At 61.1% G+C, this 451,508-nt stretch carries 428 protein-coding genes, 1 other RNA gene, 2 pseudogenes and 1 riboswitch (2 of these 432 running past the window's edge); of the genes and pseudogenes, 182 read left to right on the forward strand and 249 right to left on the reverse strand.

What is annotated here, in order from left to right; all coding sequences use genetic code 11:
- The 3 genes from dbpA to yccS form a co-directional block, all read left to right on the forward strand.
- On the forward strand, positions 1-663 hold the final stretch of the coding sequence (dbpA, locus tag LOY31_RS27000; RefSeq protein WP_007959732.1) for an ATP-dependent RNA helicase DbpA. 723 nt of this gene lie to the left of the window's left edge; the window shows 663 of its 1,386 coding nt (coding positions 724-1,386); its start codon lies beyond the left edge, outside the window; the stop codon is at positions 661-663.
- A 167-nt stretch (positions 664-830) separates the two neighbouring features.
- On the forward strand, positions 831-2,009 hold the full coding sequence (locus tag LOY31_RS27005; protein ID WP_007959730.1) for an NAD(P)/FAD-dependent oxidoreductase: 1,179 nt from the start codon (positions 831-833) through the stop codon (positions 2,007-2,009).
- A 222-nt stretch (positions 2,010-2,231) separates the two neighbouring features.
- Positions 2,232-4,415, forward strand: a complete 2,184-nt coding sequence (yccS, locus tag LOY31_RS27010) for a YccS family putative transporter (RefSeq protein ID WP_007959728.1) — start codon at positions 2,232-2,234, stop codon at positions 4,413-4,415.
- 6 nt (positions 4,416-4,421) lie between these two features.
- Here the strand turns inward: yccS and LOY31_RS27015 are convergent, their stop codons facing one another.
- Positions 4,422-5,159, reverse strand: coding sequence for an ABC transporter substrate-binding protein (locus LOY31_RS27015; protein ID WP_064380188.1), 738 nt, complete (start codon positions 5,157-5,159; stop codon positions 4,422-4,424).
- Between the two features lie 256 nt (positions 5,160-5,415).
- Between LOY31_RS27015 and LOY31_RS27020 the strand changes: the two genes are divergently transcribed.
- On the forward strand, positions 5,416-5,868 hold the full coding sequence (locus LOY31_RS27020) for a GNAT family N-acetyltransferase (RefSeq protein ID WP_011336314.1): 453 nt from the start codon (positions 5,416-5,418) through the stop codon (positions 5,866-5,868).
- A 42-nt stretch (positions 5,869-5,910) separates the two neighbouring features.
- On the opposite strand, the gene LOY31_RS27025 is transcribed toward LOY31_RS27020, so the two are convergent.
- Genes LOY31_RS27025 through LOY31_RS27035 form a run of 3 tightly spaced genes read right to left on the reverse strand, consistent with a single transcriptional unit; the run spans position 5,911 to position 8,888 of the window.
- The gene (locus LOY31_RS27025; protein ID WP_007894945.1) at positions 5,911-6,207 is read right to left on the reverse strand and encodes a helix-turn-helix domain-containing protein; all 297 of its coding nucleotides are present in this window, start codon (positions 6,205-6,207) and stop codon (positions 5,911-5,913) included.
- 24 nt (positions 6,208-6,231) lie between these two features.
- The gene (locus LOY31_RS27030) at positions 6,232-6,723 is read right to left on the reverse strand and encodes a M48 family metallopeptidase (RefSeq protein ID WP_007959720.1); all 492 of its coding nucleotides are present in this window, start codon (positions 6,721-6,723) and stop codon (positions 6,232-6,234) included.
- A 41-nt stretch (positions 6,724-6,764) separates the two neighbouring features.
- A complete protein-coding gene (locus tag LOY31_RS27035) occupies positions 6,765-8,888 on the reverse strand; it encodes a bifunctional diguanylate cyclase/phosphodiesterase (protein WP_085608895.1) in 2,124 nt (707 codons plus the stop codon).
- 351 nt (positions 8,889-9,239) lie between these two features.
- Between LOY31_RS27035 and LOY31_RS27040 the strand changes: the two genes are divergently transcribed.
- Entirely contained in the window at positions 9,240-9,908 is a 669-nt protein-coding gene (locus LOY31_RS27040; protein WP_007959711.1) for a polysaccharide lyase family 7 protein, read from the forward strand.
- Between the two features lie 364 nt (positions 9,909-10,272).
- Positions 10,273-10,632, forward strand: coding sequence for a DUF6124 family protein (locus LOY31_RS27045; RefSeq protein WP_085608894.1), 360 nt, complete (start codon positions 10,273-10,275; stop codon positions 10,630-10,632).
- Between the two features lie 207 nt (positions 10,633-10,839).
- Here the strand turns inward: LOY31_RS27045 and LOY31_RS27050 are convergent, their stop codons facing one another.
- The 7 genes from LOY31_RS27050 to tkt all read right to left on the reverse strand — a co-directional run bounded on the left by LOY31_RS27050 (position 10,840) and on the right by tkt (position 17,487).
- Positions 10,840-11,091, reverse strand: a complete 252-nt coding sequence (locus LOY31_RS27050; protein WP_085608893.1) for a helix-turn-helix transcriptional regulator — start codon at positions 11,089-11,091, stop codon at positions 10,840-10,842.
- A gap of 158 nt (positions 11,092-11,249) precedes the next feature.
- The gene (gene fba, locus LOY31_RS27055) at positions 11,250-12,314 is read right to left on the reverse strand and encodes a class II fructose-bisphosphate aldolase (RefSeq protein ID WP_007959708.1); all 1,065 of its coding nucleotides are present in this window, start codon (positions 12,312-12,314) and stop codon (positions 11,250-11,252) included.
- A gap of 125 nt (positions 12,315-12,439) precedes the next feature.
- Positions 12,440-12,772, reverse strand: coding sequence for an MliC family protein (locus tag LOY31_RS27060; RefSeq protein WP_011336325.1), 333 nt, complete (start codon positions 12,770-12,772; stop codon positions 12,440-12,442).
- A gap of 56 nt (positions 12,773-12,828) precedes the next feature.
- Complete coding sequence (locus LOY31_RS27065) at positions 12,829-13,050, reverse strand: hypothetical protein (RefSeq protein ID WP_258712481.1); 222 nt, start codon at positions 13,048-13,050, stop codon at positions 12,829-12,831.
- 34 nt (positions 13,051-13,084) lie between these two features.
- Positions 13,085-14,248: a phosphoglycerate kinase gene (locus tag LOY31_RS27070; protein ID WP_007959705.1), complete on the reverse strand. Its 1,164-nt coding sequence runs from the start codon at positions 14,246-14,248 to the stop codon at positions 13,085-13,087.
- A gap of 12 nt (positions 14,249-14,260) precedes the next feature.
- Positions 14,261-15,313, reverse strand: coding sequence for an erythrose-4-phosphate dehydrogenase (epd, locus tag LOY31_RS27075; protein ID WP_007959703.1), 1,053 nt, complete (start codon positions 15,311-15,313; stop codon positions 14,261-14,263).
- A gap of 176 nt (positions 15,314-15,489) precedes the next feature.
- Entirely contained in the window at positions 15,490-17,487 is a 1,998-nt protein-coding gene (gene tkt, locus LOY31_RS27080) for a transketolase (protein WP_221535732.1), read from the reverse strand.
- Positions 17,488-17,758: 271 nt separating this feature from the next.
- On the opposite strand from tkt, the gene LOY31_RS27085 reads away from it, so the two are divergent.
- From LOY31_RS27085 to LOY31_RS27100, 4 genes are all read left to right on the forward strand, one after another.
- The gene (locus LOY31_RS27085) at positions 17,759-18,754 is read left to right on the forward strand and encodes a metalloregulator ArsR/SmtB family transcription factor (protein WP_258712482.1); all 996 of its coding nucleotides are present in this window, start codon (positions 17,759-17,761) and stop codon (positions 18,752-18,754) included.
- Between the two features lie 18 nt (positions 18,755-18,772).
- Positions 18,773-19,963: a methionine adenosyltransferase gene (gene metK, locus LOY31_RS27090; protein ID WP_011336330.1), complete on the forward strand. Its 1,191-nt coding sequence runs from the start codon at positions 18,773-18,775 to the stop codon at positions 19,961-19,963.
- A 203-nt stretch (positions 19,964-20,166) separates the two neighbouring features.
- Complete coding sequence (gene ligB / locus LOY31_RS27095; protein WP_258712483.1) at positions 20,167-21,843, forward strand: NAD-dependent DNA ligase LigB; 1,677 nt, start codon at positions 20,167-20,169, stop codon at positions 21,841-21,843.
- Between the two features lie 98 nt (positions 21,844-21,941).
- The gene (locus LOY31_RS27100) at positions 21,942-22,337 is read left to right on the forward strand and encodes a DUF1090 domain-containing protein (protein ID WP_007959697.1); all 396 of its coding nucleotides are present in this window, start codon (positions 21,942-21,944) and stop codon (positions 22,335-22,337) included.
- Between the two features lie 42 nt (positions 22,338-22,379).
- Here the strand turns inward: LOY31_RS27100 and LOY31_RS27105 are convergent, their stop codons facing one another.
- The gene (locus LOY31_RS27105; protein WP_007959696.1) at positions 22,380-22,829 is read right to left on the reverse strand and encodes a cytochrome c; all 450 of its coding nucleotides are present in this window, start codon (positions 22,827-22,829) and stop codon (positions 22,380-22,382) included.
- Positions 22,830-22,957: 128 nt separating this feature from the next.
- Here LOY31_RS27105 and LOY31_RS27110 point away from each other — a divergent pair, with 128 nt between their 5' ends.
- Entirely contained in the window at positions 22,958-24,142 is a 1,185-nt protein-coding gene (locus LOY31_RS27110; protein WP_258712484.1) for a murein transglycosylase A, read from the forward strand.
- A gap of 169 nt (positions 24,143-24,311) precedes the next feature.
- Here LOY31_RS27110 and LOY31_RS27115 read toward each other — a convergent pair whose 3' ends face one another.
- Both LOY31_RS27115 and LOY31_RS27120 read right to left on the reverse strand, forming a co-directional pair.
- Positions 24,312-24,695, reverse strand: a complete 384-nt coding sequence (locus LOY31_RS27115; protein WP_007959694.1) for an MAPEG family protein — start codon at positions 24,693-24,695, stop codon at positions 24,312-24,314.
- A 37-nt stretch (positions 24,696-24,732) separates the two neighbouring features.
- Complete coding sequence (locus LOY31_RS27120) at positions 24,733-25,566, reverse strand: EamA family transporter (RefSeq protein ID WP_258712485.1); 834 nt, start codon at positions 25,564-25,566, stop codon at positions 24,733-24,735.
- 219 nt (positions 25,567-25,785) lie between these two features.
- On the opposite strand from LOY31_RS27120, the gene LOY31_RS27125 reads away from it, so the two are divergent.
- Together LOY31_RS27125 and LOY31_RS27130 are read left to right on the forward strand one after the other, a co-directional pair.
- On the forward strand, positions 25,786-26,955 hold the full coding sequence (locus LOY31_RS27125) for an MFS transporter (protein ID WP_007959692.1): 1,170 nt from the start codon (positions 25,786-25,788) through the stop codon (positions 26,953-26,955).
- Positions 26,956-27,060: 105 nt separating this feature from the next.
- A complete protein-coding gene (locus tag LOY31_RS27130; RefSeq protein ID WP_039767965.1) occupies positions 27,061-28,326 on the forward strand; it encodes a sodium:proton antiporter in 1,266 nt (421 codons plus the stop codon).
- Here the strand turns inward: LOY31_RS27130 and LOY31_RS27135 are convergent, their stop codons facing one another.
- Together LOY31_RS27135 and LOY31_RS27140 are read right to left on the reverse strand one after the other, a co-directional pair.
- Complete coding sequence (locus LOY31_RS27135) at positions 28,327-29,214, reverse strand: formate/nitrite transporter family protein (protein WP_258712486.1); 888 nt, start codon at positions 29,212-29,214, stop codon at positions 28,327-28,329.
- Between the two features lie 73 nt (positions 29,215-29,287).
- A complete protein-coding gene (locus LOY31_RS27140) occupies positions 29,288-29,695 on the reverse strand; it encodes an acyl-CoA thioesterase (protein WP_007959686.1) in 408 nt (135 codons plus the stop codon).
- Positions 29,696-29,892: 197 nt separating this feature from the next.
- Positions 29,893-29,991: riboswitch (S-adenosyl-L-homocysteine riboswitch) on the forward strand.
- Positions 29,992-30,014: 23 nt separating this feature from the next.
- On the opposite strand from LOY31_RS27140, the gene ahcY reads away from it, so the two are divergent.
- From ahcY to LOY31_RS27160, 4 genes are all read left to right on the forward strand, one after another.
- Positions 30,015-31,424, forward strand: a complete 1,410-nt coding sequence (gene ahcY, locus LOY31_RS27145; protein WP_007959684.1) for an adenosylhomocysteinase — start codon at positions 30,015-30,017, stop codon at positions 31,422-31,424.
- A gap of 189 nt (positions 31,425-31,613) precedes the next feature.
- Positions 31,614-32,459: a methylenetetrahydrofolate reductase [NAD(P)H] gene (metF, locus tag LOY31_RS27150; protein ID WP_085608882.1), complete on the forward strand. Its 846-nt coding sequence runs from the start codon at positions 31,614-31,616 to the stop codon at positions 32,457-32,459.
- A gap of 147 nt (positions 32,460-32,606) precedes the next feature.
- Complete coding sequence (locus LOY31_RS27155) at positions 32,607-33,419, forward strand: ABC transporter substrate-binding protein (RefSeq protein WP_258712487.1); 813 nt, start codon at positions 32,607-32,609, stop codon at positions 33,417-33,419.
- A gap of 222 nt (positions 33,420-33,641) precedes the next feature.
- A complete protein-coding gene (locus LOY31_RS27160) occupies positions 33,642-35,510 on the forward strand; it encodes a DEAD/DEAH box helicase (protein WP_221535403.1) in 1,869 nt (622 codons plus the stop codon).
- Positions 35,511-35,650: 140 nt separating this feature from the next.
- Here the strand turns inward: LOY31_RS27160 and LOY31_RS27165 are convergent, their stop codons facing one another.
- Both LOY31_RS27165 and LOY31_RS27170 read right to left on the reverse strand, forming a co-directional pair.
- A complete protein-coding gene (locus LOY31_RS27165) occupies positions 35,651-36,229 on the reverse strand; it encodes a YceI family protein (RefSeq protein ID WP_045121911.1) in 579 nt (192 codons plus the stop codon).
- Positions 36,230-36,261: 32 nt separating this feature from the next.
- Positions 36,262-36,813 (reverse strand): cytochrome b, encoded by a 552-nt coding sequence (locus LOY31_RS27170; protein WP_007959675.1) that lies wholly within the window; start codon positions 36,811-36,813, stop codon positions 36,262-36,264.
- A gap of 331 nt (positions 36,814-37,144) precedes the next feature.
- Between LOY31_RS27170 and LOY31_RS27175 the strand changes: the two genes are divergently transcribed.
- Positions 37,145-37,645: a hypothetical protein gene (locus tag LOY31_RS27175; RefSeq protein ID WP_258712488.1), complete on the forward strand. Its 501-nt coding sequence runs from the start codon at positions 37,145-37,147 to the stop codon at positions 37,643-37,645.
- Between the two features lie 388 nt (positions 37,646-38,033).
- Here the strand turns inward: LOY31_RS27175 and LOY31_RS27180 are convergent, their stop codons facing one another.
- Positions 38,034-39,815, reverse strand: coding sequence for a flavin monoamine oxidase family protein (locus LOY31_RS27180; RefSeq protein WP_258712489.1), 1,782 nt, complete (start codon positions 39,813-39,815; stop codon positions 38,034-38,036).
- Positions 39,816-40,038: 223 nt separating this feature from the next.
- On the opposite strand from LOY31_RS27180, the gene LOY31_RS27185 reads away from it, so the two are divergent.
- Both LOY31_RS27185 and LOY31_RS27190 read left to right on the forward strand, forming a co-directional pair.
- Positions 40,039-41,445 carry an adenosylmethionine--8-amino-7-oxononanoate transaminase gene (locus LOY31_RS27185; protein WP_258712490.1) on the forward strand — a complete coding sequence of 469 codons (1,407 nt, stop codon included), beginning with the start codon at positions 40,039-40,041 and terminating at the stop codon, positions 41,443-41,445.
- 153 nt (positions 41,446-41,598) lie between these two features.
- Positions 41,599-42,318 (forward strand): 16S rRNA (uracil(1498)-N(3))-methyltransferase, encoded by a 720-nt coding sequence (locus LOY31_RS27190; RefSeq protein WP_258712491.1) that lies wholly within the window; start codon positions 41,599-41,601, stop codon positions 42,316-42,318.
- A 4-nt stretch (positions 42,319-42,322) separates the two neighbouring features.
- Here the strand turns inward: LOY31_RS27190 and LOY31_RS27195 are convergent, their stop codons facing one another.
- Positions 42,323-43,225 (reverse strand): transporter substrate-binding domain-containing protein, encoded by a 903-nt coding sequence (locus LOY31_RS27195; RefSeq protein WP_221535399.1) that lies wholly within the window; start codon positions 43,223-43,225, stop codon positions 42,323-42,325.
- Between the two features lie 40 nt (positions 43,226-43,265).
- Positions 43,266-44,507, reverse strand: coding sequence for a D-amino acid dehydrogenase (locus LOY31_RS27200; RefSeq protein ID WP_258712492.1), 1,242 nt, complete (start codon positions 44,505-44,507; stop codon positions 43,266-43,268).
- Positions 44,508-44,615: 108 nt separating this feature from the next.
- Here LOY31_RS27200 and LOY31_RS27205 point away from each other — a divergent pair, with 108 nt between their 5' ends.
- A complete protein-coding gene (locus tag LOY31_RS27205) occupies positions 44,616-45,578 on the forward strand; it encodes a LysR family transcriptional regulator (protein WP_258712493.1) in 963 nt (320 codons plus the stop codon).
- Between the two features lie 43 nt (positions 45,579-45,621).
- Here the strand turns inward: LOY31_RS27205 and LOY31_RS27210 are convergent, their stop codons facing one another.
- A complete protein-coding gene (locus LOY31_RS27210) occupies positions 45,622-46,239 on the reverse strand; it encodes a PAQR family membrane homeostasis protein TrhA (protein ID WP_011336351.1) in 618 nt (205 codons plus the stop codon).
- A gap of 142 nt (positions 46,240-46,381) precedes the next feature.
- On the opposite strand from LOY31_RS27210, the gene LOY31_RS27215 reads away from it, so the two are divergent.
- Positions 46,382-47,299 (forward strand): LysR substrate-binding domain-containing protein, encoded by a 918-nt coding sequence (locus tag LOY31_RS27215; RefSeq protein WP_074690186.1) that lies wholly within the window; start codon positions 46,382-46,384, stop codon positions 47,297-47,299.
- A gap of 117 nt (positions 47,300-47,416) precedes the next feature.
- Here the strand turns inward: LOY31_RS27215 and madM are convergent, their stop codons facing one another.
- The 15 genes from madM to pilG form a co-directional block, all read right to left on the reverse strand.
- Positions 47,417-48,181 (reverse strand): malonate transporter subunit MadM, encoded by a 765-nt coding sequence (madM, locus tag LOY31_RS27220; RefSeq protein ID WP_007953314.1) that lies wholly within the window; start codon positions 48,179-48,181, stop codon positions 47,417-47,419.
- A 1-nt stretch (position 48,182) separates the two neighbouring features.
- Entirely contained in the window at positions 48,183-48,599 is a 417-nt protein-coding gene (gene madL / locus LOY31_RS27225; RefSeq protein WP_085608872.1) for a malonate transporter subunit MadL, read from the reverse strand.
- 64 nt (positions 48,600-48,663) lie between these two features.
- Positions 48,664-49,584 carry a malonate decarboxylase subunit epsilon gene (gene mdcH / locus LOY31_RS27230; RefSeq protein ID WP_258712495.1) on the reverse strand — a complete coding sequence of 307 codons (921 nt, stop codon included), beginning with the start codon at positions 49,582-49,584 and terminating at the stop codon, positions 48,664-48,666.
- Complete coding sequence (locus tag LOY31_RS27235; RefSeq protein ID WP_085608870.1) at positions 49,581-50,201, reverse strand: malonate decarboxylase holo-ACP synthase; 621 nt, start codon at positions 50,199-50,201, stop codon at positions 49,581-49,583. Before LOY31_RS27235 ends, mdcH begins: the two co-directional genes overlap by 4 nt.
- Positions 50,195-50,980, reverse strand: coding sequence for a biotin-independent malonate decarboxylase subunit gamma (gene mdcE / locus LOY31_RS27240; protein ID WP_258712497.1), 786 nt, complete (start codon positions 50,978-50,980; stop codon positions 50,195-50,197). Before mdcE ends, LOY31_RS27235 begins: the two co-directional genes overlap by 7 nt.
- Positions 50,977-51,828, reverse strand: a complete 852-nt coding sequence (locus LOY31_RS27245; protein ID WP_258712498.1) for a biotin-independent malonate decarboxylase subunit beta — start codon at positions 51,826-51,828, stop codon at positions 50,977-50,979. Before LOY31_RS27245 ends, mdcE begins: the two co-directional genes overlap by 4 nt.
- Entirely contained in the window at positions 51,821-52,120 is a 300-nt protein-coding gene (locus tag LOY31_RS27250; RefSeq protein WP_258712499.1) for a malonate decarboxylase subunit delta, read from the reverse strand. The genes LOY31_RS27245 and LOY31_RS27250 overlap by 8 nt, the downstream gene beginning before the upstream one ends.
- Positions 52,120-52,992: a triphosphoribosyl-dephospho-CoA synthase gene (locus LOY31_RS27255; RefSeq protein ID WP_258712500.1), complete on the reverse strand. Its 873-nt coding sequence runs from the start codon at positions 52,990-52,992 to the stop codon at positions 52,120-52,122. Before LOY31_RS27255 ends, LOY31_RS27250 begins: the two co-directional genes overlap by 1 nt.
- Positions 52,992-54,662 (reverse strand): malonate decarboxylase subunit alpha, encoded by a 1,671-nt coding sequence (gene mdcA / locus LOY31_RS27260; protein WP_127800384.1) that lies wholly within the window; start codon positions 54,660-54,662, stop codon positions 52,992-52,994. The genes LOY31_RS27255 and mdcA overlap by 1 nt, the downstream gene beginning before the upstream one ends.
- 99 nt (positions 54,663-54,761) lie before the next feature.
- Positions 54,762-55,232 (reverse strand): chemotaxis protein CheW, encoded by a 471-nt coding sequence (locus LOY31_RS27265; protein ID WP_127800388.1) that lies wholly within the window; start codon positions 55,230-55,232, stop codon positions 54,762-54,764.
- Positions 55,225-61,140 carry an Hpt domain-containing protein gene (locus LOY31_RS27270; RefSeq protein ID WP_258712503.1) on the reverse strand — a complete coding sequence of 1,972 codons (5,916 nt, stop codon included), beginning with the start codon at positions 61,138-61,140 and terminating at the stop codon, positions 55,225-55,227. The genes LOY31_RS27265 and LOY31_RS27270 overlap by 8 nt, the downstream gene beginning before the upstream one ends.
- A 35-nt stretch (positions 61,141-61,175) precedes the next feature.
- Positions 61,176-63,236 (reverse strand): methyl-accepting chemotaxis protein, encoded by a 2,061-nt coding sequence (locus tag LOY31_RS27275; RefSeq protein ID WP_115079501.1) that lies wholly within the window; start codon positions 63,234-63,236, stop codon positions 61,176-61,178.
- 13 nt (positions 63,237-63,249) lie between these two features.
- The gene (locus LOY31_RS27280; protein ID WP_007953327.1) at positions 63,250-63,789 is read right to left on the reverse strand and encodes a chemotaxis protein CheW; all 540 of its coding nucleotides are present in this window, start codon (positions 63,787-63,789) and stop codon (positions 63,250-63,252) included.
- Positions 63,790-63,799: 10 nt separating this feature from the next.
- A complete protein-coding gene (gene pilH, locus LOY31_RS27285) occupies positions 63,800-64,165 on the reverse strand; it encodes a twitching motility response regulator PilH (protein WP_007953328.1) in 366 nt (121 codons plus the stop codon).
- A gap of 60 nt (positions 64,166-64,225) precedes the next feature.
- Complete coding sequence (pilG, locus tag LOY31_RS27290; protein WP_007953330.1) at positions 64,226-64,630, reverse strand: twitching motility response regulator PilG; 405 nt, start codon at positions 64,628-64,630, stop codon at positions 64,226-64,228.
- Between the two features lie 225 nt (positions 64,631-64,855).
- Between pilG and gshB the strand changes: the two genes are divergently transcribed.
- From gshB to LOY31_RS27325, 7 genes are all read left to right on the forward strand, one after another.
- Positions 64,856-65,806 carry a glutathione synthase gene (gshB, locus tag LOY31_RS27295; RefSeq protein ID WP_007953331.1) on the forward strand — a complete coding sequence of 317 codons (951 nt, stop codon included), beginning with the start codon at positions 64,856-64,858 and terminating at the stop codon, positions 65,804-65,806.
- Positions 65,807-65,913: 107 nt separating this feature from the next.
- On the forward strand, positions 65,914-66,813 hold the full coding sequence (locus tag LOY31_RS27300; protein WP_011336367.1) for an energy transducer TonB: 900 nt from the start codon (positions 65,914-65,916) through the stop codon (positions 66,811-66,813).
- A gap of 59 nt (positions 66,814-66,872) precedes the next feature.
- On the forward strand, positions 66,873-67,445 hold the full coding sequence (locus LOY31_RS27305; protein WP_221535387.1) for a YqgE/AlgH family protein: 573 nt from the start codon (positions 66,873-66,875) through the stop codon (positions 67,443-67,445).
- Entirely contained in the window at positions 67,445-67,882 is a 438-nt protein-coding gene (gene ruvX, locus LOY31_RS27310; RefSeq protein WP_007953334.1) for a Holliday junction resolvase RuvX, read from the forward strand. The genes LOY31_RS27305 and ruvX overlap by 1 nt, the downstream gene beginning before the upstream one ends.
- Before the next feature lie 81 nt (positions 67,883-67,963).
- Entirely contained in the window at positions 67,964-68,467 is a 504-nt protein-coding gene (gene pyrR / locus LOY31_RS27315) for a bifunctional pyr operon transcriptional regulator/uracil phosphoribosyltransferase PyrR (protein WP_085646969.1), read from the forward strand.
- Between the two features lie 27 nt (positions 68,468-68,494).
- On the forward strand, positions 68,495-69,499 hold the full coding sequence (locus LOY31_RS27320) for an aspartate carbamoyltransferase catalytic subunit (protein ID WP_007913665.1): 1,005 nt from the start codon (positions 68,495-68,497) through the stop codon (positions 69,497-69,499).
- Positions 69,496-70,767, forward strand: coding sequence for a dihydroorotase (locus LOY31_RS27325; RefSeq protein WP_258712506.1), 1,272 nt, complete (start codon positions 69,496-69,498; stop codon positions 70,765-70,767). The genes LOY31_RS27320 and LOY31_RS27325 overlap by 4 nt, the downstream gene beginning before the upstream one ends.
- Positions 70,768-70,850: 83 nt before the next feature.
- Here LOY31_RS27325 and LOY31_RS27330 read toward each other — a convergent pair whose 3' ends face one another.
- Positions 70,851-71,285, reverse strand: coding sequence for a TM2 domain-containing protein (locus tag LOY31_RS27330; RefSeq protein ID WP_007953343.1), 435 nt, complete (start codon positions 71,283-71,285; stop codon positions 70,851-70,853).
- A gap of 249 nt (positions 71,286-71,534) precedes the next feature.
- On the opposite strand from LOY31_RS27330, the gene LOY31_RS27335 reads away from it, so the two are divergent.
- Positions 71,535-72,152 (forward strand): C40 family peptidase, encoded by a 618-nt coding sequence (locus LOY31_RS27335; protein WP_007953345.1) that lies wholly within the window; start codon positions 71,535-71,537, stop codon positions 72,150-72,152.
- A 116-nt stretch (positions 72,153-72,268) separates the two neighbouring features.
- Here the strand turns inward: LOY31_RS27335 and LOY31_RS27340 are convergent, their stop codons facing one another.
- Complete coding sequence (locus tag LOY31_RS27340; protein ID WP_007953348.1) at positions 72,269-73,303, reverse strand: type IV pilus twitching motility protein PilT; 1,035 nt, start codon at positions 73,301-73,303, stop codon at positions 72,269-72,271.
- A gap of 56 nt (positions 73,304-73,359) precedes the next feature.
- On the opposite strand from LOY31_RS27340, the gene LOY31_RS27345 reads away from it, so the two are divergent.
- From LOY31_RS27345 to LOY31_RS27390, 10 genes are all read left to right on the forward strand, one after another.
- Entirely contained in the window at positions 73,360-74,046 is a 687-nt protein-coding gene (locus tag LOY31_RS27345) for a YggS family pyridoxal phosphate-dependent enzyme (RefSeq protein WP_127800404.1), read from the forward strand.
- 23 nt (positions 74,047-74,069) lie between these two features.
- Positions 74,070-74,888: a pyrroline-5-carboxylate reductase gene (proC, locus tag LOY31_RS27350; RefSeq protein ID WP_258712508.1), complete on the forward strand. Its 819-nt coding sequence runs from the start codon at positions 74,070-74,072 to the stop codon at positions 74,886-74,888.
- Between the two features lie 10 nt (positions 74,889-74,898).
- On the forward strand, positions 74,899-75,489 hold the full coding sequence (locus LOY31_RS27355) for a YggT family protein (protein WP_007953355.1): 591 nt from the start codon (positions 74,899-74,901) through the stop codon (positions 75,487-75,489).
- The gene (locus tag LOY31_RS27360; protein ID WP_085605881.1) at positions 75,486-75,773 is read left to right on the forward strand and encodes a DUF167 domain-containing protein; all 288 of its coding nucleotides are present in this window, start codon (positions 75,486-75,488) and stop codon (positions 75,771-75,773) included. Before LOY31_RS27355 ends, LOY31_RS27360 begins: the two co-directional genes overlap by 4 nt.
- Positions 75,774-75,977: 204 nt before the next feature.
- On the forward strand, positions 75,978-77,117 hold the full coding sequence (locus LOY31_RS27365) for a homoserine O-acetyltransferase (RefSeq protein WP_134022578.1): 1,140 nt from the start codon (positions 75,978-75,980) through the stop codon (positions 77,115-77,117).
- 7 nt (positions 77,118-77,124) lie between these two features.
- The gene (gene metW, locus LOY31_RS27370) at positions 77,125-77,745 is read left to right on the forward strand and encodes a methionine biosynthesis protein MetW (protein WP_007953362.1); all 621 of its coding nucleotides are present in this window, start codon (positions 77,125-77,127) and stop codon (positions 77,743-77,745) included.
- A 26-nt stretch (positions 77,746-77,771) separates the two neighbouring features.
- Entirely contained in the window at positions 77,772-78,206 is a 435-nt protein-coding gene (locus LOY31_RS27375; protein WP_258712509.1) for a DUF4426 domain-containing protein, read from the forward strand.
- Positions 78,203-78,799 (forward strand): RdgB/HAM1 family non-canonical purine NTP pyrophosphatase, encoded by a 597-nt coding sequence (gene rdgB, locus LOY31_RS27380; RefSeq protein WP_011336379.1) that lies wholly within the window; start codon positions 78,203-78,205, stop codon positions 78,797-78,799. The genes LOY31_RS27375 and rdgB overlap by 4 nt, the downstream gene beginning before the upstream one ends.
- A complete protein-coding gene (gene hemW, locus LOY31_RS27385; RefSeq protein WP_258712511.1) occupies positions 78,796-80,001 on the forward strand; it encodes a radical SAM family heme chaperone HemW in 1,206 nt (401 codons plus the stop codon). The genes rdgB and hemW overlap by 4 nt, the downstream gene beginning before the upstream one ends.
- A gap of 19 nt (positions 80,002-80,020) precedes the next feature.
- Entirely contained in the window at positions 80,021-80,344 is a 324-nt protein-coding gene (locus LOY31_RS27390; RefSeq protein WP_007953368.1) for a DUF3392 domain-containing protein, read from the forward strand.
- Between the two features lie 144 nt (positions 80,345-80,488).
- Here LOY31_RS27390 and trmB read toward each other — a convergent pair whose 3' ends face one another.
- From trmB to LOY31_RS27410, 4 genes are all read right to left on the reverse strand, one after another.
- Positions 80,489-81,214, reverse strand: a complete 726-nt coding sequence (gene trmB, locus LOY31_RS27395) for a tRNA (guanosine(46)-N7)-methyltransferase TrmB (protein ID WP_230734020.1) — start codon at positions 81,212-81,214, stop codon at positions 80,489-80,491.
- 9 nt (positions 81,215-81,223) lie between these two features.
- Positions 81,224-82,018, reverse strand: a complete 795-nt coding sequence (locus LOY31_RS27400) for a thiazole synthase (protein WP_007953385.1) — start codon at positions 82,016-82,018, stop codon at positions 81,224-81,226.
- A gap of 60 nt (positions 82,019-82,078) precedes the next feature.
- Positions 82,079-82,279 carry a sulfur carrier protein ThiS gene (gene thiS, locus LOY31_RS27405; protein ID WP_007953386.1) on the reverse strand — a complete coding sequence of 67 codons (201 nt, stop codon included), beginning with the start codon at positions 82,277-82,279 and terminating at the stop codon, positions 82,079-82,081.
- 72 nt (positions 82,280-82,351) lie between these two features.
- Positions 82,352-82,732 (reverse strand): DUF423 domain-containing protein, encoded by a 381-nt coding sequence (locus LOY31_RS27410; RefSeq protein WP_221535382.1) that lies wholly within the window; start codon positions 82,730-82,732, stop codon positions 82,352-82,354.
- 74 nt (positions 82,733-82,806) lie between these two features.
- Between LOY31_RS27410 and mtgA the strand changes: the two genes are divergently transcribed.
- Entirely contained in the window at positions 82,807-83,529 is a 723-nt protein-coding gene (gene mtgA, locus LOY31_RS27415; RefSeq protein WP_007953390.1) for a monofunctional biosynthetic peptidoglycan transglycosylase, read from the forward strand.
- 71 nt (positions 83,530-83,600) lie between these two features.
- On the opposite strand, the gene rpoH is transcribed toward mtgA, so the two are convergent.
- The 4 genes from rpoH to ftsY all read right to left on the reverse strand — a co-directional run bounded on the left by rpoH (position 83,601) and on the right by ftsY (position 87,784).
- Positions 83,601-84,455, reverse strand: coding sequence for an RNA polymerase sigma factor RpoH (rpoH, locus tag LOY31_RS27420; protein WP_003229146.1), 855 nt, complete (start codon positions 84,453-84,455; stop codon positions 83,601-83,603).
- A 115-nt stretch (positions 84,456-84,570) separates the two neighbouring features.
- The gene (gene ftsX / locus LOY31_RS27425) at positions 84,571-85,596 is read right to left on the reverse strand and encodes a permease-like cell division protein FtsX (protein WP_007953395.1); all 1,026 of its coding nucleotides are present in this window, start codon (positions 85,594-85,596) and stop codon (positions 84,571-84,573) included.
- A complete protein-coding gene (gene ftsE, locus LOY31_RS27430; RefSeq protein WP_007953396.1) occupies positions 85,593-86,264 on the reverse strand; it encodes a cell division ATP-binding protein FtsE in 672 nt (223 codons plus the stop codon). The genes ftsX and ftsE overlap by 4 nt, the downstream gene beginning before the upstream one ends.
- Entirely contained in the window at positions 86,261-87,784 is a 1,524-nt protein-coding gene (ftsY, locus tag LOY31_RS27435) for a signal recognition particle-docking protein FtsY (protein ID WP_258712515.1), read from the reverse strand. Before ftsY ends, ftsE begins: the two co-directional genes overlap by 4 nt.
- Here ftsY and LOY31_RS27440 point away from each other — a divergent pair.
- The 6 genes from LOY31_RS27440 (at position 87,783) to LOY31_RS27465 (ending at position 93,469) form a co-directional block, all read left to right on the forward strand.
- Positions 87,783-87,977, forward strand: a complete 195-nt coding sequence (locus LOY31_RS27440) for a hypothetical protein (RefSeq protein WP_080511029.1) — start codon at positions 87,783-87,785, stop codon at positions 87,975-87,977. The two genes, ftsY and LOY31_RS27440, sit on opposite strands and share 2 nt — an antisense overlap.
- A gap of 151 nt (positions 87,978-88,128) precedes the next feature.
- Positions 88,129-89,484 carry a pitrilysin family protein gene (locus LOY31_RS27445; RefSeq protein WP_258712516.1) on the forward strand — a complete coding sequence of 452 codons (1,356 nt, stop codon included), beginning with the start codon at positions 88,129-88,131 and terminating at the stop codon, positions 89,482-89,484.
- A complete protein-coding gene (locus tag LOY31_RS27450; RefSeq protein WP_258712517.1) occupies positions 89,477-90,964 on the forward strand; it encodes a pitrilysin family protein in 1,488 nt (495 codons plus the stop codon). The genes LOY31_RS27445 and LOY31_RS27450 overlap by 8 nt, the downstream gene beginning before the upstream one ends.
- Positions 90,964-91,572, forward strand: a complete 609-nt coding sequence (gene rsmD, locus LOY31_RS27455) for a 16S rRNA (guanine(966)-N(2))-methyltransferase RsmD (RefSeq protein ID WP_007953401.1) — start codon at positions 90,964-90,966, stop codon at positions 91,570-91,572. Before LOY31_RS27450 ends, rsmD begins: the two co-directional genes overlap by 1 nt.
- Positions 91,573-91,635: 63 nt before the next feature.
- On the forward strand, positions 91,636-92,634 hold the full coding sequence (locus LOY31_RS27460; RefSeq protein WP_258712519.1) for a hydrolase: 999 nt from the start codon (positions 91,636-91,638) through the stop codon (positions 92,632-92,634).
- A gap of 4 nt (positions 92,635-92,638) precedes the next feature.
- Positions 92,639-93,469: an AraC family transcriptional regulator gene (locus LOY31_RS27465; protein ID WP_258712520.1), complete on the forward strand. Its 831-nt coding sequence runs from the start codon at positions 92,639-92,641 to the stop codon at positions 93,467-93,469.
- 4 nt (positions 93,470-93,473) lie between these two features.
- Here the strand turns inward: LOY31_RS27465 and LOY31_RS27470 are convergent, their stop codons facing one another.
- Positions 93,474-94,328, reverse strand: a complete 855-nt coding sequence (locus LOY31_RS27470; RefSeq protein ID WP_258712521.1) for a sulfurtransferase — start codon at positions 94,326-94,328, stop codon at positions 93,474-93,476.
- A gap of 28 nt (positions 94,329-94,356) precedes the next feature.
- Complete coding sequence (locus LOY31_RS27475) at positions 94,357-95,028, reverse strand: TetR/AcrR family transcriptional regulator (RefSeq protein WP_007953407.1); 672 nt, start codon at positions 95,026-95,028, stop codon at positions 94,357-94,359.
- Between the two features lie 146 nt (positions 95,029-95,174).
- On the opposite strand from LOY31_RS27475, the gene LOY31_RS27480 reads away from it, so the two are divergent.
- The 5 genes from LOY31_RS27480 (at position 95,175) to LOY31_RS27500 (ending at position 99,762) form a co-directional block, all read left to right on the forward strand.
- The gene (locus tag LOY31_RS27480) at positions 95,175-96,605 is read left to right on the forward strand and encodes a coniferyl aldehyde dehydrogenase (RefSeq protein ID WP_258712522.1); all 1,431 of its coding nucleotides are present in this window, start codon (positions 95,175-95,177) and stop codon (positions 96,603-96,605) included.
- A 24-nt stretch (positions 96,606-96,629) separates the two neighbouring features.
- Positions 96,630-97,175 carry a twin-arginine translocation pathway signal protein gene (locus tag LOY31_RS27485; RefSeq protein WP_258712523.1) on the forward strand — a complete coding sequence of 182 codons (546 nt, stop codon included), beginning with the start codon at positions 96,630-96,632 and terminating at the stop codon, positions 97,173-97,175.
- A 42-nt stretch (positions 97,176-97,217) separates the two neighbouring features.
- Entirely contained in the window at positions 97,218-98,813 is a 1,596-nt protein-coding gene (locus LOY31_RS27490) for a GMC family oxidoreductase (protein WP_258712524.1), read from the forward strand.
- A 115-nt stretch (positions 98,814-98,928) separates the two neighbouring features.
- Entirely contained in the window at positions 98,929-99,408 is a 480-nt protein-coding gene (gene coaD, locus LOY31_RS27495; RefSeq protein ID WP_007953414.1) for a pantetheine-phosphate adenylyltransferase, read from the forward strand.
- A gap of 102 nt (positions 99,409-99,510) precedes the next feature.
- Positions 99,511-99,762 (forward strand): YfhL family 4Fe-4S dicluster ferredoxin, encoded by a 252-nt coding sequence (locus tag LOY31_RS27500; RefSeq protein ID WP_003195146.1) that lies wholly within the window; start codon positions 99,511-99,513, stop codon positions 99,760-99,762.
- Positions 99,763-99,800: 38 nt separating this feature from the next.
- Here LOY31_RS27500 and LOY31_RS27505 read toward each other — a convergent pair whose 3' ends face one another.
- The 3 genes from LOY31_RS27505 to LOY31_RS27515 form a co-directional block, all read right to left on the reverse strand.
- Positions 99,801-100,124, reverse strand: a complete 324-nt coding sequence (locus LOY31_RS27505; protein ID WP_007953415.1) for a hypothetical protein — start codon at positions 100,122-100,124, stop codon at positions 99,801-99,803.
- A gap of 69 nt (positions 100,125-100,193) precedes the next feature.
- Positions 100,194-101,006 (reverse strand): bifunctional DNA-formamidopyrimidine glycosylase/DNA-(apurinic or apyrimidinic site) lyase, encoded by an 813-nt coding sequence (mutM, locus tag LOY31_RS27510; RefSeq protein WP_007953423.1) that lies wholly within the window; start codon positions 101,004-101,006, stop codon positions 100,194-100,196.
- Between the two features lie 25 nt (positions 101,007-101,031).
- Complete coding sequence (locus LOY31_RS27515) at positions 101,032-101,844, reverse strand: HDOD domain-containing protein (RefSeq protein WP_176247728.1); 813 nt, start codon at positions 101,842-101,844, stop codon at positions 101,032-101,034.
- A gap of 227 nt (positions 101,845-102,071) precedes the next feature.
- Between LOY31_RS27515 and LOY31_RS27520 the strand changes: the two genes are divergently transcribed.
- From LOY31_RS27520 to ilvD, 6 genes are all read left to right on the forward strand, one after another.
- Positions 102,072-102,611 carry a type 1 glutamine amidotransferase domain-containing protein gene (locus tag LOY31_RS27520; protein ID WP_085746705.1) on the forward strand — a complete coding sequence of 180 codons (540 nt, stop codon included), beginning with the start codon at positions 102,072-102,074 and terminating at the stop codon, positions 102,609-102,611.
- Positions 102,612-102,734: 123 nt separating this feature from the next.
- The gene (locus LOY31_RS27525) at positions 102,735-103,931 is read left to right on the forward strand and encodes a class I SAM-dependent rRNA methyltransferase (RefSeq protein ID WP_085605910.1); all 1,197 of its coding nucleotides are present in this window, start codon (positions 102,735-102,737) and stop codon (positions 103,929-103,931) included.
- Between the two features lie 440 nt (positions 103,932-104,371).
- Positions 104,372-105,445: a SagB family peptide dehydrogenase gene (locus LOY31_RS27530; RefSeq protein WP_258712529.1), complete on the forward strand. Its 1,074-nt coding sequence runs from the start codon at positions 104,372-104,374 to the stop codon at positions 105,443-105,445.
- A complete protein-coding gene (locus LOY31_RS27535) occupies positions 105,442-106,398 on the forward strand; it encodes a diiron oxygenase (protein WP_258712530.1) in 957 nt (318 codons plus the stop codon). The genes LOY31_RS27530 and LOY31_RS27535 overlap by 4 nt, the downstream gene beginning before the upstream one ends.
- The gene (locus tag LOY31_RS27540; RefSeq protein WP_258712531.1) at positions 106,391-107,608 is read left to right on the forward strand and encodes a multidrug effflux MFS transporter; all 1,218 of its coding nucleotides are present in this window, start codon (positions 106,391-106,393) and stop codon (positions 107,606-107,608) included. Before LOY31_RS27535 ends, LOY31_RS27540 begins: the two co-directional genes overlap by 8 nt.
- A 255-nt stretch (positions 107,609-107,863) precedes the next feature.
- The gene (ilvD, locus tag LOY31_RS27545; RefSeq protein ID WP_258712533.1) at positions 107,864-109,705 is read left to right on the forward strand and encodes a dihydroxy-acid dehydratase; all 1,842 of its coding nucleotides are present in this window, start codon (positions 107,864-107,866) and stop codon (positions 109,703-109,705) included.
- Between the two features lie 201 nt (positions 109,706-109,906).
- Here the strand turns inward: ilvD and LOY31_RS27550 are convergent, their stop codons facing one another.
- Positions 109,907-110,968, reverse strand: a complete 1,062-nt coding sequence (locus LOY31_RS27550) for a phosphorylcholine phosphatase (protein ID WP_085605918.1) — start codon at positions 110,966-110,968, stop codon at positions 109,907-109,909.
- A 240-nt stretch (positions 110,969-111,208) separates the two neighbouring features.
- Between LOY31_RS27550 and LOY31_RS27555 the strand changes: the two genes are divergently transcribed.
- A complete protein-coding gene (locus tag LOY31_RS27555; RefSeq protein WP_007953434.1) occupies positions 111,209-112,600 on the forward strand; it encodes an L-cystine transporter in 1,392 nt (463 codons plus the stop codon).
- Between the two features lie 41 nt (positions 112,601-112,641).
- On the opposite strand, the gene LOY31_RS27560 is transcribed toward LOY31_RS27555, so the two are convergent.
- Positions 112,642-113,154, reverse strand: a complete 513-nt coding sequence (locus LOY31_RS27560) for a dihydrofolate reductase (RefSeq protein ID WP_096817529.1) — start codon at positions 113,152-113,154, stop codon at positions 112,642-112,644.
- 85 nt (positions 113,155-113,239) lie between these two features.
- Here LOY31_RS27560 and LOY31_RS27565 point away from each other — a divergent pair, with 85 nt between their 5' ends.
- Together LOY31_RS27565 and LOY31_RS27570 are read left to right on the forward strand one after the other, a co-directional pair.
- Complete coding sequence (locus LOY31_RS27565) at positions 113,240-114,613, forward strand: DUF2868 domain-containing protein (RefSeq protein WP_258712535.1); 1,374 nt, start codon at positions 113,240-113,242, stop codon at positions 114,611-114,613.
- Positions 114,606-115,991 carry a GTPase/DUF3482 domain-containing protein gene (locus LOY31_RS27570; protein ID WP_258712537.1) on the forward strand — a complete coding sequence of 462 codons (1,386 nt, stop codon included), beginning with the start codon at positions 114,606-114,608 and terminating at the stop codon, positions 115,989-115,991. Before LOY31_RS27565 ends, LOY31_RS27570 begins: the two co-directional genes overlap by 8 nt.
- A 10-nt stretch (positions 115,992-116,001) precedes the next feature.
- On the opposite strand, the gene LOY31_RS27575 is transcribed toward LOY31_RS27570, so the two are convergent.
- The 7 genes from LOY31_RS27575 to LOY31_RS27605 all read right to left on the reverse strand — a co-directional run bounded on the left by LOY31_RS27575 (position 116,002) and on the right by LOY31_RS27605 (position 125,049).
- On the reverse strand, positions 116,002-116,562 hold the full coding sequence (locus tag LOY31_RS27575; protein WP_258712538.1) for a phosphonate degradation HD-domain oxygenase: 561 nt from the start codon (positions 116,560-116,562) through the stop codon (positions 116,002-116,004).
- Positions 116,556-117,695 (reverse strand): TIGR03364 family FAD-dependent oxidoreductase, encoded by a 1,140-nt coding sequence (locus tag LOY31_RS27580; protein ID WP_258712539.1) that lies wholly within the window; start codon positions 117,693-117,695, stop codon positions 116,556-116,558. Before LOY31_RS27580 ends, LOY31_RS27575 begins: the two co-directional genes overlap by 7 nt.
- Positions 117,696-117,840: 145 nt before the next feature.
- On the reverse strand, positions 117,841-118,866 hold the full coding sequence (locus tag LOY31_RS27585) for a putative 2-aminoethylphosphonate ABC transporter substrate-binding protein (protein ID WP_064600170.1): 1,026 nt from the start codon (positions 118,864-118,866) through the stop codon (positions 117,841-117,843).
- A 35-nt stretch (positions 118,867-118,901) separates the two neighbouring features.
- A complete protein-coding gene (locus LOY31_RS27590) occupies positions 118,902-120,626 on the reverse strand; it encodes a putative 2-aminoethylphosphonate ABC transporter permease subunit (RefSeq protein ID WP_258712542.1) in 1,725 nt (574 codons plus the stop codon).
- On the reverse strand, positions 120,626-121,702 hold the full coding sequence (locus LOY31_RS27595; RefSeq protein ID WP_258712543.1) for a putative 2-aminoethylphosphonate ABC transporter ATP-binding protein: 1,077 nt from the start codon (positions 121,700-121,702) through the stop codon (positions 120,626-120,628). Before LOY31_RS27595 ends, LOY31_RS27590 begins: the two co-directional genes overlap by 1 nt.
- 157 nt (positions 121,703-121,859) lie before the next feature.
- Positions 121,860-122,723: a LysR family transcriptional regulator gene (locus tag LOY31_RS27600; protein ID WP_007953452.1), complete on the reverse strand. Its 864-nt coding sequence runs from the start codon at positions 122,721-122,723 to the stop codon at positions 121,860-121,862.
- A gap of 16 nt (positions 122,724-122,739) precedes the next feature.
- Positions 122,740-125,049: a heavy metal translocating P-type ATPase gene (locus tag LOY31_RS27605; RefSeq protein ID WP_258712544.1), complete on the reverse strand. Its 2,310-nt coding sequence runs from the start codon at positions 125,047-125,049 to the stop codon at positions 122,740-122,742.
- A gap of 84 nt (positions 125,050-125,133) precedes the next feature.
- Between LOY31_RS27605 and cadR the strand changes: the two genes are divergently transcribed.
- On the forward strand, positions 125,134-125,583 hold the full coding sequence (gene cadR, locus LOY31_RS27610; protein ID WP_258712545.1) for a Cd(II)/Pb(II)-responsive transcriptional regulator: 450 nt from the start codon (positions 125,134-125,136) through the stop codon (positions 125,581-125,583).
- 172 nt (positions 125,584-125,755) lie between these two features.
- Here cadR and LOY31_RS27615 read toward each other — a convergent pair whose 3' ends face one another.
- The 3 genes from LOY31_RS27615 to LOY31_RS27625 all read right to left on the reverse strand — a co-directional run bounded on the left by LOY31_RS27615 (position 125,756) and on the right by LOY31_RS27625 (position 128,472).
- Positions 125,756-126,727, reverse strand: coding sequence for a thymidylate synthase (locus LOY31_RS27615; RefSeq protein WP_258712546.1), 972 nt, complete (start codon positions 126,725-126,727; stop codon positions 125,756-125,758).
- Positions 126,728-126,777: 50 nt separating this feature from the next.
- Positions 126,778-127,593 (reverse strand): prolipoprotein diacylglyceryl transferase, encoded by an 816-nt coding sequence (lgt, locus tag LOY31_RS27620; RefSeq protein WP_085605938.1) that lies wholly within the window; start codon positions 127,591-127,593, stop codon positions 126,778-126,780.
- A gap of 96 nt (positions 127,594-127,689) precedes the next feature.
- On the reverse strand, positions 127,690-128,472 hold the full coding sequence (locus tag LOY31_RS27625) for a sulfite exporter TauE/SafE family protein (RefSeq protein WP_258712548.1): 783 nt from the start codon (positions 128,470-128,472) through the stop codon (positions 127,690-127,692).
- Positions 128,473-128,603: 131 nt separating this feature from the next.
- On the opposite strand from LOY31_RS27625, the gene LOY31_RS27630 reads away from it, so the two are divergent.
- Positions 128,604-129,350, forward strand: a complete 747-nt coding sequence (locus LOY31_RS27630) for an NRDE family protein (protein ID WP_258712549.1) — start codon at positions 128,604-128,606, stop codon at positions 129,348-129,350.
- Positions 129,351-129,447: 97 nt separating this feature from the next.
- Here LOY31_RS27630 and ptsP read toward each other — a convergent pair whose 3' ends face one another.
- The gene (gene ptsP, locus LOY31_RS27635) at positions 129,448-131,727 is read right to left on the reverse strand and encodes a phosphoenolpyruvate--protein phosphotransferase (protein WP_007953470.1); all 2,280 of its coding nucleotides are present in this window, start codon (positions 131,725-131,727) and stop codon (positions 129,448-129,450) included.
- A 22-nt stretch (positions 131,728-131,749) separates the two neighbouring features.
- The gene (locus LOY31_RS27640) at positions 131,750-132,229 is read right to left on the reverse strand and encodes an RNA pyrophosphohydrolase (RefSeq protein ID WP_003229203.1); all 480 of its coding nucleotides are present in this window, start codon (positions 132,227-132,229) and stop codon (positions 131,750-131,752) included.
- Positions 132,230-132,372: 143 nt separating this feature from the next.
- Here LOY31_RS27640 and LOY31_RS27645 point away from each other — a divergent pair, with 143 nt between their 5' ends.
- Positions 132,373-133,029: an HAD family phosphatase gene (locus LOY31_RS27645; RefSeq protein ID WP_258712550.1), complete on the forward strand. Its 657-nt coding sequence runs from the start codon at positions 132,373-132,375 to the stop codon at positions 133,027-133,029.
- A 21-nt stretch (positions 133,030-133,050) separates the two neighbouring features.
- Here the strand turns inward: LOY31_RS27645 and LOY31_RS27650 are convergent, their stop codons facing one another.
- Entirely contained in the window at positions 133,051-133,476 is a 426-nt protein-coding gene (locus LOY31_RS27650; RefSeq protein ID WP_127800482.1) for a DUF2269 family protein, read from the reverse strand.
- A gap of 39 nt (positions 133,477-133,515) precedes the next feature.
- Positions 133,516-135,030, reverse strand: coding sequence for a threonine ammonia-lyase, biosynthetic (ilvA, locus tag LOY31_RS27655; RefSeq protein WP_007953475.1), 1,515 nt, complete (start codon positions 135,028-135,030; stop codon positions 133,516-133,518).
- Positions 135,031-135,176: 146 nt separating this feature from the next.
- Between ilvA and rpiA the strand changes: the two genes are divergently transcribed.
- On the forward strand, positions 135,177-135,851 hold the full coding sequence (gene rpiA, locus LOY31_RS27660; protein WP_007953476.1) for a ribose-5-phosphate isomerase RpiA: 675 nt from the start codon (positions 135,177-135,179) through the stop codon (positions 135,849-135,851).
- An 83-nt stretch (positions 135,852-135,934) separates the two neighbouring features.
- Here rpiA and LOY31_RS27665 read toward each other — a convergent pair whose 3' ends face one another.
- From LOY31_RS27665 to LOY31_RS27680, 4 genes are all read right to left on the reverse strand, one after another.
- Positions 135,935-136,852, reverse strand: a complete 918-nt coding sequence (locus LOY31_RS27665) for an SdiA-regulated domain-containing protein (protein WP_258712551.1) — start codon at positions 136,850-136,852, stop codon at positions 135,935-135,937.
- A 117-nt stretch (positions 136,853-136,969) separates the two neighbouring features.
- Complete coding sequence (locus LOY31_RS27670; RefSeq protein ID WP_258712552.1) at positions 136,970-137,893, reverse strand: SdiA-regulated domain-containing protein; 924 nt, start codon at positions 137,891-137,893, stop codon at positions 136,970-136,972.
- 260 nt (positions 137,894-138,153) lie between these two features.
- On the reverse strand, positions 138,154-138,819 hold the full coding sequence (locus LOY31_RS27675) for a fumarylacetoacetate hydrolase family protein (protein WP_007953483.1): 666 nt from the start codon (positions 138,817-138,819) through the stop codon (positions 138,154-138,156).
- Between the two features lie 40 nt (positions 138,820-138,859).
- Positions 138,860-140,254, reverse strand: a complete 1,395-nt coding sequence (locus tag LOY31_RS27680; RefSeq protein WP_039765411.1) for an FAD-binding oxidoreductase — start codon at positions 140,252-140,254, stop codon at positions 138,860-138,862.
- A gap of 204 nt (positions 140,255-140,458) precedes the next feature.
- Between LOY31_RS27680 and serA the strand changes: the two genes are divergently transcribed.
- A complete protein-coding gene (gene serA / locus LOY31_RS27685) occupies positions 140,459-141,688 on the forward strand; it encodes a phosphoglycerate dehydrogenase (RefSeq protein WP_007953487.1) in 1,230 nt (409 codons plus the stop codon).
- Positions 141,689-141,749: 61 nt separating this feature from the next.
- Here serA and LOY31_RS27690 read toward each other — a convergent pair whose 3' ends face one another.
- On the reverse strand, positions 141,750-142,175 hold the full coding sequence (locus LOY31_RS27690) for a DUF4399 domain-containing protein (RefSeq protein WP_007953489.1): 426 nt from the start codon (positions 142,173-142,175) through the stop codon (positions 141,750-141,752).
- A gap of 132 nt (positions 142,176-142,307) precedes the next feature.
- Here LOY31_RS27690 and LOY31_RS27695 point away from each other — a divergent pair, with 132 nt between their 5' ends.
- Positions 142,308-142,886, forward strand: coding sequence for a transporter substrate-binding domain-containing protein (locus LOY31_RS27695; RefSeq protein WP_085605955.1), 579 nt, complete (start codon positions 142,308-142,310; stop codon positions 142,884-142,886).
- An 11-nt stretch (positions 142,887-142,897) separates the two neighbouring features.
- Here LOY31_RS27695 and LOY31_RS27700 read toward each other — a convergent pair whose 3' ends face one another.
- Positions 142,898-143,383 (reverse strand): DUF523 domain-containing protein, encoded by a 486-nt coding sequence (locus LOY31_RS27700; RefSeq protein WP_258712554.1) that lies wholly within the window; start codon positions 143,381-143,383, stop codon positions 142,898-142,900.
- A 1-nt stretch (position 143,384) separates the two neighbouring features.
- A complete protein-coding gene (locus tag LOY31_RS27705; RefSeq protein ID WP_007953495.1) occupies positions 143,385-144,017 on the reverse strand; it encodes a 2OG-Fe(II) oxygenase in 633 nt (210 codons plus the stop codon).
- 108 nt (positions 144,018-144,125) lie between these two features.
- Between LOY31_RS27705 and LOY31_RS27710 the strand changes: the two genes are divergently transcribed.
- Positions 144,126-144,878 carry a DUF2059 domain-containing protein gene (locus LOY31_RS27710; protein ID WP_007953496.1) on the forward strand — a complete coding sequence of 251 codons (753 nt, stop codon included), beginning with the start codon at positions 144,126-144,128 and terminating at the stop codon, positions 144,876-144,878.
- A 60-nt stretch (positions 144,879-144,938) separates the two neighbouring features.
- On the opposite strand, the gene LOY31_RS27715 is transcribed toward LOY31_RS27710, so the two are convergent.
- Together LOY31_RS27715 and LOY31_RS27720 are read right to left on the reverse strand one after the other, a co-directional pair.
- On the reverse strand, positions 144,939-145,712 hold the full coding sequence (locus LOY31_RS27715; RefSeq protein WP_258712555.1) for a transposase: 774 nt from the start codon (positions 145,710-145,712) through the stop codon (positions 144,939-144,941).
- Positions 145,713-145,944: 232 nt separating this feature from the next.
- On the reverse strand, positions 145,945-146,898 hold the full coding sequence (locus LOY31_RS27720; RefSeq protein ID WP_258712556.1) for an alpha/beta hydrolase: 954 nt from the start codon (positions 146,896-146,898) through the stop codon (positions 145,945-145,947).
- Positions 146,899-146,995: 97 nt separating this feature from the next.
- On the opposite strand from LOY31_RS27720, the gene LOY31_RS27725 reads away from it, so the two are divergent.
- A complete protein-coding gene (locus tag LOY31_RS27725; RefSeq protein WP_085605962.1) occupies positions 146,996-147,571 on the forward strand; it encodes a DUF6436 domain-containing protein in 576 nt (191 codons plus the stop codon).
- Positions 147,572-147,639: 68 nt separating this feature from the next.
- Here LOY31_RS27725 and LOY31_RS27730 read toward each other — a convergent pair whose 3' ends face one another.
- The 3 genes from LOY31_RS27730 to LOY31_RS27740 form a co-directional block, all read right to left on the reverse strand.
- Entirely contained in the window at positions 147,640-147,891 is a 252-nt protein-coding gene (locus tag LOY31_RS27730; RefSeq protein WP_084776922.1) for a bacteriocin immunity protein, read from the reverse strand.
- Positions 147,892-147,955: 64 nt separating this feature from the next.
- Positions 147,956-148,207, reverse strand: coding sequence for a bacteriocin immunity protein (locus tag LOY31_RS27735; RefSeq protein ID WP_085605966.1), 252 nt, complete (start codon positions 148,205-148,207; stop codon positions 147,956-147,958).
- Complete coding sequence (locus LOY31_RS27740) at positions 148,200-150,593, reverse strand: S-type pyocin domain-containing protein (protein WP_258712557.1); 2,394 nt, start codon at positions 150,591-150,593, stop codon at positions 148,200-148,202. The genes LOY31_RS27735 and LOY31_RS27740 overlap by 8 nt, the downstream gene beginning before the upstream one ends.
- A gap of 254 nt (positions 150,594-150,847) precedes the next feature.
- On the opposite strand from LOY31_RS27740, the gene LOY31_RS27745 reads away from it, so the two are divergent.
- On the forward strand, positions 150,848-153,259 hold the full coding sequence (locus LOY31_RS27745; protein WP_258712558.1) for a penicillin acylase family protein: 2,412 nt from the start codon (positions 150,848-150,850) through the stop codon (positions 153,257-153,259).
- Positions 153,260-153,266: 7 nt separating this feature from the next.
- Here LOY31_RS27745 and LOY31_RS27750 read toward each other — a convergent pair whose 3' ends face one another.
- Positions 153,267-154,232 carry a GlxA family transcriptional regulator gene (locus LOY31_RS27750; protein ID WP_258712559.1) on the reverse strand — a complete coding sequence of 322 codons (966 nt, stop codon included), beginning with the start codon at positions 154,230-154,232 and terminating at the stop codon, positions 153,267-153,269.
- A 190-nt stretch (positions 154,233-154,422) separates the two neighbouring features.
- Here LOY31_RS27750 and LOY31_RS27755 point away from each other — a divergent pair, with 190 nt between their 5' ends.
- Complete coding sequence (locus LOY31_RS27755) at positions 154,423-155,064, forward strand: HD domain-containing protein (protein WP_258712562.1); 642 nt, start codon at positions 154,423-154,425, stop codon at positions 155,062-155,064.
- A gap of 156 nt (positions 155,065-155,220) precedes the next feature.
- On the opposite strand, the gene LOY31_RS27760 is transcribed toward LOY31_RS27755, so the two are convergent.
- The 8 genes from LOY31_RS27760 to LOY31_RS27795 form a co-directional block, all read right to left on the reverse strand.
- The gene (locus tag LOY31_RS27760; protein ID WP_007953503.1) at positions 155,221-156,111 is read right to left on the reverse strand and encodes an ABC transporter permease subunit; all 891 of its coding nucleotides are present in this window, start codon (positions 156,109-156,111) and stop codon (positions 155,221-155,223) included.
- The gene (locus LOY31_RS27765; protein WP_238553816.1) at positions 156,108-156,989 is read right to left on the reverse strand and encodes an ABC transporter permease subunit; all 882 of its coding nucleotides are present in this window, start codon (positions 156,987-156,989) and stop codon (positions 156,108-156,110) included. The genes LOY31_RS27760 and LOY31_RS27765 overlap by 4 nt, the downstream gene beginning before the upstream one ends.
- A 35-nt stretch (positions 156,990-157,024) precedes the next feature.
- Positions 157,025-158,167 (reverse strand): ABC transporter ATP-binding protein, encoded by a 1,143-nt coding sequence (locus LOY31_RS27770; protein ID WP_007953506.1) that lies wholly within the window; start codon positions 158,165-158,167, stop codon positions 157,025-157,027.
- Between the two features lie 73 nt (positions 158,168-158,240).
- Complete coding sequence (locus tag LOY31_RS27775; RefSeq protein WP_041475453.1) at positions 158,241-159,338, reverse strand: polyamine ABC transporter substrate-binding protein; 1,098 nt, start codon at positions 159,336-159,338, stop codon at positions 158,241-158,243.
- Between the two features lie 187 nt (positions 159,339-159,525).
- Complete coding sequence (locus LOY31_RS27780; RefSeq protein ID WP_258712564.1) at positions 159,526-160,638, reverse strand: polyamine ABC transporter substrate-binding protein; 1,113 nt, start codon at positions 160,636-160,638, stop codon at positions 159,526-159,528.
- Positions 160,639-160,810: 172 nt separating this feature from the next.
- A complete protein-coding gene (locus LOY31_RS27785; protein WP_007953512.1) occupies positions 160,811-162,175 on the reverse strand; it encodes an aspartate aminotransferase family protein in 1,365 nt (454 codons plus the stop codon).
- Positions 162,176-162,231: 56 nt separating this feature from the next.
- Positions 162,232-163,590: a glutamine synthetase family protein gene (locus LOY31_RS27790; protein ID WP_007953514.1), complete on the reverse strand. Its 1,359-nt coding sequence runs from the start codon at positions 163,588-163,590 to the stop codon at positions 162,232-162,234.
- Between the two features lie 93 nt (positions 163,591-163,683).
- Positions 163,684-164,040, reverse strand: a complete 357-nt coding sequence (locus tag LOY31_RS27795) for a gamma-glutamyl-gamma-aminobutyrate hydrolase family protein (RefSeq protein ID WP_221534536.1) — start codon at positions 164,038-164,040, stop codon at positions 163,684-163,686.
- Positions 164,041-164,318: 278 nt separating this feature from the next.
- Between LOY31_RS27795 and LOY31_RS27800 the strand changes: the two genes are divergently transcribed.
- Both LOY31_RS27800 and LOY31_RS27805 read left to right on the forward strand, forming a co-directional pair.
- A complete protein-coding gene (locus LOY31_RS27800; protein ID WP_007953516.1) occupies positions 164,319-165,695 on the forward strand; it encodes a glutamine synthetase family protein in 1,377 nt (458 codons plus the stop codon).
- A 232-nt stretch (positions 165,696-165,927) separates the two neighbouring features.
- Positions 165,928-166,560 (forward strand): TetR/AcrR family transcriptional regulator, encoded by a 633-nt coding sequence (locus tag LOY31_RS27805; protein ID WP_039765384.1) that lies wholly within the window; start codon positions 165,928-165,930, stop codon positions 166,558-166,560.
- A 160-nt stretch (positions 166,561-166,720) separates the two neighbouring features.
- On the opposite strand, the gene LOY31_RS27810 is transcribed toward LOY31_RS27805, so the two are convergent.
- The 8 genes from LOY31_RS27810 to LOY31_RS27845 all read right to left on the reverse strand — a co-directional run bounded on the left by LOY31_RS27810 (position 166,721) and on the right by LOY31_RS27845 (position 174,021).
- Positions 166,721-166,936 (reverse strand): molybdopterin-binding protein, encoded by a 216-nt coding sequence (locus LOY31_RS27810; RefSeq protein ID WP_007953520.1) that lies wholly within the window; start codon positions 166,934-166,936, stop codon positions 166,721-166,723.
- Positions 166,937-166,963: 27 nt separating this feature from the next.
- Complete coding sequence (gene ssuB / locus LOY31_RS27815) at positions 166,964-167,770, reverse strand: aliphatic sulfonates ABC transporter ATP-binding protein (RefSeq protein ID WP_221534534.1); 807 nt, start codon at positions 167,768-167,770, stop codon at positions 166,964-166,966.
- Positions 167,767-168,549: an aliphatic sulfonate ABC transporter permease SsuC gene (gene ssuC, locus LOY31_RS27820; protein WP_011336451.1), complete on the reverse strand. Its 783-nt coding sequence runs from the start codon at positions 168,547-168,549 to the stop codon at positions 167,767-167,769. The genes ssuB and ssuC overlap by 4 nt, the downstream gene beginning before the upstream one ends.
- Before the next feature lie 9 nt (positions 168,550-168,558).
- Entirely contained in the window at positions 168,559-169,707 is a 1,149-nt protein-coding gene (gene ssuD / locus LOY31_RS27825) for an FMNH2-dependent alkanesulfonate monooxygenase (protein WP_011336452.1), read from the reverse strand.
- 25 nt (positions 169,708-169,732) lie between these two features.
- Complete coding sequence (locus LOY31_RS27830; RefSeq protein ID WP_007953529.1) at positions 169,733-170,713, reverse strand: sulfonate ABC transporter substrate-binding protein; 981 nt, start codon at positions 170,711-170,713, stop codon at positions 169,733-169,735.
- Between the two features lie 90 nt (positions 170,714-170,803).
- A complete protein-coding gene (gene ssuE, locus LOY31_RS27835; protein ID WP_011336454.1) occupies positions 170,804-171,397 on the reverse strand; it encodes an NADPH-dependent FMN reductase in 594 nt (197 codons plus the stop codon).
- A 334-nt stretch (positions 171,398-171,731) separates the two neighbouring features.
- Positions 171,732-172,370 carry a peroxiredoxin gene (locus LOY31_RS27840; RefSeq protein ID WP_007951774.1) on the reverse strand — a complete coding sequence of 213 codons (639 nt, stop codon included), beginning with the start codon at positions 172,368-172,370 and terminating at the stop codon, positions 171,732-171,734.
- 307 nt (positions 172,371-172,677) lie between these two features.
- Positions 172,678-174,021 carry an OprD family porin gene (locus LOY31_RS27845; RefSeq protein ID WP_221534532.1) on the reverse strand — a complete coding sequence of 448 codons (1,344 nt, stop codon included), beginning with the start codon at positions 174,019-174,021 and terminating at the stop codon, positions 172,678-172,680.
- A gap of 365 nt (positions 174,022-174,386) precedes the next feature.
- Between LOY31_RS27845 and tauA the strand changes: the two genes are divergently transcribed.
- A complete protein-coding gene (gene tauA, locus LOY31_RS27850) occupies positions 174,387-175,376 on the forward strand; it encodes a taurine ABC transporter substrate-binding protein (protein WP_085605994.1) in 990 nt (329 codons plus the stop codon).
- A gap of 82 nt (positions 175,377-175,458) precedes the next feature.
- On the opposite strand, the gene argA is transcribed toward tauA, so the two are convergent.
- Together argA and argE are read right to left on the reverse strand one after the other, a co-directional pair.
- On the reverse strand, positions 175,459-176,757 hold the full coding sequence (argA, locus tag LOY31_RS27855; RefSeq protein ID WP_007951778.1) for an amino-acid N-acetyltransferase: 1,299 nt from the start codon (positions 176,755-176,757) through the stop codon (positions 175,459-175,461).
- Between the two features lie 135 nt (positions 176,758-176,892).
- Entirely contained in the window at positions 176,893-178,041 is a 1,149-nt protein-coding gene (gene argE, locus LOY31_RS27860; RefSeq protein ID WP_258712572.1) for an acetylornithine deacetylase, read from the reverse strand.
- Positions 178,042-178,197: 156 nt separating this feature from the next.
- On the opposite strand from argE, the gene LOY31_RS27865 reads away from it, so the two are divergent.
- On the forward strand, positions 178,198-179,568 hold the full coding sequence (locus LOY31_RS27865) for an inorganic triphosphatase (RefSeq protein ID WP_258712573.1): 1,371 nt from the start codon (positions 178,198-178,200) through the stop codon (positions 179,566-179,568).
- A 141-nt stretch (positions 179,569-179,709) separates the two neighbouring features.
- Here the strand turns inward: LOY31_RS27865 and LOY31_RS27870 are convergent, their stop codons facing one another.
- A complete protein-coding gene (locus LOY31_RS27870) occupies positions 179,710-180,180 on the reverse strand; it encodes an Lrp/AsnC family transcriptional regulator (RefSeq protein WP_007951785.1) in 471 nt (156 codons plus the stop codon).
- Between the two features lie 126 nt (positions 180,181-180,306).
- Here LOY31_RS27870 and LOY31_RS27875 point away from each other — a divergent pair, with 126 nt between their 5' ends.
- The 3 genes from LOY31_RS27875 (at position 180,307) to LOY31_RS27885 (ending at position 182,907) form a co-directional block, all read left to right on the forward strand.
- Positions 180,307-180,645, forward strand: coding sequence for a hypothetical protein (locus tag LOY31_RS27875; RefSeq protein ID WP_258712574.1), 339 nt, complete (start codon positions 180,307-180,309; stop codon positions 180,643-180,645).
- Positions 180,646-180,735: 90 nt separating this feature from the next.
- A complete protein-coding gene (locus LOY31_RS27880; protein WP_221534528.1) occupies positions 180,736-182,520 on the forward strand; it encodes a GspE/PulE family protein in 1,785 nt (594 codons plus the stop codon).
- Positions 182,521-182,589: 69 nt separating this feature from the next.
- Positions 182,590-182,907, forward strand: coding sequence for a DUF2388 domain-containing protein (locus LOY31_RS27885; protein ID WP_007951791.1), 318 nt, complete (start codon positions 182,590-182,592; stop codon positions 182,905-182,907).
- A gap of 55 nt (positions 182,908-182,962) precedes the next feature.
- Here the strand turns inward: LOY31_RS27885 and gcvP are convergent, their stop codons facing one another.
- The 10 genes and pseudogenes from gcvP to LOY31_RS27935 form a co-directional block, all read right to left on the reverse strand.
- Positions 182,963-185,836 (reverse strand): aminomethyl-transferring glycine dehydrogenase, encoded by a 2,874-nt coding sequence (gene gcvP / locus LOY31_RS27890; protein WP_221534527.1) that lies wholly within the window; start codon positions 185,834-185,836, stop codon positions 182,963-182,965.
- Between the two features lie 134 nt (positions 185,837-185,970).
- The gene (gcvH, locus tag LOY31_RS27895; protein WP_085746742.1) at positions 185,971-186,354 is read right to left on the reverse strand and encodes a glycine cleavage system protein GcvH; all 384 of its coding nucleotides are present in this window, start codon (positions 186,352-186,354) and stop codon (positions 185,971-185,973) included.
- Positions 186,355-186,403: 49 nt separating this feature from the next.
- Positions 186,404-187,486, reverse strand: a complete 1,083-nt coding sequence (gene gcvT / locus LOY31_RS27900) for a glycine cleavage system aminomethyltransferase GcvT (protein WP_221534526.1) — start codon at positions 187,484-187,486, stop codon at positions 186,404-186,406.
- Positions 187,487-187,643: 157 nt separating this feature from the next.
- The gene (locus tag LOY31_RS27905) at positions 187,644-189,260 is read right to left on the reverse strand and encodes an iron ABC transporter permease (RefSeq protein WP_221534525.1); all 1,617 of its coding nucleotides are present in this window, start codon (positions 189,258-189,260) and stop codon (positions 187,644-187,646) included.
- Between the two features lie 247 nt (positions 189,261-189,507).
- Entirely contained in the window at positions 189,508-190,512 is a 1,005-nt protein-coding gene (locus LOY31_RS27910; RefSeq protein WP_221534524.1) for an extracellular solute-binding protein, read from the reverse strand.
- Between the two features lie 245 nt (positions 190,513-190,757).
- Positions 190,758-191,976, reverse strand: a pseudogene (locus LOY31_RS27915) (2-octaprenyl-3-methyl-6-methoxy-1,4-benzoquinol hydroxylase).
- Positions 191,977-191,985: 9 nt separating this feature from the next.
- The gene (locus LOY31_RS27920) at positions 191,986-192,471 is read right to left on the reverse strand and encodes a DUF4442 domain-containing protein (RefSeq protein WP_258712575.1); all 486 of its coding nucleotides are present in this window, start codon (positions 192,469-192,471) and stop codon (positions 191,986-191,988) included.
- Positions 192,464-193,651: a 2-octaprenyl-6-methoxyphenyl hydroxylase gene (gene ubiH, locus LOY31_RS27925; RefSeq protein WP_085606016.1), complete on the reverse strand. Its 1,188-nt coding sequence runs from the start codon at positions 193,649-193,651 to the stop codon at positions 192,464-192,466. Before ubiH ends, LOY31_RS27920 begins: the two co-directional genes overlap by 8 nt.
- Entirely contained in the window at positions 193,648-194,982 is a 1,335-nt protein-coding gene (gene pepP, locus LOY31_RS27930) for a Xaa-Pro aminopeptidase (RefSeq protein ID WP_007951809.1), read from the reverse strand. The genes ubiH and pepP overlap by 4 nt, the downstream gene beginning before the upstream one ends.
- Positions 194,983-195,009: 27 nt before the next feature.
- On the reverse strand, positions 195,010-195,570 hold the full coding sequence (locus LOY31_RS27935; protein WP_258712576.1) for a YecA family protein: 561 nt from the start codon (positions 195,568-195,570) through the stop codon (positions 195,010-195,012).
- Between the two features lie 125 nt (positions 195,571-195,695).
- Between LOY31_RS27935 and LOY31_RS27940 the strand changes: the two genes are divergently transcribed.
- The 4 genes from LOY31_RS27940 to LOY31_RS27955 all read left to right on the forward strand — a co-directional run bounded on the left by LOY31_RS27940 (position 195,696) and on the right by LOY31_RS27955 (position 197,114).
- Complete coding sequence (locus LOY31_RS27940) at positions 195,696-195,905, forward strand: TIGR02449 family protein (RefSeq protein WP_007940359.1); 210 nt, start codon at positions 195,696-195,698, stop codon at positions 195,903-195,905.
- Complete coding sequence (locus LOY31_RS27945; RefSeq protein ID WP_007951811.1) at positions 195,902-196,219, forward strand: cell division protein ZapA; 318 nt, start codon at positions 195,902-195,904, stop codon at positions 196,217-196,219. The genes LOY31_RS27940 and LOY31_RS27945 overlap by 4 nt, the downstream gene beginning before the upstream one ends.
- Positions 196,220-196,249: 30 nt before the next feature.
- Positions 196,250-196,428: non-coding RNA, 6S RNA (gene ssrS / locus LOY31_RS27950), on the forward strand.
- An 80-nt stretch (positions 196,429-196,508) separates the two neighbouring features.
- Positions 196,509-197,114 carry a 5-formyltetrahydrofolate cyclo-ligase gene (locus LOY31_RS27955; RefSeq protein ID WP_258712577.1) on the forward strand — a complete coding sequence of 202 codons (606 nt, stop codon included), beginning with the start codon at positions 196,509-196,511 and terminating at the stop codon, positions 197,112-197,114.
- A gap of 35 nt (positions 197,115-197,149) precedes the next feature.
- On the opposite strand, the gene LOY31_RS27960 is transcribed toward LOY31_RS27955, so the two are convergent.
- Entirely contained in the window at positions 197,150-197,305 is a 156-nt protein-coding gene (locus LOY31_RS27960) for a hypothetical protein (protein WP_007911192.1), read from the reverse strand.
- Positions 197,306-197,502: 197 nt separating this feature from the next.
- Here LOY31_RS27960 and LOY31_RS27965 point away from each other — a divergent pair, with 197 nt between their 5' ends.
- The gene (locus tag LOY31_RS27965; RefSeq protein WP_103385895.1) at positions 197,503-197,955 is read left to right on the forward strand and encodes an EVE domain-containing protein; all 453 of its coding nucleotides are present in this window, start codon (positions 197,503-197,505) and stop codon (positions 197,953-197,955) included.
- A 140-nt stretch (positions 197,956-198,095) separates the two neighbouring features.
- Here the strand turns inward: LOY31_RS27965 and LOY31_RS27970 are convergent, their stop codons facing one another.
- The gene (locus LOY31_RS27970; RefSeq protein ID WP_258712578.1) at positions 198,096-198,503 is read right to left on the reverse strand and encodes a flagellar basal body-associated protein FliL; all 408 of its coding nucleotides are present in this window, start codon (positions 198,501-198,503) and stop codon (positions 198,096-198,098) included.
- A gap of 150 nt (positions 198,504-198,653) precedes the next feature.
- Between LOY31_RS27970 and LOY31_RS27975 the strand changes: the two genes are divergently transcribed.
- Complete coding sequence (locus LOY31_RS27975; RefSeq protein ID WP_007951816.1) at positions 198,654-199,631, forward strand: NADPH:quinone oxidoreductase family protein; 978 nt, start codon at positions 198,654-198,656, stop codon at positions 199,629-199,631.
- 61 nt (positions 199,632-199,692) lie between these two features.
- Here LOY31_RS27975 and LOY31_RS27980 read toward each other — a convergent pair whose 3' ends face one another.
- A complete protein-coding gene (locus LOY31_RS27980; RefSeq protein WP_258712579.1) occupies positions 199,693-200,307 on the reverse strand; it encodes an energy transducer TonB in 615 nt (204 codons plus the stop codon).
- 327 nt (positions 200,308-200,634) lie between these two features.
- Here LOY31_RS27980 and glpT point away from each other — a divergent pair, with 327 nt between their 5' ends.
- Positions 200,635-201,984 carry a glycerol-3-phosphate transporter gene (glpT, locus tag LOY31_RS27985; RefSeq protein WP_007951819.1) on the forward strand — a complete coding sequence of 450 codons (1,350 nt, stop codon included), beginning with the start codon at positions 200,635-200,637 and terminating at the stop codon, positions 201,982-201,984.
- On the opposite strand, the gene LOY31_RS27990 is transcribed toward glpT, so the two are convergent.
- From LOY31_RS27990 to LOY31_RS28020, 7 genes are all read right to left on the reverse strand, one after another.
- Entirely contained in the window at positions 201,960-202,628 is a 669-nt protein-coding gene (locus LOY31_RS27990; protein WP_007951821.1) for a gamma-glutamylcyclotransferase, read from the reverse strand. The genes glpT and LOY31_RS27990 overlap by 25 nt on opposite strands.
- Positions 202,629-202,825: 197 nt before the next feature.
- Positions 202,826-203,794 carry a CDP-6-deoxy-delta-3,4-glucoseen reductase gene (locus LOY31_RS27995; RefSeq protein WP_085606029.1) on the reverse strand — a complete coding sequence of 323 codons (969 nt, stop codon included), beginning with the start codon at positions 203,792-203,794 and terminating at the stop codon, positions 202,826-202,828.
- Positions 203,794-205,260, reverse strand: coding sequence for a 4-hydroxy-3-polyprenylbenzoate decarboxylase (gene ubiD / locus LOY31_RS28000; RefSeq protein ID WP_007951823.1), 1,467 nt, complete (start codon positions 205,258-205,260; stop codon positions 203,794-203,796). The genes LOY31_RS27995 and ubiD overlap by 1 nt, the downstream gene beginning before the upstream one ends.
- 69 nt (positions 205,261-205,329) lie before the next feature.
- Positions 205,330-207,327 (reverse strand): acyltransferase family protein, encoded by a 1,998-nt coding sequence (locus LOY31_RS28005; protein ID WP_258712581.1) that lies wholly within the window; start codon positions 207,325-207,327, stop codon positions 205,330-205,332.
- Positions 207,328-207,500: 173 nt separating this feature from the next.
- Positions 207,501-208,760 (reverse strand): transcription termination factor Rho, encoded by a 1,260-nt coding sequence (gene rho / locus LOY31_RS28010; RefSeq protein ID WP_007951825.1) that lies wholly within the window; start codon positions 208,758-208,760, stop codon positions 207,501-207,503.
- Between the two features lie 249 nt (positions 208,761-209,009).
- Positions 209,010-209,339, reverse strand: a complete 330-nt coding sequence (gene trxA, locus LOY31_RS28015) for a thioredoxin TrxA (protein ID WP_003206727.1) — start codon at positions 209,337-209,339, stop codon at positions 209,010-209,012.
- A gap of 120 nt (positions 209,340-209,459) precedes the next feature.
- The gene (locus LOY31_RS28020) at positions 209,460-210,167 is read right to left on the reverse strand and encodes a FadR/GntR family transcriptional regulator (RefSeq protein ID WP_007951828.1); all 708 of its coding nucleotides are present in this window, start codon (positions 210,165-210,167) and stop codon (positions 209,460-209,462) included.
- A 256-nt stretch (positions 210,168-210,423) separates the two neighbouring features.
- Here LOY31_RS28020 and LOY31_RS28025 point away from each other — a divergent pair, with 256 nt between their 5' ends.
- From LOY31_RS28025 to ppx, 5 genes are all read left to right on the forward strand, one after another.
- The gene (locus LOY31_RS28025) at positions 210,424-211,209 is read left to right on the forward strand and encodes a transporter substrate-binding domain-containing protein (RefSeq protein WP_085689913.1); all 786 of its coding nucleotides are present in this window, start codon (positions 210,424-210,426) and stop codon (positions 211,207-211,209) included.
- Between the two features lie 21 nt (positions 211,210-211,230).
- On the forward strand, positions 211,231-211,911 hold the full coding sequence (locus LOY31_RS28030; protein ID WP_258712582.1) for an amino acid ABC transporter permease: 681 nt from the start codon (positions 211,231-211,233) through the stop codon (positions 211,909-211,911).
- The gene (locus tag LOY31_RS28035) at positions 211,908-212,558 is read left to right on the forward strand and encodes an amino acid ABC transporter permease (protein ID WP_007951832.1); all 651 of its coding nucleotides are present in this window, start codon (positions 211,908-211,910) and stop codon (positions 212,556-212,558) included. Before LOY31_RS28030 ends, LOY31_RS28035 begins: the two co-directional genes overlap by 4 nt.
- On the forward strand, positions 212,545-213,282 hold the full coding sequence (locus LOY31_RS28040; protein WP_064600296.1) for an amino acid ABC transporter ATP-binding protein: 738 nt from the start codon (positions 212,545-212,547) through the stop codon (positions 213,280-213,282). Before LOY31_RS28035 ends, LOY31_RS28040 begins: the two co-directional genes overlap by 14 nt.
- Before the next feature lie 262 nt (positions 213,283-213,544).
- Positions 213,545-215,047 carry an exopolyphosphatase gene (ppx, locus tag LOY31_RS28045; protein ID WP_258712583.1) on the forward strand — a complete coding sequence of 501 codons (1,503 nt, stop codon included), beginning with the start codon at positions 213,545-213,547 and terminating at the stop codon, positions 215,045-215,047.
- A gap of 66 nt (positions 215,048-215,113) precedes the next feature.
- Here the strand turns inward: ppx and ppk1 are convergent, their stop codons facing one another.
- Both ppk1 and hemB read right to left on the reverse strand, forming a co-directional pair.
- Positions 215,114-217,339 (reverse strand): polyphosphate kinase 1, encoded by a 2,226-nt coding sequence (gene ppk1 / locus LOY31_RS28050; RefSeq protein WP_007951835.1) that lies wholly within the window; start codon positions 217,337-217,339, stop codon positions 215,114-215,116.
- A gap of 18 nt (positions 217,340-217,357) precedes the next feature.
- Positions 217,358-218,371 (reverse strand): porphobilinogen synthase, encoded by a 1,014-nt coding sequence (hemB, locus tag LOY31_RS28055; RefSeq protein WP_007951836.1) that lies wholly within the window; start codon positions 218,369-218,371, stop codon positions 217,358-217,360.
- Between the two features lie 208 nt (positions 218,372-218,579).
- Here hemB and LOY31_RS28060 point away from each other — a divergent pair, with 208 nt between their 5' ends.
- Positions 218,580-219,236, forward strand: a complete 657-nt coding sequence (locus LOY31_RS28060; protein ID WP_085606041.1) for a DedA family protein — start codon at positions 218,580-218,582, stop codon at positions 219,234-219,236.
- Here LOY31_RS28060 and LOY31_RS28065 read toward each other — a convergent pair.
- On the reverse strand, positions 219,217-220,452 hold the full coding sequence (locus tag LOY31_RS28065; RefSeq protein WP_258712584.1) for a sterol desaturase family protein: 1,236 nt from the start codon (positions 220,450-220,452) through the stop codon (positions 219,217-219,219). The genes LOY31_RS28060 and LOY31_RS28065 overlap by 20 nt on opposite strands.
- Positions 220,453-220,568: 116 nt before the next feature.
- Here LOY31_RS28065 and elbB point away from each other — a divergent pair, with 116 nt between their 5' ends.
- Positions 220,569-221,237 (forward strand): isoprenoid biosynthesis glyoxalase ElbB, encoded by a 669-nt coding sequence (gene elbB, locus LOY31_RS28070; protein ID WP_258712585.1) that lies wholly within the window; start codon positions 220,569-220,571, stop codon positions 221,235-221,237.
- Positions 221,238-221,376: 139 nt separating this feature from the next.
- On the opposite strand, the gene LOY31_RS28075 is transcribed toward elbB, so the two are convergent.
- The 4 genes from LOY31_RS28075 to LOY31_RS28090 all read right to left on the reverse strand — a co-directional run bounded on the left by LOY31_RS28075 (position 221,377) and on the right by LOY31_RS28090 (position 225,542).
- Entirely contained in the window at positions 221,377-221,832 is a 456-nt protein-coding gene (locus LOY31_RS28075; RefSeq protein ID WP_258712586.1) for a YaiI/YqxD family protein, read from the reverse strand.
- Between the two features lie 103 nt (positions 221,833-221,935).
- A complete protein-coding gene (locus LOY31_RS28080; protein WP_258712587.1) occupies positions 221,936-223,834 on the reverse strand; it encodes an FTR1 family protein in 1,899 nt (632 codons plus the stop codon).
- An 86-nt stretch (positions 223,835-223,920) separates the two neighbouring features.
- Entirely contained in the window at positions 223,921-224,820 is a 900-nt protein-coding gene (locus tag LOY31_RS28085; protein ID WP_258712588.1) for a LysR family transcriptional regulator, read from the reverse strand.
- Positions 224,821-224,828: 8 nt separating this feature from the next.
- Positions 224,829-225,542, reverse strand: a complete 714-nt coding sequence (locus tag LOY31_RS28090; RefSeq protein ID WP_256578427.1) for a cysteine hydrolase family protein — start codon at positions 225,540-225,542, stop codon at positions 224,829-224,831.
- 198 nt (positions 225,543-225,740) lie between these two features.
- Here LOY31_RS28090 and LOY31_RS28095 point away from each other — a divergent pair, with 198 nt between their 5' ends.
- The 5 genes from LOY31_RS28095 (at position 225,741) to LOY31_RS28115 (ending at position 230,503) form a co-directional block, all read left to right on the forward strand.
- A complete protein-coding gene (locus LOY31_RS28095; RefSeq protein WP_258712589.1) occupies positions 225,741-227,141 on the forward strand; it encodes a COG3014 family protein in 1,401 nt (466 codons plus the stop codon).
- Positions 227,142-227,347: 206 nt separating this feature from the next.
- Positions 227,348-228,742 (forward strand): COG3014 family protein, encoded by a 1,395-nt coding sequence (locus LOY31_RS28100; protein ID WP_085606055.1) that lies wholly within the window; start codon positions 227,348-227,350, stop codon positions 228,740-228,742.
- 15 nt (positions 228,743-228,757) lie between these two features.
- Positions 228,758-229,132 carry a YcfL family protein gene (locus tag LOY31_RS28105; protein WP_258712591.1) on the forward strand — a complete coding sequence of 125 codons (375 nt, stop codon included), beginning with the start codon at positions 228,758-228,760 and terminating at the stop codon, positions 229,130-229,132.
- Between the two features lie 36 nt (positions 229,133-229,168).
- The gene (gene lpoB, locus LOY31_RS28110; RefSeq protein WP_007951848.1) at positions 229,169-229,756 is read left to right on the forward strand and encodes a penicillin-binding protein activator LpoB; all 588 of its coding nucleotides are present in this window, start codon (positions 229,169-229,171) and stop codon (positions 229,754-229,756) included.
- Between the two features lie 3 nt (positions 229,757-229,759).
- Positions 229,760-230,503 carry a penicillin-binding protein activator LpoB gene (locus tag LOY31_RS28115; RefSeq protein WP_258712592.1) on the forward strand — a complete coding sequence of 248 codons (744 nt, stop codon included), beginning with the start codon at positions 229,760-229,762 and terminating at the stop codon, positions 230,501-230,503.
- Between the two features lie 124 nt (positions 230,504-230,627).
- Here the strand turns inward: LOY31_RS28115 and LOY31_RS28120 are convergent, their stop codons facing one another.
- The 3 genes from LOY31_RS28120 to LOY31_RS28130 form a co-directional block, all read right to left on the reverse strand.
- On the reverse strand, positions 230,628-231,260 hold the full coding sequence (locus LOY31_RS28120; protein ID WP_007951851.1) for a LysE family transporter: 633 nt from the start codon (positions 231,258-231,260) through the stop codon (positions 230,628-230,630).
- Positions 231,261-231,375: 115 nt separating this feature from the next.
- A complete protein-coding gene (locus LOY31_RS28125) occupies positions 231,376-231,957 on the reverse strand; it encodes a mechanosensitive ion channel family protein (RefSeq protein WP_007951853.1) in 582 nt (193 codons plus the stop codon).
- The gene (locus tag LOY31_RS28130; RefSeq protein WP_258712593.1) at positions 231,957-233,867 is read right to left on the reverse strand and encodes an ATP-binding cassette domain-containing protein; all 1,911 of its coding nucleotides are present in this window, start codon (positions 233,865-233,867) and stop codon (positions 231,957-231,959) included. The genes LOY31_RS28125 and LOY31_RS28130 overlap by 1 nt, the downstream gene beginning before the upstream one ends.
- A 50-nt stretch (positions 233,868-233,917) precedes the next feature.
- Between LOY31_RS28130 and LOY31_RS28135 the strand changes: the two genes are divergently transcribed.
- Complete coding sequence (locus LOY31_RS28135; protein ID WP_007951857.1) at positions 233,918-234,379, forward strand: TIGR02444 family protein; 462 nt, start codon at positions 233,918-233,920, stop codon at positions 234,377-234,379.
- On the opposite strand, the gene LOY31_RS28140 is transcribed toward LOY31_RS28135, so the two are convergent.
- Complete coding sequence (locus tag LOY31_RS28140; protein ID WP_258712594.1) at positions 234,376-235,581, reverse strand: AlgP family protein; 1,206 nt, start codon at positions 235,579-235,581, stop codon at positions 234,376-234,378. The genes LOY31_RS28135 and LOY31_RS28140 overlap by 4 nt on opposite strands.
- Positions 235,582-235,773: 192 nt before the next feature.
- On the opposite strand from LOY31_RS28140, the gene LOY31_RS28145 reads away from it, so the two are divergent.
- Entirely contained in the window at positions 235,774-236,439 is a 666-nt protein-coding gene (locus tag LOY31_RS28145) for an FKBP-type peptidyl-prolyl cis-trans isomerase (protein ID WP_007951860.1), read from the forward strand.
- 60 nt (positions 236,440-236,499) lie between these two features.
- Here the strand turns inward: LOY31_RS28145 and LOY31_RS28150 are convergent, their stop codons facing one another.
- The 7 genes from LOY31_RS28150 to LOY31_RS28180 all read right to left on the reverse strand — a co-directional run bounded on the left by LOY31_RS28150 (position 236,500) and on the right by LOY31_RS28180 (position 242,900).
- The gene (locus LOY31_RS28150) at positions 236,500-236,958 is read right to left on the reverse strand and encodes an Rsd/AlgQ family anti-sigma factor (protein WP_007951863.1); all 459 of its coding nucleotides are present in this window, start codon (positions 236,956-236,958) and stop codon (positions 236,500-236,502) included.
- Positions 236,959-237,143: 185 nt separating this feature from the next.
- Positions 237,144-237,695: a disulfide bond formation protein B gene (locus tag LOY31_RS28155; protein ID WP_258712595.1), complete on the reverse strand. Its 552-nt coding sequence runs from the start codon at positions 237,693-237,695 to the stop codon at positions 237,144-237,146.
- Between the two features lie 220 nt (positions 237,696-237,915).
- Positions 237,916-239,154 carry a heme biosynthesis protein HemY gene (locus tag LOY31_RS28160; RefSeq protein WP_258712596.1) on the reverse strand — a complete coding sequence of 413 codons (1,239 nt, stop codon included), beginning with the start codon at positions 239,152-239,154 and terminating at the stop codon, positions 237,916-237,918.
- Positions 239,151-240,293, reverse strand: a complete 1,143-nt coding sequence (locus LOY31_RS28165) for a uroporphyrinogen-III C-methyltransferase (protein WP_007951869.1) — start codon at positions 240,291-240,293, stop codon at positions 239,151-239,153. Before LOY31_RS28165 ends, LOY31_RS28160 begins: the two co-directional genes overlap by 4 nt.
- A gap of 16 nt (positions 240,294-240,309) precedes the next feature.
- Positions 240,310-241,077 (reverse strand): uroporphyrinogen-III synthase, encoded by a 768-nt coding sequence (locus tag LOY31_RS28170; RefSeq protein ID WP_258712597.1) that lies wholly within the window; start codon positions 241,075-241,077, stop codon positions 240,310-240,312.
- Positions 241,074-242,015: a hydroxymethylbilane synthase gene (hemC, locus tag LOY31_RS28175; RefSeq protein WP_007951874.1), complete on the reverse strand. Its 942-nt coding sequence runs from the start codon at positions 242,013-242,015 to the stop codon at positions 241,074-241,076. Before hemC ends, LOY31_RS28170 begins: the two co-directional genes overlap by 4 nt.
- A 138-nt stretch (positions 242,016-242,153) precedes the next feature.
- A complete protein-coding gene (locus LOY31_RS28180; protein WP_007951875.1) occupies positions 242,154-242,900 on the reverse strand; it encodes a LytTR family DNA-binding domain-containing protein in 747 nt (248 codons plus the stop codon).
- A gap of 474 nt (positions 242,901-243,374) precedes the next feature.
- Between LOY31_RS28180 and argH the strand changes: the two genes are divergently transcribed.
- The 5 genes from argH to LOY31_RS28210 all read left to right on the forward strand — a co-directional run bounded on the left by argH (position 243,375) and on the right by LOY31_RS28210 (position 246,516).
- The gene (argH, locus tag LOY31_RS28190; protein WP_258712598.1) at positions 243,375-244,769 is read left to right on the forward strand and encodes an argininosuccinate lyase; all 1,395 of its coding nucleotides are present in this window, start codon (positions 243,375-243,377) and stop codon (positions 244,767-244,769) included.
- Positions 244,770-245,114: 345 nt separating this feature from the next.
- Positions 245,115-245,423 carry a hypothetical protein gene (locus LOY31_RS28195; RefSeq protein WP_258712599.1) on the forward strand — a complete coding sequence of 103 codons (309 nt, stop codon included), beginning with the start codon at positions 245,115-245,117 and terminating at the stop codon, positions 245,421-245,423.
- A gap of 104 nt (positions 245,424-245,527) precedes the next feature.
- Positions 245,528-245,875, forward strand: coding sequence for a hypothetical protein (locus tag LOY31_RS28200; protein WP_221534495.1), 348 nt, complete (start codon positions 245,528-245,530; stop codon positions 245,873-245,875).
- A 10-nt stretch (positions 245,876-245,885) separates the two neighbouring features.
- Positions 245,886-246,293, forward strand: a complete 408-nt coding sequence (locus tag LOY31_RS28205) for a hypothetical protein (protein ID WP_221534493.1) — start codon at positions 245,886-245,888, stop codon at positions 246,291-246,293.
- A complete protein-coding gene (locus tag LOY31_RS28210) occupies positions 246,280-246,516 on the forward strand; it encodes a hypothetical protein (protein ID WP_258712600.1) in 237 nt (78 codons plus the stop codon). The genes LOY31_RS28205 and LOY31_RS28210 overlap by 14 nt, the downstream gene beginning before the upstream one ends.
- A 43-nt stretch (positions 246,517-246,559) precedes the next feature.
- On the opposite strand, the gene LOY31_RS28215 is transcribed toward LOY31_RS28210, so the two are convergent.
- The gene (locus LOY31_RS28215) at positions 246,560-247,219 is read right to left on the reverse strand and encodes a glutathione S-transferase family protein (protein WP_258712601.1); all 660 of its coding nucleotides are present in this window, start codon (positions 247,217-247,219) and stop codon (positions 246,560-246,562) included.
- A 123-nt stretch (positions 247,220-247,342) separates the two neighbouring features.
- Here LOY31_RS28215 and LOY31_RS28220 point away from each other — a divergent pair, with 123 nt between their 5' ends.
- The 3 genes from LOY31_RS28220 to LOY31_RS28230 all read left to right on the forward strand — a co-directional run bounded on the left by LOY31_RS28220 (position 247,343) and on the right by LOY31_RS28230 (position 251,103).
- Positions 247,343-247,627, forward strand: a complete 285-nt coding sequence (locus LOY31_RS28220) for a hypothetical protein (protein WP_007951881.1) — start codon at positions 247,343-247,345, stop codon at positions 247,625-247,627.
- Between the two features lie 192 nt (positions 247,628-247,819).
- Complete coding sequence (locus tag LOY31_RS28225) at positions 247,820-248,065, forward strand: TIGR02647 family protein (protein WP_007951883.1); 246 nt, start codon at positions 247,820-247,822, stop codon at positions 248,063-248,065.
- 194 nt (positions 248,066-248,259) lie between these two features.
- Complete coding sequence (locus LOY31_RS28230; protein ID WP_085606071.1) at positions 248,260-251,103, forward strand: class I adenylate cyclase; 2,844 nt, start codon at positions 248,260-248,262, stop codon at positions 251,101-251,103.
- 6 nt (positions 251,104-251,109) lie between these two features.
- Here the strand turns inward: LOY31_RS28230 and rnk are convergent, their stop codons facing one another.
- The 3 genes from rnk to cyaY form a co-directional block, all read right to left on the reverse strand.
- A complete protein-coding gene (gene rnk / locus LOY31_RS28235; RefSeq protein ID WP_007951886.1) occupies positions 251,110-251,520 on the reverse strand; it encodes a nucleoside diphosphate kinase regulator in 411 nt (136 codons plus the stop codon).
- 128 nt (positions 251,521-251,648) lie between these two features.
- The gene (locus LOY31_RS28240; protein WP_045121669.1) at positions 251,649-251,873 is read right to left on the reverse strand and encodes a DUF1289 domain-containing protein; all 225 of its coding nucleotides are present in this window, start codon (positions 251,871-251,873) and stop codon (positions 251,649-251,651) included.
- A gap of 4 nt (positions 251,874-251,877) precedes the next feature.
- Positions 251,878-252,210, reverse strand: a complete 333-nt coding sequence (gene cyaY, locus LOY31_RS28245) for an iron donor protein CyaY (RefSeq protein WP_007951887.1) — start codon at positions 252,208-252,210, stop codon at positions 251,878-251,880.
- Positions 252,211-252,449: 239 nt separating this feature from the next.
- On the opposite strand from cyaY, the gene lptM reads away from it, so the two are divergent.
- Genes lptM through LOY31_RS28275 form a run of 6 tightly spaced genes read left to right on the forward strand, consistent with a single transcriptional unit; the run spans position 252,450 to position 257,057 of the window.
- Positions 252,450-252,623, forward strand: a complete 174-nt coding sequence (lptM, locus tag LOY31_RS28250; protein WP_007951888.1) for an LPS translocon maturation chaperone LptM — start codon at positions 252,450-252,452, stop codon at positions 252,621-252,623.
- Between the two features lie 9 nt (positions 252,624-252,632).
- Positions 252,633-253,880, forward strand: coding sequence for a diaminopimelate decarboxylase (gene lysA / locus LOY31_RS28255; protein WP_258712602.1), 1,248 nt, complete (start codon positions 252,633-252,635; stop codon positions 253,878-253,880).
- Between the two features lie 4 nt (positions 253,881-253,884).
- Complete coding sequence (dapF, locus tag LOY31_RS28260; RefSeq protein WP_258712603.1) at positions 253,885-254,715, forward strand: diaminopimelate epimerase; 831 nt, start codon at positions 253,885-253,887, stop codon at positions 254,713-254,715.
- A gap of 13 nt (positions 254,716-254,728) precedes the next feature.
- Positions 254,729-255,454: a DUF484 family protein gene (locus LOY31_RS28265; RefSeq protein WP_258712604.1), complete on the forward strand. Its 726-nt coding sequence runs from the start codon at positions 254,729-254,731 to the stop codon at positions 255,452-255,454.
- A gap of 2 nt (positions 255,455-255,456) precedes the next feature.
- Entirely contained in the window at positions 255,457-256,356 is a 900-nt protein-coding gene (gene xerC, locus LOY31_RS28270; protein WP_258712605.1) for a tyrosine recombinase XerC, read from the forward strand.
- Complete coding sequence (locus LOY31_RS28275; RefSeq protein WP_258712606.1) at positions 256,353-257,057, forward strand: HAD family hydrolase; 705 nt, start codon at positions 256,353-256,355, stop codon at positions 257,055-257,057. The genes xerC and LOY31_RS28275 overlap by 4 nt, the downstream gene beginning before the upstream one ends.
- A 65-nt stretch (positions 257,058-257,122) precedes the next feature.
- On the opposite strand, the gene sutA is transcribed toward LOY31_RS28275, so the two are convergent.
- The 4 genes from sutA to glnK all read right to left on the reverse strand — a co-directional run bounded on the left by sutA (position 257,123) and on the right by glnK (position 259,906).
- Positions 257,123-257,449, reverse strand: coding sequence for a transcriptional regulator SutA (gene sutA / locus LOY31_RS28280; RefSeq protein WP_007951900.1), 327 nt, complete (start codon positions 257,447-257,449; stop codon positions 257,123-257,125).
- A 102-nt stretch (positions 257,450-257,551) separates the two neighbouring features.
- On the reverse strand, positions 257,552-257,977 hold the full coding sequence (locus LOY31_RS28285; RefSeq protein WP_011336526.1) for a secondary thiamine-phosphate synthase enzyme YjbQ: 426 nt from the start codon (positions 257,975-257,977) through the stop codon (positions 257,552-257,554).
- Positions 257,978-258,192: 215 nt separating this feature from the next.
- Positions 258,193-259,530 (reverse strand): ammonium transporter, encoded by a 1,338-nt coding sequence (locus LOY31_RS28290; RefSeq protein ID WP_007951904.1) that lies wholly within the window; start codon positions 259,528-259,530, stop codon positions 258,193-258,195.
- A gap of 37 nt (positions 259,531-259,567) precedes the next feature.
- Positions 259,568-259,906, reverse strand: a complete 339-nt coding sequence (glnK, locus tag LOY31_RS28295; protein ID WP_002555808.1) for a P-II family nitrogen regulator — start codon at positions 259,904-259,906, stop codon at positions 259,568-259,570.
- A gap of 398 nt (positions 259,907-260,304) precedes the next feature.
- Here glnK and LOY31_RS28300 point away from each other — a divergent pair, with 398 nt between their 5' ends.
- Positions 260,305-260,565, forward strand: a complete 261-nt coding sequence (locus tag LOY31_RS28300) for an accessory factor UbiK family protein (protein WP_007920416.1) — start codon at positions 260,305-260,307, stop codon at positions 260,563-260,565.
- Positions 260,566-261,324: 759 nt separating this feature from the next.
- On the opposite strand, the gene LOY31_RS28305 is transcribed toward LOY31_RS28300, so the two are convergent.
- Positions 261,325-261,579 carry a HigA family addiction module antitoxin gene (locus LOY31_RS28305; RefSeq protein ID WP_085606077.1) on the reverse strand — a complete coding sequence of 85 codons (255 nt, stop codon included), beginning with the start codon at positions 261,577-261,579 and terminating at the stop codon, positions 261,325-261,327.
- A 488-nt stretch (positions 261,580-262,067) separates the two neighbouring features.
- Here LOY31_RS28305 and LOY31_RS28310 point away from each other — a divergent pair, with 488 nt between their 5' ends.
- On the forward strand, positions 262,068-263,561 hold the full coding sequence (locus LOY31_RS28310) for a YifB family Mg chelatase-like AAA ATPase (protein ID WP_085612066.1): 1,494 nt from the start codon (positions 262,068-262,070) through the stop codon (positions 263,559-263,561).
- A gap of 105 nt (positions 263,562-263,666) precedes the next feature.
- Here the strand turns inward: LOY31_RS28310 and LOY31_RS28315 are convergent, their stop codons facing one another.
- Both LOY31_RS28315 and LOY31_RS28320 read right to left on the reverse strand, forming a co-directional pair.
- Positions 263,667-265,643: a methyl-accepting chemotaxis protein gene (locus LOY31_RS28315; protein WP_258712607.1), complete on the reverse strand. Its 1,977-nt coding sequence runs from the start codon at positions 265,641-265,643 to the stop codon at positions 263,667-263,669.
- A gap of 183 nt (positions 265,644-265,826) precedes the next feature.
- Positions 265,827-266,747 (reverse strand): LysR substrate-binding domain-containing protein, encoded by a 921-nt coding sequence (locus LOY31_RS28320; protein ID WP_127800610.1) that lies wholly within the window; start codon positions 266,745-266,747, stop codon positions 265,827-265,829.
- Between the two features lie 157 nt (positions 266,748-266,904).
- On the opposite strand from LOY31_RS28320, the gene LOY31_RS28325 reads away from it, so the two are divergent.
- A complete protein-coding gene (locus LOY31_RS28325) occupies positions 266,905-268,299 on the forward strand; it encodes a NorM family multidrug efflux MATE transporter (RefSeq protein WP_258712608.1) in 1,395 nt (464 codons plus the stop codon).
- 18 nt (positions 268,300-268,317) lie between these two features.
- Here the strand turns inward: LOY31_RS28325 and LOY31_RS28330 are convergent, their stop codons facing one another.
- Together LOY31_RS28330 and LOY31_RS28335 are read right to left on the reverse strand one after the other, a co-directional pair.
- Positions 268,318-269,280, reverse strand: coding sequence for an IS110 family transposase (locus tag LOY31_RS28330; protein WP_064378582.1), 963 nt, complete (start codon positions 269,278-269,280; stop codon positions 268,318-268,320).
- A gap of 295 nt (positions 269,281-269,575) precedes the next feature.
- On the reverse strand, positions 269,576-271,246 hold the full coding sequence (locus LOY31_RS28335) for a bifunctional diguanylate cyclase/phosphodiesterase (RefSeq protein WP_258712609.1): 1,671 nt from the start codon (positions 271,244-271,246) through the stop codon (positions 269,576-269,578).
- Between the two features lie 264 nt (positions 271,247-271,510).
- Here LOY31_RS28335 and rep point away from each other — a divergent pair, with 264 nt between their 5' ends.
- The gene (rep, locus tag LOY31_RS28340; protein ID WP_007954499.1) at positions 271,511-273,520 is read left to right on the forward strand and encodes a DNA helicase Rep; all 2,010 of its coding nucleotides are present in this window, start codon (positions 271,511-271,513) and stop codon (positions 273,518-273,520) included.
- Positions 273,521-273,579: 59 nt separating this feature from the next.
- Positions 273,580-274,152 carry a xanthine phosphoribosyltransferase gene (locus tag LOY31_RS28345; RefSeq protein WP_007954497.1) on the forward strand — a complete coding sequence of 191 codons (573 nt, stop codon included), beginning with the start codon at positions 273,580-273,582 and terminating at the stop codon, positions 274,150-274,152.
- A gap of 126 nt (positions 274,153-274,278) precedes the next feature.
- Here the strand turns inward: LOY31_RS28345 and LOY31_RS28350 are convergent, their stop codons facing one another.
- The 6 genes from LOY31_RS28350 to dadA all read right to left on the reverse strand — a co-directional run bounded on the left by LOY31_RS28350 (position 274,279) and on the right by dadA (position 280,372).
- Positions 274,279-276,201, reverse strand: a complete 1,923-nt coding sequence (locus LOY31_RS28350) for an acetyl-CoA hydrolase/transferase C-terminal domain-containing protein (RefSeq protein ID WP_007954495.1) — start codon at positions 276,199-276,201, stop codon at positions 274,279-274,281.
- Positions 276,202-276,337: 136 nt separating this feature from the next.
- The gene (locus LOY31_RS28355; protein ID WP_085606091.1) at positions 276,338-276,754 is read right to left on the reverse strand and encodes a cytochrome c5 family protein; all 417 of its coding nucleotides are present in this window, start codon (positions 276,752-276,754) and stop codon (positions 276,338-276,340) included.
- A 182-nt stretch (positions 276,755-276,936) separates the two neighbouring features.
- A complete protein-coding gene (locus LOY31_RS28360; RefSeq protein ID WP_003229444.1) occupies positions 276,937-277,485 on the reverse strand; it encodes a cupin domain-containing protein in 549 nt (182 codons plus the stop codon).
- An 88-nt stretch (positions 277,486-277,573) separates the two neighbouring features.
- On the reverse strand, positions 277,574-278,647 hold the full coding sequence (alr, locus tag LOY31_RS28365; RefSeq protein WP_258712610.1) for an alanine racemase: 1,074 nt from the start codon (positions 278,645-278,647) through the stop codon (positions 277,574-277,576).
- 95 nt (positions 278,648-278,742) lie between these two features.
- Positions 278,743-279,096, reverse strand: coding sequence for a RidA family protein (locus LOY31_RS28370; protein WP_039765240.1), 354 nt, complete (start codon positions 279,094-279,096; stop codon positions 278,743-278,745).
- A complete protein-coding gene (gene dadA / locus LOY31_RS28375; protein WP_007954487.1) occupies positions 279,068-280,372 on the reverse strand; it encodes a D-amino acid dehydrogenase in 1,305 nt (434 codons plus the stop codon). The genes LOY31_RS28370 and dadA overlap by 29 nt, the downstream gene beginning before the upstream one ends.
- A gap of 154 nt (positions 280,373-280,526) precedes the next feature.
- Between dadA and LOY31_RS28380 the strand changes: the two genes are divergently transcribed.
- Positions 280,527-281,015 (forward strand): Lrp/AsnC ligand binding domain-containing protein, encoded by a 489-nt coding sequence (locus tag LOY31_RS28380; RefSeq protein ID WP_003177284.1) that lies wholly within the window; start codon positions 280,527-280,529, stop codon positions 281,013-281,015.
- Positions 281,016-281,019: 4 nt separating this feature from the next.
- Here the strand turns inward: LOY31_RS28380 and LOY31_RS28385 are convergent, their stop codons facing one another.
- A complete protein-coding gene (locus LOY31_RS28385) occupies positions 281,020-281,373 on the reverse strand; it encodes a YkgJ family cysteine cluster protein (protein ID WP_085606094.1) in 354 nt (117 codons plus the stop codon).
- A gap of 145 nt (positions 281,374-281,518) precedes the next feature.
- On the opposite strand from LOY31_RS28385, the gene LOY31_RS28390 reads away from it, so the two are divergent.
- Positions 281,519-282,829 (forward strand): FAD-binding oxidoreductase, encoded by a 1,311-nt coding sequence (locus tag LOY31_RS28390; protein WP_207984318.1) that lies wholly within the window; start codon positions 281,519-281,521, stop codon positions 282,827-282,829.
- 129 nt (positions 282,830-282,958) lie between these two features.
- On the opposite strand, the gene LOY31_RS28395 is transcribed toward LOY31_RS28390, so the two are convergent.
- Positions 282,959-283,204 carry a DUF1127 domain-containing protein gene (locus LOY31_RS28395; RefSeq protein ID WP_007954481.1) on the reverse strand — a complete coding sequence of 82 codons (246 nt, stop codon included), beginning with the start codon at positions 283,202-283,204 and terminating at the stop codon, positions 282,959-282,961.
- A 179-nt stretch (positions 283,205-283,383) separates the two neighbouring features.
- Here LOY31_RS28395 and LOY31_RS28400 point away from each other — a divergent pair, with 179 nt between their 5' ends.
- A complete protein-coding gene (locus LOY31_RS28400; protein ID WP_258712611.1) occupies positions 283,384-284,805 on the forward strand; it encodes a PLP-dependent aminotransferase family protein in 1,422 nt (473 codons plus the stop codon).
- Here LOY31_RS28400 and LOY31_RS28405 read toward each other — a convergent pair.
- The 8 genes from LOY31_RS28405 to LOY31_RS28440 form a co-directional block, all read right to left on the reverse strand.
- The gene (locus LOY31_RS28405; RefSeq protein WP_258712612.1) at positions 284,802-285,329 is read right to left on the reverse strand and encodes a hypothetical protein; all 528 of its coding nucleotides are present in this window, start codon (positions 285,327-285,329) and stop codon (positions 284,802-284,804) included. The two genes, LOY31_RS28400 and LOY31_RS28405, sit on opposite strands and share 4 nt — an antisense overlap.
- Positions 285,330-285,342: 13 nt before the next feature.
- A complete protein-coding gene (locus LOY31_RS28410) occupies positions 285,343-287,766 on the reverse strand; it encodes a fimbria/pilus outer membrane usher protein (RefSeq protein WP_258712613.1) in 2,424 nt (807 codons plus the stop codon).
- Positions 287,766-288,476 carry a fimbria/pilus chaperone family protein gene (locus LOY31_RS28415; protein WP_258712614.1) on the reverse strand — a complete coding sequence of 237 codons (711 nt, stop codon included), beginning with the start codon at positions 288,474-288,476 and terminating at the stop codon, positions 287,766-287,768. The genes LOY31_RS28410 and LOY31_RS28415 overlap by 1 nt, the downstream gene beginning before the upstream one ends.
- A 101-nt stretch (positions 288,477-288,577) precedes the next feature.
- Positions 288,578-289,228, reverse strand: a complete 651-nt coding sequence (locus LOY31_RS28420; protein WP_085606104.1) for a DUF1120 domain-containing protein — start codon at positions 289,226-289,228, stop codon at positions 288,578-288,580.
- A 221-nt stretch (positions 289,229-289,449) separates the two neighbouring features.
- Positions 289,450-289,992 (reverse strand): hypothetical protein, encoded by a 543-nt coding sequence (locus LOY31_RS28425; protein ID WP_258712615.1) that lies wholly within the window; start codon positions 289,990-289,992, stop codon positions 289,450-289,452.
- 12 nt (positions 289,993-290,004) lie between these two features.
- Positions 290,005-292,428 (reverse strand): fimbria/pilus outer membrane usher protein, encoded by a 2,424-nt coding sequence (locus LOY31_RS28430; RefSeq protein ID WP_258712616.1) that lies wholly within the window; start codon positions 292,426-292,428, stop codon positions 290,005-290,007.
- The gene (locus tag LOY31_RS28435) at positions 292,428-293,135 is read right to left on the reverse strand and encodes a fimbria/pilus chaperone family protein (protein WP_085606110.1); all 708 of its coding nucleotides are present in this window, start codon (positions 293,133-293,135) and stop codon (positions 292,428-292,430) included. Before LOY31_RS28435 ends, LOY31_RS28430 begins: the two co-directional genes overlap by 1 nt.
- Positions 293,136-293,265: 130 nt before the next feature.
- A complete protein-coding gene (locus LOY31_RS28440; RefSeq protein WP_258712617.1) occupies positions 293,266-293,928 on the reverse strand; it encodes a DUF1120 domain-containing protein in 663 nt (220 codons plus the stop codon).
- 377 nt (positions 293,929-294,305) lie between these two features.
- Between LOY31_RS28440 and LOY31_RS28445 the strand changes: the two genes are divergently transcribed.
- Complete coding sequence (locus LOY31_RS28445; RefSeq protein WP_258713631.1) at positions 294,306-295,841, forward strand: phospholipase D family protein; 1,536 nt, start codon at positions 294,306-294,308, stop codon at positions 295,839-295,841.
- Positions 295,842-295,862: 21 nt separating this feature from the next.
- Here LOY31_RS28445 and LOY31_RS28450 read toward each other — a convergent pair whose 3' ends face one another.
- Both LOY31_RS28450 and LOY31_RS28455 read right to left on the reverse strand, forming a co-directional pair.
- Complete coding sequence (locus LOY31_RS28450; protein WP_007954456.1) at positions 295,863-297,008, reverse strand: MFS transporter; 1,146 nt, start codon at positions 297,006-297,008, stop codon at positions 295,863-295,865.
- Positions 297,009-297,195: 187 nt separating this feature from the next.
- Complete coding sequence (locus LOY31_RS28455; protein ID WP_221534062.1) at positions 297,196-298,689, reverse strand: aldehyde dehydrogenase; 1,494 nt, start codon at positions 298,687-298,689, stop codon at positions 297,196-297,198.
- A 235-nt stretch (positions 298,690-298,924) separates the two neighbouring features.
- Here LOY31_RS28455 and LOY31_RS28460 point away from each other — a divergent pair, with 235 nt between their 5' ends.
- The 3 genes from LOY31_RS28460 to LOY31_RS28470 all read left to right on the forward strand — a co-directional run bounded on the left by LOY31_RS28460 (position 298,925) and on the right by LOY31_RS28470 (position 300,066).
- Complete coding sequence (locus LOY31_RS28460; RefSeq protein ID WP_085606116.1) at positions 298,925-299,287, forward strand: cupin domain-containing protein; 363 nt, start codon at positions 298,925-298,927, stop codon at positions 299,285-299,287.
- Positions 299,288-299,336: 49 nt separating this feature from the next.
- Positions 299,337-299,657 (forward strand): hypothetical protein, encoded by a 321-nt coding sequence (locus tag LOY31_RS28465; RefSeq protein ID WP_221534061.1) that lies wholly within the window; start codon positions 299,337-299,339, stop codon positions 299,655-299,657.
- Positions 299,658-299,844: 187 nt separating this feature from the next.
- The gene (locus LOY31_RS28470) at positions 299,845-300,066 is read left to right on the forward strand and encodes a hypothetical protein (protein WP_221534059.1); all 222 of its coding nucleotides are present in this window, start codon (positions 299,845-299,847) and stop codon (positions 300,064-300,066) included.
- 119 nt (positions 300,067-300,185) lie between these two features.
- Here the strand turns inward: LOY31_RS28470 and rpmG are convergent, their stop codons facing one another.
- Both rpmG and rpmB read right to left on the reverse strand, forming a co-directional pair.
- Positions 300,186-300,341 (reverse strand): 50S ribosomal protein L33, encoded by a 156-nt coding sequence (gene rpmG / locus LOY31_RS28475; RefSeq protein WP_003177274.1) that lies wholly within the window; start codon positions 300,339-300,341, stop codon positions 300,186-300,188.
- 11 nt (positions 300,342-300,352) lie between these two features.
- On the reverse strand, positions 300,353-300,586 hold the full coding sequence (rpmB, locus tag LOY31_RS28480) for a 50S ribosomal protein L28 (protein ID WP_003177273.1): 234 nt from the start codon (positions 300,584-300,586) through the stop codon (positions 300,353-300,355).
- Positions 300,587-301,033: 447 nt separating this feature from the next.
- Here rpmB and LOY31_RS28485 point away from each other — a divergent pair, with 447 nt between their 5' ends.
- Positions 301,034-302,620: an ABC transporter substrate-binding protein gene (locus LOY31_RS28485; protein WP_085606123.1), complete on the forward strand. Its 1,587-nt coding sequence runs from the start codon at positions 301,034-301,036 to the stop codon at positions 302,618-302,620.
- Between the two features lie 126 nt (positions 302,621-302,746).
- On the opposite strand, the gene radC is transcribed toward LOY31_RS28485, so the two are convergent.
- Entirely contained in the window at positions 302,747-303,421 is a 675-nt protein-coding gene (gene radC / locus LOY31_RS28490) for a RadC family protein (protein ID WP_085606125.1), read from the reverse strand.
- A 135-nt stretch (positions 303,422-303,556) separates the two neighbouring features.
- On the opposite strand from radC, the gene coaBC reads away from it, so the two are divergent.
- The 4 genes and pseudogenes from coaBC (at position 303,557) to argB (ending at position 307,790) form a co-directional block, all read left to right on the forward strand.
- Positions 303,557-304,765, forward strand: a complete 1,209-nt coding sequence (gene coaBC / locus LOY31_RS28495; RefSeq protein WP_064379854.1) for a bifunctional phosphopantothenoylcysteine decarboxylase/phosphopantothenate--cysteine ligase CoaBC — start codon at positions 303,557-303,559, stop codon at positions 304,763-304,765.
- Positions 304,766-304,770: 5 nt separating this feature from the next.
- Positions 304,771-305,226 carry a dUTP diphosphatase gene (gene dut, locus LOY31_RS28500; RefSeq protein ID WP_007954445.1) on the forward strand — a complete coding sequence of 152 codons (456 nt, stop codon included), beginning with the start codon at positions 304,771-304,773 and terminating at the stop codon, positions 305,224-305,226.
- Positions 305,227-305,483: 257 nt separating this feature from the next.
- Positions 305,484-306,860 (forward strand): annotated as a pseudogene (locus LOY31_RS28505) (phosphomannomutase/phosphoglucomutase); the annotation flags it as partial.
- A gap of 24 nt (positions 306,861-306,884) precedes the next feature.
- Entirely contained in the window at positions 306,885-307,790 is a 906-nt protein-coding gene (argB, locus tag LOY31_RS28510) for an acetylglutamate kinase (protein ID WP_007954443.1), read from the forward strand.
- A 69-nt stretch (positions 307,791-307,859) separates the two neighbouring features.
- Here argB and pyrE read toward each other — a convergent pair whose 3' ends face one another.
- The gene (pyrE, locus tag LOY31_RS28515; RefSeq protein ID WP_007954442.1) at positions 307,860-308,504 is read right to left on the reverse strand and encodes an orotate phosphoribosyltransferase; all 645 of its coding nucleotides are present in this window, start codon (positions 308,502-308,504) and stop codon (positions 307,860-307,862) included.
- An 82-nt stretch (positions 308,505-308,586) separates the two neighbouring features.
- On the opposite strand from pyrE, the gene LOY31_RS28520 reads away from it, so the two are divergent.
- The gene (locus LOY31_RS28520) at positions 308,587-309,366 is read left to right on the forward strand and encodes an exodeoxyribonuclease III (RefSeq protein WP_007920349.1); all 780 of its coding nucleotides are present in this window, start codon (positions 308,587-308,589) and stop codon (positions 309,364-309,366) included.
- Positions 309,367-309,429: 63 nt separating this feature from the next.
- Here LOY31_RS28520 and LOY31_RS28525 read toward each other — a convergent pair whose 3' ends face one another.
- Both LOY31_RS28525 and rph read right to left on the reverse strand, forming a co-directional pair.
- Complete coding sequence (locus LOY31_RS28525; RefSeq protein WP_039765199.1) at positions 309,430-309,798, reverse strand: DUF4870 domain-containing protein; 369 nt, start codon at positions 309,796-309,798, stop codon at positions 309,430-309,432.
- 29 nt (positions 309,799-309,827) lie between these two features.
- Positions 309,828-310,550, reverse strand: coding sequence for a ribonuclease PH (gene rph, locus LOY31_RS28530; RefSeq protein WP_003229494.1), 723 nt, complete (start codon positions 310,548-310,550; stop codon positions 309,828-309,830).
- A gap of 267 nt (positions 310,551-310,817) precedes the next feature.
- Here rph and LOY31_RS28535 point away from each other — a divergent pair, with 267 nt between their 5' ends.
- The 6 genes from LOY31_RS28535 to LOY31_RS28560 all read left to right on the forward strand — a co-directional run bounded on the left by LOY31_RS28535 (position 310,818) and on the right by LOY31_RS28560 (position 316,127).
- Positions 310,818-311,681, forward strand: coding sequence for a YicC/YloC family endoribonuclease (locus LOY31_RS28535; protein ID WP_258712618.1), 864 nt, complete (start codon positions 310,818-310,820; stop codon positions 311,679-311,681).
- Positions 311,682-311,693: 12 nt separating this feature from the next.
- The gene (gene gmk, locus LOY31_RS28540) at positions 311,694-312,314 is read left to right on the forward strand and encodes a guanylate kinase (RefSeq protein ID WP_003229498.1); all 621 of its coding nucleotides are present in this window, start codon (positions 311,694-311,696) and stop codon (positions 312,312-312,314) included.
- 168 nt (positions 312,315-312,482) lie between these two features.
- On the forward strand, positions 312,483-312,746 hold the full coding sequence (gene rpoZ, locus LOY31_RS28545; RefSeq protein ID WP_258712619.1) for a DNA-directed RNA polymerase subunit omega: 264 nt from the start codon (positions 312,483-312,485) through the stop codon (positions 312,744-312,746).
- A gap of 57 nt (positions 312,747-312,803) precedes the next feature.
- The gene (gene spoT, locus LOY31_RS28550; RefSeq protein ID WP_007954439.1) at positions 312,804-314,909 is read left to right on the forward strand and encodes a bifunctional GTP diphosphokinase/guanosine-3',5'-bis pyrophosphate 3'-pyrophosphohydrolase; all 2,106 of its coding nucleotides are present in this window, start codon (positions 312,804-312,806) and stop codon (positions 314,907-314,909) included.
- A gap of 24 nt (positions 314,910-314,933) precedes the next feature.
- Positions 314,934-315,314 (forward strand): RidA family protein, encoded by a 381-nt coding sequence (locus tag LOY31_RS28555; protein WP_003229509.1) that lies wholly within the window; start codon positions 314,934-314,936, stop codon positions 315,312-315,314.
- Positions 315,315-315,386: 72 nt separating this feature from the next.
- Entirely contained in the window at positions 315,387-316,127 is a 741-nt protein-coding gene (locus LOY31_RS28560) for a hypothetical protein (RefSeq protein ID WP_085606135.1), read from the forward strand.
- Positions 316,128-316,190: 63 nt separating this feature from the next.
- On the opposite strand, the gene LOY31_RS28565 is transcribed toward LOY31_RS28560, so the two are convergent.
- Entirely contained in the window at positions 316,191-317,048 is an 858-nt protein-coding gene (locus tag LOY31_RS28565; protein ID WP_221534053.1) for an SDR family oxidoreductase, read from the reverse strand.
- A 188-nt stretch (positions 317,049-317,236) separates the two neighbouring features.
- On the opposite strand from LOY31_RS28565, the gene exbB reads away from it, so the two are divergent.
- From exbB to LOY31_RS28595, 6 genes are all read left to right on the forward strand, one after another.
- A complete protein-coding gene (exbB, locus tag LOY31_RS28570; protein WP_221534052.1) occupies positions 317,237-318,190 on the forward strand; it encodes a tonB-system energizer ExbB in 954 nt (317 codons plus the stop codon).
- A 6-nt stretch (positions 318,191-318,196) separates the two neighbouring features.
- Entirely contained in the window at positions 318,197-318,625 is a 429-nt protein-coding gene (exbD, locus tag LOY31_RS28575; protein ID WP_127800643.1) for a TonB system transport protein ExbD, read from the forward strand.
- Positions 318,622-319,368: an energy transducer TonB gene (locus tag LOY31_RS28580; protein ID WP_007954422.1), complete on the forward strand. Its 747-nt coding sequence runs from the start codon at positions 318,622-318,624 to the stop codon at positions 319,366-319,368. The genes exbD and LOY31_RS28580 overlap by 4 nt, the downstream gene beginning before the upstream one ends.
- A 175-nt stretch (positions 319,369-319,543) precedes the next feature.
- The gene (locus LOY31_RS28585) at positions 319,544-320,473 is read left to right on the forward strand and encodes a hydrogen peroxide-inducible genes activator (protein WP_007954418.1); all 930 of its coding nucleotides are present in this window, start codon (positions 319,544-319,546) and stop codon (positions 320,471-320,473) included.
- Between the two features lie 9 nt (positions 320,474-320,482).
- A complete protein-coding gene (gene recG / locus LOY31_RS28590) occupies positions 320,483-322,558 on the forward strand; it encodes an ATP-dependent DNA helicase RecG (RefSeq protein WP_007954416.1) in 2,076 nt (691 codons plus the stop codon).
- A gap of 79 nt (positions 322,559-322,637) precedes the next feature.
- Positions 322,638-324,038: an aminoacyl-tRNA deacylase and HDOD domain-containing protein gene (locus tag LOY31_RS28595; RefSeq protein ID WP_221534051.1), complete on the forward strand. Its 1,401-nt coding sequence runs from the start codon at positions 322,638-322,640 to the stop codon at positions 324,036-324,038.
- A 67-nt stretch (positions 324,039-324,105) separates the two neighbouring features.
- Here LOY31_RS28595 and LOY31_RS28600 read toward each other — a convergent pair whose 3' ends face one another.
- Together LOY31_RS28600 and LOY31_RS28605 are read right to left on the reverse strand one after the other, a co-directional pair.
- A complete protein-coding gene (locus LOY31_RS28600) occupies positions 324,106-325,485 on the reverse strand; it encodes a hypothetical protein (protein WP_221534050.1) in 1,380 nt (459 codons plus the stop codon).
- A 146-nt stretch (positions 325,486-325,631) separates the two neighbouring features.
- Entirely contained in the window at positions 325,632-326,018 is a 387-nt protein-coding gene (locus LOY31_RS28605) for an SCP2 sterol-binding domain-containing protein (RefSeq protein WP_221534049.1), read from the reverse strand.
- Positions 326,019-326,451: 433 nt separating this feature from the next.
- On the opposite strand from LOY31_RS28605, the gene LOY31_RS28610 reads away from it, so the two are divergent.
- Entirely contained in the window at positions 326,452-326,811 is a 360-nt protein-coding gene (locus LOY31_RS28610) for a DUF6124 family protein (protein ID WP_221534048.1), read from the forward strand.
- 63 nt (positions 326,812-326,874) lie between these two features.
- On the opposite strand, the gene LOY31_RS28615 is transcribed toward LOY31_RS28610, so the two are convergent.
- The 31 genes from LOY31_RS28615 to tssA form a co-directional block, all read right to left on the reverse strand.
- On the reverse strand, positions 326,875-327,918 hold the full coding sequence (locus tag LOY31_RS28615) for a hypothetical protein (RefSeq protein WP_221534047.1): 1,044 nt from the start codon (positions 327,916-327,918) through the stop codon (positions 326,875-326,877).
- 73 nt (positions 327,919-327,991) lie between these two features.
- Positions 327,992-328,984: a hypothetical protein gene (locus LOY31_RS28620; RefSeq protein WP_258712620.1), complete on the reverse strand. Its 993-nt coding sequence runs from the start codon at positions 328,982-328,984 to the stop codon at positions 327,992-327,994.
- Positions 328,985-329,033: 49 nt separating this feature from the next.
- Positions 329,034-329,789: a lysozyme inhibitor LprI family protein gene (locus LOY31_RS28625; protein ID WP_221534046.1), complete on the reverse strand. Its 756-nt coding sequence runs from the start codon at positions 329,787-329,789 to the stop codon at positions 329,034-329,036.
- Between the two features lie 2 nt (positions 329,790-329,791).
- A complete protein-coding gene (locus LOY31_RS28630) occupies positions 329,792-330,640 on the reverse strand; it encodes a type IV pilus biogenesis/stability protein PilW (RefSeq protein ID WP_221534044.1) in 849 nt (282 codons plus the stop codon).
- Positions 330,627-331,172, reverse strand: coding sequence for a hypothetical protein (locus tag LOY31_RS28635; protein WP_221534042.1), 546 nt, complete (start codon positions 331,170-331,172; stop codon positions 330,627-330,629). The genes LOY31_RS28630 and LOY31_RS28635 overlap by 14 nt, the downstream gene beginning before the upstream one ends.
- Positions 331,173-331,200: 28 nt before the next feature.
- A complete protein-coding gene (locus LOY31_RS28640; protein ID WP_258712621.1) occupies positions 331,201-331,650 on the reverse strand; it encodes a hypothetical protein in 450 nt (149 codons plus the stop codon).
- Between the two features lie 132 nt (positions 331,651-331,782).
- Positions 331,783-332,214, reverse strand: coding sequence for a hypothetical protein (locus LOY31_RS28645; protein WP_258712622.1), 432 nt, complete (start codon positions 332,212-332,214; stop codon positions 331,783-331,785).
- A gap of 103 nt (positions 332,215-332,317) precedes the next feature.
- Entirely contained in the window at positions 332,318-333,424 is a 1,107-nt protein-coding gene (locus tag LOY31_RS28650) for a M48 family metallopeptidase (protein WP_221534038.1), read from the reverse strand.
- Complete coding sequence (locus tag LOY31_RS28655) at positions 333,421-336,585, reverse strand: hypothetical protein (protein ID WP_258712623.1); 3,165 nt, start codon at positions 336,583-336,585, stop codon at positions 333,421-333,423. The genes LOY31_RS28650 and LOY31_RS28655 overlap by 4 nt, the downstream gene beginning before the upstream one ends.
- Positions 336,586-336,603: 18 nt before the next feature.
- Positions 336,604-337,623: a tetratricopeptide repeat protein gene (locus LOY31_RS28660; protein ID WP_221534036.1), complete on the reverse strand. Its 1,020-nt coding sequence runs from the start codon at positions 337,621-337,623 to the stop codon at positions 336,604-336,606.
- Between the two features lie 5 nt (positions 337,624-337,628).
- Positions 337,629-339,665 (reverse strand): type VI secretion system tip protein VgrG, encoded by a 2,037-nt coding sequence (locus tag LOY31_RS28665; RefSeq protein ID WP_221534034.1) that lies wholly within the window; start codon positions 339,663-339,665, stop codon positions 337,629-337,631.
- A 28-nt stretch (positions 339,666-339,693) separates the two neighbouring features.
- On the reverse strand, positions 339,694-340,695 hold the full coding sequence (locus LOY31_RS28670; protein WP_221534032.1) for a serine/threonine-protein kinase: 1,002 nt from the start codon (positions 340,693-340,695) through the stop codon (positions 339,694-339,696).
- The gene (locus tag LOY31_RS28675; protein WP_011336583.1) at positions 340,692-341,420 is read right to left on the reverse strand and encodes a PP2C family serine/threonine-protein phosphatase; all 729 of its coding nucleotides are present in this window, start codon (positions 341,418-341,420) and stop codon (positions 340,692-340,694) included. The genes LOY31_RS28670 and LOY31_RS28675 overlap by 4 nt, the downstream gene beginning before the upstream one ends.
- Complete coding sequence (gene tssM, locus LOY31_RS28680; protein WP_258712624.1) at positions 341,420-344,959, reverse strand: type VI secretion system membrane subunit TssM; 3,540 nt, start codon at positions 344,957-344,959, stop codon at positions 341,420-341,422. The genes LOY31_RS28675 and tssM overlap by 1 nt, the downstream gene beginning before the upstream one ends.
- Positions 344,960-344,972: 13 nt before the next feature.
- Positions 344,973-345,848, reverse strand: a complete 876-nt coding sequence (gene icmH / locus LOY31_RS28685; protein ID WP_007954389.1) for a type IVB secretion system protein IcmH/DotU — start codon at positions 345,846-345,848, stop codon at positions 344,973-344,975.
- A gap of 5 nt (positions 345,849-345,853) precedes the next feature.
- Positions 345,854-347,185 (reverse strand): type VI secretion system baseplate subunit TssK, encoded by a 1,332-nt coding sequence (gene tssK / locus LOY31_RS28690; RefSeq protein ID WP_011336586.1) that lies wholly within the window; start codon positions 347,183-347,185, stop codon positions 345,854-345,856.
- Between the two features lie 2 nt (positions 347,186-347,187).
- The gene (tssJ, locus tag LOY31_RS28695; protein WP_011336587.1) at positions 347,188-347,688 is read right to left on the reverse strand and encodes a type VI secretion system lipoprotein TssJ; all 501 of its coding nucleotides are present in this window, start codon (positions 347,686-347,688) and stop codon (positions 347,188-347,190) included.
- 5 nt (positions 347,689-347,693) lie between these two features.
- Positions 347,694-348,887 carry a type VI secretion system-associated FHA domain protein TagH gene (gene tagH, locus LOY31_RS28700; RefSeq protein ID WP_085606165.1) on the reverse strand — a complete coding sequence of 398 codons (1,194 nt, stop codon included), beginning with the start codon at positions 348,885-348,887 and terminating at the stop codon, positions 347,694-347,696.
- A gap of 18 nt (positions 348,888-348,905) precedes the next feature.
- Positions 348,906-349,046 carry a hypothetical protein gene (locus LOY31_RS28705; RefSeq protein WP_003229566.1) on the reverse strand — a complete coding sequence of 47 codons (141 nt, stop codon included), beginning with the start codon at positions 349,044-349,046 and terminating at the stop codon, positions 348,906-348,908.
- A 93-nt stretch (positions 349,047-349,139) separates the two neighbouring features.
- Positions 349,140-350,666 (reverse strand): sigma-54-dependent Fis family transcriptional regulator, encoded by a 1,527-nt coding sequence (locus tag LOY31_RS28710; RefSeq protein WP_236196235.1) that lies wholly within the window; start codon positions 350,664-350,666, stop codon positions 349,140-349,142.
- 10 nt (positions 350,667-350,676) lie between these two features.
- Positions 350,677-353,334: a type VI secretion system ATPase TssH gene (tssH, locus tag LOY31_RS28715; RefSeq protein WP_258712625.1), complete on the reverse strand. Its 2,658-nt coding sequence runs from the start codon at positions 353,332-353,334 to the stop codon at positions 350,677-350,679.
- Positions 353,335-353,345: 11 nt separating this feature from the next.
- Complete coding sequence (tssG, locus tag LOY31_RS28720) at positions 353,346-354,353, reverse strand: type VI secretion system baseplate subunit TssG (RefSeq protein WP_007954381.1); 1,008 nt, start codon at positions 354,351-354,353, stop codon at positions 353,346-353,348.
- On the reverse strand, positions 354,317-356,104 hold the full coding sequence (gene tssF / locus LOY31_RS28725) for a type VI secretion system baseplate subunit TssF (RefSeq protein WP_258712626.1): 1,788 nt from the start codon (positions 356,102-356,104) through the stop codon (positions 354,317-354,319). The genes tssG and tssF overlap by 37 nt, the downstream gene beginning before the upstream one ends.
- Before the next feature lie 69 nt (positions 356,105-356,173).
- Positions 356,174-356,596 carry a hypothetical protein gene (locus tag LOY31_RS28730; RefSeq protein WP_085606169.1) on the reverse strand — a complete coding sequence of 141 codons (423 nt, stop codon included), beginning with the start codon at positions 356,594-356,596 and terminating at the stop codon, positions 356,174-356,176.
- Positions 356,597-356,950: 354 nt separating this feature from the next.
- A complete protein-coding gene (locus LOY31_RS28735; protein WP_256579547.1) occupies positions 356,951-357,328 on the reverse strand; it encodes a hypothetical protein in 378 nt (125 codons plus the stop codon).
- A 20-nt stretch (positions 357,329-357,348) separates the two neighbouring features.
- A complete protein-coding gene (locus tag LOY31_RS28740; protein WP_139834481.1) occupies positions 357,349-358,320 on the reverse strand; it encodes a DUF6402 family protein in 972 nt (323 codons plus the stop codon).
- 10 nt (positions 358,321-358,330) lie between these two features.
- Positions 358,331-358,855 (reverse strand): PAAR domain-containing protein, encoded by a 525-nt coding sequence (locus LOY31_RS28745; protein WP_221534022.1) that lies wholly within the window; start codon positions 358,853-358,855, stop codon positions 358,331-358,333.
- 11 nt (positions 358,856-358,866) lie between these two features.
- The gene (gene tssE / locus LOY31_RS28750; RefSeq protein WP_007954373.1) at positions 358,867-359,274 is read right to left on the reverse strand and encodes a type VI secretion system baseplate subunit TssE; all 408 of its coding nucleotides are present in this window, start codon (positions 359,272-359,274) and stop codon (positions 358,867-358,869) included.
- A gap of 9 nt (positions 359,275-359,283) precedes the next feature.
- Complete coding sequence (tssC, locus tag LOY31_RS28755; protein WP_007954371.1) at positions 359,284-360,759, reverse strand: type VI secretion system contractile sheath large subunit; 1,476 nt, start codon at positions 360,757-360,759, stop codon at positions 359,284-359,286.
- Positions 360,760-360,787: 28 nt separating this feature from the next.
- Entirely contained in the window at positions 360,788-361,291 is a 504-nt protein-coding gene (gene tssB, locus LOY31_RS28760; RefSeq protein ID WP_003229587.1) for a type VI secretion system contractile sheath small subunit, read from the reverse strand.
- A 32-nt stretch (positions 361,292-361,323) separates the two neighbouring features.
- Complete coding sequence (gene tssA / locus LOY31_RS28765; protein ID WP_007954369.1) at positions 361,324-362,886, reverse strand: type VI secretion system protein TssA; 1,563 nt, start codon at positions 362,884-362,886, stop codon at positions 361,324-361,326.
- Positions 362,887-363,578: 692 nt separating this feature from the next.
- Between tssA and LOY31_RS28770 the strand changes: the two genes are divergently transcribed.
- Genes LOY31_RS28770 through LOY31_RS28780 form a run of 3 tightly spaced genes read left to right on the forward strand, consistent with a single transcriptional unit; the run spans position 363,579 to position 365,738 of the window.
- On the forward strand, positions 363,579-364,211 hold the full coding sequence (locus LOY31_RS28770) for a CDP-alcohol phosphatidyltransferase family protein (protein ID WP_221534021.1): 633 nt from the start codon (positions 363,579-363,581) through the stop codon (positions 364,209-364,211).
- Positions 364,198-364,797 carry a 1-acyl-sn-glycerol-3-phosphate acyltransferase gene (locus LOY31_RS28775; protein ID WP_258712627.1) on the forward strand — a complete coding sequence of 200 codons (600 nt, stop codon included), beginning with the start codon at positions 364,198-364,200 and terminating at the stop codon, positions 364,795-364,797. The genes LOY31_RS28770 and LOY31_RS28775 overlap by 14 nt, the downstream gene beginning before the upstream one ends.
- Positions 364,794-365,738 (forward strand): phosphatidate cytidylyltransferase, encoded by a 945-nt coding sequence (locus tag LOY31_RS28780; protein ID WP_085606186.1) that lies wholly within the window; start codon positions 364,794-364,796, stop codon positions 365,736-365,738. The genes LOY31_RS28775 and LOY31_RS28780 overlap by 4 nt, the downstream gene beginning before the upstream one ends.
- Here LOY31_RS28780 and LOY31_RS28785 read toward each other — a convergent pair whose 3' ends face one another.
- The 5 genes from LOY31_RS28785 to LOY31_RS28805 all read right to left on the reverse strand — a co-directional run bounded on the left by LOY31_RS28785 (position 365,739) and on the right by LOY31_RS28805 (position 369,632).
- Positions 365,739-367,046, reverse strand: coding sequence for a type II toxin-antitoxin system HipA family toxin (locus LOY31_RS28785; RefSeq protein ID WP_085606465.1), 1,308 nt, complete (start codon positions 367,044-367,046; stop codon positions 365,739-365,741).
- The gene (locus LOY31_RS28790; protein ID WP_127800679.1) at positions 367,046-367,420 is read right to left on the reverse strand and encodes a helix-turn-helix transcriptional regulator; all 375 of its coding nucleotides are present in this window, start codon (positions 367,418-367,420) and stop codon (positions 367,046-367,048) included. Before LOY31_RS28790 ends, LOY31_RS28785 begins: the two co-directional genes overlap by 1 nt.
- 408 nt (positions 367,421-367,828) lie before the next feature.
- On the reverse strand, positions 367,829-368,104 hold the full coding sequence (locus tag LOY31_RS28795; protein WP_003213368.1) for an HU family DNA-binding protein: 276 nt from the start codon (positions 368,102-368,104) through the stop codon (positions 367,829-367,831).
- 190 nt (positions 368,105-368,294) lie between these two features.
- On the reverse strand, positions 368,295-369,443 hold the full coding sequence (locus tag LOY31_RS28800) for an NAD(P)/FAD-dependent oxidoreductase (RefSeq protein WP_258712628.1): 1,149 nt from the start codon (positions 369,441-369,443) through the stop codon (positions 368,295-368,297).
- Between the two features lie 21 nt (positions 369,444-369,464).
- On the reverse strand, positions 369,465-369,632 hold the full coding sequence (locus LOY31_RS28805; RefSeq protein WP_007954349.1) for a rubredoxin: 168 nt from the start codon (positions 369,630-369,632) through the stop codon (positions 369,465-369,467).
- Positions 369,633-369,831: 199 nt separating this feature from the next.
- Between LOY31_RS28805 and LOY31_RS28810 the strand changes: the two genes are divergently transcribed.
- A complete protein-coding gene (locus tag LOY31_RS28810) occupies positions 369,832-370,383 on the forward strand; it encodes a chorismate lyase (protein ID WP_258712629.1) in 552 nt (183 codons plus the stop codon).
- Positions 370,383-371,273, forward strand: coding sequence for a 4-hydroxybenzoate octaprenyltransferase (gene ubiA / locus LOY31_RS28815; RefSeq protein ID WP_258712630.1), 891 nt, complete (start codon positions 370,383-370,385; stop codon positions 371,271-371,273). Before LOY31_RS28810 ends, ubiA begins: the two co-directional genes overlap by 1 nt.
- A 113-nt stretch (positions 371,274-371,386) precedes the next feature.
- On the opposite strand, the gene LOY31_RS28820 is transcribed toward ubiA, so the two are convergent.
- A complete protein-coding gene (locus tag LOY31_RS28820) occupies positions 371,387-371,770 on the reverse strand; it encodes a hypothetical protein (protein WP_007954346.1) in 384 nt (127 codons plus the stop codon).
- 151 nt (positions 371,771-371,921) lie between these two features.
- Between LOY31_RS28820 and phoB the strand changes: the two genes are divergently transcribed.
- The 3 genes from phoB (at position 371,922) to LOY31_RS28835 (ending at position 375,424) form a co-directional block, all read left to right on the forward strand.
- A complete protein-coding gene (gene phoB / locus LOY31_RS28825; RefSeq protein ID WP_007896474.1) occupies positions 371,922-372,611 on the forward strand; it encodes a phosphate regulon transcriptional regulator PhoB in 690 nt (229 codons plus the stop codon).
- A gap of 74 nt (positions 372,612-372,685) precedes the next feature.
- Complete coding sequence (gene phoR / locus LOY31_RS28830; protein ID WP_232253752.1) at positions 372,686-373,972, forward strand: phosphate regulon sensor histidine kinase PhoR; 1,287 nt, start codon at positions 372,686-372,688, stop codon at positions 373,970-373,972.
- A 111-nt stretch (positions 373,973-374,083) separates the two neighbouring features.
- Positions 374,084-375,424: a hemolysin family protein gene (locus LOY31_RS28835; protein WP_007954342.1), complete on the forward strand. Its 1,341-nt coding sequence runs from the start codon at positions 374,084-374,086 to the stop codon at positions 375,422-375,424.
- Positions 375,425-375,430: 6 nt separating this feature from the next.
- On the opposite strand, the gene LOY31_RS28840 is transcribed toward LOY31_RS28835, so the two are convergent.
- The 8 genes from LOY31_RS28840 to LOY31_RS28875 all read right to left on the reverse strand — a co-directional run bounded on the left by LOY31_RS28840 (position 375,431) and on the right by LOY31_RS28875 (position 386,035).
- A complete protein-coding gene (locus LOY31_RS28840) occupies positions 375,431-376,327 on the reverse strand; it encodes a M23 family metallopeptidase (protein ID WP_007954336.1) in 897 nt (298 codons plus the stop codon).
- Between the two features lie 225 nt (positions 376,328-376,552).
- Positions 376,553-377,509, reverse strand: a complete 957-nt coding sequence (locus LOY31_RS28845; protein WP_064379783.1) for a response regulator — start codon at positions 377,507-377,509, stop codon at positions 376,553-376,555.
- A gap of 177 nt (positions 377,510-377,686) precedes the next feature.
- On the reverse strand, positions 377,687-378,448 hold the full coding sequence (gene phoU / locus LOY31_RS28850; RefSeq protein ID WP_007954334.1) for a phosphate signaling complex protein PhoU: 762 nt from the start codon (positions 378,446-378,448) through the stop codon (positions 377,687-377,689).
- Positions 378,449-378,519: 71 nt separating this feature from the next.
- A complete protein-coding gene (gene pstB, locus LOY31_RS28855) occupies positions 378,520-379,353 on the reverse strand; it encodes a phosphate ABC transporter ATP-binding protein PstB (RefSeq protein WP_221534015.1) in 834 nt (277 codons plus the stop codon).
- A gap of 82 nt (positions 379,354-379,435) precedes the next feature.
- Complete coding sequence (gene pstA / locus LOY31_RS28860; protein WP_127800691.1) at positions 379,436-381,106, reverse strand: phosphate ABC transporter permease PstA; 1,671 nt, start codon at positions 381,104-381,106, stop codon at positions 379,436-379,438.
- A 16-nt stretch (positions 381,107-381,122) separates the two neighbouring features.
- Positions 381,123-383,156, reverse strand: coding sequence for an ABC transporter permease subunit (locus tag LOY31_RS28865; protein WP_221534069.1), 2,034 nt, complete (start codon positions 383,154-383,156; stop codon positions 381,123-381,125).
- Positions 383,157-383,580: 424 nt separating this feature from the next.
- A complete protein-coding gene (locus tag LOY31_RS28870; protein ID WP_007954316.1) occupies positions 383,581-384,582 on the reverse strand; it encodes a phosphate ABC transporter substrate-binding protein PstS in 1,002 nt (333 codons plus the stop codon).
- Between the two features lie 154 nt (positions 384,583-384,736).
- Positions 384,737-386,035 (reverse strand): MFS transporter, encoded by a 1,299-nt coding sequence (locus tag LOY31_RS28875; protein WP_085606203.1) that lies wholly within the window; start codon positions 386,033-386,035, stop codon positions 384,737-384,739.
- 378 nt (positions 386,036-386,413) lie between these two features.
- Here LOY31_RS28875 and LOY31_RS28880 point away from each other — a divergent pair, with 378 nt between their 5' ends.
- Entirely contained in the window at positions 386,414-386,818 is a 405-nt protein-coding gene (locus tag LOY31_RS28880; RefSeq protein WP_003229628.1) for an acyl-CoA thioesterase, read from the forward strand.
- Positions 386,819-386,875: 57 nt separating this feature from the next.
- Positions 386,876-387,775, forward strand: a complete 900-nt coding sequence (locus tag LOY31_RS28885; RefSeq protein ID WP_085606205.1) for a D-hexose-6-phosphate mutarotase — start codon at positions 386,876-386,878, stop codon at positions 387,773-387,775.
- A 126-nt stretch (positions 387,776-387,901) separates the two neighbouring features.
- Here LOY31_RS28885 and LOY31_RS28890 read toward each other — a convergent pair whose 3' ends face one another.
- From LOY31_RS28890 to LOY31_RS28910, 5 genes are all read right to left on the reverse strand, one after another.
- On the reverse strand, positions 387,902-388,438 hold the full coding sequence (locus tag LOY31_RS28890) for a DUF3299 domain-containing protein (protein ID WP_085606207.1): 537 nt from the start codon (positions 388,436-388,438) through the stop codon (positions 387,902-387,904).
- Between the two features lie 103 nt (positions 388,439-388,541).
- The gene (locus LOY31_RS28895; protein ID WP_003229635.1) at positions 388,542-388,787 is read right to left on the reverse strand and encodes a GlsB/YeaQ/YmgE family stress response membrane protein; all 246 of its coding nucleotides are present in this window, start codon (positions 388,785-388,787) and stop codon (positions 388,542-388,544) included.
- Between the two features lie 113 nt (positions 388,788-388,900).
- The gene (locus LOY31_RS28900) at positions 388,901-389,983 is read right to left on the reverse strand and encodes a 5-(carboxyamino)imidazole ribonucleotide synthase (RefSeq protein ID WP_007954299.1); all 1,083 of its coding nucleotides are present in this window, start codon (positions 389,981-389,983) and stop codon (positions 388,901-388,903) included.
- 10 nt (positions 389,984-389,993) lie between these two features.
- Positions 389,994-390,485 (reverse strand): 5-(carboxyamino)imidazole ribonucleotide mutase, encoded by a 492-nt coding sequence (purE, locus tag LOY31_RS28905; RefSeq protein ID WP_007954291.1) that lies wholly within the window; start codon positions 390,483-390,485, stop codon positions 389,994-389,996.
- Positions 390,486-390,701: 216 nt separating this feature from the next.
- Entirely contained in the window at positions 390,702-391,619 is a 918-nt protein-coding gene (locus tag LOY31_RS28910; RefSeq protein WP_258712631.1) for a LysR substrate-binding domain-containing protein, read from the reverse strand.
- Positions 391,620-391,799: 180 nt separating this feature from the next.
- On the opposite strand from LOY31_RS28910, the gene aspA reads away from it, so the two are divergent.
- From aspA to LOY31_RS28925, 3 genes are all read left to right on the forward strand, one after another.
- Positions 391,800-393,224: an aspartate ammonia-lyase gene (aspA, locus tag LOY31_RS28915; protein WP_039765095.1), complete on the forward strand. Its 1,425-nt coding sequence runs from the start codon at positions 391,800-391,802 to the stop codon at positions 393,222-393,224.
- Positions 393,225-393,666: 442 nt separating this feature from the next.
- Positions 393,667-395,112: a sodium:alanine symporter family protein gene (locus LOY31_RS28920; protein ID WP_085606209.1), complete on the forward strand. Its 1,446-nt coding sequence runs from the start codon at positions 393,667-393,669 to the stop codon at positions 395,110-395,112.
- 99 nt (positions 395,113-395,211) lie between these two features.
- Positions 395,212-396,222, forward strand: coding sequence for an asparaginase (locus tag LOY31_RS28925; protein WP_221534014.1), 1,011 nt, complete (start codon positions 395,212-395,214; stop codon positions 396,220-396,222).
- 68 nt (positions 396,223-396,290) lie between these two features.
- Here the strand turns inward: LOY31_RS28925 and LOY31_RS28930 are convergent, their stop codons facing one another.
- Positions 396,291-396,707, reverse strand: coding sequence for a hypothetical protein (locus tag LOY31_RS28930; RefSeq protein ID WP_221534013.1), 417 nt, complete (start codon positions 396,705-396,707; stop codon positions 396,291-396,293).
- Between the two features lie 325 nt (positions 396,708-397,032).
- Here LOY31_RS28930 and LOY31_RS28935 point away from each other — a divergent pair, with 325 nt between their 5' ends.
- The 4 genes from LOY31_RS28935 (at position 397,033) to LOY31_RS28950 (ending at position 405,023) form a co-directional block, all read left to right on the forward strand.
- Positions 397,033-398,031: an AraC family transcriptional regulator gene (locus tag LOY31_RS28935; protein WP_085606215.1), complete on the forward strand. Its 999-nt coding sequence runs from the start codon at positions 397,033-397,035 to the stop codon at positions 398,029-398,031.
- Between the two features lie 132 nt (positions 398,032-398,163).
- Positions 398,164-399,189, forward strand: a complete 1,026-nt coding sequence (locus LOY31_RS28940; RefSeq protein ID WP_221534012.1) for a histone deacetylase family protein — start codon at positions 398,164-398,166, stop codon at positions 399,187-399,189.
- Positions 399,186-400,286, forward strand: a complete 1,101-nt coding sequence (locus LOY31_RS28945) for a polyamine ABC transporter substrate-binding protein (protein WP_221534011.1) — start codon at positions 399,186-399,188, stop codon at positions 400,284-400,286. The genes LOY31_RS28940 and LOY31_RS28945 overlap by 4 nt, the downstream gene beginning before the upstream one ends.
- A gap of 117 nt (positions 400,287-400,403) precedes the next feature.
- The gene (locus tag LOY31_RS28950) at positions 400,404-405,023 is read left to right on the forward strand and encodes a dermonecrotic toxin domain-containing protein (protein ID WP_221534010.1); all 4,620 of its coding nucleotides are present in this window, start codon (positions 400,404-400,406) and stop codon (positions 405,021-405,023) included.
- Here the strand turns inward: LOY31_RS28950 and LOY31_RS28955 are convergent.
- On the reverse strand, positions 405,020-406,573 hold the full coding sequence (locus LOY31_RS28955) for a PLP-dependent aminotransferase family protein (RefSeq protein WP_221534009.1): 1,554 nt from the start codon (positions 406,571-406,573) through the stop codon (positions 405,020-405,022). The genes LOY31_RS28950 and LOY31_RS28955 overlap by 4 nt on opposite strands.
- Positions 406,574-406,665: 92 nt before the next feature.
- Between LOY31_RS28955 and LOY31_RS28960 the strand changes: the two genes are divergently transcribed.
- The 3 genes from LOY31_RS28960 to LOY31_RS28970 are packed head-to-tail and all read left to right on the forward strand — an operon-like array spanning position 406,666 to position 408,430.
- Complete coding sequence (locus LOY31_RS28960) at positions 406,666-407,289, forward strand: FMN-binding negative transcriptional regulator (protein WP_085606223.1); 624 nt, start codon at positions 406,666-406,668, stop codon at positions 407,287-407,289.
- 10 nt (positions 407,290-407,299) lie between these two features.
- Positions 407,300-407,746: a GNAT family N-acetyltransferase gene (locus tag LOY31_RS28965; protein WP_221534008.1), complete on the forward strand. Its 447-nt coding sequence runs from the start codon at positions 407,300-407,302 to the stop codon at positions 407,744-407,746.
- A gap of 12 nt (positions 407,747-407,758) precedes the next feature.
- Positions 407,759-408,430, forward strand: coding sequence for a GNAT family N-acetyltransferase (locus tag LOY31_RS28970; RefSeq protein ID WP_085606225.1), 672 nt, complete (start codon positions 407,759-407,761; stop codon positions 408,428-408,430).
- 30 nt (positions 408,431-408,460) lie between these two features.
- Here the strand turns inward: LOY31_RS28970 and LOY31_RS28975 are convergent, their stop codons facing one another.
- Positions 408,461-408,739 carry a helix-turn-helix domain-containing protein gene (locus tag LOY31_RS28975; protein WP_064379753.1) on the reverse strand — a complete coding sequence of 93 codons (279 nt, stop codon included), beginning with the start codon at positions 408,737-408,739 and terminating at the stop codon, positions 408,461-408,463.
- Positions 408,736-410,088 carry a HipA domain-containing protein gene (locus LOY31_RS28980; RefSeq protein WP_221534007.1) on the reverse strand — a complete coding sequence of 451 codons (1,353 nt, stop codon included), beginning with the start codon at positions 410,086-410,088 and terminating at the stop codon, positions 408,736-408,738. The genes LOY31_RS28975 and LOY31_RS28980 overlap by 4 nt, the downstream gene beginning before the upstream one ends.
- A 240-nt stretch (positions 410,089-410,328) precedes the next feature.
- Between LOY31_RS28980 and LOY31_RS28985 the strand changes: the two genes are divergently transcribed.
- Entirely contained in the window at positions 410,329-413,286 is a 2,958-nt protein-coding gene (locus LOY31_RS28985; protein ID WP_258712633.1) for an autotransporter domain-containing protein, read from the forward strand.
- 593 nt (positions 413,287-413,879) lie between these two features.
- Entirely contained in the window at positions 413,880-414,953 is a 1,074-nt protein-coding gene (locus tag LOY31_RS28990; protein ID WP_408980459.1) for an autotransporter domain-containing protein, read from the forward strand.
- A gap of 103 nt (positions 414,954-415,056) precedes the next feature.
- Here LOY31_RS28990 and oadA read toward each other — a convergent pair whose 3' ends face one another.
- Together oadA and LOY31_RS29000 are read right to left on the reverse strand one after the other, a co-directional pair.
- On the reverse strand, positions 415,057-416,865 hold the full coding sequence (gene oadA / locus LOY31_RS28995; RefSeq protein ID WP_258712634.1) for a sodium-extruding oxaloacetate decarboxylase subunit alpha: 1,809 nt from the start codon (positions 416,863-416,865) through the stop codon (positions 415,057-415,059).
- Between the two features lie 11 nt (positions 416,866-416,876).
- Positions 416,877-418,292 carry an acetyl-CoA carboxylase biotin carboxylase subunit gene (locus LOY31_RS29000; RefSeq protein WP_007954255.1) on the reverse strand — a complete coding sequence of 472 codons (1,416 nt, stop codon included), beginning with the start codon at positions 418,290-418,292 and terminating at the stop codon, positions 416,877-416,879.
- Positions 418,293-418,482: 190 nt separating this feature from the next.
- On the opposite strand from LOY31_RS29000, the gene LOY31_RS29005 reads away from it, so the two are divergent.
- Positions 418,483-419,445 carry a LysR family transcriptional regulator gene (locus tag LOY31_RS29005; protein ID WP_258712635.1) on the forward strand — a complete coding sequence of 321 codons (963 nt, stop codon included), beginning with the start codon at positions 418,483-418,485 and terminating at the stop codon, positions 419,443-419,445.
- On the opposite strand, the gene LOY31_RS29010 is transcribed toward LOY31_RS29005, so the two are convergent.
- The 3 genes from LOY31_RS29010 to LOY31_RS29020 form a co-directional block, all read right to left on the reverse strand.
- Positions 419,387-419,593 (reverse strand): PA3496 family putative envelope integrity protein, encoded by a 207-nt coding sequence (locus LOY31_RS29010; RefSeq protein WP_007954251.1) that lies wholly within the window; start codon positions 419,591-419,593, stop codon positions 419,387-419,389. The two genes, LOY31_RS29005 and LOY31_RS29010, sit on opposite strands and share 59 nt — an antisense overlap.
- A gap of 108 nt (positions 419,594-419,701) precedes the next feature.
- Complete coding sequence (gene hexR / locus LOY31_RS29015; RefSeq protein WP_007954250.1) at positions 419,702-420,568, reverse strand: transcriptional regulator HexR; 867 nt, start codon at positions 420,566-420,568, stop codon at positions 419,702-419,704.
- 150 nt (positions 420,569-420,718) lie between these two features.
- The gene (locus LOY31_RS29020; RefSeq protein ID WP_007954249.1) at positions 420,719-423,592 is read right to left on the reverse strand and encodes a bifunctional diguanylate cyclase/phosphodiesterase; all 2,874 of its coding nucleotides are present in this window, start codon (positions 423,590-423,592) and stop codon (positions 420,719-420,721) included.
- Positions 423,593-423,851: 259 nt separating this feature from the next.
- On the opposite strand from LOY31_RS29020, the gene uvrD reads away from it, so the two are divergent.
- The 4 genes from uvrD to LOY31_RS29040 all read left to right on the forward strand — a co-directional run bounded on the left by uvrD (position 423,852) and on the right by LOY31_RS29040 (position 428,215).
- On the forward strand, positions 423,852-426,035 hold the full coding sequence (uvrD, locus tag LOY31_RS29025; protein ID WP_007954248.1) for a DNA helicase II: 2,184 nt from the start codon (positions 423,852-423,854) through the stop codon (positions 426,033-426,035).
- A 148-nt stretch (positions 426,036-426,183) separates the two neighbouring features.
- Positions 426,184-426,624, forward strand: coding sequence for an EamA family transporter (locus tag LOY31_RS29030; RefSeq protein ID WP_085606235.1), 441 nt, complete (start codon positions 426,184-426,186; stop codon positions 426,622-426,624).
- 175 nt (positions 426,625-426,799) lie between these two features.
- A complete protein-coding gene (locus tag LOY31_RS29035; protein WP_085606237.1) occupies positions 426,800-427,669 on the forward strand; it encodes a Tim44 domain-containing protein in 870 nt (289 codons plus the stop codon).
- Between the two features lie 138 nt (positions 427,670-427,807).
- A complete protein-coding gene (locus tag LOY31_RS29040; protein WP_007954245.1) occupies positions 427,808-428,215 on the forward strand; it encodes an SMI1/KNR4 family protein in 408 nt (135 codons plus the stop codon).
- A 21-nt stretch (positions 428,216-428,236) separates the two neighbouring features.
- Here the strand turns inward: LOY31_RS29040 and LOY31_RS29045 are convergent, their stop codons facing one another.
- Positions 428,237-430,000, reverse strand: a complete 1,764-nt coding sequence (locus LOY31_RS29045; protein ID WP_221534003.1) for a cation:proton antiporter — start codon at positions 429,998-430,000, stop codon at positions 428,237-428,239.
- Positions 430,001-430,281: 281 nt separating this feature from the next.
- Between LOY31_RS29045 and LOY31_RS29050 the strand changes: the two genes are divergently transcribed.
- Entirely contained in the window at positions 430,282-430,764 is a 483-nt protein-coding gene (locus LOY31_RS29050) for an acyl-CoA thioesterase (protein WP_003229693.1), read from the forward strand.
- Between the two features lie 116 nt (positions 430,765-430,880).
- Here the strand turns inward: LOY31_RS29050 and pdxY are convergent, their stop codons facing one another.
- Positions 430,881-431,753 (reverse strand): pyridoxal kinase PdxY, encoded by an 873-nt coding sequence (gene pdxY, locus LOY31_RS29055; RefSeq protein WP_085606240.1) that lies wholly within the window; start codon positions 431,751-431,753, stop codon positions 430,881-430,883.
- A 117-nt stretch (positions 431,754-431,870) separates the two neighbouring features.
- On the opposite strand from pdxY, the gene LOY31_RS29060 reads away from it, so the two are divergent.
- Positions 431,871-432,284 (forward strand): DUF3301 domain-containing protein, encoded by a 414-nt coding sequence (locus tag LOY31_RS29060; RefSeq protein WP_007954242.1) that lies wholly within the window; start codon positions 431,871-431,873, stop codon positions 432,282-432,284.
- Position 432,285: 1 nt separating this feature from the next.
- Here the strand turns inward: LOY31_RS29060 and LOY31_RS29065 are convergent, their stop codons facing one another.
- Positions 432,286-433,257, reverse strand: coding sequence for a GTP-binding protein (locus LOY31_RS29065; RefSeq protein WP_221535506.1), 972 nt, complete (start codon positions 433,255-433,257; stop codon positions 432,286-432,288).
- A 25-nt stretch (positions 433,258-433,282) separates the two neighbouring features.
- Between LOY31_RS29065 and LOY31_RS29070 the strand changes: the two genes are divergently transcribed.
- Complete coding sequence (locus LOY31_RS29070; protein ID WP_085606244.1) at positions 433,283-433,639, forward strand: NADH:ubiquinone oxidoreductase; 357 nt, start codon at positions 433,283-433,285, stop codon at positions 433,637-433,639.
- 4 nt (positions 433,640-433,643) lie between these two features.
- Here the strand turns inward: LOY31_RS29070 and LOY31_RS29075 are convergent, their stop codons facing one another.
- Complete coding sequence (locus tag LOY31_RS29075) at positions 433,644-434,294, reverse strand: DUF1826 domain-containing protein (protein ID WP_221535505.1); 651 nt, start codon at positions 434,292-434,294, stop codon at positions 433,644-433,646.
- Entirely contained in the window at positions 434,294-435,499 is a 1,206-nt protein-coding gene (gene zigA, locus LOY31_RS29080; protein WP_085606248.1) for a zinc metallochaperone GTPase ZigA, read from the reverse strand. The genes LOY31_RS29075 and zigA overlap by 1 nt, the downstream gene beginning before the upstream one ends.
- 223 nt (positions 435,500-435,722) lie before the next feature.
- On the opposite strand from zigA, the gene LOY31_RS29085 reads away from it, so the two are divergent.
- A complete protein-coding gene (locus LOY31_RS29085; RefSeq protein ID WP_085606250.1) occupies positions 435,723-436,097 on the forward strand; it encodes a glutamine synthetase in 375 nt (124 codons plus the stop codon).
- Here the strand turns inward: LOY31_RS29085 and LOY31_RS29090 are convergent.
- Complete coding sequence (locus LOY31_RS29090) at positions 436,094-437,293, reverse strand: N-acetylmuramoyl-L-alanine amidase (protein WP_221535504.1); 1,200 nt, start codon at positions 437,291-437,293, stop codon at positions 436,094-436,096. The two genes, LOY31_RS29085 and LOY31_RS29090, sit on opposite strands and share 4 nt — an antisense overlap.
- Before the next feature lie 84 nt (positions 437,294-437,377).
- Between LOY31_RS29090 and folE2 the strand changes: the two genes are divergently transcribed.
- From folE2 to LOY31_RS29120, 6 genes are read left to right on the forward strand one after another with little or no spacing between them, the layout of a single operon-like run.
- Complete coding sequence (folE2, locus tag LOY31_RS29095) at positions 437,378-438,274, forward strand: GTP cyclohydrolase FolE2 (protein WP_221535503.1); 897 nt, start codon at positions 437,378-437,380, stop codon at positions 438,272-438,274.
- A complete protein-coding gene (locus tag LOY31_RS29100; RefSeq protein ID WP_085606256.1) occupies positions 438,271-438,939 on the forward strand; it encodes a metal ABC transporter ATP-binding protein in 669 nt (222 codons plus the stop codon). Before folE2 ends, LOY31_RS29100 begins: the two co-directional genes overlap by 4 nt.
- Positions 438,939-439,805, forward strand: a complete 867-nt coding sequence (locus LOY31_RS29105; RefSeq protein WP_085606258.1) for a metal ABC transporter permease — start codon at positions 438,939-438,941, stop codon at positions 439,803-439,805. The genes LOY31_RS29100 and LOY31_RS29105 overlap by 1 nt, the downstream gene beginning before the upstream one ends.
- A gap of 11 nt (positions 439,806-439,816) precedes the next feature.
- Positions 439,817-440,692, forward strand: a complete 876-nt coding sequence (locus tag LOY31_RS29110; RefSeq protein ID WP_258712637.1) for a metal ABC transporter substrate-binding protein — start codon at positions 439,817-439,819, stop codon at positions 440,690-440,692.
- Positions 440,689-441,249 (forward strand): carbonate dehydratase, encoded by a 561-nt coding sequence (locus LOY31_RS29115; protein ID WP_011336655.1) that lies wholly within the window; start codon positions 440,689-440,691, stop codon positions 441,247-441,249. Before LOY31_RS29110 ends, LOY31_RS29115 begins: the two co-directional genes overlap by 4 nt.
- Positions 441,250-441,252: 3 nt before the next feature.
- Entirely contained in the window at positions 441,253-442,590 is a 1,338-nt protein-coding gene (locus tag LOY31_RS29120) for a dihydroorotase (protein WP_258712638.1), read from the forward strand.
- Positions 442,591-442,636: 46 nt separating this feature from the next.
- Here LOY31_RS29120 and LOY31_RS29125 read toward each other — a convergent pair whose 3' ends face one another.
- On the reverse strand, positions 442,637-443,155 hold the full coding sequence (locus LOY31_RS29125) for a DUF3617 domain-containing protein (RefSeq protein ID WP_007954220.1): 519 nt from the start codon (positions 443,153-443,155) through the stop codon (positions 442,637-442,639).
- Between the two features lie 146 nt (positions 443,156-443,301).
- On the opposite strand from LOY31_RS29125, the gene cls reads away from it, so the two are divergent.
- The gene (gene cls, locus LOY31_RS29130; protein WP_221535502.1) at positions 443,302-444,741 is read left to right on the forward strand and encodes a cardiolipin synthase; all 1,440 of its coding nucleotides are present in this window, start codon (positions 443,302-443,304) and stop codon (positions 444,739-444,741) included.
- 2 nt (positions 444,742-444,743) lie between these two features.
- Here the strand turns inward: cls and cfaB are convergent, their stop codons facing one another.
- The 5 genes from cfaB to hflK (LOY31_RS29155) all read right to left on the reverse strand — a co-directional run.
- Positions 444,744-445,931, reverse strand: a complete 1,188-nt coding sequence (gene cfaB / locus LOY31_RS29135; protein WP_085606267.1) for a C17 cyclopropane fatty acid synthase CfaB — start codon at positions 445,929-445,931, stop codon at positions 444,744-444,746.
- Positions 445,932-446,108: 177 nt separating this feature from the next.
- A complete protein-coding gene (locus LOY31_RS29140; RefSeq protein ID WP_085606269.1) occupies positions 446,109-448,016 on the reverse strand; it encodes a heavy metal translocating P-type ATPase in 1,908 nt (635 codons plus the stop codon).
- The gene (gene hflK, locus LOY31_RS29145; protein WP_007954212.1) at positions 448,013-449,071 is read right to left on the reverse strand and encodes a protease modulator HflK; all 1,059 of its coding nucleotides are present in this window, start codon (positions 449,069-449,071) and stop codon (positions 448,013-448,015) included. The genes LOY31_RS29140 and hflK (LOY31_RS29145) overlap by 4 nt, the downstream gene beginning before the upstream one ends.
- Positions 449,068-450,114 carry a protease modulator HflC gene (hflC, locus tag LOY31_RS29150; protein WP_085606273.1) on the reverse strand — a complete coding sequence of 349 codons (1,047 nt, stop codon included), beginning with the start codon at positions 450,112-450,114 and terminating at the stop codon, positions 449,068-449,070. The genes hflK (LOY31_RS29145) and hflC overlap by 4 nt, the downstream gene beginning before the upstream one ends.
- A protein-coding gene (hflK, locus tag LOY31_RS29155) for a protease modulator HflK (protein WP_258712657.1) crosses the window boundary here: on the reverse strand, positions 450,111-451,508 show its 3' portion. 549 nt of this gene lie beyond the right edge of the window; 1,398 of the gene's 1,947 nt are visible here — the last part of the coding sequence; its start codon lies beyond the right edge, outside the window; the stop codon is at positions 450,111-450,113. The genes hflC and hflK (LOY31_RS29155) overlap by 4 nt, the downstream gene beginning before the upstream one ends.

A 451,508-nucleotide genomic window follows, 5' to 3' on the forward strand; every position in this document is an offset into this window, starting at 1 on the left:
TTCCGCCCGGCCTCCACCGTGGCGTTCTGCTTCACCAAGCAGCAGGTGCAGGAAACCGTCGATCACCTGACCTCCAAAGGCATTTCCGCTGTCGGCCTGCACGGCGATCTGGAACAGCGTGACCGCGATCAGGTGCTGGCGATGTTCGCCAACCGCAGTACTTCGGTACTGGTTGCCACCGACGTTGCCGCCCGTGGTCTGGACATCGATGCGCTGGACATGGTGATCAACGTCGAACTGGCCCGCGATTCGGAAATCCACATTCACCGTGTTGGCCGTACCGGTCGTGCCGGCGAGAAAGGCATCGCGGTCAGCCTGGTGGCGCCGTCCGAAGCTCACCGCGCGCAAGCCATCGAACAACTGCAGAAAACCCCGCTGAACTGGGATCAGGTGGACAACCTGAAATCCCAGGGCGGTGCCCCGCTGCAACCGCCGATGAGCACGCTGTGCATCGCTGGCGGGCGCAAGGACAAGGTGCGTCCGGGCGACATTCTTGGCGCACTGACCGGTGAAGCCGGGATTCCGGGCGCTCAGGTCGGCAAGATCGCGATCTTCGACTTCCAGTCGTATGTGGCTGTTGAACGCACCGTGGTCATGCAGGCGCTGCAGCGCTTGAACAACGGCAAGATCAAGGGTCGTTCGCTGCGCGTTCGCGTTTTGTAAGAACGCTTAAATGATCGTTCCCACGCTCCGCGTGGGAATGCCGCCATGGACGCTCTGCGTCCGCTTTTAAATCGTGACGCGGAGCGTCACAGGATGCATTCCCACGCAGACGGTTCGACGCCTCGACGTGGGAACGATCTGCGTGGTCATTGTGTGAGGACACCGTTTTGCGCTCTACCGAAGTCGTGATCATTGGCGCTGGCGCCGCAGGGTTGATGTGTGCACTGACCGCCGCCGGGCGCGGGCGTCAGGTGATGCTGCTCGACCACGCGAACAAGGCCGGCAAGAAAATCCTGATGTCCGGCGGTGGGCGCTGCAACTTCACCAACATGTACACCGAACCGAGCAATTTTCTCTCGCAGAACGCACACTTCTGCAAATCCGCGCTGGCCCGCTACACCCAGTGGGACTTCATCGGCATGGTCGCCAAACACGGCGTGCCGTACCACGAGAAGAAACTCGGTCAGCTGTTCTGCGATAACAAATCCAGCGACATCCTCGGCATGCTGCTGGACGAGTGCGATCAGGTCGGCGTCAACCTGCACCTCGACACCTCGATCCAGACCATCGAGAAGGTCGAGGGCGGTTACCTGCTCGACACCACCCTCGGCCAGATCCAGTGCCAGTCGCTGGTGATCGCCACCGGCGGTCTGTCGATCCCGACCCTCGGCGCGACCGGTTTCGGTTATCAAGTCGCCAAGCAGTTCGGCCACGACCTGCTGCCAACACGCGCCGGTTTGGTGCCGTTCACCATCACCGACCAGCTCAAGGAGTTGTGCACCGAACTGTCCGGCACCTCGGTGGATTGTCTGGTCAGCTGCAACGATCAGAGTTTTCGCGAGAACATCCTGTTCACTCACCGCGGCCTCAGTGGCCCGGCGATTCTGCAGATTTCCTCGTTCTGGGAGCCGGGCGACACGGTCGAAATCAACCTGCTGCCCGATCATGACGCCGCGAGCTGGCTGCAACAGCAAACCGCCGAGCGTCCGAACAGCGAGCTGAAAACCCTGCTCGGTGAAATCTTCACCAAGAAGATGGCCAACCTGCTGGCGGACAACTGGTTTGTCTCCAAACCGATGAAGCAGTACACCCACGCCGAACTGGCGGACATCGCCGAAAAGCTCGGCAGCTGGAAAGTCGTCCCGGCCGGCACCGAAGGCTATCGCACCGCCGAAGTGACGCTGGGCGGCGTCGACACCCGCGAAGTGTCGTCCAAGACCATGGAATCGCTGAAAAGCCCGGGCCTCTATTTTGTTGGCGAAGTGCTGGATGTCACCGGGCATCTGGGCGGTTTCAACTTCCAGTGGGCGTGGGCCTCTGGCTACGCCGCCGCGCAGTACGTCTGACAAACACAAATCAAACTGTGGGAGCGAGCTTGCTCGCGAACGCGGACTGTCAGCCAACAACCATGTTGCATGTGCCGACCCCATCGCGAGCAAGCTCGCTCCCACAGTGGTATGTGGTGCATGAAAGGAACACTTTTTGCTGTCAGATGTGATCGGCGCCATTGCGTCGGCGTCATTACTGGCTCAATTTAGCGGCATCGCCTCGGAAGGCCTTCGCACTTCATGTCCTCGACTTCGTTTCGTCAGTCTTTGCGGCGCCTGTGGGCGCTGGATAAATTCAGCTACAGCGTGCGGGTGTTCATCGCCCTGACCGGCAGCATGGCGCTGTGCTGGTATCAGGATGAAATGGGGCTGCTGATCCCGTTGTTCCTCGGGATCATCGCCAGCGCCCTGGCCGAGACCGACGACAGTTGGCAGGGCCGCCTCAATGCACTGGCGGTGACGCTGGTGTGTTTCAGCGTCGCGGCGCTGTCCGTGGAATTGCTGTTCCCCTACCCCATCGTTTTTGTCATCGCTTTGGCACTGGCCAGTTTCGGCCTGACCATGCTTGGGGCGCTCGGCGAAAGGTATGGTGCGATCGCTTCTGCGACGCTGATACTTTCTGTCTACACCATGATCGGCGTGGATCAGCGCGGCGGCGCGGTCACGGATTTCTGGCACGAGCCGATGCTGCTGGTGGCCGGCGCTGCGTGGTACGGCCTGCTGTCGGTGCTGTGGCAGGCGATGTTTTCCAATCAGCCGGTGCAGCAGAGTCTGGCGCGGCTGTTCCGCGAACTCGGCTATTACCTGAAGCTGAAATCCTCGCTGTTCGAGCCGATCCGTCAGATGGACGTCGAAGCACGGCGACTGGAACTGGCCCAGCAAAACGGCCGGGTCGTCGCAGCCCTGAACAGCGCCAAGGAAATCATCCTGCACCGGGTCGGCAACGGTCGCCCCGGCTCGAAAGTCAGCCGTTACCTGAAGCTGTACTTCCTGGCGCAAGACATTCACGAACGCGCCAGCTCTTCGCACTATCCCTATAACGCGCTGGCCGATGCGTTTTTCCACAGCGATGTCTTGTTCCGCTGCCAGCGCCTGCTGCGCCAGCAAGGCAAGGCCTGCCGGGCGCTGGCCGAATCGATCCAGATGCGTCAGCCGTTCATCTACGACGCGAGTTTCGCCGAAGCCCTGAGCGACCTGCACGCTTCCCTCGAACACCTGCGCATCCAGAGCAACCCGGCCTGGCGCGGACTGCTGCGTTCACTGCGCGCACTGGCGGCCAACCTCGGCACCCTCGACCGTTTGCTCAGCGACGCCAGCAACCCCGACGCCCTGGCGGATGCCACCGACAGCAGCCTGCTCGACCGCTCGCCGCGCAACTTCAAGGACGTGTGGATTCGTCTGCGCACGCAGCTGACGCCGACCTCGCTGCTGTTCCGCCACGCCCTGCGTTTGCCGCTGGCGTTGAGCATCGGCTACGGCATGGTGCACCTGATTCACCCGTCGCAAGGCTACTGGATCATCCTCACCACGCTGTTCGTCTGCCAGCCGAACTACGGCGCCACCCGGCGCAAACTCGGTCAGCGGATTTTCGGCACGGCGATCGGCCTGACGATTGCCTGGGCGCTGTTCGATCTGTTCCCGAATCCGCTGGTGCAGTCGTGCTTCGCCATCGCTGCCGGCGTGGTGTTCTTTACCAACCGCACCACCCGCTACACCGTGGCGACCGCCGCGATCACGATCATGGTGCTGTTCTGCTTCAACCAGGTCGGCGATGGTTATGGTCTGTTTGTGCCGAGGCTGTTCGATACCTTGCTCGGCAGCCTGATCGCGGGGCTGGCGGTGTTCCTGTTCCTGCCGGACTGGCAGGGTCGACGCCTGAACAAAGTGCTGGCCAACACCCTCACCTGCAACAGCATTTACCTGCGCCAGATCATGCAGCAATACGCCGCCGGCAAGAGCGACGACCTCGCCTATCGCCTGGCCAGGCGCAACGCGCACAACGCCGACGCGGCACTCTCCACGACGCTGGCGAACATGCTGATGGAGCCGGGGCATTTCCGGAAGGAAGCCGACGTGGGCTTCCGCTTTCTGGTGCTGTCGCACACCTTGCTCAGCTATCTGTCAGGGCTTGGTGCACACCGGGAAACCCAGCTGCCGGCCGAGGTGCGCGAACACCTGATCGACGGCGCCGGCGTGAGTCTGGCGGCAAGTATCGATGAAATCGCCCAGGGTCTGGCGAGCAAACAGCCGATCGCGATTCAGAGCGATGAGGAAGAAGCGCTGGCCAACGAGCTTGAGCAAATGCCGGACGAAATCGACGAAGGCCAGCGGCTGGTGCAGACGCAACTGGCGTTGATCTGCCGTCAACTCGGGCCGTTGCGCACGCTGGCGGCGCACCTGATCAAAGACACAGCCGAAGATTGAGCCGCCTCACATCCCGTGCTGCCTGAGCAACTTGTCATAGCTGCCATCGGCCTTCATCGATGCAATCGCCTTGTCGAACCCGGCCACGATCTGTTCGTGCTGCGGGTTCTTCAGGCTGACCAGAATGTGCAGGCTGTTCTCGCTCAACGGCTTGGGCAGGAACTCCACCGCGTTGCGCACCTTCGGTGATTCCCGGGCCAGGTAATAGCGGGCGACGTATTCGTCTTCCAGGGTCAGCTTGACCCGGTCCGCCGCCAGCATGCGCACGGCCATGGCGAAGTTATGCACAGGGACTTTCTGCAACGCGGTGTCGGCATCGAACGGCGCCGAATAGGCGTAGCCGCGCACTACCGCAATCGGATAGGTGTGCAGTTCCTGCAGGTTGTTGTATTCGATGGGCGCGTCTTTGCGCTTGAGGAAACGCACGCGATTGAGCAGGTACTCAGCAGAAAACTGCCCCAGCTTCGTGCGCTCGTCGTTGTACCAGGCGTTGACCAGCACGTCGTAACGTCCTTCGCCAACCCCCATCAACGCCCGCGCCCACGGCACCTGCTCATAACCGCTGGCATAACCGGCACGGGCCAGGGCCGTGCTCACGATGTCGGTCGCCAGCCCACCGTTGACCAGCGTGTCATCGGTAAAGGGCGGCCAGACGTCGAATACCAGACGCAATTTCTCCGCTGCAGCGCTTTGACCCAGCAACAGCAATCCGATCAAAGCAAAGGCTCGATGCAATCGCGGCATGCTTGAAAATCCTTAGCGGGCGGGCCGCCCGGCGTGTTTTCAGTCAAAACCCCAAGGCCCCTTACCGGCGAATCCCAGGCCCTAACATTAGCTCATTGAAGCCATTGCACAGCGCTTCCCAGCAGATTACACAAAGTACGGCGGGCCGCGATATTGGAATGATGGCATTTTGGCCTTTGTCACAGATTTCTCAGCCATACAGACATATTTCGGCGCTGCGCTTAGTATCGGGCGACGTAGTTCAAGGAATCGGAAGATGACAATCGAGTGGGTCTGCAAACATCACAGCGATCTGGGACTGGAGCAGCTGTACGCCATTTTGAAATTGCGCTCGGAAGTGTTCGTGGTCGAACAGCGCTGCGCGTACCTGGATCCGGACGGTCAGGATCTGGACGGTGACACCTGCCATTTGATGGGCTGGGACGGTGATCAGCTGGTGGCGTACCTGCGCCTGCTGGATCCGGAATCCCAGGGTGGCGACGTGGTGATCGGCCGCGTGCTGACGGCGCCGGCCGGCCGTGGCAAGGGATTGGGGCATGAAATGATGGAACAGGCGCTGAAACAGGCCGAGAAGCGTTGGCCTGAAGTGCCGATCTATCTGTCGGCCCAGGCGCATTTGCAGGGGTATTACGGGCGGTACGGGTTTGTGGTCGCGGGTGAGGAATATCTTGAGGATGACATTCCGCATATTGGTATGCGGCGGTCTTGAGATTTCCCCTTCGCGGGCTTGCCCGCGAAGGCTCTGCTGAGGTCAGGGATACTCGAGAACAGCCTTGATCTGCCGCAAATTCCGCTCAATCCACCCCCGATCAATCGCCCCCCACTCGCGAATCCGATAGCGCCCCGCATGATTGCGCGCGCCCTCTTCCTGTTCGAACTCGCAGACGATATCCAGATCCGCCAGCGCCGCAATGGTGTCCTGCGCCGTGCGCCGGGGCATGCCGGTGACTTCGGTCAGCGCCGGCACGCTGCTGGCCAGGCCGCTGTCGATCAGGTACGCCACGTACAAGCGCCGGTAGAAACTGCTCTTGGTCTTGCTTACGTCCATGCATGCGCTCCGTTGTTTGATGTCTTATTGCATGTCCCGCCACGTCAGGTACACCCGCAGGTCGAACTCGACCTGGTGGTAGCCCGGCAGCATGTGCTCACATAACTTATAGAACGCCTTGTTGTGATCCGACTCCTTGAAGTGCGCCAGCTCGTGGACGACGATCATCTTCAGAAACTCCGGCGCGGCGTCCTTGAACAGCGAGGCGATGCGGATTTCTTTCTTGGCCTTGAGCTTGCCGCCCTGCACCCGCGAGACCGTGGTGTGCAAGCCGAGGGCGCGATGGGTCAGGTCGAGGCGGTTGTCGAACAGAACCTTGTCGATGGCCGGGGCGTTGCGCAGGTATTCCTGCTTCAGGTCCAGCGCGTAGCCGTACAACGCCTTGTCGCTCTGCACATCGTGGCGGCCCGGATAGCGTTGGCTCAGGTAATCACCGAGGCGGTTGTCGGCGATCAATTGGCGCACCTGATCCTGCAGATTCGCGGGATAGGCCTGGAGGTATTTCAACGCAGTCATGGGGCGGCACGGGTCATGAAAAGGCCGCCAGTGTAGCGAATTCAACCGGCCAACGCGCTCCAGTCGAACGGCTCGGTAAAGCGTGCGGTGTCCTCGGCGACCAACGGCCGCGCCACCAGGAACCCTTGCACGTACTCGCAACCATGGGCTTGCAGCCACTGGTATTGCTCGACGGTTTCCACGCCTTCGGCAATCACCAGCAAGCCGTATTCCTTGCACAGGTCGATGACCGTGCGCACCAGCGAAGCGTCGCGAGACGAGTCCGGCAATCGGGCAATGAGGTGCCGATCGAGTTTGAGAGTGTCCAGCTCCAGATCACGCAGATGCGCCAGCGAGCAGGACCCGGAACCGAAATCATCCAGCGCCACCCGCACCCCGAGATTGCGTAGCAGCTTCAGCTGTTTGCGGGTCTCGTCCGGATTGATCGTCAGCGCCTCCTCGGTCACTTCCACTTCCATCTGGTGTGGCTGCAAACCATGGCGCTCCAGCACCTGGCGCAATTCAGTGACCAGATTTGGCAGGCCGAACTGGGTGTTGCTCAGGCTCACGCCGATGACCAGATCTTTGGAAAACTCGGACTCCCAGGCCTTACGCTGCCCGGCGCTGCGGTGATAAATCCAGCTGCCGAGCCGGCTGATCAACGTCGCCTCTTCCAGTAACGGCAGGAACAACCCCGGCGGCACGTCGCCGACGCTCGGGTGCTGCCAGCGCAGCAATGCCTCGAAACCGCGAATCCGGCCGTCACCAATCGCCACCTGCGGCTGATACACCAGATTGAAATCGCGGTTCTCGATGGCGTTGCGCACGCTCTCTTCCAGCATCAGCCGAGAGCGCGCACGGCCGTTCATTTCGTGATCGTAAAAGCGATATTGCTGACGCCCGGCACGCTTGGCTTCGTACATGGCAATGTCCGAGGCGCGCATCAACCCGTCGAGGTTGTTGCCGCAATCCGGGTAGGTGGCGATGCCGATACTCGCACCCAGAGCGATATCGAGGCCTTCGATCTGCTGACAGATCGACACCCGCTCGATGAGCTTCTCGGCGATCTTCGCCGCTTGTTCGGGGAATTCCAGATCCAGCAGCGCGGTGAACTCATCGCCGCCCATCCGCGCCAGAATATCGAATGGCCGCAGGCAGGCTTTCAGTTGTTCGGAGACCCAGCGCAACACCCGGTCCCCTGCATCATGGCCGAGGGAATCGTTGACCCTCTTGAAGCCGTCGAGATCGAGGTACATCAGCACCCAACTGCTGTCCGTGCGCTCGCCGCGCAACAGCAGGTTTTCCACAGTCTGGTAAAAACCCCGGCGATTGAGCAGCCCGGTCAGCGGGTCGGTGACCGCCTGAAATTCCAGCTGTTGATGCAGATGGCGCACCACCGACATGTCCAGCACCGTCACCACCATCGCGTGCTGTTCACTCGGCAGCGGCGCGCAGGACAAGGCCACCGGCACTTGCTGCCCCGGCGCGGTACGCAGCAGCGCGTCGTGCAAGCGCAACGTCTCGCCGCGTTTGTAACTGGCATAAAACTCGGAGTCGGCCCACAGCGGAATGTGCGGTTTCTGCAGGAAATCGAGAAACTCCTGCCCTTCCAGTTCTTTCACCGGCGCATTCAGCAGCCGGGAAATCGCCGGGTTGGCGAAGCGAATCAAACCATCCTCACCCAACACCAGAATGCCTTCGGCGGCGTTATCCAGCACCGACGCATTGAAGGCTCGCGCCGATTCCAGATCCTGACTCAAACGCTGCAAGGCCCGGCGATTGCGCTGGTGCTCCAGCAACGCCTGGACTTTCGGTTTGAGAATCTGCGGATCGAACGGTTTGAACAGGTAATCCACCGCGCCGCTGGCGTAGCCCTTGATCACGGCGTCCTGGGACTGCTCGTTGGCGGTGAGGAAAATGATCGGGGTCAGGCGCGTGCGCTGACTGCCGCGCATCAGCCGCGCGACTTCGAAACCGTCCATGCCCGGCATCTGCACATCCAGCAGCACCAGATCGACGTCGTGTTCGAGCAGCAGGCTAAGGGCTTCGAAACCGGAAGCCGCGGTCATCACCTGCCAGTCCTGGCGCTGCAGCAACGCGCGCATGCTGATCAGATTTTCAGGGTAATCATCAACGATCAAAAGGACTGAGCTGCCTTCACCTGGCTGGGGTTGCGCGCATTCCATGCTGCTTCTCTTGTCGGGACATCTCGTGTCGGGGCATCTCGGATCAGCGTTCCGCGCGGTTTCTCGTGAAAACCGTACAGTCACTGAGCCTTCACTCTAGTCCGGGATCTGTAAAAGCAATAGCTGTCATCCAGCCATCATTTAACCAAACCGATAGGCAGCCGACTAACGGTCACCGCTGAAGCCCCCGAAAACCGGGAAAGATGGCATTTCGACAGGATGTTGACGCCAATCATCCGCCAGACGGCCGTTAACAAAAAATCCCTCTACGCTTATAAAGGCCGCCCCCAAGAACCGCGGGCTAGAGCTTCTGGCACGCGCGTGCAACAGCAACAGAGTGGAAGAACCGACATGATCGACCTCGCAACCTGGAACCTCAGCGTTCCCGTTGGCAGCCCGCCCTACACCGTCGAAACCTCCAAACTGGTGAACGGCTTCAAGGATCAGTACTTCCATTCCGACACCGGCACCCTGTTCTTCTGGTCCCCGGTGACCGGCTCGAAAACCGAAAACGCGATCTACCCGCGCACCGAATTGCGCGAAACCTACAGCAACGGAACATTGCGCAACTGGTATTACCCGGACGCCGACAACCTGCTGCGCGCGACCCTCTCGGTCAACAAGGTGCCCAGCTCCGGCAAGATCGTCATCGGCCAGATCCACGCCTATGAAAGCCAGAAGCCGATGCTCAAGCTTGAGTACCAGTACAAAGACAAAACCGAGACCGGCAACCTGGTGATCAAACTGCGCACCCATCCGGATCAGGACGAAAGCCGCGTCATCACCCTTGCCACCGGGATCAAACTCAATCGCGAGTTCAACTACCTCATTCACCTGAGCCCCGGCGGTGCGCTGGGCGTGAGTGCGGCCGGGTATCAATGGGATTCGCAGATCAGCGCGACATGGCGCAACAAGCCGCTGTATTTCAAGGCAGGCGTGTATGTGCAGGACAACACCGGGTACACCAGTGAGGGGGGGCAGGTGACGTTCAGCAAGCTGGACATCGATCACGATAAATAGCGGTGGCTCGCACGTTTAAGGCCGCTGTTTAAAGGCAGTGCGCGTAACGTCCCGAAGCCTACAACGGCTTGCGTCGCTGCCTACCGGTACGCCAGAATCCGCCGGCTTGTGCGCCTGGAGGGCCATCGGTAACTTGATTTCGGTCACTGATTCACAGTGATCGGGTTTAGTAGCCCGAGGGTTCGCGAGGCGTATTTGCACTCCAGAAAGTGAGATATCTCGGTATCTGCGCTTGATGGTAGCTGTACGCAGGGCGCTTTCGGGCGCGCCGGTTCGCGTCTCCCCGGTCTACTAACCTGCGTTCAGCTGCCACCCCATCGTTTAGTAGCGATCCGGTGTCGGCTCCACTTCCCGGAGACGAAACATGATTCAATCGACACCTCATCCGCCGGTCACAGACCCGGCCTCCCCCTACGATTCCATCGACCCCAAAAAACTCAACGAAGCCGCCGAACGCGCCCTCGACCACTACCTCTGCCCCGGCTCCCGCATCATGGCCACGGTCAACGAACCCGACCGCATGTACTTCGCCAATCCCGCCTACAACACCGAATCCCTGCTGGCCAACGCCAGCGAAACCCTCGGCTCCGCCAGCGAAATGCTCAACAACTTCGCCGCCACCCTCGCCCCCGCCGACCGCAAAACCGCGATAGGCATTGCGCAACTGGTGATGCTTGGAGAACTGGCGGTGAATCAGGCACTGGATCACGTCGAGCCGAAATAATCCGTTCTATCTAAAAAACCCGCTTCACGGCGGGTTTCTCGAAGTGAAATGTTGTGTTTGCACAACATGAATCTTCAAATGTTGCGGTAGCGGAACATGGACTACGTCCTATTGATCAGCCGTCTAGGTACTCAACTACGTTGGATAATTCTTACCCCACGCAAAAATCACCTCCCGTAAAAATCCGTAGACGGACTCCGTTGCAGCTTACTCATCGTGTTCAACCAGTTCCGCCAAGGATTTGATATCTATCCGGTTATCCACGATATCAAGCGTCATTCCCAGCGCTGTCAAAACCCTGAACACGGTGTATAGGGCCACATTCCCTCCCGCTTCAAGGTCAATAATGGTCTTACGGCTGCACGCCGCTCTCTGCGCCAACAGCGCCTGGGTATAACCCTTCGCACGCCTGTACTGACGGATTCGTTCACCAAACAGCGGCGGGTTGTACAAGATCATCAATGTCACCTATATCGGACTTCAGTAAGCCGTTCCGGCTTTTTGTCCGTTATAGGTGACATCTCACGCAACGTATATATGAGCTAGACATAAAAAACCCAGGCAAAAAGAAACCCGCCTCACGGCGGGTTTCTTTCAAATCAGCTAAACCCCCAGTCTCAATTGACCTTGGCGTTCAACTCACCCTTCAGATAACGCTGATACATGCTTTCCAGCGAGATCGGCTTGATCTTCGAAGCGTTGCCGGCAGTACCGAAAGCCTCGTAACGAGCGATACATACATCGCGCATCGCCTTCACGGTTTCGCCGAAGAATTTACGTGGGTCGAATTCGCTCGGGTTGGTGGCCATCAGGCGACGCATGGCGCCGGTGGATGCCAGACGCAGGTCGGTGTCGATGTTGACCTTGCGCACGCCGTGCTTGATGCCTTCGACGATTTCTTCAACCGGTACGCCGTAGGTTTCTTTGATGTCGCCGCCGTACTGGTTGATGATCGCCAGCCACTCTTGTGGAACCGACGAGGAACCGTGCATCACCAGGTGGGTGTTCGGGATGCGTTTGTGGATTTCCTTGATGCGGTCGATCGCCAGCACGTCACCGGTAGGTGGCTTGGTGAACTTGTAGGCGCCGTGACTGGTGCCGATGGCGATGGCCAGGGCATCAACCTGAGTCTTCTTGACGAAGTCAGCGGCTTCTTCCGGGTCGGTCAGCATCTGGCTGTGGTCCAGAACGCCTTCGGCGCCGATGCCGTCTTCTTCACCGGCCATGCCGGTTTCCAGCGAACCCAGGCAGCCCAGCTCGCCTTCTACCGAAACGCCGCAGGCGTGAGCCATGGCGACGGTTTGTTGGGTTACGCGGACGTTGTATTCGTAGTCGGTCGGGGTCTTGCCGTCTTCGCCGAGGGAGCCGTCCATCATGACCGAGCTGAAGCCCAGCTGGATGGAACGCTGGCAGACGTCAGGGCTGGTGCCGTGGTCCTGGTGCATGCACACCGGGATGTGCGGGAATTCTTCGATTGCCGCCAGGATCAGGTGACGCAGGAACGGGGCGCCGGCGTATTTGCGGGCACCGGCCGAAGCCTGAACGATCACCGGGGAGTCAGTCTTGTCAGCGGCTTCCATGATGGCGCGCATCTGCTCAAGGTTGTTGACGTTGAAGGCTGGAACGCCGTAGCCGAACTCGGCTGCGTGGTCCAGCATCTGGCGCATGCTGATAAGTGCCATTGTGTGTGTCTCTCCCGGTTTGGGTCGTTAATCGTGCCAGCCTGCCGGAGCGGCGGCGGCTATTCAAGTGATTGCAGATCGGGGGTTGAGGCCCGGCCTGGTGATTCGATAAAGCAAATTCTGTTTTATTCGGCTTTGCAGCCCCGACCGATCAAATCATTGGTGGCGACCCAGTAGACCAGGCCTTCCTCACCTTTGATGTGAAACGCCAGCATGTCATCGCTGTACAGCGCGCCCGAGGCGCCCGGCTCTTCTTTCAGGCGATAGACCTGATCACCGCCGCCCAGACGCACATCGACTTCCTTGCGGGCGGCATCAGTGAAGCGCCACAGCACCTTGGCCTGGCTGTCGCAGGTCCAGGTGGTCCAGTTATCCACAGGGGCGGACGACTGGAACGGGTTCCACTGCGCGCAACCACCCAACAATCCCAGTGCCGCAACGGCGATCAAGCCTTTCATCCGTGTTCCTCGACCGGCAGCGCACGCCGCCGGACTTGAGTAAAGAGTCAGACCGGTCAAGGACAACCATGTTCCTTGGCCGGGGTTTGCGTCTCGTATTTGTCCAGACCGTCCGGGCCCGAGCGCTTGTTCAGCACCGGGTTGGTTTCGGCCTGCCAGTCGGCCTGGTAGCAGCCTTTCTGTGCGTCGCCGGGTGCCGGCTCCGGCGCAGCCTTCGGGTTACTCCCGCAGGCCGCCAATGTACCGGTCAGCAACAACAGCGCTAACGACTTGACCATCTGAACACTCCTTTGCCTGGCCAATCGGGCGGCCTCAGGCCTTGGCCCGGCTTTCCAGGACTTCAACGGCCGGCAGCACCTTGCCTTCGACGAATTCGAGGAACGCGCCACCGCCGGTGGAAATGTAGGAGATCTTTTCTGCCACGCCATATTTATCGATGGCCGCCAGGGTGTCGCCACCGCCGGCAATCGAGAACGCCGCGCTGTCCGCGATGGCCTGGGCCAGCACTTTGGTGCCGTTGCCAAACTGGTCGAATTCGAACACGCCGACCGGGCCGTTCCACAGGATGGTTTTCGACGACTTCAGCAGTTCGGCGAAGTTGGCCGCGGTTTGCGGGCCGATGTCGAGGATCATGTCGTCAGCAGCAACGTCAGCGATCAGTTTCACGGTCGCTTCGGCGCTTTCAGCGAATTCCTTGGCAACTACCACGTCGACCGGCAGCGGCACGCTGACCTTGGCGGCGATGGCGCGAGCGGTGTCCAGCAGGTCCGGCTCGTACAGCGACTTGCCGACCGGGTGACCGGCCGCAGCCAGGAAGGTGTTGGCGATGCCGCCGCCGACGATCAGTTGATCGCAGATCTGGCTCAGGCTGTTCAGCACGTCGAGTTTGGTCGAGACCTTGGAACCGGCAACGATGGCCGCCATCGGCTTGGCCGGGGCGCCCAGGGCTTTGCCCAGTGCGTCCAGCTCAGCAGCCAGCAGCGGGCCGGCAGCGGCGATTTTGGCGAACTTGGCGACGCCGTGGGTCGAACCTTCTGCGCGGTGAGCGGTGCCGAAAGCGTCCATCACGAACACGTCGCACAGGGCGGCGTATTGCTGGGCCAGTTCGTCGGCGTTCTTTTTCTCGCCCTTGTTGAAGCGCACGTTTTCGAACAGCACGATGTCGCCGGCCTTGACGTCAACGCCGCCCAGGTAATCAGCCACCAGCGGCACTTCGCGGCCCAGGGCCTTGCTCAGGTAGTCAGCGACAGGCTTGAGGCTGTTCTCGGCGGAGAACTCACCTTCGGTCGGACGACCCAGGTGCGAGCAGACCATCACGGCCGCGCCTTTTTCCAGGGCCAGCTTGATGGTCGGCAGCGAAGCCAGGATACGCGCATCGCTGGTGACAACACCGTCCTTGACTGGGACGTTGAGGTCTTCGCGGATCAATACGCGCTTACCTTGCAGATCGAGGTCGGACATCTTCAACACGGTCATGGGTCGCACTTCCTACGGTTTTTTTGAAGTCGCTGTTTGCAGATAGTGTTCTGCAACATCCAGCATTCGGTTGGCAAAACCCCATTCGTTGTCGAACCAGGCCAGGATGTTCACCAGCCGTGGGCCGGAAACGCGGGTCTGACTGGCATCGACGATGGCCGAATGTGGGTCATGGTTGAAATCACAACTGGCGTGAGGCAATTCGGTGTAGGCCAACAGACCTTTGAGCGGGCCGCTGGTGGCGGCGTCGCGCAGGATCCGGTTGACCTCGCCGGCGTCGGTGTCGCTCGCGGTCTGCATCGTGATGTCGAGGCAGGACACGTTGACCGTCGGCACGCGTACGGCTTTGGCCTGAATTCGCCCGGCAAGTTCCGGCAGCAGGCGCTCGATACCACGCGCCAGACCGGTGGACACCGGGATCACCGACTGGAACGCCGAACGGGTGCGGCGCAGGTCTTCGTGGTGATAGGCGTCGATCACCGGCTGATCGTTCATCGCCGAGTGAATAGTGGTGATCGATACGTAATCCAGGCCGACCGCCTGATCCAGCAGACGCAACAGCGGCACACCGCAATTGGTGGTGCAGGAGGCGTTGGACACCAGCAGTTCGTCGCCAGTCAGGCAATCCTGATTGACGCCGTAGACGATGGTGGCGTCGACATCCGCCTCGCTGGCCATCGGCTGCGAGAACAGCACACGCGGCGCGCCGGCGTCGAGGAAACGCTGGCCGTCTGCGCGGGTGTGGTAGGCGCCGGAGCATTCGAGCACCAGATCGACGCCCAGCGACGCCCAATCGATGCCTTCGGGGGTGGCACTGCGCAGGACCTTCACGCAGTCGCCATTAATATGCAGACAATCGCCATCGACCTTCACTTCGCCGGGGAACCGGCCGTGAGTGGAGTCGAAGCGTGTCAGGTATTCGATGCTGGCCATGTCGGCCAGATCGTTGATCGCGACAATTTCAAACCCTGCCGCCGAGCCTCGCTCGAACAACGCACGCAAGACGCAACGACCAATCCGGCCGTAGCCGTTGAGTGCAACTTTGTAGGGACGCGGTTGAGGCATGGGGTTCTCGATTACCGTGGTGAATCAGGCAGTGCGATGTTGCCCGAACCACCGCTTTCGCGGGCAAGCCCGCTCCCACAGTGTTCTAGGCTGGTCACACATTTTGTGTACACCAAAGAACCTGTGGGAGCGGGCTTGCCCGCGAAGGCGTCAGTTCAGGCGACACCTTTTCTGGATCAGTCTTCCAGCAGCTCTTCAGCCTGACCCAGGATGTTTTCCAGGGTGAAGCCGAACTCTTCGAAAAGTGCCGAAGCCGGAGCCGATTCGCCGTAGGTGGTCATGCCGATCACGCGACCTTCCAGACCCACGTACTTGAACCAGAAGTCGGCGTGAGCCGCTTCGATCGCGATACGCGCGCCAACCTGCAACGGCAGGACCGATTGCTTGTAGCTGGCGTCCTGAGCGTCGAACGCGCTGGTGCATGGCATGGAAACCACGCGCACCTTGCGGCCCTGCTCGGTCAGTTTGTCGTAGGCCTGAACGGCCAGACCGACTTCCGAACCGGTAGCGATCAGGATCAGCTCAGGCTCGCCTGCGCAGTCTTTCAGCACGTAACCACCACGACGGATGTCGGCGATCTGGCCGGCATCACGGGTTTGGTGCTGCAGGTTCTGACGCGAGAAGATCAGCGCCGACGGGCCGTCCTTGCGCTCCAGAGCGTTTTTCCAGGCCACGGCCGATTCAACGGCATCGGCTGGACGCCAGGTGTCGAGGTTCGGCGTGCTGCGCAGGCTGGTCAGTTGCTCGATCGGCTGGTGCGTCGGGCCGTCTTCGCCCAGACCGATGGAGTCGTGGGTGTAGACGTGGATCACGCGCTGCTTCATCAGAGCGGACATGCGCACTGCGTTGCGGGCGTATTCCATGAACATCAGGAAGGTCGCGCCGTAAGGCACCAGACCGCCGTGCAGGGCAACGCCGTTCATGATCGCGGTCATGCCGAATTCGCGCACGCCGTAGTACATGTAATTGCCGCTGGCGTCTTCGGCGCTGACGCCTTTGCAGCCTTTCCACAGGGTCAGGTTGGAACCGGCCAGGTCAGCCGAACCGCCCAGCACTTCCGGCAGCAGCGGGCCGAACGCGTTCAGGGCGTTCTGACTGGCTTTACGGCTGGCGATGGTTTCGCCTTTGGCCGCGACTTCAGCGATGTAGGCATCGGCCTTCTCGGAGAAGTCGGCCGGCAGCTCGCCACTCAGGCGACGGATCAGTTCATTGGCTTCGGTCGGGAACGCGGCGGAGTAGGCAGCGAAACGCTGATCCCACTCGGCTTCGGCGGCGCGGCCTTTTTCCTTGGCATCCCACTCGGCATAGATGTCGGCCGGGATTTCGAACGGGCCGTGGTTCCAGTTCAGCGCCTGACGGGTCAGGGCGATTTCCGCGTCACCCAGCGGGGCGCCGTGGCAATCTTCCTTGCCTTGCTTGTTCGGCGAACCGAAACCGATGGTGGTCTTGCAGCAGATCAGGGTCGGCAGCGGGCTCTTGCGAGCGGTCTCGATGGCGGTCTTGATCTCTTCCGGGTCGTGACCGTCGACGTTGCGGATCACTTGCCAGTTGTACGATTCGAAACGCTTCGGCGTGTCATCGGTGAACCAGCCTTCGACTTCGCCGTCGATGGAAATGCCGTTGTCATCGTAGAAAGCGATCAGCTTGCCCAGGCCCAGAGTGCCGGCCAGGGAAGCGACTTCGTGGGAAATGCCTTCCATCATGCAGCCATCACCCAGGAACACGTAGGTGTGGTGGTCGACGATGTTGTGGCCAGGACGGTTGAACTGCGCGCCCAGGACTTTTTCAGCCAAGGCGAAGCCCACAGCGTTGGCCAGACCCTGACCCAGCGGGCCGGTGGTGGTTTCAACGCCCGGGGTGTAACCGAATTCCGGGTGGCCCGGGGTACGGCTGTGCAGTTGACGGAATTGCTTCAGGTCGTCGATCGACAGGTCGTAGCCGGTCAGGTGCAGCAGCGAGTAGATCAACATCGAGCCGTGGCCGTTGGACAGCACGAAGCGGTCACGGTCGGCGAACGATGGATTGCTCGGGTTGTGCTTGAGGTAGTCGCGCCAAAGCACTTCGGCGATATCTGCCATACCCATAGGGGCACCGGGATGGCCGCTGTTGGCTTTTTGCACGGCATCCATGCTGAGGGCACGAATGGCGTTGGCACGCTCACGACGGCTAGGCATCGCTGATCTCCTGGGTGTGAATAGATTGAAACGGAAAAAAGGAGGGCATTTTCCCTCACCCGAGCGCCTCGGGGCAATGACAGATAGTCATCCGGAGGCGTTTTTCCCATGGATAACATCGGTTTCGGTTGGTGAAACCTTTCCGCTGTTCGTTTGTAGAGTTAACCGGGCGGTGAGAAGTGCAATCGAATGCGCCATCCATCGAGCAATATCAAAACTTTTTGATATAGACCTTGCGATGCTTTCAGGCCGTCACTAGACTGCCAGCCCTATGAACTTACGTGTGCCTTCCATTCGCCATGACGATTGCGACGAGCTGGCGGCCCTGTGCAAGGCCGGCGGCGATCCGCTGCGGCTGAATGTATTGCGCGCCCTGGCCAACGACTCGTTCGGCGTACTGGAACTGGCGCAGATTTTCGATATCGGCCAGTCCGGCATGAGCCATCACCTTAAGGTGCTGGCGCAGGCGGATCTGGTGGCGACTCGCCGTGAAGGCAATGCGGTGTTCTATCGCCGCGCCCTGCCCCACACCGAGTTGCTGGGCGGCAAGTTGCACGCGGCGTTGTTAGAAGAAGTCGACAATCTGGCGCTGCCAGCTGACGTGGAAACCCGGATCGCACAGGTCCACGGGCAACGCGCGGCCAACAGCCAGGACTTTTTCGCCCGGGTCGCGGAGAAATTCCGCGCCCAGCAGGATTTGATTGCCGGCCTGCCGCAGTACCGTGAAAGCGTGCTGGCCCTGCTCGACAAACTGAATTTCAATGGCGCTGCCACGGCCATTGAAGTCGGCCCCGGCGATGGTGCATTCCTGCCGGAACTGGCGCGTCGCTTCGGCACCGTAACCGCACTGGACAACAGCGCGGCGATGCTCGAACTGGCCCGTCAGGTATGTGAACGTGAACAGCTGGCTAACGTCAGCCTGCAATTGGCCGATGCATTGAATGGCACAAGCCTTCAGGCCGATTGCGTGGTGTTGAACATGGTGTTGCACCATTTCGCCGCGCCGGCCGAAGCGCTCAAGCACATGGCCAGCCTGCTGCAACCGGGCGGTAGCCTGCTCGTGACAGAGTTATGTAGCCACAACCAGAGTTGGGCCAGGGAGGCCTGCGGTGATCTGTGGTTGGGGTTTGAACAGGACGATCTGGCCCGTTGGGCCACCGCTGCGGGACTCGTTCCCGGGGAAAGCCTCTATGTAGGCTTACGTAATGGTTTCCAGATCCAGGTCCGCCATTTTCAGCGACCGGCTGGCGACACTCACCATCGGTAAATTCAGGAAAACATCGAGATGAGCGAATACTCCCTCTTCACCTCCGAGTCCGTGTCTGAAGGACATCCGGACAAAATCGCCGACCAGATTTCCGATGCAGTGCTGGACGCCATCATCGCCCAGGACAAGCACGCACGCGTTGCGGTGGAAACCCTGGTCAAGACTGGCGTGGCCATCGTTGCCGGTGAAGTGACCACCAGCGCCTGGGTCGACCTGGAGCAGATCGTTCGTGACGTGATTTGCGACATCGGCTACACCAGCTCCGACGTCGGCTTCGACGGCGCGACCTGCGGCGTGATGAACATCATCGGCAAGCAGTCCCCTGACATCAACCAGGGCGTTGACCGTGCCAAGCCTGAAGATCAGGGCGCCGGCGACCAGGGCCTGATGTTCGGCTACGCCAGCAACGAAACCGACGTGCTGATGCCGGCACCGATCACCTTCTCGCACCAACTGGTGCAGCGTCAGGCCGAAGCCCGTAAATCGGGTCTGCTGCCTTGGCTGCGTCCGGACGCCAAGTCGCAAGTGACCTGCCGTTACGAAGGCGGCAAGGTTGTCGGTATCGACGCCGTGGTTCTGTCGACCCAGCACAACCCTGAAGTGTCGTACAACGACCTGCGCGAAGGCGTGATGGAGCTGATCGTCAAGCACGTACTGCCTGCCGAACTGCTGAGCAAGGACACCCAGTTCCACATCAACCCGACCGGCCAGTTCATCATTGGCGGCCCGGTAGGTGACTGCGGTCTGACCGGTCGCAAGATCATCGTCGACAGCTACGGCGGCATGGCCCGTCACGGCGGTGGCGCGTTCTCCGGTAAAGATCCATCCAAGGTTGACCGTTCGGCTGCCTACGCTGGCCGTTACGTTGCCAAGAACATCGTCGCTGCCGGCCTGGCCGAGCGTTGCGAGATCCAGGTTTCCTACGCGATCGGTGTGGCCCAGCCTACCTCGATCTCGCTGAACACCTTCGGCACCGGCAAGATCAGCGATGACAAGATCATCAAACTGGTCCGCGAAGTGTTCGACCTGCGTCCATACGCGATCACCACCATGCTGGACCTGCTGCACCCGATGTACCAGGAAACCGCAGCCTACGGCCACTTCGGCCGTGCTCCGCAGACCAAGACTGTTGGCGAAGACACTTTCTCCACCTTCACCTGGGAAAAAACCGACCGCGCCGACGCTCTGCGTTCCGCTGCCGGCCTGTAATTTTCCTGGCGGTACAAGCAGCCCCGCACGGTTCGCCGTGCGGGGCTTTTTCATTCGTATCTTGTGGGAGCGAGCTTGCTCGCGAAGAGGCCCGAATCAGCGACACCACATTCAGAATGGAAACAGCTCGCAAAACACCCACCTCTCTCAAGAACGGATCCTCGCCTAGCCTTCAAGTTTCTCCCTGAGCAAGGACGCTCACAATGCTTGCCACATTTCGCCTGATTCTGTTTTTCCTGCCGTTTTTCCACCTCAACACCTTCGCTGCCGACTGCCCCGACTGGGCCGCCGCCCGGGCATCAAGCGAAGTCGCCGCCCTGCAACAACAGATCGATCGCTGGGACGACGCCTATCATCGCGAAGGCCGCTCGGTGATCGCGGATGAGCTCTACGATCAGTCCCGCCTGCGCCTGAACCAATGGCGCCGGTGCTTCAAACTTCACTCACCGCCCGAGCCGTTGCGCACCGCATCCGGCCCGGTTGCGCACCCTGTCGCACACACCGGCCTGGATAAACTTCACGATGCGGCGGACATCGCCACCTGGTTACGCGACCGCCAAAGCGTCTGGGTACAACCCAAGATCGATGGCGTAGCGGTGACCCTGATCTATCGCGACGGTCGACTGCATCAGGCGATCAGTCGCGGGGATGGAGTTCGCGGGCAGGACTGGACGACTTCAGCAAAAAAGATCGGAGCCATTCCGCAACAGCTGACGCAACCGCAGGATCTGCTGGTGCAAGGCGAACTCTATTGGCGCTTGAGCGGACATAAACAAGCACTTGCCGGCAGCGCCAACGCCCGCGCCACCGTGGCCGGGCTGCTGGGGCGCAAGGATCTGGACGCGGAACACGCTGCCGGCATCGGGCTGTTTGTCTGGGACTGGCCGCAAGGGCCGAGCGAATTACCCGAGCGGATCGCCGCTCTGGCGCAATTCGGTTTTCCTACCACGGAGCCCTACACCCAGGCCGTCGCCAGCCTGAACGAAGCGCAACACTGGCGCGATCACTGGTATCGCTCGCCACTGCCATTCGCCACGGATGGGGTCGTCCTGCGTCAGAGCCTGCGGCCACCGGCGGAGCGCTGGCAGGCCCGTCCGCCCTACTGGGCTGTCGCCTGGAAGTACCCTTTCGCCCAGGCGCTGGCCGATGTGCGCAAGGTGAACTTCAAGATCGGCCGCACCGGGCGCATTACACCAGTGCTCGAACTGTCGCCGGTGATGCTCGATGACCGGCAGATCAAACGGGTCAGCGTCAGTTCACTCAGACGCTGGCAGGAACTGGACATTCGCCCCGGCGATCAGGTCGCAATCAGCCTGGCCGGGCTGACGATCCCGCGCCTCGACAGCGTGGTACTGCGCAGTACCGAACGCGCCGATTTGACCATTCCGCTCGCCAGCGACTTTCACGCCCTGAGCTGCTGGCAACCGACGCCGGGCTGCGAAAGCCAGTTCCTCGCGCGCCTGACCTGGCTCAGCGGCAAGCAGGGACTGGCCATGCCCCATGTCGGTCGCGGCACCTGGGAGAAACTTCTGGAAACAGGCCGCCTGAACAGCCTGCTGGATTGGTTGACCCTCGACGGGCTGGAGCTTGCTAACATTGCCGGTCTCGGCGAGCGCAGCAGTGCCCGCCTGCTGCACAGTTTTCACAGCGCCCGCCAACGGCCGTTCCTGCAGTGGCTCAAAGCCCTGGGATTGCCACCGACCGGTCAGGCAACACTCGCCGATTCATGGCAGGCGCTGGCACAACGCAATACCGAACAATGGCAGGCAGAAGCCGGAATCGGCCCGGGCCGCGCGGCGCAATTGAGCGCCTTTTTTCGCGACCCGCAGGTACTGGCCCTGAGTGAAACCCTGCAAGCCGCCGGCGTCGACGGCTTCTGAACACGCGATCCCCGGCCCGCCGGGAACCCAATGTCCGCCGGAGCGCTCCAACAGCGCAGTGCTTCACCGACCCGATTGTCTTTGCACATGGAGCTTTTATGAAATTTCTCGCACCGCTCGCCCTGCTGTCTTTCTGCGCAGTCCTCGCCGCCCCCGTGATGGCCGACGAAGACGCGCCGGGCCTGACCGGTTGTGCCGCCAAGAAGCAGGGCATCATCAACCAGATCGAACAGGCCAAGTCCCGCGGCAACGCCGACCAGCAGGCCGGCCTCGAAACCGCCCTGCGCGAAGTCACCGAACACTGCACCGACGCCGGCCTGAAGAAAGAACGCGAAAACAAGGTGCTCGACGCCAAGCACGAAGTGAGCAAGCGTCAGGCTGATCTGGACAAGGCCATGAAGAAAGGTGATCCGGAGAAGATCGACAAGCGCAAGAACAAGCTCGCCGAATCACGCAAGGAATTGCAGGACGCGCTGGACGAACTCGACAAGTAAGAAAGCCGGGGATCATAGCCAAAAGCCGTGATCCCTTGAACATCAGTGGTCGCGAAACTCTTTATGGCAGGCACTGCAGGCATCTTCGACTTTCTGCACCGCCGGCCCCAGGTTGCTGGCCTTGTAGGGTTGCACCTTGCTGGCGATCACCAGTTCACCGGTGGCCGCTTCAAGGGTGCGGGCCATTTCCTGGAAGCGCGCTTGTTTCTGCCAGACATCATCCTTGGCGCTGGTGTGATCTTCTTCGCGCACCTGCGGGAAATGTTTCCACGGCTCATGGGACAACGCATCGAGCTTGACCGCACCTTCCGCAAATTTCGGCCCGTCGAAGGCAATGCGTCCGCGCAGCATGCCGCCCAGGTCTTCGCCGGTCTTGAGCATCTGCTTGAAGATCGCCTTGCGCTGACCCAGCGGGGAATTCGGGTCGACACCGCCACAGGCGGACAAGGTCAGACAGGCCAGCAATACAACAGAAATTCTTTTAAGAGTCATGGTGGCTTCAGGTCACGGAAATCGGCGGCCAGTATCCTCGGGTCACCGCCAAACACCAATAGCCCTATTAACAATAAGGGTTGCTTGAGCGCATGGAGCACTTCTGCAACCGGCACAGGAAATTCTCCATGAACAGCCGTTTCAAGGCCTGGCGTCATCCGCTTATCGCGACCCTCCCGTTGCTGGCAATCCTCGCCGGCTGCACCGGTGGCGACAGCGCCAAGCCGAAAACCCACGCCCTGGCCACGTATTCCAGCGCCACCTGGGAAGCCCTGCCTGCGGTGTCCGATAGCGACCTGGTGGCCGGTTTCGGTTCGTGGCGCAGCGCCTGCACTCGGCTCAAGGCTGACCCGGTCTGGGGCGCGACCTGTGCGGCAGCCGCCAACGTGCCGCAAAGCGCCGGCGACATTCGCACGTTCCTCAAGCAGAACCTCGACGTCTTCGGCCTGCGCGCCGAGAACGACAACCCCAACGGTCTGATCACCGGCTATTACGAACCGGTCTACCCCGGCAGCCTGACGCAAACCGCCACCGCCAACGTGCCGGTGTATGGCGTGCCCGAAGACATGATCATTGTGTCGCTGGACAGCATTTACCCGGAACTGAAAGGCAAGCGCCTGCGCGGCCGCCTCGAAGGTCGTGTGCTGAAGCCTTACGATGACGCGGCGACCATCGAGAGCCAGGGCGTCAAGGCGCCGGTCGTGGCGTGGCTGACCGACCCGATGAACCTGCAATTTCTGCAGATTCAGGGTTCGGGGCGGATCCAGACCGATGACGGCCGGCAACTGCGTATCGCCTACGCCGACCAGAACGGTCACCCGTACCGGCCGATCGGCCGCTGGCTGGTGGAACAAGGCGAGCTGAAAAAAGAAGAAGTGACCATGGGAGCGATCAGCAACTGGGCCAAGGCCAACCCGTCGCGCATTCCGGAACTGCTGGCGAGCAACCCGAGCTACGTGTTCTTCACCCGCAACCCGGACAGCAACGAAGGCCCGCGCGGCTCGTTGAATGTGCCGCTGACCGCCGGTTACAGCGCGGCGGTGGATCGCAAGGTGATTCCGCTGGGCAGCCTGTTGTGGCTGTCGACCACCCGCCCGGACGGCACGGCACTGGTACGCCCGGTGGCTGCGCAAGACACCGGCGGCGCGATTGCCGGCGAAGTTCGTGCGGATCTGTTCTGGGGCACCGGCGATGCCGCCGGGCAACTGGCCGGCGACATGAAGCAGCAAGGGCAGATCTGGATGCTCTGGCCAAAAGGTGCGGCGTTGCCGCAAGTGCCCCAAGTCGCCGACACGGTGAAGGACAAACCTTAAGCGCCTCGGCGCTTGAGCTATCGCCTTCGCGGGCAAGTCGAATCGTCGCACCGCCGCTCCCACAGGTATCAATAGCGAGCACAAATCCTGTGTGCACCAGAGAACCCTGTGGGAGCGGGCTTGCTCCGGGCGGCGATCCGACGAAGAGGCAAGTAGCAGCGCTCAAGAATCAGACAGACACAAAGAAGAACGAAGCGATCAGCCCCATCCCGACAAACCACACCAGCGATCGCAGAATCGCCCAGTCCGCCAGATAGCAAATGATGTAGAGCAGGCGACTGGTGATGAACAGCACCGCCAGCACGTTGACCGTCACCAGCTCTGCCGTGCCGACCAGGTGCGCAACGATCACCGCCGCCGCAAACGCCGGCGTCACTTCAAAACTGTTCAGTTGCGCCGCATGGGCACGTCGCGCCACGCCGTTCAGGCTTTCGAGAAAATCCCGGGGATCGTGATTGTCGCTCAGCCGATACCCACCGACAGCCTTGGCCACGCCCGTGCACAGGTAGGGCAGAAAGATCGCAATCAAAACGCACCACAGAGCCACCGTCATAACGCCGTCCTTCTTCAGTTTTTAGAGTGTTGGCGGGTCAGAACTTCATCACCAGCATGCCGATCAGCACCAGCCCACAGGCTAAGAGCCGCGGCCGGCCGAAAGGTTCTTTCAGGTAACGCATGCCGAACAGCACCACCAGAATCACGCTGATTTCACGCAAAGCCGCCGCTTCGGCAATCGAGCCCAACTGCATCGCCCACAGCACCAGAGCGTAGCTGAACAACACGCAGAACCCGACCGCCAGTCCCAGCTTCCATTGCTCTCGCCAGAACAGCATGAACGCCGGACGCTTGGCCACCCACGCCAGCATCGGGAAAGGCCAGGCACTGAGCAGCGTGACCCAGACCAGGTAATCCAGCGGATGCGACCAGCGCCGCAAGGCCTGGCCATCGATGTAGGTGTAGCAACCGATGCACAAGCCGATCAGCGCCACCACCGGCAGCATCGACCACGGCAAGTGTTTCCCGCCGCCGCCCTGCCAGAGCAGGCAAGCCATGCCCAGCGGGATCAGCATGATCCCGAAGATCTGCTGGGTGGTCAGCACTTCGCCGGCGAAGATCAGGGTCAGCGCCAGCACCACCAGCGGCGACAGTCCGCGCATCAACGGATAGACCAGCCCCAGATCGCCGACCCGATAAGCCTGAATCAACAGATAACGATAGAGCAGCTCGAACGCCGCCGACGCCAGAATCCACGGCCAGATTTCCGGCGGTGGCAGGCTGATGAAAGGGAATGCCAGCGCGACGAACAACAGCGCCACGGTGTCCATGCAGGCCACCACCAGCAGCCGCTCGGCGCTGAACTTGATCAACGTATTCCACGCTGCGTGCAACAGCGCCGCCACCAACACCAGAGCTGTCGCCAGCACGTGCCACTCCTTGATTCTTGTTGTTGAGCCTGAGCCAATTAGTCAGATTATTGATTCGCGATGTGTCAGCAGCTGTTTATACTGCAAGCGACCACGCCGCACTCAGTTGCGCACAGATAAATTCCAATAATTCCTGCCTGCCCCGTTCTCGTCCGAGACCGGTCGCCGGCCTGCGTATGCCTGATCAAAGCGTCAAGACTACCGACAGAGACCTTGCGCATGCCACTCGCCTTGCTTGCACTCGCTGTTGCCGCTTTCGGCATCGGCACCACTGAATTCGTCATCATGGGTCTGCTGCCCGATGTCGCCCGCGACCTCGCAGTGAGCATTCCCCACGCCGGCCTGTTGATCACCGGCTACGCCCTGGGCGTGGTGTTCGGTGCGCCGATCCTGGCGATCGGCACCGCCAACATGCCGCGCAAGGCCACGCTGCTGGGCATGACGCTGATGTTCATCCTCGGCAACGTGCTGTGCGCACTGGCGCCGAACTACGCAACGCTGATGGCGGCGCGGGTGGTCACCGCGCTGTGCCACGGCGCGTTCTTCGGCATCGGTTCGGTGGTGGCCGCCGGGCTGGTCGCGCCGAACAAGCGGGCGCAGGCGATTGCGATGATGTTCACCGGCCTGACCCTGGCCAACGTCCTCGGCGTACCGCTGGGCACCGCGCTTGGCCAGTACGCCGGCTGGCGTTCGACCTTCTGGGCGGTTTCGGTGATTGGTGTGATCGCCGCCCTCGCCCAATGGCTGTGGTTGCCGAAACACATCCCGATGGACAAGGCCAACCTCGCCAGCGAATTCAAGGTGCTGGGCAAGGTCAACGTGTTGCTGGCGCTGGGCATGAGCGTGCTGGCTTCCACCAGCCTGTTCAGCGTGTTCACTTACATCGCGCCAATTCTGCAGGACATCACCGGCGTCAGCCCTCACGGCGTGACGGTGATGCTGCTGTTGTTCGGCGTCGGCCTGACCGGCGGTAGCATGCTCGGCGGGCGCCTGGCCGACAGCCGCCTGTTGCCTTCGCTGGTGGGTGTCGCACTGGCGGTGGTGGTGATTCTGGCGGCGTTCAGCCAGACCAGCCGCTCGGTGGTTCCGGCGGCGATCACGCTGGTGCTGTGGGGGATTTTTGCCTTCGCCCTGTGCCCGATCCTGCAACTGCTGATCATCGATCAGGCGCATGAAGCACCGAACCTCGGTTCTACCCTGAACCAGAGCGCGTTCAACCTCGGCAATGCCGCCGGCGCGTGGATCGGCGGATTGGTGGTAGCCAGCGGCGCGGACCTGGCGGACTTGCCGTGGACCGGCGCGCTGGTGGGCGTGCTGACCGTGCTGACGGCGCTGTTTTTCATCTACCTGCAACGTCGGGGTGTCGCTGCGGTCAATGTGTCCGGCTGATTTTCCCGGGGGACACAATTGTGTCCCCACCCGGCGTCAGCCCATCCAACCCTTGCGTCCATGAATGGGCGCGCTGTCTTTCACCCCCCATCCAAAGGACCCCGGATGCTTGAACTCGTCGCCGCTTTCATCTGCCTCACCACCCTCCTCACTTTCGTGAATTTCCGCTTCATCGGCCTGCCCCCGACCATCGGCGTGATGGTTACCGCACTGATGTTTTCCCTGTTGCTGCAAGGCCTGAGCCTGCTCGGTTACCCCGGCCTCGAAGAGCGTGTACAGCAACTGATCGGCCAGATCGACTTCGGCGATCTGCTGATGAACTGGATGCTGTCGTTCCTGCTGTTCGCCGGCGCCTTGCACGTCAACCTGAACGACCTGCGCAGCTACCGCTGGCCGATCGGCCTGCTGGCGACCTTCGGCGTACTGATCGCCACCGCCGTGATCGGCAGCCTCGCCTATTACATTTTTGCCCTGTTCGGCTGGCACGTGAGCTTCCTCTACTGCCTGTTGTTCGGCGCGCTGATTTCCCCGACCGACCCGATTGCGGTACTCGGCGTGCTGCGTACGGCCAACGCCTCGAAGCCGCTGAAGACCACCATCGTCGGCGAATCGCTGTTCAACGACGGCACCGCCGTGGTGGTGTTCACCGTGCTGCTGGGCATCGCGCAACTGGGTGAAACCCCGACCGTCGGCGCCACAGCCATGCTGTTTGCCCATGAAGCCATCGGCGGCGTGCTGTTCGGCGGGCTGATCGGTTATCTGGTGTACCTGATGATCAAGAGCATCGAGCAGCACCAGATCGAAGTCATGCTGACTTTGGCGCTGGTGATCGGTGGTTCAGCAATGGCCACCGAGCTGCACGTCTCGGCGCCGATTGCGATGGTGGTCGCCGGGCTGATCATCGGTAACCTCGGTCGCAACCTGGCGATGAACGACATGACGCGCAAATACCTGGACGGTTTCTGGGAATTGCTCGACGACATGCTCAACGCCTTGCTGTTCGCCCTGATCGGGATGGAGCTGTTGCTGCTGCCGTTCAACTGGTTGCACGTGGCGGCGGCAAGTCTGCTGGCGCTGGCGATTCTGCTGTCGCGGCTGCTCACCGTGGCCCCGGCCATCGTCTTGCTGCGGCGCTGGCGCACGGTGCCGCGCGGTACGATCCGGATCCTGACCTGGGGTGGTTTGCGCGGCGGTGTTTCGGTGGCATTGGCCTTGGCCTTGCCACTGGGCCCGGAGCGCGATCTGCTGCTGAGCATCACTTACATCGTGGTGCTGTCGTCGATCCTGTTGCAGGGCCTGACCATCGGCAAACTGGTCAAGCACGCAACCCGCGATGAGCCGGTGACCGCTGCCGAGCCCGCGCACCACTGATCATTTCTTGATCCGCTGCGGATCGGGCTTTTCGGCCTGATCCGCAGATTCCTTCGGCGCACCGCTTTCACTGCGGATCTGTGCATGACTGATCAGGGCAAAAATAAAACTGCCGCCGATGATGTTCCCCGCCAGGGTCGGCCCGGCAAACACCGCCCAGAAATCACTCCACGGCAACTCGCCGGCAAACACCAGATACGACACCTCCGCCGACCCCACCACGATGTGAGTGAAATCGCCCAGTGCCATCAGATAGGTGATGAGGATGATGATCCACATCTTCGCGCTTTCCATGGACGGGATCATCCAGACCATGGTGGCGATCATCCAGCCCGAGACGATGCCCTTGGCGAACATCTGACTCGCGTGGTTCTCCATGACCTTGCGGCCGATTTCGAGGAAGGCCTCGTCGGTTTTGCTGTCGAAAATCGGCAGTTCGAGCATCACGTACGCCACCAGAATCGTCCCGCACAGGTTGCCGAACAGCACCACCGTCCAGAGCCGGATCAGCCGGCCGAAATTGCGGATCGTCGGTTTGGTCATCACCGGCAGCACGGCGGTCAGGGTGTTTTCGGTGAACAGTTGCTGGCGGGCGAGGATCACTGCGAGAAAACCCGCGCAGTAGCCGAAGCTGGCAATCACCTTGAATTCGTCGCCCTCGGGCAGACGCGAGTTGAGCAGGCCCATGCCCATCAGCGACAGGCCCATCGTCAGCCCGGCCGCCAGTGCCGACCACCACAGTGCGGCGATGCTGCGCTCCAGTTCCTGGTCGCCCTGTTTGCGGATGATTTCATGCAGGACCGCCGCCCGGGGCGGCTGGTTTTTCTCGACTTCGTGTTGTTCCTTGGCCGAGAGGTCGGGGGTCTTGCCGTCTGTTGGGGTGGTCATGGCGGGAAACCGGTGGCGGGGTCATAAGGCTACGACACGCGCCGCTCGGCTTCCGTTCGCCAGGGTGGTGCGATTACTCGGTTACGGGTGTTTCATCCTTGAACTGGTCTTTGACGTACTTGATTTCGGTCCGCCCGTGCGGGGCCGGCAAGCCGTCTTCGCCGAGGTTGACGAAGACCATCTTCTCGACGGTCAGGATGCTCTTGCGGGTGATCTTGTTGCGCACTTCGCAGGTCAGGGTGATCGAGGTGCGGCCGAACTCGGTGGCGGTGATGCCCAGTTCGATGATGTCGCCCTGGCGCGAGGCGCTGACGAAGTTGATCTCGGAAATGTACTTGGTCACCACGCGCTGGTTGCCCAGTTGAACGATGGCGTAGATCGCCGCTTCTTCGTCGATCCAGCGCAGCAGGCTGCCGCCGAACAGGGTGCCGTTGGGGTTGAGGTCTTCGGGTTTTACCCACTTGCGGGTGTGGAAATTCATCTTCACTCCTGAGCGTCTTGCCGAATGATGGCGCCATCTTGGCAGACTGAGCGGTCATGCTCCATGAGGCTTCTACTATGGTCGCGATTGGCGATCTTCATCTGGCCGACAGAAACCCTTTGGAAGATCAGTCTAGACGGCTATAATCGCCCCCGTTTCAAAACGGTAACGTTCACTTGATACCGTTTTCCCGCCACCTGTCCGAGGGGCGCTGCAGCAGGTTCAACCTGTCAGGCTCGGATGGGGCGTTGACCGGCTCAGGCCGGACACTAAACGCACAACGGCGCCCATTCGCATACATTACGAATGGAGGCTCTTCATGAGCGCTGTTATCACGCCTGCAGATTTTAACGATTACAAAGTTGCCGACATGTCCCTGGCTGCCTGGGGCCGTCGCGAAACCATCATCGCCGAGTCGGAAATGCCGGCCCTGATGGGTCTGCGTCGCAAGTACGCTTCCGAGCAGCCTTTGAAAGGCGCAAAAATCCTCGGCTGCATCCACATGACCATTCAGACTGCCGTGCTGATCGAAACCCTGGTTGCCCTGGGTGCCGAAGTACGCTGGTCGTCCTGCAACATCTTCTCGACTCAGGACCAGGCCGCTGCTTCCATCGCTGCTGCCGGCATCCCGGTTTTCGCCTGGAAAGGCGAGACTGAAGAAGAGTACGAGTGGTGCCTGGAGCAAACCATCCTGAAGGATGGCCAGCCATGGGACGCCAACATGATCCTCGACGACGGCGGCGACCTGACCCAGCTGCTGCACGACAAGTACCCACAGGTTCTGGACCGCGTTCACGGCGTGACCGAAGAAACCACCACCGGCGTACACCGTCTGCTGGACATGCTGGCCAAGGGCGAGCTGAAAATCCCGGCCATCAACGTCAACGACTCGGTGACCAAGTCCAAGAACGACAACAAGTACGGCTGCCGTCACAGCCTGAACGATGCCATCAAGCGTGGTACCGACCACCTGCTCTCCGGCAAGCAAGCGCTGGTCATCGGCTACGGTGACGTGGGCAAGGGTTCGGCCCAGTCCCTGCGTCAGGAAGGCATGATCGTTAAAGTCTCCGAAGTCGACCCGATCTGCGCCATGCAAGCGTGCATGGACGGTTTCGAACTGGTTTCGCCGTTCATCGACGGTATCAACGACGGCACCGAAGCAAGCATCGACAAAGCGCTGCTGGGCAAGATCGACCTGATCGTGACCACCACCGGTAACGTCAACGTTTGCGACGCAAACATGCTCAAAGCCCTGAAGAAGCGCGCCGTTGTCTGCAACATCGGTCACTTCGACAACGAAATCGACACCGCTTTCATGCGCAAGAACTGGGCATGGGAAGAAGTGAAGCCACAGGTACACAAGATCCACCGTACCGGCCCGGGCGCTTTCGACGCTCAGAACGACGACTACCTGATCCTGCTGGCCGAAGGCCGCCTGGTGAACCTGGGCAACGCTACCGGTCACCCAAGCCGCATCATGGACGGTTCGTTCGCCAACCAGGTTCTGGCCCAGATCTTCCTGTTCGGCCAGAAGTACGCCGACCTGTCGCCAGCCCAGAAAGCCGAGCGCCTGACCGTTGAAGTACTGCCGAAGAAACTCGACGAAGAAGTGGCCCTGGAAATGGTTCGCGGCTTCGGCGGCGTGGTCACTCAACTGACCAAGCAACAGGCTGACTACATCGGCGTGACCGTCGAAGGCCCGTTCAAGCCGCACGCTTACCGCTACTAAGAGCAGCTGCGAGCTTCAAGCTTCAAGCGGCAAGCAAGGCCACAAGCCGAGCTTGCCGCGCGAAGCCCGAAAGCTCTGCCCCTATTTGTCAAAACAGTGTCAGGCCGCAAGCTTCAGGCACAAGAGACCAGCGCACCTCCGCTGCTCTTGCAGCTTGAAGCTTGCAGCTTGTAGCTGGAGGTCCCCTCCATGTCCCAAGACCGTCGCTACAGCTTCGAGTTCTTCCCGACCAAGACCGATGCTGGGCATGAAAAACTGCTCGCCACTGCCCGTCAGCTGGCCACTTACAACCCTGATTTCTTTTCCTGCACCTACGGCGCTGGCGGTTCGACCCGTGACCGCACGCTGAACACCGTGTTGCAGCTGGAAAGCGAAGTCAAAATCCCCGCCGCCCCGCACCTGTCGTGCGTCGGCGACAGCAAGGACGACCTGCGCGGCCTGCTGAACGAGTACAAGGCTGCCGGCATCAAGCGCATCGTCGCCCTGCGCGGTGACCTGCCATCCGGCATGGGCATGACCAGCGGCGAGCTGCGTCACGCCAATGAACTGGTTGAATTCATTCGTGAAGAAACCGGCAATCATTTCCACATCGAAGTTGCCGCTTACCCGGAGATGCATCCGCAAGCGCGCAATTACGAAGACGATCTCGCCAACTTCGTGCGCAAGGCCCGTGCCGGCGCCGACAGCGCGATCACCCAGTACTTCTTCAACGCCGACAGCTACTTCTACTTTGTCGACCGTTTGCAGGCGCTGGGCGTGGACATTCCGGTCGTGCCGGGGATCATGCCGATCACCAACTACAGCAAGCTCGCGCGCTTCTCCGATGCCTGCGGTGCGGAAATCCCGCGCTGGATCCGCAAGCAGCTGGAAGCCTACGGCGATGACAGCCAAAGCATTCAGCGCTTTGGCGAACAGGTCGTCAGCGAGATGTGCGAACGCCTGCTGCAAGGCGGCGCGCCTGGCCTGCACTTCTATTCCATGAACCAGGCCGAACCGAGCCTGGCGATCTGGAACAACCTGAAGCTGCCGCGCTAAAAAGACGTCACCGCAAGACCAGAAGATCGCAGCCGCGACAACGCCAACAGCGTTTTCGCCGCTGCGATCTTTTGCTTTTAACGCCCGAAACAGAGCTTCTACGGCCAGTTTCTGGCTCTTTGCCGTTTCTCGTCGTAATCTCAAGCCATGCCTTTGATCACGCAGTTATTCGCCGTGCTGGTTTTTGCTTGCCTGAGCTTTGCGGCTCGGGGCGAGAAGCTGCGTATCGTCACCGAACCGTGGGCGCCGTACGTCTATGAACAGGGCGGCAAGAACCTCGGTCTGGACTACGAAACCACCGCCATCGTGTTCAAGCGCCTGGGCATCGAAGTCGAATGGCAGTTCCTGCCGTGGAAACGCTGCCTGTCGATGCTCGAAACCGGCCAGGCCGACGGCGCACTGGACATCTTCCACAGCGACGAACGCGACGCCACCCTGCTCTACCCGAGCGAACCGCTGTCGGACGTCGAGTTCGTGATGTTCTATGCCAACGAGCGACCGCATCCTTTTCACAGCCTTGAAGACCTCAAGGGCCTGACGGTCGGCACCTCGCCGGGCTATCTGTACAGCCCGGACTTTCGCGAATCGACCCTGTTCACTCGGGAACCGGCACCGACCCACGAAGCCAACTTCGGCAAACTGGTGCGCGGGCGCATCGACCTGCTGATCACCGATCGCCGTGTGGGTCAGCATTTGCTCGATGAACTGGGCATTCGCGACAAGATCACGGAAAACCCCACGGTCATCAGCCGCCAGAGCCAGTTTCTGGCCGTGCGGCGCAATGCCGGGATGGATTTGCTGGTGCAGCGCTTCGGCGCGGAACTCAAGCGTTTCAAGCGCGAACCGGCCTATGCCGAGCTCAGCGCCCGCTACGGCGCGGCCCCCGCTCTGACGGCGCCGCTGGGCACCGCCACCGCCAGCGGCAAAACCGTTGAGCAGCAGGAAAGCGGCGCGCAGTGATTGCTCTGTTATACTCCGGCGTTCCCGCCAGGCTCACGCCCGGACGCCCGGAACCGTAACAGGCCTCCCGACCCGCTACAGCGCAGCTTTTCAGCCCGCGCGAGCGCTCCGGACGTGCCTTCGGAACTGCAGCAGGACCGGACGGGATTGCGTCCTCTTAAACGCCATTCGCGCCAGGCAAGACTCCCATTGGGCCAAGCCCTAACTGAAACAGGATTACTCATGTCCTTTGCTTCCCTCGGTCTCTCCGAGGCTTTGGTCCGCGCTATCGAAGATGCGGGCTATACCGAGCCTACTCCGGTGCAACAGCGGGCCATTCCCGCCGTGTTGCAAGGTCGCGACCTGATGGTTGCGGCACAGACAGGTACCGGTAAAACCGGCGGTTTCGCCCTTCCGATCCTGGAGCGGCTGTTCCCCAACGGCCACCCGGACAAATCCCAGCGTCACGGCCCGCGCCAGCCGCGCGTGCTGGTCCTGACCCCGACCCGCGAACTCGCGGCCCAGGTTCACGACAGCTTCAAGATCTACGCCCGCGACCTGAAATTCGTCAGTGCCTGCATCTTCGGCGGCGTCGGCATGAATCCACAGGTTCAGGCCATGTCCCGTGGCGTGGACGTCCTCGTTGCGTGCCCGGGTCGTCTGCTCGACCTGTGCGGCCAGGGCAGCGTCGATCTGTCCCACGTTGAAATCCTCGTGCTCGACGAAGCTGACCGCATGCTCGACATGGGCTTCGTCCATGACGTGAAGAAAGTCCTCGCGCGTCTGCCGGCCAAGCGTCAGAACCTGCTGTTCTCGGCGACCTTCTCCAAAGACATCACCGACCTTGCCGGCAAGCTGCTGCACAACCCGGAACGCATCGAAGTGACGCCGCCAAACACCACGGTCGAGCGCATCGAGCAACGCGTGTTCCGTCTGCCGGCCAGCCACAAACGTGCGCTGCTGGCCCACCTGATCACCGCCGGCGCGTGGGAACAGGTGCTGGTGTTCACCCGCACCAAGCACGGCGCCAACCGTCTGGCCGAGTACCTGGACAAGCACGGCCTGCCGGCTGTGGCGATCCACGGCAACAAGAGCCAGAACGCCCGCACCAAAGCCCTGGCCGACTTCAAGGCCGGTGAAGTGCGCATCCTGGTTGCCACCGACATCGCCGCCCGTGGCCTGGACATCGATCAGTTGCCACACGTGGTCAACTTCGAACTGCCGAACGTCGATGAAGACTACGTGCACCGTATCGGCCGTACCGGCCGTGCCGGTCGTTCGGGCGAGGCGATCTCGCTGGTCGCACCGGACGAAGAAAAACTGCTGAAAAGCATCGAGCGCATGACCAAGCAGAAAATCGCCGACGGCGACCTGATGGGCTTCGATGCCAGCACCATCGAGGCCGAGAAGCCGGAAGCCCGCGAACGTCCGGACATGCGCAACCCGCGCAATGCCCGTGGCCCACGCGGCGACGGCCCGAATGGCGGCGGCGGTGGCGGCGGTCGTAAAGACAAAGGCAAAGACAAGGGCAAGGAAAAACCGGCAGGTGAGCGTGGCGAGCGTCCAGCCCGTCAACAAAAGCCGCGTGAAGGCACTCCGGCCCGCGAACAGCGCCAGCCAAGCCAGCCGCCACGCGCCGCAGCTGACCGTGCTCCGGACGAGTTCCTCGACGACGATATCGATAACTTCGGTAACCGCGTTGATTACGTGCCGAAGCAGGCGCCGGCCGGAGGTCGCAACCGTCGCCCGGGCGCTCCGGCGCAAGGCGCAGGTTCGGGCGCACCACGCGGCGGTCAGCCACAAGGTCGCCAGAACGGCCCACGCAACAGCAACGGTTCGAGCACCGGCACTCCGCCAGGCAAGCGCAGCGGCCCACGCAACGGTGCCCCGCGTGACGGTCAGGGTCGTCGCGATGAGAACTCGCGCAACCGCCGCCCGGCCCGTGACGATCAGCAACGCGCTGAACCGGCCGTGCAGAACCCGCGCAGCAGCGGACCGAAGATCATGCACAAGGAGTCGAAAGCCGACCGCTTCCCGACGCCTGAGCAGCTGGATCAACTGCCAAGCCGCCCACGCGGTGAAAAACCGGCCTTGCTGACCCGCAATCGCTGAGTTTTCCACTGCAATGAAAAATGCCCCGGCCTGAAAACCGGGGCATTTTTTTTGCGCGCCGCCGAGACGAGAGTTACGGCAGGCCATAAAAAACGCCCCCGATCGCAAGACCGGGGGCGTTTTTGTGTGGCCGGCGAAAATTACTTCGCTTTCACACCTTCAAACGAAACGTACAGCTCGACCGCGTCGGACTTCGGACCCAGGTCTTTCTGCTTGCCGAAATCGGAACGCTTGATGGTGGTGGTGCCTTCGAAGCCGGCACGGTAGCCGCCCCATGGATCCTTGCCTTCGCCCAGGAAGGTCGCCTTCACGACCACTGGCTTGGTGACGCCCAGGATGGTCAGGTCGCCGGTCACGTCAGCGGTGTTGGCACCGGTGGACTTGACGCTGGTGGAGACGAAGGTCGCCTTGGCAAACTTGCTGGCGTTGAGGAAGTCAGCGCTGGCGATGTGCTTGTCGCGCTCGGCGTGGTTGGTGAACACGCTGGCGGTGTTCACGTTGAACTCGATCTTGCTGTCTTCAGGCTTGGCAGCGTCGAAGCTGAACTTGCCATCGATGTCCTTGAAGGTACCGGTGATGAAGCTGTAGCCCAGGTGGCTGATCTTGAAGTCGACGAAGGCGTGCTGGCCTTCTTTATCAACCACATAGTCAGCGGCCATCACGTTGGCGGACAGGACGGCAGAGCCGATTGCCAGAGCGGCCAGAGTCTTTTTCAACATGCTTTGTTTTCCTTTGGAGTCGAGGTTGAACATCAGGCTTTGCGTCCCAGCATTCGTGTCAGGGTCGCATCACGATCGATAAAGTGGTGCTTCAATGCTGCCAACGCATGAAGGCCGGAAAAAATTACCAGCGCCCATGCCAGCCAGAGATGAATCACACCGGCGGTATCTGCCTGATCCGGTAGTCCGGAAACCAGTGCAGGAACTTCAAACAGGCCAAACACCGGGATCCCGACACCGTCTGCGGTGGAAATCAGGTAACCGGCAATCATCACGGCGAACAGCGCAAGGTACAGAAACCCATGGCCGAATTTGGCGCCGATGCGGGTCATGCGGCTGTAGCTTTGCAGCGTTGGCGGTGGTGGGCTGACAAAGCGCCACAACACCCGCAACACCATCACACCCAGCAGCACCAGACCGATGCTCTTGTGCAGATCCGGCGCGTCTTTGCGCCAGGTGCTGTAGTAATCCAGCCCCACCATCCACAGACCCAGCGCGAACAGCCCGAAGACCACCAGCGCCACGCCCCAGTGCATGAAGATGCTGACCCAACCGTAGCGCGAAGAAGAGTTACGTAGCTGCATTGCCCAAATCCTGTGAGAACTGCGAACCAAGACTAGCGAGTTATCTATCGAATTAAAGCGGAAAATTTCGCTTTGAAATATCGAGAAATACGATCAAGAGTCTTGAACAGGGGAGTTAAGGAAAGATTAAAGACGATTTTGTGTCGCGATGTCAGGCGCAGGTTGCGCGAAATCTGCTGAGCTCGTAGGGGCCGCGCTCGGGGCAAGACCGTTTTCTCTGAAGGGGCAATGACAAGGAAAAAATTGTTTCAGCCAAGCAATATGTATAGCCACTTGTGTATTTCACCTTGATTGAATGGGTGCTCGATAACTCCTCTCAAAGGTGGAAAACATGGCTATTCGTTACATCCCATTTCAAGCAATTGGCTCATCCGTATTACCGCCCAATCAGACTATGTCGCCCGGACAGTTTCTGACATCCGAGAACGGACGATTCCGCTTGATATTGCAAGCCGACGGCAACTTGTTAATCAAGGATGGAGAGGCTGTAATCTGGATCGCAGATGCGCACCAAGCTCATAGCATTACTTTGCATCAGAAAAAAATGCGTGAGCCCCTGCAGTTTGTGATCAGCAATAACGGTTTTCTTTATGATGCTTCGAGAAAACGATTATGGATTGCCGAAAGTACACACAGCATCGACAAATCGCTTTGGTACAACACTTGTCTGGTCATTCAGAACGATGGAAATCTGGTGATTTATGACCAACGCACGGGAGGCGTGCGCTGGGCGCGCTTCGGCTTCGTTCCTGGCCGCCTCCCGAAGCCAAAACCAAGATGGCTGAGAAAACTGCCGGACGGGATAGAAGTTTATGAATGGACGTTTTCCTGAATGGTTTCTCCAACCGTGGCAAGAAAACCCGGCTTCAAGAACTTTTGAACAACGGTGGTGGATCGAGACAGTCGGGCTTATATGGATCTATCCGACACTTATGGGCCAACTCTGAATCATGGCCTTTAAGTACCAACCGACCATCCACACAGCCGGACAATGCTACCAACATAGCAATCAGAACCACTGCTTTCATATCGCCCTCCAAATTTATTGAAGAACATAGAATCAAGCTGAAGCGCCCTCAATCGCCTCTTTCCTGTATTTCTGTGGGAAGCATCCGATAGATCGACGATGTATGTAGGACTGTGGTGTCCTTCAAAAACCGGCCAAAGATTCAGATATAAAAAAACGCGGCCATTGAGCCGCGTTTTTTTAAGCCTGAAGGTTACTGAGCCTTCGTCTCGGTGGTTGCCGCCGGTTTGGCCGCTGACTTCTTCGCCGGTTCAGCTTTTTTCGCCGCAGGTTTCGCTGCAGGTTTTTTCGCTTCGGTCTTGGTCGCCGGTTTCTTCGCTGCTGGTTTGGCAGCCGCTTTCTTGGCTGGCTCGGCTTTTACCGGAGTCGCTGGCTTCGGTGCTTCCACCGGGGCTGGCGCAGGGGCCGGGGTCGGTGCAGGCGCTGGGGCGGCTGGAGCAGGCGCCGGCTCTGGCGCTTTTACTGGCTCTGGTTTCTTGTCGTCGTCCGAACCGCCGAACAGGTTGGTGAAGAAGTTGCCTTTCTTCGCCGCCACGGCTGCACCCGCTGCACCTGCCGCTGCGGCGGTGGCTGCTGCCGGGCCGACTTTGGCCGGTTCGAAGGATTTGCCCGCCGCCAGGTCTTCAACCTGACTGGCCGCACGCTGGCCGGTGCGCAGTGCGCCTTCCAGGGTGCCCGGGTACAAGGTGTCGGTGTGTTCGCCGGCAAACGCTATGCGTTGCAGCGGACGCTCCCACAGACGCCAGTATTTGCTGATCTGGCCAGGGCCGAAGGCGAGGTAAGAACCGCCGGTCGATGGATCGGTGCTGTAGCGACGGATTTCATAGCCGGTGAACGAGCCACGGGCCTGTGGATAAAACGCGTGCAGACGAATCAGCACCTGATCGACCATCTGCTTGTCGCCGAAGGCCTGCATGACGCGGGCGTTGTCGCCGGACAGGTTGATCACCACGTTCGCGCCGCCCTTCAGGGCTGGCTCGATCCACAACATGCCAAGACCGGTGTTGCTGTAGATCTCGCCGGACATCCGCGCCTTGCTTTCCCACACAGGCGTCTTGAACTTCAGCATGATCTGGTCGCGCCAGCCATAGTTGGTGCCCTTGATCGCAGCCAGGTGCTGGGCATCCAGCGCCGGGGTCAGCTGAATCTTGTTGAGGGCGCGCAATGGCACCGCCAGCACGACGTAGTCTGCCGAATAGCCCACGCTGCCGACCTTGACGGTCACGCCGTCCTTGTCCTGGGTGATGGCGGACACCGGCGAATCGGTCTTGATGGTTTTCAGCTGTTTGACGAAGGCCTGGGCCAGCACCGGGCTGCCACCGACCAGTCGCGAAGCGCGCAGGTCACGGTCGGACACGCCGCGATACACCCGGCTCTGCTGCGCGAAGTACAGCAGCGACAGGCGCGAAGGCTCGTCGTAGTGGGTGCGGATGTCCTGGTTGATCAGCTGACGCGCGGTGGCCGGCAGGTTCTGCTTGTCGAGCCAGCTCGAAACGTTGATCTGGTCCAGGGCGTGCAGGGTGTTGGTCGCGGCCGGGTTCTGCGGGTCGTCGATCGAACGCGCCAGATCGTCACGGGTTTTCTCGTAGCGCTTCAGCGCTTCGGCCGTAGCAGGCTGTTTGGTGGTCAGGTCGGCGGCGGAGAAATACTCGCCGTCGATCAGGTAACCCGGAGTCCGTACGAATTCAGGCGCTGGCGTGGTGTTCAACTTGAAGGTCGATACGTACTTGTTCAGCACCGGTTGAGTTTTGTCGTTGCCGATCCACTCGCTGGTGGCCATGCCCGAGCGACCGCCCAGGCTCGGCTTGGCTTCCAGCAGTGTGACCTGCCAGCCCTTGTTCTGCAGTTCGTAAGCCGCCGTCAGGCCCGACAGGCCGCCGCCGATCACGATTGCGGTTTTATCCTTGGCCAGCGCCGTAACGCTAAACAGCCCCAACACCACTAGCGCACAGGCGCGCAGCCAACCGACAGACATTCAGCGAACTCCGGAAAAACACGTAGGAAAATGCAGTTTTGCGGGTCAGACGACCCAAAGAACCGCGAAGAATACGTCAGCCATCAAAACGCCGCCAGCGACGTCTATCGGCCCATACAAAGTAGCTCAATCGACACAATGGGTTGTCCCGGCGCGACGCATTGCATAGGCTTGCGCGATTGTTTGCCCGCGCCTGACGCGAGCCGCCTCGAGGAGACTGAACATGGGCCTGAACAACCAGTGGATGCAACGCGATCTCGCGGTGCTGTGGCATCCCTGCACCCAGATGAAAGACCACGAACAGCTGCCGCTGATCCCGATCAAGCGCGGTGAAGGCGTCTGGCTGGAAGACTTCGAAGGCAAGCGTTATCTGGACGCGGTCAGCTCCTGGTGGGTCAACGTGTTCGGCCATGCCAACCCTCGCATCAACCAGCGCATCAAGGATCAGGTCGATCAGCTGGAACACGTGATTCTGGCCGGCTTCAGCCATCAGCCGGTGATCGAGCTGTCCGAGCGTCTGGTGAAGATGACGCCGGAAGGCCTGAACCGGGTGTTCTACGCCGATAACGGTTCGTCCTGCATCGAAGTCGCGCTGAAAATGAGCTTTCACTACTGGCTCAACCGCGGCCAGCCGAACAAGAAGCGCTTCGTCACCCTGACCAACAGCTACCACGGCGAGACCATGGCGGCGATGTCGGTCGGTGACGTGCCGCTGTTCACCGAAACCTATAAAGCCCTGCTGATGGACACCATCAAGGTGCCGAGCCCGGATTGCTACCTGCGCCCGCAGGGCATGAGCTGGGAAGAACACTCGCGCAACATGTTCGCGGCGATGGAGCAGACCCTGGCCGAGAACCACGAGAGCGTCGCGGCCGTGATCGTCGAGCCGCTTATCCAGGGCGCCGGCGGCATGCGCATGTACCACCCGGTCTATCTCAAGCTGCTGCGCGAGGCCTGCGACCGTTACGGCGTGCACCTGATTCACGACGAAATCGCCGTCGGCTTCGGCCGCACCGGGACGATGTTCGCCTGCGAACAGGCCGGCATCCGTCCGGACTTCCTGTGCCTGTCGAAAGCCCTGACCGGCGGTTATCTGCCGTTGGCCGCGTGCCTGACCACCGACGAGGTGTACAGCGCGTTCTACGACGATTACCCGACCCTGCGCGCCTTCCTGCATTCGCACAGCTACACCGGCAACCCGCTGGCATGTGCGGCGGCGTTGGCGACCCTGGATATTTTCGAGCAGGACAACGTGATCGAAAACAACCGGGCGCTGGCCCAGCGCATGACTTCAGCCACGGCGCATCTGGTGGATCATCCGAATGTTTCGGAAGTGCGTCAGACCGGCATGGTGCTGGCGATCGAGATGGTCAAGGACAAGGCATCGAAAGAAGCCTATCCGTGGCAGGAACGTCGCGGTCTGAAGGTGTTCCAGCATGCGCTGGAGCGTGGCGCGTTGCTGCGTCCGCTGGGCAGCGTGGTGTATTTCCTGCCGCCGTACGTGATCACCCCGGAGCAGATCGACTTCCTAGCCGAAGTCGCCAGCGAAGGCATCGACATTGCCACTCGTGACAGCGTCAGCTTGGCGGTGCCGAAGGATTTCCATCCCGGGTTCCGTGATCCGGGCTGATTCGGCTTACTTCACTCGTTCCCACGTCGAGGCGTCGAACCGTCTGCGTGGGAATGCAGCCCGGGACGCTCCGCGTCCCAAAAGCGGACGCAGAGCGTCCAACGAGGCATTCCCACGCAGAGCGTGGGAACGATCTACTTAAAGAGAACCACCATGAGACTGTCCCGCTTCTTTATCGACGCCCCGCTCAGCACCGGCGAACACGAACTGCCGGAAGCCCAGGCGCATTACATCAGCCGCGTGCTGCGCATGGCCGAGGGCGATGCGGTGCAGATGTTCAACGGTTCCGGCCACGAGTTTCGCGGATCGCTGGTGGAAGTCGGCAAGAAACGCGTGGTGGTGCAGATCGACGAGCAGTTCGCCGGTCAAATCGAATCACCGCTGCAAATCCACCTCGGCCAGGGCCTGTCCCGGGGCGAGCGGATGGACTGGGCAATCCAGAAAGCCACCGAACTGGGCGTGACCGAAATCACCCCGATCTTCAGCGAGCGCTGCGAAGTCCGCCTCAAGGATGAACGCGCCGACAAACGCCTGCTGCACTGGCGACAGGTGGCGATCAGCGCTTGCGAGCAATGCGGTCGTTCGCGAGTACCGGTGATTCATCCACCGGTGCTGCTGGCCGACTGGCTGAAGCAGACCGAAGCCGAACTGAAACTGGTCCTGCACCCAGTGGCCGAGCCGCTGGTCAGCCATGCCAAACCATCGACCCTGGCGTTCCTGATCGGCCCGGAAGGCGGCTTGTCCGACGCCGAAGTCGAGCAAGCCAAGGCCAACGACTTCCACGCCGCCCGCCTCGGCCCGCGCGTGCTGCGCACCGAGACCGCGCCGGTTGTGGCACTGGCGGTGGCGCAGCAACTGTGGGGTGATTTCTAACACGTCACTGCACCGGATCACTGATCGGTCTGGCGATGATTGCCTTGAGTTCGCTGGTCATCGGGAACTCAAGGTTCAGTCCCTTCGGCGGGATCGGTTGTTCGAACCACCTGCGGTAGATCCCGTTGATCTCCCCCGAGCTGTACAGGTCGGCCAACACACCGTTGACCAGCGCGAGGAACTGCGGATCATCCTTGCGCACCATGCAGCTGTAGATTTCCCGCGATTGCTCCTCTCCCACCACGACCCAATTATGCGGATCGCGCGCCTTGGCCCGCTCGCCGTAAAGCAGCGCATCGTCCATGTAAAACGCCGCCGCACGCCCTGATTGCAGCATCTGGAATGCCTCGCCGTGATCCTTGGCGCTGATGACGAACATGTTCAGTTTATGGTCGAGGTTGTAGTTCTTCAGATAGCGCTCGTTGGTGGTGCCGGCGGTGGTCACCACGTTCTTGCCGCGCAGGTCATCGAAGCTGTGGATGCCGCTGTCCTTGGCGGTCAGCAACTGCCCTTTGACGTAGATGAAACCGTAGGAGAACGCGACCTGCTTCTGCCGTTCGGCCGTCACCCCGGTAGAGCCGCATTCAAGGTCGACCGTGCCGTTCTGCACCAGCGGAATCCGCGTCTGCGACGTCACCAGGTTGTACTTCACCTTCAGCTCCGGCAACGCCAGTTGCTGCTTGATGCGCTCGACGATCTTGTCCGCCAGTTCCACCGAATACCCCATCGGCTGACCGGTGTGATCGCCCACATACGAGAACGGCACCGACGCATCGCGATAACCCAGGGTGATGCTGTTGGCGCTGGCGATCTTGCCGAGCGTACCGGTCAACGGCACTTCATTGGCCTGAGCCTGAGCGCCGAAAACCAGCGCCAGTGTGCAGCCGAGCAACGTGATTTTTTGCATTGTTATTCTCCGTTGTGGGTGGGTGTTTTAGCAGAAACCGTCACGCTGCACGGGGATTGAACCCGTGCAGATCAATGGATGTGCGCTGCTCGCCGATCAGTTCGCTGAGCAACTGCCCGCTGCCGCAGGCCAGGGTGAAACCCAGCGCACCGTGGCCGAGGTTGAGCCACAGGTTGCGATACGCCGTGGCGCCCAACAGCGGAACGCCGGTGGGGGTGGCCGGGCGCATGCCGGCCCATTCGACGGCCGCATCGTAGTTGCCGGCGTCGGGAAAGGTGTCGCGGGCCTGGCGCTTGATCAGCGCCAGTCGCTCGGGATCCACCGCCGGGTCGAAACCGACGATGTCGACCATTGCCGCCACGCGCAGTTGTTCGCCGATGCGCGCGTAGACGATCTTGCGGTCGTAGTCGGTGATGCTCACGTCTGGCGCCCGATGCTCGCTGCCGATCGGCACGGTCAGGCTGTAGCCCTTCAGCGGATACAGCGGCAGGCGCAGGCCGGGCAGCGCCAGCAACGGGCTGCGATGGCCGGCGGCGATCACCAGTTGTTCGACCGACAGGGTTTCGTCGCCAAGCTCAATCGCCGTGACCGCGCCGTGGCTGTGACGAATGCCGGTAACCGCCTGACCGAGACGAAACTCGCAACGGCCCGACGCCTTCAAGCGCGCCGCCAACTGTTGGCAGAAGCCGTGACAATCGCCGACTTCTTCATCCGGCGTGTAGATCGCGCCTACAAACGGCGCTTCGCTCAGTGCCGGTTCCAGTTGCGCACATTCGGTGGCCGACAACACCTGTTGTTGCTGCGGATCGGCCAGGCCTTTGCGTGCATGCTCGAAGCTGGCGGCGTTGCGGAAGGTCACCAGTTTGCCGTTGCGTCGCCAGTTGAAACCGGTGAGCCCGTCGTCCTCGCGCCAGCGTTTCAGCGTGCTCTGGCTGAACAACGCCAGACGCAATAGATGCGCGGCGTTTTCGCGGTTGACCGAGGTGCGGCACGCGGCGAGAAACGAGGCCATCCAGAGCCATTGCGCCGGGTCCAGGCGCGGGCGCAGCTTGAGCGGTGAATCGCCGCGCAGCATCCAGCCGATCGCCTGCAACGGCACGCCGGCATCGGCCAGCGGCGCAACGTAGCGGTAGGACAACTGGCCGCCGTTGGCGAAACTGGTTTCGCTGCCCAGCGCCCGCCGCGCCTCGACCACTGTCACTTCGAAACCGTCGCGCACCAGCGCCCAGGCCGTTGCCAACCCGATCACGCCGCCGCCGATGATGCACACACGCTGAGCCATGTCCGTCCTTAATCGTTCTTGAACACGAGGCCGAGGTTAGGGTGAGGTGACAGGCGCCGAACAATGAATAAAGATGCCAAACCTATAAACAAAGGTTATGGGATCGTCATGCGCCTTCGTCATATCGAGATTTTCCAGGCCATTCGCCAGACCGGTTCGGTCAGCGCCGCTGCGCAGTTGCTGCACGTCTCGCAACCGGCGGTGACCAAGGTGCTGCAACACGCCGAGCAGCAATTGGGCTTTCCATTGTTTCTGCGGGTGCGCGGCAAGTTGCAGGCGACCCCGGAAGCGCTGGAGCTGGAACGCGAAGTGGACAAGGTCACCGAAAGCCTGCAAGGCGTGCGGCGTCTGGCCCAGAGCCTGCGCCGAGAACCCGGCCACAGCCTGCGGATCGGCGCGACCCCTGCGCTGGCGCTGTCGTTGCTGCCGCCGGCGATCCAGCAGTGGACGACGCAATTTCCGGACATCGCCTGCGAACTGTCGAGCGCCCACAGCCGCGAGCTGATGCAGAACCTGCTGATGCGCGAAGTGGACGTGGCCCTGACGTTGCAGTTGCCGGATCATCCGGGGCTGAAGGCCCGGGCTTTGGCCTCAGGGGTGCTGGTGGCGCTGGCGCCGAAAGGTTACTGGCCGGAGAAAGACTCCGGTCAGCCGTTGCCACTGATGGCACTGGCCGGGGCGCCGCTGATCGGGTTGTCCAGCGCCGATCCACTGGCCGCCCGGCTCGACAGTTATCTGGAAGCCGTCGAGCCGCCGCCTCGGGTGCGGATTGCCGTGCAGACGTATTCGCTGGCGCGGGCGATGGTGGAGTCTGGCGCCGGAGTGGCGGTGATCGACCCGTTCACCGCCCTCGGTGCCTCATCGGCCACCACCACTATCCGCCCTCTCGCCCCGCCGCTGCCGATCACGCTGTACGCGGTGACTCGTGCCACCGAACCACCGCCACATACCCTCGGCGACCTGTTGCAGATATTCAGCAGCCGCGCACAGATACAACTGCAAACCTTGGTCCCCTGTGGAAGCGAGCTTGCTCGCGATAGCGGTGTAACAGTCAACAAAGATGCCGATTGAAATGACGCCTTCGCGAGCAAGCTCGCTCCCACAGGATTTGCGATTAAAGGACGTAAAACAGAATCGCCACAAAGTGCAGCAGGCTCCCGGCGATCACGAACAGATGCCAGATCCCGTGGGCATGTCGCAACCGGTGATCAAGGGCAAAGAAGATGATCCCCACGGTGTACAGCACGCCACCCGACGCCAGCCAGGCAAACCCCGCCGTCCCGAGCGCTGCTATCAGCGGCTTGACCGCCACCAGCACGATCCAGCCCATCACCGCGTAGATCACGATCGACAGGATCCGCGCCTCCGAGCGCGGCTTGATCTCTTGCAGGATGCCGATCAACGCCAGCCCCCAGACAATCCCGAACAGCGTCCAGCCCCACGGCCCGCGCAGCGTCACCAGACAGAACGGCGTGTAACTGCCGGCGATCAGCAGGTAGATCGAAAAGTGATCGACCTTCTTCATGATCGCTTTCTTGCGCCCGCGCACGCTGTGGTAAACGGTGGACGCGCTGTAGAGCACCAGCAAGGTGAAGGCGTAAATCGCCACGCTGACAATCTTCCACGGGCTGCCGTCGAGGCTGGCAATCACCAGCATCCAGACGCCCCCGACAAACGCCGCTACCGCCCCGACCAGATGCGTCCAGGCGTTCAGTTTTTCTCCGTGATACATGTGTCGCACACCTCGATTTCATTTACCGCAGCGCGCAAGGCTCGGGCCTTGAGCGTAAAAGCGCAATGTTTCCGTTCAACGCGGGCCTGCACCTGCCCTGATATTTGGGCACAATCGACCGATACCAAGAAGAGTCCGCGCCATGCTGATCGACGAAGAATTGACCCTGAAGAAACTCGAGGTGTTCCTCGCCTTCATGCGTACCGGCAACCTCGCCCGCGCCGCCGCCGAGTTGCAGACCAGCAACGTCAGCGTGCACCGCGCGATCCATTCGCTGGAAAGCGCCCTGCGCTGCCCGTTGTTCAAACACGAAGGACGCAACCTGACGCCGCTGGAGAGTGCCTACGTGCTCGAAGAGCGGGCGCAGAAACTGATTCAGGACGTGGTCGAAAGCGTGCGCCTGACCCGCGAAGCCGCCGGGTTCTCGGCCGAGCGCTTCAAGCTAGGCTCGCTGTATTCGCTGACGGTGAAAACCGTGCCGCAGCTGATCATGGGTTTGAAGATCCGCCGCAGCGAACTCAACATCGACCTGATCCTCGGCTCGAACATCGACCTGCTCTACAAGCTGAAGAACATGGAAGTCGACGCGATCCTGGTGTCGCTGGACGACACCGTCAACGACCCGGACTGCGAACAGATTCCGCTGTTTTCCGACGACATCTTCCTCGCCACCCCGGCCGATTCCCGCTTCGCCCAACGCAGCGAAGTGGATCTGGCGGAGGTGCGCGACGAAACCTTCATCACCCTCACCCAAGGCTTCGCCACCCATCAGGACGGCATTCGGGTGTTCAGGCAGGCGGGATTCGAGCCGAAGGTGGCGATGCAGGTCAACGACATCTTCACCCTGCTGAGCATGGTCAGCTCCGGGGTCGGTTATGCGTTGCTGCCGGGGAGGATTGCGGCGGTGTACGAGAACCGGGTGAAGCTGATTCCGTTGCAGGAGAAGTACCGGTTGCAGCAGCACATCGGGGTGGTGTTTTTGAAGGCAAAAGAGCGGGATCCGAATTTGCTGGCATTGCTGGCGGAGTGCCGGATGTATGCCAATCGCCAGACCACCTAACGATCGTTCCCACGCTCTGCGTGGGAATGCCTCAATGGACGCTCTGCGTCCGCTTTTGGGACGCAGAGCGTCCCGGGCTGCATTCCCACGCAGAGCGTGGGAACGATCAACGATCTGTTAGCCAACGATTCCGCGAACAATGAAGAACAGCAGCGATGGACCCAGCAAGCACCCAAGCCCGGTGTGGAAGGTCGCGGTCAAAGCGCCATAAGGCACCAACCGCCGATCCGTCGCCGCCAGCCCCGCCGTCACACCACTTACCGTACCGGCCAGCCCGCCGAACACCATCGCCGAGCGCGGGTTATCCAGGCCCATCCAACGCGCCGCCACCGGCGTGCCGACCATCACCAGAATCGCCTTGATCAACCCGGTGGCAATCGACAACGCCATCACATCCGACGTCGCGCCAATCGCCGCACCCGTCACCGGCCCGACAATGTAAGTCACCGCACCCGCGCCGATGGTAGTCATGCTCACCGCATCGCGATAACCGAACGCGTAGGCCATGCACGCGCCGACAATGAACGGCAGGATCGTGCCCAGCAGCAGCGCAATCACGCCGATCATCCCGGCCTTCTTCGCCTCGGTCGCCTGCACCTCAAACGCCGTGGCAACGATCGCAAAGTCCCGCAGCATCGCGCCGCCCATCAGCCCGATGCCGGAGAACAGCGTCAGGTCCGCCAGGCCCTTCTGCCCGCCCGTCATCGTGCCGCCGACCCAGGCCAGCACCAGGCCGATGACGATGGCAATCGCCGAGCCGTGAATCCGCCCGAAGGTCAGGCGTTTGGAGAGGATCACCGAGACCCACATGATCACGCCGACGAAGGCGAACGCGGTGATCAGACCGTTGTGTTCCAGACCTTTTTCAATGAGATCCCACATATCAGCGACCTCCTACCGGTGTGCCGACCGGGGAGATTTCCGCCGGTTCGTCGGGCAAAGGCTCGCCCTTGTGGGTGCGGCTGATCAGGGCAATCGTGCAGCCACAGACCACCACCGAACCGATCGCCGCCAGCACCGCCACCGGGCCGCCGTGCAGGGCGGTGACGACGTTCTGTTGCGCGGCCATCGCCACCACCACGGGAATGTACATGGCGCCCCAGAAGCCGACGCCCATCTCGCACTCCTTGGTCATGCCGCCGCGCTTCTGCATCCACAACCGCGCGCAGATCAACAGGATCATGGCGATGCCGACCCCGCCGACGTTGGATTTGACCCCCAGCAGCACGCCGAGCAGGTCACCCATGATCACCCCTGACAGCGTACAGATCGCCAGCAGCGCCACACCGTAAATAATCATTGTTGTAGTCCTCAAAGTGCATCGTCGAATGTTGTTTTTGTTGTTCGAAGCCTGAGTCGGTGATTTAGGGTCGTCGGCCCTCCTCTTCACGCAACAGCGCCTGCAAGGTGTCGAGCCGGGCACTGTCGAAGGCAGTGACGGTGCCCTGTTCGAACACCCGGCGCGCCAGCCCGGTCAACACCGCACCGGGCGGCAGTTCGATCTGTAGACGAACGCCGCGCTCGTAAGCGCTTTGCACGGTGCCGCGCCAGTCCACCACGCGGCACATGTTGAAGGCGAGGTCGTCGCGCAGTGCTTCTACCTGGGTCACAGGCCTTGCGCGGCTGCCGCTCAGGTAAGCGATTTTCGGTGTTTTCAGTTCTACCCTGGCGAACGCTTCGGCGAGCGTTTGCGCAGGCTCGTCCAGCAACGGACAGTGCGACGGCACGCTGACCGCCAGACGTTTTGCCAGCCCGGCGCCACGACTGCGCGCCAGCTCGGCGACCGCTTGCATCGCCTGGGCGCTGCCGGCAATCACCACCTGGTTATCGGCGTTGATGTTGGCCAGGTACACCGGTGTTTCTGCGCTGTGTACCTGCGCCAGCAGCGTTTCGACTGTGGATAATTGCAGGCCGATGATCGCGGTCATGCCGAAGCCCTGTGGATAAGCCTGCTGCATCAACTCGCCACGCAGACTGACCAGATGCAACGCATCGCTGAAACTCAACGCTCCGGCGACCACCGCTGCCGGGTAGGCACCGATGGACAGACCTGCGACGTAATCCGCGGCAAGTCCGTCCTGCAACAATTGCCGCGAGGCTGCGACTCCGGCGATCAGCAGGCAGAGCTGAACCGCCCGTGTGCTGCGCAACGCTTCGCTGGAATCCAGCCGCAAGACATCTTCACCGAGGCTATCGCTGGCCTCGATCAGCGTTTCCCGAGGCAAACGCTGGAGCATGCCGGGCTGCTGCGCGCCCTGACCGGGAAACACCAGCAGACTGCTCACGCTGCCTGCTCCTGCGGGTTCCACGGATCAGACACCAGACAGACTTCATGGGCGTTTTTCAGCAGCACCCGCAGAGCATTTCCGGCCCATTCGCGCAGGGCGACGGCACCGAACGGCGTCTGCAATTGCAGATCGACCCGGCAGATCGCCTGATCGAAAACCGCCACCAGTTTGCGTGCCTGATTACGGGTGATGAGTTGCGGTGTACGCAGGATCAAATCGAGATCGCTGGCTTGGTGCATCGCCGTAAATCCACTGGCCAATTCAAACCCGACGCTGCCACTGACGCCCCAGATCCAGCCGCAATCATCGAGTACCGGCCGCAGTTGCCGCAGCGCGTGCATGACCGGCAGATCACGCTCGCTCTCGACCTGACAAAGCGCTTCCGGGCTGACCCGACAGGCAATCGAATCGATCGCCATGAACGCCGCCAAGCGCTGCTCGCGCAACCGACCGCGCACGCCCACCGCCACGAACCCGTCTTCACTCAACGCCCGCCGCACCACCACCGGTTGCCCGGCAGCCAGCGAATCAATCGCCCACTGCGGCGCATCCGCCGGCAACTGCGCCGGCGTCATGCCCCACAGCAGGTCGTGGGCCAGAGGCGTGTTCACCACTGCGCCCTCAGCAGTTCCCGTACGCGGCTGGACGCTTCACGATTTTTCGCGCCGAGACGATTGCTCAGATCAGTCGACGAAATATCGCCGATGGCTTGCTTCAGGCATTCGCTTACTCGCGCCAGATCCTCCGCCGTCGGCTGCTCGATCTGCTGCACCGACAGGGTTTCCCAGAGCAACCCGAGGCTGGCATAGCTGTCGATGTCATACGCCATCGGCGGCACGCTGGACGCCAGGGCTTCCAGTTCTTCGACGCTGCGCAAGGTCACCCGCGCCGCCGAAGCCTTGCCCATCGCATGCACCATCACCCCCGGATCACGCAGGGCGATCAGACGGTTGGCCTGATAACCGTGGGCCAGAAACGCCCCAGACATGGCCTTGCCCACCAGCAGCGCGATCACCGGATGCCCGGCCAGACGGGCGCGGGCGTAAGCATCTGCCGCACCGGCCAGGGCCTGATGAATGCCGAGGGCTTCTTCGCGGCGACCGTAGGCCTGGCTCGGCACATCGACGATGGCAATCAATGGGCGTTTTTGCGTTTTGTCTTGGTCGGCGGTTATCGCATCATCCACCGCCTTGGCCAGACCCCAGCCTTCGAGCAATCCGACTTCGCCGTTGCGAGCGCGAGGAAAACGGTTTTGCGGATCGGCGACCACCGCGATAAAGCGCCCAAGTGGCCCGTCAGCGACCTTCAGCGAGGGCGGCAAACCTTCAACCGCATTCGCCCCAGCGCTCAAGGCGTTGAACCAGTTCAAACCGCGCACGGAATAACCACTCATGAGCGCTCTCCTTGATACAGATCGCGAACCACCGAAGGCTCGATTTGCTTGTCAGTGTCCAGGCTCGTCAGGCGTTGCAGGAACCACTCGGCTCGTTGACTGCGCGGTTGCGCTGGCAAGCCTTGTTGCAACAATTCGCCGACCTGTTGGCGAATCTGCGCCACGTCATCGGCGACGTAACGGTCCACCAGACCACTGGCAAACCGTTGCTCGCCGCCGGTCAGGCTCCAGATGAAGGGCCGGTCGCGGGAGTCGTATTCCTCGATCCCGGCTTCCTGCTCGATCACCTGCGGGCCGTTCAGGCCGAGGCGCGCCTCCTGGGTCACCAGCAAATAGCTGCACAGCGCGGCGGCAATCGACATCCCGCCAAAGCAGCCGACGCTGCCGGCGACCACGCCGACCACCGGCTGGTACTGCTGCAAATCGACAATCGCCGCGTGGATGTCAGCAATCGCCGCCAGCCCGAGGTTGGCTTCCTGCAAGCGCACGCCGCCGGTTTCCAGCAGCAGGATGGCGCGGGTCGGAATGCCTTTGCGGTTGTCCTCGGCGGCCAGTTCCAGCGCGCCGGCGATTTTCGCGCCGCCGACTTCACCGAGGCTGCCGCCTTGAAACGCGCCTTCGATGGCGGCGATCACCACCGGCGAACCCTCGAGGCTGCCCTTGGCGATCACCACGCCGTCATCGGCCTGCGGCACCACGCCCTGACGTTCGAGCCATGGCGACATGACGCGTTGAAACGGGTCGAGCAATTCGCGGAAGGTGCCGGCGTCGAGCAAGGCTTTCGCCCGCTGCCGGGCGCCGAGTTCGACGAACGAATGTTTGTGCAGAAGCGCTGAGGTATCAGTCATGGCTGATCTCCTCGAAGCCTTGCTCCAGACGCAGGCGCACCACGCCCGGGGTCGCGCCGAAGTCGTGAATATCGATGGCCATCGCCGGTGGCGTGGTGCCGTCGAACATCCGCGCGAACAGATGCTGCCAGCGCTGCTCGGCGCCGTTGACCGAGGTTTGCACATTGATTGTCAGTTTGCCGGCCAGGCCCGGTTCGATCAGCACTTCCAGATCGCCCGAACCGACACAACCGACCAGCGCCCGACCGCGCGGCGGCTGCCCGGCGGGGAATTCAAAGGATAAGGTTTCCATCAAAACGCTCCCTGAAGGATGCCGTCGCGCTCGATTCGATCAAGCAGCAGAGTGGCGGCGAGCAAGTCGGCGGCGCCACCGGGCGAGGCATTCAATGCGATGAGTTGTTGATCCAGTTCGTGCAGGCGGCGGCGACCGGTGAGGCTGGCGCTGCCACCGGCGTCGAGCACTGCCTGGGCGCCGTGTTGCATGGCGTGCAGGCCCTGTTCGCCGGCGCGGTACAGCACGCAGGTGTCGGCGAGGTCGGTCATGATTGCGAGCAAGCCATCGAGCCGGGCGTTCTGTTCGCCATGGCCGGCGGCGCGGCTGCGTTTGAGCTGCGGCAGGCCGCGTTGCACCACCGACGGGAAACCGAGTTGCGCTTCTTCCCGGGCACCGCGAGCGCCGTAGCGCTGGGCGACTTGCGCGCCATGACTCAGCGGACGCGGCGCATAACGGTCATCGAGCAACGCCAGACGCGCAGCGCGCAGAGTGACGGCGCTGGCGCTGGTGGACTTGGTATCCAGCGCAGCAGCCGTGACCAGCAGGCCCAACGCCCAGATCGCCCCGCGATGGGTATTCACGCCGTTAGTGGTAGCGAGCATCGCTTGCTCGCCTTCCCGTCCGATACGGCCGATCGCTTCGCGCAGCGGCAAGCCGATCGCGCCGAACTCGAGAGTGGCCTCGGCCATTTCCTTGAACGCCGGCCACAACGCCAGCGCCGAGGCATGCATCAATCCCAGGTGCAGATCGGTGTGCGCACCGTTGCCGCGGCGGTCGACCAGAGCCGGTTTCGGCGACAGGTCGGCTTCGTCGATCAGCGCATCCACGGCCAGATCCGCCAGCCGGTCCGCGAGGGTGATGGTTTTCGGTTGCAGGTTGAGTGCGTGCATTACCAGCTCCTGAACTTGGCGGGCGGGTTGTAGAGGCCGCCGGACCACTCGACCAGATCGGCCACGCTCTTCGCCGCGAGCAGTTCGCGTGTGGCGTCGGTGCGACGGATGCCGAGGTCTTCGGGCAAGGCAATCAGGCCTTCGCGGCGCATGCGTTCGGTGTCTTTCGGGTTATGGCGCAGGCCGATGGCGGTGACGCCGGCCACCGCAGCGATCATCGCCTGACGCTCTTCCAGCGAGCGCGCCTTGTACAGGTAGGCGATGCCTTCTTCGGTGAGCAGGTGAGTGACGTCGTCGCCGTAGATCATGATCGGCGCCAGCGGCATCCCGCTTTTCTTCGCCACCTCTACCGCGTCGAGGGTTTCGACGAAGGTCGGTTTGCCGCCCTCCTGGAACGTCTCGACCATCTGCACCACGAGTTTCTTGCCGCGTTCAAGCATCGGTTGCTGCGAATCATCGTGGCGCATATCAAGCCACGCCGGGGTGCCGTGACGACGGCCGCGCGGGTCGTGACCCATGTTCGGTGCGCCACCGAAACCGGCGAGACGGCCACGAGTCACGGTTGAAGAATGGCCGTCGCCATCGACCTGCAGGGTCGCGCCGATGAACAGGTCCACCGCGTACTGCCCGGCCAGTTGGCAGAACATCCGGTTGGAACGCAGCGAGCCGTCGCGCCCGGTGAAGAACACGTCGGGACGGGCGGCGATGTAGTTTTCCATGCCCAGTTCGGTGCCGAAGCAATGCACGCTTTCGACCCAGCCGCTTTCAATCGCCGGGATCAGCGTCGGGTGCGGGTTGAGCGTCCAGTTGCGGCAGATCTTGCCCTTGAGGCCGAGGGATTCGCCGTAGGTCGGCAGGATCAGTTCGATGGCCGCGGTGTTGAAACCGATGCCGTGGTTCAGCGACTGCACGTTGTGTTTTTCGTAGATCCCGCGGATCGCCATCATCGCCATCAGCACGTGCACAGGCTTGATGTGGCGGGGGTCGCGGGTGAACAGCGGTTCGATGTAGAACGGCTTGTCCGCGACCACCACGAAATCCACCCACGATGCGGGGATGTCCACACGAGGCAGTTCGCTGACGTCGTCCACCAGTTGGTTGACCTGGACGATGACGATGCCGTCGCTGAAAGCGGCCGGTTCGATCAGCGCCGGGGTGTCTTCGGTGCTCGGGCCGGTGTAGATGTTGCCGGCACGGTCGGCCATGAACCCGGCCGAGAGCACGACGTTGGGGATCAGGTCCACCACCAGCCGGGCGTAGAGTTCGATGTAGGTGTGGATCGCACCGACTTCCAGCAGACCGTCTTCTAGCAACTGGCTGATGCGCAGGCTCTGGGTGCCGGCGAAGGAGAAATCGAGCTTGCGGGCGATGCCGCGTTCGAACAGGTCCAGATGCTCGGAGCGACCGACACTGGGCATGATCATGTGCAGGTCGTGGAGCTTTTCAGGATCGGCCTTGGCCAGAGCGCGCGAGAGGAAATCCGCCTGCTTCTGGTTGTTGCCCTCCAGCACCACACGGTCGCCGGGCAAGATCAGCGCCTCAAGCGCGGCGACGATTTTGTCGGTGGGCAACACCGCACCGTCGGCCAGCCCGCGCACCTTGTCGAGGCGCCGCTGCTTCTCGTCACGCCGCCGCGTCCAGCGCGAGTCGGGGGAAATGGTTGTTGTCATGCTCACTCCACGGGGTTCGCTGTCGTGGAGCTACCTTAGGAGTGTGATCGAGGGGCATCAATCAAGCGCAGTGGCGAACCGTTACGGTGAGCGTAACGATCAGTGGACAAGCCCCGCATCCACCAACAATGTTTCCAGCGCCAACAAATCCGGCACCTTCGCCACCTGCTCCCCCACCTGCACCGCCGCCTGCTCCAGCGCACACAGCGGCACGTCGACATAACTCAACTGGCTGTCGAGCTTGTACGAGCGCGGAATCCCCTGAACCAGCAGTGCGATGAACTTCAATTCCGGCCGCCCGCCGAGGGCGTTGAGGATGACGATCCGTGCCCGTTCGCCGATGACGATCTTGTTGCCGCACGCCGACTCGAAACTCAGAAGCGGAATCTGCCGTTCGCGCCAGGTCACCCGACCGAGATACCACGGCGGCGTGTCGAGATCGAAGGCGCTCGACTGGTAGTCGATCAGCTCGGCGACGGCGACGTTGGGCAGGATCAGGTTGCGATCCGCCAGCGGCAGCAGCAGCCCGGTGAGTTGGCTCGTGCGCTGGTTGTGCCGGCGTTCATGCATGTTTTTTGCTCCACAGGGCGATGCTTTCGAGCAGCACCGATTCCTGGTACGGCTTGCCGAGGTAGTCGTTGACGCCGATGGCCATCGCGCGGTCGCGGTGTTTCTGGCCGGTGCGCGAGGTGATCATGATGATCGGCAGGTGTTGCAAGCGTTCGTCGTGGCGTACCTGGGTCGCCACTTCGAAGCCGTCCATGCGCGGCATTTCGATGTCGAGCAGCATCAGGTCCGGCATGTGTTCTTCCAGCAGCAGCATGGCATCGACCCCGTCCTTGGCGGTCAGCACGTTCATGCCGTGGCGTTCGAGCAGACGGCTGGTAACCTTGCGCACCGTCACCGAGTCGTCGACCACCATCACCAGCAACGGCTTGTGCGGTTCGCTCTCGATTTCATGGCCGGCCGGACGCTGCGGCAACCGCGCCTGCATCGCGCGGATCGGCGCCAGCAGGTCGAGAATCAGCACCACCCGGCCATCGCCGAGAATCGTCGCCCCGGAAACGCCCTGCACCGAGGCGAACTGCGGGCCGAGGCTCTTGACCACAATCTCGCGGGTGCCGGCCACCGTGTCGACCTGCACCGCGATGTGCCGGTCGTTGCACTGCACCAGCAAGACCGGCACCGGCAGGCTCTGGCCGGACAGTTTCGGCCGTGGCACGGCTTTCAGCAGCTCGCCCAGATAGCACAGCTCATAACACTGGCCGCCATACTGATAAGTCGGCGGGTCGAGACGGAAATGCCCGTCCAGTTCATTCGGCAGCACGCGGACGATGCCGTCGATGGTGTTCAACGGAATCGCGTACTGATCCTCGCCGCACTGCACCATCAGCGCACGGTTGACCGACACGGTGAACGGCAAGCGAATCCGGAAGTGCACGCCCTGCCCCGGCACCGAATCGATGCTCATGGTGCCGCCCAGTTGCCGGACTTCTTCGTGCACCACGTCCATGCCCACGCCGCGCCCGGAAATCTGGGTGATTTTCTCGGCGGTGGAAAAACCTGGCTGGAGGATGAACTGCAACACTTCGCGGTCGCTGATGTCGGCATCCGGCGCCAGCAGACCGCGCTTGATCGCCTTGCGCCGCACCGCGTCCAGCGGCACGCCGGCGCCATCGTCGCGGATGTCGAACACGATGTCGCCGCCCTCGCGGGACAGGTCGAGGCTGATCTGCCCTTGTGCCGGTTTGCCCGCCGCCAGCCGGACTTCGGCGGACTCCAGACCATGGTCGACGGCATTGCGCAGCATGTGCTCCAGCGGTGCGGCCATGCGTTCGAGGACGTTGCGGTCCATCTCGCCTTCGGCGTTGCCGACGCTGAACGCGACGTCCTTGCCCAACTCTTCGGCGACCTGTCGGACGATGCGTTTCAAACGCGGCAACATGCGTTCGAACGGCACCATGCGCGTGCGCATCAGGCCTTCCTGCAACTCGGTGTTGATTCGCCCCTGCTGCTGCAACAGGTTCTCGGCGTCGTGGGTGCGCCGGTCGAGGGTTTCCTTCAGATCCAGCAAGTCGGAAGCGGACTCGAACAGCGCCCGTGACAGCTGCTGCAACTGCGAATGGCGGTCCATTTCCAGCGGGTCGAAATCTTCGTAGCCGAGGCGTTCGGCATCCACTTGCTGACGACTGAGGATCCGCCCCTGGGTTTCGGTGTCGAGCCGGCGCAACTGGTCGCGCATCCGCTCGATGGTGGTTTCCATCTCGTGCAGGGCGGTCTGCGCATCGCTGACTTGCTGCTCGATGCGCCCACGGAAAATCGAGGTTTCGCCGGCGAGGTTGACCAGCTCATCCAGCAGCTCGGCGGAGACCTTGACCATGTCCGCCCCGGCCTCGGGCGCCGGGGCAGCAGGCTCGACCTTGACCGCCACCGACGGCACGGGCGCCGGGGTCTGCACGACCAGCGGATGGCTGAAATTCTGGATCGCGCTGATCAGCCGGTCCGCCGGCGGACACGGCTGACCGGCGCGCACCGCGTCGAGCATCTGCGCCAAGCGGTCCTGGCCGCGCTGCAACAGCGCGAACAGTTCGGCGCTGCCTTGCAGGGTGCAGGCAGACAGGCTTTCGTAAAGGTATTCCAGCTCGTGGGCGAGGTCGCCGATCGGGCCAATTTCCACCATCCGCGCGCCGCCCTTGAGGGTGTGCAGGTCGCGCAGCAGGGTTTCCACTTCCTGGCGATTGCCGGGCTCGGCCTGCCAGCGCAGCAGCGCGGCGCCGGAGTTTTCAATGATGTCGAAACCTTCTTCGAGGAAGATTTCCAGCAGCTCCGGATCGTGTCCGGGGCCGTCCTGCGTGACGCTGGTTGGTGGCGTTTCAGGGTTGGCGGCCGAGCCCTGACGGAAACGGCGGATCGCCTCGATCAGATCCTGCGCCGGATCCAGCGGCTGGTGCCGGTGCAACTGTTCGAGAAACTGTGCCAGACGCTCGTGGCTTTGACGCAGCAATCGGTCGAGGGCTTCGCTGTGGCTGTAACGACGATCCACCAGCCCTTCGTAAAGGCCTTCCAACTCATGGGCCAGATCGCCGACCGCCGCCACTTCGGCCATTCGCGCACCGCCCTTGAGCGTGTGCAAATCCCGTTGCAGCGACGACAGCGGTGCGCCGTTTTCCGGATCCTTCAGCCAGCGCTGCAAGGCTTGGCCGGCGCTGTCGAGAATGTCCACCGCCTCTTCGAGGAAGATCTCGACGATCTCATCGTCCGGCCCGCTGTCGACGCTGTGTTGTTGCAGTTCGGCGGTGGCGCTGCCCAGTTCGCGGATGCTCAGGGTGCGGCTGCCGTCGCTGCGGATCAGGCCCATGGCCGACGGATCGAGGCTCTCGTCGAGCAGTTCGTGCAAGGCGCGGATGCGTTGCGGTTGCGGGGTGATTTCCTGGCCGGCGGCCAGTTCGTCGAGCATGTTGATCAGCGCTTCGTGGGCCTGCTGCGCCTCATGGAAAAACCGCTCGCTGACCGCCAGGCTGCTTTCTTCAACCGCGCCGTACAGGTCGAGCAAGGCTTCGCACAGCACATCCACCGGCAGCAGATCCGCCAGGTGTGCGCCTTCGCCCAGCGTGGTCAGTTCATCCAGCAGCGCGCTGAGTTCCTGACGTTCACCGGGGTGCTGCTGCCAGCGCTGCAGGAGGTTTTCGGCGTCGAGCAGGATGTCCATGCCCTGGGCCAGGAAGTTGTTGATCAGTTGCGGATCGCGCTTGACCCGCACCGCACTGCTCGGGGCATTGAGGATCGATTCCAGGCGTTCGCCGAGCAGGGTTTCGGTACGTTTGATCAGCGACTGCGCGCCGACAATCGGCGCCAGCGGATCGTGTTTGAGCTGACGCAGACCGACGCGGAACAGGCCCTCGGCCTCCAGCAGCAGTTCCACTTCGTCGAGGTCCAGCGCCAGTTGATGGGCCTTGAACTCCCGGGCCAGTTTGTCGAGCGGCGCCGCCAGTTCGGCAATCGGCGAAACCCCCGCCATCGAGGCGCTGCCCTTGAGGGTGTGCAGCGCGCGCTGCAACTCGTCGCTGGCCTGCAATGGCACATGCTCGGCGGCCTGATCGAGAAAACGGTTGAGGCTGGCGAGGTGGGTCTCGGCTTCGTTGCGGAAAATCTCCAGCAACAGCGGATCGAGAGCCGCGACGTCTTCCACGTCTTCGGCCGGCAGCGGCGTGTCGCCCTTGGCCAGCGCATGGGCGCGAGCCGCCAACTGATCGACATCGTGGCGTTGGCGCTGGCCGTTGGTGGCGAATTCGCCGATCAGATCCGGCAACAGCAGCAGTGTGTCGGCCAGCAACTGGCGCACCGCCGGGCCGGGTTCGACGCTGTGTTCCAGAACGCGGTTGAGCAGGTTTTCCACCGCCCAGGCCAGCTCGCCGAGGACCAGCGCGCGCACCATCCGGCCACTGCCCTTGAGGGTGTGGAAGGCGCGGCGCAGTTCACTCAAGGCGGCGCGGTCATCGGGCGCGGCAGACCAGCGCGGCAGGTATTCGCTCAGTACTTCGAGCACTTCCCCGGTCTCTTCGAGGAACACTTCGCGCAGCTCGTCGTCCACCGGTTCTTCATCGGCCGGTGGCGGCAGCAGGCTGCCCGGCGTGGTCAGTGCCGGCGGGTTGACCGCCGACACCGGACTGGCCAGCACTTCGGCCAACGACTGCACGATCTGCGGGTCGTCCAGCTCCTGCAAATCCTGCATCACCAGCGCTTCGCTGGGGCTGAGAACATCATCGAGCACCGGCACATGCGGCTCGCCGGGCTGTTCGTCAGGAAAGAAACCGAGACTGGCGAGGCTTTTCTGCGCGATATCCAGCAAATGCTCGCTCGGTGCCTGCGGGTCGTCGGTCAGGCGTTCGAGGTAATACTCGAGGCTGGTGATGGCGTCGGCGAGGCTGTCGAGTTGCTGCCAGCCCGGCTCGTGAGGATCGAGCAACAGATGTTCGCGGATAAATCCGTTGCAGGCTTCGAGCAGGCTTGCCGCACGCGCCAGCGGAATCATCGCCAGTGCGCCGCGCACCTGGGTCAGCAGCGCCGGCAGGCTTTGCAGTTGCTGGCGATCCCAGTCGGCGTCGATGTAGTCGACGATCATGTCCTTGGCCTGTTGCAGGCAGATGCGCGCTTCCTTGATCACGATCTGATGGATCTGCGTCAGGTCGGTGGTCGGCAGGCGCGAGTCTTCCGGGCTCTCCGGCTCGACTGTGCCGACCATCCCGGCCAGCGTTGCTTCGACGTAGAGCAAGGCGCCGGCGACGTCCATCAGCGTGGCGTCGTTCGGTTCGCGTTGACCCTGCGCGAGACTGAGCACCACCGCCAGTTGATCGATGATGACCTTGCGCGGCTGGCCGAAACCGAGCACCGCCAGGGTGTCGGCGATCTGCCGCAGCGGCGCCAGCAGGCTGTCCAGATCCGAGGCGTGCTGGCGATCGCTGCGCACGAACAGGTCGAGGCGTTCCTTGACCCGCACCAGTTCTTCGCACAGCGCCGCGAGCACTGAGCGCATGGCATCGCGATCGGGGCCGGCCAGGCGCGCGCGTTCTTCGTCGACCATCGCGCTGTCGGGCAGCGCGTCGTCCAGGGAGTAGCGATCTTTCATGGTCAGCATCTGCCCGGTGGGATGTTCGGCTTTGGCGATATAAAACAGCAGGCTTTTCAGCAGTTCAGGCGGTGGCGGCTGATTGAGGCCGGGCATGCCCTGTTCGAGCAGGCGCTTGAGTTCCTTGTCGGCGTCCTTGAACAGGCTGCGCAGGGCCGGGCTGTTGGCGATCCGCCCTTCGCGCATGCCCTCGACCAGCGCCGAGGCGACTTGCCACAACGGGCTCAGTGGCGAGTTACCGCTGAGTGCTTCAAGCCGGGTAAAGACTTTGGCCAGATAAGCGAGGTGCGTCTGGTCGTCCTGCTCGCGGAGCAATCCGACCAGCGCCATTTGCAGCATCTGGCGCAATTTGCGCAGCACATTCGGCAGCTCTGCCGGCTCCAACAGTGCCAGGGTTTCCCCGCCCAAAGGCGCGAGTTCCGGCAACTGCGGGCTGAACAGACTGGTTTCCGACAGCAGGCTTTCGCCCCGGGCGCTGCGCAAGTCGTTGATCAGCGGCAGCACCACCAGCGGCAGGTCGCGGCGGGCGCCCTGCACGCGGTCGAGGTAGATCGGCAATTGACCCAGCGCCTGCAACAGCAAGTGCAGCGCTTCGTCACGGTGGCTGACGCGGTCGTTCTGCAACGCTTCAACCAGGTGTTCCATTTCTTCGGCGAGCAAGGCCGCGCCGTAGAACTCGACCATTTGCAGGCTGCCGTGCACCTGATGGATGCAGGCCAGGCATTCGTCCAGCCCCGGCACCGACTGCGGATCGTCGAGCACGGCTTCGATGGCCTGATGCGCCTGCCTCAGCGTCTCGGCTATTTCACCCTTGACCCATTCGAGGGCCACGTAGTCGTGCCGGTCACCCATAACCACTCCGCTCGACATAGACTCGCCCGCAGGCCTCACGCCTTGTCCGCGACGGGCGCAGGCGCCGCCGGCAAGGTGAACCCGGACACCGAGCGACGCAACTGGCTGGCCATTTTCGCCAGGTTGCCGATGCTCTCGGCGGTGGCCGTGGAGCCGGACGAGGTCTGCGAGGTGATCTGCTGGATCACGTTCATCGTCAGGGAAATCTGCCCGGCCGAAGACGTCTGCTGCTGCGCCGCGTTGGAAATGCTCTGGATCAGCGCCGCAAGGGTCTTGGACACGCCTTCGATTTCTTCCAGGGCCACACCGGCATCCTGCGCCAGCCGCGCGCCGCGCACCACTTCGGTGGTGGTCTGCTCCATGGAAATCACGGCTTCGTTGGTGTCGGTCTGGATCGCCCGCACCAGCGTTTCGATCTGCCGGGTCGCGGCGGACGAACGCTCGGCCAGCCGCTGCACTTCATCGGCCACCACCGCAAAACCGCGCCCGGCGTCACCGGCCATCGAGGCCTGAATTGCCGCGTTGAGGGCAAGAATGTTGGTCTGGTCGGCAATGTCATCGATCAGGCTGACGATGTCGCCGATTTCCTGGGAAGACTCGCCCAGACGCTTGATGCGCTTGGCGGTGTCCTGGATCTGTTCGCGAATGTTGTCCATGCCGTGGATGGTGTTGTGCACCACCTCGTTGCCCTTGTTGGCGATCTCCACCGACCGCTCGGCAACCGCCGAGGATTCAGCGGCGTTGGCCGACACCTGATCGATGGACTGGGCCATGTCGCTGATCGCGGTCGAGGCTTCGGAAATCTGCTGGGCCTGATGCTCCGAGGCTTGGGCCAGGTGCATGGCGGTAGCCTGGGTTTCCTGCACCGCAGCGGCGACCTGGCCGGCGGTGAGGTTGATGGTGGCGACCAGATCGCGCAGCTGGTCGACGGAATAGTTGATCGAATCGGCGATGGTCCCGGTGAAGTCTTCGGTCACCGAGGCGGTTACGGTCAGGTCGCCGTCAGCGAGATCTTCGATCTCGTCGAGCAGGCGCATGATCGCATTCTGGTTGCGCTCGTTTTTCTCGGCGGTTTCGCGCAACTGACGGTTGGTTTCCCGGACCATGACCATGCCGATCAGGATGATCGAGGCCAGCGCCAGCAGGCCCAGCACATAACCGCCGATGGTGTCGGTATTGCGCCCGCCGGCGAGGTTTTCGAAACGGCTGGCCAGGTGCGAGGCTTCGTCGAGCAGGGTCTGCGACAGGCTGAAGATATTGGTGGCCGACTCACGGACCTTGAACAGCTCCGGCGAGGTTTCGAGGATTTCATCTACCGAACCGGAGACAAACTGGAACAGTTCGGAAATCTCGCTCAAGCGAGCGCGGGCGTCGCGGTCTTCGACCTGGCTGATCTTCAGCGCCGGGTTGCCCTGCAGCATGCCGTTAAGCACCTGACCGAAGCGTGCGGCATCGCGACCGAAGGCGTCGGCGGCCTGCTGGGAGTTTTCATCGCCCGACAGCACGGTGTTCACCGCGCCGAGAATCCGCTCGGCCAGCAGCGACTGACGCTGGGCCATCGCCACCTGCGCCGCCGGCGCACCGCGTTGCAGGAGAATCTCCACGACTTTTTCGTATTCAATCTGCAACTGCGGCACGGTTTCGGCCAGGGTCGCAGCCACCTGATGCAGGGACAGCACGGTCTGTTCGCTGGAGAGAATCGCGTCGGTGTTTTTCAGCAGGCGTTCCCAGTCCAGCTGCACGGCGCGCATTTCCGGGCGCACGGTGGACGGCGCCGGCGGAAGGCCGGTGGCCGGGTCGCCTTTCTTCAGGTACCCCCAGCGCTGGGCAAAATCGTTGCGCGCATCGCTCAACAGTTTGAACGCGGCAGCCTTGCCGGCGGCGGCTTCGGTGGCGTTCTTGGCGATCCGCTGCGACAGCACCCGCAGCTCGCCGGCGTGGCCGATGTACTGCTTGTCGTAGTTGGCCTGGGTGTTGAGGTAAGCGAAGTTGGCGAACAGCAGCATGATGAACACGATCAGTGCGATGAACAGCACGATGATCTGCGAGCGGCTGCGCGAGCCTTCTGCGGGCTTGCCTGTTTTTGCTTTGATCATCGGTCCTCGCCTGTTAAACCGCGACGTGCATGAAACTCGGTGACTGCGCCAGCGCAAACAGGCTGAACACCCGCCAGTTCTGCTCGCGCCGGAAATAGCCCTTGATGAACTCGCCCTTGGAGCCTTGCCGTTTACTGATCGAGACGGATTCGAAGCTGTCCTGCTCGAAGTGCTGCAGGCCGAAGACTTCATCGACCAGCAACCCGGCAAACACGTCCTGATGCTCTACCACCAGTACCCGCCGCTGTTTGCGCATCGGTGACAGCTCATGGCCGAAAAAGCCGCACAGGTCCATGACCGGCAGCAGCCGCCCGCGCAGGTTGGCCACGCCCTTGACCCACGGTTTGACGCCCGGCAACTGGGTGACGCGCAGTTCGGGCAGCACTTCGCTGACTTCGCCCATCGGCGTGACGTACCAGTGCTCGCCCAGACGAAAGCCGATGCCGCTCCAGCGATCCTGACGCGCCGGTTGCGACGGCAGGTCCGCCGCCAGCAGGCGACAGCGCTGGTCGATCTGCCACAACAGTTCGAACGCGGTCAGCGACTCGCTCATGGCGGCGCGATCAACCGGCCAGCACGTTGTTCAGGGTCTTGATCAGCGTGTCTTCGTCGACCGGTTTGGTCAGGTAGTCCTTGGCGCCCTGGCGGGTGCCCCAGACCTTGTCGGTCTCCTGATCCTTGGTAGTAATGATGATCACCGGGATGTGGCTGGTTTCCGCATCCTTGGTCAACTGACGGGTAGCCTGGAAGCCGTTGAGGCCGGGCATGACGATGTCCATCAGCACCGCGTCGGGTTTTTCCTGGCGGGCCAGGGCCACGCCGTCGGCGCCGTTTTCGGCTTTCAGCACTTCGTGCCCGTGCTTTTCCAGCATGCCGGTGAGTTTGTACATTTCGGTCGGCGAATCATCGACGATCAGGATACGTGCCATGGTCTTCCCCATTTTTCTTGTCGACACCGGGCCCGCTGGCCGAGCGTCTCTGTGCGTGTCTTACTGCGGCAAAGCGGCAGCGAAGCCCGGAACATGGGCCGAAATCGCGTCGAGCAGTTCTTCCTTGCTGAAAGGTTTGGTCAAAAATTGATCGGAACCGACAATCCGCCCCTTGGCCTTGTCGAACAGCCCGTCCCGGGACGACAGCATGATCACCGGCGTGCCCTTGAACGCATTGTTGTTCTTGATTAAAGCGCAGGTCTGATAACCATCCAGACGCGGCATCATGATGTCGACAAAGATGATCCCGGGGTGGTGGTCGGCGATCTTCGCCAGGGCGTCAAAACCGTCGATCGCGGTGATGACTTCGCACCCTGCATTTTTCAACAGGGTCTCGGCGGTGCGACGAATCGTTTTCGAGTCGTCGATCACCATGACCTTCAAGGCGCTGGACTGCTGTTCCATAAGGGGGCTCTACCGTCGCCTTTGCGAATCAATTTGTCCGTTTTGCGATGCGTAATGGCTGGAAACCCTTGATGTTCAAGGGCCAGCACGACATGGCAGCCTTTTTAGCACAGTCTCCTGATCCAATCTATCGACGGGTTTTTCCTTGACCGAAAACCCGCCCGGCGCCACTCTGGCGGCACTTTTTTCATACCGATCCGGTAGCCAATTTTCGAGGAAAACCCAATGAGCGTTCGCGTCGGGATTGTCATGGACCCTATCGCCAGCATTTCCTATAAAAAGGATAGCTCGCTGGCCATGCTGCTGGCGGCGCAGAAGCGCGGCTGGGAACTGTTCTATATGGAACAGAAAGACCTTTATCAGGGTGAAGGCCAGGCGCGGGCGCGGATGAAACCGCTGAAAGTCTTCGCCAACCCGGAAAAATGGTTCGAACTGGGCACCGAACAGGATTCGCTGCTGAGCGACCTGAACGTGATCCTGATGCGCAAGGATCCACCGTTCGACATGGAGTTCGTCTACTCCACCTACCTGCTCGAACAGGCCGAGTCCGCCGGGGTGCTGGTGGTCAACAAGCCGCAGAGCCTGCGTGACTGCAACGAAAAGCTGTTTGCCACCCTGTTCCCGCAGTGCACGCCGCCGACCGTGGTCAGCCGCCGCGCCGACGTGCTGCGTGAATTTGCCGCCAAACATGGCGACGTGATCCTCAAGCCGCTGGACGGCATGGGCGGTACTTCGATTTTCCGTCACCGCGCCGGCGACCCGAACCTGTCGGTGATCCTGGAAACCCTGACCGCCCTCGGCGCCCAGCAGATCATGGGCCAAGCCTACCTGCCGGCGATCAAGGACGGCGACAAGCGCATCCTGATGATCGACGGCGAGCCGGTGGATTACTGCCTGGCGCGAATTCCGGCCCAGGGCGAAACCCGTGGCAACCTCGCAGCCGGTGGCCGTGGCGAAGCCCGTCCGTTGACCGACAAGGATCGCTGGATCGCCGCTCAGGTCGGCCCGACCTTGCGCGAAAAAGGCCTGCTGTTCGTCGGCCTGGACGTGATCGGCGAGCACCTGACCGAAATCAACGTCACCAGCCCGACCTGCATCCGCGAAATCGACAATGCCTTCGGCACCGACATCGGCGGCCTGCTGATGGATGCCATCGAGAAAAAACTGCAAGCTTGATGTGCATCACATGCAGCCTGTCGCTTGATGCTTGAAGCTAAAGGCGTGAAACCAACATTGCGTTATCATGCGCGGCCTGTGAAAAACGCGATGTTGGTTTTCTTGTCATGACACTTCCGTCCGATCTGCCCGCTGAACTCGCCCATAAAGGCGTGCGCCCGGTCGATCGCCTCGGATTTACCCTGTTTCTCGCGGCGCTGATCCATTTGGCGCTGCTGCTCGGCGTGGGTTTCACCATGGTCGAGCCCAAGCAGATCAGCAAAACCCTGGAAATCACCCTCGCCACCTTCAAGAGCGAAAAGAAGCCGGCGAAGGCCGATTTCCTCGCCCAGGAAAACCAGGAAGGCAGCGGTACCCTCGACAAGAAGGCGATCCCCAAGACCACCGAGGTCGCGCCGTTTCAGGCAAACGAAGTCAAGAAAGTCACCCCGCCACCGGCCGCCAAGCCGGAAGTGCAGGAAGCGGCGCCCAAGGCGGCCGTGACCACCGTCGCGCCGAAACCGAAAAAGGCGCCGACCAAGAAAGAAGAAGCGAAGACCGAGACCAAACCGACGGTCGATGCCCCGACTTTCGACAGCTCGCAGCTCTCCAGCGACATCGCCAGCCTCGAAGCCGAACTGGCCAACGAACAACAGCTGTACGCCAAGCGCCCGCGCATCCACCGCCTGAGCGCCGCGTCGACCATGCGCGACAAGGGCGCCTGGTACAAGGACGAGTGGCGCAAGAAGGTCGAGCGCATCGGCAACCTCAATTACCCCGACGAAGCCCGGCGCAAGCAGATCTACGGCAATCTGCGCCTGATGGTGTCGATCAACCGCGACGGCTCGCTGTATGAAGTGCTGGTGCTGGAGTCTTCCGGCCAGCCGCTGCTGGATCAGGCAGCGCAGCGCATCGTGCGACTGGCGGCACCGTTCGCACCATTTACCGGGGACCTGTCGGACATCGACCGGCTGGAAATCATCCGCACCTGGAAATTCGCCCGGGGCGACCGGTTGTCCAGTAACTGAGTCGATCTTTTGCCCGCTCCAGCTTGTCAGTTCGCCCCCCGAACGCCACACTAGCGCACATGAAAAACGTCAGCCCCAGCTACCTCAAGCATCACTTCCTGATCGCCATGCCACACATGGCCGACCCGAACTTTGCCCACACCTTGACCTACATCGTCGAGCACACGGCCAATGGCGCCATGGGGCTGGTGGTCAACCGACCGCAAGAGCTGAATCTGGCCGACATCCTCGAACAATTGCGCCCGGACATCGATCCGCCAGCGCTGTGCCAGCATGTGCCGATCTTCATCGGCGGCCCGGTGCAGACCGATCGCGGTTTTGTCCTGCACCCGGCGGGCAAGACGTTCCAGGCTACCGTCGAGCTGGAGGGCGATCTGGCCCTGTCCACCTCGCAGGACGTGCTGTTCGCCATCGCCGACGGCGTAGGCCCGACCAAAAGTGTCATCACCCTCGGTTATGCCGGTTGGGAAGCCGGGCAGCTGGAGGCCGAACTGGCCGACAACGCCTGGCTGACCTGCCCGTACGACGCCGACATCCTGTTCAACACCAGCAGTGAACTGCGCCTGGAAGCGGCGGCCAAGCACCTGGGGATCAACCTCAGCCTGCTGACCAGCCAGGCAGGACACGCCTGATGGCCCTGCGCCTGATCCTCGGCTTCGACTACGGCACCAAACAGATCGGCGTGGCGGTCGGCCAGGTGATTACCGGCCAGGCCCGCGAACTGTGCACCTTGAAGGCGCAGAACGGTGTGCCGGACTGGAATCAGGTCGAAGCCCTGATAAAGGAATGGAAACCCGACGCCGTGGTGGTCGGCCTGCCGCTGAACATGGACGGCACGCCCAGCGAGATGTGCGCCCGCGCCGAGAAATTCGCCCGACGCCTCAATGGCCGCTTCAACCTGCCTTTCTATACCCACGACGAACGCCTGACGACCTTCGAAGCCAAGGGCGAACGGCTGGTGCGCGGTGGGCAGAAAGGCAGCTACCGCGACAACCCGGTGGACGCCATCGCCGCCGCCCTGCTGCTGCAAGGCTGGCTCGACGAAAACACCGCACTATTTGAATCCTGACAAGCGCTACGGCGCTTTTCTTTTGGTTACAACCCGAGCTCCGGTTCGCGAGAACCGGCTCGACCCCAAGAAGGAGCAACCATGAGCCTGCCCAATCCCGCCGATCTGATCAGCCAGATGGCGACCCGCCTCAAGGCGCACCTTGCCCAGCGTGAGATCAGCGAACCGCGTTACATCGGCATCCGCACCGGCGGCGTCTGGGTCGCCCAGGCCCTGCTCGCAGAGCTGGGCAGCGACGCGCCATTGGGCACGCTGGATGTTTCCTTCTACCGCGACGACTTCAGCCAGAACGGCCTGCACCCGCAAGTGCGCCCGTCCGCCCTGCCCTTCGAAATCGAAGGCCAGCATCTGGTGCTGATCGACGACGTACTAATGAGCGGTCGGACCATCCGCGCCGCCATGAACGAACTGTTCGACTACGGCCGCCCGGCCAGCGTGACGCTGGTCTGCCTGCTGGACCTGGACGCCGGCGAACTGCCGATCCGCCCGAACGTGGTTGGCGCGACCCTGTCGCTGGCCGCCCACGAGCGGGTCAAGCTGTCCGGGCCGGAGCTGGCCCTCGAACTGCAAGACCTTGCCCTTTAATCCGCCCTATTGAGAGTCCCCCTCGCGATGACGCCTCTAGATACCAAGCGCCCGCTGCAGCTCAATGATCAGGGCCAGCTGCGCCACTTCCTCTCGCTCGACGGCCTGCGCCGCGAGTTGCTGACGGAAATCCTCGACACCGCCGACTCGTTCCTCGAAGTCGGTGCCCGGGCCGTGAAGAAGGTCCCGTTGCTGCGCGGCAAGACCGTGTGCAACGTGTTCTTCGAAAACTCGACCCGCACCCGCACCACCTTCGAACTGGCGGCCCAGCGGCTGTCGGCGGACGTGATCACCCTGAACGTGTCGACCTCGTCGGCCAGCAAGGGCGAAACCCTGCTCGACACCCTGCGCAACCTGGAAGCCATGGCCGCCGACATGTTCGTCGTGCGCCACGGTGACTCGGGCGCTGCGCACTTCATCGCCGAACATGTCTGCCCGCAAGTGGCGATCATCAACGGCGGCGACGGCCGGCACGCCCACCCGACCCAGGGCATGCTCGACATGCTGACCATCCGCCGCCACAAGGGCGGCTTCGAGAACCTCTCGGTGGCCATTGTTGGCGACATCCTGCACTCACGGGTGGCGCGCTCGAACATGCTCGCCCTGAAGACCCTCGGTTGCCCGGACATCCGCGTGATCGCACCGAAGACCCTGCTGCCGATCGGCATCGAGCAGTACGGCGTGAAGGTCTACACCGACATGACCGAAGGACTGAAAGACGTCGACGTGGTGATCATGCTGCGCCTGCAGCGTGAGCGCATGACCGGCGGCCTGCTGCCGAGCGAAGGCGAGTTTTACCGCCTGTTCGGCCTGACCACCGCGCGCCTGGCCGGCGCCAAACCGGATTGCATCGTCATGCACCCGGGGCCGATCAACCGCGGCGTGGAGATCGAGTCGGCGGTGGCCGACGGCCCGCACTCGGTGATCCTCAATCAAGTCACCTACGGCATCGCGATCCGTATGGCCGTGCTGTCCATGGCCATGAGCGGACAAACAGCGCAGCGTCAATTCGAGCAGGAGAACGCCCAGTGAAGCTCAGCATTCTCGGCGCCCGCGTCATCGATCCAAGCAGCGGCCTGGATCAAATCACCGATATTCACGTTGAAGCCTGCAAGATCGTCGCCCTCGGCGCTGCACCGGCCGGTTTCACCGCCGTCGAAACCATCGACGCCCAAGGCCTTGTCGCCGCTCCAGGCCTCGTAGACCTGAACGTCGCCCTGCGCGAGCCGGGCTACAGCCGCAAAGGCACCATCGCCAGCGAAACCCGCGCCGCTGCGGCCGGCGGCGTGACCAGCCTGTGCTGCCCGCCGAAAACCAAACCGGTACTCGACACCTCCGCCGTGGCCGAACTGATCCTCGACCGCGCCCGCGAGGCCGGCAACACCAAGGTGTTCCCGATCGGCGCGCTGAGCAAAGGTCTGGATGGTGAACAACTGGCCGAGTTGGTCGCCCTGCGCGACGCCGGTTGCGTAGCGTTCGGCAACGGTCTGGAGAGTTTCCGCAACACTCGCACCCTGTGCCGGGCGCTGGATTACGCGGCGACCTTCGACCTGACGGTGATTTTCAACTCGCAGGATCACGACCTGGCCGACGGTGGCCTGGCCCACGAAGGTCCCACCGCCAGCTTCCTCGGCCTGCCGGGCATTCCGGAGACCGCTGAGACAGTGGCGCTGGCCCGGGATCTGCTGCTGGTCGAGCAGACCGGCGTGCGTGCGCACTTCAGCCAGTTGACCAGCGCTCGCGGCGTGGCCCTGATCGCTCAGGCCCAGGCCCGTGGTTTGAAAGTCACGGCGGATGTCGCCCTGTATCAATTGATCCTGACGGACGAAGCGCTGATCGACTTCAGCAGCCTGTATCACGTGCAACCGCCGCTGCGCACCCGCGCCGACCGCGACGGTCTGCGTGAGGCGGTGAAGTCCGGCGTGGTCTCGGCCATCTCCAGCCATCACCAGCCCCACGAGCGCGATGCCAAACTGGCACCGTTCGGCGCGACCGAGCCGGGCATCAGCAGCGTCGAACTGCTGCTGCCGCTGGCGATGACCCTGGTCGAGGACGGTCTGCTGGACCTGCCGACCCTGCTGGCCCGCCTGAGCGCCGGCCCGGCCGAGGCCCTGCGCCTGCCGGCGGGCAAACTGGCAGTGGGCGGCGCGGCGGATATCGTGCTGTTCGATCCGAAGGCTTCGACCGTTGCCGGCGAAACCTGGCTGTCGAAAGGCGAGAACTGCCCGTTCCTAGGCCATAGCCTGCCGGGTGTGGTTCGCTATACCTTGGTCGATGGTCGGATCAGCCACCAGGCTTGATACCGAGTTGCCCCCAATCGCGAGCAAGCTCGCTCCCACAAGGTCACCACGAACCCTGTGGGAGCGAGCTTGCTCGCGAAGCTTTATTGGAAGGCGCCCCGCCCTTCGGCGTTACGCACCGACACCTGATCGTTCAGCGTCCAGAAGTCATACAGCACCCCCAGAAAGAACAACCCGCCGGTCAGCAGATACACCACCCCGCTGATCCACTTGCCCTGATACATCCGGTGCACACCGAGCGCGCCGAGGAAGGTCAGGAGAATCCATGCCACGTTGTACTCGATCGGGCCCGCCGCGAATCGCAGGTCGGCTTCGCGATCCATCGCCGGAATCAGGAACACGTCGATCAGCCAGCCGATCCCCAGCAACCCGAAGGTGAAAAACCAGATCGTGCCGGTCACCGGTTTGCCGTAATAGAAGCGGTGAGAGCCTGTGAAACCGAAAATCCACAACAGGTAGCCGATCACCTTGCTATGGGTGTCTTTTTCCTTCACACGGGGCAGCTGATAGCCGTTCATTAAGACCTCGATACACGCGATAGATAAATATTCTTTAATTCTTTGTGACTTTTTTACAGGTAGCCGACGTATGGCAAATGCTACCGTGTCTCCCGTCAAAGCCTTATAGCACCGGACTTCTGTCCGACAATTGCGTCTTTTTGCCGCTTATTTGGTTCCGTTGGCACCCGATTGAATCGACCAACGGCCTCGGAAGTGACAAAAAAGCTGTTATAAAGTTGCGCGCTAACACACCAAGAGCCCTGCCTAATGCGTCCATTTTTCAAGACATGGCTAACCATTTGCCTATTAATGCCACTGGCCGCCCACGCCACCAATCGTGAGCAACGTCTTCCAAACGTTAACGGTTTCACCCCTAAATCCCATGCCTCTGCTCCTTCGAACAAAGGCAAACAGGTCAAACACACCACGCTGAGCAGCAACGGCCGCAGCAAGCTGGTGCCACCGATGGCGACCAAGGAAAGCAGCAACGTCCTGAGTCGCGCGGTAAACGTCCTCGGTACGCCCTACCGTTGGGGCGGCAGCAGCCCGAGTAAAGGCTTCGACTGCAGCGGTCTGGTGAAATACGCGTTCAACGACGCCACGTTCGACCTGCCACGCACCTCGAACGCCATGGCCAGCGGTCACGGCGAGAAAGTCGAACGCAAGGACCTGAAGCCTGGCGACCTGATTTTCTTCAACATCAAGAGCCGTCGGGTCAATCACGTTGCCATCTACCTGGGCAACGACCGTTTCATCCATGCACCACGGCGCGGCAAGTCGGTGAGCATCGACACGCTGAACAAGCCGTACTGGGAAAAGCATTACGTGGTGGCCAAACGCGTATTGCCGAAAGAACAAGGGCAGATGCGCGTCGTTCAGCGCTGAGCTAGTTCGTTTGACGCTCCGCGTCTCAAAGCGGACGCAGAGCGTCCATTGAGGCATTCCCACGCAGAGCGTGGGAACGATCAAAATCGCAGCCCACGGGCTGCGATTTTTTTTGCCTAGAAGTTATCCGGCGTACGCGCCTTTTCCCGCGCATGCTCGCGGCTGATCAAGCCTTTGGTCACCAGATCCTTCAGGCACATGTCGAGTGTCTGCATCCCCAGCGAGCCGCCGGTCTGTATCGCCGAGTACATCTGCGCCACCTTGTCCTCGCGGATCAGGTTACGAATCGCCGACGTTCCCAGCATGATCTCGTGCGCCGCCACCCGGCCGCCGCCGATTTTCTTGATCAGCGTCTGCGACACCACCGCCAGCAGCGACTCCGAGAGCATCGAGCGCACCATGGACTTTTCGTCCCCGGGGAACACGTCCACCACCCGGTCGATGGTCTTGGCTGCCGACGTGGTGTGCAAGGTGCCGAACACCAGGTGCCCGGTCTCGGCCGCGGTCAGCGCCAAGCGAATGGTTTCCAGATCGCGCATCTCGCCCACCAGGATCACGTCCGGGTCTTCGCGCAGCGCTGAACGCAAGGCGGTGGCAAAACTGCGGGTATCGCGATGGACTTCGCGCTGATTGATCAGGCATTTGCGCGATTCGTGGACGAATTCGATCGGATCTTCGATGGTCAGGATGTGGTGATGGCGATGGGTGTTGAGGTAATCGATCATTGCCGCCAGGGTCGTGGACTTGCCGGAACCGGTCGGTCCGGTCACCAGCACCAGTCCGCGTGGCGCATCGGTGATCTTGCGAAAGACGTCGCCCATGGCGAGGTCTTCCATGCTCAGCACTTTCGACGGGATGGTCCGGAACACCGCACCTGCGCCACGGTTCTGGTTGAAGGCATTGACCCGAAAGCGCGCCACGCCGGGGACTTCGAAGGAAAAGTCGGTTTCCAGATGTTTCTCGAAGTCCACCCGCTGGGTGTCGTTCATGATGTCGTAGATCAGCTCGTGTACTTGCTTGTGATCCAGCGCCGGCAGATTGATCCGCCGCACATCGCCATCCACGCGGATCATCGGCGGCAGACCGGCCGACAGGTGCAGGTCGGAAGCGCCCTGTTTGGCGCTGAAGGCCAGCAGTTCAGTGATATCCATAGCGTCCCTCAATTCCAGTAGAATGCCGCGAACCTTCAGACCGCTGGCGCCTCTTGATGTCCACGATAGCAGACAACATTCTCCAGGTTAGTTCGCGCATCCAGGCAGCGACCCAAGCTGCCAATCGCAGCGAAGACAGCGTCCAGCTGCTGGCCGTGAGCAAGACCAAACCGGCCGAAGCCCTGCGCGAAGCGTACGCCGCCGGCCTGCGTGATTTCGGCGAGAACTACCTGCAAGAGGCCCTGGGCAAACAGCTCGAACTGGCCGACCTGCCCTTGATCTGGCACTTCATCGGCCCCATTCAGTCGAACAAGACCCGCTCGATTGCCGAGCATTTCGCCTGGGTGCACTCCGTGGATCGTCTGAAAATCGCCCAACGCCTGTCCGAACAACGCCCGGCGGATCTGCCGCCACTGAACATCTGCATTCAGGTCAACGTCAGCGGTGAAGCCAGCAAGTCCGGCTGCACGCCGCAAGACCTGCCGGCCCTGGCCCAGGCCATCAGCGCCCTGCCGCGCCTGAAGCTACGCGGGTTGATGGCGATTCCCGAGCCGACCGAAGATCGCGCCGAGCAGGACGCGGCATTCGCTGCCGTTCAGAAGTTGCAGGCCAGCCTCGATCTGCCGCTCGACACACTTTCCATGGGCATGAGCCACGACCTCGAGTCGGCCATTGCCCAGGGCGCGACCTGGGTCCGTATCGGTACGGCCCTGTTCGGCGCCCGCGACTATTCCCAATCTTGAACATTTCCAGATAAGGACCTGACATGAGCAACACGCGTATTGCCTTTATCGGTGCCGGCAACATGGCCGCCAGCCTGATCGGCGGCCTGCGGGCCAAGGGTCTGGAAGCTGCACGGATTCGCGCCAGCGATCCGGGCGAAGAAACCCGCAACCGGGTCAGCGCCGAACACGGCATCGAAACCTTCGCCGACAACGCCCAGGCCATCGACGGTGCCGACGTTGTCGTGCTGGCGGTCAAGCCACAGGCCATGAAAGCCGTGTGCGAAGCGATTCGCCCGAGCCTGAAACCGAATCAACTGGTGGTCTCCATCGCCGCCGGCATCACCTGCGCCAGCATGACTGCCTGGCTGGGCGAGCAACCGATCGTGCGCTGCATGCCGAACACCCCGGCGCTGCTGCGTCAGGGCGTGAGCGGTTTGTACGCCACCGGCGCAGTGAGTGCCGAACAACGCCAGCAGGCTGAAGAGCTGCTGTCCGCCGTGGGCATCGCCCTGTGGCTGAACGAAGAGCAGCAACTGGACGCGGTCACTGCGGTCTCCGGTTCCGGCCCGGCGTACTTCTTCCTGCTGATCGAAGCCATGACTGCCGCCGGCGTCAAACTCGGCCTGCCGAAGGAAACCGCCGAGCAACTGACTCTGCAGACCGCTCTGGGCGCCGCGCACATGGCCGTGTCCAGCGACGTCGACGCTGCCGAACTGCGCCGCCGCGTGACCTCCCCGGCCGGCACCACGGAAGCTGCGATCAAATCGTTCCAGGCCGGCGGCTTCGAAGCCCTGGTGGAAAAAGCACTCGGCGCCGCCGCGCACCGCTCGGCCGAAATGGCCGAACAACTGGGCAAATAAGGAGCCTTACATGATTGGATTGAACACCGCAGCGGTCTACGTGCTGCAAACCCTCGGCAGCCTGTACCTGCTGATCGTGCTGCTGCGCTTCGTCCTGCAACTGGTGCGGGCGAACTTCTACAACCCGCTGTGCCAGTTCGTGGTCAAGGCCACTCAGCCGCTGCTCAAGCCACTGCGCCGGATCATCCCGAGCATGTTCGGCCTCGACATGTCGTCGCTGGTGCTGGCGATTCTCGTGCAACTGGCGCTGATGGCGCTGACCCTGCTGCTGACCTACGGCACCACCGGTAACCCGCTGCAACTGCTGATCTGGTCGCTGATCGGCGTGACGGCACTGTTCCTGAAGATTTTCTTCTGGGCCATGATCATCAGCATCATCCTGTCCTGGGTCGCACCGGGCAGCCACAATCCGGGCGCCGAGCTGGTGAACCAGATCTGTGAACCGGCCCTGGCGCCGTTCCGCCGCATTCTGCCGAACCTCGGCGGTCTCGACCTGTCGCCGATCTTCGCCTTCCTCGTGCTGAAGCTGATCGACATGCTGGTGATCAACAACCTCGCGGCGATGACGATGATGCCGGAAATCCTGCGCCTGCTGATGTGAGCTGGTTTCGCTGGGACGGTGACGACCTGATTCTGGAATGTCACCTGCAACCGGCCGCCCGCAGCGATGATTTCTGCGGGCTGCACGGCGATCGCCTGAAGATCCGCCTGACCGCCCCGCCGGTCGAGGGCAAGGCCAATGCCTATCTGATGGGATTTCTGGCCAAGACTTTTGGGGTTTCCAAGAGCCAGGTCAGTTTGCTCAGCGGTGAGTTGAACCGGCAGAAGCGGGTGAAGATTTGCTCGCCGAAGAAATTGCCGGATTTGCCCGGACTAGTCCGCTGATCGTTCCCACGTCGAGGCGTCGAACCGTCCGCGTGGGAACGCATCCCGGGACGCTCCGCGTCCCCCGCCGAAGCGGACGCGGAGCGTCCAATGAGGTATTCCCACGCAGAGCGTGGGAACGAGCGCAAATCAGGCCTGATCGTTGCTTGCCGCTAACCCCACCGGTCTTTAGACTTACGCCTCATTTCAACGAGAGCAGGGTCGATGCCAGCTGCCTTTCCCCCCGATTCTGTTGGTCTGGTGACGCCGCAAACGGCGCACTTCAGCGAACCGCTGGCCCTGGCCTGCGGCCGTTCGCTGGCCGATTATGACCTGATCTACGAAACCTACGGCACGCTGAACGCGCAAGCGAGCAACGCCGTGCTGATCTGCCACGCCCTGTCCGGCCACCACCACGCTGCGGGTTACCACAGCGTCGACGACCGCAAGCCCGGTTGGTGGGACAGCTGCATCGGCCCCGGCAAACCGATCGACACCAACAAGTTCTTCGTGGTCAGCCTGAACAACCTCGGCGGTTGCAACGGCTCCACCGGCCCGAGCAGCCTCAACCCGGAAACCGGCAAGCCGTTCGGCGCCGACTTCCCGGTGCTGACCGTGGAAGACTGGGTGCACAGCCAGGCACGCCTGGCCGACCTGCTCGGCATCGGCCAGTGGGCCGCGGTGATCGGCGGCAGCCTGGGCGGCATGCAGGCGCTGCAATGGACCATCACGTATCCGGATCGCGTTCGCCACTGCCTGGCCATCGCCTCGGCCCCCAAGCTGTCGGCGCAGAACATCGCCTTCAATGAAGTGGCGCGCCAGGCGATCCTCACCGACCCGGAATTCCACGGCGGCTCGTTCCAGGAACAAGGCGTGATCCCCAAGCGCGGCCTGATGCTGGCGCGGATGGTCGGACACATCACTTACCTGTCCGACGACTCCATGGGCGAGAAATTCGGCCGTGGCCTGAAGAGCGAAAAGCTCAACTACGACTTCCACAGTGTCGAGTTCCAGGTCGAAAGCTACCTGCGCTATCAGGGCGAAGAGTTCTCCGGGCGCTTCGATGCCAACACCTATCTGTTGATGACCAAAGCGCTGGACTACTTCGATCCGGCGGCGAACTTCAACGATAACCTGGCGAAAACCTTCGAAGGTGCGAAAGCCAAATTCTGCGTGATGTCGTTCACCACCGACTGGCGCTTCTCCCCGGCCCGCTCGCGGGAACTGGTGGACGCGTTGATGGCCGCACGCAAGGACGTCAGCTACCTGGAAATCGACGCGCCGCAAGGCCACGACGCCTTCCTGATTCCGATCCCGCGTTACTTGCAGGCGTTCGGCAATTACATGAACCGCATTACGTTGTGAGAAAGCCATGAGAGCTGATCTGGAAATCATCCAGGAATGGATCCCCGCCGGCAGCCGCGTGCTCGACCTCGGCTGCGGTGACGGCGAGTTGCTGACCTGGCTGCGCGACCACAAGCAGGTCACCGGCTACGGTCTGGAAAACGACGCGGACAACATCGCGCAGTGCGTGGCCAAGGGCGTCAACGTCATCGAGCAGGACCTGGACAAGGGCCTGGGCAACTTCGCCAGCAACAGCTTCGACATCGTGGTGATGACCCAGGCCCTGCAAGCCGTGCACTACCCGGACAAGATCCTCGACGAAATGCTGCGGGTCGGACGCCAGTGCATCATCACGTTCCCGAATTTCGGTCACTGGCGCTGCCGCTGGTACCTGGCGAGCAAGGGTCGGATGCCGGTGTCGGAATTCCTGCCGTACACCTGGTACAACACGCCGAACATCCACTTCTGCACCTTCGAAGACTTTGAAGAACTTTGTCGCGAACGTGAGGCGAAGGTCATTGATCGGCTTGCCGTGGATCAACAGCACCGCCACGGGTGGGCCAGTAAGCTATGGCCTAATCTGTTAGGTGAGATCGGTATCTACCGCGTCAGCAGCCCGGGGCTTGCGGATCACAGAATCGCGGTCTGAACCACGACATTGCGAGGAGAACGAACATGGGACGCTTGATTACCGCGCTATTGGCCGCCTGCCTGAGCCTGTCGGCCGTGGCCGCCGATGCCATCAAGGGCGAACGCAAGGAAGTGTTCGGTGATGTCACCGTGCATTACAACACCTTCAACTCGACCTTCCTGACGCCGGACATCGCCAAGGCAGCCGAGCTGACCCGCAGCAAGAATCAGGGCGTGATCAATGTCTCGGTAATCAAAGATGGCAAACCGCTGATCGCCCAAGTCACCGGCACCGTCAAAGACCTGACCAGCCAGAGCGTGCCGCTGACTTTCCGCCAGATCACCGAGCAAGGCGCGATCTACTACATCGCCCAGTACCCGGTGGAACAGCAGGAAACCCGCACCTTTGAAATCAAGGTGCAGACCGGCGACAAGATCAACATCATCAATTTCAACCAAGAGCTTTTCCCTGGCCAATGATCAATCTCAAGCAACTCGTACTGGCCAGCCATAACGCCGGCAAGCTCAAGGAACTCCAGGCCATGCTCGGCGATTCGGTGCAACTGCGCTCGATTGGCGAATTCAGCAGCGTGGAGCCGGAAGAAACCGGTCTGTCGTTCGTCGAGAACGCGATTCTCAAGGCGCGCAATGCCGCGCGCATTTCCGGGCTGCCGGCGCTGGCCGACGATTCGGGCCTGGCGGTGGATTTCCTCGGCGGTGCGCCGGGCATCTACTCGGCGCGCTACGCCGACGGCAAGGGCGACGCGGCAAACAACGCCAAACTGCTCGACGCCTTGAAGGACGTGCCTGAAGCCGAGCGTGGCGCGCAGTTCGTCTGCGTGCTGGCGCTGGTGCGTCACGCCGACGATCCGCTGCCGATCCTCTGCGAAGGTCTGTGGCACGGGCGCATCCTGACCGCTGCCAGCGGTGAGCACGGTTTCGGTTACGACCCGCTGTTCTGGGTGCCGGAGCGTAACGTGTCCAGCGCCGAACTGAGCCCGAGCGACAAGAACCAGATCAGCCACCGCGCCCGTGCAATGGATCTGCTGCGCCAGCGTCTGGGCTTGAAATGACCGATAGCTCCTCCGCGTCGTCGCTGATTATCGGCGGCGCCGCCTCCTCGCCTCGGGCGCCGTTGCCGACGCTGCCGCCCTTGGCGCTGTACATCCACATCCCGTGGTGTGTGCGCAAATGCCCCTATTGCGACTTCAACTCCCACACCGCCAGCCCGGTGTTGCCGGAGCAGGAATACGTCGACGCGATGCTGGCCGACCTCGATCAGGATCTGCACGCGGTGTACGGCCGTGAGTTGAGTTCGATCTTCTTTGGCGGCGGCACGCCGAGCCTGTTCAGCGCCGAAGCGCTTGGTCGCTTGCTGGACGGCGTGAAACAACGCATTCCGTTTGCCGACGACATCGAAATCACCCTGGAAGCCAACCCCGGGACCTTCGAACAGGAAAAGTTCGTCGCCTACCGCAAACTGGGGATCAATCGCCTGTCGATCGGCATCCAGAGCTTCCAGCAGGAAAAGCTCAAGGCCCTCGGCCGCATCCACAACGGCGACGAAGCGGTACGCGCAGCCGGCATGGCGCGCCAGGCCGGGTTCGATAACTTCAACCTCGACTTGATGCATGGCTTGCCGGACCAGTCGCTGGACGATGCCCTGAGCGATCTGCGCCAGGCGATCGAGCTGAAGCCGACGCACATTTCCTGGTATCAGCTGACGCTGGAGCCGAACACCGTGTTCTGGAACCAGCCGCCAGTGCTGCCGGAAGACGACACGCTGTGGGACATTCAAGAGGCCGGGCAGGCGCTGCTGGCCGAGCACGGTTACGCGCAGTACGAAGTTTCGGCCTATGCCCAACCGGGTCGCCCGGCGCGGCATAACCTCAATTACTGGAGCTTCGGCGACTTCATCGGCATCGGCGCCGGCGCCCACGGCAAGCTCAGTCACCCGGACGGGCGCATCGTGCGCACCTGGAAGACGCGCCTGCCGAAGGATTACCTCAACCCGGCCAAAAGCTTCCAGGCCGGCGAGAAGGCCCTGACCAACGACGAGATGCCGTTCGAGTTCCTGATGAACGCCCTGCGCCTGACCGCTGGCGTCGAATCGCGCCTGTACCCGGAGCGCACCGGCCTGCCGCTGGAGAGCCTCGACAAACACCGGCGCGAGGCCGAACAAAGCGGTCTGTTGCAGGTCGAACCGTCACGTCTGGCGGCCACCGAACGCGGACAACTGTTCCTCAACGACTTGCTGCAGAAATTTCTGAGCTGACCGCTCTTAAGGAAACCGCATGGATTTGATACTCGACCTGCTCGCCACCGTGTCCCGCTGGAGCCGCAGCAACCTCTCGGAAATCGCGCTGGCCCTGGTGGGCTGTCTGCTGGTGCTGTTCGGCGCTGACTTCAAGGCCTGGGTCGAGCAACGCCTGGGCAGCATCGCCGGCGCCCTGCGCGTCCCGCTGATGGCCCTGCTGTGCCTGATCGGCAGCGGCGCAGCGCTGATCTACGCGACGCCGTGGGTGGTGAAGGGGCTGAGCCAGTTCAACAACTACAGCCTGGCGCCGGTGTTGTTGGTGGTGCTGGTGCTGATTGGCGTGGTCGCGGATCGCCGCTGAATCTCACGTGCTCGTTCCCACGCTCTGCGTGGGAATGCAGCCCGGGACGCTCTGCGTCCCCCGAAGCGGACGCGGAGCGTCCATTGAGGCATTCCCACGCAGACGGTTCGACGCCTCGACGTGGGAACGATCACTGCGCAGTACTTACGACTGTTTTTCGAACTTCAGATCCCACACGCCATGCCCAAGACGTTCGCCGCGGCGTTCGAACTTGGTGATCGGGCGTTCGGCCGGGCGAGGTACGCACTTGCCGTCTTCGGCGAGGTTGCGATAGCCCGGGGCGACGTTCATCACTTCCAGCATGTATTCGGCGTACGGCTCCCAGTCGGTGGCCATGTGCAGAATGCCGCCAACCTTCAGCTTGCTGCGCACCAGTTCAGCGAAGGACGCCTGAACGATGCGGCGCTTGTGGTGACGGCTCTTGTGCCACGGATCCGGGAAGAACAGCATCAGGCGATCGAGGCTGTTGTCGGCGATGCAGCGGTTGAGCACTTCGATCGCGTCGCAGTCGTAGACCCGCAGGTTGGTCAGGCCCTGAGTCAGCACGCCGTTGAGCAGCGCGCCGACACCCGGACGGTGAACTTCGACACCGATGAAATCCTGTTCCGGCGCAGCGGCTGCCATTTCCAGCAGCGAATGGCCCATGCCGAAACCGATCTCCAGCGAACGCGGCGCGCAGCGGCCGAACACCTGGTCGTAATCCACCGGCGCATCGGCCAGCGGCAGGACGAACTTCGGTGCGCCCTGATCCAGGCCGCGCTGCTGGCCTTCGGTCATGCGCCCGGCGCGCATCACGAAACTCTTGATGCGGCGGTGTTGGCGCTCGTCGCCTTCTTCCGTCTGGATTGGCGTGTCGTTCGATTCAGTCATCAATAGCTCTTACTTGATCAGACCATCCAGCGGCGAAGAGGCGCTGGCATAGAGTTTTTTCGGCATGCGGCCGGCGAGGTAGGCCAGGCGGCCCGCGACGATCGCGTGTTTCATGGCTTCGGCCATCATGATCGGCTGCTGGGCGTGGGCGATGGCCGAGTTCATCAGCACCGCGTCACAGCCCAGCTCCATGGAAATGGTGGCGTCGGAAGCGGTGCCGACACCGGCATCCACCAGCACCGGGATCTTGGCTTCTTCGAGGATGATCTGCAGGTTGTACGGGTTGCAGATCCCCAGGCCCGAACCGATCAGGCCGGCCAGCGGCATGACCGCGATGCAGCCGATTTCCGCCAGTTGCCGGGCGATGATCGGGTCATCGCTGGTGTAAACCATCACGTCGAAGCCTTCCTTGACCAGCACTTCGGCGGCCTTGAGGGTTTCGATCACGTTGGGGAACAGGGTTTTCTGGTCGGCCAGCACTTCCAGCTTCACCAGGTTGTGGCCGTCGAGCAGCTCACGAGCCAGACGGCAGGTGCGCACGGCTTCGACTGCGTCGTAGCAGCCGGCGGTGTTCGGCAGGAAGGTGTAGCGATCCGGCGACAGCACTTCGAGCAGGTTCGGCTCGCCTTCGATCTGGCCCAGGTTGGTGCGGCGCACGGCGAAGGTGACGATCTCGGCACCCGAGGCTTCGATGGCCAGACGGGTTTCTTCCATGTCACGGTACTTGCCGGTACCGACCAGCAAACGCGACTGGTAAGTACGACCGGCCAGAACGAAAGGCTTGTCGCTACGAACGATGCTCATGGGGAATCCTCTGTTGGGGTGAGGGTCTTGCAGAATTCTCGGCCCTTGCAGGCCTGGTGATCAGCCGCCGCCGATGGCATGCACCACTTCGACGTTGTCGCCGTCGTTCAAAGTGGTGTCGGCATGCTGGCTGCGCGGGACGATATCCAGATTGAGTTCGACCGCGACGCGGCGTCCGGTCAGATCCAGACGGGTCAGCAGGGCCGCAACGGTTTCACCGTCGGGCAGTTCAAAGGATTCACCGTTCAACTGAATGCGCATGCGCAACGCCGCCATCACTTTTTAGGGGGTGGCATTCTAGCCCGATCATGACCTAAAGGTCAGCACCAAGCGTCAAGCGGTTGGCTGCAGGCGCCAGGCGGCGAGTCCGAGGCACAGCCAGCCGATCAGGAACGCCAGGCCGCCGAACGGGGTGATGATGCCGAGCTTGCCGATGCCGATGGTGGTCAGCAGGTACAGGCTGCCGGAGAACAGCAGGATACCGACGGTGAACGAAATGCCGGCCCAGGCGACCAGACGCCCCTGAAACTGGGTGGCCAGCAGCGCCACGCCGAACAGCGCAAGTGCGTGCACCAACTGGTAGGTGACGCCGGTGTGGAAGATCGCCAGATACTCCGGGGTCAGGCGGTTTTTCAGGCCATGGGCGGCGAATGCGCCGAGGCCGACACCAGTGAAACCAAAGAAGGCAGCCAGCATCAGAAAGCTACGCAGCATGTAGAACTCCAGTCAGACTCGATCGGCAGGGTCTGTATAATGGCCCGCTCAACCGGTTCGGCCAAGCCATCTCTATGCTGCGTTTATTTCTCCGTCGTTTCACGAAGGCCCTGCTCTGGTTCGCGGGCGGCAGCGTATTGCTGGTGTTGGTGTTTCGCTTCGTGCCGCCACCGGGCACGGCGCTGATGGTCGAGCGCAAGATCGAATCCTGGGTCGACGGCGAGCCGATCGATCTGCAACGCACCTGGAAGCCGTGGGACGAGATCTCCGATGACCTGAAGGTCGCGGTGATTGCCGGCGAAGACCAGAAATTCCCCGAGCACTGGGGTTTTGACCTGAGTGCGATCAAGGCCGCACTGGCCCACAACGAACTCGGCGGCTCGATTCGCGGCGCCAGCACCCTGAGTCAGCAAGTGTCGAAGAACCTGTTTTTGTGGTCCGGCCGCAGTTATCTGCGCAAAGGCCTGGAAGCGTGGTTCACCGCGCTGATCGAAGTGTTCTGGCCCAAGCAGCGGATTCTCGAGGTGTACCTGAACAGCGTCGAGTGGGATGACGGCGTGTTCGGCGCCGAAGCGGCGGCAAGGCATCACTTTGGCGTAGGCGCCAGGTCGCTGTCCCGGCAGCAGGCGAGTTATCTGGCGGCTGTGCTGCCGAATCCCCGGGTCTGGAGCGCCAGCCACCCAACCGCTTACGTGTCACGCCGTGCCGGATGGATTCGCCAACAGATGAGCCAGCTGGGTGGCGACAGCTACCTGCTGACACTCAATGATTCGCGCCGCGCGCCCTGGGCCCAATGACTTTCTGACAGGCAAACAAAAACGCCCCGATCATCACTGATCGGGGCGTTTTTTTATTGCCGGACTGCCGGTTATGCGGCAATCGACAACTTGAGCTTGTTCATCGCGCTCTTCTCGAGCTGACGGATCCGCTCGGCCGACACGTTGTACTTCTGCGCCAGGTCGTGCAGCGTGGCTTTCTCTTCTGCCAGCCAGCGCTGGTAGAGGATGTCGCGACTGCGTTCGTCCAGCACTTCCAGCGCTTCGTGCAGGTTGTGATTGGAGTTGTCGCTCCAGTCGGCATCTTCCAGTTGACGCGCCGGGTCGTACCGGTGGTCTTCCAGGTAGTTGGCCGGCGACTGAAAAGCACTGTCGTCGTCCGCTTCCGCAGCCGGGTCGAAGGCCATGTCATGGCCGGTCAGGCGACTTTCCATCTCACGCACTTCACGCGGCTCGACGCCGAGGCTTTCCGCCACACGGTGGACTTCCTCGTTGTTCAGCCAGGCCAGACGTTTCTTCTGGCTGCGCAGGTTGAAGAACAGCTTGCGCTGGGCCTTGGTGGTCGCGACTTTCACGATCCGCCAGTTGCGCAGGATGAACTCGTGAATCTCGGCCTTGATCCAGTGCACCGCGAAGGACACCAGACGCACGCCCATTTCCGGGTTGAAACGCTTCACGGCCTTCATCAGGCCGACGTTACCTTCCTGGATCAGGTCAGCCTGAGCCAGACCGTAGCCGGAATAGCTACGGGCGATGTGTACGACAAACCGCAGGTGGGCGAGCACCATCTGCCGAGCCGCCCCCAAATCCTGCTCATAGTAGAGACTCTCGGCCAGTTCACGCTCCTGCTCCGGCGTCAGCAATGGAATGCTGTTGACGGTGTGTACATAGGCTTCCAGGTTTGCGCCCGGAACCAATGCATACGCAGGTTGCAAAGAATTGGTCATACGAAAAAACCTCCGACTTACATACTCGCGCCTTTCGGCACTGCGAAAAATTGACCGGGAACTCAAGTACAAGTTCCCTAAAAACCGTAAGGTCAATCACGCGCAAAAAAAGATTCTACTTCGGCGCCAGCTCCCTGAGATGACGTGCGACTGCAATCCATGCACCGATATAACCCAACAGCACCGCGCCAAGCAAGAGCGACAGACCGTCGGCAACTGGCACCCCGGCCAGTGCGAAATCACTGCCGTACAAGCCGGCCAGCCCAACCACCGCGTCGTTCAGCCAGTTCAGGCCGAACGCCAGCACACCCCAGGACAACAGCCCCGCACCGAAGCCATACAACGCGCCCATATAAAGGAAGGGACGACGCACATAGCTGTCGGTGCCGCCGACGAGTTTAATCACTTCTATCTCGGTGCGGCGGTTTTCAATATGAAGACGAATGGTATTGCCTATCACCAAAAGTAATGCGGAAACCAGCAACACCGTCAGACCGAAGACAAAGCGGTCACCGAGCTTGAGAATGGCAGCCAGGCGCTCGACCCAGACTAGATCAAGTTGTGCCTGTTGTACCTTGGGCAGCTCGGAAAGTTTTTGTCTTAATGCTTCCAGGGTCGACTTGTCGACCTCGTTCGGCGTCACCAGTACCACGCCCGGCAGCGGGTTTTCCGGCAGCTCGCGCAGGGCTTCGCCCAATCCGGACTGCTGCTGGAACTCTTCCAGCGCCTGATCGCGGCCGACATATTCAGCATCAGCTACGCCCGGCATGCCTTTGATCTGGTCGCGCAACGCTTCGCCCTGAGCCGGACTCGCCTCGAGTTCCAGGTACAGCGAAATCTGCGCCGCGCGCTGCCACGAGCCGCCCAGACGCTCGACGTTGCTCAGCAGCAACGAAAGGCCCATCGGCAGACTCAGCGCAACCGCCATCACCATGCAGGTGAAGAAGCTGCCGATCGGCTGCTTGCCGAGACGGCGCAGGCTGTCGATCCAGCTGGCGCGATGGCTTTCGATCCAGGCACGGAACAACGTGGCAAAGTCCGGACCGTCGTCATCGTCGTGCTTTTTCTTCTTTGGCGGTTGCGGATCGGCGGCCTTCGGGGCCACGCGCTCGGAAACCTTCGGACTGCGTGTTGCACTCATACACCGGCCTCCCCGTCGCCGATCAATCGGCCGCGTTGCAGGGTCAGCATGCGATGGCGCATGCGCGCAATCAGCGCCAGGTCGTGACTGGCGATCAGCACGCTGGTGCCCAGACGGTTGATGTCTTCGAACACGCCCATGATCTCGGCCGCCAGACGTGGGTCGAGGTTACCGGTCGGTTCGTCCGCCAGCAGCAGGGCCGGACGGTGAACGATGGCGCGGGCAATACCGACGCGCTGTTGCTGACCGGTGGACAGATCGCCCGGATACAGCTCTGCCTTGTCCGACAGCGCCACGCGCTCCAGCGCCGAATCGACGCGCTTGGCGATCTCGACCTTGGACAGCCCGAGAATCTGCAATGGCAGTGCGACGTTGTTGAACACCGTGCGATCGAACAGCAGTTGATGGTTCTGGAACACCACGCCGATCTGCCGACGCAGGAACGGAATCTGCGCATTGCTGATGGTGCTCAGGTCCTGCCCGGCCAGCAGCAGCTTGCCGCTGGTCGGACGTTCCATCGCCAGCAACAGGCGCAACAACGTGGATTTACCGGCACCGGAGTGGCCGGTGACAAACAGGAACTCGCCGCGACGGACTCGAAAGCTCAGCTCATGCAAGCCGACGTGACCGTTCGGGTAGCGCTTACCGACCTGTTCGAAACGAATCATGAACGCTCCCGCTCGGCAAACAGTGCCTGGACAAAGGGTTCGGCTTCAAAGGTACGCAGATCGTCGATGCCTTCACCGACGCCGATGTAGCGGATCGGCAGGCCGAACTGCTTGGCCAGGGCGAAAATCACCCCGCCCTTGGCGGTGCCGTCGAGCTTGGTCAGCGCCAGGCCGGTCAGTTCGACGGTCTGGTTGAATTGCTTGGCCTGATTGATGGCGTTCTGGCCGGTGCCGGCGTCGAGCACCAGCAGCACTTCGTGCGGCGCATCGGCGTCGAGCTTGCCGATCACCCGGCGAACCTTTTTCAGTTCTTCCATCAGGTTGTCTTTGGTGTGCAGGCGACCGGCAGTGTCGGCGATCAGCACGTCGATGCCACGAGCCTTGGCGGCCTGCACGGCGTCGAAGATCACCGAAGCCGAGTCCGCGCCCGTGTGCTGGGCAATCACCGGAATCTTGTTGCGCTCGCCCCAGACCTGTAGCTGCTCGACAGCCGCGGCACGGAAGGTGTCACCGGCGGCCAGCATGACTTTCTTGCCTTCCAGCTGCAGTTTCTTCGCCAGTTTGCCGATGGTGGTGGTCTTGCCGGCGCCGTTGACGCCGACCACCAGAATCACGAATGGCTTGTTCTGGGAAGCGATCTTCAGCGGCTGCTCGACCGGTTTGAGCATTGCGGCCAGCTCGGCCTGCAGGGATTTGTACAGGGCGTCGGAATCGGCCAGCTCTTTACGTGCGACCTTCTGGGTCAGGCGCTGGATGATCACCGAAGTCGCCTCGACGCCGACGTCGGCAGTCAGCAGGCGGGTTTCGAGATCGTCGAGCAGATCGTCATCGATGGCTTTCTTGCCGAGGAACAGGCTGGCCATGCCCTCGCCGATGCTGGCGCTGGTCTTGGACAGGCCTTGCTTGAGACGGGCAAAGAAGCCGGCCTTGGTTTCTTCGGTGCGCGGGGCCTCGACCGGGGTTTCAACCTGGATTTCCACAGGAGCGACTGGCGCGGCTGGCGCTATGGCGACCGGTGCAGGTGCAGGTGCAGGTGCAGGTGCAGGTGCAGGTGCAGGTTCGGGCACTTCAACAATTGGGGCAACCGGGGCAACAACCACAGGTTCTGGAATGACCGGAGCAGCTTCCACCACCGGCGACTGAACAGGCTCAGCAGCGAACGCAACCGGCGCAGGAATCGGCGGCGTAACATGCGGCGCAGCCTCTTCAACCAGCGCCACCGGTTCTTCCGCCACTGGCAAGGTCAGCCACGGCTCACTGGCCGGGGTCAGCGGCAATTCAGCGGCAGCCGGCGCTTCTGGCTCGGCCTCGGCCACCGGTTGCAGCACCGGCTCGGCGATCGGCAGCACAACCGGCGCCGGCGCTTCTTCTATTACGGGAGCGGGCGCAGGGGCTGGCTCAGGAATGGCAGTCGGCTGTTCGACGACGGGTTCCTGCGGTTTCTTGCGCAGCCATCCGAACAGGCTTTTCTTCTCGCCAGCCGCAGCTGGGGTCTTCTTGTCGTCGTTGGAACCAAACATGGAGGACGGCTATCTCACGGTAGCGACGCGCCACAGGGGCGCCCCGGCAAATAAATATTCGATGCAGAACAGACTGTGTTTCACCCAGCTTGTTCACGCGCAACATTTTGTCGAGGCACCAACGGCACCTCAAAGGAATCGTTTTAATGAAGGACTGGCCGGCAAAATCGGCGAAAAAGCGAAGTTTAGCTGATAAACCAAAGCCTTCTGCCGCAAACCCATACAACCTGATCAGGTTTCAAAACCGGATAGGCGTGGTCGCCGGTAAAACGGATCAGTATCCTAGCACCCTCTCGCCCGCCGACGCTAAGACCAAGCGGGCAGCCCAACAGGTTTAAAAACGAATGAATGCTCTAGCCCGCCGCGCCGCAGGCCTGCTGCTCAGCACAGTCTGCCTGCCCCTTTCGGCCCTGGCGGCCGACCCGCAACCGACTCACGAATTCACCCTCGACAACGGCCTCAAGGTCGTCGTGCGCGAAGACCATCGCGCGCCGGTGGTGGTGTCGCAGGTCTGGTACAAGGTCGGTTCCAGCTACGAAACCCCGGGCCAGACAGGTCTGTCCCACGCCCTCGAGCACATGATGTTCAAGGGCAGCGAGAAGGTCGGCCCCGGCGAAGCCTCGCTGATCCTGCGCGACCTCGGCGCCGAAGAGAACGCATTCACCAGCGACGACTTCACCGCTTATTACCAGGTGCTGGCCCGCGACCGTCTGGGCGTGGCCTTCGAACTGGAAGCCGACCGCATGGCCAACCTGCGCCTGCCGGCCGACGAGTTCGCCAAGGAAATCGAAGTCATCAAGGAAGAGCGCCGCCTGCGCACCGACGACAAGCCGATGTCCAAGGCCTACGAGCGCTACAAGGCCATGGCCTACCCGGCCAGCGGTTATCACACGCCGACCATCGGCTGGATGGCCGACCTTGAGCGGATGAAGGTCGAAGAGCTGCGTCACTGGTATCAGTCCTGGTACGTGCCGAACAACGCCACGCTGGTGGTGGTTGGCGACGTGTCCCCGGACGAGGTGAAGACCCTCGCCCAGCGCTATTTCGGGCCAATCCCGAAACGCGATGTGCCGCCGGCGAAAAAGCCGCTGGAGCTGGCTGAACCCGGCGAACGCCAGATCACCCTGCACGTGCAGACCCAACTGCCGAGCCTGATGCTCGGTTTCAACGTCCCGAGCATCGCCACTGCCGAAGACAAACGTTCGGTCAACGCCTTGCGCCTGATTTCGGCATTGCTGGACGGCGGCTACAGCGGTCGCATCCCGACCCAACTGGAGCGCGGCGAAGAGCTGGTGTCCGGCGGCTCGTCGAGCTACGACGCCTATACCCGCGGTGACAGCCTGTTCACTCTGTCGGCCACACCGAACACCCAGAAGAAAAAGACCATGGCCCAGGCTGAAGCCGGCCTGTGGAAACTGCTGGAACAACTGAAAACCACTGCGCCGTCCGCCGAAGAGCTGGAGCGCGTGCGTGCGCAGGTCATCGCCGGCCTGGTCTTCGAGCGCGACTCGATCACCAGCCAGGCCACCGCCATCGGCCAGCTGGAGACCGTCGGTCTGTCGTGGAAGCTGATGGACACCGAACTGGCCGATCTGGAAAGCGTCACCCCGCAAGACATCCAGAACGCCGCCAAGCTGTATTTCACCCGCGAACGTCTCAGCGTCGCCCACGTCCTGCCTCTGGAGACGACTCATGAGTGAGCGCAAAACCCCACGCCTGCTGCTCGGCCTGATCGCCGTGGCCATCATCGGCTCCGCTGCGTTCTATCTGGTACCGAGCGACAACAGCAAGGCCAGCGAAGCGCTGGATAACGCCAAGTCCAGTCAGAAGCTGCAATCGCTGGCCGAACTCGACGGCAAGGCGCCGGCCAGCCGCAAGCTCGACGTGCAGACCTGGAACACCGCCGAAGGCGCCAAGGTGCTGTTCGTCGAAGCCCGCGAACTGCCGATGTTCGACATGCGCCTGATCTTTTCCGCCGGCAGCAGCCAGGACGGTAACGCGCCGGGTCTGGCGCTGCTGACCAACGCCATGCTCAACGAAGGTGTGGCGGGCAAGGATGTCGGCGCCATCGCTCAAGGTTTCGAAGGCCTGGGCGCGGATTTCGGCAACGGCGCTTACAAGGACATGGCCATCGCGTCGCTGCGCAGCCTCAGTGCTGCCGACAAACGTGAGCCGGCGCTGAAGCTGTTCTCGGAAGTGGTGGGCAAACCGACCTTCCCGGCCGACTCCTTCGCGCGCATCAAGAACCAGATGCTCGCCGGTTTCGAGTACCAGAAACAGAACCCCGGCAAACTCGCCAGCCTGGAGCTGATGAAGCGCCTGTACGGCGATCACCCGTACGCCCATTCCAGCGACGGCAACGCGCAAAGCGTGCCGAAGATCACGCTGGCGCAACTGCGTGAGTTCCACGCCAAGGCCTATGCGGCCGGCAACGTGGTGATCGCGCTGGTGGGCGATCTGTCCCGCAGCGAAGCCGAGGCGATTGCCAATCAGGTGTCCGCTGCACTGCCAAAAGGCCCGGCGCTGGCGAAAGTCGAGCAACCGACCGAGCCGAAAGCCGGCATCGGCCACATCGAGTTTCCGTCGAAGCAGACCAACCTGATGATCGCGCAACTGGGCATCGACCGTGATGACCCGGACTACGCTGCCTTGTCGATGGGCAACCAGATCCTCGGCGGTGGCGGTTTCGGCACCCGGCTGATGAGCGAAGTCCGCGAGAAGCGCGGCCTGACCTACGGCGTGTATTCGGCCTTCAGCCCGATGCAGGCTCGCGGCCCGTTCATGATCAACCTGCAGACCCGCGCGGAAATGAGCGAAGGCACCCTGAAACTGGTGCAGGACGTGCTCGCCGACTACCTCAAGACCGGCCCGACCCAAAAAGAACTCGACGACGCCAAGCGCGAGCTGGCCGGCAGCTTTCCGCTGTCCACCGCTAGCAATGCCGATATTGTCGGCCAGCTCGGCGCCATGGGTTTCTACAACCTGCCGCTGAGCTATCTGGATGACTTCATGCGTCAGTCCCAGAGCCTGACGGTCGAGCAGGTTCGCGACGTTCTGAACAAACACTTGAGCACGGATAAACTGGTCATCGTCAGCGCTGGCCCGACCGTGCCGCAAAAGCCGTTACCGGCCCCATCTGATAAACCTGCCGAGCAGCCGCTCGGGGTTCCGGAGCATTAATGGCCAGTCCAAAGAAACCTGTACAAAAACTGCACAACGGTGTGAACCAGTTGCGCATCATCGGCGGCGAATGGCGCAGCCGAAAGCTGAGCTTTCCTGATGCGCCGGGCCTGCGTCCGACGCCGGACCGGGTGCGTGAAACCCTGTTCAACTGGCTCGCACCCTACGTTGCCGGGGCCAAAGTGCTCGATCCGTTCGCCGGCAGCGGCGCACTGTTTCTGGAAGCGCTGTCCCGTGGCGCGGCCATGGGCCAGGCGCTGGATGCCAGCCACGTCGCAGTCTCCAGCCTGAAAGAACACCTCGGCACCCTGCGCTGCACCAACGGTCACGTGCAGACTGCCGATGCGCTGCGCTACCTGGAAACCCAGACCGCAACGGCGTTCGATCTGGTGTTCCTCGACCCGCCGTTCAACCAGAACCTGCTGCCAGCCGTGTGCACGCTGCTGGAAGAACGCCAATGGCTGGCCGATGATTCGTGGATCTACACTGAAAGCGAAACCGCGCCATCGACCCTCGGCCTGCCGGGCAACTGGCGCCTGCACCGCGAGCAGAAATCCGGGCGGGTGTACTACGCGTTGTGGCAACGTATGGCAGTGATCGCCGGTTAACCGACCGGCCTGAAAAAGCGGCGGACCTCAGCCGAGGCTCGCTGCGCTGCATCGAGAGCAATCGTGTCCCCTTCGTCAAAACCGTTCATCCCCGCCTTCGGTCTCGGCAATCCGCACCTGCAAACCTTGTGGGGGCCGCTGTGGCGCAAAACCGTGCACCTTGATCGCCAGCGCGAAAGGCTGTGGCTGGACGACGGCGACTTTCTCGACCTCGACTGGCACGGGCCCCACAGTGCCGAGGCGCCATTGGTGTTGGTACTGCACGGGCTGACCGGTTCTTCCAATTCGCCTTATGTCGCGGGAATCCAGGCAGCGCTCGCCGCGCAGGGCTGGGCCAGTGTCGCGCTGAACTGGCGCGGCTGCTCGGGCGAACCGAACCTGTTGCCGCGCAGCTACCATTCCGGTGCCAGCGAAGACCTCGCCGAGACCATTCGCCACCTGAAAGCCAAGCGGCCATTGGCACCGCTGTATGCGGTCGGCTATTCCCTCGGCGGCAATGTGCTGCTCAAGCATCTGGGGGAAACCGGCAGCGCCAGCGGCGTGCTCGGTGCGGTGGCGGTGTCGGTGCCGTTTCGCCTCGATCAATGTGCCGACCGTATCGGCCAGGGTTTCTCGAAGGTCTATCAGGCGCACTTCATGCGCGAGATGGTGGCCTACATCAAGAACAAGCAGCGCCAGTTCCAGCATGACGGGCGCGAGGACGGTCTCGCCGCACTGGCCGCCCTCGGCTCGCTGGAAAACATGCGCACTTTCTGGGATTTCGATGGCCGGGTAACCGCGCCGCTGCACGGTTTCGCCGATGCCGAGGATTACTATCGCCGCGCGTCGAGCCGTTACTTTCTCGGCGAGATCCGCACGCCGACCCTGATCATTCAGGCGGCCGACGACCCGTTCGTATTTCCCCACAGCATGCCGCAGGCCAGTGAGTTGTCGGCCACGACGCAGTTCGAATTGCAGAGCAAGGGCGGACATGTCGGCTTCGTCGACGGCACGTTCCGCCAGCCGGGTTATTACCTGGAACGACGGATTCCGCAGTGGCTGGCCGACGCAGGGCGCGGGTGAGGTCATGAGCGATCAGGGCGAGTCGATCCGTTTCTGGCAGGCCGCGCCTCTAGCCGGGGTCGAGCTGTTGACCGCGCGCTACATCGAGCATCGTTTCGCCCCGCACGTCCACGACGGTTATGTGATCGGCATGATCATGGCCGGCGCCCAGCGCTACCGTTATCGCGGCGCCGAACACCTGGCGGGCAGCGGCACGCTGGTGCTGATCAATCCGGACGAAGTGCATAACGGCCACAAGGGCACCGAGGACGGCTGGCTGTACCGGGCGTTTTATCCCGACACCGGGCAGATCGTCGCGCTGCTGAATGAACTGGAACTGCCGACCGCACTGATGCCGGCCTTCGGCGCGACGCTGTATCGCGATCCAGACCTGGTCAACGGTTTCTGTCAGTTGCATCGCTTGCTGGAAAGCCCCGCCACCGCGTTGCAGCAGCAAACGGTATGGCGCGAGATGATGATGCTGCTGTTGCAGCGTCATGCGGCGGTGCAGATCAACGGCAATCCCGGCAAAGAACACCGCGCGGTAGCGATGGCCAAGGAGTTGCTGCACGCGCAACTGGCGGCGCCGCCCTCGCTGGAAGAACTGGCGGCGGCCGTGAACCTCTCGCCCTTCCACTTCGCCCGGGTGTTCCGCCGCGCCACCGGCATGCCGCCACACAGCTGGCTGATGCAGCAGCGGATCGCCTGCGCGCGGGGCTTGTTGCAGAGCGGCTGCCTGCCGGTGGAAGTCGCCACTCAGCTGGGATTTGCCGACCAGAGCCATCTGAGCCGGCAGTTCAAACAGGTTTATGGCGTGGGGCCGGCGGCCTATCGCAGCGCGCGGCTGGATCGCTGAGCGTTTACTCGCCGGTGGCGATACCGCGCGACGGCTCGTTGATCCACTCGCTCCACGATCCGGCATACAGCGAACCCAACGGGTAACCCGCCAGGCACAGGGCGAACAGGTTGTGACACGCCGTCACCCCGGAGCCGCAGTAAGCCACCAGATCGTTCGGGGAACGCTCGCCGAGTTTCGCGGCGAAACGCTGCTTGAGCTGATCGGCCGGCAGGAAACGCCCGTCGCTGCCCAGGTTGTCGGTAAACGCCGCGCATTGCGCGCCGGGAATGTGCCCGGCGATCGGGTCGATCGGTTCCACTTCACCCTTGAAGCGCGGCAAGGCGCGGGCATCGAGCAGGGTCAGGGCCGGCTGGCCGAGGCGCTGCTGCAATTGCTCGGCGCTGAGCAGCAGGCTCATGTCCGGCTGGCCGCTGAAATTACCCCGGGCCGCTGACGGTGGATCAAGACTCAACGGCAGCCCCGCCGCATGCCAGGCCTTGAGCCCGCCATCGAGAATGAACACGCCGTCGCGCTTGCCCAGCCACGCCAGCAACCACCATGCCCGCGCCGCATAGGCGCCCGGGCCGTCGTCATACAAAACCACGTCGCTGTCGTTATTAATGCCGAAGGCTTGCAGGCGTTCGATCAGCGCCGCCGGCTCCGGCAGCGGATGGCGACCGGTCACACCCTTGGTCACCGGGCCGCTGAGGTCGCGTTCAAGATCGGCGAAATGTGCCCCGGCAATGTGCCCCTCGGCGTAGCTGCGCTGGCCGTAATCCGGGTCTTCGAGGGCAAAACGGCAATCGAGAATCACCAGCCCCGGTTGCGCCCTGCGGGCATCCAGTGCGGTCGGGCTGATCAGTTGCGCAATCGGCATAGCGAACGACTCCAGTGAGGAAATGGAATTACGGTCTTTCTTCGAGGGCCTGGGCCAGCGGCACGTAAAACTCTTCGAACAAAGCGTTGACCTCATCGCGGGCCTGCTCGGTGACGAATCCGGCTTCCAGCACCAGCACCTGGTACACGCCACGCTTGATGGCCTGTTCGCTGAGGTGATTGGAATTCTCCCGGGTCGTGCACAGGAAGCGCACCCACGAGGTGAGGATGATCCACGCGTTGAGGGTCAGGGACTCGATCTGCACCCGGTCCATCTTCAGGATCCCGGCGGCAACGAAGCCTTCATAGATCGCCGCACCCTGGATCACGCAGCGCTGGGAAAAGCGCCGGTAACGCCCGGCCAGATCCGGATCGCTGTCGAGCAGGTGCTCAAGATCGCGATGCAGGAAACGGTAGCGCCACATCGCCGACAGCAGTTCCTTGAGATAGAAACGCTTGTCTTCGACCGTCGCGGCACGGCCCTGGGGTGGACGCAGGAAGCTGTCCACCAGGCTTTCGTACTCACTGAACAGCACGGCGATGATCGCCTGCTTGTTGGGGAAGTGGTAGTACAGATTGCCCGGAGAAATCTCCATATGGGCGGCGATGTGATTGGTGCTGATGCTGCGCTCGCCCTGCTGATTGAACAGCTCGAGGCTGTTCTGCACGATGCGCTCGCTGGTTTTGATCCGTGGGGCCATGGCTTGAGCTTTAATTCAGAGTGCGTTGGGGGGCATCTTACGACCTAACCGGAACGGGATAAAACCAGGATGCGCAAGGAAGCCATTTGACTTTCTAGAGCATAGACTCTAAAAAGTTCCTCATAACAACATCTCCGGAGCTGACAATGACTGCCGATATTGCCTACCTGCAAACGCTGCAACAGCCGCTGGAAGAGCTCAACCGGCTGTTCGATGCGCAGCGTGCCGCCTACGCCGCCAACCCGATGCCGGCTGCGGCCCAGCGCCAGCAATGGCTCAAGGCCCTGCGCGATTTGCTGAGCAGCGAACGGCAGGCCCTGATCGAGGCGATCAGCTCCGACTTCAGCCACCGCAGCGCCGATGAAACCTTGCTCGCCGAACTGATGCCGAGCCTGCACGGCATTCACTATGCCAGTCAGCACATCAGTCAATGGATGAAACCTTCGCGGCGCAAAGTGGGTGTGGCTTTCCAGCCGGCGTCGGCGAAAGTCGTGTACCAGCCGCTGGGCGTGGTCGGCGTCATCGTGCCGTGGAACTACCCTCTGTTCCTGGCCATCGGCCCGTTGACCGGCGCGCTCGCGGCCGGCAACCGGGTGATGCTCAAGCTCAGCGAATCGACCCCGGCCACCGGCCTGCTGCTCAAGGAACTGCTGGCGCGGATCTTCCCCGAAGATCTGGTGTGCGTGGTGCTCGGCGAGGCCGATGTCGGCGTGGCGTTTTCGAAGATGCGCTTCGACCATCTGCTGTTCACTGGCTCCACCAGCGTCGGCAAGCATGTGATGCGCGCAGCGGCGGAAAACCTGACACCGGTGACCCTGGAGCTGGGCGGCAAATCCCCGGCCATCGTTTCCCACGACGTACCGCTCAAGGACGCCGCTGAACGCATCGCTTTCGGCAAGACCCTCAACGCCGGCCAGACCTGCGTGGCCCCGGACTACGTGCTGGTGCCGGAAGCGCGCATCGGCGGTTTCGTCGAAGCCTATCGCCAGGCGGTGCGCGGGTTTTATCCGACACTCGCCGACAACCCGGACTACACCGCGATCATCAACGAGCGCCAACTGGCGCGGCTCAACAGCTATCTCAGCGACGCCACCAGCAAGGGCGCGCTGCTGATTCCGCTGTTCGACCAGGGCCAGGGCCGACGTATGCCGCACAGCCTGCTGCTGAATGTCAGCGACGAGATGACGGTGATGCAGGACGAGATCTTCGGCCCGCTGCTGCCGATCGTGCCGTATCAGGATCTGGATCAGGCATTTGCTTACATCAATCAGCGGCCACGTCCTCTGGCTCTTTACTACTTCGGCTACGACAAGCGCGAACAGAAGCGCGTGCTCAGCGAAACCCATTCCGGTGGCGTCTGCCTCAACGACACGCTGCTGCACGTGGCGCAGGACGACATGCCGTTCGGCGGCATCGGCCCGTCGGGCATGGGCCATTACCACGGGCACGAAGGTTTCCTGACGTTCAGCAAGGCCAAGGGCGTGCTGGTCAAACAGCGCTTCAACGCGGCGAAGCTGATCTACCCGCCCTACGGCAAATCCATTCAGAAACTGATCCAGAAACTGTTCATTCGCTAACGTCACCGCCGGGTAATAACAACAATGCACCCAAGCCTGACCGAAACACCTGCCCTGTCGCGCCGTGGCCTGCTGAAATTCAGCCTGGGCGCCACGGCTTTCCTCGCTACCGCCGGCCTTGGTGCCAGCCTGAGTGGCTGTTCGTCGAGCGTATCGGCCAATGGATTCGCCACGTTGCGCAGCGGCGATCTGTTGTTTCTGCGCGCGCTGATTCCAGTGCTGCTGGAGGGCTCCGTAGCTGTGGAAAAGCTGCCCGCCGCTGTCGATGGAACCCTGAAGTCGCTGGATTACAGCCTCGATCATCTGTCGCCGGAAATGCTCAAGCTCACCCGGCAACTGTTCGATGTGCTGGGCATGGCCGTGACGCGCGGGCCATTGACCGGAATCTGGGGCAGTTGGGAAAACGCCAGCCCCGAGGCAATCCGCCACTTCCTCGAACGCTGGGAAAACAGCTCGCTGAGCCTGCTGCGCATGGGCCACAGCTCATTGCTGCAAATGGTGATGATGGCCTGGTACACCCGCGCCGAATCCTGGGCCCATTGCGGTTACCCCGGCCCGCCCGTCGTTTGAGCCTGGCGACCCACGTAAAACAATAATAAGAGAACCTGATCGATGCCCGTACCCGACCCGTTTCGCGAAGGCCTTGCCCGCGGCTGGAAAACCTACAATGGCGCGCAACTCACCGATGACCTGACCCTGGAAGCCGATGTCGCCATCATCGGCAGCGGTGCCGGCGGCGGCACCACGGCGGAAATCCTCAGCGCCGCCGGCTACAAAGTGCTGCTGATCGAAGAAGGCCCGCTCAAGACCAGCAGCGATTTCAAACTGCTGGAAGACCAGGCCTACAGCAGCCTCTATCAGGAAGGCATCGGCCGCATGAGCAAGGACGGCGCGATCACCATCCTTCAAGGCCGCGCGGTCGGCGGCACCACCCTGATCAACTGGACATCGAGTTTTCGCACCCCCGAGCCGACCCTCGAACACTGGGCCAAAGAGCACAACGTCAAAGGCCACAGCCCCGCCGACATGGCGCCGTGGTTCGAAAAAATGGAGCAGCGCCTCGGCGTCGCCCCGTGGATGGTGCCGCCCAATGCCAACAACGACGTGATCCGCAAAGGCTGCGAACAGCTCGGCTACAGCTGGCACGTGATCCCGCGCAACGTGCGTGGCTGCTGGAACCTGGGCTACTGCGGCATGGGCTGCCCGACCAACGCCAAGCAATCGATGATGGTCTCGACCATTCCGGCGACTTTGGAAAAGGGCGGCGAGCTGCTGTATCTCGCCCGCGCCGAAAAGCTTTTGATCAGCGGCGACAAGGTCAGCGGCCTGCAGTGCGTGGCGATGGACGAACGCTGCGTCGAACCGACTGGACGCACGATCACCGTCAAGGCGCGGCATTACGTGCTGGCCGGCGGCGGGATCAACAGCCCGGCGCTGCTGATGCGTTCGGATGCACCGGATCCGCACAAACGGCTGGGCAAGCGCACCTTCCTGCATCTGGTGAACATGTCCGCCGGGCGCTTCGACGAGGTGATCAACCCGTTCTACGGTGCGCCGCAGTCGATCTACTCGGACCATTTCCAGTGGAAGGACGGCACCACCGGCCCGATGGCCTACAAACTCGAAGTGCCGCCACTGCACCCGGCGCTGGCCGCCACGTTGCTCGGTGGTTTCGGCCAGGAAAGCGCGCAACACATGGCGGACCTGCCGCACACCCACGCGATGCTCGCCCTGCTGCGCGACGGTTTTCACCCGGACAGCCAGGGCGGCAGCGTCGAGTTGCGCGGTGACGGTTCGCCGGTGCTCGACTATCAGGTGTCGCCTTACACCTGGGAAGGCTTGCGCCGGTCATTCCACAGCATGGCCGAGATCCAGTTCGCCGGCGGCGCCAAAGCGGTGATGCCGATGCACGCCGATGCGCGTTACGTGAACAGTCTGGCCGAGGCCCGCTCGTTGATCGACAGCTTGAGTCTGGAGTTGTATCGCACCCGTCTGGGCAGCGCCCACGTCATGGGCGGTTGCGCGATGGGCGAGGACCCGAAAACCGCCGTCACCGACAGCCTCGGTCGACATCATCAACTGAGCAATCTGTCGATTCATGACGGCTCTTTGTTCCCCACCAGCATCGGCGCCAACCCGCAGTTGTCGGTGTATGGTCTGACGGCGCAACTGGCGACATCCCTCGGCGAACGGTTGAGAAACCCGTGAAAAAGGCGAAAATTCCGATCGTCTATAGTGCTTTCTTACCCAACAGGCGACTTTCCCGACCGGGACGGCTGCGATACCATCCGACTCCCCAACGGATTCCCGCCAGGACGACGCGATGAACCGAGTGTTGTACCCAGGTACCTTCGACCCTATTACCAAGGGCCATGGCGATCTGGTCGAACGCGCCTCGCGCCTGTTCGACCACGTGATCATCGCCGTCGCCGCCAGCCCCAAGAAGAATCCGCTGTTCCCGCTGGAACAACGGGTCGAGCTGGCCCGCGAGGTCACCAAACACCTGCCGAACGTGGAAGTGGTCGGCTTCTCGACGCTGCTGGCGCATTTCGCCAAAGAGCAGAACGCCAACGTGTTCCTGCGTGGCCTGCGCGCGGTGTCGGACTTCGAATACGAATTCCAGCTGGCCAACATGAACCGCCAGTTGGCTCCGGATGTGGAGAGCCTGTTTCTCACCCCGTCCGAGCGTTATTCGTTCATTTCCTCGACCCTGGTGCGGGAAATCGCGGCCCTGGGCGGCGATATCAGCAAGTTCGTCCACCCGGCGGTGGCCGAAGCCCTGACCCTGCGCTTCAAGAAGTAACGACCGTTCAAACGGCGCCCGCGTGCACTACGGGCGCCAATGCGGCACAATTGCGCGCATTGATTCATAGCGCCCGGGCTCCCCGCCCCGGCTGGAGTTAGCATGTCCCTGATCATCACCGACGATTGCATCAACTGCGACGTCTGCGAACCCGAGTGCCCGAACGCCGCCATTTCCCAAGGCGAAGAGATCTATGTGATCGACCCGAACCTGTGCACCCAGTGCGTCGGCCACTACGACGAGCCGCAGTGCCAACAGGTCTGCCCGGTGGATTGCATTCCACTGGACGAAGCCCATCCGGAGACTGAAGAACAGTTGATGGAGAAGTACCGCAAGATCACCGGCAAGGCTTGAGCCACTGAATCCGATCGCAGCCCCCGGCTGCGATCGCGTCATTCGCGCTGCTCGAATCCCTCCCCTGTGCAGCCCAGGCATCGCACGAACGCCGCTTTCGCCGGCGCCACCACCAGCGCCTCTCCCGCATCGCCAATCCCGCCACCCAGCGCGGTGAACGGCAACGACACGACGAACGCCCCGGCACCAATCACCGTTGCCACCACCAGCAATGGTCGGGCAATCAGCAGATCGCCGAGCATGGCGTAGGCCGGTGGATTCTGGATGGCGTAACGAGGGTCACCGCTGCCGCCTTCCGTGGCCTGAACAGTCAGGCTGAAGCACAGCAGCAGGGCGACGATGAGGGTTTGCAAGGACTTCATGGCACAATCCTTCGGGCTGAACAGTGAGACAACTCACTATAGACCGTAGGACTTTTTCGGAGGCTTTGCTCAGCTCTGGCAGCGCGGGCACCAGACGCTGGCGCGCTGGCCGAGCTTCATTTCCCGCAAGCCCGTGCCGCAGACCTTGCAGTGCTCGCCGCCGCGACCGTAGACAAACAGTTCTTGCTGGAAATACCCCGGCTGCCCGTCGCCTCCGATGAAATCACGCAACGTGGTGCCGCCGCGCTCGATGGCGGCAGCGAGGATGCGCTTGATCTCGATCGCCAGCTTCAAATAACGCGCCCGGGAAATGCCTTTGGCTTCGCGGCGCGGATCGATGCCGGCGGCGAACAGTGCTTCGGTCGCGTAGATATTGCCGACCCCCACCACCACCGCGTTGTCCATGATGAACGGCTTGACCGCCATCGAACGCCCGCGTGACAGCTGATACAACCGCTCGCCATCGAACAGATCGGTCAACGGCTCCGGACCCAGGCGAATCAGCAACTCGTGATTGAGCGGGTCGGTGCTCCAGAGCATCGCCCCGAAACGCCGAGGATCGGTGTAGCGCAGGGCCAGGCCCGACTCCAGTTCGATATCGACATGCTCATGCTTGGCCGCCGGCATCCCCACCTCCACCAGCCGCAGGTTTCCCGACATGCCCAAGTGGCTGATCAGTGTGCCGACTTCGGCGTTGATCAGCAGATACTTGGCGCGCCGCTCCACCAGCACGATGCGCTGCCCGGACAGCCGCACATCAAGGTCTTCGGGAATCGGCCAACGCAGCCGGCGATCACGCACGATCACCCGGCTGACTCGCTGGCCTTCCAGGTGCGGGGCGATGCCGCGGCGGGTGGTTTCGACTTCCGGCAATTCAGGCATGGGGGTCTCGAATCAGTTTGCTAAATCAGTGTGCGCCAAGTTCGCGGATGGTTTGCTTCAACGTTTCGAAGTCGTAATCCGAAAGGCCGATGTATTCCAGCACCAGCGGCCCGACGGCCTGCCATTCGAAGTCTTCGGTCTGATTGCCCAGCACTCGGTACGACGCGCAGATGTGCTCGGCCATCTTCAGGATCGCCAGCAGGTTTTTCATCTGGCTGTTGCGCGAAGTCTCGTCGCTGAAGATCGCCAAGGCATTGTGGTGGTTGGCGATCGCCGCGCTGACGTGTTCCGGGAGGCGCCACGACTTGGCGGTGTAATAACCGACCACCGAGTGGTTGGTGTTGTAAACGTCGTTCTCAGTGTCCACGACCCGGCGCTCGGCACTCGCGTTGGCGTAGGCCTTTTCGAGCGTCGTCATGTAATCCGGGAAACGCTGAAGCATCAGCGGCACGCCGCAGTCGTGGAACAGGCCCAAGGCGTAAGCCTCGTCGCTCGCCTCGGTGCCGACGCGCTTGGCCAGCGTCAGGCAGGTCATGGCCACGTCCTGGGCGGTGTCCCAGAAACGGTTGAGGGTGACGATAGTGTCGTCGTTCATTTCGCCCTTGATCGACATCGCGTTGATCAGATTGATGATCGAACGGCTGCCCAGCAGATTCACCGCGCGCTTGATCGAAGTGATCTTGTTGCTCAGGCCGTAATACGGCGAGTTGACGATTTTCAGCAGCGAGCCGGACAGGCCGGGATCCTGGGAGATCAGCTTGGCGATCGTCTCCAGATCCGGGTCGGGCATGTACTGCTCCATTTGCAGATCCACCATGATCTGCGGCTGCGCAGGCACGCTGATGCCTTGCAGGGACTGTTGAATCTGTTCGGTGGTCAGCTCTTGGGACATAAGTACACACTCTGGGACAGGCCGCGATTCTAACCTCTAAAAACCGACGGACGACACACCAGTGGGCAATTCGCAGGAACTTTCACTTTCCACCAGCCTTCGGAATCTGTAGTGCCCGGAGCAGTTCTCCATCTTTCTCGGGCAGTAATTCCAACAGACTCAGGAGCTTAACGATGGCGACTTCTCTCAGCGGCAAGCGCGTCGCTTTTCTGGTAACCGACGGTTTCGAGCAGGTTGAACTGACTGGCCCCAAAAAGGCACTTGAGCAGGCGGGAGCGCAGGTTGACATCCTCTCCGCCGAAGCCGGCAGCGTCAAAGGCTGGAACCACGATAAACCGGCGGACGACTTCAAGGTCGACCAGACCTTCCAGGGCGCCAGCATCGATCAATACGACGCTGTGGTGCTGCCTGGTGGTGTGCAGAACTCTGACACCATCCGCATCGATCAGGACGCCCAGCACCTGGTCAAGACCGGTGCGTCCGCCGGCAAGCCGATCGCAGTGATCTGTCATGGCAGCTGGCTGCTGATTTCGGCAGGGCTGGTCAATGGCAAGACCATGACCAGCTACAAGACCGTCAAGGACGATCTGGTGAATGCGGGGGCAAACTGGGTTGATCAGGAGGTAGTAAAAGACGGCCACCTGATCAGCAGCCGCCAACCGGACGATATTCCGGCGTTCAGCAATGCGCTGATCGACGCGCTGTCGGCATAGAGCATAAGCGTATGGATACGGGGCGGACCTGCTCGTGATGAGGTCTGCCGCGTTTCATCGCACGCCAAACCCGGCATAAGGCGCAACACGGTATACTCCCGCTCTTTTTTCCGGAGCGACGTCATGTCCCTGCCTAGCTTGCGCCTCAAAGCCAACGCCGACCGTCGCCTGCGCGCCGGTCACCTGTGGGTCTACAGCAACGAAATCGACGTGGCCGCGACCCCGTTGCACGGCTTCAAAGCCGGCGACCAGGCGATCCTCGAAGCCGCCGGCGGCAAGCCGCTGGGCATCGTCGCCATGAGCCCGAACAACCTGATCTGCGCGCGCCTGCTGTCGCGCGACATCAAGCTGCCGCTGGACAAGTCGCTGCTGGTGCATCGCCTGAACGTGGCCCTGTCGCTGCGCGAGCGCCTGTTCGACAAGCCTTTCTATCGTCTGGTCTACGGCGATTCCGACCTGCTGCCGGGTCTGGTGGTCGACCGTTTCGGCGACATCCTCGTGGTCCAGCTCGCCTCGGCGACCATGGAAGCGCATAAAGATGACGTGATCGCGGCACTGACCCAAGTGCTCAAGCCAAGCGGCATCCTGTTCAAGAATGACTCCGCCGCGCGCGATGCCGAAGGCCTCGAGCGTTACACCGAAACCGTCTTCGGCGTGGTGCCGGAGTGGGTGGCGCTGGAAGAGAACGGCGTGAAGTTCGAAGCACCGGTGGTTCAAGGTCAGAAAACCGGCTGGTTCTACGACCACCGCATGAACCGCGCCCGCCTGGCCCCTTACGCCAAGGGCAAACGCGTGCTGGATCTGTACAGCTACATCGGTGGCTGGGGCGTGCAAGCCGCCGCATTCGGCGCCAGCGAAGTGTTCTGCGTCGACGCATCGGGCTTCGCCCTCGACGGCGTTGAGCGCAACGCCGCACTGAACGGTTTCGCCGACAAGATGACCTGCATCGAAGGCGACGTTTTCGAAGCCCTGAAGGAACTCAAGGCCAGCGAAGAGCGCTTCGACGTGATCGTTGCCGACCCGCCTGCGTTCATCAAGCGCAAGAAAGACCTGAAGAACGGTGAAGGCGCCTACCGTCGCCTGAACGAGCAAGCCATGCGCCTGCTCACCAAGGACGGCATCCTGTTCAGCGCTTCGTGCTCGATGCACCTGCCGGAAGACGACCTGCAGAACATCCTGCTGACCAGCGCCCGTCACCTGGACCGCAACATCCAGCTGCTGGAGCGCGGCGGTCAGGGCCCGGATCACCCGGTACACCCGGCCATCCCGGAAACCCGCTACATCAAGAGCATCACCTGCCGCCTGCTGCCGAACAGCTAACGGGATCGATGCGTATAAAGAAGGGGAGCCCACGGGCTCCCCTTCTTTTTGCCTTTGATTTTGCTTTCCTACATTTATCGTCCTGCCGACGTGCAGGATATTTCCGCGAATACTTTATTTACCGACATCCAACTTACACACTGACTTCCAGCCAAAGATCACTCCGACAAAATTACTGGACTATTCCTACTTAATATTTGCTTGCGATTAACCCATTACAAACTATTATTAAGTCGTCACCACGGAGGTGACACCAACTAACCACGAAGCAACAACGAACAAGGAGTTCAATCATGAAAGCAATTACTCTGGAATCCCGCACCCTCGCAAACCTGGCTTTTCTGGTCGCACCTAAAGCCCGTTAAGTAAGGTTGGCGCTGGGTATAGCCGGCTACCCAGCGCCTCTGACAAAGCACCTATCCAGAGCAGCGTGCCCCAACATGCATATAAACCCTTATTTATTCATACTGCCACGAACGCCCGGCCAGATAGTCTGGAACTACAAAGACCATACTCAACATGAACTTGATCTTGAATACTCTTCCCGACTGGCGCAACTTGTCCACGACCCTGATTCATATGACAGCAGCAACATAATAGACACACAGTTATTAAATGCCGGAATACTGACTTCTTCAAAAATCTCAGCGCCTGTCTGGGGCTGGGATGAACTGTCCAGGATCTACCATATCGGGACTCGGGATATTCCTTGCGAACACACTCCCCGAAACATTCAGGAATGGTCCAGGCAATACCTCGAACACTGCAACACAGTGCTTGCTACCCCACCGCCGGCCGACATCCCTGCAGATACCTGTCCGACCCCACTCATCGCCCTGCCCGAACCGCTGGCACTGAAGGACGACAGCCTGTCGAGTTCACTGACCCGGCGAAAGACCTGCCGATCCTTCACCGGCGCCGCCGTGTCGCTGGACGATGTCGGCACCTTGCTCTACCTGTCACTCGGTTACCTGCGAGAACGCGAAGCCGATTGCGACGACAGCATTGCCGACGGACTTGGCGCACGGCGTAGCAGTCCTTCCGGCGGCGGGCTCAATGCCTGCGCCGGGTTCGTGTTTGTACAGAACGTCGACGGACTGGCGCCCGGCGTTTATGCCTACCACCCCGTCGAACACGCCTTGAGCTTCATCAACCCCTTGCCCGACACCGAGCCCGGCAATCTGCTGGGGGGCCAGCATTTCATCAATAACCTGCCATTGGGGCTGTTCATCACCGCCCGCTTCGACCGGCTCTGGTGGAAATACCCGCACTCACGCGCCTATCGAATGGCGTTCGTCGAAGCCGGGCACCTTTCGCAGACATTTCAACTGGTGGCTACAGCGCTGGGCATGAACACCTGGCTCACGGGCGCGTTTTCCGACGATCAGGTCGAAACGTTGCTGAAGCTCGAGAACAGTGCGGAGCAACCCTTGTTCTTTGTCGGTTGCGGGGAAAGCGACGGTCAGGCGATGTGTCAGCAAATGCGTGACCTGCTGCGTGAGGCACAATCATGAACCCCCTCGCCCCGGAACCGGTCTTTCAGTTCACCCTGAGTGACTGGAACAGCCGCGCCTCGGTCCGCACCAGCCCTCACGATTACCGCTTGCCGGACAACGTGCAGGAACAACTGGAGACCCGGCACTGGTTTCCGCCGGCATTCCTGCCCTATCTGGCCCACCCGGCGATTGAAGCAGCGGGCCGTTCGATGCTGCATCGGCTTACGGCCCGGCATCTGGTGCATTTTCTCGACTACACCACGTTGCTCGAACACCGGATCGTCAATCGCGCCGTCGAAACCATCGTCCACGGCGAACTGCCGGTCGCGGTGCCTGCGCCGATGAAAACCGCCGCACTCCAGCTCTACACCGACGAGGGCTATCACGCCCTGTTTTCCAGTCAGGTGGCAGAGCAGATCGCCAGTATCTACGCCATCACCGGGCGCCCCGTGATGCCCAGGCGGATCACCCGGATGAACCTGCTGATTGCGCGCACCGGGCAGGAGCAACGACCGCTGGCGTGCTTTCTTCTGGGCTTCGTTTCGGAAACGATCATTGCCCGTGAACTGCTGGATGTCTGCCGCGACAGCCTGGTGTCCGGCGTCAACGACATGTTGCGCGATCACCTCACCGACGAAGCGCGCCACAGCCGCTATTTCACCGAAGTGTTCCACTACCTCTGGTTGCACCTGAACCCGCGACAGCGAACGTTCACCGCGACGACCCTGCTCGACATTCTGCAAATCTTCTTCGAAGTGGATGAGCACTGGCTGCAGGAAAGCCTCTGTGGCGCGGGCATTGCAAACACCACGGTGATGGACATTCTCGGCACGATGACAACGACCCAGGCCAGTCGACGGCGGGCACGCGCCGGCAGCCTCGCCACATTGAACGCATTGAAGAAAGCCGGATTTTTTACCGTACCTCAAAACCAGACACTATTTGCCAGGGCAGGACTGATCGATGGATGACGGACAATCTGTGGTGACCCGACGACAGCGGCGCGGTGCTGTCAGTCTTTTGCTGGCAATGGTGTTGCTCGGCGTCTTTCCACTGGATGTCCTGCTGCCTTCGTTCCCGGCACTGGCCGAACACTTTCGCCGCACCCCGGCGGACATCGCCCTGTCGATCAGCCTGTTTGCGGTCGGAATTGCCTTCGCCCAGTTGCTGATCGGGCCGCTGTCGGATGTGATCGGACGCAAGGGACTGCTGCTCGCCGGCATGAGCGTTTCCATACTCGGCGCCCTCGGGTGCGTGATGACCTCGGACTATTCACTGTTTCTGATGTTCCGGGTGGTGCAGGCGCTGGGGTGCGGTTGCTTCGTGCTGTCACAGGCGCTGGTGCAGGATCTGTTTGAAGACGAGCAACGTGATCGCCTGCGGATCCTGATGGTGACCGCCGGCGGGATTTTCATCTCGATATCGCCGCTGGCTGGCACCTTTCTTCAGGCGACGCTGGGCTGGCGCGGCAGCTTCTGGGTGTTCATCGCATTATCAGCCGCAGTGCTGCTCAAGGCCTGGCTGTTTCTGGAGAACACCCGACCTACCGCCACTGGCACACGTACGAACTTCCTCACGGCCTATCGACGGGTTCTGGGAGATTTCGACTTCGTCGGCTACTGGCTGATTTCAGCATTTGCCTTCGCCTGCCACTTTTCATTCATCGTGATCTCGCCGCTGATCTTCATGGATCGACTGCAACTGTCCGCTTACGAATTTTCATTGATCCTGCTGATCTACGGTGCGGCTTACGTCACCGGGGGGATCCTCGCCAGCGTGCTGAGCAGGCGCATCAACAGCGGCCAGCAGATGGTCGTCGGCCTGAGCCTGATCCTGTTCGCCGGCGTGACCATGCTGTACCTGTCGTCGAACTTTGCACTGGCTCCGGCGACCGTGCTGATCCCAATGCTGATCTGCACCGCCGGCACCACCATTGCCCGGCCGGCGGCCACGTCCCAGGCCATGAGTCTGTTTCCGGAAAACGCCGGCACCTCAGCCTCGGCCGGCAGCACGATCATTTTCATCTGCGGCGGGTTGATCAGTGCCTTGATCAGCCTGAGCCCGACCAACCTTCAATCCACGCTGGGCTATAGCTTCGTGATACTCAGCGGAGTGGCATTGGCGTTGAACGCGCGGATCAGCCGGCGCAACGCTCTGGTGGCGCAACCGGATAGCGATTAATCCTGCCGGTCGTCATCCCGCACGCTTCGTCAGCACTGGAACAACGCTTTGCGCCATTCCCTCCTGACGCCAGCGGTGTAGAATCGCGAGATTCATCGCCATTCATCCCCGGCGGGTTTATGAGCTCAGGCTGAGACCAGCGGCGATCCCGCAACGTCATCGGCAACATCAGGACACACGGCCATTTCTGAGTGTTCCAGACGTCAATAGAAGCTCACTCCCTTTTGATACCTGATTAGCCGCCCGGAGTGCTCCATGCCAGATTACCGCTCGAAAACATCCACCCACGGCCGCAACATGGCCGGCGCCCGCGCACTGTGGCGCGCCACCGGGATGAAAGATGACGACTTCAAGAAGCCGATCATCGCCATTGCCAACTCCTTCACCCAGTTCGTACCGGGTCACGTTCACCTGAAGGACCTGGGTCAACTGGTTGCCCGTGAGATCGAACGCGCTGGCGGCGTTGCAAAAGAATTCAACACCATCGCCGTGGACGACGGCATCGCCATGGGCCACGACGGCATGCTCTATTCGCTGCCGAGCCGCGAAATCATCGCCGACTCCGTCGAGTACATGGTCAACGCCCACTGCGCCGACGCCATCGTCTGCATCTCGAACTGCGACAAGATCACCCCGGGCATGCTGATGGCCGCCCTGCGCCTGAACATTCCGGTGATCTTCGTTTCCGGCGGCCCGATGGAAGCCGGCAAAACCAAACTGGCCAGCCACGGTCTCGACCTCGTCGACGCCATGGTCATCGCCGCCGACTCCAGCGCTTCTGACGAGAAGGTTGCCGAGTACGAGCGCAGCGCCTGCCCGACCTGCGGTTCGTGCTCCGGCATGTTCACCGCCAACTCGATGAACTGCCTGACCGAAGCCCTGGGCCTCGCACTGCCGGGCAACGGTTCGACCCTGGCCACCCACAGCGACCGCGAGCAGCTGTTTCTGCAGGCCGGCCGCACCATCGTCGAACTGTGCAAACGCTACTACGGCGAGAACGACGAATCGGTACTGCCGCGCAACATCGCCAACTTCAAGGCGTTCGAGAACGCGATGATGCTCGACATCGCCATGGGCGGTTCGACCAACACCATCCTGCATTTGCTGGCTGCAGCCCAGGAAGCCGAGATTGCGTTCGACCTGCGCGACATCGATCGTCTGTCGCGCGTCGTGCCGCAGCTGTGCAAGGTCGCGCCGAACATCCAGAAGTACCACATGGAAGACGTGCACCGCGCCGGCGGCATCTTCAGCATCCTCGGCTCGCTGGCCCGTGGCGGCCTGCTGCACACCGACCTGCCGACCGTACACAGCCGCAGCATGGAAGAAGCCATCGCCAAGTGGGACATCACCCAGACCGACGATGAAGCCGTGCACCACTTCTTCAAGGCAGGCCCGGCCGGCATTCCGACGCAGACCGCGTTCAGCCAGTCGACCCGTTGGGAAACCCTGGACGACGACCGTGAAAACGGCTGCATCCGCAGCTTCGAACACGCCTATTCGAAAGAAGGTGGCCTGGCCGTGCTGTACGGCAACATCGCCCTGGACGGCTGCGTGGTGAAAACCGCCGGCGTCGACGAGTCGATCCACGTGTTCGAAGGCAACGCGAAGATCTTCGAAAGCCAGGACAGCGCCGTACGCGGCATCCTCGCCGACGAAGTGAAGGAAGGCGATATCGTCATCATTCGCTACGAAGGCCCGAAAGGCGGCCCGGGCATGCAGGAAATGCTCTACCCGACCTCGTACCTGAAATCCAAAGGCCTGGGCAAAGCCTGCGCCCTGCTGACCGATGGCCGTTTCTCCGGCGGTACTTCCGGTCTGTCCATCGGCCACGCTTCGCCAGAGGCTGCGGCCGGCGGCGCGATCGGTCTGGTGCAGGACGGCGACAAGGTGCTGATCGACATTCCAAACCGCTCGATCAACCTGTTGATCAGCGACGAAGAACTGGAGGCACGCCGGGTCGAGCAGGACAAGAAAGGCTGGAAACCGGTCGAACAGCGTCCACGCAAAGTGACCACCGCCCTCAAAGCCTACGCCCTGCTGGCGACCAGCGCCGACAAGGGTGCCGTGCGCAACAAGGCGATGCTCGACGGGCTGTAATGCTTAGCCGTCGCGCATAAAAATGCCCCGCCAAGTGCGGGGCATTTTTTTGCCTTCAGGTTTTGATCGTTCCCACGCTCCCGCGTGGGAATGCCTCAAGGGACGCTCTGCGTCCAGTGACGCGGAGCGTCACGGGCTGCATTCCCACGCGGAGCGTGGGAACGATCATCGCGCTCTGCTCGAGAGCGATCACCGTAGCAATTACTGGATTTCTTCCGGCTTCACGATCACCCAGTTCTTGTCCGCCGTCACCGGCAAACCTTCTTTCGCCTGGGCCGCCGCATGCTTGGCCATCATGCCCTGGATCTGGGTCATGTATTTGTCCTTGCGGTTGACCCAAAGGTGAATACCGCCCTTGGCCACGTCCACATCGTGGAACAGCATGTAGCCGTCGCTGGTCGGCGTGTCGCCACCCACCAGTACCGGTTTTTTCCACTCGTCGATGTAGGTCAGGATCGCCGCGTGCTTGCCGGCCATCCAGGTCGCCGGGGTCCACAGGTACGGGGTCAGTTCGAGGCCGAGGTTGGCCTTCTCGTCATATTTGCCGGCGGTGATCTGCTTGCGCGCAGTGGTCAGTTCGCCAGTCTCGCGGTTCTTCAACAACGTGGTCACGCCGATCACGTTCTGCGGTTTGACGTTGTAGCCGTACTTCGGATCGGCCGCGACCATGCGCACCAGTTCTTCGGAGGCGGCGGTCATCACGTAGACCTCGATGCCGTTCTCCATCAGTTTGTTGTACAGCTCTTTCTGGCCAGTGAAGATCTTCGGCGGATTCACATCCAGGTTCTTGACCACGTCACCTTCGTAATAGGTAGCCGGCACCGGTTTGCCCGAGGCCATCAGCTCATCGACGTAGCCCTTGAGTTCCTTGAGGGTGAAGCCGGAAAACACCTGCGCGACCCATGGATAGCAGACCATGTCGTCGACTTCGCAGAGGCGGTAGTAGTAGCTGAACAGGCTTTCCTTGTGGTCGGCGGTGTCCTTGAACGGCATCAGTTTCAGGGAGGGGTCAAGCTTGTCGCGGGTGATCAGGCCCTTGTTTTCCATGAACGGCAACAACGACTCTTCGAGGTCGTAGCGGTAACTGGTGTTGTCCATGTCGAACACCGCGTAGTTACCCTTGTTGGCGTTGGCGGCGATCATAGCGTCCAGTGCCTTGGCCTGATCCGCCGGCCAGTGTTTCAGGTCGGTGGCGAATGCCTGAGTGGCCAGGCCCATCCCCACAGTCAGTGCGACAGCCAGAAATTTCGGTGCAAACTTCATTGGCGCTTCTCCCTGGGTCAAAGAAATCGACGCTAACAAATAAATGTGACAGTCCCCGTCTGTCAGCGACCGTCCACGTCCGTTTCGCGCCAGTTGCATCTCCGAGAGCGACACCCGCTTATTCCAAAAACGACGGACGACCTTTGATTTCGGTATTAAATCATTGGAAATCAAACTGTTAGGCTTGCCGGTTCGCAACAGCCCCGGAAGGTTGTTGGCACAGTCTTTTCTGGAGTCCTCATGAATTTGCCCCTGATTCTCAACTTGCTGGTGTTCCTCGCCCTGCTCTTCGGCCTGGCGCAAACCCGTCACACCTCGTGGAGCCTGGCGAAAAAAGTCCTGCTCGCGCTGGTGCTGGGCGTGGCATTCGGCGTCGCGCTGCACACGATTTACGGTGCCGGCAACCCGGTGCTGAAAGCCTCGATCGGCTGGTTCGATCTGGTCGGCAACGGTTACGTGCAACTGCTGCAAATGATCGTGATCCCGCTGGTGTTCGCCTCGATCCTCAGCGCCGTGGCCCGTCTGCACAACGCATCGTCGCTGGGCAAGATCAGCTTCCTGACCATCGGCACGCTGCTGTTTACCACCGCAATTGCGGCGCTGATCGGCATCGGACTGACCAACCTGTTCGGCCTGACCGCCGAAGGTCTGGTCGCCGGCACTCAGGAAATGGCCCGTCTGCAAACCATTCAGACCGACTACGCCGGCAAGGTCGCCGATCTGAATGTGCCGCAACTGCTGCTGTCGTTCATCCCGCAGAACCCGTTCGCCGATCTGGCGCGGGCCAAGCCGACCTCGATCATCAGTGTGGTGATCTTCGCCGCGTTCCTGGGGGTTGCCGCGCTGCAACTGCTCAAGGATGACGTCGAGAAAGGTCAGAAAGTGATCAACGCCATCGACACCCTGCAAGCCTGGGTGATGCGTCTGGTGCGTCTGGTCATGAAGCTGACCCCCTACGGCGTGCTGGCGTTGATGACCAAAGTGGTTGCCGGTTCCAACCTGCAGGACATCATCAAGCTCGGCAGTTTCGTGGTGGTGTCGTACCTCGGTCTGGGCCTGATGTTCGTGGTGCACGGCCTGCTGGTGTCGGCGGCCGGGATCAACCCGCTGCGTTTCTTCCGCAAGATATGGCCGGTGCTGACCTTCGCGTTCACCAGCCGCTCCAGCGCCGCGAGCATTCCGCTGAGCATCGAAGCACAGACCCGTCGTCTGGGCATTCCGCAATCGGTGGCAAGCTTCGCCGCTTCGTTCGGCGCGACCATCGGCCAGAACGGTTGCGCCGGCCTGTACCCGGCGATGCTGGCGGTGATGGTTGCGCCAACCGTGGGCATCAACCCGCTGGATCCGCTGTGGATCGCGACGCTGGTGGCGATTGTGACCCTGAGTTCGGCCGGTGTGGCCGGCGTGGGTGGCGGTGCGACCTTCGCCGCGCTGATTGTGCTGCCGGCCATGGGCTTGCCGGTTTCGCTGGTGGCGTTGCTGATTTCGGTCGAGCCGCTGATCGACATGGGTCGCACAGCGCTGAACGTGAGCGGTTCGATCACCGCTGGCGCGATTACCAGCCAGGCGATGCAGCAGACCGACAAGGCACTGCTGGATGCCGATGAGCATGCGGAGCTTGCTCAGGCTTGATTGACGTTGTGGGCGAGGGAGTGTGCTCCCTCGCCACAGATTCAGGCTTTTTCCCAGACTTCGAAGTTGTAAGCCGGTTTGTCGCCTTCAGCCGGATTCGGCACGTTCGACACCAGCTTCCACTGGTTCAGATCGAACTCCGGAAACCACGCATCGCCTTCCGGGCTCAATGCCACACGGGTCAGATACAAGCGATCCGCCTGCGCCAGCCCCTGCGCATACAACTGCGCCCCGCCAATCAGCATCAACTCGTCGACGCCCTGCTCTTTCGCCCACTCTTCGGCGCGAACCACGGCGGCTTCCAGCGACGGATAGACTTCCGCGCCTTCCAGCACCAGATCGGCCTGACGGCTGACCACGATGTTCAAACGACCCGGCAACGGGCGCCCCAGCGAATCCCAGGTCTTGCGGCCCATGATGATCGGCTTGCCGAGTGTCGTGGCCTTGAAGTATTTGAAGTCCCCCGGCAGGTGCCAGGGCATGCTGTTGTCGACGCCGATCACGCGGTTTTCACCGAGGGCTGCGATCAGGCTGAGGGGGAGTGATTTAGTCATGCCGGCGAGGATACCAGAGCCGCCCTTACCCCGATAAGCGCCACAGCGGTTATGCTCACGGCTCAATCAAGCAACGGGATGCCGCGTGACTGAACTGACTTCACTGCAAAACCTCTGGCTCACCGAAACCGTGCGCCTGCGCGAAGAACACGCAGGCCCGCTGGACGATCTGGAAGCCAATCGCCTGGCCCGCGCGGCCGGCGGCGACCTGCCGGGACGCATTCAACGCCGCGCCCTGTGGCTGGCCGAGCGCGACGGCCTGACCTCGGCGCTCAAGCACTGGCTGCAAGGCGCGCGTCTGGCGCTGGTGCTGCTGGCGATCTTCGCGGTACTGAGCGGCGCCGGGCTGGCCTTCGCCGCACTGGGCCAGACGCCGGTCAATGTGTTCTGGGCCTTGGGCAGTCTGCTCGGGCTGAACCTGATTCTGTTGCTGAGCTGGGCGCTGGGGCTGATCTTCGCTGGCGAACACGGCGCCACCCTCGGGCGCTTGTGGCTGTGGCTCAGTGAAAAACTTGCCCGCGATGCCAAAGCTGCACAACTGGCGCCGGCCCTGCTGTTGATGCTGCAACGCAAAAAGCTCAATCGCTGGGCGCTCGGCTCGCTGGTCAATGGCCTGTGGTTGCTGGCGATGTTCAGCGCGCTGGTTTTGTTGCTGACGCTGATGGCGACCCGGCGCTACGGCTTTGTCTGGGAAACCACGATTCTCAGCGCCGACACGTTCATCAACATGACTCAGGCCCTCGGCGCCTTGCCGGCGCTGCTGGGCTTCAACGTGCCGACCGTGGACATGATCCGCGCCAGCGGCGACACCGCGCTGAACATCGAAAGCGCCCGTCAGGCCTGGGCAACCTGGCTGGTCGGCGTGCTGGTGGTGTACGGCGTGTTGCCGCGCCTGCTGTTGGCGCTGTTTTGCTTCTGGCGCTGGAACAGCGGCAAAGCGGCGTTGCGCCTGGACCTGAACCTGCCCGGCTACGCCCAACTGCGCGAACGCCTGATGCCGACCAGCGAACGCCTCGGCATCACCGACCCGGAGCCTGCGCAATTGCACCGCGTCGAAAGCACCGTGGGCGAACACGCCAGCGACGGCGCGTTGCTCGTGGCAATCGAACTCGACGACCAACACTCATGGCCGCCGACGCTGCCGAAAAACGTCAGCAACGCCGGCATCCTCGACAGTCGGGAATCGCGCAACAAACTGCTCGAACAGCTCAGCCGCTTCCCGCCGGCGCGCCTCGCGATTGCCTGCGACCCACGGCGTTCACCGGATCGCGGCAGCCTGGCGCTGATCGCCGAGCTGGCGCGCAACGCCGCCGCGACCCGCGTCTGGCTATTGCAGGCGCCGCAAGGACAGGCGCTGGACGCCGAACGCCTCGGTGACTGGCACCTGGCGCTGCAACAACTGGAGCTTCCGTTCGCCGATTGCGCCCCGTTGAACTGGCTGGAGCACGGACATGACTGATGCCTGGAAAGCGCCGCTGAAACTGGCGGTGGTCGGCCACACCAACGTCGGCAAGACTTCGCTGTTGCGCACCCTGACCCGCGACGTCGGCTTCGGCGAAGTCTCCCATCGCCCGAGCACCACCCGGCATGTCGAAGGCGCGCGGTTGTCGGTGGATGGCGAACCGTTGCTCGACCTCTACGACACGCCCGGTCTGGAAGACGCCATCGCCCTGCTGGATTTTCTGGAACGTCTGGAGCGCCCCGGCGAACGCCTCGACGGCCCGGCGCGATTGGCGCGGTTTCTCGATGGGAGCGAAGCGCGTCAGCGTTTTGAGCAGGAAGCCAAGGTGCTGCGGCAACTGCTCGATTCCGATGCCGGCCTGTACGTGATCGACGCCCGCGAACCGGTGCTGGCCAAGTACCGCGACGAACTGGAAGTGCTGGCCAGTTGCGGCAAGCCGTTGCTGCCGGTGCTGAATTTCGTCAGCAGCGCCAACCACCGCGAGCCGGACTGGCGCGAAGCACTGGCGCGTCTCGGCCTGCACGCGCTGGTGCGTTTCGACAGCGTCGCCCCGCCCGAAGACGGCGAACGGCGGCTATATGAAAGCCTCGCGTTGCTACTGGAAAACGCCCGCCCTCAGCTCGAACGGCTGATCGCCGATCAACAGGCCCAGCGCCTCGCCCGCGAGCAAAGTGCAGCTCGCCTGATTGCCGAATTGCTGATCGACTGCGCCGCCTGCCGACGCAGTGTGGCGAGCAACGCCGAACAGGAACAACAAGCCATCAGCGAACTGCGCAAAGCCGTGCGACAGCGCGAGCAGAAGTGCGTCGAAGCGCTGCTCAAGCTCTACGCCTTCCGCCCGCAGGACGCCGCCGCCAGCGATCTGCCGCTGCTCGACGGGCGCTGGGGCGATGACCTGTTCAACCCGGAAACCCTCAAGCAACTCGGCGTGCGAGTCGGCGGCGGGATTGCCGCCGGTGCCGCAGCCGGTGCGGGTGTGGATCTGCTGGTGGGCGGCATCACCCTCGGCGCCGCCGCTCTGGCCGGCGCGATTGCTGGCGGCGCCCTGCAAACCGCCCGCAGCTATGGCAACCGCCTGCTCGGCAAGATCAAAGGGCAGAGGGAACTGACGGTCGACGACAACGTGTTGCGCCTGTTGGCACTGCGTCAGCGGCAACTGCTGCAAGCGCTGAATGCCCGAGGCCATGCGGCGATGGATGCCGTTCAGGTGGCGACGCCGCAGGACAAGACCTGGCGCGAAGGCAAGCTGCCAGAGGCGCTGAACAAGGCGCGCGCGCATCCGCAATGGTCTTCGCTGAATCCGCATCCGAAGCTGAATCAGGCGGAGCGGCAGGAGCAGATTGAGTTGTTGGTCGGGAAGGTGCTTGAGCTTTAGATCCGTGCCCTCACCCGGTCGACAACAAAACTTCAGCCTTGCGCTTGAGAACAGACAGATCCATCACCGGCACCGCCATTTCCTTCGCCAACTCATCCCACTGGCGCATTCGCAGGCTGACGGCGCACAACGGATCCTGCTCGAACGCATCCGCTTCAGCCTCGGTCATCACCCCGCCCTGATATTCCAGGGTGCGGCGGCTGGCTTCGCTCAAGCGGTCGTAATAGCCCGATTCCCTGAGCGTCAGATAGCGCTTGGCCTGGACGTGATATTCCACCAGTCGCGCCAGGCGTTCGCTGAAGCCGGCCTCACGCAGATAATCCGCGCCGAGACGTTCGTGGCTGACCACGCCGTAACCGCCCATGTTCTCCGCGCCTTCGGCACACAAGTGGCCGATGTCGTGGAAGAACGCGGCAAGCACCACTTCGTCGTCGAAGCCTTCGGCGATGGCCAGTTGCGCCGCCTGGGACATGTGCTCGATCTGCGACACCGGTTCGCCGATGTAGTCGCTGGCGCCGAAGCGCTCATAGAGGCCGAACACCCGGTCGATGACTTGCTCGTGACTCAACATCCGTTCTCTCCAAAAAGCTGTGCGACATTGCGCTCGGCCATGGCCGGGCCGACGCTCATGCCAACGCCGCTGTGCATCAGCGCCACACTCAGCCCCGGCGCCGGACGCAGGAACGAAAACGGCCCCGGCCCCCGGGAACCATAGACACCCTGCCAGCGCTCGACCACCTGCACCTTGCAGCCGAGGGTCTGTTCGGCCAGTTCGAGCATCCAGTTGTCGACCTGCTCGGCGTTGAACGGTGAAGGATCGCTGCCGTAATGGTGCGAGTCGCCGATGATCAGTTCGCCATACGGCGTCGGGCTGATCAGCAGGTGAATGCCGTTTTCCTGCAAGTGCGGTTGCTCGCGCAGGATTTGCACCTGCACTGCGGCCGCTTCCGGCAGATCGGCGAAGGCGCCGTAATGCACGCAGCTGAGGCCGGTGAGCAAGGCGTGTTGCAGGTTCAGGTCGATCTGCGGCCGGGCGCGGAGCATTTGCAGTCGGCAGATTTGCGGGTCGAGGGCGGCAATCGGCTCGGTCAGCAAGGTCTGATAATCGTGGCCGGAGCAGACGATGATCTGCTTGGCGGAGAATGTGCCGGCAGTACTTTGCAGGCGCCCAGGCTCGACGTCGCGAACCAGCGTCGAGAAGTGAAACTCGACGTCGAGCTCGCGGCGCAGGTATTCGATCAGCGCCGGAATCGCTTCCCGGGAATACAGCTGTTGGTCGTCCATACCGTGCAGCGCGGCGCGGTGATGGCTGAACTGGCCGCCGTACAGATCGCGCAGCGCCGCACCGCGCAGCAGTTCGACGCGGTAGTCGTGCTCCACGGCGCGTCCGGCGCAGAAGGCTTCGAGCAAGTGCTCTTCGGCCTCGGTGCGGGCGAACAGGTACGAGCCGTTGCGCTTGAGTTGCAGGCCGGCGAGCTGCGCCCACTGGCCCCAGATTTCGCGGCTGGCCTTGGCCAGTTCGAGCATCGGGCCCGGTGGCTGGCCGGTAACGAGTGCCTGGCCGAAGTTGCGTACTGACGCGCCAAGTGGCGTGGCGGTGCGTTCGAAAACCGTGACCTTGAGACCGCGCCGGGCAGCGGCATAGGCGTGGGACAGGCCCAGGATGCCGGCGCCGACGATGAGCAGGTCTTTGTGTTGTGTCATGGAGATATGCCCTGAATGGGAGACCGCCTTCGCGAGCAAGCCCGCTCCCACAGGTGGATCGGGTGTGCACAGATTTTGTGTTCACTGGCGATCCAATGTGGGAGCGGGCTTGCTCGCGAAGAGGCCCTGTCAGTCAATGAAATTCTTACTTGGCAGCGACTTTCTCGGACTTGCCGTCATAGCGCTTGCGCCATTCGGTCAGGATCTCGTCGCGGTTCTTCGAGGCCCAGGCGAAGTCGTTCTTGATCAGGCGCTGCTCGTAGTCGGCCGGCAGTTCGGTCTGCGGCTTGGCGATGCCCGGTTGGGCGAGGACGGCGAAGTTTTCCTTGTACAGATCCATCGCCGGGGCGCTGGCGGAGAAGTCGGCCAGTTTCTTCGCGGCCTCTTCGTGCGGCGTGCCTTTGATCACGGCAGTCGCCTCGATCTCCCAGCCCAGGCCTTCCTTCGGCAGGATGATGTCCAGCGGCGCACCTTGGCGCTTCAGCTGAACGGCCGGGTATTCGAAGGAAATGCCGATCGGGAATTCGCCCGCTGCCGCCAGTTTGCAAGGCTTGGAGCCGGAGTGAACGTACTGGCCGATGTTCTGGTGCAGGCCGTCCATGTAGGCCCAGCCCTGTTTCTCGCCGAAGGTTTGCAGCCAGGCGCTGACGTCGAGGAAACCGGTGCCGGACGAGGCAGGGTTCGGCATCACGATCTTGCCTTTGTACTCAGGCTTGGTCAGGTCCTGCCAGCTCACCGGTTTGGTCAGGCCCTGTTTCTCGGCCTCGACGGTGTTGAAGCAAATGGTCGCGGCCCAGACGTCCATGCCGACCCAGGCTGGCGGGTTGGCGGCGTCGCGGTAGTTCGCGCCGATCTTGCCCAGATCCTTCGGCGCATAGCTTTGCAGCATGCCCTGCTGATCGAGGATCGCCAGGCTCGACGCCGCCAGGCCCCAGACCGCGTCAGCCTGCGGGCGATCCTTTTCGGCCAGCAGTTTGGCGGTGATGATCCCGGTGGAGTCACGCACCCACTTGATCTCGACGTCCGGGTTGGCCTTTTCGAAGGCCTCTTTGTAGGACTTCAACTGCTCGGCTTCGAGGGCGGTGTACACCGTCAACTCGGTTTTTGCCGCGAAGGCATTCAGGCTGAAAGTAGCGAGCACAGCAGCGGCCAGGGCCATAGGCTTGAACATGATCGTTTTCCTGTCTTGAGTTGAGGTTGGGAAAATCAGTGGCCGGGCGCCGTTTGCCGCCAGGCCTGGGAACGGCGCAGCAAGCCGCGCGAAGCCCACGCCAGCAGCAAGGACACGCCCGCCGAGGTGAACAGAATCAGCGTCGACATCGCCGCCGCGCCGCCGACGTTGCCGGCGTCATCCATGTTCAGCACCGCCACCGCCGCGAGGATGGTGTCGGGGCTGTAGAGGAAGATCGCGGCGGACACGGTGGTCATGGCCGAGACAAACAGGTAGCGCACGATGTCCAGCAGCGCCGGCAGGCAGATCGGCACGGTGACCCGCAGGTAATGCCGGTACAGCGGCGCCTTGAGCGACAGCGCGGCAGCTTCGAACTCGGCATCGAGCTGACGCAGCGCGGTGGTGGCGGTCATTTGCGCAGTGGTCAAATAGTGAGCAATGGTGCAGACGATCAGCAGGGTCATGGTCCCGTACAGCACGTGCAGCGGGTTGCCGGTCAGGTTGAAAAAGAAGACGTAACCCAGACCGAGCACCAGCCCCGGCACCGCCATCGGTACGAAACTGAGCATGCGCAGTGTCAGATTCAGCCCGCGCTGGTTGCGGGTCTTTTCCATCAGGTAGGCACCGGTGAAGATCAGCACGCTGCCGATCAGAGCCGTGCCCAGTGCCATCTTCAAACTGTTGCCATAGGCCAGCCAGCCACCGCCGGCGGTCTCGTTGAACTGATAGTGATTGAGCGACAGCGACAGGTTGTACGGCCAGAACTTCACCAGCGACGAGAACACCGCCATGCCGAACACCAGCAGCAACGCGGCGCTGATCAGCAGGACCATGCTGAGATAAAAGGCATCGCGCTTCTTCGACGGCGCCGGTTTGAACACCTGGGCGCGGCCGCTCATGGAGTCGCCGTGACGCCGACGCAGCCAGGCATCGACGCCGAAGCTGAACAGTGCCGGCAGCAACAGAACCATGCCGATCAACGCGCCGCGACCGAATTGCTGCTGGCCGACTACGGCTTTGTAGGCTTCCAGCGCCAGCACCTGATAGTCGCCACCGACCACCACTGGCACACCAAAATCGGTGATGGTCAGGGTGAACACCAGACAGAACGCGGCGAACACAGCCTGACGGGTCGCCGGCCAGGTGATGCTGCGGAAGGCTTTCGCAGGGCTCGCACCCATGCTCGACGCAGCGTCGAACAGTCGTGCATCCGCCAGCGACAGGGCTGACAGCAAAATCATCAAGGCGTGTGGGAAGGTGTAGATCACCTCACCCAGAACAATCCCCCAGAAACCGTAGATGTTGTCCGACAGCAGCCCGCGCAACATCCCCTGATTGCCGAACAGATAGACCAGCGCGATCCCCGGCAGCATCGACGGCGCCATCAGTGGCAGCAACGAAATCCCGCGCCAGATGCCTTTGCCGGGAATCAACGTGCGCTGCAAGGCGTAGGCAAACAGGTAGGCCAGCGGTACGACGATCGTCGCGACGCTGAGGGAAACCTTCAGGCTGTTGCCGAGCAACCAGTGGAAATTGTCGCTGCTCACCAGCTCCTTGGCGGCGAGCCAGCCACCACCCTGCCCGGCTTCGCTGCTGAAGCCGCGCCAGAAGATCGCCAGCAATGGCAACAGCACGGCCACACCGAGCAGCACCAGCAGCAGGAGTTTGCCGCCGAGGACGAAGATCCGGTCGCCGACCTCGGCCCCGGACACCTGCCGCGCCTGCTTTTGCGATAGCGGCAGTGCGAGGTTGCTGTTCATCAGGCAAACACCTGCAGGCTGCCTGGCGGCAAGGCGACCATGATCTGCTGGGCGCCGAGGCGTGGCATGGCTTCCGGCGCCAGTTCAGCGAGCAAGGCGTGACCGGGCAATTGATCGAGTTCGAAGCTCATGCGGCAGCGGTTACCGAGGAAAGTGATCTCGCGGACCTTGGCCGGGAACAGGTTTTCTTCGTGCACCAACGGATTGACGTTGATCGCTTCCGGGCGGCAGAACAGCCGGCCCGACGGACTATGGACGCTGCCATCGGCAAGGCGCAGGTTCATCCCGCCGACCTTGGCGTGGCTGTCGCTGCTGCGCTGGAACGGCAGCCAGTTGCCCTGGCCGACAAACTCGGCCACGAACGGCGTGGCCGGGCGGTTGTAGATTTCCTGCGGGGTGGCGTACTGCTCGACCTTGCCGTTGTTCATCACGGCGATGCGGTCGGCCATCAGCATGGCTTCGTCCTGATTGTGGGTGACCATCAGGGTGGTGATGCCGAGGTTGCGTTGCAGTTGGCGCAGCTCGGTGCACAGATGCTCGCGGACGCGGGCATCGAGGGCCGACATCGGTTCGTCGAGCAACAGCAGCGACGGTGCGGGGGCCAGGGCGCGGGCCAGTGCCACCCGTTGCTGCTGGCCGCCGGACAACTGGCCCGGGTACTTTTTCTCACTGCCGCTGAGGCCGACCAGTTCCAGCATCTGACCGACGCGACGGCGCACTTCATCGCGACCGCTACTGGCGAGGCCGTAGGCAATGTTCGCTTCGACGGTCAGATTGGGAAACAGCGCGTAGGACTGAAACAGAATGCCGTAGTCCCGGGCCTGCGGGGCGAGGTGGGAAACGTCGCGCTCGCCGAGGTACAACTCGCCGCTGTCCTGCTTTTCCAGACCGGCGATGCAACGCAGCAATGTGGTCTTGCCACAGCCCGACGGGCCGAGCAGGCAAACGAGCTCACCAGCCGCGACATCAAGGGAGACGTTATCCAGCGCAGTGAAGGCGCCGAAGCGCTTCTGCACGCCGCGCACTTTCATCGGTGCGCCGGGGTTGGTCAGGGCAGTTGCGATTGCAGGGTTCATGGACAGGCCTCATCAAGCAGATGAGACGAATCCTAGAGTTGTAATGCGTCGGTCATATGGCAACAAGGCAAAATCGACCGATAGTGGTATTCAGGGATTTGGGTTCCCCGCGGATCGCGGATCGTTCCCACGCTCTGCGTGGGAACGATCATTACGATCAAGCGGGGGACATTTCCTGCGCCAACCCGAGAAACGCCGCCGGCAACCGGGCGTTCTTGCGTTCCTTGAGGCAGTAGAGGTATTCGGGAATCTGCGGCGCATTCTCCAGGGTCAGCACCCGCAACTGTGGATCGTGCGGCACTTCCTGGCGGGCGATGATGCTGATGCCGATGTTGCGCAGCACCGCCTCGCGGATCGATTCGCGGCTGCCGATCTCCAGCAACGGGCCGAAACTGACCCCGGCACTGGCCAGCAATTCTTCGGTGAGGCGACGGGTAGTCGAGCCGGATTCACGCATCAGCAAGGTATGCCCGGCCAGTGCACTCAGCGTGACATGGTCGTGCGCCGCCAGCGGATGATTGCGATGCACCGCCAGCACCAGCGGATCGCTGCCGAGCACCCGGCGGATCAGCCGTGCGTCGTCGAGCAGTTGCGACGACGCCGCGACATCCACCCGGTAATCCTCCAGCGCTTCGAGCACTTGCTGAGAGTTGCCGATTTCCACCGAGACTTCTACCTGCGGCAGGCGCTCGCGGAAGGTCTTCACCAGATCGAGGATGTAATACGGCGCGGTGGCGGCGATGCGCAGCGTGCCCTGGACCTGACCGCTGTTGCGCAGGAAGAACTCGATATCGGCTTCCTGCTGCAACAGCGCCTTGACCATCGGCAACAGCCGCGCACCTTCGTCGCTGACACTCAGGCGCCTGCCGCCACGGTAGAACAGCTCCACCGAATACTGGCTTTCAAGATTGCGAATCTGGGTGGTCACGGTCGGTTGGCTGAGGCCGAGCTTTTTCGCCGCCAGCGTGATGCTGCCCAGGCGGGCCACCATGTAAAACGCTTTCAGCTCGGCACTCAGCACAACCGCCCCTCTTCCTCTATTTGCGCAACAGGCGCAAACCGTTGAACACCACCAGCAGGCTCACGCCCATGTCGGCAAACACCGCCATCCACATGGTGGCGAGCCCGGCGAAGGTTACCCCAAGAAAGATCGCTTTGATCACCAGCGCCAGCGCGATGTTCTGTTTCAGGATAGCGGCGGTATGGCGCGACAGGCTGATGAAGGCCGGAATCTTGCGCAGATCGTCGTCCATCAGGGCGACATCGGCGGTTTCGATCGCCGTGTCGGTGCCGGCCGCCGCCATGGCGAAACCGATCTCGGCCCGAGCCAGTGCCGGTGCATCATTGATGCCGTCACCGACCATGCCGACCCGACGCCCCTGCGCATACAGGTCTTCAATGGCTTGCAGTTTGTCGGTCGGCAACAAGTCGCCCTTGGCCTGATCGATCCCGACCTGCGCCGCAATCGCCTGCGCGGTGTGGACGTTGTCGCCGGTGAGCATCAGGGTTTTCACGCCCAGTTCGTGCAGTTGGCGGATCGCCTCGCGACTGGTTTCCTTGACCGTGTCGGCCACGGCGAACAGTGCCAGCGGGCCGGAGCGGTCGAGCAGCAACACCACGGACTTGCCCTGTTTCTCCAGCGCGAACAGCTTTTCTTCCAGCTGCGGCGAGCACAGGCCCAGCTCTTCGACCAGACGATGGTTGCCCAAGTGGTAGACCTGACCATTGACCTCGCCTTTTACCCCACGGCCGGCCAGCGCTTCGAAGTTATCCACAACCAGCGCCGCGAAACCTTTATCCACAGCCGCGTTGGCGATGGCCAGCGACACCGGGTGATCGGAGCGCCCGGCCAGCGCGGCGGCAATCGCCGGGGCCGTGGCGTCGGCGGTCGGGTCGAGGGACAGGTAATCGGTCTGCACCGGTTTGCCGTGGGTGATGGTGCCGGTCTTGTCGAGGGCCAGATAGTCGAGCTTGAAACCGCCCTCCAGGTACACGCCGCCCTTGACCAGAATGCCTTTGCGCGCCGCAGCGGCGAGGCCGCTGACGATGGTCACCGGGGTGGAAATCACCAAGGCACACGGGCAAGCGACCACCAGCAGCACTAGCGCGCGGTAGATCCAGTCGAACCACGCGGCGCCCATGAACAGCGGCGGGATGATCGCCACGGCCAGCGCCAGGACGAAGATCACCGGGGTGTAGATTTTCGAAAACTGATCGACGAAGCGCTGAGTCGGCGCCCGCGCGCCCTGCGCCTGCTCCACGGCGTGGATGATTCGCGCCAGGGTGGAATTGTTCGCCGCTGCGGTTACCGAATATTCCAGCGAACCGGCCTGGTTGATGGTGCCGGCGAACACTTTGTCGCCGACGGTTTTTTCCACCGGCAGGCTTTCGCCAGTGATCGGTGCCTGATCGATGGTCGAGCTGCCGCTGACGACATCACCGTCCAGCGCAATACGCTCACCGGGTTTCACCCGCACGCGGGCGCCGAGATCGATGCTTTTGACGTCCAGTTCGACCCAGTTACCGTCCGCCTGCAACACCGTCGCCTGTTCCGGCGTCATCTGCATCAGGCCGCTGATGGCGTTGCGCGCGCGATCCAGCGAGCGCGCTTCGATCAGCTCGGCCACGGTGAACAGGAACATCACCATCGCCGCTTCCGGCCATTGGCCGATCAACACGGCGCCGGTCACGGCGATGCTCATCAGCGCATTGATGTTGAGGTTGCGGTTCTTCAGGGCGATCCAGCCCTTTTTGTAGGTGGTGAGGCCGCCGCTGAGGATCGAGATCAGCGCGATGATCGCCACCACCCAGGTCGGGGCGGCGCTGGTGAAGTGGATCACTTCGGCAGCGAGCGCACCGACGCCGGATAGCGCGAGGGGCCACCAGTGTTTTTTCACCGGCGCCGGCGTTGGCGCTTCGACGCCCGCCTCCAGCGGTTCGGCCTGCATGCCGAGGGATTTGATCGCGTCGATGATCGGTGCGGTGTCCGGCAAGTTGTGAGTCACGCCGAGTACACGGTTGATCAGGTTGAATTCCAGCTGCTGGATCCCGGCCAGTTTGCCGAGCTTGTTCTGGATCAGCGTCTGTTCGGTCGGGCAGTCCATTGCCTCGATGCGGAAGCTGCTCAGCCGGGCGTCGGCACTTTTTGCCTCGCTCAGTTGTACCCGTGAAGGCGCGGTGGCTTTCGACGAGCAGCACGAGTCTTCACTCGAATGAACCGGCGCAGGCGTAACGGTTTTCGACCCGCAGCAGGAATCGCCGGCGTGGGCATGTTTATGCACAGGCTGCAGTTTGTGACTGTGATCGTGCCCGTCGCCGGGCTTGTGGGTGTGCAGGGAATCGCTCATTGGTCGCGTCCATGAAGGTGCCTGTTGCCAAGTAAAGACCCTGTAGCCACTATAGGGTCAAGCACCCTTTTGGAGATTGCCGTCATGAAGATCGGAGAACTGGCGAAACAGACCGATTGCGCCGTGGAAACCATCCGCTACTACGAACGTGAAAACCTGCTGCCGGAACCGGCCCGCAGCGACGGCAACTACCGCGTCTACACCCAGGCCCACGCCGAGCGCCTGACCTTCATCCGCAACTGCCGCACCCTCGACATGACCCTCGAAGAAATCCGCAGCCTGCTCACCTTGCGTGACAGCCCGCAGGACCAGTGCGAAAGCGTGAATGCGCTGATCGACGAACACATCCAGCACGTCAAGGCGCGGATTGACGGGTTATTGGCATTGCAGACGCAACTGCTCGACCTGCGCCAGCGCTGTGGCGAGGGGCCGGAGGCGGATCAGTGCGGGATTTTGCAGCGGCTGGAGGTAAGTGGCGGTGTTGTGGCGGCGGAGGTTGAGCATTCGCATGTGGGCAGAAGCCACGGCCACTAACAACTGTCGCTCGTTCCCACGCTCTGCGTGGGAATGAATCCCGTGACGCTCTGCGTCACTTTGGACGCAGAGCGTCCATGGCAGCATTCCCACGCAGAGCGTGGGAACGATCTGACCACCAGAAACAACTGAGGGAGCCATTTGGCTCCCTCAGTTGTTTGTCACTCGTGCTTCAGACCGCCATCGGCGCAGTCATCGGCGCATGGTGCTCGTAGCCTTCCAGCGAGAAGTCGCTCGGCTCCACCAGCTCCAGCCATTCCGGCTGGTACACACCGGTCTTGGCAAACTCCGGCACGCGGTCCGAAATCCTCAGCTTCGGCATGGCGAACGGCTCGCGCTTGAGCTGTTCGTTGAGCATGTCCAGGTGGTTTTCGTAGACGTGGGCGTCACCGATGAAATAGGTGAACCAGCGCGGCGTGTAGCCGGTCAGGCGACCGATCAGGCTCAGCAGTGCGGCGCCTTCGGTGAGGTTGAACGGCGTGCCCAGGCCCAGGTCGTTGGAGCGGATGTAGAGGGTCAGAGAGATCTCTTTGGTCTCGACATTCGGGTGGAACTGGTACAGCAGATGGCACGGCGGCAGGGCCATTTCATCGAGCTGGGCGCAGTTCCAGCCGTGGAACAGGATGCGGCGGCTGCCCGGGTCCTTGATGATCGTGTCGACGCACTGGCGCACCTGATCGATGGCTTTGTACAAGACCACGTAGGCCTGGCCGTCTTCTTCGCCCTGGGCAATCTGCTTGTAGCCGTTGCTCAAGGTTTGTTCGATGGCGGCGGTGTTGCTCAGCGGGATCTGCTTGTACGCCGGCCATTTGCGCCATTGCACGCCGTAGATCTCGCCGAGGTCGTCTTCGCCCTGGCGGAACGGGTTGGCCAGCCACTGAGCGTTTTCGTTGGCGTTCTGATCCCAGACCTTGCAGCCCAGCGCACGGAATTCCGCAGCGTTGTTCACGCCCCGCAGAAAGCCGCACATCTCGCCGATGGCCGATTTGAAGGCCATCTTGCGGGTGGTGATCGCCGGGAAACCTTCCTGCAGATCGAAGCGCAGCATGGCGCCCGGAAAGCTGATGGTGTTCACGCCGGTACGGTTGGCCTGTTTGGTGCCGTTGTTGATGACGTGCGACACCAGATCGAGATATTGCTTCATGAGTTACCTGTGTCCTTGAGCCCCGGCAAACGGCGCCGGGGTTCGAATATTTAAGCTGTCGGTGCAACCGGCGCCGCCGGGGCGCGGTGGTAGGCCAGCCAGATCAGGAACAACCCGCCGATGATCATCGGTACGCAGAGTACCTGACCCATGGTCAGCCAGTTCCAGGCCAGATAGCCCAGTTGCGCGTCCGGCACGCGGACGAATTCGACGATGAAACGGAAGATGCCATAGAACAGCGCGAACATGCCCGAGACCGCCATGGTTGGCCGAGGCTTGCGCGAAAAAATCCACAAAATCAGGAACAGAGCGACGCCCTCAAGCGCGAACTGATACAGCTGCGACGGATGACGCGGCAGTTGCGCCGGGTCGCTGAACGGCGGGAACACCATTGCCCACGGCACGTCGGTGGCCTTGCCCCACAGCTCGGCGTTGATGAAGTTGCCGATGCGTCCGGCGCCCAGACCGATCGGCACCATCGGCGCCACGAAGTCCATCAGTTGGAAGAACGACTTGCCGTTACGCTTGCCGAACCACAGCGCGGCCAGCATCACGCCGATGAAACCGCCGTGGAACGACATGCCGCCCTTCCACACTTCGAAAATCAGCGTCGGGTTGGCGATGTAGGCGCTCAGGTCGTAGAACAGCACATAGCCCAGACGCCCGCCGACAATCACCCCCATCGACAGCCAGAACACCAGATCGGAGAGTTTCTCCTTGGTCCAGGTCGGGTCAAAACGGTTGAGCCGGCGCGATGCCAGCAGCCACGCGCCGCCGATGCCGACCAGGTACATCAGGCCGTACCAGTGGATTTTCAGCGGACCGATGGCCAGGGCCACCGGATCGATCTGCGGGTAAGGCAGCATTGCGACTCCTCGTTAGCATTCAAATCTTCAAAAATTCCCGGGCGACGCTGTCACCTCAGGATTAAGCCAGGATTGCGACCGGCCAAAACAGACGGCTCAGAACAGAAAGCTCAGGCCCACGCAAAACAGCAAAGCCGCGAACAACCGTTTAAGCAACTTCGGCGACAACCTGTGCGCCAGCCGCGCGCCGAGACGGGCGAACACCATGCTGGTCAGCGCAATGCCGAGCAGTGCCGGCAAATACACAAAACCGAGACTATGGGCCGGCAGCAACGGATCATGCCAGCCCAGAATCATGAAACTTATTGCACTGGCGACAGCGATTGGCAGGCCACAGGCTGACGATGTCGCCACGGCCTGCTGCATCGGCACGCTGCGCCAGGTCAGGAACGGCACGGTTAGCGAGCCGCCGCCAATCCCGAAAATCGCCGACGCCCAGCCGATCACACTGCCGGCCATGGTCAGACCGAGTTTGCCGGGCACCGTTCGGCTGGCCTTGGGTTTGACGTCCAGCGCCAGTTGCGTCGCGATCACCAGGGCGAACACACCGATGATCTTTTGCAGGTTGGGCCCGGAGATCGCTTCGGCGGTCAGCGCCCCGAAGCCTGCACCGAGCAGAATCCCGACGGTCATCCACTTGAAGATCGGCCAGCGCACGGCGCCGCGTCGATGATGCTCGCGCACCGCATTGACCGACGTGAAGATGATCGTCGCCAGGGACGTGCCGACCGCCAAATGGGTCAGGATCGACGGATCGAAGCCCTGCAAGGTGAAACTGAACACCAGCACCGGGACGATGATGATCCCGCCGCCCACCCCGAACAGCCCGGCCAATACGCCCGCACAGGCGCCCAGCGCCAGATAGAGCAGAAATTCCATGACTGCCTCCCAAGGCGCATCCCCAAAACCGGAGCGGCATGGTAACGGATGGATACCCTTCGGCTCCACTGGCGATGGATGCACGGACGATGTCTGCGTAGAGTGGGCAAAAAACACACAAGGACCACCTTATGTGCCTGATTGTTTTCGCCTGGCGACCGGGGCATGCCCAGCCGCTGATCGTCGCGGCCAACCGTGACGAGTTCTACGCCCGGCCCAGCCTGCCCCTGGCCCAGTGGCCCGAGTCGCCGCATGTTCATGCCGGGCGGGATCTTGAGGCCGGGGGCACCTGGCTCGGCCTTGGTGCCAACGGTCGTTTTGCGGCGCTGACCAACATTCGCGATCCCCATCAGCCGCCGGCGCGACGCTCTCGGGGCGAGCTGGTGGCGGGTTTTCTGACCGGAAACCTGTCGATCGATGACTACTTGTCCGATGTTGTCGCCCGTTCGCCGGAATATGCCGGGTTCAACCTGCTGCTGGGCAATGCCAACGAGCTGTGGCACTTCAATGCGCGGTCTTCGGAGCCGGTGATGCTGCAGCCCGGCGTTTATGGACTGTCCAACGCCGGGCTGGATACGCCGTGGCCGAAACTGCTCAAGGCCAAGGCGGCATTGAGTGCGGTGCTGGATGATCCGCAGCCCGAGCGGTTGTTGGCGTTGTTGGGGGATGCGCAAACGGCGCCGTTTGCTGATTTGCCGGACACCGGCGTGGGCCTGGCGACCGAGTCGTTGTTGTCGAGTGTGTTTATTGCCAGCCAAAGCTATGGGACTCGGGCGAGTACGGCGTTGATTGTGCAGGCGGACGGGACGCGGCGGATGGTGGAGCGCAGTTTTGGGCCGTATGGCGGGCATCTGGGGGAAGTTGAGATTCTGATTTAGCGGCGCCTGAACTGACGCCATCGCGAGCAGGCTCGCTCCCACATTGGAATACATTGCCTTGTGGGAGCGAGCCTGCTCGCGATTGGCGCGACTCGGTCTAGAGGGGTTTGACCGCCGCCGGATTGACCATCTTCGCCAACCCAAGGTTCTTCAGCGCCAGTTGCAGCGAGCTGTGGATAACCTGCGGGTTGTCGATGGTCATCAGTTCCGCCAACAGATCCTTGGCCTTGCTCAGGTTGATCTGACGCAGCATCCATTTCACCTTCGGCAGGTTGGTGGCGTTCATCGACAGGCTGTCGAAACCCATCGCCATCAACAGCACCGCCGCCGCCGGGTCACCGGCCATCTCACCGCAGATGCTCACCGGCTTGCCTTCGGCATGGGCGTCGCGCACGACGGTTTGCAGGGCTTGCAGCACCGCCGGGTGCAGGTAGTCGTAGAGGTCGGCCACCCGTGGATTGTTGCGGTCCACCGCCAGCAGGTACTGGGTCAGGTCGTTGGAGCCGACCGACAGGAAGTCCACCATCCGCGCCAGCTCTTTGGTCTGGTAAACCGCCGCAGGAATTTCGATCATCACGCCCACCGGCGGCATCGGCACGTCGGTGCCTTCGTCGCGCACTTCGCCCCAGGCCCGGTGGATCAGGTGCAGCGCCTCTTCGAGCTCGTGGATGCCGGAGATCATCGGCAGCAGGATCCGCAGGTTGTTCAGGCCTTCGCTGGCCTTGAGCATCGCGCGGGTCTGCACCAGGAAGATTTCCGGGTGGTCGAGGGTGACGCGGATCCCGCGCCAGCCGAGGAACGGGTTGTCTTCCTTGATCGGGAAGTAGGACAGCGACTTGTCACCGCCGATGTCCAGGCTGCGCATGGTCACCGGTTGCGGATGGAACGCGGCAAGCTGCTCGCGGTAGATCGCCAGTTGTTCCTTCTCGCTCGGGAAGCGCTGGTTGATCATGAACGGCACTTCGGTGCGATACAGACCAACGCCTTCGGCGCCGCGCTTCTGCGCCCGCGCCACATCGGCCAGCAGGCCGGTGTTGACCCACAGCGGCATGCGGTGACCATCGAGGGTCACGCACGGCAGGTCGCGCAGGGAGTCGAGACCCAGCGCCAGTTGTTTCTCTTCTTCCACCACCTCGGCGAACTGCTTGATCAGCACTTCGCTCGGGTTGGTGTAGATTTCGCCCTTGAGCCCGTCGACGATCATCGGAATGCCATCGACCTTGGCGTATGGCAAGTCGACTACACCCATCACCGTCGGGATACCCATGGCCCGGGCCAGGATCGCGACGTGAGAGTTACCCGAACCGAGCACCGATACCAGACCGACCAGCGTGCCTTCCGGCACCTCGCCGAGCATCGCCGGCGTCAGTTCTTCGCTGACCAGAATGGTCTTTTCCGGGTAGACCAGGTTCTGCTGACGCTCTTCCTGCAGATAGGCCAGCAGGCGTCGGCCCAGGTCCTTGACGTCCGACGCCCGCTCACGCAGGTACTCGTCGTCCATCAAGTCAAAACGATTGACGTGATCGGTCACGACCTGACGCAACGCGCCCTGGGCCCACTGGCCGGTCTTGATCACGTTGGTGATTTCGCTGCCCAGCGAGGCATCGTCGAGCATCATCAGGTAGACGTCGAACAGCGCACGCTCTTCCGGACGCAGCTGGGTCGCCAGCTTGGCCGACAACGCACGCATGTCGGCGCGCACACCTTCGATGGCGGTCTTGAACAGCGCCAGTTCCGCGTCGATGTCGGTGATGGTCTTGTCCGGCACCACGTCCAGATCCGCCGGCGGCAGCATGACCACCGCAGTACCGACCGCCGCACCCGGCGAACCCGGTACGCCGACGAACTTGGCTTCCTGAATGCCCTTGCCCTGACGGCCCAGACCACGGATGGAACCTGTGGCCTCGGCGTGGGCGATTACCCCGGCGAGCTGCGCGCTCATGGTCACGAGGAAGGCTTCTTCACCTTCATCGAACTGGCGGCGTTCTTTCTGCTGGATGACCAACACGCCGACGACGCGGCGGTGGTGAATGATCGGCGCCCCGAGGAACGAGGCGTAGCGCTCTTCGCCGGTTTCGGCGAAGTAGCGGTAGCGCGGGTGATCCGCGGCGTTTTCGAGGTTCAGGGGTTCTTCACGCGTGCCGACCAGGCCGACCAGACCTTCGTTGGGCGCCATGCTGACCTTGCCGATCGAGCGCTTGTTCAAGCCCTCGGTGGCCATCAGCACGAAGCGGTTGGTCTCTGGATCAAGCAGGTAGACCGAGCAGACCTGGCTGCCCATGGCCTCTTTGACGCGCAACACAATAATCCCCAACGCCGCCTTGAGATCCTTGGCGGAGTTAACTTCCTGGACGATCTTGCGCAGCGTATTGAGCATGGCTCGGGGTCGAACTCCGTCGTCAGTCGCGCGCTAAAAGGCGCGGGGCAAGCTCTTTGAGAGCGCGGCGATACACTTCGCGCTTGAATGTCACCACCTGGCCCAACGGATACCAATAACTGACCCAGCGCCAGCCATCGAACTCCGGTTTACCGGTCAAATCCATCCGCACCCGCTGCTCGTTGGAGATCAGGCGCAGGAGAAACCATTTCTGTTTCTGGCCGATGCACAGCGGTTGGCTGTGGGTTCGCACCAGACGTTGCGGCAAACGATAGCGCAACCAGCCTCGGGTGCAGGCCAGTATTTCAACATCTTCGCGTTCCAGGCCAACTTCTTCGTTCAGCTCGCGGTACAAGGCGTCTTCCGGCGTCTCCTCGGGATTGATTCCCCCTTGCGGAAACTGCCAGGCATCTTGATTGATACGGCGAGCCCATAGCACCTGGCCGGCGTCATTCGTCAGAATGATCCCGACATTAGGGCGGAAACCATCGGGGTCGATCACGGCAACAACCTCGCAAACGCATGTCGCCGCATTGTTCCACAAAGGTTGTGAAGGCGGCAACGAAGGTTCCGAGCTTATGTGCACTCTTGTGAAAAGACCGTATTCTTGTGGCCTTTTTACTGACTTTTCAGCGGGTAACTGCAATGCGCCTGGCTTTATTCGATTTGGACAACACCCTTCTGGGCGGCGACAGCGATCACGCTTGGGGCGATTATCTGTGCGAACGCGGCTTCCTCGACCCGATCGCCTACAAGACGCGCAACGACGAGTTCTATCAGGATTACCTGGCCGGCAAACTGGATAACGCGGCCTACCTGAACTTCTGCCTGGAAATTCTCGGCCGCACCGAGATGGCCGTGCTTGAGCAGTGGCACAACGATTACATGCGCGACTGCATCGAGCCGATCATGCTGCCGAAGGCGCTTGAGTTGCTGAAAAAGCACCGCGATGCCGGCGACAAACTGGTGATCATCACCGCCACCAACCGCTTCGTCACCGCGCCGATTGCGGTACGCCTGGGCGTTGAAACCCTGATCGCCACCGAGTGCGAGATGCAGGACGGCCGCTACACCGGGCGCAGCACCGATGTGCCGTGCTTCCGCGAAGGCAAGGTGACACGCCTGAACCGCTGGCTGGAAGAAACCGGGCATTCGCTGGAAGGCAGCTATTTCTACAGCGACTCGATGAATGACCTGCCGCTGCTGGAGCAGGTGGCGAATCCGGTGGCAGTTGATCCGGATCCGAACCTGCGGGCCGAGGCTGAGAAGCGTGGCTGGCCGGTGATTTCGCTGCGCGACTGAGACCGCAGCAGGCGCCAGGCCTTAAACCGGCTTGGCGCCCATCAACCCGGCAATCGCGATAAAGCAGACCAGCCCGAACAACGCCAGCCCCAGGCTGAACCGGCCCACGCCGCCCGGCGCCTTGCGCAACCGGTTCAAACGCACCAGCAGCCAGAACCACGCCAGCGCCGCCACCGTGTAGAGCACGCTCGACGCCAGAATCCACGTCTGCCCCAGCGGCCAGCCCACCAGATGCACCATCCACCAGCCGGTGAACGGCATGCTCACCAGCGCCAGCACGATCAACAGCCAGACAAACAGCCATGGCCGCTGCAACGTACGGCTGCCCGCCGTCGCGTCACCCTTGCGCCGTGCGCGCCAGACCCAGATTCCCAGGCCCAGCGCACCGAGCAACAGCACCGCAGTCGCCAGCATGTGCGCCGCTTTCAGGGCGGTTAACGTTTCCATGATCCGATTTCCTTATGGCCTGCCCATCAGCGTAGCCGTTCAGCCAAGAAACAGCTGATAGGCCGGGTTGTCGCTTTCGTCCCAGTACGGGTAGCCGATTTCCTCAAGGGCTGCAGGCACCAGATGACGTTCGTCGTGGGGCACTTGCAGACCCGCCACCACGCGGCCGTCCGCCGCACCGTGGTTGCGGTAGTGGAACATCGAGATGTTCCAGCGCCCGCCGAGTTTGTTGAGGAAGTTGAACAGCGCGCCCGGACGCTCCGGGAACTCAAAGCGCAGCACCACTTCATCGACCACGTGCGCCGCACGACCGCCGACCATGTGGCGGATGTGCAGCTTGGCCAGTTCGTTGTCGGTCAGGTCGAGCACCGGGAAACCCTGCTCGGTCAGGCTCGCCAGCAGTGCGCTGCGCGGGTCGTTGTCCGGGTGGGTCTGCACGCCGACGAAGATGTGCGCTTCGCTGCCATTGTTATAGCGGTAGTTGAATTCGGTGATCTGGCGTTTGCCGATGGCCTCGCAGAAAGCCTTGAAGCTGCCGGCCTTCTCCGGGATGGTCACGGCGATGATCGCTTCGCGGCCTTCACCCAGTTCGGCGCGCTCGGCGACGTGGCGCAAGCGGTCGAAGTTGACGTTGGCCCCGGAGTCGATGGCCACGAAGGTCTTGCCGCTGACGCCGCGCTGCTCGACGTACTTCTTGATCCCGGCCACGCCGAGGGCGCCGGCCGGTTCGGTGATCGAGCGTGTATCGTCGTAAATGTCCTTGATCGCCGCGCAGATTTCGTCGGTGCTGACGGTGATCACTTCGTCGACGTAATCCTTGCAGATGTCGAAGGTGTGCTGGCCGATCTGCGCCACCGCCACGCCGTCGGCGAAGATGCCCACGGCCGGCAGTACCACGCGCTCGCCTGCGGCCATTGCCGCTTGCAAGCAGTTGGAGTCATCGGGCTCGACGCCGATGACCTTGATGTCCGGGCGCAGGTATTTCACGTACGCCGCGATGCCGGCGATCAGACCGCCGCCGCCCACCGGAACGAAGATCGCGTCCAGTGGCTGCGGGTGCTGGCGCAGGATTTCCATCGCCACGGTGCCCTGCCCGGCAATGGTGTGCGGATCGTCGTACGGGTGGATGTAGACGTAGCCTTTTTCATCGACCAGTTTCAGCGAGTAGGCCAGGGCTTCCGGGAAGGAGTCGCCGTGCAGCACCACCTTGCCGCCACGGGAGCGCACGCCTTCGACCTTGATCTCCGGGGTGGTCTTGGGCATCACGATGGTCGCTTTCACGCCCAACACTTTCGCCGCCAGGGCCAGGCCCTGCGCATGGTTGCCCGCCGACGCGGTGACCACGCCGCGAGCGCGCTCTTCGTCGCTCAACTGGGTCAGCTTGTTGTAGGCGCCGCGAATCTTGAACGAGAACACCGGCTGCAAGTCTTCGCGCTTGAGCCAGATGTCGTTGCCCAACCGCTCGGAGAGCTGGCGGGCGTTCTGCAGCGGGGTTTCTACGGCAACGTCATAAACGCGCGAGGTGAGGATCTTCTTGACGTACTGTTCGAGCATCGGAAAGCATCACTGGCGGTTGGGCGGGACCAGCGAGTCTAACCCGGCTTTCGGCCGGACGACCACACGAATGCAGAGGTTTTAGCCCGGCTTGAGGCTATAATGCCGGCCTTTCCGTTCTTACCTTGCCCGCTTCCGGAGCCCGCATGACCCAGGATCAACTCAAACAGGCCGTGGCCCAGGCCGCCGTCGACTTCATCCTTCCGAAACTCGACGACAAGAGCATCGTCGGCGTCGGCACCGGCTCCACCGCCAACTGCTTCATCGACGCCCTGGCCCAGCACAAGGGCGCGTTCGATGGCGCGGTCGCGAGCTCCGAAGCCACCGCCGCGCGCCTCAAGGGCCACGGGATTCCGGTGTACGAGCTGAACACCGTGAGCAACCTGGAGTTCTACGTCGACGGCGCCGATGAAAGCGACGAACACCTGAACCTGATCAAGGGCGGCGGCGCAGCCCTGACCCGCGAGAAGATCGTCGCGGCCGTGGCCCAGACTTTCATCTGCATCGCCGACGCCAGCAAACTGGTGCCGGTGCTCGGCGCGTTCCCGCTGCCGGTGGAAGTGATCCCGATGGCCCGCAGCCATGTGGCCCGCCAACTGGTGAAACTGGGCGGCGACCCGGTCTACCGCGAAGGCGTGCTGACCGACAACGGCAACATCATCCTCGACGTGCACAACCTGCAAATCACCAACCCGGTGGAGCTGGAAGCGCAGATCAACGCGATCGTCGGCGTGGTCACCAACGGTTTGTTTGCGGCGCGCCCGGCGGATCTGTTGTTGCTGGGTACCAGCGAAGGCGTGAAGACCCTCAAAGCTGAATAAACCAGGCTGCCCACATATTTGTGGGCAGATGAAAAACCTGTGGGAGCTAGCTTGCTAGCTCCCACAGTGTTTTGTGGTGTTGGTTAATTCTGCGCAGGCTTCCTGAAGACATAAAACAGATTCGGCTCGCTCACCAGATACAACGTCCCGTCGTCATCCATCGCGATACCTTCCGCCTGCGGCACGGTTTTCTTCAGGCCCTGCCGGCCACCGCTCAACGACAGGGTGCTCAACGGGCGCCCGTCCACATCCAGTTCCAGAATCAGCCGTGACTCGTCGGACAGCGCCAGTAAATGGCCGCTGCGCTCGTCGTATTGCAGGCTCGACAGATCGCGCACGAACATCCCGGCATCGCGCTTGGGGTTATTGATGACGTGTACCGCGTAGGATTTTTCCGGATTGAAGTGCGGAAAACCGTGCACTTCATAGATCAGCATCGGATCCCGCTCCTTGGCCACGAACAGGCGCTTGCCCACCGAGTCGTAAGCCAGGCCTTCAAAGCCCTTGTTGCCGCTCATGTGCACACCGAGGGTCATTTGCTCGGCATCCGCCGCATCGAGGAACGTGGTGTCGTGTTCCAGGTGGATCTTGATCAGCCGTTGCTGGCGTTCATCGGTGATCACATAGGTGTCGGCGCTGATGAACTCCACCGCCTCCGGATCGCCGAAGCCGATCAAGGCGACACGGCGCAGGATCGCGCCGTCCAGCGACAGCTCGATCAGCTCGGCATTCTTGTTGGTGACCGTGAACAGACTCTTGCGCACCGGATCGTAGGTCAGCGCCGAGACGTCGTCGTTCAGCCCGTCGATGACCTTCGCTTCGATTTCCACCCGATACTTATCCAGCCCGATGGACTGGCTGCTCATCGGCTGCCAGAGCGTATGCAGGTTGAACCAGGCACGCTCGAACAGTCGCATGTATTGCCCGATCGCAATCAGCGCGATCAGGGCAATCACCGACAGGATGATGAACAAAGGCTTGGGGCGGGCAAGTCGACGCATTCGGGCAGGCTCGGAGTCAAAACAGGCGGATGAAATATCACGCCTGTCTGAACTGAAGCTTAATGGCCACTTGCCTCAAGCCACAACTGCACAGATCTGCAATTGCTGTAGGAGTCGTTACTTCTGCTTTTCGAAGCGGTAGAACAGGTTCGGCTCGCTGACCATGTACAGCGTGCCCGCCTCGTCCATGGTCACGCCTTCGGCGCGGGGAATGGTTTTCTTCAAGCCGTTGAAACCGCCGAGCAGGGTCATGAAGCTGACTTGTTCGCCCCTCTCGTCCAGCTCCAGCAGCAAATGCGAATCGGCGGACAACACCAGGGTGTGGCCGGTGCGCGGGTCGATCGACAAAGCCGAAAGGTTGCGCAGGTCCAGTTCATCGCTGTCGAGTTTCTGCTTGTCGCCCTTGAGCGTCTGGCTGCCGTCGCTTTTCCAGGTGAACAGCGCAGGCGGACGCTCTTCGCCCAGCAGCAATTGCTGATTGCGGGCGTCCCAGGTGATGGCTTCGAAGGCTTTGTTCTGGTCTTTCGACGGGCCGAGGTCGTATTTCGGGAAATCGTCGCGCTTCAGTTCGCGGGTTTCGGCATCGACCTTGACGATGGAGAGCATGTGCTCGCGCTCGTCGACAATTGCCATCAAGCCGTTTTCCATCACCGTCAGGCCTTCGGGATTGCTCCAGCCCACCAGCGGCATCTTGCGCAGCACGTCACCCTGCAGAGTCAGCTCGACCAGGAAAGGATTCTTGCCCATCACCGAAAACAGGCTTTTGGTCTGCGGGTTATAGGAGAGGTCCGAAGCTTCGTCCTTTTCCATGCCCGGCAGCAGCTTGGCGTCGATGACCACCCGGTAGTCCGGGAGCCAGACGCTTTCCTGTTTCTCGGCCGGGCTTTCGAAACGCTCCAGCACCCACAACAGGCCACGGTCATCCCAATGCATGGCAAACGCCAGCCCGTACGCAGCGGCGGCTGCCAACAACAGCCAGGAATACCAACGCAGGGCGAAGCGTGAACGGCGGGCGGGTTTGAGCTGAGTTTGAGATGACATCAAAGGACGCGTTCCGAAAATTCAGGCTACGGGTAATAGCACAAAGAGGCCGGCTCAGACGCCAGAATGACCGGAATTATCCGGACAAAATGTGAAAAAAACGGCAAATGGCCGGAATGCCTTATGTGTTTGCGAGCTGCAACACAAAAATGTGGGAGCCATCCTGCTGGCGATGGCGGTGTATCAGTCGAATGAAACATCAACTGACAATCCGTCATCGCCAGCAGGCTGGCTCCCACATAGCTATTTCAGTGTTGCAGTCAGCGAACGCTGCTGGTGAAGCGACTGGCGCCCGGTAGTTCCAGCACGATCTCATCGCCAACGTTCAGCGGGCCGACGCCCACCGGCGTACCGGTCAGGATCACGTCACCGGCCTGCAGCGAAAAGCAGCCGGCCATGTGCTGGATCATCGGCACGATCGGGTTGAGCATTGCGCTGCTGTTGCCGTCCTGGCGCACTTCGCCGTTGATGGTCAGGCGGATACCGATGTCGGTCAGGTCGGCGAAGGTACTGCCGACCACGAACGGGGCAATCACCGCCGCGCCGTCGAACGACTTGGCAATTTCCCACGGCAGGCCCTTGGACTTGAGCTCGGCCTGCTTGTCGCGCAGGGTCAGGTCCAGCGCCGGGGCGAAACCGGAGATCGCGTCCAGCACTTCTTCGCGGCTCGGCTTGGTCGACAGCGGCTTGCCGATCAACACGGCGATTTCCGCCTCGTAATGCACCGAGCCACGCTCGGTCGGAATGCTGAAACCGCCTTCCAGCGGCACCACGCAACTGCCGGGCTTGATGAACAGCAACGGCTCGGTAGGCACCGGGTTGTCCAGTTCCTTGGCGTGCTCGGCGTAGTTACGCCCGATGCACACCACTTTCCCCAGCGGAAAATGAATCCGCGTACCGTCGACATACTGGTGCTGATAGCTCATTACCGACTCCTGCCTTCATTGATTCATCAGGGATTGCCAATCAAACCGCGAAGATCTTGCCCGGGTTCATGATGCCGTTCGGGTCGAACACCGCCTTGACCGCTTTCATGTATTCGATTTCCACCGGCGAGCGGCTGTAGGTCAAGTAGTCGCGCTTGGTCATGCCCACGCCGTGTTCGGCGGAAATCGAACCGTTGTACTTCTCGACGGTTTCGAACACCCACTTGTTGACGGTGGCGCACTTGGCGAAAAACTCGTCCTTGCTCAGGTTGTCCGGCTTGAGGATGTTCAGGTGCAGGTTGCCGTCGCCGATGTGGCCGAACCAGACGATTTCGAAATCCGGATAGTGTTCGCCGACGATCGCGTCGATTTCCTGCAGGAACGCCGGGACTTTCGAGACGGTGACCGAGATGTCGTTCTTGTACGGCGTCCAGTGGGAGATGGTTTCGGAGATGTACTCGCGCAGCTTCCACAGGTTCTGCAACTGGGTTTCGCTCTGGCTCATCACGCCGTCCAGCACCCAGCCCTGCTCCACGCAATGCTCGAAGGTTTCCAGGGCGGTGTTGGCCACTTCTTCGGTGGTCGCCTCGAATTCCAGCAAGGCATAAAACGGGCAATCGGTTTCGAACGGCGCCGGAACATCGCCACGGCCCATGACCTTGGCCAAGGCCTTGTCGGAGAAAAATTCGAACGCGGTCAGGTCGAGTCGACCCTGAAAGGCGTGCAGCACCGGCATGATCGAATCGAAATCGGCGGTGCCGAGGACCATCGCAGTCAGGTTTTTTGGTGCACGATCCAGGCGCATGGTGGCCTCGACCACAAAACCGAGAGTGCCTTCAGCGCCGATGAACAGCTGCCGCAGGTCATAACCGGTGGCGTTCTTGATCAGGTCTTTGTTGAGTTCCAGCACATCGCCCTTGCCGGTCACCACTTTCATGCCCGCCACCCAATTGCGGGTCATGCCATAGCGAATGACCTTGATCCCGCCGGCATTGGTGCCGATGTTGCCGCCAATCTGGCTGGAACCGGCCGAAGCGAAGTCCACCGGGTAGTACAAGTCATGTTCTTCGGCGGCGTTCTGCAATTGCTCGGTGACCACGCCCGGCTGACAGACGGCGGTGCGGTCGGTCAGGTTGATATCCAGAATCTGATTCATGTAGTCGAACGACACGACCACTTCGCCATTGGCGGCCACGGCCGCGGCGGAAAGCCCGGTTCGCCCGCCCGACGGCACCAGCGCCACTTTATGTTCGTTGGCCCAGCGGACGACGGCCTGCACCTGCTCGATGGTCTTGGGGAACACAATGGCACTGGGCGCCGGGGCGAAGTGCTTGGTCCAGTCCTTGCCGTAAGCGTTCAGGGAGTCGGCATCGGTCAGGACCTTGCCAGGCTCGACCAGGGTCTTCAGTTCATCAATCAGGGCAGGATTGGTCATCGACGGAACTCTCGAACAATTCATGGTCATCCTGAGAACGCTTCACGTCGCAGGAATGAGTGTTTAGCGGGGTGGCTATGCTAGCATACCGACCCCGCAGGCCAGTGCCCAAGGCCGGTTCTGCGGTGACGGCTTTCTTGTCGTCCAGGTCAATGTCTGTTGACCATTTCCTGCCATTTTTCTCCGGGATACAGGTTTACGCAGATGAGCAAGACTTCTCTCGATAAGAGCAAGATCAAGTTCCTTCTTCTCGAAGGCGTCCACCAATCGGCTGTCGACGTCCTCAAGGCGGCGGGCTACACCAGCATCGAATACCTGACAGGCTCCCTGCCGGAAGCCCAGCTCAAGGAAAAGATCGCTGACGCTCACTTCATCGGCATTCGTTCGCGCACCCAGCTGACCGAAGAGATCTTCGATCACGCGAAGAAGCTGGTCGCGGTCGGCTGTTTCTGCATCGGCACCAACCAGGTTGACCTGGAAGCGGCCCGCGAGCGCGGCATCGCCGTGTTCAACGCGCCGTACTCCAACACCCGCTCCGTTGCCGAGCTGGTGCTGGCCGAAGCGATCCTGCTGCTGCGCGGCATCCCTGAGAAAAACGCTTCCTGCCACCGTGGCGGCTGGATCAAGTCCGCAGCCAACTCCTTCGAGATCCGTGGCAAGAAACTGGGCATCGTCGGCTACGGCTCGATCGGTACTCAGCTGTCGGTCCTGGCTGAAGGCCTGGGCATGCAGGTGTTCTTCTACGACACCGTGACCAAGCTGCCACTGGGCAACGCGACCCAGGTCGGCAACCTGCACGAGCTGCTGGGCATGTCCGACATCGTCACCCTGCACGTTCCGGAAACCGCTGCGACCCAGTGGATGATCGGCGAGAAGGAAATCCGCGCCATCAAGAAGGGCGGCATCCTGATCAACGCTGCACGCGGCACCGTGGTCGAGCTGGATCACCTGGCCGCTGCGATCAAGGACAAACACCTGATCGGCGCCGCCATCGACGTGTTCCCGGTCGAGCCGCGCTCCAATGACGAAGAGTTCGAAAGCCCGCTGCGTGGCCTGGACAACGTGATCCTGACCCCGCACATCGGCGGTTCCACCGCTGAAGCGCAGGCCAACATCGGTCTGGAAGTGGCAGAAAAACTGGTCAAGTACAGCGACAACGGTACTTCGGTATCGTCCGTGAACTTCCCGGAAGTGGCCCTGCCGGCTCACCCTGGCAAGCACCGCCTGCTGCACATCCACGAGAACATCCCGGGTGTGATGAGCGAGATCAACAAGGTCTTCGCCGAAAACGGCATCAACATCTCCGGTCAGTTCCTGCAGACCAACGAGAAGGTCGGCTACGTGGTGATCGACGTCGACGCCGAGTACTCGGAGCTGGCGCAAGAGAAGCTGCAACACGTCAACGGCACCATCCGTAGCCGCGTGTTGTTCTGATCAAGCGTTGAGCGACAAAAAAGGGAGCCTTCGGGCTCCCTTTTTCATGCACGCGAAAACGTCATTCGACGTTGACGGTGATCTTCTTCGACACGATCGGTGGATCGAACGCCATGTGGCCGCTGTCACCCAGCTCCAGCTGCAGGGTGTGCTTGCCCGGCGCGAGCTTGATGTCGGCCTGGGTCTGCGCCTTGCCGAAGTGCATGTGGTTGGCGTCGGTCGGCACGACGGAGCCGGCCGGAACGATTTCCTTGGCGTCGATCAGCAGATGGTGATGACCGGTGTTCTTGGTGACGTCACCGGCCGGTGCCAGCGCGATGTCCTTTACACCGAACTTGACCGTGAAGGTCTGCGGAACCGTGGCTCCGTCCTCGGGAGAAACGATGAACACTTCGGCGCCCTTCGGTGCCGGTGTGGCCGCACTGGCCAGTACCGAAACACCCATCAGCACACCGGCCAACGCTGCACGTGACATAAAGCTTTTCATTTTCTTCTCCAGTTTTTCCGTAAAATCCGCACGGTCATGACAACTTCATGACCATTCGTTGTCGAAGGCACTCGACAACCATAGCAAAGCGAGCCTGGAAAACAGGCCGATATCGATTTCAAAGGAGTGACCATGCGTTTTCTGCCTGGCCTGATCTGCCTGCTTCCCCTTCTGAGCCCTCTGGCTCATGCCGAACTGATTGATGACGTCTACGACCGTGGCGAGTTGCGCATAGCCCTTGAGGCTAATACACCGCCCTTCAATTTCAAGGACGGCGACACGCTCACGGGGTTCGAGGTCGAGCTTGGGCAACTGCTGGCCAACGAACTGGATGTGCGCGCCGACTTCATCGTCACCGACGAAGCCGATCTGCTCCAGGGCGTTGAAAGCGGCAAGTACGACGTCGCGCTCAACCACATAGCACTGACACCCGAGCTCAAGGATCGTTTCGACGTCAGCGAACCTTACACGCAGGTCAATGCGCAATTGCTGGCGAAAAAGGACGAGCAACCTCGGCCGATGGTTCTGGTGCAGGCGCTGACTGAAGAGAAACCGAAGGTCGGGCCGCCGGTGGATCTGGCGATTCCGTTTCAGAAGGGCAACCCGGCGTTTCACGCGAGCCTGGAGAATGCCTTGCAGCGGATCAGGGCGGATGGGCGGCTGGAGGCGTTGTCGAAGAAGTGGTTGAGTGTGCAGGCTACGGAAAACTGAAGTGAACGTGACTAGTCGAGCAAGCTGAGGGCCTGTGCGGCTTGCGGCAGTTCGAGTTCGCTGAAGACCTGTACGCCATGGCGCTTCAGCAACGCGGCGGTAACGCCCTCGCCACTCACCTTCACCCCACTGAACGTCCCGTCATAGGTCAACAGATTCCCACACGAAGGACTGTTGGCCTTGAGCACCGCCACCCGAATCCCGTGCTTCTGCACCAGCGCCAGCGCCTGCCGCGCACCATCCAGAAACTGCGCACTGACATCTTCGCCCTCGGTAGTGATCACCGAAGCGAGCCCGTCCAACACTTCGCTACCCTGCCCGCCCGGAATCTCTGCCGCTGCCCGTGGCGTCGGCAAACCACCGGCGACTTCCGGGCACAGCGGCACTACGCGCCCTTCGGCAATCCACTGTTCCAGCAGATCGAACGGCCCGCTGGCCCCACCGTCGTAACGCACGCGATGGCCCAGCAGGCAGCGACTGACCAAAATCCTGTGCATCTCAGAACGGCTCGTTGCCACGGCGGCGGAACCAGCCTGTCAGCGACAGCCGCTCGCGACTGGCTGGCAACACTTCGTGAGGGACTTCGCCGGAGAGAAACACCACCAGACAACCGCCCGTAGGCTGTACGTCATGAACGCGGTCATTCTCCAGGTACATGCGCAGCTGCCCGCCATCCTCCGGCAGCCAGCCGTCATTGAGGTAGATCACCGCCGAGACCATGCGCCGGTCATCGTCGCGGAAACGGTCGACATGCTTGCGGTAGAACGCACCCGGTGGGTAAAGGGCGAAATGGCATTCGAAGTCTTCCAGCCCGAGGAACAGGCCCCGGTTGAGCGCTTCGCGCAGGCTGTCCATCAGGTTCAGGTAGCGGTCACTGGCTTCGGCCTGACCAGGGTCGATCCATTGGATATGGTCGCCGCGAATCCCCTCGCGGATCTCCGAAAACGGGCCACGTCCGACCCCCGCCGGCGCCAGTTCACCTTCGGCGTCACGTTTGCGGCACTCGGCCGCCAGTGCGCGGGTCAAATCCGCAGGCAGGAAAATGTTCTGCTGCGACCAGCCGCGCTCGGCCAGGTCGTCGACGATACGTAACAGCAGCGGGTGATCAGAGGATATTTGCATGGCGCGCATAGTATGCCTGCGGCAAGAAATCCGACAGAGCCACGCGGCGGCTTGATACGAATTCTCGACAAGTACTGGCACCGCACGGAGAATAGTCGGCTGCCGACAGGAGTCCTTATGCGCCGTTTGCTTTTTTCACTGTTGATGTTCTGCGTTTTGCCCGCCTGGGCGGACGGCCACGACCAGTTGTACAAGGTCGCCGGCTGGCCAGAACAACGCGCGCATTTCAACGACGCCCTGAGTGCCGCGCAGCAGCGTTACCAGAACAGCCTGCCGCCGGCGGTGTTTCAGGCGCTGGTGAACAACAGCAATCAGCGCTTCGCCCCCCAGGCCGTGGATCAACGCGCCGAAGCACAGCTGCGCAAGAACCTCGCCGACCCGAAACCGGCCCTGTCATTCTTTCAGTCACCGCTGGGCAAGAAGATCGTCGCCGCCGAACTGCTGGCGACCCGTCGCGATCAATTGGCAAAAAACGCCAAGGGCCTGCCGAAGATGCCGGCCAGCGACAGTCGTTTGCTGATCATTGGTCACCTCGCCCAAGCCTTGCCCGCCCGTGAAGCCGGTGCCGAAGTCAGCCTGGCGATTGCCGGCGTGGCGGCGGACAGCCTGAGCTCGATGATCCCCGGCCTGCTCGGCGGCGGTCAGGCCCAGGGCATGTTGAATGGTCAACGCCAGCGTCTGATGGATCAGATCGGTGCCGATCTGAACAACACGCTGCTGTACGTCTATCGCGACCTGTCGGATGAAGAACTGGAAGAGTTCGCGACCTTTGCCGAATCCACCGAAGGCAAGGCCTACTATCAGGCCGCACTGGCAGCAATCCGCGCCGGGCTGGCCGTGGGCCAGAGCACCTCGAACCTGAATCAATAAATCTCTGCTGCCTGACCGACCGCCTTCGCGAGCAAGCTCGCTCCCACAAAGGATTGCGATCTATTGTGGGAGACGCCGTAATTCCCCGTCACCTTTTTTGCTCAAGTGGCGAGGACTGTGTTTCTTGCCTGAGTCCTTTGCCTTCAAATCCATTCCCAGAAAGGCGATGAACGCATCGGCGCTGGCGAACTCACCTCGCATATACGTAGTTGCCAAGCCCGTTGCCGTGAGTTCACCAATCCCTTCAATAGCTTTGCAGCGTCTGATGTTTTCGCTAATGCCGGCCTCTTGGCTGACTTTGCGAAGTAATTCCTGAATGGCCTGATCAAGCTGTTTGAAATGCTCCAACCCATGGGCCAAAAGATCTTCAAGAAGAGGTTCGTTTGACCAGCTCAGCATGATACTGACTCGGGCCTTCATCAGCTGCGCACGCTTGTTAAGCAGACTTTTCAACACCGTGTAGTGCCGTGGTGGTGGGCTCCAGACCCGCAGCCGGTGCTGTTCACTGGTTAGATAACGCGCCAGAAGACGTGCATCACAAGGGTCGGTTTTTGCACGCTGACCGATGCTTTCGCGGTAATGGCTCACCCGGTAAGGGTCCACGACGTAAACCCGATGCCCCATACCATGGGCCAGTTCGGCCGTGTCCAGGTGGTAGAGATTAGTGGCTTCCAGGGCGATCGAGCTTTGTGCGGGCAGGGTCTTCAGCCAACGACCTACAGACGTGCGGTCGTTGTTGATGACCTGGATAATTTTCAGATCTTCGCGGTAAACGACGATTTCGGCCTTGGCCACATCGACACCAATCACCGTTGGCGAGGTAAGGATTGTCATGACGAATCCTCGGAGCTAGGGTTTAAGAGCTTGTCGGGGTCTACCGTAGCGCTGGCTTGCCTCTATCGTCGGTTTTACCGATGAATTCCTTATCGGCGCTTTAGGTAGAAAGGGCGGGACGAGAAGTCTCCCACGGTCCGTACTGGCTAGAGTCGGAATCGAGCTTTTAGTCCCGCCCACCCCTTCAAGTCTAAACATACAAGCGAGCTTGCTCGCGAAGGGGCCCTCAGGATCACGAGTGATTCCGGCCCTTGATCCGTTTGCTCAAGAACTCGAAATATTCCTCGCGCATTTCCGCCGTCTCGTTGGCCAGGTGATGCCGTGCCTCGGCCAGCAACAGAATCTGCGGCCGGTCGAACTTCCATTTCATCACTTGCAGGTTGTGCTGCCAGTCCACGGTCATGTCCGCCTGGCCCTGAACGATCAGCGGCCGACGCGGACTTTTTTTCGCGTATTCCACCCGGTTGATCCAGCGCGACAACGCCCCGACCCACGCGGTCGGCAAGCGTTTTGGCTGCAACGGATCGGCCTGCAGGAACGGCAGGAAATCCGGGTCGTTGGAGTTCTCGCTGAAGCGCCGGGCGATGCCCCTGACAAAGGGCCGCAACAGGTAATAACTGAACTGCGACCAGCCCCAGGCACGCGGACGCACCAGCGGCGCCAACAGAATCAACTGTCCCTGGGCCGGACTGTTTTCACCATGATTGAGCACGTGATCGACAATGATCGCGCCTCCGGTACTTTGCCCGCACAGGTGCCACGGCTGCGGCAGGGCAATCGAACGCGCCTCGGCAAACAGGCCTTGCAGCGCATCCTGATATTCGGAGAAATCGCGGATACTCGCCCGCTCGCCACTGGACAGACCATGCCCCGGCAGATCGCAGGCAATCACCGCGAAGCCCTGATCCAGCGCCCACTCGATCACATGCCGGTACAGGCCGGTGTGGTCATAAAAGCCGTGCACCAGAAACAGCGTGGCCTTGGCCGTTTCCGCGGGCCACCAGCAATGGCTGACCAGTTGATAGCCATCGATGTCGAACCGGCCCATGCCGCGCCACACATCGCGTTCCGGAAAGTCGGTCTTGTAGAACCGCTGATACGCCTTCGCCTCCTCGGACAACGGCTGCCACTCGGCCAAAGGCTTGAGGCTCGCACGCAGATGATCGGGATCGAAGGCAACAGACATGGGCAATTCCAGAACGGTAAACGGACTTTATCGGCCTGCGATATTCATCTGTCGCGGCAAGCATGGCAAGCTAGCGCGCCTCTGAGGAATCAAAACCATGCGTTCGCCCCACCGCACCGCACTGTTTGCCAGCCTGCTCGCCATCGTGTGTGCCGGCGTGCTGTGGGCCGCGTACGACTGGTTTCAGGGCCGCTACCTGCGGGCTTTCAGCGAACACACCGCGGTGTTCTCCGGCGACCCGTTGCGCCTGCCCGACGACCTCGCCGGCCCCGGCAATATCCGTCTGGTGCACTTCTGGGATCCCGCCTGCCCATGCAACGTCGGCAACCAACAGCACCTGACCGAGATGGTCGAACAGTTCGGCCCCAGGGGCGTGGAATTCTTCGCGGTGCAGAAGGCCGGCAGCCACGGCCAGTTGCCCGCCACCCTCAGCAATCTCAAAACCATCGCGGTGCTGCCCGGCTCCGAACAGATTCCCGCGAGCCCGGCCGTGGCGATCTGGGACCGCAGCGGCAAACTGGCGTACTTCGGCCCGTACAGCGAAGGCCTGACGTGCAACTCCAGCAACAGTTTTATCGAACCGATCCTGCAAGCGTTGAGTGATGATCGCCCGGTCAATGCGACTCATACGTTGGCGGTGGGTTGCTACTGCCCGTGGGTTGGTGGGGAGTGAACGGCTTCGGGCTGACATATAGAAATTGCATCAATCAAAGACGTTAGAAGCATATTGACAGTAAAAGACTAAACCGCCTTGAATCCGGGCTTGTTATTAGCAGCGCGCCATTCTTTAACCTCCTTTACAATCCCTTCAGGACTATCATCCCTATCATCTCTTGGGTAGTAGATCAGATCCGAGCCGTCCGGATGCTCTGTTAACCGCCTGAATTCCAATACCAGTTTTACATCTTCCTCCTCTGTTCGAGCACTAGCATCACAAATTGAAATTACAAAATCCAAGAACTCTCTTTCCGTATAGTCCGAAATATTTAACAAGCCACACCACCCTGTAAAAATGCCCCTGACAAAATTGCCAGGGGCACAACCACATTTATGAATATCAAACCTCTTTAAAACCAGACTTTCCGTTGACTGCACGCCACGCTTTGACCTCTGCAACTACAGCTGCCGGTCCACTTTTTCCTGGCTCTGGATAAAAAATCAGATCCGATCCAGATGGATGCTCACTCAAGGCCTTGAACTCAAAAACGGCATCGATGTGTTCCTCTTCACTTTCATAGTCGTTGTCATAAATTCTCGTAACAAACTTCAGAAAATCCGACTCTGACATTTCGCTAATTAACTTAATCATTATCTGACCCTCTATGCATACCAATATGTCTCTTTGGAGTCATTGCGACTATGTTATCAACCTCATAAACCCCGCCACCTTCAGAAATATATTTCCTGTGATGCAACTCAATCTTCACACGCTTCCCAACTTGCTCACTCTCTTTAACAAAAGGCGATTGGCCGTCTTTCATACTAGCTAGCGCGCTGCGATCAAACTGAGCCGCCAACTCCGGATCCCCAGCCACCGCCTTCCAAAACGCCTCTCGAAACGCCCGAAAATTCTTGAACTCCCGCCCTCGCAACTGATCGGCAATCTGCGCCGGCACCGGCGCGCCTTCGCCCTGCGATGCGCTCCCGAGCCAGTTGCCCGATACCGCCTGCCCCACACCTGACGCGACGCCCGGATCCTCCCGCCGATCCCGAAACATCGTGTAGTTGGATGGCAGCCCGGAGTCCTGCGGGAACACCAGCACATAGTCATCGAATCCGGCTTCGAAAACGCCCGGGAACGAATCGAGGCGTCCCTCGACCGGAACCACTGTTGCCCCAGTATAGGCAGGCACATCCGGTTGCCCGTACGGTGAGGTCGTCGAGCTGTTTCCCGGATTGACGATCGGGGTCCACGTCAGGGTGCGTGGCGGAACATCGGTGGTGGTCGCGGTGTAGACGTTGCGTTCGGCGTCGTAGGAGGCTGCCACTACCCTGACCGCCGACGGAATATTCCGCCCATCAGTCTTGACGACAAAAACCTCTGACTGCCCGCTCGCGTCGGTCTTTGAACTGACACGGAAAGGCAGATCAACCGTCCCGCCAGCCGCCGCGATGGCGTGCAGATCGGGTGCGAAATCTGGTGCGAGGTCCGACAGCGGCGTGCTGAACGCGTAACGGTCAGGCAATTCGCCGTTGCCCAGTTTCGACGAGTAGACCAACGCTGAAACACCGACGACCGCGCCAGCCCCGACACTGGCCGCAAGGCTGCCTAACCCCGCGATGGCGCTGCGAACGGCCGCTTGCAGACTGGCCGAAGCGGCCTCGACAACCGCCACGGCTCCGGCTGATGTCATGAACAACGGCCCTGTAGCCGAAGCGGCACCTGGCGCGCGGAAGGTATGGGCGTTGCGAATGGCCTCTGCCGCTATGCGCGCTTGTTCCTCGGCAAGGCGCCTTGCCTCTGCTTCGGCGGCAATACGAGCTTGCTCCCGAATACGTGCCTGCTCCGCGGCAACACGCCTGGCTTCAGCCTGCGCGGCAATACGCGCCTGTTCCTGCAGGCGCCGGGCTTCCTGCTCCCGGGCAACGCGTATCTGCTCCTGCAACCGCTCCGCCTCCTGGGCGCGGGCGATCAGAGCGGCAAATGCGCCCGCCGCCCCTGCCATATGCCGGGCGTTTTCCGAATGCAGGAGTGACGCGTGATAGTCCTGCCAGCGCTTGCCCAGTTCGGTCGTGGCCTGCAAGTCCACCAGGTTTTTCAGCGCCTCGAGCTCAGGCTTGCTCAACGGGGCGTTGATCCCCGGATTTGCGATTGCATAGGGCCGGACAGCTGCTTGCTCAACAGCACGAATATTGTCCGCTGCGATTTTATAATTTGTGAGTGTTTGAGAGAGACTGCCTCCGGTTGAGCCCGCTGCAGCGGCGATTCTTTCAACCAGAAAACCCGGCAGGAAATGCAGGCGGATATTCGTTTCCAGATTCACCACGGATAGCCTTTCGGCAGAAAGAATCTGCTGGGCGTCCCTCGTGGTTGGCGTCGCGGCCTCAACCTGGGCTCTTCTTGTGGCCAACTCCGGAAGTTGATTGGCGATGATAGCCATCACCCACGAAAGGCGCCGGAGCTCCATTGCCGAGCGATAGGCCCTGTCGATGGCCGCATAAGCGACGGAAACATCCGGAACCGGCAATGCCAGACTGTCTCTTATCTTCTTGAAGGACAAATCCTTCATCAGGAAAAATGGATTATGTCCATACAGCGAGTAAGCGGTCTCGGTATGAGCCCGATACTCCAACAACTTTGAATGAATAACCTGAATGGTTACTTCTTGATCGGCCTTGACCTTTTGCGACGAAGAAAGTCCAGCACTGGCTGCTTGCCTGGCCTGCTCTACTTCATTGTTTGATGCCGCGCCGATATTGCTGAATACTCCAGCGTACTCAAGATCAATATATGCCTGAGCATTCTGTTGTTCCTGCATCAAATCATTCCAGATAAATGGAGTTAACGGATCAAGTTTTCCAGACCCTTGACCTGTTCCTCTATGCGGTCCTTCATTCAAACCCCAACTTCCCGAGAAAAACCCACCCTGCCCCAATCGAGACGGAGCCCTGTCCCGAACCGGTATGGGGGCCAGTTCATATCTGCCTGGCCCGGTTTGTCTGTGAGGTCCAAGATAATTTTCAATATCACTCATACGACTTCTCCATGTCAGTTATTCCATGTATTGAATTCGCGAACTTTGTTTTCGCCCTCTGCTTTTTCTCGAGGTCTTTTATAGGCCCGCCCCGTTAAACGCAGCAACAACAAACTTGTAGTGCACTTCCCGAAAACCTGAAGGAAACTTCCTATTCAAGAAATACTGTGTTATGAAATCCCGGTTGCGATCCTCAAATAGATCAGCACCATCAATGCCTTCATATAAATAGAACGACAGGGAGCAGATTTTTCATGAAAAAAGGCCTGACCGTACTTGCGTTGCTGATCGTCATTTCCGCCATCGGGGTCGGCGGTTACCTCTACAGCAAGCAACCGACGCGTCAGGGCCAGGTGGAACTGCGCAACCTGCAAGGCTCGGTGACCGTGCGTTACGACGAGCGCGGCGTGCCGCACATCCGGGCCGAAAACGAGGCCGACCTCTATCGTGCCCTTGGCTACGTGCACGCCCAGGATCGCCTGTTTCAGATGGAAGCCATGCGCCGTCTGGCCCGGGGCGAACTGGCCGAAGTGCTCGGGCCGAAACTGCTCGACACCGACAAACTGTTCCGCAGCCTGCGCATTCGCGAGCGTGCCGCCAGTTACGTGGCCGGCCTCGACAAGCAGTCACCGGCGTGGAAGGCCCTGCAAGCCTATCTGGACGGCATCAATCAATATCAGGACTCGCACGCCGCCCCGGTGGAGTTCGACGTGCTGGGCATCCCCAAGCGGCCGTTCACCGCCGAAGACAGCATCAGCGTCGCCGGCTACATGGCCTACAGCTTCGCCGCCGCGTTTCGCACCGAACCGCTGCTGACCTACGTGCGCGATCAACTGGGCGCCGATTACCTCAACGTCTTCGACCTCGACTGGCAGCCCAAGGGCGTGCTCGCCAAGGGCCACGCCGGCACCGCACCGGCCCTCGCCGCCGAAGACTGGAAAGACCTGAACACCCTCGCCCGCGTCAGCGAACAGGCGCTGATCGACAACGGTCTGCCGCAGTTCGAAGGCAGCAACGCCTGGGTGATCGCCGGCAGCCACAGCAAGAGCGCCAAGCCTTTGCTGGCGGGCGATCCGCACATTCGTTTTTCGGTGCCGTCGGTGTGGTACGAGGCGCAGTTGTCGGCGCCGGGGTTTGAACTCTACGGACATCATCAGGCGCTGGTGCCGTTTGCGTTTCTCGGCCACAACCTGGATTTCGGCTGGAGCCTGACCATGTTCCAGAACGATGACCTCGACCTGATCGCCGAGAAGGTCAATCCGGACAACCCGGATCAGGTCTGGTATCGCGGCGAGTGGACCGACATGGTCAAGACCGAGCAGCAGATCGCCGTGAAAGGCCAGACCCCGGTGACCATCACTCTGCGTCAGTCGCCCCACGGGCCGATCGTCAACGACGCCCTCGGCAGCGCCGCCGGGAAAACCCCGATTGCGATGTGGTGGGCGTTCCTCGAAACACCGAATCCGATCCTCGAAGGTTTCTACCAGCTCAACCGCGCCGACACCCTGGCCAAAGCCCGTGCCGCTGCCGCGAAGGTGCAGGCGCCGGGGCTGAACATCGTCTACGCCAACGCCAAGGGCGATATCGCGTGGTGGGCCTCGGCGCTATTGCCCAAGCGACCGGCCGGGGTGAAGCCTGGCTTCATTCTCGACGGCAGCGGCAATCAGGCGGACAAGGACGGTTACTTCCCGTTCAGCGCCAACCCGCAGGAAGAGAACCCGGCGCGCGGCTATATCGTCTCGGCCAACTTCCAGCCCGTGTCACCGACCGGCATGGAGATCCCCGGCTACTACAACCTCGCCGACCGTGGCCAGCAGCTCAACCGCCAGCTCGCCGACAAGAACGTGAAGTGGGACAACGAGGCCAACCAGAAGCTGCAACTGGGCACCGCCACCGGTTACGGGCCGCGCCTGCTGGCGCCGTTGCTGCCGGTATTGCGTGAAGTGGTGAATGATCCGGCGCAGATGAAACTGGTCGAGCAACTGGCCCAGTGGCAAGGCGACTATCCGCTGGATTCCGTCAGTGCGACGGTGTTCAACCAGTTCCTCTATGACCTGGCCGACGCGGCAATGCGCGATGAGCTGGGCAATGATTTCTTCGAAACCCTGCTGTCGACCCGAGTGATCGATGCAGCCCTGCCTAGGCTCGCGGCGAATGCCGATTCACCGTGGTGGGACAACCGCAGCACGCCGAACAAGGAGACCCGCGCCGACACCGTGCGCGCCGCGTGGCAGGCGAGCATGGCGCACCTGAAGTCGACCCTCGGCGACGACGCTTCCGGCTGGCAATGGGGCAAGGCGCACACCCTGACCCATGGTCATCCGCTGGGTCAGCAGAAACCGCTGGATCGCATTTTCAACGTCGGCCCGTTCGCCGCACCGGGCTCCCATGAAGTGCCGAACAACCTCTCGGCGAAGATCGGCCCCGCGCCGTGGCCGGTGACCTACGGCCCGTCGACCCGGCGGCTCGTGGACTTCGCCGACCCGGCTCACAGCCTGACCATCAACCCGGTCGGCCAGAGCGGCGTGCCGTTCGACAGCCACTATGACGATCAGGCGGAAGCGTATGTGGACGGGATGTATGTGCAGGCGCATTTCAGTGAGGAAGAGGTGACGGCAAATACGCGCAGTACGCTGAAACTGTTACCGGCGCGAGCGGCGCAATAAGCGCCGCTCAAACCAACGCCGCAAAATTCAACCGAAACTGCTGCGGCGTCACCCCCAGCCGCCGGTTGAACACGCTGCGCATATGTTGCGCATCACGAAACCCGCACTGATACGCCACCGTCTTCAGCGGCGCCGTGGTGCTTTCGAGCATCACCCGCGCCGCATCCACCCGCGCCCGTTCGACGAACTCCGCCGGGGTGACTTTCGCTTCGCGAGCAAACACCCGGGAGAAATTCCGCGCACTCATGTTCGCGGCATTCGCCAGATCAGCGATGGTCAGGTCGCCCGTGAGATTGGCCAGCACATACAACTGCACCATCGCCACCGCCGACGTCGGTTCGGCGTGGGGCGTAAGGAACGGGCTGAACTGCGACTGCCCGCCCGAGCGCTGGGTGAACACCACCAGTCGCTTGGCCACACTCAGCGCGACCTCGGCCCCGTAATCACGCGCCAACAGGTACAGCGACAGATCGATCCCCGCCGTCACCCCCGCCGAGGTGTAGAGCTGGCCATCCTCGACGTACAACCGATCAGCCTCGACCCGGCTCGACGAGCACAACTGCGCCAGCGCTTCGGCGTCGTTCCAGTGGGTGGTGACCGTGCGCCCGTCCAGCAACCCGGCACGGGCGAGCATGAACGCGCCGTTGCAGATCGAGCCGAATCGCCGCGCCCGTCCACAGGCCTCACGCAACCAGGCATCGAACGTGCTGCCGAAGTCCAGAAACGGCAACTGCGGCCCACCCGCCACCAGCAGTAAATCGTAAACCTGCGACGCTTCGCTGAAATGCCGATGCGCACTCAGGGTCAGCCCGTTGGAGCACGCCATCGATCCGCGCTCGACGCCGATCACGTCGAGCCGGTAATGATCCTCCGGCGCCAGGAAGCGGTTGGCCTCTGCGAACACGTCCATCGGCCCGCTGACGTCCAGCGCCTGCACGCCGGGGAACACCACGATGGCAACGGTTCTGTTCATGGCAATCTCGGCTCCCGGGGAATGGCGGATCAGCGCCAACCCTAGCCAATCCTCGCCGCAGAAGCGAGCTGGCACGATTTGCAGGTGGAATGGCAAGGATCGCAGCCATGGATCGATTGTCCGGTTTAGCCCCCGAGAACAGACTTTCCCCATCAGCGCCGTGACGGCGTTTTCGACGAGGAAGCTCAACATGACCACGACCATCGCCGGTATCCAGATCCCCGACAGCGCCCTCGCCCGGGCCACCACCGAATACATCCGCGACATCGAATCCGACCTGCTTTACCACCACTCGCGCCGGGTGTTTCTGTTCGGCGCCTTGAGCGGTGAGCGCCAGCAACTGGCCTACGATCCGGAGCTGCTGTACGTCGGCGCGATGTTCCACGACCTAGGTCTGGTCGAAGGGCATCGCAGCGATGACGAGCGCTTCGAAGTCGATGGCGCCAACGCAGCCGCCGCGTTTCTAAAACCGTACGGGTTGAGTGACGACGACATCGAGCAGGTCTGGCTGTCGATCGCCCTGCACACCACGCCGGGGGTGCCGAAGCATCTGCGCCCGACCGTGGCGCTGGTGACCGCAGGCGTCGAAATGGATGTGCTGGGCATGGACTACGCGGCGTTCACCACGGTGCAGCGCGAAGCCGTGGTGCATGCGCATCCACGGGGCGAAGGCTTCAAGGAGTGCATCATCTGCGCGTTCGCCGATGGCTTGCGTCATCGTCCGCAGACCACGTTCGGCAATGTGAAGACCGATGTGCTGAAGGATCAGGCGCCGGGGTTCAAGCCGATGAACTTCGTTGAAGTCATCCGCAATTCACCTTGGACTGCCTAAAACTAAATGTGGGAGCGGGCTTGCTCCGGGCGGCGATCCGACGAAGAGGCCGTATCAGTCACTGAATACGTCGACTGATACACCGCTTTCGCGAGCAAGCCCGCTCCCACATTTTGAATTGGGTTGGCCTTGAGACAAGAGCCAACCCTATATTACTTAAGCCGCTTCCGGCGTCGGCGCCCGGCGCACGTCCGGTTGCTTCCACGAATCGGCAGCGCCTTCTTCGATGGCCTGCTGAATCGCTTTCTTGCGGGCTTCTTCGGCACGGCGGCTGAAGAACCAGACCAGGAAGGTCACCAGCGACACCGCCAGCAGAATCAGGCTGGCCACGGCGTTGATTTCAGGCTTCACGCCCAGACGCACGGCCGAGAACACTTCCATCGGCAGGGTCGTCGAACCCGGGCCGGAGACGAAGCTCGCCAATACCAGGTCGTCCAGCGACAGCGCGAACGACATCATGCCGCCCGCCGCCAGCGACGGCGCGATCATCGGGATGGTGATCAGAAAGAACACCTTCCACGGACGCGCACCGAGGTCCATCGCCGCTTCTTCGATCGACAGGTCCAGCTCACGCAGACGCGCCGACACCACCACCGCCACATACGCCGCACAGAATGTGGTGTGGGCGATCCAGATGGTGACGATGCCGCGCTCCTGTGGCCAGCCGATCATCTGCGCCATCGCCACGAACAGCAGCAACAGCGACAGACCGGTGATCACCTCAGGCATGACCAGCGGCGCGGTAACCAGACCGCCGAACAGCGTGCGGCCCTTGAAGCGGGTGATGCGGGTCAGCACGAAGGCTGCCAGCGTACCCAGCGCCACGGCGGCAATCGCGGTGTAGCAGGCGATTTCCAGCGAGCGCACCACCGAGCCCATCAGTTGCGAGTTGTCGAGCAGGCCGACGTACCACTTCACCGACCAGCCGCCCCACACCGTCACCAGTTTCGAGGCGTTGAACGAGTAGATCACCAGGATCAGCATCGGCAGGTAGATGAACAACAGACCGAGCACCAGCATCAGGCTGGAGAAACGGAAGCGCTTCATTCTTTACCCTCCATTTCCTTGGCCTGACTGCGGTTGAACAGGATGATCGGCACGATCAGGATCGCCAGCATCACCACCGCCAGAGCGGACGCCACCGGCCAGTCACGGTTGTTGAAGAACTCTTGCCAGAGCACTTTACCGATCATCAGGGTTTCCGGACCGCCCAGCAGTTCCGGGATCACGAACTCGCCCACCACCGGAATGAACACCAGCATGCAGCCGGCGATGATGCCGTTCTTGGACAGCGGCACGGTGATTTTCCAGAAGCTGTTGAAGGTGCTCGAACCCAGGTCGGAAGCAGCCTCCAGCAGGCTGGTGTCGTGCTTCACCAGGTTGGCGTACAGCGGCAGGATCATGAACGGCAGGTACGAGTAGACGACGCCGATGTACACCGCGAGGTTGGTGTTGAGGATCTGCAGCGGCTCGTCGATCAAGCCCATGCTCATCAGGAAACCGTTGAGCAGGCCGTTGTTGCTGAGGATGCCCATCCACGCATAGACGCGGATCAGGATCGCGGTCCAGGTCGGCATCATGATCAGCAGCACCAGCACCGTCTGCATCTCTTTGCGGGCGCTGGCGATGGCGTAGGCCATCGGATAACCGATCAACAGGCACAGCAGCGTGCTGAAAAATGCCATCTTCAGCGAGCCGAGGTAGGCGGCGATGTACAGCTCGTCGTCGCCGAGCATCGCGTAGTTGCCCAGGTTCAGCAGCAGTTGCAGCTTTTGCTCGGCGTAGGTGTAGATCTCGGTGTACGGCGGAATGGCCACGTCCGCTTCGGCGAAGCTGATCTTCAGGACGATGAAGAACGGCAGCATGAAGAACAGGAACAGCCAGATGAACGGGACCCCGATGACCAGCTGACGGCCACCGGGAATTATTCGATTGAGCCGGCGTTTGAATTTGCGCATGTTCATGAGCGAAGTACCACGCCGCTGTCGTCTTCCCACCACACGTAGACCTGATCGCCCCAGGTCGGACGTGCGCCACGGCGCTCGGCGTTGGCCACGAACGACTGCACCAGCTTGCCGCTCGGCAATTCGACGTAGAACACCGAATGGCCGCCGAGGTAGGCGATGTCATGCACCTTGCCGCTCGACCAGTTGTATTCGCAGGTCGGCTGGTCGGCGGTGACCAGCAGTTTTTCCGGACGGATCGCGTAGGTCACGGACTTGTCCTGCACCGAGGTGCTGATGCCGTGGCCGACGTAGATCTGCCGGTCGAGGTCCTTGCAGGTAATGGTCGCGTGACCTTCGGCGTCGTCGATCACTTCGCCTTCGAAGATGTTCACGTTACCGATGAATTCGCAGACCAGACGGCTGGTCGGGGTTTCGTAGATGTCGATCGGGCTGCCGATCTGGGCGATCCAGCCCAGGTGCATGATCGCGATGCGCTCGGCCATGGTCATGGCCTCTTCCTGATCGTGGGTCACCATCACGCAGGTCACACCCACGCGCTCGATGATTTCCACCAGTTCCAGCTGCATCTGCGAACGCAGTTTCTTGTCCAGTGCGCCCATCGGCTCGTCGAGCAGCAGCAGTTTCGGCCGTTTGGCCAGCGAACGTGCCAGCGCCACACGCTGACGCTGACCGCCAGACAGTTGATGCGGCTTGCGCTTGGCGTACTGGCTCATCTGCACCAGCTTGAGCATCTCGGCCACGCGGGCGTCGATCTCGGCCTTGGGAATCTTGTCCTGTTGCAGGCCGAACGCGATGTTCTGCGCCACGGTCATGTGCGGGAACAGGGCGTAGGACTGGAACATCATGTTGATCGGTCGCTCGTACGGCGGCATGTCGGTGATGTCGACGCCGTCGAGGAAAATGCGCCCCTCCGTGGGCCGTTCGAACCCTGCCAGCATCCGCAGCAGAGTGGATTTGCCCGATCCCGAACCGCCGAGCAGGGCGAAGATCTCGCCCTTCTTGATTTCCAGGGACACATCGTCCACGGCAACCGTCTCGTCGAACTTCTTCGTGACCCGGTCGATTTTGACCAGCACCTGTTTCGGTGTCTGGTCGCCCTCGAGGGCTTTCTTATAGGCGCCGGAGGCAACTGCCATTTACAAAACTCCCAGAAAAAAAGAGTGCAGTTCGCCCACGCAAGACGAACCCAGGATAGTTTGTACGTTGAAGCTATTTACCCGACTTGACCTTGGTCCAGCTGCGGGTCATCAAACGCTGAATGTTCGGCGGCAACTCGATCGACACGTAGGTCTTGTCGAGCACGGCCTGCGGTGGATAAACCGACTCGTCGGTGCGGATGGACTGCTCCATCAGCTTGTCCGAACCCGGGTTGGGGTTGGCGTAACCGACGTAATCACTGACCTGGGCGATCACCTCAGGTTTCAGCAAATAGTTGATGAAGGCGTGGGCCTCTTTGACGTTGGCCGAATCCTTCGGAATCGCCAGCATGTCGAACCACAGCGCGCCGCCCTCTTTCGGGATCGAGTAGGCGATGTTCACGCCCTTCTTGGCTTCTTCGGCGCGATTCTTGGCCTGGAAGATGTCGCCGGAGAAACCGATGGCCACGCAGATGTCGCCGTTGGCCAGATCGCCGATGTATTTCGAGGAATGGAAGTAGGTCACGTACGGACGCACCGCCAGCAGTTTGGCCGTGGCCTTCTCGTAATCCTTGGGATTGGTGCTGTTGGCGTTCAGGCCCATGTAGTTGAGCACGGTCGGCATCATTTCATCGGCCGAATCGAGGAACGCCACGCCGCAGCTGTGCAGCTTCTTGATGTTCTCCGGCTCGAACAGCACGCTCCAGGAATCGATCTTGTCGACGCCGAGCACGGCCTTCACTTTATCGACGTTGTAGCCGATGCCGTTGGTGCCCCACAGGTACGGCACGGCGTACAGGTTGCCCGGATCGTTCTGTTCCAGGCGCTTGAGCAGCACCGGATCGAGGTTGGAATAGTTCGGCAGTTGCGCCTTGTCGAGCTTCTGGAACGCGCCCGCCTTGATCTGCTTGCCGAGGAAGTGGTTCGACGGCACGACCACGTCGTAACCGGTACGCCCGGCGAGCAGTTTGCCTTCCAGGGTTTCGTTGGAATCGAACACGTCGTAGACCGGTTTGATCCCGGTTTCTTTCTGGAAATCGGCCAGGGTGGTCTCGCCGATGTAATCCGACCAGTTATAAATATGCACAGTACCGGCGGCTTGGGCACCGACAGCGAACGTCAGGCCGGCAGCGGCCAGCAGGGCATTGCGCAAAGAAGAAAAAATAGGCAAGTGGAGGTCCTCTAATTTAGTTGGGCCCAAGTTGCCCCGTGCTGCATGACAGTCACGGTTGCCCGGCAACAAAACCGGCGCGCAACTTACCTTCGAAAAACCGTTCCAGCAAAACTTTCTGTCATTTAATTGCACCACTGGCCGCCCAGATGAAGGCGACGGCCAGCGGTGACTGCTTCAAACCGGCTTATTTACCGGATTTGATCTTGGTCCAGCTGCGAGTGATCAGGCGCAGGGTAGGTGCGTCCAGATCGCTGATCGCATAGAGCTGCTTCTTCACTTCAGCCGAAGGGTAGATGCTCGGATCACTGGTGATTTCCTTGTCCACCAGCGGCGTGGCCGCCTTGTTGCCGTTCGGGAAACGCACGGCGTTGGTGATTTCGGCCATCACTTTCGGCTCGAGCAGGTAGTTCATGAACTTGTAGGCGGCTTCGACGTTTTCGGCATCCTTGGGAATGGCGACCATGTCGTAGAAAGTACCGGCACCTTCTTTCGGAATGGTGTAGGCCAGTTTGACCTTGTCACCGGCTTCCTTGGCGCGGGTCTTGGATTGTTCCAGGTCACCCGAGTAACCGACCGCCACGCAGATGTTGCCGTTGGCCAGGTCCGAGATGTACTTCGAGGAATGGAAGTAGGCAACCGAAGGACGCACTTTGAGGAACAGGTCCTCGGCGGCTTTCAGGTCAGCCTTGTCTTTGCTGTTGGTCGGTTTGCCCAGGTAGTGCAAAGCCGCCGGAATCATTTCGGTCGGCGCGTCGAGGAAGCTCACGCCGCAGCTTTTCAGCTTCTCGATGTTTTCAGGCTTGAACACGATGTCCCAGGAATCGATCTTGTCGATGCCCAGCGCAGCCTTGACCTTTTCCGGGTTGTAGCCGATGCCGATCGAACCCCACATGTACGGGAACGCGTGCTTGTTGCCCGGGTCGCTGGCGTCGCCAACGGCTTTGAGCAGGTCTTCGTCGAGGTTCTTCCAGTTTGTCAGTTTGGACTTGTCCAGTTCCTGATAAACGCCGGCCTTGATCTGCTTGGCCAGGAAGTTGTTGGAAGGCACCACGATGTCGTAACCGGATTTGCCGGCCAGCAGCTTCGCTTCCAGGGTTTCGTTGCTGTCGAAAACGTCATAGACGACCTTGATGCCCGTCTCTTTTTCGAAATTGGCAACCGTGTCCGGCGCGATGTAGTCGGACCAGTTGTAAACGTGCAACACCTTGTCGTCCGCCTGAACCGCACCCGCCATCACGCCCATCAGGGACATGGCGAGCAGAGTCTTGCCAGCGAGCTTTTTGCCTAATGCCTTCATGCGTTAATGCTCCAAATTTTTCTTTTTTGAACCACTTTGTTCAGCGGCCGAACCCGGACAACTGGAACCGCGGCTAGTCTGGCAAGATCCGAGGCGGTCTTTCAAGAAAAGACCAGCCTTTCTGACAGCTCCGAGCGACAGCGCAACAGCTCCATCGCTCAGAGCCTAGCACTTAGCCCTGCAACGCACTCAGGGTCAGGTCCAGGCACTTGCGTGCCTTTGTTACCAGCTCGTCGATCTCCGCCTTGCTGATCACCAGCGGCGGCGCGATGATCATGGTGTCGCCCACGGCGCGCATGATCAGCCCGTTGTCGAAGCAGAACTGGCGGCAGATCATGCCCACACCCTTGCCTTCGTAACGCTTGCGAGTGGCCTTGTCCTGCACCAGCTCGATGGCCCCCAGCAGACCGACTCCGCGCACTTCACCCACCAACGGGTGATCGTTCAGTTCGCGCAGACGTTTCTGCAAATACGGTGCCGTTTCTTCATGGGCGCGATCGATGATTTTCTCTTCGCGCAGAATCCGGATGTTTTCCAGACCCACCGCCGCCGCCACCGGGTGACCGGAGTAGGTGAAGCCGTGGTTGAAATCGCCGCCCTCGTTGAGCACCGCCACCACTTCGTCACGCACGATCAGGCCACCCATCGGGATGTAGCCGGACGTCAGGCCTTTGGCGATGGTCATCATGTGTGGCTTGAGGTCGTAGAAATCGCTGCCGAACCATTGGCCGGTACGGCCGAAACCGCAGATCACTTCATCGGCCACGAACAGGATGTCGTACTTGGCGAGGATTTCCTTGATGCGCGGCCAGTAGGTGTCTGGCGGAATGATCACGCCGCCGGCGCCCTGGATCGGCTCGGCAATAAAAGCACCGACGTTGTCCACGCCGACTTCCAGAATCTTTTCTTCCAGCTGATTGGCCGCCCAGATCCCGAACTCTTCCGGAGTCATGTCGCCGCCTTCGGCGAACCAGTACGGCTGGGCGATGTGGACGATGCCCGGAATCGGCAGGTCGCCCTGTTCGTGCATGTAGGTCATGCCGCCCAGGCTTGCGCCGGCCACGGTGGAACCGTGATAACCGTTCTTGCGGCTGATGATGACTTTCTTGTTCGGCTGGCCCTTGATCGCCCAGTAGTGGCGAACCATGCGCAGCATGGTGTCGTTGCCTTCGGAGCCGGAACCGGTGAAGAACACGTGGTTCATGCCTTGCGGCGCCACGTCGGCGATCGCCTTGGCCAGTTCCAGTGCAGGCGGGTGAGCGGTCTGGAAGAACAGGTTGTAGTAAGGCAGTTCGCGCATTTGTTTGGCGGCCGCATCGGCCAGCTCATCGCGCCCATAACCGATCGCCACACACCACAGACCCGCCATGCCATCGAGGATCTTGTTGCCCTCGCTGTCCCACAGGTACACGCCCTTGGCGTTGGTGATGATCCGTGGACCCTTTTCTTTCAGCTGCTTGAAGTCGCTGAACGGGGCCAGGTGGTGATCGCTGCTGAGGGCTTGCCACTCACGGGTTTGCGGGTTGTTGCTGGTCATGCCAATTCTCCTTGTTATCGGTGAAGGCGCGGCGGCTGGCCACCGCGCCCGGCGTATCAGACGGCGAAGAGCAGGTACTCACGCTCCCAGGAACTGATCACGCGCTTGAAGTTTTCATGCTCGGCCCGCTTGACCGCGACGTAGCCGGTGATGAAGGTCTTGCCCAGGTACTTCTCGATGGTCGCGCTGTTTTCCATGCGTTCCAGGGCGTCTTCGATGGTCAGCGGCAGGCGCAGGTTGCGGCGCTCGTAACCACGGCCCACGACTGGCGCGCTCGGGTTGATGCCTTCGACCATGCCGATGTAGCCGCAGAGCAGGCTCGCGGCAATCGCCAGGTACGGGTTGGCGTCGGCGCCCGGCAGACGGTTTTCCACCCGACGGTTCTGCGGGCCGGCATCCGGGACGCGCAGGCCCACGGTGCGGTTTTCTTCGCCCCACTCCACGTTCACCGGTGCCGAGGTGTCCGGCAGGAAGCGGCGGAACGAGTTGACGTTCGGTGCGAACAGCGGCAGCAATTCCGGGATCAGTTTCTGCAGGCCACCGATGTGGTGCAGGAACAGTTGGCTCATGGTCCCGTCTTCATTCGAGAACACGTTCTTGCCGGTCTCGATGTCGATGATGCTCTGGTGCAAGTGCATCGCACTGCCCGGCTCACCGGTCATCGGCTTGGCCATGAAGGTCGCGGCCACGTTGTGCTTGAGGGCGGCCTCACGCATGGTGCGTTTGAACACCAGGATCTGGTCGGCCAGCGACAGGGCATCGCCGTGACGGAAGTTGATTTCCATCTGCGCCGTGCCGTCCTCGTGGATCAGCGTGTCGAGGTCCAGCTCCTGCAATTCGCACCAGTCGTAGACGTCTTCGAACAGCGGATCGAATTCGTTCGCCGCTTCGATGGAGAACGACTGACGACCGATCTCCGGACGCCCGGAACGGCCAACCGGCGGTTGCAGCGGATAGTCGGGGTCGTCGCTGCGCTTGGTCAGGTAGAACTCCATTTCCGGCGCCACGATCGGCTGCCAGCCCTTGTCGGCATAGAGTTTCAGGACTTTCTTGAGGACGTTGCGCGGCGACAGCTCGATCGGGTTGCCTTGCTTGTCGTAGGTGTCGTGGATCACCTGGGCGGTCGGCTCGATGGCCCAGGGCACCAGGTACACGGCGTTCTGGTCGGGACGGCAGATCATGTCGATGTCGGCCGGGTCGAGCAGCTCGTAATAGATGTCGTCTTCGACGTAGTCGCCGGTCACGGTCTGCAACAGAACGCTCTCTGGCAGGCGCATGCCTTTTTCGGCGATGAACTTGTTGGTCGGCGAGATCTTGCCCCGGGTGATGCCGGTCAAGTCGCCGATCATGCATTCGACTTCTGTGATCTTGTGGTCTTTCAACCAATCGGTGAGCTGGTCGAGGTTGTTACTCATAAATGCCTCTGGGCTGAGTCTCCTGACACATGTCAGGCAAGTTTGACGCACGGGGCGTCGCGTTAAAGGGCCTTGCTTGCGCGCAGTGCCGGCTTACGCCCGGCACCGCGCATAGACAATGAAGGAGGAGCTTACCTGCCCTTTACGCTGGCGTTGCATTTCCTGTGCACATCCCGGGCGTGCAGAATCACGGGCACGGCGACGGACGCGGTGCAGGCCGGGAGCAGGAAAGAGATCTATATTGAAAGGAGAACCGCTAAAGAGGATGCCCTCGCACACGTCCAGAATATCGGACGCTGCCGCTCGATCTGCCATGGGCAGGGAGATCGCTGGCACGTTGCAGGCCTTGCGGGCCGCGCTGCGGACGGACGTGTCGCCACTGATGTGATAAGCATGCAGACCGGACTGCAAAGAGCAGTCGGTGACGCCGATTAACGGCAGGCGAGACATGAAGCACCCCGGTATTATTGCTGTTATGGGTTTGATCCGAGCTTAGCCTTGTTCATTTTTTTACACAACACCCCCGTAAAAAATACAACACGGCCTGCTCAAGCCTGCGGGTGGGGCGTCCTTCACGGATAAAAAAATGCCCCAAAGTGCCCCATAAATGCCCTCGTGGCGCTTTTTCAGGGCAGAAAAGGCCTCGCTTGACTTCGGCAGGCCGTTCGGGTTGACTGAAACCAGAAAAGATCAATGATTGATATTTTTAACAACAAAGGTGTTGCATCATGTCGGTACCCCCGCGTGCCGTTCAGCTTAACGAAGCGAACGCGTTCCTTAAGGAACATCCTGAGGTTCTGTACGTTGACCTTCTGATTGCGGATATGAATGGTGTGGTGCGCGGCAAGCGCATCGAACGCACCAGCCTCCACAAGGTTTACGAGAAAGGCATCAACCTGCCGGCCTCTCTATTTGCTCTGGATATCAATGGTTCGACGGTGGAAAGCACCGGCCTGGGCCTGGACATCGGCGACGCCGACCGTATCTGCTATCCAATCCCCGATACCCTGTGCAACGAGCCATGGCAGAAGCGCCCGACCGCGCAACTGTTGATGACCATGCACGAACTCGAAGGTGACCCTTTCTTCGCCGACCCGCGCGAAGTGCTCCGTCAAGTTGTTGCAAAGTTTGACGAGCTCGGCCTGACCATCTGCGCAGCGTTCGAACTCGAGTTCTACCTGATCGACCAGGAAAACGTGAACGGCCGCCCTCAGCCGCCACGCTCGCCGATCTCCGGCAAACGCCCGCATTCGACCCAGGTTTACCTGATCGACGACCTCGACGAATACGTCGACTGCCTCCAGGACATTCTGGAAGGCGCCAAAGAGCAAGGCATCCCGGCCGACGCCATCGTCAAGGAAAGCGCCCCGGCGCAGTTCGAAGTGAACCTGCACCACGTCGCCGACCCGATCAAGGCGTGCGATTACGCGGTCCTGCTCAAGCGTCTGATCAAGAACATCGCCTACGACCATGAAATGGACACCACCTTCATGGCCAAGCCGTACCCTGGCCAGGCAGGCAACGGTCTGCACGTCCACATTTCGGTTCTCGACAAAGAAGGCAAAAACATTTTTGCCAGCGAGGATCCCGAGCAGAACGCCGCGCTGCGTCACGCGATCGGCGGTGTGCTCGAGACCCTGCCCGCGCAGATGGCTTTCCTCTGCCCGAACGTCAACTCCTACCGCCGTTTCGGCGCACAGTTCTACGTGCCGAACTCGCCGAGCTGGGGCCTGGACAACCGCACCGTGGCCCTGCGCGTACCGACCGGCTCCGCCGACGCGGTCCGTCTGGAACACCGCGTTGCCGGCGCCGACGCCAACCCGTACCTGCTGATGGCTTCGGTGCTGGCGGGCGTGCACCACGGTCTGGTCAACAAGATCGAACCGGGCGCTCCGGTCGAAGGCAACAGCTACGAGCAGAACGAGCAGAGCCTGCCGAACAACTTGCGCGATGCCCTGCGCGAGCTGGACGACAGCGAGGTGATGGCCAAGTACATCGATCCGAAATACATCGATATCTTCGTCGCCTGCAAAGAGAGCGAGCTGGAGGAGTTCGAACACTCCATCTCCGACCTCGAGTACAACTGGTACCTGCACACCGTTTAAGCGGATTGCAGCGCCAAAAAGAACGCCGTCGGCTATCGCAGCCAGCGGCGTTTTTTTTATGGCCGCCTGCGGCGGTTCGCGAGCAAGCCCGCTCCCACAGTGAATCTCCTGCGAACAGAAAATTTCATCTCACAGGAGATACCCCGTGGGAGGGGGCTTGCTCCCGAAAGCGGCCGACAAGACAACACAAGAGCCGGCTCGTACAATGCCCGCTGCCCCGCAGGAGACTTTCATGACGCGTCCCGCCCCCGTCCGCAAACCCCGTGCCCGCAGTCAGGCGCGGATCGATTCGATACTCGACGCCGCGCGCACGCTGCTGGCCGCCGAGGGCGTGGCGAGCCTGTCGATCTACAGCGTGGCCGAGCGCGCACAGATTCCGCCCTCTTCGGTCTACCACTTCTTCGCCAGCGTCCCGGCGCTGCTCGAAGCCCTGACGGCCGATGTACACGCGGCCTTCCGCGCCTGCCTGCAAGCGCCGATCGATCACGATGCCCTGCGCGACTGGCGCGACCTGTCGCGGCTGGTCGAAGAGCGCATGCTCGAGATCTACGGCGAGGATGCCGCCGCCCGCCAGCTCATTCTCGCGCAGCACGGCCTCACCGAAGTCACTCAGGCCGACCGTCAGCACGACCTCGAACTCGGCGACCTGATGCACAAGCTGTTCGACCATCATTTCGAACTGCCGCGACTGCCGGATGACGTCGACGTGTTCGCGCTGGCCATGGAACTGGGCGACCGCGTCTACGCCCGCTCGGTGCAACAGCACGGGCAGATCACCCCGCGCATGGCCGAGGAAGGCATGCGGGTGTTCGATGCCTATATCGGGCTGTATCTGCCGCCCTATTTGCCCAAGCGAATTCTCTAGCGATGATCGTTCCCACGCTCTGCGTGGGAATGCAGCCCGTGACGCTCCGCGTCACTGGACGCGGAGCGTCCCAAGAGGCATTCCCACGCGGAGCGTGGGAACGATCAACAAAAAACCCCGAAGGGCTCACACCCTTCGGGGTTGTTTTTGTCCCACGCCCTTACAACTTGGCGATGGACACCTCGGTGGATTTCACGAAGGCGATCACTTCGCTGCCGACCTCCAGTTCCAGCTCCTTGACCGAACGGGTGGTGATCACCGACGTGACGATGCCGGAAGCGGTCTGCACGTCGATTTCCGACAGCACGTCGCCGAGAACGATCTCCTTGATCGCGCCTTTGAACTGGTTGCGTACGTTGATGGCTTTGATAGTCATGGCATTGATTCCTGTCGTTTGCTTGAGTTATTGAGCCCAACGCAGTTGCGTAGGCAAGGGTGAAACGGGTTCCGGCGCCGGCGGTTCGCCGGGCAGGGACAACACACGGTTGAGCACTTCGGTTTCCAGCGCCGCCAGGCGATGGGAGCCGCGGACCCGAGGGCGCGGCAGCTCCACTTGCAGGTCGAGGCCGACTTCGCCGTCCTCGATCAGAATCACCCGGTCGGCAATCGCCACCGCTTCGCTGACGTCGTGGGTCACCAGCAACACGGTGAAACCATGCTGTTGCCAGAGACGTTCGATCAGTTGCTGCATCTCGATCCGGGTCAGCGCATCCAGCGCGCCCAGCGGCTCGTCGAGCAGCAACAGACGCGGTTGATGAATCAGCGCCCGGGCCAGCGCCACGCGCTGCTTCTGCCCACCGGACAACGCCGCCGGCCATTCATTGGCGCGATCGGCGAGGCCGACTGCATCCAGCGCCTGCAAGGCTTGTGGACGCCAGTTGCCTTTGAGGCCGAGCCCGACGTTGTCGATGATCTTTTTCCACGGCAGCAGCCGCGCTTCCTGGAACATCAACCGCGTGTCATCCCGCGCATCGCTGAGCGGTGCGGCCCCGGCGAGCAGATCGCCGCCGGTGGGTTGATCGAGGCCGGCGAGCAAGCGCAGCAACGTGCTTTTACCGCATCCGCTGCGCCCGACCACCGCGACGAATTGCCCCGCCGGAATGTGCAGATCGATGTCACGCAGTACCTGCCGCGAGCCGAAGGTCTTTTGCAGATTGCGCACCGCCAGCGGAATCCCGCGCAGCAGGCGTGGAGGTTGTTGAGCGGTCATGCCGCACCTCCTTTCGCCACTTGATACGCCGGATGCCAACGCAACCACACACGCTCAAGGCCACGGGCCGCGAGGTCGGCCAGCTTGCCGAGCACCGCGTACAGCAGAATCGCCAGCACCACCACGTCGGTCTGCAAGAACTCGCGGGCATTCATCGCCAGGTAACCGATGCCGGAGCTGGCAGAGATGGTTTCCGCCACGATCAGCGTCAGCCACATGAAGCCCAGGGCGAAGCGCACACCGACCAGAATCGAGGGCAGCGCGCCCGGCAGAATCACCTGCCAGAACAGGCTGAAACCGGACAGGCCATAACTGCGCGCCATCTCCACCAGCGCCGGGTCGACGTTGCGGATGCCGTGATAGGTGTTGAGGTAGATCGGGAACAAGGTGCCCAATGCCACCAGGAAAATCTTCGCCGACTCATCGATGCCGAACCACAGGATCACCAGCGGAATCAGCGCCAGGTGCGGCACGTTGCGGATCATCTGCACCGAGCTGTCGAGCAGGCGTTCACCCCACTTCGACAGGCCGGTGATGAAGCCCAGCACCAGACCGATGCTGCCACCGATGGTGAACCCCAGCGCGGCGCGCCAGCCGCTGATTGCCAGGTGCGTCCAGATTTCGCCGCTGCGCACCAGGCTGACGCCGGCTTCGATCACCGCCACCGGCGCCGGCAGAATCCGCGTCGACAGCCAACCCGCCGACACCGACAACTGCCACACCGCCAGCAACAACACCGGCAACGCCCAGGGCGCGAGGCTGTGGATAAATTTCTTCATGGCGGCGCCTCAGCTCTGGGACGCGGCTTTGGGAAGAATGTCGTTGGCCACCATCTCGCCGAACGGGCTGACGTAACCTGCGCTTTTCGGCAATTCCGGACGCTCGACGTCGAGGTGCGGGAACAGCAGCTCGGCCACCCGATACGACTCTTCGAGGTGTGGATAACCGGAGAAGATGAAGGTATCGATGCCCAGATCCGCGTATTCCTTCACGCGCGCCGCCACGGTCGGGCCGTCGCCAACCAGCGCGGTACCGGCACCGCCGCGCACCAGACCGACGCCGGCCCACAGGTTCGGGCTGACTTCGAGGTTGTCGCGGCTGCCACCGTGCAGCGCGGCCATGCGTTGCTGGCCCACCGAATCGAACCGCGCCAGCGATGCCTGGGCACGTTTGATGGTGTCGTCATCCAGATGAGAAATCAGGCGATCTGCCGCTTGCCAGGCTTCGGCGTTGGTTTCCCGCACGATCACATGCAGACGAATGCCGAAGCGCACGGTACGGCCGAGCTTGGCGGCCTTGGCGCGCACCTGTTCAATCTTCTCGGCAACAGCGGCGGGCGGCTCGCCCCAGGTCAGGACCATTTCCACTTGTTCGGCGGCCAGATCCTGCGCGGCTTCCGACGAGCCACCGAAATACAGCGGCGGACGCGGTTGCTGGATCGGCGGATAGAGCAATTTGGCGCCCTTCACGCTGATGTGCTCGCCGTCGTAATCCACGGTTTCGCCTTCCAGCACCCGACGCCAGATCCGGGTGAATTCCACCGAGGCCTGATAGCGCGCTTCGTGATCGAGGAACAGACCGTCGCCGGCCAACTCTTCAGGATCGCCACCGGTCACCAGGTTGAACAGCGCACGGCCACCGGACAGGCGATCCAGCGTTGCCGCCTGACGCGCCGCCACCGTCGGGGAAATGATCCCGGGGCGCAGGGCGACCAGAAACTTCAGACGCTGAGTCACCGGGATCAGCGAGGCCGCCACCAGCCACGAGTCCTCGCAGGAACGGCCGGTGGGAATCAGCACGCCGCCAAAACCCAGTCGATCCGCCGCTTGCGCGACCTGTTGCAGATAGCCGTGGTCGACGGCGCGGGCGCCTTCGGCGGTGCCAAGGTAATGGCCGTCGCCGTGGGTTGGCAGGAACCAGAAGATGTTGAGGCTCATGGAGTGGTCTCCTTGGGGATTCGATTTACTGGGCTTGGGTGACCGAGCTTTGGGCCACAGCGGCCGGTGGGGTCCAGATCACGTCCTTGATGCTCAACGGCTTGGGAATCAGCTTGAGCTGGTAGAAGGTGTCGGCGATTTTCTGTTGTGCGGCGACCACTTCCGGGGTCAGGAACAGCGCGCCGTAGCCCTGACGTTTCACCGAGGTCAGGGTGATGTCTGCCGGCAGGCCGAGCAGCGGCGACACTTGTTGGGTCACGTCTTCCGGGTTGGCCTTGGACCATTCGCCAACGGCGCGCACTTCTTCCACGAGGGTCTTGATCACCTCGGGATTTTTCTGTGCGTAGGGTTTGGTCGCCAGGTAGAACTGGTGGTTGTCGACGATGCCTTTGCCGTCACGCAGGGTGTGCGCTTGCAGTTGTTTCTCGGCGGCGGCCTGGTACGGATCCCAGATGACCCAGGCGTCGACGCTGCCACGTTCGAAAGCGGCACGGGCATCGGCCGGCGGCAGGAACACGGTTTGAATGTCGGTGTACTTGAGGCCGGCGTCTTCCAGCGCACGCACCAGCAGATAGTGGACGTTGGAGCCTTTGTTCAGGGCGACTTTCTTGCCCTTGAGATCCGCCACCGATTTGATCGGCGAATCTTTCGGCACCAGGATCGCTTCGCTGTTCGGCGCTGGTGGCTCGTAGGCCACGTAGAGCAGATCGGCACCGGCAGCCTGAGCGAAGACCGGCGGGGTTTCGCCGGTGACGCCGAAGTCGATCGAGCCGACGTTCAGGCCTTCCAGCAGTTGCGGGCCGCCGGGGAATTCAGTCCATTGCACGTCGACGCCTTGAGCAGCGAGACGCTTTTCCAGAGTGCCTTTGGCTTTGAGCAGCACCAGCGTGCCGTATTTCTGATAACCGATTCTTAGCGTCTCGGCCTGAGCTTGAGTGATGGCGCCGAAGGACACAGCCGCAGCAAACAGAGCGACCAGACCACGACGCAAAAATACAGTGCGCATAGCGCTCTCCTTTTTGCTGTTGGGTTTTGGCTGCACCTGCTTGGCCGTTGGCGGCGGAGTAAGGTGAGTACTTCAAATGCGGGTGAAGCTTCAAATGCTCCAGCGAGCACTCAACAAACGTTCGTTCAACAGCCCCGGCTCCAGCGGCTTGGGCCGGCGGGCCATGGCGCTGACAAACTGGTCCAGCGCTTCATGCAGCCGCTGCTCCAGGGCCGGCGCCAGCTGCGCCTGGGCACTGCCTTCGCCGTAGGCGATCTGGCTGTCCTCGGCAAAAATCCCTTGCAGCATTTCCTGGGCCTTCAACGCCGACAGCACAGGCTTGAGGGCGTAATCGACCACCAGCATGTGGGCGATGCTGCCGCCGGTAGCCATCGGCAGGACAATCTTGTGGTTCAGCGCACGCTCGGGCAGCAGATCCAGCACGGTCTTCAGGGCGCCGGAAAACGACGCCTTGTACACCGGCGTGGCGATCAGCAGGCCATCGGCGTTTTCAATCTGTTGCAGCAGGTCGAGCACCTTCGGGCTGTCGAAGCGGGCGTGGAGCAGGTCTTCGGCCGGGAAGTCCCGCACCTGATAACTCACCACTTCCACCCCTTGCTGCTGCAACCAGCGTTGCGAGCGCTCCAGCAACACCCCGGAGCGGGAACGTTGACTGGGACTGCCACCGAGTGAGACGACCAGCATTCAGACGATTCCTTGCGCGTTACAGGCGATTCGCGGGTTGCGATCTCGCTTCGATGTCAGTGACCTTACCAGCTGATTCATATATCCATAAATCATATTTATTCATTTGGTTATTCTTTATGGAGATATGCATTTCACTTTCTTGCGGCAAAAAAAACAGGCCGTGAAAACGGCCTGAAACCCTGCATCGTGGTTTTTGCTGATCGCCCCCAAGCACTGATGATCGTTCCCACGCTCTGCGTGGGAATGAATCCATGGACGCTCCGCGTCCACTGTGACGCAGAGCGTCACGGGCGGCATTCCCACGCAGAGCGTGGGAACGAGATATGCCAGATCACTTGTTGGGTTGTGGGGTGAGGCGCAGGTACGGTTTCACCGCGCGGTAGCCCTTCGGAAAGCGTTGCTTGATTTCGTCTTCGTCCTTGAGCGACGGCACGATCACCACCTCTTCACCGTCCTGCCAGTTGGCCGGGGTGGCCACCTTGTAGTTGTCGGTGAGCTGCAGCGAATCGATCACCCGCAGGATCTCGTGGAAGTTGCGCCCGGTGCTCGCCGGGTAGGTGATGGTCAGGCGGATCTTCTTGTTCGGATCGATCACGAACAGCGAACGCACGGTCAGGGTGTCGTTGGCGTTCGGGTGGATCAGATCGTACAGATCGGACACCTTGCGATCGGCATCGGCCAGGATCGGGAAGTTGACGATGGTGTTCTGGGTTTCGTTGATATCCTCGATCCACTTGTGGTGCGAGTCCACCGGGTCGACCGACAGTGCAATGGCTTTTACGCCACGTTGGGTGAACTCGTCCTTGAGCTTGGCAGTGAAGCCCAGCTCGGTGGTGCAGACCGGAGTGAAGTCCGCCGGGTGGGAAAACAGCACGCCCCAGCTATCGCCCAGCCATTCGTGGAAACGAATCTTGCCGGCGCTGGAATCCTGTTCGAAATCGGGGGCGATATCGCCAAGTCTGAGGCTCATGGTGCGGCTCCTGATGAGTTGTTGGAGACCTCAACTGTAGCTCGGGATTCGATCTTCTGAAAAAGAATAAATAACTAGATATTTATATCTTTATTGAATATTAAACATCTGTTCACTGGACGTCCCGCAGCATCGCGACGAACATCGCCCTCAAGGTTCGAGAAGGCCTTGAGTTGCTGTAAAGAGGGGAACATCGGGAAAGGCTTACGGGGGTGAGCCGGACCCGAAAACGCAAAAGCCCCGTCCGGCGCGATGCCGGACGGGGCTTTTTTACATCGGTTTTTTACATCAGTGCAGGAGCGCGCTATTACAGCAGCGGGATCGAGTAGCTGACGATCAGGCGGTTTTCGTCCTGCGAACGGGTGTTCGGCAGGTCGGTGCGCCATACAGCGTTTTTCCACATCAGGCCGACGTTCTTGAACGGACCTTCCGGTACGACGTAACCGATGGTGAAGTCGCGTTCCCACTCGGAACGGTTCGAAGCGCTTTCGCGACCGTTGGTGCCAACGGTGTCGATCGAATCGCCTTTCAGGTAAACCACACCGGCGGTCAGGCCAGGTACGCCGACTTTGGCGAAGTCATACGAGTAGCGAGCTTGCCAGGTTTTCTCGCCGGCACGGCCGAACTTCTGGATCTGCATGTCGGTGATGGTGTAGTTCGACGAACCGTCGCCCTGGTTCAGCCAAGGGAAGTCGGAGCTGCCGTTGGAAACCTGGTAACCGCCACCGAAGGTGTGACCTTCAACGGTGTACAGGAACAGGCCGCTGTACAGGTTGTTGTCGACTTCGCCACGACCGTTGCGCACGCCGGTGTAGTTACCGGTGCTGAAGTACGCAGGATCAGTGCCGTTCTTGCCGTCGTCGGAGCTGTTGAAGTAACGGAAGTCAGACTTCAATACGCCCGGGCCGATGGCCCAGTTGTGTACCAGACCCAGGAAGTGCTGCTTGTAGAAGTCTTCCAGGTTGCCGTAGTAGTACTGAGCAGTCAGGTCTTTGGTGATCTTGTAGTCACCACCGGCGTAGATGAACTTGTTGCTGTCACGGAAGCCAGTACCACGGGTGTTTGCACCGCTGATGGACAGGTTTTCGTTGTTGCTGGAGTTACGGCCTTTCACGGCTTCGATCTGACCACCGACCAGAGTCAGGTCCTTGATTTCGCCGGAAGTGATCTGGCCGCCCTGCCAGGTTTGTGGCAGCAGACGACCGTCGTTGGTCACGATGACCGGGTTCTTCGGCTGCAGGGTACCCAGCTTCAGTTCAGTCTGGGAGATCTTGGCTTTGGCAGTCAGACCCAGGCTGGAGAAGTTGTCTACGGCTTTACCGTTGGACTCGCTCGGGAACACAGTGCCGCCGTAAGCGGTGCCGCTGTTGCCGTTGGTGCCGCCGCCCGAATCCAGACGCACGCCCAGCAGGCCGATGGCGTCGATACCGAAGCCTACGGTGCCTTGGGTGTAGCCGGAGATGAAACGCAGATCGAAGCCTTGGCCCCACTCTTCGTTCTTGTTTGGGCCAGTGCCATCGCGGTTGTCAGTGTTGATGTAGAAGTTACGCAGCCCCAAGGTGGCCTTGCTGTCTTCGATGAAACCGGCGGCGCCTGCCTGCTGCGCCAAAACCCCTACGGCCACGGCCAGGGCCAAGGTGGACTTGTTCATGTTTCGCTCCTCTCGTTTCTAATTCTTGTGTTCCTGGTCCGGGGTCTGATGCCCCTGGATCCTAAGATGCGCGATTAGCGCCAGACCGTGACTGACAAGTCAATCGTAACCTTGTGTGTCTACGACCAAGGTCTAATCGCAGTTATTTGGTCCCTGCAGGGTAAAGACTTCCTGATAAACCCAAAAAGAATTTATTCATTCTTTTTCATACCATTAAGCTATATGGCCCTGTAATGGCCATCTGCACCGGGATACAGCGTATCGGCGACTAAGCTCATTACTAAATGGTATTTGTTAGCCTTTTTTTAGATCGATTAGCTTTGACGCAACCCCGATTCGTCAATCCCTATCAAAAAGGCGACGCCATGATGGCCAAACGCGCACTATCTAGTCAATTTGTTACAGTTTGTGTGTCGGCGCTGATTTCTTTTTCAGCCCATGCAGCCAACCTCACCGTGGGCTACCAGACCGGTATCGACCCGAGCAAAGTCCCCCAGGCCGACGGCATCTACGAGAAGACCATCGGCGAGAAGATCGACTGGCGCCGGTTCAACAGTGGCCCGGAAGTTGTGACAGCCATTGCCTCCGGCGATGTGCAGATCGGCAACCTCGGCTCCAGCCCGCTGGCGGCCGCCGCCTCGCGCAATCTGCCGATCGTTGCCTTCATCGTCTCGGCGCAGATCAATGCCGCCGAAGCCTTGGTGGTGCGTAACGGCAGCGGTATCAACAAGCCCGAAGACCTGATCGGCAAGACCATCGCCACCCCGTTCGTTTCCACCTCCCACTACAGCCTGCTCGGTGCGCTCAAGCACTGGGGCCTGGACACCTCGAAAGTCAAAGTGGTGAACCTGCAACCCGCAGAAATCGCGGCCGCCTGGAAACGTGGCGACATCGACGGCGCTTTTGTCTGGTCGCCGGCGCTGGGTGAAATCCGCAAGACCGGCAAGACCCTGACCGATGCCGCGCAGGTTGGCCAGTGGGGCGCGCCGACCTTCGAAGTCTGGGTCGCACGCAAGGACTTTGCCGAGAAGCATCCTGAAGTCGTGGCCAAATTCGCCAAGGTGACTCTGGACTCGTTCGCTGATTACGCCGCCCATAAAGACAGCTGGACGGCCGACTCGGTGCCTGTACAGAAAATCGCCAAACTGACCGGTGCCAATGCTGCCGACGTTCCGGAATTGCTTGCCGGTTCGGCCTTCCCGGACGCCAAGGCGCAACAAACCACGGCGCTGCTGGACGGCGGCACGGCGAAGGCGATTGGTGAGACGGCGAAATTCTTGAAGGAACAGGGCAAGGTCGAAAGCGTTTTGCCTGACTACTCGCCTTATGTCAGTGCGAAGTTTGTAACCGAATAAACGCTATCGCGAGCAAGCTCGCTCCCACACAGGCTCAGTGAACCTTTGGGGGAGCGAGCCTGCTCGCGATGAGGGCGTTACATCACAGAGACTTTTCGAAGATCTTCGAATTGCGCTGATAGTTATAGAGAGAAGCCCGCGCCGCCGGCAGGCGCTCGACGCTGCTCGGCTCGAAACCGCGCTCACGGAACCAGTGGGCGGTACGGGTGGTAAGGACGAACAGGGTCTTCAGGCCCTGCGCCCGGGCACGGGTCTCGATGCGCTCGAGCAATTCGTCGCCGCGACCGCCATGGCGATACTCGGGGTTCACCGCCAGGCACGCCAGCTCGCCGGCATCCGAATCGGCAATCTGATACAGCGCCGCACAGGCGATGATCATCCCTTCACGCTCGACCACGCTGAACTGCTCGATTTCACGTTCCAGCACTTCGCGGGAACGGCGCACCAGAATCCCCTGCTCTTCCAGCGGGCTGATCAGGTCCAGCAAGCCACCGACGTCTTCAATCGCCGCCTCGCGCACCAGTTCGAATTGCTCTTGGGCCACCAGCGTACCGCCACCGTCACGGGTGAACAGTTCGGTCAGCAGCGCGCCGTCCTCGGCATAACTGACGATGTGGCTGCGCGCCACGCCGCCACGGCAGGCTTCGGCGGCGGCATCCAGCAGTTCCGCCTGATAATTGCTGCCCAGACGCTGCAAATGCGCCGGCACCTGTTGCGGGCGCAGCTCGCGCACCAGTTTGCCGTTTTCGTCGATCAGACCGAGGTCGGCACCGAACAGCAGCAGCTTGTCTGCGCCCAGATCGATGGCGGCGCGGGTGGCGACGTCTTCGCAGGCCAGGTTGAAGATCTCACCGGTCGGCGAATAACCCAGCGGCGACAGCAGCACGATGGAGCGCTCGTCGAGCAGGCGGTTGATGCCTTTGCGGTCGACCCGGCGCACTTCGCCGGTGTGGTGGTAGTCGACGCCTTCCAGCACGCCGATCGGCCGCGCCGTCACAAGGTTGCCGCTGGCCACCCGCAGACGCGAGCCCTGCATCGGCGAGGAGGCCATGTCCATCGACAGCCGCGCTTCGATAGCGATGCGCAGTTGGCCGACCGCGTCGATCACGCACTCCAGCGTCGCGGCATCGGTGATGCGCATTCCGTGGTGGTAATGCGGAGTCAGGCCGCGGGCGGCGAGGCGGGTTTCGATCTGCGGACGGGAACCATGAACCAGTACCAGCCGCACGCCGAGGCTGTGCAGCAGCACGATGTCATGGACGATGTTGCCGAAATTCGGATGCTCCACGCCGTCGCCCGGAAGCATGACGACGAAGGTGCAATCGCGGTGAGCATTGATATAGGGAGACGCGTGGCGAAGCCAATTGACGTATTCGGGCATGAACCTGGGCCTGTAATAAATAGCAGCCGGAAAAGGGACGAAACGGAAAACGCACAGCGGGCTGATGGTTATCGTCGGAACAGGCTTGGCGACACGCGCGCTCTCCTCATGAATACGGGTGGGTGTTTGGGCAATTTATACAGCTTTGAGACAGTAATGTTCGATCAACTGCCGCAATAGATGCACGGTAGGCTGCAAACGTGACATTTCGAGGTACTCGTCCGGCTGGTGCGCACAGGCGATGTCGCCGGGGCCGAGCACGATGGTTTCGCAGCCAAGGCGCTGAAGATAAGGCGCTTCGGTGCCGAACGCTACCGCTTCGGCCGTGTGGCCGGTGAGTTTTTCGGCAATTCGCACCAGCTCGGCGTCCTCGGCCTGCTCGAACGGCGGCACTTCGGGAAACAGCGGCGCATAATCGATCTTCACCTGATGGCGTTCGGCGACCGGGTTGAGCCTGCGCAGAATCTCGCTGCGCAAGAGCTTGGGGTCCATTCCCGGCAACGGCCGCAGGTCGAACTCCAGCGAACACTGACCGCAGATGCGGTTGGGGTTGTCGCCACCGTGGATGCAGCCGAAGTTCATGGTCGGCTGCGGCACGCTGAACTGCGGGTTGTTGAATTCACGCTGCCACAACAGGCGCAAGCCGCGCAGTTCGCCGATGGCATCGTGCATCGCTTCGAGGGCGCTGTGTCCCAGGCGCGGATCCGACGAATGGCCGCTCTGCCCGAGGATATCGATGCGTTCCATCATGATGCCTTTGTGCATGCGGATCGGCTTGAGCCCGGTCGGCTCACCGATCACCGCCGCCCGGCCCAGCGGTCGCCCCGCTTCGGCCAGCGCCCGGGCACCGGACATCGAGCTTTCTTCATCGCAGGTGGCGAGGATCAGCAGCGGTTGCTTGAACGGTTGGTCGAGCAGCGGCTGCACGGCTTCGATGATCAGGGCGAAAAAGCCTTTCATGTCGCAACTGCCGAGACCGACCCAGCGGCCGTCGATTTCGGTGAGTTTCAGCGGATCGGTTTTCCACAGCGCATCGTCGTACGGCACCGTGTCGCTGTGCCCTGCCAGCACCAGCCCGCCGGCGCCGCTGCCAAAACTGGCGAGCAGGTTGAATTTGCCGGGGCTGACCTGCTGGATGTCGCAACTGAAGCCGAGGTCGCCGAGCCAGCCCGCGAGCAGATCGATCACCGCCCGGTTGGACTGATCGAGCCGCGGCTGAGTGCAACTGACCGACGGCGCGGCGATCAGTGCAGCGAACTGGTCTTGCATGGACGGCAAAGGCATCGCTGACTCCAACTCCCGGATTGAGGTTCATCATAGAACCATCCGGCGCCGAGAATAAACCGCCGCAAAGCGTAGGAAGGTTCAGTCCTGTACACTGCACGGCCTTGGCAGCCACACATTCCCCCGGCTGCGCTCCCGATCCTGGATTTTCCGGCCATGCAGAAAGAAACCGAAATCAAACTCCGCGTCAGCCGCGAAACCCTCGCCGCCCTGCGCGAGCACCCTCTCCTGAAAAAACGCAACAAAAGTGGCTGGGAACGCCGTGAGTTGATGAATCAGTACTTCGACACGCCCGAGCGTGAGCTGGCCCGGGCCAAGGTTGCCCTGCGCCTGCGCAAGGACGGCGAAGAAGTGATTCAGACCCTCAAGACCCGTGGCCAGAGCGTTGCCGGTCTGTCCGAGCGTAACGAGTACGACTGGAACCTGCCCAAAGCCAAGCTCGACGTGAAGAAACTCGACGGCGAATGCTGGCCCGAGTCCCTCGCTGAGCTGGACAAGAAAACCCTGAAGCCGATCTTCACCACCGATTTCGTCCGCGAGCGCGCCGAAATCGCCTGGGGCCGTGGCAAGACCAAAGTGGTCATCGAAGCCGCGCTGGACCTGGGCCACGTGGTGGTCGGCAAGCAGAAAGAAGAAATCTGCGAGCTGGAACTGGAACTGCGCGAAGGCGAGCCTGCCGCGCTGCTGGAACTGGCTGCCGAGCTGGCCGAAACCCTGGCCCTGATGCCGTGCGACATCAGCAAGGCCGAGCGCGGCTATCGCCTGTACGACGCCAACAGCTACTCGCTGAGCCTGCCGGCGCCGGCCATTACCGCCGAAACCCCGCTGGACGACGCCTTCGCCGCCCTGGCCTGGCACTTGCTCGGCAGCAGCCAGCGTCTGGCCGAACAGTATCGTTTCAACGGCCACTGGCGCCTGCTGCAGGACTGGGTCGAGAACCTCGCGGAAATGCGCGCCCTGCTGAGCAGCCTCGGCCAGGCCGCCCCGCGTCCGTCGACCCACGACTTGCGCGTGGCGCTGGATGCCCTGCTGGAAGACTGGCGTCCGCTGGTGCAGGTTGGCATCGAAGACGAAGACGTGCGCAAAGCCGCGCCGGAGCAGTTCCTCGAAGAACTGGAAGATCCGCGCTGGGGCCTGTTCTCGCTGAACGCTTCGCGCTGGTTGCTGGCGCGCACCTGGACGGCTGACCGCAACACCCGTGGCAATCGCCAGGGTGCCGCGCAGTTGCAAAGCTGGCTGCCGCGCCTGCTGGGCGAAGAAGCCACTTCGCTGCAACTGCAGCGCTATCAGCAGCAGCCGGAAGATCTGGCCGAGCAACTGCCACGCATCGAACGCATCCAGGTCTGGCTGCACCACGCGCGCAACGTGCTGGAAATCCCGGAAATGGATCGCCTGTACGGCGAGCTGAACAAACTGGCGCAACTGGCCAACGAGCCGACCATCACCGACGAATTGCTCGATGCGCGCAAGCATCAGGCGATTGCGGTGTACCAGAATCGCGCCTGGAAAATGCTGCTGCGCATGTAACACCGCCATCGCCAGCAGACTGTGATCGTTCCCACGTCGAACCGTCTGCGTGGGAATGCCTCAATGGACGCTCTGCGTCCGCTTTGGGACGCGGAGCGTCCCGGGCTGCATTCCCCGCGGAGCGTGGGAACGATCATCAAATCAGCGCAGTACCGGCAGGCTCGTCGTCGACTTGATCTCCGACAGCGCCACAATCGAGTTCACTTCCTGAATCCCCGGCACCAGCGACAGCTTCTCGAAGAAGAACCGCTCATACGCCTCGATGTCCGCCGCGACAATCCGCAACAGAAAATCCACCGCCCCCATCAGCACGTAACACTCCAGCACTTCGGGAAAACCGCGAATCGCCTCGGTGAACTCAGTGAAGTTCGAACGACCGTGTGCGTTGAGTTTGATCTCGGCGAAGATCTGCGTGTTCAGGCCGATCTTCTTGCGATCGAGCAAAGTCACCTGGCCACGAATGATCCCCTCCTCCTTCATCCGCTGAATCCGCCGCCAGCACGGCGACTGCGACAGGCCAACCTGTTCGGCGATCTGTGCGCTGGACAAGGAAGCGTCCTCTTGCAGCAGGGCGAGAATGCGCCGGTCGTAGCTGTCCAGCTCGCTGTGCATAAATAATCCTCAAAGGAAGCCAATAGCGAATTGATTCACCCAATCAACCGCCTGATGAGCTCATCTTAGACAAGAAATGCCCGGCATCGGATGTAAAAATTCCTCCACTGATTCCGGAGACCTGCCATGCCACACCTCGAAGCCGTCAACACCCCTGCGCCCCGTGCCGATGTGTGGAACGCCAGCAACGCCCATTGCCTTGCGCAGTACCAGATCCTGGCCGAGGCCGAGCCGGATTTGCTGGTGCGGGTGCTGAGCCTGTTCGCCTTGCAGTGCCTCACCCCGGAACAGGTGAATGTCCAGCGGCTGGACGATCTGCTGTCGATCGACATCGTCATGAGCCGCCTGAGCTGGCACCGCGCCCAAGTGATCGCGGAAAAACTTCGTAACCTGATCAGCGTCTGCTCGGTGAACCTGCAGAACCCCGACGAGGCGTGGGATGCGCCGACGCAGGCGGCCGGCTGACAAGAACCGAAACGTCTTCGTCGGGTAGTGGCCCAACGGTCGGCGGGGCCACGACTATCCTTTGCGCACTGTCGTTCAAAAGGAGCCCGCATGTCCGTTCAACTCGCCACTCAGGACCGCTGGCTGGATCTCAATGAGGTACTGCGTGAACTGGTCGCCCAGGGGTTCATCTGCCAGGACTCGGCCGAGCAGGCGCTGAATGCCCGGCGTCGGCATGCCGCCCATGGCCAGAAGCATCCGCTGGAATTCATCGCCAGCCAGCAACTGGACGATCTCAGCCGTCCGGGCAAACACCTCGACCTGGAAAGCCTGACCCTCTGGCTAGCGCAGCAGGCCGGCCAGCCGTACCTGCGGATCGATCCGCTGAAGATCAACGTCGCCGCCGTCACGCCGCTGATGTCCTATGCCTTCGCCCAGCGCCACAAGATCCTCGCGGTATCGGTCGACCGAGACGCGGTGACCGTGGCCAGCGCCCAGCCCTATGTCAGCGGCTGGGAGGCGGATCTGACTCACGTCCTGAAACTGCCGATCAAACGGGTGGTGGCCAACCCGTCGGACATTCAGCGTTTCAGCGTCGAATTCTTTCGTCTCGCCAAATCGGTCAGCGGCGCCAGCAATGCCGATGCGCAAAGCGGCAACCTCGGCAACTTCGAACAACTGCTCAACCTCGGCGCCAGCGATCAGGAGCCGGACGCCAACGACGCGCACATCGTCAACATCGTCGACTGGCTGTTCCAGTACGCCTTCCAGCAGCGGGCCAGCGATATCCACATCGAACCCCGGCGCGAGCAAGGCACGGTGCGTTTTCGCATCGACGGCGTGCTGCACAACGTCTATCAATTTCCGCCGCAGGTGACGATGGCCATTGTCAGTCGCCTGAAAAGCCTTGGCCGGATGAACGTCGCCGAGAAGCGCAAACCCCAGGACGGCCGGGTCAAGACCAAGACCCCGGACGGCGGAGAGGTTGAGTTGCGCCTGTCGACGCTGCCCACTGCGTTCGGCGAAAAAATGGTGATGCGGATCTTCGACCCGGAGGTGCTGCTCAAGGATTTCGATCAGTTGGGTTTTTCCGCCGACGACCTGCGGCGCTGGCAGGACATGACCCGCCAGCCCAACGGCATCATCCTGGTCACCGGGCCGACCGGTTCCGGCAAGACCACCACGCTGTACACCACGCTGAAAAAGCTGGCGACGCCCGAGGTCAACCTCTGCACCATCGAAGACCCGATCGAGATGGTCGAGCCGGCCTTCAACCAGATGCAGGTCCAGCACAACATCGACCTGACGTTCGCCGCCGGCGTGCGAGCGCTGATGCGACAAGACCCGGACATCATCATGATCGGCGAGATCCGCGACCTGGAAACCGCAGAAATGGCGATTCAGGCCGCGCTGACCGGGCACCTGGTGCTCTCGACCCTGCACACCAACGATGCGCCGAGCGCCATCAGCCGTCTGCTGGAACTCGGCGTGCCGCATTACCTGATAAAGGCCACCGTGCTCGGTGTGATGGCGCAACGACTGGTGCGAACACTGTGCCCGCACTGCAAGGCGCCGCTGACACTTGATGAAGAAGACTGGCAAACCCTGACCCGACCGTGGCAGGCGCCGCTGCCGGGCAATGCGCAACGGGCCATCGGTTGCCTGGAGTGCCGCGACACCGGTTATCACGGCCGCGCCGGGGTCTACGAAATCATGCAACTGAGCGACAGCCTCAAGGCCTTGATCAGCCCCGACACCGATCTCACCGCGATCCGTCGTCAGGCATTCAAGGAAGGCATGCGCAGCCTGCGATTGTCCGGCGCGCAGAAAGTTGCTGCGGGGCTGACAACCCTTGAGGAAGTGCTGCGGGTGACGCCACAGAGCGAGCAGAAATAGCCGCTCACGGAACCGGATCGGGGAAACGGCGATCCAACCGGTTATTCAACACCAGTGGAGTCACCCAACATGCGTCTCAAACTTGCTGTCGCCACCCTTGCCCTGCTGTCTCTGCCCGTCGGTTCGGCAATGGCCGACAGCTTTTGGCGTAACGTCATTTCGTCCGGTGCCACCACCGGCTCGACCTACCTGACCTTCAAGGATCACAAACTGATCGTTGCCGCCCAGGACGACGCCGGCAGCTTCGTCGCCAGCGACGGCGGCATCCGTGGCCCGTACCTGGAAGCCGCGATGCAGAAAGTCCGCGCCGACAACCCTGGCCTGCAGGCAACGGACATGGAACTGGCGAACGCGATCCTGGCGAAGAACGCCGTGGCGTCGGAATAACCTTCCGGACAGACAAAAATGCCGCTCACACGAGCGGCATTTTTTTGCCCGCGGTTCAGCGGTAATCGTCCACCGGCACGCAGGCGCAGAACAGGTTGCGGTCACCGTAGACGTTATCGACCCGGTTCACCGCCGGCCAATATTTGTGCGCCTTCGTGTGCACATCCGGCGTGATGCCCTGCTCGATGCTGTACGGCCGCTCCCACACGCCGGTGATATCGGCCAGGGTATGCGGCGCCCGTTTGAGCGGGTTGTCCTCGGCCGGCCAGTTGCCGTTCTGCACCTCGGTGATTTCTGCGCGGATGCTCAGCATCGCGCCGATGAACCGATCCAGTTCGGCCTTGGACTCGCTCTCGGTCGGCTCGACCATCAAGGTGCCCGGCACCGGGAACGACATGGTCGGCGCGTGGAAGCCGTAATCCATCAGGCGCTTGGCGACGTCTTCTTCGCTGATGCCGGTCTGCGCTTTCAGCGGGCGCAGATCCAGAATGCATTCGTGGGCGACCCGCTCGTTGCGACCGCTGTACAGAACGGGGAAAGCACCGGACAGATGCTGCGCCAGGTAATTCGCCGCGAGGATCGCCACCTCACTGGCATCCGCCAGTTGCGGCCCCATCATCGCGATGTACATCCAGCTGATCGGCAGAATGCTCGCGCTGCCCCACGGTGCGGCGCTGACCGCTCCGTTCTGCGGTTGCGGCCCGTCGATCGGAATCACCGGATGGTTGGCAACGAACGGCGCCAGATGCGCACGCACGCCAATCGGCCCCATGCCCGGCCCGCCTCCGCCGTGGGGAATGCAGAACGTCTTGTGCAGGTTCATGTGTGACACGTCGGCGCCGATGTCCGCCGGCCGCGCCAGCCCGACCTGAGCGTTGAGGTTGGCGCCGTCCATGTACACCTGGCCGCCGTGCTTGTGGATAACTTCGCAGATTTCGCTGATGCCTTCCTCGTACACGCCATGAGTCGACGGGTAGGTCGCCATCAGGCACGACAGCTTGTCCCCGGCCTCGGACGCCTTGGCTTTCAAGTCCTCCAGATCGACGTTGCCGGCGTCGTCACACTCGACAATCACCACGCGCATCCCGGCCATCTGCGCCGAGGCCGGGTTGGTGCCGTGGGCCGAAGAAGGAATCAGGCAGATATCCCGTCCGCCCTGCTGGCGGCTCTCGTGATATTTGCGGATTGCCAGCAACCCGGCGTACTCGCCCTGGGCGCCGGAGTTGGGTTGCATGCAGATCGCATCGAACCCGGTGATCGCGCACAGCCAGCGCTCAAGCTCCTCGATCATCAGAGTGTAACCGACCGCCTGCTCCCGGGGCACGAACGGGTGCAGATTCGCGAATTGCGGCCAGGTGATCGGGATCATCTCGCTGGTGGCGTTGAGTTTCATGGTGCAGGAGCCCAGCGGGATCATCGACTGGTTGAGCGCCAGATCCTTGTTCTCCAACTGCTTGAGGTAGCGCAACATCTCGGTTTCGCTGTGGTGGGCGTTGAACACCGGGTGACGCAGGTAAGGCGTGCTGCGTTGCAGCGTGTCGGGAATGCCGGAGGTCAGCGTTTCGGCGTCCAAATCATCGACGCTCAAACCGTGATCGGCGCCCAGCAGCACATCGAACAGTCTGGCCACGGTGCTTTCATCACAGGCCTCGTCGAGGCTCAGACCCAGTTGGCCACGACCGAGAATTCGCAGGTTGATCTGCGCGGCCTGGGCGCTTTCGATGATCGCGGTTTGCGCGCCGCCCACGTCCAGCGTGAGGGTGTCGAAGAAGTGTTCGTTCAGCCGTTTTATGCCATGGCGTTCGAGCCCGGCGGCGAGAATGCAGGTCAGCCGGTGCACACGCTGGGCGATTCGTTTCAGACCTTCCGGGCCGTGATAGACCGCATAGAAACTGGCGATGTTGGCCAGCAGCACCTGGGCGGTGCAGATGTTCGAATTGGCCTTCTCCCGGCGAATGTGCTGTTCGCGGGTTTGCAGGGCCATACGCAGCGCGACGTTGCCACGGGCATCTTTCGACACACCGATGATCCGGCCGGGAATCGCCCGTTTGTATTCCTCGCGACTGGCGAAAAACGCCGCGTGCGGGCCGCCGTAACCCATCGGCACACCGAAGCGCTGGGATGAACCGAACACCACGTCGGCACCCAGTTCGCCCGGCGGGGTCAGCAGCAACAGACTGAGCAGATCGGCCGCCACGCAGGCCAGCGCCTGCTGCGCGTGCAGGTGATCGATCAGTGGACGCAGGTCGCGGACTTCGCCGTGGGTGTCGGGGTATTGCAGCAGTGCGCCGAACACCTGGTGCTGCTTCAAGTTATCCACAGCGTCGACGATCAGCTCGAAGCCGAAGCCTTCGGCGCGGGTCTGCACCACGGAAATGGTCTGGGGATGACAGTTTTCGTCGACGAAGAACAGATTGCTTTTCGACTTCGCCACGCGCTTGGCCAGGGCCATGGCTTCCGCCGCAGCGGTGGCTTCATCGAGCAGCGAAGCATTGGCCAGTTCAAGGCCGGTGAGGTCGATGGTCAGTTGCTGAAAGTTGAGCAACGCTTCGAGCCGGCCCTGGGCGATTTCCGGTTGATAAGGCGTGTAGGCGGTGTACCAGCCGGGATTTTCCAGCACGTTGCGCAGGATGACGGTCGGGGTCAGGGTGCCGTGGTAGCCCATGCCGATCAGGCTGGTCCAGACCTGGTTCTGCTCGGCATAACCGCGCAGCTTTGCCAACGCCGCCTGTTCGTCCAGCGCCGGCGGCAGGTCCAGCTCGCGGTTGAGGCGAATGCCCGGCGGCACGGTCTGTTCGATCAGTTCGACCCGGCTGCCGAGGCCGAGGCTGTCGAGCATCGCCTGTTGCTCGGCGGCATCGGGGCCGAGGTGGCGGCGCAGAAAGGCATGGGGATCGCGTAACTGGCTCAAGGATGGCAACTGGGACATGACGGGCTCTCTCTTGGCTGGCGGCTCGGCGTCAATGCAACACGGTCAAACCAGCATAGCAGCCACCCCGACGGCAAAAGTCCCGGGCAGAAAAAAGCCCCGACGGGTCGGGGCTTTGGGGTCTCGCCTGCAGCTTATTCGCCGATGGCAGCCTTGTAGCCGGCAGCGTCGAGCAGCTTGTCCAGCTCGGCCTTGTCGCTTGGCTTGAGCTTGAAGATCCACGCGGCGTACGGATCGTTGTTCAGCTCTTCCGGCGCGTTGGCCAGGTCTTCGTTGACGGCAATCACTTCGCCACCGACCGGGGAATAGATGTCGGAAGCAGCCTTCACCGACTCGACGACACCGGCAGCATCACCGGCGGCGAACACCTTGCCCACTTCTGCCAGCTCGACAAACACCACATCACCCAACGCTTCCTGGGCGTGATCGCTGATGCCCACGGTGACGGTGCCGTCGGCTTCCAGACGCGCCCATTCATGACTTTCGGCAAAACGCAGTTCAGCTGGGATGTTGCTCATGCTCGGTGTCCTCAAGAAATTGTCAGCGGTCGTGCCCGCCGGAAAAGGTTTAGATCAAGGTTTTGCCGTGACGGACAAAGGTCGGTTTGACCACTCGTACCGGATACCACTTGCCACGGATTTCCACTTCGGCGCGGTCGGCAGTCGCCATCGGTACACGCGCCAGGGCAATCGACTTGCTAAGCGTAGGAGAGAAACTACCACTGGTGATCTCCCCTTCGCCAACATCAGCGATACGAACCACCTGATGGGCCCGCAAAACCCCGCGTTCCTCAAGCACCAGACCGACCAGTTTGTGCTGCACGCCGGCGGTTTTTTCCGCTTCCAGCGCGTCGCGACCGATGAACCGGCGCGTGGCCGGTTCCCAGGCGATACTCCAGGCCATGTTCGAGGCCAGTGGCGAAACGTCTTGGTGGATGTCCTGACCGTAAAGGTTCATGCCGGCTTCGACCCGCAACGTGTCGCGGGCACCAAGGCCGATGGGGGAAATACCTGCGCCCACCAGATCGTTGAAAAATCCGGGAGCCTGATCGGCCGGCAGGGCGATTTCCAGACCGTCCTCACCGGTGTAGCCGGTGCGCGCAATGAACCAGTCGCCGTCGACGTAGCCCTCGAAAGGCTTGAGCATCTGGATCAGGTTGGCGCGGGACTGGGTCACCAGCTCGGCAATCCTGTGCCGGGCATGGGGGCCTTGAATGGCGAGCATCGCCAGCTCGGAGCGTTCGTGCATTTGCACATCGAAACTGCCCAGCTGTGCCTGCATCCAGGCCAGATCCTGATCGCGGGTGGAAGCGTTGACCACCAGACGATAACCGTCCTCGAGGCGGTAGACGATCATGTCGTCGACGATGCCGCCGCGCTCGTTGAGCATGGTGCTGTACAACGCACGGCCGGGGCTGTGCAGGCGTTCGACGTCATTGGCCAGCAAATGCTGGAGCCAGGCCTTGGCCTGGGGGCCGGTGACATCGATCACGGTCATGTGGGAAACATCGAACACCCCGCAATCGCGGCGCACCTGATGGTGTTCCTCGACCTGTGAGCCGTAATGCAGGGGCATGTCCCAACCGCCAAAATCGACCATCTTCGCGCCGAGGGCGAGATGCAGGTCATACAGAGGCGTACGCTGTCCCATGGGTTTCTCCTTCCGGGCGTGGCGAAGGTGCGGAGCGCTGCTGCACGGATCGGAAAGCCCTGTAAAAAAGGGCTTTCAGCCGATTTTAGCGACAGGGTCTGTCAGACGGACCGCACCGAATGCCGCGCATTGTAGCCGCATGATTCAGGACTGACGACTAAGTGTTTCGATGCGCCGAACGGCGAATAAGTCCGATGACCGGCAACAAGCCGACCAGCACCAGGGTCAGCGCCGGCAACGACGCCCTCGCCCATTCACCTTCGCTGGTCATTTCGAAGATCCGCACCGCCAGCGTGTCCCAGCCAAACGGGCGCATCAGCAGGGTCGCGGGCATTTCCTTGAGCACATCGACGAACACCAGCAACGCGGCGCTGAGCGTGCCGGGCAGCAACAACGGCAGATACACTTTGAAAAACAGTCGCGGCCCGCTGACGCCCAGGCTACGTGCCGCTTCAGGCAAAGATGGCCGTATACGCGTCAGACTGCTTTCCAGCGGCCCATAGGCCACCGCCACGAACCGCACCAGATACGCCAACAGCAACGCCGCCAGACTGCCCAGCAACAGCGGCTTGCCCGCACCGCCGAGCCAGCCGGACAGCGGAATCACCAGCTCCCGGTCCAGATAACTGAACGCGAGCATGATCGACACCGCCAGCACCGAGCCCGGCAAGGCATAACCGAGATTGGCCAGACCGACGGCGGAATTGATCGTCCGGGTGGGCGCCAGGCGCCGGGCGAACGCCAGCAACATCGCCACGCTGACCGTGATCAACGCCGCCATGCCGCCCAGATACAAGGTGTGCAGAATCAATCCCGCGTAGCGCTCATCCAGATCGAATCGCCCGCGCTGCCAGAACCACACCACCAGTTGCAGCACCGGAATGACAAACGCGCAGGCAAACACCAGACCGCACCAGCCGGTCGCCGCCCAGGCCTTGGGCCCACGCAGGTGGTAGAGCGCCTTGACCCGTGGCCGTTCATTACTTGCCCGATTGGCACCGCGCGCGCGACGTTCGCCGTACAGCACCAGCATCACCACCAGCAGCAACAGGCTGGCGAGTTGCGCGGCGCTGGGCAGGCTGAAGAAGCCATACCAGGTCTTGTAGATCGCGGTGGTGAAGGTGTCGAAGTTGAACACCGACACCGCGCCGAAATCCGCCAGGGTTTCCATCAGTGCCAGCGCCACGCCGGCACCGATGGCCGGCCGAGCCATCGGCAATGCCACGCGCCAGAATGCCTGCCAGGGTGACTGGCCGAGTACTCGCGCGGCTTCCATCAATCCCTTGCCCTGCGCCAGGAACGCGGTGCGCGCCAGCAGGTAGACGTAGGGATAAAACACCAGCACCAGCACCAGAATCACCCCGCCGGTGGAGCGCACTCGCGGCAGGCGCAGGCCGGTGCCGAACCATTCGCGCAGCAGGGTTTGCACGGGGCCTGCGAAGTCCAGCAGGCCGACGAAGACGAACGCCAGCACGTAGGCCGGGATTGCGAACGGCAGCATCAGCGCCCAGTCGAGCCAGCGTCGCCCGGGGAATTCGCAGAGGCTGGTGAGCCAGGCGAGGCTTACGCCCAGCAGGGTTACGCCGATGCCTACGCCGAAGACCAGTGTCAGGGTGTTGCCCAGCAGGCGTGGCATCTGGGTTTCCCAGAGGTGCGACCAGATCTGGTGATCGATGGTTTGCCATGAGAGCAGGAGCACGCTGAGGGGGAGCAGCACCAACGCGGCGATGGCGAAGACGATGGGGTACCAGCGGCGTTGGGCGGGGTGGGCCACTTTTGGGTCTCTGAGGGATTTTGTGGTGTTGTTGAGCTGAGTGTTTCAAGTGGGGATTGCTGCCCTCACCCTAGCCCTCTCCCGGAGGGAGAGGGGACTGACCGTGTTGCCTGGACATCATTCGGCGACTTGCAATATCGAGTTGAACTCCAGTTTTAAAAACTATGGAGATCGGCTCCCTCTCCCTCCGGGAGAGGGCTGGGGTGAGGGCAGCGATCTCAAGCGAACACCGCAGCCGGCAACATACTCAGTTCCAACCCGCCCGATCCATCATCCGGATCGCTTCAGCCTGTCGCTTGCCCGCCACCTCAACTGGCAGCGTATCAGCCACGAACTGCCCCCACGCCGCCACTTCTTCCGAAGGTTTCACCGCCGGATTCGCCGGGAACTCCTGGTTCACGTCGGCAAAGATCTTCTGCGCTTCAGGCGTGGTCATCCACTCTACCAGTGCCTTGGCGGCTTCCGGATGCGGTGCATGTTTGGTCAGGCCGATGCCCGACAGGTTGACGTGCACGCCACGATCCGCCTGGTTCGGCCAGAACAGTTTTACCGGCAGCTCCGGCTTCTGCTTGTGCAGGCGGCCGTAGTAGTAGGTGTTGACGATGCCGACGTCGCACTGGCCGGCGTTGATCGCTTCCAGCACCGCGACGTCGTCGGAGAACACGTCGGTGGACAGGTTGTTGACCCAGCCCTTGAGGATCTTCTCGGTCTTCTCGGCGCCGTGGACTTCGATCATGGTGGCGGTCAGCGACTGGTTGTAGACCTTCTTCGCCGTGCGCAGGCACAGGCGGCCTTCCCAGTTCTTGTCGGCCAATGCTTCGTAGGTGGTCAGCTCGCCCGGTTTCACCCGTGCGGTGGAATAGGCGATGGTTCGCGCACGCAGGCTCAGGCCGGTCCAGGCGTGGCTGGACGAGCGATATTGCAGGGGAATGCTGGCGTCGATGGTTTTCGAGGTGAACGGCTGAAGAATGCCCATCTGCTCGGCCTGCCAGAGGTTGCCGGCATCGACGGTCAGCAGCAGGTCGGCGGTGGCGTTCTCGCCCTCGGCCTTGATCCGCTGCATCAGCGGCGCTTCCTTGTCGGTGATGAACTTGATCTTCACCCCGGTCTTGGCGGTGTAGGCATCGAACACCGGCTTGATCAGCTCATCGATACGCGAGGAGTAGACCACCACCTCGTCGGCGGCCTGGGCGGCAGTGCTGCCGATCAGGGTCAGGGCCAGTGCGGTCAGAACACGCTTGGATGCCAACATGGGAGCGGTCTCTCGGTCGGGAAAAGTGGCCCAAATGATAAGGACTCACATTTACGAGCTCAATCGAACACTTTCCCAAGGAGTTACCAGATGTTGCACAGCCCGAAACTTTTGGCGAATGAACTGGCGCCTTTGCGGGCAAGCCCGCTCCCACAGGGTTCCAGGGTGTACTCAAATTGGAATTTCACACTGTCCACTGTGGGAGCGGGCTTGCCCGCGAAGGGGCCTTCAGTCTCAACAGAGAATTATGGTTTAGCCAGGACGGGAAAGTCCCCCGGTCAGACCCAATGCTTCGCGCACGAACAACGCCTTTGCCTCGGGCATCTGCTCGACGATTTTCAGCCCGGTATTACGCAACCAGCGCAGCGGCAACGGATCGGCCTGGAACAACCGCTCGAAGCCTTCCATCGCGGCCATCAGCGCCAGATTGTGCGGCATGCGCCGGCGTTCGTAGCGGCTCAGGACTTTCACGTCCGCCAGGCGTTCGCCGCGTTCGTTGGCCTGCAACAACACTTCGGCCAGCACGGCGGCATCGAGGAAGCCGAGATTCACGCCCTGCCCCGCCAACGGGTGAATGGTGTGCGCGGCATCGCCGATCAGTGCCAGGCCTTCGGCCACGTAGCGTTTGGCGTGACGTTGACGCAGCGGCACGCACAGGCGCGGGTCGGCGCTGATGACGTCGCCGAGGCAACCTTCGAAAGCGCGTTCGAGTTCACGGCAGAAGTCCGCTTCATCCAGCGCCATCAGCCGTTCGGCTTCGCTTGGCGTGGTCGACCAGACGATCGAGCACCAGTCCTGCTGGCCATCACGCTCCAGCGGCAAAAACGCCAGCGGCCCGTGATCGGTGAAACGCTGCCAGGCGGTCATGCGGTGCGGCTTGCTGCTGCGCACGCTGGTGACGATGGCGTGATGCAGGTAATCCCACTCGCGAGTGGCAACGCCAGTCAGACGGCGCACCGCAGAATTGGCGCCGTCCGCCGCGATCACCAGCGGCGCGCGCAAGGTGCGGCCGTCGGCCAGGGTCAGCAGCCAGTCGTCACCGGAACGGCGCATCTGCTCCAGTCGCGCGTTGGCCAGCAGGCCCATATCGCAATCGTGCAGACGGTCGAGCAAGGCATCCTGGACCACGCGGTTTTCGACAATGTGGCCGAGCACCTCGGCGTGCACGCTGCTGGCCGAGAAGTGGATCTGGCCGGTACCGCTGCCGTCCCAGACGTGCATGTCGGTGTAAGGGCTGCTGCGTCGGTTGACGATGCCGTCCCACACGCCGAGGCGATCGAGGATTCGCTGGCTGGCCGCCGACAGTGCGCTCACCCGTGGCTCGAACGGCGCGTCGCCATTGAAGGGTTTGACGCTCAACGGGCTGCCGTCGAGCAGCAGCACTTCCAGCCCGCTGCCCTGCAACGCCAGCGCCAGGGCACTGCCGACCATTCCGGCTCCGACAATCAGCACATCCGCGCGCATTTCCATGCTTTAAGCCTGTCTCGCTGGCGGCTTGAGCCGCACGTAAAGGGTTTTACCGACCCGCGCCACCAGGTTGCCGGCGCCGTCATGAATGTCGACCTGCAACTGCGGCAGGTATTTCTCGCCACTGGCGGTCTGCCGACGGATCTCGTCGAGCAGGGTGTCGTCGATGTTGAACCGGGCGAACACCGGGCCTTTGCCCGGCGATATGAAATCAATGTCGGCGGCCTTGTCCCAGACGATGTACCGCGAGCCGAGGTTCTCCATGAGCATCAACATGAAGAACGGATCGACCATCGAATACAGACTGCCGCCGAACTGGGTGCCGACGTAATTGCGGTTGTACCAGCCCAGGCCCATCGAGACCTGGATGTCGCGAAAGTCATCGCTGATGTGCTGCACCCGGACACCGGCGCCGAAGTACGGCGGGTAGAACGTCATGATCCAGCGCATCAGCCGCGCCTTGCCAAACTGTTTGATCAGCCACTCACGCATCCGGCCGCGTCCCCAGCCCCATGGCCTGACGGGCGAACCAGCGTTTGGCCGGCGGCAGCAGATCGAGGCCGAGCAGGCCGATGTTGCGCCCCAGCGACACCAGCGGCTGGGTGCTGCCGAACAGGCGCGTGACCTGATCGGAGAAACCCACGGTGAGGTCTTGATCGAGGCGCTGACGCTCGCGATACGCCTGCAGCGTGGCGAAATCCCCCAGCGGTTTGTCGCTGGCCAGCAGCGCGGCGGCCAACGCATCGGCATCGCGCAGAGACAGGTTGAAACCCTGCCCGGCAATTGGATGCAGGCTGTGGGCGGCATTGCCGAGAACGGCCAGATGCGAGCGCACCTGCTCTTCGGCTTCCACCAGCGACAGCGGGTACAGATGCCGCGCGCCGACCTGTTTCAAAGTGCCGAGACGGTAGCCGAACACGCCTTGCAGCTCGCTGAGGAAATCACGCTCGCTGAGGTCGGCCAACCGTTGCGCGTCCATGCCCAGACGGGTCCAGACCAGCGCGCAACGGTTTTCCGGCAGCGGCAACAGCGCCATCGGGCCTTCGTCGGTGAAGCGCTCGAAGGCCATGCCGTTGTGCGCTTCGCTCGGGGTGATGTTGGCGATCAGCGCGCTCTGGTTATACGGGCGCTTGCGCACGTTGATGCCCAATTGTTCGCGCAGACCGGAACGGCCGCCATCGGCGAGCACCGCCAGATCGCACTCGACCGTGGTTTCGTCGTTGAGGGTCAGGCGATAGCCGTCCGGCAACGGCTCCATGCGGGTGACTTCCGCCGGGCAGCGCCAGCTGATCACGTCTTTGTCGAGGTGCTGCCACAGACACTGGCCGAGCCAGGCGTTTTCCACGACATAGCCGAGCGCAGGGACGCCCTCTTCCATCGCCGAAAGTCGGGCGGTGGAGAAACGACCACGGTCGGATACATGAATCTGCTTGATCGGTTCGGCGCGGCGGGAGATTTCCTGCCACACGCCCAACCGCTGATAAATCTGCCGCGAGCCGAAGGACAGCGCCGAGGAGCGCGCGTCGTAGCTTGGCTGCCAGGTATCACCGGGGGCGAACGGTTCGATCAGCACGATCTTCCAGCCACGGGCCTTGGCTCCGGCCTGCAAGGCCAACGCCAGACTGGCGCCGACCAGACCGCCACCGATGATTGCCAGATTGACCCGACTCATGCCGCGCAGGTCCGTGCTTGCGCCATCAGGGCTTCGATCTCGGCGACGGTTTTCGGCACGCCACCCGTCAGGATTTCACAACCGCTCTTGGTCACTACCACGTCATCCTCGATGCGCACGCCAATGCCGCGCCATTTCTTCGCTACGTTCTGATTGTCCGGAGCGATGTAGATGCCCGGCTCCACGGTCAGCGCCATGCCGACTTCCAGCACTCGCCATTCGCCGCCGACCTTGTATTCGCCGACGTCATGCACATCCATCCCCAGCCAGTGGCCGGCGCGGTGCATGTAAAACGCCTTGTAGGCCTCGGTAGCGATCAACTCGTCGACTTCGCCCTGCAACAGCCCCAGCTTCACCAGTCCGGCGGTGATGACCCGAACCGTGGCTTCGTGCGCCTGGTTCCAGTGCTTGTTCGGAGCGATTTCGGCGAATGCCGCTTCCTGCGAAGCCAGCACCAGTTCGTAGATCGCTTTCTGTTCAGCGGAAAACTTGCCGTTGACCGGCCAGGTGCGGGTGATGTCGCTGGCGTAGCAGTCGATCTCGCATCCGGCGTCGATCAGCACCAGATCGCCGTCCTTGAGCAACGCGTCATTCTGCTGGTAATGCAGGATGCAGCTGTTGCGCCCGGCAGCGACGATCGAACCATAGGCCGGCATTTTCGCCCCGCCCTTGCGGAACTCGTAATCCAGTTCGGCTTCGAGGCTGTACTCGTACAACCCGGCACGGCTGGCCTGCATCGCCCGGATGTGAGCCTGGGCAGAGATCCGCGCCGCTTCGCGCATCACCTTCACTTCTGCCGCCGATTTATACAGGCGCATGTCGTGCAGCAGGTGATCCAGGGCAACGAATTCGTTCGGCGGCTGGGCGCCGAGGTGCGCCTTGGAGCGGATCACGTTGATCCAGTCCATCAGGTGGCGGTCGAATTCGGGGTTGCTGCCCATGGCCGAATACACCCGGTCGCGGCCTTCGATCAGGCCCGGCAGGATGTCGTCGATGTCAGTAATCGGGAAGGCGTCGTCGGCGCCGAAATCGCGGATCGCGCCTTCCTGGCCGGCGCGCAGGCCGTCCCAGAGTTCGCGTTCGGCATTGCGCTCACGGCAGAACAGCACGTATTCGCCGTGTTCGCGACCGGGCATCAGGACGATGACCGCTTGCGGCTCGGGAAAACCGCTGAGGTACTGGAAGTCGCTGTCCTGACGATAGACATGTTCGACGTCGCGGTTGCGAATGGCGACCGCGGCGGCAGGCAGGATCGCGATGCTGTTGGGTTCCATCTGTGCCATCAGCGCCTTGCGGCGCCGGGCGTATTCCGCTTTCGGGATATGGATCATGGGCAGATGGCTTTCCCTGGCACGCGATCAGTGCAGCGACGGCTTGGCCGCTGGCGGCACGTCGGCCTTTTTGGTTTCGGAGAACAGCAGCAGCGGAGCGACACGCAGGTACTCCATGACTTCCATATAGTCGCTTTCGCCGTCTTCGGATTCTTCCAGTGCGTCTTGCACCTGGGAGATCGCTGCCAAATCCTGCAACACTTCAGTGGCTTCGGTGCTCAGCATGCTGCTGTCGCGGCAGTTCAGGCCGAAACCGGTGAGGAAGCCCTGGCACCATTCGCCCAGCGCGGCGGCGCGCTCGGCCAGTGGCGCGTCATCGTTCGGCAGCAGCAGAACCACGGTGACTTCATCGCCGGTGAGTTCGCTCTTGACCATCTCCTGCAGACCGATCAGCGCGTTGCGGACGTTGTCCTGCGGCTCGCTTTCGAGCAGCTCGGCGGCATCGATCAGCCACTCTTCGGCATTGAAGCCGGCGCCGGCGCAACTGCGGCCCAGCAACAGGCCGTGCAGTTCGGCAGGCGAAACGGAGTGACCGCTGGAGTTCAGCAGGGTGGCAAAGCCTTGGTACGGGGAATTCTGAATGGGCATGGGCAGCTAGGCGCCAGACGGCGCTATGTCTAGAATGAAGGCCTTGTATCCTACATCGACAGACTCGCCAAGACCATTAAAGGCTGTCCGCCAGCCAAACCCATCAGACCGAATCAGTGGACACAATGGAAGACACCGACCTGCAAGCGCTGATGGCCAGACTCGAACTGCTGATTACCCGAGTCGAGCAACTAAAGAGTCAAAATGCACTCTTACTTGCTCAGGAAAAGACCTGGCGCGAGGAACGCGCGCACCTCATTGAAAAAAACGAAATCGCCCGGCGTAAGGTCGAATCGATGATTTCGCGCCTCAAGGCCCTGGAGCAAGACTCATGAGTTCAAGCAATAGCGTTACCGTGCAGATCCTCGACAAAGAGTATTCGATCATCTGTCCCCAGGAAGAGCGCAGCAATCTGATCAGCGCCGCCCGCTACCTGGACGGCAAGATGCGCGAGATCCGCAGCAGCGGCAAAGTCATCGGCGCCGACCGCATCGCCGTGATGGCTGCGCTGAACATCACCCACGACCTCTTGCACAAAGAAGAGCGTCCGGACATCCAGGCCAGCGGTTCGACCCGTGAACAGGTGCGTGACTTGCTCGATCGTGTCGATCTGGTGCTGGCCGACGATCCGGACATCAGCAAGGGCTGATTCGCCAGGCTGCTTGAGTTATACTCGCCGCACTCCCTGGGGTGCTTGCCAGTTGACGATGTCCCTGAGCCGATTTGCACTACCCTGGGGGTTGCACGTTGGGCTGGTGTGCATGTCCGCCAGACGGAAAGCCTTAAAGCCTACTGCATCCTCCACCTTGAACTCTCGGGTTCAAGGGCTAAGTCGACAGCGGCTCATCCGGGGAGCCTGATTCGAATCCGATGCCGGTGCATGCCGGCATCGGATTTTTTATGCGTACGTTTTCGTCCCACCCTGCCGAAGCCGAACCATGACCGAACCCGCGTTGCTGCCCCGTCCCCAACTGCGCCGCCTGCTGCGCAAGGCCCGCCGCTCGCTGACGCGAAGCGAACAACGCCAGGCTGCCGAAGGTCTGTACAAGCAACTGGCACAAGACCCGCACTTTCGCCGGGCGAAATACATTTCCCTGTACCTGCCCACCGACGGTGAAATCGACCCGCGCCTGTTGCTGCGCGCTGCCCAGCGTCGGGGCAAGAAAACCTACCTGCCGGTGCTCAGTGCCTGGCCGCGGACCAAAATGGTCTTTCAGCAGATCCGCCCCGGCGAAAAACTCAAACCCAACCGCTTCCGCATTCTTGAGCCACGCGCCAATCTGGCCCGTCAGCGCAAGGTCTGGGCACTGGATCTGGTGTTGTTGCCTTTGGTGGGATTCGACGATGTCGGCGGGCGCCTGGGCATGGGTGGCGGATTCTACGATCGCAGTCTGGCGTACCTGGCCCGACGCCAGAACTGGCGCAAGCCGACGCTGTTGGGGTTAGCCCATGAATGTCAGAAAGTCGAACGTCTCGCGCAAGCGAGCTGGGATGTACCGTTGCAGGGAACGGTGACAGACAAGGCGTGGTATTTCGCAGGATAGACGCCGCGTAGATCAGCAGCGTCGAAAAGGCAGTGTCAGCGCTTGAAGGCTGTCGACTGTTGTACCTGTTGCGCCACTTCAATCGGTGCATCGGCCTTGTTGGCCCACAGACTTTGCGCATAACCGGTGGTCACGACGCCCAGACCGAACAAAATTACCAAAGTCCACAGCAAATCCGGTTTGCGTTTCATCGATTGCCCCCCTCAAGGCACATCATCACGATGACAGCAGCGGTTTCCATTCGTAGGCCGTGCAGCAGCGTCAAGCTTTAAAGGCCGGCATTTTGCGACAACGTGAACCTCTGCGCAAATGCTGACGTCAACCGACCGTCGGTTTGTCATAAAATTGCCGGACAACCTGCCCAATGACCGCTTGAGGAGCACACACCATGGCCTACTGGCTGATGAAATCCGAGCCCGACGAGCTCTCGATCAAGGGCCTGGAGAAGCTCGGCAAAGCGCGCTGGGACGGGGTTCGCAACTATCAGGCACGTAATTTCCTGCGGGCCATGGCGGTGGGGGACGAGTTCTTTTTCTACCACTCCAGCTGCCCGGAGCCGGGCATTGCCGGAATCGGCAAAATAATCGAAGCCGCGTACCCGGATCCCACCGCACTGGAACCGGAAAGCCATTACTTCGATCCGAAAGCCACGCCGGAGAAAAACGCCTGGAGCGCGATCGATGTCGCCCACGTAGAGACATTCAACCGGGTCTTGAAGCTGGATTACCTGAAACAGCAGACCGCGCTGGCCGAGATGCCGCTGGTGCAAAAGGGTTCGCGACTGTCGGTGATGCCGGTGACGGCCGAGCAGTGGGCGGCAGTGATCGCGCTCAAACCCTGAGTCATTTGTCGCCTGACAAAATGCCATCGCGAGCAAGCTCGCTCCCACAAGGGATCTGTGTGAATCACAAAATTGTGATCACCATGAATCCTGTGGGAGCGAGCTTGCTCGCGATGAGGCCCGCCCGGACAACGAATGCCTTACTGAATGATCAGGTTGTTGAACAACAGATCTTCAACCACCGGTTTGCCGGTCTCGTCATTCATCACTTGCTGAGTCTGCTTCAAGGCTTCCTGACGCAGCTTTTCCTTGCCCTCGATGCTGCCCATCGCATCAGTCGTCTGCTGAGTGAACAGCGCCACCAGCTGATTGCGGATCAGCGGCTCGTTGGCCTTGACAAGTTTGGTCGCCTCTTCACCGGTCACCCGCAGTGCCACGTCGGCCTTGTAGACCTTGAGCTTCGGGGTGCCATCGAGTCCGTAGTTGCCCACAAACGGCGGGCTCAGGGTGATGTAGCTGACCTTCGGCGCCTCGCCTTCTTTGGCTTCTTCGGCCAGCGCTGCCACAGGCAGAGACAGGGCCAGCAACAACATGATCCACGCTTTCACAATTCGCTCCTTATCCGGTTTGCGGCCTAGCATAACGACCCGCCGCGCAAGCACAAGCTTATGGCGGACTATCAGGGCCGGGCATGCTCGTTGACCCGTTGACTGCCACACCTACACTTATCGGCCATCACTCCCAAAGGAATAGCCCTGATGAAAGCCGTGCTGTGCAAAGCCTTCGGCCCTGCCGAATCGCTGGTGCTGGAAGACGTCGCCAGTCCTGTCGCCAAGAAGAACGAAATCCTGCTGGACGTGCACGCCGCCGGGGTCAACTTCCCGGACACGCTGATCATCGAGGGCAAGTACCAGTTCAAGCCGCCCTTCCCGTTCTCCCCAGGTGGCGAAGCCTCCGGCGTGGTCAGCGAAGTCGGTGAAAAGGTCAGTCACCTGAAGGTCGGCGATCGGGTCATGGCCCTGACCGGCTGGGGCAGCTTCGCCGAGCAGGTCGCGGTGCCGGGCTACAACGTGCTGCCGATCCCGCCGTCGATGGATTTCAACACCGCCGCCGCCTTCAGCATGACCTACGGCACTTCGATGCACGCCCTCAAACAGCGCGGCAACCTGCAACCGGGTGAAACCCTGCTGGTACTCGGCGCCTCCGGCGGCGTCGGCCTGGCCGCTGTGGAAATCGGCAAAGCCATGGGCGCCCGGGTGATCGCCGCCGCCAGCAGCGCGGAAAAACTCGCCGTGGCCAAGGCGGCCGGTGCCGACGAACTGATCAACTACAGCGAAACCAGCCTCAAGGACGAGATCAAGCGCCTGACCGACGGCCAGGGCGCCGACGTGATCTACGACCCGGTCGGCGGCGACCTGTTCGATCAGGCCATCCGCGCCATCGCCTGGAACGGCCGCCTGTTGGTCGTCGGTTTCGCCAGCGGCCGCATTCCCGAACTGCCGGTCAACCTCGCCCTGCTCAAGGGCGCGGCAGTGCTCGGCGTGTTCTGGGGCTCCTTCGCCCAGCGCCAGCCGCAGGACAACGCGGCGAACTTCCAGCAACTGTTCGGCTGGTTTGCCGAGGGCAAGCTGAAACCGCTGGTGTCGCAGGTCTATCCGCTGGGCAATGCCGCACAGGCGATCAATGATCTCGGGCAGCGAAAGGCTGTCGGGAAAGTCGTGGTGCAAGTGCGCTGAGCTGATCGGGCGACCCGGGATTGATGGCAACTGCCGGGTCGCCCTTCAGAGCACTCCAGCCCTACATCAAACTGCGAATGTCCTCCGGCAACAGACTCATGTAAGTCCGGACCGGACTGTCGCGACATCCCCGGACAATCGTCGGAATCCGCTTGTTCAGTCTGGCGATCATATCGAGGCGCTGTTCGTCCGGCAGCTGCGCTTTGTGGAAAACATTGGAAAGGTAGGCCCTGGTGTGAACGAACACCTTCGTATCGATCCACGACTGTTCCGCAATGTCGCCGAGATATTCGTTCAGGGTTCGGCACTTCAAGGCTTTCAGTTGCTGGTTGATGTGGATGGGTTGATCCAGATCCAGCCTGAATACCATCGGCGCAAGGACTCGCCTCTCTGCCGGCCTGTCGCCCTCGACGGTCCACGGCTTGAAACGCCATTGCTCGACGGCAATCCTGACCGCCTCGATCAGCTCCGGATGGCTATTTCGAGCAAAGCTGATCCGGTCGACTGAACCGTCGGCATGGACGGTGAACTCGGCGCCCACTTCACCGACCACGCCAGCCCTGAAAAGCCCTCGCGGATAGACCGGCCTCGGGTTGTTTTCCGGAATCAGCAGCACCTCTACCGCCCACGCACCTCCCGATGCCATCAGCAAAAACAGCAACACACACCACCGCATGAGCCCTCCCCCCTTCACCGCACGAGTGCCCGATTGGCACCGTCAAAAGGGTAGAGCCCGGCAGCCTGAAACAGAACGCCGCGCCTTCCGCATTGTTCGCAGGACATTTCCCAAATCTGTGCCCTACAAAGCCATGAAACCCGGCAGGAAGACGTCGAAGTAACATTTCCCACAGCGCCGCGTACTTATATCTGAGCGACATGTTCATAAAGGAACGCGCGACTTCCAACATTTCCGCTGTTTTGCCGATAGGAAGCGGTGCTATTTTCGGTAACGAAACTGTAACATTCGCATCCGCAGTCAAAACAAGAAATCTGGAGCTCTTGAATGTTTGCTTTCTTTCGTCCTGCCGCACATCAGGCTCCATTGCCTGAAGAAAAAATCGACAGCACCTACCGACGCCTGCGTTGGCAGATCTTCGCCGGCATCTTCTTTGGCTACGCGGGTTACTACCTGCTGCGCAAGAACTTCTCGCTGGCCATGCCGTACCTGATCGACGAAGGCTACAGCCGTGGCGATCTGGGTCTGGCGATGTCGGCCATCGCCATCGCCTACGGTCTGTCCAAGTTCCTCATGGGCCTGGTGTCCGACCGCTCCAACCCGCGTTACTTCCTGCCGTTCGGTCTGCTGGTATCGGCCGGGGTCATGTTCATTTTCGGTTTCGCGCCTTGGGCAACCTCCAGCGTGACCATGATGTTCATCCTGCTGTTCATCAACGGCTGGGCCCAGGGCATGGGTTGGCCGCCGAGCGGACGCACGATGGTGCACTGGTGGTCGCAGAAGGAACGTGGCGGCGTGGTGTCGGTGTGGAACGTGGCGCATAACGTCGGTGGCGGCCTGATCGGCCCGCTGTTCCTGATCGGCATGGGCCTGTTCAACGACTGGCACGCAGCGTTCTACGTCCCGGCTGCCGTGGCTCTGGCAGTAGCGGTGTTCGCTTTCGTGACCATGCGCGACACCCCGCAGTCGGTCGGCCTGCCGCCGATCGAGAAGTACAAGAACGACTACCCGGAAGGCTACGACGCCAGCCACGAAGACGAATTCAGCGCCAAGGAAATCTTCGTCAAATACGTGCTGCGCAACAAAATGCTCTGGTACATCGCCATGGCCAACGTCTTCGTCTACCTGCTGCGCTACGGCGTGCTGGACTGGGCGCCGACCTACCTGAAGGAAGCCAAGGGTTTCACCGTGGATAAAACCTCGTGGGCCTATTTCTTCTACGAGTGGGCGGGGATTCCGGGCACGCTGCTGTGCGGCTGGATGTCGGACAAGATCTTCCGTGGCAACCGTGGCCTGACCGGCATGGTGTTCATGGCACTGGTGACCGTGGCGACGCTGGTGTACTGGCTGAACCCGGCCGGCAACCCGACCGTCGACATGATCGCGCTGTTCTCCATCGGCTTCCTGATCTACGGCCCGGTGATGCTGATCGGCCTGCAGGCCCTGGAACTGGCACCGAAGAAAGCCGCCGGCACTGCCGCAGGCTTCACCGGTCTGTTCGGTTATCTGGGTGGTTCGGTCGCGGCCAGTGCAGCAATGGGCTACACCGTGGACCATTTCGGCTGGGATGGCGGTTTCGTGCTGCTGGTGGGCGCTTGCCTGCTGTCGATGGCCTTCCTGGCCCCGACCCTGTGGCACAAGCAAGTCGCCAGTCAGAGCCGCGAAGCAGTCGCCTGATCGGCCTTTGACTTACAGCGCTTGAGCCGCGCCTCCAGATTCCGGTCTGGCATGGCGTGGCTGCGCAGGGCGTGAGCGGTCTGCTCGACATAATCGCGAGTGGTGCCGTAACGCCCGCAAGCGCTTTCGAACACCTGGCTCAGCACATGATCCGGCAAGTTGCCGGCATAGCTGGGCAGGTGTCGCTCCAATACGAATCCCAAGGCCTGAACCTGGCTGCCATCTTCGAGTCGGCAGTTGAGCCAGTGTGGCCGATAGGACGGGAACGGCATCTCGCGTTTCCACAACGCATACAGCGCGCTGTCCAGATTGTCTTCCGGCAACCGGTAGGCGAAGCCGCTGCACGAGCCGCCGCGATCCAGACCAAAGACCAGACCCGGCATTTCCGGCGTGCCGCGATGTTCGTGGGACCACAGGTACAAGCCACGATGGTAGCCATGGACTCGTCCGCGCACCCGCTCGACGGCGGAGCATTCCGGCCGCCAGATCAGCGAGCCGTAGGCGAACAGCCACACCGGCCCGCCTTTGTGGCGCGCCATGGTCGATTGCATGGAAGCGAGAAGTTGTTCGTGCGTCAGCTGCGGCCCAAGATCGAGCCGCGGAGGGTAAGCCAGGTTCAGAAAAGCGTTTTCAATGGCGCTCATGGCGAATAGCGTTCAGCTCCCCGCGGGTGAAGAATTACTTAATAGAACGCACCGCTGTAACAATAAGGCACATATGTTTTAAGGCAATTTGAGTGCCATGGCACAGTTCTTAATTGATTGCCTGATTGATATATAACCTACCGGCATTTATGCAATTACATAAATACCGATCGGCTATATAGAGAGTTATAACGAACTTACGAGCGAGGCGCGTAAGCGAACACATCCGCACGCATCTGATGAGCATCCATCCCCGCTTCCACCAGCGCGTCCAGCGTGCCGTAGACCATCGCCGGCGAGCCGCTGGCGTAGACGTGCAGCGGCTTCAGATCAGGGAAATCCTCACAGACCGCTTCGTGCAACATGCCACAGCGCCCTTCCCAGCCGCACTGATCACTGACGACCTTGTGCAGGAACAGATTGGGCAACTTCAGCCATTCGTCCCAATGTTCGATTTCGTAAAAATCTTCCGGACGACGCACGCCCCAGTACAAGTGCACCGGATGTTTGAAGCCATTGGCCCGGCAATGTTCGATCAGGCTGTGGATCTGGCCCATGCCGGTGCCGGCGGCGATCAGCACCAGCGGCCCGTCCGGCAGTTCCGCCAGATGGGTGTCGCCGAACGGCAGCTCGACCCGCACCATCGGGTTGCGCGTGAGCTGATCGATCAGGCTCAGCGCACTGGATTCGCGCGCCAGCACATGGATTTCCAGATCGCGCCCGCCGTGGGGCGCCGAGGCCATGGAGAACGCCGACTTCTCGCCGCTCTCGCGCTCGATCATCAAGTATTGGCCAGCGTGGTAGCGCGGCGGCTTGCCGGCCGGTGCCCGCAGGCGCACACGAAAGGTATCGCCACCGACATCCCGGCATTCGATGACCTGACACGACACGCTGCGCACGGGCAGTTCTCCCAGCGCGAGCACGCCATCCCACAGCACGATGCAGTCTTCCAGCGGCTCCGCTATGCAAGTGTAGAACTCGCCGTGGTCGTGCACCTTGCCGGCCTGTTCGACCCGGCCTTCCACCAGCAGCGCCGCACACACATGGCAATTGCCGTTGCGACAGCTTTGCGGGCATTCGTAGCCCAGGCGCCGCGCACCATCGAGAATCCGCTCTCCGGGCTGTATCTCGAGCACCGCTCCGGAGGGCTGCAGGGTTACACGCATCAATCTATTCCTAACTGATTCCAGATGGCATCGATCCGTTGGGTGACGGCGTCATCCTTGACGATGACGCGGCCCCACTCGCGAGTGGTTTCGCCCGGCCACTTGTGGGTGGCGTCCAGGCCCATCTTCGAGCCGAGCCCCGACACCGGCGAGGCGAAGTCGAGGTAGTCGATCGGCGTGTTGTCGATCATCACCGTGTCGCGCTTGGGGTCCATGCGCGTGGTGATGGCCCAGATCACGTCGTTCCAGTCACGCGCGTTGATGTCGTCGTCGGTGACGATAACGAACTTGGTGTACATGAACTGTCGCAAAAACGACCAGACACCCAGCATCACGCGCTTGGCGTGGCCCGGATACGACTTCTTCATCGTCACCACGGCCATGCGGTACGAGCAGCCTTCCGGCGGCAGGTAGAAGTCGGTGATCTCCGGAAACTGCTTTTGCAGGATCGGCACGAACACTTCGTTCAGCGCCACGCCGAGAATCGCCGGCTCATCCGGCGGACGGCCGGTGTAGGTGCTGTGGTAGATCGGCTTGATCCGATGGGTAATACGCTCGACGGTGAACACCGGGAAGCTGTCGACTTCGTTGTAGTAACCGGTGTGGTCACCGTACGGGCCTTCATCGGCCATTTCGCCCGGATGGATCACGCCTTCAAGAATGATTTCGGCAGTGGCCGGCACTTGCAGGTCGTTGCCACGGCACTTCACCAGTTCCGTGCGGCTGTCGCGCAGCAGACCGGCGAAGGCGTATTCGGAGAGGCTGTCCGGCACCGGAGTAACGGCGCCGAGAATGGTCGCCGGATCCGCGCCAAGGGCCACGGACACCGGGAACGGCTGCCCCGGATGCTTTTCGCACCACTCACGGAAATCCAAGGCGCCGCCACGGTGGCTGAGCCAGCGCATGATGACCTTGTTGCGGCCGATCACTTGCTGACGGTAGATACCAAGGTTCTGCCGGTCCTTGTTCGGGCCCTTGGTGACGGTCAGGCCCCAAGTGATCAGCGGCGCCACGTCGCCCGGCCAGCAGGTCTGCACCGGCAGCATCGCCAGATCGACGTCATCGCCTTCGATGACCACTTCCTGGCACGGCGCGTCTTTGACGACCTTCGGCGCCATCGCGATGATCTTGCGGAAGATCGGCAGCTTCGACCACGCGTCCTTCAAGCCCTTCGGCGGCTCAGGTTCCTTGAGGAACGCCAGCAGCTTGCCGATTTCGCGCAGCTCGCTGACCGACTCGGCGCCCATGCCCATGGCCACCCGCTCGGGAGTGCCGAACAGGTTGCCGAGCACCGGGATGTCGTAACCGGTCGGCTTCTCGAACAGCAGCGCCGGGCCCTTGGCCCGCAGCGTGCGGTCGCACACCTCGGTCATCTCCAGCACCGGCGAGACGGGAATCTGGATGCGTTTCAACTCTCCGCGCTGCTCAAGCTGCTGCACGAAATCCCGAAGATCCTTGAATTTCATTGACGATGGCACCCTCAAAATAGGCGTACATCCTACCTGCTATGCCGGTCGCTGGCAGCCCGTCACTGCTTACTTGGCTGCATTCGCCTGACCTTTTCCAAGATTTGCCCTGGCCTGCAGGCCGACAAACAGCGGTTCGAGGATCGGCGCCACGAAGCGCGCACCGACTTCCGACAGGTGATTGTCATCGGTGTACAGCGAGTAACCACCGAGCTCGGCACGGCACAGGCCGCTTTCATCGCACAGCTTCGGCGCCGGATCGATGACTCGCACCGCCGGGTCTTTTGCCAGATCGGCGAACAGCTGACTGATGAACGCCTGGCGCTTGTGGTGTTCGGCGACATTCAGCCCGACGTCATCCACCGGGCGATCCAGCATCGCCAGCCGCGTCAGGCGGTACGGCGGACTGAAAGCCTGCAACGGCACCTCTTTCACCAGCCAGACCCGATGCCCACCGGCTCGCAACTGCGCCACCCGTGCACGAAGGCCTTCGGCCAGACGCTGCTCGGCGATGACCCGGTCGTAATGTCCGTCGGCTGCTTTCAATGCGTGATCCAGGCCACTTTTCGTGTCGCCATAGAGATACAGGCTCCAGCGCGCGACCAGCACCACATCGCTGACTTTCTGCGGCTTGAGTGCCTGTTCGACCCGCTGATTGAACCGCACGCAGTGGGCGTCATGCTCAATTCCCGCCACCGGAACGCAACCGGCCGAACTGGCGAGGATTACGCTGACGCCATGGGCTTTGGCGCCATCGTCGAATATCGGAATCAGCGCCGTGGCATGGCTGTCACCCCAGACCAGCGCACGTGACGGACGGTCCTGCTGGCCGTAGCGGCAGAACAGTTTGTCATCCGGCGTCTTGTCGTCGGCCAGGCATGCCATCAGTTCCGGCCGCCATTCGCGGCCCTTGGCGTATTGCAGCGCCTGATCGGACAGGCGCCACGGCAGGCCATCGGTCCAGCGCAGGGTTTGCCCTGCCAGCCCGAGCACCAGCACGCCGCAGGCACCCGCCAGGAGAATCTGCCGACGCCCGGCCAGCAAACGCCGCTCGCGAAACGGCGTCTCGACGAATTTCCACGACAGATAACCCAGCACCAGGGTCAGCAGGATCAGCCCGGCACTGTCGAAGGCGCTCGGTTCCTCGACGCTGGCGTAGCTGGAAAACACGAACACCGGCCAGTGCCACAGGTACCAGGAATAGGAAATCAGACCCAGGCCGACCATGACCCGGCTGCTCAAGAATTGACCCACCCAGGTCTGGCGATGACCGTTGGCCAGGATCAGCAGCACGACGCCAAGCACCGGCAGCAATGCGGCCGCACCGGGGAACGGCGTACGCTTGTCGAAACCGAACACCGCCAACAGAATCAGGCCCATGCCGAGCAGGCTCAACAGTTGTGCGGCCATCGGCTTGAGGCGCCAGGCATGCTTCGGCGCGATCGCCAGCATCGCACCGGCCAACAGCTCCCACGCACGCATCGGCAACAGAAAGAAGGCTTTTTCCGGGTGATGATGGACCGCCCAGACACTCAACCCGAACGAAACGAGCAAGATGCCGAACAGCGCCAGCCGCCAGTGTTTCAAGCGGCTCGACATCAGGGTCAGCAACAGCGGAAAGACGATGTAGAACTGCTCCTCCACCGCCAGCGACCAGGTATGCAGCAGCGGTTTGAGGTCAGAGGCAACATCGAAATAGCCGTCCTGGCGCATGAACAGGATGTTCGAGACGAACATCACCTGATAGCGCACCGAGCGCCCGAGTTCTTCGTAGTCCTTGGGCGCCAGCAGGAACCAGCCTAACGCCAGCACCGCGATGATCATCGCAAACAGCGCCGGCAGAATCCGCCGCGCTCGCCGCGACCAGAACTCGACGAAGCTGAACCTGCCCGCCTGGCGCTGGTTCCAGATGATCGAGGTGATGAGGTAACCGGAGATCACGAAAAACACGTCCACGCCGACAAAACCGCCGGTAATTCCGGGGACGCCAAAATGGAACAACACCACGGCAATTACAGCGACTGCGCGCAAGCCGTCGATATCCCTTCGATAAGCGAGTGTGCTCATAAATCCTTGATGCCAATCAGATGGTTATTTTTGTACAGCCTTCAATGCTGCTTCTTTGTTTTGCCAACTCAATGACCTTACCAGATCGCAAACCTCCCATCGTCCCGGACAAAAAACAGGCAAAAAAAATGGCGCCCCCTGAGGGACGCCATTTTCTGAATCAACCGACGATGTTACTTGCGCTTCATCGACAGGAAGAATTCGTCGTTGGTCTTGGTCGTTTTCAGCTTGTCGACCAGGAACTCGATGGCAGCCACTTCGTCCATCGGGTGCAGCAGCTTGCGCAGGATCCACATACGCTGCAGTTCGTCGTCGGCGGTCAACAGCTCTTCGCGACGGGTACCGGACTTGTTGATGTTGATGGCCGGGAACACACGTTTCTCGGCGATACGACGGTCCAGTGGCAGCTCCATGTTGCCGGTGCCCTTGAACTCTTCGTAGATCACTTCGTCCATCTTCGAGCCGGTTTCAACCAGCGCGGTGGCGATGATGGTCAGCGAGCCGCCTTCTTCGATGTTGCGCGCAGCGCCGAAGAAACGCTTCGGTTTCTCCAGGGCGTGGGCATCGACACCACCGGTCAGCACCTTGCCGGAGCTCGGGATCACGGTGTTGTAGGCACGGGCCAGACGGGTGATGGAGTCGAGCAGGATCACCACGTCCTTCTTGTGTTCGACCAGGCGCTTGGCCTTCTCGATCACCATTTCAGCCACTTGCACGTGACGGGTCGGCGGCTCGTCGAAGGTCGAGGCAACCACTTCGCCGCGCACGGTGCGCTGCATTTCGGTCACTTCTTCCGGACGTTCGTCGATCAACAGCACGATCAGGTGAACTTCAGGATTGTTACGGGCGATGTTCGCTGCAATGTTCTGCAGCATGATCGTTTTACCGGCTTTCGGCGGTGCAACGATCAGACCACGCTGGCCTTTGCCGATCGGGGCGCACAGGTCGATCACACGACCGGTGAGGTCTTCGGTGGAACCGTTGCCGGCTTCCATCTTCATGCGCACGTTCGGGAACAGCGGGGTCAGGTTCTCGAAGAGAATCTTGTTCTTCGCGTTCTCAGGGCGATCGAAGTTGATCGTGTCGACCTTGAGCAGGGCGAAATAACGCTCGCCTTCCTTCGGAGGGCGGATCTTGCCAACGATGGTGTCACCGGTGCGCAAGTTGAAACGGCGGATCTGGCTCGGCGAGACGTAGATGTCGTCAGGACCGGCGAGGTAGGAAGCGTCAGCGGAGCGCAGGAAGCCGAAGCCGTCCTGGAGAATCTCCAGCACGCCATCACCGGAGATTTCCTCACCGCTTTTAGCGTGCTTTTTCAGCAGGGAGAAAATCACGTCCTGCTTGCGCGAACGGGCCATATTTTCTATGCCCATCTGTTCGGCCAATTCGAGCAGTTCGGTAATCGGCTTTTGCTTGAGTTCAGTCAGATTCATATAGGAATGACGTAATCATTTATGGAGGGGGGAAATTAAGCTTTTGGCTTAATGAGGCCGCGCCGCGGAGAAGGCGACAGGATCGCGTACTTATTCGAAAAGGAGTGCGTCGGCGACGGCTAGCAGGGGGCAGTGGAGAAACCAGTGCGGGGCCGAATGTATCACCTGAGTTTCGGAGCGTCTAGCCCTGAATACGCAAAAAGCCCCGCAATTTGCGGGGCTTTTTGAGGACAATCTTTACCGCGACGCTTAGATGTTGGCGTCGAGGAAAGCAGCCAGTTGCGACTTCGACAGAGCGCCGACCTTGGTCGCTTCCACGTTGCCGTTCTTGAACAGCATCAGGGTCGGAATACCACGTACGCCGTGCTTGGCAGGGGTTTCCTGGTTTTCGTCGATGTTCAGTTTGGCAACGGTCAGCTTGCCTTTGTAAGTCTCTGCAATCTCGTCCAGAACCGGAGCGATCATTTTGCAAGGGCCGCACCATTCAGCCCAGTAGTCGACCAGGACAGCGCCTTCGGCCTTGAGTACGTCGGCTTCGAAGCTAGCGTCGCTAACGTGTTTGATCAGATCGCTGCTCATGGAATTCTCCAGGTTGTAAGCAAAAAAACGTGGCCCATCATAGCCGCCCTTCCCTTGTTCAGGAAGCCGCAGATGATTGAGTCTTGCTATGGCACTCGATGAGTTTGGGTATAGCTCAAGTCAAGCGCTGGCGGGGGCGATGAAGGAAATTCCGGTACGCAGGGCCGCGTTGCGCACGTGCTCCTGCATGGCTTTCTGCGCGGCGGCGGAAGCCCGGCGGGCCAGGGCGCGGAGGATCTTGCGATGTTCCTGCCAGGTTTCCATGGCCCGTTCGGCGCGGATGAACGGTAGTTTCTGGCTCTCCAGAAAGATGTCGGCGCTGGCGGTGAGGATGCTCAGCATCGCCTGATTGCCGCTGGCCAGCAGGATCCGCCGGTGGAATTCGAAATCCAGTTTCGCCGCTGCCTCGAAATCGCCGGCGCGCAGTTGCTCGCGCATGGCGGCGACGTTGTCTTCCAGTTCGTCCAGATCAAACGTACTCAGCGTCACCGCCGCCAGACCGGCCGCGAACCCTTCCAGCGCGTAGCGCAACTGAAAGATTTCCAGCGGCGAAGCCTGGGCGGCAAACGGCCAGGCCGGAGCGCCCTCGCCGCGCGGCAATTCCACCGGTGCCTGCACGAACACGCCCTTGCCCGGCTGAATGCTGACCACACCCAGCGCGCTCAAGGACGACAACGCCTCACGCAACGACGCGCGGCTGACGCCCAGCTGAACCGCCAGATCCCGTTGCGAAGGCAGCGCATCGCCGGGGCCGAAGCCCTGCTCGGTAATCAGTTTGCGGATCGCTTGCAGCGCCACTTCGGGTACGGCGCGGGAGATCGAGTTCATGGTTTTCCAGACGGACCAGGCCAAGGTGCGGCCAGTTGTAAAGCTATTCGAGGCATCAGGCAAGTCGTGCCCCAGCGGGGTTCGACGGTGCGCATCGATGCGCTATCGCAGTGCGAAACCCGACCTGACTGTTCAGACCAGTAAGACCGAACAAACCCGCTAAACCCGTGGCTTTGCGGGGCTGAACCGTTGTCTTGGCACGGCCCATGCTCTGTCCGATCGCAGAATTCACTTCCCGCCGATCCGGAGATTGTCCATGACGAAGCGTTACAGCGCCCTCCTCGCCGCCCTGTTTGCCGGTCTGATGCTGAGCCAGGCCCCCGCCCATGCCGACGGTCTGGATGACGTGGTCAAACGCGGCACCTTGAAAGTCGCCGTGCCCCAGGACTTCCCGCCGTTTGGTTCGGTCGGCCCGGACATGAAGCCGCGCGGCCTCGATATCGACACCGCGAAACTGCTGGCCGAGCAGCTCAAGGTCAAACTCGAACTGACCCCGGTCAACAGCACCAACCGCATCCCGTTCCTCACCACCGGCAAGGTCGACCTGGTGATTTCCAGCCTCGGCAAGAACCCCGAGCGCGAGAAGGTCATCGATTTCTCCCGCGCCTATGCGCCGTTCTACCTCGCCGTATTCGGCCCGCCGGACGCAGCCGTCAGCACCCTCGACGACCTCAAGGGCAAGACCATCAGCGTCACCCGTGGCGCCATCGAAGACATCGAGCTGACCAAGGTCGCCCCCGAAGGCGTGACCATCAAACGCTTCGAAGACAACAACTCGACCATCGCCGCCTACCTCGCAGGCCAGGTCGACCTGATCGCCAGCGGCAACGTGGTGATGGTCGCGATCAGTGAAAAGAACCCGAAACGCGTCCCCGCGCTGAAAGTGAAGCTCAAGGACTCGCCGGTCTACGTCGGCGTGAACAAGAACGAGCCGGCGCTGCTGGGTAAGGTCAACGAGATCCTGGCCACCGCCAAGGCTGACGGCGCGCTGGAAAAGAACGCGCAGACCTGGCTCAAAGAGCCGCTGCCGGCCGACCTCTGACCGGCGACGCGGGAGACTTTCATGGCCTATCAGTTCGATTTCTTGCCGGTGGTGGAAAACACCGACCTGCTGCTGCGCGGGGCGCTGTTCACCCTTGAGCTGACGGCCATCGGCGCGCTGCTCGGGGTTGGCGTGGGCATCGTCGGGGCGCTGGTGCGGGCGTGGAACATCCGCCCGTTCTCGACGATCTTCGGCGTTTATGTGGAGTTGATCCGCAACACGCCATTCCTGGTGCAACTGTTCTTCATCTTCTTCGGCCTGCCGTCCCTCGGTGTACAGATTTCCGAGTGGCAAGCGGCGGTGCTGGCGATGGTGATCAACCTCGGCGCGTACTCGACCGAGATCATCCGCGCCGGCATCCAGGCGATTCCGCGCGGGCAGCTGGAAGCAGCGGCGGCATTGGCGATGAGCCGTTCCGAAGCGTTCCGCCACGTGGTACTGCTGCCTGCGCTGGGCAAGGTCTGGCCGGCGCTTAGCAGCCAGATCATCATCGTCATGCTCGGGTCGGCAGTGTGTTCGCAGATTGCCACCGAGGAGTTGAGCTTCGCCGCCAACTTCATTCAGTCGCGCAACTTCCGCGCCTTTGAAACCTACGCCCTGACCACCCTCATTTATCTGTGCATGGCGCTGCTGATCCGTCAGTTGCTGAACTGGCTAGGTCGGCGCTATCTGTCGAAAAGCAGCGCAAGGAGCAGCCAATGAGCGACTTCACGTTCTGGGACATCCTGCGCAACCTGCTGACCGGCCTGCAATGGACGCTGGCGCTGTCGCTGGTAGCGTTCATCGGCGGCGGGATCGTCGGGTTGCTGATCCTGATCATGCGCATCTCGAAAAACCCGCTGCCCAGCAGCATCGCCCGCACCTGGATCGAACTGTTCCAGGGCACACCACTGTTGATGCAGCTGTTTCTGGTGTTCTTCGGCGTGGCGCTGGCCGGGGTGGAGATTTCGCCGTGGATGGCGGCGGCGATTGCCCTGACGCTGTTCACCAGCGCCTATCTGGCGGAGATCTGGCGCGGTTGCGTCGAGGCGATTCCCAACGGTCAGTGGGAAGCTTCGTCGAGCCTGGCGCTGAATCCGCTGGAGCAACTGCGCTACGTGATCCTGCCGCAGGCACTGCGCATCGCCGTGGCGCCGACCGTGGGTTTCTCGGTGCAAGTGGTCAAGGGCACCGCCGTGACCTCGATCATCGGCTTCACCGAGCTGACCAAGACCGGCGGCATGCTCGCCAACGCCACCTTCGAACCGTTCATGGTCTACGGCCTCGTTGCCCTGGGCTACTTCCTGCTCTGTTACCCCCTGTCCCTCAGTGCGCGCTACCTGGAAAGGAGACTGCATGCCTCTGCTTAGAATTTCCGCCCTGCATAAATACTACGGCGATCACCACGTGCTCAAAGGCATCGACCTGAGCGTCGAGGAAGGCCAGGTGGTGGCGATTATCGGCCGCAGCGGCTCGGGCAAATCCACCCTGCTGCGCACCCTCAACGGCCTGGAGTCGATCAACGACGGCGTGATCGAAGTCGACGGCGAATACCTCGACGCCGCACGCGCCGATCTGCGCAGCCTGCGGCAGAAAGTCGGGATGGTGTTTCAGCAGTTCAACCTGTTTCCGCACCTGACCGTTGGCGAAAACGTGATGCTCGCGCCGCAAGTGGTGCAGAAGGTGCCCAAGGCCAAGGCGCAAGAGCTGGCGCGGCAGATGCTGGAGCGCGTCGGCCTGGGTGAAAAGTTCGATGCGTTCCCGGAACGCCTCTCGGGCGGCCAGCAACAGCGCGTGGCGATTGCCCGGGCGCTGGCAATGTCGCCGAAGGTGTTGCTGTGCGACGAGATCACCTCGGCGCTGGACCCGGAGCTGGTCAATGAAGTGCTCAGCGTGGTCCGCCAGCTCGCTAAAGAAGGCATGACGCTGATCATGGTCACCCACGAAATGCGCTTCGCCCGGGAGGTCGGGGACAAGCTGGTGTTCATGCACCAGGGCAAGGTGCACGAGGTGGGAGATCCGAAAGTGCTGTTTGCCGATCCGCAGACGCCGGAGCTGGCGAATTTCATTGGCACGGTTGAAGCGACTGCCTGAAACGGCCTGCTACCCGCTCGTTCTCACGTCGAGGCGTCGAACCGTCCGCGTGGGAATGCAGCCCGGGACGCTCCGCGTCCCAAAAGCGGACGCAGAGCGTCCATTGAGGCATTCCCACGCAGAGCGTGGGAACGATCAGCGTCGTTGAGTGCGCAACGGTCCCTGGCTTTTATGCGCAGGATCAAGGGTTTGAACCATGCGCGTTGGCGGCAGCGTTTGATCGTGGCACGATGTCGGGGTTATCGACCGAGACCCCCTGACCATGCCGCAATCCCAAGCCAAGAATCTGTCCCTGATCGCCGCGATCGACCTGGGCTCCAACAGCTTCCATATGGTCGTGGCCAAGGCCCAGAACGGCGAAATCCGTATTCTCGAACGGCTCGGTGAAAAGGTTCAGCTGGCCGCCGGCATCGACGATGAGCGCCAGCTCAACGAAGAATCCATGCAGCGCGGGCTCGACTGCCTCAAGCGCTTTGCCCAACTGATCAACGGCATGCCGCTGGGCGCCGTGCGGATCGTCGGCACCAACGCCCTGCGCGAGGCGCGCAACCGTGGCGAATTCATCCGCCGCGCCGAAGAAATCCTCGGCCATCCGGTGGAAGTCATCTCCGGCCGTGAAGAGGCCCGCCTGATCTACCTCGGCGTGTCCCACACCCTCGCCGACACCCCGGGCAAACGCCTGGTCGCCGACATCGGCGGCGGCAGTACCGAATTCATCATCGGCCAGCGTTTCGAACCGCTGCTGCGCGAAAGCCTGCAAATGGGCTGCGTGAGTTTCACCCAGCGCTATTTCAAGGACGGCAAGATTACCCCGGCCCGCTACGCCCAGGCGTACACGGCGGCGCGGCTGGAAATCATGAGCATCGAACACGCCCTGCACCGCCTGACCTGGGATGAAGCCATCGGCTCCTCGGGCACCATCCGCGCCATCGGCCTGGCGCTGAAGGCCGGCGGTCACGGCACCGGCGAAGTGAATGCCGAAGGTCTGGCGTGGCTCAAGCGTCGCCTGTTCAAGCTCGGCGATGTCGACAAGATCGATTTCGAAGGCATCAAGCCGGATCGCCGGGCAATCTTCCCGGCCGGTCTGGCGATTCTCGAAGCGATCTTCGACGCCCTCGAACTGCAACGCATGGATCACTGCGAAGGCGCGCTGCGTGAAGGCGTGCTGTATGACCTGCTGGGCCGCCATCATCACGAAGACGTGCGCGAACGCACCCTGACTTCGCTGATGGAGCGCTACCACGTCGACCTCGAACAGGCTGCACGGGTCGAGCGCAAAGCCTTGCACGCGTTTGATCAAGTGGCGGTGGACTGGGAGCTGGACGACGGCATCTGGCGCGAACTGCTGGGCTGGGCGGCGAAAGTGCACGAAGTCGGTCTCGACATCGCTCACTATCACTACCACAAGCACGGCGCCTACCTGATCGAGCACTCGGACCTTGCCGGCTTCTCCCGCGAAGACCAGCAAATGCTCGCCCTGCTGGTGCGCGGCCACCGTCGCAACATCCCCAAGGACAAGTTCGCCGAGTTCGGCGATGACGGCGACAAGCTGATCCGCCTGTGCGTGCTGCTGCGTTTCGCTATCCTGTTCCACCACATCCGTGGCACCCAGGCGATGCCGCAAGTGGCACTGCATGCCAATGGCAACAACCTCGACGTGGAATTCCCAGAGAACTGGCTGGATGAAAACCAGCTGACCCAGGCGGATTTCGGGCTTGAGGCCGAGTGGCTGACGCGGGTGGGGATTGTTCTGACCGTGCATTGAGTAACGGGCAGGCACAAAAAAGGCGATCCGGATGGATCGCCTTTTTTATGGCTTTGAAACCTGCGGTCAGCTGCTGACCGGCAAAATCGGGCTACCCAGCCGCTCCAGCAACGTCGCCTGTGCACTGCGCGGGTTCTGGTTGCCGGTCGGCGTGTTGCGGATGTAGCGGCCGTCCGATTGCAGGCTCCAGCTATGGGTGTTGTCGGTCAGGTACAGCTCCAGCTCTTTCTTGACCCGGGTCAGCAGTTTCTTGCCTTCCACCGGGAAGCAAGTCTCGACGCGCTTGTCGAGGTTGCGCTCCATCCAGTCGGCGCTGGACAGGAACATCTGCTCCTCGCCACCGTTGAGGAAGTAGAAAACCCGGGTGTGTTCAAGGAAGCGGCCGATGATCGAGCGCACGTGAATGTTGTGCGAAACCCCGGCGATGCCCGGACGCAGGCAGCACATGCCGCGCACCACCAGATCGATGCGCACGCCGGACTGGCTGGCCTTGTACAGCGCGCGGATGATCTTCGGATCGGTCAGCGAGTTGAACTTGGCGATGATGTGCGCCGGTTTGCCGTCGAGCGCAAATTGCGTCTCGCGCAGGATCATGTCGAGCATGCCCTTCTTCAGGGTGAACGGCGCATGCAGCAGCTTCTTCATGCGCAGCGTCTTGCCCATGCCGATCAACTGGCTGAACAGTTTGCCGACGTCTTCGCACAACGCGTCGTCGGAGGTCAGCAGGCTGTAGTCGGTGTACAGACGAGCGTTGCCGGCGTGGTAGTTACCGGTGCCGAGGTGCGCGTAACGCACGATCTCGCCGGCTTCGCGGCGCAGGATCAGCATCATCTTGGCGTGGGTCTTGAAGCCGACCACGCCATAGATCACCACCGCACCCGCCGCTTGCAGACGGCTGGCCAGTTGCAGGTTGGACTCTTCGTCGAAGCGCGCACGCAGCTCGATGACCGCCGTCACTTCCTTGCCGTTACGCGCGGCGTCTACCAGCGCATCGACGATTTCCGAGTTGGCGCCGGAGCGGTACAGGGTCTGGCGCACGGCCAGAACGTGCGGGTCCTTGGCGGCCTGGCGCAGCAGGTCGACCACCGGGGTGAACGACTCGAACGGGTGCAGCAGCAGGATGTCCTGCTTGCTGATCACGCTGAAAATGTTCTCGCTGTTCTGCAGCAGTTTCGGGATCTGCGGCGTGAACGGCGTGTATTGCAGCTCCGGATGGCTGTCCAGACCGGTGATGCTGAACAGACGCGTCAGGTTCACCGGACCGTTGACCTGATACAGCTCGGTTTCGCTCAGGTTGAACTGCTTGAGCAGGTAGTCCGACAGGTGTTTCGGGCAGGTGTCGGCGACTTCCAGGCGCACGGCGTCACCGTAACGACGGGAGAACAGCTCGCCACGCAGGGCGCGGGCCAGGTCTTCGACGTCTTCGGAGTCGAGCGCAAGGTCGGCGTTTCGGGTCAGACGGAACTGGTAGCAGCCTTTTACCTTCATGCCCTGGAACAGGTCATCGGCGTGGGCGTGGATCATCGACGACAGGAACACATAGTTGTCGCCAGGGCCGCCGACTTCTTCCGGCACCTTGATGATCCGCGGCAGCAGACGCGGCGCCGGGATGATCGCCAGACCGGAATCGCGGCCGAAGGCGTCGATGCCTTCGAGCTCGACGATGAAGTTCAGGCTCTTGTTCACCAGCAACGGGAACGGGTGCGTCGGGTCGAGGCCGATCGGGGTGATGATCGGTGCGATCTCGTCGCGGAAATAGCGGCGCACCCAGGTCTTGAGCTTGGTCGTCCAGTTGCGCCGGCGGATGAAACGCACCTGATGCTTTTCCAGCTCCGGCAGCAGGATGTCGTTGAGGATCGCGTACTGGCGGTCGACATGACCGTGCACCAGCTCGCTGATGCGGGCCAGGGCCTGATGCGGTTGCAGGCCATCAGCACCGGCCTGTTCACGGGCGAAGGTGATTTGTTTCTTGAGGCCGGCGACGCGGATTTCGAAGAATTCGTCGAGGTTGCTGGAGAAGATCAGCAGGAACTTCAGCCGCTCCAGCAACGGGTAGGACTCGTCCAGCGCCTGTTCCAGCACGCGGATGTTGAACTGCAGTTGCGACAACTCACGGTGGATGTACAGGCTGCTGTCATCCAGGCCGGGAATCGCGATCGCCGGAACCGCCGCGGCAGGCTCGGTTGCCGGCGCGGGTGGCGCTGGCTCCAGTTCCGGCGGGGTTTCGGTAATCTGCTCGACCACGGGTTGAGCTTCTTTTACGGCAACTTCAGTGAGTCCTTCGGTATTCATCGAATGTTCCTGGGAGGGCTATTTCTGCTCTCGTAACAATTGAGCGGCACGGACAGCAAAGTAAGTCAGGATGCCATCGGCGCCGGCACGTTTAAAGGCGGTCAGGGATTCGAGGATCACGCCTTCGCTCAACCAGCCATTCTGGATCGCCGCCATGTGCATGGCGTATTCGCCGCTAACCTGATAGACGAAGGTCGGCACTTTGAAGGCATCTTTTACCCGGAACAAAATGTCCAGGTACGGCATGCCGGGTTTGACCATGACCATGTCCGCGCCTTCAGACAAGTCCGCGCCCACTTCGTGCAGCGCTTCGTCGCTGTTGGCCGGGTCCATCTGATAGGAGGCCTTGTTCGCCTTGCCCAGGTTCGCGGCCGAACCCACGGCATCGCGGAACGGGCCGTAATAGGCGCTCGCGTACTTGGCCGAGTAGGCCATGATCCGCACGTTGACGTGACCGGCCAGCTCCAACGCTTCGCGGATCGCCTGAATGCGGCCGTCCATCATGTCCGACGGGGCAACCACCTGGGCGCCGGCAGCGGCGTGAGACAACGCCTGTTTGACCAGTGCATCGACAGTGATGTCGTTCTGCACATAGCCTTCTTCATCGAGAATGCCGTCCTGACCGTGGGTGGTGAACGGGTCGAGGGCGACGTCGGTGATCACGCCCAGCTCGGGGAATCGGTCACGCAGGGCACGGGTGGCGCGCTGGGCGATACCTTCGGGATTCCAGGCTTCGGCGGCATCGAGGGATTTGAGTTCGGGCGGGGTAACCGGGAACAGCGCCAGCGCCGGGATTCCCAGTTCGACCCATTTGGCGGCTTCTTCAAGCAGCAGGTCGATGGTCAGGCGCTCGACACCCGGCATCGAGGCCACGGCTTCGCGACGGTTTTCACCGTCGAGCACGAACACCGGCAGGATCAGGTCATCGACCGTCAACACATTCTCACGCACCAGCCGCCGGGAAAAATCATCACGGCGATTGCGACGCAGGCGGGTGGCAGGGAACAGACGGTTGGCTGGGGTAAAGCTCACGGCAGACTCCTGAGCCCGCGCAAACGGGCGAGCGTGACAGTTATAGATGGCCATTATGACCAACGTATTACAGTTATGTGCACCCCTGCGACAGGTAGTCGCTTTCCATTGTCCGTGTAGGAAATGTTCACGTCGAGACACATTTCGACACTTTCCTGAATGTGTCCGAAGGGTTAGGCTGCGCGTTCATTTCGCCAGCACCCAGACAATGCTCCAACAATTTCTGCATGACTTCGGCTACTTTGCCCTGTTTCTCGGCACGTTTTTCGAAGGCGAAACCATCCTGGTGCTCGCGGGCTTCCTCGCGTTCCGTGAATACATGGACATCAAACTGGTGGTGGTCGTGGCGTTCTTCGGCAGCTATGCCGGCGATCAGCTGTGGTACTTCCTGGGCCGCAAGCACGGGCGCAAGTTGCTGGCGCGCAAACCGCGCTGGCAGATGATGGGCGACCGCGCGCTGGAACACATCCGCAAGCACCCGGACATCTGGGTCCTGAGCTTCCGCTTTGTGTACGGCCTGCGCACGGTGATGCCGGTGGCGATCGGCCTGTCGGGCTATCCGCCGGGACGTTATCTGCTGCTGAACGGCATCGGCGCTGCGATCTGGGCCACCGCCCTGGCCGCTGCCGCCTACCATTTCGGCGCCGTGCTCGAAGGCATGCTCGGCAGCATCAAGAAGTATGAATTGTGGGTACTGGGCGCGCTGCTGGTGCTTGGCCTGGGCCTGTGGCTGCGCCGCCGGTTCAAGAATGCCCGGCTGGCGAAAAAGGTCTACGAGGAAGAGCAGGCCGAGCAACTGGCCAAGGCCGAACGGCACAAAGCCGAAATGGCCAAGGCCGCCGACCCTAAGACGCCAGCCGAGTAAGTCTCTGGCGGCAGCCATACAGCCCGATGCCGCTGAGCAGGCTGTAACTGAGCAGGCCGACCCACATCCCCGGGCTGGCCGACCAGAGTCCGACCAGCGGCGCCAGCCACACCAGCGGCAGGTTCGATGCCAGCCGCAGCACTTCCAGCCTGCCCGCCCACGGGCGATTCTCCAGGGCCACGCCCAACACGAACAAACCGAACGCCATCGCGCCCCAGCCGAGCAGCAATGCGCCGGTGGGCAGACCGCGTTCCAGATTCAGCAGATAACTGCCAAGTGCCACATACACGCCGAACTGCAACCCCACGTACCACTGCTGACGGCTGTCCAGCGGCACCTCGAATTTGCGGAACTGACTCAGGTCCGGCTTGCTCATCGGGTACTTCGCCGCGACGTCCGCCGGACGCCAACCGGTGCGCATGAACCAGATCCGGATCTTGTCCCACGTGCGCTCGGCCCGGCGCGCGTCGTCCCATAGCTGCGCGTAAAACTGCAGGTTGGCCCACAACGGATTCCAGCTCGCCAGCGGCGTGGTCACGCCGAAAATCACCGGCTCGTTGTCGTCCTCTTCCTGAAACGAGCCGAACAGACGGTCCCAAATAATGAACACCCCGCCGTAGTTGCGATCCATGTAGAGAGCGTTCTGTGCATGGTGAGCCCGATGATTGGACGGCGTGACGAAGCACCACTCGAACCAGCCGAGCTTGGGAATGTGCCGGGTATGGACCCAGAACTGATACAGCAGATTCAGCGCCGCGACACTGACGAACACCAGCAGCGGCACCCCGAGCACGGCCATCGGCAGGTAGAAAATCCAGCCCAGCAGAAACCCGGTGCTGGTCTGGCGCAAGGCCGTGGAAAGGTTGTAGTCCTCGCTCTGGTGATGCACCGAATGCGCGGCCCAGAGGATGTTGCGTTCATGACCCATGCGATGCAGCCAGTAATAGCAGAAGTCATAGAGGACAAAGGCAAACACCCAGACCCAGACGCTGTCCGCCGGCAACCTGACCAGCGCCAGGTGCTCAAGGGCAAACGCGTAGGTCACCAGGCCCACACCCTTGGTCAACAGGCCGGTGGTGGTCGACAACACCCCGGTGCTGATGCTGTTCACCGCATCGGCCAGGCGATAGTTGCTCACCCCGCACCAGCGGTCGGCGATGAGCTCAGCCGCAATCAATACGAAGAAAAAAGGCACCGCATACAGAATGAAGTTCATGACGCGCCCTGATCGAGATCCGTGTGCACAGATCCTAGGTGTAGCCGGGGCTAGACCCTATGGCAACGAACGACAAATTAGTGGACATTTAACGCCATGAATCTGGAGAGAAACCCATGAGCAAAAAAGTTGCAGTGATCCTGTCCGGTTGCGGCGTGTACGACGGCGCCGAGATCCACGAGAGCGTCATCACTCTGCTGCGCCTCGACCAGCGCGGCGCTCAGGTGCAGTGCTTCGCCCCGAACATTGCGCAATTGCATGTGATCAACCACCTGAACGGTGAAGAAATGCCCGAATCGCGCAACGTGCTGGTGGAGTCGGCACGTATCGCCCGGGGCGACGTCAAGGATCTGCGTGAGGCCGATGTCGAGGACTTCGACGCGCTGATCGTGCCCGGCGGTTTTGGTGCGGCGAAGAACCTGTCGAACTTCGCCATCGAAGGCGCCGGCTGCACCGTACAGCCGGAAGTGCTGGCGCTGGCCGAAGCCTTTGCCGAAGCGGGCAAACCTGTTGGCCTGATCTGCATCTCGCCGGCGCTGGCCGCGAAGATCTACGGCCCGGGCGTGACCTGCACCATCGGCAACGATACCGACACGGCCGCCGCCATGAACAAGATGGGCGCCACCCACGAAGACTGCGCGGTGACCGACATCATCGAAGACAAGGCACGCAAACTGGTGACCACCCCGGCCTACATGCTGGCGCAGACGATCAGCGAGGCGGCTTCGGGGATCAACAAGCTGGTGGATCGGGTGTTGGAACTGACCCACGAAAACGACGCCTGACCGGCGATAGTGATCGTTCCCACGCTCCGCGTGGGAATGCAGCCTTGGACGCTCCGCGTCTGCCTTGCATCGGCGGTGAGGCTGGGACGCGGAGCGTCCCGAGAGGCATTCCCACGCAGAGCGTGGGAACGATCAATGTTCAGGTTTTGCGGGTGAGCCTGGTGAGGATCCGATCCAGCGCATTGGCGAACGCCTGCTTCTCCCGGTCACCGAACGGTGCCGGACCGCCGCTGACCTGGCCCTGTTCACGCAGGTCAGTGAACAGATTGCGAGTCGCCAGCCGCTCACCCATGTTCTGCGCGTCGAACTCCTTGCCTCGCGGGTCCAGCGCTGCAACGCCCTTCTTCACCAACCGGTCGGCCAGCGGGATGTCGCTGCAGATCACCAGTTCGCCCGGCACCGCGTGTTCCACCAGATAATCGTCCGCTGCATCCGGGCCGCTCGGCACCACGATCAGCTTGACGATCGCCAGCGCCGGTTTGCTCTGCGGCTGCCCCGCCACCATCACCACTTCGAAGCGGCGCTTGAGGGCGAACTTCACCACCAGCTCTTTGGCCATCTTCGGGCAGGCGTCGGCATCGATCCATACGCGCATGTTTTCTACCTCCAAAAAATTCGCGAGCAAGCTCGCTCCCACAGATTACGCACCAACCCTGTGGGAGCGAGCTTGCTCGCGAATATGAGCGCAGCGAATGCCTTTAAGCAGCAGTCACCCTACGTTTTTCAGCCACCCAGCTACGACCATACAGCACGATAATCGCCGCAATCGCCACGGCCTGCGCCGTCAGCGAGTACGCATCGGCATGAATCCCCAGCCAGTCGAAATCGAAGAACGCCACCGGGCGGGTGCCGAAGATCCCGGCTTCCTGCAACGCCTTCACGCCGTGGCCGGCGAATACCACCGACAACGCGCAGAGCAGCGCTGCGTTGATGCTGAAGAACAGCGTCAGCGGCAGTTTCGCCGAGCCGCGCAAGATCACCCACGCCAGACCGAACAGCAGCACCAGCGCCGTCGCGCCGCCAGCGAGTACCGCGTTATGCCCGGCGGGACCGGCCTGCAGCCACAGGGTTTCGTAGAACAGGATCACTTCGAACAGCTCGCGGTACACCGAGAAGAACGCCAGAATCGCAAACCCGAAACGCCCGCCTCCGCCAACCAAACTTTGCTTGATGTAATCCTGCCAGGCCGCCGCGTGCCGACGGTCGTGCATCCACACGCCGAGCCACAACACCATGACGCTGGCGAACAGCGCCGTGGCGCCTTCCAACAGTTCACGCTGGGAGCCGCTGACATCGATCACATACGCCGCCAGCGCCCAGGTGCCGAGGCCGGCGAGCAGCGCCAGCCCCCAGCCGACGTTGACGCTGCGCACCGCCGATTGCTGGCCGGTGTTGCGCAGGAACGCGAGGATCGCCGCCAGCACCAGAATCGCTTCCAGACCTTCGCGCAGCAGAATCAGCAGCCCGGAGATGTAGCTCAGCGACCAGCTCAGACCATCGCTGCCCAGCAGGCCGGCGGATTCCTTGAGTTTGGCCTTGGCCGCGTCGAGACGCTGTTCGGCCTGCTCCACCGGCAAGCCGTCCTGCAGCGATTGCCGATAGGCCATCAGGGATTTTTCGGTGTCCTTGCGCACGTTGGCGTCGACGTTGTCCAGCGAGCTTTCGACCAGTTCGAAGCCTTCCAGATACGCCGCTACCGACAGGTCATAGGCCTGATCGTGTTCACCGGCGCGGTACGCCGCCAGGCTCTTGTCCAGAGTAGCGGCGGTGTAGTCGAGCAGCTGCGCCGGGCCGCGCTTGACCTGCGGTGGCTGCGCCCGTTGCACACGGAAGATCGCGGCGGCTTCAGGGCCTTCGGCAGCCTGCACTTCGGCCGGGGTCTGGCGGGCCAGGTCGGCAATGTTGTAGGTCTTGTCGGATTTGGCCGTGGCCGGATCGGCGCTGAACTGCGCGATGTAGGTCGCCAGATCCCAGCGCTGACGGTCATCCAGCTGATCGGCGAAGGCTGGCATGTCAGTGCCTTCGACGCCTTGACCGAGAGTGCTGTAGATCGCGTACAGGCTCAGGTGACCCATCCGCGCAGCGTCGCGCAGATTGGCCGGCGCCGGCGTCATGCCGAGACCCGCCGGGCCGTCGCCGGCACCCGCATCGCCGTGGCACACCGAGCAGTTTTGCGCGTACAGCGGCGCACCACGGGTCGGGTCAGGCGTGATGATCGGGGCCTGGCTGACTTCATAAGCCACCGCCAGTTTTGCCCCCAATTGCCGGGCCTGACGGGCGACGTCCGCGCCATCCTGTTTCGCCGTGATCGCGGCGTGCAAGGCAGTCACGCCCTGCTCCAGCGCCGCTTTCTCCGGTTTGGCCGGCAGGCCGCTGATCAGCCCTTGCAGCACCTGGGTGAATTCCAGCTGCTCGCGGTACTCGCCGTCGTCGATGACTTTGCCTGCCTCTACCGTTGGCGGGTAATCGGCGCTGATGTAATCGAGCAGGTGCAGCGCTTGCGGCGCGCCTTCCACGGTGTCGGCCAGCAGATTAAAGCTGCTCAGGGCGCACAACGGGAACACCAGCCAGGCCAGAAATCGGGACGCGGCAGTCATGAATGAGTCTCAAGTGGAAATGCGAAGTTACATATTGTTCACGTCGAGCGCGTTTCCCTCAAGCTTTCTTGGCGGCCCGACGGGTTTTAGCGCAAAGGTGCACTCGCCTTGCGGTAGTGTTCGGCCATGAATTCGACGAAGACCTGCACCTTCAGCGCCACATGCCGGGCGTGGGGATACAGCGCGTAGTAATGCCGCTGGCCGAGGCTGTAGTTGGGCAGGATTTGCACCAGCCGGCCATGCAACAGATCGTCCTGCACCGTGGCCCGGGTGAACGCGGCAATGCCGACACCGGCCAGCGCCGCCGCATGCAGCGAGCTGATCGAGTCCGCCTTGAACCGCCCCTGGGCACGCACCGCTGTCGTCAGCCCGCGCGCATCGGTCAACGACCAGTCGCCACCGCCGGCGAACGCGAGCAATTGATGGTCGGCCAGCTCACTGACCTGGCGCACCAGACCGTGTCGCGCGACGTAGGTCGGCGAGGCCACCAGCACCATCTCGGACACCGTCAGCAGACGCGCCACCAGGGATGAATCCGCCAGCGGCCCGCAGATGCGCAGCGCCACGTCGAAGCCTTCGGCGATCAGGTCGACGAAACGGTCATCGCAGGACAGATCGACCTCAACCTCGGGATAACGCTGCTGAAACGCCGGCAGCCAGCTCGCCAGCTCCAGCGTGCCGATCACCACCGGCGCGCTGATGCGCAACAGTCCACTGGGGGTTTCACGGGCCTGCCCGACCGCCAGCGCGGCCTGATCGAGGCGGTCGAGAATGTCCACGCACGCGGCGTAATACTGCTGCCCCGCCGTGGTCAGGCTGAAGCGCCGGGTGTTGCGGTTGATCAGGCGCGTGCCGAGCTCCGCCTCCAGTTGCTGGAGCTGGCGGGAGATCGTCGAATGGGTGGTGTCGAGCCGCTCGGCGGCGGCAGTGAAGCCGCGACACTCGACGATGCAACGGAACGCGCGCATGGCCAACAGCTGATTCATCGAAGCCCTCAGTCGAGTGGCAGGCGAACGATCTGCTGCGTGGTCATGACGTCACCGAAGGTGTCTTCGATTTCGGCCAGCGCCGCGCGGTGCAGGCTGTCCTTGTCGACGGTGTCGCCGTTGACGCGGGTGATCGCCCGGGTCGCCGAAGCATCGGATGCTACCACGACCTGATAGCCCAACGGCGCAGCGTCCCGGGCGCCGCCGGCAACGCAGGCGTGGGTCATCAGCCCGGCGAAAATCACGGTCTTGATGCCGGCCTGCTTGAGCTGGCGATCAAGGTCGGTGCTGGCGAACACGCTGACCGTGGACTTTTGCAGCACGTGATCCTGCGCCCTCGGCTGCATCAGCGGATGAAACTTCACGGTCTCGCCACCCTGCGCAAACACCGGCGAACCGGCGGGCGCGACGTGCTGAACCTGGAACACCGGCATCTTCGCCTGATCGGCAAAGCGGATCAGCTCACGGGCCTTGTTCATGGCCGCGATGCCGTCGGGAATCGGCAGACGCCCGCTGAAGTACTCGTTCTGGAAATCAATCACCACCAGCGCGGTGGTCTTCGGGTCGAGGCGCTCGATCGGCACCGCGCCGGATATTGCACGAATGGTTGGATGAGCATCCGGTGCAGTACTGGCCATCGCACTGCTGACCGCAGCGAGACCAAGACTGGCGAACAGGATTCTGAAAACTGAGCTGCAGCGATACGTTTGCGAGAGAGTCATGGCGCGGTTCCTGTAGAGAGGCGTGTAAGTCGGCCAAGTCTAGGAATCCGCAAACGGCCTGACCACGGCAGTATTGGCACATGATCTGTGCAACTTTTGCACAGACCATGTGAAAAAATCTGCCCGGCAATTAGCCATCATCTCCCACTATAATGCGCCACTTCAGTCGCCCTTCTGTTCAAGGAAGAACCCCTCGCCATGCGCCATTGCCTGCTGTTTTCCCTGTTGTTCAGCATCGTCTTGCAGTTGAGCGGTTGCGGGGCCTACCGCAATTACGATCTGGAACTGCAACAGACCACCGATCAGTTGAAAGCGGGCGACACCAACGGTGCGCTGGCCCTGATCGAGGCGCATAACCCGGATGAAGAAAAAGACCTGCTGTATTACTTCGAGAAAGGCGCGGTACTCAGCGCTGCCGGGGAGTTGCCGCAAAGTCAGGTCGCCTGGCGCAGCGCCGAACAGATGGTGATCCAGCGTCAGGACACCATAGAAACCACCGGCGACAAGTTGCTGTCCGCCCTGGGCAATCAATGGGGCAGCATCATCAACGACAAGATTCGTCGCTACGATGGTTACGACTATGAAAAGGTCATGCTGACCACGCAGATGGCCCTGAACCAGTTGGCCGTGAATGATTTCGACGGTGCCCGTGCGGACATCAAGAAAACCCACGAGCGCGAAACCCTGATCGCCCGGCAACGAGAACTGGAATACGAGCGCATTGAAAATGCCGCCAAGGCCCAGGGCGCGCGCGTTCATTACAAGGATCTGCAAGGTTACCCGGTGGTCATGCTGGACTCGCCGGCGGTCATCGCGCTGAAGAACGGCTATCAAAGTGCGTTCAGCCACTATCTGGCCGGCTTCACTTATGAAGCCCTGGGTGAAAAGGATCTGGCCGCACCCGGTTACCGTCAGGCCATAGAACTGCGTCCTGACATGCCGTTCTTCCAACAGGCATTGCATGACCTCGACAGCCCCGGGCTCAAGGCGGACGAAAGCGATGTGCTGATCATCGTGCAAAGCGGGCTGGCGCCGGCTCGCAGTTCGGTGCGAGTGCCGTATCCGGTGAAGCTTGAGGACGGTCAGGTGATCGTGGCCAATGTGTCGTTTCCGGTGATGGTGCCCGACACGTCCACCCAACCCTTCAATCAGATCAGCCTCGACGGTCGTCAAAAGAAGCTGATCACGGTCAACAACATTACCGACATGTCCTTGCGCACTCTGCGGGACGACATGCCCGGGATCATCCAGCGCACCACGTATCGCGCGTTCCTGGCGGCAGACGTCCAGGGCACCGACAATCGGCGCAACCCGGCCAAGGCGTCCTATGTGACCCATTACGATGGATTCGAGCACGCAGACACCCGCACCTGGCGCACCCTGCCCAACCTCACCCAGGTACTGCGCCTGCGGCTGAAGAAAGGCGAGCACATGATCAATCTGCCTACCGCACCCGGTGTCGCACCGCTGAAAATCCGCATCGATCAGGATCGTCAGATCATCGGCCTGCGCGCCCTGGGCGACAGAATCTATGCCAACGGCAGCGCTTTCCAGGCCTCCACATCGCCGGAAAGCCGCGTGGTATCCGGCCTGAAATAAGTAATGGCACCTAACTAACCGGTGCAATTAAAAAGCTATTACATAGCCAGCACCGCCCGCTTATAATGCCGCGCCCGCGCTATCGCGATGCGGCATTAAAGCTCCTCTTGTTATGAGGAATTGGCAGGAGGCCAGCGCCACTGCCGATCGGTCCCAGCAGCCCGACCCGCACCCGAGGCTGTCGCTACTCATGGAAGAAGTACCCCATGGCATTCCGCGCTCCCACTCTGATCGCGCTCAGCGCTGTCACCCTGCTGTCCGGCTGTTCGGCGTTTCGCAACTACGATTCCGAACTGGCCCAGACCAACCAGCAACTGGCCACCGGCAACGTCGACGCCGCCCTGACCCTGCTGGAAAAAAACAACACCGGCCCGGACAAGGACCTGCTCTATTACTTCGAGAAGGGTGAGCTGCTGCGCGCCAAGGGCGATCTGTCCGGCAGCCAGAATGCCTGGACCAGCGCCGACCAGGTGGTGGGCAAGTGGGAAGACTCGGTCAAGCTCGACACCGACAAGTACCTGGCCCAGTTCGGCAGCTTCCTGGTCAACGACAAGGTCCGCCGCTACGAAGGCTACGACTACGAAAAAGTCATGCTGACCACGCAGATGGCCCTGAACCTGCTGGCGGTCAACGATTTCGACGGCGCCCGCACCGCGATCAAGAAGACTCACGAACGTGAAGCGGTGATCGCCGACCTGCGCGACAAGGAATACCTCAAGAGCGAAGAGGAAGCCGAGAAAGAAGGCATCAAGACCGAATACAAGGACTTGCAGGGCTACCCGGTCGCCAGCCTCGACGCCCCGGAAGTGGTCGGCCTGAAAAACAGCTACCAGAGTGCGTTCAGCCATTACCTGGCCGGTTTCGTCTATGAAGCCCTGGGCGAGAAAGACCTCGCTGCGCCGGGCTATCGCAAGGCGGCCGAACTGCGCCCGAACACTCCCCTGCTGGAGCAGGCGCTGGTCAACCTCGACAAGCCGGTCAAGAGCGACGACAGCGACATCCTGATCGTGGTGCAAAGCGGTCTGGCGCCGGCCCGCGATTCGATCCGCGTGCCACTGCCGCTGCCGATCTCCAACAACGTAGTAATCACTCCGCTGTCGTTCCCGATCATCAAACCTGACACCTCCACCGCGACATTCGCGCAGATCGGTGTCGATGGCCAACAGGTCGACCTGACCGCACTGAACAGCACCACCGCCATGTCCCGCCGCGCCCTGCGCGATGACATGCCGGGGATCATCCTGCGCACCACCGTGCGTGCGATCACCAAAGGTGTGGCGCAGAAGAAGATCAACGAAACCAACCCGCTGGCGGGCCTGGCGGTCGGTATTTCTTCAGCTGTGCTCGAAGGTGCCGATACCCGTACGTGGCGTACCCTGCCGGACACCACACAAGTGGTACGTCTGCGCTTGAAGAAAGGCGAGCACCAAGTCACTCTGCCGAGCGCCGTTGGTGGTTCTCAGGTCAAGGTGACCGTCGATCAGCGTTACCAGGTGATCACCCTGCGCGCCGTCGGCAATCAGGTATTCGCCGCAGGCCTCGCCGCCCACGTTACCCCGAGTGCTGGCGCCACCGCCGTGGCCAGCCTCAAACAACCTTAAGAACGGAGTCTTTGCATGCGCTTCAAACTCATCGCCGTCGCCGCCCTCGCCCTTTTGGCGAGCGGCTGCGCCACCCCGCCACCACCTGAGCCGGGCAGTGCCGCGAGCAAGGTCGTGGCCATGGGCCCGCAGAAACACATCGTGGTCGGCGCGATGCGCGTGGCCCGCGAAAACGGCTTCATGACCGTCAACGTGCAGTTGAGCAACACCCTCAACAGCAACAAGACGTTCTACTACCGCTTCGCCTGGCTCGGGCCGGAAGGTTTCCCGGTCGCCGAAGAAGAAGTCTGGAAGAGCCAGATGATGTACGGCGCCCAGACCAGCTTCATCCAGGGCATCGCCCCGACGCCGAATGCCGTGGATTTCCGTCTGGAACTCAAGACGCCTTAAGCCCGACACCCTATTCCCGATTCAGAGAGCATTCCCATGTTTGCACGCTTTTCCTTCATCGCCGTCCTCGCCCTGCTGGCCTCCGGTTGCGCCAACACTTCGCCGACCCTGGGCAGCAAGAACATCAGCTACGGCGACACCAAGGCCGTTGAAACCGTGACCAACGAGTTCGGTTCGACCGACCTGCAGATGATCGCCGAGTCGATGACCCGTTCCCTGGCCCAGTCCGGCATCCTGCAGGGTCGCCCTGTGGTGCAGGTCTACGACGTGAAGAACAAGACCAGCGAATACATCGACACCCGCGAAATCACCACCAGCATCAAGACCCAGCTGATGAAGTCCGGCACCGCCCGTTTCGCCAGCGACAACACCGCGATGCAGAGCCAGGTCGACCAGCTCAAGCTGCAAAACCAGAGCGGCCTGTACAAGAAGAGCACCGTGGCCAAGACTGGCAACATGATCGCCGCCAAATACCGTCTTGAAGGTTCGATCAGCTCGATCGTCAAGCGCAGCAGCGACTACAAGGACGTCTTCTACAAATTCAGCCTGCAACTGATCGACGTTGAAAGCGGTCTGGCCGAGTGGATGGACGAGAAAGAGATCCGCAAAACCACGGAGCGTTAATCGATGCGCGCATGGATTGGCATGATGGCCCTGGCTTGCGCGTTCAGCGTGCAAGCGGCCCCGAAAGTCGCGGTGACGGATCTGGCGTACCAGGAACGTGTGGAGCAATACATCCACATCGTTTCGTCGAAGAACAACTACCGCGAGGGCTACTACAGCTCCAGCGGTTCTTCGAGCTACGACGAATTCGAAGCCAACACCAGCTACATCGAGCAGGCCGAGCTGCGTAAATTCACCGGCGACATCAAAGGTGAAATCCTGCGTACCGGCATGTTCCAGTTGATTCAGGGCACACCGTACACGGCGTCGTCCAAGGGTGACATCTACGATGTGATCAAGCGGATCAAGGCCGGCAACTTCAAGGGTGCCGACTACGTGCTGTTCGGCACCGTGTCGGACATCGACTTCACCCAGGACATGAACGAGCTGGCGCACACCGACAGCTATTCGGCAGTACTGGGCCTGACGCTGGTGGCCGATTTCAGCCTGATCAACACCAAGACCTACGAAATCACCTCGGCCTTCACGGCGATGGGTGAGGCGCAGGACACCAAACTGGTGAACCACCGCGACATCAAGATCTCGCTCAACCGCCCGCGGGTGGTGCGTGAAGTCTCGAAGGCACTGGGCGAAGACGTGGCCGGACAACTGAGCATGCAGCTCGGCGGTGGCGGTTACGAGCAGCCGCGCGAACCGCAGCAGCGCAACAATCTGCCGCGGGATACAGCGCCAGTGATTCTTCACTGACCGATGATCGTTCCCACGTCGAGGCGTCGAACCGTCCGCGTGGGAATGCAGCCCGGGACGCTCTGCGTTCCAGACACAAAAAAAAGGCGACCTGAGAAGGTCGCCTTTTTTGTGCCTGTACGCTTTATGCGGCCGCTTTGCGCAACGTCGCCATGAACGCCGCAGCGCCAATGAACAGCCCGGCAAAGGTGCGGTTCATGCGTTTCTGCTGGGTCGGTGTACGCAACAAGCGCAGCACCTTCGACGCCAGACCGGTGTAGCCGGCCATGACGATCAGGTCGACCGCGATCATGGTCACGCCGATCACCACGTACTGGATCAGCAGCGGCGCATGCGGATTGATGAACTGCGGCAGCACCGCCAGCATGAACACCAGCGCCTTGGGGTTGCTGATGTTCACCAGAAAACCACGAAACACCAGGGCCAGCGGCTTGCCGATCGGTCGAACGGCCGCGTCGTCACTCATGTCCATCGGCAGTGCGCGCCATTGTTTGATCGCGAGATAAACCAGGTAGGCGACACCGAACCATTTGATCGCATGGAACGCGGTGGCCGAAGCGGTGAGGATCGCGCCGACACCGGCGCCGACGATGGCAATCTGCACAGCCAGGCCGATCTGCAGGCCCAGGGCGTTCCAGTAGCCGCGCCAGAAACCGTATTGCAGGCCGCTGGACATCGACGCAATCGCGCCGGCACCCGGAGAAAGACTGATCACCCAGCAGGCGGCAAAAAACGCCAGCCATGTTTGAAGCTCCATCGCACACCTCGACTTCGGACTCGTGACAATCCTCAAAGCTAATGCGGATTTGGCTGGATGACTACCGATTTTTTGCAGGATGTTGCGACCGCCGACCAACGTGGCCGGCGTCCGATCACTTTTCGAAACCGCTGGAAGGGAAGATATCCGTGCCGCGCCAGCGTCGCACCGAGCGCTGGAAGAACAGGCTGTTGGGCACTTGCACCATGGCGCTGCCGGTGCCGAGTTCTTCGGCCTCGATCAACGTGGTGTAGAGCAGATTGATCGCCACCACCCGGCCTTTGACGCCCGGCTTGTCGGTGGTGTCGACCAGTTCGACCACGTCGCCAAGGCGGAACGGGCCGACGGTGAAGATCAGAATCGCGCAGAGCAGGTTCGACAGCACGCTCCACATGGCGAAGAACGCCACCGCCGCCACCGCGACGAAGCCCGACAACGCAGTCCAGAGCACCGTGGCCGAGACCCCGAGGCGCTCCAGCACGAAGATCAGCGCACTGCCCATGATCAACCAGCGCAGACCGCCGCGCAGCGGCATCAGCAGCTGCGGCGGAAACGGATACTTCTCGCCCAGGCGGGTCAGGAATCGGGCGACGACGCGCTGGGCGAAGTAGCCGGCCAGCAGGATCAGCAGAATCTGCACGCCGAGCCAGATCGGCTCGACCCACATCGCTGGCAATGGGAGTTTGAAGGCGTCCATCAGGACAACGCCTCCAGCTCCGCCTGCATGCTTTCCAGCGTTTCCAGAGCTTCCATCCACGCTTCTTCAAGTTCGCCTTCGCGGACTTTCAGCTTGGCCTGTTCCGCCAGCAGGTCACGCAGTTCGTTCTTGCGTGCCGGCTCGTAGATGTCGCTGTCGCCAAGGCTGGCATCGACCTTCGCCAGCTTTTCGTGCAGCTTGCCGAGCTCGGCTTCGAGCTTGTCAGCCTCGCGCTTGTGCGGCGCCAGTTGCTGACGCAACGCAGCGGCAGCCTGACGCTGGGCCTTCTTGTCGGTTTTGTCCGGGTTGACCGGCGTGTTGCTGGCCGGGGCGTTGCGCTGACGGTACTCGACCAGCCAACGGGCGTAGTCTTCGAGGTCGCCATCGAACTCCTCGACCTTGCCGTCTGCGACCAGGAAGAAGTTGTCGGTGGTGCTCTTGAGCAAATGCCGATCGTGGGAAACCACCAGTACCGCACCGCTGAATTCCTGCAATGCCATGGTCAGCGCCAGGCGCATTTCCAGATCGAGGTGGTTGGTCGGTTCGTCGAGCAGCAGCAGGTTCGGCCGTTCCCAGGCGATCAGCGCCAAAGCCAGACGGGCCTTTTCGCCGCCAGAGAAATTCAGCACCGGCTCATCGATCCGCGCACCACGGAAGTCGAAACCGCCGAGGAAATCGCGCAGGGTCTGCTCGCGCTCGGTCGGTGCCAGACGCTGCAAGTGCAGCAACGGGCTGGCTTTGGAGTCCAGCGAGTCGAGCTGATGTTGAGCGAAGTAGCCGACCACGGTGTTCTCACCGCGAGTAAGGCGCCCGGCCAGCGGTTCGAGCTCACCGGCGAGGTTTTTGATCAGGGTCGATTTACCCGCGCCATTCGGGCCGAGCAAGCCGATCCGCGCGCCGGGGGTCAGTTGCAGCTTGACCTTCTCCAGCACGGTTTTCTCGCCATAACCCAGGCGCGCGTCGGACAGGTCGATCAGCGGACTGGAGATCTTGGTCGACTCGCGGAACACGAAGTCGAACGGCGAATCGACGTGGGCCGCCGACAGTTCTTCCATGCGCTCGAGGGCCTTGATCCGGCTCTGGGCCTGACGGGCCTTGGTGGCCTGGGCCTTGAACCGGGCGATGTAGCTTTCCATGTGCGCACGCTGCGCCTGCTGCTTCTCGTAGGCCTGTTGCTGCTGGGCCAGACGCTCGGCACGGGCGCGTTCGAACGCGGTGTAGCCACCCCGGTAGAGCGTCAGCTTGCGCTGATCGACGTGGGCCACGTGGTCGACCACTTCATCGAGGAAGTCCCGGTCGTGGGAAATCAGCAGCAAGGTGCCGGGGTAACTTTTCAGCCACTCTTCGAGCCAGATGATGGCGTCGAGATCCAGGTGGTTGGTCGGTTCGTCGAGCAGCAACAGGTCTGATGGGCACATCAAAGCCTGCGCAAGGTTCAGACGCATCCGCCAGCCACCGGAGAAATCTCCTACCTGACGATCCATCTGCTCGTTGGTGAAACCGAGGCCGGCCAGCAACTTGCGCGCCCGCGCATCGGCGGTGTAGCCGTCGGCACTGTCGAGTTCGGCGTGCAGGCGGGCCAGCGCGGTGCCGTCATGGGCCTCTTCGGCTGCCGCGAGCTCACGCTGCACTTCGCGCAGGCGCAGGTCACCGTCGAGCACATAGTCGACCGCCAGACGCTCAAGCGTGTCGACCTCCTGGCGCATGTGGGCGATACGCCAGTCGGCCGGCAGCAGGCAGTCGCCCGAGTCCGGGTGCAGCTCACCGCGGAGCAAGGCGAACAGGCTGGATTTGCCGGCGCCGTTGGCACCGATGAGGCCGGCTTTGTGGCCGGCGTGCAGGGTCAGCTCGGCGTCTTCTAGCAGACGTTGCGGGCCACGCTGTAAAGTCAGGTTCTGAAGTCGGATCATAATGGCGGCGGAGTCTACCAGCTTCCCCCGCAACTGGCGCGAGTAGCACGATGTCCTCTGACCTGTGGAGCTTTGCCCTTGCCGTCTACGCCCGTCCCGGCGTGGAGGATGCCTGCCTGCGCCTGCAATCGGCGGGGGCCAACGTGTGCCTGATGCTGTGCGGTTTATGGCTGGAACAACGCGATGCGACCTGTGAAGAGGCGCGTGCGCGACAGCTTCTGGAACTGACAGAGCCCTGGGACCGGGAAGTGGTGCAGCCGTTACGCGCATTGCGCATGCAGTGGAAAACCCTGGCCGACACCGATCCGGTACTCAAGGGGATGCGCGAGCAGATCAAGGGATTGGAGCTGGAGGCGGAGCGTGCGCTGCTGTCACGACTGGAAGGCGCCGCGCAAGGCTGGAAACGTAATTCGAAGGAGTCGAGTGACTGGCTGGAAGTGCTGGCCGGCCCTGCGGCCAACCTGAACCGCGACGCGCTGCAAGTGCTGCGCGTCGCGGCGACCGGCGCTTAGGAAGCGCTGGACGGGTTGCTGGCGACGCTCGACACCGGCGCCGGGGATGGCGTGGTTGTGGTGGTCGAGGTAGTGGCGGCGGATGCCGGTGCTGCGGTCGGAGCCGGAGTTGCCGGCGCTGCAGGTTTGGCAGCAGGCGCAGTGGCCGGTTTTGCTGCAGCTGGTTTTGCTGCTGGCTTGGCGGCAGCCGGCTTGGCAGCGGCAGGTTTTTTCACTGCTGGTTTTGCAGCAGGTTTCGCTGCTGGCTTGGCGGCCGGTTTGGCAGCGGCCGCTGGCTTGGCGGCGGTCGTTGCAGGCTTCGCGGCGGCCGGTTTGGCCGCTGGTTTTGCAGCAGGCTTGGCCGCAGCTTTTACCGCAGGCTTGGCCGCTGGTTTCGCCGCCGCTTTGGCTGCAGGTTTGGCAGCAACCGGTTTGGCAGCGGTTTTCGCCGCAGGCTTGGCAGCGGCAGTTTTGGCAGCTGGTTTAGCAGCGGCTTTAACGGCTGGTTTTGCTGCCGGTTTAGCGGCCACTTTGGTGGCTGGCTTGGCAGCTGGTTTTGCAGCGGCAGTTCTCGCCGGAGCCGCTTTCGCAGCAGCGGTTTTCGCCGCAGGTTTGGCGGCTGGTTTTGCAGCAGCCGGCTTGGCGGCAGCTGGTTTGGCCGCTGTGGTTTTAGCCGCAGGTTTGGCAGCGCTGGCGGCTGCGGGTTTCTTCGCGGCTGGTTTAGCAGCGGCTTTCACTGGCGCTTTAGCAGGCGATTTGGCCGGTGCTTTTGCAGCAGGTTTGGCGGCCGCTTTTTTCGCAGGCGCCGCTGCAGGTTTAGCCGAACGCAGGGACAACGCCTTGCCGACAGCCTCTTGAACACGACCGACACCCTGGGCCAGTTTCAGGCTTTCCTGGGCATCGCGCTTGAGTTGCAGAATGTAGCTGCGGGTATCGGACTGACGATCCTTCAGCGCATCGAGCAGGTCTTCGAGTTCCTTCACGGCAGCCTTGGCCTTGGTCTGCGCCTTGGCTTTACCGGCTGCTGCTGCGTCCTGCAATTTGGTGCGGGATTTGTGCAGTTTTTCTTGCGCCTTGCCGCGTTGCTTTTCCAGTTTGGCGAGCAGTTTTTCAGCATCAGCCAAGGCTTGGGAGCAAGCGTTTTCCAGATGCTCGAGCAGGCTGCCCGAGAGTTGTTGGAGTAAATGCAACGGAGTGTTTACAGGCTTCTTGGTGGCCGACATGGTTTACCTCCTGGCTGACGTGAGTGCGGCTCATACTAGACCTCTGCTGCTACCGCCGCTAGGGCATGTTGACAGTATCGAAAGCACTCGGTTGCAGGCTTGCGAAAAACTTCTGCGCATTGGCAAAAGCAGTTCACCGTTGCAGACGTTCGCGCTGGCATAATCCACCGCAATTCAGGACGGAGAGTGCCCATGTCGCGCTACCTTTTTTTATCCCTCTGCATGATTTTTTCCGTGGCTCAGGCCGACGAAAAAACCACCGCGAACGATGCCCATGATCTGGCTTACAGCCTCGGCGCCAGCCTCGGTGAACGGCTGCGTCAGGAAGTGCCGCAGCTCCAGATCCAGGCGTTGATCGAAGGTCTGCAACAGGCCTATCAAGGCAAGCCGCTGGCACTGAGCGAAGCACGCATCGAGCAGATCCTCGCCGATCACGAATCGCAGACAGCCGAGCAGGCGGCGATGCCTTCGACTGAAGCGGCGATGGAAAACGAGCGACGTTTTCTCACCGCCGAAAAAGCCAAACCGGGTGTGAAGGAGTTGGCCGACGGCATCCTGCTGACCGAGCTTGCGCCGGGAAACGGCACGAAGGCCGGCCCGGATGGAAAAGTGCAGGTGCTGTATATCGGCCGACTGCCGGATGGCACCGTGTTCGATCAGAACAGCCAGCCGCAGTGGTTCAATCTCGACAGCGTGATCGCCGGTTGGCGCACCGCGTTGCAGAACATGCCGGTGGGCGCGAAGTGGCGTCTGGTGATTCCATCGGATCAAGCGTACGGCGCCGACGGTGCCGGCGACTTGATCGCGCCATTCACACCGCTGGTGTTTGAAGTGGAATTGCGCGGCGCGACCAGTTGATCGCCCAATAAAAAACGGTGCGCCTGGGGCGCACCGTTTCTGGTTCTTGCGAGGTTCGATTCAGGCCTGAACCGAATCCTCTTCCTTGTGTGCGGTGTGCAGCACTTCGATCAAGCAGTCTTCCAGTTCGAAGCGCTCGTGGAGCAGGCCGCCCAGCTCCTTGAATTTCTCCGCAACGCATTTGCCTTCATCGCAAAGGTCGTTGAACGCAAGCAGCTTTTCAGTGATGACATCGATCCGCGGATAGATCGTCTCGGCCAGTTCCAGGCCACGCTTGTCGTTGAAGGCCTTGGCCTCGCCCGTCAGCTGTTCGTAGATCTCGAAGTGCCCGGCCGAGACGTAATCGACCAGCACGCCGCAGAATTCCTGCAAGGGCTTTCGATCCTCGGACAGCGCCTGAGGTTTGGCGCCCAGCTTGTCATAGGCAGCGATCAATTCCTCACGCTCCTGCAGCCAGCGGTCGATCAGCAGATGAACTCCACCCCAACGTTCCTGAGCATTCTGACAACTTTCGAGCATGGCGATCTCTCTTCCCTTGTGGGTCATGCTGCTCTACACCCGCGCCCCTTCTTGTGAATATTGCTTTGAGAGGCGGCCAGGCAGAGCGTCATCGAGCAACACAATTCCAATGACACGTGCGGGCCAGATTATGCCCGCACGCCTATGGCTTCAAGGTACGCAGGAGAGAAAGTTCATACAAGTGTTTAATCCCTGACCAGCACCGGGTGCGACGGTTGGCCGCTGAGCGGTTGCTGCAAAGCCATCCAGACCTGCCGCAGCAACTGGTAAACAGCCAGGATCGACATCCCCACGAAAAACAGCAGACTCCACTCCGGAATGCTCAGGTCGAACAGCGTCCAGGACAATTCCGCGCAATCGGCCGTGTCATTGAACATACGCATCAGTGCGCATAACCACGGCAGGCTGCTGAATATTTCTTCCGGCCCGGGCCCGCAATGCGCCAGCCTTTGCAGAGAATCACTTTGCAGCAGCACTTGCCGCCACGCCGCCGTCATTCCGCCAAGGCTGGTCAGCAACGCCATCGTCCAATACAGCGACAGACCGACACGTTGCGGCCCATGAACCGCCGCCACACCACAAAAAGCGGTGAGCACGCTCATGAACAGACGCTGGACCAGACACAGACTGCAAGGCACCAGACCGACCGCGTATTCGAGGTAATAAGAAGCTCCCAGGGCCAGAATCCCCGCAGTGAAAGCCATAAAGAACAGGGAGCGTGAGCAGGCCAACGACATGGCTTATCCGTAACAATAAAGACAGGCAGTTACGGTAGAGGAAAGGGCCTCGGGCTTTCAAGGCAGGTCACTGGCGACACTTCAGCAGAAGTGTAGGGAAATCCCGACAGGCACCGAAGGATTCGGTGTAACCCTCTGTAGGACTTTGCTCGGGAGGGGATTTGCCGGTAACTATTCAGTCACCGGGAAAGAAAAGGAGGAGCATGCTCCCCCTTCCTGATCACGCCCGAACGGCTACGGGCAATGGCGAAGCCAGCAGTCGTTCATCCAGCATGCCGAGACCTTCCTGGAACAGCAGATTGCTGCGCTCGGTGTCACCCAACTGAGCCAGCAGGCGCGCCAACTCGGCGCACGCTTCCGGATTGCGCTGCACTCTCAGGCTGCTTTCCAGATAATCCCGCGCCTTGCCCCACAGACTGGCTTGCAGGCACAAACGTCCCAGCGTCAGCAGCAGGCTGGCATCGCCCGGATGATCCTTGAGCCAACCTTCGGCCGTCTGCAACTGACGCGCCGGATCGCTGCCGCGCACCAGACCGTAAAGGCGCGCCAGGTGGCTGTCGTACTTGCGCTTGAGCGCCGTGCGCAACAGCTCTTCCGCCTCGACCTGGGCGCCCAGCTGGCGCAGCTGCTCGGCGTAGGCCAGCACCAGCGCAGGCTCCTGGCGCTGGGCAGACGTCAGTTGCTGCCAGGCGCGGTTGAGCGACTGCAAACCGACTGCGCCATCCTCTTCACGCTGGGCCGCGAGGGACAGGTTTTCCCCCCAGGCACGACGCTCGAGTTCGATCAGTTCGGACGGTGGCAGAACTTTGTCCTTGCGCAGCTCCGGCAACAGCCGGATCACGGACGACCAGTCACCGCGCTGCTGATGCAGGCGCTGCAACTGGCGCAATGTCTGGACGTTGTGCGGATGGCGCTCGTGCATCGCCTGCAAGGTGACCAACGCGCCATCGGTGTCGCCACGATCGGTCTGCAACTGCGCATGGCTGAGGGCGATCGCCAGCTCGGCCTGAGGCTGACGCTCGAGGGCGCGCTCAAGCAGGCGATCGCTTTCCTCGTAATGACCTTGTTCGTTGGCGGCGCGGGCGGCGCCCAGGTAATACAGCAACGGTTGACGCTCGGCTTCGGCGGCCCGGTAAAGATGACGCTGGGCGCTGGCCCAGCGGCCTTCGGCCAGGTCGAGCTGACCATGCTCGATTGCAACCTGCACACGGCGGCTGCGGTTACGACGCGACCAGGGATTGACCACGCCGCCGGAGGTCAGTACCAGCTCGACCAGCGCCTTGATGCCCCAGACCAGCAGCCACAGCACCGCCACCACCGCCAGGGTCGCCCACAGGCTCGATTCATAACGAAAGCTTTTGTAGGCGACCAGCACGTAACCGGAATGCTCGGCAATCGCCAGGCCCAGCGCCGCCGTTGCCGCGATCACCAGAAACACGATCACATACAGGCGCTTCATGGTGTCGCCTCCTGCGCGGTGCTGGCGGCCGGTTTGGCGAAGGGTTTCACCGAGTCTTCGGCGTTGACGTTGCGGCGCTCCAGATAAGCCTGCACCGCGCTCAACGTCCCGGCGAGATCCGGCGTATTGACGGTAACCGGTTGCTTGCTCAATTCCGCGACCTGCTCGAGCATGATTTTGCTCTGCGGGTTGTCCGGATTGAAGTTGCCTGTAAGTACGTCACGCGCCTCCGCCAAGGCCTGGGTGTACACCGGCGCCTGACCGTTGAGCGCGGCCCATTGCGCCTGTTCGAGCGCAAGGCTCAGGGCCAGACGCACTTGGCTCAGGCTCTGGCCGGCAAGTAGCGGCCGGACGTTTTTGTCAGCGTTGAAATCGATGCGAATGTAGCGCGAGATCTGATCCCACCACTGCGCCCAGCGACTGGCGCCGTCGCCATCGGAGGTCAGGCCCAGCAGCGAATCACCGCGATCCTTGTACTCCGGCGCCAGCTCGGTGAGACCGACGACCTGATCACGCAAGGCGCCCAGTCGCAGGAACAGCCCGGTGCGGTCCGGCTGCGCGGTACTGCGCAGCGCTACCAGGGTTTTCGCCACTTGCTCGCGGGCGGCGAACGAGCCGGGATCATTCTGCTCGCGCAGGATTTCGTCGGCACCCTGGACCAGCGCCTGGGCGCTGCTGATGTCCTGCAGGGCGGAAAGACGCAGGCTGGCCAGACGCAGCAAGTGCTCGGCCTCGGCCAGACGCCAGTCCTTGCGGCTGGCGCCAAGGACGGTTTCCAGACGTTGATTGAGGCGTTGCTGATCGCCCTGAAGTTGCGACACCAGACGCTGGCGATCGGCAAGTTCATCGGCGCCGGGTAATTGCCCGAGGCGTTCGGTCAGTCGTTGCTCGTTGAGCTTCAGAGTCTGAGCCTGATCACTCAACGCCTGAACCTGACTCAACTGATTCTGAGTGCTGGTCTGCAGGTGTCGTACCTGCCACACACCCCAGCCACCCACCGCAACACCGGCGGCGCCGAGCAGCAGCGCGAGAATGGCCAATCCGTTGCCTCGGCGCGGTTCCGCGGCCGGTGGCGGTGCATCAACCGGTGCATCGATCACAGGTTGAACGTCATCTTTAGGCAAGGCTGTTTCGCTCACGTATCCATCCTTTGCATTAGAGAACGGGCACGGGATGCTCCCGTAACGCCGTCAGCAAGGCCGCGGCACTGGCGCCGCGACAATCCACAACTGTTCGGGCCCCGGCGGCACTGGCCTGCTCGGCAACCCTTGGGCTTGGAACAAACAACGGCAACTGCGCAAGTGCAGGCCAGCTGTCGCCGGCCAGTTGGCGCAGGTGCTCGAAACCCTGTCCACTGCTGACCACCAGCCCGTTCAGGCGTTCCGCTGCAATCCTGCGGGGCAGCTCCTGCGGCGGATAGTCCGGCAGGTCGCGACGGTACAACTCCAAGTATTCGACACTAGCACCAAGCGCGCGCAGGCGCTCGGCCAGCAGCTCGCGTCCGCCCTCCCCGCGCAGGATCAACACCTGCGAGCCGGGCACGGCCACCACCGCCAGCAGACGCGGCAATTGCAGCAAGGCTTCGCTGTCGTCGCCCGCGTCCGGGAAGCTCACATCCAGCCCCCGATCCCGAAGGATAGTGGCGGTCGCTGCACCCACGCTGAACCACGGCATCGTCGGAGTCGCCAGACCCAAAGAGTCGAGCAGATCCACCGCGATCCGCGCCGCCGGTTTGCTGACCACGATCACCGCGCTGTAACGCGGCAGTTGCGTGATCGTGCGGCGCATTGTGTCAGAGACCGGCAGGGGCGCGATTTCCAAAAGCGGCAGACAGCTGCTGAAAAACCCTTGTTCGGCCAGCACGGCGGCGAGCGCCGAACAGTCCTCCGCCGGGCGCGTCAGCAGCAGGCGCCAGGCGGTCACTCGTGACCTGCCTCGCCGTAGACTGCCTTGAGAATATCGTCGGCGCCCTGGCTCAGCAGGTCTTCGGCCACCTGCACGCCCAGCGTCTCGGCTGCCGCACGCGGCGCACGGGCTTGCGCGCTGAGCAGCTTGCCGCCACTCGGTTCGCCCACCAGACCGCGCAGCCACAACTGATCGCCTTCGAGCACGGCGTAGCAGGCGATCGGCACCTGGCAGCCGCCATTCAGATGTTTGTTCAGGGCACGCTCGGCGGTGACACGGTCAGCGGTGTCGGCGTGATGCAGGGGCGCGAGCAAGGCATGGATTTCCGTGTCGGCGCTGCGGCATTCGATACCGACGGCGCCCTGGCCACCGGCCGGCAGGCTGTCGTCGACGCTGATGGCCGAGGTGATGCGGTCTTCGAAGCCGAGGCGGATCAGGCCGGCTGCCGCGAGGATGATCGCGTCGTACTCGCCGGCGTCGAGCTTGGCCAGACGGGTGTTGACATTACCGCGCAGGAAACGGATCTCGAGATCCGGACGGCGCGTCAGCAACTGTGCCTGGCGACGCAGGCTGGAGGTACCGACGATGCTGCCGGCTGGCAACGCATCGAGGCTGGAATACGTATTGGAGACGAATGCGTCACGCGGATCTTCGCGCTCGCAGATGCAGAACAGACCGAGGCCTTCAGGGAAATCCATCGGCACATCTTTCATCGAATGCACGGCGATGTCGGCTTCGTTTTCCAGCAGCGCGGTTTCCAGTTCCTTGACGAACAGGCCCTTGCCGCCGATTTTCGACAGGGGCGAATCAAGCAGCTTGTCGCCGCGACTGACCATGGGCACCAGCGTCACCAGCAGGCCCGGGTGGGCTGCTTCCAGACGGGCTTTGACGTATTCGGCCTGCCAGAGGGCCAGAGCACTTTTGCGGGTGGCGATGCGGATTTCGCGAGAGGACATGGATCAATCCGTACTGAATAGATACGGCGGATAATAACAGCTCAGCCAAATCCACTTTGACCTGAATCAGAAACGGCGTGGCCTCCCTGGCCTGCTATGCCTGGTGAAAAGAACGAAGAACCGCCCGGAGCCTGCGGACTAAAGCCCCTGCATCATTTTGCGCACGCCCGCCACATGCCGGCGGCTGACGATCAGCGCGTCACCGTTGAGGCCTTTGAGGAACAACTGGAAGTGGCCCAGCGGTGTACGTTGCAGACGCTCGATGCGGTCGCGGGCGACCAGCGCGTTGCGGTGGATCCGCACGAAGCGCTCGCCGAATTCGTCTTCCAGCGCCTTGAGCGGCTCATCCAGAAGGACTTCGCCACCCTCGTGGCGCAAGGTCACGTATTTGTGGTCGGCAATGAAATACACCACCTGATCCAGCGGGATCAGTTCGATGCCTTTGCGGGTCCGGGCGCTGATGTGGCTGCGCGGGCCGTTACCGCTTTCGGCGGCAGGACGGGTCAGGGCCGAGAGCTGGGCCCGGTTGGGACGTTCAGCCCGTTTCAGGGCGTCATGCAGATGTTCGGTTCGCACGGGTTTCACCACATAGCCCACGGCGCTGGCCTGCAGGGCTTCCACGGCAAATTCATCGGGACCTGCGCAAAACACCACGGCTGGCGGGGTTTCGCGTTCGCACAGACGGGCAGCCACCTGCAGGCCATCGAGGCCCGGCATGCGGATATCGAGCAGTACGATATCCGGCTTGTGGCTGTCGATCAGCGCCAACGCCTCTTCGCCATTGGTGGCGCTGGGCTCCAGGACTGTGTAGCCCTCGAGCTCGCTCACCATTCGGCTGAGTCGCTCGCGGGCCAGTGGTTCGTCATCAACGATCAGGACATTCATATTGCGCTGGATTCCTGCGTGAGTCTCGCACAAGGATAGCGTAGACAAGTGGAGTGACGTCCGTCACCGCGATCCACGCTAAGACTAGCGCGAGCGCCAAAAAGTGCCGTACGTCGGCCGGCAATATTTGCCGACACCTGCAACGTACCGCCTGACGCCCGTCGCCGACTGCGTTTTACGCAGGGTATGCCAATGGCCAATACACCCACCCCTCTCTCTTCTTATAGTCGGTGGCCGGACCTTTGCGCGATCCGCCGCCACGTCGACCCCTATGTCCTACTGTAGACGCTCGTCGGGCCGATATTGCTCAATCGAAAAATATCCTTGCGCAAATCCCCCGGCGACACCGGCGACTATGGATCAGGCCATGAGAAAAAAACGTATCGACCAGTGTCAGCGACAGGATTGGCAACCCTGTTATTATCCGCGCCAGCGTTTCACGCCTTCTTTCTTCAAGCCGATACGAGCGAATTCATGAGCACTGACAAGACCAATCAGTCCTGGGGCGGCCGCTTCAGTGAACCCGTCGACGCCTTCGTCGCCCGCTTCACCGCCTCCGTCACTTTCGACCAGCGCCTGTATCGCCACGACATCATGGGCTCGATCGCCCACGCCACCATGCTGGCCAAGGTCGGCGTGCTGACGGATGCCGAGCGCGACAGCATCATCGATGGCCTGAAGACCATCCAGGGCGAAATCGAGGCCGGCCAGTTCGACTGGCGCGTCGACCTCGAAGACGTGCACATGAACATCGAAGCACGCCTGACCGACCGCATCGGCGTCACCGGCAAGAAGCTGCACACCGGCCGCAGCCGCAACGACCAGGTCGCCACCGACATTCGCCTTTGGCTGCGTGACGAGATCGACCTGATCCTGAGCGAAATCACCCGCCTGCAAAAAGGCCTGCTGGAGCAGGCCGAGCGTGAAGCCGCGAGCATCATGCCGGGCTTCACCCACCTGCAGACCGCTCAGCCGGTGACCTTCGGACATCACATGCTGGCCTGGTTCGAAATGCTCAGCCGCGACTACGAGCGTCTGGTCGACTGCCGCAAGCGCACCAACCGCATGCCGCTGGGCAGCGCCGCACTGGCCGGCACCACTTACCCGATCGACCGCGAATACACCGCGCAACTGCTGGGCTTCGACGCCGTCGGCGGCAACTCGCTGGACAACGTGTCCGACCGCGACTTCGCCATCGAATTCTGCTCGGCCGCGAGCATCGCGATGATGCACCTGTCGCGCTTCTCCGAAGAGCTGGTGCTGTGGACCAGCGCGCAGTTCCAGTTCATTGATCTGCCGGACCGCTTCTGCACTGGCAGCTCGATCATGCCGCAAAAGAAAAACCCGGACGTGCCGGAGCTGGTGCGTGGCAAGACCGGCCGCGTGTTCGGCGCCCTGATGGGCCTGCTGACCCTGATGAAAGGCCAGCCGCTGGCCTACAACAAGGACAACCAGGAAGACAAGGAACCGCTGTTCGACGCCGCCGACACCCTGCGCGACTCGCTGCGCGCCTTTGCCGACATGATCCCGGCGATCAAGCCAAAGCACGCGATCATGCGTGAAGCGGCGCTGCGCGGTTTCTCGACCGCCACTGACCTGGCCGACTACCTGGTACGCCGTGGCCTGCCGTTCCGTGATTGCCACGAGATCGTCGGTCACGCGGTGAAGTACGGCGTGGACAGCGGCAAGGATCTGGCGGAAATGAGCCTGGAAGAGCTGCGTCAGTTCAGCGACCAGATCGAGCAGGACGTGTTTGCCGTGCTGACCCTGGAAGGCTCAGTAAATGCCCGTGACCACATCGGCGGCACTGCGTCGGCGCAGGTCAAGGCTGCCGTGGTTCGCGGTCAGGCGTTGATCGCCAGCCGCTAGTAATAAGCCCGCGACTCAACGCAGTTCCGGCCCAAAGGAAGAATTGCTTCCCCAAACCCTGCTTCGGCAGGGTTTTTTATTTGAACGCACACATTTTCAGATCAAACCTTGAACCGGATCTTCTACGTCAGTACCTATCGCTCTGCTTCAGCGAAGACGATGAGCCTCCAAACCACTGCAGAGGGTCTTTTGCGCCAATCGGTAGAAATTTGTATATACAAAAATCCACAACGATCAGTAGAAAATAAAATATTCCTTTATTTTCAATAACTTACATTCAATTGACCGCCTCATAAAAGGCGACCATACTGTATATACAATTTTCTGATCAGCGGCTGGTGGAACGTGGCAGAGATAAAGTGTTCTGAAAAAGTGATCCAAAAGCTGAAAGAAAAACACAGTGTGGCCATCTCGGAAGTTTCCGAGTGCTTCAAGAATAGGCTTCCAGAGCATATTTTTTTGTATGACACCCGGGAAATGCACAAGACTGATCCTGCTACCCTTTGGTTTATCGCTGAAACCAACAAGGGGCGGGCATTGAAGGTTTGTTTTGTCCCTCCGCATGCAGGAAATCAGCATACGGTGGAAATAAAAAGCGCTTTTGACCCCAATGAAAAAGAAATAAATATTTACGAAAAACACGGAAAAAAATAAACAGGAAATTTTAAAGGTAATAGCCGAGTTCAGACCTATTACCTTAACCCCTTCGCGATGAGCGCGGAGACCCTTATATCAGAAGATATAATATGGTGGCAGAAATGAAAAAAGATAACGTAGAACTTTGGGATAATCGCGAACTTGGCGCTTCCGAAGAGCACGTTGGAGCTGTAAATTTAAACTTGGAGATTGATGAATCTCTTGGATTACAAGCAATTTCTATACGACTACAGAAAGATCTTTTAAAAAATCTTAAATCCATTGCCTCCTATTATGATGTTGGCTATCAACCGATGATCAGAGACTTACTAAACAGATTTGCCGAGTCAGAAATAAAAAAAATATTACGCGACCAATTAAGGCAAATTGAAAAACAACACAAATCCAGATCTCAAGATACGACACTACCGGTTGACGCCTTTATATCTGACATGCAAAAAAGAGCATAGCAGGTCACCCATGAGTAACATTATAGATTTTACGAAACGAAGAGAGTCGCTAAAAAGGAAAAACATAGAGCCGGGCAATGATATTGAGATAGCACTATCAATACTTGATAGAGATTTTGCCGAAAACCTTGTCATCCTTGATCAGAAAATGATCTTTATGAAAACTTTGAAAGGCGTTCTTAAATCAAGACATATAAAGTACCGAATCTCCACAAAGGAACTTCAGAGCACCCTGAACAAAAAGACAACCCTGTTGTTCATCGATGAAAAAATCGGTTTCAACTTAGACATAACAGCCACAGAGGAACCATGCAAAGCCTGGAAGATATATCCTCTAAACGTTCATTTGAACCCTGCAGAAAGCGCTGGAATCATCATAAACAAACTCAATGAGGTTAGACAAAATGGACGAAATTGATGAAGGTTTGTTAGAAGCTCTGGAGCACTACTTGCGTGGCGCATCGGCAACCAATAAAACTTATTCCCGGATTGCAGGAACCCATCTTCGTGAAGGCAATCCCGAAGTCATAAACCAATACCGGAAAAACCTTAAAAAAATTGAAAACCATTCAATTGAAATTGCAACAAAACGAGAAAATCTCAAAAACGCTCCCACACAAGACAAAGCGAACAAAAAATAAATGGTTGGCCGCCTACCACTTTCAGTAGCGATAGGCGGTTAACTTATTTTTTCCGGGCGATCATCTCCAAAAACGCCGGCATCGCCGCATCCTTGTCCGCCGCAATCTTCTGCACGTGCGGATTCTGCTCAAGCCGCTCCAGCAGCGCCTTGGCCTTCGGCATCTCCGCCAACAGATCCAGACCGAACAGCTTGTGCCCCACCGCAGCCGCCAGCGGCACGCTGTAGAGGAAGTACAAATCCGCAATGCTCAAGCTGTCGCCCGCCACATAAGGGGCGAACTTGCCGTGACGTCCCAGCGCCGCAAAGCCCAGCAGTAATTCAGCCTTGGTTTTCTCCTTGATCGCCTCCGGCAGCGCCGTACCGAAAAACGCTTCGCCGTAACAGGCTCGTGCCGGCAGCTCGATATACAGCTCGATTTCCTTGGCCACTGCCAGCACCTGAGCACGGGCAAACGGCTCGGTCGGCAACAGCGGGACCCCCTTTTGACTGCTTTCGAGGTATTCGAGCATCACCATCGTTTCGTTGATGTAACCACCTTCGGCCCCCAGCACCGGCACCTTGCCGCGCGGGCTGATGGCCAGAGACTCAGGCGTTGCTGTCGGGTAGAACGTGACCTCCTCGAACGGCAGGCCTTTTTCCAGCAGCGCCAGTTTGACCATGTTGTAGTAGTTGCTGACGGAGAATCCATAGAGCTTGAACATCACATAGCCTCCAGGCCGTGCGGGGTGGGCAGTGCCTGTTTATAGATCGCTCCGGGAAATCCCGCCAGCAGCATCAAGCCGCTGAATGCGGGTAAACTGGCGCCTTTCCTTGAGGAGCCTGCCATGAGCGAGCCGACTGACATCGACAATGATGAAGAAGAGTTCACCGAATCGACGCTGATCGAAGCGATCGAGAACCAGATCGAAAGCGACAACCCGCCAGCGGCCAAGGCAACCTTCAACAAGCTGACGCTGGTCGGTTACGAGCGTGACGACATCCTGAATCTGATGGCCCACGTGCTGGCCTGTGAAATCGACGCGATGCTCGACGAAGACCGCGCGTTCGATACCGAGTGGTACGAAACCGCGCTGCGCGCACTGCCGGAACTGCCACCGGAAAAGCAGTAAAACGGCCCCGCCCTGTGGGAGCACGCCTGCTCCCACACAATTTGTCACCCATCTGCGCGGCCTTCTGCCGCCCCCTGACTACACTGGAATCCACCCCGGGACAAAAACCCTGACACGCGCACTGGACAGGCCGCGCCGGCAGGTTCACCTTAGGGGCGCTGTCGTCCAATTCCTAGAAAGTCTGGAGTCCTTATGTCGCTTACCCCTGAGTTGGTTGCCGAACTGGAAGTCCTCGCACTCTTCAACCTGGACAGTTCCCAGGAAGGTCTGAAAATTCATCAGACCGCTGCCCCGAAGCACATTGCCGCCGCACAACGCCTGTTCGAAAAAGAACTGACAGACCAGCCTGATGGCGGTTACCTGACCAGCCTCGGTCGCGATGCCGCACAGAACGTGCAAACCGTACTGACGATTCTCAAAGAGCAGCAAACCGCCTGATCCTCCCGACTTTGCCCACGGAAACCCCTGCCACGGGATTTCCGCGGGCCAGCCATGAACGTCACCCATCGCCGCGCGATAGAAATCTGACGTCAAAAAACAAATTCAGCTTAAAACTCCTGTCGTTCAGGCGCTAAACTCCCGGACACCCGAGACCCTTTGCCTCCGAGCCCTGCGCGCCGGTTTGAGCCGACATGACCCGCACCCATGAAATCCGCCCCGACCTGGACGAAGGCATCGACCGCAAGGTACTCAGCCAGCTACGTGCACGTTTTCTCAAACTCAATGAAGGCCGCCTGAACCGGGCGCTGGAAGGCCTGTCGACGCGCCAGCAAAGTGTGCTGACGCTGCTGCCGCTGTTTTTTCACGTCAATCATCCGCTGTTGCCAGGCTATGTCTCGGGCAGCACGCCGGCCGGGCTGTCGAATTACGAACCGGACGCCGAGGCGCTCGCCGAAGCCCAGCGCCTGACCCGCTCGTTCTCCTACAAACCGCGTCACGGCAGCAACCCGCCACGGCCGATTCACGGTCTGTTCCTGATGGGCAGCCTCGGCACACTCGCCCAGGCGGACCAGAGCGACATGGATGTGTGGGTCTGTCACGCCCCCGACCTGAGCGATAGTGAGCTGGCCGAGCTGCGCAAGAAATGCCAGTTGCTCGAAGCCTGGGCGGCCAGCCAGGGGGCCGAGGCGCACTTCTTCCTGATCGACCCGGTGCGCTTCGTCAAAGGCGAACGCGACACCCAGCTCAGCTCCGAAGATTGCGGCACTACCCAGCACTATCTGCTGCTGGACGAGTTCTACCGCACCGCGATCTGGCTCGCCGGGCGCACGCCGATCTGGTGGCTGGTGCCGGTCTATGAAGAGCGCGCCTATGACGCGTACACCCACACCCTGATTTCCAAGCGTTTCATCCGCAACGATGAAACCCTCGACCTGGGGCCGATGGCGCACATTCCGCCGGGCGAGTTCGTCGGCGCCGGGCTGTGGCAACTGTTCAAGGGTATCGAGTCACCTTACAAATCGGTGCTCAAGCTGCTGCTGACCGAGGTCTACGCCAGCGAACATCCGCAGGTGCAGTGCTTGAGTCTGCGCTTCAAGCAGGCCGTATTCGCCAACCGGCTGGATCTCGACGAGCTGGATCCGTACATGGTGGTTTACCGCCGGATCGAGGAATACCTCACTGCGCGCAACGAACCGGAGCGCCTGGAGCTGGTGCGACGGGCGCTGTACCTCAAGGTCAACCGCAAGCTCACCGGCAACACTCGCACCCAGAGCTGGCAGCGTTCACTGCTGGAAAGGCTGGCCAGCGAATGGCACTGGGACCAGCGGCAACTGGCGCTGCTCGACAGCCGCAGCCAGTGGAAAGTCCGCCAGGTCAGCGCCGAACGCCGGGCGCTGGTCAACGAACTGAATTACAGCTACCGCTTCCTGACCCAGTTCGCCCGCACCGAGCAGACTGTCAGCCTGATCAACAAGCGCGACCTCAACGTTCTCGGCCGGCGGCTGTATGCAGCGTTCGAACGCAAGGCCGACAAGGTCGAGTTCATCAATCCCGGCATTGCCCCGGACCTGGCCGAAGACACCCTGACCCTGGTGCAATCGCCGAACAAAAAGGAACCGGGCCAAACCCAGTGGGGCCTGTACAACGGCAGCCTGACGGCGCTGGAGTGGGAACACTTCGCGCCGATCAAGCGCAGCCGCGAGTTGCTGGAACTGCTGACCTGGTGCCATCGCAACGGTGTGATCGACAGCAGCACCCGACTGGCCCTGCACCCCGGCACCAGCGATATGAGCGAGTTTGAGCTGTTCAACCTGCTCGGCAGCCTGCAACAAAGCATCGCCCTGCCCTTGTCGACCGTTGCCGAAGAACCGCTGCTGCGCGCCGCCGTGCCGAGCGAAGTGCTGATGCTGGTAAATGTCGGGGTCGACCCGCTCAAGCATCACCGCGACCTGAACATTCTGATGACCACCGAACGCACGGACTCTCTGAGCTACGCCGGCGTACGCGAAAACCTGGTGCTGACCTTGGATCAGGTCACGCTCAATAGCTGGAACGAGGTACTGGTCAACCGCTTCGACGGTCCGCATGCCCTGATGGATTGTCTGCGCGACTACCTCAACAACCTGCCGCGCGGACCGCAACAACCATCGCTGCGAGTGCGCTGTTTCTGTCACAACCGCGCGCAGTTCATCGCCCGCCGGGTGGAGGAAATTGTCGATACCGCGCAGACCCTGCTGCTCAGCGATCTCAATCACCGCTACCTGATTCAGGTGCAGCAGCATTACCACGTGCTGGAGCTGGTGCCGGGCCAGGTCAGCCATGTCGCCCTCGCCACCCTGCCGGCGCTGCTCGATTACCTGGGTGAGGAACAGCCGCGCTACAGCCCGCTGCACCTGGACCCGATGGCACTGGAAGACCACGACCTGGCACTGATCCTGCCGATGGGCCAGCCCGAATGCATTCAGGTGTTCTACCGGATCACCGAACAAACCGCCGAGCTGTACGTGCTCGACGAGTTCAATGCGTTGTGGCAACAGCACTTGCCCTATCACGACGAGCAAAGCCTGTTGGTGCCGCTGCAGCGGTTCCTGCAATCGATCCAGTTCCGCCGCGAAGCGCTGCTGCCGATGGATGCGGGCCATGCCGCCAGCCTTGAAATCTTGTATTACCAGTTATTGCCGTCAGGGCCGGGACGCGCGCGACGGGTCGAAATGCGCCCGGCGCCGCAGACGCCGGTCAACAAACCGTTCTACGACGTGCAGGCGATCGTCGGCAAAGCCGCACCCGGCGAGGTGCAAGTCACGCTGTATTGCAATCAACGGGAATTCAGCGAGCTGGAACATGGCGACCAGCTGTTCAGCGTGGTCGCCCGGGAGATTGTCGGGCAGCGCCGGGAAAGCGAGCGCTACCGCTGCTACATCACCGACCTGGACCTGTCGGGTGTGATCGGTGACGGGCAGAGTTCGAGCAATCTGTATCTGCGTTACAAGGCCGACCTGGAACGCTCTCTGAACGAGGCGCTCGAGCAGGTCTGAGGCGGGTTACTCCGGGAAATCACCGCCGTTGGCCGGCTGCGATTCGACTTCGAGCAAAGTCAGTTTCAGGGTCTTGCCACCCGGAGCCGGCCAGTCGATGTGCTGACCAACCTTCAGGCCCAGCAACGCACTGCCGACCGGAGCGAGGATCGAGACTTTGCCTTCGTCGGCGTTGGCGTGCTTCGGATAGACCAGGGTCAGGTGGTAGTCCTTGCCACTGCTTTCTTCGCGGCAGTGCACACGGGAATTCATCGTCACGACATCGGCAGGCACTTCATCGTGACCGACCAGGGTATCGGCGCGGTCCAGTTCGGTTTGCAGCGCGATCACGCCCGGCAGCGTGTCATCCAGGCTGTCGATCAGGCGCTCCAGACGTTGCACGTCCAGACGGGTAAGGGTGATGGAAGGTGCGGTCATGATCCGGGCAGACTCCTTTCTTCTGCACACAAAAAAAGCAAAACCCCGCCAAAAAAGACGGGGTTTTCACCAGGCCTCGATGGGTTGAGGCGTTTCCGGACACTATCACAGCTCAAAAAATATACAAGCTACGCTCCGGCGAGCTGCCGGCGCTGAGCGGCCTGCGCACAAATCACCCGGCGGCGCTCGTCATCGGCCGAACGCCACTCGCGGATGTCTTCGACATGGCGCATGCAACCGAGGCAGACCTTCTGTTCATCCAGCCGGCACACGCCGGTGCACGGCGAAGGCACGGCCGGGCTGACGTTGCTGTAGAGCGGCTTCGGCGGACGGACGGGTGCAGTATCAGTCACGAAATCACAGGCCTTCGAAATCGAATTCGGTGCCGGCCTGTTGCTTGACGATGCGCTCGAGCATTTCGCCCAGCTGTTCTTCGCTCTTGTCGCACATCCAGCGTTCGCTTTCTTCGTCGTAGTCGAAGTGGAAACCGCCGGACACCGCGGCCAGCCACAGCTGACGCAACGGTTCCTGACGACTGAAGATCAGCTGGGTGCCGTTCTCGAACTTGACGGTCAGCACACCGGCCGAGTTCTCCATGTCGATGTCCAGGTCGCTGTCGTCGAAGATGTCTTCCAGTTTTTCCTGGGTTTCATCGACCAGATCGTGGAAACGGGCTTCGGACAAACTCATTGCGGCAACCTCAAAAAATGTCTGATCAGGCTCAAGCGCCGCAAGATACGGACGCTGCCAGCCGATTGCAAAGGATAACGACCAAGCGCCCTGCCCGGCGACGAAATATCCACCCGCCACGCGGGAAAAGTTTCCGCGCCGCAGCCCGAGCCCCGCCGGACGGGAGTTCCGTCGCATAGGCAAGCTGCCGGGTGGCCGGTATACTCCGGCGCAATTAACGCATTTTCAAGGATTTCGCCATGAAGCGCCTGATCTCTTCCCTTGCTGCGCTCGTCGCGGTTGCCTGCCTTGTTTCGGCTTGTGGTCAAAAAGGCCCGCTGTACCTGCCCGATGAAGATCAGGACCCGGCCGAGCAAGCCCAGTCTTCGCAAAAGCAGCCTGTCTCCAAGGCACACAAGCACGACGTTTACTAAGGGATCGCCATGGACGCTTTTAACTACCGTGGCGGGGAACTGTTCGCGGAAGGTGTGGCGCTGTCCGCCATCGCCGATCGCTTCGGCACTCCCACCTACGTCTACTCCCGCGCGCACATCGAGGCCCAGTACCTGGCCTACGCCGATGCGCTGGCCGGCATGCCGCACCTGGTCTGCTTCGCGGTCAAGGCCAACTCCAACCTCGGCGTCCTGAATGTCCTGGCCCGTATCGGCGCCGGTTTCGACATCGTCTCCCGTGGCGAGCTGGAACGCGTACTGGCCGCTGGCGGCAGCCCGGACAAGATCGTGTTCTCCGGCGTCGGCAAGACCCGTGACGACATGCGCCGTGCGCTGGAAGTCGGCGTGCATTGCTTCAACGTCGAATCCACCGACGAGCTCGAACGCCTGCAAGTGGTCGCCGCCGAGCTGGGCGTTCGTGCGCCGATCTCGCTGCGCGTGAACCCGGACGTCGATGCCGGCACCCACCCGTACATTTCCACCGGTCTCAAAGAGAACAAGTTCGGCATCGCCATCGCCGACGCCGAAGACGTGTACGTGCGTGCCGCGCACCTACCGAACCTGGAAGTGGTCGGCGTCGACTGCCACATCGGTTCGCAACTGACCACTCTGCCGCCGTTCCTCGATGCCCTCGACCGTCTGCTGGATCTGGTCGATCGTCTCGGCGATTGCGGCATCCACCTGCGCCACATCGATCTCGGTGGCGGCCTGGGTGTGCGTTATCGCGACGAAGAGCCGCCGTTGGCCGCCGATTACATCAAGGCTGTGCGCGAGCGTCTCGACGGTCGTGATCTGGCGCTGGTGTTCGAGCCGGGCCGCTTCATCGTAGCCAACGCCGGCGTGCTGCTGACTCAGGTCGAGTACCTCAAGCACACCGAGCACAAAGACTTCGCCATCGTCGACGCGGCGATGAACGACCTGATCCGCCCGGCGCTGTACCAGGCCTGGATGGACGTGACTCCGGTCAAGCCACGCGAGACCGCTGCGCGTACCTACGACGTCGTCGGCCCGATCTGCGAAACCGGCGATTTCCTCGCCAAGGAACGCGAGCTGGCGCTGGAAGAAGGCGACCTGCTGGCCGTGCATTCGGCCGGTGCCTACGGTTTCGTGATGAGCTCCAACTACAACACTCGCGGCCGTGCCGCCGAAGTGCTGGTGGATGGCGATCAGGCATTTGAAGTGCGTCGCCGCGAAACCGTGGCCGAGCTGTTTGCCGGCGAAAGCCTGCTGCCGGAGTAACCCCATGCTGCTGCGTTTTACCAAGATGCACGGCCTGGGCAACGACTTCATGGTTCTCGACCTGGTCAGCCAGCACGCGCATATTCAGCCCAAGCACGCAAAAATGTGGGGCGACCGGCACACCGGCATCGGTTTCGACCAGTTGCTGATCGTCGAAGCGCCGAGCAATCCGGATGTGGATTTCCGTTACCGGATCTTCAACTCCGACGGTTCCGAAGTGGAGCAGTGCGGCAACGGTGCGCGCTGCTTCGCCCGCTTCGTGCTCGACAAGCGCCTGACCGCCAAACGTCAGATCCGCGTCGAGACCAAGGGCGGCATCATCGAACTGGACGTGCGTAATGACGGCCAGATCGGCGTGAACATGGGCGCCCCGTGCCTGGTGCCGGCGGACATTCCGTTCCAGGCGCCGGAGCAGGCCCTGAGTTATCAGGTCGATGTCGACGGTACGCCGGTCGATCTGGCGGCGGTGTCCATGGGCAACCCCCATGCGGTGCTGCGGGTCAGCGATATCAACACCGCACCGGTGCATGAACTGGGGCCGAAAATCGAACACCATCCGCGCTTTCCGGCGCGGGTCAACGTCGGTTTTCTCCAGGTCATCGACCGCCATCGCGCACAACTGCGCGTCTGGGAACGCGGCGCCGGGGAAACCCAGGCCTGCGGCACCGGTGCCTGCGCTGCTGCTGTAGCTGCGATCAGTCAGGGGTGGATGGATTCGCCACTGCTGATCGACCTGCCGGGCGGGCGCCTGTCCATTGAGTGGGCAGGCCCCGGCCAACCGGTCTTGATGACCGGCCCGGCAGTGCGCGTATACGAAGGACAAGTGCGTCTTTGAGTGAGCAGAAGCCATGACCGATAAGCCTCAGGTACCCGCCCGACAGTCCGGTGAATCAGCGTCCGAGAGCCTGGAGGCGGCAGCGGTTGCCGCGTACCTGGAGGCTCATCCGGACTTCTTCGTCGAGCATGAAGAACTGCTGCCGTCCCTGCGCATCCCCCATCAGCGCGGCGATACCGTCTCGCTGGTCGAGCGCCAGATGGCCATCCTGCGCAACCGCAATATCGAGATGCGTCACCGCCTCTCGCACTTGATGGACGTCGCCCGGGACAACGATCGCCTGTTCGACAAGACCCGCCGCCTGATTCTTGCGCTGATGGACGCTGCCACTCTGGAAGACGTGGTGATCAGCGTCGAGGACAGCCTGCGCCAGGATTTTCAGGTGCCCTTCGTCAGCCTGATTCTGCTCGGTGACAACCCGGCCCCGGTCGGTCGCTGGGTGACCCATGCCGACGCGCAAACCGCCATCGGCGGATTGCTCACCGAAGGCAAAAGCGTCAGCGGCAGCCTGCGCGAGCATGAACTGGACTTCCTGTTCGGCGAAGAACAACGCAAGCAGATCGGCTCCACCGCCGTGGTCGCCGTCAGCCATCAGGGCATCCACGGAATTCTGGCCATCGCCAGCCGTGATCCGCAGCACTACAAAAGCTCGGTCGGCACACTGTTCCTCAGCTACATCGCCGAAGTCATGGGTCGCGTGCTGCCACGGGTCAACAGCTCCCTGCGCTCGGTACGCTGAGCATGGAACGGCAACTGGACGCTTACTGCGAACACCTGCGCAGTGAGCGGCAGGTGTCGCCGCACACGCTGTCGGCCTACCGACGCGATCTCGACAAAGTCCTCGGCTGGTGCAACAAGCAAAACATCGGCAGCTGGCAGGCGCTGGACATCCAGCGCCTGCGCAGCCTGATTGCCCGTCTGCATGCCCAGGGCCAGTCCTCGCGCAGCCTGGCGCGCCTGCTCTCGGCCGTGCGTGGGCTCTATCATTATCTGAATCGCGAAGACCTCTGCGATCACGATCCGGCCACCGGCCTGGCACCGCCCAAAGGCGAACGCCGGCTGCCGAAAACCCTCGACACCGACCGCGCCCTGCAACTGCTTGAAGGTGCGGTCGAGGACGATTTTCTCGCGCGGCGCGATCAGGCGATTCTGGAGTTGTTCTACTCCTCCGGCCTGCGCCTGTCGGAGCTGACCGGGCTCAATCTCGATCAGCTCGATCTGGCCGACGGCATGGTTCAGGTACTCGGCAAGGGCAGCAAGACACGCCTGTTGCCGGTCGGCAAAAAGGCCCGGGAAGCACTGGAGCAATGGCTGCCGCTGCGGGCGCTGACCAATCCGGCGGACGACGCCGTATTCGTCAGCCAGCAGGGCCGACGTCTTGGCCCGCGAGCGATTCAGGTGCGGGTCAAACTCGCCGGCGAGCGCGAACTGGGGCAGAACCTGCACCCGCACATGCTGCGGCACTCCTTCGCCAGCCATTTGCTCGAGTCCTCCCAGGACCTGCGCGCGGTGCAGGAATTGCTCGGCCACTCGGACATCAAGACCACCCAGATCTATACCCACCTGGACTTCCAGCACCTGGCGGCGGTCTACGACAGCGCCCATCCACGGGCCAAACGCATGAAAGGCGACGATTCATGAGCATCCAGTTGATCACCTTCGACCTCGACGACACCCTGTGGGACACCGCCCCGGTGATCGTCAGCGCCGAAGCGGTTTTGCGCGAATGGCTGAGCGAACATGCGCCGAATCTGGGCGCGGTGCCGGTGGAGCATCTGTGGTCGATCCGCGAACGGGTGCTGGCCAGTGAGCCGGGCTTGAAACACCGCATCAGTGCGCTTCGCCGGCGAGTGCTGTTCCATGCGCTGGAGGAAGCCGGATACGCCCACGGCGAAGCGTCGGAGCTGGCAGACAAGAGTTTTGAAGTGTTTCTGCATGCGCGGCATCAGATCGAGGTGTTCCCGGAGGTCGAGCCGATCCTGGAAACCCTCGCCAAGCACTACGCCCTAGGCGTGGTCACCAACGGCAACGCCGATGTGCGTCGTCTCGGGCTGGCGGACTACTTCAAGTTTGCGTTGTGTGCCGAAGACATCGGCATCGCCAAACCGGATGCACGACTGTTCCATGAAGCATTGCAGCGCGGTGGCGTGAGCGCCGAAGCCGCTGTGCATATCGGCGACCACCCGGGGGATGACATCGCCGGGGCGCAGCAGGCCGGATTGCGTGCGATCTGGTTCAACCCGGCCGGCAAGGTCTGGGAAGCGGAGCGCCTGCCGGATGCCGAGATTCGCAGCCTGAACGATCTGCCTGCCGTGCTCGCCCGCTGGAACAGCCGCGGCTGATTTTCTTTCGCCCATGAAAAAGCCCGCAGCGACGGCGGGCTTTTTCAGCAAGCAAGCGACACGCCTCAGATAGGGCGGCTGCCGTACTTGTTGTCCGGCTTCTTGGGCGGATCGGCGACCACGTTGGCCTCCACTTCCTGCACCTTGCCGCCGCGCGCAAGAAACTCTTCCATGGCCTTGGCCAGGGCATCGCGCTCCTTGTTCTTGGCTTCGATGCTCGGCAACTCGTCGACCGACACCGCAGCCTTGGCCTTGCCTTTGGCAGCCGGGGCCGGCGTATCGTCACCGCCATCGTCTTCAGCAACGTCTTCCGCTGCTGCTTCCAGACCGTCTTCGGCCTCGTCTTCGTCGCCTACTTCGAGGTCGTCGTTTTCCAGATCATCGTCGCTCATGTTCTACCTCATGACTTGCGAAAAGCAGATTAGTTATAGACCAGCTTTGGCGACTGTCGAAAGTCGCCGGAAAAAAATCAGTAACCATTGGTGACCAACGGTTTATGCCCCTTCACCGTGCAAGGTGGCGAGGACTTTACGGGCACCGCCATGATCACGGTGCTCGCCCAGGTAAACGCCTTGCCAGGTGCCCAGTGCCAGTCGGCCCGCCGTTACCGGCAAACTGATCTGACAGCCCAGCACGCTGGCCTTGAAGTGCGCCGGGAGGTCGTCCAGGCCTTCGTCGTTATGCTCATAGCCGTCTGCTCCTTGTGGGATCAGACGATTGAAAAATCGTTCGAAGTCGCGACGTACCGCCGGATCGGCGTTCTCGTTGATGGTCAACGACGCCGAGGTATGCTGCAGCCACAAATGCAACAGACCGACCCGGCATGCCTTGAGTTCGGGCAGGCCGGCGAGCAACTCGTCCGTCACCAGATGAAAGCCCCGGGGCCGTGCCCGCAGGGTTATCAGAGTCTGTTGCCACATACAGTTCTCCGCACGTTCGGGGCGCATTCTAGCGCGCTCTGGAAAAAAACAAAGGCCCTAATATTCCTTCAATGATGTAAGCCTTTGGCCGCAGAAAAACACTCGTCGTAAACACGACCAAAGCAGTACGAAAAATCCTTTCAGCTGTATCAGGGAAGACAAATTCCAGACAAAAAAATGCCCGGCGAGCCGGGCAAGTTTTTTGCGGCGCGTGCTTACAGGTTGTAGCCGCGCTCGTTGTGTTGTGCCAGATCCAGGCCGACCGATTCTTCTTCCTCGGTCACGCGCAGACCCATCACGGCATCCAGCACCTTGAGGATGATGAAGGTGACGATGGCGGTGTAGATCACGGTGAAGCCAACGCCTTTGCACTGAATCCAGACTTGTGCGGCGATGTCGGTGACGGTGCCGAAGCCACCCAGCGACGGTGCGGCGAACACACCGGTCAGGATCGCGCCGAGGATACCGCCGATACCGTGCACGCCGAAGGCGTCAAGGGAGTCGTCATAACCGAGTTTGCGTTTCAGCGTGGTGGCGCAGAAGAAGCAGACCACGCCCGCAGCCAGACCGATCACCAGAGCGCCCATCGGGCCCACGGTGCCAGCGGCCGGAGTGATCGCAACCAGACCTGCAACGACGCCGGATGCGATACCCAGTGCGCTTGGTTTGCCGTGGGTGATCCACTCGGCGAACATCCAGCCCAGTGCAGCAGCGGCGGTCGCGATCTGAGTGACCAGCATCGCCATGCCGGCGGTGCCATTGGCGGCCGCAGCGGAACCGGCGTTGAAGCCGAACCAGCCAACCCACAGCATCGCCGCGCCCATCAGGGTGTAACCCAGATTGTGTGGCGCCATCGGGGTGGTCGGGAAGCCTTTGCGTTTACCCAGCACCAGGCAGGCAATCAGACCGGCCACACCGGCGTTGATGTGCACAACGGTGCCGCCGGCGAAGTCGAGCACGCCCCAGTCCCACATCAGGCCGCCGTTGCCGGACCAGACCATGTGCGCGATCGGTGCATAGACCAGGGTGAACCAGATGCCCATGAAGATCAGCATCGCGGAGAACTTCATCCGCTCGGCGAACGCACCGACGATCAGCGCCGGGGTGATGATCGCGAAGGTCATCTGGAAGGTAATGAAGACCGCCTCGGGGAACAGCGCCGCGGGGCCGGTCAGGCTCGCTGGGGTGACGCCGGCCAGGAACGCCTTGCCGAAACCGCCCACGAACGAGTTGAAGTTGACGACGCCCTGCTCCATGCCGGTGGTGTCGAACGCGATGCTGTAGCCATAGATGACCCACAGGACGCTGATCAGACCGGTAATGGCGAAGCACTGCATCATCACGGAAAGAATGTTTTTCGACCGGACCATGCCGCCGTAGAACAGCGCGAGGCCGGGAATGGTCATGAACAGCACGAGGGCGGTGGAGGTGAGCATCCAGGCGGTGTCGCCGGAGTTCAGGACTGGAGCTGCCACTTCGTCTGCCGCCATGGCCAGGCCGGGCATTACGATAGACAACAGGGCTCCTAGCCCTGCGAATTTACGCAGAGTCATATTGTTTTCTCCTGGGGCGTTGGGTTTGTGGCGGCGTTTAGATCGCGTCGGTATCGGTTTCGCCGGTACGGATGCGGATCGCCTGTTCCAGATTGACCACGAAGATCTTGCCGTCACCGATCTTGCCGGTGTTGGCAGCCTTGGTTATCGCCTCGATAACCCGATCCAGATCCTTGTCGTCGATGGCAACGTCGATTTTCACCTTGGGCAGAAAATCGACCACATACTCCGCGCCGCGATACAGCTCGGTGTGACCCTTCTGCCGACCGAAGCCTTTGACTTCAGTAACGGTAATGCCCTGCACGCCGATTTCGGACAGCGACTCGCGCACGTCGTCCAACTTGAACGGCTTGATGATGGCAGTGACTAGCTTCATGAAACTCTCTCCCGAATTGGTGGACTTGCCCCAGGAAAACAAACCCGACTCAAGTCTAAGCGCAGTGCCTGGCTTTGTAACGCTTCGTTGTCGACGCCAGCTAACCGCTCCAGACGAAACTCCCCGCTCCGTCTGCCGCACTGCATTCGTCACAGCGACTGCATCAGTGCATGGGTCGAAGGTGACTAAGCAGAAAGCTTGCCATCTCGCCAAAAACCACTGATTTCAATCCCTTGGCCGCTGCCGCAGATGCCATCACCCAAATGGCACTCCGGATACGCACAACAACGGTGCGCGGCCGTGCATCCAGTTGCGCGAAAAGCGTGCATCCGTGCCTGCGCCAATGACTATAGACACTGCGTGATACACTGCCGGCCATTGTTTCCAGGACATATCCCATGCTCGCGCCCAAAGACTTCCTCGACGCCCTGAGCGGCACCGCCTCCCGCCTGTTCAGCGGCGACACGCCCTTGCCAAAAGCCGAAATCGAAAGCCAGTTCAAGATGCTGCTGCAAAGCGCCTTCAGCAAACTGGACCTGGTGAGCCGCGAAGAGTTTGACAGTCAGATGGTGGTGCTGGCGCGCACTCGCGCCCGGCTCGAGAGCCTTGAGGCGAAGGTGGCGGAGATGGAAGCGAAGCTGACGCCGCCGGCTGAGTGAATTGAGAAGCTAAAACCGCTCCTGCCGAGGCAGGAACGGTTTCCGTCGGTTCAATTCTTACAGCGAATTATTCCAACGGTCTCGCAGAATCTCGTACAGGCGAAAAGCCCATAGCACGATCCTGACGAGGCGCCACATATGTTTAAGAAACTTAGACATATTTTGGCCCTCCTTGCGTGGGGCCAAACCTCCGATGCTCTTTCCGGCGTACGAACACCTTCGGGACTACACGTGAGTGTGCCCACCAAGGCGGCCGGGTGTGGATCCCCCAAAAAAGCACCGGCACGGTTCTCACACCGTGTTGGGGGACATGAAATCTTTACGCTCCCGGCCACACTCTGTGAACACTCCATGAGTGGGCATCGTCGCAACGGATGGTATTGCAGCCCCTACAAAATTCATTTAAACAAGTTGTATCAAGGCGTTAAGCGTGTATTCCCGGCATATCAGACACGTCATCTCTCAGCCCTGCCTTGCTGGGAGCCAAGTGATCCTGACGCTTGCATCCAGGAGCAAACCTGCATAACCTCAGCAAACGTGAGTGTGTCCACTAAGGATGCGCAGGCCTTGGCCTCACCGAAGCCTGCAACTAAAAAACCGTCTCCTCAAGGCGGTTTTTTTTCGCCTCGATATATCTGCAACAATCGGTTTTCTGAGGAGTAGTCACAGCAACTGTTCAGCTCCCCGCCGTACGACCTTGGATTCAGATCAAGCGCAATGCGCCAGCCGCTCCAGTTGATCACGGACCGAAGCTCCTCTCTAAACTTCAGCTTTTCGCAAATCGTAAGTCGACTGAAGATTCATCCAGAACTCAGGTGTGGTGTTGAGGTGGATGGCCAGCCTGATTGCCAGATCGGCGCAGATCCTGAGTTGGCATTTCACAAGCTTCTCGATCTCGGTTTCAGGCCAGTTTGTGGGCATGCCCAAGTCCATGACCGTCATGCCCAACGGCTCCATGAATTCCTTATTCAGCACCTCGCCCGGATGAATCGGGCGCATACCATTGCGGTCCATTTTTCGCCTCCAGAGGCTGCATTGAGCGGCCAAACTGGAGCATCCGACTTTGCGATACAAGACCGTCGAGTCGCTTTCGCTGGCGTCCTACAACTATTAGGGCACGCCCCTACAAAAATCAGCGTCTGCGCCTATTTATGTTGTCCTTACGCCTGCCATTACATTAGCGACACCCATCAGGAAGGAGGTCTCTGTGAAGGATAAAAAGAGAAAGAAAAAGCTACTTCAGGTTGTTGAACTACACCTCGAAGCACTCCGACTGGCTGGAAATTTGTCAGCCATTCAACGGAGGTTTATTGAAGTTGCCGTTACGTGCGGACCTGAGCTTGAGCCAAGTGGTCTGTTAGCGGGCAGAAGATGAACGCATAGGCCCGCACAACCGCTTTCTGATACGTCTTGTAAACCTCTACTCAAACGCAAGAACCCCGCTCAACTACCCTTAAAAAACCCGCAGGAAGCGGCCCCTCGATTCAACTCAAGGAACGACCATGTCCCTCGCCATCGTCCACAGCCGCGCCCAGATAGGCGTGGATGCTCCCGCCGTCACCGTCGAAGTTCACCTGGCCAACGGTTTGCCCTCGCTGACCATGGTCGGCTTGCCCGAAGCGGCGGTGAAGGAGAGCAAGGACCGCGTGCGCAGTGCGATCATCAATTCCGGGCTGCAGTTTCCGGCGCGGCGGATCACGTTGAATCTGGCGCCGGCGGATCTGCCCAAGGATGGCGGGCGGTTCGATCTGGCGATTGCGCTGGGGATTCTGTCGGCGAGTGTGCAGGTGCCGACGTTGACGCTGGATGACGTGGAGTGCCTTGGCGAACTGGCGTTGTCCGGCGCCGTGCGGGCGGTGCGCGGGGTGTTGCCGGCGGCACTGGCAGCGCGCAAGGCCGGGCGGACGCTGGTGGTGCCGCGGGCGAATGCCGAGGAGGCTTGTCTGGCTTCAGGACTCAGGGTGATCGCGGTGGATCATCTGCTGGAGGCCGTGGCGCATTTCAATGGGCATACACCGGTCGAGCCTTATGTCTCGGACGGGCTGATCCATGCCGCGAAACCCTATCCCGACCTGAATGAAGTCCAAGGCCAACTGGCGGCCAAACGGGCGCTGCTGATTGCCGCCGCCGGTGCCCACAACCTACTGTTCAGCGGGCCACCGGGAACGGGCAAGACGTTGCTGGCCAGTCGATTACCGGGGTTGCTGCCGCCGCTGGCCGAGAGTGAAGCGCTGGAAGTGGCGGCGATTCAATCCGTCGCCAGCGGCGCGCCGTTGACCCATTGGCCGCAGCGCCCGTTTCGCCAGCCGCATCACTCGGCCTCTGGCCCGGCACTGGTCGGTGGCAGCTCAAAACCTCAACCCGGCGAAATCACCCTCGCCCACCACGGTGTGCTGTTTCTCGATGAGCTGCCCGAGTTTGATCGCAAGGTGCTCGAGGTGCTGCGCGAACCGCTGGAATCCGGCTGCATCGTGATCGCCCGTGCCAAGGAACGGGTGCGATTTCCCGCAAGATTCCAGTTGGTGGCGGCGATGAATCCCTGTCCCTGTGGATATCTTGGCGAACCGAGCGGCAAGTGCTCATGCACGCCGGACATGGTGCAGCGCTATCGCAACAAACTGTCGGGGCCGTTGCTGGACCGGATCGATTTGCACCTGACGGTGGCGCGGGAGGCGACAGCGCTGAACCCTGCGGTAAAACCGGGAGAGGACAGCGCCAGCGCGGCCACATTGGTCGCAGAGGCCCGCGAGCGTCAGCAAAAACGCCAGGGCTGCGCCAATGCGTTTCTCGATTTGCCGGGGCTGAAGAAGCACTGCAAGTTATCCACAGCCGATGAAACCTGGCTGGAGACGGCGTGCGAAAGACTGACCTTGTCGCTGCGCTCGGCGCATCGGCTGCTCAAGGTCGCGCGGACGTTGGCGGATCTGGAGAAGCGCGCGGATATCAGTCGCGAACATCTGGCCGAAGCTTTGCAGTATCGGCCGGCGACTCAGTAAGTGCCGAGGTCGTGGCGGGCCCAAACGCAAGCAGGCTCGCTCTCACAGGTCCAACAAAAACCCTGTGGGAGCGAGCCTGCTCGCGATCGCTATTTCAGAGGCGCCTCAACGGAAGCGGTCGACCTCTTGGCGCAGGTCGGCTGCCAGACCTTCCAGCTCCTTGGCGGTGATTGCCAGGTTCGACACCACTTCGCGCTGCTCGCTGTTGGCCATCGCGATGCTCTGCAGATTGCTGCTCAACAGCGTCGCGGTGCTGCTCTGTTCCTGGGTCGCGGTGGTGATCGCCGCAAACTGTTGCCCTGCCGAACGGCTCTGCTCATCGATCCGCGCCAGCGCCGAAGCGACGTTGGCGTTGCGCGACAGGCCTTCCTGCATCAGCACGTTGCCCTGCTCCATGGTGCTGATGGCGTTACCGGTTTCCTGCTGAATGCTGTGGATCATGCCGGAAATTTCATCCGTCGCCTGACGGGTACGCGACGCCAGATTGCGCACTTCGTCAGCCACCACGGCAAACCCGCGACCTTGTTCACCGGCACGGGCGGCTTCGATGGCGGCGTTGAGCGCCAGCAGGTTGGTCTGTTCGGCAATCGAGGTGATCACGCTGACGATGCCGCCGATTTCCTGGGAGCGCTGACCGAGCGTGTTGATCACGGTGGCCGTGGTGTTCAGTGCGCCGGCAATCTGCTCCAGCGAGGAAGACGCTTCTTCCATCGACGTGCGACCGATCTGAGTCTGCTGGGCATTTTCCTGGGCCAGACGCTGGGTGTTGCCCATGTTGTCGGCAATGTTCAGCGACGTGGCGGAGAACTCTTCAACGGCGCCGGCCATGCTGGTGATTTCGCCAGACTGTTGCTCCATGCCTTCATAGGCGCCGCCAGACAGACCGGACAGGGCTTGAGCACGGCGGTTGACCTCTTCCGAGGCGCGGCGGATGTGCTCGACCATGGTCGACAGGGCCTGGCTCATCTGGTTGAACGCGCGAGCCAACTGGCCAATTTCGTCGTTGCTCGACACGCTCAGACGTACGCTCAGATCACCGGCACCCAAGGCTTCTGCCTGACGGACCAGATCACCCAGCGGCGCCAGCTTGCTGCGCAGCAACCAGACCACGGAACCGACCGCCAGCAGCATCGCCAGCAGACTGCCGATGGCCAGCTGAGTGCCGACGCTCCATGTAACTGCGCGGATCTCGACTTTCGGCATGCTCGCCACCACCGACCACGGGCCGCCTTCGAACGGCACGGCGATGCTGTAGAAGTCTTCGGACTTGTCGCTCCAGAACTGTCCTTTTCCCGGCGCTTTCGCCAGACCGTTGATTACAGGAATCGCTTGATCCAGCGCCTGCACACCGGCTGGTGCCACCAGCCACTGGTTCTTCTCGTCCAACAGCGCCAGCGAGCCCGTCTGGCCGATACGGAAGCGCTTGAGATTGGCGAACTGGGCGTTCTGCGCGTCGGTGTAATCGAAGCCGACGAACAACACCGCGATCACCTTGCCGCTGCTGTCACGCACCGGGGTGTATTGGGTCATGTAGGAGCGATCGAACAGCAGAGCACGACCGACGTAACCCTGCCCCGCCATCAACTTCGCATAGGCCGGGTGGGCGTGATCGAGCACGGTGCCAATGGCGCGGGTGCCGTCTTGTTTGGTCAGCGAGGTACTGACGCGAATGAAGTCTTCGCCGCTGCGCACGAACAGCGTGGCGACACCGGCCGTCATCTGCTTGAACTCGTCGACTTCCTTGAAGTTGTTGTTCAACACTTCGCTGCCCAGGTGCAGGCCCGGGGTCTGGGTGCCCGCGACATTGACCGGCTCGCTCGGGTGAATGCTCAGACCCGCGCTAAAGCGCTTCTCGAACAGCCCGCTCAGGCGCTGGGTGCTTTCACGCAGCGTGCCGTGAAAAGTGCTCAGCTGATCGGCGAGCAGGCGTGCCTCGCTGGCCAGGTGTTCTTCACGGGTGGCGAGGTTGGCAGTGTCCAGCGAACGCAGGGCGAACACCGTACTGCCGCTGATGACTATCGCCAGTATCACGGCGAGCGCGAGGCCCAGCTGCGAGGCGATCCGAGCGCGAGGTTGAGACATGGACAGCTCCTGGCCGAGCCACGGGATCCTCCTTGATCCCGACTCGGAAATTTTCTAATAGTGGGGGTGAATAGTGGAGACCGGCACGACGGTTCCACATGCACGTATTCGGCGGTAAAACCGAATACTTGAGCGAACAGCAGGGTTATGGCGAAAGGCCGGCATTGTGCAGGCTCGAACGTTTCAGCTCAAGCGCGTGACCGCCGGCAGCGACATGGCGCGGACTTCGCCTTGCAGGAAGTCGCTGAGGCGGCGCAAACGTTCACCTCCCGGACGGGTCTTTGGCCACACCAGGTAATAATTCAGTCCGCTGGCGACCGCCGTCGGCCAGGGCAGACTCAAGCGACCTTGCGCGACATCCTCGGCCACCATCAGCAGATCGCCCATGGACACCCCATAGCCCCGAGCCGCCGCAATCATCCCGAGCTCCAGGGTATCGAACACCTGCCCGCCCTTGAGCGACACCTGATCCGACAGCCCCATGTGTTCCAGCCAGCTGCGCCAGTCCCGGCGATCCGGCGTCGGGTGCAGCAGCTCGGCGCTGGCCAGCCGCGCCACGTCCCACGGCTGATCGTTGAGCAGATTCGGCGCGCCAACCGGAATCAGCTCCTCCGGAAACAGCAGGCTGGCTTCCCAGTCCGGCGGGAAATGCCCGTCACTCAACAACACCGCGCAATCGAAGGGTTCGTTGTTGAAGTCCACCGAATCCACGTCCATCCACGCGCTGGTCAGTTGCACTTCGTTGCCTGGCTGCAAATGGCGGAAACGACTGAGCCGCGCCAGCAACCAGCGCATGGTCAGGGTCGACGGGGCTTTCATGCGCAGGATGTCATCTTCGGCGCGCAAGGTATTGCAGGCCCGCTCAAGCGCGGCAAAGCCGTCACGGATGCCCGGCAGCAGCAGGCGTGCCGACTCGGTCAGTTGCAGATTGCGCCCGCTGCGGTGGAACAAGCGGCAGGCGAAATGCTCTTCGAGCGTGCGGATGTGCCGGCTCACCGCACTCTGAGTGATCGACAACTCTTCGGCTGCCCGGGTGAACGAACTGTGGCGGGCCGCCGCTTCGAATGCGCGCAGGGCATACAAGGGTGGAAGACGACGGGACATGCACAACGCTCCAATGGCGGGATTGCGCCAACTTAGCAGAATCGCGACAGGATGAGTTTTAATCATGCCACCCATCCTTTTTATCCCTTTGTGCAACCCGCGCCAAACCCTGAGAATCGACGGTCTCTTGCTCCCTCTTTTATAAGGATGTGAAAACATGCAGCGTCCTGTGCGTACCGAACTCTGGGCCATCCTGCGGCTGGCGGGGCCGTTGATCGCCTCGCAGTTGGCGCACATGTTGATGGTGCTGACCGACACCCTGATGATGGCGCGCCTCAGTCCCGAAGCGCTGGCCGGTGGCGGTCTGGGCGCGGCGAGCTATTCGTTCGTGTCGATTTTCTGCATCGGCGTGATCGCGGCGGTCGGCACTCTGGTGGCGATTCGTCAGGGCGCCGGCGACATCATCGGCGCCGCCCGCCTGACTCAGGCCGGGCTTTGGCTGGCGTGGCTGATGGCGCTCGGTGCCGGGCTGCTGTTGTGGAACTTGAAACCGGTGTTGCTGCTGTTCGGCCAGACCGAGACCAACGTCAACGCCGCCGGGCAGTTCCTGATCGCCCTGCCCTTCGCCCTGCCCGGCTACCTGAGCTTCATGGCCCTGCGCGGTTTCACCAGCGCCATCGGCCGGGCAACGCCGGTGATGGTCATCAGCCTCGCCGGCACGGTGGCCAACTTCCTGCTCAATTACGCGCTGATCACCGGCATGTTCGGCCTGCCGAAACTCGGGCTGACCGGTATCGGCCTGGTCACGGCGATTGTCGCCAACTGCATGGCGCTGGCACTGGCCTGGCACATTCGCCGGCATCCCGCCTACGACGCGTACCCGTTGCGCGAAGGCCTGTCGCGGCCGAACCGGCAGTACCTGAAAGAACTCTGGCGCCTGGGTCTGCCGATCGGCGGAACCTACGCGGTGGAAGTCGGGTTGTTCGCCTTCGCGGCGCTGTGCATGGGCACCATGGGCAGCACGCAACTGGCGGCGCACCAGATCGCCCTGCAAATCGTCTCGGTGGCGTTCATGGTTCCGGCGGGTATGTCGTATGCGATCACCATGCGCGTCGGCCAGCATTATGGCGCCGGACAATTGAGCGATGCGCGGATGTCCGGGCGGGTCGGCATCGTCTTCGGTGCAGTGGTGATGCTGGGGTTTGCGATGGTGTTCTGGCTGCTGCCGAATCAGTTGGTCGGCTTGTTTCTCGACCATAACGACCCGGCGTTTGCCGAGGTGATTCGTTTGGCGGTGAGCCTGCTCGCCGTGGCAGCGTGGTTCGAGCTGTTCGACGGCACGCAGACGATTGCCATGGGCTGCATCCGTGGACTCAAGGATGCCAAGACCACGTTTCTGGTCGGTCTCGGTTGCTACTGGCTGATCGGTGCGCCGGCGGCGTGGCTGATGGCGTTCCATCTGCACTGGGGGCCGACCGGCGTCTGGTGGGGTCTGGCGCTGGGGCTGGCCTGTGCGGCGGTGAGCCTGACGCTGGCATTCGAATGGAAGATGAAGCGGATGATTCGCCTCGAGCCGCAAGCTCAAGGCTTCAAGATCGCTCAGCCCGAGTGAGTTTCACTGTGGGAGATTCTATGTTGCAGGGGAACCCTGCAATCTTAGATTCGGTTGGTATTCGCTCTGATTTTTCATGAGGGCGAATGCCACCCGGCAAAGCTTACGGGCGAGGATGACCAAAGCCTGGGTTCTGGCTAGACCTCTTGCCAGATAGGATTCATAGAACGGTTTCCAAACAGGGGACCGACAAGCTGCCATAGCTGCATTGTGTGCAAGACGCCGTAATTCCCCGTCACCTTTTTTGCTCAAGTGGCGAGGACTGTGTTTCTTGCCTGAGTCCTTTGCCTTCAAATCCATTCCCAGAAAGGCGATGAACGCATCGGCGCTGGCGAACTCACCTCGCATATACGTAGTTGCCAAGCCCGTTGCCGTGAGTTCACCAATCCCTTCAATCGCTTTGCAGCGTCTGATGTTTTCGCTAATGCCGGCCTCTTGGCTGACTTTGCGAAGTAATTCCTGAATGGCCTGATCAAGCTGTTTGAAATGCTCCAACCCATGGGCCAAAAGATCTTCAAGGAGAGGTTCGTTTGACCAGCTCAGCATGATACTGACTCGGGCCTTCATCAGCTGCGCACGCTTGTTAAGCAGACTTTTCAACACCGTGTAGTGCCGTGGTGGTGGGCTCCAGACCCGCAGCCGGTGCTGTTCACTGGTTAGATAACGCGCCAGAAGACGTGCATCACAAGGGTCGGTTTTTGCACGCTGACCGATGCTTTCGCGGTAATGGCTCACCCGGTAAGGGTCCACGACGTAAACCCGATGCCCCATACCATGGGCCAGTTCGGCCGTGTCCAGGTGGTAGAGATTAGTGGCTTCCAGGGCGATCGAGCTTTGTGCGGGCAAGGTCTTCAGCCAACGACCTACAGACGTGCGGTCATTGTTGATGACCTGGGTAATTTCCAGATCTTCGCGATAAACAACGATTTCGGCCTTGGCCACATCGACACCAATCACCGTTGGCGAGGTAAGGATTGTCATGACGAATCCTCGGAGATAGGGTTTAAGAGCTTGTCGGGGTCTACCGTAGCGCTGGCTTGCCTCTATCGTCGGTTTTACCGATGAATTCCTTATCGGCGCTTTAGGTAGAAAGGGCGGGACGAGAAGTCTCCCACGGTCCGTACTGGCTAGAGTCGGAATCGAGCTTTTAGTCCCGCCCACCCCTTCAAGTCTAAACATACAAGCGAGCTTGCTCGCGATAAGGGTGTGTCAGTGACTAATCGTTCGACTGATACTCCGCCATCGCGAGCAAGCTCGCTCCCACAGGGTCTTGAGGCTAAACCACGATTCCCAGCGGTGGCTGACTGGCATCAGCCACCAGATAATCAATCAGTTCCGCCAACGGCAACGGCTTGCTGATCAGGTAACCCTGCACCTGATCGCAACCGAACCCGCGAAGCAGATCCAGCTGCTCGCGGGTTTCCACCCCTTCGGCCACCACTTCCAGATGCAGGTTGTGCGCGAGGTTGATCATCGCGTGCACCAGTTTGCGGTTCTCTTCGCGCTGCTCCATGCCGCCGACGAAACTCTTGTCGATCTTCAGCAAGGTGATCGGCAGGCTGTTGAGGTGCACGAACGACGAGAACCCGGTGCCGAAGTCATCCAGCGAGAAACGCACGCCGAGGCGACCGAGAGCGTCCATGGTCTGCTTGACCAGATCGCTGCGGCGCATCACGGCGGTTTCGGTGAGTTCGAATTCCAGCCATTGCGCCTCGACACCGCGCTCGGCGATCAAGCGGCTGAGCGTCGGCAGCAACTGGCTGTCCTGAAACTGGCGGAACGACAGGTTGATCGCCATATGCAGCGCCGGCAATCCGCGTTCGCGCAACGCCTGCATATCGCGCAAGGCCCGGGAAATCACCCAGTAACCCAGCGGCACGATCAAGCCGCTCTGCTCGGCCAGCGGCACGAATTCGCTCGGTGGCAACAGGCCGCGTTCGCTGTGGCGCCAGCGCACCAAGGCTTCGAGGCCGACGATCTGGCCGTCCTGCAAGTTCAGGCGCGGCTGGTAGTGCAGCTCCAGCTCGTCACGACGCAAGGCCCGGCGCAGCTCGCTTTCGAGGTCGGCCATGCTTCGCGCGTTGCGGTTGATTCGTTCGTTGAAGATGTGAAAGGTGCAGCCCTGAGTACTCTTGGCCTGCTGCATGGCGATGTGCGCGTGCCACATAAGCGGATCGGCGCCGCCCTGGGCACGGGCATGGGCGATGCCGAGGCTGGAGCCTATCAGCAGGCTTTCGCCATCGACCCAGTAGGGTTCGGCCAAAGCCTCGGTGATGCGTTCGGCCATCCATTCGGCCCGTTGCGGGGCGCGGCGGGTATCGATCAGCAAGGCGAATTCATCGCTGCCGAGGCGCGCCAGTTGATCGCCGACTTCCAGCTGACTTTTCAGGCGTGCGACGACTTGCAGGATCAGGCGGTCGCCGGCCTGGTGGCCGAGGGCGTCGTTGGCGTGGCGGAAGTTGTCGAGATCAAGATGCCCGAGGGCCAGGCCGCGGCCGTCGTTTTCGGCGAGGCGCGCCGTGAGCAGGGTCTGGAAGCCCTGACGGTTGGCGATGCCGGTCAGCGGATCCTGTTCGGCCAGGCGTTGCAGGGTGTTTTCCAGCACGCCACGTTCGCGCACATGCCGCAGGCAACGCCGGAGCATGCCGGCATCGAGGGCATCGAATACCAGCCAGTCGCTGACGCCGTCGGGCGCGGTCCCCGGTTCGTGTTCCAGAAGCAATACCGTCGGCAGGCTGCAACGGCCGGGCGCCGGCTGCAACGCGGGAACGGTCAACAACACCGCGTGGCGGTTGTCTTCGAACAGGCTGCTGACCGACTCCCAGTTCGGCGCGCTGATCAGCACCGCCGCACTCCCCAACGGAGCCAGACACTCGCGCAATAACGCTGTCCACGCTGGCTCTTCGGCCAGTAGCAGCAAACGCAAGGGTTCGACAGGCGTAGTCAAGCTGACTCCCTAGACTCTGCAATGATGTGGGCGGCGGGCATTATGCCGTTGCGGCTACCAATGACCAAACGACAACGGTTATCAAAACGTTATTTTGTGTCACGAATGAGAACATTAGCCGCAAAATCACCGCGCATCCTGCGTGAAAGTAACAAAACCGGCAAATTTGAATCGCGTGCTGCGTCACAAGTCGGAGAGAGCAGCACAAATCGCTGAGCCTGTTAAAATGCCGGCCCATTTCGTCAACGACTCCCGAATTTTCGTATGTCCCGACTCAATCCCCGGCAGCAAGAAGCCGTGAACTACGTCGGCGGCCCTCTATTGGTGCTCGCCGGTGCTGGCTCCGGCAAGACCAGCGTGATCACGCGCAAGATTGCGCACCTGATCCAGAACTGCGGCATTCGTGCCCAGTACATCGTCGCCATGACCTTCACTAACAAGGCCGCGCGCGAGATGAAGGAACGGGTCGGCACGCTGCTGCGTGCCGGCGAAGGTCGCGGCCTGACGGTCTGCACCTTCCACAACCTGGGCCTGAACATCATCCGCAAGGAACATGAACGGCTGGGCTACAAACCCGGTTTCTCGATCTTCGACGAAACCGACGTCAAGTCGCTGATGACCGACATCATGCAGAAGGAATATGCAGGCGACGACGGCGTCGACGAGATCAAGAACATGATCGGCGCCTGGAAAAACGACCTGATCCTGCCGGCCCAGGCCCTGGAAAACGCCCGCAACCCCAAGGAACAGACCGCCGCCATCGTCTACACCCACTACCAGCGCACGCTCAAGGCGTTCAACGCGGTGGACTTCGACGACTTGATCCTGCTGCCGGTGAAACTCTTCGAAGAGCACGCCGACATCCTCGAAAAGTGGCAGAACAAGGTGCGTTACCTGCTGGTCGACGAATACCAGGACACCAACGCCAGCCAGTATTTGCTGGTGAAAATGCTCATCGGCAAGCGTAACCAGTTCACCGTGGTGGGCGACGACGACCAGTCGATCTACGCCTGGCGCGGCGCGCGGCCGGAAAACCTGATGCTGCTCAAGGACGACTACCCGTCCCTGAAAGTGGTGATGCTGGAGCAGAACTACCGCTCCACCAGCCGCATCCTGCGCTGCGCCAACGTGCTGATCTCGAACAACCCGCACGAATTCGAGAAGCAGCTGTGGAGTGAAATGGGCCACGGCGACGAGATCCGCGTGATCCGCTGCCGCAACGAGGACGCCGAAGCCGAGCGCGTGGCCATGGAAATCCTCAGCCTGCACTTGCGCACCGACCGCCCGTACAGCGATTTCGCGATCCTCTATCGCGGCAACTACCAGGCCAAGCTGATCGAGCTGAAACTGCAGCACCATCAGGTGCCGTACCGTTTGAGCGGCGGCAACAGCTTCTTCGGCCGTCAGGAAGTGAAAGACCTGATGGCCTACTTCCGCCTGATCGTGAACCCGGACGACGACAACGCCTTCCTGCGGGTGATCAACGTGCCGCGCCGGGAAATCGGCTCGACGACCCTGGAAAAACTCGGCAACTACGCCACCGAACGCAAGATCTCGATGTACGCCGCCACCGACGAGCTCGGCCTGGGCGAGCATCTGGACAGCCGCTTCACCGACCGCCTGTCGCGCTTCAAGCGCTTCATGGACAAGGTGCGCGAGCAGTGCGCCGGCGAAGACCCGATCTCCGCCCTGCGCAGCATGGTCATGGACATCGACTACGAGAACTGGCTGCGCACCAACAGTTCCAGCGACAAGGCTGCGGACTATCGGATGAGCAACGTCTGGTTCCTGATCGAAGCCTTGAAGAACACCCTGGAAAAAGACGAAGACGGCGAAATGACCGTCGAGGACGCCATCGGCAAACTCGTTCTGCGTGACATGCTCGAACGTCAGCAGGAAGAGGAAGACGGTGCCGAAGGCGTGCAGATGATGACCCTGCATGCGTCCAAGGGCCTGGAATTCCCCTACGTGTTCATCATGGGCATGGAAGAGGAAATCCTCCCGCACCGTTCCAGTATCGAAGCCGACACCATCGAAGAAGAACGCCGCCTGGCCTACGTGGGCATCACCCGCGCGCGCCAGACCCTCGCGTTTACCTTCGCCGCCAAGCGCAAACAGTACGGCGAGATCATCGACTGCGCGCCAAGCCGCTTCCTCGATGAACTGCCGCCGGACGACCTGGCCTGGGAAGGCAACGACGACACACCGACCGAAGTCAAAGCCGTGCGGGGCAACAGCGCATTGGCTGATATACGCGCGATGTTAAAGCGCTAGAATTGACCACTTTTTTTTAAAACCTTAGGGCGCACAAGGCGCCAACAGAGGACAGCTTCATGGAAGCCCTGCACCAGAAAATCCGCGAACTAGGCATTGTGCTTTCCGACCAGGTCCTGAAGGTCGACGCCTTCCTGAACCACCAGATCGACCCGGCCCTGATGAAGCTGATCGGCGACGAATTCGCCACGCTGTTCAAGGATTCGGGCATCACCAAGATCGTCACCATCGAAGCCTCGGGCATCGCCCCGGCGATCATGACCGGTCTGAACCTCGGTGTGCCGGTGATCTTCGCCCGCAAGCAACAGTCCCTGACCCTGACTGAAAACCTGCTGTCGGCGACCGTCTACTCGTTCACCAAGAAGACCGAAAGCACCGTGGCCATCTCCCCGCGTCACCTGACCAGCAGCGACCGCGTGCTGATCATCGACGACTTCCTGGCCAACGGTAAGGCATCCCAGGCGCTGATCTCGATCATCAAACAGGCCGGCGCCACCGTCGCGGGACTGGGCATCGTGATCGAGAAGTCGTTCCAGGGCGGCCGTGCGGAACTGGATTCGCAGGGTTACCGCGTCGAGTCGCTGGCTCGCGTGAAGTCGCTGAAGGATGGCGTGGTTACTTTCATCGAGTAAGCAACACCGCATTACCTCTGTGGGAGCCAGCCTGCTGGCGATGGCGTCGTGTCAGTCAACATCTTCAGGACTGGCGGATAGCAATCGCCAGCAGGCTGGCTCCCACAGTTGTTTTGAGTGCTGGAGTTATTGCGCGGTGGCCTTCAGGCCAGTGAGGAGCAACCGCTGAAACAGGTCTTCCTTCAGACCTTCCGGATCGGTGAGCTGCATGCGTGCCAGATGCTCCGGATACAGCGAAGCCTCAGGCGCATCCAGTGCTGCCTTGCCCAGTTCCAGAATCTCGGTCAGCTTGAATTTGCTCTTGAGCCAGTTCAGCGCCCGCAACAGATCCTTCTCGACCTCAGTGAAATCACAGCCCAGCGGATACTCCGGAAACAGGTTCGGATGACGCGCAGCAATCGCCTGCAAGCGTTGCGGGGTGTTGTCGGTAAAGCGCGGATCGAGACGGAAATCCTTCGGCAGCTTGCCGACCTTCTGCGCCTGCTCGATCAGGCCCTGCTGGAAGCGTGAGTCGCTGATGTTCAACAGCGCCTCGATTACCACCGCATCCGACTTACCGCGCAGATCGGCGATGCCGTACTCGGTGACCACGATGTCGCGCAGGTGCCGTGGAATGGTGCAGTGGCCGTACTCCCAAACGATGTTCGAACTGACATCACCGCCGGATTCGCGCCAGCTGCGCAGCAGCAGAATCGAGCGCGCATCGTGCAGCGCATGGCCCTGGGCAACGAAGTTGTACTGCCCGCCGACGCCGCTGAGCACACGTCCGTCCTCCAGTTGATCCGCCACACCCGCGCCCAGCAGAGTCATGGTGAACACGGTGTTGATGAACCGCGCATCCAGACGCTGCAGGCGCTTGAGCTCCTCCTGACCGTACAGCTCGTTAATGTAGCTGATGCGGGTCATGTTGAATTCAAGGCGTTTGCTCAGCGGCAACTCACGCAAGCGCTCATAGAAACTGCGCGGCCCGAGGAAGAAGCCGCCGTGGATCGACAGGCCGTCGGTTTGCGCCGCCTCGTCGAGGGTGCCGGCGTTGGCCTGCTCCTGAGTCTGCACATCCGGGTAGACCTTGCGCCGGATGATCCCGGCTTCGGCCAGCACCAGCAGGCCGTTGACGAACATTTCGCTGCAACCGTACAGGCCTTTGGCGAAAGGCTCGATGCCGCCCTCGCGTTCGATCAACTGCGCCCACTGGCTGAGGTTCACATCGGCCAGCAAATCCAGGTATCCGGCGTTGTCGGCCTGACGCGCCAGCAACGCAGCGGTCAGCGCATCGCCCATCGAACCGATGCCGATCTGCAAGGTGCCGCCATCGCGTACCAACGTACTGGCGTGTAATCCGATGAAGTGATCCTGAAAGCCGACAGGCATGTTTGGCGTGGAAAACAGCGTGCTGCTGTCTTTCTCGTCGATCAGCAGGTCGAAGGTATCGATATCGACTTCGGCATCGCCCGGCATGTACGGCAACTCGGTGTGCACCTGGCCGACCAGCAGAATGGTTTCCCCCGCTGCCCGGCGTTTGGCGATCATCGGGAACAGGTCGAGGGTGATGTCCGGATTGCAACTGAGGCTCAGACGATCCGGGTGTTCGCTGCTGCTGGCGAGCAACTGCGCCACCAGGTTCAGGCCGGCGGCGTTGATGTCGCGGGCGGCGTGGCTGTAGTTGCTGCTGACGTAATCCTGCTGGGCCGGCGCGCTGTTAAGCAGGCTGCCGGGCTGCATGAAGAATTGCTCGATGCGGATGTTGGACGGCAGGCTGTCGCGGTGCAGGTCGGCGAGAAATTCCAGTTCCGGGTAATCACCGAACACCCGCTCGACGAAGGGTTCGATGAAGCGCTTCTGCAAACCGTCGCCCAGGGCCGGACGGCCGAGGCACAGGGCGGTGTAGATCGTCAGCTGCCGGTCGGGCAACCCGGCGACCCGCCGGTACAGCGCGTTGACGAAGGGATTGGGTTTGCCCAGCCCCAGCGGCAGGCCCATGTGGATGTGCGCCGGCAACCGCGCCAGCACGTCGTCCACTGCCTGTTCGATCGAACACAACTGCACCATCTGAAGCCTCCTGCCCGTTCCGTGAATAGAGGTACGACCGAGATTGCCGGTTGTTTGCTGCAAAGAACAGCCTCAGGCCCAAATCGCGGGCACAAAAAAACCGTCCGGAGACGGTTTTTTTCGTCAGAAGCGCAGCTTATTTCAGGCCGGACATCTTCTGGATGGCGCCCTTCAGCTCGTCATCCGAGCAATCAGCGCAGGTGCCTTTCGGCGGCATGGCGTTGATGCCGGTGATGGCCTTGGCCAGGATGCCGTCGAGGCCGCCCTGGTGATCGGCGCGCTCTTTCCAGGCGGCGGCGTCACCGATTTTCGGTGCGCCCAACAGGCCGGTGCCGTGGCAAGCGTTGCAATGTTTGGCAATCACTTCGTCCGGCGTCTTGGCGCCGCCACCGCCGCCTGCCGAAGCAGCGACTTCCATCCCCTTGCACTCTTGCCCTTGAACACACACCTGGCCGACCGGCTCGAGGCGTTTGGCAATGTCGTCATTCGTCGCAGCTTGAGCGCTGACAGCCCAGAGGGCCAGTACGGTTGCTGGTGCAGCCAGCATTTTCATAATTAGGTTCACGCGTTCACCCTCAATGGTGGCTATTCACGCCTGCGGCCACGGTTCGCAGGCGGGCGCAAGTATAGCGGTTAGCCCGCTTCACTGAAACAACCCCAAAGTCGAAGGGGTTATATCGCGCTGTGGAAAAACGTTTCGGGTGCCTTCGCCGGTATGGCCTGGCGCCTCTTTGTTTAAAAATTCGCCGGCGTGGCTGCGCTGATTAGTCGCGCCGGTGCATCGAACGGATTACGGAAACGATGCGGCTTGGTACTTTCAAAGTAGTAGCTGTCGCCGGCTTCGAGGATAAAAGTTTCAAGACCCACCACAAGCTCCAGGCGGCCTTCCACCAGAATTCCGGTTTCCTCGCCTTCGTGGGTGAGCATTTCTTCACCGGTATCGGCGCCCGGTGGGTAGATTTCATTGAGGAACGCGATGGCCCGGCTCGGGTGCGCGCGGCCGACCAGTTTCATGGTCACGGCGCCGTCGGAAATGTCGATCAGCTCGTTGGCCTTGTAGACGATCTGGGTCGGTTTTTCCTGCAGGATCTCTTCGGAAAAGAACTCGACCATGGACATGGGAATCCCGCCCAGAACTTTCCTCAGCGAACTGATCGAAGGGCTGACGCTGTTCTTTTCGATCATCGAAATGGTGCTGTTGGTGACGCCCGCGCGCTTGGCGAGTTCACGCTGGGAAAGCCCTTTGAGCTTGCGGATCGATTGCAGTCGTTCACCGACGTCCAAGGCTGGAGCCTCCTGATGCTGTAGAAATATTGAGCGTTATCATGGCGACAGCGTTCAGTATTTACAACACTTGGGCCCCGCTTGCGCTTCAACCCTCGGAATAGAGCCTTGGCACCCGGCGCAGGTTGCAGAAGATCTGGTACGGAATGGTGTCCGCCCACTTCGCCACGTCGCTGGCGAGGATGTTCTTGCCCCACAACTCGACGGTCGAACCGAGGCCGGCTTGCGGCACGTCAGTCAGGTCGATGCACAGCATGTCCATCGACACCCGGCCAAGAATGCGGCTGCGCTGGCCGGCCACCAGCACCGGGGTGCCGGTCGGGGCCTGACGCGGATAACCGTCGGCGTAACCCATGGCGACCACGCCGATGCGCATCGGTTTGTCGGTGATGAATTTCGCACCGTAACCCACCGGTTCGCCGGCCGGCAGTTCGCGCACGCTGATGACTTTCGACTCCAGCGTCATCACCGGTTGCAGGCGCTCGGCCACGGCGTTGGCTTCTTCGAACGGGGTGGCGCCGTAAAGCATGATGCCCGGACGCACCCAGTCGCTGTGAATCTGCGGCCAGCCCAGCACCGCCGGCGAGTTGCGCAGGCTGACTTCGGCCGCCAGGCCCTGACGCGCGGCTTCGAACACTGCGACCTGATCGGCGCTGCTCTGCTCGTGCAGCTCATCGGCCCGGGCGAAGTGGCTCATCAGCACGACTTTCGCCACGTTGCCGCTGGCCAGCAAACGCTGGTAAGCCGCCGGGTAATCCTTCGGATGCAGGCCCACGCGATGCATGCCCGAATCGAGCTTCAGCCACACGGTGATCGGTTTGCTCAACGCCGCCTGCTCGATCGCTTCGAGCTGCCACAGCGAATGCACCACGCACCAGAAATCGTGCTCGACGATCAGCGCCAGCTCATCGGCCTCGAAAAAGCCTTCGAGCAACAGCACCGGCGCGCGAATCCCGGCGGCACGCAGTTCCAGGGCTTCTTCGATGCACGCCACCGCAAAGCCGTCCGCTTCAGCCTCCAGCGCCTGGGCGCAACGCACTGCGCCATGGCCGTAGGCATCGGCCTTGATCACTGCCAGTGCCTTGGCATCGGTGACTTCACGGGCGATACGGTAGTTGTGACGCAGGGCTTGAAGGTCGATCAGGGCACGGGCAGGACGCATGGCAGCAGACTTCTTGGCGGTCATGGGAATAAAAACCGGCGCTGGCTGACGGCGTGAACCGCCAACAGCACCGGGAGAGGGATCTTTACAACGGGTTACGGCAGCGCGGCGACGATGGAGATCTCGACCAGGATGCTCGGCTTGGCCATCTTCGCTTCAACCGTGGCACGGGCCGGGGCGGCGCCTTTGGGCAGCCACTGATCCCACACCGAATTCATGCCGGCAAAGTGCGCCTCGATGTCGTTCAGGTAGATCGTCGCCGACAGCAGGTGCTGTTTGTCGGTGCCGGCCAGATCGAGCAGTCGCTCGATGTTGGCGAGGACGTCGCGGGTCTGCTGTTCGACACCGGCGTTGAAGTCATCGCCGACCTGCCCGGACAGATACACCGTACCGTTGTGGCTGACGATCTGACTCATGCGCTCATTGGTGAGCTGGCGCTGGATTGCCATGCTTTGCGGACTCCTGGGTGGTGTTGCCATAACGGGAAATATCGAGGCCTTCGGCGCTGATCTGTGGCTTTTTCTTCGCCATCAAATCAGCCAGCAAGCGACCGGAGCCGCACGCCATGGTCCAGCCGAGGGTGCCGTGACCGGTGTTCAGGAAGAGGTTCTTGAACGGGGTGGCGCCGACGATCGGCGTGCCATCCGGGGTAGTTGGGCGCAGGCCGGTCCAGAAGCTCGCTTCGGCCAGATTGCCGCCCTGAGGATAAAGGTCGTTGACGATCATCTCCAGGGTTTCGCGCCGACGCGGGTTCAGCGACAGGTCAAAACCGGCGATCTCCGCCATGCCGCCAACGCGGATGCGGTTGTCGAAACGGGTGATCGCGACCTTGTAGGTCTCGTCGAGAATGGTCGAAGTCGGTGCCATCGCCGGGTTGGTGATCGGCACGGTCAGCGAGTAGCCCTTCAACGGATACACCGGGGCCTTGATGCCCAGCGGCTTGAGCAGTTGCGGCGAGTAGCTGCCGAGGGCCAGCACGTAGCGGTCAGCGGTTTCCAGCTTGCCGTCGATCCACACGCCGTTGATGCGGTCACCGGCGAAGTCGAGGCGCTGGATGTCCTGGCCGAAGCGGAACTCCACACCGAGCTTGGTGGCCATTTCGGCGAGGCGGGTGGTGAAGATCTGGCAGTCGCCGGTCTGGTCGTTCGGCAGGCGCAGGGCACCGGCGAGGATGTCGGTGACACCGGCCAGCGCCGGTTCGACGCGGGCAATGCCGGCGCGGTCGAGGACTTCGAACGGTACGCCGGATTCTTTCAAAACGGCGATGTCCTTGGCGGCGTTATCCAGTTGCGCCTGGGTGCGGAACAACTGGGTCGTACCGAGGCTGCGGCCTTCGTAGGCGATGCCGGTTTCGGCGCGCAATTCGTCGAGGCAGTCGCGGCTGTACTCGGACAGACGCACCATGCGTTCCTTGTTCACCGCGTAACGGTTGGCGGTGCAGTTGCGCAGCATCTGCGCCATCCACAGGTACTGGTCGATGTCGGCGGTAGCCTTGATCGCCAGCGGCGCGTGGCGTTGCAACAGCCACTTGATGGCCTTGAGCGGCACGCCCGGCGCAGCCCACGGCGAGGCGTAGCCCGGCGAAACCTGGCCGGCGTTGGCGAAACTGGTCTCCATGGCCGCGGCGGGCTGCCGGTCGACCACCACCACTTCAAACCCGGCACGGGCCAGATAGTAAGCACTGGCGGTACCGATGACGCCGCTACCCAAGACCATAACGCGCATTTTGTATCCCTCATCGCGGCGTGCCGCGTACGTCTGTTGTTAGAGCAATGATGCGCGCAGTGTAAAAAAGATTAGCCAGTGCTTTTCACTGTATAAGCGCCTATATTTGGCGACAATTCTCGGCAAAAACCCTTTTCACGGAGGCGCATCCCCTATGCGTACCAACACTCAGACCAAACGTGAGCTGGACAAGATCGACCGCAACATCTTGCGGATCCTGCAGGCGGACGGGCGGATTTCATTCACCGAGCTGGGCGAGAAGGTCGGGCTCTCCACCACGCCATGTACCGAGCGGGTGCGGCGCCTGGAGCGCGAGGGGATCATCATGGGCTACAACGCCCGCCTGAATCCGCAGCACTTGAAGGGTAGTCTCCTGGTGTTCGTCGAGATCAGCCTCGACTACAAATCCGGTGATACTTTCGAAGAGTTCCGACGTGCGGTGCTGAAATTGCCCCACGTGCTGGAATGCCATCTGGTGTCAGGGGATTTCGACTATCTGGTGAAGGCGCGGATTTCCGAGATGGCCTCGTACCGCAAGCTGCTGGGCGACATCCTGCTCAAGCTGCCGCATGTGCGCGAGTCCAAGAGCTACATCGTGATGGAAGAAGTGAAAGAGAGCCTGAGCCTGCCGATTCCGGACTGATCGCTCAAACCAGCACCTGCCGGTTTTCAGCCATGTACTCGAACACCTGCTGCTCGACCCGTGGGTGAATCAGCTCCACCGGCCGCCGGCCGTTGGGGCACGGCAAGGTCTGGGTGGTGCCGAACAACCGGCAGATCAGCGGCCGCTCGTCATACACCGTGCAGCCATTCGGCCCCAGGTGCACACAGTTGAGCTCTTCCATGGCTGCGTCCTGCTCGGCGCGGGTCTTGCGCGGCAGGCGGGACATTTCCTCGGGCGAGGTGGTCACCGGCCCGCAACAGTCATGACAGCCCGGCACGCATTCGAACGTGGGAATCTGCTGACGCAGGGTGCGGATTTTCTGACTGTTGCAGCTCATTGCAGCGGTAACCGGAGCGAAATAGGCGGCAATTGTGCCGCAAAAGCCGTGATCCAGACACCACGGGCCGACCAATGTTGCCCGGCCTCGGGCCTGCGGCTTATGCTCCGTCAAATTTTCTCGACACCCGCTCAGGATGACGCCCATGAATGCCCGCGCCCAAGCCACCGCGAGCCAACCCCACGTTGCCTCCTATTACGCCGCCAGCAGCCTGCCGCAGCCCGATCATCCGGTGCTGCAAGGTGAACTGATCGCGGACGTGTGCGTAGTCGGCGGCGGTTTCTCCGGGCTGAACACCGCGCTGGAACTGGCTGAACGGGGTTTGAGCGTGGTGTTGCTGGAGGCGCACCGGATCGGCTGGGGCGCCAGCGGCCGCAACGGCGGGCAGCTGATTCGCGGGGTCGGTCACGGCCTTGATCAGTTCGCCAACGTGATCGGCGCCGACGGCGTGCGTCAGATGAAACTCATGGGCCTGGAAGCGGTGGAAATCGTCCGCCAGCGCGTCGAAAAATTTCAGATCCCCTGCGACCTGACCTGGGGTTACTGCGACCTCGCCAACAAACCTTCCGATCTGGAAGGTTTTGCCGAGGACGCCGAAGAGCTGCGCGGCCTCGGTTATCGCTACGAAACCCGACTGCTGCAAGCGAACGAAATGCACACCGTGGTCGGTTCCAACCGCTACGTCGGCGGTTTGATCGACATGGGTTCCGGGCATCTGCACCCGCTGAACCTGGCACTCGGCGAAGCCGCAGCAGCGCAGCAACTCGGGGTGAAGCTGTTCGAGCAATCGGCGGTCACCCGCATCGACTACGGCCCTGAAGTCCGGGTGCATACGGCACAAGGTTCGGTGCGAGCGAAGACTCTGGTACTGGGCTGCAACGCCTATCTCAACAATCTGAATCCGCAACTCAGCGGCAAGGTGCTGCCGGCCGGCAGCTACATCATCGCCACCGAACCCCTGAGCGAAGAACAGGCCCACGCCCTGCTGCCGCAGAACATGGCGGTCTGCGACCAGCGGGTGGCGCTCGATTACTACCGCCTCTCGGCGGACCGTCGCCTGCTGTTCGGCGGCGCCTGCCATTACTCGGGGCGTGATCCGAAAGACATCGGCGCGTACATGCGGCCGAAGATGCTGGAGGTGTTTCCGCAGCTCGCTTCAGCGAAGATCGATTATCAGTGGGGCGGGATGATCGGCATCGGTGCCAACCGTCTGCCACAGATTGGCCGGCTCGCGGATCAGCCGAATGTGTATTACGCCCAGGCTTATTCCGGTCACGGCGTGAATGCCACGCACCTGGCGGGCAAGCTGCTGGCCGAGGCCATCAGCGGCCAGCACAGCGGCGGCTTCGACCTGTTCGCCAAAGTGCCACACATCACCTTTCCCGGCGGCAAGCATCTGCGTTCGCCGCTGTTGGCGTTGGGGATGTTGTGGCACCGACTTAAAGAGTTGGTCTGATGGACTTTCAGCGTCCCTGAAGACGACTTCGCGAGCAAGCTCGCTCCCACAGTTGACCGCGATCTGCCTGCCAGACACGGTCGAATGTGGGAGCAAGCTTGCTCGCGAATCTAAAGATCACCGCAGAACTCAGATCCGCCAGAACGGCTTCAACCCCTCCTCCAGCGCCTGCTCGCGGGTCAGCCCGATGTCCTTGAGCTGTTCCGGCGTCAGGCGCAGCAACGCCTTGCGCGTGTGCAGACGATGCCAGAACAGGCCCCAGCGACTCAGGCCGGACGGCGCATTGCGCATGATCTCGTTGCGCGCGTTGTCCTGTTGCCCTGCCTCCAGTTCCTGACTGTGTAACGTCAGCCGCACATCGCTCAAACCGTTCATTTTCATTGCTCCTGTTTACTTGGGTAGCCAGAGATTCCATGATGCGCGGGCGAGCAAAAGCATTACAGATTCAACACATCTGTATTATTTCCATACAGATTTGCTGTCTCTGAGACTGAATTGTCGATTTACGCCGCATCTGTACTGGTTTAACGAATCATCTGCATCGAGGCAGTGCCATGACGCTCTATATGAACCTCGCCGAACTGCTCGGCACCCGCATCGAACAAGGCTTCTACCGTCCTGGTGATCGCCTGCCGTCGGTGCGCGCCTTGAGCGTAGAACACGGGGTCAGCCTGAGCACGGTGCAGCAGGCCTATCGCATGCTGGAAGACAGCGGCCTGGCCACGCCGAAACCCAAGTCCGGGTACTTCGTGCCGGTCGGTCGCGAGTTGCCGGAACTGCCGGCAGTCGGGCGTCCCGCGCAGCGGCCGGTGGAAATTTCCCAGTGGGATCAGGTGCTGGAGCTGATTCGCGCCGTGCCGCGCAAGGACGTGGTGCAACTCGGTCGCGGCATGCCGGACATCTCGTCACCGACAATGAAACCGCTGCTGCGCGGACTGGCCCGTATCAGCCGTCGTCAGGACATGCCCGGTCTGTATTACGACAACATCCACGGCACCCTCGAACTGCGCGAACAGATCGCCCGGCTGATGCTCGATTCCGGCTGCCAGTTGAGCGCCAGCGATCTGGTGGTCACCACCGGTTGCCACGAAGCGCTGTCCACCAGCATCCACGCGATCTGCGAACCCGGCGACATCGTTGCGGTGGACTCGCCGAGCTTCCACGGCGCCATGCAGACCCTCAAAGGGCTGGGCATGAAAGCCCTGGAAATCCCCACCGACCCGCTCACCGGCATCAGCCTCGAAGCGCTGGAACTGGCGCTGGAGCAATGGCCGATCAAGGTCATCCAGCTCACGCCCAACTGCAACAACCCGCTCGGCTACATCATGCCGGAGTCGCGCAAACGCGCCCTGCTCAACCTGGCCCAGCGCTTCGACGTGGCAATCATCGAGGACGATGTGTATGGCGAACTGGCCTACACCTACCCGCGTCCGCGCACGATAAAGTCCTTCGACGAGGATGGCCGCGTCTTACTCTGCAGTTCGTTTTCCAAGACTCTCGCGCCGGGATTGCGCATCGGCTGGGTCGCGCCCGGTCGCTATCTCGAACGCGTGCTGCACATGAAATACATCAGCACGGGCTCTACAGCACCACAGCCGCAGATCGCCATCGCCGAATTCTTAAAGGCCGGGCACTTCGAACCGCATTTGCGGCGGATGCGCACGCAATACCAGCGCAATCGCGACGTGATGATCGACTGGGTAACGCGCTATTTCCCGGCCGGGACCCGCGCCAGCCGCCCGCAAGGCAGCTTCATGCTCTGGGTCGAACTGCCGGAAGGTTTCGATACCCTGAAACTGAATCGTGCGCTGCACGATCAGGGCGTACAGATTGCTGTCGGCAGCATCTTTTCCGCCTCGGGCAAGTACCGCAACTGCCTGCGCATGAACTACGCGGCCAAACCGACAGCCCTGATCGAAGAGGCCGTGCGCAAGGTCGGCGCGGCCGCGATCAAGCTGTTGGCCGAGGTCGATTAGTCCACCGTAAATGCGCCCTGACCTTCAAACCGCTCCGGATCGACGGGGCGGCTTGAGGCGTCATCGACCCGCGCATCCAGTTCCATCTCCACTTCCAGCAGGCTGCCCCGGGCACCGGCGTCCGCCTGCCATGGGACGACGTGGATACCCGGTCGCAGGAAATCACCTTCCACCGGTTGGCCGGTGTCCAGCCGCCAGTGCACCGCCGCACCGTCGAGACGCACAGCCACGATACGCAGTTGCAACGTGCCCGCCGCCCAACGGAAACGTTGCGGATCAGCCGGGGGCGCGGCGAAAGCCCAGCGCATCAAGCGCACGTCGGGACAGCGCACCCGCAAGTGCACGCTGCGCAGACCAAAGCCCGGACCCCGGCCATCAAGCGCCGTGCGTTGCAGCAGGTCGGCGCGCGTTGCGCTACCCACGTTCACGCTCGCGGGCGACAGGCTTGACTGACACGCTTCGGCGCCCGACGCCGGTTCAAATACCAGGCACAGCAGCACGACCAGGACCAGCAGAAATTTCATCAGATGCACTCGTTCAGGACAGCTCGGCCGGCGCGCAGGTGGCATCGACCCGCTCGATGAGCGCGCTGTCGTCAGGGGATTCGGAAAGCGGGAAACGCAACTCGCACCGCGTGTTGTCAGGAAGCTGCACATGCAGACGCTGACCGGCTTTTGCGTCGGGCAGAAAAATCGTTCCGGCATCCTGGACCGTTGTCAGGTAGCGGCCCTGCTCATCGTGAACACTCAACCCCTTGGCCAGCCATTGCTGGTCGACGGTCATGGCGTTGAGCAACAATCGCCGGACGGTGACGAGGGAAAAGTCCAGATGCTGCACCGACCCACGGGCCGGCTGCACTTCCTTCACCCCGTCGAGCACTTCGACGTTGCGCGACAGGCTGAGCGGGTCGATTTCCAGCCGTGCGGTCGACCAGGCGGGCAGGCTCGCCGCGACTGCGTGACCCGAACCATCGGTCCAGACCGGTCCTTGGGGCGTGTTCAGTTTTACGCCTGATCGATCACCGGCCTTGAGTACGCCGAAGGTGTCGCGCAGGGGATAAGGCGACAAGGTTGCGCCGTCGCGATGCAGCGCCACACCACCGCGCAGCCCCACGTCGTAATCGGTCGCGCCGGATCGCTGGCCGACGCCGACGTCCAGGCTGGTGTAGCGCGGCAGCGCATTGAAACGCACGCCGTAACTGGCCGCAGTCTCATCGCGGTACTCCGCGTTGGCGCTGTAGGCCAGGTTTTCACCCAGTACGTCGCTGACGGCCACGCCCCGGCGCAGGCCGGATCGATCATCACGGCGCACATAGCCGCGCAGCCTTCGCTGGCCACCGAGCGCCATTCCCAGCGTCAGGTAAGCGGAGTTGCCCAGGCGATCAGATGCCGTGTCGCCGATGGCACGTTCCAGGTTCAACGAAAGGCTGATGCGCTCAGGCAATGTGCGCGACCACGAGAGGCCAAGACGCGACTGCGACGGCTCACCCTGAGTCGAATATCGCGACCAGGTCGCCCCGAATGCACCCCATTGATCCACCGAGCCGGTGAGAGAAAACACCAGGTGATCGCGACCGGGGGATTCGGCCCGGTGGAGCTCCTGATCCCAGCCGGTGTCTGACAGCGTGCGAAAATTCCGGCTCTGGCGCACTGCGACCAGGCTCGTCGACAGGCTCTCGGACAGCGGCGCACTGAGCGTCAGTTGTGTCTGGCTGCCTCCCGCGCCACTGGAGCGGTCATCGGACAGCACCTGTCGCAGGCCCATTGCGTAGCCGCCGGCCCACTGCCGCTGCAGGCCCCAGCCTGTCGACAGGTAGTCAGTTGCCGCGAGCAAACCGGCGCTCAGTCGGGCGGCCTGCCCCCAATCCCAATCTTTGCTGAACGCGGTGAAAGAAGGCGTCTGTCGGTCGTCCGAGCCCAGCCGTCGCACCGTGCCCAGCGCAAAGTTGAAACCGCTCGGCCCGGCCCATTGTGCTTCGTGGAGGCTGGCCGCCGGCACGCGCAAGCGCCGCGCCTGCCCATCCTGTTCGTGGATGGTCACCTCAAGATCAATCCGGTTGCTCAGCAGCGGCAGTGCTCGCAGCGTGAACGGCCCACTCGGCACCATGGTGGTGTAGATCAACACGCCGTTCTGCCGGACTTCAATGCGGGCCGGCGAATACGCGACACCTTCCACCTGCCCGCGCGCGCCGTCCTGCGCCGCGCGCAACTGGGTGAATGCCGCTTCCGGCACGATCTGCACGCCGTTGAAGGATTCGCCGGCAAACAAGCTCGACGCGAGATTCAATTGCCCGACCTGCAGGCTGGCTTCGGCGTCCTCCAGGGTACGCGCACCGTAGGCATACAGGTGCTCGAACCGTGAGTTGCCGGACGTCGACGTGTAGGACTGTCGGCTGCGCAGCACCCATTCCCCGGCATTCAGGCCGACCTCCGAACCGAGGCTTTGAAACCTGTCGTGCCGGCCTTCATGCTGACTGCCGACCATCAACGCGTCGTAGTTGAAAACGCCGGCCGTACCACCATGGACGAAGTTGTTTGGCGCACGCTCCGCCAGCATCAGACTGTCGGTCGGTACCAGCAGGTCAATCCGTTCGCGTCCCGGGTCCAGTCGCACGATTGCTTCGGGAAATCCCTCCGCCAGCGTCATGCACTGCTCCGGTCGCAACTTGTCCATCGAGGTTGGCGGGCGTACTCCCGCAACGTTCAGCCATTGGGGGTGCAGGCACAGCTCGCCGAGCTCGTTGAACGCCACCCGCACACGGCCTCGGGTATGTCCGTTGACCTCAAGCGCTACGGAATGCTCGCCTTGGATGAAGCGCGGCGCTTCACGAAAGTACGCCGCCAACGCGGGATCGATGCCACGATCTCTCAACACACGGGCGTCGAACTCCAGTGACTCGGCTGCCAGCGCACTGCAGTTGGCCGCAAGCAGCAACACGCTCCAACGAACGCAGACCTTCATCAGCGGGTAACCGGCGCGTCGTAATGGTCGACCGCAAAGCCGTAGGTGGTGGCCGGGAAGATCCTCACCGCCATCGTCTGTGCCGAGGTGTGCAAGGGCAACTCGGCGTGCAGGCGCTCGCCGGGCAGGATGTAAGTCTTGGGCAGGGTCACCGAGCGGGTGCCCGGCAGAGGCACAATCGTTTTCGCCAGCCGCACCACGTAGGGGCTCGAATTGACGACCTGTACACCGTTGGCATCCATTGACCAGGTCAGCCGCTTCCAGGGCTCACGTTCGACCGGCAATCCGGCAGGGCGCAAAATCACTGGCAGGTTCTGGCGTACACCGAGAGCAACCCGGGCTCCGGCAGCGTCACTGACAGGACTGATCCCCTCAAAGATCACCCGCTTGAGGCGTTCGGTTTTCAGCGGTTGCCGGTTTTGCAGAATGAATCGCACTTGCTGAATGCCGCCCGGTTCAACCCGGGCAATGGGCGGGGTGAAGATCAGCAGTACATCGTCGCGGTCCTCGATGTTCTCAACAGTGGTGTGCAGCAGTGCGGGATGCGTGTCGGTATTGCGCACGTTCATCACCGCCTCACCCATGCCCTCCTCGACCAACAGCACCGGCGTCTGCGGAACCATTCCGGCGGCGTGGGCCAGCGGCATTGAAAACCATGCGGACAGGCACAGCGGCGCCGTCCTGAGAACAGACTTGAAAGAAATGAGCATCGGGATAATCCGTGAAATCCTGGATGCGATCCGGCAGATGCCGGACCGCGCTCGCGTGCGTCAGTCAGTCCCGGTGCGTGAGAGGCACCGGGACGCCGCCGTCAGAGATAGAACATGTCGAATGTCACGGAGCCGTCCAGCGGGATTTCGTTGGCAATCGGTAGAGCGTTGCTTGGGCCGATGATCGGCAGCAGGTGCATCGGGAAACCGTGGTGACGGGCGGCAACCGGACCGGTCGCGGCGCTGGCGCCCCACGAGTACAACTGCGGTGCATTGCTGACCAGCGTACTGGTCGGCACACGCCATGTCGGGACCGCCAGCGTCCGGGTCAGCAATGTCTGCGCGTTGCCGTCAGTCTCGGGAATGCCGTGACGCAAGGCGAAACCCCCAATGGGGGTACCGTTGATGTCACCCAACCCGTAGAACAGCGCCGGATCACTCTGCCCGGCACCATCACTGATGCCCGGCAGCTTGGTGCCAGCCCGGTTATCGCGCACCGACACTTCCACCGGAGCCGGTGCATCGCAATTGATGTGCAGAGACACATCGCGACCGGCCAGCGAGGTCTGGGTCGTCGGATTCAAAGTCGCTGCCGAAATCTTGCGCAGATCCACCGTGCTGCCACCGGCGAAGGCCGGAATGCAGGACGTCGGAATAATGGTGCCGATGACATTCAGGTCAACGCTTTCTGCCATTGCCATTGTTGGCAGCAGCGCCGCCGCCAGTACTGCAAGACGGTATGTCTTTTTCATAAGCCGTAATCTTCCATTTGATTGACAGTTCAGTCCCTACAAACTTGGTATGTAAGTAAGCGGGCTGATGATTGCGGCTTATGAGAGATAAATCTGTAGGAAACGGGAGCGCTTAAACAGCGAAATCACGACTGGTTCAATAGGTAATTTGAGCTTGGTGGCGGGATCCTACGCTGCCGTGGCCCGATGCTTTGAACCGCCCTGTTTCCGGGGTCCGAGATTCAGTACGCCTGAAAGCGCAGATCGATCCCGAACCGGGTCAGATCGGCAACCCGGGTCTGCGCTGACCCTACCCGTCCTTCAAGTTCCACTTCGACGTCCATGCGCTGACCTTCCAGTGCAACGCCCGCCCGCGCGGGAATCAGGCTTTGCCCGGAGGGCCAGACAGCCGCGCCGGATGCGCTACCCGGTTCAAATCCAAGCCACTGCGCGGCCTTGCCATCCACCCGGACAGCCATCACATGGACCCTCAACGCCCCTGCGCCAAACCGATAGTCCACGGTATCCGCGGCCGGCGCCGCCAGGTCGAGTCGCAGCGCAACTGTCCGTTCACACTGAACGGTGATCTGCACCCGTCGGCGCCCGAAACTCAGCTGGTCATTATCCAGGGGCTGCTGCAGCAACTGACCGCGCGTCATCGCTCCAAAGTCGATGGAAGGCTGCCCCAGCCTGACTGCACAGCCCGACTGCGCCTGTGCCTGATCGACGATAAATACGGCACTGAGCAATGCCAGACCGATCGTGCCGGTATTCAAACGATGCATGGTGACTGACTCCTAAACCGCGTGGCAGGTGGCTTGAGCTGTTTCGTACAGCGATTGGGTGTCGGGTGGTTCGCCGAGGCTGTAGACCAACCGGCAGCGAATGCCATCGGGCAGCACCACGTGCAAACTCGTGTCTGGCCGGACATCGGGCAAGAAGATCGTGCCGGCCTCCAGTACGTTGGTGATGTACTGTCCCTGCGCGTCGAAAACGGCTCCGCCCTTGCGCAGAAGAACGTTGTCGGCGGTGCGCGCCTGCAACAGCACGCGCCGCGCGGTGACCATGTCGAACGCCAGATGCGCGAAGGCGCCACGCCCGGCTTCGACCTCTTGAAAAGCGTTGTGCACATCGACATTGCGTCCCAGGCTGGCCGTGTCCAGCTCGACCCGTCCTTTGCTGTACGCCGGCAGACTCGCTGCCACGGCGTGTCCGGAATGATCAGTCCAGACCGGGCCTCGCGGGGTGTTCAACCTGACGCCGGCGCTGTCGCCGGCCTTGAGCAAGGCGAAGGTTTCGCGCAGCGGATAAGGCGACAGCGTTACGCCACCACCGTGCACCAGCGCACCGCCACGCAGGCCGATGTCATAGTTCTGGCTATCCGCACCACTGCGCGAATAGCCCATATCCAGCTGGCTATAGCGGGGCAACAGATTGACCCGTCCGTTGAACCCGGCGCTGCCGTCATCCGGTCGCTCGGCGCCGATGCTGTAGGCCAGGGTGTCGCTGAACTGTTCATTGAATCGCAGACCGCTGCGGGTGCCGCTCACGTCGTCGTTACGCACGTAACCGCGCAAGGTCTGGCGCGCGCCCAGAGGCAGGCTGACACTCAGATAGGCGGCTGTGCCACGGGCATCGTCGGAGGCCCCGGCGACATCCCGCTCAACCGTCAATGTCACATTGGCCCGCCGAATGCTCTGCGACCAGGCCAGGGCGACTCTGGACGTGGCCGTCCCGTCAAACAGGGAAAACCGCGAGTAGCTGGCAGAAAAGCCTCCGTAAACCGGACTGCTGGTGCTGAGGTTTGCCGTCAGTTGATTGCGCACTCGCTGGAACGGTCGATCATTGCGCGAATCCCAGGTGGTGTCCGACAGCGTGCGGAAACCCTGGGTCTGCTGGGTCAGCGCAACACTTGTCGACAACCTTTCACTCAACCGACCGCTGGCCGTCCACTGCAATTGCGTGCCGGACACGGCCTGATCCTGTGCCCGGGAAATCACCTGGCGCCCACCGAGTATCAGCCGATCACCGATGCCGCCCTGCATTGCCCAGCCCAGCGACTCATAGCCTGTGCCAAACATGGCGCCGGCCGTGACCTGCCCGCGCGAGCCCAGCCGCCAGTCCTTGCTGGCAGCGGCAAAGGACGGCGCATCACGCTCGTCACCGGCGTAGCGCCTCACCTGACCGACCGCCAGCCCATAGCCTGCCGCCCGGCCCGTCATCCCGCCCCGCAACTGCGTCGCCGGCACAATGAAACGCCGCTGCTGACCGTCCTCTTCATGCACCGTCACTTCCAGGTCCACGCTCTGGCTGAGCAGCGGCAAACCCACCAGCGTGAACGGCCCACTGGGCACCACCGTGGTGTAGATCAGCGCACCGCTCTGGGTGACTTCGATTCGCGCCGCGGAATAGGCGATGCCTTCAACCCGCGCACCGGAGCTGTCATCGTCCAGCGCCATCAGGGCCAGTTCCGGTTGCACCTGGAAGCCGTTGAAGGCCTCACCGGAAAACAGCGGCGAGACCATGTTCAACTGACCCAGTTGCAGGTTGGCCTGATAGCGTTCCGAAGTGTGCGAGGCGTAGGCATACAAATGCTCGAGGCGATTCTCTCCGGCGAACTCGCTGTACACCTGCCGACTGCGAAACGACCAGTCCGCCGCATTCAGGCCCAGCTCGGCATTCAGATTGCGGAACTGCGAAGACTGGCCGGCGAAACGACTGCCCAGCAGCAAGGCGTCGTAGTTGAACAGGCCTGCCGTGCCCCCGTTGAGGAAGCTGCGACGGGCCGGGCGATCAGGCACCAGCGCATCGGTGGGCAACAGCAGCGAGATATGTTCCTGCGACGGATCGGCTTGTACCACCGCACCCGGAAAGTACCGGGCGAACAGTTCGCATCCCGAATCACCCGTCGACTCGACGTGATCCGCCGCCCGAAATCCGCCCCGCTCCGGAAGTGAAGGCGTGAAACACAACTCGCCTTCGGCATTGAACGCGACCTGCACCTGCCCCTTCGCAACGCCGTTGACCGATAGCGAGACTGACTGCACGCCCTCGCGAAAACGTGGCGCCTGACTGAAGTATTCGGCCAGGCGCGGATCCAGCCCGCGTGATTTCAATACATCCTGATTGAACTGCACGGACAGCCCCTCGGCGCTTCTGGCGACAGGGGCGGTGCCGAGAACGATGATCAACGCCGCGCCGGCCAGACAACCTCGATGCATCAATCCGTCACCAAAGGAGCATCGAAGTGCGCAATGGCGAAACCGTAGGTGGTCACTGGAAACAGTCGCACCTGGAGCGGCGAACCGCTCGGATCAGGCGTCCCGCTCAAGGTCAGTTGCTCGCCGGGCAGCACATACGTGCGGCCCAGATCCATCTCTTTGTTGTCGGGCAGCAGCGTCACCGAATGGCCCAGCCGCACCACGTACGGGCTGGGATTGCGCACCTGAATGTCAGTGCCCTGTCGCGACCACACCAGATGCTTCCAGGGCTCGCGGTCGACCGGCAGATTCGCCGGGCGCAGGATCGCCGGAATGTTCTGGCGCAGGCTCAGACTCACCTGCGCCTTGCCCGTCGAGTCCTGCGGAGCGATCCCCTCGAAGATCACGCGCTTGAGGCGTTCGGTCTTCAAAGGCTCTGCACTGCGCAGGATGAAACGCACGCGCTGCGTTGCCCCGGGCTCGACCCGTGCCACCGGCGGTGTCAGCAGCAGCAATGACTCGGTATCTTGCGGCACGTCTTCGACAGACGTGTGCAGGAGCGCGGGATGCGACTCGCTGTTGAACACATTGATACCGGCCTCACCCACGCCTTCGTCGAGCACAACGACAGGCGTCTCGGGAACCATTCCCGCCGCCCGGATCGGGCCGGGCACCCAAAAAGAAACCAGCAGCACACTGGCGATGGCTTTTCGCACAAAGGCGTTCATGACGTTGTCCACGGGCGAGCGCGCAGCCGGCATCCGTGCCGGGCCACAGGCCAGCCGATAACATTGATTGGAAAGGACAGGCCCCGGAAGCGACCGGTGCCTGTCGATGATTGGCGCGTTGCGCGCTCTGTCAGAGGTAGAGCAGCTCGAACGTTGCCGAGCCGTTGAGCGCGATTTCAGAAGTAATCGGCAGGTTCGCCGACGGGCCGATGACCGGCACCAGCGTCATGGGAAAGATGTGCACGACGCCCGGCGTCGGGCCTGCGGCCAGGGATCCTCCCCACGAATAGCGAAGATTGCCGCCATCCGCATTTTTTCCGACCAGCGTGGCCGTATCGGGGGTGTCCCAGTTGGCCATGCCCCCTTGCTTGTACATGATCATCGAAGGTTTGCCATCGACGGTGGGTGTACCGTATCGCAGGCCGTAACCACCGATCTTGGCGCCCGCGACTTGTCCGATTCCGTAGATGTACATCGCCCAATCGGTGCCATCCACGACGATACCGGGCAGCTGGGTATGTGCCTGGTTGTCATGCACTTTGATGGCCATCGGCGCATTTGCCGAACAACGGATGCTCAGCGTTACATTGCGGGTTTGCAGCTCGGTCTGCCGGTCGCGATTCAGTGACCCGGCGGGGATGTCCCCTAACTCGACCGTATTACCGTCAGCAAAGGACGGCGTACACGAGGTCGGGATGATGGTGCCGGTGATGGTCAGGTCTGCACCATCGGCCATGGCCAGTGCCGGACACAGGGCGCTTGCGACAGCGATTGCACGAAAGATCTTGCGCATGAAAATTCTCACTCCATAAGAATCGAAAGATGACAGCCAGCTGCGCTTCTTCTGCTGAAAAACAGGAAACGTCCTGCTTCAGAATCAGCGTTGTCATTATTCCGATTGCTTCCCGGCAGTGATGTAAGGCGAGGGTGTATTGCGCGCTGGAAAAATCGCTGCGGGGCGTAGCTGATGAGAGCCGGAAAAATCCGCCATTTGTTTAAAAAACTGCGTCCTGCCGACAGCCATGAGCTACAAACCGCTCTGCTTCAGGGATCGGATTGACTGCTCTTTCGAACAGGCAACAGGCGGCGTGCGCCGTGCCATACTCCTGACCTCGCCCACACCCGGAACGACCCGACTTGAGCCCCAGACATTCCCTGCCATTTGCACTGATGTTCGTCCTGCTGCTCGCCGGGTGCGCCTCGCTGGATGTCCCGCGCGAACCGAGCCAGGCGCTGCCGGCGTCCGACTCCGCGTTCGGTCGTTCGATCCAGGCCCAGGCGGCGCCCTACAAGGGTCAGTCCGGCTTTCGCCTGCTGTCCAACAGCACCGAAGCCTTCACCGCTCGCGCCGAGCTGATCCGCAACGCGCAACGCAGCCTCGATTTGCAGTACTACATCGTCCATGACGGCATCAGTACGCGAATGCTGGTGGAAGAAGTGTTGAAGGCCGCCGATCGTGGCGTGCGGGTGCGGATCCTGCTGGACGATACCACCAGCGACGGCCTCGACCTGATCATCGCCACCCTGGCGGCACATCCGCAGATCCAGATCCGCCTGTTCAATCCGCTGCACTTGGGGCGCAGCACCGGCGTGACCCGGGCGGCCGGGCGGCTGTTCAACCTATCGCTGCAACACCGGCGGATGCACAACAAGTTGTGGCTGGCGGACAACAGCGCGGCCATCGTTGGCGGGCGCAACCTGGGCGACGAGTACTTCGATGCCGAGCCCAACCTGAACTTCACCGATATCGACATGCTCAGTGTCGGGCCGGTCGCCGAACAGCTCGGGCACAGTTTCGACCAGTACTGGAACAGCGCCCTGAGCAAGCCGATCGACGAATTCCTTTCCAGCAAACCCTCGGCCAAAGACCTGCAGAACACCCGCACACGCCTGGAAGAATCACTCGAAGAAACCCGCAAACAGAATCATGCGCTGTATCAGCAGTTGATGACCTACCGCACCGACCCGCGCATGGACATCTGGCGCAAAGAGCTGATCTGGGCGTGGAACCAGGCGCTGTGGGATGCGCCGAGCAAGGTGCTGGCCAAGGGCGAACCCGATCCGCAACTGCTGCTGACGACCCAACTGGCACCGGAGCTGACCGGCGTCAGCAAAGAACTGGTGATGATTTCTGCCTACTTCGTGCCGGGGCAGCCGGGGCTGGTCTATCTGACCGGCCGCGCGGATGCCGGCGTGTCGGTGAGCCTGCTGACCAACTCGCTGGAAGCCACCGACGTGCCGGCGGTGCACGGTGGTTATGCGCCGTATCGCAAGGCGTTGCTGGAACATGGCGTGAAGCTGTTTGAGCTGCGGCGCCAGCCCGGGGATAACGACGGCAGCGGCCCGCACCTGTTTTACAGCAAGTCCTATCGTGGCTCGGACTCGAGCCTGCACAGCAAGGCGATGATCTTCGACGGGAAGAAGTCGTTCATCGGCTCGTTCAATTTCGACCCGCGCTCAGTGCTTTGGAATACTGAAGTCGGCGTGTTGGTGGACAGTCCCGAACTGGCGGCTCACGTGCGCGAACTGGCCTTGCAAGGCATGGCGCCGGCGCTCAGCTACGAAGCGAAACTGCAGGACGGAAAAGTGGTGTGGGTCACCGAGGACAACGGCCAGATGCACACGCTGACCAAGGAGCCGGGGAGTTTGTGGCGGCGCTTCAATGCGTGGTTCAGCACCACCGTGGGACTGGAGCGGATGCTGTAGCAGCCCGCTCCAACCGGCTTATCAAGCGGGCTCCGGCACCTTGCCGAACGCCCCTTGCCGCGACAGCAGGATCACCAGCCCGAAGGCACCCGCCGCCATCAGCCACGGCAACGCATGCCCGCTGATCCACTGACTGCCCGCGCCCGCCATCAACGGCCCGATCAGACAACCGACGCCCCACAGCTGCGCGACATGCGCGTTGGCCCGCACCAGCGCATCGTCGCGGTAACGCTCGCCGATCAGGATCAGCGACAGGGTGAACAAACCCCCGGCACTGGCGCCGAACAGCACCCACAGCGGCCAGATCAGCAAAGTGTCGAGCAGCATCGGGATCGCCAGACTCGACAGCATCAGCACCACAGCGCAGCCGGTGAACAGAGTCCGCCGTGACAGATAATCGGCCAGTGCACCGATGGGCAATTGCAGCAGCGCATCGCCCACCACCACGGTGCTGACCATCGCCAAGGCGATTTCGGCGGTGAAACCCTGTTGCAGGCAATACACCGGCAATAGGGTCAGGATCATCGCCTCGAAAGCGGCGAACAGCGACACGGCCCAGGCGATCGCCGGCAGTTCACGAGCGAACCCCCACAAATCACCGAACGTCACGCTGCTGGCCTCGCTGCTTGGCGCGCCGCTGCGACCCAGCAGCAGAAACGGCGAGGCGATCAGCAGACCGACACCCACCCAGAAACCGTAATCGTGATCGGTGCCCAGTGCGCCCAACAGCAATGGACCAGACAGTTGGCTCAACGCATAACTGCTGCCATACAGCGCCACCAGTCGCCCGCGCCAGTGCTCGACCACCAGTTGATTGATCCAGCTCTCGCCGAGGATGAACACGATGGTCAGGATCACCCCGATCATCAGCCGCAGCACCAGCCAGATCGGGTAACTCGGCAGCAGCGCCAGCAGGCCGATCGACAGCGCCCCGGCCCACAGGCACAGACGCATCAGGTTCGCGGTGCCGAAGCGCGCGGCCAGATGACTGGAAATCTTCGCCCCCAGCAACACGCCAATGGCCGGCATTGCCGCCATCACGCCAATGGCGAACGAGCCGTAACCCCAGCCCTCCAGGCGCAACGACACCAGTGGCATGCTGACACCGAGGGCCAGGCCAACACTCAAGACAGACGCCAACACGGCGAAATACGTCGCCCAACGCATGGTCCACGCTCCTGTGGATAATTTTTATATGCACCACAAAACCAATGTGGGAGCGGGCTTGCTCGCGAATGCAGTCTGACAGTCGACATTATTGCTGACTGACACACCGCCTTCGCGAGCAAGCCCGCTCCCACAAGGGTCTCTGTTTCGTCAGGAAGCCTGGAGTGACCGGGCTCCCGTCAGCGATTTACAGCTTGATCCAGGTCGCCTTCAGCTCGGTGTATTTGTCGAACGCGTGCAGCGACTTGTCGCGGCCGTTGCCCGACTGCTTGAAGCCGCCGAACGGTGCGGTCATGTCGCCGCCGTCGTACTGGTTGACCCACACGCTGCCGGCACGCAGGGCCTTGGCGGTCAGGTGTGCCTTGGAAATGTCCTGGGTCCAGACCGCTGCCGCCAGGCCGTAAGGCGTGTCGTTGGCGATGTTGATCGCTTCCTCGGCAGTGTCGAAGGCAATGACCGACAGCACCGGGCCGAAGATCTCTTCCTGAGCGATTTTCATCGCGTTGCTCACGCCGTCGAAAATCGTCGGCTCGACGTAGGTGCCACCGGTTTCCTGAAGAATGCGCTTGCCACCGGCCACCAGTTTGGCGCCGTCGGTGTGGCCCGACTCGATGTAGGACAGCACGGTGTTCATCTGCTGGGTATCGACCAGCGCGCCAACGTTGGTGGCCGGATCCAGCGGGTTGCCGGGTTTCCAGGTTTTCAGCGCCTCGATCACCATCGGCAGGAATTTGTCCTTGATCGAACGCTCGACCAGCAGACGGGAACCTGCGGTGCAGACTTCGCCCTGGTTGAAGGCGATGGCGCTGGCGGCGGATTCGGCGGCGGCCTGCAGGTCCGGTGCATCGGCAAACACGATGTTCGGGCTCTTGCCGCCGGCTTCCAGCCAGACGCGCTTCATGTTCGATTCGCCGGAGTAGATCATCAGTTGCTTGGCGATCTTGGTCGAACCGGTGAACACCAGAGTGTCGACATCATTGTGCAGAGCGAGCGCCTTGCCGACGGTGTGGCCGTAGCCCGGCAACACGTTCAGCACGCCTTTCGGAATACCGGCCTCGACCGCCAGTTCGGCGATGCGGATGGCAGTCAGCGGGGATTTTTCCGACGGCTTGAGGATCACCGAGTTACCGGTCGACAGGGCCGGGCCGAGTTTCCAGCAGGCCATCATCAGCGGGAAGTTCCACGGCACGATGGCGCCAACCACGCCGACTGGCTCACGGGTCACCAGACCCAGTTGATCGTGCGGCGTAGCGGCGACTTCGTCGTAGATCTTGTCGATCGCTTCACCGCTCCAGCTCAGGGCCTGCGCAGCGCCCGGCACGTCGATGTACAGCGAATCGCTGATCGGCTTGCCCATGTCGAGGGTTTCGAGCAGGGCCAGTTCTTCGGCGTGCTGCTTGAGCAGGCCGCCGAAACGGATCATGGTGGCTTTGCGTTTGGTCGGCGCCAGGCGCGACCAGACGCCGGAATTGAAGGTGGCGCGGGCGTTTTCCACAGCGCGCTGGGCGTCGGCGGCGTCACAGCTGGCAATCTTGCCCAGCAGACGGCCATCGACCGGGCTGATGCACTCGAAGGTCTCGCCGGAGACGGCATCGGTGTACTCGCCATTAAGGTAGGCGCGGCCTTCGATCTTCAGGTCGCGGGCGCGTTGTTCCCAGTCGGCACGAGTCAGGGTGGTCATTCGAGTGTCCTCCTCTTGTTCAATACGAGCGCCGCGATCGTCGCGGTCGTCCTCAGGAATACTGCCCGGCCAGCCTGCTTTTCGGCCCAAGGCATCCGCCACCCTAAACCAGCGGCCGGGGTTGTTTCAATATATTTGACATAAGCTCGCCATACGGCCTTGCGGCGTTCAATTTAATCAACATAGACTTTGGCCCTTTCACGCCATCGCGCCGTCATCACGGGAGAAAACAACAATGAACATCCAGAACGTCGTCGACATCAGCCTGACTACAACTGAAGCCGAACGCTATCGCCCGGACCCGGCCAAAGTGCTCAAGGGCGATCCCGAGCAAGCGGTGTTCAATCAATACGACAGCCCTTGCGGACAAATGGGTGTCGGCGTGTGGGAAGGTGCGGTGGGCCAGTGGACGGTGAACTACACCGAGCACGAATACTGCGAAATCCTGCAGGGCGTTTCGGTGCTGCGTGACAGTGAAGGCAATGCCAAGACCCTGCGTGTCGGCGACCGCTTTGTGATTCCGGCCGGTTTCCGTGGCACCTGGGAAGTGCTGGAGGCTTGCCGCAAGGTCTATGTGATCTTCGAACAGAAGGCCTGATCCGACACAAGTGGTGACTACGCGAGTAAGACGCGTGCAGTGCTTCTGAGTGAAACTTCGCGGCAGCGCTCATACATCGGGCAATTTCCTACCGAGGCAGGATGTCTCGGCAGGACTGACCGGCGAGCGCTTCCACCCGAATGAAACGCAAGGAGGCACCGTGCCTGATTTCTGCAATATCAACGCCGCGCAATTCGCTGTTGACCAAGTCGCAACCCCTGAAACCCTGAGCGCCATCCGTATTGCAGCCGGGGTGCAAAAGCATCGGCTGGAACGGCCGGAGGATCTGTTCAATCTCCTGCCCAAACCTGACCGGATCAGGGTACTGGTCAACGAACGCAATGAGATCGATGAACTGATCTGCGGTTGATCATCTGGCAACAAAAAAGGCCCGTATTTTCAGATACGGGCCTTTTCGCAAGGGTTGCACGGTGATCCGCACAGGGAAGCACCGCGGGCGCAAAAAATAACTATATACCGCAGCCCATGCCGAAGCCGGCCACACACTTGGTGAGTTCAGCCAATGGACATCTCAATCACGCAAAGGAAATGCGAACATGAACAATGAACAAGTAACTCACCAGGTACGCCATATGATTGGCAGTCGCTACGTAGCCAGCGTCAAAGCTTATCTTGCCGAGCTGACCGGCCGGGACGTACGCGGTGGTACCGGGTATCTCACCGCAGATCTCAGCCCGGGACGCCTGACAGTTCACCTTGATGCTCAAGGCAACATCGAGGCGATCGAAATTGATCGCTCTAACGAGCAAAAAGCCTGAAGCCTCGGATCAACCGGGCAAGACCAGCTGGAGCGTGAGTCGACTGCACTGAATCACGCGTAACAAAAAAGGCCCGTATCGTGAGATACGGGCCTTTTTCGTAAGTCGGGAAAAATCAATTACTTGATTTTGCCTTCCTTGTAGATCACGTGCTTGCGAACAACCGGATCATATTTCTTGATCTCGATTTTGTCCGGGGTAGTACGCTTGTTCTTGTCGGTAGTGTAGAAGTGACCAGTACCGGCGCTCGAGATCAAACGAATCAATTCACGCATGATTAGCTCCCTTAAACCTTGCCGTCGCGACGCAGCTCGGCCAGCACAACGCTGATGCCACGCTTGTCGATGATACGCATGCCTTTGGCGGAAACGCGCAGGCGTACGAAACGTTTCTCTTCTTCAACCCAGAAGCGGTGATGCTGCAGGTTCGGCAGGAAACGACGACGGGTTTTGTTGTTTGCGTGGGAAATGTTGTTCCCAGTCACCGGACCCTTACCGGTAACTTGACATACTCTAGACATGCCTCAGCCCTCTAAAACCACATGCCCAACCCGGCATGGGTTGGCCGCTTAATCTCTAGTCATTGTGGCGCCAGGCGCCGCGATTCTTTAGAGGTCTTACCGGCTACACCTACAAGCGAAGGAACCGGGCCCCTAGAAAAGAGCGCTGCTTTATACCAGAAAGACCACGGAGCAACAACTTTCCGTGTGCAAAGAATGGCTAAAAAGCCGCTTTTTCTGGCTGGGAGCGCCTTAGGCAAAGGCTGCCGGCAATTTTTACCATTCGTCGCAGAGAACCAGCTTCGACAGTGATTGCGGATTTTAACGCAATCGTTTCCTACAGATCTCGCCAGCCTCACGCCCCGAAAATGCAAAAAGGGGATAGTCATTTGCAATCGCGACCTCTAGGGTAGGACTTTTCCAGACTGCACTTGCAGATGGGCCTTCGATCTGTAAAGGAAGCCGACCATGCGCCTCGCTGCCCTCCCCCTGCTCTTCGCCCCGCTGTTACTGAGTCCACTGGCCCAGGCCGCCGCCCTGAGCGTCTGCACCGAGGCCAGTCCCGAAGGCTTCGACGTGGTGCAGTACAACTCGCTGACCACCACCAACGCATCGGCCGACGTGCTGATGAACCGTTTGGTGGATTTCGACACCGCCAGCGGCAAGGTCGTCCCGAGCCTGGCCGACAGCTGGGAAGTCAGCACCGACGGCCTGACCTACGTGTTCAAGCTGCACCCGCAGGTGAAGTTCCACACCACCGACTACTTCAAGCCGACCCGCGAACTGACCGCCGAAGACGTCAAGTTCAGCTTCGACCGCATGCTCGACCCGGCCAACCCGTGGCACAAAGTCGCCCAGAGCGGCTTCCCGCACGCCCAGTCGATGCAGTTGCCGAGCCTGATCAAGAAGATCGACGCGCTGGACCCGCTGACCGTGCGCTTCACCCTCGATCACCCGGACTCGACGTTCCTCGCGACCCTGAGCATGGGCTTCGCCTCCATTTATTCTGCTGAATACGCCGACAAGCTGCTGAAGGCCGATGCCACCGACAAGCTCAACAGCCAGCCGGTCGGCACCGGACCGTTCGTGTTCACCCGGTTCCAGAAAGACGCGTCGATCCGTTACAAGGCGAACCCGGACTACTTCCGCGGCAAGCCTGCGGTGGACCCGCTGATCTTCGCCATCACCCCGGACGCCAACGTGCGCCTGCAAAAGCTGCGGCGCAACGAGTGCCAGATCGCCCTGTCACCGAAACCATTGGACGTACAGGCGGCGAAGCAGGAGCCGACGCTGAAAGTCGAAAAGACTGACGCGTTCATGACCGCATTCGTTGGCATCAACAGCCAGCATCCGCCGCTGGACAAACCGGAAGTGCGTCAGGCGATCAACCTCGCCTTCGACAAGGCCAACTACCTCAAGGCTGTATTCGAAGACACCGCCGAAGCCGCCAACGGTCCGTATCCGCCGAATACCTGGAGCTACGCGAAAAACCTGCCGGGTTACGCCCACGACGTGAACAAGGCCAAGGCATTGCTGGCCAAGGCCGGATTGAAGGACGGTTTCCAGACCACCATCTGGACGCGCCCGTCCGGCAGCCTGCTTAACCCGAACCCGAGCCTCGGCGCGCAATTGCTGCAATCGGATCTGGCGGAAATCGGCATTCAGGCCGAAATCCGCGTGATCGAATGGGGCGAGCTGATCCGCCGCGCCAAGGCTGGCGAGCATGACCTGCTGTTCATGGGCTGGGCCGGCGACAACGGCGACCCGGACAATTTCCTGACCCCGCAGTTTTCCTGCGCGGCGGTGAAGTCCGGCACCAACTTCGCCCGCTATTGCAACGCCGATCTGGACAAACTGATCAGCGCCGGCAAGACCACCAGCGAGCAAGGTGTGCGCACCAAACTCTACGAACAGGCGCAGGCGCAGATTCAGCAGCAGGCGCTGTGGCTGCCGCTGGCGCATCCGACTGCCTACGCCCTGACGCGCAAAGACGTACAGGGTTACTCGGTGAGCCCGTTCGGGCGGCAGGACTACTCCAAGGTTACCCTCAAATAACCCACCACAACACAAAACCTGTGGGAGCGAGCTTGCTCGCGATTGCAGTCTGTCAGTTACCGGATGAGGCGGCTGACACAACGCTATCGCGAGCAAGCTCGCTCCCACAGGGATGCGGCATCACCCTCACATCCAGCCACACTCCGCCATCGACAACGGTTCACCATCGCCAACGATGAAGTGATCCAGCACCCGCACGTCGATCAGCTCCAAAGCCTTCTGCAAGCGCTTGGTCAATAATCGATCAGCCTGACTCGGATCGCTGTTCCCCGACGGATGGTTGTGGCACAGGATCACGGCCGCCGCGTTATTGGCCAACGAGCGCTTCACCACTTCGCGGGGATGCACGGCGGTGTTGTCGATCGAGCCGCGAAACAGAGCCTCGAAGGTGAGCACTTGATGCTTGGAATCCAGAAACAGGCAACCGAAAACTTCGTGCGGCTCGTGGCGCAACATGGCCTTGAGGTAATCACGGACCACCTGCGGATTCTCCAGCGCCGTTTTCTGCCGCATGCGCTCGGCCAGATGTCGCCGACCCATTTCCAGCACGGCCTGCAGCTGGGCGAACTTCGCCGGGCCCAGCCCCAATTGTTCGCTGAACGTTGCGAGATCAGCCTCAAGCAAGGCTCGCAAGCTGCCGAACTGACCCAACAGGTGTCTTGCGACATCCACCGCGCTTTTGCCGGATACACCGGTGCGCAGAAAAATCGCCAGCAATTCGGCATCGGAAAGACTTCCCGAGCCCTGTTCCAACAGCTTCTCCCGCGGCCTTTCCGCCGCCGGCCAATCGCGAATACTCATACACCTTCCTTGTCTGTGGGCGCCGCTGTTCCGTAGCGGTCGCTGTGATATCGTAGCCCATCTTTTTTGCGGGCGAATTCACCCTGGGGAGGGGGTTTCGCCACGTATGTCACCAACGAAATGAAAGGCAGACCTATGCAGCGGCTGTATCGGAAACGCATCGTTCTGGGCGTCGGCGGCGGTATTGCTGCCTACAAGAGCGCCGACCTTGTGCGCCGCCTGATCGATCAGGGCGCCGAAGTGCGCGTGGTCATGACCCGTGGCGGCAGCGAATTCATCACCCCGCTGACCATGCAGGCGCTGTCCGGCCACCCGGTTCACCTGGATTTGCTCGACCCTGCCGCCGAAGCGGCGATGGGCCACATCGAACTGGCCAAATGGGCCGATCTGGTGCTGATCGCCCCGGCCACCGCCGACCTGCTGGCCCGCCTGGCCCAAGGCATTGCCAACGATCTGCTGACCACGCTAGTGCTGGCCACCGACGCCATCGTCGCGGTCGCCCCAGCCATGAACCAGGCCATGTGGCGCGACCCGGCAACCCAGGCCAACCTGCAACTCCTTGAAAGCCGTGGCCTGAAGACCTTCGGCCCGGCCTCCGGCAGCCAGGCCTGCGGCGACGTCGGCATGGGCCGCATGATGGAAGCCACCGATCTGGCCCAGCTCGCGGCGGACTGCTTCCAGCGTCAGGCACTGACCGGCAAGCACGTGGTGATTACTGCTGGCCCGACCCAGGAAAACATCGACCCGGTGCGCTACATCACCAACCACAGCTCCGGCAAAATGGGCTTCGCCCTGGCTGAAGCGGCAGTGGAAGCCGGCGCCCGAGTCACGCTGATCAGCGGCCCGGTGCACCTGCCGACGCCGGATCGCGTCACCCGGATCGATGTGGTCAGTGCCCGCGACATGCTCGCAGCGTGTGAAGCCGCGATCCCTTGCGACATCTTTATCGCCTCGGCGGCGGTGGCGGACTACCGTCCGGAAGTCGTCGCCCCGCAAAAATTAAAGAAAGACCCTACGAGCGGCGACGGCTTCGTCCTGCAAATGGTGCGCAACCCGGACATCCTGGCCACCATCGCGACCCGTCCCGACCGTCCGTTCAGTGTCGGCTTCGCCGCCGAGACCGAACACCTGCTCGACTACGCTGCACGCAAGCTGAAGGATAAGAATCTCGACCTGATCGTCGCCAACGACGTCGCCAACCCGAGCATCGGTTTCAACAGCGAAGAAAACGCCTGCAGCGTCATCGACCGTGCGCTGCACGCCACGGTTTTCGCCCAGACCAGCAAGGGCAAGATCGCTCGCCAGCTGGTCACTTTTATCGCCGAACGTCTGAACCAGGTTTAATTTACATGCACGCTTTGCAAGCCAAGATCCTCGACCCACGCATCGGTACCGAATTCCCGCTGCCGCAATACGCCACACCGGGCTCCGCCGGCCTCGACCTGCGCGCCATGCTGCAAGAGGACATCGTGATCAAGCCGGGTGAAACCGTGCTGATCCCGACCGGTCTGTCGGTCTACATCGGCGATCCGAACCTCGCCGCGCTGATCCTGCCGCGCTCGGGCATGGGCCATAAGCACGGCATCGTGCTGGGCAACCTCGTCGGTCTGATCGACTCCGACTACCAGGGCCCGCTGATGGTTTCCTGCTGGAACCGTGGCCAGACCGAATTCACCATGCCGGTCGGCGAGCGCCTGGCGCAACTGGTGCTGGTGCCGGTGGTGCAGGCGCACTTCGAAATGGTCGAAGAGTTCGTTGAAACCGAGCGTGGCGCTGGCGGTTTCGGCCATTCCGGCACCAAGTGATTGGTTTTGTGGCGAGGGAGCCCGCTCTCTCGCCATAAAAATACGCAGATTCATCTGGAAGCTTTACCGCTGAAAATCAAGGCATTGGCAAGCCAAAGCCACGCCGCACAAGGCGTCATGGCCCTTTCACACCACGAACTCTCTGTGAAAACCGCCGTCATACCCTTCAGTTTGAGCTTGCCGTCGAATGAGTCGTCGGTGTGTCCAGCCACTTTCGAGATGGAGCATTTTCGCAGATGAGCACCCCCGCCCAAGTCGCCCCGAAGCTTCCCGACAGCATCTTCCGCGCCTATGACATTCGCGGCACCGTGCCGGAATTCCTCAATGCCGAAACAGCCTACTGGATCGGCCGCGCCATCGGCTCCCAGAGCCTGGCCCAGGGTGAACCGAACGTGTCCGTCGGCCGTGATGGCCGCCTGTCCGGTCCCGAACTGGTTGCAGAACTGATTCGTGGCATCGCCGAAAGCGGCTGCCATGTCAGCGACGTCGGCCTGGTGCCGACGCCTGCGTTGTACTACGCCGCCAACGTGCTGGCCGGCAAATCCGGCGTGATGCTCACCGGCAGTCACAACCCGTCGAACTACAACGGCTTCAAGATCGTGATCGCCGGCGACACCCTCGCCAACGAGCAGATCCAGGCCCTGCACGAGCGCCTCAAGACCGGTAACCTGAGCAGCGGCACCGGCAGCGTGACACAGGTTGAGATCCTCGACCGCTACAACACCGAAATCGTCCAGGACATCAAACTGGCCCGGCGCCTGAAAGTCGTGGTCGACTGCGGCAACGGCGCGGCCGGCGTGATCGCCCCGCAACTGATCGAAGCGCTGAACTGCGAAGTCATCCCGCTGTTCTGCGAAGTCGACGGCAACTTCCCGAACCACCATCCGGATCCGGGCAAGCCTGAAAACCTCGTCGACCTGATCGCCAAGGTCAAGGAAACCAAGGCCGACATCGGTCTGGCTTTCGACGGCGACGGCGACCGCGTCGGCGTGGTGACCAACACCGGCACCATCGTGTTCCCGGACCGCCTGCTGATGCTGTTCGCCCGTGACGTGGTGGCGCGCAACCCCGACGCGGAGATCATCTTCGACGTCAAATGCACCCGTCGCCTGATCCCGCTGATCAAGGAATATGGCGGTCGGCCGCTAATGTGGAAGACCGGTCACTCGTTGATCAAAAAGAAAATGAAACAGTCCGGCGCACTGTTGGCCGGCGAAATGAGCGGGCACATTTTCTTCAAGGAACGCTGGTTCGGTTTCGACGACGGCATTTACAGCGCCGCACGGCTGCTGGAAATCCTCAGCAAGGAAAAATCTTCGGCCGAGGAGCTGTTCGCGACCTTCCCGAACGATATTTCCACGCCGGAAATCAATATCCATGTGACCGAAGAGAGCAAATTCAGCATCATTGATGCACTGCACGATGCGCAGTGGGGCCCAGGCGCCGACCTGACCACCATTGACGGCGTGCGGGTCGACTACGCCAAAGGCTGGGGCCTGGTGCGCGCGTCCAACACCACACCGGTGCTGGTGCTGCGCTTCGAGGCCGATGACGAGGCGGAACTGCAGCGCATCAAGGCTGTGTTCCATGCCCAACTGAAACGCGTTGCACCTGATCTCCAACTACCGTTCTGATTGCTGATTCACCCGGAGCCCTGAATGACCCTCGAACGCGATGCCGCCGCCAACACTGCCAAGGTCCTGTCCGAAGCGCTGCCTTACATCCGCCGATACGTCGGCAAGACCCTGGTGATCAAATACGGCGGCAACGCGATGGAAAGCGAGGAGCTGAAAACCGGCTTCGCCCGCGACATCGTGCTGATGAAGGCCGTGGGTATCAACCCGGTGGTCGTGCACGGCGGTGGCCCGCAGATCGGTGATCTGCTCAAGCGCCTGTCGATCGAAAGCCATTTCGTCGACGGCATGCGCGTCACCGACGCCGCGACCATGGACGTGGTGGAAATGGTCCTCGGCGGCCAGGTCAACAAAAGCATCGTCAACCTGATCAACCGTCACGGCGGCAGCGCCATCGGCCTGACCGGTAAAGACGCCGGGCTGATTCGTGCGAAGAAGCTCACCGTCACCCGCCAGACCCCGGAGATGACCCAGCCGGAAATCATCGACATCGGCCATGTGGGCGAAGTGGTCGGGATCAACACTGAACTGCTGAACCTGCTGGTCAAAGGCAACTTCATCCCGGTGATCGCGCCGATCGGCGTGGGTGAAAACGGCGAGTCGTACAACATCAACGCTGACCTGGTGGCCGGCAAGGTCGCCGAAGCGCTGAAAGCCGAGAAGCTGATGCTGCTGACCAACATCGCCGGCCTGATGGACAAGTCGGGCACCGTACTGACCGGCCTGAGCACCCAGCAAGTCGACGACCTGATCGCCGACGGCACCATCTACGGCGGCATGCTGCCGAAGATCCGCTGCGCGCTGGAAGCGGTACAGGGCGGCGTGGGCAGCTCACTGATCATCGACGGCCGTGTACCGAACGCGATCCTGCTGGAAATCTTCACCGACACCGGTGTGGGTACGCTGATCAGCAATCGCAAGCGTCCGTAAGCGCTCGCGCAAACAAAAAGACCCCGCTCAGCCTGGCTGAGCGGGGTCTTTTTTTGCCTGAAGCTGCGATCAGACGCCGAACTGGGCGCGATAGGCTTCAACGGCTGGCAGGTGCTGCTTGAGCTGCGGATCGTCAGCCAGGAATTCCAGCACCTGGTTCAGCGAAACGATGCTGATGACCGGGATGCCGAAATCACGCTCGACTTCCTGGATGGCCGACAGCTCGCCGTTGCCGCGCTCCTGACGGTTCAGAGCGATCAGCACACCGGCAGCCTTGGCGCCGTCCTGGGAAGCGATGATCTGCATCACTTCACGGATCGCGGTGCCGGCGGTGATCACGTCGTCGATGATCAGCACTTCGCCGGTCAACGGTGCGCCAACCAGGCTGCCGCCCTCGCCGTGGGCCTTGGCTTCCTTGCGGTTGAAGCACCATGGCAGGTCACGGTTGTGGTGTTCGGCCAGCGCCACGGCAGTGGTTGCCGCCAGCGGGATGCCTTTGTAGGCCGGGCCGAACAGCACGTCGAACGGAATGCCGCTCTCGGCGATGGCTGCGGCGTAGAAACGACCCAGCTGCGCCAGTGCGGAACCCGAGTTGAACAGGCCGGCATTGAAGAAGTAAGGACTGGTGCGCCCGGACTTCAGGGTGAACTCACCGAAGCGCAAAACGCCGCGATCGATGGCAAAACGAATGAAATCGCGCTGATACGCTTGCATGAAAAAAACCCCAAATACCACGGATTTAGCTAATTAGCTTGACGCCGTGTATCATACACGCACGCGATTTTTGGGGCCATTTATGCGGATCATCAGTGTGAACGTCAATGGTATTCAGGCTGCAGTCGAGCGCGGTTTGCTCAGTTGGCTGCAGGCACAGAATGCCGACGTCATCTGCCTGCAGGACACCCGTGCCTCCGCCTTTGAACTGGACGACCCAGCCTTCCAACTGGATGGCTACTTCCTTTATGCCTGCGATGCTGAAGTCCCTGCCCAAGGTGGCGTGGCTTTGTATTCGCGGTTGCAACCGAAGGCTGTCATCAGCGGTCTCGGATTCGAGACGGCCGACCGCTACGGGCGCTACCTGCAAGCAGATTTCGACAAAGTCAGTATTGCCACCTTGCTGCTTCCTTCGGGGATGAACGGCGATGAGGACTTGAACCAGAAGTTCAAGCTCATGGACGACTTCGGCAAGTATCTGGACAAACAGCGGCGCAAACGTCGCGAGTACATTTATTGTGGCTCGCTGTACGTCGCGCAGCAGAAGCTCGACATCAAGAACTGGCGCGACAGCCAGCAATCTCCGGGTTTCCTCGCGCCGGAACGCGCCTGGATGGACGAGATTGTCGGCAACATGGGCTATGTCGATGCTCTGCGCGAAGTCAGCCGCGAAGGCGACCAGTACAGCTGGTGGCCGGACAACGAACAGGCCGAGATGCTGAATCTGGGCTGGCGCTTCGACTACCAGATCCTGACCCCGGGCCTGCGGCGCTTCGTGCGCAGTGCACGCCTGCCGCGTCAGCCTAGGTTCTCGCAGCACGCGCCGCTGATCGTCGACTACGACTGGACGCTGACCATCTAAGCGGCCTTTCGCAGACACAAAAAAACCGACTTCACTGTCGGTTTTTTTGTGGGCGATCGTTCGTTATTTGATCAACCGCCAGGTGAAAGGATAACGATAAGGGAAGCCTTCGTTGGCTTTCACCCCACCGATTATCGTCAACACCAGCGCCGCAATGGCCAGCAGGCCGAACAACACGAACCCGATAAGCAACAGCATCAGAACGAAGCAGACCATCGAAGCAATCGCCACGGTGATCTGGAAATTCAACGCTTCCTTGCCCTGGGCGTCGATGAACGGATCGGTCTCGCGCTTCATCTGCCACAGGACCAGCGGCCCGATCAGCGTGCCAAACGGAATCCAGATCCCCAGCAAGGCGGACAAGTGACAAAACATGGCCCATTGGCGAACCTCCTGGCTCGGCTTGGGCAGCAACTCTTGCTCATCACTCATCGCGTCCTCCTTGCGGGTTACGAACCTGCTCAGTCGGCCAGTGCAGCCTTTTGCAGTTCGAAGATCTCGTTCATGCCTTTCTTGGCCAGTTCCAGCATCGCGTTCAGCTCTTCAGGCTGGAACGGCGCGCCTTCGGCGGTGCCCTGCACTTCGATGAAACCACCGGTGCTGGTCATCACTACGTTGAGGTCGGTCTCGGCAGCGGAATCTTCAAGATAGTCCAGATCCAGTACCGGCTCGCCCTGGTACATGCCCACGGAGACTGCGCCGATCATTTGCTTGAGCGGATCGCCGCCTTTCAGGCCGCCGCGCTTCTTGATCACCTTCAGTGCATCGACCAGCGCAACCATGGCGCCGGTGATCGACGCGGTGCGGGTGCCGCCGTCGGCCTGGATCACGTCGCAGTCGACGTACAGGGTGACGTCACCCAGCTTGGACATGTCCAGCGCGGCGCGCAGGGAACGGCCGATCAGACGCTGAATTTCCAGGGTACGACCACCCTGCTTGCCACGGCTCGCTTCACGCTGGTTACGCTCGCCGGTGGCGCGCGGCAGCATGCCGTATTCGGCGGTCAGCCAACCCTGGCCCTGACCTTTGAGGAAACGCGGCACGCCGTTTTCGACGCTGACGGTGCAGATGACTTTGGTATCACCGAATTCGACCAGTACGGATCCCTCGGCGTGTTTGGTGTAGTTGCGGGTAATGCGGATCGAGCGGAGCTGATCGGCAGCGCGACCACTTGGACGTTTCATAGGAGATACCTGTACTGGGGACGGAAAACTGCGGAGCATTATAGAGCCGCGCACCGCGCCTGGGCACTCGTTAAAAAATCCGGCCGACGACCGAAGGCCCTGAAACGCGCTTCGCCGACGGCCTGCAGCCCTTTGTCACACCGTGTGTTTGGGCGCATCTGCCGCACTGCGCTACAATCCTGCGCCTTTGCTGCCAGTCGGCTTAAATTCATTGATATCGAGCTGCGGAGCTTCAATTCGCGCCGATCTGTATCGCGAGGTCACCCCATGGTGCACAGCATGACCGCCTTCGCCCGCGTCGAAAAAGCCGGCGTTCAGGGCACCCTGAGCTGGGAACTGCGCTCGGTCAACAGCCGCTACCTGGAACCCCACCTGCGCCTGCCGGAGTCGTTTCGCGACCTCGAAGGCGCCGTCCGCGAAGCCCTGCGCCAGAGCCTGTCGCGCGGCAAACTGGAATGCACCCTGCGCTTCACCGAGGAAAGCACCGGCAAGCCGCTGCAAGTGGATCGCGAACGTGCCGCGCAATTGGTTGCCGCTGCCGAAACGGTTGCCGGCCTGATCAAGAACCCGGCCGCGCTGAACCCGCTGGAGGTGCTGGCCTGGCCTGGCGTACTGGTGGCCGACGCCACCGACCCGCAGGCGTTGAACGCCGAGGCACTGGCCTTGTTCAATCAGGGCCTGAAAGACCTCAAGGCCGGCCGCGAGCGCGAAGGCGCGGAGCTGGCCCGCCTGATCAACGATCGTCTGACCTCCATCGAGGAAGACGTGGTGACCCTGCGCGAACTGGTTCCGCAGATGCTCGCCACCCAGCGCCAGAAAGTCCTCGACCGCTTCGCCGACATGAAGGCCGAGATGGACCCGCAGCGCCTGGAACAGGAAATGGTCATGCTCGCGCAAAAGAGCGACGTGGCTGAAGAACTGGACCGCCTGAGCACCCACATCATCGAAGTTCGCCGGGTGCTGAAATCCGGCGGTGCCGCCGGTCGGCGCCTGGACTTCCTGATGCAGGAACTCAACCGCGAAGCCAACACACTGGGCTCCAAGGCCTTCGACCCGCGCAGCACCCAGGCGGCGGTCAACCTCAAGGTGTTGATCGAGCAGATGCGCGAACAAGTGCAGAATATTGAGTAAGGCTACCCCGACATGACCCACAGCACCGGCACCCTGTACATCATTTCCGCCCCTTCGGGCGCGGGCAAGAGCAGTCTGGTCAAGGCCCTGACCGACGCCAACCCGGAGATCCGCGTCTCGATTTCCCACACCACCCGCGCCATGCGCCCGGGCGAAGTGGACGGCGTGAACTATCACTTCGTGACCCGCGAAGAGTTCGTGAAGATGGGCGAGCACGGCGACTTCCTGGAACGCGCCGAAGTCTTCGGCAACTTCTACGGCACCTCGCAAAGCCGCCTGCAGCAGACCCTGGACGAAGGCCACGACCTGATTCTGGAAATCGACTGGCAAGGCGCCGAGCAAGTGCGCAAGCTGATGCCGCAGGCCCGTTCGATCTTCATTCTGCCGCCTTCGCTGCAGGCCCTGCACCAGCGCCTGACCAACCGTGGTCAGGACAGCGACGAGATCATCGACGGCCGGATGCGTGAAGCGGTCAGCGAGATGAGCCACTACGTCGAGTACGACTACCTGATCATCAACGACGATTTCGCCCACGCGCTGGACGATCTGAAAGCGATTTTCCGCGCCAATCAGCTGCAACAGAAACGCCAACAAGTGCGTTTCGGCAAATTGCTGGCTGAATTGCTGGGCTGAAACAGCACTTCCCAAAACCGCTGCAAGGGCTTTACATTGGCACTTGCAGCGCGTTGAAGAGTCTGGTCAAAAAATCAGCGCTTCCCTAATCGCTGGTGATTTTTTAAACTGTTGAGTCCGCTCGCCCAACCGGGCAGCGCGCATATTGCATTCGCTCCGAGGAATACCATGGCCCGCGTAACCGTTGAAGACTGCCTAGAACACGTGGAAAACCGCTTTGAGCTGGTCATGCTCTCTACCAAGCGTGCCCGTCAACTGGCCACCGGCGGCAAAGAGCCCCTGGTTCAGTGGGAAAACGACAAACCGACCGTAGTTGCGCTGCGTGAAATCGCTGAAGGCCTGATGAGCTACGAGTTCATCGCCCAGCAGGAAATCGTCCACGAAGACCCTGTCTTCGCTGCGTTCGAGGACGAGTCCAACGAGGCCGTCTAAGCCTATGCCTGGTCGACGTAGCACGGCGCGGGATCACAGCCTACGGCAGGAGACATCATGCCGAGCATAGACGCCCTCGCCGATCGCTTATCGACCTACCTCGGCAATGACCAGGTCAACCTGGTCCGCCGAGCGTATTTCTACGCCGAACAAGCCCACGACGGCCAACGCCGCCGCAGCGGCGAGGCGTATGTCACGCATCCTCTTGCCGTGGCGAATATTCTTGCCGACATGCACATGGACCATCAGAGCCTGATGGCTGCGATGCTGCATGACGTGATCGAAGACACCGGTATCGCCAAGGAAGCGCTGCAAGCGCAGTTCGGTGAAACCGTTGCCGAACTGGTCGACGGGGTCAGCAAACTGACCCAGATGAACTTCGAGACCAAGGCCGAAGCCCAGGCTGAAAACTTCCAGAAGATGGCCATGGCCATGGCACGCGACATTCGCGTGATCCTGGTCAAGCTTGCCGACCGCCTGCACAACATGCGCACGCTGGAAGTGCTGTCCGGCGAAAAACGCCGGCGCATCGCCAAGGAAACCCTCGAGATCTACGCCCCCATCGCCAACCGCCTGGGCATGCACGCGATCCGTATCGAGTTCGAAGACCTCGGTTTCAAGGCGATGCACCCGATGCGTTCCGCGCGGATCTACCAGGCCGTCAAACGCGCCCGGGGCAACCGCAAGGAAATCGTCAACAAGATCGAAGAGTCCCTTGGTCACTGCCTCGCCATCGACGGCATCCAGGGCGAAGTCAGCGGTCGCCAGAAACACCTCTACGGCATCTACAAGAAAATGCGCGGCAAGCGTCGGGCCTTCAACGAGATCATGGACGTCTACGCGTTCCGGATCATCGTCGACAAGGTCGATACCTGCTACCGCGTGCTGGGTGCTGTACATAATTTGTACAAACCGTTGCCGGGGCGCTTCAAGGATTACATCGCGATCCCCAAGGCCAACGGCTATCAGTCGCTGCACACCACGCTGTTCGGCATGCACGGTGTACCGATCGAGATCCAGATCCGCACCCGTGAAATGGAAGAGATGGCCAACAACGGCATCGCCGCCCATTGGCTGTACAAATCCAGCGGTGACGAGCAGCCGAAAGGCACTCACGCCCGCGCCCGTCAGTGGGTCAAGGGCGTGCTGGAAATGCAGCAACGTGCCGGCAACTCGCTGGAATTCATCGAGAGCGTGAAGATCGACCTGTTCCCGGACGAGGTCTACGTGTTCACGCCCAAAGGCCGGATCATGGAGCTGCCCAAAGGCTCCACGGCTGTCGACTTTGCCTACGCGGTGCACACCGACGTCGGCAACAGCTGCATCGCCTGCCGGATCAACCGTCGTCTCGCACCGCTGTCCGAACCGCTGCAAAGCGGCTCCACGGTCGAGATCGTCAGCGCTCCCGGCGCACGGCCGAACCCGGCGTGGCTCAACTTCGTGGTCACCGGCAAGGCGCGCACGCACATCCGTCATGCGCTGAAACTGCAACGCCGCTCCGAATCCATCAGCCTCGGCGAACGCCTGCTGAACAAGGTGCTCAACGGCTTCGACAGTGCGCTGGAACAGATCCCGGCCGAACGCGTGAAGGCGATGCTCACCGAGTACCGCCTCGAACTGATCGAAGACTTGCTGGAAGACATCGGCCTGGGCAACCGCATGGCCTACGTCGTGGCGCGCCGCCTGCTCGGCGAAGGCGAACAACTGCCGAGCCCGGAAGGCCCGCTGGCGATTCGCGGCACCGAAGGCCTGGTCCTCAGCTACGCCAAATGCTGTACGCCGATTCCGGGCGACCCGATTGTCGGTCACCTGTCGGCGGGCAAAGGCATGGTCGTGCACCTGGACAACTGCCGCAACATCAGCGAAATCCGTCATAACCCGGAAAAATGCATCCAGCTCTCGTGGGCCAAGGATGTCACCGGCGAATTCAACGTCGAACTGCGCGTCGAGCTGGAACACCAGCGCGGCCTGATCGCCCTGCTGGCCAGCAGCGTCAACGCAGCCGACGGCAATATCGAGAAAATCAGCATGGACGAACGCGATGGCCGCATCAGCGTTGTCCAGTTGGTGGTCAGCGTCCACGACCGTGTGCACCTGGCCCGCGTGATCAAGAAACTGCGCGCCCTGACCGGGGTGATCCGCATCACCCGCATGCGTGCATAACCACCCCATTACAAGGAGTCATTCATGACCAAAACCGTTATCACCAGCGACAAGGCCCCGGCCGCCATCGGTACTTACTCTCAGGCGATCAAGGCCGGTAACACCGTTTACATGTCGGGTCAGATTCCCCTCGATCCAAAAACCATGGAACTGGTCGAAGGCTTCGAAGCCCAGACCGTCCAGGTGTTCGAGAACCTGAAAGCCGTGGCCGAAGCCGCCGGCGGTTCGTTCAAGGACATCGTCAAGCTGAACATCTTCCTGACCGACCTAAGCCACTTCGCCAAGGTCAACGAGATCATGGGCAAGTACTTCGACCAGCCGTACCCGGCGCGCGCCGCCATCGGCGTGGCAGCCCTGCCAAAGGGTTCGCAGGTTGAAATGGATGCCATTCTGGTCATCGAGTAATGCGTACGGCGCGGCCTCAGACGCCGCGCCGACTGCTCTGCGGTAAAGAAAAGGTTTTGAAAGGATTCCACCATGCGCAAAGCGCTTGCTCTCTCGCTGCTCGCCATTTTCCTCGGCGGTTGCGCCAGCAACCCTGCCGACCGTGACATCAGCGGCACCTGGATCAATCAGGTCGCCATCGATGCCGCTGCCAAGGGCGGTCCCCTGCGCGAAGCGCTTCAGGCTTATGGCCCGAACCTGGAGTGGGACGTCAACACCAAGGCCGGTCAGGCCCGCTACACCAACGGTTTCGAAAACGTCGAAGGTCGCTTGCTCGGCGAACAGTCCGGTGCTTGGAAAGTCGACTTCTATGGCAGCTCCGCCAGCGAGCTGAAACGTGACGGCGGCCAACTGCAACAAGCCGCCAACGAAAACGAACCGGAACAGGTCTTTGACCGCGCGCAGATCCCGGTGCCGGAAGGCGCACCGATCGGCGCCAGCTTCGAACGCGCGCTGTATTCCGCTTATCTGGGCGGCAACTGGACGATCACCAGCGGCCAGGGCGAAGGCGCCACCGTGCAATTCCAGGCGGACGGTCAAGTCTCCGGCCTGCCGGGTGCCGACCGCTATGCGCTGTGCCTCGCAGGCGATTGCGCATCGATGAGCAACGGCAACGACAGCATGTGGCTGCAGCAGAACGGTCAGGGCAACAACTGGATCTTTGTGCGCAAGGGCAAAGAGCTGGAAATCCTGCAGGCCGTGAACACCGCGCTGGCGGACGAACAACCGCAGTTCACCCCGGGTGAACGCAAGTGGTTGCTCGAGAAGCAATGATCGGCGCTTGAGACAAAAAAAGCGGGAGCAAACATTTGCTCCCGCCTTTTTTACGACCGAAGATCAGCAGCGCCCCTCAAGAATCGCGCCATACCCCTCGCGATAACTCGGATACTTCGGCACCCAACCCAGCGCCTTCGCCCGGGCATTGCTGCAACGCTTGCTGCCGGTGCGACGCACGCTCTCGTCTTCCGACCATTCGGTGACACCCAGATACTCACGTAGCCACGCCACCACCTCGGCCAGCGGCGCCGGCGCATCGTCCACGCCGATATAGATGTCATCCAGCGCCACGCCCTTGCGATCCGTTTCCAGCAGAAACGCCATCAACCCCGCCGCGTCGTCGGCATGGATGCGATTGCCATACAGCGGCGGATCGACCGCCACCCGATAACCCCGACGCACCTGGGTCAGCAGCCATTCACGACCGGGGCCATAAATACCCGTCAGGCGCACGATACTCGCCGGAATGCCGCTGTTGAGCGCAACCTGCTCGGCCTCCAGCATCACCCGACCGGAATAACCCGCAGCGACGGTTTCGGACTTTTCATCGACCCATTCGCCGTTCTGCTGGCCATAAACGCTGCTGCTGGAAACGAACAGCAGTCGCTCCGGCTCCTGACCGTAATCGTTCAGCCAACCCAGCACATGCTGCAAACCCTGCACATACGCCGCGCGATAACCGGCCTCATCGTGATCGGTGGCCGCCGCGCTATACACCAGGTAATCGATAGCGCCCACCGGCCAGGTCTCGGGGCAATCCTCATTGAACAAGTCACCGGCCACGCCGATAACGCCGTCCGGCAAACGCGAAATATCACGGCGCAGGCCATAGACCTGGAAGCCGGCAGCCAGCAATTGCGTGGCCAGACGGCTGCCGACATCACCGCAACCGGCGATCAAAACAGAAGGCGCGGACATCAAAAATCTCCCATCGGAAAGCGACAGACTAGCCTCGGCAAGGGACGAGCGGCTAGCAATGAAGGAAAAAAAGCAACTCTATTACTTCTGTTAACAAGAATTACTTGCAATAATGCACGCCACTTTTGTTCTCGGCCTCACGAGGCCTGGAAGAGCATTACCGTTTTTCTATCTCAGGTCCGGCCAGCATGACACGCATTCAAAACTCCGCTTCGCCAACCAACCGACCTCGCGCCTGGAGCGCCGTGGCTGCCCTGCTGCTCAGCCTGATGCTGGCGCCAGTTGCCGCATTCGCTGACGCACAGGCCCCGGCCGCACCAGCCGCCACCGAGCAAAGCGCTCCGGCCGCCGCACCTGCCGCGACCGACCCGGTGCAGGCCGTAGAGGCCAGCGCCGCCGATGCGCCGGAAGTCCTCGAAGCCGACAACACCCTGGGCATGGCACACGACCTGTCGCCATGGGGCATGTACCAGAACGCCGACGTGATCGTTAAAGCCGTGATGATCGGCCTGGCCATCGCCTCGATCATCACCTGGACCATCTGGATCGCCAAGGGCTTCGAGCTGATGGGCGCCAAACGCCGTCTGCGTGGCGAGATCGCCGCCCTGAAAAAAGCCGCCACGCTTAAAGAAGCCAGCGCCACCGCCGCGAAGGAAGGCACCCTAGCCAACCTGCTGGTTCACGACGCGCTGGAAGAAATGCGCCTGTCGGCCAACGCCCGCGAGAAAGAAGGCATCAAGGAACGCGTCAGCTTCCGCCTCGAGCGCCTGGTTGCCGCCTGTGGCCGCAACATGAGCAGCGGCACCGGCGTTCTCGCCACCATCGGTTCCACCGCACCGTTCGTCGGTCTGTTCGGTACCGTGTGGGGCATCATGAACAGCTTCATCGGCATCGCCAAAACCCAGACCACCAACCTTGCCGTCGTAGCACCGGGTATCGCTGAAGCGCTGCTGGCTACCGCACTGGGTCTGGTTGCCGCGATTCCTGCCGTGGTCATCTACAACGTCTTCGCCCGCTCCATCGCCGGTTACAAGGCTCAGGTGTCCGATGCGTCGGCTCAGGTGCTGCTGCTGGTCAGCCGCGACCTCGACCACCAGCCTGAGCGCAACAGCTCGCAACCGCACATGGTGAAAGTGGGGTAATCGGCCATGGGCCTGCATTTGAAAGAAGGCGCAGACGACGATCTGGCCGAGAACCACGAAATCAACGTCACGCCGTTCATCGACGTGATGCTGGTGCTGTTGATCATCTTCATGGTGGCCGCTCCGCTGGCTACCGTGGACATCAAGGTTGACCTGCCTGCCTCGACCGCCAAACCGGCGCCGCGGCCGGAAAAACCGGTGTTCCTCAGCGTGAAGGCTGACCAGCGCCTGTACATTGGCGAAGACGAAGTGAAAGCCGAAACCCTCGGCGCCGCACTCGACGCCAAGACCCAGGGCAAGAAAGACACGACGATCTTCTTCCAGGCCGACAAAGGCGTGGATTACGGCGACCTGATGAGCGTGATGGATAATCTGCGCGCCGCCGGTTACCTGAAGGTCGGTCTGGTCGGACTCGAGAGCGCGGTCAAGAAATGATCACGACGCGCCATAAGCTGACGCGTTACAGCGGTAGCCTGGCCGTGGTGCTGGGTGTTCACGCGCTGGCCATCGCGCTGGCGCTGAACTGGACCGCCCGCCCGCCCATCGAATTGCCGCCGCAGGCAATGATGGTCGAGCTGGCACCGGTTCCGGCCCCGCCACCGCCCGCACCGCCGAAAGTCGTCACGCCACCGCAGCCACCGGCTCCGGTTGAAGAACTGCCGATCCCGAAACTGGCCGAAGCGCCAAAAGCCGAGATCGCGGTGCAGAAACCGAAACCCAAGCCGAAACCAAAACCGCCGAAGCCGATCGAGAAGAAACTGCCCGATCCGCCGAAGGAGAAACCGTCCGAAGAAAAACCGGCCGATACCCAGCCGACTCAGGCCCCGACGGAGAAATCCGCCCAGCCTGCACCGGGCCCGTCGCCTGCACAAATGGCCGCCAAGGCCAGCTGGCAAGGCACCCTGCTCGCGCATCTGGCCAAGTACAAGAAGTACCCGGCCAGCGCTCAGGCGCGGGGCAAGGAAGGCTTGAACCGGTTGCGTTTCGTGGTCGATGGCGAAGGCAACGTGCTGTCGTTCGAACTGGTGGGCCGCTCCGGCAACGCCGATCTGGACCGGGCCACCCTGGAAATGATCCGCCGCGCCCAACCGCTGCCCAAGCCACCGGCCGACATGCTGACCAATGGCGCGATCGAAATCGTTGCGCCGTTTGTGTACTCGCTGGAACGCCGCCGCTGATCCGCACTCGCGGAGCCCGGCCTGATCCAGCCAAAAAGGCACCGAAAGGTGCCTTTTGCTTATCCATCCACGGCAAACCGGCATTGCCCGGTGTCGCATTCATCACTCAGTCTGATAACGTGCGTCTATCGATTGCAGCCGGTATGCTTGGCCCGCATCTTCATGGACGCTTGCTATGACCCTCACAGAATTACGCTACATCGTTACCCTCGCCCAAGAGCAGCATTTCGGCCACGCGGCCGAGCGTTGCCACGTCAGCCAGCCGACCCTGTCGGTGGGCGTGAAAAAGCTTGAAGACGAACTCGGTGTGCTGATTTTCGAGCGCAGCAAAAGCGCCGTGCGCCTGACTCCGGTCGGCGAAGGCATCGTCGCCCAGGCGCAGAAAGTGCTGGAGCAGGCCCAGGGCATCCGCGAACTGGCCCAGGCCGGCAAGAACCAGCTGACCGCCCCGCTGAAAGTCGGCGCGATCTACACCGTCGGCCCGTACCTGTTCCCGCACCTGATTCCGCAACTGCACCGGGTCGCCCCGCAGATGCCTTTGTACATCGAAGAAAACTTCACCCACGTGCTGCGCGACAAACTGCGCAACGGCGAGCTGGACGCGATCATCATCGCCCTGCCGTTCAACGAAGCCGACGTGCTGACCCTGCAACTCTACGACGAGCCGTTCTACGTCCTGATGCCGGCCCAGCACCCGTGGACCCAGAAAGAATCCATCGACGCCGCGCTGCTCAACGACAAGAGCCTGCTGCTGCTCGGCGAAGGCCACTGCTTCCGCGATCAGGTGCTGGAAGCCTGCCCGACCCTGACCAAAGGCAACGACGGCGCCAAGCACACCACGGTCGAATCCAGCTCGCTGGAAACCATTCGCCACATGGTCGCGTCCGGCCTGGGCATCTCGATCCTGCCGCTGTCGGCGGTGGACAGCCATCACTACGCCCCGGGCGTGATCGAGGTTCGTCCGCTGTCGGCACCGGTGCCGTTCCGCACCGTGGCCATCGCCTGGCGCGCCAGCTTCCCACGGCCGAAAGCCATCGAGATCCTCGCCGACTCCATTCGCCTGTGCTCGGTCGCCAAGCCTGCCGCGCCGGTCACGGCCGGTTAAGCCAGCGTCATGACTGAGCTGTCGCAGGTGTCGGTCACCGCACTCAAGGGTGTCGGTGAAGCCATGGCCGAAAAACTGGCCAAGGTCGGTCTGGAAAACCTCCAGGACGTGCTGTTCCACCTGCCGCTGCGTTATCAGGATCGCACCCGCGTGGTGCCGATCGGCGCATTGCGGCCGGGGCAGGACGCCGTGGTCGAAGGCACCGTCAGCGGCGCCGACGTGGTCATGGGCCGGCGCCGCAGCCTCGTCGTGCGCTTGCAGGACGGCACCGGCGGCTTGAGCCTGCGCTTCTACCACTTCAGCAACGCGCAGAAAGAAGGCCTCAAGCGCGGCACGCGGATTCGCTGCTACGGCGAAGCCCGGCCCGGCGCGTCGGGGCTGGAGATCTACCACCCGGAATACCGCGCCATCAATGGCGACGAGCCGCCGCCGGTGGATGAAACCCTGACCCCGGTCTACCCGCTGACCGAAGGCCTGACCCAGGCCCGTCTGCGCCAGTTGTGCATGCAGACCCTGACCCTGTTGAAACCGGCCACCCTGCCCGACTGGCTGCCGACCGAACTGGCCCGCGACTACCAATTGGCGCCGCTGGCCGATGCGATCCGCTACCTGCACAACCCGCCCGCCGATGCCGACGTCGACGAACTCGCCCTCGGTCATCACTGGGCCCAGCATCGCCTGGCTTTCGAAGAACTGCTGACTCACCAGCTGTCGCAACAACGCCTGCGCGAAAGCATGCGTTCCCTGCGTGCGCCGGCGATGCCGAAAGCCACGAAGCTGCCGGCGAAATACCTGGCCAACCTCGGCTTCAACCCGACCGGTGCCCAGCAACGAGTCGGCAACGAAATCGCCTACGACCTCAGTCAGCACGAACCGATGCTGCGACTGATTCAGGGCGACGTCGGCGCGGGCAAAACCGTGGTCGCCGCCCTCGCCGCTCTGCAAGCGCTGGAGGCTGGCTACCAGGTCGCACTGATGGCGCCGACCGAAATCCTCGCCGAACAGCACTTCATCACCTTCAAGCGCTGGCTCGAACCGCTGGGCATTGAAGTGGCGTGGCTGGCCGGCAAGCTCAAGGGCAAGAACCGCGTCGCCGCGCTGGAACAGATCGCCAGCGGCACGCCGATGGTGGTCGGCACCCACGCGCTGTTCCAGGACGAAGTGCAGTTCAAGAACCTCGCGCTGGTGATCATTGACGAACAACACCGCTTCGGCGTGCAGCAACGTCTGGCGCTGCGGCAGAAAGGCGTTGGCGGGCGCATGTGTCCGCATCAATTGATCATGACCGCCACACCGATTCCGCGGACGCTGGCGATGAGCGCCTACGCTGACCTCGACACCTCAATCCTCGACGAACTGCCGCCCGGTCGAACCCCGGTCAACACCGTCCTGGTCACCGACACCCGCCGCGTCGAAGTCATCGAGCGGGTGCGCAGCGCCTGCGCCGAGGGCCGTCAGGCCTATTGGGTGTGCACGCTGATTGAAGAGTCCGAAGAGCTGACCTGTCAGGCCGCCGAAACCACGTTCGAAGACCTGACCGCCGCCCTCGGCGAGTTGAAGGTCGGGCTGATCCACGGCCGCATGAAACCGGCCGAGAAAGCCGCCGTCATGGCCGAATTCAAGGCCGGCAACCTGCAACTGCTGGTCGCCACCACCGTGATCGAAGTCGGCGTCGACGTGCCCAACGCCAGCCTGATGATCATCGAAAACCCCGAGCGCCTCGGCCTCGCGCAACTGCACCAGTTGCGCGGTCGAGTCGGCCGGGGCAGCGCGGTCAGCCATTGCGTGCTGCTCTACCATCCGCCGCTGTCGCAGATCGGCCGCCAGCGCCTGGGTATCATGCGCGAGACCAACGACGGTTTCGTCATCGCCGAAAAAGACCTCGAACTGCGCGGCCCCGGCGAAATGCTCGGCACCCGCCAGACCGGTCTGCTGCAATTCAAGGTCGCTGACCTGATGCGCGACGCCGATCTGCTGCCCGCCGTGCGCGATGCCGCCCAGGCCTTGCTCGAACGCTGGCCCACCCATGTCAGCCCGCTGCTCGACCGATGGCTGCGACACGGGCAGCAATACGGCCAAGTGTGAGCACCGTCGCAGTTTCTCAAAGCTCGTTCCAACCAAGCTGGTTATACTCCAGCAATTGTTTCAAAAACGGATACAGACCATGACCGAAGCTGCTCTCGCCCCCGAACTCCCGCACGCTCCGTCTGTTATTCGGCTGCTGCTCAACAAGCTGGGCATCGCCTACGAAGAAGTGCTCGACCACCACGGCCTCAACGCCTCGCGCAAAGTGCAGGCCGTGTTGCTGGACGACGCGGTCGGCGCGCTGATGGTGCTGTTTCCACAGAGCCAGTTGCTGGATCTCAACCGCCTCGCCGAGCTGACGGGCCGTCGCCTGACCGCCGTGTCCACCGAGCGCCTGGAAAAGATGCTCGGCAAACACAGCCTGAGCCTGCTGCCGGGCCTGCCGGCGCTGACCAGCTCGCCGTGCCTCTACGAAGAAAGCCTGCTGCGCGAGCCGAAGTTGCTGATCAACTCCGGCGAGCCGGGCCTGCTGCTGGAAATCGCCAGCGAAGACTTCAAGACCATGCTGACCAAGGCCAGCGCCGCCAACTTCGGCGAAGCCCTGAGCAGCATCCGCCCGAACCTCGACCGCCCGGACGATGACCGCGAGGAAATCACCCAGGCCGTGCAGGCGTTCACCGCGCGGCGCATCCAGCAACGTCTGGAAGCGACCATCGAGATTCCGCCGCTGGCCGAAACAGCACAAAAAATCATCAAGCTGCGCGTAGACCCGAACGCCACCATCGACGACATCACCGGCGTGGTCGAAACCGACCCTGCGCTGGCCGCGCAAGTGGTGAGCTGGGCGGCGTCGCCGTACTACGCTTCGCCGGGCAAGATCCGATCGGTGGAAGACGCGATCGTCCGCGTGCTGGGTTTCGACCTGGTGATCAACCTGGCGCTGGGCCTGGCCCTCGGCAAGACCCTTAGCCTGCCGAAAGATCACCCGCAACACACCACGCCGTACTGGCAACAGTCGATCTACACCGCCGCCGTCATCGAAGGCCTGACCCGCGCCATGCCGCGCGCCCAGCGCCCGGAAGCCGGCCTGACCTACCTCGCCGGCCTGCTGCACAACTTCGGCTACCTGCTGCTGGCCCACGTGTTCCCGCCGCACTTCTCGCTGATCTGCCGTCACCTGGAGGTCAACCCGCACCTGTGCCACAGCTATGTCGAGCAGCACCTGCTGGGCATCAGCCGCGAACAGATCGGCTCCTGGCTGATGCGCTACTGGGACATGCCGGACGAACTGGCCACCGCTCTGCGCTTCCAGCACGACCCGAACTACGACGGCGCCTACGCCGAATACCCGAACCTCGTCTGCCTGGCCGTGCGCCTGCTGCGCAGTCGCGGCATCGGCTCCGGGCCGGATGAAGACATTCCGGATGCTTTGTTGGAGCGTGTTGGTTTGACGCGCGACAAGGCCAATGATGTGGTCAGCAAAGTGCTTGAGGCAGAAGTGTTGCTGCGTGAACTGGCTTCGCAGTTCAGCCAGGCTTAAAGAACCCGCTCGGACATTCGATCAAATGTTCGAGCGGGCACTTGCTGAAAAAGTCGATGAGCCTCCTTCAGCCCAAATAACGCACTACATAACCTGAGATTGGCTCGGAAAAATCGATAAGTGCGTATCCACTCATGACGACCTTGTTGTCGATCGTGACGGCGCCATCCTGGAAGATCACAAACGCCTTGCTGTCGTTGAACCGAACAAAACCGTCAATACCAAACGACATGTCCTGAGAGCCATCCATCAGATAGCGTGCTGCAACCAGCCAGAGAGCCTCATCTGCGGAGTCACTAAAACCTTGCCCGCTGACAATGATAGCGACCGCCTGACCTGCAAGATTTTGTTGTAACCCAACACCAAGCCATAACTCACCCTTCGGCATGAGCTGGGTGAAAAGCGGCTGGCCGTTGTTAAATACACAGTTGAAACTGCCATCATGATTAATCAGTGTGATCAGCCCTTTATCTGCACTTGATTCAAAAGGTTGATACCAGCCCGAAGCGAGGATTCCTTCAACGCCATTAATACCTGGCGTCAGCGTAAGCGCTCCAAAGGAAAACCCTCGCGCCTGCTGTTGAGTAATTGAGAAAAGCCCATTTTTGTTGCCACCAAACTGGAGATCAAACTGGCCTTGAGTGTCGTAGCGAATGACATAAGCGCTAAGCTTTCCATCTTCAGCGTGTGAATAACTGCCAACAATCAGCACTTTCCCGTCCGCCTGAACAGCGACACCACCAACGGAATTCCAGCGACGCTCAACCTCCGGAATTTCAACCAACACAAACCCGGTGCTGTTGAAAGACAGATCCAGCAAACCTTTCTCAGTGAGTCGAATGACAATACCTTGAAAGTCGTCCTCCCCATAAAACAAGTCGCCAAGCAGGACAACCGAGCCATTCGACTGGACGGTAGTGCAAGGGCCACGGCCAACACCTGTTTCTACAGCGGGCCTCTGGTCTCCGACCAAATATTGGGAAGGAGTCACGAATTTCACATTCGTGTGGATGCCAAGGAGATCGTAGACATTGATGATCGCTATGCCCTTATCGCCAAAATCGGGATCCGGTTGACCATCCGGACCAAATCTCACCGCAGCGACCTCGGATACGCGGTCAATATCTGCAATATGTCCCGCGACTACCCATCCGCCCTTCGTCGTGGGAAGTAACTGCGTCGGGGCGAACTGTTTGTTCTGAGGGAAGATGATTTCGGCGACGCCACCCACACCAAACGAAACATCCCGCGATCCATCCTCATTCAGACGAACCACATTGGCGGGCGATCCAGCCACTGTACCCAATGCTATGAGCAGTCGATTTTCTAGAAGTGGCAGCACAACACGAGCCGTACCACCAACATCCTGAAAGGGCAAAGGCACGACACCTTCGCTGCCGAATTGCGGATCCAGCGTACCGGCGGTCAACGGCTTAATCAGGCTCATAACGTATGCTCCCTATGACTGAATGAGTTCCAAAAGAGGAATCATCGAAATAGGAACACCGCGCTACCCACCCGTCACCTGTCAGATCTGACAGTGCCGTCGTTCTCCGTGATTCGCTGACCAGATTTGAGGCCTATTGCCTCAGCTCATCGAGCAGCAGATGTCTTTTTTCTCGGCTTCAAATACTTCATCAACCCCTGAAACCACATCACCAGCGCCGGATTGCCCTTGAGCTGGATCGACTTGTCCTGAATCCCCTGCATGAACGCCAACTGCTTGTTCTTCGCCTGCATCGTGGCAAACCCGAACGCCGCATCCTTGAACGCAATCGCAAACGCCGGTTCCGCCACCACCCCGGACTTGCTGGTAATGCGCTGGTCCTTCACCACGAAATGCCGCGCCACTTTCCCGTCCAGAGTCTGCAGCTGAAACACCAGATCCTTGTCACCCAACTGCTGCTGGAACGCAGGATTTGTCCGACTGGCCTTACCCATCAACAGACCCAGCATCCACAGAAGAAAACGAAATTTCATGCGCACAGCCTCAAAAGGAAAATGAACGGCCGGGGGAGTGTAAGGGATTCGGGCGGATTCGCCACTATCCAAGACTGATAGAAGACGATGTAGGTCTTTTCTCGCATGATGACTGCCAAGTCACGCTCCCCAATTCTTGAACCTGATCGCTCCCACGCTCCGCGTGGGAATGCATCCCGTGACGCTCCGCGTCACACCACCCCCGTCCTACACCTGAAGAAACACATTCCTGTAGGAGCTGCCGATAGCAGTGGTTTCTTGTTCCTCTACCCCGCAAATCCTTGGGAAATGTCCTTCAAACTGCGGTGCTGTCCATGAACTAGGCAGGCTGGGCCATCGTCGATAGCCTCCGTGTGTCGCCGCAAAATCGGTGACCGGATGTGCAAGTCCGAAAACCGGGGCAAATCTTTCCAACTCCAAAGGATTTACACCGATGATCGATCCAACCCTCACTGACGAAGAAGTTTCCCCCTACGAATTCCCAGACTCGAAGAAACTCCATGAAGCCGCCGAACGCGCCCTCGACCACCACTTCAAACCCAGAGCCCCACGCCCCAAACGCCTGGGCGGCCTGTTCGCCCTCTGCCCCAACGCCGACGCCGAAGCCCTCATGGCCAACGCCTCCGAAGACCTCCTGTCCATCAGCGCCATCGCCGCCAACCTGGCCGACGACCTCGACGGCCCCCGCCGCTCGATGGCACTGGGCCTGAGCAGAATGGCCGACGGCGTTCGATTGATGGTGGAAGGCACGCTCGATCACATTGAGTTTCGGGAGTATCAAGCCAAGCCGTAGCTGAATCGCGGGCGGAAAAAAAGGGGACGTTGAGTCCCCTTTCCTGATCTTCGGCAGCAGAGATTAGCGAAAGTCCTCTGCGCTTTTTGGTCGTGTCTCTAACCCGAAATCCGCCAACCGGTGTACGTAAGCATGACCACCGGCATTACAAGACTGTCGGAATACAACTTTGTCCCCCTTGAGCACCTTCAGATAACTCAAGAAGGCCTGGTTAACGAGGTAGGTATACGCACCGCTTTTGAACTTGATGATGTTCAGGTTCACGCTGCCTTCCGACGCATCTACAACAAAGAACTTTCCCTTGGGTGGCATAGCGTTCTTTGGATAAACCATCTCGATGTTCCCCGGCACACCATAGCGATACTGAACAGAACCGGCCGTGGGCTTGCTGTTTCCCCGCGCACAAACAGAAACCGTCTTGCCGCCCTCCAGCGGGCAGCTGAAGTAAATGTCTTCGTCATCCGAGCACAACGTTCCATCCTGCCCGCCCTTCAATGGCGCCGTCTCCTGCGAAACGCGCTCCGGCGTTTGAGCGATATCAGCACAGTTGGACAGGCAAACCAGTTTCGAAAGATCCGGATCATCGCTTTCAGTGAACACGTACGTCGCTGAACCATCACGGTTGCGGCCGTGATAAACGGGAACACTGACGGCCAGCCCTTTGGCCGACACCGGCACCTTGGTATCCCCGCCCGAGACGACCCAGCCTTCGGCCTCCCCGCATAACGCCTCCAAAGCGACCTCACTGAACGAATCTTTCGTTGGCACGGCGAACGGCTTGGCGTCACCTCGGCAGTCATAGCCATGCCAGTAGGGTCCGGTGTTCATATCAATATCGATCGAGAAAACATAAGCGCCGTCGAGCACCACCTTGCCGCTGTCGTAGGTGAAAACCAGCCAACGACGCGACTTCGCCTGGGAGTAGTTTTCTTCCTGAAGGATGTAGCGCTCACCATCTCGGTACAGCCAAAAGCCACTCATCGCTCCAGCCGGTTCCTCCATCTCGGATAGACGCTGCCCGGAGTGTGCGTCCACCAGAAAGTTGTCCTTCAGCGCCAGCGCGCAGTCGCTGCCAACGTCCCTGCACGACGTGAGAGACGGGAACATCGGTCCCGCCACCGCAGAGAAAGAACATAGCAATAACGCGATCAAACCTAGTCTTTTCAACGTGCCACCTGCTTCAAAGCGAGTAATCCATCACTTCTTCCAGCCGCCAGCATTGCCCACGGACAAACCGATACTCGAAGACATAATCGGTATCCGGTTTCTGCAGGATGGCGACGGCGTGATCACCCTGCTCTTCCTTGACGGTCAACGTCAGGCCCTGGACCTCTCGCTTCGCTACATCCGGGATGATCGGGAACTTGAGCTGATCGCCGCTGAGGCTGCTTTTCTGCATCTCAGGCTCGGGATCACCGGCTACGGTCGTGACCATTTTCAGCGGCTGTTGGACGAAGGCTTTCTGCACGTCTGCGCGTTCAGAGAAGTCTGAGAGGAACGTTGAAAAGTTGGGTGAGGGGCAAGCAGCACTGGCCTTGTCACCATCAGTTTTGAGCGGCTTCTGACGGTTGCCCTTTTCCAGTTTCGAATCCGAAATCATCCTTCCATCCAGATCCGCCAAGTACTTCTTGATGCTCGCCGCATCCTTGTAAGCACACTCGACTTCTACGCCCTCTTCCTGATCTATACCGTCACGGCAGTTCTGCAACTCGGGGTCTGGCGGGTCACCACGAAAGAACTGCAAAGCCAAGTGGTCGCCGTCCTTGAAGAGCGGCAATTCCAGCACCGAATAGGAATCTCCTTCGAAATGCTCGTGCAGAACTTTGTGTTTTGTCAGAACAAACATGGTTTTCCCCGCTCGCTCAGGGAATTTGCGCTCGAAGAAGAACACCGAGGCGATCTTCTCGCCTTCAATCTTCCACACATAATTCAGCGAAGGTTTCACCGCATTCATGGGCGCGTAGAAAATCTCGGCATCAGGCACATGCACGTCCCTGACATGATCCTTGAGGTTGTTCTTCAAAAAGAACACCATGATCTTTTGATCACCCAACGAAGCAACCACCGGGGGATGCAGTTCTCCGATGGTTTGTGGGTCGCTTGCCGATGCCGGCTGAGTCGACAAGCCGGCGATGATCCCGAGCACACCAAAACAACTTGAAAGCTTGTTCAATTCCGATCACTTCCCTGCTGATCAATCTTCTAAATTTACGCTGATGGTTTCACGATGACTCAGGTGCGCCGCACTTCAGCTCTTTGATTTGCTCGTTCTGAATTGGAATTACACAGGTGAGGCGCTTCTCTGCCTCTTCACGAAGCTCGAACAAGCTGAGCGTCAGGTGTAAACCATCCGCAGTGAATGCATGATCCTCAAACAATGCGCTGGCGTAACCATCCCAAAACGATTTGCCGTTAAAACTGCAAAACCGTTTTGAGGAGAGCACCCGCCAATTGCCCTTGGGCGCGAGGATCTGAACATTGAGGCAGGGGCTACCAAACGTAGTGACATAACGAGCCACCACATCGCCGTATCGTTGCGAAGCAGAGCTGGAAACCTTGGCGACATCAAACACTTCACTCGGACCATCCGGGACGACCGCATCCAGGTAGGCTGCACGCTCTAGACTCATTCTGGCGATGCACTTATTGAGCACCAAGGTATATGCCTGCGATCCGGGTTCGACATCCGTGGCATCAAGGGGGCAAGTGGTATCGCGCAACTTGATCCAGGCGCGTTGCGATTCTTTGGCCATGGCCATGTAAGCCTTTCCTTGCTCAGGCTCAGACTTCCATTGAGATTCGAATCGCGCCATCAGCTTTTTGTAGCTGGCGTTGAGTTTTGCATCGGCACTCTTGCGGTCGGCTTCCACACATTCGTCGTATTGCCAGCTCACAGTGATGACTTTGCAAGTGTCCTCAGCGAACGCGGCTGAAGCGGACAGCAGTCCTAAGGACAACGCGATAAAACGCACAAACATGTTCAATTCTTCATTCCCTGAATGACGGAGCGCTCAACTGCACGTTGAGGTATTTTCTGCGCCTTGCCGTCAGCGCTCATCGCGTCGCGGTACTGGCTGTAATAGCGCTGCGCTTCGTCTTTGCGATCAAGGCGCCAGAGTGAATCGGCGATGTTCAACATCAGCACTGTGCGCTTACCGACGGCCTCAACGCCGCGATAGAACTTCAGCGCCAGCTCATCTTTGCCGCCCTCGGCCAAATAAAAGCCCAGGTCGTTATAGGCCTGAACATTTTGCGCCGGGGGATTACACGCCATGTAGGACTCTGGACTTAAAAAGACCAGACCCCATTCGATGGACTCTGCTCGGGACTGCGCCAGTTCGTTACTTGTGACATGTTTCAGCAAGTCCTTTGGAGACCTCGTCTCCAGGGCGGGAGTGAGCACATCGCCGTCGCCGGTTACCCATTGATTGCCCTTCCACTGACCGACACAAAAAGTGGCCGAACGATCAGCCAGCACACAACCGGTCTCCATGGAGATCACCGTGCAATGCTGTTGCGACACTAGCTTCTCTTCACCGTTTTCGTCCGACAACATGCCGAAGATCACCGGGTCGAGCAGCAAGGTTTTCTTGTCAGGACTGAGCATATTGGAGTGCCCATCGGCGCCAATGTCGACGCCGAAGAGCGGGAAGATTTTCCCATTGGCGGCGAACCACGCAGTCGCCGAATCCACACCGGGCATCGTCCATTCTGTAGCCCGAAACGACACTGTGTTCCCGTCGACGCCTATTATCCGCGGGTCCTCGGCAAAGGCGCTCATAGCTCCGAACAGACAGCCGATCATCGATACCCACTTAAGGCTGCCCATAGTCGATCCTTTTAACCGAGGGACTTTCCGACTGCAGCTGCCTCTTGGTCACGCCATAAGCCTTGATCAGTTCTTCCCAAGAACCCTTCGAACGAAATGAGCGCTGAGTATTATCGAAGCTGTATTGCTCCAATCGCCACGCTGTCGAGTAATACCCGCGCCATTCAGGACAGGCACCGCAACCGCCGTAGCCACCTATCGAAACGAGGCTGCCCTTGGTGCCTTTCACACAATCCATCGCCACGACAACGTTACTCAGCATCTTCGCTTTCTTACCGTCAGACGTGAGCTGTGAAACCTTGTCGATGTTGCGGCGCAGCACTTTGCCGCCAATGTTGATTGTCTGATCGGTGCAGACCGGGATGAGGTGGGTTTCTGCGTCATCCACCGTCACGGATCGGCAGGACGACACCATCACCACTTCAACACCGCCACATTGCATGACATCGCGTTGCGTGTAGGCGTCCTTGGGAGCGGCGAAAGTTGGAAGCGAGAGCAGCAGCGAAAGGCTGCCCGCGAGAAAATGGTTCATCCAATCATCCTTAATTAAACAGCGGCGATCACAAATCCTTGAACGTCAGCAGCCGGAACTCGTTGTTCACAAACTCGAAGTAGCGGGTTCTGTAGCGGCTTTCCAGCTCATTACCCTTCGCATCCTCTTCGGTATCGGCCGCAATGCCGGAAACAATGAGCAAACGACTATCGGGTTTGTTCGACAGGCTGAAGGTATTGCCGTCGTATGCATTCGGCAGTCCGCCGACAACCTCCCCCGTGCGCGCATCCAGCACTTCGCCGCAAATGACACTGCCGCCACAACCGACTCGATACAGAATGTAGTGGCCGGCAAAGTTGACCTTGCCTTTGAGTGCCTGTGCACGATCCATATCCATCATCGGGTTGCTGTGTTCTTGCGGCACCGGTTCGTGATTGATGCCGGTGAACACTGGGGTGACGGTGTAATCCTTGAAGTCCGGGTCAGCGGCGAAAGCCACGGATGTGGTAATGGCCAAGAGGCCGCCGAGTAGAACTGAACATCCTTTCACGCTGAAACTCCGTTTTTCGTCGGACTAAAGGTTGTCACCTCGCCATCGCGAACGTTGAGTCCAAGAATCCACAGAGAGCTAAACCCAAACTCATCCCGCTCATTGTTCGCCCTGCTCCCAGTTGCAGCCACTTGCCAGAGAAGCGTCGATATTCGGGTTAAGAAGGAAGCTATATTTTCTGCCGTTGGACTTCTTGGTGTAAACCATCGAAACGCTCATCGCTGCTTGGGTGACCCACTCATAGGTTCCCGTGACCTTGCCGTCGATAATCTCGGACCACGTACGGGTGTTTTGTGTGGGTGCGTCCGGGGCAAGTATTTCTTTCTGATGATCCGTCAGTACGATAGAAATCGGCGCTTTCGACTTGGCGTATTTAACGAAACCACCCGACCAATTGCTGTCGTGATCGTAGAAGGTTCTGAGTTCGAACTTGATCGAGTGGGTGTCATCGAAGCAGTAGTTTTCGGACATGACCTCGCAGTGGGAGGTAAGGGGAAAAAACGCCATGAATAGAGGGAATAGCTTTTTCATCAAAAAATGCCCAATGGAACAGATCTACCTAGATCCCATGCAGACCAATGTCATCGGGCAGCAATTAATTTTTTTGATCTTATTAAGCGACTGCACCAGATAGTCAAGAGCCAGATCGTTCCACAACTCTCTTTGGAATTTTCGCAACCTTACCTGACTGCTGCATCATAGAACTATATTTCTTGTAGCTCTCCGCCGCTAATTCCTTTCGACTTAGAGCCCAGTAAGCATCCGCTATATTTAAGTAGGCGACCGTTCTTTCTGGATTTTCAGAAATGACTTTTTTTAGCAGCTCAACAGATTCCGCATAGTACCCAGCCTCAGCAAACAAAAAACCAAGATCGTTAGACCAACTAACTTTATCAGGGTAGTAGTAAGCCTCAGCTATATAACTCTCAGGCGCGCACGATTCGCTATCGCCCCCATCGGCCACAAGACTCCCCATAGATTTGATTAGTTTGTTTTTGTCATTCCCTTTAAATGCCGCTAGTGCTTGATCAGCTGTCGACACTACAAATGACGACATGAGCTTCTGCCGCTTAATTCGACCTTCTTGAATTTCAAAATTTAACTTCTGAAGATACTCAAATGCACCAGCCCCATCAAAACTCTCGAGAGATTTAGAAATCAAGTCATTTACAGGTAAAACATAGGCACTCTTAAGAGACCGATCACAAGAGTCATTATTAACTGTATACACAAGCTGACTAACCGCAACGATTTTACGAGCGGCATCATATTGAAACTGAACGTTAAAATTATGTATGACCTCATCTTCTTTTTTGGTAATCAAGCTCACAACATCTCCTACAACGTGTGAGTCTGAATTAAACGTATAAGTTTCCGCCTGAGAGTCCACAACACTTATAGTTTTATCAACACCTTGAAGAACCGACACTTCAAAGCCATCAAAACTATTAGGTGAATAAGCATTGTTAATTTTAGCCAATGCGGAGCTTGCGCTAAAGATAACTTTTCTTCCCCCCGACACATCAGCAAGCAAAACTAATCTATCGGGAAGTGATGCATTATCATTCCTTTCAACTATAAGCTTTTGAGCCCCCATTCCGGGAATCAAATTTATAGCAAGCTCTTTTTTTACTCTTTCTGGAGAAGGAATAACTTCGCTCGGATCTGCCCACGAGAACTGACTAGCAAAAGTTGCAAACAAAAAAATCTGTAGCCCAAAAACCTTTTTTGAACTAATCACTTATTAAGCTCCTGATAGATAGCGGTAAAATTAGTTCTGCGCTCCCCATAGCTGTCAGTATGCTTGTTAACAACTTCCGTAATTTTATTAGTGGAATCCGTGTCCGGTGCGACTAGATTATTTATATTATTCACATCCCAAAATCCCATAGCCGATAAGAGCCCTATTTTCGTATCCAGCAATTGATCTGGATTAGAAACCATTTCAATGGTTTCTTCAGGAATTTTTTGTTTTAAGCGGTCTTCTACCGCCTGATAGTTCGACTTCCATGTTAGCTGTATAAATCCTTTACCTTTATATTTTTTACCTTCTTCGCAGCCACCCGCAGTCAACACAAATGCACCTTGAGCCGAGTTGCAGCAATAGATACGCTTTGCTATCTCATCTTCATTGGGAAACTGAGAATAAGCCTTATTCTTTCGAATCGTATAGGCACTTTTCGCCGCGGGACTTAACGCATTATACTGCGCCATCGTAATACGTTTATACCCATACAATTCTGCTTCGGCAGGATAGGTATTAAAATATCTTCCAAACTTAGATCTGAGAGCTTCAGCGGAATACCAAAGATCTTCCACTTTTCCTACCAACGCACTACCAACCTCAGTTTTAACTTGGGCAAAAAATTGTGCCATTTTCGGTGCAGTGTTGATTTCAAAACGATCAGCATACTTATTAAATAACCCCCTAACCTCTTCACGCTTTTCCTCAGAAGAGTCCGGAAACATTTTCTTCATTTGATCGAAAGAAATTAGCTCCGAAACAGAGGAGGTAAACCCTGAGACAAACTCTATAGGATGAAAATGCCAAACCAGACTGGTTTCAGGTGAAGCCTTTCCAGATAGCTCCTCCCAGAAGATAAAGTTATCGATCCTCTCTTTCTCATGGGCTTTTAGTTTTGGCGAATGAGCCAAAATGTCATCCAGCCGACTCCATTTTGGTTGATTAGCCTTATCTTTCCACTCAGTTGGGTGCCTGGCGACAAGCTTTGACCATTGGGAGCGCGTATCAGTATCCTTCAACGCATCAGCCAACTCTGAAGCATCTATTTCTTTATTATTGTCCTTATCGATCTTATCAAACAATTTCTTGAAGAAAATGGGCATATCGTTCGGATCGAGAAAACCATCAGCAGTGGCGTTCGACTCTTCAACTACTTGAAAACCGAGCTTCTCCCAATCATGCTGCGAGATTAACGGCGCGCCGGCTTTTTTTATCAATCCAGCCACGCTTTGACCTTCGTCTTTGACATTAACCTCGTACCACTCTTGCGAGTCCTTATAAATTGCTATCTTGCTTAAATCGATAGCGTGCGACTCCTTGAGAATCACGTCTCCCGCCGCTGGTGGTTTTAGCCTAAGGGAGGTACCTTTTACCACGGACAAATACTTCTTCCCAGTTTTCAAACCAGCAGTATTTTTTAAAAAATCTTCAACACTTGCATCAGCAGTAAAAACCTCTACATGAACCTGAAATTTCTCGCTGACATCTCCTGCCTCAGTAATATTTTCTATTTGGCCTAGATACCCTACCGGATCTCCTGCCTTAATTCCGACACCAACATTTAAAACAGAATCAACAGCCGCCGGCTCAGTTACATTCCACTTCAACACATTGTTTTCCGGCGTATTTTCGACACACGCCCAAAATTTAGGCGGTATATTTCCAGCAGCAACCAGATCGCCACTTATCAAAGTACATTCAGCCATTCGCTTCACTGACGTGCCTAGTACTAAATTAAGTACCTTCTGACTGTCGAATTCCACGACACTATTCATAATCAACTGCATAGTGCCGTGCGGAGCGCCTGCCGGTTTTCCATTGCTTGCATCTAGGGGGGCCTCATAAAGAGGAAGTTTATTAACAACTGTCCCCTTCACTTTCCCCTGCCAATAATTAGGGCGCTCCCGTTCCGGCACCTTATCAGCAGTCCAAATTCTATCGCCAGCGTTATTTTTATAAGGCTCACCGCCCTTCAAATAAGCAAACCAAACCTCACCGCCTACCTCTTTTGTTTTCTGAGAACCTAGTTTCACATCACCAGAAATGATCTTGCCTTTAGCATATATACGATCGGTATCAGCAATAGGCTTTTGATCTAAAATTTCCAGCTTGGAACCTTTAGCCAACTTACCTAAAGAAACTATACTGCTGGATACAGGAAGCTCCTCGTATGCATTAAAATCACCAACCATCATCGTTACTTTGGGCTTGGGTACATCCGCAGACGGCAAAGGATAACGATCGAAAGGCAAAAGATGCATATACAGACTAAAAAATACTAGCTTGTTTTGCTTATTCTTATTTGCACCTTCCTCTGGATTAGGTGCGGACTTATATTCGTGCCGAACCAAACAAAATGAGTTTGAATATTTTAGTTTTTTGTTATCACCGCCGGCGTCAAATATTGACTCCAGATAGTCTTTATTAAGCCGATAAGCAACCACCTCACCATCTGCAATGCAGCGTATTGGCTCATCTAATACGCATTGCGGAGCACTTGCACTGCTGATATGAATTCCGCCATGCCAGAATTTATTACTGCCAAGCAAGAAGTGACCAGAAGTTTCGTTTTCAAGGGCTTTGTATACTTCATCTGCTCCAGTGAACTGCTTACCATCTGGTTTTCTGAATGGATATTGAAAACTCATCAATGGTGCTGCAGCTGCGGGTGCGGGAGCTGGAGCTGGAGCTCCCCCCCCCGTCCGAGTCGACTCTTTAACCCTTAAGAATTTTGTAGGGACTGGCCAATACCAAGCCTTCCCAAGGGCACCGAATTTGGCAGTGGCTGGCCCAGAACTTTGTGCTCCGAAGAATTCTCCAAACTCAGAATCCAGCGTACTGTCATAACTTTCTACAATACCTGTATGATTCAACGTCTTATTTTGATGATTTGACGTGGCATTAATCCAGAGTACGATATCTCCCCGCTTCACATTAGCCGGGCTTATTACATCGTAATATTTGAGCGCTTCCTGGCTATTAAGCCCAGCGGTATTCTGGTAAGGAACTTCGTAGCCCGCCCCCGTCAGCAACAAGTTAACCATATGAGAACAGTCGACAACTTTTTTACCATTCTCTACGGCGTAACCATCCCCGCCCTCCTTATAGCTATAATTCGCGCTGGTGTAATTTCCAGATAAATCCAGTGGTTCTGTCATTTCTGCTTCCTGCAATAATCAATAGCAATAGCTGGCTTTAGCAATTCCAGCAGGCTGCTTACTCAGACGTTCCAAATGTGCGATAGACCCTTTGCTGCCTTTTTGAGCAGCGAGTTGGTAGCAGGCAATCGCCCTGGACATGTCCTTAGTAACCAATTCTCCAGTTTCAAAGGCTCGACCGAGTGCATTTGTTGCAAAGGCGTCTCCCATACGGGCCGCCTGCGTCAACGCTTCTTCAGCCTCTGCTGGATGCTGGCATGGAGCATCAGAGGAAACATTGTTTCCATCGCAGTAAAACAACGAAAGGCTCATCGCACCCTCAGGCAAAGTGGTCGCTGCTGCCTTGAATAGCTGTTCAACTTTATTAGTTTCTAGCTGCGGGGCCATGCCAGAAAGGCTCAAACTTGCAGCATTCAAACTAGCCTGAGGGTCACCGGAAGCTGCTGCGCATAGGTAGTTTTCCAAAGAAGCTTCAAATAACTCACCTGTGAGTCGGTACTGCTCTAGCCCCCCCAGGCCTCTGAAGGCTTCTGCACGCTGGAAGCAAAAGTTCTCTGCCTCGCTCATGTGGGCATTGCTCGCCTCTACGAGATCTTTCTCTCTGATCGACCAATCTTCAACACCCTCAAGCACCCAACACGCTTGGCGAGAAAAGTTGAAGATCTTGATGTGGCTGTTACCTGCTCGCTTGTCCACAACGTTGAAATGACTTTCGTCAATCGCTTCGACCTCTACGCCGTCAGTCTTATCTGTGCCGACAGGCGCCAATAGCGGAAACAGCAAATTGGAGCTCTTGACTCCCGTCGTTTGCGGCTCAAAAACACCATGTTCTCCCACCGGTTTCAAAACCAGTGATTTCACCGTCATCGCAGTCAACCGCTGCTGAGTTTCAGCATTCGCAGAGAACGCCGGCAGGAACTGGGAAAAGTCCTCAGACGGACACTCATCCGCATAAGCGCTGCCATGAAACAGGCTCAGCAGCGAGGCGGTGAAAGCCGCTACCGCGAAGCCGTGCCTTTTCTTCAAAAAACCATTCATGTCGATCACTCAGAAAACACAAAAAAAGCCTTCGGTTTAACCTTCTCAGGCGGCGCATTCAACAACGCCTGATCCATCAAACTCCCCGCCTTATCCTTATCCGCCGCCCCCGGCAGCACCGGCGGTTTGATCCCGATCCCGGTCCCCGACCCAGCCAAACCGCCAGCATTAATCTTCACCACCGGCCCAACCACCGTCACACCACCGCCATCGAGCTTGATGAAACTGCCGCCGCCGAGAATCGTCAGCTCAGTCCCCGCCTCAATGACAATCTTGTCCCCAGCCTTGATATGAATCTCTTTCCCGGCACTGGTCAGTTGCGCAGTCCCGAGCTTCACATGCTGGTTCTCACCAATGGTCAGGTGGTCGTCCATCCGTGCTTCGATCTTGCGGTCGCTGATGGTGGTGCGGTGTTCTTCGGCCTTCAGCTCGGTGTAGGTGTTCTTCACCACGGTGTCATGGCGTTCATTGCCGACGCGGATTTTCTGGTCGTGCTCAACGTTTTCATCCCAGTCGCGCTGGGCGTGGATGAAGATTTGTTCGGCGCCTTTTTTGTCTTCGATGCGCAGTTCGTTGTAGCCACCGCCGCCCGGGGAGCTGAGGGTTTTGAAGACGCTGCGGGTTTTGTTCGCCGGCAGGGCGTACGGCACCGGATTTTCCTTGTGGTACAGGCAGCCGGTGACCAGTGGCTGGTCGGGGTCGCCTTCGAGGAAGGTGACAAGGACTTCCATGCCGATGCGCGGGATGGAGATAGCGCCGTAGCGGTCGCCGGCCCAGGAGCTGGAGACGCGCAGCCAGCAGCTGGTTTTGTCGTCGGCCAGGCCTTCGCGGTCCCAGTGGAATTGCACTTTGATGCGGCCGTATTGGTCGCAGTGGATTTCTTCGCCTTTGGGGCCGGTGACCATGGCGGTCTGGCTGCCGAGCACGCGGGGTTTCGGGTGTTCGAGGGCCGGGCGGTAGAACACGTCCCACGGGGTGGCGAGGAAGGTGTTGCGGTAGCCCTGGTGGAAGTCGTCCTTGTTGTCGGTGGTGTCGCTGGTCACCGATTCTTCGAGGACTTGCGGCTGTTTGCCTTCGTGGAAGATTTCGGTGAGCAGCCACAGGTCGTTCCACTCGCTGCGCGGGTGGTCGGACATTTCCATGAAGTGGCCGCTGACCAGTCGGGTCTGGTCGCCGCGACCTTCGGCCTGACGGTAGTCGGCACGGTGACGTTCGAGGGCGCGCTGGCTGAGGAACTTGCCGCGCGCGCGGTCGATGAAGCGGCCGGGATAGTCGTAGTCTTCGAGATCCGGTTCAGTGCTCTCGCCATCGGGTTTGTACGCTGCTTCCATTTGCAGGCGCGGTTTTTCGAAGTCGTAATCACGGCGGGTGGTGCGGCTGGTGCGGGTTTCCAGACGCAGCCTGAAGCCTTTGATCACCGGCTCTTCGGCGACCATGCCGCTGCCCTGCACGTACGCGGTCGGCTGGCCGAGGTTCGGGAACACGGTCTGGTCATCGCCGAACACCAGCAGGTGGCCCTTCTTGCTGTGCTGGAAGTGGTAGTGAATGCCTTCCTCTTCGCACAGACGCTGGACGAAGTGCAGATCGGTTTCGTCGTACTGCACGCAGTAGTCGCGATCCGGGCACGGCTGGCTGAGCTGAAAGCTGTAGGCGTTGCCCTTGATGCCGTGCTCGTCGAGGATCAGCGCGATGATTTTCGGCGCCGACATCTGCTGGTAGATGCGCTGGTTGGTGCGGTGATGCAGGTATTGCAGTTGCGGCACCAACGAGACTTTGTAGCGGGTCAGGCGCTTGCCGGCATCGCCCTGGGCGACGCGGTAGATCTGGCCGTGGATGCCCGAGCCCTGCGGATCGAGGGCGAGGAATGCCTGTTTGTGCAGGAGTTTTTCCAGGTCCAGATCCGGGTTTTCGCTGACCAGTTCCAGGTCGAAACGGAACGGCTGGCTGATGCCTTCGGTGCCGGTGAACGACAGCACTTGCAGGTCGCCCACGTAGTCTTCAACGGTCAGGCTGAAGTGCGTTTCGTTAGCTGGGTTGAACATAAAGTGCTCCCTGTTCGAATGTCATCCGTTACGCCCGCAGTCGCAAACGCTGCAACCAGGACGAAGTGGCGCCCAAGGCGTCACGCAATTGGTCGGCAGAGATAGTGCGCTCTGCCGCGTCAAAGGCCAGCGCGGTGCGCAGCGCGGGCCAGCAGTGTGTTGGCAGATTTGCCGGGGCTTGCAGTTCGCGATCCAGGTGTTCGTCACGGGCCTGGGTCGAGGGCAAGCGGCGGAACGGGTGTTTGCCGCCCGCCAGTTCATAGATCACGCAGGCCACGCCGTACACGTCCGCACTGGCCGACAGCGGTTGGCCCTCAAGCAGTTCGGGGGCGGCGTAGCCCGGGGTCCAGGCGTTGAAACGCTCACGGCTCAGGTGCGGCAGGCCGGGCAGGATGCCCTCCTCGGCTTGCCCGAGACCGAAGTCAAAGAGGCGCACGCCGTCTTCGCTGAGCATGACGTTGCTCGGCTTCATGTCACCGTGCAGCACGCCGCGACGGTGGGCGTAGGCCAGCGCGTCGAGCAGCGGCAGCGCGATGTCGCGCAGTTCTTTCCACGGCAGGCCCAGCGGCCGTTCGCAGAGCAGTTTGTCCAGGGTCAGGCCACGCATGAGCTCCATGGTGATGAAGGCCCGCTGGCAATCGGTGTCCACTTCGAACGTGTGCGGTCGCAGCACGTTGTCGTGGCGCAGGCGTCGGGTCAGGGCGAACTCGCTGTAGAGCAAGGCACTGGCGTCCGGCGACTCGGCAAATTCTTCGCTGAGGATTTTCAGCGCAATGTAAGGATCGGGATCGCCGAACTGTTCGTGCAGCAGATCCCGGGCCCGGTAAACCGCACCCATGCCACCGGCCCCGAGCAGACGCTCAAGGTGGTAACGGCCTGCCAGAACATCCGGCAGTTCGCCGACGCTGGCCTTGGTCGGCGCCAGCGCGGGTTCGGCGTTATGTTGCTTGGCGAAGGCGAAGTAAGTCAGGTTGTTGGCCTGCTCTTCGCTCATCAGCAAGTCATCGACTGAGGATTCGATTTCAGTCATTGGCGGATCACCACGGCCGTCAGGTTGTCGCGAGCGGCGCCACGCAGGGCGCCGTCGAACAGACGTTCCAGCGCCACATGCGGCGCCGCCAGGCTGAGGGCGTTACCGAGGGCATCGCTGCTCAGGCCTTGATACAAACCATCGCTGCACAGCAGGAACACATCGCCCGGATACACCTCGAGTTCCAGCACATCCAGGGTCAGTTGTTCCGCCGCGCCCACCGCCCGGGTCAAGGCCTGGGCTGCCGGGTGCGCCGCTGCCTGTTCGACGCTCATCTGCTGCTCGTCGATCAGTTGCTGCTGCAGCGAATGATCCTTCGACAGCTGATACAACCGCTGCCCGCGCCACATATAGCAACGGCTGTCGCCGGCCCAGATGCAGGCCGCGCGATTACCGTCCACCAGCAACGCCACGACGGTGCTGCCCATGATGCTGTCGTGACGCCCGGCGGTGACGGTCAACTCCTGCCCCAGGCGCCGGTTCAGCCAGTGCAGGCACTGGCGGATGGCTTTGAGGCGTTCGTCGAAGTCCTCGTGTTGCGGCAGTTCAGCCAGGCTGGCGACGATCAACTGGCTGGCGATATCGCCACCCTGATGACCGCCCATGCCGTCCGCGACCACCCACAGCCCATGCTGCGGGGTGTCGAGGAAGGCATCTTCGTTGCGCGACCGCACCTTGCCCGGGTCGGTTCGCGCCGCGCTGCGCCAGGGACTGGCCACCAGCATCAGAGCTGCACCGGCATACGGAAGGTGCGCATCACGCCCATGTCGAATGGGTTCGGCGTGCGCTGGCTGGTCAGCAGGTAGTTGGCGCGCAGGCCACCCACATCGGCTTTCAGCACCAGCACGTCGCGACCGGTCAGGTACTCGGTCTGCATCAGGTCGAACAGACGGAACAGCGACCACGGGCCGGAGTTCTTCTCGATACCGATCGGGCGCCCGGCCATCTTGTCCATGACCAGGCTGGTGCGACCGTCTTCAGCATCGGTCGGCCACTTGAAGCTCATGGGCAGTATCGGACCGTGGCGGTACTCCATGGTCTTGTCGCCGAACTTGAACTCGGAACGGCTGACCGCCGGATCGAGGGTGTACGGCTCCAGCTTGAACTGCACGGTCGGCTCGGCCGGGTTGATCGAGAAGAAGCTCTGGCGAATGTTCAGTGCCGCCGCCATCTGGTCGAGGAAGACCTTGGACACCGGCAGGCTGCGACCGTCGATGCTGCGCATCCGGTAGTTGCCCGGATCACCGCTGACGAACGGACGCATGTAGTTGTCGAAGAAGCGGTCGATGGTGCCTTGAGCCCGGAAGAACTCGCGGAAATCGCTGATCGCCACGTCGCTGGTGCTCGACGCGCTGAACGGATAGCGCTTGCTGATGGTTTTGCCATACACGCTGTACAGCTCGTTCTGATAACGGCCGTTCAGGTATTGGTAGGCATCGTTGAGCACCAGGCGCCACGAGTCTTCGGCCAGCACGTTGAACCACACGCTCAGCGGACGCGGCAGGCGACCGGACGCATTGCGCAGGTTGGTCAGCGCATCACGCTGGCCGCTCATGCGGGTCTTGGCCAGTTCGAACGCGGCCTGCTCCGGCGTGCTGGAACGGGCAAGGCCCGCCAGTTGCAGTTGCAGGTCGTTGAGCGCGGTGAAGGCCGGGGTCAGGTCAGCGGCCGGGCCGTTGTTGTCGTCGAGCAGTTTATGCAGCGGTTCGAAGCGACGCTGCAGGGACTTCTTGGCGGTGTCCGGCAGGTTCTTCGCCACGTTCATGGCCGAAGCCTTGTCCGCGACAGCGGAAGCGAGTTTGCCGACCTTGCCCAGTTTGCCCTTCTGCCCCGCCAAAGCATCGGCGGCGTCACCGGCTTCATCCACCGGCTCGGGAGCCGCCGGGAAGCGGGTGTTCTCACGCACTTCGGTCAGCAACGCCAGCACCGGCGAGTTGGCCGAGGTCAGGCCCGCCAGTTGCTCGGCGCCTTCACCGGCATCACTGATCGGCGGCAATGCCACCTGGCCAACGGCCTCGCTCCAGTAATTGGCGTAGTCGCGGAAGTACAGTTGCTCCAGCTCGACCATCAGGCGACGCAAGTCCATGTCGCTGATGCCGGCGCCTTCGCCCAGCACCCAGTTGTCACGCAGGATGTCGGTGACCAGCGACGCGCCTTGTACCGAGAAATACTGCTGATAACCGGTCTGGGTGTAGAAGCCCGGGATCACGTACTCGGTGCCGATGAACAGCGAGCCCTGCGGGCCGAGGTGTTGGCTGAAACGATAGTCCGGCAGGTTGCGCGCCTGCTCGCGGAGCATGCGATAAACCACGTTTGCCAGCGATTCACTGCGCAGAACCTGACGCGCCTGAGTCACCAGTTGCTCGTTGAGCGGATAGATAAACGGCAGCTTCAGCAGACGCTCCAGATGCGCATTCAAACCGTTCTGCACCGCGGTGTTGCCGTTGTAGCGCTGGGACCAGTCGGTAGCGACCCAATCCTTGAGCCATGCCGCGTCACGACGATCCTTCATGTTCAGCATCAGGTACGCGCGCAGGCTGTTGATCAGCTTTTCGCGGTCCTTCATGTTGGCGCGGATCTGGCCTTCGAGCATGGTTGCAACGCGCGGCAGCAGCTGCTTTTCAAGCTCGCGCTCGTAAGCCTCCTTGACCACCGGATTGACGTCCTGGCCTTGATACAGACCGACGCGTTCGTGATACGCAGCGTCGCCCTTCTTCGGGAACACCTGAGTCGCGGCGTAGCTGGTGTCGAGGGTTTTCAGCGTGCCCATGGCGTCATCGCGCGGCGACAGTGCGGTGCGTTGCTGGGTCCAGTTCTGCGCCAGATTGCGCAGGTTTTCCAGACGTTCCCAGTTGGCCGAGAAACCACCGGCCCAGAGCATGCCGAACAGCGCCAGCGCGCCCAGTGCACCGACGTACAACGCACGCTGGCCCCAATGGATGCGGCTGCGCTCGCGCTTGTCCAGACCGGCGAGGTCGGACTCCGGGAAAATCACCCGGCTGAGCAAATGGTGGATGAAACGCGAACGACCGCTGCGCAGCGTCGGCAACACGCCGGCGCTCATGCCCAGACTCGCGCCAATACCGGCGGTGGTCGAGTCCATTTCGTGGGTCAGGTGCGGTGCGCTAGTCAGGTAGAAACCACGCAATAGCGTCGCACGCTGGTAGCGGTTACCGGTGAACGCCATGTCGACGAACAGGCACAGGCGCTCGCCGATCTGGCCCATCTGGTGCGGGAAGTCGAGGATGCGGCCACGGCGCTGGGTGTCGCGCTCGGAGTGCATGCGCATGATCACCTGGCTGTTGAGGCGACGCAGCAGCTCTTCGAACTCGCCGCGCAGCACAGCCACGTCGGTGCCAAGCTGATCCTTGCGGAAACTGGTGCCCAGCACCTGATCGCTTTCTTCGCGGGTCAGTTGGTCGAAGAACTCGTCGAAGCCCAGCAACTTGTCAGCCTTGCTCAGCACCAGATACACCGGCACGTCGACGTGCAGTTTCTGATAGACGTCTTGCAGACGCGCGCGCACCTGGCGAGCCAGCGTGTCGATGTCCTGCTCGCTGCCACTGGTGAGGGTTTCCACCGGAATGGTCACCAGCACGCCGTTCAGCGGACGACCACGACGACGCTTGCGCAGCAGTTCCAGCAGAGTGGTCCAGGCGCTGCCGTCGACTTCCGAATCCGGTTGGGTCAGGTAGCGGCCGGCGGTGTCGATCAGCACACCGTGGTCGGCGAAGTACCAGTCGCAATGACGGGTGCCGTGGGTGTCGCGGGTCAGCTTGCGGTCGATCTTGTTGATCGGGAATTCCAGCCCGGAGAAGTCCAGCAGGCTGGTCTTGCCGCTGGCCTGCGGGCCGATCAGCAAGTACCACGGCAAGTCACTGCGCCAGCGCTCGCTGCGGCCGCGATACAGGCTCGAAGTCTTGAGGGTTTTCAGGGCGTCCTTGAAACGCTCCTTCAACTCTTTCTGCTCTTCGTCGATCAACTCTTCGCGGCGAATACGATCCTGGCCGTCTTCGGTTTCTTCGACGGCTTTCTTGCGGATACCGGCGCGCCAGCTGACGAAGACCATGGTCAGGCCCCAGATCAGGAACAGCACGCTGATGGTCAGCAGGCGCGAAGTCGCGCTTTCCCAGAACTTGTAGTCATCCACCGCCAACAGCGGGCCGACGAACCACACCAGCAGCGCCACGAACAGCACCAACAGCAGGGTCCAGACCCAGGTCTGGCGCAGGAAGGCGCCGACTTTCTTGAAAAACTTTTTCATCACACGTCCCTGTTTACGGCTGCGACTGCGGCTGGACCGCGGCCGGATCAAGCGGCTGATAAGGTTGCAGAACGGTGTCGCGCTGCTCGCCCAAGACCCAGGCGAAGCCCGAATACATCATCACCAGACAGACGAAGGTGAACAGCACCACCATCCACGCCGGCACGATGCGCACCAGGTTGCGGCGCTGATCGTTGAGGCCTTCCCATTGCGGCGACAATTCGCGCGGCACGTCGCCACGCAACTGACGGATCTGCCGGTACAGGGCGTCGCGGATGCCTTCGAGTTCCAGCATGCCGCGCGCCTGCACGCGGTACTTGCCCTCGAAACCGAGGGACAGGCACAGGTACATCAGTTCCAGCATCGGCAGGTGCTTGACCGGGTTTTTCGACAGCCGATCGAGCAGCTGGAAGAACTTCTCGCCACCGAAGGTTTCGTTGTGGAAGCTGCTGAGCAGGCTCATCTGCGACCACTCGCTTTCGTTGCCCCACGGCGTGGTCACGACAGCTTCGTCGACCACGGTGCAGAGCACGTAACGGGCGGCCATCACCTGGCTGCTTTCGGCGCCGTTGTGCAGGGCGCGCACTTCAAACAGCTTGAGCCCGGCGGTCAGGCGCTCGTTGAGCGCGTAGAGGTCTTCGCGGGTTTCGCTGTGCTTGAGACGCACCACTTCCGACAGCAGTTCGGACGACGCCGCCACCAGCGAATTGAGGCTGATGTTGAAGGCTTCCGCCGGGCGCAGGCGCGCGGCGTAGATCATCCGTTCTTCCAGTTGTTCGAAGCGCGGTGGCGCGGCGAAGTCGGTCAGCGGACTCGCCGCCGGGCCATGGCCCTGACGGTCGAGCAGGACGGTTTTGTCGTCCTGGTTGTGTTCCATGTCCTTGATCATGTCGGTCAGTTCCTGATGGCCCAGAATTTCAGTTCAAGCTCGGCAAATTCGCCGGACACGTGGAACGCGAAGCCGCCGGAGCGCTCGAGTTGTGCCAGGTCTTCGGAACTGAGTTCGAGGATGAAATAGGTTTTGTTCGAGTGGAACGCGATCTGCCGCGGGGCAACTGGCAACGGTTTGACCTTGATCCCCGGCAGGTGCAGGTTGACCAGTTGGCGGATGCGCTCCACCGGGCCGACCTTGAGGTGCGCAGGCAAGCGGTTGCGCAGTTCTTCGGAGTCGCAGTTGGCACTGGCTGCCAGCACGAACGACGCCGAGCCGAGCAGTTTGTGGTCGTGCAGCGGCGACACGATGATCCCGTACTGACGCGCTTGCAGGATCAGTTCGATGGCGTGCTGTTCCAGCACCATCGACAGCACCTGACGGATCGACTCCATCAGTTTGCGGAAACTCGCACCCTGGTCGGCGTGGGAGTAACGGCTGTCCAGACGCGGGCGTTTGCTGTCGCTGGAGAAGGTCGCCAGATCGCCGAGCATGGTCAGCAGCGTGCGGTACAACTCTTCCGGGTGAACCTGTTCCAGGCCCAGGTAGTGGCGCAGCAGCAGTTCGGTGCGGTTGATCAGTTGCAGCATCATGAAGTCGCCGATTTCCGCGCCACCGACCTTGCCGTTCGAACGAATGCGCTCGGCAATGGTGTCGCCCCGGTGACCGAGCATGCTGATCACTTCTTTCAGGCACGACAGCAGGTAGCTGGAGGCGTGGGCCTGAATGTAGGTCGGCACGAAGTCCGGGTCGAGGCTGATCACGCCGTCCGGCGTGGTGTCGAGCACGTCGCAGATCTTCAGTTTCACGTAGGCCTGGTCGCTCTGCTGCTCGCCGAGCAACAGCTTGAAGTCCGGCCGACCGCAGCTGACCTGGCTGGCGGAATCATCGCCGGCGTTGGAGTCGGCGACTTCGGCGTCATACGCGGTGTAGCGCGCCAGCACGTCGGACTGCTCCGGGCGACGGGCCTCGATGTGGTTACCGGTGACCAGCGGCAGCGCCAGGTAGATCGGCATGTTGCCGGTGTTCGGCGGCACGTCCAGCGCCAGCGGTTCGGTGTTGCCGCCGAGTTCGAACAGGCTGCCGTCCGGCAGGATCCCCGAGGCTTCACTGATCACCAGTTTGCCCATGTTGAGGAACTGCAAGTCGATCTCAAGGTTCAGAAAACCCCAGGTGTAACCGCCCAGCAACTGGGTGCGGGTCTTCATCTGGTGATCGTAGTAGCGGTCGTTGTGCTGGAAGTGCTGCGGACGCAGCAGCATGCCTTCCTGCCAGATGACTTTATGGGTATTCATGATCAGTCATCCGCCTTGGCGAGCACTTCGTTGGTCTTGCGGATACCGGCCTGATCCAGGGTCAGATCAGCTTCGGTGACTTCCAGCGGCGTGATCGGGAATGTGTGGCGCCACTTGGTTTCCGGCAGGTCGCGGTACGCGGCGAGGATGCCGATAAAGCGGCTGCCCTCCTCCACGCTGAGTTTCAGCTCCACGGTTTCACCCGGGCGCAGTTCGAGTTCTTCGCTGGCCACCAGATCCGGGTTGAGGGATTCCTTGGCGCGTTCGTAGAGACTGAAGAAATCAGCATTCTCGAAGGTCACCGGATGCTTGAGTTCGAACAGGCGCACCACGATCGGCGACGGACGACCGTTGAGGTCCGGGTTCAGCTGATCGCTGCCGGTCAGCTTCAGGTTGATCTTGGTCACTTTCGAATACGGCGACAGCGACGAGCAACCGGCGAGCAGCACCAACAGGGTGAGCGCGGTCAGCGTCTTGAAAAAAGCGGTCGAGCGGCGAGACATGCGCATTATCCTTGGTGGTCGGTGTGGAGGGTGGAGATCAGGCGGATCTGTTCTTCGTAGGCCTGGGCGAAGTCGCGGGCCAACAGGCGCTCGCTCCAGTCGTCGTCCTGACGCAGCGCATGGTGGTAACGGTTGAACGCTCTCCAGCGCCCGCCCGCGGTGGCGAGCAACGGCTTGTTGTCGCGCTCGAAACGCAGGGTCAGTTGCTCCGGCGAGAAGTGCTCCAGAGTGCCGCGCACCGCCGCGCGGCTGGCGGTCAGCAGCGCCACCTGATGCGCCTGCAAGTCGCGGAACGCACGGGAGATCGCCTGTTCGGCCGGCAAGTGGCCCGGCTTGTTCGGCTGCAACAGGATGTCCAGTGCTTCGCTCGGGTCGACGGCGAATTTCAGCGGATTCTTGTTGGTGCCTTGCACGGTGGTCTGGGCCAGACGCAGTTCGTTTTTCAGCTCGGAACGGGTGCGCAGGCTCTGTTGCAGACCGCCGACGCTCTGGCGCAGCAGACGTGCAGCGTTCAGCGCGAGGGCTTCACGCTCGTCGTGGCTGAGGTTCTTCACGTTCACGCCGAGGGCCGCGCCGAATTTGTCCCAGAAGGTTTCGCTCTGACGCTCGACCGCTTTCGGTGCCGGTGCAGGCTCAGGCGTGGGCTCGACAATCAGCTCCGGCACCATCAGGCTTTCCATGTCGATGCGCGCGTAGTCGGCGCGCTGACGGGAGTCTTCAGGATCGGTAACCGGCGCGAGCATTTCCTCGAATTCCGAGTACACGCGCTCTTGCTGCTCCAGCGACTTCAGCGGGTCGAGGTCGAGGAACGCGTCGTCCGGAATGATGGTGCCGGCGGCGCGTGGCAGGCCGACTTCACCGTCGAACGTCGCCGGGTCGCGCACCAGGCGCGCGCGAATCTCGAAGTCGCCCAGCACGTAGGTGCTGCCGTGCTCGATGCGCACCGGTTCGCCCTTGTGCAGGCGCGCGCCGCTGTCGCCGTCCTGAACACCGTTGCTGCTGGTGTCGGTCAGGAAAAACGTGCCCTCGCGATAGCTGACAATCGCGTGGTGATTGGACAAGTGACGCTTGCGGTCAGGGATGATCCAGTCGCAGTCCTCGCCCCGCCCGATCACGCCACCGGCCTGTTTGAAGGTCCGCTGGCACAGCTCGGTGGGCACGAACTGCTTGGTGTTCAGCATTTCGAAAACCAATTCCATGTTTGATGCTCCTTGCGGTCACTTGCCGCGATTGACCGCCTGCGGATCACCCAACGGGCGGTAATCGTTATCGTTGAATTTGTAATTGCCGCTGCAGCCGCCGAGGCCGCATAGAACGACGAGGGTCAGCAGGACAGCGTGCCAGTGACGAACAGACATCAGAGGGTCTCCAGGTGTAGACAAAGCACAAAGCGCCGACCCTCACGGGCGGCGCTGAAATAGGTTTTCGAGGTGAATCCGACGGACTTTCGCCTACCCATCGAAATCACCCAGATTGATGTTCAAGCGACCGAGCCGGTACAGCAGCGTGCGCCGCGGCAAGCCCAGTTCACGGGCGGCGAGCGTCTGGTTGCCGTCGTTCTTGCGCAGGCAATCGAGCAGCAGATTGCGTTCGACCGCTTCCAGTCGTTCGCGCAGATTGAGGCCGCAGTGGTCTTCCGGCACCGGCGCCGATTCCAGGCGCAGCGAGAAATGCTCGGCCAGCAACTCGCCGCCCTCGCACAACAGCACCGCCCGTTCGACCAGACCTTTGAGTTCGCGCACGTTGCCGGGGAAGGTGTAACCGGACAGGTGATCCAGCGCAGCGTCCGACCAGCGCACCGGATCGCGTTGCAGGAATGCGCAGGCCTTGTCGGCGAAGTGTTTGGCCAGGTCGAGAATGTCGCCTTCGCGCTGACGCAGGGCCGGCAACTCGATCGGAAATTGCGCGAGGCGGTAGTACAGGTCTTCGCGGAATTTGCCTTCGCTGACCAGCACCGACAGATCGCGGTGCGTCGCGGCGATGATGCGTACGTCGATCTTGTGGGTGTCGTTGGAACCCAGCGGACGGATCTCGCCTTCCTGCAACACGCGCAACAATTTGGCTTGCAGCGACAGCGGCATGTCACCGATTTCGTCGAGCAACAGGGTGCCGCCGTTGGCCGCGTCGAACAGCCCGGCGCGGTCACGATCGGCACCGGTGAAAGCACCTTTGCGGTAGCCGAACAGCTCGCTTTCCAGCAGGTTTTCCGGGAACGCCGCGCAGTTCTGCACGATGAACGCCTGGGACCGGCGCGGGCCGCAATCGTGGATCGCCCGCGCGACCACTTCCTTGCCGGTGCCGGTCTCGCCACGCAACAGCACGGTGTACGGGCTGTGCAGGACTTTGCTGATCAGCGAGTAGGTCTGGCGCATCGCCGCGCTCTTGCCGATCAGGCCGTAGCCGCTGGCACTCGGCAGACTGCGCACGACCGGTGCGGCCGCATCCACTGGCTGGCGCAGGCGTTGCAGCAGATGCAGCTGACCAAGTACGAACGAGCCCAACTGACCGAGGGAATCGGCAAAGCCTTGCAGGTCGATATGACGACGGCTGGCGCACAGCAACAGGCCTTCGACGGCCTTCTGCTGATTGACCAGCGGCACGCACAACAGCGACTGCCACGGCGTGGACGACGCCGGCAGAAAGCTGGTTTCGTGCAGGCTGCCGCCCAGGTCGTCGAAGCTCACCACGCGGTTCTGGCACAGGGCGAACTGCAACAGTTGCTCGCCGTTGTAGTCCGCCGGCAGGCTCGCCGCACTGCGCGGTTGCAGCACGCCGTCGAGGCATTCGGCGTTCATCCCCAGCGACGTGTGCGTGGCGTCCAGCAAGTACAGCTGCGTCAGTTCGCAACCGCTCAGCCCGGCCAGACCGCGCACGAAGTCACCCAGCAGCGCAGCACCGTCCGCCGCGCGCGACAGGCTGGCGAACTGCGCCAGCAAGGCTTCGGCATAGAGCAGTGGCTGCGGCACTTGAGTGAACATCACACTCACCTCAGGCGAACTCGCAGGTCACGCTGGCTTCACCGTCGAGCGTCGCATGCACGCGCTTGAGGCTTTCACCGGTGGCCATGGCATCGAGCAAGCGGTCGGCTACCAGCGGCAGCACGTGCTGGTCGAGCAAGTGGTCGATCAGGCGCGCACCGCTTTCGCTTTGCGTGCAACGCTCGGACAGGTGATCGACAAGGTTCTGGCACCAGCTGAAGTCCAGCTGGCGACGGTTCAGGCGCTCGCCCAGACGACCGAGTTTGATCTCGATCAGCTCGCGCAGCACCGGGCCGCCGACCGGGTAGTACGGCACCACTTTCATCCGCGCCAGCAGCGCCGGCTTGAAGTGTTTGCTGAGCACCGGGCGAATGGTTTCTTCCAGTACTTCGGCGGTCGGGCGCGCGCCGTCTTCGCAGAGGTCGCTGATCTTGTCGCTGCCCAGGTTCGAGGTCATCAGGATCAACGTGTTGCGGAAGTCGATCTCGCGCCCTTCGCCGTCGTTGGCCACGCCTTTGTCGAAGATTTGGTAGAACAGGTTGAGCACGTCCGGGTCGGCCTTCTCGACTTCATCGAGCAGCACCACCGAGTACGGCTTCTGGCGCACGGCTTCGGTGAGCATGCCGCCCTCGCCGTAACCGACGTAGCCTGGCGGTGCACCGATCAGGCGGGAAACGGTGTGCTTCTCCTGGAATTCGGACATGTTGATGGTGGTGATGAAACGGTCGCCGCCGTACAGCAGGTCGGCGAGTGCCAATGCGGTTTCGGTCTTGCCGACGCCGCTCGGGCCGACCAGCAGGAACACGCCGACCGGTGCGTCAGGCTTGTTAAGGCCGGCAGCAGTCGCGCGCATCGAGCGATCCAGTGCGTGGACGGCTTGTTCCTGACCACGAATGCGGGTGCGCAGGTCGGTGGCGAAGCTCGCGACTTTGGCGTTGTGTTCGCGGGCCAGTTGCGCCAGCGGCACGCCGGTCCAGGCGCTGATCACTTCAGCCACCAGACGTGGGCAGACTTCGAAGCTGACCAGACGCTCTTTGACCTGAGCAGCGGTCAGGGCGCTGTGGGTTTCGTTGAGTTGTGCTTCCAGCGCTTCGACGCTGAGGGCTTCGTCGACGTCGGCGGCGTGGGTTTCGATCACGGTGCCTTCGGCGTCTTCTTCAACTGTCACTGTCGGCTCGACCGCAGCCGCTTCACGGGCCTTGGCCAGTTGCTGACGCAGTTCCAGCAGGCGCTCGGCCAGTTGTTTCTGCTCGGTCCACAGGGTTTCCAGTGCGACCATTTCGGCTTCGGCTTCGTCCAGACGCGCTTCCAGTGCCTCCAGCGCTTCGTGGTCGATCAACAGACCGGCTTCGGCATCGCGGCGCAGGGCCTGACGCTGACGGCCACCTTCGGCCAGTTCGCCACGCAGGCGTTCCAGGCTTTCCGGGGCAGCGGCGAGGCTGATACGAACGCGGGCGCACGCGGTGTCAAGCACATCGACGGCCTTGTCCGGCAGTTGGCGGCCGGCCAGGTAACGGGCGGACAGCTCGGCTGCCGAAACCACCGCGTCATCGCGCAGGTAGATGCCGTGGCTCTTCTCGTAGACCTGCGCCAGACCACGCAGGATGGTCACCGCTTCGCTCACGGTCGGTTCGTGCAGTTGAACCGGCTGGAAACGACGGGCCAGCGCCGGGTCTTTCTCGAAGTATTTCTTGTACTCGGCCCAGGTGGTCGCGGCGATGGTGCGCAGTTCGCCGCGCGCCAGTGCCGGTTTCAGCAGGTTGGCCGCGTCGGAACCGCCGGCATTGCCGCCCGCGCCGATCAGGGTGTGGGCTTCGTCGATGAACAGGATGATCGGCTTCGGCGAGGATTTGACCTCGTCGATCACGCCTTTCAGACGACGCTCGAATTCACCTTTGACGCTGGCGCCGGCCTGCAACAGGCCCATGTCCAGCGACAGCAACTCGACGCCCTTGAGCACTTGCGGCACTTCACCGGCAGCGATGCGCGAGGCCAGGCCTTCGACGATGGCGGTTTTACCGACACCGGCTTCACCGACCACGATCGGGTTGTTCTTGCGACGACGGGCAAGGATGTCGACCATCTGGCGGATCGCGCCATCGCGGCACAGCACCGGGTCGAGTTTGCCGTCGCGGGCCTGTTGGGTCAGGTTGTGTGTGAAGCGCTCCAGCAACGATTCGCCTTGGGCGGCCGGTTTGCCGTTGGCCGCTGCCTGAGGCTGTTGCGACAGGGCAAATTCCTTCAGGCGATCGATGTTCAGTTTGGCGAGCAACGGCTGGTAGCGGCTACCGGCGTAACGCATCGGGTTGCGCAGCAGCGCGAGGATCAGCGCCGCGTCTTCGACCGAGGTCTGGCCCAGTTCAAGGTTGGCCACCAGCAGCGCGTCTTGCAGCCACTGCACCAGTTCCGGGGCGAACACCGGGTTGCGCGAAGCACTGTGCTCGACCCGCGATTGCAGGGCGGCGCTCAGTTCGCCAGCGTCAACGTCGGCATCCTGCAGCGCGCGGGAGAGCAGACCGTTCGGGCGCTCCAGCAGGCCGAGCAGCAAGTCTTCGACCAGAATCTTGCTGCCGCCACGGGCCACGCAGCGCTCGGCCGAACGCTCCAGATCGCGACGGGTTTCGGCGTCCAGCGCCTGGATGAGTTGTTGCAGGTCTACGTTGATCATGGCTCACGTCCTTAATGAATTTTGCTGCCCAGGGTCACCACGCCGTCTGCTTTTTCGCAGCCCAGCCAACTGGTCCACCCCAGGCGACAGTCGTTCTTCTCGCCAATGCGCAGTTCGCGGATTTCTTCCGGACGCAGCACCAGGCGAATGTCGTAATCGAGCGGGTCACGCAAGGTGAACCGCACCAGCGCGCAGAGCGGCTGGTAACCGAAACCGATGGGCAGGAATTCGTGGAATCGCTCCCAGTCGAGTTCGGTGATGTGAATGCGGAACTTGCCGCTGCGGTCGCGCACGTGTTCGCCCAGCACCAGGTCTTCACCCAGCACGCTGTTGGCGAAGCCGAGGCGGTTGCGCTGTTCTTCGAGGATTTCCACACGGCGCTCGATGCACTGCTCGATGACCAGGTCTTCGTGCTTGAAGTAGTAACGCAGCACCGCTTCGATCAGCGCCGCCGAGTGCGCCCGCAAACTGAGCAGGCCGAGGTACGGCAGCAAGCGTTTCCAGTTCAGTTCCTTGGCCTTGCGGATCTCGTCGCCGCCGAGGCCGATCAGGGCAAACAGCTGCGACGAGAACGGGTCGACCGCGCCGCTCTGGAAGCTCGCGCGATAGCGATACTTGCGCCAGATCGGCAGCATCAGCCGTTGCAGGCGATGGTGGAACAGGTCGAGGAAGTTGCGCGTCGGGTTGCCGTCTTCGCTGTCGCCCAGGGCTTGCTCGCCATAGAACGCCGGCAGCGGCGAGCCCGAGCCGACCAGGCCGATCAGGTTGAAACGCAGGCGCGCGCGCATCTGCCCGTGCTCTTCGAAAAACTCGACACGATCGACATCGCTGCGCGGAAAACCGAGGCTCGGGTTGGCCTGGAATTCCAGCTGGTCGTACAGGTCGTCTTCGCTCAGGTACGGGTGCGCATCGCGCAGCCGGTCGATCACCAGCAGCACGGCCTGAAACAGCGAGTACTCGCGTATTACCTTCGTCAGCCCGCTTAAAGCAGGGGCTGCAGGCCCATACGTGGTGTCCATTGGTACACCTCTCCCTGTGTGCTTTTTACCCGCAGCTCGTGGAATGAATTGAGACTGGCGTAAAGCGCGAAAAACTCGTTGAGAACCGAGGCGAAGACGAACAGGTCGCCCTCACCGATATACCCTTCCGGGTCGATGGTCAGTTCGGTGCGCAAACCGCGCACCGGCAGACCACGGTGCAACCGGTCCACGTGGTGATGCTTGATCAGTTTCAGTCCGCCGAGCAGGCGTTTGCTGACCTTCTCCGCGTGCTGGTCGTAGTAGCGCGGCAGGTCGTAGGTTTCGAGAATCACCTTCAGTGCATTGACGTCGGCCAGCGACAGATAGTTGAGCGACATGTTGCTGATCAGCTTCCACAGGAAGTCACGGTTCAGCGGCGGCGCAAAACTCGAAGTGGCCGGGGTGATGTTGCGGAAACTCAGGAACTCCGGGGTTTCTTCGCAGGCCATGCAGATCTGCCCGAGCTTGAGTTTGCGCGGCAGATTCTGGTTGGTGCAGACCAGTTCGATCGACAGGGTTTCGTGGGCTTCGGTGTGGCGGATGCCAAAGCTCAGGTAAGTGTCGAGGCCGTCGTGCAGCAGCGACGAACGCTGGCGGATGCTGTAATGCGGACGGCTGTTGGGTACGTCGAAACTCGGGTCGTGCTCGAAGGATTCGAACGGCACGTACTCCTGATAGCCGAGGCCGCCGGGCTTCCAGCCGGTCACGGTCTCCACCGAGAACACGCCGCAGTTTTCCAGATCGTATTCAGCCGGCAGCAGCAGGTACTCGTCCTGTTTGCCGTCGAGGCGGATCGGCAGTGCGTCGTGCTTGAACAGGTTGACGATCGGCGTGCAGAACAGCTTCACGTTATCCGTCGTCGGACGCATGCGCATGATGCCGCTCTTGCGGATGTCGAAGCGCAATTCCAGGCCGCGCATCTGCTTGAGCGTGTCTTCCGGCAGCGCCTTGAGGATGTCCAGACCGTGGACATCGACGAACAGGAACTTGTCCTGGAAAGCGAAGTATTCCTGCAGGTAGCGATAGCCGCGGAAGGTGTTCAGCGGATACGGGATCAACGCTTCTTCTTCGGCAAAACCCACTGGCTTGACGCGGTCGCCCGGAATCTTGAACGCCATCGGCTTGCCGCTCACGCCATCGATCGGCTTGCCGGCGCCGTCGAGCGGGATCAGTTCGATGCCGTCGAGATTGCGCAGCAGGCTCAGGTAGAGCATCTGGCTGATGTAGCGCTCGCCGGCAAAGTGCAGGCGCAGCTTGCTCAATTCCAGCTCGCCGAGGTGGCCGTCGGCACTCATCTCCAGGCGCAGGCTGAGCAGCGAACCGTCGCCCTTCACCGAATAGTTCAGCGCGGCCAGATCCAGCGCCATGACTTCGGTCGGGTAGCAGGTGCGGAAACGGCAACGCACGTCTTCGATCGGCACGCTCTCGATCGGCGTATCACGCTCGACCTTCAGCGCCGGCCCCGAACGCTTGAGCGGATCGAACTGCAGAATGCTGAACGCCGGCAGCGGGCGCATGTAGTTCGGCCACAGCAGCTGCATCAGGGAATGGCTGAGCTCCGGCAACTCGTCATCGAGCTTCTGGCGCAGCCGCCCGGTCAGAAACGCAAAGCCTTCCAGCAACCGCTCCACATCCGGATCCCGCCCGGCCTGCCCCAGGAACGGCGCCAACGCCGGACTACGCTCGGCGAAACGGCGGCCCAGTTGGCGCAGTGCGGTGAGTTCGCTTTGGTAGTAGTGGTTAAAGGACACGGGTTACCTGCCTGGTAGTGGAACTCATGGAATAACTGTCCTGCGGATTACGCTCGATGCCTGACCTGATCATTGGATGGCACTCTCAGGCTGGTTCGGCTGGATGCGTCCAGCGATGTTTCTTGATACCCAGCGCAATTCGATGACTTGAGAAGCGAGGATTGCCAGCAAGGTGACGCAACCTTGAGCCACTCCATAAAACAAGGCTCTCAATGGGTTGTCGGGGAGCATCCAAAGCAGGATGAAGCCCACCATAAGGCTCAGAATCACCAGTTTGGCAACGAGGCTTGGAATCAGCGCAGCAATAAAATTGACACCGAGAAAAATGTAAAACATCGCGTAGCTGGCAATACCGATGGCGACCCCACGGGTGGTGAACCCACCGTTCAGATGCTTGTAGGCATGTACTACTGCATTATTCAAAAACACGTAGGCCACACATCCGAAGGCATGGACAAACAGGCACATGGCGATACGGTAGTAGTTGCTCATGCTGGTCTCAGATTTCCGTACCACGATCCAAGGCCATGGATAGCTACAACAGCAGCCAAAACCGAGAGCGTTAGTGCGCGGTGAAGACGTGAATTTCGAGTCGCCCGATGTGAGGCAGTCAGGAGCAATAACAAGCTCAACAAGGCCAGGCAGCCAAACAGATCACTGTCAGCGACGAGCACCAGATAACTCTGAAAATCCATTACATCCATGGTCACCGCTCTCACTCTCTTCAGCCTTGCTGGTGCGTAAACCCTTCGCCATCAAACCCGGCAATCTCGGCAGCGCTCAAAAAACGCCTTCTGGCGCCATATCAAACACTTGCCTATCACCTACAACTTCTTTTGTTTATTTTTAGCTGTCCACTGACGGGGAACACTCCAAAATATTCCAACCTTCATAGCCAGTCGAAGTTGGATAAATCGCGTGACCATTAACCCACTGCGACCGTTCATCTGTTGTAAATTCGCTTTGCCACAGCAACCACTCAGACGACTTAAGCAACTCGCCCTTAACGTTATAGACTCTAAAAAACGCTTCACTCGTAAACAGCTTAACAAACTTTCCAGGCACACCAAAATCTGCATACTTGGGAACATATGAATTGATATAGCAAGTTTTTGATTCATTCCAGGTTGTGGAATAAACTTCCGCCGCAGCAGCAGCTCCCTGCTTGATGTAAAACCAAGCGCACAGAGGAACTCCCAACGCAATCAACACCAGCAATGGCATAAACGATATTTTTTTCATACTCACTTAGACCTAGAGCGGCTTTGGTACTCATCAAAATCGATAGGCCCGAGATGGATCATAAACGACACATCATAAAATTTAACCGTCGTATAAATCATCATATCTCCACCCTTTCCGTGTAACTGCCGATACTTATTAAAGTGCCCATTTGTCACTTTATAATAATCGACTCCACCTTTCTCAATCACCGCCGGCTCAGTAAAGTAGTCTATGGGGCCAGGTCGGATTACCCCCTCAGGTGACCAGTAACCCAACAACTGATCGTCTCCTGCATTGAGAAAATCGTAGGTATCTCGGACGTAAAGTCCAACCTGTTCAATCTCGATCGCTGGAAATCCATGATCGTTTTGGATTGTACGAAACCTGGTCGCTGCAACTTTTACAACAAAAGTCCCTAAAGCACCGTATACATCATCTAACGCATCCGTAGCCTTTTCCCAATCGGAGGCACCAAACCTAATCAAATTGAATTGCGATATATCCTCCAGCTCCATGGCGGTTTTATCACTAAAATCCAAATATGCGCTTTTCAACCTCTTGGATTTTACATCCAGCAAACCGAGTCGCTGGAGACGCGTCATCAATACAATCAGTCCTTTCGAAAGTTCATCAAACGAACCCTTTACCCTACCGACACTTCCGTTAAACTCTGAGGTCACCGAGAGCCCAGCGATATACTCATCAACTTTCGGCTTTACACGATCAGACCCGCTAAACAACCATTCAAAAGGTATGTCCGTTATAAGCTTTTCCGCAGTCAGCGTACTCGCAGAAACATCACCCTGCTTAACAGATTTTGACAACTCATAAGGCGCACCCGCGAACCATTTTCGCATGACGCGAGCCGCTACCGTCCAGCCCAGCTTATCCATGACTTTTGGAATTGAAGACAGCTGAAATACCTTCGCTTGAACTTTTTGACCCTCTTTATTTTCAGCTGGGGTCAGGGGGGCATTAACCGGTGCGGGCATGGAGTTAACCTCAGCAAATAGCGATTGAGTCTTGAGGCTCTAATAGCAAAGTAATTCCTTCAGAAATTGAGGAACCAATCATCGAAGTTTTGCCTGCACTATCCGTAACACCTGTTATTTCTTTTCCTGAGTCAGTTCGGATGGTGTATCCGCGATTCGCGATTGGCTCACCCGTTTCTGGGTCCGTCACAACAAAATGTTCGGTAAAGGGCCACTGAATTTCCACCGGCAACGGCGGCACAAACGGCGCCGGCGAATGCGAATTGCCGATAATCACCGTCCCGGATCCAGCCGTTACTTTATTGCCATGAGATCCAACCGAACCGACCGTGGCGGCCGGCTTGCCGTTGATCAGAACCGTGGTCGCCAGATCGCCGACCATCGCACCACCACACGCGGAGGCATCGCCTTCGCGGGCGGCCGCGAGGCCGTCGAAGAACACGTCGCCAGAACCGGCGGCGATCGGGTTGGTGCCGTGGCCGGGGAGCGGGCAAGCGGTGGGGTCGGATACGCGTGCTGCAGGTTTGCCAGACATCGGGGTTCTCCTTAGTTGACCTTCACTTGACCGCTGCCATCCAGGCGCGCGGCGAAACTGACCTGACGCTTGAAACCCTCGACTTCCAGCAGGCCTTCGATGCTGAAGGCCAGGCGAAGCTGGTCGTGGTCACGCGGCAGGGAAATGACACGCACGTTGCTCAGGCGCGGTTCGTAGGCTTCGATGAAGCTTTCGATGGCCAGGCGGGCCTGACTCAGGGAGTCGTGCAGGCTCAGGCGCATGTCATTGAGATCGGGCAACCCGTAGTCGGACAGCGTTTGCACGCTGCCGGCCCGGGTGCTGAGCATTTTGGCCAGATGGGCAGCCACCGACGCCATGGCCGAAGCCTCGAGGCTCCTGCCCTTGCGTAGTTCCGCGTCGCCGTTGAGGCGTTCGAAAAGGCTGCCGTATCCGTCCATGAGTCGCTCTTACTCTTTGTCCAGCTTGCCAACCAGCGACAGGGTGAAATCGGCACCCATGTACTTGAAGTGCGGGCGCACGTTCAGGCTGACGCGGTACCAACCCGGCTCGCCTTCAACGTCGCTGACGATCACTTGCGCAGCGCGCAGCGGACGACGGCCACGTACTTCGGCGCTCGGGTTTTCCTGGTCGGCCACGTACTGGCGGATCCACTTGTTCAGTTCCAGCTCGAGGTCGGTACGCTCTTTCCACGAACCGAGTTGCTCGCGCTGCAGCACTTTCAGGTAGTGAGCCAGGCGGTTGACGATCATCATGTACGGCAGTTGGGTGCCGAGCTTGTAGTTCAGCTCTGCAGCCTTGCCTTCTGCGCTGATGCCGAAGAACTTCGGCTTCTGCACCGAGCTGGCGGAGAAGAACGCCGCGTTGTCGGAGCCTTTACGCATGGTCAGGGAGATGAAGCCTTCCTCGGCCAATTCGTATTCACGACGGTCGGAAACCAGAACTTCGGTAGGAATCTTGGTTTCGATTTCGCCCATGCTTTCGAAGTGGTGCAGAGGCAGGTCTTCAACCGCGCCGCCGCTCTGCGGGCCGATGATGTTCGGGCACCAGCGGAATTTGGCGAAGCTGTCGGTCAGCTTGGTGCCGAACGCGTAAGCGGTGTTGCCCCACAGGTAGTGCTCGTGGCTGTTGGCAACGTTTTCCTTGTACACGAACGATTTGACCGGGTTTTCTTCCGGGTCGTACGGGTTACGCAGCAGGAAACGCGGAACGGTCAGGCCAACGTAGCGGGAGTCTTCCGAGGTACGGAAGCTCTGCCATTTGGTGAATTGCGGGCCTTCGAAGTGATCTTTCAGATCCTTCAGGTCCGGCAGACCGGTGAAGCTTTCCAGACCGAAGAATTTCGGGCCGGCAGCGGCGATGAACGGCGCATGGGACATGCAGGCTACGCTGGACACGTACTGCATCAGTTTCACGTCCGGCGAGCTTGGGGACAGGTAGTAGTTGGCGATGATCGCGCCAACCGGCTGACCACCGAACTGGCCGTATTCAGCGGTGTAGATGTGCTTGTACAGGCCCGACTGCATTACTTCCGGCGAATCTTCGAAGTCGTCCAGCAGGTCGTCCTTGGAGACGTTGAGGATTTCGATCTTGATGTTTTCGCGGAAGTTGGTGCGGTCGACCAGCAGTTGCAGGCCACGCCACGACGATTCCAGCGCCTGGAAGTCCGGGTGGTGCAGGATTTCGTCCATCTGACGGCTGAGCTTGGCATCGATCTCGGCGATCATGCGGTCAACCATGGCTTTCTTGACCGGCTCACCGTTGTTCTGCGGCTTGAGCAGCTCTTCGATGAACGCCGACACACCGCGCTTGGCGATGTCGTAGGCTTCGTCGTCCGGCGTCAGGCGGGTTTCGGCGATGATGCTGTCGAGGATGCTGTACTCGCCGTTTTCTGCGGCGTTCTGTTGTGCTGCGCTAGTGCTCATTGTGTTGGCTTCCTTGGCTGCTGGAGTCTCAAGCGTCCGGGGCTGCGGCGTTCAGGCCCAGCTCACCGAGTACGCGACCGCGGGATTCGTCGTCGGCGAGCACGCCTTCGATGGCTTTACGGAACGCAGGTGCGTTACCCAGCGGGCCTTTGAGGGCCACCAGCGCGTCGCGCAGTTCCATCAGTTTTTTCAGCTCAGGCACTTGCTCGACCAGGCTGGCCGGGTTGAAGTCCTTCATGGAGTTGACGCGCAGTTGCACAGCCAGCTCGTCGGCCTCGCCATCTTCCTGCAGACGGTTCGGCACGCTCAGCGTCAGACCCAGCTCTTGCTTGGCCAGCACTTCGTCGAAGGTCATCTTGTCGATGCTGATCGGCTTGCGATCCTCGATCTTGCGATCGTCCTTGCGGTGGGTGTAGTCACCGATTGCCAGCAGCTTCAGCGGCAGTTCAATCTCTTCCTGAGCACCGCCGGTGGCGGGTTTGAAGGTGACGTTGATGCGTTCCTTGGGGGCTACCGAGCCTTCTTTGGCCATGGCTTTTCTCCTTGCGGTTGTGGCCCTGGGGCCTATTCGAGTACCACTTCGAGATCGAGGTGGCACAGCCTGCGATAAATCTCTTCCTTGCGTTCACGTACGGCATGGTTCTGCGGTAACAACTCGCAGCAACTGTGCAGCAGGTGCAGCACTTCCAATGCAAGATCGGGCTCCCAGGCGTGCAGGCCTGAGTCCTGTAATGTCTGATCGAGGGTTTCGAGCTGGTTCTTGGCGAGTTCGTATTTCTTGGCCAGGAAGCACAGCCGCGCGAGGGCGAACTGCCAGAAGAAGCGCTCGCGCCCGCCGTGCGCCGATTGCAGGCCCTGCTTGAGGATCTGCACCGCCGGTTTGAGGCCTTCCTTGCGCAGGATCGGCTGGACTTCTTCCAAGGCCTTTTCCCAGGCTGGCTGGGTTTCGACGTTCTCGGTCTCGACCTTGCGCGGCGCGCTGGCGCTTTGCAGGTGCGGCATGACGTTGCCGGCGATCCACGCCCGGGTGGACGGATCGGCGAACGGCGCACCGTCATGGAAACGCAGCTCGATGATGCCGGGCAGGCGCTGAATCAAAAGCGCGAAGTGGATTTCCACTTCGCGCATGGCCAGCTCGGCGTTGAGGTTCTGGAGACATTCCCAGACCATCCTCTGGCCATCGAACCAGAACGGCGCCTTCGCCAGGCTCGCCTCCAGTTCCACCAGCAGGTCGGCGTATTTGCCCTGATCGAAACGGTCCTGATACTGCTTGAGCTTGTCGACCGGCAACCCGCGCAGCACGGTGATCTGCTCGGCGTTGCGTTCGGGCACCGCATCGATCGTCATCCACAGCAAGGTGCGGTTGAGGCGCAGCGCGCGCAGGTCGGTGGCTTTCTGCTTGAGCCACCAGGCGCACAACGGGCGGGCGCTTTCCTGCTGCGCGCGCAGGGCCTTGTGGGCCTCTTTCTCGTTGTCGATCGGCGCGCCGGGCGCCAGCAACTGGCTGGCGGCCTGCTTGACCTGCGCCACCGCCGCGCCCACCACGCCGGGTGCCGGCTGGTTATCGGCGGCGCGCTGGATCATGGTTTTCAGGCGGCGGGAGAGCGGCAACAGCAGCGGCGCATCATCGCCCAGATGCTCGGTGCAGGCGGCGTCGAGACCGGACAGGTGCTCGGACAGTTGCCGGAACATCGGCAGCTGTTCCTTGATCGCGATGTTCTCGGTGATCACCTGCTCAAGACGCGGCACCAGCCAGCCAATGGCGGCGGCCCGGGTGCGGGGTTTGAGCGGGTGAACCTCGGCCCAGTTGTTTTCCGACAAGTGGTGCAGCAAACCGAGGCCGGCCAGCAGGCCGGGGAAGGATTCACGCTGGTACAGCGACCAGGTCAGCCAGGCGCCGACACGCAAATCCTTGGATTGGGTACGCAGGAGGTTTTCGCTGTTTTCGCGAATTTTCAGCCAGTCGATCTGCCCGCTTTCGTGCATCGAAGAGGCTTTGGCCAGCTCGCTTTCCAGGGCCTCGAATTCGCTCGAGAAACGAACGTCTTCGCCCGCAAAATTCTCTTTGGAAACAGAGACTTTAGCGAGTTCGAGGTAATGGGCGGAAAGTTTGCTTGAGTAGGACATCCATGGCCTTTGTTTGGATTACGGTCGTGCGCCTATTGGAGTTGCAGCGGCGCGGGGACAGTATCGAAGAGCAGTGAGAAGACTCATCCAATTGAGTGTGTGCTCTTTCAAGTGGGCGCATCGTAATCACTATGATGGCCACTAGCAAGCATCTGATTAAACAACAAGACGAACTGTTCATTGGGCGCTGTAGGAGATCGCCCTATATGTGTCAGGGGTTTCCCTGATATCGGCTTATATCAACCGTGCCTTTCAAACCCCGGCGTAACCTGCGTCCCAGAGCGGCTGCCTGAAACCCGCCGACACCTCCTTGAACGCGCGTTCCAAAATACGGACGAAAGCATGACAACACTGGAAAGAAAATAAAGTAGGAATCTTCCGAAAACACATAGGCATCTTTAAACAAATCCCGGAGGACAACAGGTAACAATAAAAGTGCCATCAATTTGATGTCATCACACACTTCGCATACTTCACAAGACTTCTTTACCCGCACAATTGCAGGACTTCACGCAAGTCGCCGTCAATCCATCAAGCCTTCGCCCTGCTTAAGCACACACTTTCGATGTGGATTGTTCTGACAAATGTCGCGGACTGTTCTTACATCAATATATTTCATGCTGCGAACGTGCCTTTATATGGCCAGCCTCAGTCATCAATTGACGGCTTACCACTGATACGGACATTGGCATATGGATGAAAACAGACGGCCCATCAAAACCCGCTCGGCGGGCTGGGCGAGACGCTTCACGGATGAACTGGTCAAGCGGGACATCTCCCCCAACCAGATCTCCGTCATCAGCATGCTCTTCGCGCTGTTCGGCGCGGTGACCCTGAACATCGACAACGGCGTGGCCGGTTCAATCTTGTGCATCGTCGGCATTCAGTTGCGGCTGCTGTGCAATCTGTTCGACGGGATGGTGGCAATCGAAGGCGGCAAGCAGTCGGCCGTTGGCAGTCTGTACAACGAGTTTCCGGACCGGGTTGCCGACAGCCTGCTGATCGTCGGGCTGGGTTTTGCCATCGGCCAGTCCGATCTCGGCTGGTTTGCCGCATTGGCCGCTGCGCTGACGGCGTATGTCCGGGTGTTCGGCGGCGCTCTAGGGCTCACCCAGAGTTTCATGGGGCCGATGGCCAAGCAGCACCGGATGGCGGTGATGACCGTGGCGCTGCTGTTGAACGCGTTCGAAACCATTTACTACGCGACCCACTACGCTTTGCTGATCGCGCTGGTGATCATCGCTCTTGGCTCCGTTGCCACCTGCGTCACGCGCACCCTGGCCATCGCCAGACAACTGAAGGGGAATGCTCATGTGGATCAGTAATGCGCTGATTTCGGTGCTGCGTTTCTTGATCGGCGTGACCGCCCGCTGGGAAAGCCCGCCGGACCTCTCGCGCCAGCGCATCTACTACGCCAACCACACCAGTCATATGGATACCCTGGCGATCATCGCTGCACTGCCGCCGGAAGCCCGATTGAACGTGAAACCGGTGGCGGCCGCGGACTACTGGGGCAAGAACCGTTTTCTGTCGTACATCTCGCAGAAAGGCCTGAATGCGGTGCTGATCGAGCGCAATCCGGCACCGGGTACCAATGTGCTGGAGCCGATCTTCGATGTGGTGCGAGCCCGTCATTCGATCATCATTTTTCCTGAAGGGACGCGCTCCACTCAGCCGCTGCCGGGGGAGTTCAAGTCCGGGATCTTCCGTCTGGCCGAAACCTTTCCCGATGTCGATCTGGTGCCGATCTACCTGGAAAACCTGCATCGTTCGATGCCCAAGGGCAAACATGTGCCGCTGCCGATCATCTGCACGATCCGCATCGGCGACCCGCTGCAGAGAATTGCCGGTGAGGAGAAACAGGCGTTTCTGGATCGCGCGCGTGACGCCATCGTGAGGTTGTCGAAATGAGTCTGGAAACCAAGTTCCTGTGGTTCTTCGCGGCAATCGCTGCACTGCTGGCGGTGGCTTCGCTGATTGGCGGCGTACTGGCCAGACGCGCAAAGAGCGAAAGCTCGATCGCGACCATCGAAAACCTCAACCAGCGCGTGAACGCGTGGTGGGGGATGGTCATTATTTTCTTCGTGTCCTGGCTGCTCGGCCCAAACGCGACGGTAGTGTTGTTCGGCTTCATTTCGCTGTTTGCGCTGCGCGAGTTCATCACCCTGACACCCACCGCACGCGGTGACCATAACGCGCTGTTTTCGGCGTTTTTCATCCTGATCCCGCTGCAATACCTGCTGATCGGCACCCATTGGTATTCGATGTTCACCCTGCTGGTGCCGGTGTATGCGTTCCTGCTGCTGCCGGCGATTGCCGTGCTGAGCCAGGACACCGAGGGCTTTCTGGAGCGCACGGCGAAGATTCAGTGGGGCGTGATGATCTGTATCTACTGCATCAGCCATGCGCCGGCGCTGCTGTTGCTGGACCTGCAGGGTTTCCAGGGTCAGAACGCCCTGCTGCTGTTCTACCTGGTATTCGTGGTGCAGATGAGCGATGTGCTGCAGTACGTGTTCGGCAAGCTCTTCGGCAAACGCAAGGTCGCGCCGCTGGTGAGCCCATCGAAAACCGTGGAAGGGCTGGTTGGCGGCGGGTTGTCCGCCACGCTTATCGGCGGCTGCATGTTCTGGATGACACCGTTCAGCTTCTGGCAGTCGTTGCTGATGTCACTGGTCATCGTGGTGATGGGCTTCCTCGGCGGCCTGGTCATGTCGGCGATCAAACGCAGCCTGAGCGCCAAGGACTGGGGCACGATGATCAAGGGCCACGGCGGGATGCTCGACCGGATGGATTCGATCTGCTTCGCCGCGCCGATCTTCTTTCACCTGACCCGGTACTTCTTTTCGGCTTGATCAGGCGATTGCTTCACCAAGATAGAGTCGGTGTGTCTTCTCGATCTCATCGATCAATCGCGGTGCAACGCCTACTGATCCGGCAATCTCGCGCCAACGCTTAACGGCAGCGCAAACCTCTTGAATGATGGCCGGGGCGTCGATGCCCCGGATCTGTCGGGCAACGGCTTCGAGGTCCGCGAGCTCAAACCTGTCGCGCTTGCCATTGATAGTCATCTGGTGGGTCGCGACCCAGAAACTGCCAGGCTGATACGACCACGAAACATCATAGGCCGGGGAAAGAGACCAGGTGCCGGCTCGATCCATCAGGAAACTGGTGTTCTTGGTGTGGTCATCCTGATTACGCCCGACCACATTGAAAACCATGCGCCGAAAGTACTCTATTGCGTCGCTGCGCGAGAGTCCGAGCATTCGCATCACCCCGAATGCCTGCTCATAGGAGTAGCCGCCCGGCTGCTTATAGTCGGCATGATCCATGGCACACAGGGTCGCCATGTGGATCTTTTCCCCGTCATCGGTCCGATCAAAGCGCTTGGTCAGAAAGTGAGCACGCCCGCCCTCTTCCAATAATTCGCACGGGCTCATAGTGATGCCGGCGGCTTTGGCCATGAGCGAATATGCGTACTCCACACGTCCAAAACCCTGCGAATCGGCCAGGAAGTCAGTGTTTTTAGCAACGTCGAACTTCAGCAGCCAGTAGGAAAACCCCATTGGCGCCTTGACTTGCCCTGAACGGATCTCGCCAGCCGCGTTCATCGCGATAACGGCTTTGGCCCGCGCCCCGCCAGCGCTGGTGCCGACCTGAATCAAGCGCTGAAGTGCCTCGTCATCGACATCGGAATCGTGTTTTGCGAGGCGATCAGCCAAGCTTTCCCGTTGCGAGAGCACTTCGCTGGCAAGCTCTACCAGCGCATCAATCTGGACACTTTCACTGGCGTTTACAGAGCCAGTGAGGGCGGGCCGATACTCGAGCCCACCCATCCCGCGTGCACCCTGATACAGGATTCGCTCAACGGGAGTGAATGTCGTTTTGTCACGGCCCTCTTTAGCGAGCCAGGCGTCGATCAGTGCGTTACCGAAATCATCCGGCAGAGAGTCAGCCAGGATAGCCGGAAGGCCTTTGTAGGTTTCCCGATTCAGGCCGGGAAAGGCGTAAGTCTGATTCGCAGCCAAGGGCATATGGATAGGCGAGATTTCGATACCGGTTTTGACGAATTCAGGATCGTATTCGAACAAACCCAGCTGGCTGCCCTCATCCCAGAGCAGCCCCCCGACAAACCGGTCGAACAGATACACCTTTGCAGTAATCACCAATCAACCTCCTTTTTGACTTCGCTGCCGGACACAGAATCGCCTGCGCTCCCTGCCGACGCCTTGCCCACCGCTCGTGTGCCGGTTGCCCGAACGCGCTGCGTTCCGGCCATCTTGATCACTTGCAATGGGCTCGGTCGAACGGGCTCAACCAGTGAGGCCGCTCTTTCCAGCTCGCCAATGACACGCAGGACGGCCAGCAGATTCACCAGGGTGCCTTTGCCATGGAGAAGATTGATCAAGGTCTGGCGGCTGATGCCGGCTTCCCTGGCGACATGCTCCTGGCTGAGATTCTTCTTCAGGCGCAATTCCTGGAGCCGGGCACCAATGGCGCTGGCAATCGCATCGTCGGTCATTGCTTGGAGGCGCATAGTGTCTAAATCCCTGAAGCGAATGTGCAAATGACGAAGTGTGTGTATTCAATACCAGGCCATGCGGAAAAATCGACCTGAGCCACATCCAATGCCATCACTGCGTATGGAAATCTGGGCATTAATACAAAAATCGTCCTTTACGTCTCAATTTGAAGGCATTAGCTCGCAGCAGTACTCATCACACATGCAGACAGATTAACGCCCAGATAAATAGACAATAAATAGAAGAATGGCCGATAAGGTATAAATATCAAGACAAAAAACATTCAGAAAATCATGAAAGGCACAGAAACAACTCCGAGGTAGCCGGGAATCCTACAGACACAAAAAATGGGCACCCGACCGCAATCGGAGTGCCCATTTTTTCACTACGGCTCTCCCCGCTATTCAGGGAGTACGCCGCAATTATGGATTGACGCTGTCTTTCAACGATTTGCCTGGCTTGAACGCAACGGTGTTGCTGGCCTTGATCTTCACCGGTTCACCGGTTTGCGGGTTTTTGCCGGTGCGTGCACCGCGGTGGCGTTGCAGGAAGGTGCCGAAGCCCACCAGCGTGACGCTGTCCTTGCGGTGCAGGGCGCCGGTGATTTCTTCGAGAACGGCGTTGAGAACGCGGTTGGCCTGCTCTTTGGTCAGATCCGCTTTTTCAGCGATTGCAGCGGCGAGTTCTGGTTTACGCATTAGTGAAGCCCCTTTGACGGTTTTTTGTTGTTATGTCCGTGCTGTTCTCGTTGGAACAGCGCCCAAGGCGCCGCAGGCTCTACTCTGCGGCAGACGGGAGTGAGGATGGCACGCGGTTAAGGGCGGCGCCAGTCTCCCCGCGACCTTTGTGGGGGCAAAAGCGGGGTGATTCCGACAGAACGACCGGTATTTACGCCAGCAAGGCCGGAAGCTGTTTGTTCAGTGCGAGTTTTTCCATCACCGCCGCGCCGGTCAGGGCGTAACCGAGCAATTGCCCGTCTGCGTCGTGGCACAGCACCTTGATGTCGGCGCCCTGCCCTTCGACCGTCCAGACACCCTCGCGGCCCCGTGGCGGCGGGGAAACCACCAGCGGGCAGACCGGGGTTTTCACGGTGATCGGCATCGGTCCGTAGTTCACCACGGTCGGGTTGCCGGCTAGGGTCTGTGCCAGCGCTCGCGCACAACTCATGAGGGGCATGACGTACAGAAGATTCAGCCCGTCGACCTCGGCGCAGTCGCCCAGGGCGTAGATGTTGGCGTGAGAGGTTTGCAGATGACGGTCGACCACCACGCCGCGATTGGTCTGGATGCCGGCTGCCGCCGCCAGATCGATCCGCGGGCGCAGGCCGATGGCCGAGACCACCACATCGCAAGGAACAATTTGACCGTCGGACAGGTGTGCTTCCAGCCCGTCAGCGACTTTTTGCAGACGGGTCAGCACCGGGCCGAGGTGGAAACGCGCACCGAGGCTTTCCAGCCCGGCCTGCACCGCAGCCGCAGCGGCCGGGTGCAGCAGGGTCGGCATCACCTGCTCGCAGGGTGCAACCAGTTGCACCTCGTAGCCGCCCAGAATCAAGTCATTGGCGAACTCGCAGCCGATCAGCCCGGCGCCGAGCAGCAACACCCGGCGCTTGCCGGCCGCTGCGGCGCGAAAGCGCGCGTAGTCTTCGAGATCGTTGATCGGGAACACCAGATCCCCGCCATCGCCTTCGATCGGCACGCGCACGGTTTCGGCGCCCCAGGCGAGGATCAGGTCGCGATAGCTCACCGCTTCCTCGCCGATCCACAACCGCTTGTGGCCCGGATCGATGCCGCTGATGCGGGTGTGGGTGCGGATTTCGGCCTTCAACTGCTCGGCCATGGCACCCGGTTCGGCCATGCTCAGGCCGTCGGCGTCCTTGTTCTTGCCGAAGCCGGTGGACAGCATCGGTTTGGAGTAGGAGCGACCGTCATCGGCGGTAATCAGCAGCAACGGGGTTTCGCCATCGAGTTTGCGAAACTCGCGGGCCAGGTTGTAACCCGCCAGCCCGGTGCCAATGATTACGACAGGTGCGCTCATGCCCTACTCCTCAGTGTTTTCTCAGTTGATTTCGATCATTTCGAAGTCCATCTTGCCGACGCCGCAGTCCGGGCACAGCCAGTCTTCCGGCACGTCCTGCCAAAGGGTGCCCGGCGCAATGCCGTCATCCGGCCAGCCGTCGGCTTCGTTGTAAATCAGGCCGCAGACCACACATTGCCACTTTTTCATTCAGGTACTTCCTCAGGATTCAGGCTTTAGCCGGCGCGGACGGTCGATGGTGCAGCGCTGCCGTCCGGCTCAGGGCGTTTTGTACTGATCGGGCCGGGCAGATGCAAGCCTGTTCGGCGCAGCGGCGACCCGGATCAATCAAAATCGCGGCTCGCCATGGTAAGCTCGCCGCCTCATTTGCTGCCAATAATGACTCATTGTGCAACACACAAACGCTCCGCTGTGGCGCCCGCAAAGCGAACTGACACCCCTCCCCGACGCATCCACGCTCGACTGGCTGTTCGACGAAGGCTCCCTGACCCGCCGACTGACGCGCCTGTCCAATGACGGCTTCAGCGTGACGCCGCTGTTCGAAGGCTGGCAGACCCTGCGTGACGACGAATGCGCCGCGCTGGATCTGGCCGAAGGCAGCGAAGGCTGGGTACGCGAGGTGTATCTGCGCGGGCATGGCGAGGCCTGGGTGTTCGCCCGCAGCGTGGCGTCGCGCAGTGCCTTGCAGGGCGATGGCTTGCACATGGATGAATTGGGTAGCCGCTCGCTGGGCGAACTGCTGTTCTGCGATCACGCCTTCCAGCGTCGCGCCATCGAAGTCTGCCATTACCCGGAACATTGGCTGCCCGAAGATTCCCGGGCTCCTGGCCTGTGGGGGCGGCGTTCGCGTTTCGACCGTGGCGCATTGAGCGTACTGGTGGCGGAGATTTTCCTGCCTACGCTGTGGGAAGCCGTCCGCGCCCGTCCGGAGAACTGCTGATGTACCAAAGCCTGCTCAAATCCCTGAATCGCTTGAACCCGCGCGCCTGGGACTTCATCCAGCTGACCCGGATGGACAAGCCGATCGGCATTTACCTGCTGCTGTGGCCGACGCTCTGGGCCCTGTGGATTGCCGGTAAAGGCTCGCCATCGCTGGCCAATATCGTGATTTTCGTCCTCGGCGTGGTGCTGACCCGTGCCGGCGGCTGCGTCATCAACGACTGGGCCGACCGCAAGGTCGACGGCCACGTCAAACGCACTGCGCAGCGGCCTATTGCTGCCGGCAGGATCAGCTCGAAAGAGGCGCTGGTGTTCTTCGCGCTGCTGATGGGCGTGAGTTTCCTGCTGGTGCTGTGCACCAATGCGGCGACGATCTGGCTGTCGCTGGGCGGTCTGGCGCTGGCGTTCACCTATCCATTCATGAAGCGCTACACCTACTACCCGCAAGTGGTACTGGGCGCGGCGTTCTCCTGGGGGATGCCGATGGCGTTCACCGCCGAAACCGGTGAGTTGCCGGCAACGGCCTGGCTGCTGTGGATCGCCAACCTGTTGTGGACGGTGGGCTACGACACCTATTACGCGATGACCGACCGCGACGATGACCTGAAGATCGGCGTGAAATCCACGGCGATCCTGTTCGGCGAAGCGGACCGGGTGATCATCCTGACCTTGCAGGTACTGTCGCTGGGCTGCCTGGTGCTGGCGGGGTCGAAATTCGAGCTGGGGATCTGGTTCCACCTCGGCCTGCTGGTGGCGGCCGGGTGCTACGCCTGGGAATTCTGGTACACCCGCGACCGCGACCGGATGCGTTGCTTCAAGGCGTTCCTGCACAACCACTGGGCCGGGCTGGCGATTTTCGTCGGGATCGTGCTGGATTACGCGTTGCGCTGATTCACAAAACCTGTGGGAGCGAGCTTGCTCGCGAAAGCGTTGGGTCAGTTGCCACATAGGCTGACTGCAAAGACGCCTTCGCGAGCAAGCTCGCTCCCACAAGGGATTTGCGTTTATTTGTGCTCGTGAACCACGTGCCACACGTCCTTCATCTTGTCGCCGGTCATATCGCCCGGCTTGGCATCTTTCACGAAGGTGTACAGCGGTTTGCCGTCGTAGGCGTACTGCATCATGCCGTCATCACGTTTGATGACCGTCCATTTACCTTCAGCCTTGGCATCTGCCGGCGCCATCAACGGCGGCCAGTTCTTGGCGCAATCGCCGTTGCACATCGACTTGCCGCCACTGTCCTTGTCGAACGTGTAAAGCGTCATGCCCTTGTGGTCGACCATCATTCCGTCTTTCATCATGGCCGGCTCGGCCGCCATCGCCAGTCCAGGCAGAGTCAGGGCGGCAGCCATCAGCAAAGCCTTAAAGGAAGCAGTCATTTGTGTCATGGAAACCTTCTCTTGTGGTTGTCAGGATTCGGACTTAGAGCTTAGTTCAGGATTTGTACAATCGCCGCCGGACTAAAATACTGTCACACGACTGCAATAATTCCGTTATCTAATGCGGCGCAAGACAGTTAAATGACAAGAGGATTAAGGCATGGTTGGCAGGAGCATTCTGATCGTCGACGACGAAGCGCCCATTCGCGAAATGATCGCCGTTGCGTTGGAAATGGCCGGCTATGACTGCCTCGAGGCAGAGAACTCGCAGCAGGCCCACGCCATCATCGTCGACCGCAAGCCGGACCTGATCCTGCTCGACTGGATGCTGCCCGGCACCTCCGGCATCGAGCTGGCCCGCCGCCTCAAGCGTGACGAGCTGACCGGGGACATCCCGATCATCATGCTCACCGCCAAGGGCGAAGAGGACAACAAGATCCAGGGTCTGGAAGTCGGCGCCGACGACTACATCACCAAACCGTTTTCCCCACGCGAACTGGTGGCACGCCTCAAGGCTGTGCTGCGTCGCGCCGGCCCGACCGATGGCGAAGCGCCGATCGAAGTCGGCGGCCTGCTGCTCGACCCGATCAGCCACCGCGTGACCATCGACGGCAAACCTGCCGAGATGGGCCCGACCGAATACCGTCTGCTGCAATTCTTCATGACCCACCAGGAGCGCGCCTACACCCGTGGCCAATTGCTGGACCAGGTCTGGGGTGGCAACGTCTATGTTGAAGAGCGCACCGTCGACGTGCACATCCGGCGCCTGCGCAAGGCCCTCGGCGATGCCTACGAAAATCTGGTACAAACCGTGCGCGGCACCGGCTACCGGTTCTCCACCAAAGCCTGAGCCGAGCGCCAGCCCCGTAGACAAGGACCGCATTTTCCGTGAACCAAAACTGGCATGGCACCCTGATTCGCCACATGCTGTTGCTGGTCACCGGCTGCCTGGTGATCGGCCTGATCACTGGCTACTACGGCTGGAGTCTGGCGGCGGGCCTGGGCCTGTACCTGGCCTGGACGCTCAAGCAACTGCTGCGCCTGCACGAATGGCTGCGCCTGCACCAACCCGATGAAGCACCGCCCGACGGCTACGGCCTGTGGGGCGAGGTGTTCGACAGCATCTACCACCTGCAACGCCGCGACCAACGGGTACGCGGACGCCTGCAAGCGGTGATCGACCGCGTTCAGGAGTCCACCGCTGCGCTGAAAGACGCGGTGATCATGCTCGACAGCGACGGCAACCTGGAATGGTGGAACCGCGCCGCCGAAACCCTGCTCGGCCTCAAGACCCCGCAGGACAGCGGCCAACCGGTGACCAACCTGGTCCGCCATCCGCGCTTCAAGGAATACTTCGAGCAGGAAAGCTACGCCGAACCGCTGGAAATCCCCTCGCCGACCAACGATCGCGTACGCATCCAGCTGTACCTCACGCGCTACGGCAACAACGAACACTTGATGCTGGTGCGCGACGTCACGCGCATCCATCAGCTGGAACAGATGCGCAAAGACTTCATCGCCAACGTCTCCCATGAGCTGCGCACCCCGCTGACGGTGATCTGCGGCTACCTGGAAACCCTGCTCGACAACGTCGAGGAAGTGAACCCGCGCTGGAGCCGTGCCCTGCAGCAGATGCAGCAACAGGGCGGACGCATGCAGACCCTGCTCAACGACTTGCTGCTACTGGCCAAGCTGGAAGCCACCGATTACCCGTCGGACAACCAGCCGGTGCACATCGACACTTTGTTGCAGTCGATCAAGAGCGACGCCCAGCAGCTGTCAGGATCGAAGAATCAGAAAATCACCCTGGAAGCCGACACCAGCATTCTGCTCAAGGGTAGCGAGGCGGAACTGCGCAGTGCGTTTTCCAACCTGGTGTTCAACGCCGTCAAATACACCCCGGCCGAGGGCAATATCCGCATTCGCTGGTGGGGCGACGATCAAGGCGCACACCTCAGCGTGCAGGATTCCGGGATCGGCATCGACAGCAAACACCTGCCGCGCCTGACCGAACGCTTCTACCGCGTCGACTCCAGCCGCAACTCCAACACCGGCGGCACGGGCCTGGGTCTGGCCATCGTCAAACACGTGCTGCTGCGCCATCGCGCACGGATGGAGATCAGCAGCGTGCCCGGTCACGGCAGCACGTTCACCTGCCATTTCGCCCCGGCGCAGGTCGCTCAGGCACGGGTCATCAGCGCCGCTGAGTAATGCCGGACTAGGCAATCGCCAGGTCAGCCGCTACATTGGCTGACTTGCGCCTGCCTTTCAGGTGCGGATTTTTCTTTCTTTCGAATCACACGGAACCCGCAAAACTCCATCATGGACCCTTCCCCTGGCTTGTCCCTCGCAACAATATTCGCCGATTTCGGCATGATTCTTTTCGCTCTGATCCTGGTTTTGCTCAACGGCTTCTTCGTTGCGGCGGAATTCGCCATGGTCAAACTGCGCTCGACCCGGGTCGAAGCCATTGCTGAGCAGCACGGCTGGCGCGGGCACATTTTGCGCACGGTGCACAGCCAGCTCGATGCTTACCTCTCGGCGTGCCAGCTCGGTATCACCCTCGCCTCCCTCGGCCTGGGCTGGGTCGGTGAGCCGGCGTTTGCGCACATCCTCGAGCCGCTGTTGAGCGCGGTCGGCGTGCAATCGGCCGAAGTCGTCAAAGGCATTTCGTTCTTCACCGCGTTCTTCATCATTTCCTACCTGCACATCGTGGTCGGCGAACTCGCACCCAAATCCTGGGCGATCCGCAAACCCGAATTGCTGTCGCTGTGGACGGCGGTGCCGCTGTACTTGTTCTACTGGGCCATGTACCCGGCGATCTACCTGCTCAACGCCAGCGCCAACACCATCCTGCGCATTGCGGGGCAAGGTGAACCCGGCCCGCATCACGAGCACCATTACAGCCGCGAAGAACTGAAACTGATCCTGCACTCCAGCCGTGGCCAGGACCCGAGCGACCAGGGCATGCGCGTGCTGGCCTCGGCGGTGGAAATGGGCGAGCTGGAAGTGGTCGACTGGGCCAACTCCCGGGAAGACCTGATCACCCTCGAATTCAACGCCCCGCTGAAAGAAATCCTGGCGATGTTCCGTCGCCACAAGTTCAGCCGTTATCCGGTGTACGACAGCGAGCGCAAGGAATTCGTCGGCCTGCTGCACATCAAGGACCTGCTGCTTGAACTGGCGGCGCTGGATCACATTCCCGAGTCGTTCAACCTCGCCGAACTGACCCGTCCGCTGGAGCGCGTGTCGCGGCACATGCCGCTGTCGCAGCTGCTGGAACAGTTCCGCAAGGGCGGCTCGCACTTCGCCGTGGTCGAAGAAGCCGACGGCAACATCATCGGCTACCTGACCATGGAAGACGTGCTGGAAGTGCTGGTCGGCGATATCCAGGACGAACACCGCAAAGCCGAGCGCGGCATCCTCGCCTACCAGCCGGGCAAGTTGCTGGTACGGGGCGATACGCCGTTGTTCAAGGTCGAGCGCCTGCTGGGGATCGACCTGGATCACATCGAAGCCGAAACCCTCGCCGGGCTGATCTACGAAACCCTGAAACGGGTGCCGGAAGAGGAAGAAGTGCTGGAAGTCGAAGGCCTGCGGATCATCATCAAGAAGATGAAAGGTCCGAAGATCATTCTGGCCAAGGTGCTGATGCTGGACTGACGGGGTTTACTGCTTGCCCAACGCAAAGTTGGGCAACGCCCCCAGCGGCTGGTTGAACTGATACGGAATCGACACCAGCCCCATTCCGGTATTGCGCTGCACCACAAAGTGCAGGTGCGGGCCGCTGCTGTTGCCGGTGTTGCCGGACAGCGCCAGCGGACTGCCCACCGCCACTCGCTGCCCTTCGCGCACACTCACCGATCCTTGCTTGAGGTGCAGGTACACGCCCATCGTGCCGTCGTCGTGCAGTATCCGCACGAAGTTGCCGGAGGGATCGGTGCCACGCCCGTTCTGGGAATTCTCGGTCTTCACTACCACCCCGGCGCGAGCCGCGATGATCGGCGTACCGACCGGCATGGCAATGTCCATCGCGTATTTGTTCTTCGGCCCGAAGTGGCTGTAATCGCCATTGGCGCCCTGACTGAGGCGGAACGGCCCGCCACGCCACGGAAACGGATAGCGATAGCCCTGTGCGGCGCCAGCGGGGTCACCGAGGGAATACTGGAACATCGGCGTGTACACCAGCGGCTTGCCACCGGACACCGCCGTCAGCAGCGCCAGCCGCGTATTGCTGCGCGCCGGCAGCACCCGGCGGATCGTTTGAGCCGGCGCGCCACGCACGTTGCTCATCCCGGTAAACGCCAGCGCAACCTCGACCGGCGCGTACAGGTCGTTGCGCACGAACACCACGTCCGCGCCCTTCTGCTTCTTGATGTCGAGATAGACCTGGCGCTCGAGGCGCTCGACCATCCGGTCCTGAAACACGAACACCTGGGAGCCTTTGCTCGGACGGTCGCTGTACGAAACCACTCCGTTGGCATCGGTGGATTTGTAGATCGTCATGGCCACAGTCGAGGTGGAGGCCATGAACAGACCACAGAAAAACAGCAGACGCAGGGGCATGGGCAAAAGTTCTGTCGAGTAAGGCCTGGGAATGAGCCTAGCAGCTGAAGCAGACCAGGCTAGTCGACAGATGTTTCAAATTGGCAGGTGCAGGAGATGATCGTCCCCACGCTCTGCGTGGGGATGCAGCCCGGGACGCTCTGCGTCCCATGCGTGAGGACGCAGAGCGTCCCTTGAGGCATTCCCACGCGGAGCGTGGAAACGATCAATGTCAGGCGACGAAGATTACGCGCCCGGAACGAAGTGCTTCTGCGCCGTGCCGCGGGCGATCAGGCGGGAGATGTAGTCGAGCTTCTGCGCGTCCTGGTCGACGAAGCGGAAGGTCAGTTGCAGCCAGTCGCTGTCGGGTTTCGGCTCGTGGGCGACGACGGCGTGCAGGTAGCCGTTGAGGCGGGCGATTTCGGCGTTGTCGCCCTGCTCCAGATCGAGCACGGCGCTGTCGAGGATCTGCGGCAGGGTGTCGGTGCGTTTCACCACCAGCAGCGCTTCCTTGATGCTCAGGGCCTTGATCACGCATTGCTGAGTGCCGCTCGGCAGGCGCAGTTGACCCTGGCCACGACCGCCGGCCGGAGCGCTGGAGGCTGCCGGAGCTTTCACAGGCGGGCTGTTGAGCAGACCACGCTGTGGCGCGGCGGCAGGTGCCGGGGCCGCAGCGGCAGGCTTGGCAAACGGATTTACAGCCGCAGCGGTCGGTGCGGAACCGACCACGGCAGCCTTGCCGCCGGTCAACGCGCTCAGGGAGTCGTTGCCGAACGCCGAGTTCATCTTGGTCGGGGCGCTGTTCATCAGGGTGTCGAGCTTGCCGACCTTGTTCAGGGCCTGCTTGACCTTGGTCAGCAGTTGCTCGTTGGTGAACGGCTTGCTGACGTAACCGGTGACGCCGGCCTGGATCGCCTGCACGACGTTTTCCTTGTCGCCACGGCTGGTGACCATGATGAACGGCATGGTCTTGAGGTTGTCCTGCTCACGACACCAGGTCAGCAGTTCGAGGCCGGACATTTCCGGCATTTCCCAGTCGCACAGCACCAGGTCGAAAGCTTCCTTGGCCAGCATGGCCTGGGCCTTCTTGCCGTTGATGGCGTCCTCGGTGCGGATCCCCGGGAAGTAATTACGCAGGCACTTTTTCACCAGGTCACGAATGAACGATGCATCGTCCACGACCAACACACTGATCTTGCTCATCCAACACCCCTATTAAAATCCCGGCAAGCATAACGCTGGCTGATGGCACATTGCCAAAACTCTTCAGTCACGCCGGGACTTTTCGTTCGCGGGTGCTGCTTTTTAATTCGCTTCTGCCCATGAAAAGCAGAAACAAAAACGCCCGGCCAAAGGGCCGGGCGCTTTTCTCAGGCAATCTTACTTATCGTCAGCATCGCCCGGAACATTAGCGGTTTCGCCACTTGTCCCTTCAACTTCTTCCTTCATGCGCTTGAGGCCCATGTGCCGCACATCGGTGCCGCGCACCAGATAAATCACAAGCTCCGAGATGTTGCGCGCGTGGTCGCCGATCCGCTCCAGCGAACGCAGCACCCAGATAATGCTCAAGACCCGCGAGATAGAGCGCGGGTCTTCCATCATGTAAGTCGCCAGCTCGCGCAGGGCGGTCTTGTATTCGCGGTCGATGATCTTGTCGTACTGCGCCACCGACAGCGCCAGATCGGCGTCGAAACGGGCAAAGGCATCCAGCGCATCACGCACCATGTTGCGCACCTGGTCGCCGATATGGCGAACCTCGACGTAACCGCGCGGCGCTTCGCCTTCTTCGCACAACTGGATCGCACGGCGGGCGATCTTGGTCGCTTCGTCGCCGATGCGCTCAAGGTCGATCACCGACTTGGAGATGCTGATGATCAGACGCAGGTCGGAAGCCGCCGGCTGACGACGGGCCAGAATGCGCAGGCATTCTTCGTCGATGTTGCGTTCCATCTGGTTGATCTGGTCGTCGATCTCGCGCACTTGCTGGGCCAGGCCCGAGTCGGCCTCGATCAGCGCGGTGACCGCGTCGTTGACCTGCTTCTCGACCAGCCCGCCCATGGCCAGCAGGTGGCTGCGCACTTCTTCCAGTTCGGCGTTGAACTGCGCGGAAATGTGATGGGTAAGGCCTTCTTTACTAATCATGTTGGCGTCCTTGGAGCGTCCGGTAAGGTGCGGCGGGCCGCAGCGTCAATTCTGTGAATAACCCGCAACTGTCAGCCGTAACGACCGGTGATGTAGTCTTCGGTCTGCTTCTTGGCCGGATTGGTGAACAGGGTATCGGTGTCGCCGAATTCCACCAGTTTGCCCATGTACATGAACGCCGTGTAGTCGGACACCCGCGCCGCCTGCTGCATGTTGTGGGTCACGATGACGATGGTGAACTTGGATTTGAGCTCGTAGATCAGCTCTTCGACTTTCAGGGTCGAGATCGGGTCGAGCGCCGAGCACGGTTCGTCGAGCAGTAGCACTTCCGGTTCCACGGCGATGGTACGGGCGATCACCAGACGTTGTTGCTGACCACCGGACAGGCCAAGGGCCGAGTCATGCAGACGGTCTTTGACTTCGTCCCACAGGGCCGCGCCTTTCAACGCCCACTCGACGGCTTCGTCGAGGATGCGCTTCTTGTTGATGCCCTGGATGCGCAGGCCGTAGACCACGTTTTCGTAGATGGTCTTCGGGAACGGGTTAGGCTTCTGGAACACCATACCGACCCGGCGGCGCAGCTCGGCCACGTCTTCGCCCTTGCGGTAGATGTTGTTGCCGTACAGGTTGATCGCGCCTTCGACGCGGCAGCCATCCACCAGGTCGTTCATACGGTTGAAGGTCCGCAGCAGCGTGGACTTGCCGCAGCCGGACGGGCCGATGAAGGCGGTCACGCGCTGTTTCGGAATGTTCATGCTGACGTCGTACAGCGCTTGTTTCTCGCCGTAGAACAGGCTCAGGCCCGGCACTTCGATGGCCACGGTTTCCTGTTCGAGGTTCAGGCTCTGCTTGTCGCGGCCCAGGGCAGACATGTTGATGCCGTAGGTATGTGTTTCGTGCTGCATGGGAGATCCCCTGTGCTAACAAATTCGGTTCGGTTGGCTGCCGGAATCTAGACCGGCAGCCCTTCAATTCTTGTGACGGCGATCAGCTGTCCAGCGCCTTGTACTTCTCGCGCAAGTGGTTACGGATGTACACCGCCGACAGGTTCAGGGTGGCGATCACCAGCACCAGCAACAGCGCCGTGGCGTACACCAGCGGCCGCGCGGCCTCGACGTTCGGGCTCTGGAAGCCGACGTCGTAGATGTGGAAGCCCAGGTGCATGATCTTCTGATCCAGGTGCAGATACGGGTAGTTGCCGTCCACCGGCAGCGACGGCGCCAGTTTCACCACACCCACCAGCATCAGCGGCGCCACTTCACCGGCGGCACGAGCCACCGCGAGGATCATGCCGGTCATCATCGCCGGACTGGCCATCGGCAGAACGATCTTCCACAGGGTTTCAGCCTTGGTCGCGCCCAGAGCCAGCGAGCCCTCACGCACGGTGCGCGGGATACGCGCCAGACCTTCTTCAGTGGCCACGATCACCACCGGCACCGCCAGCAGCGCCAGGGTCAACGAAGCCCAGAGCAGACCCGGGGTACCGAAGGTCGGTGCCGGCAGCGCTTCAGGGAAGAACAGACGGTCGAGCGAGCCACCCAGCACGTAGACGAAGAAGCCCAGACCGAACACGCCGTAAACAATCGCCGGAACACCCGCCAGGTTGTTCACCGCGATCCGGATAACCCGGGTCAGGGTGTTCTGCTTGGCGTATTCACGCAGGTACACCGCCGCCAGCACGCCGAACGGGGTCACGATCATCGCCATGATCAGGGTCATCATCACGGTGCCGAAGATCGCCGGGAAAATCCCGCCTTCGGTGTTCGCTTCACGCGGGTCGTCGGACAGGAATTCCCAGACCTTGCTGAAGTAGAAACCGATCTTGGTGAACGTACCCATCGCGTTCGGCTGGTAGGCGTGAACCACTTTGCCCAGGCCGATTTCGATTTCCTTGCCGTTCGCATCACGAGCGGTCAAGGCGTCACGGTTGAACTGCGCGTGCAGGTCGGCCAGACGGGCTTCGATGTCCTGATAGCGAGCGTTCAGCTCGGCGCGCTCGGATTCCATGTCCGCTTGCGCGGTGGCATCGAGCTTGCCTTCCAGCTCCAGCTTGCGACCGTGCAGACGGATGCGCTCGAGGCCGGCGTTGATCGCGCCGATGTCGGTTTTTTCCAGCGACTTGAGCTGCGCCGCGAGGCCGTTCACGCGGTTGATCCGCGCTTGCAGTTCAGGCCAGGCCGCTTCGCCTTCGGCAATCACCTTGCCGTCCTGTTTGACGTTGACCAGGTAGCCGTAGAAGTTGCCCCACTCACGACGCTCCAGCGCCATCAGTTCCACCGGCGTGGTCTGGTTGGTCAGCCACTCGCCGACGATCCAGGTGAAGTCGTTGCCGTTCAGGTCACGGTTGCCGACCTTGATCAGCTCGCGGGTCATGAATTCCGGACCTTCGTCCGGCACCGGCAGGCCGGCGCTCTTCAGACGGGCGCGCGGCACTTCTTCTTTCTGCACCACTTCGCCCACGACCAGATGCTGGCCCTGGCCCGGTACGTCATAGCTGGCGTGGATCAGATCCGCCGGCCAGAAGTGACCCAGACCGCGCACGGCGATTACCGCCAGCAGGCCAATGGTCATGATGACCGCGATGGACACCGCGCCACCGCTGATCCAGACGCCCGGGGCGCCGCTCTTGAACCATCCTTTCAGGGAGTTCTGTTTCACAGACTTCTACCTTTGCTTAAAGCGACGAGTATTTCTTGCGCAGACGCTGACGAATCAGTTCCGCGAGGGTGTTCATGACGAAGGTGAACAACAGCAGCACCAGCGCCGAGAGGAACAGCACGCGGTAGTGGCTGCCGCCGACTTCCGACTCCGGCATTTCCACCGCGACGTTGGCGGCCAGGGTGCGCAGGCCTTCGAACAGGTTCATTTCCATGACCGGGGTGTTGCCGGTGGCCATCAGCACGATCATGGTTTCGCCGACCGCACGGCCCATGCCGATCATCAGCGCCGAGAAAATGCCCGGGCTGGCGGTCAGGATCACCACGCGAGTCATGGTCTGCCACGGTGTGGCACCGAGGGCCAGCGAGCCCAGGGTCAGGCCGCGCGGCACGCTGAACACGGCGTCTTCGGCGATCGAGTAGATGTTCGGGATCACCGCAAAACCCATGGCCAGACCGACCACCAGAGCGTTGCGCTGGTCGTAGGTGATGCCCAGGTCGTGGGAGATCCACATGCGCATGTCACCGCCGAAGAACCAGTTCTCCATGAACGGGCTCATGTACAGCGACAGCCAGCCCACAAACAGGATCACCGGAATCAGCAGCGCACTTTCCCAGCCGTCCGGGACTTTCAGGCGGATCGATTCAGGCAGACGGCTGAAGGTGAAACCGGCGATCAGGATGCCGATCGGCAGCAACATCAGCAGGCTGAAGATGCCCGGCAGATGCCCTTCCACGTATGGCGCGAGGAACAGGCCGGCGAAGAAACCGAGGATCACCGTCGGCATCGCTTCCATCAGCTCGATCACCGGTTTGACCTTGCGGCGCATGCCCGGGGCCATGAAGTACGCGGTGTAGATCGCAGCGGCGACGGCCAGCGGTGCAGCCAGCAGCATCGCGTAGAACGCGGCTTTCAGGGTGCCGAAGGTCAGTGGCGACAGGCTCAGTTTCGGTTCGAAATCGGTGTTGGCCGCAGTCGATTGCCAGACGTATTTAGGCTCGTCGTAGTTCTCGTACCAGACCTTGCTCCACAGCGCGCTCCACGAAACTTCCGGGTGCGGGTTGTCGAGCAGCAGCGGTTGCAGCTTGCCGCCGGCTTCGACGATCACGCGGTTGGCGCGCGGCGACAGGCCGAACAGGCCCTGGCCTTCGACGACTTGATCGACCAGCAAGGTGCGGTGCGCGGTGCTGTGGAACACGCCGAGCTTGCCGCTGGCATCCAGGGCCAGGAAGCCCTTGCGACGTTCCTCGGCGGAAATTTCAACGATCGGCGTGGTGCCCATCTGGAAGGTGCGGATCTGCTTCAGACGCAGCTCGCCATCGGTGTCGCGGGCCATGAACCACTGGGCCAGGCCACCTTTGGAGTCACCGACGATCAGTGAGATGCCACCGACCAGTTGCGTGGTCGCAGTGACTTCAGCGTCAGCGTTTTCCAGCAGTTTGTAGCGACCGTTGAGGCTCTTGTCGCGCAGGCTGAACACGTCGGCCTGGGCACGCCCGTTGACCACGTACAGCCACTGCTGGCGCGGGTCGACGAAGATGTTTTTCACCGGCTCGGTCATCTGCGGCAGATCGATACGCTTCTGCTCGTTGGTGACTTCGCCGGTCATCATGTTTTCTTCGCTGGTCAGCGACAGCACATTGAGTTGCGAACCGGTGGAGCCGACCAGCATCAGGGTCGAATCGGTGGCGTTGAGGCTGACGTGCTCCAGCGCACCGCCGCCTTCGTTCAGCGCGATCGGTGCATCGCCGTACGGATACTCGATGGCCGGGGTGATGGTTTTCTTGCCATCCGGGTAGCTGACTTTATAAGTGTGACGGAACACCAGCGCCTGACCGTTGGACAGGCCCACGGCCACCAGCGGATGGCCCGGCTGGTCTTCGCCGATGGAGGTCACACTGGCGCCTGCCGGCAAAGGCAGATCGACGCGCTTCAATTCAGCGCCACTGTCGATGTCGAAGAACAGCGCCTGGCCCTTGTCGGAAACGCGCATGGCCACCTGATTCTGCTCTTCGAGCGAAATCATCAGCGGCTTGCCGGCGTCCTGCATCCAGGCCGGGGTGATTGCATCTTTCGCGCTCAGGTCAGCACCTTTGAACAGCGGCGCGACCACGTAGGCGAGGAAAAAGAAGATCAGGGTGATGGCTGCCAGCACCGCCAGACCGCCGACGAGGACGTACCAGCGGGTGAAGCGATCCTTGAGCGCGCGAATGCGGCGCTTGCGTTGCAACTCAGGCGTATTGAAGTCAATGCGCTTGGGAGGGTTCGTAGTCATTTTGGAATTGGCCAGATCATTCATGCGCACACCCTAGCGATCCTGTATGACAGAAAGATGACAATGCAGTGACGCACCAAATCCGCCGCCAGCAGGGCACTGGCAGTGGATAGAAGAATTCGGGGAGTGTGGGGGCCGGGCCGCTTGCGGGCCGGGCCCCACACGTGAGTCAGGCGGGGTTCACCCCTGACTCAGTTTGTTACTTTTTTGCGACTTCAGCGCCGCCTTCCTGCAGACCCAGGTCAGCCAGTGCTTTTGCAGCAACCTTGGCTGGCAGCGGGATGTAGCCGTCTTTCACGACCACTTCCTGGCCCTGTTTCGACAGAACCAGTTTCACGAACTCGGCTTCCAGCGGGGCCAGAGGCTTGTTCGGGGCTTTGTTGACGTACACGTACAGGAAACGCGACAGCGGGTACTTGCCGTTCAGGGCGTTTTCTTCGGTGTCTTCGATGAAGTCAGTGCTGCCCTTCTTCGACAGAGCAACGGTTTTCACGCTGGCGGTCTTGTAGCCGATGCCCGAGTAACCGATGCCGTTCAGCGAGGAGCTGATCGACTGCACGACCGAAGCCGAGCCTGGTTGTTCGTTGACGTTAGGCTTGTAGTCGCCTTTGCACAGGGCTTCTTCCTTGAAGTAGCCGTAGGTGCCGGATACCGAGTTGCGACCGAACAGTTGAACCGGCTTGTTGGCCAGGTCGCCGGTCACGCCCAGGTCACCCCAGGTTTTCACGTCGGTCTTGGCGCCGCACAGACGGGTGGACGAGAAGATCGCGTCAACCTGTTCCATGGTCAGGTGCTGGATCGGGTTGTCCTTGTGTACGAAGACAGCCAGGGCGTCCACGGCAACCGGGATGGCGGTTGGCTTGTAGCCGTATTTCTGTTCGAAGGCTGCCAGTTCGGTGTCCTTCATCTTGCGGCTCATCGGGCCCAGGTTGGAGGTGCCTTCAGTCAGCGCAGGTGGCGCGGTGGCGGAGCCAGCGGCCTGAATCTGGATGTTTACGTTCGGGTATTCTTTTTTGTAGTTCTCAGCCCAGAGGGTCATGAGGTTGGCCAGGGTATCGGAGCCGACGCTGGACAGGTTGCCCGACACACCAGTGGTCTTGGTGTAGCTCGGGATAGCAGGGTCAACAGCGGCAACCGCGTTGGCAGTCGCAACGCCAGCAGCGACAAAAGTCATTGCCGCCATCAAACGCTTCAGTTTCATGCCTTACTCCTAGCAGATAGGGTGTGTTAAGTCGGGGCCAAGTATCAGCAGGCCGTGTGAACACTCTATGGCTGAAATATGACAATTGGATGAAAGGCCAGCATCCCTGTCGGAAGGCTGGCCTTTCAGTTGTAACCGCAAGTGTGAAGGTGGTTTAGCGACCTTTGCTCCAGAGCCACGCGCCGACCAGGATCCCCATCCCGCACAGCACCGCCACATAGTAGGCAGGCCCCATCGCGCTTTCTTTCAGCAACAGGCTGACCACCATCGGGGTCAGGCCGCCGAAGATCGCGTAAGCGACGTTATAAGAGAAGGACAGACCGCTGAAGCGCACCACCGGCGGGAACGCTTTGACCATCACATAAGGCACCGCGCCGATGGTGCCGACCAGGAAACCGGTCAGCGCATACAGCGGGAACAGCCAGTTCGGGTGATCGGCGAGGCTGTGATAGAAGGTCCAGGAACTGGCCAGCAAACCCAGGCAACCGAACACGAACACGCGACCGGCACCGAAGCGATCGGCCAGCGCGCCGGAAATGATGCAGCCGAAGCTCAGGAACACGATCGCCAGGCTATTGGATTGCAACGCGGTGGTCGGCGAGAAGTGATAGACCGTTTGCAGCACGGTCGGGGTCATCAGGATCACCACGACGATGCCGGCGGACAGCAACCAGGTCAGCAGCATCGAGACTGCAATCGCCCCGCGATGGTCACGCAGCACCGCGCGCAGCGGCACTTCTTCGGCCAGCGCCTTGCGTTGTTGCAGTTCGGCGAACACCGGGGTCTCGTGCAGCCAGCGGCGCAGGTAAACCGAGAACAGACCGAACACGCCGCCGAGCAGGAACGGAATCCGCCAGGCGTAATCCGAAACTTCCGTTTGCGTATAAATGCTGTTGATCGCGGTGGCGACCAGCGAGCCGAGCAGGATGCCCGCCGTCAGGCCGCTAGTCAGGGTGCCGCAGGCGTAGCCGATGTGCTTGCCGGGTACGTGTTCGGAAACGAAGACCCAAGCCCCCGGCACCTCACCGCCAATCGCCGCGCCCTGAATGACGCGCATCAACAGCAGCAGGATCGGTGCCCACATGCCGATCTGCGCGTAGGTCGGCAGCAGGCCCATGATCAGGGTCGGCACGGCCATCATGAAAATGCTCAGGGTGAACATCTTCTTGCGTCCCAGCAGGTCGCCGAAGTGCGCCATGACGATCCCGCCCAGCGGCCGTGCGAGGTAGCCGGCGGCGAAGATGCCGAAGGTCTGCATCAGACGCAGCCACTCGGGCATGTCGGCCGGGAAGAACAATTTGCCGACCACGGTGGCGAAGAACACGAAGATGATGAAATCGTAGAACTCCAGCGCGCCCCCCAGGGCCGAAAGCGACAGAGTCTTGTAGTCATTGCGGGTCAACGGTCGTGCGGGTTGGTCGGGCTGCGCGAGGCTCGAGGGCGCTGTGGTCATGGCAAGGTCTTCTCTTATAGTCGGATCTGCCGCCACAACAACGCTGGCTGTGGCTCGGGCAGGTTCGGCACCATAGCAAATTGTTCGAAAAAGCACATAGAGGCGCGTATTTGCCGGTCGAAATCAGAACCGGACGGTCGTCGCGGAGTCTACCGACCGATATACTCGCAACCTTGCTCCGGTTTGTAAGGGGTTGCTGTGCGAAAACGTCGTTGGCCCGACCCTTGCTCGGGATTAGCCGGTTTCGCAGAGTTTCTCCTTAGGCGCCTGATGGAAAACGTGACGAACGTAGTATGTTCGGTGCTGAATCGTTTTTCCCGAAGACGGCTACCACCAGCAATACCCAACGAAGAGTCACGGGTCAGAGGCACCCCCGGCATGATAGAGCTCGAACAAGAAGATCCGATCCCGCAAGGCGACCTGGCCCTGCAAATCACCGCGCTTCCCCGCGAAACCAACGGCTTCGGCGATATTTTCGGCGGCTGGCTGGTGGCGCAGATGGACCTGGCCGGCACTGCCATGGCCAGCCGTGTTGCCGGTGGCCGTGTTGCGACAGTGGCCATTGATCGCATGGCGTTTCTGGTGCCGGTGGCTGTCGGCGCGCAATTGTCCTTTTATACCCAGACCCTGGAAATCGGCCGCAGCTCGATCCAGATGATGGTCGAGGTGTGGAGCGACGATCCGCTGTCCAGCGAGTGGCGTAAAGTGACCGAAGCGGTGTTCGTGTTCGTCGCCATCGATGGCAGCGGCCGCACCCGTTCGGTTCCGCCACGCGCACGTTAAACCTCGCGGCCGTTTCACGGTCGATAGTCGTCCAAGTTGCTGATCGAGAGTTGTCCCATGAACACGCCCAACGTTGAAGCCGTGAAACTGGATGAACTGAACTGCTGGCGCATCCGCCACGGTCAGGCCGAAGTGCTGGTGGCCCAGCAAGGCGCGCACATCCTCAGTTATCAGGTGGACGGCCAGCCGCCGCTGATCTGGCTGAACGACAAGGCCGTGTTCAAGACCGGCAAGAGCATCCGCGCCGGCGTGCCGGTGTGCTGGCCGTGGTTCGGCGTCTTCGCCCGCAACCCGCAGAGCGTGCAGGCAATGCGCGTCAGCGAAGAACCGGCCGCCGCCCACGGGTTTGTCCGGGCGATGGATTGGGAACTGGGCGGTATCGAAACCGAAGGTGAAAGCCTCAAGGTCGAGTTCAAGCTGCCCTACCCCGAAGGTGGCTTTCCGGGCTGGCCGCATCAGGTCGACCTGACCCTGACCCTGCGCCTCGACGATCAGTTGCACATCAGCCTGACCAGCCACAACCGTGGTGCCGACACCGTCAGCATCAGCCAGGCGCTGCACAGCTATTTCGCGGTCAGCGATGTGCGCAACGTGCGCGTCGAAGGCGTCGATGGCCTGGATTACATCGAGACCCTCGACGACTGGAAGACTCACACCCAGCAAGGCGACCTGCGTTTTGCCGGGGAAACCGACCGCATCTATCTCGACGCTCCGCCGCAACTGAGCATCGTCGATCCGGCCTGGGAACGGCGCATCGTGCTGACCGCCAGCGGTTCACGTACGGCGGTGATCTGGAACCCGTGGATCGACCGCGCCGCTGCGCTTAGTGACATGGACAACGATGGCTGGCAGCGCATGCTCTGCATCGAGACGGCAAACGTGATGAACGACGTGGTGAACCTGGCACCGGATGCCCGCCACACCATGGGTGTCAGCGTCGGCAGCAAGCCGCTTTAACCAACACCGCAAAACCCATTGTGGGAGGGGGCTTGCTCCCGAAGACAGTGTCTCAGTCGACGAATCCATTGACTGATCCACCGCCTTCGGGAGCAAGCCCCCTCCCACATTTGTTATGAGCAGGTTTTAGAGATCCGATTCCTGCACCACCCGCACCTTGTCCGCCTCCAGCGCATACGCCGCATCGGCCAGATCATTGCTGACCTTCTCGATCTTCAGCGTGCCGGTCACCCACAGAGGCGTGTAGATATCATCCAGCTTCAAGCCTTTCGGATAACGCACCAGCACCAGTTGATTCGGCGGCGGTGGCGGCACGTGGATGCACGCGCCCGGGTACGGCACGAGGAAGAACAGCGTGCTGCGGCCCTTGGCGTCGGACTCCAGCGGCACTGGATAACCACCGATGCGGATGTGTTTGTCGTTCATCGACGCCACGGTCTTGGTCGAATACATCACCGCCGGCAAACCTTTGGCCTGCTTCATCCCGCCTTTCTGGGTGAAGGTGCCGGTGGCTTCCGGGGAGTTGTGGTCGATTTCAGGCATTGCCTCGAGGGCTTTCTGATCCGACTTGGGCATCAGTTCCAACCAGTCGGTTTCCGGCAGATCGCCGGCGTGGGCCAGACCGCTGCCCAGCAAAAGGAGAGTCAACAGAAGACGGCGCATGAAGGTGCTCGGTAAAGGATGCTCGAATAAGGAGGGAACGCTGAATCGCCGAGCATTCTAGCCCTCCCCGCCGGATTGGCAGAGAGGGCTTTGTCGCTTTGGATCAGTTCTTTTTGATCAGGCCGTAGATCACCAGCAACACGATCGCGCCAACCAGCGCGCCGATGAAGCCGGCGCCCTGACCCGCCTGATAGATGCCCAGGGCCTGGCCGCCGTAAGTGGCTGCCAGCGAACCGCCGATACCGAGCAGGATGGTCATGATCCAGCCCATGCTGTCATCGCCCGGTTTCAGGAACCGCGCCAGCAGGCCGACGATGAGGCCGATAAAGATGGTTCCGATAATTCCCATGGCATTTCCCTCTGAATGGTAGATATGCGATGAAGCCTAGTCAGACTTTCGCATCCTGCCATCAGAGAACGGCGGCCCCGCAATGGTTCCGCCGCTGCCAGATGAAACTGTCGTTACTCGGCGATCAGCGCTTCGACCTTGAGGATCTGCTGCTCGAGGGTCGCCTTGTCCTTGCAGCGCAGGTTGGCGTGGCCGACCTTGCGCCCGGCCTTGAAGGCCTTGCCGTAGTGATGCAGATGGCAATCGTCGATGGCGATGACCTTCTCGACCGGCGGAACCACACCGATGAAGTTGAGCATCGCGCTCTCGCCGACCTTGGCGGTCGAACCCAGCGGCAGACCGGCAACGGCCCGCAGATGGTTTTCGAACTGGCTGCACTCGGCGCCTTCGGTGGTCCAGTGCCCGGAGTTGTGCACGCGCGGGGCGATTTCGTTGGCCTTGAGGCCGCCGTCGACTTCAAAGAACTCGAACGCCATCACGCCGACGTAGTTCAGCTGCTTGAGCACACGGCTGGAATAGTCTTCGGCCAGAGCCTGCAGCGGGTGATCGGTGCTGGCAACGGACAGCTTGAGGATGCCGCTGTCGTGGGTGTTGTGCACCAATGGATAGAACTTCGTCTCGCCATCACGGGCACGCACGGCGATCAGCGACACTTCACCGGTGAACGGCACGAAGCCTTCCAGCAGGCAGGCCACGCTGCCCAGCTCGGCGAACGTACCGACCACGTCTTCCGGCTTGCGCAGGACTTTCTGGCCCTTGCCGTCGTAACCCAGGGTGCGGGTCTTCAGCACGGCCGGCAGGCCGATCGACGCAACGGCGGCGTCCAGATCAGCTTGCGACTGGATGTCGGCGAACGCCGGGGTCGGAATCCCCAAGTCCTTGAACATGCTCTTTTCGAACCAGCGGTCGCGAGCGATGCGCAGGGCTTCGGCGCTCGGGTAGACCGGCACGAATTGCGAAAGGAAGGCCACGGTTTCAGCCGGAACGCTTTCGAACTCGAAGGTCACCAGATCGACTTCATCGGCCAACTGGCGCAGATGATCCTGATCGCCGTAATCGGCCCGCAGGTGTTCGCCCAGCGCAGCGGCGCAAGCGTCCGGCGCAGGGTCGAGGAAAGCGAAGTTCATGCCCAGCGGGGTACCCGCCAGGGCCAACATGCGACCCAACTGGCCGCCACCGATTACACCGATCTTCATCTCAACAACCTCAGGCAATACGTGGGTCTGGATTGTCCAGGACGCTGTCTGTCTGCTCGGCACGGAAGGTTTTCAGTACCGCGTGGAATTGTGGATGCTTGGCGCCCAGGATGCTCGCCGACAGCAGGGCTGCGTTGATCGCACCGGCCTTGCCGATGGCCAAGGTGGCAACCGGAATACCGGCCGGCATCTGCACGATCGACAGCAGCGAGTCGACACCCGAAAGCATCGCCGACTGCACCGGCACGCCCAGCACCGGCAGGTGGGTCTTGGCCGCACACATGCCTGGCAGGTGGGCTGCGCCACCGGCACCGGCGATGATCACCTCGATGCCGCGGCCTTCAGCCTCTTCGGCGTACTGGAACAGCAGATCCGGGGTGCGGTGGGCGGAAACCACCTTGACCTCGTAAGGGATGCCGAGCTTTTCCAGCATATCGGCGGTGTGGCTAAGGGTGGACCAATCGGACTTGGAGCCCATGATCACGCCAACCAGTGCACTCATCGTCGCGCCTCTTCTCTCTGGGCGCCCGCAGGCGCGTCAAAAACAACAAGCCACGCAGGATGCGTGGCTTGTTGTAGGAAAAATGGCCGGACGAACCGGCCGAAGGCCGCGCAGTATACCGCAAAGAAAGCAATAAACAGCCCCCGTTGCGACCATCTGTCATCTGCCGCAAAAGCCCGGTTTTATTGACTCGAAGGTCAGTGGCCGGGACATGTTTCACGCACCGGCCGGACCTTGCGCCGCACCGCCTTCCAGCTTTCGCCACAACAACCGCACATTGGCCTTGCGCACCAGCGCACAGCGGTACAAGCGAATCTCCAGCGGTACATGCCATTGCGAGCCGCCACAAACTACCAGTTCGCCCCGGGCCAGTTCGGCACGCACACTCAATTGCGGCACCCAAGCAATGCCGAGGCCTTCCAGCGCCATGCTTTTCAGGCTGTCGGCCATGGCCGTTTCATAGATCGTGGTGAAGCGCAGCTGACGCTGACGCAGCAAGCCGTTCACCGAACGCCCGAGAAACGCCCCGGCGCTGTACGCCAGCAACGGCACACTGCCCTCGCCTTCCAGATCGAACAGCGGCTTGCCATTGGCATCCGCCGCACATACCGGAAGCATTTCAGTCTGGCCCAGGTGCAGCGACGGAAAGATTTCCGGGTCCATCTGCATGGCCGCGTCCGGGTCATAGAACGCCAGCATCAGATCGCAACCGCCCTCACGCAGCGCGTGCACCGCGTCGCCAACGTTGGTCGCCACCAGCCGGGTAGCGATGTTCAGGCCTTCGTTGCGCAATTGCGCGATCCAGCGCGGGAAGAAACCGAGCGCCAGCGAGTGCGCCGCCGCGACCTGGATCACTTCGCCCTGCCCACCCTCCAGATGATGAAGATGACGCAACACTTCACCGAGCTGTTCGACCACCGTGCGCGCGGTCACCAGGAACAGTTGCCCCGCCGCCGTCAGCTCGATCGGCGTGCGCGAGCGGTTGACCAGCGTCAGGCCCAGCGCCGCTTCCAGGCTGCGGATCCGCCGGCTGAAGGCCGGCTGGGTCACGAAGCGCCGTTCGGCCGCCTGCGAGAAGCTGCGGGTGGCGGCCAGAGCACTGAAGTCCTCGAGCCATTTGCTTTCCAGATTCATCACGTCCTCCCGGACACGCACCAAAACAGGTCACACGTCTGCCGCGCACGCGGCGTCACACGGGCATTATGCCGAATGTGCATAGGGCAGTGTTTAACAGCATTGGCCCAAAAATTCCCACAAGCCTAGCATTCGCAGCGTTCCGGCACAGACCGGGTCCATATCGAGATGATTTCTATCATGTCCTCCGCTGCATCATTCCGCACAGAAAACGACCTGCTTGGCACCCTCGAAGTCCCTGCTCAAGCGTATTACGGCATCCAGACCCTGCGAGCGGTGAACAACTTCCGCCTCTCGGGCGTTCCGATTTCGCACTACCCGAAGCTGGTTGTCGGTCTGGCGATGGTCAAACAGGCCGCCGCTGACGCCAACCGCGAGCTGGGTCACCTGAGCGAAGCCAAGCACGCTGCCATCAGCGAAGCCTGTGCACGTCTGATCCGCGGCGATTTCCACGAAGAGTTCGTGGTCGACATGATTCAAGGTGGCGCCGGTACTTCCACCAACATGAACGCCAACGAAGTGATCGCCAACATTGCTCTTGAAGCGATGGGTCACCAGAAAGGCGAGTACCAGTACCTGCACCCGAACGACGACGTGAACATGGCGCAGTCGACCAACGACGCCTACCCGACCGCGATCCGTCTGGGTCTGCTGCTGGGTCACGACGCGCTGCTGGCCAGCCTCGACAGCCTGATTCAGGCGTTCGCGGCCAAGGGTGAAGAATTCAACCACGTCCTGAAGATGGGCCGTACCCAGCTGCAAGACGCCGTACCGATGACTTTGGGTCAAGAATTCCGCGCTTTCGCCACCACCATGGGCGAAGACCTGGCCCGTCTGAAGACGCTGGCCCCGGAGCTGCTGACCGAAGTGAACCTGGGCGGCACCGCGATCGGTACCGGCATCAACGCCGACCCGCGTTATCAGGCCCTGGCCGTACAGCGCCTGGCGCTGATCAGCGGTCAACCGCTGGTTCCGGCCGCCGACCTGATCGAAGCCACCTCCGACATGGGCGCCTTCGTGCTGTTCTCCGGCATGCTCAAGCGCACCGCGGTCAAGCTGTCGAAGATCTGCAACGACCTGCGCCTGCTGTCCAGCGGCCCGCGCACCGGCATCAACGAAATCAACCTGCCGGCGCGTCAGCCAGGCAGCTCGATCATGCCAGGCAAGGTCAACCCGGTTATCCCGGAAGCCGTGAACCAGGTGGCATTCCAGGTCATCGGTAACGATCTGGCGCTGACCATGGCAGCCGAAGGCGGCCAACTGCAACTGAACGTGATGGAGCCACTGATCGCTTTCAAGATCCTCGACTCGATCCGTCTGCTGCAACGCGCCATGGACATGCTGCGCGAGCACTGCATCGTCGGCATCACCGCCAACGAAGCGCGCTGCCGCGAACTGGTCGAACACTCGATCGGTCTGGTCACCGCACTGAACCCGTACATCGGCTACAAAAACGCCACCCGCATCGCCCGTATCGCCCTTGAAAGCGGCCGCGGCGTGCTGGAACTGGTGCGCGAAGAAGGTCTGCTCGACGAAGCCATGCTCGCCGACATCCTGCGCCCGGAAAACATGATTGCTCCGCGTCTGGTGCCTCTGAAGGCCTGATCCGACGCGTTACTTGTAGCACCGCTCACCAGGTCGAGGGACTAGACACCTCTCACCTTTTGAGGGCTTGGGGATGATTCCCCGAGCCCTTTTTTTTAACTGTTTGAACCTGAGAACCGTATGTATGGAAGCTGACCGCAAATCAGCTTTCACACAAACCCGACGCCGGTAACGTCGGGTGTTTCAAAGCTTCGTTTCGTCGCTCGCACCACAACCGTGCAGACGGGCGCCGCACTGATCGGTATAGTGCCGCCCCTCTTCGCGTGAGCGGTCGTCGGTAACGAGGCCATAACCCATGCGAAACCCGAACTAATAACAAACCCGCGATATGGATCCGGGACGAAACCCTCGCCTCGCCTGTTGTGCCGCGCGCACACCGGTGTAACGCGATGTTTCCGACCATCCAGCATTTGCTTACACAATAAACAGCGAGGAAAAATCCATGCTCGAAGTCATCAACGACTTCCTCTCAGGGAAAGTACTGATCGTGCTCATTGTCGGGCTCGGTAGCTACTTCACGATTCGCTCGCGTTTCGTTCAATTGCGCCATTTCTTCCACATGTTCGCGGTGTTCCGCGACAGCCTCAAAGGCAGCGCCGGTCAACTCAGCTCGTTCCAGGCCCTGATGCTCAGCCTCGCCGGCCGCGTCGGTGCAGGCAACATCGCCGGTGTCGGCATCGCCGTGACCCTCGGTGGTCCGGGTGCGGTGTTCTGGATGTGGGTGACCGCACTGGTCGGCATGTCCAGCAGCTTCTTCGAATGTACGCTGGCCCAGGTCTACAAGCGCGCCGATGGCGACGGCCTGTACCGTGGCGGTCCGGCTTACTACATCCAGCACGGCCTGAAACTCAAAGGCATGGCGGTGGTGTTCTCGATCCTGCTGCTGGTCACCTACGGCTTCGCCTTCATCGGCCTGCAGTCCTACACCGTGACCCACTCGCTGCAGAACGCCTTTGCCTTTGATCCGCAACACACCGGTATCGTCCTGGCTGTGCTGCTGGCCATTACCTTCATCGGCGGCATCAAGCGCATCGCTTCGGTGTCCGACCTGCTGGTTCCGATCAAGACCCTGGCCTACATCGGCGTGACCCTGTACGTGATCGGCACCCAGATCGAACACGTGCCAGCCATGCTGGAAACCATCTTCAAGAGCGCCTTCGGTCTCGACCCGGCCTTCGGCGGCCTGCTCGGCAGCGCAATCGTGATGGGCGTGAAACGTGGCGTGTTCGCCAACGAAGCGGGCCTGGGCAGTGCGCCGAACGTCGCCGCCGTGGCGGCCGTGAAGCACCCGGGCGCTCAAGGCGTGGTTCAGGCGTTCAGCGTGTTCCTCGACACCTTCGTGATCTGCACCTGCACCGCGCTGCTGATCCTGCTGTCGGGCTTCTACACCCCGGGCTTCGAAGGTGACGGCATCGTCCTGACCCAGAACTCGCTGGCCGCCGTGGTCGGTGACTGGGGCCGCATGTTCGTCAGCGTCGCACTGTCGCTGTTCGTCTTCACTTGCATCCTCTACAACTACTACCTGGGCGAAAACAGCCTGCAGTTCCTCACCCGCAACCGCGCTGCGCTGATGACGTTCCGCGGCCTGGTGCTGGCGCTGGTGGTCTGGGGTTCGATGCAGGACCTGTCGACCGTGTTCGCCTTCGCCGACATCACCATGACCTGCCTGGCCTTCGTCAACCTGGTGGCCCTGGCCATGCTGTTCAAGGTCGGCATGCGCGTGATGCGCGACTACGACGCGCAACGCCGCGCCGGCGTCAGCCAGCCGGTGTTCGACTCCAGCAAGTTCAGCGATCTGGACCTGGACCTGAAAGCCTGGCCGGCCAATCCGCCGGCCGACACTCAGGCTGACGCTCAGCCGCAAGGCATCCCCGCAGCGCAACGCTGATCGGGTAAAAACCGGGCGCAGGTCTTGCGCCCGGCGTGACACAAGCAGCGGTCGGCGTCATGCTCGACCGCATGCTGTCCTCGTTCAGGAGAACTCCCCATGAATTCCTCGACCTACCCTGCCGCCCAGCACGTCATGGTGCTGTACACCGGTGGCACCATCGGCATGCAGGCCAGCGCCAATGGCCTGGCCCCGGCGTCCGGTTTCGAAGCGCGGATGCGCGATTACCTGCACAGCCAGCCTGAGCTGGTGGTACCGCAGTGGCGCTTTCGCGAGATGTCGCCGCTGATCGACAGCGCCAACATGACCCCGGCCTACTGGCAGCAACTGCGTGAAGCGGTGGTCGACGCCGTCGATGTGCAAGGCTGCGACAGCGTGTTGATCCTGCACGGCACCGACACCCTGGCCTACAGCGCTGCCGCCATGAGCTTTCAGCTGCTGGGCCTGCATGCCCGCGTGTGCTTCACCGGCTCGATGCTGCCGGCCGGCGTTACCGACAGCGACGCCTGGGAAAACCTCAGCGGCGCACTGGTCGCCCTCGGCCACGGTCTGGCGCCGGGCGTGCACCTGTATTTCCACGGCGAATTGCTGGCGCCGACCCGTTGCGCGAAAGTGCGCAGCTTCGGCCGTCATCCGTTCAAACGTCTGGAGCGTCAGGGCGGCGGCGTGAAAGCCACTTCCCTGCCGGCAGCGCTGAACTACAACCAGCCCAAGCAACTGGCCAAAGTGGCCGTGCTGCCACTGTTCCCGGGCATCGGCGCCGAGATCATCGACGGCCTGCTCGACAGCGGCATTCAGGGTCTGGTGCTGGAGTGCTACGGCAGCGGCACCGGGCCGAGCGATAACCCGCAATTCCTCGCCAGCCTCGGCCGGGCGCGGGATAACGGCGTGGTTGTGGTTGCAGTCACGCAGTGCCATGAAGGCGGTGTCGAGCTGGATGTGTATGAAGCCGGCAGCCGCTTGCGTGGCGTTGGTGTGTTGTCCGGTGGAGGGATGACCCGCGAGGCGGCGTTCGGCAAGTTGCACGGTTTATTAGGGACAACTCTGGAAACAAACGAAGTCCGTAGTCTGATAGAACTCGATCTGTGCGGCGAACTGACGCAAGTCTAATCCCACTCTTAAATACATGAAAACCATAACCCACTCTTAGGCATTAATGGGTTATGGTTGGATCAGCATTAAACAAAATCGAAAATAATATCTTCGATATTTACAACCGGTGAACCGCTCATCATTTTCGCATTGCCGCCACCATAATATCTATTGCCTACAGCATCGTGCGAAACCTTGATTTTCCCTTCTACCCACGAATATGTTTCTCCCCCCTCTTCTTTATAACTAACCAATGCACTGTCAGGCCCCAATTCCTGTCCAAAATTTCGTTCTTCAACAACGAGAATAATACCGCTTTCAAAAATATCATCTCCGCTTCCGAACATAATGATCCAGCTCACTCCCTTAATGATTTTCCAGAGAGGCAGATCAATTGGGCTGCCGTCAGCCATAGCCTTCAAACGGCCAGTCAAATTCGTCTTCGATCCATTTCCGACACTCAGGCTTTCTTGAACCAACTTTTCAAAACCAGACTTTTCCATGACAAACACCTTTTTCGTGAATTAGAATTCGCCAGCAATTCGAAAGTAGCTAAAACAGCCTCAGAGTCAAGAAAAAACCCTAAAAAAACCAAATAACTTTATTCACATACAAAAACACGACCAACGGTTAACTCTCCTGTCAAAACCTGCAACTTCTGACAGTGGCGGCTTTAAAATATCAACATTATTCTATTCAGGCGCCTGCCTGAATTCTCGAACTAACCCACTTCTATTATTCAAATTTCATATTATCGAAAGTCCTTCTTGAATATTTTACGGCACATAACTTGCTAAAAAATCATCACATCCAGACTGGACGTTCCCAATGCTCCACTCCCACCTCACCACCCTCAACGCCGTCTCCCTGGTGCTCAACACCTTCAGGGATCAGGGCCTGTCCAGCGAAGCACTGCTGGCCGGCAGCGGCATCAGCGCGGCGGATCTGAGCCGGGCCGATACGCGCATAACCACCAACCAGGAGATGCAGGTCTGCGCCAACGCCGTCGCGCTCAAGCATGACATTGGCCTGGAACTGGGCCGGCGCATGCACGTTTCCTGCTACGGCATCCTCGGTTACGCGCTACTGACCTGTGCCACCTTCGGTGACGCTTTGCGGCTGGCGATCCGTTATCCGGCGCTGCTGGGAACACTTTTCGAACTGAGCCTGGAAGACGACGGCGAGCGTGTCTGGTTCGTCGCCGCCGATTATCGCGAGAGCCCGGCGATGGCGGTGTTCAACGCGGAGTTCTGTCTGGTGTCGCTGAAAGTCATCTGCGATGACCTGCTCGGCCATCCGCTACCGCTGCTCGCCACCCGCTTCGAGCACACCGCGCCAGACTATCGCGACAGCTACGCCGAACACTTCAAGGCGCCGCTGCACTTCGGCGCCAAGGACAACGCCTTCGCCTTCGACCGGCGCTGGCTCGACCAGCCGCTGCCGCTGGCCGACATCATCACCCACCAGGCCATGGCCGAACGCTGCCGCAAACAGAACACCGAGTTCACCGGCCGCCAGGCGTGGCTGGGGCGGATCCGACAGTTGCTCAGCGCGCAACTCAACGCCGCGCCGGGGCTGGAAGGTCTGGCACAGCAGATGAACTGCTCGCCGCGCACCTTGCGCCGGCATCTGAAGGACATGGGCTGCAGTTATCAGGAGCTGCTCGACGAACTGCGTTTCGAGCGGGCCAAGCAGATGCTTTGCGAGGATCAGTTGCCGATCTACCGCATCGCCGAAACCCTCGGCTTCAGCGAGACCGCGAGCTTCCGCCATGCCTTCGTACGCTGGAGCGGCGTGGCACCGAGTCAGTTCCGGCCACACGGTTAAACCGTCGAGGGGCGATATCAGGTCAGCATTTTTGGCCACATCGATCCCCTTTTGGCCTCTCTGGCCGTTCTCCGATTCGCCCCGCGCCGCAACACTGGAGCCAACCGAATCAGCCCCTGCGGAGAACAACAAATGCTGACGATCTACTCTGACGATCACCACCTGCACCATGGCCGCTGCGAATTGATCGACGGGCAACTCAAGCCCTGCTTCGAGATGCCGTCACGCGCCGACCACGTGCTGCAACGGGTGAAAAACCAAAACCTCGGCCCGGTCGAGGCGCCGAAGGATTTCGGCCTCGGGCCGATCGAGCGCATCCACAGCCGCGACTACCTCGACTTTTTCAAAGGCGCCTGGGCGCGCTGGACCGAATTCAACACCGACGGCGATTTGCTGCCCTACACCTGGCCGGCGCGCACCTTGCGTCAGGTCAAACCGGCCAGCCTGCACGGCCAGCTCGGCTATTACAGCTTCGACGGCGGCGCACCGATCACCGCCGGCACCTGGCAAGCGGCCTACAGCGCGGCGCAAGTGGCGCTGACCGCACAAGCGGAAATCCAGCGTGGCGCCCCTGGTGCCTTCGCCCTGTGCCGTCCACCGGGACACCACGCTGCCGGCGATTTGATGGGCGGTTATTGCTACCTCAACAACGCCGCCATCGCTGCGCAGGCGTTCCTCGATCAGGGCCACAAGAAGGTCGCGATCCTCGACGTCGACTACCACCACGGCAACGGCACCCAATCGATTTTCTACGAGCGCAGCGATGTGCTGTTCACCTCGATCCACGGCCATCCGGAAGCGGAATTCCCGTTCTTCCTCGGCTACGAAGACGAACGCGGCGAAGGTGCCGGTGAAGGCTTCAACTTCAACTATCCACTGCCGGCCGGTTCCGGCTGGGATGTCTGGAGCGCGGCGCTGGATCAGGCCTGCCAGGAGATCGATAACTACGGCGCCGACATCATCGTCGTGTCGCTGGGCGTCGACACCTTCAAGGACGACCCGATCTCGCAGTTCAAGCTCGACAGCCCGGATTACCTGGCGATGGGCAAGCGCATCGCGGCTCTCGGCAAACCGACCCTGTTCGTCATGGAAGGTGGCTACGCGGTGGAAGAAATCGGCATCAACGCGGTGAACGTGCTCGAAGGTTTCGAACAATGAGCAGACTCAAGCACTTCATCGCGCCGGCGTTGTGCGCGGCGCTGCTGAGCGGCGCCGCGCACGCGGAAGAACGCACCCTGCGCGTCTACAACTGGTTCGACTACATCACTCCCAAGGCACTGGAAGATTTCAAGGCGCAGAACAGCCAGACCAGACTGGTCTACGACATCTTCGACACTAACGAAGCACTGGAGGCCAAGCTGCTGACCGGCAACTCCGGCTATGACGTGGTGGTGCCGTCCAACGTCTTCCTCGCCAAGCAGATCGAGGCCGGGGTATTCCAGCCGCTGGATCGCAGCCAGTTGCCGAACTGGAACCACCTCGACCCGAAACTGATGAAGCTGATCGAAGCCAACGATCCGGGCAACAAATTCGCCGTGCCCTACATGTACGGCACCATCCTGATCGGCTTCAACCCGGCCAAGGTCAAGGCCGCGCTGGGCGACAACGCGCCGGTGGACAGTTGGGACCTGATCTTCAAGGAAGAGAACATCAGCAAGCTCAAGCAATGCGGTGTGGCCCTGCTCGATTCGCCGTCGGAGATCCTGCCGCTGGCCCTGCAACACCTCGGCCTGGATCCCAACAGCAAGAACCCGGCGGACTACGCCAAGGCTGAAGCGCTGCTGATGAAGATTCGCCCGTACGTGACCTACTTCCATTCGTCCAAGTACATGGCCGATATCGCCAACGGCGACATCTGCGTTGCGGTCGGTTATTCGGGCAGCTTCTCGCAGGCCGCCAACCGCGCCAAAGAGGCGAAGAATGGCGTGGTGGTCGACATGCGCCTGCCGAAGGAAGGTGCGCCGATCTGGTTCGACATGCTCGCGATCCCGAAAGGCGCGAAGAACCCGCAGGACGCCTACACCTTCATCAACTACCTGCTGCAACCGCAGGTGATTGCGCCGGTCAGCGATTTTGTCGGTTACCCGAACCCGAACAAGGACGCCACCGAACTGGTCGACCCGGCGATTCGCAACAACCCGAATCTGTACCCGACCGATGCGGCGATGAACACGCTCTACACCCTGCAACCGCTGCCGCGCGATGCGGAACGGGCGCGGACCCGGGCGTGGACCAAGATCAAGTCCGGTACCTGAAACCTGACAACCTGAACAGACCCGCACTCGCGGGTCTTTTTTTGCCTGCAAGATCTATGTACCGCATCGCGCCGTGGCCGGGATTTTAGTGTCCGGGTTTTCCCCGTGGACATGACCATGACTGAATCTGCCACCACTGCTGCACCCAGTGCTTCCCCTCTCCTGCTGAAACAGAGTCGACTGGTCGAGCTGATCGGCCAGGGCTACTCGATGCATCAAGTCGCCTCGGCGTTGTTGCGCGAAGCGCTGAGCAAAAGCTATCCCGAGCAACACCTCGATCCGGATCGCACCCAGCTCGCGACGCCCCTGCGTGAATCGGACGCCGCCCGGAACGCTGCCAGGGTCTTTACCTTCGAATCACTGACCCACGCCTTTATCCAGCATTGCCTGCACAAGACCACCGCCGACTACATCGAAGGCGAACACTTCCTGACCCGTACACCCGAAGCGATCCCGCCGATACTGCTGCCGGTAAGCATGGATGACATCACTTCGCTGGTGAACGACCTCGCACCGTTTCTGTTCCTCGAATACCAGCAGCGCCAACTCGATTACTGGAATGAATCCGCCAATCGCCAGCCACGCTGGCAAGAGCTGTCGGATCTGCTGTGTTCGGCTGCGAATGTGCAGTCGGCCAACGGCTGGGACGCCGACGAATGTGCATTGGCGCAATTTGTCGCGCAGCATCCCGACCGCAAACAACGCTCGACCGTGAATAGCGATTACATCGGGCTCAAGGCCTGCCTGATGGACATCGACCTGGTCGAAGACGAGGACAGCGCACACCTGCTCATTGCCGGTGCGCTGGTGCTGACCGCCACCGTCAAACAGCGGCAGCGTGTGTTGATGTACACCGTTGCCGATGGCTATGAGTCATTCGAATCGCTGACCAGGCTGGGCGAAACGCTCCCGCAGCGGATCGCCCCGGAGTTGTCCGACCGCTCTTTGAAATGGCGCCTGATCGAGCCTGAAGGAAACGTCTTCGATGCCGTCGCACAGGCGCTGATCAGCAACCAGCTCAGCGCCATCGAAGCACTGGATCCCGCCAGCCAGTCGATCAGTGCGCACGCCAGTTCCGGGCGACAAAGCCACGGGCATTTCAGTTCGCGTGAACGAGCCCGGCTCGACCAGCTGGAGGAGGCCATTCCCGACTGGTTGCAAGACGGCTCTGTCCATGACCAGCAAGACTACAGTCGCTACATTGCCGAGCTCGCAAACTTGCGCAACGACGCCGAGACCGGCGTATTCAAGGACGACGACTTCCCTCTGCTCAAGCCCTACGCCGAACGCCGCATGCGCGAAGCAATCATCGCCGACAAACGTGCCGAGGGCGCTGCCGACCTGCCGTTGGAACACCTGCGTATCAGCGTGACCAACAGCTTCGAAACCGGTGGCTTCACCCTGCCCAATCCATTTGACCGGTTAACCGAGACCCTGGGCGAATTCGCCCTGCAAAATGCCCCGCCCTATCAGGCCACGATCGCTTTCGACAATGGCCGAGCCGTACCGGCCTGGCTGACCGTGGACTTCCTGACCGCCATCGCGGAGAAGGTCGATATCGGCGGTCATTACCCGCAACTGATCAAACGCGCTCTGATCGATGACCCGATCCGCTCGGCTGCGCACAAGACCCACTACCTGAGCCAATTGCCGACGCTCCTGCCGATGCTCGCGCTGGAGTGCAAACTCAAGCACCGGGGCGGCGTCGATGAACGCGGTTATGCCTACGTCTGCCAACTGATGGATGCCATCAGCCGCAAACTGCCCACAGGCGAACATCCGGTGACCATCCGGCCACTGGCGTTTGTCCCTCGCCGCCGCTTGAGCCGGCGTTCGGACACGGTCGCCAACATGTTCATCATCTGTCCGCGAGACCACACTCAAGGTCCCTGCCTGTTGTACCGGCCACTGCTGGACACGCCGCTGACGCAGTTCGCCTCTTTGCAGAACCTGATGTATGCGCTGTATCAGGCCGGCGAATTGCGTAACTCGGTACTGGCCTGGCTGGGCAGCGCCGCACTGAGTTTTGAATACTCGCAATACGCCTTTCCGGTCGGCCTGCCCTCGCCATGGATCGTCACGCAACTGGCCACCGAACCGTTCATGCACCTGGACCTGACCGGTCCGCTCGAACTGGAGAACGCGCCCCTCGAAGGCGACATCCTCGCCGCGTTATACGCGGCAAACAGCCAGGCATTGGTGGAACTCGCGAACCGCCAGTCGCAATCCAACAGTGAGCGACGCTGGGCACTTCTCGCCGACAGCGGCTGGGCGATCTTCAGCGTTGCCGCGAACTTCATGAGCGGAGCGGCGGGCACCGCCGTCTGGGTCTGGCAGACCATCACGCAGATCCAGCAGGCGCTCGATGCCCATGACCGCGACGACACTCTGGTGACCTGGCAATCCACCGCCGATGTCCTGCTGACGCTCGGCATTATCCTGACCCAACACGTCGTGGCGCGACGCAAACGTTCATGGCTGCCGCGCCTGAGCGAGCCGTACGAGGCTGGCGAACGGCTGCCGGATAACGAGGCGTCAACCGGTTTCCCGCCATCCACCCTCGAGGTCCCACCGTCCGTCACACTGGATCCGCTGACCACCACCGGCGACGTGCCTGTCGGGCATCTCACTCAACTGGCACCTGACACGTTGCTGCGACCGGACTCCAGCGCACGGTTCATTGCAATGCTCGACCGTTTCAAGATCGCCACACCTGACTTGAGCGGCAAACGAGCCTCACCGGTCACTCACCTGTACACCCTCAAGGGCAAGACCTGCGCTCAAGTCGGCACGCGCTGGTTTCAAGTGCTCGCCCCGGCAGACGAGCCGGTTCACATCGTCGATCCGGCCGATCCACAACGAATCGGCATGGCACTGAAATACGACGAGACTGCCGAAAAATGGCACTGGGATCCGAAACTGCGCTTGCGCGGCGGCATGCCGAAAAGCCGGATCGAGGCATTCCGCCGTTCCAAAAAAAAGGCCATGGACGACGCCTGGGCGAAGCTGGAACAATTCGAAGCACGGGAAACCGAAGCGAAAACACAACTGCTGCGTGCGCTGGTAGCTCTTCCACGGGACACCAGCGAAGCGGGATTCGAGGTCTCCGCAGCCACTTATCTGGACCGGGCCACAAAGTTGGGCAACGACTACACCCAGGCTCTGGCCCAGCTGGAAATCTGGCGCGAGGCCGGGGGCGGTGGCTCGGTCCACCAGGCCAAGCTGATGAGCCTGACCCTGGGTCAGCACCGCTGCTTCGGCTCGTGGCTGCGGGTCAAAATGCGCATGTACGCGAAGGCCACACAGATATTCGTCGACAGCGCGACTCACCAGACACCGGTACCGCGCAAACGCCAGATCGATATCGCCACCGCTGCCACGGCGTTGAGCGACGAGATGATTGCCAACCTGCAGACACTGGACCGCTCACTGCAAATCCTGAACAGCCACTCCGCCAAGGCCAGAGAAGTGGCCACACGGCTGGAGTTGCTACTGCCGGACTTCAGCCCGCTCGATCTCAAGGCCAATGAAATCGGCATGTCCTACGAACGCTGTGTCGTGGAACAGCCGGGGGCGGCCATGAATGCCGCTCGCGTCGCTATCGGGATCATTACGGCCACGGCTGCCGACGCCAGTCATGAGCTGATTCAGCTGAGCAAAGCAGCGGTGACCGCCGACGGACAGCCGGCCCGTATCGAGCGTTTGTCGCAGTGGAACGACCTGTTCGCCAGCCTCGGCGAACAGGTGGAACAGTTGCCTGCCGCCCATCCGGGCCAATTCGTCCAGGCCCGGCTCGACAGGGTGCGCGAGCTGATCGGCGAATTCCACGCGGTAGCTCGCGAACGCCTGACCACGGAGCTACCTGAACCGGAGGAACGATCGGCACCCGCCAGGTCCCAGGCGCAGCCCTCTGCATCGCAGCCCAAAGTGAAGGTCTCCAAGAGCCGTCCACGCCCCGAGGTGGATGAGCAGGCTGCCCCTGCACCGGACAGCAACTCCGGCACAGAGGCCGCGTTCGTCAAACTTTCCACGCAACGGCCCGAACCGAAGGTGCCCACGGATGACGAGGACCTCCTTTCATCGGCCATGCAACTTGAAGCGAACATCTACAGCTTCAACAGAAAGACCCGCGAGGACGCCAAGCGGCCAGGGCGCATTCCCGCAGACATCCGCGACATGTTCGAGCAGCAAGTCGAACGACTCAAGCAAGCGGCCAGCGACGTCGACGAGGCGATTGTCCGAAGAAAAAGCGCGAAGAAGGATCCATGGCCCGTCGCCTCCCTCAGCGCCAATCTGCGCGAAGGCGCAACCCGCACCCGCGCTGAAGGAATCGAGACCTACGCGGCCATGCTGAAACAACGCAAACCCCGGGAAACCTATTTCCACTGGCTGCACGACAATGCGCAGGTCGAGGTGATCAAGGACCCGCGCGGCCGTATCCGCACCCGACATCGCGGGGACTTTTTTCAGGAGTACCGGATTCTCGACAAGACCAACGCCGACAAGCCGCTGTGGGTGGCGCACTTTCACTATGACCAGCTCAAGGATGCGGATGAGCTGTACACCATCGCCCACCTGAAATTTTCCGATGCCTATCTGCAGACGCTCGATGACAAGACCCGTCAGGCACTGAATACCTTCGATGCCGTCGACAATGCACTACGGCGCATCGTCGATCCGCAGGTGCGCGATCTGTTCCTCAAACCAGAGCCAGAGGAGCGACCGAAAGACCATTAACGGCACCAGACCTCACGCAAACGGGCCAGAGCCGACTCGATCGCCGGCTCCGGCACCGCCGCAAACCCCAGCACCAGACCGGCGCGCTGATCGATTGGGGTCGTTGAGTCCGGCAGCCAATACTTGCTCAAGCCGTGGACTTCCACTTCCACGCTGGCGGCCTGTTCGATCAATTGCTGCTCACGGGCCACGCTGTCGACCGCCACGGTGAGATGCAGTCCGGCCGACACCGCCGGCAGTTCACCCACACCCGCCAATCCGTGTGGCCATCCGTTGATCAGGGCGTTACGCCGGCTCAGGGCTGCCCGACGCATCCGCCGGATGTGTCGCTGGAAGTGCCCGGCCGCCATGAACTCGGCCATCACCGCCTGAGTGCTCACTTCGGAATGCCGGACATCTACCGCGCGCCGCTGCGCAAAGGCTTCCACCAGCCCCGGCGGCAACACCAGGTAACCCAGACGCAGCGCCGGGAACGCGACTTTGCCGAAAGTGCCGACGTACAGCACGCGACCCTGGCGGTCGAGCGCAGCCAGCGGCGCCAGGGGCGCGCCGGTGTAGCGATACTCGCCGTCGTAGTCGTCCTCGACGATCCAGCCGCCGGTGCGCTCGGCCCAGGCCAGCAGTTCGAGGCGTCGCGCCAGGCTCATCACCACCCCGGTCGGGTATTGATGAGACGGCGTGACATAAGCCACCCGACAATCTTCGGCGGCCGCCAGTGCCGCGCAGTCGATGCCCTCTTCGTCCACGGCAATGCCGCGCAATCGACCGCCGGCCAAGGCGAACGCATGACCCGCTGCGCGATAGCCGGGATTCTCGATGCCCACGCCGGCGCCCGGCTCCACCAGCAACTGTGCACAAAGGCTGATTCCCTGTTGCGCGCCACTAGTGATCACAATTTGCTCAGCCGAGCACTGCATGCCGCGCGAACTGCGTAAATAAGCGGCAATCAGACCGCGCAGGCGCGCATCGCCCGCCGGGTCGCCGTAGCACAGTTGCTGCAAATCGGGTTTGCGCCAGAACGCCGCGTTCAGCTTGGCCCAGACGTCGAACGGGAACAGATCGAATGCCGGAACACCGACCCGGAATGCTCGCGGCGGACCGCTCGGTGGCGTCGGTAAATGGTTCTGCTCAAGCCGCTGCAATGCACCGCTGTGGATAACTTTGCTGGATAAATTCCCAGTGGAATTGGCCAAAATTGTGGATAAGGCTGTGGGTAAGCCTGTTGAAAACCCTGTGGATACTTTTGTGGATAATTTTTTCGCCGGTGTCGCCGATTGCGGCAACTGCGCCACATAAGTGCCGTCCCCGACCCGGCCTTCGATGAAACCTTCGGCATACAGCTGATCGTAGGCACGCACCACACTGTTGCGGGAAATCCCCAGCGCTGCCGCCAGATCGCGACTGGCCGGCAGGCGCGTGCCGCTGGCCAGGCGTCCGTCGAGCACCCGCAGGCGCAAGGTCTGGTAGAGCTGACGGCTCAGACCTTTGCGGCGGTCGAGCTCGATACCCGCAGGGTTGAACGGCAGCGACAGCGTGGTCGAATCGGGCATGACAATGGACCTATGAAATTGGTCATCAATGGCTCTTACAACAGACCAATAGCCTGCCTACGATGCAGGCATTCGCCAAGGAAATTTTCTCCATGTACACGCCCCGCGCCTTTGCCATCGACGACTTGTCCCAACTGCACGAACTGATCCTCGCCACCCGCCTCGCCATCCTGGTGACCCACGGTGAACAAGGCTTGCAAGCCAGTCATGTGCCGGTGTTGCTGCATCGCGAACAAGGTCCGAACGGCACGCTGTACGGGCACCTGGCCAAGGCCAATCCGCAATGGAAAGACCTGCGCGACGGCGCCGAGGCCATGCTGATCTTCCCCGGTGCCGATGCCTACGTCAGCCCGGGCTTTTACCCGAGCAAGGCCGAGCACGGCAAAGTCGTGCCGACCTGGAATTACGTCGCCGTACACGCCTACGGACACGCCGAAACCTTCAGCGATGGCGGCCGTCTGCTGGACATCGTCAGCACCCTCACCAATCGCCATGAGGCCGGCCGCGCCCAGCCCTGGTCGGTCGACGATGCTCCGCCCGATTACATCGACGGCATGCTCAAGGCCATCGTCGGGTTTGCCATTCCGATCGACCGGCTCGAAGGCAAGCGCAAGCTCAGCCAGAACCGCAGCGCCGAAGATATCGCCGGCGTGCGCGAAGGCCTGGCCGCCAGCCCCGACATCAACGATCAAACCCTCGCTCAATTGATGCGTTAAGGAAATCACCATGAGTCAGATCGACATCCGTCCGGTCAGCGCCGCCGATCACGCCGCCTGGCTGCCGCTGTGGCAGGCCTACCTGCGCTTCTACAACACTGAATTGCCGGACGCCGTCAGCCAGAGCACCTGGCAGCGCTTTCTCGACCCGAACGAACCGACCCACGCCGTCCTCGCCTGGGCCGACGGCAAAGCGGTGGGCATGGTGCATTTCATCTACCATCGTTCGAACTGGAGCATCGAAAACTCCTGCTACCTGCAAGACCTGCTGGTGGAGCCGCAAACCCGTGGCACCGGCGTCGGTCGCCTGCTGATCGAACACGTTTACGCCACGGCCAAGGCCGACGGTTGCTGCAAGGTGCACTGGCTGACCCACGAAACCAACGCCACCGCGATCCAGCTCTACGAGCGCATCGCCGAACGCCCGGGTTTCATCCAGTTTCGCAAAGCCATTTAAGGAGCCACGCGCATGACGATTTCTCTCGCTGACTGGAAAGGCGTGCCGCCACCCTCCACCACCCTGATCGAAGGCCGCTTCATCCGCTTGGAAAAGCTCGACCCGGCGCGCCACGGCGACGACCTGTTCAACGCCCTGCAAGGCCCCGGCGCCGACCCGAAACTCTGGGATTACTTGCCCTACGGCCCGTTTCCGGAGCGCAGCGCCTTCAATGACTGGCTGAACAACCATGCCGCCCACAACGATCCGTATTTCTTCAGCGTCATCGACCGCGCCAGCGGCCAGGTGCAAGGCATCCTCAGCCTGATGTCGATCGTCCCGGCTCAGGGCCGCATCGAAATCGGCCACGTCACCTTCGGCGCCCCGATGCAGCGCTCGCCGAAAAGCACTGAGGCGGTCTACCTGCTGGCCAAAGAATCCTTCGCCCTCGGCTACCGTCGCCTCGAATGGAAATGCAACAACGGCAACGCCCGCTCCAAATATGCGGCCGAGCGGTTGGGCTTCAGCTTCGAAGGTGTGTTTCGCCAGCACATGGTGGTCAAAGGCCAGAACCGCGACACCGCGTGGTACTCGATCCTGGACTCGGAATGGCCGGCGATTGCGGCGGGGTTCGAACGCTGGTTGAGCGATGAGAATCAGACGGCGGATGGGCAGGTGAAGGGGTTGGTTGAGTGCCGCGCTTGAAACTCGATCGACACTAAACAGGTTGCGGGTTCAGCTGTTGTTTCGCCGAACCCGAACCACGCCCATTTTCAACCCGAACGGGCGGAACACGGCATTCAGGGATTTCAGTGTCTGATTACCCTCGCCGTGTTCGATGTGCACCAGCGTGCGTACCGAAATCTTGCACATCTTCGCGAACTGGGTCTGATGCAACCCGGTCACCTCCACGCGTAAACGGCGAACGGCTTCACCGATTTCTACGGTTCCTTCAGCCAGCGCTTCTTGAATGCTTTCGATGAGCACGGTTCGCTCCGCGACGGTCATGCTCATTTCAGATCCCACTCTTTCAATCGTTGCTCCAGGTTTTTCAGGTGGACGCCCGGATGATTCATTGTCCGGTCAGGCAAACCGCTGGCGCTCAAAATATCCGGCAACTCGGCCAGGCACTGCGCATCTTCACGCAGGCGCTCGAAAGACTCCGGCGCGTCGGACAACCCTGCCAATGGATCATCCGGATCGGAAATATCCGCCAATGCGCGACAAACCCCTCGCCAATCGACATCTCCCGCCCTCTCCAGCTCTTTTGGCCATTTGGTCGTGCGGGTCACACCTTCGTCATCCATGACCATGGGGGCCAGATCATAAATGGGGGCCAGACGATACGAGCCCTCGTCACGAATGATTGCGGTATTGCGACCGTGGTTGTCCGAGTTGCCAAGAATTTTGTTGATCAGGTCCCGACGTAAATAGTCCGCCACCAGTGCCGGAATCTGATCCGCTTGCCCCGCATTGCGCCAGAGCTCGGCGAGCATGCGAATGACATCCATATGGTTCATCGCACTTCCCGGCGTCGTCACTTCGGCCAGCGAATAAATCGACTCCACGGCAAAACGCTCTACCCCACGGCTCGTCACCTGGCGATCAAAACGCTGCATCCACAAGCTGGGTTTGTTCGCTTCCTCTAATGCCAGACCTTCTGCGGCGACGGTTTCGATACCCAGTGCCTGAAGCGCCTGGTAGTAGTGGAATTCGCTGCGCAGGATGTCTTGATCGGTTTGACTTCCTTTATTCCGGGCGAACTTCACAAACCAGTGCTGATGGACGTTTTCATCATCCAGCACAGCATCGGGGTACAGAAGACCGGCACGATCCTCCGCCAGGAGAATCTTGGGCGCTTCACCTCCGGCCCCTGTCGCCCCACCAATCGCAGCTCCCATTTCATAGGCATACTCAAGAAACCGGTGGTCACGGCTGACGACCTCCTGACGCTGAAAACCGATGGGCTTGCGCTCATCGACAGCCTCGGCCGATTCTTTTATCCGCATGTTGCCGATCGGAGCTGGAGTGCAGCGACCAAGCAGATAAAGATCGGCACTGATGCCTGCAGGTTTCTCCTGCCCCAGACGTGCAAGAAGAAACCTTTTAGCGGCGCCTGCCGGCGCGATGTCATGCACGAATGCAGGCGTGATGGATCGCCGGCCTTCCCAATCAAGGGGAAACAGCGCACTCACGGCCTTGGAAAAAGGGGAGCCGATGGCCTCAATGTTCTCGACCAGATACGCCGACTCGTAGCCAAAGCTGCAGCGGCTTTCGAAGCCTTTTTCGGGCGAGTCGAAACTCAACACCATCGCGTCGTGCCATTTGCCGGCGTCGAATATCTGCAAAGTCAGATTGTGCATGAGGTTCTCATCTGCAATTAAATGCATTGCTGCGGTCGTTTGGTGAACTATAAGTGCAATATAGTGCATTTCAGAAGTTCGAGAGACTCGTTAATCTGCAATAAAGTGCAGATAAGGAAATAAAACCTCGAGATAAACGCAAAATAATGCAGATGCCGCTGAGACCGCCACGGACATCATTCTGTAAAAACCCTCCGCTATACAGAACGCCCCGCTTATAACAAAAAGGACGTTCTCCCCATGCCCTTCCCGCCCCAGCGTCTGTCATTTGCCATTGCCCTGCTGATCGCCACCAGTGCCGCCCACGGCAAGACCGTGCAGATCGACACCGCCACCACTGCTGCGCAGACACTGGGCGGCAGCGACACGCTGACAATTTCGGCGCCGGGCAGCATCACCAACAGTGGCAAGGCTGTAAGCCTCAAGGACGGCACCAGCGGTACCGGCGTAATCATCGACAACGCCGGCAAGATCATCTCCACGGGCGGCCGGGCCATCGACAGCAGCGGCGACCTGACCCAGGCGCGCAACTACGCCATCTATAACCGCAGCGGCGGGCAGATTCTCGGTTCCAACGACGCGATTCGCATCGACAGCAACTTCGTCAGCGGCAGCCTGTTGATCGACAACAGCGGCACCATTCGCTCGACCACAGGCCAAGGCCTGGATCTGGATGCGTTGCGCAGCGACGGGGTCAAAACCACGATCATCAACCGCGCGGGCGGGCTGATTCGTGGCGACGCCAGCGACGGCATGAAGACCGGCGCCAACGCGACCATCAGCAACTACGGCGAGATCTCCACCGGTGACTCGCACAACGCCGACCAGAAGTTCGACGGCATCGATATCGACACCGCGACCGGCGTCAGCGTGACCAACTACGGCGTGATTTCGGGCGGGCGCCATGGCATCACCACCGACCTGGGGGCGACGCTGGTCAACTACGGGCAGATCACCGGGCGCAACGGCTCCGGTTTCGGTTCCGATGGCGACGGCACGGTGATCAACCACGGCACCATCACTGGCGCCTATTCCGGTTTGCAACCGAATGGCGACGGCGACGGCGTGGACATCGACAAGATTGCCCACATCGAAAACTACGGCACCATTCAGGGCGTCGGCGCCGGTGGTGTGGACAAGGGTGGTTTCGCCAATGGCAGCGAAGGCATTGCGCTCGGCGGCGGGTACATTCTTAACGCCAAGGACGCGCTGATCAGCGGCGCCAACAGCGCGATTCTGGTGGACGACGGCAGCGGCGGTTCAGGACTGGCGGCCACCACGCTGGAGAACTACGGCACCATCCGGGGTCTCGACGGTTTCGGCGTGAAGTTCGTCGGTGAGTTCGCCGACAACGTGATCAACGGCGGCACCATCAGCGGCAGCAACGGGCTGGCGCTGGATCTGGGCGGCGGCAATGACAGCCTGACCCTGCGCAACGGCAGCCGCTTTGTGGGCGTGGTCGATGGCGGCAGCGGTTATGACCGCGTGGTGATGGATGACGCAGCCGGCGGCAGCTTCGGTGCCAGCCGCAACTTTGAATGGCTGGAAGTCAAACAAGGCGCCTGGACACTGACCGGCAGCGGCGACTTCAGCGACGGTGGTGCCGTGCGCAGCGGCGCCACGCTGATAAACCAGGGCGGTATCGCCGGCAACCTGACCGTGGACGCCGGAGGTGTGTATGCCGGCGGCGGGTCGGTAGGCAACCTCAACGTCAATGGCACGTTGCGCACCGACACCCGTCTCGGCACCGCAACCATCGTGCACGACTTGAACATGAGCAGCGCATCCACCCTCGCCTACGGCGTCAACGCCGATGGCAGCAGCGCGCCGGTCCAGGTCGGCGGCACGGCCAACCTCAACGGCGCAACGTTGGCGGTCAATCCCGGCAGCGGCAATTATCCGTGGCAGAGCCATTACACGGTGCTGCAGGCTGCGCGGGTCAACGGCACGTTCGGCGCAGTCACCAGCGACTACGCGTTCCTCACGCCGACCCTCGCTTACACGCCGACTCAGGTCGACCTGACTTACACCCGCAATGACGTGGCGTTCAATGAATTCGCCGCCACCGGCAACGGCAGCAACGCCGCCAACAGCCTGGCCTCGATCGGCAAAAACAATGCGCTGTACAACGCCTTGCTCAACACCACTCAAAGCAGTGCAGGCGCGGCCATCGAGCAACTGGCCGGCGCCAGCAACGCCAACCTGACCAGCGCCACCCTCGGCGCCAGCAGCCAGGTCGGCAGCAGCATGCTCTCGGCGATGCAGCAGATGGGCGGCAGTCCAGGCTTGATGGTCGGCCTCGATCAGCGCGACACACCGATCCTCGCTGCCAACGGCGTACCGTCCGAAGCGCGAAACCTCAATGATGCGAACGCCCGGGGCCGGCTCTGGCTGCAAGCCATCGGCGGCTACGGCAAACTCGATGGCGAACACGGCAGTAGCGGTCTGGAACAACGCACCAAAGGCAGCGTGCTTGGTGCCGACTGGGCACTCAATCCGCAATGGCGTCTGGGCGTGCTCGGCGGCTATTCGAAGACTGACCTGGACGCCACCGGCGTCGACGGCAATGTCGAGAGCTGGCATGCCGGTGTTTATGCGTTGCATCAAAACGGCCCGCTGGCCCTGCGCTTGGGCGCGGCGTACAGCGGCCATCAGGGCGAAAGCAAGCGCACCATCGCGTTCAATGGTTTCAGCGATCGCCCCAAAGGCGATTACGACGCCGACAGCCAGCAAGCCTTCGCCGAACTCGGCTACGCCATGGGCACTGGCCGGCTGAGCGCCGAACCGTTCGCCAGCCTCGGCTACCAGCGCTATCACCGCGACCGCTATCAGGAAAAGGGCGGCGCGGCGGCATTGCAGATCGACAGCCAGACCCTGGACAACTTCAGCAGCACCTTCGGTGTACGCCTGGCGCACCTCAGCTCGCTGGACAATGGCATGAGCCTGACCCCACGGATGGCGGCAGGCTGGAAGCACACCTACGGCGATGTCAGCAGCTCGACCCGTCAGGCCTTCGTCGTGGGTGGCACGGCGTTCAACGTCGATGGCAGCTCGCTGGATCGTGACAGTCTGGTGCTGGAAGCAGGGCTGGATCTGGGCATTTCCGCGCGGCATACGCTGGGGCTGGGATACAGCGGCGAGATCGGCAGCAACAGTCGCAATCATGGATTGATCGGGCAGTGGCAGATGAGTTTTTGAGATTTCGCCAATCCGGATTTCAGCGGGAGTTGTAGGTAAAGGCGTCTGGGCGATCGGGTAACCATGGCGGGTTCATTACCCGCCAGCGCCCGGGCTACAAAAGCAGACGTCATCGCCTGCATCCGACTCGGAATTGCCCGGCATCGGTGGACCGGCATCGACTTTTACAGTTTGGCCTCATTTCACCTGAGGCGAACGGAATGCCCATTCAATGCAAATACAAGCTCCAACATCTTGTCCTGGCGGTTGCGCTGGCAGTCGGTTGCGTGGAATTTTCTCTGGCGGAGCAGTCGGAGCCCGACGCGCCCGTCGTGAAAGAGGTGAAACCCAGGAGCCCGCGCACACCTCCTAAGGTGAAACCTGCTCCGCTTCTCATGGCAGAAACAGTGAGTGAGGAAAGGATCGCTCCGCCACTGGAAACAATCCCCGTCAGCACTGAGATCCCAGCGGTATCCGCTCACACATCCGGCGACATTCCATCCAGGAAAGTCGCCACGACAGAGAGCGGCAGCGCTCTCGAAGAAAGCCTGGAAAAACCAGCGCCCTTAACGGAACCGGTTCTGGCTGAAACGTCCGCAGCTCAACAAACCCAAGTGGTTGACCAGCCACAGTCAACGGACTCCCCTCCACCTCCAGGCAATGCAGCCATTGCAGCCCTGCTCGCTGCCGACGAAACCACGGCCGCCCTCGCCTACTATCAACTGGCGGGCGGCAGCAATGCCAACCTCGCCAATGCAACCCTGAGCAGTGTCACGCCGGTCAGCGCCAGCCTGCTGTCAGCCATGCACCAACTCGACAATGCCCACGACTCACCGGGCAACTCACCACGCCATGCGGCCGGCAACGCAGACACCGGCAGGGTCTGGCTGCAAGCCCTTGGCCACAGCGGGAAACTCGATCGCGAATTTGAACCGATGCAACACTCCACCAAAGGACTGCTGCTCGGCGCGGACTGGCGCCTCGATGAAACATGGCACCTGGGCTTGATGGGCGGCACCTCCGACACGCGCATCGACAGCAAAGAACTGGACGGCGACCTCGACAGTTGGCACCTCGGCGCCTACGCCTTGCGCCAGACCGGCCCGCTGTCACTTCGGTCAGGCGCAACCTGGAGCCGTCACGAAGGCAGCACCCGTCGCGAAGTCGCGTTCGATCGCTTCCATGACCGACTCAAGGGCAACTACCAGGCCAGCACCCAGCAAGCGTTCATCGAATCGGGATACAACCTGGGTCGGGCCAACGTCAGCATCGAGCCGTTTGTCGGCCTCGGCTACCAACGCTACCAGCGCGACGGCTACACCGAGAAAGGCGGAGCGGCGGCGCTCAAGGTTCACGCTCAATCCCACGGCAACTTCAACACCACCGTCGGCCTACGCATGGCGAAAGTCAGCACGCTGGATAACGGCATGCGTCTCACGCCACGATTCAGCGCGGGGTGGAAACACGTTTACGGCGAGACCTATACCAGCACCCGCCAACGCTTGGTCACCGAAACCGAAGACTTCACCGTTTACGGCGCCGAACTGGATCGCGACAGCTTGAAACTCGACACAGGGCTGGATCTTGCGGTCTCGAACAGTCACACATTGGGTGTCGGACTGTCCGGAGAGATCGGTACCGACAGCCGAAACCACGGCGTATCGGGGCAGTGGCGAATGGCGTTCTGAGTCCAGACGGGTTGCTGCCGCACGGTGCGGCAGCACTTTGAAAGCAAAAAAAGGGGAGCACATGCTCCCCCGAGGTTTAAAGCGTTGTATCGAGGCCGTTATCTCAGCCTTCGATCTCGATCAGGATTTCGCCCGGGTTCACCCGGTCGCCCTTGGCAACGTGGATGGCGGTGACCTTGCCGGCAATCGCAGCCTGAACTTCGGTCTCCATCTTCATCGCTTCGGTGATCAGCACAGCCTGGCCCGCCTTGACGGTGTCGCCTTCCTTGACCAGCACATCGACGATGTTGCCCGGCATGGTGGTGCTGACATGGCCCGGTGCCGAAGCCTGCTTGCGCTTGCTGCTGCCGCCGCCAACAAATTCGTTGAGCGGTTCGAACACCACTTCTTCCGGCATACCATCGATGGACAGGTAGAAATGACGCTTGCCTTCAGCCTTGACACCGACACCGGTGATGTCCACGCGGTAGGTTTCGCCGTGGACGTCGATGACGAACTCGGTCGGTACGCCTTCGCCGCCGGCCGAAGCCACCTTGCCCGCTTCCGGGATCGGCAGCAGCACTTCCGGGGTGAGGGTGCCGGCGGCACGCTCTTCGAGGAACTTGCGACCGATGTCCGGGAACATGGCGAAGGTCAGCACGTCTTCTTCGGACTTGGCCAATGCGCCGATATCGGCACGCAGCTTGGTCATTTCCGGCTTGAGCAGATCGGCCGGACGTACATCGATCACCTCTTCGCTGCCGATGGCCTGACGACGCAGCTTCTCGTTCACGGTGCCCGGCGGCTTGCCGTAGCCGCCTTGCAGGTAGAGCTTCACCTCGTTGGTGATGGTCTTGTAGCGCTCGCCGGCCAGCACGTTGAAGAACGCCTGGGTGCCGACGATCTGCGAAGTCGGAGTCACCAGCGGCGGGAAGCCGAGGTCTTCACGTACGCGCGGGATCTCCGCCAGCACTTCGCCCATGCGGTTCAGAGCGCCCTGCTCTTTCAACTGGTTGGCCAGGTTGGAAATCATCCCGCCAGGCACCTGGTTGACTTGAACACGGGTATCGACGGCGGTGAATTCGCTTTCGAACTGGTGGTACTTCTTGCGCACGGCGTAGAAGTACAGGCCGATTTCCTGCAGCAACTCCAGGTTCAGACCGGTATCGAACTCGGTGCCTTTGAGCGCAGCAACCATCGATTCGGTGCCAGGGTGACTGGTGCCCGAAGCGAAGCTGGAGATCGCGGTGTCGATGTGGTCGGCACCGTTTTCAATGGCCTTGAGCTGGCACATGGTTGCCAGGCCGGCGGTGTCGTGGGAGTGGATAAACACTGGCAGCGACTGCTCGGCTTTCAGTGCACGTACCAGTTCACCGGTCGCGTATGGGGTCAGCAGACCGGCCATGTCCTTGATCGCCACCGAGTCGCAACCCATGGCTTCCATTTGCTTGGCCTGGGCGACGAACGCATCGATGGTGTGCACCGGGCTGGTGGTGTAGGCGATGGTGCCCTGGGCGTGTTTGCCGGCAGCCTTCACCGCTTCGATCGCCACGCGCAGGTTACGCACGTCGTTCATTGCATCGAAGATGCGGAACACGTCGATGCCGTTGACCGCAGCCTTGGCGACGAACGCCTTGACCACGTCATCGCTGTAGTGGCGGTAGCCCAGCAGGTTCTGGCCGCGCAGGAGCATTTGCAGACGGGTGTTGGGCAGCGCGGCGCGCAGCTGGCGCAGACGCTCCCACGGGTCTTCCTTCAGGAAACGCACGCAGGCGTCGAAGGTCGCGCCGCCCCAGCACTCCAGCGACCAGTAGCCGACTTTGTCGAGCTTGTCGCAGATCGGCAGCATGTCTTCGGTGCGCATGCGGGTGGCGAGCAGCGATTGGTGGGCGTCGCGCAGGATGGTGTCGGTTACGAAAATCTTTTTAGTCATTGTTCTATTCCTCACAGGCCTGCGTGGGCGGCGATGGCGGCGGCGATGGCCAGGGCCAGCTCTTCGGGTTTGCGCTTGATCGAGTAGTTGGTCAGTTCAGGGTGGCTTTCAACGAAGCTGGTATTGAACTGGCCGCTACGGAATTCCGGGTTGCGCAGGATTTCCTGGTAGTACGCGGCGGTGGTCTTCACGCCTTGCAGACGCATGTCGTCGAGCGCGCGCAGGCCGCGGTCCATGGCCTCTTCCCAGGTCAGCGCCCAGACCACCAGTTTCAGGCACATCGAGTCGTAGAACGGCGGGATGGTGTAGCCGGTGTAGATCGCCGTGTCGGTGCGCACGCCGGGGCCGCCGGGGGCGTAGTAGCGCGTGATCTTGCCGAAGCTCGGCAGGAAGTTGTTTTTCGGGTCTTCGGCGTTAATCCGGAATTGCAGGGCAAAACCGCGATGCTGGATGTCTTCCTGCTTCACCGACAGCGGCAGGCCGGAGGCGATGCGGATCTGTTCGCGGACGATGTCGATCCCGGTGATTTCTTCGGTGATGGTGTGTTCCACCTGCACCCGGGTGTTCATCTCCATGAAGTACACCTCGCCCTCGGCGAGCAGGAACTCCACGGTGCCGGCGTTCTCGTAGCCCACGGCCTTGGCTGCGCGCACCGACAGGTCGCCGATGTAGGCGCGCTGTTCCGGGGTCAGTTGCGGGCTCGGGGCGATTTCGATCAGCTTCTGGTTACGGCGCTGGATCGAGCAGTCACGTTCGAACAGATGCACGACGTTGCCGAAGCTGTCGCCGAGGATCTGCGCTTCGATGTGTTTCGGATTGACGATGCATTTTTCCAGGAACACTTCCGCCGAACCGAAGGCCTTGGTGGCTTCGGAAATGACCCGGGGGAAATTCTGTTCGAGTTCTTCGCGGCTGTTGCAGCGACGGATACCGCGACCGCCACCACCGGAAGTGGCCTTGAGCATCACCGGGTAACCGATGCGGTCGCCCTCGCTCAACGCTTCCTCGATGCCCGAGACGTTGCCTTCGGTGCCAGGCGTGACCGGCACGCCGGCCTTGATCATGCTGCGGCGCGCTTCGGTCTTGTCGCCCATGCGGCGGATGACTTCCGCCGACGGGCCTATGAATTTGATGCCGCGTTCGGCGCAGATGTCTGCCAGCTCGGCGTTTTCCGATAGGAAACCGTAGCCGGGGTGCAGCGCATCGCAGCCGGTTTCCACGGCCAGGTTCACCAGCTTGCGCGGGTTCAGGTAACCGGCCAGCGGCTCGGCACCAATGCTGTGGGCCTCGTCCGCACGCTTCACATGCAAGGCATGCCGGTCGGCGTCGGAATAGATCGCGACCGAGCGGATGCCCATCTCGGCGCAGGCACGCACGATTCGTACGGCAATCTCACCACGGTTGGCGATCAGGATCTTTGTTATCACTTGGAGGTTCCCTTGAGCCGGTGGCACCACGACCTGCTAGACCCAGGTCGGCACGTGACCAAATGTTTCAATCTGGTCTCGGCTCCACACTAGCGCTGACAAGGGATTAACAAAAATGAATAAAAATTGGGTCAGGCATAAGTAAAGACTTATAGTCAACGCATTAGCCCGCGGCCAGAGTCGGTAGAAAATGCGTAAGTCCTTGATGCGTATGACATTGCGTCAATTGCAGATCTTCAACGAAGTGTGCGATTTGCGCTCCTACAGCCGCGCTGCCGAAGAAATGTCCCTCACACAACCGGCCGTCAGCCTACAGATTCGTCAACTCGAAGAGCTGATTGGCCAACCATTATTCGATTACGTCGGCAAAAAACTCTACATGACCGAAGCGGCGGAAGCACTTCAGCGCGCCAGCCGGGACATTTTTGGCCGGCTGGAAAACCTCGACATGCAGCTCTCGGACATGCAGGGCTCGCTGCAGGGCCAATTGAAGCTGGCGGTGGAATCCAGCGCCAAATACTTCGTGCCGCACCTGTTCGCGGCGTTCAAGCGCCAGCATCCGGAAGTGAATCTGCAACTGACGGTGGTCAACCGTGGCCAGGTGATTCGCCGGCTCTCCGACAACCGCGACGATCTGGTAATCATGTCGATGGTGCCGCAGGACATGGGCCTGGAGTTCCTGCCGTTTCTGAACAACCCGATCGTCGCCGTGGCGCGGCCGGATCATCCGCTGGCGCACATGGGCCCGCTGCGCTTGCAGGATCTGGAACCTTACACCCTGCTGATCCGCGAACCCGGTTCGGGTACGCGAATGGCCTGCGAGGAGTATTTCAAGGAGAAGCGCGTGCACTTCACCCAGACCCAGGAAGTGGCGTCGGCCGAAGCCCAGCGTGAATGCGTGGTGGCGGGTCTGGGCCTGGCGCTGTTGACGCGCCACGCCCTGAACCTGGAGCTGGCGACCGGCGGCCTGGTCGAACTGCCGGTCGAAGAATTGCCGCTGTTTCGCAGCTGGTGCCTGGTGCAAGCCAAAGCCAAGCGGCTGTCACCGGTGGCGCACGCCTTCCTGGCGTTTATCCGCAGCGAACGGGTGCAGATCAGCGCGCTGGTTGAGCGCTTCGACGGGAAGCTGCCGGTGCTGCCTGCCAGTGATTGATGTCCTCGGGAAAATCGCCGATTTCTGCCTGAAGCTGGCGGAGTTCGAAGCGATCTTCGATAGCGCGGCGAAATTCCATGCGGCGCTGGTCTTCCTGCTGACGACGGGTTTTCGCGGCGCTGTTGCGTTCTTCGTAAGGCTGAGCCATTTCGAGTCTCCCAAGGCGATTACGGGAGTTTCACGATAGGCATGGTGGATGACGATTTGGCTGCGTCGGGGTTACAGGCAGATGAAGATTGCCTTCACCCCATCACGATCAGTCATCCAGCGCTTTCACCGATTTTGGCGAGAGCCGCAAGCTGCGCAGGCTGCGCTTGACGCTCTTGAGGTGGTTGACCAGGCTCGGCCCGCGCGCCATGGCCACGCCCATCGCCAGTACGTCGATCACCACCAGGTGAGCGATACGCGAAGTCAGCGGGGTGTAGATTTCGGTGTCTTCATGAACGTCGATCGCCAGGTTGACGGTCGACAGCTCGGCCAGCGGTGTCTGGCTCGGGCACAAGGTGATCAGCGACGCACCGCTCTCGCGAACGAGGTTGGCGGTGATCAGCAGGTCTTTGGAGCGGCCGGACTGGGAAATGCAGATCGCCACGTCAGTCGGCTTCAGCGTCACCGCCGACATCGCCTGCATGTGCGGGTCGGAATATGCCGCCGCCGTCAGCAGCAGACGGAAGAATTTGTGCTGCGCATCCGCCGCCACCGCGCCCGACGCACCAAAACCGTAGAACTCGACGCGCTGGGCCTGGGACATCAGCGTCACCGCCCGTTGCAGCTCCAGAGGATCGAGCTTCTCGCGAACCTCCATCAGCGTGTGCAACGTGGTGTCGAAAATCTTCAGGCTGTAGTCGGCAACGGAATCGTCTTCATGGATCGCGAACTGACCGAAGCTGGCGCCGGCCGCGAGGCTTTGCGCGAGCTTGAGTTTCAGATCCTGAAAACCGGAACAACCGATGGCCCGGCAGAAGCGCACGATGGTCGGCTCGCTGATGCCGACGCTGTGGGCCAGGTCGGCCATGGAACTGTGCATCACTGCCGCAGGGTCAAGCAGCACGTGGTCGGCGACCTTGAGCTCCGACTTGCGTAACAGGTGACGTGACTGGGCGATGTGTTGCAGCAGATTCAAGGGGCTGGACTCTTGTTATGGAAAGATGTGCTTTGGCCAGATGCCGGGGATGTAGCAAGTTTGTAGTTATACTACATGAATCGGCTTTTTGCCTGCTCAATGCGTAACTCGATCCCCCCGGATCAGGCGACATGCGCTGCATGTAGCCCTCTACAGCGGTTTTTCCTGTTCACGCAGCAATGCGGCAAGGCCGACCGCCTCCACCGGACGGCTGATCAGATAGCCCTGCACCTCGTCGCAACCTTCAGTTTTCAGAAACGCCAACTGCTCGGATCGCTCGACACCTTCTGCGACAACTTTCAGTGACAGCCCATGAGCCATCGCAATGATCGCCCGAGTGATCGCCGCGTCTTCGCTGCCCTCGCCCAACCCGCGAATAAAGGCCTGATCGATCTTCACGTAGTCCACCGGAATCCGCTTCAGATAGCTCAGTGATGAATAACCGGTGCCGAAATCGTCGATGGCCAGCTTCACCCCCAGATCCCGCAACTGCTGGAACGTGGCGATGATGTGTTCGACGCTGTCGAGCAGCTGGCTTTCGGTCAGTTCCAGTTCGAGGTAGTGCGGCGCCAGGCCGGTTTCCTCCAGCACCTGGCGCACCAGACTGACCAGTTTGCCCTGGCGCAGTTGATGAACCGACAGGTTCACCGAAACCCGGATCGGCGCCAGCCCCTGACGCTGCCATTCGCACGCCTGCCAGCAGGCCTGGCGCAGGACGAATTCGCCGATCGGCCCGATCAGCCCCGTCTCCTCCGCCAGACCGATGAAATCCCCCGGCGGTACCCGGCCCATGGTCGGGTGATCCCAGCGCACCAGCGCTTCCGCCGCGTTGAGACGACCGGTCGCCAGACACAGTTTCGGTTGATAGAAGACGTTGAGCTGCTTTTCCTCGATGGCTTTGCGCAGCTGGTTTTCCAGTTGCAGGCGCTCCAGCGTGCTGGCCTGCAGACTGTCGGTATAAAACTGGAAGTTGTTGCCGCCCAGGTGCTTGGCATGTTGCATGGCCATGTTCGACTGGCTGACCAGCGCGGAAATCTCCCGGGCGTTGTCCGGCAGCATGCTGATGCCCATCGAAGCACTTACTACCAATTCGTGCCCTTCCACGGTCAACGGCAGTCGCAGCTTGGTCGACAGCCGCGTGGCGACCCGCGCCAGGCTCGAGAGGTTGCCGTAGGCGTCGAACAGCACTGCGAACTCGTCGCCGGACAGCCGGGCGATGGTGTCGGCTTCCGGCAAGGCGTTGACCAGCCGCCGAGACATCTTTTGCAGCAACTGGTCGGCGATCTCGTGGCCGAGGCTGTCGTTGAGCAGCTTGAAGCGATCCAGATTGATGTGCAGCAGCGCCAGACTCCGGCGCCCGCCCTGCCGCACGCGCTGATGGGCTTCGTGCAGGCGTTCGCGGAACAATGAGCGATTGGCCAGGCCGGTGAGTTCGTCGTAGTGGGTCAGGTAGCGCATTCGCTCTTCGGATTCACGGCGCGCCGACAGATCGGCGAAGAAGCCGACGATATGGCTCACATTTCCCCGACTGTCGCGTACGGCATTCAATTGCAGCCACTGAGGATACAGCTCGCCGTTCTTGCGGGTTTCCACCAGTTCGCCCTGCCAGCTGCCGTGCTGTTCCAGCGCGTGGCGGATCGCGACGTAGTGCCGGCGGGCGTCGCGGCTGCACGGCAATTCGACGACGTTGCGCCCGAGCATGTCGTCGATGTCATACCCGGTGACCCGGCTGAAGGCCTGATTGATGGCGATCAGCGAATAATTCGGGTCGAGGATCACGATGCCTTCGCTGGCAGCCTCGAACACCGTCGCCGCCAGTTGTTGCTGGGCTTCCAGGCTTTTGCTGACACTAATGTCGCGGCGGGTGCCGACCATGCGGATGACCCGCCCGTTCTCGTCGCGCTCCACCGCTCGCCCACGGTCTTCGATCCAGACCCAGTGACCGTCGCCGTGGCGCACGCGGTATTCGATCTGATAATCCTCGGTGCGCCCCTTCAAGTGCTCGATCAACGCCCTTTTGAGCGGCGGCACATCTTCCGGGTGCAGGCGTGGCCGCAGGTGCCTGAGCAGCCCGGTGACGTATTCCGGGTCAAGGCCAAACAACTCCTGAATCTGCGTGTGGTGAACTTCGTCGGTCTGCAGGTTCCAGTCCCACAGCCCCAGCTCACTGGCTTTCAACGCCAGGGCCAGGCGCGCCTCGCTCTTGCTCAGGGCCTGGTTGGCGACGTCCAGTTCCCGGCTGCGCTGGGCGACCCGGTCTTCCAGCTCGACCTGCGCCTCGCGCAACTTGCCCTCGGCGCAGCGCCGGTGCTCGATTTCCTTCGCCAGCTCCTGATTGAGCTGTTCGCTGCGGGTTTGCGTTTGTTGCAGGTGCTCGATCAGGTGCTGATTCTGGAAGCGCCGCAGCAAACCACGATCGATCAGCCGATTGACCTGCCACGCCACCACGCTCAGGGAGCCGAGCAGGATCAGCCCGAGCCAGCCCCAGCCGCGCGCCAGTTCGTCACCGCCCCAGAACAGGTAGCCGATGGCCGGCAGCAGGCATGGCAAGGTAAAGGAAAGGAATGCCGGAATACTCACGGCGTAAGCCACGCTGGCCGACAGGGTCGCGGCACCAATCAGGCCGAACACCCAGGCCTGCTGCATGAAGTTGTCGGCGGGGACCAGAGCGATGCCGGCGCCAGCGAGGGTCAGGCCGGTCATGGTCGAGCCGAGCAGGAACATCCGCCCCCAGATCGGCTGGGCCTGGCGATCAGGAATCGCCGAATCGAACGCGGCGACCTGAATCACCCGCAACGCCACCAGCGACAGCAGCCACACCAGCCAGACGCTGACCACGAAGTAACGCTGCGGGCTCCAGAGCAGACCGGCGCAGACCAGACCATTGATCAACATGAACAGGGTGGGCAACAGCGAACCCTGGTAAAGAAGGCGCGTGCGCTCGACCGCCATCTGGGTGGCGTAATGCTTGCGGATTACCCGGGGTTCCACAGAGGGGCCCGACAGGTCGAAGCTGAGGGTCATAGGCAACGTTCTTGTTCTTATAAGTGTGAGCATGCGCCCGGAAACGTGGACGGAGCATACACAAGCCGAACCACTTGCCAAACTGCCCCAGATCATAATTTCACCGAAACTTTTCCGCCGCTCGTCACCCGCCAAAGCCCCGACGCCAGGCGGGCCAACGCCTGTAGCCGGTGACCGACCGGTCGTCACGGGCGGCACTTTCATCGGCTAATGCAAAGCTCGGTTTGCCCGGGCCTGCGGCGCACCCTAGAATGCCCCGATGCGCGATGATCTCTCCCTTCTGCTGAACTCCCTCAACGATGCCCAACGCCAGGCCGTAGCGGCTCCCGTTGGTCGTCAATTGGTCCTGGCCGGTGCCGGCTCCGGCAAAACCCGAGTGCTGGTGCACCGTATCGCCTGGTTGATCCAGGTCGAAAACGCCTCGCCCCACTCGATCCTGTCGGTGACCTTCACCAATAAAGCCGCTGCCGAGATGCGTCACCGCATCGAGCAATTGCTGGGCATCAACCCGGCCGGCATGTGGGTCGGCACCTTCCACGGCCTGGCGCACCGCCTGTTGCGGGCGCACTGGCAGGAGGCCGGGCTGAGCCAGACCTTCCAGATTCTCGACAGCGATGACCAGCAACGGCTGGTCAAGCGGGTGATCCGCGAGCTGGGGCTGGACGAGCAACGCTGGCCGGCCCGTCAGGCCCAGTGGTTCATCAACGGGCAGAAAGACGAAGGTCTGCGTCCGCAACACATTCAAGCCAGCGGCGATCTGTTCCTGGCCACCATGCGCGGCATTTATGAAGCGTACGAGGCGGCGTGCCAGCGCGCCGGCGTCATCGACTTCTCCGAACTGCTGCTGCGCGCCCTCGACCTGTGGCGCGACCACCCGGGCCTGCTGGCGCACTACCAGAAGCGTTTCCGACACATTCTGGTGGACGAATTCCAGGACACCAACGCCGTGCAGTACGCCTGGTTGCGTCTGCTGGGCAAGGGCGGCGACAGCCTGATGGTGGTCGGCGACGACGACCAGTCGATCTACGGCTGGCGCGGCGCGAAAATCGAGAACATCCACCAATACTCTTCCGACTTCCCGGATTCGGTGACCATCCGTCTGGAGCAGAACTACCGCTCCACGGCCGGCATCCTGAAAGCCGCCAACGCCTTGATCGCCAATAACACCGGACGTCTCGGCAAAGAGCTGTGGACCGATGGCGGCGACGGCGAAGCGATCAACCTCTACGCCGCCTTCAACGAACACGATGAAGCACGCTACGTTGTCGAAACCATCGAAAGCGCGCTGAAAACCGGCCTGGCTCGCAGCGATATCGCGATTCTCTACCGCTCCAATGCCCAATCGCGCGTTCTGGAAGAAGCGTTGCTGCGTGAACGCATTCCGTACCGCATCTATGGCGGCCAGCGATTCTTCGAGCGGGCGGAAATCAAGAACGCCATGGCTTACCTGCGTTTGCTGGAAGGTCGTGGCAACGATGCGGCGCTGGAGCGGGTGATCAACGTCCCGGCTCGCGGCATCGGCGAGAAAACCGTCGAAGCGATTCGCGACCATGCCCGTCACAGCGATGTGTCGATGTGGGAAGCCATGCGCCAGCTGGTGGCCAACAAAGGCCTGACCGGTCGCGCCGCCGGTGCGCTGGGCGCGTTTATCGAACTGATCGAAAACCTCGCCGCCAAGTGCGCCGAGATGCCGTTGCACCTGATGACCCAGACCGTCATCGAGCAATCCGGACTGATTGCCTACCACGAAGCGGAAAAAGGCGAGAAAGGCCAGGCCCGGGTGGAAAACCTTGAGGAACTGGTCAGCGCCGCGCGCAACTTCGAGAACACCGAAGAAGACGAAGAGCTGACGCCACTGGCGGCGTTCCTAGGTCACGCTTCGCTGGAGGCCGGCGACACCCAGGCCGACGAACACGAAGACAGCATTCAGCTGATGACCCTGCACAGCGCCAAGGGCCTGGAATTCCCTTACGTGTTCCTGGTGGGCATGGAAGAAGGCCTGTTCCCGCACAAGATGAGCCTGGAAGAACCGGGGCGCCTTGAGGAGGAGCGGCGACTGGCCTATGTCGGCATTACCCGGGCGATGCAGAATCTGGTGATGACCTATGCTGAAACCCGACGCCTGTACGGCAGCGAAACCTACAACAAGGTGTCGCGTTTCGTACGGGAAGTACCGAAAGGCCTGATTCAGGAAGTACGCCTGTCCAACAGCGTCAGCCGGCCGTTCGGCGGCAACCAGTCGATGGGGGGCAGCAACCTGTTCAGCGGCAGCGAGATTCCGGAAACCGGCCTGAGCCTTGGCCAGGCTGTCCGTCACTCAATCTTCGGCGACGGCGTGATCCTCAACTTCGAAGGCGCCGGCGCCCAGGCCCGGGTGCAGGTGAACTTCGCCGAAGGCAGCAAGTGGCTGATGCTCGGGTACGCGAAGCTGGAAGCCATTTAGGGGCAGCCCGTCGTTGCTCATCGTTCCCACGCTCTGCGTGGGAATGCATCCCGTGACGCTCTGCGTCACTGTGGACGCGGAGCGTCCATGGCGGCGTTACCACGCAGAGCGTGGGAACGATCGGACACGAACACTGGAGGCAACATCCATGGGCTCGGGCTTCTTTTCTTCCTGGACGTTCTGGGCCCTGCTCTCGGCCACCTTCGCCGCGCTGACGGCCATCTTCGCCAAGATCGGCATCGAAAACGTCAACTCCGACTTCGCTACCCTGCTGCGCACAATCGTCGTATTGGTCAGTCTAGCCTTGATTTTGTACGCAACGGGCCAATATCAGTCCTTGGGATCGATCTCCGCCAAGAGCTACCTGTTTCTGCTGTTGTCGGGCCTGGGTACCGGTGCTTCGTGGCTGTGCTACTTCCGGGCGTTGAAAGTCGGCCCGGCATCGCTGGTCGCCCCGGTGGACAAGCTCAGCGTGGTCTTCGTGGCGGTGCTCGGTGTGATCCTGCTGGGCGAGAAACTCGACCTGCGCCAGTGGGGCGGTATCGGCCTTATCACTGCCGGCGTGGTGATGCTGGCTTTTCGGCGCTGATCCATTTCCTGCTGAACCTATCTCCTTTTCCTACAGACAAAAGTACATGGCCTTATTGCCCCGACCGAGCTGAACGTAACCTGTCAGGCAAAAGCCCGAAACACTCTCTCGCTAGCCAGTAACACTTCAGCTGTGCAACATGGCGCGCGTGTCTCCACAAACGGGAATTCCCTTTATGAAACGTTTTCTTAGCATCGCCATGGCGTTGTGCATCGGCCTGACGATGAGCCTCGACGCCAACGCCAAGCGCTTTGGTGGTGGCAAAAGCGCCGGCGCTGCGCCGACGCACCAGACCAGCCAGATGGCTCCTTCTTCTCCAGGCATGGGCGGCGCTGCGGCGACCGCTGGTGCCGCGGGCGCTGCGGCCAAGGCCGGCGGTGCTTCGAAATGGCTCGGCCCTCTGGCCGGCATCGCGGCCGGTGGCCTGCTCGCTTCCATGTTCATGGGCGGCGGCTTCGAAGGCATGCAGTTCTTCGACATCCTGATCATGGCCGTGATCGCGTTCGTGATCTTCCGCTTCATCGCCGCCCGTCGTCGCAAGCAGCAGGAGCAGTTCGCTCCGGCCGGCGCGCCGATGCAGCGTGAAGTGTTCGAACAGAAGCCAGCAGCCATGGGTTCGATCTTCGGTGGTTCGGCCGCACCTGCTGCCGCCCGTCCGGTGATCAATGCACCGGCCTGGTTCAACGAACAGCGCTTCCTTGAAGCCGCCCGCAGCCACTTCCAGGCGCTGCAGCAGCACTGGGACGCCAACGAAATGGACAAGATCGCCGAGTTCGTGACCCCGCAAATGTTCGAGTTCCTCAAACGCGAGCGCGCGGAACTGGGTGATGCGTTCCAGTCCACCTACATCGACAACCTCCAGGTACAACTGGATGGCGTGGATGATCGTGCGGACAAGACCATCGCCACCCTGACCTTCAACGGCGTGTCGAAGACCTCGCGTTTCGACCAGCAGGGCGAAGTGTTCAGCGAAAGCTGGAACATGGAACGTCCACAGGGCGACAACCAGCCTTGGCTGGTCGCCGGTATCCGCCAGAACGGCTGATCACCTCCGACGTTTTACCCGCAGTAATGAAAACCCCGGCCTCGGCCGGGGTTTTCTATTTCGCGGTTGCATCTATAGCGAGCTACTGTATAAACCGCCCCATATAAACCGCGCCATTCAAGCAAGAGGATCCCGGACGTGGAAGAAATCATCGAACAACTGCGCGAAGCCAACGAACCCGTACCGGTTCCCCTGGAGTTGCCCGACGAAGACCAGTTGGTGGAAATCGAAGAAGAGCTCTTCATCAACATCCCGTTCGTCTTCAAAGAGTTTCTGCTGACCGTCAGCGACGTGGTTTACGGCAGTCTGGAGCCGGTGACCGTCACCGACCCGCAATCCCACACCTACCTGCCGGACGTCGCCGCCAATGCCTGGGATGCCGGCGTGCCGCGCGACCTGATCCCGATCTGCCAGGACGGTGACGACTACTACTGCGTCGAAGAAGACGGCACCGTGGTGCTGTGGTCGGGCGAAGAAGAACTGATCACCGAAGAGTCCTGGGAATCGGTCTGGCACTGGGCGCGGGACGTCTGGCTGGAAAGCTGAAACGCCCCGCACCATGGGTGGTCAGTGCCCCGACGGCTCCTTGTGGTTGTCGAGGGTTTCCAGCAGGGCCACCTGCATCCGCGTGTGCACCCGGATGAACCAGCGCCAGAGCAGCGCCGCCACGGCGGCCGCGACTACGGCGATCAGCACCAGCAACTTGTTGGTCGGCAAGATACTGGCCGACAAGGCTGCCAACAGCAGGAAAATCACCAGCAGCGAGATAATCGGGATCACTTCGGCGATCACCCGGCGCACTCGCTGTGTGTGACGCCCGGCCATTTCCGGCTTCACGCCCATCTCCGCCAACAGCATCGACAGCGCCTTGAGCTTCCGATAGGCCGCGATCAGGAACGGCAACGACACCAGCAGCGCCCCGCCCCAGATCAACGCCTTCTGCCAGCTCGGATCGCTGATCCAGTCCTGCATCCAGATCGAGAGGCGCCCGGCAAAGAAAGCGCCGGCAAAGAAGATCGCGATCACCAGCGCCAGATTGACCCCGACCTGCAGCAGAATCCGCCGGATCATGGACACCAGCATCGCGCCCTCACCCTGCGGCTGAATGCTGCGCAGCCACTCGCCGTACATCCCGAACACTCGACCGAGGCGCTGCGGCATCGCGGCAGACAGCTTGATCGACAGCGGATCGGCAGCCCGGATCAGGTACGGCGTCAGCAACGTGGTAATCACCGAAACCGCCACGGCCACCGGATACAGGAAGTTGCTGGTGACCTGGAGGGTCATCCCCAGCGCCGCGATGATGAAGGAGAATTCGCCAATCTGCGAAAGCCCCATCCCGACCCGCAGTGAGGTTCGTCCGTCATTCCCTGCGATAAACGCCCCGAGGCCACAGGACAGCATCTTGCCCAGCACCACGGCGACCGTGATCACCGCAATCGGCCACGCGTATTGCAGAAGAATCATCGGATCGAGCATCAGGCCGATGGCGACGAAGAAGATCGCACTGAACAGGTCGCGAACCGGCTCGATCAGGCGCTCGATTTTCAGCAGTTGCCGCGACTCGGCCATGATCGCGCCGATCAGGAACGCCCCGAGCACCATGCTGTACTCGAGTTTGACCACCAGCAGGCAGAAGCCGAAACACAGGCCCAGCACGGTGATCAGCAGCATCTCGTTGCTTTCGAATTTTGCCACGTAGGCCAACAGTCGCGGCACCAACAGAATGCCGACAACCAAGGCGACGATCATGAACAGTGAGAGCTTGCCGACGGTAGAAAACACTTCGCCGGAACTCACCGTGCCGCTGACAGCGATGCTCGACAGCAAGGCGATGATGCCGATGCCGAGAATGTCCTCGACGATCAGCACGCCGAAGATCAACTGGGCGAAGCGCTCGTTTTTCATCTTCAGGTCGTTGAGCGCCTTGACGATGATGGTGGTCGAGGAAATCGCCAGGATCGCGCCGAGGAACAGCGAATCCATGGTGTTCCAGTCGAACCAGCGGCCGATTTCGTAGCCGATCCAGATCATCAGCACGATTTCGAGGAACGCTGCGATGAAGGCCGTGGCGCCGACCTTGAACAACTTGCGCAGGCTGAACTCCAGGCCCAGGCAGAACATCAGGAAAATCACTCCCAGCTCGGCGAGGGTCTTGATGGTTTCTTCGTCGTGGATCAGGCCGAAGGGCGGTGTGTGCGGGCCGATGATGAAGCCGGCGACGATGTAGCCGAGCACTACCGGCTGCTTGAAGCGGTGAAACAGCACGGTCACCACACCTGCGACCAACATGATCACCGCCAGATCCTGAATAAAGCTGATGGCATGCATGGTGTGGGCTCCTTGAATGACGAGGCTCACGCAGGCATGGGAAATGTCTGGGCGAGCTGAGTAAAAATCCGCTTTGGGTGTAGGAATCGCCCTTGGGGTGGGCTTTTGCAGGGTAACACCGCGACTTCCGGCTGAAAGGCGGTGCAATATATGGAAACAGATCGATTCGGGCGTGACGGCGGCCAGTTGCCTGGCGTCCCGATAACGGTGCTTTTGAAAAGCGACCAGGCACCCGCAGAGGTGTTTCTTCCAGCAACCCTGCCTTGACCCGTGAGAACGTTATGGAACCCGGAAACGCCCAGCTGTCGATGACGGTACTGATGACCCCCGACATGGCCAACTTCTCTGGCAATGTCCACGGCGGCACCCTGCTCAAATACCTCGACGAAGTGGCCTACGCCTGCGCCAGCCGTTATGCCGGCCGCTACGTGGTGACCCTGTCGGTGGATCAGGTAATTTTCCGCGAGCCGATCCACGTCGGCGAACTGGTGACTTTCCTGGCGTCGGTGAACTACACCGGCAACACCTCGATGGAAGTCGGTATCAAAGTGGTGACCGAGAACATCCGCGAGCGCTCGGTGCGCCACACCAACAGCTGCTTCTTCACCATGGTCGCGGTGGACGATCAGCGCAAACCCGCCGCCGTACCGCCGCTGCAACCGCAGAACAGCGAAGACAAGCGCCGCTACATGCAGGCGCAGCAACGCCGGCAGATCCGTCAGGAGCTGGAAAAGCGCTATCAGGAAATCAAGGGCGACGCCTGATCAGCCCTTCGATCTATGGCGCTCTGCAGATAGCTTTCGCGAGCAAGCCCGCTCCCACATTTGGAATGCGTTCCTCCTGTGGGAGCGGGCTTGCTCGCGAATGGGGCAACTCGGTCTTACAGACTGATCGGCGTGGCTTCGAACTTCACCCGCGGATGCGCAATCCGGTCCTGCGCTCGCACCAGCTGCAGCTCGTAACTTGCGCAAGCCTGGGTTTCCAGCAGCACTTCATGCACCGCTGCTGCGGTGAATTCAAACGCTGCCACCAGGCTATCCCCGAGCAGCACGCGCGCCAGGAACAGACCTGACGTCAGATCGCCCACCCCCACCGGCTGACGCGGAAACGCCAGCAGCGGACGCCGCAGATGCCAGCTGCCATCGGCCGTCACCAGCAACATTTCAAAGCCATCCGCCGGTTTGCCCGGATAATCCAGATGTTTGACCAGCACCGCTTTCGGGCCACGTGCCAGAAGCGCCCGCGCCATCGCCAGGCAATCGAACAGCGACTGCGGCTTGCGCCCGGAGAAGCTGTCCAGCTCCAACTGGTTCGGGCACATGAAGTCCGCAACAGCGGCGGCCTCTTCCAGCAGGAAATCACTGACCTCGGCGGGAACGCTGCAACCCTTTTCCGGATGCCCCATTACCGGGTCGCACAGATAAAGGGCTTTCGGGTTGACCGCCTTGATCCGCTCGATGCCACTGAGAATCGCCCGGCCCTGCGCCGCACTGCCGAGATAACCGGACAGCACCGCATCGCAATTGCCCAGCTCACCGATGGCGGCGATGCCTTCGACCAGTTCCGGGATCCGGTGCGGCGCCAGCACTTCGCCGGCCCACTGGCCGTACTGCGTGTGGTTGGAGAACTGCACCGTATTGAGCGGCCAGACATTCACCCCGACCCGCTGCATCGGAAAAACCGCAGCGCTGTTGCCGGCGTGGCCGAACACCACATGGGACTGGATGGCGAGCAGATGAGGCGTACGTTTCATTCGGGTTTTTCCGTAAAACGATTGAAATTCAAGCCGCGCAGTATGCGACGAAACGCAGCCTGTACGACAGACCGGCGACGCAGTTAAGCTGACGCCATCATTTGGAGTTTCGTGTTGATGCTCACCCTGGAAAACATTTTCGTGCTGATGCTGTTCGCCGTCGCCGGTGCGTGGCTCTGGCACAACCACGGCTTGCGCGAGCGGGCGCTGGAGCGGGTCAAACAGCATTGCGTGAATGTCGGCGTCGAGTTGCTCGACGGTAACGTGGCGCTGAAGAAGATCGGCTTGATCAAGGACGCCAGCGGTCGGCGACGTCTGGCCCGGGTCTACAATTTCGAATTCACCGTGACCGGCGAAACCCGGCACAACGGCACCATCACCCAGTTCGGTGCGCACAGCGCGCAGATTGAGCTGGCGCCCTACCCGGCGCCATTTGATGACACGCCGCCCGTGGTGGAAGTGACCAAGCCGCGTGGTGAAGTGATCGAGCTGAGCCAGTGGCGTCAGGAACATACCAAGTGGAAGCCTTGAGTCAGCTCGTCTGAAGCCGACACCGGGCCAGTCCGGCCTGTAATTCACTGACTGCCTGCGGTTCGTCGAAAATCAGCTCGATCCGGGAATCCTTGCGCCATTCACTGGGCAGCCAGCTGAGCTCGGCATTGTCCAGCGCATTGGCTGACTGCCAGCCGTCCGGGCTGTGAATCACCAGTTTGGCCCGGCGCCAGTTCAGGCTTTTCAGCCATTGGGTTATCCCCGATACGTCGAACACTTGGCTCGGATGCCAGCGCCAACCGATGCTCCAGCCACCCTCCTGAGCCTGACTCAGGCAGATCGGCAATGCCGGATCGCTCCAGATGGCCGGCATCTGCGCCAGCCCCTGAGGCACAACCAACTTATCCGCACCTGCTTGCGCCTGCACCGCCAGACCCGGCAACTCGCTGAGCGGCAACATCGCTTGTTGCGTCCAGATCAGCCGGACAGGCGGCAACTGTCGGGTGATTCGCTCACGCGTGGGCTCGTCGAGGTTTTCCGCCTTGTTCAACAGCAGCAGGCCTGAGCTGGACAAAGCTTCCTGCTGCGCGTCCGGCAGCGGTTTGCCCGCGGCGAGGGCCTGGGCGTCCAGCACCAGCACGCAAGGTTGTACGGCGAGTACGCCTTGCCACGGCGCCTCTTTCAGTTGCTTCAGCAGCTGCGCCGGATGCCCAAGCCCCGAGGGCTCGATGAACAGGCGATCCGGCCGCGCCTTGCGCAATAAACGCCCCAGACCAATCTGGAACGGCGCACCGTTCACGCAACACAAACAGCCCCCGGCCACTTCGCCCAGTGCGATACCATCGGCGTCGCAGGTCAACAGCGCAGCGTCGAGCCCGATCTGACCGAACTCGTTGATCAGCACCGCCCAGCGCTCGCCCGCCGGTCGCTGGGCCATGAGCTGGCGGATCAGGCTGGTCTTGCCCGCGCCCAAGGGGCCGGCGATGACGTGGGTGGGAATGTTCTGCAACATGATCAAGGTTTTCTGGAGGTCGAAGATGCGGTGGATGGGATGGTCGTTGCTGCTGACGCTGGTGTCGGGCGAGGCATTGGCACAGGCCTGCGTGGTGCACAGTCAGGCAGAGCGGCTCGACGTGAAGGTCTGCCAGCAGAACCGCAACATCCCGGAAAAACTGTTCAACGACGGCTTCTGCCAGCCGACCCTGGCCGGGCAGAAAGTCGAGGTTCAATACGTCAACCAGTGCCCCGCCGGCGCATTCGGTGTGTGCAGCAACGCGCAAGTCGCCAATATGCCTTATCGCCAGGATATCCACTATTACGGCGTGGCCACCGATGCGGCGTATTTGCAGCCCTACTGCGAGGCCCAGAGCCAGGGGAAATGGCTCAAGCCCTGAGGCGCTATCCGAGCCAGTCGAGGGTCAGCATCAGCCGCCGCTCTCCCGGCGCCGGTTGCGGCGAGCGATGGATCAGCCCGAAACCTTCGTTGCCGTGCCATTTTTCGCCCTTGAGCAATGCCACTTCGCCCCGATTCAATTGCTGAATCCGTGACGCTTCCTGCGGCTCGGCTTGCGGCTTTCCCAGTTGCCGACGATCCATCTGCCCTTCCCTTAACCATTCACTGCCGACACCTGCGTATGTCGTGATCAACCGCACCGGCACATGATCGACGTGAAAACGCGGACACATGGCCTTGTCCAGCACCCGCAGGCGCAAGCCGATCCGTCGCGCCCCCAGCAGGCAGGCGAAGGCACTGACCAGCCATTTCAGGTCGGCGATAAATCCTTCGTAGCCTTCCAGATCGCGAAAGCCGCTGGCCAGTCCCGTGAGATCCGGTTCTGCGTCTTCGTCCGGCAATTCCAGGCACAGCGCCTCGGCGTAAGGCTCGTTCAGAGACAACAATAAGTCCGCGAATTCGGCAATGTGCAGCGGAAGCTGTCGTTGCCAGACCGCAAGGTTGGTCTCGTCGTCAAGAATGTCCGCCAGTGCCTGCGGGGTCTGGCCGAAAGACTGATGGCGCGTGCTGCCTGACAGCGGTTTCAGGGCGAGCATCAGGCCACCTCGTCGTGCCAGGAACCAAAAGGATCGCGCAGCTGTAACCAGCCTTGAGTACCGAGCGCCATTTCGGCATCGGTCAGCAGGCAATCATCGAGTTCCGACGACAGCTGTGCGAAATCGATGTTCTGCCCGATAAACACCAGCTCCTGGCGACAATCGCCTACGCTGGCGATCCAGTTTTCCATGATCGCGGCGGTACTTTCCTGATCCTGTGGCCACTGTTCTTTTGGCACGAAGCGCCACCAGCGCCCGGCGAAACCGTGGCGCATCAGGCCACCTGCCTGAGACCAGCTACCGGCGTCGGTGGGTTTGCTGGCCAGCCAGAAGAAGCCCTTGGAGCGCAGCAATTTGCCGTTAACCCAAGGACGATCGATGAAGTCGAAGAAGCGCTGTGGATGAAAAGGCCGGCGCGCCCGATAGGCCGTGGAAGCGATGCCGTACTCTTCGGTTTCCGGCACATGTTCCCCACGCAGTTCCTGCAGCCAGCCCGGGGCCTGGGCGGCCTTTTCGAAGTCGAAACGACCGGTATTGAGAATTTTCTCCAGCGGCACTTCACCCATGACCATCGGGATGATCTCGGCCTGAGCGTTGAGGCGTCTGAGAATGGCCATCAGCTCTTCCCGCTCGCGGCTGCTGATCAGGTCGATCTTGCTGATCAACAGGACGTCGGCGAACTCGATTTGCTCGATCAGCAGATCGGTGATCGAGCGCTCATCTTCTTCACCGAGGAATTCGCCACGGGACGCGAGGTTTTCAGCGGCCTGGTAGTCCGGCAGGAAGTTCATGCCGTCGACTACAGTGACCATGGTGTCGAGCCGAGCGATGTCGGCGAGGCTTTGCCCCTGCTCATCACGGAAAGTGAATGTCTCGGCCACGGGTAACGGCTCGGAGATTCCCGTGGATTCGATCAGCAGGTAATCGAAGCGGCCTTCACGTGCCAGCTGGCTGACCTCTTCAAGCAGGTCTTCGCGTAACGTACAGCAGATACAGCCGTTGCTCATTTCCACGAGCTTCTCTTCTGCACGGTTCAGGCTGACATCACGCTGGACTTCGCTGCCATCGATGTTGATTTCGCTCATATCGTTAACGATAACGGCGACGCGCAGATCATCTCTGTTACGTAGTACGTAATTCAAAAGTGTACTTTTTCCGGCGCCGAGAAAGCCGGACAAAACGGTCACGGGAAGTCGGGAAGACATTGGATAAACCTCATCAGACGGTCGCTAAACAGCGCTGGAGGCTCTCGGGGCGAGCGTTCTTGGGTTTCGATGGGATCACCAGGGAAACGGACGCTTGAAAAGGAAGCCACGGAAAGCCTTGTCCGATTAATGTTATAGTATAACAACAAAATCAATCCACTCTCTTCTTGCCCAAAGTGACAAAGGGCCGGAAGCTGCAATCAGTTCGTCGCCGAGTTACGTCATGAAAACTGCGCTGAAATACTCGCTTATCTGCCTTGCATTGCTGACGCTGAAGGCCGAAGCACAGGTGCCGGGGCTCGCCAATTGCACGCGCAGCGCGAACCTGTTGGCGTGCATCGATGGCAACGGCAACGCCTATAGCGTCAACACGGTCGGCAGCACGATTTACCTGCGCGGATTCGAGAAAGCAGGCAACCGCTACTGGGCACAAACCAACAGCCGCTACGGCCAACTGACATTCTTCACCGGCATCGCTTCCGATGGGGAAGCCTGGGTTGGCTACAATCGCCGCGTGGGATGGACGACGATCAATCGGTTCTCCAGCTCAGGCGGCAGCAGTGCGAAGTTCACCTGCAGCCGGATCACTGGCTGCTAAACCCGCGATCCTTTCTGCTCTTGTTGCCATGCCATATAGCTGTCGACAGGTGGATTCTTCTGGAAATAGCGCTGCAAGCCCTCAAACAAACCGTCTGCCACGGCCTGCTGATGACGCGCCGTCACCAGGCGCTGACTGTCTCGTGCGTTGGAAATGAACCCGGTTTCCACCAGGATTGACGGCACATCCGGCGATTTCAGAACGGCAAATCCAGCCTGTTCCACGCGCTTTTGGTGCAGCGTGGTGATGCCGGCCAGGCTGCCCAGCACTGTGCTTCCGAGTTGCAAACTGGCGGCGATGGTTGCGTTCATCGACATGTCGAGGATCACGCCAGCGAGCATCGGATCTTTGTCCTTGAGATTGAGCAGGCTGGTGGCGCCAAGCAGATCCACACCGTTCTCACGCTGCGCCATGAACCGCGCGGTCGCGGATGTTGCGCCGCCTTCGGACAGGCAATACACCGACGCGCCAGAGGCGGTCAGACGCGGCGCAGCATCGGCGTGCACCGAGATAAACATGTCGGCCTTGTGCTGACGCGCGATCTCCACACGCTTGCGTAACGGGACGAAGAAATCGTCGTTACGAACCAGCTTCACATCAAAGCCTTTCTCTCGTTTAAGCCGACGCGCGAGCAATTGCGCGATGGACAAAACCACATCCTTTTCGCGCTCGCCTTTGGCGCCAATTGCCCCCGGATCTTTTCCGCCATGACCAGGGTCGACCACCACCATGATGTCGCGCTTGGGGTGAGATTTTTCCTGGGGTGTTTCACGTGGAACGCTCGCCGGGAGCCCTGCTGAAGCAGTCATCAAGTCCAAAACCAGGCGATGCCCTTGCCCATCCTGAGGCGCCAACAAGAATGAATTGAGCTGAACCGGTCTGCTTAGATCCAGCACGATCCGGGTGTTCCCTTGGCCAAAGTACCCTGAGCGGATCGAATGAATAGGGGTGCCGGATAACGCCAACTGGCTGAAATCCCCACTCAGGCTGGCCCCACTCAAATCGATAATCAATCGCTCCGGCGCACTCAAGGTGAAGGTCTTGTAACTCACGGGACCACTCAGATCGAACACCAGCCGAAGCTTGTCATCCGAACGCCAAAGCCGCGCATTGCGTATCTGCGTGGCGGACACCGAAAAAGGCAAAACAAAGGCCGCGCTGGCCAGCATCAGGTTGAGCAAGTGGCGTCTGTACATATGAAAGCCTGTTCATGAAAAAGGCATCGTGGTTTGAATTGTTATAATGTAACATCAAATTCAATCACCATGATGGAACTGCTCATGAACGCGCTGACTTTGCCGGATGTCGCGGCTCAAGCCGCCCGCCAGGCCCTGCCTCTCGAATGGGTGGGGATGTGCGGCATCGCATTACCTGTGTTTATCGAAGGCCAACGACTGGCTGCCAAAGCGGATGCAGGCGTCAGTCTGGATGACGGAGACGCACGCGGCATTCACATGTCGCGGCTCTATCTGGGGCTGGAAGCGCTGGAGCAGCAGAATCTTTCTCCCGCTCTTTTGCGCCGAGTTTTGCAGCGTTTTCTCGACAGCCACGAAGATCTGTCCGAAGCCGCTTACCTGAATATCCACACTGATTTGTTGCTGAGAAGGCCCGCGTTGGTCAGTCCTTTGGCAGGATGGAAAACCTATCCCGTCACTGTTTCAGCCCAGCTAAAAAACAAAGTGTTCCACGTGGAACTGAAAATCGACGTCGCGTATTCCTCGACTTGCCCATGTTCTGCAGCATTAGCGAGGCAGTTGATCCAGCAACAATTCATCGACGACTTTGCCAACAAACCGCTGCAACACGCCGATGTGTTGGCGTGGTTGGGCTCGACCCAAGGCATCGTGGCCACACCTCACAGCCAGCGCAGTACCGCCCAGTTACATTTGCACCTGGATGAATTCGTCGACGAACTACCCCTGACGTCCATCATCAACGACGCCGAAGCTGCCCTCGGCACCGCCGTGCAAACCGCTGTGAAACGCGCCGACGAACAAGCCTTCGCCCTCGCCAATGGCCAGAACCTGATGTTCTGCGAAGACGCTGCCCGACGCCTGAACCTGGCACTGCGTCGCTCACCCGGTGTCAGCGAATTCCACGTACGAGTCATCCACGCCGAAAGCCTTCATGCTCACGACGCCGTCGCCGAGAGTCATTGGCGCCGGGAGCAGCCATGATTCGCTGCCACAACCTGAGCTGGGGGATACCCGGCCAACCACTCACTGCACCGCTCAACCTGAGATTGGAAAGTGGCAGCCTGACGGCAATCATCGGCGTCAACGGCAGCGGCAAAAGCAGCCTGCTCAAAGTCATCGCCGGTTTACAGCGACCGCTGGCCGGCAAGGTCGAGTTGGGTGTTCCACGCCAAAGCGGCTTGTCCTTTCTGCCTCAGCAACAGCATCTGGATCGACAGTTCCCGATCAGCCTTCAGGAATTAGTGGCGGCCGGATTCTGGGGACGCCGACTGTCATCGCAACTGAGAGCCCAACGTCTCGAATCCGCACTGGAAGACTGGCACCTGAGCGGACTGGAACATCGTCCCCTGATGGCCCTCTCCGGCGGAGAACTGCAACGCGCCCTGCTCGCCCGATTGAGTCTGGCCGACACACCGTTGCTGCTGCTCGACGAACCCCATGCCGCGCTCGACGAACTGGGTCAGACATTGTTGTGGCAACACCTGCACGCCTGGCACGAACAAGGACGAACCCTGATCGTGGTTTGCCATGACCTCGCCGCCGTGCGCCAACACATTCCACAGACCTTGCTGATCAAACCCAGCGGCTGTGCATACGGCAGCAGCGTCGATCTCATTCAGCAAACGCCTCACACGCAGGTAGCCTGATGCTGACGCTCAGCCATTTATGGCAACCGTTCCACGAGTTCGTCTTCATGCGCCGGGCCCTGCTCGGCGGTCTGGTATTGGCGTGCAGCACGGCACCACTGGGCGTGTTTCTGATCCTGCGCCGAATGAGTCTGATCGGTGACGCCGTCGCCCACGGCATCCTTCCCGGTGCCGCGTTGGGGTTCTGGTTCGCCGGGCTGAGTCTGCCGGCGCTGACTCTCGGCGGGCTCGGTGCCGGCCTGAGCATGGCCGGACTCGCCGCGTGGATCACCCGACGCACCGGCCTGCGCGAAGACGCCAGCCTCGCCGCGATCTATCCCATCTCGCTGGCCAGCGGCGTGCTGATTCTGGGAATCGCCGGCAAGCGACTGGATTTGCTGCACCTCCTGTTCGGCTCTGCCTTGGCGGTGGACGGCCCGACCCTCAACGGCATGTTGTGGGTATCGGCGCTCAGCCTGATGGCCATGGCGCTGATCTATAAACCGTTGCTGCTCGACACCCTCGATCCGTTCTTCCTGCGCACAGTCAGCCGACTCGGCCCCGTCGCCCATGGCGTGTTCCTGACGCTGGTGGTGCTCAATCTGGTGATCGGCTTCCAGGCGATCGGCGCCTTGATGGTAGTCGGCCTGATGATGTTGCCCGCCGCCGCTTCACGCTTCTGGAGCCGACGCCTGCCGATCCTGATTGCCATCGCCGCGCTCATCGGTTGCGCCTCGGTATGGCTCGGCCTGTTGCTGTCGTTCTACTACTCGCTGCCCAGCGGCCCGGCCATCGTGCTGGTCGCCGGCGCCGGCTATTTGCTGTCCGTGGTGTTCGGACCGGTTCACGGTCTGTTGCGCCGCCCGCCTTTGCTCACATCCCAATGAGGTGTTTCCCGATGCGCGCTCTACTCGTGCTGTTCAGCCTGCTGCTGTCGATGTCGTTATCGGCGGCGGAAAAACTGCCGGTGGTCACCAGCTTCAGCATCCTTGCCGACATGGTGCATCAGGTCGGCGGCGAGCATATCCAGATCACTAACATGGTCGGCCCTGACGCCGATGCCCATACTTACGAACCGACGCCGGATGACGCCAAGGCCCTGCTCAAGGCGAAGCTGATCATCAAGAACGGGCTGGGTTTCGAACCCTGGCTGGATCGGCTGGTTGCCAGCACCGACACCAGAGCCCCGGTTATCAGCGCCAGCCGCGGCGTGATTCCGCGCTCGCTGGATGAGGACGGCGAAACCGTTCCCGACCCTCACGCCTGGCACAACCTGGCGAACGCCGAGCTGTACGTCGCCAACATCACCAAGGCGCTGATCGCCGCCGATCCGGCAAACAAAGCCGACTACGAGCGCAACAGCCAGGCCTACCTGAAACAGATCTACGCCCTCCTCGCCCAAGCGAAAGCCAAGCTCGGTTCACTGCCGCCGGGCAACCGCAAGATCGTTACCAGCCACGACGCCTTCGGTTATCTCGGTCAGGCCTACGGCATCGACTTCATGGCGCCACAAGGTCTGTCCACCGAACGCGAATCTTCCGCTGCCGAAGTCGCCGCGCTGATCACCCAGATTCGCCAGGCCAAGGTCAAAGCGGTGTTCATGGAAAACATCAAGGACGCGCGCCTGCTGAAACAGATCGCGGACGAAAGCGGCGCACACATCGGCGGCACGCTGTACTCCGATGCCCTCGCCGCCAGCGGTCCGGCCAGTACCTTCACCGGGCTGTTCAAATACAACCTCAACACTCTTTACCAAGCCCTGAGCCAACCATGATCCGTAAAAATCCTTCCGGTGATTTGCCGCAGATTGCCGAGTCTGCCTACGTCGATAAAACCGCGATCATCTGCGGCAAAGTGGTGATCGGGGAAAACGTGTTCGTCGGCCCGTATGCGGTGATCCGCGCCGATGAAGTGGACGCCACGGGCGAGATGGAGCCGATCACCATCGGCGCCAATTCGAACATCCAGGACGGCGTGGTGATCCACTCCAAATCCGGCGCGGCGGTGACCATCGGCGAATTCAGCTCCATCGCCCACCGCTCGATCGTGCATGGCCCGTGCACGGTCGGCGACCGGGTTTTCATCGGCTTCAACAGCGTGCTATTCAACTGTGTTGTAGGGAACGGTTGCGTGGTGCGGCACAACTCGGTGGTCGACGGTCGGGATCTGCCGGACGCGTTCTACGTGCCCTCCACCACCCGCATCGGCCCGGGCACCGACCTCTCGCAATTCCCGCCGGTGAGCGTCAGCGCTTCGGAGTTTTCCGAAGACGTGGCGCGTACCAACGTCGACCTGGTGCGCGGCTACAAAGCCCTGCAGAACGAATTCTGAACCATGAGCAGTGTGCTGATTCGCAATGCGCGGCTGGTGAACGAGGGGCGTGAGTTCGACGCCGATCTGTTGGTCAGCAACGGGCGCATCGTCAAGATCGCCGGTAGCATCGAAGGTGAAAACGCAACCCGTGAAATCGACGCCAACGGCCAATGGCTGCTGCCGGGAATGATTGACGACCAGGTGCATTTCCGTGAGCCGGGTGCGCCGGCCAAAGGCAGCATCCACACTGAGTCCCGTGCAGCCGTGGCCGGGGGCATCACCAGTTTCATGGACATGCCCAACACCAACCCCGCCACTCTGACCCTTGATGCGCTGGCCGACAAAAAACGCCGGGCAGCGATCAATTCGGTGGCCAACTACGGTTTTCACTTTGGCGTCAGTCACGACAATCTGGACACGGTCGCGGCACTCAATCCGAGCGAGGTGGCCGGGGTCAAAGTGTTCATGGGCGCGTCCACCGGCAACATGCTGGTGGACGACCCGGACACCCTTGAGCGCCTGTTCGCTGAAGTGCCGACGATTCTACTGGCCCACTGTGAACACACGCCGAGCATCGAGGCGAATGCCGCGAACCTGCGCGAACGCTTCGGCAACCAACTGCCACCCGATGCCCATGCGCTGATCCGCAATGCCGACGCCTGCTTTCGCTCATCGTCCCTGGCGGTGGATCTGGCCAGACGTCACGGCACTCGTCTGCACGTCCTGCACCTGACCACGGCCCGCGAGCTGGCCCTGTTCGAAGACAAGCCGCTGTCGCAAAAACGCATCACTGCCGAAGTCTGCCTGCATCACTTGCTGTTTGATGACCGTGACTATCCGAACCTCGGCAACCTGATCAAATGCAATCCGGCGATCAAGTCCCAAGCCGATCGTGACGCTCTGCGCCAGGCACTGCTGAGCAATCGACTGGACGTGATCGGCAGCGATCACGCACCGCACACCTGGGCGGAAAAACAGCAAGCGTATGAACAGGCACCGTCGGGACTGCCACTGGTGCAGCACGCACTGCCGGCGTTACTGGAACTGGTGGCGGATGGCGTGCTGCCGATCACTACGCTGGTGGCGAAGACCAGTCACCGGGTGGCGGATCTGTTTGCCATTCCGGATCGCGGATATTTGCGTGAGGGGTACTGGGCGGATCTGGTGTTGATTCAACCGGAGCCCAAGGGTGTCGCGGTGTCACGCCAACCCGTTCTATCGCAATGCGGCTGGACGCCGTTCGCTCAGCGCAGCTTTCGGCATCGGGTCAGCACGACGATGGTGTCGGGCCAGATCGCGTGGCATGACCAACGGATCCATGACAATTGCCAGGGATTGCCGCTGCGGTTCATGCGCTGAAAAAAAACCGCCTCCACTCGATGTGGAGGCGGTTTCGATAATGACGTTACGCTCTCGGTTTGACCGTGCCGCAATCCTGACCCAGCCAGACTGCCCGGGTTTCCAGACTGCCCTTCTGGTTGATCCCGATGGCATTGAAAGTACCGTTGGCGACGGTGGTGAACTCGCGGTCACTGAGGAACGTCGCGACGCCGGTGCCTTGGGCTTTCGGGCAACTGAAGCGGAATTTCCACTGGTTGCCGACACGCTCGGTGATCTGCTGTTTACAGCCCGACTGCGGATCCGCCAGTGGAATATCGTTGGTCGCCACCTGTTGCGGCGTCAGGCAGGCGCGGATGCCCTTGCCACCGATGTTGATCCCCTGCTTCTCCAGTTCAGCCCGTTGCTGAGGGGTGATCTGGCCCTGAATCTGGCCGAGGATCGATTGCACATCCATCACTTGATCATCGACCTTCACATTGCTCGACGTCATTTCCCACAACCCCGGCTGCAGCATTTGCGCCTGAGCAACCACCGGCAAGGCCAAACCCAGGCCCAGCGCCAAACCCAGCAGACGAACGTTCATTGAAAAACTCCTGATCAGTAGTGGCCGTTAGACGCCGGCCGCCTGTTTCGGTTCATGGCGGGCGCTGGCGGCTTGAAAACAAATAGCGACAATCGCCATGGAACATGGTCTGTTAAGCATTGAATCTTCAGGAGCAAGGTTGCCCCATGGATTATTTCGGACCGCACATTTTCGGTTATCTGATCGCCCTGATACACACCCTCGGCTCGATCGCCGCGATCCATGCCGTATTGACCGTACGCACCGCCCAAGGCTCGATCGCCTGGGCGCTGTCGCTGATCTTCATTCCCTACCTCACCCTCATCCCTTATCTGGTGTTCGGTCGCAGCACCTTCGATGGCTACATCAAGGCCCGCCGCCAGGCCAACGAACAGATGCGCCAGGCGATTTCCGAACTCAACTGGCGGCCGTGGGTGGAGGAAGCCCTGACCGCCCGCGCCTCGAATGCTTACGACTCGTTGCGCGCAATGCCGAAGCTGGGACGCATGCCATGCCTGGCCAATAATGAAGTGCGATTGCTGATCAACGGTGCCGCTACCTTCGAGGCGATTTTCCACGCAATCGACCAAGCGCGGGAAGCGGTGCTGATCCAGTTTTTCATCATTCACGACGATCGTCTCGGTCAGCGCCTGCGTGACTTGCTGCTGAAGAAAGCGGCCGAAGGCGTGGTGATTCATTTGCTTTACGACCGCATCGGCAGCCACGCCCTGCCCCACAGTTATGTGCAGGCGCTGCGCGACGGCGGCGTCGAGGTCAAGGCGTTCGCCACCCGCAGCGGCTGGCTCAATCGTTTCCAGGTGAATTTCCGCAACCACCGCAAGATCGTGGTGGTCGACGGGCTGATCGGATTTGTCGGCGGGCACAACGTAGGCGACGAATACATGGGTGAAAAACCACCGCTGGCACCGTGGCGCGACACCCACGTCCAGGTGCGCGGCCCGGTGGTGGCGTGCATGCAGGAGTCATTTGCCGAAGACTGGTTCTGGGCCGCACGATCGTTGCCGCCGCTGATCCTGCCGGACGCGTACCCGGAGGATGGCGTGCTTTGCCAATTGCTCGCCAGCGGCCCGGCGGATGCCTACGAAACCTGCTCGCTGTTCTTCGTCGAAGCCATCCACGCCGCCACCGAGCGTGTGTGGATCACCAGCCCCTACTTCATTCCCGATGAAGCCGTGTTCGCGGCATTACGTCTCGCGGTGTTGCGCGGAGTCGACGTGCGCCTGTTGCTGCCTTCGCGTCCCGACCACCGCATTGTCTACGCCGCCTCCAGCCTTTACGCGTTCGAAGCGGTGCGCGCCGGGGTGCGGGTGTTCCGCTACGAGCCGGGTTTCCTGCATCAGAAAGTGGTGTTGATCGACAGCGAAATCAGCGCCATCGGCAGCGCCAATCTGGACAACCGTTCGTTCCGGCTGAATTTCGAAGTGATGCTGTTGACCGTCGACAGAGAATTCGCCGCCAGCGTGGAACACATGCTCAACGATGACTTCGACCAGGCCTACGAAGTCGCCAAAGAAGAAAGCCGGGAGATCCACCGCCTGCAACAGGTCGGCATGCGGATCGCCCGGCTTATTTCACCGATTCTCTAGGTTCAAGGGTTGTAGATGTCGTCCCTCGTCCACGGCAGTTCATGGCTGCCGTCGGCATGGGCCTTCACGGCGAGGATCTGGTGCAGATTGATCCAGCCGCGAGCGAACGCATAAGCGCAGCCCGCCAGGTACAGACGCCAGATGCGCAGCGCCTGATCCGGCACCAGTTTCGCAGCGGCTTCGAGGTTGTCCTCCAGCCGTTCGCTCCAGTGGTCCAGGGTGCGCGCGTAATGCAGGCGCAGACTCTCGACGTCGACGATCTCCAGACCCGCTTCGCTGATCTCGGCCGAGATCATCGCCAAATGCGGCAACTCGCCGTTGGGGAACACGTACTTCTCGATGAAATCCCCGGCACCGCGTCCCACGGGACGGCCATCGGTGTGCTTGGCGGTGATGCCGTGATTCATCACCAGACCGCCCTCTTTCACCGCGCCGAACAGGGTTTTGCAGTATTCGGCGAGATTGGCATGACCAACGTGTTCGAACATGCCGACGCTGACCACTTTGTCGAAACGCCCGTCCTGTGGCAGATCGCGGTAGTCGAGCAGTTGCAGTTCGATCTGATCTTCCAGCCCCTCGGCTTTGACTCGCTCGCGGGCCAGGGCCAGTTGCTCTTTGCTCAGGGTGATACCGAAGACCTTGGCGCCGAACTCGCGGGCGGCATAACGCGCCAATCCGCCCCAACCGCAACCGACGTCCAACAGATAATCGCCTGGCTGCAGACGCAGCTTGCGACACAGGTGCCGGAACTTGGCTTGCTGGGCTTGCTCCAGGGATTCACTGCCGGTTTCGAAATACGCGCAGGAATATGCCATGTCGCTGTCGAGCCACAGCTGGTAGAACGCGTTGGACAGGTCGTAATGGTAGGAGATGGCTTTGGCGTCGGTTTCCTTGTCGTGCACGGTGCGCACCGGCTGACTTTCTTCGTCTTCATTGAGCAGCGCCGTGCTCAACTCATCGCACACCCGGATGACTTCGCTGATCGAGCCCTCCAGTTCGAGCTTGCCCTCGACGAAGGCCGCACCCAATGCGTCCAGACTTGGATGGGTGAACTGGGTGACCATCTGCGGGTCCTTGACCACGATGGTGACGCTGGGCGTCGGGCCCAGATTGAATTCATGGCCGTCCCAGAGTCGCAGGCGAAGCGGAAGCTGCAGATTCTGTAAGGCCGGTGGAAGTTGCGCGAGCATGGAATATCCCCCTGGTTTCAGACGTCTGATCTGAGGGTAGACCATCCTTGAAAATTAGCAGGCTATCGATTTGATAGTCGCCGACTATCAGCCGCAGAGGCTGTAATGGCGCTGTCATCCTTGCTTCAGTGCGCCTTCTCAAATGACTGCGAGAGCGGCGCACAGTTCGAAAAATGATCAGTCCGACGCTTTCAGCTTCAGCAGCGGTTCCTGAAAACGCAGCAGGCGACCGGCATTGCCCAGCACCAGCAACGTGCTCAGGTTGTGCAGCAATGCAGCGATCATCGCGCCCGCTGCACCGAGCCAGCCGAAGGCCGCGAACACTACGATGGCCAGCGTCCAGCCCAGACCGATGATCACGTTCACTTGCAAGGTCCGTCGGCACTGACGGCTGAGGCGCACGCAGGTGCCGAGTCGACGCAGGTCACTGCCGATCAGCACGATATCGGCGGACGCCAGCGCGATATCCGCGCCGCCCGCTCCCATCGCCACCCCGACGACGCCCGCCTTGAGCGCCAGCGAATCGTTGATCCCGTCGCCGACCACCATCGGCCGGAAGCCGTTGTCGATTTCCTTGAGCACTCGATTGAGCTTGTCTTCGGGCAACGCCTGGGCCTCGACTTCGTGCAGGCCGACATCCTTGGCCAGTGTCTGCGCGACGCTTTGCCGGTCGCCGGTCAACAGCAGTTGCCGCCCCAGCCCGAGGTCACGCAGTTCACTCAGTGCAAATCGCGCTTCCGGTTTGACGGTGTCGGCCAGCAACAGCCAGGCGAGGAATTCGCCGTTCAACGCCAGCCCGGCAATCGGGCCGTCGTGTTCGGGGATCGCCGTGGTCGAGATGCCCAACTGCGCAAACAGCTCCGGACGCCCGAGCGCGGCCTCGCCTTGCGCGGTCTTGGCCACTACGCCCAACCCCTGTCGCTCGTGAATATCGGTCAGCACCAGCACCTCCTCCGCGCTGACCAGTCCGGCCAGCGCGCGGCTCACCGGATGGCTGCTCGCCGCACCCAGGCTTGCAGCCAGCGCCATCACCGACCCGTGATCCGCTCGCGGGCTGTTGATCGACTGCAAGCGCAGCGTGCCGTAAGTCAGGGTGCCGGTCTTGTCGACCACCAGCGAAGTGAGATCGGCCAATTCCTCAAGGAACGCCGAACTGCGGATCAGAATCCCGTGCCGCGCCGCCACCGCTACCCCGGCAATCGCCGTGGCCGGCGCCGACAGCACCAATGCGCAAGGGCATGCCGCCACCAGCACCGCGAGCATCGCCTGCGCATCGTTGGTGATGAACCAGGTGACGGCCGCGAGCAACAACACCAGCACCATGTAACTGCCGGCATAACGTTCGAGCAAACGAGTGATCGGCGGTTTGGAGCGTTCGGCGTTCTGCATCAGCGCGATGACTTTGCCGAGGGTCGATTCATCCCCGGTACGGGTCACTTCAATTCGCAGCAACCCGTCGAGGTTGATCGCGCCGCCGAACACCGCCATGCCGACGCCCGCCTCGACCGGCACCGACTCACCGGTGATCGACGCCGTATCGAGGCTGGCCTGGCCGGATAAAACCCGACCGTCCGCCGGCACCCGGTCGCCGGCGCGCACTTCGACTTTGTCGCCGGCCTTGAGCGTGCCGTTGTCGACTTCGATGATCGAGCCGTCTGCCTGCACCTTGCGCGCATGACTGCGCGTCAGTTGGCCGAGGGCATGAATCGCTTCCTGGGAACCGATCACGCTGCGCTCCTCCAGCACATGGCCGAAGATCATGATGATCGGCAGCAGCGCGGCGGTGAGCAGATCGCCCGTGGCCCACGCCCCGATCATCGCCAAGGCGATCAACTGATCGGTGATGCCGTGCAGGCTCGGATAACGCAGGCTGAACCACGCCGAACGCATTACCGGCACCGCGACTAATAAAGAAGCGAATCCGAGCAACAACTGACTGACGCCGGTTTGCTCCGGCATCAACCAGCGCCAGATCAGCCCCAGACCAAGCAAGCCGAGGGCGAGCATCGCCAGGGTCAACTGGCGCGCGGCGCGGCGTTGTTCGGCCGAGGACAACAGGCTCGGAGATGAGGTGGTGGCAGTCATTTGCTGGCTCCCTGAATGATCAGGCGTGAATCGTCTTTCGGATCGACCGTGGTGACAGAACCGGCCTGACCGAGAATCTTCGGCATCCGCTCACGGTACAAACGCAACAGCATTTGCGGGTCGGTGCCCTGCTGTTGCGCCTTGGCCAGGCTAAGCACCGTCGCCGTGTCGGCGGAGGCTTTGGCCAGGCGCTCACCGGCCTGGGCGTGGGCGACTTGCAGCGTGCGGTCGGCCTGTTCGTTGGCGGACTGGGTGAGTTTCTCGGCCTCGGTGCGGGCATTGGCGACCGCCTTGTCAGCTTGCTGGCTGGCGGTGAGGACAGCGTTAAACGCGCTCACTGCCGGCTCCGGCAGACTCGATTGCACATCGACCCGCGCCACTTCGATGCCGATGCCCTGCCCGCTCGCCTTCAACTCGGCGAGACGGCGGTTGATGCCTTGCACCAGATCACCGCGCAGCCGTTCGCGACGTTCGGCTGCCTGATTGTCAGCGCCGATCAGTTCCGGCCGAGCCACCAGAATCGTGTCCAGATCTCGCGCCGCCGTCAGTGCGACGGCGCTTCGCGTCACCACTCGATCCAGCGCAGGCAACACATGCTCGCCTTGCAGTACAAAGTCATAAGGATCGGTGACCTTGTAGAACACCCGCACATCCAGTTGCACCACTCCGGCATCACCGGTGAGCAGATAACCGGAGCCGGCCAACGCGTCACTCAGCGGCGTGGCGAAGGTGGCGACACGATCCGCTTGCATGGCCTGATCACTGCGCAGCAGATTTTCCACCCGGCGTTCAATCACCCGATCCGCCGCCGGCAACAAAACCACCTGTTCGAACGGCTGCGGCCAGGCCAATAACAACCCGGCATTCTGAATGCGATCCAGTGCTCCAAAGTGCAAAACCACCGCCCGGTTCTGCGGATCGATCTGCCGAACATTGGAAAACGCCCAGGCTAATGCCGCAAGCACGGTTACCGCATACAGCGCGAAAAACGCCAGACGTCCCGCCTGAATCCACGGACTGTTCAGCGAATGTGTTCCACGTGGAACTTCATTCATGGCTGCGATCCGCTTTTGCTGTCGAGATTCGGCGGTCCGTCGACCAACACCCGGAATGGCGCGGCGTCGGTGCGCAGGATCAGTTTGGTATCCGGCGAAACGATGGTGCCGAGGGTGTCCAGCGAGCGTAGCAAGTTGTACAGCTGCGGTGAGCCTGCGTAAGCGCGCCCGTAAATCTGCGCCGCTTCCACCCGCGATTGGGCTTCTATATCGGCGGCTTTCACCGTGGCATCGGCTTGCACGATGCGCGCATCGCGTTCGGCGGCGGAGCGGATTTGTGCCGCTTCACGCTTGCCGATGGCGGTGCGTTCGGTGGCGATGGTTTCACGCTCGGCGCGCATCCGGTCGACCGTTGCAGTGAGGGTCACCGATGGCAAGGTCAGCCGTTCGATGCCCACCTGCACCACGCGCACGCCGTAGGTGGCGAGCAGCTGCTGATCGATTTGCTGGCGCAACTGCGCTTCGAAATCGGCGATGCGAACCTGGCTGGCATCGGTGTTCACCAGATTGGCCAGATCGAAACTGCTGGCCGTGGTTTCCAGTGCCGAGCCGACAAACGTCCGAATCTGCCGCGCCGCTTCGTCCGGCTGGTTCTGTACGGCGCGCATGAAGCGCTGCACGTTGTCGGGATCGCCCTGCACCTGCCAGGCCACGTACGCCTGAACGATGATGCGCAAACCGTCGCGAGTGCCGACATCCTGCAAGCCGCTGGAGGTCGTGCGCAAACGCAGGTCCACCGGAATCGCCGCTTCGAACGGCGCCGGCCAGCGCCAGCTCAGGCCAGGTTCCAGCAATACGCGGGACGGATTGCCGAAACGGGTGATGACCGTGGCCTCACCGGAGCGCACTTGCACCAGGCTCGCCGCCGCGATGGCGAACGCCACCAGTAACGCTGCCCAGCCCATGCGTTTCCACGTAAAAGGCCCCGCCTCTTCCGGCGCACCGTGGTGATGGTGATGATGCCCGTGATGGTGATGACCGCCGCCATGAGCATGATCGTGGCCGCTGTGGTCATGGTGATCGTGAGTGTGCGACTGGCTCAATGGGTAGCTCCTGGCTGAGCGGTGGTGCGCGCCGGATCTGCCGGCAGCGTAAACGTACGCAGGTCGATGGTCGGTGCGTTACTGCTGCCGCCCAGGCGATGGTCGAGTACCAGCAGTTTGGCTTTGCTCAAACCCTGGCTGAGTTGGCTGAGGTATTGCTCCAGCACGAAGGCCTGGCCGGCGCTGGCGTAAGCCTTTTGTTCGGCGCTGAATTTCAGGTCCGCCGCCCGGGCCGTGGCGTTGATTTCGTGGGCATTGGCACTGGCCTGATCCCGAGCGAGGCTGGCCTGCAACTGCGCCTGGTTACTCGCTTCGGCAGCGGCGCCGCGCTCGCGGGAGATCAACGCCTGAGCACCGATCTGCGCCGCTTGCACGCTGTGATAGGCATTGGCCGCCCCTGCCGGCGGGTGAATCGCTTCGACCACCGTAGCGAGAATTTCCACGCCGCTGTCGAGTTTCTGCAGATCGCTTTGCACGGCGCGGCCGATTTCTTCGGCGAGCCCGGTCCTGTCCTCGCCGAGCAATCCGTCGAGGGTGCGCGAGGCAAAGTCATGCACCAGAATCCGGCTGGCGGTGCTGCGGATCAGCGTGGGCACATCGGCGCTGTTGTAGGTGGCGGCCAGCGCGGCTTGATCGCTCAGGCCGATGCGGTAGACGAAGCGCACGTCCATGTTGACGATCTGAAAGCTCTGCTGATCGCCACGGCTACTGGCGATAACCTGGGACTTGTCATTGACGTGGCTGGCATCCCACAAACGGTTGGCGGTGAATGGCGCCGGGCCTTCTGCCGGATCCAATTGCACGGGTGCCGGATTTTCACCGACGCTGGTTGCCAGTTCATGCACCACACCATTTTCAACGTTCAGTACACGCCCCAGCGGCCAAGGCAAACCGGCGTGTAAACCCGGCCCGAACACCTGCACCGGTTTGCCGAAGCGCTCGTAAATGCCACGGCTTTGCATCGGTATTTCGTGAAGGCCGGTGAGCAACCAGCCTACCGTTGCCACCAGCACCAACACCGGCAAGAACGCGCGGCGCATGTAACTGAAGGCCCAGATCTGGCGCAGATCGATGCCGAAGCGGTTGTGCAATTCGTGCTGCAACGCGAGCAGAGGTTGTGGCGGCCAGCGCAGCAGATCGGCAACGAAACTACGCGCCAGCAACGCCGGTTCGAGTTGTTCGCGGCGCGGGCTGAACAGCGACAGCAATGCACGCAACAGCAATTCCAGGGCAACCAGCCCCGGCAGAATGCCGATCAACACTGCCAGCCGCACCGGCCAGATTGCACTGTCACTGGCGAACAACAGGCACAACGCACCCAGCACCAGACTGATGATTGCCACCCGCGTCAGCTGCGCCAGCGCTCCGGCCTCGGGCCATTGCGCCGGGTTTTC

Origin of the sequence: Pseudomonas sp. B21-021, from assembly GCF_024749205.1 — a bacterium.
Lineage (GTDB): Bacteria > Pseudomonadota > Gammaproteobacteria > Pseudomonadales > Pseudomonadaceae > Aquipseudomonas > Aquipseudomonas paraglycinae.

Bases quoted from the DNA above. Each gene is read 5' to 3' on its own strand.
- yccS (WP_007959728.1), top strand. From the start codon at position 2,232: ATGTCCTCGACTTCGTTTCGTCAGTCTTTGCGGCGCCTGTGGGCGCTG.
- LOY31_RS27015 (WP_064380188.1), bottom strand. From the start codon at position 5,159: ATGCCGCGATTGCATCGAGCCTTTGCTTTGATCGGATTGCTGTTGCTG.
- LOY31_RS27020 (WP_011336314.1), top strand. From the start codon at position 5,416: ATGACAATCGAGTGGGTCTGCAAACATCACAGCGATCTGGGACTGGAG.
- LOY31_RS27025 (WP_007894945.1), bottom strand. From the start codon at position 6,207: ATGGACGTAAGCAAGACCAAGAGCAGTTTCTACCGGCGCTTGTACGTG.
- LOY31_RS27030 (WP_007959720.1), bottom strand. From the start codon at position 6,723: ATGACTGCGTTGAAATACCTCCAGGCCTATCCCGCGAATCTGCAGGAT.
- LOY31_RS27035 (WP_085608895.1), bottom strand. From the start codon at position 8,888: ATGGAATGCGCGCAACCCCAGCCAGGTGAAGGCAGCTCAGTCCTTTTG.
- LOY31_RS27040 (WP_007959711.1), top strand. From the start codon at position 9,240: ATGATCGACCTCGCAACCTGGAACCTCAGCGTTCCCGTTGGCAGCCCG.
- LOY31_RS27045 (WP_085608894.1), top strand. From the start codon at position 10,273: ATGATTCAATCGACACCTCATCCGCCGGTCACAGACCCGGCCTCCCCC.
- LOY31_RS27050 (WP_085608893.1), bottom strand. From the start codon at position 11,091: ATGATCTTGTACAACCCGCCGCTGTTTGGTGAACGAATCCGTCAGTAC.
- fba (WP_007959708.1), bottom strand. From the start codon at position 12,314: ATGGCACTTATCAGCATGCGCCAGATGCTGGACCACGCAGCCGAGTTC.
- LOY31_RS27060 (WP_011336325.1), bottom strand. From the start codon at position 12,772: ATGAAAGGCTTGATCGCCGTTGCGGCACTGGGATTGTTGGGTGGTTGC.
- LOY31_RS27065 (WP_258712481.1), bottom strand. From the start codon at position 13,050: ATGGTCAAGTCGTTAGCGCTGTTGTTGCTGACCGGTACATTGGCGGCC.
- LOY31_RS27070 (WP_007959705.1), bottom strand. From the start codon at position 14,248: ATGACCGTGTTGAAGATGTCCGACCTCGATCTGCAAGGTAAGCGCGTA.
- epd (WP_007959703.1), bottom strand. From the start codon at position 15,313: ATGCCTCAACCGCGTCCCTACAAAGTTGCACTCAACGGCTACGGCCGG.
- tkt (WP_221535732.1), bottom strand. From the start codon at position 17,487: ATGCCTAGCCGTCGTGAGCGTGCCAACGCCATTCGTGCCCTCAGCATG.
- LOY31_RS27085 (WP_258712482.1), top strand. From the start codon at position 17,759: ATGAACTTACGTGTGCCTTCCATTCGCCATGACGATTGCGACGAGCTG.
- metK (WP_011336330.1), top strand. From the start codon at position 18,773: ATGAGCGAATACTCCCTCTTCACCTCCGAGTCCGTGTCTGAAGGACAT.
- ligB (WP_258712483.1), top strand. From the start codon at position 20,167: ATGCTTGCCACATTTCGCCTGATTCTGTTTTTCCTGCCGTTTTTCCAC.
- LOY31_RS27100 (WP_007959697.1), top strand. From the start codon at position 21,942: ATGAAATTTCTCGCACCGCTCGCCCTGCTGTCTTTCTGCGCAGTCCTC.
- LOY31_RS27105 (WP_007959696.1), bottom strand. From the start codon at position 22,829: ATGACTCTTAAAAGAATTTCTGTTGTATTGCTGGCCTGTCTGACCTTG.
- LOY31_RS27110 (WP_258712484.1), top strand. From the start codon at position 22,958: ATGAACAGCCGTTTCAAGGCCTGGCGTCATCCGCTTATCGCGACCCTC.
- LOY31_RS27115 (WP_007959694.1), bottom strand. From the start codon at position 24,695: ATGACGGTGGCTCTGTGGTGCGTTTTGATTGCGATCTTTCTGCCCTAC.
- LOY31_RS27125 (WP_007959692.1), top strand. From the start codon at position 25,786: ATGCCACTCGCCTTGCTTGCACTCGCTGTTGCCGCTTTCGGCATCGGC.
- LOY31_RS27130 (WP_039767965.1), top strand. From the start codon at position 27,061: ATGCTTGAACTCGTCGCCGCTTTCATCTGCCTCACCACCCTCCTCACT.
- LOY31_RS27135 (WP_258712486.1), bottom strand. From the start codon at position 29,214: ATGACCACCCCAACAGACGGCAAGACCCCCGACCTCTCGGCCAAGGAA.
- LOY31_RS27140 (WP_007959686.1), bottom strand. From the start codon at position 29,695: ATGAATTTCCACACCCGCAAGTGGGTAAAACCCGAAGACCTCAACCCC.
- ahcY (WP_007959684.1), top strand. From the start codon at position 30,015: ATGAGCGCTGTTATCACGCCTGCAGATTTTAACGATTACAAAGTTGCC.
- metF (WP_085608882.1), top strand. From the start codon at position 31,614: ATGTCCCAAGACCGTCGCTACAGCTTCGAGTTCTTCCCGACCAAGACC.
- LOY31_RS27155 (WP_258712487.1), top strand. From the start codon at position 32,607: ATGCCTTTGATCACGCAGTTATTCGCCGTGCTGGTTTTTGCTTGCCTG.
- LOY31_RS27160 (WP_221535403.1), top strand. From the start codon at position 33,642: ATGTCCTTTGCTTCCCTCGGTCTCTCCGAGGCTTTGGTCCGCGCTATC.
- LOY31_RS27165 (WP_045121911.1), bottom strand. From the start codon at position 36,229: ATGTTGAAAAAGACTCTGGCCGCTCTGGCAATCGGCTCTGCCGTCCTG.
- LOY31_RS27170 (WP_007959675.1), bottom strand. From the start codon at position 36,813: ATGCAGCTACGTAACTCTTCTTCGCGCTACGGTTGGGTCAGCATCTTC.
- LOY31_RS27175 (WP_258712488.1), top strand. From the start codon at position 37,145: ATGGCTATTCGTTACATCCCATTTCAAGCAATTGGCTCATCCGTATTA.
- LOY31_RS27180 (WP_258712489.1), bottom strand. From the start codon at position 39,815: ATGTCTGTCGGTTGGCTGCGCGCCTGTGCGCTAGTGGTGTTGGGGCTG.
- LOY31_RS27185 (WP_258712490.1), top strand. From the start codon at position 40,039: ATGGGCCTGAACAACCAGTGGATGCAACGCGATCTCGCGGTGCTGTGG.
- LOY31_RS27190 (WP_258712491.1), top strand. From the start codon at position 41,599: ATGAGACTGTCCCGCTTCTTTATCGACGCCCCGCTCAGCACCGGCGAA.
- LOY31_RS27195 (WP_221535399.1), bottom strand. From the start codon at position 43,225: ATGCAAAAAATCACGTTGCTCGGCTGCACACTGGCGCTGGTTTTCGGC.
- LOY31_RS27200 (WP_258712492.1), bottom strand. From the start codon at position 44,507: ATGGCTCAGCGTGTGTGCATCATCGGCGGCGGCGTGATCGGGTTGGCA.
- LOY31_RS27205 (WP_258712493.1), top strand. From the start codon at position 44,616: ATGCGCCTTCGTCATATCGAGATTTTCCAGGCCATTCGCCAGACCGGT.
- LOY31_RS27210 (WP_011336351.1), bottom strand. From the start codon at position 46,239: ATGTATCACGGAGAAAAACTGAACGCCTGGACGCATCTGGTCGGGGCG.
- LOY31_RS27215 (WP_074690186.1), top strand. From the start codon at position 46,382: ATGCTGATCGACGAAGAATTGACCCTGAAGAAACTCGAGGTGTTCCTC.
- madM (WP_007953314.1), bottom strand. From the start codon at position 48,181: ATGTGGGATCTCATTGAAAAAGGTCTGGAACACAACGGTCTGATCACC.
- madL (WP_085608872.1), bottom strand. From the start codon at position 48,599: ATGATTATTTACGGTGTGGCGCTGCTGGCGATCTGTACGCTGTCAGGG.
- mdcE (WP_258712497.1), bottom strand. From the start codon at position 50,980: ATGAGTGGTTATTCCGTGCGCGGTTTGAACTGGTTCAACGCCTTGAGC.
- LOY31_RS27245 (WP_258712498.1), bottom strand. From the start codon at position 51,828: ATGACTGATACCTCAGCGCTTCTGCACAAACATTCGTTCGTCGAACTC.
- LOY31_RS27250 (WP_258712499.1), bottom strand. From the start codon at position 52,120: ATGGAAACCTTATCCTTTGAATTCCCCGCCGGGCAGCCGCCGCGCGGT.
- LOY31_RS27255 (WP_258712500.1), bottom strand. From the start codon at position 52,992: ATGCACGCACTCAACCTGCAACCGAAAACCATCACCCTCGCGGACCGG.
- mdcA (WP_127800384.1), bottom strand. From the start codon at position 54,662: ATGACAACAACCATTTCCCCCGACTCGCGCTGGACGCGGCGGCGTGAC.
- LOY31_RS27265 (WP_127800388.1), bottom strand. From the start codon at position 55,232: ATGCATGAACGCCGGCACAACCAGCGCACGAGCCAACTCACCGGGCTG.
- LOY31_RS27270 (WP_258712503.1), bottom strand. From the start codon at position 61,140: ATGGGTGACCGGCACGACTACGTGGCCCTCGAATGGGTCAAGGGTGAA.
- LOY31_RS27275 (WP_115079501.1), bottom strand. From the start codon at position 63,236: ATGATCAAAGCAAAAACAGGCAAGCCCGCAGAAGGCTCGCGCAGCCGC.
- LOY31_RS27280 (WP_007953327.1), bottom strand. From the start codon at position 63,789: ATGAGCGAGTCGCTGACCGCGTTCGAACTGTTGTGGCAGATCGACCAG.
- pilH (WP_007953328.1), bottom strand. From the start codon at position 64,165: ATGGCACGTATCCTGATCGTCGATGATTCGCCGACCGAAATGTACAAA.
- pilG (WP_007953330.1), bottom strand. From the start codon at position 64,630: ATGGAACAGCAGTCCAGCGCCTTGAAGGTCATGGTGATCGACGACTCG.
- gshB (WP_007953331.1), top strand. From the start codon at position 64,856: ATGAGCGTTCGCGTCGGGATTGTCATGGACCCTATCGCCAGCATTTCC.
- LOY31_RS27300 (WP_011336367.1), top strand. From the start codon at position 65,914: ATGACACTTCCGTCCGATCTGCCCGCTGAACTCGCCCATAAAGGCGTG.
- LOY31_RS27305 (WP_221535387.1), top strand. From the start codon at position 66,873: ATGAAAAACGTCAGCCCCAGCTACCTCAAGCATCACTTCCTGATCGCC.
- ruvX (WP_007953334.1), top strand. From the start codon at position 67,445: ATGGCCCTGCGCCTGATCCTCGGCTTCGACTACGGCACCAAACAGATC.
- pyrR (WP_085646969.1), top strand. From the start codon at position 67,964: ATGAGCCTGCCCAATCCCGCCGATCTGATCAGCCAGATGGCGACCCGC.
- LOY31_RS27320 (WP_007913665.1), top strand. From the start codon at position 68,495: ATGACGCCTCTAGATACCAAGCGCCCGCTGCAGCTCAATGATCAGGGC.
- LOY31_RS27330 (WP_007953343.1), bottom strand. From the start codon at position 71,285: ATGAACGGCTATCAGCTGCCCCGTGTGAAGGAAAAAGACACCCATAGC.
- LOY31_RS27335 (WP_007953345.1), top strand. From the start codon at position 71,535: ATGCGTCCATTTTTCAAGACATGGCTAACCATTTGCCTATTAATGCCA.
- LOY31_RS27340 (WP_007953348.1), bottom strand. From the start codon at position 73,303: ATGGATATCACTGAACTGCTGGCCTTCAGCGCCAAACAGGGCGCTTCC.
- LOY31_RS27345 (WP_127800404.1), top strand. From the start codon at position 73,360: ATGTCCACGATAGCAGACAACATTCTCCAGGTTAGTTCGCGCATCCAG.
- proC (WP_258712508.1), top strand. From the start codon at position 74,070: ATGAGCAACACGCGTATTGCCTTTATCGGTGCCGGCAACATGGCCGCC.
- LOY31_RS27355 (WP_007953355.1), top strand. From the start codon at position 74,899: ATGATTGGATTGAACACCGCAGCGGTCTACGTGCTGCAAACCCTCGGC.
- LOY31_RS27365 (WP_134022578.1), top strand. From the start codon at position 75,978: ATGCCAGCTGCCTTTCCCCCCGATTCTGTTGGTCTGGTGACGCCGCAA.
- metW (WP_007953362.1), top strand. From the start codon at position 77,125: ATGAGAGCTGATCTGGAAATCATCCAGGAATGGATCCCCGCCGGCAGC.
- LOY31_RS27375 (WP_258712509.1), top strand. From the start codon at position 77,772: ATGGGACGCTTGATTACCGCGCTATTGGCCGCCTGCCTGAGCCTGTCG.
- rdgB (WP_011336379.1), top strand. From the start codon at position 78,203: ATGATCAATCTCAAGCAACTCGTACTGGCCAGCCATAACGCCGGCAAG.
- hemW (WP_258712511.1), top strand. From the start codon at position 78,796: ATGACCGATAGCTCCTCCGCGTCGTCGCTGATTATCGGCGGCGCCGCC.
- LOY31_RS27390 (WP_007953368.1), top strand. From the start codon at position 80,021: ATGGATTTGATACTCGACCTGCTCGCCACCGTGTCCCGCTGGAGCCGC.
- trmB (WP_230734020.1), bottom strand. From the start codon at position 81,214: ATGACTGAATCGAACGACACGCCAATCCAGACGGAAGAAGGCGACGAG.
- LOY31_RS27400 (WP_007953385.1), bottom strand. From the start codon at position 82,018: ATGAGCATCGTTCGTAGCGACAAGCCTTTCGTTCTGGCCGGTCGTACT.
- thiS (WP_007953386.1), bottom strand. From the start codon at position 82,279: ATGCGCATTCAGTTGAACGGTGAATCCTTTGAACTGCCCGACGGTGAA.
- LOY31_RS27410 (WP_221535382.1), bottom strand. From the start codon at position 82,732: ATGCTGCGTAGCTTTCTGATGCTGGCTGCCTTCTTTGGTTTCACTGGT.
- mtgA (WP_007953390.1), top strand. From the start codon at position 82,807: ATGCTGCGTTTATTTCTCCGTCGTTTCACGAAGGCCCTGCTCTGGTTC.
- rpoH (WP_003229146.1), bottom strand. From the start codon at position 84,455: ATGACCAATTCTTTGCAACCTGCGTATGCATTGGTTCCGGGCGCAAAC.
- ftsX (WP_007953395.1), bottom strand. From the start codon at position 85,596: ATGAGTGCAACACGCAGTCCGAAGGTTTCCGAGCGCGTGGCCCCGAAG.
- ftsE (WP_007953396.1), bottom strand. From the start codon at position 86,264: ATGATTCGTTTCGAACAGGTCGGTAAGCGCTACCCGAACGGTCACGTC.
- LOY31_RS27440 (WP_080511029.1), top strand. From the start codon at position 87,783: ATGGAGGACGGCTATCTCACGGTAGCGACGCGCCACAGGGGCGCCCCG.
- ftsY (WP_258712515.1), bottom strand. From the start codon at position 87,784: ATGTTTGGTTCCAACGACGACAAGAAGACCCCAGCTGCGGCTGGCGAG.
- LOY31_RS27445 (WP_258712516.1), top strand. From the start codon at position 88,129: ATGAATGCTCTAGCCCGCCGCGCCGCAGGCCTGCTGCTCAGCACAGTC.
- LOY31_RS27450 (WP_258712517.1), top strand. From the start codon at position 89,477: ATGAGTGAGCGCAAAACCCCACGCCTGCTGCTCGGCCTGATCGCCGTG.
- rsmD (WP_007953401.1), top strand. From the start codon at position 90,964: ATGGCCAGTCCAAAGAAACCTGTACAAAAACTGCACAACGGTGTGAAC.
- LOY31_RS27465 (WP_258712520.1), top strand. From the start codon at position 92,639: ATGAGCGATCAGGGCGAGTCGATCCGTTTCTGGCAGGCCGCGCCTCTA.
- LOY31_RS27470 (WP_258712521.1), bottom strand. From the start codon at position 94,328: ATGCCGATTGCGCAACTGATCAGCCCGACCGCACTGGATGCCCGCAGG.
- LOY31_RS27475 (WP_007953407.1), bottom strand. From the start codon at position 95,028: ATGGCCCCACGGATCAAAACCAGCGAGCGCATCGTGCAGAACAGCCTC.
- LOY31_RS27480 (WP_258712522.1), top strand. From the start codon at position 95,175: ATGACTGCCGATATTGCCTACCTGCAAACGCTGCAACAGCCGCTGGAA.
- LOY31_RS27485 (WP_258712523.1), top strand. From the start codon at position 96,630: ATGCACCCAAGCCTGACCGAAACACCTGCCCTGTCGCGCCGTGGCCTG.
- LOY31_RS27490 (WP_258712524.1), top strand. From the start codon at position 97,218: ATGCCCGTACCCGACCCGTTTCGCGAAGGCCTTGCCCGCGGCTGGAAA.
- coaD (WP_007953414.1), top strand. From the start codon at position 98,929: ATGAACCGAGTGTTGTACCCAGGTACCTTCGACCCTATTACCAAGGGC.
- LOY31_RS27500 (WP_003195146.1), top strand. From the start codon at position 99,511: ATGTCCCTGATCATCACCGACGATTGCATCAACTGCGACGTCTGCGAA.
- LOY31_RS27505 (WP_007953415.1), bottom strand. From the start codon at position 100,124: ATGAAGTCCTTGCAAACCCTCATCGTCGCCCTGCTGCTGTGCTTCAGC.
- mutM (WP_007953423.1), bottom strand. From the start codon at position 101,006: ATGCCTGAATTGCCGGAAGTCGAAACCACCCGCCGCGGCATCGCCCCG.
- LOY31_RS27520 (WP_085746705.1), top strand. From the start codon at position 102,072: ATGGCGACTTCTCTCAGCGGCAAGCGCGTCGCTTTTCTGGTAACCGAC.
- LOY31_RS27525 (WP_085605910.1), top strand. From the start codon at position 102,735: ATGTCCCTGCCTAGCTTGCGCCTCAAAGCCAACGCCGACCGTCGCCTG.
- LOY31_RS27530 (WP_258712529.1), top strand. From the start codon at position 104,372: ATGCATATAAACCCTTATTTATTCATACTGCCACGAACGCCCGGCCAG.
- LOY31_RS27535 (WP_258712530.1), top strand. From the start codon at position 105,442: ATGAACCCCCTCGCCCCGGAACCGGTCTTTCAGTTCACCCTGAGTGAC.
- LOY31_RS27540 (WP_258712531.1), top strand. From the start codon at position 106,391: ATGGATGACGGACAATCTGTGGTGACCCGACGACAGCGGCGCGGTGCT.
- ilvD (WP_258712533.1), top strand. From the start codon at position 107,864: ATGCCAGATTACCGCTCGAAAACATCCACCCACGGCCGCAACATGGCC.
- LOY31_RS27550 (WP_085605918.1), bottom strand. From the start codon at position 110,968: ATGAAGTTTGCACCGAAATTTCTGGCTGTCGCACTGACTGTGGGGATG.
- LOY31_RS27555 (WP_007953434.1), top strand. From the start codon at position 111,209: ATGAATTTGCCCCTGATTCTCAACTTGCTGGTGTTCCTCGCCCTGCTC.
- LOY31_RS27560 (WP_096817529.1), bottom strand. From the start codon at position 113,154: ATGACTAAATCACTCCCCCTCAGCCTGATCGCAGCCCTCGGTGAAAAC.
- LOY31_RS27570 (WP_258712537.1), top strand. From the start codon at position 114,606: ATGACTGATGCCTGGAAAGCGCCGCTGAAACTGGCGGTGGTCGGCCAC.
- LOY31_RS27575 (WP_258712538.1), bottom strand. From the start codon at position 116,562: ATGTTGAGTCACGAGCAAGTCATCGACCGGGTGTTCGGCCTCTATGAG.
- LOY31_RS27580 (WP_258712539.1), bottom strand. From the start codon at position 117,695: ATGACACAACACAAAGACCTGCTCATCGTCGGCGCCGGCATCCTGGGC.
- LOY31_RS27585 (WP_064600170.1), bottom strand. From the start codon at position 118,866: ATGTTCAAGCCTATGGCCCTGGCCGCTGCTGTGCTCGCTACTTTCAGC.
- LOY31_RS27590 (WP_258712542.1), bottom strand. From the start codon at position 120,626: ATGAACAGCAACCTCGCACTGCCGCTATCGCAAAAGCAGGCGCGGCAG.
- LOY31_RS27595 (WP_258712543.1), bottom strand. From the start codon at position 121,702: ATGAACCCTGCAATCGCAACTGCCCTGACCAACCCCGGCGCACCGATG.
- LOY31_RS27605 (WP_258712544.1), bottom strand. From the start codon at position 125,049: ATGAGCGATTCCCTGCACACCCACAAGCCCGGCGACGGGCACGATCAC.
- cadR (WP_258712545.1), top strand. From the start codon at position 125,134: ATGAAGATCGGAGAACTGGCGAAACAGACCGATTGCGCCGTGGAAACC.
- LOY31_RS27615 (WP_258712546.1), bottom strand. From the start codon at position 126,727: ATGAAGCAATATCTCGATCTGGTGTCGCACGTCATCAACAACGGCACC.
- lgt (WP_085605938.1), bottom strand. From the start codon at position 127,593: ATGCTGCCTTACCCGCAGATCGATCCGGTGGCCCTGGCCATCGGTCCG.
- LOY31_RS27625 (WP_258712548.1), bottom strand. From the start codon at position 128,472: ATGGAATTTCTGCTCTATCTGGCGCTGGGCGCCTGTGCGGGCGTATTG.
- LOY31_RS27630 (WP_258712549.1), top strand. From the start codon at position 128,604: ATGTGCCTGATTGTTTTCGCCTGGCGACCGGGGCATGCCCAGCCGCTG.
- ptsP (WP_007953470.1), bottom strand. From the start codon at position 131,727: ATGCTCAATACGCTGCGCAAGATCGTCCAGGAAGTTAACTCCGCCAAG.
- LOY31_RS27645 (WP_258712550.1), top strand. From the start codon at position 132,373: ATGCGCCTGGCTTTATTCGATTTGGACAACACCCTTCTGGGCGGCGAC.
- LOY31_RS27650 (WP_127800482.1), bottom strand. From the start codon at position 133,476: ATGGAAACGTTAACCGCCCTGAAAGCGGCGCACATGCTGGCGACTGCG.
- ilvA (WP_007953475.1), bottom strand. From the start codon at position 135,030: ATGCTCGAACAGTACGTCAAGAAGATCCTCACCTCGCGCGTTTATGAC.
- rpiA (WP_007953476.1), top strand. From the start codon at position 135,177: ATGACCCAGGATCAACTCAAACAGGCCGTGGCCCAGGCCGCCGTCGAC.
- LOY31_RS27665 (WP_258712551.1), bottom strand. From the start codon at position 136,852: ATGCGTCGACTTGCCCGCCCCAAGCCTTTGTTCATCATCCTGTCGGTG.
- LOY31_RS27670 (WP_258712552.1), bottom strand. From the start codon at position 137,893: ATGTCATCTCAAACTCAGCTCAAACCCGCCCGCCGTTCACGCTTCGCC.
- LOY31_RS27675 (WP_007953483.1), bottom strand. From the start codon at position 138,819: ATGAGCTATCAGCACCAGTATGTCGACGGTACGCGGATTCATTTTCCG.
- LOY31_RS27680 (WP_039765411.1), bottom strand. From the start codon at position 140,254: ATGACCAATCCTGCCCTGATTGATGAACTGAAGACCCTGGTCGAGCCT.
- serA (WP_007953487.1), top strand. From the start codon at position 140,459: ATGAGCAAGACTTCTCTCGATAAGAGCAAGATCAAGTTCCTTCTTCTC.
- LOY31_RS27690 (WP_007953489.1), bottom strand. From the start codon at position 142,175: ATGAAAAGCTTTATGTCACGTGCAGCGTTGGCCGGTGTGCTGATGGGT.
- LOY31_RS27695 (WP_085605955.1), top strand. From the start codon at position 142,308: ATGCGTTTTCTGCCTGGCCTGATCTGCCTGCTTCCCCTTCTGAGCCCT.
- LOY31_RS27700 (WP_258712554.1), bottom strand. From the start codon at position 143,383: ATGCACAGGATTTTGGTCAGTCGCTGCCTGCTGGGCCATCGCGTGCGT.
- LOY31_RS27705 (WP_007953495.1), bottom strand. From the start codon at position 144,017: ATGCGCGCCATGCAAATATCCTCTGATCACCCGCTGCTGTTACGTATC.
- LOY31_RS27710 (WP_007953496.1), top strand. From the start codon at position 144,126: ATGCGCCGTTTGCTTTTTTCACTGTTGATGTTCTGCGTTTTGCCCGCC.
- LOY31_RS27715 (WP_258712555.1), bottom strand. From the start codon at position 145,712: ATGACAATCCTTACCTCGCCAACGGTGATTGGTGTCGATGTGGCCAAG.
- LOY31_RS27720 (WP_258712556.1), bottom strand. From the start codon at position 146,898: ATGTCTGTTGCCTTCGATCCCGATCATCTGCGTGCGAGCCTCAAGCCT.
- LOY31_RS27725 (WP_085605962.1), top strand. From the start codon at position 146,996: ATGCGTTCGCCCCACCGCACCGCACTGTTTGCCAGCCTGCTCGCCATC.
- LOY31_RS27735 (WP_085605966.1), bottom strand. From the start codon at position 148,207: ATGATTAAGTTAATTAGCGAAATGTCAGAGTCGGATTTTCTGAAGTTT.
- LOY31_RS27740 (WP_258712557.1), bottom strand. From the start codon at position 150,593: ATGAGTGATATTGAAAATTATCTTGGACCTCACAGACAAACCGGGCCA.
- LOY31_RS27745 (WP_258712558.1), top strand. From the start codon at position 150,848: ATGAAAAAAGGCCTGACCGTACTTGCGTTGCTGATCGTCATTTCCGCC.
- LOY31_RS27750 (WP_258712559.1), bottom strand. From the start codon at position 154,232: ATGAACAGAACCGTTGCCATCGTGGTGTTCCCCGGCGTGCAGGCGCTG.
- LOY31_RS27755 (WP_258712562.1), top strand. From the start codon at position 154,423: ATGACCACGACCATCGCCGGTATCCAGATCCCCGACAGCGCCCTCGCC.
- LOY31_RS27760 (WP_007953503.1), bottom strand. From the start codon at position 156,111: ATGAAGCGCTTCCGTTTCTCCAGCCTGATGCTGGTGCTCGGTCTGTTG.
- LOY31_RS27770 (WP_007953506.1), bottom strand. From the start codon at position 158,167: ATGGCAGTTGCCTCCGGCGCCTATAAGAAAGCCCTCGAGGGCGACCAG.
- LOY31_RS27780 (WP_258712564.1), bottom strand. From the start codon at position 160,638: ATGAAGGCATTAGGCAAAAAGCTCGCTGGCAAGACTCTGCTCGCCATG.
- LOY31_RS27785 (WP_007953512.1), bottom strand. From the start codon at position 162,175: ATGACCAGCAACAACCCGCAAACCCGTGAGTGGCAAGCCCTCAGCAGC.
- LOY31_RS27790 (WP_007953514.1), bottom strand. From the start codon at position 163,590: ATGAGTAACAACCTCGACCAGCTCACCGATTGGTTGAAAGACCACAAG.
- LOY31_RS27795 (WP_221534536.1), bottom strand. From the start codon at position 164,040: ATGTCTCGCCTGCCGTTAATCGGCGTCACCGACTGCTCTTTGCAGTCC.
- LOY31_RS27800 (WP_007953516.1), top strand. From the start codon at position 164,319: ATGTCGGTACCCCCGCGTGCCGTTCAGCTTAACGAAGCGAACGCGTTC.
- LOY31_RS27805 (WP_039765384.1), top strand. From the start codon at position 165,928: ATGACGCGTCCCGCCCCCGTCCGCAAACCCCGTGCCCGCAGTCAGGCG.
- LOY31_RS27810 (WP_007953520.1), bottom strand. From the start codon at position 166,936: ATGACTATCAAAGCCATCAACGTACGCAACCAGTTCAAAGGCGCGATC.
- ssuB (WP_221534534.1), bottom strand. From the start codon at position 167,770: ATGACCGCTCAACAACCTCCACGCCTGCTGCGCGGGATTCCGCTGGCG.
- ssuC (WP_011336451.1), bottom strand. From the start codon at position 168,549: ATGAAGAAATTTATCCACAGCCTCGCGCCCTGGGCGTTGCCGGTGTTG.
- ssuD (WP_011336452.1), bottom strand. From the start codon at position 169,707: ATGAGCCTCAACATCTTCTGGTTCCTGCCAACCCACGGCGACGGCCAT.
- LOY31_RS27830 (WP_007953529.1), bottom strand. From the start codon at position 170,713: ATGCGCACTGTATTTTTGCGTCGTGGTCTGGTCGCTCTGTTTGCTGCG.
- ssuE (WP_011336454.1), bottom strand. From the start codon at position 171,397: ATGCTGGTCGTCTCACTCGGTGGCAGTCCCAGTCAACGTTCCCGCTCC.
- LOY31_RS27840 (WP_007951774.1), bottom strand. From the start codon at position 172,370: ATGAGCCTCAGACTTGGCGATATCGCCCCCGATTTCGAACAGGATTCC.
- LOY31_RS27845 (WP_221534532.1), bottom strand. From the start codon at position 174,021: ATGAACAAGTCCACCTTGGCCCTGGCCGTGGCCGTAGGGGTTTTGGCG.
- tauA (WP_085605994.1), top strand. From the start codon at position 174,387: ATGATGGCCAAACGCGCACTATCTAGTCAATTTGTTACAGTTTGTGTG.
- argA (WP_007951778.1), bottom strand. From the start codon at position 176,757: ATGCCCGAATACGTCAATTGGCTTCGCCACGCGTCTCCCTATATCAAT.
- argE (WP_258712572.1), bottom strand. From the start codon at position 178,041: ATGCCTTTGCCGTCCATGCAAGACCAGTTCGCTGCACTGATCGCCGCG.
- LOY31_RS27865 (WP_258712573.1), top strand. From the start codon at position 178,198: ATGCAGAAAGAAACCGAAATCAAACTCCGCGTCAGCCGCGAAACCCTC.
- LOY31_RS27870 (WP_007951785.1), bottom strand. From the start codon at position 180,180: ATGCACAGCGAGCTGGACAGCTACGACCGGCGCATTCTCGCCCTGCTG.
- LOY31_RS27875 (WP_258712574.1), top strand. From the start codon at position 180,307: ATGCCACACCTCGAAGCCGTCAACACCCCTGCGCCCCGTGCCGATGTG.
- LOY31_RS27880 (WP_221534528.1), top strand. From the start codon at position 180,736: ATGTCCGTTCAACTCGCCACTCAGGACCGCTGGCTGGATCTCAATGAG.
- LOY31_RS27885 (WP_007951791.1), top strand. From the start codon at position 182,590: ATGCGTCTCAAACTTGCTGTCGCCACCCTTGCCCTGCTGTCTCTGCCC.
- gcvP (WP_221534527.1), bottom strand. From the start codon at position 185,836: ATGTCCCAGTTGCCATCCTTGAGCCAGTTACGCGATCCCCATGCCTTT.
- gcvH (WP_085746742.1), bottom strand. From the start codon at position 186,354: ATGAGCAACATCCCAGCTGAACTGCGTTTTGCCGAAAGTCATGAATGG.
- gcvT (WP_221534526.1), bottom strand. From the start codon at position 187,486: ATGGGACAGCGTACGCCTCTGTATGACCTGCATCTCGCCCTCGGCGCG.
- LOY31_RS27910 (WP_221534524.1), bottom strand. From the start codon at position 190,512: ATGTTGGCATCCAAGCGTGTTCTGACCGCACTGGCCCTGACCCTGATC.
- LOY31_RS27920 (WP_258712575.1), bottom strand. From the start codon at position 192,471: ATGCGTGAGTGGCTGATCAAACAGTTTGGCAAGGCGCGGCTGATGCGC.
- ubiH (WP_085606016.1), bottom strand. From the start codon at position 193,651: ATGAGTCGGGTCAATCTGGCAATCATCGGTGGCGGTCTGGTCGGCGCC.
- pepP (WP_007951809.1), bottom strand. From the start codon at position 194,982: ATGATCCATATCCCGAAAGCGGAATACGCCCGGCGCCGCAAGGCGCTG.
- LOY31_RS27935 (WP_258712576.1), bottom strand. From the start codon at position 195,570: ATGCCCATTCAGAATTCCCCGTACCAAGGCTTTGCCACCCTGCTGAAC.
- LOY31_RS27940 (WP_007940359.1), top strand. From the start codon at position 195,696: ATGGAAGACACCGACCTGCAAGCGCTGATGGCCAGACTCGAACTGCTG.
- LOY31_RS27945 (WP_007951811.1), top strand. From the start codon at position 195,902: ATGAGTTCAAGCAATAGCGTTACCGTGCAGATCCTCGACAAAGAGTAT.
- LOY31_RS27955 (WP_258712577.1), top strand. From the start codon at position 196,509: ATGACCGAACCCGCGTTGCTGCCCCGTCCCCAACTGCGCCGCCTGCTG.
- LOY31_RS27960 (WP_007911192.1), bottom strand. From the start codon at position 197,305: ATGAAACGCAAACCGGATTTGCTGTGGACTTTGGTAATTTTGTTCGGT.
- LOY31_RS27965 (WP_103385895.1), top strand. From the start codon at position 197,503: ATGGCCTACTGGCTGATGAAATCCGAGCCCGACGAGCTCTCGATCAAG.
- LOY31_RS27975 (WP_007951816.1), top strand. From the start codon at position 198,654: ATGAAAGCCGTGCTGTGCAAAGCCTTCGGCCCTGCCGAATCGCTGGTG.
- LOY31_RS27980 (WP_258712579.1), bottom strand. From the start codon at position 200,307: ATGCGGTGGTGTGTGTTGCTGTTTTTGCTGATGGCATCGGGAGGTGCG.
- glpT (WP_007951819.1), top strand. From the start codon at position 200,635: ATGTTTGCTTTCTTTCGTCCTGCCGCACATCAGGCTCCATTGCCTGAA.
- LOY31_RS27990 (WP_007951821.1), bottom strand. From the start codon at position 202,628: ATGAGCGCCATTGAAAACGCTTTTCTGAACCTGGCTTACCCTCCGCGG.
- LOY31_RS27995 (WP_085606029.1), bottom strand. From the start codon at position 203,794: ATGCGTGTAACCCTGCAGCCCTCCGGAGCGGTGCTCGAGATACAGCCC.
- ubiD (WP_007951823.1), bottom strand. From the start codon at position 205,260: ATGAAATTCAAGGATCTTCGGGATTTCGTGCAGCAGCTTGAGCAGCGC.
- LOY31_RS28005 (WP_258712581.1), bottom strand. From the start codon at position 207,327: ATGAGCACACTCGCTTATCGAAGGGATATCGACGGCTTGCGCGCAGTC.
- rho (WP_007951825.1), bottom strand. From the start codon at position 208,760: ATGAATCTGACTGAACTCAAGCAAAAGCCGATTACCGAACTGCTCGAA.
- trxA (WP_003206727.1), bottom strand. From the start codon at position 209,339: ATGAGCAGCGATCTGATCAAACACGTTAGCGACGCTAGCTTCGAAGCC.
- LOY31_RS28020 (WP_007951828.1), bottom strand. From the start codon at position 210,167: ATGAACTCGATCTCCCGCGCCGTACCCGAAGTGGCGCTGCAAGCGATC.
- LOY31_RS28025 (WP_085689913.1), top strand. From the start codon at position 210,424: ATGACGAAGCGTTACAGCGCCCTCCTCGCCGCCCTGTTTGCCGGTCTG.
- LOY31_RS28030 (WP_258712582.1), top strand. From the start codon at position 211,231: ATGGCCTATCAGTTCGATTTCTTGCCGGTGGTGGAAAACACCGACCTG.
- LOY31_RS28035 (WP_007951832.1), top strand. From the start codon at position 211,908: ATGAGCGACTTCACGTTCTGGGACATCCTGCGCAACCTGCTGACCGGC.
- LOY31_RS28040 (WP_064600296.1), top strand. From the start codon at position 212,545: ATGCCTCTGCTTAGAATTTCCGCCCTGCATAAATACTACGGCGATCAC.
- ppx (WP_258712583.1), top strand. From the start codon at position 213,545: ATGCCGCAATCCCAAGCCAAGAATCTGTCCCTGATCGCCGCGATCGAC.
- ppk1 (WP_007951835.1), bottom strand. From the start codon at position 217,339: ATGAATACCGAAGGACTCACTGAAGTTGCCGTAAAAGAAGCTCAACCC.
- LOY31_RS28060 (WP_085606041.1), top strand. From the start codon at position 218,580: ATGCTCCAACAATTTCTGCATGACTTCGGCTACTTTGCCCTGTTTCTC.
- LOY31_RS28065 (WP_258712584.1), bottom strand. From the start codon at position 220,452: ATGAACTTCATTCTGTATGCGGTGCCTTTTTTCTTCGTATTGATTGCG.
- elbB (WP_258712585.1), top strand. From the start codon at position 220,569: ATGAGCAAAAAAGTTGCAGTGATCCTGTCCGGTTGCGGCGTGTACGAC.
- LOY31_RS28075 (WP_258712586.1), bottom strand. From the start codon at position 221,832: ATGCGCGTATGGATCGATGCCGACGCCTGCCCGAAGATGGCCAAAGAG.
- LOY31_RS28080 (WP_258712587.1), bottom strand. From the start codon at position 223,834: ATGACTGCCGCGTCCCGATTTCTGGCCTGGCTGGTGTTCCCGTTGTGC.
- LOY31_RS28085 (WP_258712588.1), bottom strand. From the start codon at position 224,820: ATGAATCAGCTGTTGGCCATGCGCGCGTTCCGTTGCATCGTCGAGTGT.
- LOY31_RS28090 (WP_256578427.1), bottom strand. From the start codon at position 225,542: ATGACTCTCTCGCAAACGTATCGCTGCAGCTCAGTTTTCAGAATCCTG.
- LOY31_RS28095 (WP_258712589.1), top strand. From the start codon at position 225,741: ATGCGCCATTGCCTGCTGTTTTCCCTGTTGTTCAGCATCGTCTTGCAG.
- LOY31_RS28100 (WP_085606055.1), top strand. From the start codon at position 227,348: ATGGCATTCCGCGCTCCCACTCTGATCGCGCTCAGCGCTGTCACCCTG.
- LOY31_RS28105 (WP_258712591.1), top strand. From the start codon at position 228,758: ATGCGCTTCAAACTCATCGCCGTCGCCGCCCTCGCCCTTTTGGCGAGC.
- lpoB (WP_007951848.1), top strand. From the start codon at position 229,169: ATGTTTGCACGCTTTTCCTTCATCGCCGTCCTCGCCCTGCTGGCCTCC.
- LOY31_RS28115 (WP_258712592.1), top strand. From the start codon at position 229,760: ATGCGCGCATGGATTGGCATGATGGCCCTGGCTTGCGCGTTCAGCGTG.
- LOY31_RS28120 (WP_007951851.1), bottom strand. From the start codon at position 231,260: ATGGAGCTTCAAACATGGCTGGCGTTTTTTGCCGCCTGCTGGGTGATC.
- LOY31_RS28125 (WP_007951853.1), bottom strand. From the start codon at position 231,957: ATGGACGCCTTCAAACTCCCATTGCCAGCGATGTGGGTCGAGCCGATC.
- LOY31_RS28130 (WP_258712593.1), bottom strand. From the start codon at position 233,867: ATGATCCGACTTCAGAACCTGACTTTACAGCGTGGCCCGCAACGTCTG.
- LOY31_RS28135 (WP_007951857.1), top strand. From the start codon at position 233,918: ATGTCCTCTGACCTGTGGAGCTTTGCCCTTGCCGTCTACGCCCGTCCC.
- LOY31_RS28140 (WP_258712594.1), bottom strand. From the start codon at position 235,581: ATGTCGGCCACCAAGAAGCCTGTAAACACTCCGTTGCATTTACTCCAA.
- LOY31_RS28145 (WP_007951860.1), top strand. From the start codon at position 235,774: ATGTCGCGCTACCTTTTTTTATCCCTCTGCATGATTTTTTCCGTGGCT.
- LOY31_RS28150 (WP_007951863.1), bottom strand. From the start codon at position 236,958: ATGCTCGAAAGTTGTCAGAATGCTCAGGAACGTTGGGGTGGAGTTCAT.
- LOY31_RS28155 (WP_258712595.1), bottom strand. From the start codon at position 237,695: ATGTCGTTGGCCTGCTCACGCTCCCTGTTCTTTATGGCTTTCACTGCG.
- LOY31_RS28160 (WP_258712596.1), bottom strand. From the start codon at position 239,154: ATGAAGCGCCTGTATGTGATCGTGTTTCTGGTGATCGCGGCAACGGCG.
- hemC (WP_007951874.1), bottom strand. From the start codon at position 242,015: ATGTCCTCTCGCGAAATCCGCATCGCCACCCGCAAAAGTGCTCTGGCC.
- LOY31_RS28180 (WP_007951875.1), bottom strand. From the start codon at position 242,900: ATGAATGTCCTGATCGTTGATGACGAACCACTGGCCCGCGAGCGACTC.
- argH (WP_258712598.1), top strand. From the start codon at position 243,375: ATGAGCACTGACAAGACCAATCAGTCCTGGGGCGGCCGCTTCAGTGAA.
- LOY31_RS28200 (WP_221534495.1), top strand. From the start codon at position 245,528: ATGAAAAAAGATAACGTAGAACTTTGGGATAATCGCGAACTTGGCGCT.
- LOY31_RS28205 (WP_221534493.1), top strand. From the start codon at position 245,886: ATGAGTAACATTATAGATTTTACGAAACGAAGAGAGTCGCTAAAAAGG.
- LOY31_RS28210 (WP_258712600.1), top strand. From the start codon at position 246,280: ATGGACGAAATTGATGAAGGTTTGTTAGAAGCTCTGGAGCACTACTTG.
- LOY31_RS28215 (WP_258712601.1), bottom strand. From the start codon at position 247,219: ATGTTCAAGCTCTATGGATTCTCCGTCAGCAACTACTACAACATGGTC.
- LOY31_RS28220 (WP_007951881.1), top strand. From the start codon at position 247,343: ATGAGCGAGCCGACTGACATCGACAATGATGAAGAAGAGTTCACCGAA.
- LOY31_RS28225 (WP_007951883.1), top strand. From the start codon at position 247,820: ATGTCGCTTACCCCTGAGTTGGTTGCCGAACTGGAAGTCCTCGCACTC.
- LOY31_RS28230 (WP_085606071.1), top strand. From the start codon at position 248,260: ATGACCCGCACCCATGAAATCCGCCCCGACCTGGACGAAGGCATCGAC.
- rnk (WP_007951886.1), bottom strand. From the start codon at position 251,520: ATGACCGCACCTTCCATCACCCTTACCCGTCTGGACGTGCAACGTCTG.
- cyaY (WP_007951887.1), bottom strand. From the start codon at position 252,210: ATGAGTTTGTCCGAAGCCCGTTTCCACGATCTGGTCGATGAAACCCAG.
- lptM (WP_007951888.1), top strand. From the start codon at position 252,450: ATGAAGCGCCTGATCTCTTCCCTTGCTGCGCTCGTCGCGGTTGCCTGC.
- lysA (WP_258712602.1), top strand. From the start codon at position 252,633: ATGGACGCTTTTAACTACCGTGGCGGGGAACTGTTCGCGGAAGGTGTG.
- dapF (WP_258712603.1), top strand. From the start codon at position 253,885: ATGCTGCTGCGTTTTACCAAGATGCACGGCCTGGGCAACGACTTCATG.
- LOY31_RS28265 (WP_258712604.1), top strand. From the start codon at position 254,729: ATGACCGATAAGCCTCAGGTACCCGCCCGACAGTCCGGTGAATCAGCG.
- xerC (WP_258712605.1), top strand. From the start codon at position 255,457: ATGGAACGGCAACTGGACGCTTACTGCGAACACCTGCGCAGTGAGCGG.
- LOY31_RS28275 (WP_258712606.1), top strand. From the start codon at position 256,353: ATGAGCATCCAGTTGATCACCTTCGACCTCGACGACACCCTGTGGGAC.
- sutA (WP_007951900.1), bottom strand. From the start codon at position 257,449: ATGAGCGACGATGATCTGGAAAACGACGACCTCGAAGTAGGCGACGAA.
- LOY31_RS28285 (WP_011336526.1), bottom strand. From the start codon at position 257,977: ATGTGGCAACAGACTCTGATAACCCTGCGGGCACGGCCCCGGGGCTTT.
- LOY31_RS28290 (WP_007951904.1), bottom strand. From the start codon at position 259,530: ATGACTCTGCGTAAATTCGCAGGGCTAGGAGCCCTGTTGTCTATCGTA.
- glnK (WP_002555808.1), bottom strand. From the start codon at position 259,906: ATGAAGCTAGTCACTGCCATCATCAAGCCGTTCAAGTTGGACGACGTG.
- LOY31_RS28300 (WP_007920416.1), top strand. From the start codon at position 260,305: ATGCTCGCGCCCAAAGACTTCCTCGACGCCCTGAGCGGCACCGCCTCC.
- LOY31_RS28305 (WP_085606077.1), bottom strand. From the start codon at position 261,579: ATGGACCGCAATGGTATGCGCCCGATTCATCCGGGCGAGGTGCTGAAT.
- LOY31_RS28310 (WP_085612066.1), top strand. From the start codon at position 262,068: ATGTCCCTCGCCATCGTCCACAGCCGCGCCCAGATAGGCGTGGATGCT.
- LOY31_RS28315 (WP_258712607.1), bottom strand. From the start codon at position 265,643: ATGTCTCAACCTCGCGCTCGGATCGCCTCGCAGCTGGGCCTCGCGCTC.
- LOY31_RS28320 (WP_127800610.1), bottom strand. From the start codon at position 266,747: ATGTCCCGTCGTCTTCCACCCTTGTATGCCCTGCGCGCATTCGAAGCG.
- LOY31_RS28325 (WP_258712608.1), top strand. From the start codon at position 266,905: ATGCAGCGTCCTGTGCGTACCGAACTCTGGGCCATCCTGCGGCTGGCG.
- LOY31_RS28330 (WP_064378582.1), bottom strand. From the start codon at position 269,280: ATGACAATCCTTACCTCGCCAACGGTGATTGGTGTCGATGTGGCCAAG.
- rep (WP_007954499.1), top strand. From the start codon at position 271,511: ATGTCCCGACTCAATCCCCGGCAGCAAGAAGCCGTGAACTACGTCGGC.
- LOY31_RS28345 (WP_007954497.1), top strand. From the start codon at position 273,580: ATGGAAGCCCTGCACCAGAAAATCCGCGAACTAGGCATTGTGCTTTCC.
- LOY31_RS28350 (WP_007954495.1), bottom strand. From the start codon at position 276,201: ATGGTGCAGTTGTGTTCGATCGAACAGGCAGTGGACGACGTGCTGGCG.
- LOY31_RS28355 (WP_085606091.1), bottom strand. From the start codon at position 276,754: ATGAAAATGCTGGCTGCACCAGCAACCGTACTGGCCCTCTGGGCTGTC.
- alr (WP_258712610.1), bottom strand. From the start codon at position 278,647: ATGCGTCCTGCCCGTGCCCTGATCGACCTTCAAGCCCTGCGTCACAAC.
- LOY31_RS28370 (WP_039765240.1), bottom strand. From the start codon at position 279,096: ATGGCAATCCAGCGCCAGCTCACCAATGAGCGCATGAGTCAGATCGTC.
- dadA (WP_007954487.1), bottom strand. From the start codon at position 280,372: ATGCGCGTTATGGTCTTGGGTAGCGGCGTCATCGGTACCGCCAGTGCT.
- LOY31_RS28380 (WP_003177284.1), top strand. From the start codon at position 280,527: ATGCGTACCAACACTCAGACCAAACGTGAGCTGGACAAGATCGACCGC.
- LOY31_RS28385 (WP_085606094.1), bottom strand. From the start codon at position 281,373: ATGAGCTGCAACAGTCAGAAAATCCGCACCCTGCGTCAGCAGATTCCC.
- LOY31_RS28390 (WP_207984318.1), top strand. From the start codon at position 281,519: ATGAATGCCCGCGCCCAAGCCACCGCGAGCCAACCCCACGTTGCCTCC.
- LOY31_RS28395 (WP_007954481.1), bottom strand. From the start codon at position 283,204: ATGAACGGTTTGAGCGATGTGCGGCTGACGTTACACAGTCAGGAACTG.
- LOY31_RS28400 (WP_258712611.1), top strand. From the start codon at position 283,384: ATGACGCTCTATATGAACCTCGCCGAACTGCTCGGCACCCGCATCGAA.
- LOY31_RS28405 (WP_258712612.1), bottom strand. From the start codon at position 285,329: ATGAAATTTCTGCTGGTCCTGGTCGTGCTGCTGTGCCTGGTATTTGAA.
- LOY31_RS28410 (WP_258712613.1), bottom strand. From the start codon at position 287,766: ATGAAGGTCTGCGTTCGTTGGAGCGTGTTGCTGCTTGCGGCCAACTGC.
- LOY31_RS28415 (WP_258712614.1), bottom strand. From the start codon at position 288,476: ATGCTCATTTCTTTCAAGTCTGTTCTCAGGACGGCGCCGCTGTGCCTG.
- LOY31_RS28420 (WP_085606104.1), bottom strand. From the start codon at position 289,228: ATGAAAAAGACATACCGTCTTGCAGTACTGGCGGCGGCGCTGCTGCCA.
- LOY31_RS28425 (WP_258712615.1), bottom strand. From the start codon at position 289,992: ATGCATCGTTTGAATACCGGCACGATCGGTCTGGCATTGCTCAGTGCC.
- LOY31_RS28430 (WP_258712616.1), bottom strand. From the start codon at position 292,428: ATGCATCGAGGTTGTCTGGCCGGCGCGGCGTTGATCATCGTTCTCGGC.
- LOY31_RS28435 (WP_085606110.1), bottom strand. From the start codon at position 293,135: ATGAACGCCTTTGTGCGAAAAGCCATCGCCAGTGTGCTGCTGGTTTCT.
- LOY31_RS28440 (WP_258712617.1), bottom strand. From the start codon at position 293,928: ATGCGCAAGATCTTTCGTGCAATCGCTGTCGCAAGCGCCCTGTGTCCG.
- LOY31_RS28445 (WP_258713631.1), top strand. From the start codon at position 294,306: ATGTTCGTCCTGCTGCTCGCCGGGTGCGCCTCGCTGGATGTCCCGCGC.
- LOY31_RS28450 (WP_007954456.1), bottom strand. From the start codon at position 297,008: ATGCGTTGGGCGACGTATTTCGCCGTGTTGGCGTCTGTCTTGAGTGTT.
- LOY31_RS28455 (WP_221534062.1), bottom strand. From the start codon at position 298,689: ATGACCACCCTGACTCGTGCCGACTGGGAACAACGCGCCCGCGACCTG.
- LOY31_RS28460 (WP_085606116.1), top strand. From the start codon at position 298,925: ATGAACATCCAGAACGTCGTCGACATCAGCCTGACTACAACTGAAGCC.
- LOY31_RS28470 (WP_221534059.1), top strand. From the start codon at position 299,845: ATGAACAATGAACAAGTAACTCACCAGGTACGCCATATGATTGGCAGT.
- rpmG (WP_003177274.1), bottom strand. From the start codon at position 300,341: ATGCGTGAATTGATTCGTTTGATCTCGAGCGCCGGTACTGGTCACTTC.
- rpmB (WP_003177273.1), bottom strand. From the start codon at position 300,586: ATGTCTAGAGTATGTCAAGTTACCGGTAAGGGTCCGGTGACTGGGAAC.
- LOY31_RS28485 (WP_085606123.1), top strand. From the start codon at position 301,034: ATGCGCCTCGCTGCCCTCCCCCTGCTCTTCGCCCCGCTGTTACTGAGT.
- radC (WP_085606125.1), bottom strand. From the start codon at position 303,421: ATGAGTATTCGCGATTGGCCGGCGGCGGAAAGGCCGCGGGAGAAGCTG.
- coaBC (WP_064379854.1), top strand. From the start codon at position 303,557: ATGCAGCGGCTGTATCGGAAACGCATCGTTCTGGGCGTCGGCGGCGGT.
- dut (WP_007954445.1), top strand. From the start codon at position 304,771: ATGCACGCTTTGCAAGCCAAGATCCTCGACCCACGCATCGGTACCGAA.
- argB (WP_007954443.1), top strand. From the start codon at position 306,885: ATGACCCTCGAACGCGATGCCGCCGCCAACACTGCCAAGGTCCTGTCC.
- pyrE (WP_007954442.1), bottom strand. From the start codon at position 308,504: ATGCAAGCGTATCAGCGCGATTTCATTCGTTTTGCCATCGATCGCGGC.
- LOY31_RS28520 (WP_007920349.1), top strand. From the start codon at position 308,587: ATGCGGATCATCAGTGTGAACGTCAATGGTATTCAGGCTGCAGTCGAG.
- LOY31_RS28525 (WP_039765199.1), bottom strand. From the start codon at position 309,798: ATGAGTGATGAGCAAGAGTTGCTGCCCAAGCCGAGCCAGGAGGTTCGC.
- rph (WP_003229494.1), bottom strand. From the start codon at position 310,550: ATGAAACGTCCAAGTGGTCGCGCTGCCGATCAGCTCCGCTCGATCCGC.
- LOY31_RS28535 (WP_258712618.1), top strand. From the start codon at position 310,818: ATGGTGCACAGCATGACCGCCTTCGCCCGCGTCGAAAAAGCCGGCGTT.
- gmk (WP_003229498.1), top strand. From the start codon at position 311,694: ATGACCCACAGCACCGGCACCCTGTACATCATTTCCGCCCCTTCGGGC.
- rpoZ (WP_258712619.1), top strand. From the start codon at position 312,483: ATGGCCCGCGTAACCGTTGAAGACTGCCTAGAACACGTGGAAAACCGC.
- spoT (WP_007954439.1), top strand. From the start codon at position 312,804: ATGCCGAGCATAGACGCCCTCGCCGATCGCTTATCGACCTACCTCGGC.
- LOY31_RS28555 (WP_003229509.1), top strand. From the start codon at position 314,934: ATGACCAAAACCGTTATCACCAGCGACAAGGCCCCGGCCGCCATCGGT.
- LOY31_RS28560 (WP_085606135.1), top strand. From the start codon at position 315,387: ATGCGCAAAGCGCTTGCTCTCTCGCTGCTCGCCATTTTCCTCGGCGGT.
- LOY31_RS28565 (WP_221534053.1), bottom strand. From the start codon at position 317,048: ATGTCCGCGCCTTCTGTTTTGATCGCCGGTTGCGGTGATGTCGGCAGC.
- exbB (WP_221534052.1), top strand. From the start codon at position 317,237: ATGACACGCATTCAAAACTCCGCTTCGCCAACCAACCGACCTCGCGCC.
- exbD (WP_127800643.1), top strand. From the start codon at position 318,197: ATGGGCCTGCATTTGAAAGAAGGCGCAGACGACGATCTGGCCGAGAAC.
- LOY31_RS28580 (WP_007954422.1), top strand. From the start codon at position 318,622: ATGATCACGACGCGCCATAAGCTGACGCGTTACAGCGGTAGCCTGGCC.
- LOY31_RS28585 (WP_007954418.1), top strand. From the start codon at position 319,544: ATGACCCTCACAGAATTACGCTACATCGTTACCCTCGCCCAAGAGCAG.
- recG (WP_007954416.1), top strand. From the start codon at position 320,483: ATGACTGAGCTGTCGCAGGTGTCGGTCACCGCACTCAAGGGTGTCGGT.
- LOY31_RS28595 (WP_221534051.1), top strand. From the start codon at position 322,638: ATGACCGAAGCTGCTCTCGCCCCCGAACTCCCGCACGCTCCGTCTGTT.
- LOY31_RS28600 (WP_221534050.1), bottom strand. From the start codon at position 325,485: ATGAGCCTGATTAAGCCGTTGACCGCCGGTACGCTGGATCCGCAATTC.
- LOY31_RS28605 (WP_221534049.1), bottom strand. From the start codon at position 326,018: ATGAAATTTCGTTTTCTTCTGTGGATGCTGGGTCTGTTGATGGGTAAG.
- LOY31_RS28610 (WP_221534048.1), top strand. From the start codon at position 326,452: ATGATCGATCCAACCCTCACTGACGAAGAAGTTTCCCCCTACGAATTC.
- LOY31_RS28615 (WP_221534047.1), bottom strand. From the start codon at position 327,918: ATGTTCCCGTCTCTCACGTCGTGCAGGGACGTTGGCAGCGACTGCGCG.
- LOY31_RS28625 (WP_221534046.1), bottom strand. From the start codon at position 329,789: ATGTTTGTGCGTTTTATCGCGTTGTCCTTAGGACTGCTGTCCGCTTCA.
- LOY31_RS28630 (WP_221534044.1), bottom strand. From the start codon at position 330,640: ATGGGCAGCCTTAAGTGGGTATCGATGATCGGCTGTCTGTTCGGAGCT.
- LOY31_RS28635 (WP_221534042.1), bottom strand. From the start codon at position 331,172: ATGAACCATTTTCTCGCGGGCAGCCTTTCGCTGCTGCTCTCGCTTCCA.
- LOY31_RS28645 (WP_258712622.1), bottom strand. From the start codon at position 332,214: ATGAAAAAGCTATTCCCTCTATTCATGGCGTTTTTTCCCCTTACCTCC.
- LOY31_RS28655 (WP_258712623.1), bottom strand. From the start codon at position 336,585: ATGACAGAACCACTGGATTTATCTGGAAATTACACCAGCGCGAATTAT.
- LOY31_RS28660 (WP_221534036.1), bottom strand. From the start codon at position 337,623: ATGAATGGTTTTTTGAAGAAAAGGCACGGCTTCGCGGTAGCGGCTTTC.
- LOY31_RS28665 (WP_221534034.1), bottom strand. From the start codon at position 339,665: ATGTTCAACCCAGCTAACGAAACGCACTTCAGCCTGACCGTTGAAGAC.
- LOY31_RS28670 (WP_221534032.1), bottom strand. From the start codon at position 340,695: ATGACTGAAATCGAATCCTCAGTCGATGACTTGCTGATGAGCGAAGAG.
- LOY31_RS28675 (WP_011336583.1), bottom strand. From the start codon at position 341,420: ATGCTGGTGGCCAGTCCCTGGCGCAGCGCGGCGCGAACCGACCCGGGC.
- tssM (WP_258712624.1), bottom strand. From the start codon at position 344,959: ATGAAAAAGTTTTTCAAGAAAGTCGGCGCCTTCCTGCGCCAGACCTGG.
- icmH (WP_007954389.1), bottom strand. From the start codon at position 345,848: ATGATCAAGGACATGGAACACAACCAGGACGACAAAACCGTCCTGCTC.
- tssK (WP_011336586.1), bottom strand. From the start codon at position 347,185: ATGAATACCCATAAAGTCATCTGGCAGGAAGGCATGCTGCTGCGTCCG.
- tssJ (WP_011336587.1), bottom strand. From the start codon at position 347,688: ATGTCTCGCCGCTCGACCGCTTTTTTCAAGACGCTGACCGCGCTCACC.
- tagH (WP_085606165.1), bottom strand. From the start codon at position 348,887: ATGGAATTGGTTTTCGAAATGCTGAACACCAAGCAGTTCGTGCCCACC.
- LOY31_RS28705 (WP_003229566.1), bottom strand. From the start codon at position 349,046: ATGTCTGTTCGTCACTGGCACGCTGTCCTGCTGACCCTCGTCGTTCTA.
- LOY31_RS28710 (WP_236196235.1), bottom strand. From the start codon at position 350,666: ATGTTCACTCAAGTGCCGCAGCCACTGCTCTATGCCGAAGCCTTGCTG.
- tssH (WP_258712625.1), bottom strand. From the start codon at position 353,334: ATGATCAACGTAGACCTGCAACAACTCATCCAGGCGCTGGACGCCGAA.
- tssG (WP_007954381.1), bottom strand. From the start codon at position 354,353: ATGGACACCACGTATGGGCCTGCAGCCCCTGCTTTAAGCGGGCTGACG.
- LOY31_RS28730 (WP_085606169.1), bottom strand. From the start codon at position 356,596: ATGAGCAACTACTACCGTATCGCCATGTGCCTGTTTGTCCATGCCTTC.
- LOY31_RS28735 (WP_256579547.1), bottom strand. From the start codon at position 357,328: ATGCCATTGCTGGTGTTGATTGCGTTGGGAGTTCCTCTGTGCGCTTGG.
- LOY31_RS28740 (WP_139834481.1), bottom strand. From the start codon at position 358,320: ATGCCCGCACCGGTTAATGCCCCCCTGACCCCAGCTGAAAATAAAGAG.
- LOY31_RS28745 (WP_221534022.1), bottom strand. From the start codon at position 358,855: ATGTCTGGCAAACCTGCAGCACGCGTATCCGACCCCACCGCTTGCCCG.
- tssE (WP_007954373.1), bottom strand. From the start codon at position 359,274: ATGGACGGATACGGCAGCCTTTTCGAACGCCTCAACGGCGACGCGGAA.
- tssC (WP_007954371.1), bottom strand. From the start codon at position 360,759: ATGAGCACTAGCGCAGCACAACAGAACGCCGCAGAAAACGGCGAGTAC.
- tssB (WP_003229587.1), bottom strand. From the start codon at position 361,291: ATGGCCAAAGAAGGCTCGGTAGCCCCCAAGGAACGCATCAACGTCACC.
- tssA (WP_007954369.1), bottom strand. From the start codon at position 362,886: ATGTCCTACTCAAGCAAACTTTCCGCCCATTACCTCGAACTCGCTAAA.
- LOY31_RS28770 (WP_221534021.1), top strand. From the start codon at position 363,579: ATGGATGAAAACAGACGGCCCATCAAAACCCGCTCGGCGGGCTGGGCG.
- LOY31_RS28775 (WP_258712627.1), top strand. From the start codon at position 364,198: ATGTGGATCAGTAATGCGCTGATTTCGGTGCTGCGTTTCTTGATCGGC.
- LOY31_RS28780 (WP_085606186.1), top strand. From the start codon at position 364,794: ATGAGTCTGGAAACCAAGTTCCTGTGGTTCTTCGCGGCAATCGCTGCA.
- LOY31_RS28790 (WP_127800679.1), bottom strand. From the start codon at position 367,420: ATGCGCCTCCAAGCAATGACCGACGATGCGATTGCCAGCGCCATTGGT.
- LOY31_RS28795 (WP_003213368.1), bottom strand. From the start codon at position 368,104: ATGCGTAAACCAGAACTCGCCGCTGCAATCGCTGAAAAAGCGGATCTG.
- LOY31_RS28800 (WP_258712628.1), bottom strand. From the start codon at position 369,443: ATGAGCGCACCTGTCGTAATCATTGGCACCGGGCTGGCGGGTTACAAC.
- LOY31_RS28805 (WP_007954349.1), bottom strand. From the start codon at position 369,632: ATGAAAAAGTGGCAATGTGTGGTCTGCGGCCTGATTTACAACGAAGCC.
- ubiA (WP_258712630.1), top strand. From the start codon at position 370,383: ATGTACCAAAGCCTGCTCAAATCCCTGAATCGCTTGAACCCGCGCGCC.
- LOY31_RS28820 (WP_007954346.1), bottom strand. From the start codon at position 371,770: ATGACACAAATGACTGCTTCCTTTAAGGCTTTGCTGATGGCTGCCGCC.
- phoB (WP_007896474.1), top strand. From the start codon at position 371,922: ATGGTTGGCAGGAGCATTCTGATCGTCGACGACGAAGCGCCCATTCGC.
- phoR (WP_232253752.1), top strand. From the start codon at position 372,686: ATGCTGTTGCTGGTCACCGGCTGCCTGGTGATCGGCCTGATCACTGGC.
- LOY31_RS28835 (WP_007954342.1), top strand. From the start codon at position 374,084: ATGGACCCTTCCCCTGGCTTGTCCCTCGCAACAATATTCGCCGATTTC.
- LOY31_RS28840 (WP_007954336.1), bottom strand. From the start codon at position 376,327: ATGCCCCTGCGTCTGCTGTTTTTCTGTGGTCTGTTCATGGCCTCCACC.
- LOY31_RS28845 (WP_064379783.1), bottom strand. From the start codon at position 377,509: ATGAGCAAGATCAGTGTGTTGGTCGTGGACGATGCATCGTTCATTCGT.
- phoU (WP_007954334.1), bottom strand. From the start codon at position 378,448: ATGATTAGTAAAGAAGGCCTTACCCATCACATTTCCGCGCAGTTCAAC.
- pstB (WP_221534015.1), bottom strand. From the start codon at position 379,353: ATGCAGCACGAAACACATACCTACGGCATCAACATGTCTGCCCTGGGC.
- LOY31_RS28865 (WP_221534069.1), bottom strand. From the start codon at position 383,156: ATGCAGGACGCCGGCAAGCCGCTGATGATTTCGCTCGAAGAGCAGAAT.
- LOY31_RS28870 (WP_007954316.1), bottom strand. From the start codon at position 384,582: ATGAAACTGAAGCGTTTGATGGCGGCAATGACTTTTGTCGCTGCTGGC.
- LOY31_RS28875 (WP_085606203.1), bottom strand. From the start codon at position 386,035: ATGACCACAGCGCCCTCGAGCCTCGCGCAGCCCGACCAACCCGCACGA.
- LOY31_RS28880 (WP_003229628.1), top strand. From the start codon at position 386,414: ATGATAGAGCTCGAACAAGAAGATCCGATCCCGCAAGGCGACCTGGCC.
- LOY31_RS28885 (WP_085606205.1), top strand. From the start codon at position 386,876: ATGAACACGCCCAACGTTGAAGCCGTGAAACTGGATGAACTGAACTGC.
- LOY31_RS28890 (WP_085606207.1), bottom strand. From the start codon at position 388,438: ATGCGCCGTCTTCTGTTGACTCTCCTTTTGCTGGGCAGCGGTCTGGCC.
- LOY31_RS28895 (WP_003229635.1), bottom strand. From the start codon at position 388,787: ATGGGAATTATCGGAACCATCTTTATCGGCCTCATCGTCGGCCTGCTG.
- LOY31_RS28900 (WP_007954299.1), bottom strand. From the start codon at position 389,983: ATGAAGATCGGTGTAATCGGTGGCGGCCAGTTGGGTCGCATGTTGGCC.
- purE (WP_007954291.1), bottom strand. From the start codon at position 390,485: ATGAGTGCACTGGTTGGCGTGATCATGGGCTCCAAGTCCGATTGGTCC.
- LOY31_RS28910 (WP_258712631.1), bottom strand. From the start codon at position 391,619: ATGAATCTGGAAAGCAAATGGCTCGAGGACTTCAGTGCTCTGGCCGCC.
- aspA (WP_039765095.1), top strand. From the start codon at position 391,800: ATGTCCTCCGCTGCATCATTCCGCACAGAAAACGACCTGCTTGGCACC.
- LOY31_RS28920 (WP_085606209.1), top strand. From the start codon at position 393,667: ATGCTCGAAGTCATCAACGACTTCCTCTCAGGGAAAGTACTGATCGTG.
- LOY31_RS28925 (WP_221534014.1), top strand. From the start codon at position 395,212: ATGAATTCCTCGACCTACCCTGCCGCCCAGCACGTCATGGTGCTGTAC.
- LOY31_RS28930 (WP_221534013.1), bottom strand. From the start codon at position 396,707: ATGGAAAAGTCTGGTTTTGAAAAGTTGGTTCAAGAAAGCCTGAGTGTC.
- LOY31_RS28935 (WP_085606215.1), top strand. From the start codon at position 397,033: ATGCTCCACTCCCACCTCACCACCCTCAACGCCGTCTCCCTGGTGCTC.
- LOY31_RS28940 (WP_221534012.1), top strand. From the start codon at position 398,164: ATGCTGACGATCTACTCTGACGATCACCACCTGCACCATGGCCGCTGC.
- LOY31_RS28945 (WP_221534011.1), top strand. From the start codon at position 399,186: ATGAGCAGACTCAAGCACTTCATCGCGCCGGCGTTGTGCGCGGCGCTG.
- LOY31_RS28950 (WP_221534010.1), top strand. From the start codon at position 400,404: ATGACTGAATCTGCCACCACTGCTGCACCCAGTGCTTCCCCTCTCCTG.
- LOY31_RS28955 (WP_221534009.1), bottom strand. From the start codon at position 406,573: ATGCCCGATTCGACCACGCTGTCGCTGCCGTTCAACCCTGCGGGTATC.
- LOY31_RS28960 (WP_085606223.1), top strand. From the start codon at position 406,666: ATGTACACGCCCCGCGCCTTTGCCATCGACGACTTGTCCCAACTGCAC.
- LOY31_RS28965 (WP_221534008.1), top strand. From the start codon at position 407,300: ATGAGTCAGATCGACATCCGTCCGGTCAGCGCCGCCGATCACGCCGCC.
- LOY31_RS28970 (WP_085606225.1), top strand. From the start codon at position 407,759: ATGACGATTTCTCTCGCTGACTGGAAAGGCGTGCCGCCACCCTCCACC.
- LOY31_RS28975 (WP_064379753.1), bottom strand. From the start codon at position 408,739: ATGAGCATGACCGTCGCGGAGCGAACCGTGCTCATCGAAAGCATTCAA.
- LOY31_RS28980 (WP_221534007.1), bottom strand. From the start codon at position 410,088: ATGCACAATCTGACTTTGCAGATATTCGACGCCGGCAAATGGCACGAC.
- LOY31_RS28985 (WP_258712633.1), top strand. From the start codon at position 410,329: ATGCCCTTCCCGCCCCAGCGTCTGTCATTTGCCATTGCCCTGCTGATC.
- oadA (WP_258712634.1), bottom strand. From the start codon at position 416,865: ATGACTAAAAAGATTTTCGTAACCGACACCATCCTGCGCGACGCCCAC.
- LOY31_RS29005 (WP_258712635.1), top strand. From the start codon at position 418,483: ATGCGTAAGTCCTTGATGCGTATGACATTGCGTCAATTGCAGATCTTC.
- LOY31_RS29010 (WP_007954251.1), bottom strand. From the start codon at position 419,593: ATGGCTCAGCCTTACGAAGAACGCAACAGCGCCGCGAAAACCCGTCGT.
- LOY31_RS29020 (WP_007954249.1), bottom strand. From the start codon at position 423,592: ATGACCCTCAGCTTCGACCTGTCGGGCCCCTCTGTGGAACCCCGGGTA.
- uvrD (WP_007954248.1), top strand. From the start codon at position 423,852: ATGCGCGATGATCTCTCCCTTCTGCTGAACTCCCTCAACGATGCCCAA.
- LOY31_RS29030 (WP_085606235.1), top strand. From the start codon at position 426,184: ATGGGCTCGGGCTTCTTTTCTTCCTGGACGTTCTGGGCCCTGCTCTCG.
- LOY31_RS29035 (WP_085606237.1), top strand. From the start codon at position 426,800: ATGAAACGTTTTCTTAGCATCGCCATGGCGTTGTGCATCGGCCTGACG.
- LOY31_RS29045 (WP_221534003.1), bottom strand. From the start codon at position 430,000: ATGCATGCCATCAGCTTTATTCAGGATCTGGCGGTGATCATGTTGGTC.
- LOY31_RS29050 (WP_003229693.1), top strand. From the start codon at position 430,282: ATGGAACCCGGAAACGCCCAGCTGTCGATGACGGTACTGATGACCCCC.
- pdxY (WP_085606240.1), bottom strand. From the start codon at position 431,753: ATGAAACGTACGCCTCATCTGCTCGCCATCCAGTCCCATGTGGTGTTC.
- LOY31_RS29060 (WP_007954242.1), top strand. From the start codon at position 431,871: ATGCTCACCCTGGAAAACATTTTCGTGCTGATGCTGTTCGCCGTCGCC.
- LOY31_RS29065 (WP_221535506.1), bottom strand. From the start codon at position 433,257: ATGTTGCAGAACATTCCCACCCACGTCATCGCCGGCCCCTTGGGCGCG.
- LOY31_RS29070 (WP_085606244.1), top strand. From the start codon at position 433,283: ATGCGGTGGATGGGATGGTCGTTGCTGCTGACGCTGGTGTCGGGCGAG.
- LOY31_RS29075 (WP_221535505.1), bottom strand. From the start codon at position 434,294: ATGCTCGCCCTGAAACCGCTGTCAGGCAGCACGCGCCATCAGTCTTTC.
- zigA (WP_085606248.1), bottom strand. From the start codon at position 435,499: ATGTCTTCCCGACTTCCCGTGACCGTTTTGTCCGGCTTTCTCGGCGCC.
- LOY31_RS29085 (WP_085606250.1), top strand. From the start codon at position 435,723: ATGAAAACTGCGCTGAAATACTCGCTTATCTGCCTTGCATTGCTGACG.
- LOY31_RS29090 (WP_221535504.1), bottom strand. From the start codon at position 437,293: ATGTACAGACGCCACTTGCTCAACCTGATGCTGGCCAGCGCGGCCTTT.
- folE2 (WP_221535503.1), top strand. From the start codon at position 437,378: ATGAACGCGCTGACTTTGCCGGATGTCGCGGCTCAAGCCGCCCGCCAG.
- LOY31_RS29100 (WP_085606256.1), top strand. From the start codon at position 438,271: ATGATTCGCTGCCACAACCTGAGCTGGGGGATACCCGGCCAACCACTC.
- LOY31_RS29105 (WP_085606258.1), top strand. From the start codon at position 438,939: ATGCTGACGCTCAGCCATTTATGGCAACCGTTCCACGAGTTCGTCTTC.
- LOY31_RS29110 (WP_258712637.1), top strand. From the start codon at position 439,817: ATGCGCGCTCTACTCGTGCTGTTCAGCCTGCTGCTGTCGATGTCGTTA.
- LOY31_RS29115 (WP_011336655.1), top strand. From the start codon at position 440,689: ATGATCCGTAAAAATCCTTCCGGTGATTTGCCGCAGATTGCCGAGTCT.
- LOY31_RS29120 (WP_258712638.1), top strand. From the start codon at position 441,253: ATGAGCAGTGTGCTGATTCGCAATGCGCGGCTGGTGAACGAGGGGCGT.
- LOY31_RS29125 (WP_007954220.1), bottom strand. From the start codon at position 443,155: ATGAACGTTCGTCTGCTGGGTTTGGCGCTGGGCCTGGGTTTGGCCTTG.
- cls (WP_221535502.1), top strand. From the start codon at position 443,302: ATGGATTATTTCGGACCGCACATTTTCGGTTATCTGATCGCCCTGATA.
- cfaB (WP_085606267.1), bottom strand. From the start codon at position 445,931: ATGCTCGCGCAACTTCCACCGGCCTTACAGAATCTGCAGCTTCCGCTT.
- LOY31_RS29140 (WP_085606269.1), bottom strand. From the start codon at position 448,016: ATGACTGCCACCACCTCATCTCCGAGCCTGTTGTCCTCGGCCGAACAA.
- hflK (WP_007954212.1), bottom strand. From the start codon at position 449,071: ATGAATGAAGTTCCACGTGGAACACATTCGCTGAACAGTCCGTGGATT.